Here is a 455,319-nt window from a genome sequence, read left to right as displayed (position 1 = left end):
ACCTGGCGTTCGGCTGGCTGACCATGGGTCAGGTTCTCAGCATTCCGATGATTCTTGCTGGCCTGGGCCTGCTCTGGTGGGCTTACAACCGCCCGCAGGCGATCAAGACCAGCGCGCTATAAATTCGAACGTCGGGGCCTGAGGGCCTCGGCTTCACCGATACAGGTAATGTCATGAAGCAATATCTCGAGCTGGTTTCCCACGTCATCAACAACGGCACCAAGCAGGCCAACCGCACTGGCGTGAACACCATCAGCTTCCCCGGTGCGATGTTGCGCTTTGATCTGCAGGAAGGTTTCCCAGCCATCACCACTCGCAAAATGGCCTTCAAGTCGGCGATTGGCGAGATGTGTGGCTTTTTGCGTGGGGTGAATAACGCCGCCGAATTTCGCGCCCTGGGCTGCAAGGTGTGGGACCAGAACGCTAACGAAAACGCGCAGTGGCTGGCCAACCCGTTCCGCCAGGGCGAGGACGACCTGGGCGAGATCTACGGTGTGCAATGGCGCAAATGGCCGGCGTACAAGCAGATCCCGTTGAGTAACCAGGCCGCTATCGAGCAGACCCTGGCCCAGGGCTATCGCCAGATCGCCGAAGGCGAGGAAGACGGTCAGGCCTACGTGGTGCTGTACAAGGCCATCGACCAGATCCGCCAGTGCGTCGACACCATCATCAAGGACCCGGGCAGCCGGCGCATCCTGTTCCACGGCTGGAACTGCGCCCAGCTCGATGAAATGGCCTTGCCGCCGTGCCACCTGCTGTACCAGTTCCACCCGAATGTCGAGACCAGGGAGATTTCCCTGACCCTCTACATCCGCTCCAACGACCTGGGCCTGGGCACGCCGTTCAACCTCACCGAAGGCGCCGCACTGCTGAGCCTGATCGGTCGCCTGACTGGCTACACGCCGCGCTGGTTCACCTATTTCATCGGTGACGCGCACGTCTACGAAAACCACCTGGACATGCTCAACGAACAGCTCAAGCGCGAGCCTTTCGCCGCGCCGAAGCTGGTGATCAGCGAGCGCGTGCCGGAGTTTGCCAAGACCGGGGTGTACCAGCCGGAGTGGCTGGAGCTGATCGAGCCGAGCGATTTCTCGCTGGAAGGCTATGAGCACCATGCGCCGATGACGGCGCCGATGGCGGTCTAGTCGAGACCGCATCGTCTGCATCGCAGGCAAGCCAGCTCCCACATGTGACCGAGTACTCAGGCACATGTGGGAGCTGGCTTGCCTGCGATGGCGACAACTCAGTCACCCCATTATCTAATGCCCGTGACTACGACCCACATGTGAATGCTCCGCCTCACTGGCCGCCACACTCCCACTGACCTCCAGCCGCTGCAAAATCCCACACTGGTCGATCTCCGGCCCTTCGCCACAGCGCTGGCGCAGGTCGATCAACTGTTTCTGCAAGGCCAGCAACCCATCAATCCGCGCCTTGACGTGATGGATATGCTCGTCGATCAGCGCATTTACATTTTCACACTGGTCCTGGGGACTGTCGCGCAGGCCCAGCAGGCTGCGGATTTCCTCCAGGGTCATGTCCAGGCTGCGGCAGTTGCGGATAAACGTCAGGCGCTCGGTGTGGGCCTGGGTGTACAGGCGGTAGTTGCCCTCACTGCGCGCCGGTGGCGGCAGCAGGCCTTCCTTTTCGTAATAACGGATGGTTTCCACCGGGCAGTCGGTCAGTTTGGCCAATTCACCGATCTTCATCGCAGCAATCTCCAAAAGGGTGCTTGACCCTATAGTGGCTACAGGGTCTTTACTTGGCAACAGGCACCTTCATGGACGCGACACAATGAGCGAATCCCTGCGCACCCCGCACAAGCACGACCACAGCCACGATCATGATCACGACCATGATCATAGCCATCACGACCACGGCCATGATCATGACCACAGCCATCATGATCACGTGCAAAAGCTTGCCCCTGTGAAAGAGCATGATCATGGTGGCGGCTCCTGCTGTTCCGGCGCGGCAGCCCCCTCGTTGGTGACGTTGACGCAAACAACCAGCGCCAACGCGCGCCTGAGCACTTTCCGCATCGAGGCCATGGACTGCCCCACCGAGCAAACGCTGATCCAGAACAAACTGGGCAAGATGGCCGGTGTGCAGCAGTTGGAATTCAACCTGATCAACCGCATCCTCGGTGTCACCCACGACCTGCCGAGCACCGCGCCGATCGTCGAGGCCATCAAGTCCCTGGGCATGCAGGCCGATCCGATCGAGGAGGGCGTGCCGGCCGCCGCACCACCGGCCAAGAAGCACTGGTGGCCGCTGGCCCTGTCCGGCTTTTGCGCCCTGGCGGCGGAGGTGATCCATTTCACCGACGCGGCTCCGACCTGGGTGGTGGCACTGGTGGCGCTGGTGTCGATCCTCAGTGGCGGCCTCACCACCTACAAAAAGGGCTGGATTGCCCTGAAAAACCTCAACCTGAACATCAACGCGCTGATGAGCATCGCCGTGACCGGTGCGATCCTGATCGGCCAGTGGCCGGAAGCGGCGATGGTGATGTTCCTGTTTACCGTGGCCGAGTTGATCGAGGCCAAGTCCCTGGACCGTGCGCGCAATGCCATCAGTGGCTTGATGCAGATGACCCCGGAGCAGGCCACGGTGCGTCAGGCTGACGGTAGCTGGGTCGAACAAGAGGTCAAGACCATTGAACTGGGTGCCATCGTGCGGGTACGCCCCGGCGAGCGCATTGGTCTGGATGGTGAAGTCACCGCCGGCCAGTCCACTATCGACCAGGCGCCGATCACCGGCGAAAGCCTGCCGATCGAGAAAACCGTGGGCGATAAAGTCTTCGCCGGCACCATCAACCAGGCCGGTTCCCTGGAATACCGGGTGACCGCTGCCGCCAATAACTCGACCCTGGCGCGCATCATCCACGCAGTGGAACAGGCCCAGGGCTCGCGGGCGCCGACCCAGCGCTTTGTGGACAGCTTCTCGAAAATCTACACCCCGGCGGTGTTTCTGTTTGCCCTCGGTGTGGCCGTGATCCCGCCGCTGTTCATGGGCGCGGTGTGGTTTGACTGGATCTACCGCGCCCTGGTGCTGTTGGTGGTCGCGTGCCCTTGTGCCCTGGTGATTTCCACCCCGGTGACCATCGTCAGCGGCCTGGCGGCGGCGGCGCGCAAAGGCATCCTGATCAAGGGCGGCGTGTACCTGGAGGCCGGCTACAAGCTCGACTACCTGGCCCTGGACAAGACCGGCACCATCACCCACGGCAAGCCGGTGCAGACCGACTACCTGGCGTTGTTCCCCAATGTAGAAGACAACGCGCCGGCCCTGGCCGCCAGCCTGGCCGCGCGTTCCGACCACCCAGTGTCGCTGGCGATCGCCAATGCGGCTGTGGATAAAAAACTCCCGCTGCAGGTTGTGGATAACTTCGAAGCCCTGGCCGGGCGCGGGGTCCGTGGCGAGATCAACGGTGAGGTCTATCACCTGGGCAACCACCGCCTGGTGGAAGAGCTGGGCCTGTGCTCGCCGGCCCTTGAAGAAAAACTCTTCGCCCTGGAAAAACAAGGCAAGTCCGTGGTGCTGCTGCTCGACAAATCCGGCCCGCTGGCGCTGTTCGCCGTGGCCGATACGGTCAAGGACAGCAGTCGCGAAGCCATCCAGCAGTTGCACGACCTGGGCATCAAGACCCTGATGCTCACCGGCGACAACACCCACACCGCCCAGGCAATTGCCGCCCAGGTGGGCATCGACCAGGCCCAGGGCGATCTTTTGCCCACCGACAAGCTCAAGGCTATCGAGGACCTGTACGGGAAAAACCACCGGGTCGGCATGGTCGGCGACGGCATCAACGACGCCCCGGCCCTGGCCCGCGCCGAGATTGGCTTTGCCATGGCGGCAGCAGGCACCGACACGGCCATCGAGACCGCCGACGTGGCGCTGATGGACGATGATTTGCGCAAGATTCCGGCATTCATACGCTTGTCGCGACAAACGTCGAGTATCCTCAAGCAGAACATCGCCCTGGCGCTGGTGATCAAGGCGATCTTCCTGGCCGTCACCTTCATGGGCATGGCCACCATGTGGATGGCGGTGTTTGCTGACATGGGCGTGAGCCTGCTGGTGGTATTCAATGGTCTGCGCCTGTTGCGCAAATAGTCGATGAGAGGGTGGTGTGCTGAGTGCCGAGTTGAAGGCGTTTTACATGGTCGCCCGCCTGGGCAGCATTACCCAGGCGGCGAAAAAACTCGGCCTGAGCCAACCCACGGTGACCACCCAGATCCGCCATCTGGAAAGCCAGTACTCGGTTGAGCTGTTCTATCGCGGTGGCCGCCGCCTCACCGTCAGCGACGAAGGGGCGCGGCTGTTGCCGATGGTCAAGGCGCTGTTGCAGCAGGAAGCGGATATCGAGTTTTTCCTGCGCAACAGCGGCCAGGTGCAGGGCACGTTGCGGATCGCCGCGACCGCGCCCTATTACATCCTTGACCTGGTGAAAACCTTCCGCGAACGCTTGCCCCACGTGGAAGTGGCAGTGGAAATCGGCAACTCCCAACAGGTCCTCGAAGCGCTGGATGATTACCGGGTGGACGTCGCCGCCTCCTCGCAATTGCTGGAAGACCCGCGCCTGATCCGCCGGGTGCTGGGCACCGACCCGCTGGTGCTGGCGGTGCATCGCAATCATCCGCTGGCCGTGCTGGAACATGTGCCGCTCAGTGCGCTGGCGGGGCATACCCTGTTGATGCGCGAGGCAGGTTCGACTACCCGGCGCTTGACCGAAGAGATGCTCAAAGGCGCTGGCGTGGGTTATGGGCCGCTGCTGGAAATCGGCAGCCGTGAGTCGATCCGCGAGGCGGTGCTGCGCAATATCGGCATCAGCATCATCGCCCGCCAGGAAGTGCCCCATGACCCGCAACTGCGGGTGCTGACCATCGAAAATGCGCCGCAGATTCCTGAATACCTGTACTGCCTCAAGGAGCGTAAAGGTGCGCGGTTGCCGGCGGCGTTTCTGGGGTTGGCGCAGGAAATGTCGCCGCTCTGAAAGATTTTGGGTGGTTTTGAAATCGCCATCGCAGGCAAGCCAGCTCCCAAATGTGAAGGTATTCACAGCTCCAAATGTGGGAGCTGGCTTGCCTGCGCTAGCGGTAGACCCAACACCCCATGGCTCTGCCCCTACCCAAATCCACCAATACCACTATCACCCGCTTTTGCCTTCCTGCCACACCAGGGACGCATTTGCTGCCTAGCATGGCCTTCATCAGTTTGATGAGGTGCCACCATGAACACAGCCCAGCTCAACCCCGGCGCGCCGATGACGGTGCGTGGTATCCAGAAGCGCTTTGGCGCCTTTACTGCCCTGGACCATGTGTCCCTGGACGTCGCCGCCGGTGAACTGGTGTGCCTGCTCGGCCCCTCGGGCTGCGGCAAGACCACCTTGCTGCGTTGCATCGCCGGCCTGGAGCGCCAGGACAGCGGCGAGTTGTACCTGGGTGATCGTGACGTTTCCCTACTGGCACCCCAGGCGCGGGACTACGGCATTCTGTTCCAGTCCTACGCGCTGTTCCCCAACCTCAGCGTCGAGGCCAATATCGGCTACGGCTTGGCCGGCAGCGGGCGCGATGAAGTGCGCAAACGCGTGGCGCAGATGCTGGAACTGGTGGGCCTGACCGGCAGCGAAAAGAAATACCCCGGCCAACTGTCCGGCGGCCAGCAGCAACGGGTCGCCCTGGCCCGTGCCCTGGCGCCGGCCCCGTCGCTGTTGCTGCTGGATGAGCCGATGTCGGCCCTCGATGCCCGGGTGCGCGAGCACCTGTGCACCGAGTTGCGCCAGCTGCAACGCCGCCTGGGCATCACCACCCTGATGGTCACCCACAACCAGGACGAGGCCATGCTGATGGCCGACCGTATCGCCGTGATGAACAACGGCAAGGTCGAGCAGTACGCCACTCCCCAAGAGATTTACGACCGCCCGGCCACCCCGTTCGTGGCCGAGTTTGTCGGCCAGGGCAACTGGCTGCCCTTCAGCCGCAACAGCGCCAGCCACGCCCAGGTTGGCGGGATGAATGTGCGCCTGGCCGAAGACAGCGGCAAGGCCGCGTCGGGCCGCCTGTTCTGCAGGCCGGAAGCGATCAGCGTCAACCCGCCCGTACACGAAGAAAACCTGTTCCCGGCCAAGGTCCGCGAGATCACCTTCCTCGGCAACCGTTGCCGCATGAGCTTTGAACTGGACCAGTTGCCCGGCCATCCGCTGCTGGCCGAACTGGCGCCGGAAGCCATGCCACGCCTGGGCGCCCAGGATATCTGGGTGGCGCTGCCGCCGCGCAGCCTGCAGGTGTTTGCCTGAGATGGCCACTGATATGACCCTGCCAGTACCCGGCCGTGTGGCGCGTCAGGCTTCCCGTGCGCAAATCGGCGACCGTATCTTCGTACTGGGCGGCAAGCTACTGCTGCTGTGCCTGTTGGGCCTCGCCGTACTGCTGCCGTTGCTGGCGATCTTCTGGCGCGGTTTCAGCGCCGAAGACGGCCAGGGCGGCGGCCTGGTGGCGGCGCGTGAGCTGCTGACCAGCGCCAACTTCCACTGGCTGCTGGGCAACAGCCTGAAGGTTTCCCTGAGCGTCGCGATCATTGTCGTACCCCTGGCCTACCTGTTTGCCTACGCCTTGCAACGCACGCTGATCCCCGGCAAGACCCTCTGGCGCGGCCTGTCGTTGCTGCCGCTGATGGCGCCGTCGATGCTGCCGGGCATCGCCCTGGTGTACCTGTTCGGCAACCAGGGCATGTTGCGCGGCCTGCTGTCCGACAACATCTACGGCTTCTGGGGGATTGTCCTCGGTGAAGTGATCTACACCTTTCCCCATGCGCTGATGATCCTGCTGTCGGCGCTGTCCCTGGCGGATGCGCGGTTGTTCGATGCCGCCTCGAGCATGGGCGCGAGCCCGGCCCGGGCGTTTCGCAGCATCACCTGGCCGGCGACGCGCCAGGCCGTGTTCGCCGCGTTCTGCCTGGTGTTCACCCTGACCATCACGGACTTCGGCGTACCGGTGGTGGTGGGTGGTGACTATCAAGTGCTGGCGCTGGAGGCCTACAAGGCCGTGGTTGGTCAACAGCAGTTCGGTCGCGGCGCCTTGATCGGCATGGTGCTGCTGCTGCCGGCGTTGCTCAGTTTCGCGGTGGATACCTGGCTGCGCCGGCGCCACGGCGACTCCATGAGCGGCCGCGCCCAGGTGTTCCAGCCGGCGCCATCGCGTCTGCGTGATGGCTGCTACCTGGCGATTGTGCTGCTGATCTGCGCGGTGCTGCTGTTGGTGTTCGGCATGGCGGTGTACTCGTCGCTGGTGAAGTTCTGGCCGTACAACCTGTCGCTGTCGCTTAACCACTACCAGTTCAACGACACCGCTGGCGGCGGCTGGCTGGCCTATCGCAACAGCCTGACCATGGCGATCTGCACCGCACTGATTGGCAGCGTGCTGATCTTCACCGGCGCTTACCTGATGGAAAAGACCAAGGGGCAGAAGGGCTTGAACCTGGCGCTGCGCATGCTCAGCTTTGTGCCGATGGCGGTGCCTGGCCTGGTGCTGGGCCTGGGCTACGTGTTCTTTTTCAACCTCAACGGCAACCCGCTGCATGTGCTCTACGGGACCATGACGCTGCTGGTGGTGTGCACCATTGCTCACTATTTGACCACCGCGCAAATGACCGCCACCACCGCCCTGCGCCAACTCGACGCCGAGTTCGAAGCCGCCGCGCTGTCGCTCAAGGCGCCGCTGTACCGCCACTTTATGCGGGTCACCGTGCCGATCTGCCTGCCGGCGCTGTTGGACATCCTGCGCTACCTGTTTGTCTCGGCGATGACCACCGTATCGGCCGCGATCTTTCTCTACAGCCCCGACACCATCCTTGCGGCGGTGGCGGTGCTGAACATGGACGACGCCGGCAACGTGGGCGGCGCGGCGGCCATGTCGACCCTGATTCTGTTCACTTCAGCCGGCGTCTCGCTGCTGCTGGCGTGGGCCTCACGCGGCTTGTTGCGCCGCTCCCAGGCCTGGCGCCAAACCGCGCCCGGTCAATAACTCTGCCCCACACAAGGAAACGCACCATGTTCAAGCCCCTGGCCCTCGCCGCTGCTGTGCTCACCGCGTTCAGCCTGAATGCCTTTGCTGCCAAGACCGAGTTGACCGTGTACACGGCCCTTGAAGCCGAGCAGTTGAAGACCTACAAGAAAGCCTTCGAAGCGGCCAACCCGGACGTCGAGATCAAGTGGGTGCGCGACTCCACCGGCATCATCACCGCCAAGCTGCTGGCAGAAAAAGCCCGCCCACAAGCCGATGCAGTGTGGGGCCTGGCGGCCTCCAGCCTGGCGATCCTCGATCAGCAAGGCATGCTGCAAAGCTATGCGCCGAAGGATCTGGACAAAATTGGCAAGAACTACCGCGACGCCGCCAACCCACCGGCCTGGGTCGGCATGGATGTGTGGGCTGCGACCATTTGCTTCAACACTGTCGAAGCCGAGAAACAGGGCCTGAGCAAGCCGATCAGTTGGCAAGACCTGACCAAGCCTGAGTACAAGGGCAAGATCGTCATGCCTAACCCGGCGTCGTCCGGCACCGGTTTTCTCGACGTCAGCGCCTGGTTGCAGACCTTCGGCGAGAAGCAGGGCTGGCAGTACATGGATGACCTGCACCAGAACATCGGCCAGTACGTGCACTCCGGTTCCAAGCCGTGCAAGTTGGCGGCTTCCGGTGAGTTCCCAATCGGCATTTCCTTCGAATACCCAGCGGTGCAGCTCAAGCGCCAGGGCGCGCCGCTGGATATCGTATTGCCCAAGGAAGGCCTGGGCTGGGACATCGAAGCCACTGCGGTGATCAAGGGCACGGCCCACCCGGAAGCGGCACAGAAGCTCGCCGATTTCTCTGCAAGCCCCGCAGCGATGGAGCTGTACAAGGAAAACTTCGCCGTGCTGGCCCAGCCGGGCATTGCCAAGCCGCAGACAGAATTGCCGGCGGACTATGAGCAGCGCCTGATCAAGAATGACTTTGCCTGGGCCTCGAAAAACCGCGATAACATCCTGGCTGAATGGCGTAAGCGCTATGACGGCAAGTCGGAGAAAGTGGCAGGTCAATAATATTCGTTGGGGCTGATGGCCTCGTCGCCGGCAAGCCAGCTCCCACATTTGAAGGTGTTCACAATTCACCCTGTGGGAGCTGGCTTGCCGGCGATGAGGCCTCAAATTCAGGACATCACTTAATGACACACCACAGCGATCTGCTGATCATCGGCGCCGGCATCCTCGGCCTGTCCCATGCCTACGCCGCCGCCAAACGCGGCCTCAAGGTCACGGTGTTCGAGCGCACGGCCACGCCCCTGGGCGCCTCGGTGCGCAACTTCGGCCAGGCCCTGGTCACCGGCCAACCGCCGGGGCAGATGCTCGACCTGGCCCGGCAAAGCCGCGAGATCTGGGGCCAGTGGGCGCAACAGGCGAACCTGCAACTCAAGCGCAATGGCTCTTACCTGTTTGCCCGCACCGAAGCCGAAGAGCACCTGCTGGAGGCTTTTTGCGCCGGGCGCGCCAAGGCGCATGGCTACCGCGTCAACCTGTTGCAAGGCGCAGCGCTGAACGACTTGTATGGCGGCCAGTTCCGCCATCACCGCGCCGCGCTGCACGGCCTGGACGATCAGCAACTGTATTCCCGTGAGGCGCTGCCGGCACTGATCGAGTACCTGCGCTGCGACCTCAAGGTGGAGTTCCACTTCTCCACCCTGGTACGTGACATCGAACCGGGCCAGGTGCACAGCACCGCCGGCAGCTTTCGTGGCAAGCAGATCATCGTGTGCTCCGGCCACGACTACCAAACCCTGCTGGCCGAACAGATCGCCGCACTCCAGCCGCAAATCTGCCAACTGCAAATGCTGCGCGCCCGGCCCAAGGTGGAGCTGAACCTGCAACACGCGCTGCTGACCGGCCTGAGCTGTGTGCACTACGGCGCCTTTGCCGACTTGCCGGAAGCGGCGCCGGTACAGGCGCAGATCCTGCGTGACACACCGCACCTGCATGAACATGGCATCCACCTGCTGATCAGCCCGACGCCCCATGGCGAGTTGATCATCGGGGACTCCCACCATTACGGCAGCGATCCTTCGCCATTCAACGCCGAACAGGTGGACAACTGGATGATCGAACTGGCCGAGCAGACCCTGGGCTGTCAGATTCAGGTCGTCGAGCGCTGGCAAGGGGTCTATGGTTCCCGTGGGCCGGGGCCGTTTTCGTTCCTGCGCGCCGCCGAGGGGGTCAGCGTGGCGTTGATGCACACCGGCGTGGGCATGAGCGTGGGGCCGGCGCTGGCCGAGCGCAATATCACTGAACTGTGGGGGCAGGCGTAATGAACGCTGAGCAGGTGGTCGCTGAAGTCTTTGGCCTGTACGAGCAGCACGGCGCTGCCGATTACATTGGCGAGCCGGTGTCGCAGATCGAGCATATGTCCCAGGCCGCGCAACTGGCCATGGCTGAAGGCTTTGACGATGAAGTGGTGCTGGCGGCGTTCTTCCACGATATCGGGCACATCTGCGGCCAGGGTGGGGAGAATATGGGTGGCTACGGCGTGGTCAGCCACGAACGCCTGGGTGCCGATTACTTGCGGCGTGCCGGGTTCAGCGAGCGCCTGGCGAAACTGGTGGAGTATCACGTGCAGGCCAAGCGTTACCTGACCTTCAGCCAGCCGGACTACTATGCGCGCTTGAGCGAGGCCAGCCGCCGCACCCTGGGTTACCAGGGCGGGGTGATGACGGCCGACGAGGCCCGTGTGTTTGAGCAGGACCCGCTGTGTGCGGTGAGCCTGCGCATGCGCCACTGGGATGAGCAGGCCAAGGCAATGCACGTGCCGGTGCTCGACCTTGAGGTGTTGAAGGCCAAGGCCCGGCACCTGCTGGCGGCTTAAGCCTCGTCCAGGCGCTGGGCCAGGGCTTCGATCTGTTCCTGGCGCTCGGCCTGGCTCAACCGTGCATGGGGGTTGAGCGATGACCATTGCGGATGGGCACGCGCCTTGTGCAGGGCCTCGGGCAGTTTGCCTTCGCGCCAGCTCTTGTCCTGCGGGGTGTCGACCTTGATGCTGTGCATCGCCGCATGCCCCCGCAGGTTCAGGGCCTTGAGCAACTGGCGCTGGCGCAGGGCCAACAGGCGCAACACGCTGTCATCCACGGTCAGCTCGCGCTGGCCCTTGATCTTGCCCAGCAAGCGGCTGCCGTAGCTGCGCGCGGTTTGCAGGGCGCCCCCGGCAATCGCCCCGGCCAGGGCGGCGGCGCCCAGGGTCAGGCCGCCGACCAGCAAGTCCACGCCGGCACCGGCCGCAGCTCCCGCGGCAATCCCGCCGCCGACCCGCACCCCCAGTTGCTTGAGGGTTTCGGGGTTGAACAAATCATCGCCCCAACGTCCGTCCAGCAGCGGCAAGTCGCTGGCAGCGGCGTCTTGCGCACGGAAGCCGTAGAGTTTGAGCAGGGCCTCGACGCAACGTTGTTCGCGCTGGCGCACGGCTTTGCGCAGATCGCTGACGGCTTGCTGTTCATCCTCGATGACCACGCTGCGCCGGCACGCGGCGCAGTCGATCAGCAGCTCGGCGATCAGGCGTGCGGCGCTTTGCTGGCGCGCCTGGCGTTGGGCCTCCTGGTCGAGAATCAGCCGCTCCAACTGTGGCCGTGAGCTTTCCAGCAACAGGGCCAGGCTTTCATACAGCCGCCGCTCGCCATCTTCTGGGGGCGCCACGCTGTCAAAGCGCACCAGCGCATGCAGGCCCAGGCGGGCCAGGGCTTCGCGCCAGTCCGGCTCGCGGTGTTCGGCGCTGCTGACAAAGTTGAGCACCGGCAGCAGCGGTTTGCCGCAACTGGCCAGCACTTGCAGCTCGTCGCGGTACTTGGCCAGCACCGGTTCCCGGGCGTCGATCACGTACAGGCCGGCGTCGGACGCCAATAACTGGCGCAGCACCTTGGCCTCCTGCTCAAAGCGCTGGCGGGCTTCGCTGCCTTCGAGGAAGCGCGCCAGGCGGGCCGGGCCATCCAGGCGTTCGCCGGGGCGGTCGAGGCGCTCCAGGTAATCGAGCAGGGCGATGGCATCTTCCAGGCCCGGCGTGTCGTACAGCTCCAGCAAGGCTTCACCGTCCACCGACAGGCGTGCGCCTTCGACATGCCGGGTGGTGCTGGGGCGGTGGGACACTTCGCCAAAGCCCACGTCCCGGGTCAGGGTGCGCAGCAGCGAGGTCTTGCCGACGTTGGTGTGGCCGACCACGGCCAGTTTCAGGGGTTTAGTCATGGCCCGTCTCCAGCCAGGTGAGCGGCGCGCAGTCGGCGAAGGGGAGGTCCAGTTGCTGCAAGGCTGTGTGCCAATCGCCGAGGCGCTCGGCATCCAGCGCCTGGCCCGGTGGCGCTTGCAACAGCCAGACCCGGGTGGCGCTGGCGCTGCGGGCCAGCTCGCCAATCAGCGCGAGGCTGCCGCGATCCGGCGAGCGGCGCGGGTCGCAGGCGATCACCAGGCGTGCGGGTGGGAAGCGGGTCAGTTGCTCCAGTAGTTTGTGGCGAGACTCACGGCTGTCGAGGATGCCGGCGTCCTTGACCATGGCCGGAAGTTTGGGCGGCCAGGGGTGCTGGTCGTCGAGTTCGATGGCCACCAGCAGGGCGCCATCGCTGTGCAGTTCGCTGGCACCGCCGCTGACGTGGTGCAACTGCTCAGGCGCGGCATCGCTGACGCCAAGGCGTTCGCTGCTGGGCATCAAGGCATCGCGCAAGTGGCTGTAGCCGGGCAGGTTGAGGTCCAGGCCCAAGGCCGCGCGCCCGCGTTTCCAGCGCCATAGGCACAACAGGGCGAGAATCAACCGGGGCAGCAGGCCATAGACCAGCAACACCCCCACCAGCCACGCAGCCCAGGCCTGGCGGGCGCTTTCGATAGTCAGCGCCGAATCGCCGCTGGTGCGAATCATCTCCACGCTGGGCACGCTGAAGCCGAGCAGTGCGGGCAGGCTGCCCAGGGCCTGGGTCACGCTGACAAAGGTGTCGGCCCCGAGAATGGTGGTTTCCCAGACAAACCCGTAGCGCCGGGTGGCCATCAAGGTCAGCAGGATCACCAGCGCGCTGCACAGCGCCAGCAGCCACAGGCCATTGACCAGCACGCCGACCGCCCAGCGGTTGAGCTTCTGGCGTTGCAGCAGCAACAACAGCGCCGGCGCCAGTTGTGCGGCCTTGGCATCGCGGGCAAGTTTTTCGCTGAGCCACAACCACAGACGGCCGAGGCTGGCGCTGTGTTCGCCGGCAAACAACAGGCCCAGGGCCCAGCTCAGCAGCAGGATCAGGTTCAAGCCCAGCAGGCTGCCCAGGGCCCAGAACACATTGACCGGGGCTTGGCCGTTGCCCAGGGCGGCGAAGGCCAGGCCGGCGCCGCTGACGATGGCCAGCACCATCAGCACCATCAGCGCCAGGCGTGCGCCTTGCAGCCAGTGGAGCAGGGCGGCGCGCAGGCCGTCACGTTCGGCCAGCCACAGTGCGCGGTTTTGAATGCGCGTCGGCAGATCGCCGCCGTGGCTGCGGGCCAGGCGATTGGCTTCCTGGTCTTCCAGGGGGCCAGCGTGTTCTTCACGCAGGCGCACGGTTTCCGTCAGCCAGAGTGTTTGCAGAGGTGTAAGTGCAGTCACGCGCCATCCTGTTGTGTCAGTGAGCCTGGAGCATAACCGCTGGCCCGCGCCTCTGGTATTCTCGTCGCCATGAAAAAAACTCTCCCTTTAAGCCTGATCGCAGCCCTCGGTGAAAACCGCGTGATCGGCGTCGACAACAGCATGCCCTGGCATTTGCCGGGGGATTTCAAATATTTCAAGGCCACCACCCTGGGCAAGCCGATCATCATGGGGCGCAAGACCTGGGATTCCCTGGGTCGACCGTTGCCGGGTCGCTTGAACATTGTGGTCAGCCGTCAGACCGATTTGGTGCTCGAAGGTGCGGAAGTTTTTCCGTCCCTCGATGCAGCCGTGGCGCGGGCCGAGGCCTGGGCGTTGGAGCAGGGCGTGGATGAGCTGATGCTGATCGGCGGCGCGCAGCTGTATACGCAGGGGCTGGAGCAGGCGGATCGCCTGTATTTGACGCGGGTGGAGTTGAGCCCGCAAGGGGATGCGTGGTTTCCGCAGTTTGATACCCGCCAATGGAAGCTGGTGTCGAATGTGCAGAATCCGGCTGAAGGTGACAAGCCGGCCTATAACTTCGAAGTTTGGGAAAAAGCCTAAAAGCATCGCGGGCAAGCCCACTCCCACAGTTGACCGATTTTTACTGAAGAAACCGGTTCAACTGTGGGAGCGGGCTTGCCCGCGATAGCGGTCTATCAGGCCTGCGCCAACTCAGCATGCTCATCGGCATTGAGCAGCTCTTTATCCGTCTGCTGCATGATCTGGCTGGTAATCGCCCCCGCCGTCATCGAACCATTCACGTTCAACGCCGTACGGCCCATGTCGATCAGCGGCTCCACGGAAATCAGCAGCGCCACCAACGCCACCGGCAAGCCCATGGCCGGCAGCACGATCAGCGCGGCAAACGTCGCACCGCCGCCCACGCCCGCTACACCGGCCGAGCTCAGGGTCACAATCGCCACCAGGGTGGCGATCCACAGCGGGTCCAGGGGGTTGATGCCCACGGTTGGCGCCACCATCACGGCCAGCATCGCCGGGTACAGGCCGGCACAGCCGTTCTGGCCAATCGTCGCGCCAAACGAGGCGGCGAAGCTGGCGATGGACTGCGGGATGCCCAGGCGGCGGGTCTGCGCTTCGATGCTCAGCGGGATGCTCGCCGCGCTGGAGCGGCTGGTGAAGGCAAAGGTCAGCACCGGCCATACCTTGCGGAAGAAGCGCAGCGGGTTGATCCCGGCCAGGGACAGCAGCAGGCCGTGGACCACGAACATCAGCCCCAGCGCCAGGTAGGACACCAGCACGAAACTGCCGAGCTTGATGATGTCTTGCAGGTTGGAACTGGCGACCACTTTGGTCATCAGCGCCAGTACGCCGTAAGGGGTCAGCTTCATCACCAGGCGCACCAGGCGCATCACCCAGGCTTGCAGGGTGTCGATGGCGTTGACCACTTTCTGACCTTTTTCCACGTCGTCCTTGAGCAGTTGCAGCGCGGCAACCCCCAGGAACGCGGCGAAGATCACCACACTGATAATCGACGTCGGCTTGGCCCGGGCCAGGTCGGCGAACGGGTTTTGCGGGATAAACGACAGCAGCAACTGCGGGATATTCAGGTCGGCGACCTTGCCTGCGTAGTCACTCTGGATCACCTGCAGGCGCGCCAACTCCTGGGTGCCGGCCACCAGGCCTTCGGCGGTGAGGCCAAACAGGTTGGTCAGGCCGATACCGATCAGCGCCGCAATGGCGGTGGTGAACAGCAGCGTGCCAATGGTCAGGAAGCTGATCTTGCCCAGGGACGCGGCGTTATGCAGGCGGGCCACGGCGCTGAGGATCGAGGCGAACACCAGCGGGATCACGATCATCTGCAACAGTTGCACATAACCATTGCCCACCAGGTCGAACCAACTGATCGAGGCCTTGAGTACCGGGTGACCAGCACCATAAATGGTGTGCAGGATCACACCAAAAACCACCCCGAGCACCAGTGCCAGCAGGACCTTCTTGGCCAGGCTCCAGTGGCTGTGACGGGTTTGGGCCAGGCCTAGCAGTAACGCCAGGAACACCAGCAAATTGAGAATCAGCGGCAGATTCATTGAAGCTCCAATTAAATGGCTGCCAGTCGCCTGAGCGTGCGACTGCGAACCGGAAAGCCTAACAGCTTGAAATATATTGATTTAATACCTTTATGGAATGACTACTGTCGTTTTTGGAATAAGGCTTTGGCGCCCAGACGTATGCCGGTGGCGGTATCAGGACGCAGACGGTCGTGCTGGTGCCGGGAACGGTCATAAGGATTTGTTAGCGTTTATGCCTTTCACTCAGGGAGAAAACGCACATGAAGCTCGCGCCGAGACTGTTTGCCGCCGCGCTATGCCTGGGGCTTGTCAGCCAGGTCATGGCCGCCACCGAGTTGAAACACTGGCCGGCACCCGCCGCCAAGCAACTCAACGAAATGATTGCCGCCAACGCCAACAAGGGCAATTACGCGGTGTTCGACATGGACAACACCAGCTACCGCTTCGACCTCGAAGAGTCACTGTTGCCGTACATGGAAAACAAGGGCCTGATCACCCGCGACAGTCTCGATCCGTCGCTCAAACTTATGCCGTTCAAAGACACTGCTGACCATAAGGAAAGTCTGTTCAGTTACTACTATCGCCTGTGCGAAGTGGACGACATGGTCTGCTACCCGTGGGTCGCCCAGGTGTTTTCAGGCTTTACCCTCAAGGAACTCAAGGGCTACGTCGATGAGCTGATGGCCTCCGGTAAACCGGTGCCGGTCACCTACTTCGAAGGCGACGTGGTGAAGAACATGGAGGTGCAGCCGCCGAAAATCTTCACCGGCCAGACCGAGCTGTACAACAAGCTGATGGAAAACGGCATCGACGTGTACGTGATGACCGCTGCCTCTGAAGAGCTGGTGCGCATGGTCGCCTCGGATCCGAAGTACGGCTACAACGTCAAGCCGCAGAACGTCATTGGCGTCAGCCTGTTGCTCAAGGACCGCAAGACTGGCGAGCTGACCACCGCCCGCAAGCAGATCAGCGCCGGCAAATACGACGAAAAGGCCAACCTCGGCCTGGAACTGACCCCCTACCTGTGGACCCCGGCAACCTGGATGGCCGGCAAGCATGCGGCGATCCTCACCTACATCGACGAGTGGAAAAAACCGGTGCTGGTCGGCGGCGACACCCCCACCAGCGACGGCTACATGCTGTTTCACGATGTGGACGTGGCCAAGGGTGGCATCCACTTGTGGATCAACCGCAAGGACAAGTACATGACCCAGATTAACGGCATGATGGCCAAGCATGCGGCGGCCCAGGCCAAGGAAGGGTTACCGGTGACGGCGGATAAGAACTGGGTGATCGTCAAGCCGGAGGCGATTCAATAAGGCCCCGCCACAGAGTTGCCAGGCTTTACCGTTGGGTGTAGAAAGGACCATCACGCTTTAATGCATTGTATGCGGTGCATTTGAGTGATTTTTCATGTTTTGCATTGTATAGGATGCAATTTAGCGTGGATGAATTAGGTCTTTTAATCAAACAATTGCGTAAAGCCGCTGGCCTCTCACAGACCCAGCTTGCGCAACGGCACGGGATGAGTCGTGCAACCATCTCTGGGATCGAGAACAACAGCATCCCGGAAGTGGGGATTCGCAAGGTTGCCGCGATCCTTGAGGGCTTGGGATACGAATTGACCGCGACTCCCAGGCGTCGGCGCATGACGCTCGATGAGCTGAAATCAGGACGCATCCATGACCAGGCACAATGACCGACTGTCCATCGGCACTGGTGGTGTGGTGGCAGGAACACTCGGCCGGAGCGAAGAAAACAGGCACGATTCGGTTTTCTCGTATAACGATGCGGTGGCCGAAGAGAATGCCGTCTCCTTGACGATGCCGGTGCGCCTGGAGAGTTACAACTGGGAGTACGGCATCCATCCGCTGTTCGAGATGCACCTTCCCGAGGGGTATCTCAAAGACGAGCTCGTGCGGCGTTTCAGCAAGTCAGTACGCGGCTTCGACGACCTGGCATTGCTGGGTATCGTTGGGCCACACCAGCTTGGCCGAATCAGCATTGTCCACGCTGGCGGTGAGGCATCGCTGCCGCAGATCAACCTGTCTGAACTGTTGGTCCATGACGGGGCAAACGATCTCTTCAGTGACCTATTGCGAACCTACGCCGCCTACTCCGGGGTTTCGGGCGTTCAGCCGAAAGTGCTGGTGCGCGATATTGACGAGATGGCGCCTGATATGGCGCGGTTTACCCACCGGGGTGTCACGCACCTGGTGAAGGCGTTCAATGAACAAGACTTCCCTCAGTTGGCGGCCAACGAGTTTTTTTGCATGCGGGCGGCATTGCACTGCGGCCTTGAAGTGCCGGTTTTTCAACTGAGCAAAAACGCGAAATTCCTTGTTGTGCAACGGTTCGACGTCAGTGATGGCGCCTACCTCGGGTTTGAGGATATGTGCGTTCTGTCAGGGTTGGCGACGCGCAGGAAGTACGACGGGACTTACCAGGGATGCGCCAGGCTGATCAAGTCTTATGTCACGCCAAGCCGGGTAACCAAGGCGCTGGAAGATTTTTTCATGATGGTGGCGCTCTCTGCCGGTATCCAGAATGGTGACGGGCACCTGAAAAACTTCGGTGTGCTTTATGAGAACTGTGCCGAAGAGGCTGACATCTGGCTCGCGCCGGCCTACGACCTGGTGACCACCACGGTCTACCAGGGCAGCGACATCATGGCCCTCTTGCTGGACGGTTCTAAGGCCTGGCCCAAACGCAAGATGCTGGTCCAGTTCGGTCGCCGTTCGTGCAATCTGACAGAGGCGCGCTGCAATGAGTTGCTCGCCAGGGTGCAGGATGGCATGAGCCGCGCAATGACGGAGCTTTTGGCCTATCGAAGTACTCATCCCGCGTTTGAAGGGGTGGCAGACAAGATGGTTGCTGCATGGTCGGCAGGTTTGGCCAGGAGTATCGCCCCGGGGTAATTTGCGCGATTTCTTCGGCGCAAAAAAATGCCCCGCACTTGGCGGGGCATTTTTATGGGCGGGGCTTACAGGCCGTCGAGCATGGCCTTGTTACGCACTGCACCCTTGTCGGCACTGGTGGCCAGCAGGGCGTAAGCCTTCAGGGCGGTGGTGACTTTGCGCGGACGCTTCTCCACCGGCTTCCAGCCTTTCTTGTCCTGCTCGACCCGGCGTGCCGCCAGTTCTTCATCGCTGATCAACAGGTTGATCGAGCGGTTCGGAATGTCGATCAGCACCTTGTCGCCATCCTGCACCAGGCCAATCGCGCCACCGGCAGCGGCTTCTGGCGAAGCGTGGCCGATGGACAGGCCCGAAGTACCGCCGGAGAAGCGCCCGTCGGTCAGCAGCGCACAGGCTTTGCCCAGGCCCTTGGACTTCAGGTACGAGGTCGGGTAGAGCATTTCCTGCATACCCGGGCCGCCTTTCGGGCCTTCGTAGCGGATGATTACGATGTCGCCTTCTTTCACTTCGTCGGCGAGGATGCCGCGTACCGAGCTGTCCTGACTTTCGTAGATCTTGGCGCGACCTTCGAACACATGGATCGACTCATCCACGCCAGCGGTCTTCACCACGCAGCCGTCGAGGGCGATGTTGCCGTACAGCACAGCCAGGCCGCCTTCTTTGGAGTAGGCGTGTTCGACACTGCGGATGCAGCCATTTTCACGGTCGTCGTCCAGGGTGTCCCAACGGGTCGACTGGCTGAAAGCAGTTTGCGTCGGGATGCCAGCCGGGCCTGCCTTGAAGAAGGTGTGCACGGCTTCGTCGTCAGTCAGGGTGATGTCCCACTTGGCGATGCCCTCGGCCAGGGATTTGCTGTGCACGGTCGGCAGGTCGGTGTGCAACAGGCCGCCACGGGCCAGGGAGCCTAAGATCGAGAAGATCCCGCCGGCGCGGTGCACGTCTTCCATGTGGTACTTCTGGATGTTCGGCGCGACCTTGCACAACTGCGGCACGTGGCGGGACAGGCGGTCGATGTCGCGCAGGTCGAAGTCGATCTCGGCTTCTTGCGCTGCGGCCAGCAAGTGCAGGATGGTGTTGGTGGAACCGCCCATGGCGATATCCAGGGTCATGGCGTTTTCGAACGCCTTGAAGTTGGCGATATTGCGCGGCAATACCGACTCATCGTTCTCGGTGTAGTAACGCTTGCACAGCTCGACGATGGTACGGCCGGCCTGCAAGAACAACTGCTCGCGGTCGCTGTGGGTGGCCAGGGTCGAACCGTTGCCCGGCAAGGCCAGGCCCAGGGCTTCCACCAGGCAGTTCATCGAGTTGGCGGTGAACATGCCGGAGCACGAACCGCAGGTCGGGCAGGCGCTGCGCTCGTATTCCGCGACCTTCTCGTCAGAAGCGCTGGAATCGGCGGCGATGACCATGGCGTCAACCAGGTCCAGGCCGTGGGAGGCGAGCTTGGTCTTGCCGGCTTCCATCGGGCCGCCAGAGACGAAAATCACCGGGATGTTCAGGCGCAGGGCGGCCATCAGCATGCCAGGGGTGATCTTGTCGCAGTTGGAGATGCAGACGATGGCGTCGGCGCAGTGGGCGTTGACCATGTATTCCACGGAGTCGGCGATGATCTCGCGGCTCGGCAGGGAATACAGCATGCCGTCATGGCCCATGGCGATGCCGTCATCCACGGCGATGGTGTTGAATTCTTTTGCTACGCCGCCAGCACGTTCGATCTCGCGGGCGACCAGTTGGCCCAGGTCCTTGAGGTGGACGTGGCCCGGTACGAATTGGGTGAACGAGTTGGCAATCGCGATGATCGGCTTCTTGAAGTCGTCATCTTTCATCCCCGTGGCACGCCACAGTGCGCGGGCGCCGGCCATGTTGCGGCCATGGGTGGATGTTTTCGAGCGGTAATCTGGCATTGGAGCACTCCGGGCGGCTAATCAAGTACTAAAGGGGAGTGAGCTTCTAATTGACGACTGGAACACCCGAAAAATGGCCGTGTGTCCGGAAGTTGCCACTCGCGTCGCGGGATCGCCGCTTGCTTGGGCCTCGAGCTCATAAACCCGCCGGGGGATGACTGGCGATGAATAGGGTCGATTCTACACCGCTGGCGTCGGGAGGGAATGGCGAGAAGCATGTCCCGGGGCTTTATCGCCCGACCCTCGTATTTGTCAGCCAGCCCCAGAGGCTGAAGGCGATGAAGCTTGCGGCAATGGTCATCAGCAAATGCGTTCCGGTTTGCGCAAGGGCGGCGCTGCTGATCGCGGCCGTGAGGAACATGATGCTGTTGCCCGCCGAGGCGGCCGTGCCCGCGCTGCTTGAGAACAACAGCATCGCCGCCGAAATCGCCGCCGGGCGCACCAGGGTCACGGCCAGGGCGCTGATCAGCATCGGGATCAGCAGGGTTATGGTGGTGATGGCGTCAAGGCTGACGATCAGCATCAGTAGCACACCGGCCACCAGCAGTAACCCCAGGCCGATATTGATTTGCCGGGACAGCGAGATGCGTTTTTGCAGAAACGAGGCCACCACGCCGCCCAGCAGATAGGCCACGCCGTAGACCATCAGCACCAGGGCGTACTGGTATTCGGAGAGTTTCAGCCCATCCATGAACATCAGGGGGGTGACACTGATCAAGGCGAAGTAGCAGGCGAACACCAGTGCGGCGATCCACCAGTAGCGCAGGAAGTCCCGGTTGCCGGCCACGGCTTTCAAGGTGGCGATGATCGACACCGGTGCGCGATGGGGGCTGGCGGACTTGGACGGCAGGATGCACAGCGCATGGATCAACATGGCCAATGCCATCACTGCGAACCCGTAGAAGCTGCCTTGCCAGTCAAAGGTGGTTTGCAGCCAGGAGCCGATCAGCGGCGAAAGGGCGACGAACGAGCCGCTCAGGGTCATGTAATACAGGCGCACGCGAGCCCGGTCCTGCTCCTCGAACAGGTCTTCCACCAGGGCGTGGCCCAGCACGAAGAAGCCACAGCCCATGGCCTGCACGCTGCGAAACAGCAGGAAGGTCAGGTAGTCCGATGCCAGCGTGCAGCCTATCGCCCCCAGGATCGACAGTGTGATGCAGCCAAGCAGGACTTCCTTGCGCCCCCATTTATCCGAGAGTGGGCCGGCGATCAGTTGGGAGACCGAAAAAACCAGGGTAAACAGGCTGATGGACAGCGCGACATTGGCGCTGGGCGTGTCGAACCTGGCGGCGAGGGCCGGAAATGAAGGCAGCAGGATATTGATCGGGAAGAAGCTGATCAGGGCAATGCAGGTGATGAGGATGAAGCGGGAAAGATACTGGCGTTTGGCTGGGCCATCGAGGACGGGCGAGCAGGTGGAGTCAGACATTGTTTTTGTTTTCCGCAGTGAAGCCAGAAACCGATACTAGTCTGCAAAAAGTGGAATTCAATCAAAACCTTTGAAGGAAATTTCCTGGGGTGCGCGCGGCTTGCGACGGTAGGAAAAATCTTTCTGACACTGCACAAAAAAGGTGGGAGCTGGCAAGCCCACTCCCACCTTTGATCTGCATGTTACTTAGCTATTGGGCAACAACCGGCACGTAATGCTCTTGATGTAGCGCGTCTCGGCAATCGCCGGGTGCACCGGGTGGTCCGGGCCCTGGCCACCACGCTCCAGCATCTGGATATTGCGGTCCAGGTGGCGGGCGCTGGTCAGCAGGATGTTTTGCAGGTCGTCTTCCGGCAGGTGCATGGAGCACGAGGCGCTGACCAGGATGCCGTCCTTGCTGAGCAGGCGCATGGCTTGCTCATTGAGGCGGCGGTAAGCGCCTTCGCCGTTTTTCATGTCTTTTTTGCGTTTGATGAAGGCCGGTGGGTCGGCGACGATCACGTCGAAGCGCTCTTCGCTGGCTTTCAATTCTTTCAACGCTTCAAACACGTCGCCTTCGATGCAGGTCATCTTCTCGGCAACGCCGTTCAGCGCGGCGTTGCGTTCTACGCCATCCAGAGCAAAGGCCGAGGCATCGACGCAGAACACTTCACTGGCGCCAAACGCGGCAGCTTGCACGCCCCAGCCGCCGATGTAGCTGTACAGATCGAGAACGCGCTTGCCTTTGGCATACGGGGCCAGGCGTGCACGGTTCATGCGGTGGTCGTAGAACCAACCGGTCTTCTGGCCCTGGATCACCGGGGCTTCGAATTGCACGCCGTTTTCTTCCAGGGCAACCCATTCAGGGACCAGGCCGAACACGGTTTCGACGTAGCGGTTGAGGCCTTCGGCGTCGCGCGCGGCGGAATCGTTCTTGAACAGGATGCCGCTGGGCTTGAGCACTTGGGTCAGCGCGGCGATCACGTCTTCTTTATGGGCTTCCATGGTCGCCGAAGCGATCTGCACCACCAGGATATCGCCGAAACGGTCGACCACCAGGCCCGGCAGCAGGTCGGAGTCGCCGTAGACCAGGCGGTAGAACGGCTTGTCGAACAGGCGGTCGCGCAGGGACAGGGCGACGTTGATGCGGTGCACCAGCAGCGACTTGTCCAGCGGCAACTTGATATCGCGCGACAGCAGGCGCGCGCAGATCAGGTTGTTCGGGCTCATGGCCACGATGCCCAGGGTCTTGCCACCGGCCGCTTCGAGGATGGCCTGGTCGCCTGCCTGGAAGCCGTGGAGTGGGGTGGCGGCCACGTCGATTTCGTTGCTGTAGACCCACAGGTGGCCGTTGCGCAAACGACGATCGGCGTTGGCTTTGAGACGCAGGCTTGGCAGGGACATGACGTCGCTCCGGAAAAAAGAGCGGGAGTATACCCTTTGCGCGCCCGTTCATGTGGGCGCTGGCTTGCCTGCGATGCAGACGGCGCGGTGTATCTGACGTACGGCGGCGATGCAATCGCAGGCAAGCCAGCTCCCATATTGGATCGGGGTTCGGTTCGGGTTTTTGAGGTGTCGGTCAGCTTTGCTTAGAGGTTAGAATTCGCGCCTAGTCCAGAGTATGTACCTATGTCCCAAGAGCTTTCCGCCGAACAGATCCAACAGGCCCTGCAAGGCATCAGCGTGCCGCCCCAACCGCAAATCATGGTGGATTTGCAGATGGAGCAGTACATGCCCGATCCGGACCTGGAGGTGATTGCGCGGCTGATCTCCCAGGACCCGGGCCTCTCCGGCTCGTTGCTGAAAATCGTCAACTCGCCGTATTACGGCCTGAGCAACAAAATTGCCTCGATCCAGCGCGCGGTGAACCTGTTGGGCAGCCGCTCGATCGTCAACCTGATCAACGCCCAGTCGATCAAGGGCGAGATGAGCGATGACACCATCGTCACCCTCAACCGGTTCTGGGACACCGCCCAGGACGTGGCGATGACCTGCCTGACCCTGGCCAAGCGCACCGGCTCCCAGGCGGTAGACGAAGCCTATGCCCTGGGGCTGTTCCACGATTGTGGCGTGCCGCTGATGCTCAAGCGTTTCCCGGACTACATGAGCGTGCTGGAAGATTCCTACGCCAAGGCGGGGCCCGATTGTCGGGTGGTCGACACCGAGAACAGCGCGTTCCACACCAACCATGCGGTGGTGGGCTATTACACCGCCAAGTCCTGGCGCCTGCCGGAGCATGTGACCAACGCCATCGCCAACCACCACAATGCCCTGGCGATTTTCAGCGATGAGTCGGCGCGTAACAGCCCGCTGAAAAACCTGCTGGCGATCCTGAAGATGGCCGAGCATATCTGCGCGTCCTATCGGGTACTGGGCAACCAGACGGTGGACCATGAATGGGACAGCATCGGCCACCTGGTGCTGGATTACGTGGGCCTGTCGGACTACGACTTCGAGAACCTGAAGTTGTCGATCCGCGACTTGGGCGCGCACTAACCTTTCTATCGCGAGACGAATATGCCTGAGCTGCCAGAAGTCGAAACCACCCGGCGCGGAATTGCGCCGCACCTGGAAGGCCAGCGGGTCAGCCGCGTGGTGGTGCGTGAACGGCGCCTGCGCTGGCCGATCCCCGAAGACCTGGATGTGCGCCTGTCCGGGCAGCGCATCGTGCTGGTGGAGCGGCGGGCCAAGTACCTGCTGATCAACGCCGAAGTCGGCACCTTGATCAGCCACTTGGGCATGTCGGGCAATTTGCGCCTGGTGGAAGTCGGTCTACCGGCAGCCAAGCATGAGCATGTGGACATCGAACTGGAGTCGGGCCTGGCCCTGCGCTACACCGACCCCCGGCGCTTTGGCGCGATGCTCTGGAGCCAGGACCCGCACAACCACGAACTGCTGCTGCGCCTGGGACCGGAGCCGTTGACCGACCTGTTTGATGGCGAGCGCCTGTTCCAGCTGTCCCGTGGGCGCTCGATGGCGGTCAAGCCGTTCATCATGGACAACGCGGTGGTGGTGGGAGTGGGCAATATCTACGCGACCGAGGCGCTGTTTGCCGCCGGGATCGACCCGCGCCGGGAGGCCAAGGGCATTTCCCGTGGGCGTTACCTGAAGCTGGCGATCGAGATCAAACGCATCCTCGCGGCCGCCATCGAGCGCGGCGGTACGACATTGCGCGACTTTATCGGTGGCGATGGGCAGCCGGGGTATTTCCAGCAGGAACTGTTCGTCTACGGCCGGGGTGGCGAGGCGTGCAAGGTCTGCGGGAGCGAATTGCGCAATGTGATGTTGGGGCAGCGGGCGAGTGTGTTTTGCCCCAAGTGCCAGAGCTGATTGTGTGTGACGGCGGTTGCCGTCATCGCGGGCAAGCCCGCTCCCACATTTTGCTTTGTGAATACCTTCAAGTGTGGGAGCTGGCTTGCCTGCGATGAGGCCCGCCCAGCCACCACAAGGTCTCAGGCCTTGCCGGTAATCAACCGGTACTTCTCCATCAACTGCTCTTCAGTCTCAGGGTGTGCCTCATCCAGGGGGATGCAATCGACCGGGCACACTTGCTGGCACTGGGGTTCGTCGTAGTGGCCGACACACTGGGTGCACAGGTTGGGGTCGATCACGTAGATCTCTTCACCCTGGGAAATGGCAGCGTTCGGGCACTCGGGTTCGCAGACGTCGCAGTTGATGCAATCGTCGGTGATGATCAGGGACATGGAAACTCCTGCCAGGGCGCTCTGCCAAGGCATCTGAAAAACTAATGCGCGCAATTGTGCCGCATTGGCGCCCGCAGTGCGAGCGGGCGCCGGTCGAGCGGTCTTACTTCTTGAAGCGCAGCGTCAGCGCATCGGCGACCGCAGGGTGCACAAACTTGGTGATATCCCCGCCCAATGCCGCGATTTCCCGGACCAGGGTCGAAGAAATGAACGAATAACGTTCCGACGGCGTAAGAAACAGGCTCTCAACGTCCGGCGCCAGTTGGCGGTTCATATTGGCCAGCTGGAATTCATACTCGAAGTCCGACACCGCCCGCAGCCCGCGCAGGAATACATTGGCGTTCTGCTCCTTGGCGAAGTGTGCCAGCAGCGTCGAAAAGCCCACCACTTCCACGTTAGGCAGGTGCTTGGTGACCTCACGGGCCAACTCCACGCGCTGTTCCAGGGGAAACAGCGGGTTTTTCTTGGGGCTGGCCGCGACCGCGATGATCACATGGTCGAACAAGCGCGAGGCGCGTTCGACCAGATCGCCATGGCCTTTGGTAATCGGGTCGAAGGTACCTGGGTACAACACTCGGTTCATCGCGTCGTCCTGGCGGAGTCCGTTGGGGAACCGGATGGTATCGCAGCCATCCCGGTCGGCCAAGTCAACTTATTCAGAAGAAAGCACTATAGACACCGCGAATACCTGGTTTTTTCATGCTGTTTTCAGACGTTCGGCCAGCGCCGTCGCCAGTTGCGCGGTCAGGCCGTACACCGAAAGCTGGGGGTTGGCGCCGATACTGGTGGGGAACAGCGAGCCATCGTGGATCGACAGGTTGCGCAGTTGGTGATGCCGGCCAAGGCTGTCGGCCACGGCATTTTTCGGCTCTTCGCCCATGGCGCAACCGCCCATCACATGGGCGCTGCCCAGGCAGGTGCGATGCAGCTCCAGGTTCAGGCCGTCGATCAGGCTGCGGGCCTCGGCCAGTGTGCTGACGTAGCGCGCATCGTGGTGCAGTGGCTTGACCGACTTGGCGCCGGCGGCGAACTGGATCTCGGCCATGCTATGAAACGCCCGGCGCAGGCCGTCCCAGGCGTAGGGCGAGACCTCATAGTCGAGCACCGGCGTGCCATCGCCGCGCAGGCCGACGCTGCCGCCCTGGCTGTCGGGGTGGAAGCCGTCCCGCAGCAGCGCCAGCATCGCGTGGGTCTTGGGCAACTGGCTCATGTCCAGGGCGTTTTGCGTGCCATACCCCCCGAACAACGTGCTGGCCAGCGCCGGGTGCAAGGGTGGCGCTTCGAGCTTGTAGGACATTTTACCGGTGGTGCCGTCCTGCCATTGGAAGTGGTCGGAGTAGATCGACTGCGGCGCGCCGTAGAACGGGTTGATCACCTCATCGAACAGCCCCGCGGAAAAATTCACCAGATGCAGGAAGGTGCGCTTGCCCAGGCGCGAATGCGGGTCGGGTGCGTCCGAGCGCATCAACAGCGCGGGGCTGTTGATGCCGCCGCCGGCCAGCACGTAATGCTTGGCTTTGACCGTGATCTTGCGGCCGGTGGGCGCGACGCAACGGGAGTCCATGGCCACGCATTCGAGGCTGGTGATGGTATCGCCACTGAACTTCAAGCGCTCGGCGCGGGCCAGGTAGAGCAATTCGCCGCCTTGCTCCAGGGTCGAGGGAATGGTGGTCACCAGCATTGATTGCTTGGCGTTGACCGGGCAGCCCATGCCGCAATAGCCCAGGTTGAAGCAGCCGCGCACGTTGCGCGGGATCACATGCCAGCTGTAGCCGAGCTTTTCGCAGCCTTTGCGGATCACATCGTTGTTGGGGTTGGGCGGCAGGGCCCAGGGTGCGATGCCCAGGCGCTGCTCCATCTTTTCAAACCACGGCGCCATCTCGGCGCTGCTGTGGCCCTTGACCGCGTACTCGCTGGCCCAGTGAGCCAGGGTCGGGTCGGGCGTGCGAAAGCTCGAGGTCCAGTTGATCAGCGTGGTGCCGCCCACGGCGCGGCCCTGCAGGATGGTGATGGCGCCGTCCTTGCTCATGCGCCCGATGCCTTCCTGATACAGGCTGGCGTAGGCCTCGTCTTCCAGCAGCTTGAAATCGCTGCTGGTCTTGAGCGGGCCTTCTTCGATCAACAGCACTTTGTAGCCAGCGGCGCTGAGGATTTCTGCGGTGGTGCCACCGCCTGCGCCGCTGCCGATGATCGCGACATCGGCCTCCAGCACCAGGTCCTGGTCGAGGGCGGCGCCGTTATGGGTCTTCCAGCCGCGGGCCATGCCATCGCGGAACACATCAGGTACGGGCATCAGCTTGTTCTCTTATTGTTATGGCTACGGAGTGGCTATCAACGTGGGTTACCCAGGCTAGATCCTCGGTGGCCCGGGGTACCCGCAATGGGCCCAGGACTCGGGCCGGAAGTACCAGGCCATGATCACCAGCTTGAGCAGCGAGCCCTGGCCCATGCGCAGCAGGTTGAGGAAGCTGTTTTCCCAGCGATGCAGGAAGTTGCGGATCTGCTCGCTGCTGGCGTTTTCCCAACTGCCCCAGATGCCGGTCAGCGGGCCACGGGTGACGGCCATGCCCAGTACGTCGAACAACTGCTGGGTCAGCTTGAACATCTCCGGTGACAGGTGCTGCAGGCTGTAATCGAGTTTTTTCAGGGTGTCTTCAATGCCTGCCGCCACCACCTCGGCGCTGGCCGCGCCTTCGAGCAACACCGGGATCACTGCGCGCAAAAACGGCAGGTCGCTGTTGCGCAACATGGCAAAGCCGCTGGCGGGGGTACTGCTGGAGCAGCCGCTGAGGCTGGCGCCAAGGCCGGCGGTGGCCAGGAAGGCGCTGGCGCACAGGCCGATTTTCAAGACGCCGCGCCGCGACAGCGCGGGTGATTCAGTCAGGCTAGGGTTCATTTTTATTGTTGTCCCGGTGGTAACGGTTTTAGCGCACGAACAGCTTCTGGATCAGTTTCTGGATGGCTTTGCCATACGGCGGGTAAATCAGCTTGGCCGCATTCAGGCGCTGCTTGATCAGCACCCCCTTGGCCTTGCTGAAGGTGAGAAAACCCTCATGGCCATGGTAGTGGCCCATACCCGACGGGCCGATGCCGCCAAACGGCATATCGTCCTGGGCCACATGCAGCAGGGTGTCGTTCAGGCACACGCCGCCGGAATGGGTTTCGTGGAGTACGCGATTCTGTTCGGCCTTGTTGTAGCCGAAGTAATACAACGCCAGCGGGCGCGGGCGCTGGTTGATGTAGGCAAAGGCCTGGTCGATGCCGCGATAGGGCACGATGGGCAGCACCGGGCCGAAAATCTCGTCCTGCATCACGGTCATCTCATCGCTGACATTCAGCAGCAGGCTATGGGCCATGCGCCGGGCCTGGCCCTGGTCGTAGAGCGGCAACAGGGTCGCGCCCTTGTCGGTGGCGTCCTTGATGTAGGCATTGAGCCGGGCGAGTTGTCGCTCGTTGATGATTGCGGTGTAGTCCGGGTTGTCGGCCAGGGTCGGATAAAACCCGCGTACCGCCTGGGTGTAGGCCTCGACGAAACCGTCCACCCGGTCTTCGGGAACCAGCACGTAGTCCGGCGCCACACAGGTTTGCCCGGCATTCAGCGCCTTGCCGAATGCGATCCGTTCGGCGGCGTCTTTGAGTGGTACATCGGCCGAGACAATGGCTGGGGATTTGCCGCCCAGCTCCAGGGTGACTGGGGTCAGGTGCTCGGCGGCGGCGCGCATCACATGCTTGCCGATGCTGGTGGCCCCGGTGAACAGCAGGTGATCGAACGGCAGCTTGGAGAACGCCATGCCCACTTCGGCTTCGCCGAGCACCACGCACACCAGGTCGTCGGGGAAAATTTGCGCCAGCAGGGTCTTGAGCAGTTGGCCGGTGGCGGGGGTGGATTCGCTGAGCTTGAGCATCACCCGGTTACCCGCCGCCAGCGCGCCGACCAACGGCCCTATGGCCAGGTACAGCGGGTAGTTCCAGGGCACGATCACCCCGATAACGCCCAGGGGCTGATAGATCACTTTGGCAGATGCCGGCTGGAAGGCTATACCTACAGCGCGGCGCGATGGTTTCATCCAGCCTTTGAGGTGTTTGCTGGCGTAGTGAATGCCGTGCAGGCTGGGCATCAGTTCGGCGAATAGGGTTTCATCGGCGCTGCGATGGCTGAAATCGTTGCTGATGGCCTCGATCAGCGCCTGGCGCTCATCGCTGAGCAGGTCACGCAATGCCTTGAGCCACTGCTGGCGCTGCGCCGCTGGCGGCATCGGGTTGGCCGCGTAGGCGCGGCGCTGGGCAGCGAACAGGTCCTGGAGCTGGTCCAGCGCCTGGGAATCTTGCAGGTAGGCAACATTGGCAGACATGGCGCAGTTCCCGAATATTATTGGAGTACCTGGGTTTTAGAGTCATTGCTCTAATTTGTCAAATGCCTTCGCAGTAACATGCAGTTTTATCCTGGCAAGGATAGACCGTAAGATGTTTGCATCAGGATTCAAGAAGCCGATACCCCATGGCACCACGAGTAAAGACCAGCGAACGCATCGTGCAAACCAGCCTGGAGTTGTTCAACCAGCAGGGCGAGCGCAGCATCAGCACCAACCATATTGCCGCCCATATGGAAATATCCCCGGGCAACCTGTACTACCACTTCCCGAACAAGCAGGCGATTATCGCGGTGCTGTTTCGCGAGTATGAAGCCCTGGTGGACAGCTTCCTGCGCCCGCCCCAGGGGCGCGCCATGGTGGTCGAAGACAAGCGTTTCTACCTGCAGGCGGTACTGGCCGGCATGTGGCGCTACCGTTTTTTGCACCGTGACCTTGAGCATCTGCTGGAGAGCGACCCGGAGCTGGCCACCGGCTACCGGCGTTTCTCCCAGCGCTGCCTGATTCAGGGCGGCGCGATTTACCGGGGGTTTGTCGAGGCCGGGATCCTGAACATGGACCCGGTGCAGACCGAAGCCCTGACCCTCAATGCCTGGATTATCCTCACCTCCTGGGTGCGCTTTTTGTGCACCACCAACGAGAACTCCGCACACCTGAGCGCCGAGGCGATCAAGCGCGGGGTGTACCAGGTGCTGGTGCTGGAGGCGGGGTTTATCACGCCACAGGCCAAAGAAGCCGTGGACGCGTTGTTCAAGGAATTTTACGTGCCGTTAAGTCAGGCACTGGAAGAAGTGAAGTAGGCCCTTTCCCGAACGTATTTCCAGGAGTCCGTTATGCCGCTTGCACAACTGATCAGCCCGCAACAACTGGCCGAGCGCCAGCAGCACGCAGGCTTAGTCATCCTCGATTGCCGGTTTGCCCTGGAAGATCCGGATTACGGGCGTTGCAGCTATGCCGAAGGGCATATCGAGGGGGCACAGTATGCCGATCTGGAACGCCACCTCAGCGGGCCGGTGACTAAAGGCGTGACTGGACGCCATCCGCTGCCGGCACCCGAGGCGCTGGTCCAGCAGTTGCGGGCCTGGGGCATCCATGCCGACAGCGAAATCGTGCTGTATGACGATGGTCCTGGCGCATATGCCGCCCGTGCCTGGTGGCTGCTGGCCTGGTTGGGCAAGCGCGACGGGGTGTCGATCCTCGATGGTGGCCTGAAGGCCTGGCACAGCGCCGGTTTCCCTTTGAGCCTGGATGCGCCGGGCACCGAGCCGGGGACCTTTGCTGGCACTGCCGACTACGACCTGCTACTGGACGCAGAGCACCTGCAAAAACGCCTGGGCCAGCCGGGCCTGACACTGATCGACGCCCGGGCCTTGCCGCGCTTTCGCGGTGAGGTGGAACCCATCGACCCGATTGCCGGGCATATTCCCGGCGCGCAATGTGCGGCGTTCAGCGAGAACCTGGGCAGTGACGGGCGCTTCTTGCCGGTGGAGCAGCTCAAGCAGCGGTTTGCCGACAAGCTGCAAGGTCGTTCGCCGAATGAGTTGGTGGCGTATTGCGGCTCGGGCGTGACGGCGTGTCACAACCTGTTTGCCCTGAGCCTGGCGGGGTATCCGTTGGGCAAGTTGTATGCGGGGTCGTGGAGTGAGTGGATCAATGATCCGCAGCGGGCAATTGCTACTGGCGACTGATTTCACCAGGCAAGCCAGCCACATTATTTATCGAGTTGAGACAGCAGCCATTGCGGGATCCGCCGCTCCAGGTAGTACCCGGGCTGTTTCAGCGAACCATCGACAAACCCCACGTGACCGCCCTTGGCCTGCAATTCAAACTCGATGCAGTCCGACAGTTCACTGGCCTGGGGCAGGCTGTGGGCAAACACAAAAGGATCATCTGCCGCCTGGATGATCAGCGTCGGTGTGCGAATCGCCCCGAGGAAGTAACGGCTCGACGCCCGCCGGTAATAGTCCTCGGCACTCAGGTAGCCATGCAATGGCGCAGTGACGCGCCCATCGAAATCCCAGAACGTGCGCATCTTTTCCAGGGAGCCCAGCTCGGCCAGGGTTTTCAGTGCTTCTTCGCGACCATCCTGTAGGAATTGGCGCTGCTTGACCCGGATATAGCCGAGCATCTCGCGCATGAAGTGCTTCTGATAGACCCGTGAAAAGCCCAGGCCGATACGGTCGGCGCACTGGTCCAGGCGAAATGGTACCGACACCGCGGCCGCGCCTTGCAGGCCGGAGTTGTCGCCGGTTTCGCCCAAGTGCTTGAGCAACACATTGCCGCCCAGGGAGTAACCCACGGCATACAGCGGCGCCAATGGGCGCTTGGCCCGCAGGTGCGCGATGGCGGCCGCCAGGTCTTCACTGGCCCCGGAGTGATAACTGCGGGCCAGCAGGTTGGGTTCGCCGGAACAACCACGCCAATTCAACGCGACACTGGCCCAGCCCTGACTGGCCAGGGCTTTTTGCAGGCCGGCGACGTAGGGCGAATTGGACGAGCCGGTCAGCCCATGCAGCACCAGTACCAGGGGCGCATGCGGGTCGTGGGGGCCGTGCCAGTCGAGGTCGAGGAAGTCGCCATCCTCCAGCCATAGGCGCTCGCGTTGGCGTTCGAGGTGGGTGGTGGGGCGCCAGAGCGGGCCCCACAACGTTTGCAGGTGAGGGTTGCCGAGGCCGAAGGCGGGGGTGAAGCGGTGGGAGGGTTGCGGCACGATGGGTGGTCTCGACACTGCTTTAATGTTGGCTGCGTATTTTGTGGCTGTGGCTGTGGCTGTGGCTTGTGGCTTGTGGCTTGTGGCTATGGCTGTGGCTGTGGCTGTGGCGAGCGGGCTTGCCCGCGTTGGACTGCGCAGCAGTCCCATTTTCTAGGGTCGCTGCGCAACCCAACGCGGGCAAGCCCGCTCGCCACAGTAAAGTGGCTTGCCACGTTATTTAGTCAGCGGTCTGGACCGTACGTTGCCACAACGCGTAATACACCCGCCCGGATTTTTGTTCGCGGTGCAGGCGCCAGTTGCCCGGCAGGCCCAGGGTCGACGGCGCGGTTTCGCTTTCGGTGTAGACCCAGGCGTCATCGGCCAGCCACTGGCGCTCTTCCAGCAGCGCGCAGACGGTTGGCAACAGGTTCTGGTTGAACGGCGGGTCGAGGAACACCACGTCGAATGCACTGGCTGGCTGGGTTTCCAGGTAGCGCAGGGCATCGGCGGTTTGGACGTGACCGGTGGTGCAACGCAGGGTGCCCAGGTGTTCGCGCAGGCTGGAAACCGCCACGTTGCTCGCGTCCAGGGCCTGACCCAGGGCGGCGCCACGGGACAGGGACTCGAGGAACAGCGCGCCGCTGCCGGCGAACGGGTCAAGCACCTTGGCCCCTTCGATGTACGGCGCGAGCCAGTTGAACAGGGTCTCGCGGACCCGGTCCGGAGTCGGGCGCAGGCCCACGACATCGGGGAAGCTCAGCTTGCGGCTGCGCCATTGGCCGCCAATGATGCGCAGCTGGCCCACACCGTTATGCACGTTATGGACAGGTTTTTTAGGGCGGGATGGACTAGCCATTAATGCTCCGGAACCCCGAGCGGCTGCTCGGCAGGTTTATCAGTGGGGGGCGGTAGTGGCTTTTGCGCGGTGGTGGGACCAGCGGTCACGATCACCATTTTATCGCTGCTCAAGTGCTTGTTCAGTGCAGCCTTGACCTGTTCGGTAGTCAGGGCCTGGGATTGCTTCATGAAGTCTTCCAGGTAGTTGAGCGGCAGGTTGTAGAAACCCATGGCGCCCAGTTGCCCGACGATATCGGCGTTGCTCGCAGTGGACAGCGGGAAGCTGCCGGCCAGTTCGCGCTTGGCGTCATCCAGTTCTTTTTGCGTCGGCCCGGTCTTGAGGTAGTCGGCCAGCACTTGCTCCACCAGGCGCAAGGTGCCGCCGCTCATCTCGGCGCGGGTCTGCAGGTTGATCATGAACGGACCACGCACCTGCATCGGCGAGAAGCCCGAGTACACGCCATAGGTCAGGCCGCGCTTCTCGCGCACTTCGCTCATCAAGCGGGTGCCAAAGCCACCGCCGCCAAGGATCTGGTTGCCCAGGGACAGGGCCGCGTAGTCCGGATCGGCGCGGTTGATGCCCAGTTGTGCGAACAACAGGTGCGTCTGCTTGGAGGGAAACTCGATATGCCCCAGGCCGGCCTTGGGCTCGGTCGGCTCGGCGATCTTCGCCAGTGCCGGGCCCTTGGGCAGGGATGCGGACACTTTGGCTGCCATGGCTTCGGCGTCGGCACGGGACAGGTCGCCGACCATCGCGATCACCGCGTTACCGGCGGCGTAGGCCTTGGCGTGGAATGCCTTCAGCTGTGCCTGGGTAATGGCCGGAACGCTCTCGGGCGTGCCTTCGCTCGGGTGCGCATAGGGATGATCGCCGTACAGGCGCTTGAACAGCTCGATACTCGCCAGCTTGCCCGGGTTCTGCTTCTGGTACTCGAAGCTGGCCAGCAACTGGTTCTTGATCCGCGCCAGGGAGTCGGCGGGGAAGGTCGGCTGGCCGATCACCTGGTCAAACAGCGTGAGGGCGGCCTCGCGCTTGTCGGCGGCACTGAGGCTGCGCAGCGACACCAGCGCCATATCGCGGTAGGCGCCGTTGCTGAAATCCGCCCCCAGGCCTTCAAAACCGGCGGCAATCTGCCCCACATCCTTGCCCGGCACGCCTTCGTTGAGCATGGCGTTGGTCAGCAGGGCCAGGCCCGGCGTGTTGCCGTCCTGGCTGCTGCCGGCAGCGAACAGGATGCGCATGTCGAACATCGGCAGTTCGTGGGCTTCGACGAACAGCACCTTGGCGCCTTCAGCGGTGTTCCAGGTCTGCACGTTGAGCTGGCGGTTGGTCGGGTTCTTGCCGTCCAGTTCTGCCAGGGATTGCAGGGTCTTGCTGGACTTGGCCTGCTCCAGCGCCGGGCTGGCAACGGAGTCGTCCGGGCGACCGATATACACCGCGACTGCCGCCACCAGAGTCACGACGATCAGGCCAGGCAGCACCAGGCGGTTGTTTCTGCGATCACTCATGAGTGCTCTCCTGTGGCATGACATGGGCGACACTCAGGCGTTCGCGGGTGAAATACGTGCGCGCGGCCTTCTGGATGTCTTCGGGCGTCACGCTTTGCAGTTCGGCAAGCTCGGTGTCCATGAGTTTCCACGACAGGCCGACCGTTTCCAGGGAGCCAATGGCTGTGGCCTGGCTGGTGATGGAGTCACGCTCGTAGACCAACCCGGCAATGACCTGGGCGCGAATACGCTCCAGTTCCTCGGCGGTCGGTGGCTTGGCCTTGAGTTCATCCAGCAGGCGCCAGAGCCCGGCTTCGGCCTGGGCCACGGTTTTCTTCTTCTGCTGGTTGGGGGTGGCGCTCAAGGTGAACAGGCTGTCGCCGCGGGTGTAGGCGTCGTAGCTGGTCGAGGCAGCCGACACCAATTCTTCACCGCGTTCCAGCTGGCTCGGGATGCGCGCGCTGTAGCCGCCATCGAGCAGTGCCGAGATCAGGCGCAGGGCGTTGACCGAGCGCTTGTCTTCGGCGGTGGCCAGGCCCGGTACGTTGAAGCCGAGGATGACGCTCGGTAGCTGCGTCTGCACATGCATGGTCAGCAGGCGTTCGCCCGGCTCGGCCAGTTCCAGGGGCTTTTTCGCCGGTGGTACGTCACGCTTGGGGATCGGGCCGAAGTAACGTTGGGCCAGGGTTTTCACCTCGTCCGGGGTCACGTCGCCGACCACCACCAGGGTGGCGTTGTTCGGCACATACCAGGATTGGTACCAGTGGCGCAGTTCCTCGACCTTCATGCGGTCCAGGTCGGCCATCCAGCCGATGGTCGGCGTGTGATAGCCGCTGGCCGGGTAGGCCATGGCCTTGAAGCGTTCGAAGGCCTTGGACATCGGATTGTCATCGGTGCGCAGGCGGCGCTCCTCCTTGATGACTTCGATCTCGCGGCTGAATTCGTCGGCCGGCAGGCGCAGGGTGGCCATGCGGTCGGCTTCCAGCTCCAGGGCCACGCCCAGGCGGTCGCGGGCCAGCACTTGGTAGTAGGCGGTGTAGTCGTCGCTGGTGAAGGCGTTCTCTTCGGCGCCCAGGTCGCGCAGGATCAACGAGGCTTCGCCGGGGCCGGTCTTGGAGCTGCCCTTGAACATCATGTGTTCCAGGGCGTGGGACAAACCGGTCTGGCCAGGGGTTTCATAGCTGGAGCCGACCTTGTACCAGACCTGCGAGACCACCACCGGGGCGCGATGGTCTTCGCGCACGACGACCTTGAGGCCGTTGTCCAGGGTGAATTCATGGGTGGGTTGTGGGTCGGCAGCCAAGGCTGAAAGGGGCAGACAAACTGTGCTGAGCAGCAGGCCTGCGGCGCGGCGGGCTAGAGCATTCATTCGTTTTTAAACCTGTTGGGCTGCCCGCTTGGTCTTAGCGTCGGCGGGCGAGGAGGTGCTAGGATACTGATCCGTATTAGCGGCGGCCACTGCGGCTGTCATATCGTTTCGGATCCAGTCGTCGTAAAGATGGAGTTATCCGTGGGTTTCCCCGGTTTTAATTCGCTTTTCGCCGATTTTATCGCTTCAGTCCTATATTGAATCGATTTGTTGAGGCTGTATTCACGCCTCACAAAATGCTGCGCATGAACAAGCTGGCTAAAAAACAGTCTGTTGCGCATCGAATATTATTTACCGAGGCGCCTCCTTGGCGCGTCGCTACCGTGAGATAGCCGTCCTCCATGTTTGGTTCCAACGACGACAAGAAGAGCCCAGCTGCGGCTGGCGAGAAAAAAGGCCTGTTCGGATGGCTGCGCAAAAAGCCGCAGGAAACCGTCGTCGAACAGCCGCAAGTCCAACCCGAGCCGGTGCCTGAGCCTGTTCTGCAAGCGGAACCGGCGATTGAGCCCGTGGCCGAGCCTGTCGTCGAGACGCCAGCGCCGGTGGTGCTGCCTATCGCCGAGCCGGTCTTGCAGCCGGAGGTGGAGGCTGCGCCAGAGCCAGAGCCAGAGCATAAGCCGTGGCCGCCATTGCCGGTGGCTGAAGAACCTGTTGCGTTGGTCGAGGATGTGCAGGCCGAACATGTGACGCCGCCGATCCCTGTGGTGGTGGAGCCGGTCCAGGTCGCCGTCGAGCCCCAGCCCGTTGTCGTTGAGCCGGCGCCGTTGGTGGTCGAGCCAGTGGTTGCCGAGCCCGTTGCGGTGGTCGCCGAACCCGTCGCTGTACCTGCTGAAACCAGTAAGACCGGCTTCTTCGCCCGCCTCAAGCAAGGCCTGAGCAAGACCAGCGCGAGCATCGGCGAAGGCATGGCCAGCCTGTTCCTGGGCAAGAAGATCATTGATGACGAGTTGCTCGAAGATATCGAGACCCGCCTGCTGACCGCTGACGTGGGCGTCGAAGCCACTGCCGTGATCATCCAGAGCCTGACCCAGAAGGTGGCGCGCAAGCAGCTCACCGACGCCGACGCGCTTTACAAGTCATTGCAGGCCGAACTGGCTGCCATGCTCAAGCCGGTGGAAGCGCCGCTGGTGATTACCGAGAAAAAACCCTTTGTGATCCTGGTGGTCGGCGTCAACGGCGCCGGCAAGACCACCACCATCGGCAAGCTGGCGAAGAAGCTGCAACTGGAAGGCAAGAAAGTCATGCTCGCCGCCGGTGACACCTTCCGCGCCGCCGCCGTAGAGCAATTGCAGGTGTGGGGCGAGCGCAACAAGATCCCGGTGATCGCCCAGCACACCGGTGCCGATTCCGCCTCGGTGATCTTCGACGCAGTGCAGGCCGCCAAGGCCCGCAACATCGACGTACTGATTGCCGATACCGCTGGTCGCCTGCATACCAAAGACAACTTGATGGAAGAGTTGAAGAAAGTCCGCCGGGTGATGGGCAAGCTCGACGCCGACGCGCCGCACGAGGTGCTGTTGGTGCTGGACGCCGGTACTGGGCAGAACGCCATCAGCCAGGCCAAGCAATTCAACCAGACAGTCCAACTGACTGGCCTGGCGTTGACTAAGCTCGATGGCACGGCCAAGGGTGGGGTGATTTTCGCCCTGGCTAAACAATTCGGGCTGCCGATTCGTTATATCGGTGTAGGCGAAGGTATTGATGACCTGCGCACGTTTGAGGCCGAACCCTTTGTCCAGGCACTGTTTGCCGAGCGGGAGCGTTCATGATTCGTTTTGAACAGGTGGGCAAGCGCTACGCCAACGGGCATGTCGGCTTGCATGAGCTGAGTTTCCGGGTGCGCCGTGGCGAGTTCTTGTTTGTCACCGGTCATTCCGGGGCCGGCAAAAGTACGTTGCTGCGCCTGCTGCTGGCCATGGAGCGCCCGACCACCGGCAAACTGCTGCTGGCAGGCCAGGACCTGGCCACCATCAGCAATGCGCAGATCCCGTTCCTGCGCCGGCAGATCGGCGTGGTGTTCCAGAACCACCAGTTGCTGTTCGATCGCACGGTGTTCAATAACATCGCCCTGCCATTGCAGATCCTCGGGCTGTCCAAGGCCGAGATCGTCAAGCGTGTGGATTCGGCCCTGGAGCGCGTGGCGCTGTCGGACAAGACCGACCTGTATCCCGGCGACCTGTCCACCGGCCAGCAACAGCGCGTCGGCATTGCCCGCGCCATCGTCCATCGCCCGGCCTTGCTGCTGGCGGACGAACCCACCGGTAACCTCGACCCGCGCCTGGCGGCGGAGATCATGGGGGTCTTTGAAGACATCAACCGCCTGGGCACCAGTGTGCTGATTGCCAGTCACGACCTGGCATTGATCGCGCGTATGCGCCATCGCATGTTGACCCTGCAGCGCGGGCGCCTGATCGGTGACGGGGAGGCTGGCGTATGAGTGCCACACGCAGCCCTAAAGTTTCCGAGCGCGTGGCGCCGAAAGCCGCCGACCCGCAACCGCAGAAAAAGAAACGCGACGATGATGACGGTCCTGACTTCAGCACCTTGCTGCACGCCTGGATCGAAAGCCATCGCGCCAGCCTGGTGGACAGCCTGCGCCGCCTGGGCAAGCAGCCGATTGGCAGCTTCTTCACCTGCCTGGTGATGGCCGTGGCGTTGAGCCTGCCGATGGGTTTGTCGTTGCTGCTGAATAATGTCGAGCGCCTGGGCGGTTCCTGGCAGCGCGCGGCGCAGATTTCCCTGTACCTGCAACTGGATGCCAGCGCCACTGAAGGCGAGGCCTTGCGCGAGCAGATCAAGAACCTGCCGGGTGTGGCGGATGCCGAGTACATCAGCCGCGACCAGGCGCTGGAAGAGTTCCAGCAACAGTCCGGCTTGGGTGAGGCGCTCAAGGAGCTGCCGCAGAACCCGCTGCCGGGGGTTGTGCTGGTCACGCCCAATGAAATCGACAAGACGGCCCTTGAAGCATTAAGACAAAAATTGGCTGAACTGCCCAAGGTGCAACAGGCGCAGCTTGATTTAGTGTGGGTCGAGCGTCTGGCGGCGATTCTCAAGCTGGGCGACCGGTTTGTCTTCGGCCTGACGGTGTTGCTGGTTTCTGCATTACTTTTGGTGATAGGCAATACCATTCGTCTTCATATTGAAAACCGCCGCACCGAGATAGAAGTGATTAAACTGGTCGGCGGCACAGACAGCTATGTGCGTCGTCCTTTTCTATATATGGGCGCGCTTTATGGCTTCGGTGCGGGGATTCTGTCCTGGGGCGTCCTGGCGTTTGGCCTGGATTGGCTGAACGACGCGGTAGTCGGCCTGGCCGGATTGTATGGCAGTGACTTTGCCCTGGCTGGCGTACCTGCGGCCGATGGTCTATCACTCTTGCTTGGCGCGGTGTTGTTGGGGTATATCGGTGCTTGGATTGCGGTCGCACGGCATCTACGTGAGCTGGCGCCGAAGTAGTTAATGTCAGATTAATGTGGTTTCGTTTGTATTGACCGTATCAGTGGTTTAGGGAACTTGTCCTACGGTTCCCGGTCAATTTTCGCAGTGCTGAACTGCACGAGTTATGTGAGTCGGAGGTTTTTTCGTATGACCACTTCTTTGCAACCTGCTTATGCTCTGGTCCCGGGTGCGAACCTGGAGGCTTATGTGCACACGGTCAACAGCATTCCATTGCTGACGCCTGAGCAGGAGCGTGAACTGGCCGAGAGTCTCTACTATGAGCAGGATTTGGGGGCGGCTCGGCAGATGGTGCTCGCCCACCTGCGTTTTGTCGTACATATCGCCCGTAGCTATAGCGGCTACGGCCTGGCCCAGGCTGACCTGATCCAGGAAGGCAACGTCGGCCTGATGAAGGCTGTAAAACGCTTCAACCCGGAAATGGGTGTGCGCCTGGTGTCGTTCGCTGTGCACTGGATCAAGGCGGAAATCCACGAGTTCATCCTGCGCAACTGGCGCATCGTGAAAGTGGCGACCACCAAGGCCCAGCGCAAGCTGTTCTTCAACCTGCGCAGCCAGAAGAAACGCCTGGCGTGGCTGAACAACGAGGAAGTCCACCGTGTGGCGGAAAGCCTCGGTGTGGAGCCTCGGGAAGTGCGCGAGATGGAAAGTCGCCTGACCGGCCATGATATGGCCTTCGACCCGGCCGCCGAAGCGGACGACGACAGCGCTTTCCAATCGCCGGCCAACTACCTGGAAGACCACCGGTACGACCCGGCGCGTCAACTGGAAGATGCCGATTGGAGCGACAACTCCAACCACAATCTGCACGAAGCGCTGGAAGTGCTGGACGACCGCAGCCGTGACATCCTCTACCAGCGCTGGCTGGCAGAAGAAAAAGCCACGCTGCACGACTTGGCGCAGAAGTACAACGTGTCGGCCGAGCGTATTCGTCAGCTTGAGAAGAGCGCGATGAATAAGCTGAAACTGTCGATCGCCGCCTAACACGCTGCGAACGACCAAAAAAATGCCCCGATCGAAAGATCGGGGCATTTTTGTTCGTGCCCGAGAAACCTCAAGCCTTACGCGGTCCAGGGTGTAGGCGCTGGCTGGCCTGCGATCGCGGTGGGTCAGCCAGCCCTATTGGGTGGTGTCAGTTGGCCCTCGGCGCCTGCCGCGTACTGTTCAGCTCATTCAAATAGCCGGTACCACCCAACTGCCCCATCTGCTGACGAATCCAAGCCGCCCGCCGCGCCACATACGCCGTCGGATGGCTGGCACTCCACACCCGTGGATTAGGCAGTACAGCGGCCAGATAGCTGGCCTGCTGCCGCGAAAGTCCCTTGGCACCCACGCCAAAATGATGCCGCGCCGCCGCCTCTGCGCCAAATACCCCTTCATCCCACTCCACGCTGTTGAGGTACACCTCAAGGATCCGCTGCTTGGGCCACAGGATCTCGATCAACCCGGTAAACCAGGCTTCCAGGCCCTTGCGCAAATAACTGCGGCCGGCCCACAGGAACAGGTTCTTCGATACCTGCTGGCTCAGTGTACTGGCGCCGCGAATCGAACCACCGCGCTCGTTATGCAGCAAAGCGGCCTGGATCGCACCAAAGTCAAAGCCCCAATGCTGCGGGAAGCGCTGGTCCTCGCCGGCCATCACCGCGACTTTCAGGTCATCGGAGATCTCATCCCACGGCACCCAGGTCCGTTGCAGGTCAATGGGCTCGCTGTCGATCCAGGATTCGATCTTGCGCTCGACCATCAGTGCGGTGAACGGCGGCGGGACGACACGAAACAGCAGCACCAGCAAAACACTGCCGATGACAAACCATTTCACGACTTTGAGAAAACGACTGAAGAGGACACGCAGCATAGAGATGGCTTGGCCGAACCCGTTGAGCGGGCCATTATACAGACCCTGCCCAATGAGTCTGACTGGAGTTCCTCATGTTGCGTGGCTTTCTGATGCTGGCTGCCTTTTTCGGTTTTACCGGTGTTGCCCTCGGCGCATTTGCCGCCCATGGCCTGAAAAAGAGCCTGAGTGCTGAGTACCTGGCGACTTTCCACACCGGTGTGACCTACCAGTTGGTGCACGCCCTGGCGTTGTTTGGCGTGGCCTTATTGGCCGCGCATATGCCTGGGCGGCTGGTGCTGTGGGCCGGTGTGTCGTTCAGCATCGGTATCCTGTTGTTCTCCGGCAGCCTGTACCTGTTGACCACCATCGGCATCGGCAAACTGGGGATCATCACGCCGTTTGGCGGCCTGGCGTTCCTGATTGGCTGGCTGTGCCTGGGGCTCGCCGCCTGGCGCCTGCAACTGACCGCCTGACGCTTGTAGCTGACCTTCAGGTCACGATCAGGCTAGAATGCTGGCCCCTAAAAACGATGGCGGCCCGTGGCATGCGCATTCAATTGAACGGCGAATCCTATGAACTGCCCGACGGTGAAACCGTCGCGGCCCTGCTGACCCGTCTGGAACTGACCGGACGTCGCGTCGCAGTGGAGCTCAACCAGGATATCGTCCCGCGTAGCCAGCACACCGAAACCGCCCTCACCGAAGGCGACCAGGTCGAAGTGGTCCACGCCATCGGCGGCGGCTAGGCCCGGGGCAACTACCCGAATTCTGCAGAACCTCACCCCAACTCGAGGATTTCCCATGAGCATCGTTCGTAGCGACAAGCCCTTCGTCCTGGCCGGTCGTACTTACCAGTCGCGTTTGCTGGTAGGCACCGGCAAGTACCGCGACATGGAAGAAACCCGCCTGGCTATCGAAGCCTCGGGCGCCGAAATCGTGACAGTGGCCGTGCGCCGCACCAATATCGGCCAGAACCCGGGCGAACCGAACCTGCTGGATATCCTGCCGCCGGATCGCTACACCATCCTGCCGAACACTGCCGGTTGCTACGACGCCATCGAAGCCGTGCGCACCTGCCGCCTGGCCCGTGAGCTGCTCGACGGCCACAACCTGGTGAAGCTGGAAGTGCTGGCGGACCAGAAAACCCTGTTCCCCAACGTGATCGAAACCCTCAAGGCCGCCGAAACCCTGGTCAAGGAAGGTTTCGACGTGATGGTCTACACCAGCGATGACCCGATCATCGCCCGCCAACTGGCCGAGATCGGCTGCATCGCGGTGATGCCACTGGCCGGCCTGATCGGCACTGGCCTGGGGATCTGCAACCCGTACAACCTGCAGATCATCCTCGAAGAAGCCAAGATCCCGGTGCTGGTGGATGCCGGCGTCGGTACCGCGTCCGATGCCACCATTGCCATGGAGCTGGGCTGCGAAGCGGTGCTGATGAACTCGGCCATCGCCAACGCACAACAGCCGATCATGATGGCCGAAGCCATGAAACACGCGATTGTCGCCGGCCGCCTGGCGTATCTCGCCGGGCGTATGCCGAAAAAACTTTACGCCAGCGCCTCCTCGCCGCTGGATGGTCTGATCAAGTAAGAGCCATTGATGACTGAATCAAACGAAACGCCGAACCCCGTGGAAGAAGGCGACGAGTCCAAGCACCGCCGCATCAAGAGTTTTGTGATGCGTGCCGGGCGCATGACCGAAGGCCAGCAAAAGGGCCTCGACCAAGGCGCGCCGCTGTTCGTCCTGCCCCTGGCTGACGCGCCGGTGGACTTTGACCAGGTGTTTGGCCGTTCTGCCCCGCGCTCCCTGGAGATCGGCTTCGGCATGGGCCATTCCCTGCTGGAAATGGCTGCAGCGTCGCCCGAGCAAGACTTTATCGGTGTGGAAGTGCACCGTCCGGGCGTGGGCGCACTGCTCAACGGCGTGCTGACCCAGGGCCTGAAAAACCTGCGGGTCTATGACTGCGACGCGATCGAAGTGCTCAACCGATGCATCGCCGACAACAGCCTCGACCGCCTGATGCTGTTTTTCCCGGATCCATGGCACAAGAGCCGTCACCACAAGCGCCGTATCGTCCAGGCGTCCTTCGCGGAGCTGGTGCGCAGCAAACTCAAGGTCGGCGGCATCCTGCACATGGCCACCGATTGGGAACCGTATGCGGAGTACATGCTGGAAGTGATGAACGTCGCCCCTGGCTACCGCAACCTGGCCGAAGATGGTCAGTGCGTACCACGCCCGGCCGAGCGTCCGATCACCAAGTTCGAACGCCGTGGCGAGCGATTGGGGCATGGGGTTTGGGATTTGAAGTTCGAAAAGCTGGCGTAATCAGCTAGCAAGCTGAAATGCGATTAACTGCGGGAGCTGGCTTGCCGGCGATAGCATCACTTCGGTGTCACTGATACACCGAGGTGCTTGCATCGCAGGCAAGCCAGCTCCCACAGTTGTTTTGTGGTGGGCTTTGAGTCAGCGGCGGTCGGCAACCACGCCAATCAACACCAGCACCACCAACAGCACCGGTGCCAGGCTGTAGTTATTGAACTGGCTCAACCCCCGCACAATCCAGGGTGTGGCGTAGATCAGCGCAGCACCGCTGCCGATCATGCACAGCAGGGCCATCAACGGTACGCGCAAGGCGCCGGCGATGTTGCCCAGGCGTGCTTCGACCCAACCCTTGATATCGGCGCCGAATAGCACCAACAGGCAGCCTACCAGCGCCAGGGAGATTTCCGACAGGTTGCTACGGCTCCAGCGGGATACGGTGGCGAGCAGGTCGAGTACCAGATCCATTCGATTTCCTTAGAGCGATCAGCTCAAAAACTTCTGCAGCAGGTCATTGAGAAAGAGTTGCCCACGGTCCGTGGCCGCCAGGCGTGACGGTTCGACCTGCAATAAGCCACTTTGTTCGGCATCCCTGCGGGCTTGTTCCAGGCTGGCCAAGTCCAGGCCGGTGCGCTCGGCATACAGCCTGGCTTCGACGCCCTCGGTCAGGCGCAGGGCGTTCATCAGGAACTCAAAGGGCAATTCTTCATTGGTCAGCTCTTTCGACCCGGCCTGGAAGGTTTTTGCCGGGTTGAGGTAGTCCTTAGGTGCGCGGGTCTTCCAGGTGCGCACGATGCGCCCGTCTGGATGGCTGAGCTTGCCGTGGGCGCCGGCGCCGATGCCGATAAAGTCGCCAAAACTCCAGTAATTGAGGTTATGCCGCGCGGGCCGGCCCGGCTGGGCGTAGGCCGAGACTTCATATTGCGCGTAGCCGTGTTCGGCGAGCAGGGCCTGGCCGGCTTCCTGGATATCCCACAGGGTGTCGTCTTCCGGCAGCGTCGGCGGCTGGTTCCAGAACACAGTGTTGGGTTCCAGGGTCAGTTGGTACCACGACAGGTGGGTCGGCTTGAGCGCAATCGCCTGGCGCAGGTCGCCCAGGGCGTCGTCCAGGGATTGGTCGGGCAAACCGTGCATCAGGTCCAGGTTGAAGTTATCAAAGCCGGCCTGGCGTGCCATGCCGGCGGCGCGTACGGCTTCGTCGCCATTGTGGATGCGGCCCAGGGCCTTGAGCTTGTCCTGCTGGAAGCTCTGGATGCCAATCGACAGGCGATTGATCCCCAGCTTGCGGTAGGCGACGAACTTCTCTTGCTCGAAGGTGCCGGGGTTGGCTTCCAGGGTGATCTCGATGTCGCGGGCAAACCGGATACGTTGCTCCACGCCCTCCAGCAACCGCCCCAGCGCCGCAGCACTGAACAGGCTTGGCGTGCCGCCGCCAAAGAAGATCGAACTCAGCTCGCGACCATACACCGCGTGCAGGTCCTGATCCAGGTCCGCCAGCAACGCGTCGACATACTCTTCTTCCGGCAGCACCTTGCTGGCGGTGTGGGAGTTGAAGTCGCAATAGGGGCATTTACGCACGCACCACGGGATGTGGATGTACAGCGCCAGGGGCGGCAGCACTGGCAGGGCCGCCCGAGGTGTTTGCGCGCCACCGAGGATCAGGGGCTGCGCGGAGGTGTTCTGGGTCATTTCAAGCCCAGACGCTGGCGCAGCAAATCCATTGCGCGGGCGCGGTGGCTGATCTGGTTCTTGTCGGCGGGGCTCAGTTCGGCGCTGGACACATTGCGCTCCGGCACCCAGAACAGCGGGTCATAGCCAAACCCGTGCTCGCCGCTGGCCGCGTGCAGGATGCGCCCGTGCCACAAACCTTCGCAGAGAATCGGCAGCGGGTCGTCGGCATGCCGCACCAGGGCCAGCACACAGACAAACTGCGCGCCGCGCATCGCGTCCGGCACGTCCTTGAGGGCGTCCAGCAGCTTGGCGTTGTTCGCCGCGTCGCCTTTGCCGTCGGCATAGCGCGCCGAGTAGATGCCGGGGGCGCCGCCGAGGAAGTCCACGGCCAGGCCGGAGTCGTCGGCCAGTGCCGGCAGCCCGGAAATGCGCGCGGCATTGCGGGCCTTGAGGATGGCGTTCTCGACGAACGACAGGCCGGTTTCCTCCGGCTCCACCTGGCTGAACTCGCCAATCGAGCGCAGTTGCACCGATTCGCCGAGCATGGCCTGGAGTTCCTTGAGTTTGCCGGCGTTATGGCTGGCCAGTACGAGTTGTGTCAGGTTCATTATTCGGCCGGGAACAGTTCTTGGGTGAAACTGAAGCCGTGGGCTTTGCCACCGGTTTCAACATTGATGGTAAAGGTGCGGAACTCCTGCTGCGGCACCGAGTAGGGGGCGAGGTAGTAGATCGCGCCTTTTTCGGTGATTTGCTTGAAGGTCAGCATTTCACTCTTGCCGGTCAAGTCCTTGATCGTGCCGGTCACTTGGGCCGCCACGGGCTCCACGCCCTTGATCACCGAGACATTGATCATGCCCTTGTTCTTGCTGCGCACCACGCCCACGGCCTGGGCCGTCTCGGGTTGCAGGAAGCTGGAGGTGAAGGTGCTGTAGTGCACGGTGATATCACCAAACGCCTTCTGCCGATTGCTGTCGATAGGGCCGGCGGCCATGGCGCTGGCGCCAAGGCAGGCGGTGAGTAGAAAAATAGCCAGGCGACTCATGATCGTCCTCCTCGAAAATGGTTAGACGGCAATCTGATGATCGGTCAGGCCAGGACTGCTGACCCGATAAATCCCGATTTCACCTAAAAGATTAGGCCATAGCTTACTTGCCCAGCCGTGGCGATGCTGTTGATCGACGGCAAGGCGGTTGATCACCTTGGCTTCGCGCCCGCTGCACAGTGCTTCGAAGTCCTCGAAGGTGCAGAAGTGAATATTGGGCGTGTTGTACCAGGTGTACGGCAGGAAGTCCGATACCGGCATCCGGCCCTTGGTGGCCAGGTACCAGCGGCAGCGCCAGTGGCCGAAGTTGGGGAAGGTGATGATGCACTGGCGGCCGACGCGCAACATCTCGTCAAGGATCCGGTCCGGGTAATGCACAGCCTGCAGGGCCTGGGTCATCACCACGATATCGAAGCTGTTGCTGGCAAAGTTGCCCAGGCCCTTGTCCAGGTCCTGCTCGATTACGTTGATGCCCTTGGCCACGCACTGGGCGATGTTGTCCGGGTCGTTTTCCAGGCCATAGCCGGTGACTTGCTTGTTGTCGCGCAGCCAGCTCAGCAGTTCGCCATCGCCGCAACCCAGGTCGAGCACGCGGCTGCCGGCGGGGATCCAGTCTTGGATAATTTCCAGGTCGGCTCTCATGGCGTTCTCACAAAGTTATGCGGTTCATGTAATTGCTGAAGGCCTGCAGATAGCGCGGGATCGGGATCAGGAAGGCATCGTGGCCCTGCGGTGCGTCGATCTCCAGGTAGCAGACGTCTTTGCGCGCAGCCATCAGCGCATCCACCAGCTCCCGCGAACGGGCCGGCGAGAAGCGCCAGTCGGTGGTGAACGACATCACGCAGAACTTGGCCGTGGCGCCTTCGAAGGTCTTCGCCAGGTCGTCATCAAAGTTTGCCGCCGGGTCGAAGTAGTCCAGGGCCTTGGTCATCAGCAGGTAGGTATTGGCGTCGAAACGCCCGGAAAACTCCTCGCCCTGGTAACGCAGGTAGCTTTCGACCTGGAATTCGACGCTGTGGAAGTCGTAGTTGAGCTTCTCGCTCTTGAGCCCACGGCCGAATTTTTCGCCCATGGAGTCATCCGACAGGTAGGTGATATGTCCGACCATCCGCGCCAGCATCAAGCCGCGCTTGGGGATCACCCCGGCTTCCTGGAATGAACCGCCGTGGAACTCGGGGTCGGTGAGGATCGCCTGGCGCGCCACTTCGTTGAAGGCGATGTTCTGTGCCGACAACTTGGGGGCCGAGGCGATGGCCAGGCAATGGCGCACGCGGTCGGGGTAGGTGATGGTCCATTGCAGGGCCTGCATGCCGCCCAGGCTGCCGCCGATCACCGCTGCCCATTGTTGGATGCCCAGCAGGTCGGCCAGGCGTGCCTGGCTGTGCACCCAGTCTTCCACGGTCAGTACCGGGAAGTCGGCGCCAAACGGCTTGCCGGTTTCCGGGTTGAGGCTGCTGGGGCCGGTGGAGCCGTTGCAGCCGCCGAGGTTGTTCAGGCTGACCACAAAGAACTTGTTGGTGTCGATGGGTTTGCCAGGGCCGATGCAGCTGTCCCACCAGCCGGGCTTGCGCTCGTCGGCGCTGTGGTAGCCGGCGGCGTGATGATGGCCCGACAGGGCGTGACAGATCAGCACGGCGTTGCTGGCCGTGGCGTTCAACGCACCGTAGGTTTCATAGATCAGGTCATAGGCCGGCAGCGACCGCCCGCAGGCCAGGGCCAGGGGTTCGCTGAAGTGCGCCACTTGGGGCACGACCAGTCCAACAGAATCGGGGGGAAAGGCAGTTGGCATCGACCCTGCTCTCGTTTAAATGAGGCGTAAGTCTAAAGAGCGGGGGGCCTAGCGGCAAGCGAAGGCCTGCATGGATTCACTTCAAGACACAGTTACAAAAATGTGGGGGCTTGCCTGCCCCCACATGTTGTCCTGCGCAGCCCGCAAACAGTCGTCAGATCAGCAAGCGCAGGATGTCCGGCATCATGGTCATTGCCGCCAGGTTGTTGATCACCAGCATGTCCAGGAGCTTGAGCACCATGAACGCGAGGATCGGCGAGATATCCAGGCCGCCGAGGTTCGGCAGGATCTTGCGGAATGGCGCCAGGGCCGGTTCGCAGATCTGGTTGACCAGTTCGGCGCCAGGGTTATGGCTGCCCGGTGCGACCCAGGACAGGATCACGCTGATGATCAGTGCAAAGAAGAAAATCTTCAGGAACAGCGCGGTCACGCCGATCAGGGCCCAGACCAGCAGTTGCAGGAAGTTGCCCATGGTGCCGTAGGTCAGCAGCAGCGTCAGGGCCATCAGCGCCAGTTGCACCAGGATCGCCAGCACCAGCGACGACATGTCCAGGCCGAAAAGGCTCGGGATTACCCGGCGCAGCGGCTTGAGCAGCGGCTGGGTGGCCTTCACGGCGAATTGGCAGAGCGGGTTGTAGAAGTTGGCGCGTACCAGTTGCAGGACAAAGCGCAACAGCACGATCAGCAGGTAAAGGCTGCCGAGGGTTTGCAGTACATAGACGGCAGCGGTGTTCAAACCAATCATATTGGCTCCTTATTGACCCAGTTGTTCGGCAAGTTCAGCCGAGCGGTGCGCGGCGGCACCCAGTGCTTTTTCGACCAGGGCTTCAAAGCCCCCGGCCTGGAATGATTCGATGGCCGCCTGTGTGGTGCCATTGGGCGAGGTCACGCGACGACGCAATTCGGCCGCATCCACATCGCTGGAGACCACCATATGTGCGGCGCCGAGGGCGGTTTGCTGGGTCAGTTGCTCAGCGATTTCCCGTGGCAGGCCCAGCTTCACGCCGGCGGCGGTCATGGCTTCGACCAGCAGGAAGAAATATGCCGGGCCACTGCCGGACACAGCGGTGACGGCGTCCAGTTGCTGCTCTTCTTCCAGCCACAGGGCCACACCCACGGCCGACAACAGCTCCTGGGCCTGCTCACGCTGGGCGGCGCTCACTTGGGCGGTGGCGTACAGGCCGCTGACACCCTGGCGCAGCAGCGATGGGGTGTTGGGCATGCAGCGCACGATGGGCTGGGCGCCGAGCCAGTTGTTCATGCTGGCGCAGTTGATACCGGCGGCAATCGACACCACCAGTTGCTGCGGCGCCAGGCTTGGGCGCAAGGCTTCGCACACGGCTTTCATGGCCTGTGGCTTGACCGCCAGTACGATCACGTCGACGCCCTGGATGGCCTCGGCGTTGTCGGCGAAGGTTTCGATACCGTGTTCTGCGCTCACCCGGGCACGGGTCTCGGCGCCCGGATCGCTGGCGCGAATCTGCGAGGCTTGCAGGCCCTTGGCCCGCAGGCCACCGATCAGGCTGGCCGCCATGTTGCCGGCGCCGATAAAGGCTATACGCGTGTTGCTCATGACAGGTCCTTACTCAGATGGAAGTCAGCCATTTCATGGCTGGCCGTAGTCGCGGGCACCAAACAGCGCGGTACCGATCCGCACCCAGGTGGCCCCTTGGGCAATGGCCGACTCAAGGTCATGGCTCATGCCCATGGAAAGTGTGTCGAGCCCCAGGTCCAGGCTCGCTTGCAAGTCACGCACAGCGGCAAACGCCGCATCTTGCTGTGCCCGGTCGTCGGTGGGCTCGGGGATCGCCATCAGGCCACGCAGCTTCAAGCGGGGCAGGGCCTGGATCGCCTCGGCCAGCGCTGGCAGGTCGGCGGGTGTACAGCCGGACTTGCTGGCTTCGCCACTGACATTGACCTGAATGCAGATATTGAGCGGCGGCAGGTCGGCCGGGCGTTGTTCGGACAGGCGTTGGGCAATTTTCAGGCGGTCCACGGAATGCACCCAAGCGAAGTTCTCGGCGATAGCGCGCGTCTTGTTCGATTGAATGGGGCCGATGAAGTGCCAACTCAAGGGCAGATCGGTTAAATCGGCCTGTTTGCCCAGGGCTTCCTGCAAGTAGTTCTCGCCGAAGTCGCGCATCCCGGCGGCGTAGGCTTCGCGCACGGCTTGCGCGGGTTTGGTCTTGCTCACGGCCAGCAAGTGCACGCTGGTTTCATCGCGTTGCACGGCCTGGGCCGCGGCACGGATCCGCTCGGTAACCAGGCCGATATTGTCTGCTATGGTCGACATTAAAGTTGCGCCCGCGGATATGGAGTCCGCGGCATTCTACTGGAAATGGATAGCCCTATGGACATCACTGAACTGCTGGCCGCAAGCGTCAGCCAGGGCGCCTCCGACCTGCATCTGTCGGCAGGCTTGGCGCCGAGGATGCGCGTCGATGGCGAGGTACTGCCACTGGATTGGCCGGTGCTGAGTGCTACGCAAGTAGCGGACTTGCTCAGCCCGATCCTCCATAAACACCAGCAAAAGGATTTCGAAACATCTCTTGAAACGGATTTTTCCTTCGATTTGCCTGGCGTCGCGCGCTTTCGCGCCAACGTGTTCTGCCAGCACCGGGGGCTGGGGGCGGTGTTCCGTGCGATCCCCTCTCGGGTCCAGAGCCTGGAAGCCCTGGGGCTGGGGGACATATTCCGGCGCATCGCCGAATTGCCCAGAGGGCTGGTGCTGGTGACTGGTGCCACGGGCTCGGGCAAGTCCACCACCCTGGCGGCGATGGTCGATTACCTCAACAGCACCCGTCAGCAGCACATCCTGACCCTTGAAGACCCTATCGAGTTTGTCCACGAACCGCGTAAAGCGCTGATCAGCCAACGCCAGGTGCACCGCGACACCCACAGTTTCTCGACGGCCCTGCGTTCGGCGTTGCGCGAAGACCCGGATGTGATCCTGGTTGGCGAGTTGCGCGACCTGGAAACCATCCGCCTGGCCCTGACGGCGTCGGAAACCGGGCACTTGGTGTTTGGCACCCTGCACACCAGTTCGGCGGCGAAAACCGTGGATCGGCTGGTGGATGTGTTTCCGGCGGGGGAAAAGGCCATGGTCCGCTCGATGCTCTCGGAATCGCTGCAGGCGGTGGTGTCCCAGGTGTTGCTGAAGAAAGTCGGCGGCGGGCGCGTGGCGGCCCATGAAATCATGCTCGGCACACCGGCGATCCGCAACCTGATCCGCGAGGACAAGGTGGCGCAGTTGTATTCGGCGATTCAGACGGGCGGGGCGCTGGGGATGAAGACGTTGGATATGAGCTTGAAGGGGTTGGTCAGTCAGGGACTGGTCAGGCTTGAAGAGGCCCGGGAGCAGGCGCGGGTGCCCGCAGATATATAGGATGTGGGAGCTGGCTTGCCTGCGATGCAGGCAACTCGGTGTGTCAGTCACACTGAGGTGATGCTATCGCAGGCAAGCCAGCTCCCACACAAGCCAGCATTCACATTTGCATTTACTGTCAGCGCTGCACAATCCGCAGGTTGTTCTGCTCTTTGGGCAGCACGCGCTTGGCAATCACGTAGTTCTTGTTCCAGAACGGCTTTTTCAGGGTGTCGATGCTGACCGACTTGCCACGGCGCGGTGCGTGGATAAAGCGGTCGTTGCCCAGGTAGATGGCAACATGGTTGACCTGGCGGCTCTTGAGCTTGAAGAACAACAGGTCGCCGGGCTTCAGATCCTTGCGATCGACCTTCTGCCCGTGGCCGCTGGCCATGGCGTTGGAGGTGCGTGGCAAATCCACTGCAGCCACATCATTGAAGGCGTATTTCACCAGGCCGCTGCAATCAAAGCCTTTACTTGGGCTACTGCCGCCCCAACGATAAGGGGTACCGAGCACGTTGACGGCACGGCTCAAGACTTTGCTGCTTTGCTGGTTATTGCTCGCTACCAGGCCCGGAACTGCTTTAACGTTGGCCTTGCTCAGCTGAGTCGGGCGCTTGACGGTGAGCTTTGCCGATTTGGCGGAGGTGGTAGTGGCGTGAACTTTAGGGGTAAAACCATTAACGTTCGGAAGTCGTTGCTCACGATTGGTGGCGTGGGCGGCCAGTGGCATCAATAGGCAAATGGTTAGCCATGTCTTTAAAAATGGTCGCATAAGGCAGGCTCTTGTTGGTTTGCGCGCAACTTTATAACAGCTTTTAGTGTCTTTCTCAGGCCGTCTGTCGACTGAACCTTGACGTCAAAATCAGGAAAACCGCGACGAACTGTCGCAATTGTCCTACACAAGTCAGGCGGTATAAGGCTTTGAGGGAAGCGACGATAACATTTGCCGTACGTCGGGTGCCTGTAAAAAAGTCACAAAGAAACCAGAAATATTTATCTATCGAGGCTAAAGAGGTCATTCATGAACACCTATCGACAGGATGTTTCGCAACAGGACACCCATAGCAAGGTGATCGGTTACCTGCTCTGGATCTTCGGTTTTACCGGGGCACACCGCTTTTACTACGGCAAGCCGGTGACCGGGACGATCTGGTTCTTCACCTTTGGTTTGCTGGGTATTGGCTGGCTGATCGACCTGTTCCTGATCCCGGCGATGGACCGTGAAGCCGACCTGCGTTTTACCGCCGGGCCGATCGAGTACAACGTGGCCTGGATTCTTCTGACGTTTCTTGGGGTGTTTGGCTTGCACCGCATGTATCAGGGCAAATGGCTCACCGGCCTGTTGTATCTGGTAACGGGCGGCTTGTTCCTGGTCGGCGTGCTGTATGACTTCTGGACGCTGAATACGCAGGTTTCGATCCGCAATGCCGAGCGGCTGGGCGGGCGCTAAGCCTGGCTAGGCTCATGTGGGCACGGTCAAATGTGGGAGCAGGCTTGCCTGCGATGCGGGCACCTCGGTATGTCAGTGGCACTGAGGTGATGCAATCGCAGGCAAGCCAGCTCCCACACAAGCTGGCTCCTACATTTTTGACCGTGCCCACTTTAGAGCGGATCAGGCCTGGTAGCTGATCCGTCCATCCACCAGGGTGTAGCGCACAGTCGCCGGCAAGCTATGGCCGATGAATGGGCAGTTTTCACCCCGAGACAGCCACTGCTCGCCAGCCACGGTGGAGCTGGCCGGATCAAACAGCACCAGGTCCGCCGCAGAACCCACCGCCAGCTTGCCCGCCGGCAGGCGCAGCGCTTGGGCCGGGCCTGAGCTCAGGCGTGCCAGCAGCGTTGGCAAGTCCAACAACCCATCTTCCACCAGGGTCATCGCCAGCGGCAGCAGCAACTCGACGCTGCTGATCCCAGGCTCTGTCGCGCCAAATGGGGCCAGCTTGGCATCCCGCTCGTGGGGTTGGTGATGGCTGGAGATCGCCGAAACCACCCCGGACTTCACCGCTGCGCGCAAACCGTCGCGGTCGGCGCGGGTGCGCAGTGGCGGTTGCACGTGGTACAGGCTGGAGAAGTCGATCAACGCCTCATCGGTCAGAATCAACTGGTACAACGCCACATCGGCGGTCACCGGCAAGCCGCGGGCCTGGGCCTGGGCGATCAGGGCCACGCCCCGGGCGCTGGTCAGTTGGCTGAAGTGCGCACGCACCCCGCTTTGTTCCACCAGCAGCAGGTCACGGGCCAGGGCTACGGTTTCTGCGGTTTCCGGGATGCCTGCCAGGCCGAGGAAGCTGGCGGTAGGGCCTTCATGGGCCAGGCCGCCTTCAGCCAGGTCGTGGTCCTGGGAGTGGAAGATCACCGTCAGGTCGAAGGTGGCTGCATATTCCAGGGCACGGCACAGGGTGCGGGTGCTGCGGAAGCTTTCCAGGCCATTGCCGAAGGCCACGCAACCCGCGTCGCGCAGGGCAATCAGCTCAGCCAGTTGTTCGCCATCCAGGCCTTTGCTCAGGGCGCCGATGGGGAACACTTTGCAATTGCCGGCCTCGCGGGCACGGTCGAGGATCAGCTCGGCCACGGCCGAGGTGTCCAGCACCGGTTTGGTCTGTGGCGGGCAGCACAGGCTGGTGACACCGCCGGCAGCGGCGGCGCGGGTTTCGCTGGCGATGCTGCCTTTGCGGCTGTAGCCCGGCTCGCGCAGGGCGACGTTCAGGTCTACCAGGCCGGGAGCAGCCACCAGGCCTTTGGCGTCGATGCTCTGAACCGGGCTGAAACCGCTGGGGGCGGCGCCAATGGCAATGATCTTGCCAGCTTCCAGGTGCAGATCAGTGACTTGATCCAGGCCGCTGGCCGGATCGATGACTCGGGCGCCGAGAATGCTGAGCTTCACTGGGCGTTCTCCTGCTCGAATTGACGTTGGGCGGTTTGCCCGCTCATGGCCATGGACAGCACGGCCATGCGTACGGCGATGCCGTAGGTAACCTGGTTGAGAATCACCGAGTGCGGCCCGTCGGCCACCGCCGACTCAATCTCCACCCCGCGGTTGATCGGGCCGGGGTGCATGACAATGGCATCCGGCTTGGCACCGGCCAGGCGCGCGGTGGTCAGGCCGAACAGGCGGTAGAACTCGCCTTCGCTGGGCAGCAGGCCACCGGCCATGCGCTCGCGTTGCAGGCGCAGCATGATCACCACGTCCACATCCTTCAGGCCCGTGGCCATGTCGGTGTAGACCTTCACCCCGTATTGCTCGATGCCTACCGGCAGCAGGGTTTTCGGTGCAATCACGCGGATATCCGGGCAGCCCAGGGTTTTCAGGGCCAGCATGTTCGAGCGCGCTACCCGCGAATGCAGGATATCGCCGACGATGGCCACCGAGAGGTTTTCAAAGCCACCCTTGTGCCGACGGATGGTGAGCATGTCGAGCATGCCCTGGGTCGGGTGGGCGTGGCGGCCATCGCCGCCGTTGATGATCGCCACCTGCGGGCACACGTGCTCGGCGATAAAGTGCGCCGCGCCCGAGTCGCCATGACGCACCACGAACATGTCGGCCGCCATGGCCTCCAGGTTACGCAGGGTGTCGAGCAGGGTTTCGCCCTTGCTCGCCGACGAGGTGGAGACGTTCAGGGTGATCACGTCGGCTGACAGGCGCTGGGCTGCCAGTTCGAAGGTGGTGCGGGTGCGCGTCGAGTTCTCGAAGAACACGTTGCAAATGGTTTTGCCGCGCAGCAGCGGGACTTTCTTCACCGCTCGGCCGCCGACTTCAAGGAACGAGTCGGCAGTGTCGAGGATTTCGGTGAGCAATTCGCGGGGCAGGCCGTCGAGGGACAGGAAGTGTTGCAGCTGGCCCTGAGCGTTGAGCTGCAGCGGGCGCTTGGCATCTAGAGGCGTCATCGCGGGGACTCTTTACAAGGCGGTTTAAAGGGCGAGGTCTTGCAGTTCGAGTTCGAGCGGCGTGGGACCGGACAATTTTACCCGCTGCTGGGCTGAAAGCGACAGGGTCGCGCCCACCACATCCGGGCTGATCGGCAGTTCGCCAGCCTCGAGGTCTAGCAGGCAGACCAGGGTGATGCTGGCCGGGCGGCCGTAGTCGAACAGCTCGTTCATGGCGGCCCGGATGGTGCGGCCGCTCATCAGCACGTCATCAATCAGCACTAGGTGCTGGCCTTCGATCTCGAACGGCAGGGCTGACGGGCGCACTTGTGGGTGCAGGCCGTTCTGGCTGAAGTCATCGCGGTAGAAGGACACGTCCAGGGTGCCCAGGGGCGAGTCACTGCCCAGCTCTTGCAGCAACGCCTGGGCGACCCACACACCGCCGGTGCGGATGCCGATGAAGCGCGGCTCGCTGATGGCGCGGTGTTGCAGATGGGCCTTGAGGCGAATCGCCATCTGGCTGATCAGTTCGGCGGGATTGGGCAGGCTCATGGTGGCTCCTTCAAGGGCTCGGCCAGCGTGACGCTGACAAAGTCCGGGCTCAAACGTAAGAAGACGCGGCAAGCCGCGTCAGTCAGGATTCAAATAAAGCAGTGTTTTCATCCAGCCAGCCCTGCAACAGCAAGGCGGCGGCAATGGCGTCGACCGGGTTGTCGCGGTAGCTGCCTTTCTGCCCGCCACGGTCGCGGCGCTCACCCTTGGCCTCGAAGGTCGTCAGGCGCTCATCGTGGGTATAGAAGGGCAGGTTGTAGCGGCCATTGAGGCGACGGGCGAACTTTTCGGCACGCAGGCACATGTCGCTGGGGGTGCCGTCCATGTTCAGCGGCAGGCCGACCACCACCGCGTCGGGCTTCCATTCCTTGATCAGGGCTTCGACCTGATTCCAGTCCGGAATGCCGTTTTGCGCCTTCAAGGTACACAGCTCGCGGGCCTGGCCGGTGATGACCTGGCCCACGGCCACGCCGATCTGCTTGGTGCCGTAGTCAAACCCGAGGATCAGTCGCAAGGCCATCAGGCGTGCCCCGCCTGGCTGGTCAGCAGGTTGAGGTTGACCCCCAACTGCTTGGCCGCGGCATTCAGGCGCAGTTCGCTGGCGGTATTGAACAGAATGTCGGCATCGAACGGGCAGGTCAGCCAGGCATTGTTGGCCAGTTCTTCTTCCAGTTGCCCGGCTTCCCAGCCCGCGTAGCCCAGGGTAATCAGGCTCTGCTGCGGGCCGACGCCATCGGCGATGGCAAACAGCACGTCCTGGGAGGTGGACAGCGACACGCCCTCCAGGTCGACAGTGGCCTGGAACGTCGGGCCGCTGGGATGCAGCACGAAACCCCGGTCCGTCTGCACCGGGCCGCCGAAATAGATCGGCACTGCCTGGCAACTGGCGGGCGGGTCGATCTCCGGGCGCAGTTGCTCAAGGATATCCGCCAGGTTCAGGCTTTGCGGGCGGTTGACCACCAGCCCCATGGCGCCATTGGCCGTGTGCTCGACGATATAGGTCAAGGTGTGCGCAAAGTTCGGGTCGGCCATATGGGGCATGGCGATCAGGAATTGGTGCTTGAGGTAAGTCGGGCTGACATTTTTCATGTCCGCTAGTGTGGCGTTGGAGGGGCGAACTGACAAGCTGGGGATGTGTAGGAATACGGTTAGCGGATTTGTTTCCCGTGTAGGCGCGAGCTTGCAGTGGTCAGTTGCTGGAAAGCCGGTCGCCTTTGGCAAAACGCCAGGTGCGGATGATTTCCAGGCGGTCGATATCGTTCAGGTCACCGGTAAACGGGGCGAACGGTGCGGCCAGGCGCACGATGCGTTGCGCCGCCTGGTCCAGCAATGGCTGGCCGGAGGACTCCAGCACCAGCACTTCATACAGGGAGCCGTCGCGGTTGATCGACACCAGCAGGCGCAAGTTGCCGTAGATCTGCTGGCGACGGGCCTCGTCCGGGTAGTTCAAGTTGCCGATGCGCTCGACCTTCTTGCGCCATTCGTCCTTATACCAGGCGCCTTTGTCGCGCATGGTGGAGGCGGCATTGAGCCGGTAGATGCGCGGGCGCTTGGCGTACAGCTGTTGTTCGTTGGCCAGTTCGGCTTCCAGGCTGGAGATTTCGCTGGAAAGCTGCGAGCTGTCAAATGTGGGGGCGGGTTTGCTTGGCGTAGGCTCGGTCTTCACGGCTTCGCGCTGGGTCACGGCCTTCTGGGGTTTTGGCGCAACGGTGGCGACGGCGGCCTTGGGCGCGGCCTGCTTGACCTCAGGCTTGGCCGCTGGAGGCGGGGTGACCTTATTGATCTTGTTGTCCTGGAAGGGCGCCACTTCGGTGGTCTTGGGCACCGCCTTTTTATCCAGGGTGCCGCTGCCCTGCTGATTGTCCTGGGCCAGGAAGTCAGCCTTTTCGGGCTTTTTTTCACTTTTGAAGGTGGCGAGGGTGATTTCCAGGGTTTTGCTGATCTGCTGGGGTTCGACGAAGGTGAAGCCCAGGCCAAGGATCAACGCCAAATGAATCAGCGCTGCCAGGAACAGGGTAAATCCGAGCCGATCAGCCGGGCGTACGCCGCTATGGGTGAATTGGGGGGGCAGGTCGGACGGAAGCGTCATAACAGGAAAACCAACATCGCGCGTCTCACGGGTGGCGCATGATAGCGCAATGTTGGTTTACATCTGGCTGTTCTATGTCACTTGGCTTGTAGCTTGTCGGCAATTGCTGCCATGAGCATTTCGCCGATATTGGTGCCGAACGCGTTGTCTATTTCGCGGATACAGGTGGGACTGGTCACGTTGATTTCGGTCAGGTGCTCGCCAATTACGTCAAGGCCTACAAACAGCAGGCCCTTTTCCCGCAGGGTTGGGCCAACCTGGGCGGCGATCCAGCGGTCCTTGTCGCTTAGCGGGCGGGCTTCGCCACGACCACCGGCCGCGAGGTTGCCACGGGTCTCGCCGGCCGCCGGGATGCGTGCCAGGCAGTAATCCACCGGCTCGCCGTCGATCATCAGGATGCGCTTGTCGCCGTCCTTGATCGCTGGCAGGTAGGCCTGGCCCATGATCTGCTGGGTGCCGAGGGCGGTCAGGGTCTCAAGGATCACCGACAGGTTCGGGTCGCCCGCGCGGTGACGGAAGATCGAGGTGCCGCCCATGCCGTCCAGCGGCTTGAGGATCACATCGCCATGCTTGGCGGCAAATTCACGCAATACATCGGCGCGGCGGCTGACCACGGTCGGTGGCGTGCACTGCGGGAACAAGGTGGCGAACAGCTTTTCGTTGCAGTCGCGCAGGCTCTGCGGCTTGTTGACGATCAGCACGCCGGCGCGCTCGGCCTGCTCCAGCAGGTAGGTGGAGTAGACGAACTCCATGTCGAACGGCGGATCCTTGCGCATCAGGATCACGTCCAGGTCGCTCAGGGGGCTGTCGATCTCGTCTTGCAGCTCAAACCACTTCTCTGGATTGGCGAACACCTGCAAGGGGCGCATCCGCGCCCGCGCCTCGCCGTCGCCCTGGTAAAGGTCGCGCTGCTCCATATAGAACAGGGTCCAGCCGCGGGCCTGGGCGGCGAGCAGCATGGCCAGCGAGCTATCCTTTTTATAGGAGATGCTGGCGATAGGGTCCATGACAATGCCGACGCGAACGCTCATGGGGAATTCCTCTAACAAATAAGGGCGCATAAAAGTGGCGTCAGAGTGGCGCTGCGGCTGTTGTGGGTCAAGGAAAAACCACCTTGCCGGTCGGCCGATAGATTGCCTTCCCAGTCTGTGCTAAAAAGGCTGCCATGGCGTGTCGGCCCTTGCACGGCAAGGGTTTTGGCGCTGGTCCCAGGCCGCACCCGGCAGTACACACCGAAAACCGATTCGCTGTGGCGATGGTAGAGCAGATATGGAACAGCATTCCAACGCCTTGAAAGTGATGGTGATCGACGATTCGAAAACGATTCGCCGCACCGCTGAAACGCTGTTGAAGAACGTGGGGTGCGAAGTCATCACGGCCATCGACGGTTTTGATGCCCTGGCCAGGATCGTTGACCATCACCCGCACATTATCTTTGTCGACATCATGATGCCGCGCCTGGATGGCTATCAGACCTGCGCCCTGGTCAAGAACAACCCGGCGTTCAAGGCCATTCCGGTGATCATGCTCTCGTCCAGGGACGGCCTGTTCGACAAAGCCAAGGGGCGCATCGTCGGCGTCGATCAATTTTTGACCAAGCCTTTCAGCAAGGAAGAACTGCTGAGTGCGATCAAGGCCTATGTGCCGGGTTTCGCTGCAGTAGAACAAGCACATTGACCTAGCCCCCGGGGCTTGCGTCAACCAATGTAGTGGGGAAAACCATGGCACGCGTTCTGATCGTCGACGATTCGCCGACTGAAATGTACAAACTGACCGGCATGCTGGAAAAGCACGGTCACCAGGTCCTCAAGGCCGAAAACGGTGCCGATGGCGTTGCCCTGGCCCGCCAGGAGAAGCCCGACGCCGTCTTGATGGATATCGTCATGCCCGGCCTCAATGGCTTCCAGGCCACGCGCCAATTGTCCAAGGAGCCGGAAACCAGCGGTATCCCGATCATCATCGTCACCACCAAGGACCAGGAAACCGACAAGATCTGGGGCGCGCGCCAAGGGGCCAAGGCATACCTGACCAAGCCGGTGGAAGAAGACAAGCTGATTGAAGTCCTGAACTCGGTGCTCAAACCCTGACGGCACGTTCCCATGACCGAGTCGCAAACCGCCTTTGAGCTGCTGCTGGACATCGACCGCCGCTGCCGCCTGCTGGCCGCTGATTTGCCGTCCCAGGAAACCCGGTCGCACAGCTGGAGCGGCATCGGCTTTCGCCTGGGCGGGCATTGGTATGTGGCGCCCATGGGCGAAGTCGCCGAGGTGCTGCATGAACCGCGCTGCACCTTGATGCCGGGGGTCAAGCCCTGGGTCAGGGGCGTGGCCAACCTGCGCGGGCGCTTGCTGCCGGTGATCAACCTGTGTGGGTTTTTCGGCTATGAGCTGTCGGCGGCGCGCAAGCAGCGCCGGGTGCTGGTGATCGAGCACGAAGACACCTTTGTCGGCCTGCTGGTGGATGAAGTGGTCGGCCTGCAACACTTTGCCCAGGACCTGCTGCTTCCGGCATCGGCCAGCGTGCCCGCCGCCAGCGCCGCGTTTATCCAAGGCCAGTTCAGCGGCGACCCGCTGTGGCAGGTCTTCAGCCCCTTCGCCCTGGCCCAGGCCCCGGGCTTTCTGGATGTTGCCGCATGAGCACCGCCACCCCCGTCAAACCGCAGGAAGCCTCCCGTAGCCGTTCGCAGATCATCGTGCTGTTTATCGCGCTGATCATCTTCATCATGCTGCTGTTCGCGAACTTCGCGTACCTCAACACCCAGTCCACCTACGACAAGCAGTACATCGGCCACGCCGGCGAGCTGCGGGTGCTGTCCCAGCGCATTGCCAAGAACGCCACGGAGGCCGCCGCCGGCAAGGCCGCCGCGTTCAAGCTGCTGAGTGAGGCGCGCAATGATTTTGCCCAGCGCTGGGGTTACCTGAAAAAAGGCGACCCGGCCACCGGCCTGCCCGCTGCACCCGCTGCCGTGCGCAGCGAAATGCGCGCCGTGCAGCATGACTGGGAAGCCTTGCTGAAGAACACCGACGTGATCCTGGCCAGCGAGCAGACGGTGCTGTCCCTGCATCAAGTGGCGGCGACCCTGGCCGAAACCGTGCCGCAATTACAGATCGAGTCGGAAAAGGTCGTCGAGATCCTGCTGCAACGCGGCGCGCCCGCCAGCCAGGTGGCGGTGGCCCAGCGCCAGTCGCTATTGGCCGAGCGCATCCTGGGAGCGGTCAACACGGTGCTGGCGGGAGATGACACGGCGGTCAAGGCCGCCGACGCCTTTGGCCGCGACGCCAACCGTTTTGGCCAGGTCCTGGCCGGTATGCTCCAGGGCAGTGCCGGCCTGAAGATCAGCGAGGTGCAAGACTCGGACGCCCGGGCGCGCCTGGCGGAAATTGCCGAGCTGTTCGAGTTTGTCTCCGGCTCCGTGGATGAAATCCTCGAAACCTCGCCACAACTGTTCCAGGTGCGCGCCTCGGCGAGCAACATCTTCAGCCTCTCGCAGACCCTGCTCGATGAAGCCTCGCAACTGGCCACCGGCTTTGAAAACCTGGCCGGCGGGCGCACCCTCGACACCATCGGCGGCTATGCCCTGGGCTTGCTGGCGCTGGCCTCGATTATCCTGATCGGCCTGGTGATGGTGCGCGAGACCAATCGTCAGTTGCGCGAAACCGCCGAGAAAAACGAACGCAATCAGAACGCGATCATGCGCCTGCTGGACGAAATCGAAGACCTGGCCGACGGCGACCTCACCGTGACCGCCTCGGTGACCGAAGACTTTACCGGCACCATCGCCGATTCCATCAACTACTCGGTGGACCAGTTGCGCGACCTGGTGGCGACCATCAACCTCACCGCCGGTGAAGTGGCCGGTGCGGTGCAGGAAACCCAGGCCACCGCCATGCACCTGGCCCAGGCCTCGGAGCACCAGGCCCAGCAGATCGCCGAAGCTTCCACGGCGATCAACCAGATGGCCCAATCCATCGACCAGGTATCGGCCAACGCCGCCGAGTCCTCGGCCGTGGCCGAACGTTCGGTGGAGATTGCCAACAAGGGCAACGAGGTGGTGCACAACACCATCCACGGCATGGACAACATCCGTGAACAGATCCAGGACACCGCCAAACGCATCAAGCGCCTGGGGGAGTCGTCCCAGGAAATTGGCGATATTGTCAGCCTGATCGACGATATCGCCGACCAGACCAACATCCTTGCCCTCAACGCCGCGATCCAGGCGAGCATGGCCGGTGACGCCGGGCGCGGCTTTGCGGTGGTAGCCGATGAGGTGCAGCGCCTGGCCGAGCGCTCGTCGGCCGCCACCCGGCAGATCGAGAACCTGGTGCGGGCGATCCAGACCGACACCAATGAAGCCGTGATTTCCATGGAGCAGACCACCACCGAAGTGGTACGTGGCGCGCGGCTGGCCCAGGACGCCGGGGTGGCCCTGGAAGAAATCGAAGGGGTGTCCAAGACCCTGGCCGCGCTGATCCAGAGCATCTCCAACGCGGCGCAGCAGCAAACCTCGTCGGCGGGGCAGATCTCCCTGACCATGAACGTGATCCAGCAAATCACCAGCCAGACCTCATCGGGCTCCACGGCCACCGCCGAAAGCATTGGCAACCTGGCCAAAATGGCCAGCCAGTTGCGCCGCTCGGTATCGGGCTTCACCTTGCCGCCCGTGCGCAAGACCGATGAATGACATGCCCTCTCAACACCTGCACAAAACCCCTGTGAGAGCTGGCTTGCCTGCGATAGCGGTGGGTCAGCTCACACATTTGTATTGCGGTGTTAACTCACTCCGGAGTCGTTATGGTTGACCGGCACGACTACGTCGCCCTCGAATGGGTCAAGGGCGAGATCGCCGATACCCTGAAGCAGGCCCGTGCGGCACTGGACGCCTTTGCCGACGACGCCAGCGAGCAAGCCCTCGCGCAGTGCCTGGAGGGCATTCATCAGGTCCACGGCGCCCTGCAGATGGTCGAGTTCTACGGCGCGGCACTGCTTGCCGAAGAAATGGAGCACCTGGCCCAGGCCCTGCAAGCCGGGCACGTCAGCCAGCGCGAAGAAGGTATCCGCCTGCTGCAACAGGCCCTCGGGCAACTGCCGTTGTACCTGGACCGCGTGCACAGCGCCCGGCGCGACCTGCCCCTGGTGGTGTTGCCGCTGCTCAACGACCTGCGCAGCGTGCATGGCAAAAGCCTGCTCTCGGAAACCAGCCTGTTCAGCCCGCAACTGCTGGTGATTGCCCCGCTGCCCGATGACGCCCTGGCCCAGCGGGCACCGGCCGACTTTGCCGAGCAACTGCAGCACTGGCGGCAAATGCTGCAACAGGGCCTGGCCGGGCTGCTGCGTGAAGATCACGGCCCGAGCAACCTGGAAGACATGGCACGGGTCTTCGCCCAACTGGAAGCACTGTGTCACGGCGCGCCATTGCTGCCGTTGTGGCAAGTCACCTCGGCGCTGGCCGAAGGCATGCTCACTGGCGTGATCGCCAATAGCCCGGCATTGCGCAGCCTGCTCAAGAGCTGCGACAAGGTGCTCAAGCGCCTGCAAACCCAGGGCATCGAAGGGATCAACAGCCCGGCGCCGGACCAGTTGCTCAAGAGCCTGCTGTTTTATATCGCCAAAGTCACCCGGCCGACGCCGCGCATGCAAAGCCTCAAGGAACGCTACGGCCTGGATGAAGCCTTGCCCGACAGCACCGTGGTCGATGCCGAGCGCGCGCGCCTGGCCGGGCCTGACCGCAATGCCATGGGCTCGGTGCTCGGCGCGTTGTGTGAGGAGTTGGTACGGGTCAAGGAACGCCTGGACCTGTTTGTGCGCAGCGACCGCCAGCACATCGCGGACCTCGACAGCCTGTTGGCGCCCTTGCGCCAGATCGCCGATACCCTGGCGGTGCTTGGCTTTGGCCAGCCGCGCAAAGTCATCATCGACCAGTTGGCGGTGGTCCAGGGCCTGGCCCAGGGGCAGCGCGAGCCCAACGACGCGGTGTTGATGGATGTCGCCGGGGCCCTGCTTTATGTCGAAGCGACCCTGGCCGGGATGGTCGGCACTGTCGAGCCGCAAAACCGTGAAGACAGCCGCCTGCCCACCACCGACCTGACCCAGATCCACCAGTTGGTGATCAAGGAATCGTGCCAGTGCCTCAAGCAGGCGCGGGAGTTGATCATTGACTGCCTTGAGGCGCAATGGGATACACAACGTCTGGAATCCCTGCCAGAGCTGCTGACCCAGGTGCGTGGCGCCCTGGCAATGATTCCGCTGCCCCGTGCGGCGAGCCTGATGCGTGGTTTTAATGACTACGTGGATGAGCAGTTGATGGTCCAGGACACTGCGCCCTCTGCGGCACAACTCGAGCATCTTGCCGACGTGCTCACCAGCCTGGAGCACTACCTCGAACGCATGCTCCAGGACCCGGACGCGCCCGGCGAACGCGTCTTGGACATCGCTTACGAAGGCCTCGCGGCGCTGGGTTACGCGCCGCTGCAGGCCCAGCAGACCTGGCGCCAGGAGCGCTCGGCGTTGAGCGATGAAACCACGGATAACACCCAGACACTGGCACAGGCGCTCGCCAGCCCGACGCCGCGCCTCAACCCGCCGGCACTGCAACGCCCGGGCAGCCTGTTGCCGCCACCGGCCGACGAAGAGTCGGTGGATGATGAACTGCGCGAAGTGTTCCTGGAAGAAACCGCCGAAGTGCTGGAAGTACTGCAGCGCTTGATACCCCAAGGCGCTGCCAGCCTCGAAGACAAGACCGCCCTGAGCGACATGCGCCGTGCCTTCCATACCCTCAAGGGTAGTGGGCGCATGGTGCGAGCCCTGGTGCTGGCGGAGCTGGCGTGGGCCGTGGAAAACCTGCTGAACCGCGTGCTCGAGCGGGTGGTCGCGCCGGGTGCCGAGGTCCAGGCCGTACTGGATGATGTGCTGGTGCTCTTGCCGGCGCTGATCGCCGAGTTCGCCGCCGACGCCCAGCGCCAGCGCGATGATGTCGACCTGCTTGCCGCGCGCGCCCATGCCCTGGCCAGTGGCGCGCCGTTACCCGAAGCCATGGAGCCGGACGACAGCGCACTCGACCCGCTGCTGCTGGAAATTTTCCGCAACGAAGCGCAGAGCCACCTGGACAGCCTCAACCAGTTTTTGCACCAGGCCACCGAACAGATGCCGCTGCCCGTCAGCGATGAGTTGCAACGCGCCCTGCATACCCTCAAGGGCAGCGCCTACATGGCGGGGGTGCTGCCCATCGCCGAACTGGCGCGGCCGTTGGACCACCTGACCCGTGAATACAAGGCCCATCGCTTGCCGTTGGACCTGGATGAAATCGAACTGCTGCTGGAGGGCGAAGCCTTGTTCCAGCGCGGCCTGCGCCAGTTGGACAGCGATCCTCTGGTGCCCATCAACGGCGCGGCCGACTTGATCAAGCGCACCCAGGCGCACCTCGACAGCCATCTCGAAGCGGTGCTCAATGCGCCGAGCGCCGGCCTGCGGGTCAAGCGCGACCCACACTTGATCAGCAACTTCCTGGCCCAGGGCATGGACATCCTGCTCGACGCCGAAAGCCTGCTGCGGCGCTGGCAGCAACACCCTGGCGAGCGCCAGGAACTCAGCGCATTGCTGGACGAGCTGACCACCCTGGGTGAGGGCGCGCACCTGGCCGACCTGCACCCGATGGATGAGCTGTGCGAAGCCTTGCTCGACCTCTATGGCGCAGTGGAAGAGAGCAGCCTGGCGGTCAGCGAGCGGTTTTTCCAGGAGGCCGAGCAGGCCCATGAAGCCCTGATCAATATGCTCGACCAACTGGCCGCCGGCCAGGAAGTCAGCCCGGCGCCGGCGCGCATGAAAGCCTTGCGCGAGTTGCTCGATGAAGGGCTGGACCCCAGCGCCACCGGCCTGATCAAAACCGACGGCAGCCGCGCTTTGAGCATTGCCGAACTGGGGGCGGCCACCACGCAGTTGCAACAGGACTGGGCGGTGGACGATGAAATCGTCGAGATTTTCCTTGAGGAAGCGGTGGATATCCTCGACAGCGCCGGGCAGTCCCTCAAACGCTGGTTGCTGGAGCCCGACGGCGTGGCGCCGCTGTCGTCCCTGCAACGGGACCTGCATACCCTGCGCGGCGGCGCGCGCATGGCCGAAATCGGGCCGGTGGGCGATCTGGCCCAGGAACTGGAAAGCCTTTACGAAGGCCTGGTGGACCGGCGCTACAGCTACTCCGGTGAAATAGCGCAAGTGTTGATGGACAGCCACGAACACCTGGCCTTGCAGTTGGAGCAGTTGCAAGAGCAGCAACCCCTGAGCGACTCCAACGCCCTGATCAGCCGCTTGCGCGAGGTGCGCCAGAACGCTGCGCCGGTCGCGGCGCCCACTGCACCCGAGGCGCAGGGGGCCGGCAGTGATCCCGAGCTGCTGGATATCTTTCTTGAAGAAGCGGCCGACATCCTCGACAGCTCCGGCGCCGCGCTGTTGCGCTGGCAGGCCGAGCCCCAGGGCCGTCAGGAAGTCGAGACCCTGCTGCGCGACCTGCACACCCTCAAGGGCGGCGCGCGCATGGTCGAAATCGGCCCGATCGGTGACCTGGCCCATGAGCTGGAGTTTCTCTACGAAGGCCTGTCGGCGGGCTTGCTGGCGCCCACCAGCGAGCTGTTCGCGCTGCTGCAAGGCTGCCATGACCGTCTGGCGCAGATGGTCGAGGCGGTGGCGGCGGGGTTGCCGGTCGGCTCGGTGGAACGCCTGATCGAACGCATCAAAAGCCTGGTCCAGCCCAGCGAAGACCAGGCGGTACCGGTCGCCATGGTCGCCAGCAAACCGGAAGCGCCGGTAGCCAGCGAACCGGGCGCGGACATGGTGAAAATCTCTGCCGAGCTGCTGGATGACCTGGTCAACCTGGCCGGTGAAACCTCGATTTTCCGTGGGCGTATCGAGCAGCAGGTCAACGATGCCCGCGCCGCCCTCAGCGAGGTGGAAACCACCATCGAGCGTATGCGCGACCAACTGCGCCGCCTCGATACCGAGACCCAGGGGCGCATCCTCAGCCGTCAGCACGCCGAAACCGAGCGCCTGGGCTATGAAGAATTCGACCCGCTGGAAATGGATCGTCATTCCCAGTTGCAACAGTTGTCCCGTGCGTTGTCTGAGTCAGCCTCGGACCTGCTGGACCTCAAGGAGACCCTCGACCAGCGTAACCAGGACGCGCAAAACCTGTTGCAGCAACAGGCGCGGATCAACACCGAGTTGCAAGAGGGCCTGATGCGCACGCGCATGGTGCCGTTCGAGCGCATGCTGCCGCGCCTCAAGCGTATCGTGCGGCAAGTGGCCGGCGAGCTGGGCAAGGACGTGGAATTCGTGGTCGGCAATGCCGAGGGCGAGATGGACCGCAACGTGCTGGAACGCATGGCCGCGCCCCTGGAGCATATGCTGCGCAACGCCGTCGACCATGGCCTGGAATCGCGGGATGCGCGGTTGTTGGCGGGCAAGCCGGAGAAGGGCCGGATCACCCTGGACCTGAGCCACGAAGGCGGCGACATCATCTTCGACATGCGTGACGACGGTGCGGGCGTGCCTCTGGATGCGGTGCGGCGCAAGGCGATCAAGCGCGGCCTGCTGGACCCGGAGATGGAGATCAGCGACCGCGACGTGTTGCAGTTCATCTTGCAGCCGGGCTTTTCCACCGCCGAAAAAATCACCCAGATTTCCGGGCGCGGCGTGGGCATGGACGTGGTGCATGAAGAAGTGCGCCAACTGGGCGGCAGCATGGTGATCGACTCCACACCGGGGCAGGGCGTGCACTTTCGCATTCGCCTGCCGTTTACCGTGTCGGTCAACCGGGCATTGATGGTGCAGTGTTTTGAGGATCAGTACGCGATTCCGCTGAACACCATCCAGGGCCTGGTGCGCGTGCTGCCCAATGAGCTGGAAGGGCATTACCAACTGGACCCGCCGGTGTATGAATACGCCGGCCAGCACTACGAGTTGTATTACCTGGGCGAGTTGCTGCACACCGTGGCCCGGCCCAAGCTGCTGGGGCAAAGCCAGCCGCTGCCGGTGCTGCTGATGCAGTGCAACGAGCGGTACATTGCGGTGCAGGTGGACGACATGGCCGGTACCCGGGAAATCGTGGTCAAGGGCCTCGGCCCGCAGTTTGCGGCGGTGCAGGGGCTGTCGGGGGCGACCATCCTCGGCGATGGCCGGGTGGTGTTGATCATCGACCTGCTGGCGCATATCCGCGCCCTGGCCCCGGCCTTGCCGGCCCAGGCGGCGGACACCGCATTGGCGGTCAACGAGCCGCAGAAAAAACAGCGGTTGCTGGTGCTGGTGGTGGACGATTCGGTGACCGTACGCAAAGTCACCAGCCGCCTGCTGGAACGCAACGGCATGAACGTACTGACCGCCAAGGACGGCATCGACGCCATCGCCTTGCTTGAAGAACACACCCCCGACCTGATGTTGCTGGACATCGAAATGCCGCGCATGGATGGTTTTGAAGTGGCGATCCAGGTGCGCAACGACCCGCGGCTCGCGCGCCTGCCGATCATTATGATCACCTCGCGCACCGGCCAGAAACACCGCGACCGGGCCATGGCGATTGGCGTCAACGACTACCTTGGCAAGCCCTATCAAGAGTCGGTGTTGCTCGAAAGCATCGCCTACTGGAGCCCGAAACATGCTTGACCACCGCACCAGTCAACTCACCGGCTTGCTGCTGCCCCTGGCCGACCGCCACCTGTTGCTGCCCAACGTGGCGGTGGCCGAGCTGATCGACTTCCAGCGCGGCGAACCGGCCAGCGACGCCCCGCCGTGGTACTTGCGGCCAGTGACCTGGCGCGACCAGCAACTGCCCCTGATCAGCTTTGAAGCGGCCTGCGGTGGCACCAGCGTCGTCAGCGAACGCGCACGAATCGTCGTGCTCAACGCCCTGGGCGGGCGCCCGACATTGAAGTTTATTGCGCTGGTGATCCAGGGCATTCCCCGCTCGTACAAGCTCGACAGCCAACTGAGTTATGTGGACGTCCCCCTGTCGCCGCTGGAACTGGCGGCGGTACAGGTCGGCGAGCATGTGGCGAAAGTACCGGACCTGATGGGGCTGGAAGCGCTGCTGGTCGAAGCTGGCCTGGCCTGAACCCCCGTTCTCAGCACCTCTGAAGACCCAATGTGTGGAGACCTCCCACAGCTAGCTGCGCACGAAAGCTTGAAGCAGGCCGTAATCGTTCAGATCGGCTGCGCGCAGTGCCTGGATGTAGCGCATACGGACTTCATTGGCGGCGATCAGGTTAGCGCTTCCCCAGGAGAAAAGTGCGAGCCCTTGTTGTCTGAGCAGGCAGTCAGCCATCAAGCGCGCGTGGCGACCGTTGCCATTGGGGAATGGGTGCAGTGAAACCAGTTGGTGATGGAAGCGGACAGCAACCTCTTCGCACGGGAATACATCGTGTTCCAGCCAATACGTTGTGTTGTCTAGAAGGTGACGTAGGTTGACTGAAATCTTCGTCCAGTCGCAGCCGATATTTTTGTCGGAGTGCCTGAATGTCCCAGCCCATTTCCATGTATCACTGAACATTCTGACGTGGAGTTGACGGCAGAAATGTTCATTCAAGACATCAAGCTTGTTTTGTCGCCCCAGCCAACGCATTGCCTTGAGGATGTTTGCAGCTTCCCATTCATCCAGCTCGCCTTGGGTGGTGATGTGCCTAGGCTTGAGCCCTGCTACTTCGTCGGGATCCAGGGGTGTTTGGCCGGGTTTCAGCTCAAGTACTATCGCCACAATCGAGCCCATGAGCCGCGGAGCAATTCCATACGGCGAGCGGCCACCTGACGCTCGACGAACGTATCTGACGGGCGCTGGTTTTCGAGGCCCATCGTATGAGCGACACCCATCACTTCTTGCCTGGCCAGTACCTCGGCGCGCGCCTGCACCATCTCGCGCAGCGGTTTTCTTGGCACCAGAGCGTAAACAAGCTCACAGTCCAGACCTGCCGCCAACTTACGCAACTGGGCGAGTGTGATGCGATCATCGGCTTCGGCCTGCTCCGACTGCTGCAACGTCGCAAAGGCAACGCCAAGCAGGGCTGCCTGGGACCTCAGCGATCGGCCCAATGATTCTCTGATCGAGCGCAGCCATCCTCCAGGCGGGGTGGATTTACCGCTTAGTGTTTCAAACGGCTCCAGGGCCCTTTCTACTTGGGCAAGGCGCAGTTCGTTGAGTGAGGAGGAGGTCATGGGGGCACCCGTATTTGCCTATCAGATGTTCACACCGCGAAATTGCGGATGTGTTTGCATCGTTGATCTTAATTTATCGAATGCCTATAGGCATACATTTTCAGGCTATATGTATGTTTATAGGCAGTCAATATTGAATGCTTTGTATGTCTATAGGCATTCATTTTTAGTGTGGACAAAAGGGTTCGGATACAAAAGGCTAGTGAGGCGATGTCCGAGCAACAACCCCCAAAACCTGTAGGAATGATCGTGCGGCATGATGCCTTCAGATTTTTCCCGCACGTTTACGCGCCGCCCATGAACTTGTCGCTCGCCGCCTTCGCGCCTAGGCTTGGTCGGTCATCGCAAAAAACGGTGACACGGACGTGCAAGTCCGGTTACATATCGGCGCACCAACGCCCATAGCCATTCAACGGGCGTTTTTTATGCCTGCTGTGTTTGTTATGGCGGCTGTGCGTGGGAGACCTTCGGGTCTGCCGGGGGCCGATATGCCCGGTCTTGCACACCTGCGCACAGCTGCCACCCGATTTGCGTGCAAGCAAGTGGTGTCAGTCTCCTTCACATATCGGAGATGTTCACCATGATCAAACCCACCCCCAACCCACCTACCTCATCCAGTATCTTCACCGTCAACCCACACCAGAACACCGAAACCCTGCTGGTCAACGCCAGCGAAACCCTCGCCTCCCTCAACGCCCTGACCTGCGCCCTGGCCTTTGAGCTCAACGGCGCCCAGCGCGGCGTACTCCTGGCCATCCAACAAATGACCGAACTGGGCCAACTGCTGGTCGAGCGTGCGCTGGAGCAAATATCGCCTGCGGCCGCTGCGTAAAACTTGATCAGTCCCAGAAAGGGACCGTTCGTTCCCTTTTTGGGACTGATGCCTGCTCGGGTAAAGCCCCACGTAAACCCGCCGATAACCCAAGGAGTCTTTCGGTGGAAGCAACAACACAATGTGGCTATTTGATGTATTTGCCCGGCTGTATAACCTCAACCCATTTACCTTCGCTTTCATAATGTGGCTTGTGGTGCTGGTGATCACCGCCAGCGTGACGATGAAACACCCGACCAGGCGCGGCAAGCTCTTAGGGTTTGGGATCACGTCCGTAGGTGCGGTGTTGATTCTGGGGCACCTGGAACTGCTGACGCTCAGCGCCACCGGCAAAGAAATCAAAGGGGTTGTGACCAACTTTATAGTCATGACCCTGGGCGGCCTGGGCTCGGGCCTGCTGGCGGTGGCTATCTCGAAAGGACCGAGCAAGGCCGAGCTCCAAAAGACCCGCAACTTCGTCCGCGGCTGGGGCCTGAGGATCTTTGAATACCTGTTCGTGTTTATCCTCATGTGCTCACTTGCCTTGTCTGCGCTCTGCCTGCTCTTGTGGTTCTTCGGTTGGCCTGTGGTAACGGGGCATGTCGTGTCGGGCCTGTTGCTGGTTTTCCTGGGCGCAGCGTCGGGCTGTGCGATCGTCTCCTATCTGCGTCGGTTGATGAAGTGGGAACAGCTGGGCGTGGCCGTGTTGTTTGGGCTGTTGCTGTTTCTGCTGCCCGTGTACGTGCAGGCGATTTGGGGGCTGGTGAGCTGGAGCCTGGCGGCGGTGCTGGGGTTCCATGGCGTAGCGGGCATTGCGATGGGCTGGACCGTGTGGCGCCAGCGCAGGGAATGGCGGCGCTCCTGACCGTTACTCCAACCGTAACAGTCCACCACCGAGCTTGATTGATACCCCTCCGATTCACTCCTATGGTGAGCCCCACGACAGCGAACCCGTGGAGCGATCATGACAACAACAATAACCCCCGACTCGCGCTGGACGCGGCGCCGCGACGAGAAGCAGCGGCGGCTCGGGCTGGTGCAGGCGTTTGCCGACGGGGCCGTGCTGCCCAGCGACCGGATCGTCGAGGCCCTGCAAGCCCTGATCCTGCCCGGCGACCGGGTGGTGCTGGAAGGCAATAACCAGAAGCAGGCTGACTTTCTCTCGCGCTCCCTGGCCAAGGCCGACCCGGCCGTGCTCCATGACTTGCACATGATCATGCCCAGCGTCGGGCGTTCCGAGCACCTGGACCTGTTTGAAAAGGGTATCGCACGCAAACTCGATTTCTCGTTTGCCGGCACCCAATCCCTGCGCATCAGCCAGCTCCTTGAAGATGGCCTGCTGGAAGTCGGCGCGATCCACACCTACATCGAACTCTATGCGCGACTGGTCGTAGACCTGATCCCCAACGTGGTGCTGTCCGCCGGCTTTATGGCCGACCGCGCCGGCAATATCTACACCGGCCCCAGTACCGAAGACACCCCGGCGCTGATCGAACCGGCGGCCTTCAGCGATGGCATCGTCATCGTGCAGGTCAACCAATTGGTCGACGACGTCAGCGACTTGCCCCGTGTGGACATCCCGGCCAGTTGGGTGGATTTCGTGGTGGTGGCCGACAAACCCTTCTATATCGAACCGCTGTTCACCCGCGACCCCCGGCATATCAAGCCGGTGCATGTGTTGATGGCGATGATGGCGATCCGTGGCATCTACGAAAAACACAATGTGCAGTCGCTGAACCATGGCATTGGTTTCAACACTGCCGCGATTGAACTGATCCTGCCGACCTACGGCGAGTCCCTGGGCCTTAAAGGCAAGATCTGCCGCAACTGGACCCTCAACCCGCACCCGACGCTGATCCCCGCCATCGAAAGTGGCTGGGTCGAAAGCGTGCATTGCTTCGGCACCGAACTGGGCATGGAAAACTACATCGCCGCGCGCCCGGATGTGTTCTTCACCGGTCGCGATGGCTCGTTGCGCTCCAACCGGATGTTCTGCCAACTGGCGGGGCAATACGCGGTGGACCTGTTTATCGGCGCCACCTTGCAGGTGGATGGTGACGGTCATTCGTCCACCGTGACCCGTGGCCGGCTCGCCGGGTTTGGTGGCGCGCCGAATATGGGCCACGACCCGCGCGGGCGCCGCCACGGCACCCCGGCCTGGCTCGACATGCGCCATGACGACGCCCCCGAAGCCTTGCTGGAACGCGGCAAAAAACTGGTGGTGCAAATGGTCGAGACCTTCCAGGAGGGCGGCAAACCGACCTTCGTCGACACCCTCGACGCGGTGGAAGTGGCGCGCAAAAGCGGCATGCCCCTGGCGCCGATCATGATTTACGGCGACGACGTGACCCACTTGCTCACCGAAGAAGGCATCGCCTACCTGTACAAGGCGCGCTCCCTGGAAGAGCGCCAGGCGATGATCGCGGCGGTCGCCGGGGTGACCGTCATCGGCTTGCGCCACAACCCCAAGGACACCGCGCGCATGCGCCGCGAAGGCCTGATCGCCTTGCCCGAAGACCTCGGGATCCGCCGCACCGATGCCACCCGCGAACTGCTGGCGGCCAAAAGCGTGGCCGACCTGGTGGACTGGTCCGGTGGCCTGTACAACCCGCCCGCCAAGTTCAGGAGCTGGTAAATGCACGCACTCAAACTGCACACACTGACCCTGGCCGAGCAACTGGCGGACCTGGCGGTCGAGGCGCTGATCGACGAAGCGGACCTGTCGCCCAAACCGGCGCTGGTGGATCGGCGCGGCAATGGCGCCCATCAGGATCTACACCTGGGCCTGATGCACGCCTCGGCGCTGTCCCTGTGGCCGGCCTTCAAGGAAATGGCCGAAGCGGCGATTGCCCTGGGTGAAATTGGCCTGCCGCTGCGCGAAGCCCTCGGCCGTATCGGCCGCGAAGGCGAGCAGGCGATGCTCGCCACTACCCAGGGCGTGAACACCCACCGTGGCGCGATCTGGGCCCTCGGTCTGCTGGTGGCCGCTGCCGCGCTGGACCCCACCTCCCGTCACGCCAGTGCCCTGAGCCTGCGGGCTGCGCGCCTGGCCCTGCTCAATGACCGTTTTGCACCGCAACCGCTCAGCCACGGCGCGCAAGTCGCGCAACGCTATGGCGTGCGTGGCGCCCGCGAAGAAGCGCAACTGGGCTTCCCCGCCGTGCTGCAACGCGGCCTGCCGCAACTGCATGCAAGCCGCCTGCAGCACCACGGCGAGCAGAACGCGCGCCTCGACGCACTGTTGGCGATCATGACCCAACTGGCCGACACCTGCGTGCTCTACCGCGCCGGCACCGACGGCCTGCAGGCCATGCAACTAGGCGCCCAGGCCGTGTTGGATGCGGGCGGCAGCGCGAGCCTGGCGGGGCGGCGTCGCCTCAATGAATTGGACCAGCAACTGCTGGCGCTGAATGCTTCCCCCGGTGGCGCCGCCGACCTGTTGGCCGCGTGCCTGTTTATCGACCGCATCGAGTCTTGCGACGGAGCGTTTTGATGGAAACCCTATCCTTTGAATTCCCCGCCGGGCAGCCGCACAAAGGCCGTGCGCTGGTGGGTTGCGTCGGTTCCGGCGACCTTGAAGTGTTGCTGGAACCAGGCACGGCGGGCACCTTGAGCATCCAGGTGCAAACCTCGGTCAACGGCGCCGAGCAACGCTGGCAGCACCTGTTCCAGCGGATCTTCCAGGAACAGACCCCACCGGCCTTGAACATTCAGATCCACGATTTTGGCGCCACCCCCGGCGTGGTGCGTTTGCGCCTGGAGCAAGGTTTCGAGGAGCTTGGCCATGACTGATTTACTCAATAGGCACAGCTTCGTCGAACTCGGTGCCCGCCAGCGGGCCAAGGCCTTGCTGGATGCCGGCAGCTACCGTGAACTGATCGACCCGTTCCAGCGCGTGATGTCGCCGTGGTTGAGTCGCCAGGGCGTGGTGCCGCAGGCCGACGATGGGGTGGTGATCGCCAAGGGCACGCTCGACGGCCTGCCGCTGGTGATTGCGGCCATCGAAGGCAACTTCCAGGGCGGCAGCCTGGGTGAAGTGGGCGGCGCGAAAATCGCCGGTGCCCTGGAACTGGCCGCCGAGGACAACCGCAACGGCATTCCCACGCGGGCTGTGTTGCTGCTGGAAACCGGCGGCGTGCGCTTGCAGGAAGCCAACCTCGGGCTGGCGGCGATTGCCGATATCCACGCCGCGATTGTCGACCTGCGCCAGTACCAGCCGGTGATCGGCGTGGTGGCCGGCAGCGTGGGCTGTTTTGGCGGCATGTCCATTGCCGCTGGCCTGTGCAGTTACTTGCTGGTGACCCGCGAAGCACGCCTGGGCTTGAACGGCCCACAAGTGATCGAACAGGAAGCCGGCCTTGAAGAATACGACTCCCGTGACCGGCCCTTTATCTGGAGCCTGACCGGCGGCGAGCAGCGCTTCAACAGCGGCTTGGCCGACCGTTATGTGGCGGACGATGTGGCGCAGATCCGCCAGCCGATCAGTGAACTGTTGCAGCAAGGTTTGCCGGCAGTGCAACGCAGCCGTCAGGCCGACTATTACCTGGCACGCCTGGCTGCGTTGGACGCCGAACCGCAGATCGAACCGGCCACGGTTCGCGACCTGTATCAGGGAGAACGCCCATGAGAGGCTTGCAGTGGTTCAATGCATTGAGCGCCGGCGCAGCGCCAGTGGCGGGTTTGCCGGCGTCGTTGAAAGTCGCCGATGGGGTACTCGGCGAGCATGCCGTACGCTTTATCGCGGTGGTGCCGGATGCTGCCAACCGCTTCCCCCGGGCGCGCCAGGGTGAAGTCGGTCTGCTGGAAGGCTGGGGCCTGGCCAAGGCGGTGGATGAAGCCATCGCCAGCGGCGATCAACGCCCGATTGTTGCCATCGTCGACGTGCCCAGCCAGGCCTATGGCCGTCGCGAAGAAGCCCTGGGCATCCATCAAGCCCTGGCGGCGGCGGCAGACAGTTATGCCCGCGCGCGCCTGGCCGGGCACCCGGTGATCGGGTTGCTGGTGGGCAAGGCCATGTCCGGGGCGTTTCTCGCCCATGGCTACCAGGCCAATCGCCTGATCGCCCTGCGCGACCCTGGGGTGATGGTGCACGCCATGGGCAAAGCCTCGGCGGCGCGGGTGACCCTGCGCAGCGTCGAAGAACTGGAAGCCCTGGCCGCCAGCGTGCCGCCCATGGCCTATGACATCGACAGCTATGCCAGCCTCGGCTTGCTCTGGGAAACCCTGACGGTCAGCCAGATCGAACAGCCGACCGTCGACGACCTGGCGCGGGTCAGGGATTGCCTGGTGCAGGCGATCAAGGATGTGGAGAACAGCGGCGTGCGCGATTTGCGCGGGCGCCTGGGCGCCGCCAACCGTGCCGCGTCCAGCCATGTGCGCCAACTGCTGCGGGAACAATGGTGAACGCCCACGACTTGCTCTGGGGCATGACCCCGGCGCACCTGCCTGCTGACGCACCGGCCTGGGTCCTGGCGGTGATCGGGGCGGGGCATCCGGTGGTGGTACGCCGGGCGCTGGTCGATCCGGGCTACGTGGCGGTGGGGGTGCGTGGGCGTTTGCGCGAGCAGCGTTTTGCGGCCGTGATGCCCCTGGCGGCTGTGCAACGGCGAGTGACACCCGAGGCCCTGCGCGGGGTGATTTCGCCCCGGAATCTACCGGCGTTGCGCGCCCTCGATCAACTGCGGCCGGTGCTGGCGCAAGAGGCTTGGGGCGTGACCGGCAGCGCGGGGTTCGAGTTGGCCACGGGCATTGAAGCGCTGCATGCCCAGAGCGATCTGGACCTGCTGCTGCGCACTCCCGAGCGTCTTGATCGCGGCGATGCCGAGGGTCTGTTGGCGATTCTGAACACCGCGCCGTGTGCCGTGGACCTGCAATTGCAAACCCCTTATGGCGCCGTCGCCTTGCGCGAATGGGCCGGCCCCGCGCAACGGGTGCTGCTGAAAAACGCCAGCGGTGCGCACTTGGTCAGCGACCCTTGGCAGGCGGTGGCATGAGCAGCCTCTTGGTGTTTCCGGGGCAGGGCGCCCAGCGTCCGGGCATGCTCCAGCAACTGCCCGCCAGCGTCCTTGATGAGGCCAGTGATGCGTTGGTCGAAGATGTGCGCCAGCTCGATTCGGCGCACGCCCTGGCCAGCACCCGCGCTGTGCAACTGTGCCTGCTGATCGCCGGCGTGGCCCATGCCCGGCAATTGCAACGCATCCCGGATTACGTGGCGGGTCTGTCCATCGGGGCCTATCCGGCGGCGGTGATCGCGGGCGCCCTGGAGTTTGCCGATGCGCTCCGGCTGGTCAGCCTGCGCGGTGAACTAATGCAGCACGCTTATCCACAGGGCTATGGCATGACCGCACTGATCGGCCTGGAGTTATCCACCGTCGAAAGCGTGCTCGCCGAGGTCCACAGCACGCAAACCCCGGTGTACCTGGCCAATATCAATGCCGACAACCAGTGCGTGATTGCCGGCAGCGATACCGGCATGCAGCGTGTCGCGGATCGTGTCAAAGGCCAGGCCGTGGCCAAGCGCCTGGCCGTCAGCGTGCCGTCCCACTGCGCTCTGCTGGAGCAGCCGGCCGAGGCCCTCGCCGAGGCATTCGCCAAGGTTGCGCTCCATGCGCCGGCCATCACTTACCTGAGCAGTACCCGGGCGCGGCCGATCCGTGATCCCGCGCAGTTGCGCGACGACCTGGCGTTCAACATGTGCCGCATCGTCGATTGGCGCGGCACCGTGCAAAGCGCCTATGAGCGTGGTGTACGCCTGCAGATCGAACTGCCACCGGGCGCAGTCCTCACTGGCCTGGCGCGGCGTGTGTTTGAGCAAGGCACCGTGATCGCCTTCGAAGGCGCGCGCCTGGACACCTTGCAGGCCCTGCTGGAACAGGAGGGCCGCCACCACCGATAAAGCGTGAGCTTGGCTTTCGAAGCACAAAAACAACAATTTCGATCAAGCATCAAGAGGACTACCAGCATGATTATTTACGGTGTGGCGTTTCTGGCCTTGTGTACCCTTGCAGGCTTGTTTGTCGGCGAGCTGTTGGGCAAATGGATGGGCATTCCGGCCAACGTCGGCGGGGTGGGAATCGCGATGTTGCTGCTGATCGGCCTGGGCAGTTACCTCGGCAAGCGTGGCCTGTTTACCGGCAAATCCGAGCAGGGCGTGAGCTTCTGGGCGGCGGTGTACATTCCCATTGTGGTGGCCATGGCAGCCCAGCAAAACGTGTATGGCGCGATCAGTGGCGGCCCCATGGCGATCCTCGCCGGTGCTAGTGCGGTGGTGGTGGCATTTGCCCTGGTGCCGGTGCTGGTACGCATCGGCAACCGTGAGCCGGATGCGGTCGTTCCCACCAAGTCGGCAGGGTGAGCGCCATGTACGAATCCTTGATGAAAGTCATCACCGGCTACGGCCTGATCAGTGGTTTTGCGGTGATCGGCCTGACCATGTGGGTGTCCTACTGGATCAGCGACAACTTCACCAAAGGCCGCCTGCATGGCTCGGCCATCGCGATCCTGCTGGGGCTGGTGTTGTCCTATGTGGGCGGTGCGTTTACCGGCGGGGCCAAGGGCGTGGTGGATATCCCGCTGCTGTCGGGCATCGGCCTGCTGGGCGGGGCGATGCTGCGGGACTTTGCCATCGTCGCCACCGCGTTTGGTGTGAGCGTCGATGAACTCAAACGCGCCGGGTATGTGGGGGTGCTGGCGTTGTTTGTCGGCGTCGGTTCGTCATTTATCGCCGGCGTCGGGGTGGCCATGGCGTTTGGTTATACCGATGCGGTGAGCCTGACCACCATCGGCGCGGGTGCTGTGACCTATATCGTCGGGCCGGTGACCGGGGCGGCGATTGGCGCCAGTTCCGAGGTGATGGCACTGTCGATTGCGGCGGGGTTGATCAAGGCCATTTTGGTGATGGTAATGACCCCGTTCGTCGCGCCGCTGATCGGCCTGAACAGCCCGCGCAGTGCGGTGATCTTTGGCGGGTTGATGGGCACCTCCAGCGGTGTGGCTGGCGGGTTGGCGGCGACTGATCCGAAGCTGGTGCCTTATGGCTGCCTGACGGCGGCGTTTTATACGGCGCTGGGGTGTTTGTTGGGGCCTTCGTTGTTGTTTTTGATGATGCGGGGGTTGGTGGGGTAGGGCACAACATTTCGATTGAATGATCGGGCCTCATCGCGGGCAAGTCGCACCGCCGCCCCCGCATTTTGATGTGTGAATACATTCAAATGTGGGAGCTGCGGTGCGACGATTCGACTTGCCTGCGATGGCGGTTTCAAATTTGCCGATTGGCATACATCCGACACTCCGCCAACAACGCCAGCAAGTTCGGATCACGCTCCTTGGCCTTCAAGAACACCACGCCAATGTGCTGCTGCAACCGGTAGCGTGGCTGCAACGGGATCAGCTTGACCCGGTTCTCATACACCGCCGCAATCCTCCCCGGCAGCAGCGCATAGCCAACGCCCGAGCTGACCATGCTCAGCAGGGTGAAGATGTCGTTGACCTGCATCGCCACCTTCGGCTCGAAGCCCGCCTGCTTGAACACCCGCGCACCGTCCTGGTGGGTGGCGAAGCCTTGGGTCAGGGTGATGAAGGTGGCGTCGCGCACCTGGGCCAGATCGATTTCCTGTTCGCGGTCCAGGGGCGAGTCGGCGGGGGTGGCGAGGAAGATGTCGTCGGAAAACAGCTGAATCTGCGCGCAGTCCGGCTCGACGGCCTGGTCGTCGAGGGAGATCAGGATCGCATCCACTTCCATGTTCTTGAGCTTGTACATCAGGTCGACGTTGGAGCCCAGGATCAGGTCGATATTCAGCTCGCTGCGCCTGATTTTCAGGCCCATGATCAGTTGCGGCACGGTCTTGACCGTCAGTGAATACAAGGCGCCGAGCTTGAAACGTTCGGCAGAGAAACCGGCGGCTTCGCGGGTCAGGCGCACGCTGTCGACCACCTCTTGCACCAGCTTCTGTGCGCGTTCTTCGAGGACGTAGGCGCTTTCCAGCGGGGTGAGGTTGCGCCCTTCGTGTTTGAACAGCGGGCAACGCAGGGCGTTTTCCAGGGAGTGGATGGCCCGGTGCACGCTGACATTGCTGGTCTGCAACTCGGCGGCGGCGCGGGCCAGGTTGCCGGTGCGCATGAAGGCCAGGAAGATTTCCAGTTTCTTGAGGGTGAATTCTTCGTCGATCAGCATGGCGATGACTCTTATTCGAATGCGTTCGATTGTGCCCGCAAAACCCCGCTGCTCCCAGCCATGTAGCGCCATCTGTACCGCAGTCGTCATAACGGTCTTGCACTCTCGTCTGGCAGGCCTGAGCCTTATGGGGTAGACGCAGCAGTTTTGGAGGTCGGCGACACATGTATCACGGAGAACGATTCAACGCCTGGAGCCATTTGCTCGGCGCCGTGGCAGCCTTTATCGGCGCGGTGTGGATGTTGGTGGTGGCGAGTATGGACGGCAGCCCGTGGAAGATCGTCAGCGTGGCGATCTACGGGGTTACGCTGCTGGTGCTGTACAGCGCCTCGACGGTGTATCACAGCGTGCGCGGGCGCAAGAAAGCGATCATGCAGAAGGTCGACCACTTTTCGATCTACCTGCTGATCGCTGGCAGCTACACGCCGTTTTGCCTGGTGACCCTGCACGGGCCGTGGGGCTGGACGCTGTTCGGGATTGTCTGGGGGCTGGCGGTGATCGGGATCCTGCAGGAGATCAAGCCGCGTTCCGAGGCGCGCATATTGTCGATTGTGATTTATGCGGTGATGGGCTGGATTGTGTTGGTGGCGGTCAAACCGTTGATTGCCGCGCTGGGCATGGACGGGTTTATCTGGCTGGCGTCGGGCGGGGTGTTGTACACGGTGGGGATTATCTTTTTTGCCCTGGAACACCGGTTAAGGCATTCCCATGGGATCTGGCACTTGTTTGTGATTGGCGGCAGCCTGCTGCATTTTGTGGCGATCATGCGCTACGTGCTCTGAAACTGTAGCCGCTGGCTTGTGTGGGAGCTGGCTTGCCTGCGATAGCATCACTGCGGTTTAACTGATGAACCGAGGCGCCTGCATCGCAGGCAAGCCAGCTCTCATAAAAGCCCAGTCCCACATGGGTTTTGTGGTGTTTTAGAGACGGTCTAACTGCTCCTGGGCACGGCTGCCAAAGATCTCCAACAGGCTCGCCAACATATGCGGCGGCGGTTCGTCGGCGCGGGTCAGGGCATACAGGGTGATGGGCAACGGCGGGGCCAGGGGGCGGATGCAGGTGCTGTCGGTGGATGCACCCAGCGCGGTGAAAGGGTCGATCACCGCCAGGCCGGCGCCGGATTCGACCATGGCGCGGGCCAGGGAATAGGTCTGCACCGAGATCCGCACGCGCGGCGGCGGCTCGACCGCTTCCAGGTAGCTGTCGAGCCGCGCCGACAGTGGGTCGGCACTCGACAGGCCAATCAACGGCGCGCCCGCCAGGGCCATCAAGGGCAAGGGTTTGCCCAGTTCCGCTGCCGGCCAGAAGCCCCGTGGCGCCAGGGCTACCAACACGCCGTGGGCCAATGCCTGGGCCTTGAGCCCCGGATGGTCCGGGGACTTGAGGGTCAGCGCCACATCCATCTCGCGCATCAACAGGTTTTGTACCAGCTCACGGCTGTGGGCGCTGGACAGTTCGCAGGCGATGTCCGGGTAGCGCTGGGTCCATTCGCCAATCGCCGGCGGCAGCAGCGACAAGGCCAGGGCTGGCGTGGCGCCGATACGCAGGCTTTGACCGGGTGCGCGTCGCAGGTTCTGCGCCAGGCGCCGCACGCCTTGCAGGCTTTCGCTGACCTTATCGACTTCGCGCTCCAGGGCCAGGGCTTCCGGGGTGGGCTGCAGCTTGCCGCGGATGCGCAGGAACAGCGGGAAGCCCAGTTGCAGCTCGGCATGTTGCAGCACCTTGGTCACCGCCGGTTGCGAGACATGCAGCAACTGCGCGGCGGCGCTGACCGAGCCGGTCTGGCGGATGGCCTGGAAGATTTCGATATGACGCAAGCGCATGACGAGTCCATAACCTTTGTTTATAGGTGGCCCATCTTTATTCATTGTCCGGCGCCTGTCACCTGCCCCTACCCTTGGACGCTCATTACAACGCTTGGGAATCGACATGGCTCAGCAGGTTTGCATCATTGGCGGTGGGGTCATCGGTCTGGCGAGTGCCTATGCCCTGGTGCGCGCCGGCATGGACGTGACCGTGGTCGAGGCCCGCGACAGCCTGGGCAGCGAGACCAGCTTTGCCAATGGCGGCCAGTTGTCCTATCGCTACGTTGCGCCGCTGGCGGACAAAGGTGTGCCGCTGCAAGCCATTGGCTGGCTGCTGCGCGGTGATTCACCGTTGAAGTTGCGCCCGCGCCTGGACCCGGCGCAATGGCGTTGGATGGCCTCGTTCCTCGGCGCCTGCCGGGCTTCGGTAAACAAACGTAATGCCGGCCACTTGTTGCGCCTGGCCAGCCTGAGCCAGGGCATCTTGCAGCAGTGGCGCGAAGAAGACGGGCTGGACGGTTTCGACTGGAAACGCAACGGCAAGCTGGTGACGTTTCGCAGCCACCACACGTTTGAACACGCTCGCAATAAGGTGCTCGATCGCCTGCAACAGCAAGTGCTGTCGGCGGCCGATTGCACTCGCCTGGAACCGACCCTGGGGGCCTCGGATTTTGTCGGGGGCATCTACACACCCAATGAAGAAGTGGCGGATTGTCATGGCTTCTGCCAGCAATTGGCGGCACGCCTGGAAGCGTCGGGTCGTTGCCGGTTTGTGCTGGGGCGCAAAGTCACGGGCATCCGCCATGCCAACGGCACGGTGCAGGCGATTGAGTTGGGTGGCGAGGTGATGCCGGTGCAGCACCTGGTGCTGGCGGCGGGGGTGCGCAGCCCCGAGTTGGCCTTGCCGGGCATCGCGTTGCCGCTGTATCCGCTCAAGGGCTACAGCTTGAGCGTGCCGATTGGCGAGCAGCACGCCGCGCCGAAAATCAGCATCACCGACTATGACCGCAAGATCGTCTACGCACGGATCGGTGAGCAACTGCGGGTGGCGGCGATGGTCGACATCGTCGGCTTTGATACGGGCCTTGAGCCCAAGCGCCTGGCCCTGATCAAGCGCCAGGCCAGTGAGACGTTCCCCTTGGCCGGCGATTACAGCCAGGCCATCGAATGGGCCGGCATGCGCCCGGCCACCCCCAGCGGCGTGCCGCTGATTGGCGCCAGTGTGTACCGCAACCTGTGGCTCAACCTTGGCCATGGCGCCCTGGGTTTCACCCTGGCCTGTGGCAGCGGCCAGCTGTTGGCCGAACTGATCGGCCGGCATACCCCTTCCATTGATATGCAGGGCCTCGCGCCCCGCGCCGCATAGGACACTGCAATGACCATCACCCGGATCAACAGCAATAGTCGCCTGTCGGGCGCCGTGACCTACCAGGACCTGGTATTCCTCTCCGGCCAGGTGCCGGGCGAGGGCCAGGACGTCGCCACCCAGACCCAAGAGGTGCTGACCAAAATTGATGCGTTGCTGGCCGAAGCCGGCAGTGACAAGGATCATCTGCTCAACGCGACGATCTACCTGAAAAACATTCAGGAGGGCTTTGCGCCGATGAATGATGCCTGGTCCGCCTGGCTCACGCCCGGCCAGGCACCGACCCGCACCACCCTGCAGGCGGAGCTGGCACGCCCGAGTGTGCTGGTGGAAATCAGCGTCATCGCTGTGCGCCGCCCATAACAAGAAAACCAACGGAGAATAACAATGCAAAAAATCACGTTGATCGGCACTGCGCTGGGGCTGTTGTTGACTGCCCAGGCCCAGGCCAATGAAGCGCCGCTGACGGGCACCCTGGCCAAGGTCGCGAACGCCAAGAGCATCACCCTGGGCTATCGCGATGCGTCGGTGCCGTTTTCCTATGTCGGCGACCATACCGGCAAGCCCATGGGTTACTCGGTGGACCTGGCGAGCAAGATTGTCGAGCGTATCCAACAGAAGACCGGCGTGCCCCAGCTCAACGTGAAGTACAACCTGGTCACCTCCCAGACCCGTATTCCGTTGGTGATCAACGGTACCGTTGACCTGGAGTGCGGCTCCACCGGGGTGACGGCCGAGCGGCAGAAGCAGGTGGCGTTTTCCTATGGCTTTATCTATGTGAAGGGCCAGTTGCTCACTGCCAAGGACAGCGGTATCCAGCGCTTCGCCGACCTGCGCGGCAAGAATGTGGTGACCACTGCAGGCACCACCAACGAGCGCTTCCTCAAGAGCTACAACCACGAGCATAAGCTGGATATGTCGGTGATCAGCGCCAAGGATCACGGCGAAGCGTTCCAGATGCTGCAATCGGGCCGGGCCGTGGCGTTTTATATGGACGATGCGTTGCTCTACGGCGAGCGCGCCAAGGCCAAGGACCCGCACAAGTGGGTGGTGGTGGGCGAGGAGCAATCGCGGGAAATCTACAGCTGCATGGTGCGCAAGGACGACCCGCAGTTTCTGGCGGTGGTCAACGAGACCCTGGGCGAGCTGTACAGCTCGGGGGAAATCAATGGGATCTACCAGCGCTGGTTTGAACAGCCGATCCCGCCGAAGGGCTTGAACCTGGAATTCCCCATGACCAGCGAGCTGAAGGCGATTATTGCCAAGCCGGTCAGCGATCCGGTGGAGTAACCCACCCATCCCGATGTGGGAGCTGGCAAGCCAGCTCCCACCGTTTTGATTGGGTTTGCACAGTGGGGTTAGAAGTCGCCCCACAGTTGTTGCGCAACGGATAGCGCAACTACGGGCGCGGTCTCGGTGCGCAATACTCGCGGGCCCAGGCGTGCGGCGTGGAAGCCAGCATTTTGCGCGCTCTGGACTTCGCCATCGGTCAAGCCTCCCTCCGGGCCGATCAAAAACGCCAGGCTCGACGGTTTGGCATGGCTCACCAGTGGCTCGGCCACCGGGTGCAGCACCAACTTCAAATCCGCCTCAGCCTGTTTCAACCAGTCGGCCAGCAACAACGGTGGGTGAATCACCGGCACCGTGGAGCGCCCGCATTGCTCGCAGGCGCTGATTGCGACCTGGCGCCAGTGCAGCAGGCGCTTGTCGGCGCGTTCGTCCTTGAGGCGCACTTCGCAGCGCTCGCTGAAAATCGGTGTGATGGCGTTGACCCCAAGCTCGGTGGCTTTCTGGATGGCCCAGTCCATGCGCTCGCCACGGGACAAGCCCTGACCCAGATGAATGTGCAAAGGCGACTCCACCTGGCCGGCGAAGGCTTCGGTCAGTTGCACTGTCACGCGTTTTTTCCCGACTTCCAGCAGGCTGCCGCGAAATTCCTGGCCAGAACCGTCGAACAGTTGCACGGCATCGCCTTCGTTCATGCGCAGCACGCGGCTGATGTAGTGCGCCTGGGCCTCGGGCAACTCGTGGTCGCCAAGGCTCAACGGGGTATCGGTGAAAAAGCGGGACAGTCTCATTTCTGTTCTCGGGAAAATGCAAAACCTGTGGGAGCCGGGCTTGCCCGCGATGCGGCAGGCCAGGCGCCAGATTAATGGGGTGGGTTCAATCAGCCGGGGTCGCGAAAGCCTGGGTGGAAGTCCTTGGGCACGGCCACGCTGACTGTGCTGTTGGTGGCGATATCAATGCCTTCAGTGGCCACTTCAGCGAGGAAGTCGATCTGCTCCGGGGTAATCACGTACGGCGGCAGGAAGTACACCACACTGCCCAGCGGGCGCAGCAATGCGCCGCGTTCCAGGGCGTGCTCGAACACCTTCAGGCCGCGCCGTTCCTGCCAGGGGTAGGCGGTCTTGGTGGCCTTGTCCTGGACCATCTCGATGGCCAGCACCATGCCGGTCTGGCGCACTTCCGACACATGGGGGTGGTCCACCAGGTGCGCGGTGGCCGTGGCCATGCGCTGGGCCAGGGCCTTGTTGTTCTCGATGACGTTGTCTTCTTCGAAGATATCCAGGGTCGCCAGGGCCGCCGCACACGCCAGCGGGTTGCCGGTGTAGCTGTGGGAGTGCAGGAACGCGCGCAGGGTCGGGTAGTCGTCGTAGAAGGCGCTGTACACATCTTCGGTGGTGACCACGGCGGCCAGCGGCAGGTAGCCACCGGTGAGGGCCTTGGACAGGCACAGGAAGTCGGGGCGGATGCCCGCCTGCTCACAGGCGAACATGCTGCCGGTGCGGCCGAAACCCACGGCGATTTCGTCGTGGATCAGGTGCACGCCATACCGGTCGCAGGCTTCGCGCAGCAGCTTGAGGTACACCGGGTGGTACATGCGCATGCCACCGGCGCCCTGGATCAGCGGCTCGACGATCACCGCGGCGACGCTGTCGTGGTGGTCCGCCAGGGTCTGTTCCATGGCCTGGAACATGTTGCGGGAGTGTTCTTCCCAGCTCATGCCGGCGGGGCGCAGGTAGCAGTCCGGGCTGGGCACCTTGATGGTGTCCAGCAGCAGGGCCTTGTAGGTCTCGGTGAACAGCGGCACATCGCCGACCGACATCGCGGCGATGGTTTCGCCGTGGTAGCTGTTGGTCAGGGTGACAAAGCGCTTTTTATTCGGCTGGCCGCGGTTGAGCCAATAGTGAAAGCTCATCTTCAACGCGACTTCGATGCACGACGAGCCATTGTCGGCATAGAAGCAGCGGGTCAGGCCTTCGGGGGTGAGCTTGACCAGACGCTCGGACAGCTCGATCACCGGCTGGTGGCTGAAACCGGCGAGGATCACGTGCTCCAGTTGGTCCACTTGGTCCTTGATGCGCTGATTGATACGCGGGTTGGCGTGGCCGAACACATTGACCCACCACGAACTGACCGCATCGAGATAGCGCTTGCCTTCGAAGTCTTCCAGCCATACGCCTTCACCGCGCTTGATCGGCACCAGCGGCAGTTGCTGGTGGTCTTTCATCTGGGTGCAGGGATGCCACAGCACGGCGAGGTCGCGTTGCATCCACTGGTTATTCAAGCCCATCTTTTAGTCTCCTCGAAGCGCTGCCACTGCCTGCGCAGGCAAAACAATCGCGCAAGCCTATGCAATGGTGGGCTGTGTCACAACCCATGGGCGGTGAATTGGCAGTAAATGTAGGACGGTCTGTCACGTTTGTGCTGAATAGTCCTTAATCCCTAGTTAATTTACTGTTCATAGGCTCAATATCGGATAAGTCGATCTTTTGAAGCGAAATTTTCCGCTTTATGTCGATAAGTAAAACGCTAGTCTTGGGCACGGCTCTTACGGGATTTGGGGAATGCAACTACGAAACACATCGACCCGCTACGGCTGGGTCAGCATCGTTATCCACTGGAGTGTGGCGCTGGTGGTGTTTGGTTTGTTCGCGCTGGGCCTGTGGATGGTCGGCCTCGACTACTACAGCCTGTGGCGCAAAGACGCCCCGGACTTGCACAAAAGCATCGGTATTACGCTATTCGCCGTGATGCTGGTGCGGATTGTCTGGGGCCTGCTCAGCCCGCCGCCGCCCGCACTGGCCAGCTATAGCCGCATGACACGTATCGGCGCGGCGTTTGGCCATGCGTTCCTGTACGTCGGCTTGTTTGCCGTGATGATTGCCGGTTACCTGATTTCCACCGCAGACGGTGTGGGGATCCCGGTGTTTGGCCTGTTTGAAATTCCTGCCGTGGTTTCCGGTCTACCGGACCAGGCAGACGTAGCTGGCCTGGTGCATTTTTACCTGGCCTGGGTGCTGGTGGTGTTTGCCGGCCTGCATGGCGTGGCCGCGTTGAAACACCACTTCATTGATCGTGACGCGACCCTGGTTCGTATGCTGGGGCGCAAAGCCTGATGTTCAACCTCGACTCACAAGGAATAGAAAGCATGTTGAAAAAGACTCTCGCCGCTCTGGCAATCGGTACTGCTCTGCTGTCTGCCGGTCAGGTGATGGCTGCTGATTACAAGATCGACAAGGAAGGCCAGCACGCCTTCATCGACTGGAAAATCAGCCACCTGGGCTACAGCTACATCCACGGTACCTTCAAGGACTGGGATGGTACGTTCAGCTGGGATGCCGCCAAGCCTGAAGCCAGCAAAATCGCCGTCGACGTGAAAACCGCCAGCCTGTGGTCCAACCACGCTGAACGTGACAAGCACATCGCCAGCAAGGACTTCCTGGACGTTGGCAAGTTCGCCGATGCCAAGTTCGTTTCGACCGCAGTTAAACCAACCGGCGAAAAAACGGCTGACGTGACCGGCGACCTGACCTTCCACGGTGTGACCAAGCCTGTGACCTTCAAGGCCACGTTCAACGGTGAAGGCAAGGATCCGTGGGGCGGCGAACGTGCTGGCTTCAACGCCAAGACTACGCTGAACCTGAATGACTTTGGCGTCAAAGGCCCTGGCCCGACTTCCCAGACTGTAGACCTGGACATCACGCTGGAAGGTGTCAAAACGAAGTAAATTCGCAGGCTGCATAAAAAACCGGATCGTGAGATCCGGTTTTTTTTAGCCTGGAATACGGTCAATGTAGGAGCTGGCTTGCCTGCGATAGCGGCAGGTCAGCCACCTGCGATGCAGGCTGAAGTACCGTCATCGCAGGCAAGCCAGCTTCTGCAGTTGATCGTTGTCGAGCCCATAAAAATGCCCCGGATCTTTCGATGCGGGGCATTTTTCATGGCGCTTTGAAAATCAGCGGTTGCGGGTCAGCAACGCTGGTTTTTCACCACGAGGGCGGCCTGGCAGTTGATCCAACTGCTCAGGTGTCGGGAAGCGATCGCTTTTCGACTCCTTGTGGATGATCTTCGGCGTCGTGCCGCTGCGCGGGTTCTGCACGGCAGGTTCCGAGGAGCGTGGCTGCTCATCACGTGCAGGGCGGCGGTTGCGCGACTCTTCGCGACGGGCCTGGCCATCACGCGGTGCGCCGTTACGCGGACCATTGCGCTTGGCCGGTGGGGTGCCGGTGGTGGCGCCGTTGCTGCTGCGCGGACCGTTCTGGCGACCCTGTGGCTGGCCGCCGGTGCGCGGAGCGCCCGCACCAGCGCCCGGTGCCGGGGCACCTGGACGACGACCACGGCCCTGGGCCGGTTTGGCCTGTGGCACGTAGTCCACGCGGTTACCGAAGTTATCCACGTCATCGTCGAGGAACTCGTCCGGTGCGCGGTCGGCTGCGGCGCGTGGCGGCTGGCTCGGCTGGCGCTGTTCGCGGGCCGGGGTGCCTTCGCGGGGCTTTTGCTCGCGGGCTGGGCGTTCGCCACGGCCGTTGGTAGGTGCCTTGTCTTTGCCACCTTTGTCCTTGCCTTTGTCGCGACGACCACCGCCACCACCGCCGCCGTTCGGGCCATCGCCCTTAGGACCACGTGGGTTGCGCGGGTTACGCACGTCCGGACGCTCGCGCACTTCCGGTTTTTCGGCTTCTACGGTGCTGGCATCGAAGCCCATCAGGTCGCCGTCGGCGATTTTCTGCTTGGTCATGCGCTCGATGCTTTTCAGCAGTTTTTCTTCATCCGGGGCGACCAGGGAAATGGCCTCGCCCGAACGACCGGCACGGCCAGTACGGCCGATACGGTGCACATAGTCTTCATCGACGTTTGGCAGCTCGAAGTTGACCACATGCGGCAGTTGGTCGATATCCAGGCCGCGGGCGGCGATATCGGTGGCGACCAGGATCCGTACGGAGCCGGCCTTGAAGTCGGCCAGGGCCTTGGTCCGCGCGTTCTGGCTCTTGTTGCCGTGGATGGCGACGGCGGTCAGGCCGTGCTTGTCCAGGTACTCGGCCAGGCGGTTGGCGCCATGCTTGGTGCGGGTGAACACCAGCACTTGTTCCCAGGCACCGGCGGTAATCAGGTGGGCCAACAGCGAGCGCTTGTGGCTGGCTGGCAGGCGGAACACCCGCTGCTCGATACGCTCGACCGTGGTGTTGGGCGGCGTGACTTCGATGCGCTCGGGGTTGTGCAGCAGCTTGCCGGCCAGGGCGGTGATGTCGTTGGAGAACGTTGCCGAGAACAGCAGGTTCTGACGCTTGGCCGGCAGGCGCGCGAGGACTTTCTTCACGTCATGGACAAAGCCCATGTCGAGCATGCGGTCGGCTTCGTCCAGCACGAGGATTTCCACGTGGGACAGATCGACGCTGCCTTGGCCACACAGGTCGAGCAAACGACCAGGGCAGGCGACCAGCACGTCAACCCCACGGGACATGGCCTGAACCTGGGGGTTCATGCCAACGCCGCCGAAGATGCAGGCACTGACGAACTTCAGGTCGCGGGCGTACAGCTTGAAGCTGTCATGCACTTGTGCGGCGAGTTCGCGGGTAGGGGTCAGGACCAGTACGCGGGGTTGGCGCGGGCCGTGACGCTGGGATTTGTCCGGGTGACCATTGGGGAACAACCGCTCCAGAATCGGGAGGGCGAAGCCGCCGGTTTTACCAGTACCTGTCTGAGCCGCGACCATCAGGTCGCGACCTTGCAACACGGCGGGAATAGCCCGCTGTTGCACCGGAGTAGGCTCGGTATAGCCCGCTGCCTCGATGGCGCGGACTAAAGCCTCGGAGAGACCGAGGGAAGCAAAGGACATGAGTAATCCTGTTTGTAGTTAGGGCTTGGCCCAAAGGGATAATCTTGCCGGGCGCGAATCGCGTTTAGAGGAACGCAACCCCGTCCGGTCCTGCTGGGGCTGGCAGGCACTCCAACGGCTCGCGCGGGCTGCAAAGCTGCGCAGTAGCGGGGTTGGATGCCTGTTATACGACCACAACGGCCGGGCGTAAGCCTGGCGGAAAGGCCGGAGTATAACAGAGCAATCACCGCGCGCCGCTTTCCTGCTGCTCAACGGTTTGCTCCAGCGGCGGCGAGGGGGCAGTTTTGGCACTGTTGCCGGCATATTTTGCACTCAGGGCGGCATAGGCGGGCTCTTGCTTGAAGCGCTTGAGCTCGGCACCAAAGCGCTGCACCAGCAAGTCCATGCCCGCGCCACGGCGTACGGCGAGGAATTGTTTCTGGCTGCTGATCACCGGCGACGCCTGGGTAACGTGGTGTTCCAGGCCTAACTCCTTGAGCACATGCTGGCCAACCCGGCGGTCGGTGATCACCAGATCAATCCGGCCACGGGCCAGTTTACCGAAGTTGGCCTCATGGCTGGGGGCCGGCTCGCGGGTAAACAGGGTGGATTCGCTGAACCCGGCGCTATACAGGTAGCCGGGGGAGGTGCCGATGGTCAGCCCTTTGAGGTCATCCAGGGTCTGGAACGGATGTGGGCGCTCGTTGGCGTAGAACATCACAAACTCAACCTGGGACAGCGGTTCGCTGGGATAAAGCAGCGCCGCGTCGCGTTCGTGGCTGTGGAAAATATCCAGCGCGCCATCGGCCAGGCCCTGGTCGAGCATGGCCAGGCAACGTTTCCAGGGCAGGAACTGCCATTGCACCTCGATCCCCAGGCGCTCGAACACGATGACGGTGGCCTCGTAGTCGAGCCCGCGCATCTGGCCGTTTTCTTCGTAGACGTAAGGGGCCCAGGGTTCGGTGACAATGCGCAATTTCTCGCCGTGGGCGGTCAGGCTCAGGCAAGTGAAAAGGACAGCGGTCAACAGCTGGAAAATGACGGGCATACCCTGAGGTTACGACTGTCGCAGGTTAAAGAGAAGCTCTGGATCGGGGATCTTCAGGTCGCAAACCTGAACTTTTATTGTGCCGCCGGGCCGGGAAGGAATCCCGGCTGGCGGTACAAAGGGGTAGCCTCAGCGTGGCAGCTTGAGGTTGTTCCAGATCGCCAGGCTCGGGTCAGCCTGGTTCAGGGTGTAGAAGTGCAGGCCCGGCGCGCCACCTTGCAGCAAGGTTTCGCACATTTCACTGATGACTTGCTCGCCAAAGGCCTGGATGCTTTTGACGTCATCGCCATAGGCTTCCAGCTGCTTGCGTACCCAGCGTGGGATTTCTGCACCGCAGGCGTCAGAGAAGCGCGCCAGCTTGCTGTAGTTGGTGATCGGCATGATGCCCGGCACGATTGGGATATTCACACCCAGGGCCTGCACGCGCTCGACGAAGTAGAAGTAGCTGTCGGCGTTGAAAAAGTACTGGGTGATCGCACTGTTGGCGCCGGCTTCGGCCTTGCGCACGAAGTTGCGCAGATCGTCTTCGAAATTGCGCGCCTGAGGGTGCATTTCCGGGTAGGCGGCCACTTCGATATGGAAGTGGTCGCCAGTCTCTTCACGAATGAAGCTCACCAGATCATTGGCGTAGCGCAACTCGCCGCTGGCCATGCCCATGCCGGATGGCAGGTCACCGCGCAGGGCGACGATACGCTTGATGCCGGCGGCCTTGTACTGGGTCAGCAGGCTGCGCAGGTCGGCCTTGCTGTCGCCTACGCACGACAGGTGCGGTGCGGCGGGCACTTTGGCTTCGCTTTCCAGTTGCAGCACGGTGTTGATCGTGCGATCACGGGTCGAGCCGCCTGCGCCGTAGGTGCAGGAGAAGAAGTCGGGGTTGTAGCTGGCCAACTGCTTGGCAGTCGCCATCAATTTTTCATGCCCAGCATCGGTCTTGGTCGGGAAGAACTCGAAGCTGTAGCGACGGTCTTGGGACATGGTCATACCCTTGGAAACTCAAAAAACCGGAAGACATACACCGTCAATGTGGGAGCGGGCTTGCTCGCGAAAGCGGAGTTTCAGTCAACATACCTGATACTGAAACATCGCTTTCGCGAGCAAGCCCGCTCCCACAGAAGCCTGCCCTCCACATGGAGAGCAGGCAACAGGCCGATCAGTAGCGGTAGGCGTGCGGCTTGAACGGACCTTCAACCGTCACGCCGATGTAGTCGGCCTGGGTCTTGGTCAGTTGCGTCACGACGCCGCCGAAGCCGCGGACCATTTCCAGGGCCACTTCTTCGTCGAGTTTCTTCGGCAGTACTTCCACGGTCAGGCGCTCGGCTTTCTGGGCGGGCGACAGGTCGGCGTATTTCTGGCCGAACAGGAAGATCTGCGCCAGTACCTGGTTGGCGAACGAGCCATCCATGATGCGGCTTGGGTGGCCAGTGGCGTTACCCAGGTTTACCAGGCGGCCTTCGGCCAGCAGGATCAGGTAGTCATCGTTCTGTGGGTCGAAATCGCCAGCGCCGGTACGGTGAACCTTGTGCACCTGAGGTTTGACTTCTTCCCATGCCCAGTTCTTGCGCATGAAAGCGGTGTCGATCTCGTTGTCGAAGTGCCCGATGTTGCACACCACGGCGCGCTTTTTCAGGGCCTTGAGCATGTTGGCATCGCACACATTGACGTTACCGGTGGTGGTCACGATCAGGTCGATCTTGCCCAGCAGGGCTTTGTCGATGCTCGCTTCGGTGCCGTCGTTCTGGCCGTCGATGAACGGCGAGACCACTTCGAAACCGTCCATGCAGGCTTGCATGGCGCAGATCGGGTCAACTTCGGAGACCTTGACGATCATGCCTTCCTGACGCAGGGACTGGGACGAACCCTTGCCCACGTCGCCGTAGCCGATCACCAGGGCTTGCTTGCCCGACAGCAGGTGGTCGGTGCCGCGCTTGATCGCATCGTTGAGGCTGTGACGGCAGCCGTACTTGTTGTCGTTCTTGCTCTTGGTCACCGAGTCGTTGACGTTGATGGCCGGGATTTTCAGCTCGCCCTTGGCCAGCATGTCCAGCAGGCGGTGTACGCCGGTGGTGGTTTCTTCGGTCACGCCATGGACGCGATCCAGGATGGCCGGGTACTTTTTGTGCAACAGCTCGGTCAGGTCGCCGCCGTCGTCGAGGATCATGTTGGCATCCCAAGGCGCGCCATCTTTCAGGATGGTTTGCTCCAGGCACCACTCGTACTCTTCTTCGGTCTCGCCTTTCCAGGCGAAGACAGGGATGCCAGCGGCTGCGATGGCGGCAGCGGCCTGGTCCTGAGTCGAGAAGATGTTGCAGGACGACCAGCGCACTTCGGCACCCAGGGCAACCAGGGTTTCGATCAGCACGGCAGTCTGGATGGTCATGTGGATGCAGCCGAGAATCTTCGCGCCCTTGAGCGGCTGTTCAGCGGCGTACTTGCGGCGCAGACCCATCAGGGCTGGCATTTCGGATTCGGCGATAAAGGTTTCGCGACGGCCCCAGGCAGCGAGGGACATGTCGGCGACTTTGTAGTCGGTAAAACCTGCAGGCGTGATTACAGCGCTCATGAAGAGCCTCCATTCGTAGTGTGCGAATGGGCGCCGTTGTGCGTTTAGTATCCAGCCAGGACAACCCGGCCGGGCAACGCCCCATCCGAGCCTGACAGGCCAGGGCCTGCTGCAGCGCCCCTCGGACAGGTGGCGGGAGAACGGTATCAATCACAGATGACCGTTTTGAAGCGGTGGCGATTATAGCTGCCTGCGCCTGACTTCCCAAGCCTTTCTGTCGGGGGCATGAAGATCGTTCATGGTGCTGATAGGCAATGGCTCATAGAGCTTGGGCCGGCGCTCTGCCATGATGTTGCCCATCATTCGGCAAGACGCTTTGGAGTGAGCATGAACTTCCACACCCGCAAATGGGTAAAACCCGAAGACCTCAACCCCAACGGCACCCTGTTCGGTGGCAGCCTGTTGCGCTGGATCGACGAAGAAGCGGCGATCTACGCCATCGTTCAACTGGGCAACCAGCGCGTGGTGACCAAGTACATCTCCGAGATCAATTTTGTCAGCGCCTCGCGCCAGGGCGACATCATCGAGCTGGGCATCACCGCCACCGAGTTTGGCCGCACCTCCATCACCCTGACCTGTGAAGTGCGCAACAAGATCACGCGCAAAAGCATCCTCACCGTGGAAAAAATGGTCTTCGTCAACCTCGGCGAAGACGGTCTGCCGGCACCCCACGGGCGTACCGAGATCAAGTACGTGAAAGACCAGTTCCAGGATGACAACCTCACTGAGTAACCCCGGCCCGGCCTGATTTGATTTACCAAATCTGTCCGGGTGGATCGCTTCCAGGCTTTCTCTGCACTCAGGACCACATCCTGTAGAGAGAGCCCGCAATGAAAGTGACCGCCAACCCGGCTGCCAAGACTCAGCCGTCATCGCGGCAACCCCCGCCGCCCCCCGCCCAAGGCAACAAGACACCCTTGGTCGAGGGCGTCGGCCCGCGAAAGCTGAGCCTGTTTCGAGACAGCAAGGGGCAGGTGGAGGTGGTGCTGTCACCCCCTGCGGTCAGCCATCTGGTACTCAGCGGCGGTGGTGCCAAGGGCATCGCCTTCCCCGGGATGGTCCAGGCCCTTGAAGAAACCGGAACACTGCCAGGCATCTCTGCCATTTCTGGTTCATCTGCCGGTGCGATTTCTGCAGCGCTGCTGGCCAGTGGCATGGGAGCCAAGGCCTTCGGCACGCTCTCAAACAGCATTGATCTGCCCAGCCTGCTCAACAGCCCCAACCCTGTGACGGCCTGGCTGCAAAATGCCGGGGCGAGCCTCGGCAAACTTGCCGGGCGCCTGCCAGGCCCGGCGGGCAACATTTCCCAATTGCTGCTGACCATGATGCCGCGCCTGCAAACCCAGGCGCACTCGCTCGAAGACCTGATCCGTAACGAGTCACGCAAGTCGATCCTGGCCCATATTGCCGCCATGCCCAGGGCAGCCCGCCCCGACGAAGTGATGAAAATCGCCGACAGGCTGAGCGCCGGAGGGGCACCGACCTTTGCTGATCTTGACGTGCTGAGCAGGCATATCCCGGCGATCAAACTACTGAACATCACGGGGACCGGCATGTTCGATGGTCGCCCGCAGTTGGTGGTGTTCAACGCCAGCCTGACCCCGGATATGGACATTGCCTGCGCCGCGCATATCTCGGGCTCCCTACCGGGACTGTTCAAAAGCCCTGCCGAGCAAGGCCATGGGTTTCAGGCGGTGGGTGAAACCACTTTTTTCCAGGACGGTGGCTTGGTGCTCAACACCCCGGCACCCGGGGTGATCGAGCGCTCGTTTCCCGAGAGCCCGCTGAGCCAGCCGGAGTCGTTGATCGTCAAATTCGAGTCCCAGGCTCCTGCATCGCAGAAAAAGAGCGGCAGCGTCATAAGCGCTGTTGCGGACAAACTGACAGGCACTGCCCATACGGCTGCAGGCGCCTATCAACAGCAACGCCTCAAGGAATTTAACGAGCAAACCGTGGTGCTGCCGCTCAAATCCGCCAAAGGTGACTTTAGTGGCCTGCTCAGTGGCACGGTCAATTTCACCATGACCGCCGAGCAGAAAAAGCATTTGCAGGCCCAGGCCCGGCAAGCGGTGACGCAGCACCAGGAGCAGCGCAGCAAGGTACGTGAGCGGCACTTGTTCGAGTCATTGGACGACGCGGTGCTGGCGATGGACGATGCAATGCTTGCCAGCGTGCAAGTGGCACTCCAGAAGGATCCCGCCGCGGCGAATGTGCTGCGTTTTCGCAAGCAGGCACAGCAGGCATTGCAAGCCCTGGACGCAGCGATTACCGAGGCCAACAAGGCAGGCAATACTTTGGTCTTCACGCCTGGGTTGCTCTCTGCGCTGCGTAACCTGGATGCACTGGTTACCCGGCCCCAGCATATCGAGTGGTTGGGGCGGCGGCTTAACGCCCCTGGGCAGCATAACTTCCAGCAACTGTTGCAGGTGGTTGCCAAGCACAATCAGGGGGCTTCCACGCCAACCTCCAAGGTCATGACCAGTGCCGTGGCTCAAATGCAGCGACGGGATATTGCCGTAAAAGCCGACAACTTCACCCGCGAAGTCATCTACCCCTCCCTCTACCGTGCAGGCCAGACGGCCGCCAACGTCGAGCTTCTGCAGCGGGCCGCGCGCGACCTGGCCACGGCAGCGACGCCGGCCGAGTTCAATCGGGTGCTCGACGACATCATTGAACACTATGGTGCGCGTAATAAACCCTGGTCCAAGCCACTGAGCTCGACCACCGTGGAAATGGCCAAGGCCTGGCGCATCCCGCTTTAGTTCTCCGGCCACTGAACAGCCACTGCGCCAGCGTGTCGTAGCTACAGGCACCCCTTGGACACTGGAACATCATGGCCACCCAAAAAGACGGCAAAACTCCCAACCTGTCGCAGGAAGAGCAGCAGGATGTGGACAAGAACCAACCGCCCAGGGCAGCGGTGCTGCATGAAATCATTCGCACCCAGGGCGACCAGGAACTGGAGCGCAGCGTCGCGGCGCTGTGGTGGTCGGCGCTGGCCGCCGGCCTGACCATGGGCCTGTCATTAATGGCCATGGGGCTGCTCAACTCCCGCCTGCCGGGCGGTGAAGGCTTCAAGGTGATTGCCAGCTTTGGCTACTGCGCAGGTTTTCTCGCGGTGATCCTTGCGCGCCAGCAACTGTTCACCGAAAACACCCTGACCGCCGTGCTCCCGGTGATGAGCAAGCCGACCCTGGGCAATGCCGGGCGCCTGCTGCGGTTGTGGACGGTGGTACTGGTGGGCAACCTTTGCGGCACCTTGCTGGTGGCCTACGTGATGCTGCACCTGCCGATTTTCGACATCAAGACCGACCTGGCCTTCCTCGACATCGGGCGCAAGGTCATGGAGAACGACACGGGCCAGATGTTTGCCAAAGGCATCGTCTCCGGCTGGATGATCGCCACCATGGTGTGGATGATTCCGTCCATGGAAAGCGCCAAGATGTGGATCATTATCCTGATCACCTACCTGATGGCCCTGGGTGATTTCACCCACATTGTCGTCGGTTCGGCGGAGGTGTCCTATCTGGTATTTGCCGGCGAGCTACCGTGGAAGGACTTCTGGCTGGTATTTGCCGGGCCGACCCTGGCGGGCAATATCATCGGCGGCAGTTTTATCTTCGCGCTGATCAGCCATGCGCAGATTCGCAGCGAAGGCAGCCTGCCGGGCAAGCAGGCTGCGGACCCGAGGCATCCGCAGTCGATTGACAAGGATCAGTGATGTTCAGGCCTTGGAATAACAGGGAAAACGGCAGCGCCGTTACCATTACACCGATGGTGGGTGGCAGGCCGATAAAGCGGAAATTCACATAGGTGAGCAGGGTGGTGAGGCAAATGAAGGCTGCAACAAGTTCAAGCATCCGGGGGGCCATGGGATAGAGGGCGGGGTGCAGCGGGGTGGTTTTTAGTATAAACAGGTGCTGAAACATGAAGAATCAACTCTGACCATTCTGACAAGGGGCTCCCTGTGGTTGCGACAGCCTTGGTGCTGGTAGCGGCGCTGTTGCATGCGACGTGGAACACCTTGATCAAGTTCAGCGGCGAGCGCCTGTTGGTGATCGCCTGCATGGACAGCGTGGCCCTGTTGTTTGTTCTACTGGCAGTCGGATTTGTGTCGTTGCCGCCCCTGGAAATCTGGCCGTGGATCATCGCATCGGCCTTGTTCGAGTTGCTCTATCGCTACCTGCTGATCCAGGCCTACCGCGTTGGCGACCTGGGGCTGGTGTATCCGCTGATGCGCGGCTTATCACCGCTGGTGGTGCTGGCGTTGACCCTGGTGTTTGCCGGGGAAGTGCTCAGTACCCAGCAGATTGTCGGCATCCTGCTGATCCCGTTCGGCATGCTGTGCCTGCTGTGGCAGGGCGGTGGCGGGGAGCGGCTGCCCTGGTCGATGTTGCCGGTGGTCGCGCTGATCGGCCTGTGCATCGGCTGCTACACCTTCCTTGATGGCCAGGCGCTGCGGCGCTGGTCGCACCCGTTGGACTACCTGGTATGGCTGACCCTGCTCAGTGCCTGGCCCTTTCCCCTGCTGGCCATGGTGCGCAAGCGCGCGGCGTTCAGCCTGTTTTGGCGCACGCAATGGCGGTTGGGGCTGAGCGTGGGGTTGTGCGTGTTGTTGAGCTACGCTCTGGTGCTTTGGGCCATGCAGTTGGGCTCGATTGCCGAGGCCGCCGCGCTGCGAGAAGTCAGCGTGATCCTGGTGGTGTTGTTCGGTATGCGTTACCTGAAAGAACCTTTCGGCCGCTCCCGGCTCTTAGCCTGTGGGTTGGTACTGATCGGCATGCTCGTGATGAAACTCTAACCAGCGGATAAAACTAAAAAAGGAATGAGTGATGACTGTTGCTTTCTGGTGTGTGTTGATCGCAATTTTTCTGCCTTACCTGTGTACTGGCGTGGCCAAGTTCAGTGGTGGCAAATTCGGGCCCCGGCAGAACCATGACCCCCGGGCCTTCCTGGAAACCCTCGAAGGCTTTGCCAAACGCGCCCATAGCGCACAGCTCAACAGCTTTGAAGTGACCCCGGCGTTTGCCGCAGCGGTGATCATTGCCCACCTTGCGGGCAACGCGGAACTGGTGACCATCAACGTACTGGCGGTGCTGTTTATCACCAGCCGCCTGCTGTACATCATCTGCTACCTGGCGGACTGGGCGATCTTGCGTTCGCTGGTGTGGTTTGTGGGCATGGCGTTGATTGCGAGCTTCTTCTTCGTTTCGATCTAAGGCACGCAGCCAACCCTTGTGGGAGCTGGCATGCCAGCGATGGCGGATTTGAAACCGCCATCGCCGGTAAACCGGTTCCTACAAAGGCGCGTCCGGCACTTGAGGCAGCGCCGCACCCTTGGGCCACAGCATCCAGATCTGGCCTTGCTGCTTCATGTTCCCGGCCAGCTCGCCCGCTGCATCACCCGTGCCCCAGAACAGGTCGGCACGCACCTCACCGACAATCGCGCCCCCCGTATCCTGGGCCGCTACCGGCCGTACGATCGGTGCGCCATCGGGGCGGGTGGTGGACAACCACAGCAGGCTGCCCAGTGGGATCACCTTGCGGTCCACGGCCACGCTGTAGCCTGCGGTCAGTGGTACGTTCAGCGAGCCGCGCGGGCCTTCATTGCTGTCGGGCCGGGTGCTGAAGAACACGTAGCTGGGGTTGCTCGCCAGTAACTCCGGGATCCGCTCGGGATGGGCCTTGGCCCAGGCACTGATGGCGCCCATGCTCACTTCTTCTTTCTTCAACTCGCCTTGCTCCACCAGCCAGCGGCCGATAGGGCGGTAGGGGAAACCGTTCTGGTCGGCATAGCCCACGCGCAGTTGACGACCGTTCGCCAACTGGATGCGGCCCGAACCCTGGATTTGCAGGAATTGCAGGTCCATCGGGTGGGTCAGCCAGGCGATGGGCTTGGCGCTGGAGCCTTGCTGGTTGAGGGTGCCGGCATCGTCATAGGGCTTGAGTACCCGCCCTTCCAGGCGCCCACGCAGGCGTTTGCCCTTGAGCTCCGGGTAGATGCTTTCCAGGTTGACGATGATCAGGTCGTCTGGCACCCCGTACACAGGAACATGGGCGGTCTTGGTTTCGGTAAGGCTGCCGGGGTAGACCGGTTCGTAGTAGCCGGTGATCAGGCCATTGGGCGTGTTGTCTGCCGAGCGCAAGCCATACACCTCCAGCTGTTGCTTGAGGAAACCCCGGATATCACCGGCATTGCCCGGCACATTGGCCGCGGCAGCGCAGGTGGTGCCCCACACCGGATCGTTCTTCAGGCGTTGGCAGGCACTGCGCCAGGATTCGAAGCCGGCTTGCAGGTCAGTGTCCGAAACTTCCGGCAGGGCTTCCCAGGTGGCGCTGACATAGGTCGCCACGGCGTGGGGTTTTTCCGGCTCGGGCTTGGGGGTCGGGGCGTTGCCGCCGTCGCATCCGGCGAGCAGCGCGATCATCGGCAGAGCCCATGCCAGTCGGCGGCTCCAGGGGTTCAACAGGTTATTCATGCAAGTAATTCCCAAGGCGGTAGCCGGTACCGATTACGGCACAAGCGTCCATATTATTAATAGGGCTATTGGTCTTTCCGGGCGGGGCGGGGATACTGGCCGCCGTTTCCCGTGACCCTGAGCCACCATGACTTTTAAAAAACTGACTGTTGTATTGCTGGCCGCTTTGACGCTGACCGCCTGCGGCGGCGTGGATCCGAACTCGCCATTGGGCCAGCGCAAGGCCATCTTCAAGCAGATGCTCAAGACCGGCGAAGACCTGGGCGGGATGCTGCGCGGCCGTATTCCGTTCGACGGGGCGAAATTTGCCGAGGGTGCGGTCAAGCTCGACACCCTGTCCCATGAGCCGTGGAAGCACTTTCCAACGGTGCGCGAAGAAGATCACACCAGTGCCAAGGACGATGTATGGCAGAAACAGGCCCAGTTCCAGGAACTGGCGCGCAACCTTGAGGCGGCCACCGGTGAGTTGGTGATCGCCAGCCAGGTGCAGCCGTACAAAGCCAGTGACCTGAAGCCGGCCGTGCAGAAAGTCGAAGATGCGTGCAGCGCCTGTCATAAGCAGTTTCGCGACCATTGAGGCATCGGTCGGATGCGTCTTACTTGTCCAGGTCGTCGAGGGCTTGCTGTAGCTCTTTGCGCGACTCGGCGAGCTTGTCCTTACGCTTGTTGATCTTCTCGGAGTCGCCTTTTTTCATGGCCTTGTCGAGGTCAGCCTGACGACGGCTGACTTCGTGCTTGGCATCCAGCACCTTGTTCTCGCGTTCCTTTTTCAGGGAGGCGTCGGTGCAGTGGGCGGTGACTTCGCTCAAGGCTTTTTCCAGACCGGCTTGTTGCTCACTGTTGCCATGGGCCTTGGCTTGTTCGATCTGCAGGCTGATGGCCTGGCGCTTGGCAGCGCAACCGGTCAGTTGCGGGGCTGTCTCGGCAGCCAGCAAGGGAGTGGTCAGAAAACTGGTGACGGTCAACAGGGCAAGCGGTGCAAGAAACTTCATAAGAACTCCAAAATAAACAAGATCGTTGTCAGGTGGGCAGGATGATTTCTGCCGGTACCGATGAATGTAGCGGGCCGGGCCTAAAAGCCGTCGATCCCGGCAGCCCGTAGTGTTTCGCTCATGGCCACCACCTGAGGGTCGCGAAAAAAGGCGCTCAACTGCGCCGCGCGTCCCGGGCCGATTCCTGCCTCGGCCTGCCAGGCTTGCGTGTCGCGGGCGGCCAGGGCATGCCAGCCACCCACCAGGTTATTGCGGGCGGTCGGTGGAACCCCCAGCGCCATCAGCCATTGAGCGAACGGTCGCTGACGTGCGGTCTGCAGGCTCGCAAGCAGGCGCGTCGTGCTGCGGTCGCCGAATCCGTCAATGGTAGCAAGCTCTGTCTCATCAAGGTTCAACCAATCCACCAAACCGCTGATTTGACCGGCCTGGATCAAGGAGTTCCAGGTCTCGCGGCCAATGTGTGGCAGATCCAGCCCCTGCTTGCCACTGAGCCAGGTCAGTCGGGCCAGCAGTTGCTCCTCGCAGGCCGGGGCCAGACGCAAGCAGCTCAGGTGATGGAAGTCGCCCGCCACCGGGGCCGCGACATCGACCCGTGGATAGCTGCGCAGGATGACCTGGTCGAGCCTGGGAATCACTTGGCCGGCAAGGCTGATGGACACTTGGTCGCCGGGCCGGATATCGAGCTGTTGCCAGCGTTTCAACGAGCCGATGCTGACGCGCTTGATCTGGCGATCGTCGAGCATTACCGGGTGCAGTTCCAGGACCGGGGTGATACGGCCGGTGCGGCCGATCTTGAACTGCACCTGGCGCACATGGGCCAGGGCTGTGATGACCGGGTATTTCCAGGCAACAGCCCAGTAAGGCGTACTGGCCTGCCAGCGTTCGGCCGGGGCGCGCTGGCTTTGATGCAGCACCACGCCATCAGTGGCGAAGGGCAAAGGGTGCCCATGCCAGAACGCTCGCCAGTGACGGGCCTGCTCGAAGGTGTCGATGGGCTGGCTGTAGCGACGGCTGTCGGTAAAACCCCAGTGTGCAAGGGTGTCCAACTGCTGCTTGAGGTCCGCCGGCCCTTGCGGCCAGGCCCAGACAAACAGGCCGATGCCGGCGGCGTCGGCGTCATTGAGGTGTTGGCGGTTCATCAGCCCGGAGATTTTGCTGCGGGCATTCATGCCGCCCGTCTCCCCTTGTATATGGGCGTCCAGGCGCCAGTACAGCTCGCCCTGCAAGAGCAGGTCGATGGCCTCGGGCAGTTGTTGCACAAGGCCGGGGATCTTGCGGGCCGAGTCCGTCCAGTCATGGCCGGACAGGCCGTCGCCGCGGCTGATCACCTGGGCCAGGCGACCCCCACGATAGACCAAGCTCACGGCCACCCCATCGACCTTGGGTTGTATCCACAGGTCGCTGCGTGTGCCGATCCAGTCTGCCACGGCGCGGTCGTTGACCAACTTTTCAAGGCCCGTGTGCGGGACGGGATGGGCGACAGTGCCCCGCGAGCTGGCCAGGGGATTTTGCGCAGGTGACGGCGCCTGTGCAAAGCAAGTCCGCCATTGCTCCAGGCGCATGCGGGCCTGGTCATAGAGCTCGTCGCTGACCAGGGATTGGCCGAGTCGGTGGTAGCTGTCGTCCCAGAGGTCGATTTGTCGTTGCAGGGCGGTGATTTCGTCCCGGGCCTTGTCGGCTTGCCAGTCCGGGCAGCCCTGCGCCCAAGCGACGATAGGGAAGAGCATCAATAGCAGGTAGGTCAGCAGGCGTGGTGTCATCATGAGCATCCTTGCTCTGAAGGGGCGCCCAGCCTAAAGCAAGCAAACGCCCATAAAAAAGCCCCGCAGGCGCGAGGCTTTTTACCGGGTGTTTCTGCTTACTTGAACAGACCGCCCAGGGCTTTCACGGTGTCGTTGCTGTCAGCCTTGGCCTGCTGCTTTTGCGCGGTTTCGTCGAGCTTGCCTTGGGACTCGCCGACTTTTTTGCAACCTTTGTTTACCTGGTCCAGTGCTGCCTGCATGGCCCTCACTTTCAGGTCCTCGCCATTGGCTTTGGCGGCGTCGACTTTGGCTTGCAGCTCCTGGCTCTGTTTTTCGCAGTTGCCGGTAGCGCCGCCCAGTTGGGAAGTCAGGGCGCCAGTCAGGCCGCTCAGGTCAGCGGCTTGCACTGGCAGGGCGAACAGGCTGAGCAGTACGGCGGCAGGAGCGAAGGTGGAAATACGCATGAAAAACCTCAATGTTCGATTGCCTGCGCACTTGGCTGTCCCGAGCAGGCGCAGTGCAGTATCCAATGTGGTTAAGGGCTCGGGAGGGCGCGAATTCTAGTGGGCCATCATTTAGCCTGCAAGGTTTGGATCCAATAAATGTGAACTATTTGCCAGGTTCGCCGTCGCGCTAACCCCCGCCCGCAAAAAAGCGCAACAAAAAGCCCCACCGGGAAAACCCGGTGGGGCTTTGGGTGCTACGTGCTGCGATTACAGACCGGCAGCGGTGCGCAGGTCGTCGGCGCGGTCGGTTTTTTCCCAGGTGAACGTGGTGAAGGTGTCGTCGCCTACGGTCTTCTGTTCAGGGGTACGACCGAAGTGGCCGTAGGCCGCGGTTTCCTGATACATCGGGTGCAGCAGGTCGAGCATGGTGGTGATTGCGTACGGACGCAGGTCGAAGATCTCACGCACCAGCTTGACGATCTTGTCATCGCTGATCTTGCCGGTGCCGAAGGTGTTCAGCGAGATCGACGTAGGCTGGGCCACACCAATGGCGTAGGACACCTGAATCTCGCAACGCTCGGCCAGGCCAGCGGCGACGATGTTCTTGGCCACGTAACGACCGGCATAGGCTGCCGAGCGGTCAACCTTGGAGGGATCCTTGCCGGAGAACGCGCCACCGCCGTGACGGGCCATGCCGCCGTAGCTGTCGACGATGATCTTGCGCCCGGTCAGGCCGCAGTCGCCCACCGGGCCGCCGATGATGAACTGGCCGGTCGGGTTGATGTGGAACTGGGTGTCCTTGCTCAGCAGTTCGGCAGGCAGCACGTGCTTGACGATCAGCTCCATCACACCTTCGCGCAGGTCTTTGTAGGAGACTTCCGGATTGTGCTGGGTCGACAACACCACCGCGTCGATGCCCACCACTTTGCCGCCTTCGTAACGGCAGGTCACCTGGGACTTGGCGTCCGGGCGCAACCAAGGCAGCAGCCCGGATTTACGGGCCTCGGCCTGGCGCTTGACCAACTGGTGCGAGAAGGTGATCGGTGCAGGCATCAGCACGTCGGTTTCGTTGCTGGCGTAGCCGAACATCAGGCCCTGGTCGCCGGCGCCCTGGTCTTCTGGCTTGGCGCGGTCGACACCCTGGTTGATGTCGGGCGACTGCTTGCCGATGATGTTCATCACGCCGCAGGTCGCGCCGTCGAAGCCGACGTCAGAGCTGGTGTAGCCGATGTCGGTGATCACGTCACGGACGATTTGCTCCAGGTCGACCCAGGCCGACGTGGTGACTTCACCGGCGATGATCGCCACGCCCGTTTTCACCAGCGTCTCGCACGCCACGCGGGCGAACTTGTCTTCAGCAATGATGGCGTCCAGCACCGCATCAGAAATCTGGTCGGCGATTTTGTCCGGATGCCCTTCAGACACGGACTCGGAGGTGAAAAGGGAATATTCGCTCATCTCGATGTTTTCCTGATATTTACCGATGGTGAGTGTCGCCAGTTGGCCGCTGAAAGTGGCGGACCTGAATCTGGAAACCATTACGTAAGCCTACATACAGGCTTTCCCCGGGAACGAGTCCCGCAGCGGTGGCCCAACGGGCCAGATCGTCCTGTTCAAACCCCAACCATAGATCACCGCAGGCCTCCCTGGCCCAACTCTGGTTGTGGCTGCATAAATCAGTTACTAGCAGGCTGCCACCCGGTTGCAGCAAACCGGCCATCTGCCTGAGAGCATCGGCCGGCGCGGCAAAATGGTGAAGGACCATGTTCAACACCACGCAATCGGCTTGCAGCCCGACCTCATTCAAGGCATCGGCCAGTTGCAGGCGGACGTTGCCCAATTGTTCGCGCTCGCACAGCTGGCGCGCCAGTTCCAGCATGGCCGGGCTGTTGTCCAGCGCCGTCACCTGGTGGAAGCGTCGTGCCAGGTCCGGCAGGAACCCGCCGTCGCCCGGGCCGACTTCCAGCGCCGTGGCACCTGGGTTGAAGCCCAGTTTGTCGAGCAGCGCCAATACGCTTTCGCGGTATTGAGGCAACCCGGCAATCAGGTCCTGCTGGGCGCGGAACTTGTCCGCCACCCGGGAGAAAAAGTCCTGGCTGGCCGCAGCGCGTTGCCCGTGGACCTGGGCGATCCGCGACTGCACGTCAGCCGGCAGGGCCAGGTTGTCCACTTCTTCGAGCAATGCAGCGTGCAGCTTGCCACCCAGCAAATCGGTGTGGGGCAGGGCGCGACGGTAAAAAATCGCATTGCCTTCACGGCGGGTGGCCACCAGGTCGGCCTGGGCCAGCACTTTCAAGTGGTGGCTCATGCCGGACTGGCCAATGGCAAAGATCCGCGCCAGTTCCAGCACACCAAACGAGTCGTTGGCCAGGGCGCGCAGTACATTCAAGCGCAGCGGATCACCGCCGGCCTTGCACAGGGCCGCCAGCTCATCGCAATCGTCGGGGCGAATGGAAGGCGCAGGTAAGTTCATAAGGCCAGCAGTCTAGTGATGAGGTCAAATCCCCGCAAGGCCAATATCAAAAAGTTTTGATATTGGTCGATAATCGGTGGTTATAAGCAGGCGCTATAACCTTTAGACGAACGGCGGGAAGTGTTCTTGCCGCCAATGCAGTCCAAACCACAGGAAAAACCTACATAAGTCGGTATCTGTCATTGCCCCTGAGGCCTTGGCTGAGGGAAAATGCCGGTCCTTTTTTCCGTTTCTTTTATTCAACCTCCAGGAGATCAGCGATGCCCAGCCGTCGTGAGCGTGCCAACGCCATTCGTGCCCTCAGCATGGATGCCGTGCAAAAAGCCAACAGCGGCCATCCCGGTGCCCCAATGGGCATGGCGGATATCGCCGAGGTACTTTGGCGTGACTACCTGAAACACAACCCGAGCAACCCGTCGTTCGCCGATCGCGACCGCTTCGTGCTGTCCAACGGCCATGGCTCGATGTTGATCTATTCGTTGCTGCACCTGACCGGCTATGACCTGTCCATCGACGACCTCAAGCAGTTCCGCCAACTGCACAGCCGCACCCCGGGCCACCCGGAATTCGGCTACACCCCAGGCGTCGAGACCACCACCGGTCCCCTGGGCCAAGGCCTGGCCAACGCCGTGGGCTTCGCCCTGGCAGAAAAAGTCCTGGCGGCGCAGTTCAACCGTCCAGGCCACAATGTTGTCGACCACCACACCTATGTGTTCCTGGGTGATGGCTGCATGATGGAAGGCATTTCCCATGAAGTCAGCTCCCTGGCCGGCACACTGGGCCTGGGCAAGCTGATTGCTTTCTACGATGACAACGGCATCTCCATCGACGGCGAAGTCGAAGGCTGGTTCACCGACGACACGCCAAAGCGTTTCGAAGCCTACAACTGGCAGGTGATCCGCAATGTTGACGGCCATGATCCGGAAGAGATCAAGACCGCCATCGAAACCGCGCGCAAAAGCGAGCAGCCGACCCTGATCTGCTGCAAGACCACCATTGGCTTCGGTTCGCCGAACAAGCAAGGCAAGGAAGACTGCCACGGCGCCCCATTGGGTGACGCGGAAATCGCCCTGACCCGTGAAGCGCTGAAGTGGAACCATGGCCCGTTCGAAATCCCGGCTGATATCTACGCCGAGTGGGACGCCAAGGAAGCCGGTCGCGCCGCAGAAGCCGAGTGGGACCAGCGTTTTGCGGCCTACTCCGCAGAGTTCCCGGAGCTGGCCAACGAACTGGTACGCCGCCTGGCCGGTGACCTGCCTGCTGATTTCTCGGAAAAAGCCTCGGCCTACATCGCCGAAGTCGCGGCCAAGGGCGAGACTATCGCCAGCCGTAAAGCCAGCCAGAACACCCTGAACGCCTTTGGCCCGTTGCTGCCTGAGTTCCTCGGCGGTTCGGCTGACCTGGCCGGTTCCAACCTGACCCTGTGGAAAGGCTGCAAAGGTGTCTCGGCTGAAGACGCCAGCGGCAACTACATGTACTACGGCGTGCGCGAGTTCGGCATGAGCGCCATCATGAACGGCGTTGCCCTGCACGGCGGCCTGGTGCCTTACGGCGCGACCTTCCTGATGTTCATGGAATACGCGCGCAATGCCGTACGCATGGCCGCGCTGATGAAGAAGCGTGTGATCCATGTGTACACCCACGACTCCATCGGTCTCGGCGAAGACGGCCCGACGCACCAGCCGGTCGAGCAACTGACCAGCCTGCGCACCACGCCGAACCTGGATTGCTGGCGCCCAGCCGACGCGGTGGAATCCGCGGTGGCCTGGAAGCACGCGATCGAGCGCAAGGATGGCCCTTCGGCGCTGATCTTCTCCCGTCAGAACCTGCAACACCAGGTGCGTACTGACGCGCAGATCGCCGACATCAGCCGTGGTGGCTACGTGCTCAAGGACTGCATTGGCGAGCCGGAGCTGATCCTGATCTCCACCGGTTCCGAAGTGGGCCTGACCGTTCAGGCCTACGACAAGCTGACCGCCCAAGGCCGCAACGTGCGCGTTGTGTCCATGCCGTGCACCAGCGTGTTCGAAGCCCAGGACGCCGACTACAAGCAATCGGTCCTGCCGTTGCAGGTCAGCGCGCGTATTGCCATCGAAGCGGCGCACGCCGACTACTGGTACAAGTACGTGGGCCTGGAAGGCCGCGTGATCGGCATGACCACCTACGGTGAGTCGGCGCCGGCGCCAGCGTTGTTCGAAGAGTTCGGTTTCACCCTGGAAAACATCCTGGGTCAGGCTGAAGAGCTGCTGGAAGACTAAGTCAGTCTGCGTTGTCTGTACTGGCGCCATCGCGGGCAAGCCCGCTCCCACATTTGGATCTCGGTCTAATGTGGGAGCGGGCTTGCCCGCGATAGCGATGGAACATTCAACACTGAACGAACATTGATCGAGAACCCCATGCCTCAACCCCGTCCCTACAAAGTTGCACTCAACGGCTACGGCCGGATTGGTCGTTGCGTCTTGCGTGCGCTGTTCGAGCGAGGGGCGGCGGCCGGGTTTGAAATTGTCGCCATCAACGATCTGGCCGACATGGCCAGCATCGAATACCTGACGCGCTTCGACTCCACCCACGGCCGGTTCCCCGGCGAAGTGCGGATCGACGGCGATTGTCTGCATATCAATGGCAACTGCGTGAAGGTTTTGCGCAGTGCCACGCCCGAGGGCATCGACTGGGCGGCGCTGGGCGTCGACCTGGTGCTGGAATGCTCCGGGGCCTACCACACCCGGGCCGATGGCCAGCGGTTCCTCGACGCCGGCGCGCCGCGCGTGTTGTTTTCCCAGCCGATGGCCAGCGAGGCGGATGTCGACGCCACCATCGTCTATGGGGTCAACCAGGACTGCCTGACCGGTGACGAGTTGCTGGTGTCCAACGCCTCCTGCACCACCAACTGCGGTGTGCCGTTGTTGCGCCTGCTGGACCAGGCGATTGGCCTGGAGTATGTGTCGATTACCACTATTCACTCGGCGATGAACGACCAGCCGGTGATTGACGCCTATCACCATGAAGACCTGCGCCGTACCCGTTCGGCGTTCCAGTCGGTGATTCCGGTGTCCACCGGCCTGGCTCGTGGTATTGAACGCCTGCTGCCGGAACTTGCCGGGCGAATCCAGGCCAAAGCAGTGCGCGTGCCGACGGTGAACGTGTCGTGCCTGGATATCACCATGCAGACTGTCAGCGACACCGACGCTAGCGAGGTCAACCGGATCCTGCGCGAGGCTGCCACCAGCGGCCCGCTCAAAGGCCTGCTGGCGTACACCGAGTTGCCGCACGCCAGTTGTGATTTCAACCACGACCCGCATTCGGCCATCGTCGATGCCAGCCAGACCCGCGTTTCCGGCCCCAGGCTGGTGAATATCCTGGCCTGGTTCGATAACGAATGGGGCTTTGCCAACCGCATGCTGGATGTTGCGGAACATTATCTGCACATCGCTTCTTCAAAATTAGCCCTTCAAAATCAAGTAATTCAGGAACTGCGACCATGACCGTGTTGAAGATGACCGACCTCGATCTGCAAGGTAAGCGCGTACTGATTCGCGAAGACCTCAACGTCCCAGTCAAGGACGGTGTAGTCACCAGCGATGCGCGAATCCTGGCTTCGCTGCCGACCATCAAGCTGGCCCTGGAAAAAGGCGCGGCCGTGATGGTCTGCTCCCACCTGGGTCGTCCGACCGAAGGTGAGTTCTCCGCCGAAAACAGCCTCAAGCCTGTAGCCGATTACCTGAGCAAGGCCCTGGGCCGCGAAGTGCCGCTGGTGGCTGACTACCTGGGCGGTGTTGACGTCAAGGCCGGCGACATCGTGCTGTTCGAAAACGTGCGCTTCAACAAAGGCGAGAAGAAGAACAGCGACGAACTGGCCCAGCAATATGCTGCGCTGTGCGACGTGTTTGTGATGGACGCCTTCGGCACCGCGCACCGCGCCGAGGGTTCGACCCATGGCGTGGCCAAGTTCGCCAAGGTGGCCGCTGCTGGCCCGTTGCTGGCTGCCGAGCTGGATGCACTGGGCAAGGCCCTGGGCGCACCAGCCCAGCCAATGGCTGCCATCGTGGCCGGTTCCAAGGTGTCGACCAAGCTGGACGTGCTCAACAGCCTGAGCCAGATCTGCAACCAACTGATCGTGGGCGGCGGCATTGCCAATACCTTCCTGGCCGCTGCTGGCCATCCGGTAGGCAAGTCGCTGTACGAGCCGGACCTGTTGGACACCGCCCGTGCCATCGCGGCCAAGGTCAGCGTGCCGCTGCCGGTGGACGTGGTGGTTGCCAAGGAATTTGCCGAAAGCGCCGAAGCGACCGTCAAGCTGATCGCAGATGTGGCGGCTGACGACATGATCCTGGATATCGGCCCGCAAACGGCGGCCAACTTCGCCGAGCTGCTGAAAGCCTCCCGGACTATCCTGTGGAACGGCCCGGTCGGTGTGTTCGAGTTCGACCAGTTCGGCAACGGCACCAAAGTGCTGGCCAAGGCGATTGCTGAAAGCTCGGCATTCTCCATTGCCGGCGGTGGCGACACCCTGGCGGCCATCGACAAGTATGGCGTTGCTGAGCAGATCTCCTACATTTCTACCGGTGGTGGCGCGTTCCTTGAGTTTGTCGAAGGCAAGGTCCTGCCAGCCGTTGAAGTGCTGGAAAGTCGAGCCAAGGGCTGAGTCCCGCAGCCTGGAAAAGGAGCATTCCCATGATCAAGCCATTCGCGCTGGTGATTGCAGCAGGCCTGTTGGCTGGCTGCGGCAGCGCGCCCAAGGCGCCGGCAGACGACGCCCCAGGGGCTGCACCGCACAAGGGCTGCTACCAGGCCGACTGGCAGGCTGAAACCATGCCGGTGATCAGCAAGCGCATAGGGCCCGACGGTCTGGAGAAATACGATTCCCCGCCCAAAGGTAAGGAACAGGGTTGCCCTTGATGGGTCTGATTCACTAACCGACAGCAGTGGCGGCCTCGGGCCGCCGTTCGAGGATTGGCAATGAAAGGCGTTATCGCCCTGGCAGCACTGGCTCTATTGGCCGGTTGTGCCAACCTGAACATGTTCAACAAGGCACCAGCGCAGCAAGAACCATGGACCACCTGGGTATGCGACAGCCAGGCCCAGGTGAACTGGCGGTTTGTCGATACCGACCACAAGCAGGTGGATGTGCGCCTCGGCGGCTCCGACCTGGTGTATCGCCTCAAGGAAGATGTGGCCGCTTCCGGCGCGCTGTACAGCAATGAGCAACTGGCGTTTCACACAAAAGGTGAGGAAGGCCTGGTTTATTGGGTTGCCACCGATGATTTGATCGGCCGGGGCTGCAAGGCCCAGTAATACAGAGCACATGGGATCCGGTTCCAATTCGACAAAGATTGCGAACCGCACCCTGCAATAACGATTCAGCAGGTCAAGGCTCAACCCCTTGATCTGCAATAACTTGAATAGCAGCCGCCGCTACGGCAGGCTTGCACGATTAACGACCCTCGACCGGGAGAGAGACACAATGGCACTTATCAGCATGCGTCAAATGCTGGATCACGCAGCCGAGTTCGGCTACGGCGTCCCAGCCTTTAACGTCAACAACCTTGAGCAGATGCGCGCCATCATGGAAGCCGCTGACAAGACCGACTCCCCAGTGATCGTCCAGGCTTCGGCCGGTGCCCGCAAATACGCCGGCGCACCGTTCCTGCGTCACCTGATCCTCGCGGCAATCGAAGAATTCCCACACATCCCGGTGTGCATGCACCAGGACCACGGCACCAGCCCTGACGTATGCCAGCGCTCCATCCAACTGGGCTTCAGCTCGGTGATGATGGACGGCTCCCTCGGCGAAGACGGCAAGACCCCGACCGACTACGACTACAACGTGCGCGTCACCCAACAAACCGTGGCCCTGGCTCACGCCTGCGGCGTTTCGGTAGAAGGCGAACTGGGCTGCCTGGGCTCCCTGGAAACCGGCATGGCCGGTGAAGAAGACGGCATCGGCGCCGAAGGCGTGCTGGATCACAGCCAGATGCTGACCGACCCGGAAGAAGCCGCTGACTTCGTCAAGCGCACCCAGGTCGACGCCCTGGCCATCGCCATCGGCACCAGCCACGGCGCCTACAAGTTCACCAAGCCGCCTACCGGCGACGTGCTGGCCATCGACCGCATCAAGGAAATCCACAAGCGCATCCCCAACACCCACCTGGTGATGCACGGTTCTTCCTCGGTACCGCAAGAATGGCTGGCGATCATCAACCAGTACGGCGGCGACATCAAAGAAACCTACGGCGTACCGGTTGAAGAAATCGTCGAAGGCATCAAGCACGGCGTGCGCAAGGTCAACATCGACACCGACCTGCGCCTGGCTTCCACCGGTGCGATGCGTCGCCTGATGGCCACCAACCCGAGCGAGTTTGACCCGCGTAAGTTCTTCGGCGCCACTGTGACTGCGATGCGTGATGTATGTATTGCGCGTTACGAAGCGTTCGGCACGGCCGGTAATGCTTCGAAGATCAAGCCGGTGTCGTTGGAAGCGATGTATCAGCGGTATTTGAAAGGTGAGTTGAACGCTAAGGTCAACTAAGCCTCAGGTGTTAATAAAAAGCCCGCAGAGATGCGGGTTTTTTGTGCTCGCTATTTGAGGCCGCCTACAAACCAGTGTGGGAGCGGGCTTGCCCGCGATAGCGGTGTATCAGTCGATAAATGGATGACTGATACGCCCTCATCGCGGGCAAGCCCGCTCCCACATTTGGATGGTGTTCGGCTTATTTATCGACCAGTATTTTGGGGTTTGAATTCCCCCACACCGTATAAAGGTCAGCCAACAACGCCCCATTGATATCCTCTACCTCCGCCTGGGTGGTCTGGACATTCCCCTGCTTGCCAAACAGCACCACCTCATCCCCGCTCTTCACGGTTGGCACATCCGTCACATCCACCATCAGCGTGTTCATCGACACCTTGCCCACCACCGGCACCCGATGCCCGTTGATCAGCACGATGCCTTTATTGGTGAACGCCCGGCGATAGCCGTCGGAATAGCCCACGGTGATGTTGGCCAGTTTTGAATCGCGCTTCAGGGTGTAGGTGCGGTCGTAGCCGACGGTGTTGCCTTTCGGGTAGCTGTTGACCGAGGCCACGTGGGATTTGAACTGCATCACCCGCTTGTATTCGGTAAACGACGGCACGGTGTCGCCAAACAGCAGGCCGCCGGGGCGCACCATGTCCAGGCGGGACTCGGGCACTTCCAGGGTGGCGAAGGAGTTGGCCGCGTGCAGGGTGATTTTACTGCGGTCCAGTTGGGCGACGTCGATCAGCCAATTGGCCTGCTCGTTGAAGGCCTTGAGACCGGTGCGTACGTCGGCGGCGTCTTCGACGGCGAAGTGGGTCATGATCGCCTTCACTTCCAGGTTCGGCACCTTGGTGATGGCTACGGCGTCGCGGCGGCCCTGGGCTGTGGTCATTTCTACGCCATTGCGGCTCATGCCACTGGAGTTCAGGCCCAGGTGTACTACCAGCGGGCGGCCATGATGTTCGGCGATCAGGCTGGCGCGCACGGCGAAGTCGAGGTTGCCCACCAGTTCTTCGACGTTGTACGGCAGCGCCGCTTCCAGTTCGCTCAGGGCGGCAGTACGCACGCGGATCAGTTGACCCTTGAAGCCGCTTTCGCGCACGACGCGGGCTTCTTCATTGCTGGCCACGCCCACGCAAGGCACACCGAGCTTGATCACCGATGGCATCAGCAGGCCAATGCCGTGACCGTAGGCGTCGGCCTTGAGCACGGCGCAGATTTTCGACTTGTCGGCGAGGCTGGTTTGCAGGGTACGGATGTTGTGTTCAAACGCGGCTTTGCTGATCTCAACCCAGGCGTTGCTGTCCTGGATACTGACCTGGGCCACCCCGTCGGTCATCGATAAGGGCGGGGCAGCGAAGGCCGGGTTTTGCAGCAGAACCATACCCATGGACAGGGCGAGTAGGGTGCGAGTGAAGGGCATTGATGAGTCTCCATGACTTTCTTATAGGTAAGCATTGCGCATGCGCGGCGCCATACTCGAATTGTCCTACAAAAAAGTCGAGACCCTGGGTCGCGGTTCTGTCCTAAAGCGTCGTGAGAATGATCAGACTGTCAGTTGTGATCAATATCCAGCTTGGCAAATGTCACCTTGCCGCCTTCCTTGCTGTCGCCACTGTTGTCTTGCACATATACGCCGGCCTTGAAGTACAACGGCTTCTTGCCCCAGGCGGCACCGAGGCGTTCGTTCCATTGGCCGTTGGCGGCCTCGATGCTCAGCAGGCCGGCTTTGTTCAGGTGGATGACGTAGGTGAAGTTGCGCTGCAGGGGCACATTCTCGGCCACGATAATCACCCGGCCTTTGCTGTCATCGGGGCGCATGCGCACCTTGGCGACGATGTTGCCGGTCTGGGTTTTTTCCTTGTATTGGTATTCGACTTTGACCAGCGGTTTCTGGCTGTCATAGGCGTGAATCTGACCGATCACGATCTTGCCCGAGGAGGGCACCTGGTTGATGGACAGGGTGGCGCGCAGGTAGTTGTCGGCCTCCGGGTAGGTCCAGTTGCGCAGCCGGCCGTCGGCATAGGTTTCCCGCAGTTCGCTGCGCGGGTAGATGGCGTTTTCGGTACGGGTACCGGTGACGGGGGACCAGAATTGCACGCTGCTGCCTTCGGCCTGGAAGTATTTGCCATTGAAACCGCTGAGCAGTTTAGGGGTGTCGATGGTGGCTGGCGGGGTGCCAACAGGGATGCTCAGGTTCCAGGTGGACAGATCAATCATTGAGTGCGCCTTTGCTGTACGAAAGAAGGGTCAAAAGGCTTTGGCCCAAGGGCTGGCGCGTTCTTTATAAGCGGCTGGTAACGGTTTGTTAATGATTTTATGGCGGTTTATTGGCGCCAGTGGTCTGTCAAAAAGCCATCCTTCCCGTAACCCGTGGGCTGTAGGCGCTGACCGTTAGTCGGTTGTGTGGCCTTTGGCGCAATGATGGCATCGGCGCACCTTCTGCTTTAGGGGATCCAAGGCTAGAGTGACTCCACATTGAATGTCCGGTTTTGTCGCAAAAATGACCGGAATGAACCCTCAAGGAAGAGATGCAGCATGGAATGCGCTCCAACCCCGGCCGAAGGCTGCTCAGTGCTCCTGGTGGTCGATGACTACCCGGAAAACCTGATCAGCATGCGCGCGCTCCTGCAGCGCGACGACTGGCAGGTGGTGACGGCAGCCTCCGGCGAGGAGGCCCTGGGGCTTTTGCTCGAAACTGACGTGGACCTGGTGCTGCTGGATGTGCGGATGCCGGGTATGGACGGCTTCGAAGTGGCGCGCTTGATGCGCGGCAGCCAGCGCACCCGCATGACCCCGATCATCTTCCTGAGTGCCACTGAGCAATCGCCCGCCGCAGTGCTGGAGGGCTATGCCAGCGGCGCTATCGACTACCTGTTCAAGCCCTTCGACCCGCTGATCCTCAAGCCCAAGGTCCAGGCCTTGCTGGAGCATCAGCGCAACCGGCGGGCCTTGCAGCGCTTGAGTCATGACCTGGAGCTGGCCCGGGCCTTCAATGCCTCGGTGCTCGACAACGCCGCCGAGGGCATCCTGGTGGTGGGCGAAGACGGGGTGATCAGCTACGCCAACCCGGCTATTTCGCGACTGCTCAACGCCACGGTGGGCGAGTTGCAAGGCCAGGCGTTCCTGGGCTTCCTGCAAAAACCCCATATGCCCGACTGGTTTGCCTGCGAGTTGTACACCGGCTACTTGCGCGGTGAAACCTGGCGCCTGCACGACGCGATCCTGCGCACGGCGCCCGGCCAGCAACTGCCGGTGGCCATGTCCTGTGCGCCCTTGCCCCGCGAACAGAAGGCCATGGTGGTGACCGTGCAGGACATGTCGCAAGTGCGCCATCTGCATCAGCAACTGGAGTCCCAGGCCGTCACTGACCCCCTCACCGGTTTGCTCAATCGGCGTGGTTTCTATCAGACCGTGGAGACGATCCTGTTGCGCAACGAGCGCAGCGAGCATGCCACGGTGCTGCTGTATATGGACCTGGATGGCTTCAAGCGGGTCAATGATTCCGTAGGGCACGACGCCGGCGACCGGGTACTGCGCTGGGTCTCGGAGCAATTGGCGCTGTGCCTGCGCAGTTGCGACATTCTTGGCCGCCTTGGTGGGGATGAGTTCGTCGCGTTGCTGGAACTGGAATACCCGGAGCAGGCTGCCAAGCTTGCCGAACAGTTGATCGAGCGGGTGTCGATCTGCCAGCAAGTGGACGGCCTGGAGGTGATGCTGGGGGTCAGTATCGGCATTGCCATCTTCCCCGATTGCGGCCGTGACCTGAGCGGCCTGCTGCGCGCTGCCGATATCGCCATGTACGAAGCCAAGCGCGCCGGGCGTCAGCAATATCGCTATTACGATCAGGAAATGAACGGCCGGGCCCGCTCGCGCCTGATGCTTGAAAGCAGTGTGCGCGAGGCCATCGACCATAAGCAGGTGACCTTGGTGTACCAACCCCAGGTGTCCCTGGTGGACGGGCACTTGCGCGGGGTCGAAGCCTTGTTGCGCTGGCAGCACCCGAGTGTCGGCGATGTGCCGCCCGGGTTGTTCCTGCCCTTGCTGGAGGAGGCGCGCCTGATCAGTCAGCTCAGCAGTTGGATCTTCCACCAGGTGGCGCTGGCGCGACACGCCTGGGCCCCGGTCATGAGTGACGACTGGGTGCTGAGCGTGAGCCTGAGTAGCAGCCAGTTCAATATGCCCAACCTGGCGACCCAGCTGCAGCAGGCACTGGAGCGACATGGGTTGCAGGGGCGGCAACTGGAAGTGGAAATAGCTGAAGAAAGCCTGATGCACAATATCGAAGAGTCCACCAAGCAGCTCAAGCAACTCCGGCGCCTGGGGGTGCGAATAGCCCTCGATGACTTTGGCTCGGGCAACTGCTCCCTGGCGCATCTGCGTGACCTGGAGTTCGACACGCTCAAGCTCGACCCCGGCCTGGTTGCCCGCGTACTCAACTCGCCACGGGAGGCCGCGCTGGCTCGCAGTATTATCGAGCTGTGTGGGCACTTCGGCTTGCTGGTGATTGCCGAGGGCGTGGAAACCCTTGAGCAATGCCACTGGCTGCAGGCCAATGGCTGCCAATTCATCCAGGGCCCGCTGGTGGCCCCGTCGCTGATGGCCGACGATATTTCCCAGTGGTCGCAGCCTTTCGCGCTGCGCGCAGGCCCCTGCTGAATTCGCTACACTGGCGGCCTCACGCCCCTGCCGTTCGAACCCATGACTGCGCTGAAATACCTCCAGGCCTATCCCGCCGCCCTGCAAGAGCAAGTGCGCCAATTGATCGCCAAGGATCAATTAGGCGACTACCTGCACCAGCGTTACCCCGAGCGCCATGCGGTGCAGAGTGACAAGGCGCTGTACAGCTACGCCCTGGCCCTGAAGCAGGAGCACCTGCGCAATGCACCGGCCATCGACAAAGTGCTGTTCGACAACCGCCTGGACCTGACCCATCGCGCCCTGGGCCTGCACACCACGATTTCGCGGGTGCAGGGCGGCAATCTCAAATCCAAGAAAGAGATCCGCATCGCCGCGTTGTTCAAGGACGCGGCGCCGGAGTTCCTGAAGATGATCGTTGTCCACGAGCTGGCGCACTTCAAGGAATCGGACCACAACAAGGCGTTCTACAAACTCTGCGAATATATGTTGCCCGGCTACCATCAGGTGGAATTCGACCTGCGGGTGTACCTGACCTATCGCGACTTGCAGGGCGCAGCGCGGGATTGAACCAAGAGGAAGCGAGCATGGATGTGAGCAAGACCAAGAGCAGTTTCTACCGCCGCCTGTATGTGGCGTATCTGATCGACAGCCAATTGGCCAGCAGCGTCCCGGCGTTGACCGAAGTGACCGGCATGCCCCGGCGCACGGCCCAGGACACCATCGCCGCGTTGGCGGACCTGGATATCGTCTGCGAGTTCGAGCAGGAAGACGGCGCCCGCAATCATGCCGGGCGCTATCGGATTCGCGATTGGGGGGCGATTGACCGTGGCTGGATCGAGCGCAACCTGGTGCAGGTCAAGCAGGTGTTGGGTTATCCCTGAAACTGGGTTGGCAGGTCTGACGCTATCGCGGGCAAGCCCACTCCCACATTTGATCGCAATCAACCTGTGGGAGCGGGCTTGCCCGCGATAGCATCCTCAAGCGCGCCGCATCCCAATATGCGGAATATCATCCTCCAGGTATTCCTCACCCTCGACCTTGAACCCATATCTGCCGTAGTACCCCTGCAAATGCGCCTGGGCTGAAAGAAAAATCGGTGTCTGCGGCCAGATATCGTCGATCTGCTTGAGGGTTTCCTCCAGCATCTGGTGGCCCAGGCCAGTGCCCCGGGCTGCCTCGGCCACCAGCACGCGGCCGATAACCACGTCACCGCCATGCAGCTCCGGGTCCAGCAGGCGCAGGTAAGCCACCAATTGGTTGTCCTTCCAGGCCATCAGGTGGTGGGTGTCGCCCTCCAGATCCTGATCGTCGATGTCCTGGTAGATGCATTTCTGCTCGACGACAAATACCTCTGCCCGCAGACGCAAAATGGCGTAGAGCTGTTCCTTGCCCAGATCATTGTGGTGCTTGCAAACCCAATCGACAGTCATCGTTCCATCTCGCATAAAGACCTGGCCTGGATAGTAATGCCCTGGCCGGCAACTGTCTTGGGGGGTGGCATAAACACCTGTGAAACCTTATTTTTTGTGAATGACGTCAATTTGCCATCATTGAGTGCTTTCGCGGTTCAGTTCTTTGTGTAATCTGCTGTACACCGCGAGCGATAAGCTACAGTCAGGTGCCTGGGCATTGTTCTTCCAGACGCCATTGCCCGCAAGGAACTGCCCGCTGTGCAAGGACATTAAGCATGCTGCGACTGTCTCGTGCCGTTGCTTTGCTGGTATTGCTGTTGCTGGTCCCGACGGTGGCCGCAGAACGTTTGCGCCTGGTGGCAGATGCATGGCCGCCGTTTACCGATGCGACCCTGCTCAATGGCGGGCTGGCTACCGATATCGTCAGCACCGCCCTGGCGCGTGCCGGCTTTGCCAGCGATTTCGAGCAGGTGCCGTGGGCGCGGGCGTTGATGGGGGTGGGCGACGGGCGTTATGACGTGTTGATCAATGCCTGGTACGACGAGGCGCGTACGCAGTTGGGGCAGTTTTCCGACGAGTACCTGCTCAACCGCGTGCGTTTTATCAAGCGCCGTGATGATCCCATCGAGTTCCAGAACCTGCAGCAACTGCATGACTATCCCGTCGCCGTGGTACGCGGCTACGCCTATTCGGCGGAGTTCGATGCCGATCCCCAACTGCAAAAAGTCCCGGTGCATAACTTCGCCATGGCCGTGCGCATGCTCGCGGCCCGGCGCGTGCGGCTGACGGTCGAGGATGAGTATGTCGCGCGTTTTCACCTGGCGCGGGAATCACCCAGGGTGCGCAACGCGGTGGAATTCCTGCCCAAGACCTTGAGTGAGAACAGCCTGCATATTCTGGTCAGCCTGAAAAACCCCAGGCATGAGCAGATTGTTGCGGGGTTTGATCGGGAGATTGCCCGGATGAAGGCAGATGGCAGTTATGCGCGTCTTCTCAAGCAACACGGGATGTAGTGTTCTTGAGGTCGCCATCGCGAGCATGCCCGTATTCGCAGATCAAAATGTGGGAGCGGGCTTGCTCGCGATAGGGCTCTAAGCCGCACTGGTTTCCTTGATCAAATGCGCCGCCAGCGTGCGCAACGGCCCCAACTGCCGACAGATCAATGCCAACTGCGTCTGCACCAGGCGCTGTGCTTCGTCGATCTCATCCGGCATCTGCTCCAGCTCCACTGCCAGCGCTTCCTCGGCATCGCTCTGCACCGCAATCGGCTGTTTGTTCGCCAACCCACTGGCGATTTCGTCGATGCTCGTGGCGAGGGTCTTGCCCGCGCCTTCGATCAGGTGCTCACGCACATCGGCCGGCAGTTGGGTGTCGCGGTGGGCACCCAGCCCCGACAGGTAACTGAGCAAGGTGTGGGACAGCACCAGGAAGCGGAAGCCAACGTCGGCTTCCTTACGGAAGTGCCCCGGCTCCATCAGCATATTGGCCAGGGTGGTGGACAGCGCGGCGTCGGCGTTGTGCGCATTGCGCCGGGCCAGGCGGTAGGCCAGGTCGTCGCTCTTGCCGGCGGCATATTGCTGCATGATCTGGCGCAAGTAGATGCTGTTGCAGGTCAGGGTGTTGGCCAGCACTTTGTTCAGGCGCCGGCCTTGCCAGTCCGGCAGGAACAGGAACACCGCCAGCCCGGCGATCAGGCTGCCGAGCAAGGTATCGAACAGGCGCGGCAGGAACAGCCCATACCCATCGCCCACCTGGTTGAAGCAGAACAGCACCATCAGGGTAATGGCGGCGGTGGCCAGGGTGTAGCGGGTGGTGCGGTTGATAAAGAACACCAGCCCGGCGGCAATGGCGAACATCGACTGCACCAAGGGGTTAGGGAACAGATCGAACAGGGCCCAGGCCACCGTCAGGCCGATGGCCGTGCCGACGATCCGTTGGCCGAGCTTGCGCCGCGTGGCGCCGTAGTTGGGCTGGCAGACGAACAGGGTGGTGAGGATGATCCAGTAGCCCTGGGACGGGTGGATCAAATGCACCATGCCGTAGCCGACACTCAGCGCCAGGGGCAGGCGCAGGGCGTGACGGAACAGCAGCGAAGTCGGGGTCAGTTGGGTACGCAGGCGCGTCCACATTTCCTTGAGGTTGCGCGGCGAGCGGTCCAGCAGGCTGCTGTCGCTGGCATCTGCCAGGCTGTCTGGGTTGCTGGCGTCGCTGAGCAGGCGGTCGAGGGTCGACAGGTTGGCCGCCAGCGCGCGCAACGAACGCAGCAGGCCACGCCAGGCCGGGTTGCTCTGGATGCGCAGGTGTTCGAGGGAGGCATTCAGGTCGCCCAGGGCCTCGGCGAAGCTGGCGTCATAGACAAACGGCTGGCGCAGCTGGATCGACTCGGCGAGGGCCTGGCAGGCCTTGCCTTGCTGGCGCAGCAGGCGCTGGCAACGGAACAGCACATCGCTGTGGAAGAAGGCTTCGGCCAGGGCGTTGTAGGGGTAGTGGGAGGAACTGGCGCGCTCGTGGATGTCCTGGGCCAGGAAGTACAGCTTGAGGTAGCGACTGACCTTGGAACCCGGCCGGCCATTGCCGACACGGTGCAGGATGATTTCCTTGGCCGCATTGAGCGCCGCCACCACCCGGCCATTTTGTTGCGCCAGCTCCAGGCGCCGCGCTTCGACGTCCAGTTGGCGAATGGGCTCGAACAGCGATGACTTGAGCTTGAGGTAACGCCCCAGCTCGCGAAACAGCCGGGCCAGGCTCTGTTGAACCGGCTGGTTGGAAAACATTGCCTGCCACAGCACCGACAGCGCGCCGTACCAGGCGGCACCGGCCACCAGCAGCAAGGGTTCGTGCCAGAAGTCGGTGACGGCGCCGCCGCGCTGGTCCACGCCGATCATGGTGTAGACCGACAGAATCAAAGTGGCCGAGGCAATGGCGCCATAACGCTCGCCCAGGGCGCCGAGCATGGTCAGGCAGAAACTCGCCAGGGCGATGGCGATGGCAAAAATCCACGGGTAGGGAAACAGCAACTCCACCGACAGCGCCGCCACGCTGAAACACACCAGCGTCACCGCCAGCGCATTGAGGCGGCCCTGCCAGCTGTCATCGGTTTCGGCCAGGGCGCTGGCGATAATCCCCAGGAACAGCGGGATCAGCAGCGACATTTCATCCTGATACCAGCACAGCGCCATGCTGCCGGTGAGGGCGATAAACACCCGTACGCTGTAACTGAACTTATCCAGTGCCCAAAGGCGCCGCATGGACTGCTTGAACGAGGTCGAGGACATGAAGTCTGGGGTCTTCCGGGACGATGCCGCTAAATTGAGCCAGTAATGACGTCACGGCAAGCGTGGCGATCACATTCATAAGCAAAAATTGTTTTGGCACACCCCATCAAACTGTGGGAGCGGGCTTGCTCGCGAATGCGGAGTGTCAGTCGCTGAATGAGCTGACTGACCCACCGTATTCGCGAGCAAGCCCGCTCCCACAGTTGATCACATTACCGTTCAGGCGTACTGCGCCGCCGCATACCCCGAAGCCCAGGCCCACTGGAAGTTGAACCCGCCCAGGTGCCCGGTCACATCCAGCACTTCGCCGATAAAGTACAGGCCGGGGCTTTTCAGCGACTCCATGGTCTTGGACGACACTTCCCGCGTATCCACCCCGCCCAGGGTGACTTCGGCGGTGCGGTAGCCCTCGGTGCCGGCCGGGACCAATTGCCAACTGCCCAGCTTGGTAGCGATATCTGCCAGTTCGGCGTGGGTGTACTGCTTCATCGGTTTGGACACAAACCACGTCTCGGCCAGCAGGTTGGCCATCTTCTTGGTGAAGATCTCGCCCAGCAGGGTCTTGAGTTCGCTGTTGGGGCGCTCGGCCTGTTGCTGTTGCAGCCAGGCGTGGGCGTCGTGGTCGGGCAGCAGGTTGATTTCTACCGTGTCGCCGGGCTCCCAGTACGAGGAGATCTGCAAAATCGCCGGCCCGCTCAGGCCGCGATGGGTGAACAAAATGTTCTCGCGAAAGCTCTGGTCGTTGCAGCTGACCAGGCAATCGACCGAGGTGCCGGACAGCTCGCCACACAGTTCCTTGAGCTGATCGGTGATGGTAAACGGCACCAGGCCTGCACGGGTCGGCAGCAGTTCATGGCCGAACTGCTTGGCCACCTGATAACCAAAGCCGGTGGCGCCCAGGGTCGGAATCGACAGGCCACCGGTGGCAATCACCAGGGACTCGCAGCGCAACTCGCCGAGGGTGGTCTGCAGTTGGTAGCCGCTGTCGAGCCTGGCGATCTCCTGGATCGAGGTGTCCAGGTGCAGGCTCACGCCGGTCTGGATGCATTCGTCGAGCAGCATGCCGAGGATGTCGCTGGATTTGTTATCGCAGAACAGCTGGCCGAGCTTCTTCTCGTGGTACGGCACGCCATGCTTGGCCACCAGCCCGATGAAATCCCACTGGGTGTAACGGGCCAGGGCGGATTTGCAGAAGTGCGCATTGTGCGAGAGGAAGTTGGCAGGCTCGGTGTACATATTGGTGAAGTTACAGCGGCCACCGCCGGACATCAGGATCTTCTTGCCGGCCTTGTTCGCATGGTCGATCAACATCACCTTGCGCCCACGCCCGGCGGCGGTCAGCGCGCACATCAAGCCTGCGGCGCCAGCGCCAATGATCACAACTTCGGTCGAGCGCAAAACGGTGTCCTCACAAAATATTGATCTCAAATGCAATCAGAAATGTGGGAGCGGGCTTGCTCGCGAATACGGCTGTCAGCCACCCCATCTGGCGACTGGTACACCGCATTCGCGAGCAAGCCCGCTCCCACATTGGATCTCCATTGAATCGAAGAGCTTTACAGGATCCGCACGCGCAACGAACGGCCCTTGATCTTGCCGTCATTCAAGCGCTGCAACGCCTGCTTGGCGACGCTACGCTCCACTGCCACATAGGCCTGGAAGTCAAAGATCGCGATCTTGCCCACCTGGGCGCCCGGGATCCCGGCTTCACCGGTCAGCGCGCCGAGGATGTCGCCTGGGCGGACCTTGTCTTTACGACCGGCAGCAATGCACAACGTGCTCATCACCGGCAGCAGCGGCGCGCCGCCCTGTGATTTGAGGTTGCTCAGTTGATCCCAGTTCAGCGGGGCCTTTTGCAGCAGTTCGATGGCCTGGGCACGGTGTGCCTCGGACGGCGCCACCAGGCTGATGGCGATCCCGGTCTCACCGGCACGCCCGGTACGGCCGACGCGGTGAATGTGGATTTCCGAATCGCGGGCCAGTTCGACGTTGATCACCATGTCCAGCGAGTCAATGTCCAGGCCTCGGGCCGCCACGTCGGTGGCCACCAGTACCGAAGTACTGCGGTTGGCGAACATTGCCAGCACCTGGTCACGGTCGCGCTGTTCCAGGTCGCCATGCAGGCCGACTGCAGAAATGCCCTTGGCGGTCAGGTGATCCACGGTTTCCTGCACTTGCTGCTTGGTAAAGCAGAAGGCCACGCAAGAGGCCGGACGGAAGTGCGACAGCACCTTGGTCACCGCGTCCATGCGCTCTTCCGGGGAGATTTCGTAGAAACGCTGCTCGATCTGCTCATCGGAGTGGAACGCTTCGGCCTTGACCTGCTGCGGCGCGCGCATGAATTTGGAGGCCAGTTGCTTGATGCTCACCGGGTAGGTGGCCGAGAACAACAGGGTCTGGCGACGGGCCGGGGTCTTGCTGATGATGTCTTCGATGGCGTCGTAGAAACCCATGTCGAGCATGCGGTCGGCTTCATCGAGGATCAGCGTGTTCAAACCGTCCAGCACCAGCGAACCCTTGCGCAGGTGTTGCTGGATGCGGCCCGGGGTGCCGACGATGACGTGGGCGCCATGCTCCAGGGAAGCGATCTGCGGGCCGAGGGACACGCCGCCGCACAGGGTCAGCACCTTGATGTTGTCTTCGGCGCGGGCCAGGCGGCGGATTTCCTTGGCCACCTGGTCAGCCAGCTCGCGGGTCGGGCACATCACCAGGGCCTGGCAACCGAAGTAGCGCGGGTTGATCGGGTTCAACAGGCCGATGCCGAAGGCGGCGGTCTTGCCGCTGCCGGTCTTGGCCTGGGCGATCAGGTCCAGCCCCTTGAGGATCACCGGCAAGCTTTGCGCCTGGATCTGCGTCATCTCGGCATAACCCAGCGAGTCAAGGTTAGCCAGCATGGCGGCGGAGAGCGGCAAAGTATTAAAAGCGGTGGCGATGGTGGTCACGGGACAGGCTCTGCAAAAACAAAATGTCGCGCAGTGTACCAGCCCCGTGGGAATTTCCCTGCAAGTTCTAGACGAGACGCCGCCTAATGCTCAATGTCGTGCTCGCGGCTGACCACTCGTTTGCCGTCTTTTGGCGACAATTGCAAGAAGATCGCCGCCGCCAGCATCGCCATGATGCCCACGGTGAGGAACGTCAACTGGAACGCCTCGAGCACGGTGTTGACCCCATCGTTACCGGCTTGGGCAGTAAACCCGCCAAGCAGGGCACCGGCGCAGGCCACCCCCAGGCTCAGGGCCAGTTGCGCCACCACCGACAGCAGGCTGTTGCCGCTGCTGGCCTGGGCATCGTCGAGGTCGATCAGGGTCACGGTGTTCATCGCGGTAAATTGCAGGGAGTTGATCGCCCCCAGTACCGCGAGCATCGCCAGCAACAGCGGGTAGGGCGTCTGTTCGCTGACCAGGCCCATGCTCGCCAGCATCATGCCCAGCAGCAGGGTGTTGCCGGTGAGCACGACGCGATAGCCCAGGCGTTCGATCAACGGCCGGGCGACCGACTTGGCGACCATCGCCGCTGCCGCCAGGGGCAGCATGCTCATCCCGGCCTGGGACGGCGAGTAACCCAGGGCGATCTGCAGCAGCAACGGCACGAGGAACGGCAGGGCGCCGCTGCCCAGGCGCGCGAACAGGTTGCCGAGAATGCCCACGGCAAAGGTCCGGGTCTTGAACAGCACCGGCGAGAACAGTGGGTTTTCGATATGCCCGGCGCGCAGCCAGTAGGCCGCCAGGCACGCCATGCCACCGAACAGCAACAACATCACGCGCAAGTGCGGCAGGTGCAGCTCGCCCAGGCCTTCCATGGCAATGGTGATCAGCACCATTGCCGCGCCAAACAGCAAAAAGCCCAGGCTGTCGAAGCGAGTACGCTCGCTGCCGCGCAGGTCGGGGATGAATTTCCACACGGCGTAGCAGCCGATCATGCCCACCGGCAGGTTGATCAGGAAAATCCAGTGCCAGGTCAGGTACTGCACCATCCAGCCGCCCATGGTCGGGCCGAGCAGGGGGCCGAGCAGGCCGGGAATGGTGATAAAACCCATGATCCGCACCAGCTCCGAGCGCGGGTAGGCGCGCAGCACCACCAGCCGGCCCACCGGCAGCATCAGCGCGCCGCCCAGACCCTGGATCACCCGTGCGCCCACCAGCATGCTCAGGCTGCTGGACAGGGCGCACAGCAGCGAGCCGATGCTGAACAGCATGATCGCGCCGAAGAAAATCTTCTTGGTGCCGAAACGGTCGGCGATCCAGCCCGAGGCCGGGATCAGCAAGGCCACGGTGAGCATGTAGGCGATGATCACGCCCTGCATGCGCAGCGGGTTTTCCGCCAGGTCCTCGGCCATGGCGGGCAGTGCCGTGTTGAGAATCGTGCCGTCGAGCGACTGCATGAAGAAGGCAATCGCTACCACCCAGGGTAACCAGCGGGCGGTCTTGGCATCGAGCACGACACGATTCGGCATGAGATCCCTTTTTGTTAGCAGGCTATGGGTTGCCGATTATGCGCCAACCTCTGCCGATTTTCCCACTGGCGGTTCGTCTATATCAGCGATGGCCACGTCCTTGCCCACCAGGAAGTCGATCAGCGCGCGATGCACCGCCAGCGCCGCCTCCCGCGACTCCAGGTCGAGCAAATGGCCGGTGTGCTCGGCGCTGGCAAAGCTGCTGCGGCCCACGTATTGCTTGAACAGTTGGGCTTCATTGGCCGGGGTGTATTCGTCCAGCGTGCCGTTGAGAAAATGCACTGGGGTTTCGATCTGGCGCAATTGCGGCAGGTAGTTGCCATCGCCCAGGGCAAGCACCTGATGAATATGAAAGCGCGCCTGGCGGTACTCGGTGGTGGCCATGGTCGACAGGTGCCGATGGTTATTGCGCTTGAGCCGGCTGGAGAGGAATTTGCCGACGGTCTCATTGAGCAAGTGGCCGACGGCAGACTTGTCATCGGCCTCGATCAGCACCCGCACCCGCTCCACATATTCGAGCATTGCCGGGTTGAGATTGGGTGCCAGGGCCATCACCACCGAGCTTTCGATGGAAGGCGGGTTGTGCGCCAGGGTCAGCAGGGTCGAGATGCCACCCCAGGAGGCCGACACCAGGTGGTTGACCTGGAAACGCTCCACCAGCGCCCGCAGGATCTCGACTTCGTCGTCCTTGGTCACCAGGTCCAGATCGGTGTTGTGGGGGCGCGAATAGCCGGAAAACGGCAAGTCGAACATCAACACATTGAAATGCTCGGCCAGGCACTTGCTGGTGCGGGCGAATGAGCGGGTGGTGGACAGCGCGCCGTTGACCAACAGCACGGTCTTGCGTTGCGGATCGTTACCCAATTGCTCTACGTGAACGTTGTAGTGCTTGAACAACTTATCAATGACAAAACTTCCTTGGTACATGTCAACGCTCCGGCTCGCCCAGTCCCGGGCGAGGTCATGCATCATTTGCGAACAAATGGGTTGAGAGTGGCGGGATGCCACTAACCGTTATAACGAGGTTTTCGAGCGTCGACAACAGTCCGCCAACCAACGGGATGCTGCCAGGGAAGGTTCATCAGAACCCAGGGTATTCCCCTGTAGGAGCCAGCTTAAATTGTGGCAAGGCGCGCGCTTGTTGTGGCGAGAAGCCCCCTCGCCACAGCACAAGCCGGGCGTTTACAAGGTCAGGGTCAGGCGTTTTACCAACGCGCCCGGCAGCAGGTTGGACGAGGTGTTGCGCTCGCCATAGGTGCTGGCCGACAGCAGCAACTCGCGCTCGGCGGTCAGCGCTTCCAACTGCGACCCCAGCAGGTGGTAGACGCTATCGTCAAAGCGCATGGTGCTGACCGGTGCCTTGATCTCGCCGTCTTCGACCCAGAACGTGGCGAAGCGGGTCATGCCTGTCAGGCGCGCCGCCGGCTGGTCGGAGTAGTTCAGGTACCACAGGTTGCTGATATACAGGCCGGTGCCCAGTTGCTTGAGGATATCGGCCTGGGCCAGGCTGCCGGCGGCCATCTGCAAGGCGCTGGGGGACTCATCGCCGCTGGCGCCGTTGGTGCTCAAGCCGTATTCGGCGGCGCTGCGCGAGTTGACCAGTTGCCCTTGCGCCTGGCCATTGGCGATCAAGGTCACGTCGCTGCGCGGGTAACCGTCCCGGGAAAACGCCGGGCTCAGGGAGCCGGTGATCTGTTCGCCCATGCCCACCAGCGGGCTCAGGGCCTGGTCGCCAGCATACAGGCGCTGCAACGGGCTGCCCTTGCTGGCGATGGCCTGCGCAGAAAAACCACCCCAGGCGAGCATGCCGATGATTTCTTCCATGGCCGCCGGTGCCAGGTAGGCGCGGTATTGGCCGGGCGCCAGGGTGTGCAAGGGCCGGCCAAGAAACTCCAGTTGTTCGCGGGCTTGCTGCAAGCGCTGGGCAAATGCCGCGCTGTCCCAGGCATCGCCGGCGTAGCTGGCCTTGACCGCCTCGCCATTGGCATGGAACAGACTGAAATCAAAGTTGAAGCTATTGGCCTGGTGCCAGCCAAAAGCCCCCGACGAGCTGGCGAACCCGCGGCTGATCGGCCCGGCGGCATAGATGCCGACCAGGTCGAAACCTTGGGCGCCCTGGCTGATTTCGCCCAGGACTTGATCGAGGTCCGGCAGCGCCTGGGCCTGCTCGCTGCTGTTTTGCCAGGCCGTGTGATTGAGCAGCAGGTAAGGATCTTTGGGCAGCAAGGGCAAGGTGTCGCGCAATTGCTGCAGGCCCTCGGCCAGGCGCTGGCGGTCCACCTCGGGGGTGCCGGCCAGGGTGATGGCCAGGTCGGCGTGCCGGCCATCGTTGATCAGCTTGAGGTTGACGCTGGCCTGCTGTACCTGGCCGGCCTGGCGCACCTTGGCGTGGTTGAAACGCACGAATTCGGACGATTCCGCCGCGTAGCCCAGATGAAACTGTTCCCCATCGGCGATGGCCTGCTTGAGCCATTCCACCAGGTCCTTGAAAGCCTTCATCAGGCGTCTCCCCCAAACACATCCACATCGCTGAAGACACACGCCGGCGATGCATGGCCGACGCGGATCACTTGGTTCGGCTCGCCCTTGCCGCAGTTGGGCGTGCCCAGCACCTTGAAGGTGCTGGCATCGCCCACGGCACTGAGCTTGCGCCAGAACTGCGCGGAAATCGCCCGGTAGTTGGGGTTCTTCACCACGCCCTTGAGTTCGCCGTTCTCGATCAACTGGCCCCACTCGCAGCCGAACTGGAACTTGTTGCGCGCATCGTCGATCGACCAGGAACGGTTGGTCGACATCAGGATGCCGTGCTCGATGCCGCCGATCAGTTGCGCCAGGCTCTGGTCGCCAGCCTCGATATTGAGGTTGGCCATGCGGTCGATGGGTGCGCGGTTCCAACTGCTGGCGCGGCTGTTGGCTACGCCGCCCATGCCCGAGCGGTACTGCGACAGCGCCCCGCCCAGGGGCTTGAGCAGCAGGCCGTTACGGATCAGGAACTGCTTGTTGGCGGGCGTGCCGTCGTCGTCATGGGCGTAGCTGGCCAGTTGCTCGGGAATGTCCGGGTCAAAGGTCACGTTGAGCAGGTTGGAGCCGTATTGCAGGTGCCCGAAGTCGCTGGCCTTGACGAAGCTGGTGCCGGCGTAATTGCGCTCGTCGCCGAGAATGCGGTCCAGCTCCAGCGGGTGGCCGATGGATTCGTGGATCTGCAGGATCATCTGGTCGGGCATCAACAGCAGGTTCCGCGGGCCCTGGGGCGTGTTGGGGGCCAGCAGCAGTTGCAGGGCCTCGTCGGCCACCCGTGGCGCGGCGCCTACCAGGCCGAAGCGGCTGATCACATCAAAGCCGCCCTGCTGGCCAAAGTTGCTGCCGCCCAGGGTGCGGGTCTGGCTGTCGTTGCCGTGGTAGGCGGTCACATTGACGCCGGGGAACACAAAACGCTGGGCCTGGCGCAGTTGCGCGCCGGCGCTGTTGAGGTAGATCTGTTCAACGTGGGTGGTGCCCAGGCTGACTTCCCAGTTCACCAGGCGCTCGTCCCTGGGCACGGCCGCTGACTCTGCGCCGAGCAGTTGGTAGCAGTCGCTCAGGGACGGGAAGGCTTGATCGAGCTCTGGCGACAGGTAGTCGGCGATGTCGCTGGACACCGGCTGGTCGCGCAGGTCGAGCAGGGCATGGGGCTTGATCCGCCGGGCTTGCTGTTCGGCACGCTCGAGGGCCGCTTGCAGGCCGGCCAGGGAAATATCGTGGGTGGCCGCGTAGGCTTCGACACCGTTGAGGCGCACGGTGAGCATGGCGCCTTCGTCGCGGCTCAGGTGCGGCGGTTCGGCGACATTCTTGCGCACCGACAGGTACTGGCCGGACTCGCGCACGTAGCGCAGGGAGAAGAATTCGGCGCGGGTGCGCAGGGCGGCGAAATGTTGTTTGAGTTGCGGGTGTTTGTCGAACATGGGGCCTTCCTTGTGGGCGGTGATGGCTTTGAGGGCCCCATCGCAGGCAAGCCAGCTCCTACCTTTTGAATGTGCTCACAAATCAAAATGTGGGAGCAGGCTTGCCTGCGATGCTTTTGCCTTGGCTTTAGACCGGGCAACCCTTGGCGCGCAGGATGGCGTCAAAGCGGTCAGGGTCCAGGGTGCCGGCTTCGATGGCAGCCAGTGTGGCTTTCTCGCGGGCCAGCAGGTCATGGCAGCGCACCAGCAATTCCGGCAGTTCGCTGCGCGAGGCGGCGACCACGCCGTCGCCATCGCCGATCATCAGGTCGCCAGGGGCTACCAGCATGCCAGCGCAGGAGATCGGCACGTTGATCTCGCCGCCGCCGTCAGTGCTCGGGCCACGGTGTACGCCGCCGATGGCGTAGGCCGGCAGTTCGCCGGTTTGCCATTCGTCGAGGTCGCGCAGGGCGCCGTTGATCACCACACCGACAATGCCAGCCTTCAGGGCCATGGCGCGCATGATGCCGCCGAACACCGCGCGGGTCAGGTCGGCGCTGCCGTCGATCACCAGCACATCGCCCGGGCGGGCCATCTGCATGGCTTTGAGAATCATCAGGTTGTCACCGGGGCGCACCCGCACGGTGAGGGCGCTGCCGAGCATCGGTGCATTGCCGTGGAAGGCTTTCAGGCCCAGGCCACCGACGTTACGGCCCAGGCAGTCGCTGACGGCCGCCGCCGGGATCTTGCTGAATTCCTTCAGCCATTTCGGGTCCAGCGGTTCAACGTTTGGATTGATCAGGAAGCCGGTAGGCCATTTGCTCGAAGAAACGACATCAAACATGAGAAAGCCTCGTGGCCAGGCAGAAGCCGGCGTGTCGGTAGGAAGGTGAAACGTTTGCGCGAGGGACTAGATTAGGCCGGCGCGGGGGGTGGGATCAAGGGCGGGGCAGTGTAGGAAGAGTCTGGGAAGATGGGTGTTGGCTGGTCGGGTCTTATCGGGAGCAAGCCCCCTCCCACATTTTGATGTGTGAATACGTTCAAATGTGGGAGCGGGCTTGCCTGCGATAAGAGCGCCGCGGTGTAGCGGTTACTGCGCGGTCGGACCCACTTCACGCAACGGCTTGCCACGCACCGGCGCATCGCCGGCCACGTAGTAGTCCGCGGTGCTGCGCGGCAACTGGCGACCACGCATCTTGTCGGCGATTTTCTCGGCGATCATGATGGTTGGCGCGTTCAGGTTGCCGGTGGTGATGATCGGCATGATCGACGCATCGACCACCCGCAGGCCCTGCATGCCATGCACGCGGCCTTCGCCATCGACCACAGCCATTTCGTCGGTGCCCATCTTGCACGAGCAGGACGGGTGGAACGCGGTTTCGGCGTGCTCGCGGATGAACTTGTCCAGTTGCTCGTCGGTTTGCACGTCGATGCCCGGGCTGATTTCACGGCCACGGAACGCGTCCAGTGCCGGCTGCTGCATGATTTCACGGGTCAGGCGGATGCCATCGCGGAACTCCTGCCAGTCCTGCTCGGTGGCCATGTAGTTGAAGAGGATGCTCGGGTAGTCCCGTGGGTTCTTCGACTTCACTTGCACGCGGCCACGGCTCGGCGAACGCATGGAGCCCATGTGCGCCTGGAAACCGTGCTCTTTCACACCGTTGCTGCCGTTGTAGTTAATCGCGACCGGCAGGAAGTGGTACTGGATGTTCGGCCACTCGAATTCTTCACGGGTGCGGATAAAACCGCCCGCTTCGAACTGGTTGCTGGCGCCGATGCCGGTGCCGTTGAACAGCCATTCGGCACCAATGGCTGGCTGGTTGTACCAGAGCAGCGACGGGTACAGCGAGACCGGCTGGGTGCAGGCGTATTGCAGATACAGTTCCAGGTGGTCCTGCAGGTTTTCACCGACGCCTGGCAGGTCGTGGACCACCGGGATGTCGAGGCTTTCCAGGAGTTTGGCCGGGCCTACACCGGAACGTTGCAGCAATTGCGGCGAGGCGATGGCGCCGCTGCACACCAGCACTTCCTTGCGCGCGCGGGCTTCAACACGCTCTTCGGCGGCACCGATCAGGTAACGCACACCGACCGCACGCTTGCCTTCGAACAACACTTTGTCGGCCAGGGCATGGGTGACGATGGTCAGGGTCGAGCGCTTCTTGGCGGTGTCCAGGTAGCCACGGGCGGTACTGGCGCGACGGCCGTTCGGCGTCACGGTACGGTCCATCGGGCCGAAACCTTCCTGCTGGTAGCCGTTCAAGTCTTCGGTACGCGGGTAACCGGCCTGCACGCCAGCTTCAACCATGGCGTGGAACAGCGGGTTGTTACCGGCTTTAGGCGTGGTCACGCTGACCGGACCTTCGCCACCGTGGTAGTCGTTCGGGCCGATGTCGCGGGTTTCGGCCTTGCGGAAATACGGCAGGCAGTCGAGGTAGCTCCAGTCTTCCAGGCCTGGCAGTTTTGCCCAGTTGTCGTAGTCCATGGCGTTGCCACGGATGTAGCACATGCCGTTGATCAGCGACGAGCCACCCAGGCCCTTGCCGCGACCACATTCCATACGACGCCCGTCCATATGTGGCTCTGGATCGGTTTCGTAGGCCCAGTTGTAGCGGCGGCCTTGCAGCGGGAACGCCAGGGCGGCGGGCATCTGGGTGCGGAAGTCCAGGCGGTAGTCGGGGCCGCCGGCTTCCAGCAGCAAAACGGTGACGCCTTCATCTTCGGTCAGACGGGTCGCCAGGGTGTTACCGGCGGAGCCGGCACCCACAATGATGTAGTCGTATTCTTGGGACATAAATGCACCCTCTTTGGAGTTGGTCAGGTCGGGCCCCATCGCAGGCAAGCCAGCTCCCACAATCAGAATGTGGGAGCCGGGCTCGCCAGCGATAGCGGCCCCGCAGGCAATACAGAACTCGGGTTTAGAACACCGAGGCGTAGTCGCCCAGCTCAACCTGTACCGATTTGATGCGGGTGAAGTTGTTCAGCGAGCTGATGCCGTTCTCACGGCCAACACCCGACTGCTTGTAGCCGCCAACCGGCATCTTCGCGTCGGACTCGCCCCAGGCGTTGATCCAGCAGATACCCGCTTCCAACTGATGAATCACGCGGTGGGCGCGGTTCAGGTCCTTGGTCACCAGACCAGCGGCCAGGCCGAAGTCGGTGTCGTTGGCACGACGGATCACTTCTTCTTCGGTCTCGTAGGTGAGGATGCTCATCACCGGGCCAAAGATTTCTTCACGCACGATGGTCATGTCGTCGGTGCAGTCAGTGAACACGGTCGGTGCCACGAATGCGCCCTTGGCGAAGTCGCCGTCGGTCAGGCGGTCGCCGCCGCACAGCAGGCGTGCGCCTTCTTCCTTGCCCTTGGCGATGTAGCCCAGCACGCTTTCCATGTGGGCGAAGCTGACCAGTGGGCCGAAGTTGGTGTTTTCGTCTTCTGGGTTGCCAACGCGGATGCGCGCAACACGCTCAACGATCTTGGCTTCAAAGGCGGCTTGCAGGTGCTTTGGAATGAACACACGGGTGCCGTTGGTGCAGACCTGGCCGGAGCTGTAGAAGTTGGCCATCATCGCGGTGTCGGCGGCGCGATCCAGGTCGGCGTCGTCGAAAATGATCAGCGGGGATTTGCCGCCCAGTTCCATGGTGACGTCTTTGAGCGAGGAGCTCGAAGCGCTGGCCATGACCTTCTTGCCGGTGTCGGTACCGCCGGTGAAGGAGATTTTCTCGATGCGTGGGTGCTCGGTCAGCCAGGTGCCGACTTCACGGCCGCTACCGGTCAGAACGTTGAACACGCCATCCGGCACGCCAGCTTCGGTGTAGATTTCGGCCAGCTTCAGGGTGGTCAGCGAGGTGACTTCGCTTGGCTTGAAGATCATCGCGTTGCCGGCAGCCAGGGCAGGGGCGGACTTCCACAGGGCGATCTGGATCGGGTAGTTCCACGCGCCGATACCGGCGACCACGCCCAGCGGCTCGCGGCGGGTGTAGACGAACGAGGTGGTACGCAGCGGGATCTGCTCGCCTTCGATGGCGGGCACCAGGCCTGCGTAGTATTCCAGCACGTCGGCGCCGGTGACGATGTCGACGTACTTGGTTTCAGAGAAGGATTTACCGGTGTCCAGGGTTTCCAGGGCCGCCAGTTCATCATTGCGCTCGCGCAGGATTTCCACGGCGCGACGCAGGATGCGCGAACGCTCCATGGCGGTCATGGCGGCCCAGATTTTCTGGCCCTTTTCGGCGCTGACCACCGCACGCTCAACGTCTTCGAATGTGGCGCGTTGCACGTTGGCGAGAACTTCACCGTTAGCCGGGTTGATGGCTTCGAAGGTGGCATCGCTGCCAGCGTCGCTGTAGCCGCCGTCAATGTAGAGTTTTTGCAGTTCGAAACGGGCCATAAAGTCCTCGCAAGTGCATAAGTGGTTGGCGTTAACCACCAAAAGGTGCAGCCATAAGGTTCTGGCAACACCGTTCAGTAGCCGTTCAGGGGTTGAGCGTTTATGTGTGCTCTAACTCACCTGCTTGGCCAATTGGAAATCCATGTATTCGTAAGCGATCCGTTGCGCCTGCTCCGTGTCGAAAGCGTCTCCCGACAGGGCGCCGCGCAACCACAAACCGTCGATCAAGGCCGCCAGGCCTCGGGCTGCGCTGCGTGCATCTTCCAGCGGCAGCACACGGCGGAACTGGCAGCACAGGTTGGAATACAGGCGGTGATCGTTGATCCGCTGCAACCTGTGCAAAGACGGGTGGTGCATGCTGGTGGCCCAGAAGGCCAGCCAGGTTTTCATTGCCGGGCCGTTGACCTGGCTGGCGTCGAAGTTGCCGCCGATAATCACTTGAAGGTGCGCCCGCGGGGTGTCTTCCTTCAATGCCTGCCGGCGTTCGTGGACATTCTCGATCAGCACATTCATCAGGTACCGCATCGTTGCGGCGATCAGGCCGTTCTTGTCCTGAAAGTAGTGACTGATGATGCCGTTCGAGACGCCGGCCAAACGGGCGATCAGCGCAATGCTGGCATCCCCCATCCCGACCTGATCTATGGCCGTCAATGTGGCTTCGATCAACTGCTGGCGGCGTATGGGTTGCATACCGACCTTGGGCATGTAGCACCTCTCCTTAGGCCTGCCGACGGGCGTAAACGTTCGTCGGCGTGAAGGCCAGTCTATTTTGTTTTGATTGAACGTTCAATCAACAAAGAATAAGATCTGCGACAAATGGTCGCTGCCTACAGGTATTTCCTACGTGTCGGCAGACGCATCTGACATCCGTAAAAACCCTTGAAACAGCCCATGACAGCGCGTTGCTGGGGTCTGGGGTTTTTCGGGATGTCTTTATAACACCCGTCCGTCGACTGCCGAAAAATCGATGGCGTGGGTCAAGCGCTGCCTTGTGTCCTCTCTCGCACTGCCCGGAGCCTCTGTGCCATGAGTTCTGCCTCTCTAATAAAGACCCCACCGGAAAAAGTGCGGGTCAACGGTTGGGTGTTCTACACCTCTACCGCGTTGATCCTGTTGTTGACCGCCGTTCTGATCATCGCCCCGCAAGAGGCCGGCAGAATGCTGGGAGTCGCCCAGACCTGGCTCTCGAAAAGCTTTGGCTGGTATTACATGGTGGTCATCGCCGCCTACCTGGTATTTGTGGTGGGCCTGGCGTTTTCGTCCTACGGCAAACTGAAGCTGGGCAGCAAGGCTGATACCCCGGACTTCAGTTACGGCGCCTGGGCCGGCATGTTGTTCTCCTCGGGCATCGGCATTTCGTTGCTGTACTTCGGCGCGTCCGAGCCGTTGGACCACTACTTCAACCCGCCCGAAGGCGCCGCCGCCACCCATATGGCCGCGCGCCAGGCGTTGCAGCTGACCTTCCTGCACTGGGGCCTGCATGGCTGGGCGATCTACGCGCTGGTCGGCCTGGCCGTGGCGTACTTCGCATACCGCCATAACCAGCCGCTGGCCCTGCGTTCGGCGCTGTACCCATTGATGGGCGAGCGTTGGGTCAAAGGCGCGGCGGGTCACGCGGTGGACGGCTTCGGCATGTTCGTGACCCTGCTGGGCCTGGTGACAAACCTGGGGATTGGTTCGATGCAAGTGTCGTCCGGGTTGGAAAACCTGTTCGGCATGGAGCACAGCAACACCAACCTGCTGATCGTGATCATCGTGATGAGCACCGTGGCGACCATCGCCGCCGTGTCGGGCGTGGAGAACGGCATTCGTCGCTTGTCCAACCTGAACATCGTGCTGTTCAGCGGCCTGCTGATTTTTGTGCTGCTGTTTGGCCCGACCCTGCACCTGCTCAACGGCTTTGTGCAGAACATCGGCGACTACATGAACGGTCTGGTGCTGAAAACCTTCGACCTCTACGTGTACGAAGGCGATGGTGAGAAGTCCGAGCGCTGGATGGGCCTGTGGACCCTGTTCTACTGGGCCTGGTGGATTTCCTGGGCACCGTTCGTGGGCATGTTCATCGCGCGTATTTCCCGTGGCCGTACGGTGCGCGAACTGGTGGCGGGCGTGCTGCTGATCCCGCTGGGCTTTACCCTGGCGTGGCTGTCGATCTTCGGCAACTCGGCCCTGGACCTGGTGCTCAACCATGGCGCCGTGGAGCTGGGCAAGACGGCGTTGGAGCAACCCTCCATGGCGATCTACCAGTTGCTGGAGTACTACCCGGCGTCGAAAGTGGTGATCGGCGTGTCGATCTTTGTGGGTTTTGTGCTGTTCCTGACGCCGGCGGATTCCGGCGCGGTGATGATGGCCAACCTGTCGTGCAAAGGTGGCAACGTGGATGAGGATGCGCCGCACTGGCTGCGGATCTTCTGGTCGGCGGTGATCACCCTGGTGACCATCGGCTTGCTGTTTGCGGGCAACTTTGAAGCCATGCAGACCATGGTGGTGCTGGCGGGCTTGCCGTTCTCGGTGGTGCTGATCTTCTTTATGTTCGGTTTGCACAAGGCCATGCGCCAGGACGTGGCCATCGAACAGGAGCAGGCGCAATTGGCCGAACGCGGCCGTCGTGGTTTCAGCGAGCGCCTGACTGCCCAGGACCTGCAGCCGAGCCAGGCCGTGGTGCAGCGCTTTATGGACAGAAAGGTCACCCCGGCGCTGGAAGAAGCCGCCGTGGCCCTGCGCGCCCAAGGGCTGGATGTGCAGACGCTGCTGGGTAAATCCAAGCGCTGCATTGGCGTGCGGATCGAGATGGAAGGCAACCCGTTTGTCTACGAGGTGAGCCTGGACGGCTACCTGGCGGCGCCGAGTGAGTCGATCGAGGCCGACGAGGAGCGTGCGCGCTACTACCGCGCCGAGGTTTACCTGCACAACGGCGGCCAGGAGTACGACCTGATGGGCTTCACCCAGGAGCAGATCACCCGGGATGTGCTCGATCAGTTTGAAAGCCATCGGCAGCTCCTTGGCCGTGTCTATAGCTGATGGTTGAAGGCGGGTGGTGTCGTCACTGACACCATCTGGTCAAAATGTGGGAGCGGGCTTGCTCGCGATTGCGGTGTATCAGTACCAGGTTCATTGACTGATACATTGCAATCGCGAGCAAGCCCGCTCCCACATTTGTTTTGTGTTGCCTTTTAGCCCAGGTTCTTGCCCAGCAGGGCGTGGTACAGCTCGCTGTCCCCCAGAATCCCCACCACTTTGTTGTTGTCGTGCAGCACCAGCTTGTTGCCGGTCTGGTAGCGAATCTGCAAGGCATCGCGCATGCCGATATTCGAATCCACCAAGGTCGGTAGCCGCCCCAGGCCTTCCACGGCTTGCCCCGGCGCCCAGTTCTGCAGGTTCATTGCCACGCCATTTTGCCGTGCGCCCTGGATGGTGTTGCCTTCGGCCAGGTCCAGCCACGAATCGCCGCCCGGATCCAGGCATACCGAGCCGTTGACCCGCTTGCAGTTGTCCAGGGTGCGCATCAGGCTGCGGCCGCACAACACGTTCAGCGGGTTGGTATGGGCGACGAAGGTGCGCACATAGTCGTCCGCCGGGTTCAGCACAATCTCTTCCGGCACGCTGTACTGGATGATCTTGCCGTCTTTCATGATCGCGATCCGGCTACCCAGCTTCAGCGCCTCATCCAGGTCGTGGCTGACGAACACGATGGTCTTGCTCAGTTTGCGTTGCAGCTCCAGCAACTCATCCTGCAGGCCTTGGCGGATCAGCGGGTCGAGGGCCGAGAAGGGTTCGTCCATCAGCAGGATATCGGCGTCCATCGCCAGGGCGCGGGCCAGGCCGACGCGCTGTTGCATGCCGCCCGAAAGTTCGTCGGGCTTCTTGTTGCGCCATTGGGTCAGGCCCACCAGCTCAAGCTTCTCGTCCACCAGCTTGCGCCGTTCCTTTTCGGGGCGGCCCTGCATTTCCAGGCCAAAGCTGATGTTTTCACGCACGGTCAGCCAGGGCATCAGGGCGAACTTCTGGAACACCATGGCGATGCGCTTGGTGCGCATCATTTTCAGCTCTGCCGGGGTGCATGAGGCGATGTCGATCTGGCGTCCTTCATGTTCGACAAACAACTGGCCACGGCTCACGGTGTTAAGGCCGTTGATACAGCGCAACAGGCTGGATTTGCCGGAGCCGGACAGGCCCATCAGCACGCAGATCTCGCCTTTCTCGATATCCAGGCTGGCCTTTTCCACGCCGACGATCTGCCCGGTCTTCTTCAGGATTTCATTGCGGTGCATTCCCTCGTCCAGCAGCTTGAGGGCTTCGCGTGGGTCTTTGGAAAAAATCACATCGACATTGTCGAATCGGATAATGCTCATGCATCACCCCCTACTTTGGCGTCGGGTTGTTTGCAGATGCGGTCGAGCATGATGGCCAGCAGCACAATCGCCAGGCCGGCTTCAAAGCCCAGGGCAATGTCGGCGGTGTTCAGCGCGTTGACCACGGGTTTGCCGAGGCCGTCGGCGCCCACCAGGGCCGCGATTACCACCATCGACAACGACAGCATGATGCATTGGGTAATACCGGCAGCGATGCTCGGCATGGCGTGGGGCAGTTCGATGCGCGAGAGCAACTGGCGGCGCGAGCAGCCAAAGGCCTTGCCGGCATCCATCAACTCTTGCGGTACATCGCGGATGCCCAGGTAGGTCAGGCGGATCGGCGCGGCAATCGCGAACACCACCGTGGAGATCAGGCCAGGCACCACACCCAGCCCGAAGAGGGTCAGGGTCGGGATAAGGTAAACAAAGGTCGGCACGGTCTGCATCAAGTCGAGCACCGGGCGCATCACGGTGTAGAACATCGGTTTGTGCGCGGCAACAATGCCCAGCGGCACACCGATGACCACGCAGACCAGGGTGGCGAACAGCACCTGGGCCAGGGTCTCCATGGTTTCCTGCCAGTACCCCAGGTTGAGGATCAGCAGGAAGGAGGCAATCACAAATACAGTCAGCCCCCACTTACGTTGAATGTAGTGAGCAAGCAGCGCAATCAGACCGATCAATGCCAGCGGATTGAACCAGGTCAGCGCAAACGTCACGCCGTGGATCATCGTTTCCAGTGTCGATGCGATCGCGTCGAAATAATCGGCGCCGTTCTGCGTCAACCATTCGACGAAGGCAGCGATGTACTGGCCTAGTGGGATTTTCTGTTCAGTCAGCATGGTAGTGAATGTCCACATGCGAAGAGGGAAACATCCTGGGCCGGCGCGCCGGCCCAGGGTCAGCGGTTACTTGTCGAGGTAGGCTTTTACGGCGGCAAGTCCTGGTTTGCCATCAAGGGTGGTGACCCCGGCGAGCCAGGTGTCGAGCACTTGCGGGTTCTTCTTCAGCCAGGCCTTGGCGGCGGCGTCGGGTTTCATTTTGTCGTCGAGGACGTTACCCATCAGGGTGCTTTCCATGTCGAGGGTGAACACCAGGTTTTTCAGGAGCTGGCCGACGTTGCTGCACTCCTGCACGTAGCCCTTGCGGGTGTTGGTGTAGATGGTGGCCTGGCCGTAGTTGGGGCCGAATGAATCGTCACCGCCAGTCAAGTACTTCATCTTGAACCGGGTGTTCATCGGGTGCGGTTCCCAGCCCAGGAATACAATGGCCTGCTCCCGTTTGGTGGCGCGCTCGACTTGCGAGAGCATCCCCGCCTCACTGGACTCGACCACCTTGAAACCTGCGTCTTTCAAGCCGAACTGATTTTTGTCGATCAGGCTCTGGATCGTGCGGTTGCCGTCGTTGCCCGGTTCAATGCCATAGATCTTGCCGCCCAGCTCCTTCTTGAACTTGGCGATATCGGCAAAGTCCTTCAGGCCCTTGTCGTACAGCGCTTGTGGCACTGCCAGGGTGTACTTGGCGTTTTCCAGGTTGGCGCGCACGGTTTCCACGGTGCCGGCATCACGGTACTGCTTGATGTCGTTTTCCATGGTCGGCATCCAGTTGCCGAGGAAGATATCCATGTTCTTGCCATCAGCCAGGGACTTGTAGGTCACTGGCACGGAAATCATCGTGGTCCGGGGCTTGTAGCCCAGGCCCTTGAGGATTTCGCTGGTGGTGGCGGTGGTGACGGTGATATCGGTCCAGCCGACATCGGAGAAGTTGACGGTGCTGCACTGCTCGGGATCAGCAGCGTGGGCCGCAAAGGGAAGACTCAGCATGGCGGCCAACAACAACGGGGGGGAACCTTTCATGGGTTTGGACTCCTGGTGTTTTTCTGGCGGTGCGAGACCGCGCTTATAAGTGTTGCAGTTGGGGCGTGCGAGCAACGTGCAGCCTCGGTACCTTGCAAACGAGTCGAGACTGATCATGTACCAGTGAAAATCTGACGCCTACAGGGTGGGTCGCATCCAGTACAGGGATGGTCGTATCCAGTGTCGGTGACGTCGCATACAGGTTTTTCCACAGGCAAAACTGCACTTTTTCTCGATCTGCGCCGCAAAAAACGGCGATTACGCCCCATTGCGAGGGGACGACGCTGGTGAGCATGGGTATGTCGGTGTCAGACGCCGGACGGCGCAACGAAAGCTTGATGATGCCGCCATCTGGGCGACTTGAGCGTAGCAGCTCCGCCACCAGGCGTTACTGCGCCTGGCCTGTGCTATCGAGGAGTTTCGCGCAATGGCTATCAGCGTTTTCGACCTGTTCAAGATTGGCATCGGGCCGTCCAGTTCCCACACCGTCGGCCCCATGCGGGCCGCGGCGTTGTTCGTCCAGGACTTGCGTGAACGTGCTCTTTTGGAACAGGTGCAGCGCGTCGAAGTTCAGCTGTATGGCTCGTTGTCGGCCACCGGCATCGGGCATGGCAGCGACAATGCAGTGATCATGGGGCTGATGGGCGAGTGGCCGGATGCGATTGATCCGTCGCAGATCGGCCCGCGTATCGAGACCCTGCGTGAGACGCAGACGCTGCTGCTGGACAACCGTGTGCCGGTGCCCTTTGTGTGGTCGCGGGACATGCGCCTGATCGATGAAAACCTGCCGTTCCATCCCAATGCCATGACCCTGGTGGTCTACGGCGCCCAGACCGAGTTGCATCGCGATACCTACTATTCGGTGGGTGGCGGTTTTGTGGTGGATGAGGCCCAGGCGCGCAGCGGAGTGGCGGATATGGACCGCACCGAACTGCCCTATGATTTTTCCAGTGCGGTGGAGTTGTTGCAGTTATGCAACACCCACAACCTGCGGGTTGCCGACCTGATGCTGGCCAATGAAAAGGTGTGGCGCTCCGAGGAGGAAATCCGCAGCGGCCTGATGAAACTCTGGCGTGCCATGCAGGACTGTGTCGAGCAAGGCCTCAAGCATGAAGGCATCCTGCCCGGCGGCTTGAATGTGCGCCGCCGCGCCGCCAAGTTGCACCGCAGTTTGCAGGAGCTGGGCAAGCCGAATGTGATCGGCTCCACCTTGAGCGCCATGGAGTGGGTCAACCTGTTCGCCCTGGCCGTCAACGAAGAAAACGCCGCCGGTGGGCGCATGGTCACCGCACCCACCAATGGCGCGGCGGGGATCATCCCGGCGGTGCTGCATTACTTTATGAAGTTCAGCGAAGAAGTCACCGAGGCCAATGTGGTGGACTACTTTCTCGGTGCGGCGGCCATCGGCATCCTGTGCAAGAAGAATGCGTCGATCTCCGGCGCCGAAGTGGGTTGCCAGGGTGAAGTCGGTTCGGCCTGCGCCATGGCGGCGGCGGGGCTGGCAGAGATTCTTGGCGCCTCGCCGGAGCAGGTGTGCAACGCCGCCGAAATCGGCCTGGAACACAACCTGGGCCTGACCTGCGACCCGGTGGGCGGCCTGGTGCAAGTGCCGTGTATCGAGCGCAATGCGATTGCCGCGGTCAAGGCGATCAATGCCGCGCAGATGGCCCTGCGGGGCGACGGCCAGCACTTTATTTCCCTGGACCGGGTGATCCGCACCATGCGCGATACCGGCGCGGATATGCATGACAAGTACAAGGAGACCTCGCGGGGTGGGTTGGCGGTGAGTGCTGTCGAGTGTTAAGCGAACGCAATGCTCAAAGCAGTGAAGATCAAATGTGGGAGCGGGCTTGTCGGATCGCCGCATCGCCGCGAAGACGTCGGCCCAGCAAACATTGATGTTGACTGACCCACAGCTTTCGCGAGCAAGCCCGCTCCCACAGGAGATCTGCGTTTAACTGACTGGCATTGGGGCTTGCCCGCGATGGTGGTGTGTCAAACCCCACTGCTCATAAAGTGAACACTCCACCCCCGATACGCCACCTTTTAGCGCGTCGCAAACAGATAAGTAGCCCCCAAACGATTTCCCTTCCGACCACCCATCACCTGTGCGTGTGGTGACACACTTTTCCTACGCCCTGAAAGCGCCTTCCCACAAGTGCTACCGATCTGCTCACAGACCCTGAGCGTAGGCTTTTTCCGAGTCATATCCCCACGCCGGGCGCGGGCTTATATAGACACCTCAACAGGTCGTTTTCAGGAGTTATTGAATACCTATTCAACTTTAGGCATGGCATTTGCTCTATCAATTCAAAGCCTCTCTCCTGACGGATGACGAGCGCAATAACAAGAGCCTCGCCTGAGGCCATTACCTGCTTTGTGTGAGGAGATACCGCGATGACGTCGTTCAACTCCGGGGCCCAACCCCAGAACCGTGCGCCTCAATCCATCGGCTTTTTGCTGCTGGACAATTTCACGCTGATTTCCCTGGCGTCCGCAGTGGAACCACTGCGCATGGCCAACCAATTGTCCGGCCGCGAGCTGTATCGCTGGACTACCTTGAGCGTCGACGGCAACCAGGTATGGGCCAGCGATGGCCTGCAAATCACCCCCGATTGCTCCATGCACAAAGCCCCGGCCCTGGACACCGTGATTGTCTGCGGCGGCGTGGGTATCCAGCGCACCGTGACCCGTGAACATGTGTCGTGGCTGCAAAGCCAGGCGCGCCAGTCCCGCCGCCTCGGCGCGGTGTGCACCGGCAGTTGGGCCCTGGCCTGCGCCGGCTTGCTCGACGGGTTTGATTGCAGCGTGCACTGGGAATGCCTGGCGTCGATGCAGGAAGCCTTCCCACGGGTGTCGATGAGTACGCGCCTGTTCACCCTCGACCGCAATCGCTTCACCAGTTCCGGTGGTACCGCGCCGCTGGACATGATGTTGCACCTGATCAGCCGCGACCATGGCCGTGAACTGTCGGCGGCGATTTCCGAGATGTTCGTGTACGAACGTATCCGCAATGAGCAGGACCACCAGCGAGTGCCGCTCAAGCACATGCTCGGCACCAATCAGCCGAAGCTGCAGGAAATCGTCGCGCTGATGGAAGCCAACCTGGAAGAGCCGATCGACCTCGATGAATTGGCCGTCTATGTCGCCGTCTCGCGGCGTCAGCTGGAGCGGCTGTTCCAGAAATACCTGCACTGCTCGCCGTCGCGCTACTACCTCAAGCTGCGCCTGATCCGCGCCCGGCAGTTGCTCAAGCAAACGCCGATGTCGATCATCGAAGTGGCCTCGGTGTGCGGGTTTGTGTCCACGCCGCACTTCTCCAAGTGCTACCGCGAATACTTCGGCATTCCGCCACGGGATGAGCGCGTAGGTTCCAACACCACCCAGCAAGTGGCGATGATGCCGATTCCGCAGGCGCTGGTGTTGTCACCGCTGGCCGGGCCGATGTCGGCGTTGAGCCAGGCGCGCAATGAGTCGACGTTTGCCAGTGTAAGGCTGTAGGCCGAGGCGTCTGCATCGCCGGCACGCCAGCGCCCACATTTTGATCTGTGAATACCTTCAAATGTGGGAGCTGGCTTGCCGACGATAGCGATGTATCAGGCCCCGGAATTCTGTTTGAACTGCATCAGGGCCGGCAACAACTGCTTATCAATCGCCTGGCGCACCGCCGGCAGAATCGTCGCGCTGCTGGTGTACATCTGCTCGACCATACCCTTGAGTGCCTTGGCCCGCGCCTCACTCAAACCGCGTACCGCGCATTCACAGGCCTGCTCGGCGGTGGCGCCGCTGGACACCTCGAAACCCAGGGAGCGCAGTTGGCTCAGCAGGTCATCCTGATCAATCAAATCCGCGTGCATCATGATGTTCATCCTGGTTAGGGGAGCCTTTGATTCTGGTGGGCCGCCAGCGGGTCGGCAAGGGCTGAATGACGCGATGGCTGGAACGACTATGAGCAGGTCGTTTTCGGGCCAGTTGCCGAGGGTGGTTGCGGGCACACTGGTTTTCAAGCAAGCAGAATGAAGGTTTGGTCACCCTCGGCCCGCACGCTCGCACAAAGCACTCTGCCCCGATCCTGTCACGGCTTGATCGGGGCTTTTTTTATTTGCCGGGTAGGCCGATGACGCGACCGAGCAGGGCCGGCCGGGGCAGGTCTGATTGCTCGGTGCTGATGGCCGTCAACCGCTGTGCAACCCCCTCACTGAAGGGGGCCGAGCGTGGCCCCGCCAGGTCGACATGCAGCAGCATCTGCTCATTGCCCGCCAGCTCCCGCTCTTCGCCCACCAGGTGCAGGCTGTGATACAGATGCAGGCGCTTGTTGTCATGGGCGATCAACTGGGTATGCACTTCGACCTCGGCGCCGAGTTTCACTTCGTGCAGGTAATTGAGGTGCAGTTCCAGGGTGAACAGCGAGTGGCCGCTGGCTTCGCGGTGGTCGCTGTCCAGGCCCAGGGTGTCCATCAATGCATCGGTGGCGTAGCTGAAGATCAGCAGGTAAAACGCATCGCGCAGGTGGCCGTTGTAATCGACCCAGTCAGGGAGGATGTTGGTGGTGTAGGTCGTCAGTGCGGGCATGTCGTCAATTCCAGATCTGTGCTCGGTCAACTGCAGGAGCTGGCTTGCCTGCTCCCACAGATATCAACCGCCGTTATTCGGCGAAGCTCATGCCGTGTTTTTGCTTGGTGGTCTTCACCGCCTCCAGCACCGCCAGCAGGCAATCATCACGATAGCGTTCCAGCGCCGAAATGCTATGGCTGCCCAACTGCTCACGGGTGCCATCAACCACATCATCAATCAGTTTGTCGGTCAGTTCCGGCGCCGGCAGGTACGTCCACGGCAACTGCAGTGCCGGCCCGAACTGCGCCATGAAATGCCGCATCCCGGCATCGCCGCCGGCCAGGGTGTAGGTCAGGAATGTGCCCATGAACGACCAGCGCAAGCCGGCGCCAAAGCGGATCGCATCGTCGATCTCGCCGGTGGTCGCCACCCCATCGTTGACCAGGTGCAACGCCTCACGCCACAGCGCTTCCAGCAAGCGGTCGGCGATAAACCCCGGGACTTCCTTGCGCACATGCAGCGGGCGCATACCGAGAGATTGGTAGACCTTGATCGCGGCCTGGATTGCTTCGGGCGCGGTGTGTTTGCCACCGACCACTTCTACCAGCGGCAGCAGGTACACCGGGTTGAACGGGTGGCCGACCACGCAGCGTTCCGGGTGCGTGGCGCCTTCATAAAACTCACTGGGCAATAGCCCCGAAGTGCTGGAGCCGATCAAGGCATCGGGTTTGGCCGCCGCGCTGATTTTGCTGTGCAGTTCCAGTTTCAGTTCCAGGCGTTCGGGGGCGCTTTCCTGGATGAAATCGGCGTCTTGCACGCATTCTTCGATGGTCGCGACAAAACGCAGACGCTCCTGGGAGGCGCCCGGCGCCAGGCCCTGTTGTTCCAGGGCGCCCCAGGCATTGGCGACGCGCTTGCGCAGGGCGGCTTCGGCGCCGGGCGCCGGGTCCCAGGCCACCACATCCAGGCCGTGGGCGAGGGCGCGGGACACCCAGCCGCTGCCGATTACACCGCTGCCCAGGGCGGCGAAGGTTTTGATTTCGGTGATAAAGCTCATTTTGGTAATTTCCAGTGCTAAAGAGGTTCATTGTGGGAGCCGGTTGCGGCAGGGGGATTAGCTGCGTTTGGTCAGGCCCATCCTGGTTCGGCCTTCAGCCGGGGTCAGCACTCGCGCGCCCAGGCGGCTGAGGATCTCCCCGGCCCGCTCCACCAGTTGCCCATTGGTCGCCAGTACGCCCTTGTCCAGCCACAAATTGTCTTCCAGGCCGACCCGCACATTGCCGCCCAGCAGCACCGCCTGCGCCGCCATCGGCATTTGCATGCGGCCGATGCCAAAGCCGGCCCACACCGCGTCGGCAGGCAGGTTGTCGACCATGGCTTTCATGGTGGTGGTGTCGGCCGGCGCGCCCCACGGGATGCCCAGGCACAGTTGGAACAACGGGTCATCGAGCAAGCCTTCCTTGATCATCTGCTTGGCGAACCACAGGTGGCCGGTATCGAAAATCTCCAGCTCGGCCTTCACTCCCAGTTCCTGGATGCGCTTGGCACCCGCACGCAGCTGGGCCGGGGTGGACACGTAAATGGTGTCGCCATCGCCGAAGTTCAGGGTGCCGCAGTCCAGGGTGCAGATTTCCGGCAGCAGCGCTTCGACGTGGGCCAGGCGGGTCAATGGGCCGACCAGGTCGGTGTTGGGGCCGAACTCCATGGGGTGCTCGCCGCCGCCGATTTCCAGGTCGCCGCCCATGCCGGCGGTGAGGTTGACGATGATGTCGATGTCCGCCTCGCGGATGCGCTCCATCAGTTCGCGGTACAGCGCTACGTCGCGGCTGAATTTGCCGGTGTGCGGGTCGCGCACATGGCAATGCACCACGGTGGCGCCGGCTTTGGCCGCTTCTACTGCTGCTGCAGCGATTTGCTTGGGGGTGACCGGCACGTGGGGGCTTCTGGCGGTCGTGTCGCCAGCACCGGTGAGTGCGCAGGTGATGATGACGTCGTGGTTCATGGGGCAGGTTCCTTACAGGCGGGCGTAGTGATGCCGTTCGCAGCCGGAATCAGCTGCGAAGCGGTGATTTGAAAGAGGTTATTTGCTGCTCAGTTGCAGGTTTTGCGCAGCCGGCTTGCCATCGAAGGTGGTCACACCTTCCAGCCAGCGCTGCTGGTCCTGGGGGTGATCCTTGAGCCACTGCCTGGCGGACTCGAACGCATCCTTGTGCTCCAGCAGCGGCTGCATCATCCGGCTCTCGTCGGCGGCGGTGAAGGTCAGGTTGGTCAGCAGCTTGTGCACATTCGGGCATTGCTCGGCGTAGGTCGGGGTGGTGACGGTCCAGACCGTGGCCATACCTTCGTTGGGCCCCAAAGCGTCCTCGCTGCCGGACAGATAGGTCATCTGCACATTGACGTTCATCGGGTGCGGCGCCCAGCCGAAAAACACCACCGCTTCCTTGCGACGCACGGCGCGGTCCACGGCGGCGAGCATGCCGGCCTCGCTGGACTCCACCAGTTGGAATTTGCCCAGGCCGAACTGGTTCTTGGCGATCATCGCCTTGATCTGGGTATTGGCCCCCGAGCCGGGCTCGATGCCGTAGATCTTGCCGCCCAGCTCTTTCTGGAACTTGGCAATGTCGGCGAAGGTTTTCAGGCCCTTGTCTGCCAGATAGGTCGGCACCGCGAGGGTCGCGCGGGCGTCCTTGAGGCTGGGCGCGTCGAGGACTTTGACCTGCCCGGCGTCGACGAAAGGTGTGATGGTCTGGGTCATCAGCGGGTTCCAGTAACCGAGGAACAGGTCCAGGCGCTGGTCGCGAATGCCGGAGAAGATGATTTGCTGGGATGCGCTGGTTTGCTTGGTGCTGTAGCCGAGGCCGTCGAGCAGCACCTGGGTCATGGCGCTGGTGGCGATCACGTCGGTCCAGTTCACCACGCCCATGCGCACGTTTTTACAGGAGGCGGCATCGGCGGCCCAGGCGCTGGTGCTCAACACGGCGCCGAGTGCGAGCACGCAGCGGCTGATCAGTCGGTTCATGATGGATCCCTCGGCAGGTCGTTATTGTGGGTTCCGGCGTCTTTGTGCGCCGTGCAGCCAAGTTACCCAGCTTGCTGCCCGGTAAAACGCACGGTGGCGACCCACTTTTGCACTGCAGCGACCTTGTGCCCTTGAATGGGCGATGGAACTGGCGTATCACAGACCACGCTACCCGTCCCACGAGTGCGCACCATGTCCCAGGATTTCTACTTCCTGCTGATGCCGGGGTTCTCCGCCATCGGCTTTATTTCCGCCATCGAACCGCTGCGCGTGGCCAACCGCTTTCGCGGTGAACTGTATCGCTGGCACGTATTGAGCGCGGACGGCGGCGCGGTGTTGGCGAGCAATGGCATGTCGGTCAATGCCGACGCCGGGCTGGAGCCCCTGAAAAAAGGCGCGACCCTACTGGTGGTGGCCGGCTTCGAACCGCTGGAATTCGCCACTCCGGCCCTGGAGCACTGGCTGCGCCGTCTCGACCACGACGGCGTAACCCTGGGCGCCATCGACACTGGCAGCTTCGTCCTGGCCCAGGCCGGCCTGCTCGACGGCTACCGCCTGACCCTGCACTGGGAGGCCATCGACGCCTTCAAAGAGTCCTATCCCGCACTGGCCGTGACCCAGGAACTGTTCGAGATCGACCGCCGGCGCATCACCTGTGCCGGCGGCACCGCGTCCATCGACCTGATGCTCGACCTGATCAGCCAGGCCCACGGCCCGGAGCTGGCGATCCAGGTTTCCGAGCAGTTCGTGCTGGGCCGCATCCGCCCGCGCAAAGACCACCAGCGCATGCAGATCGCCACGCGCTACGGCATCAACAACCAGAAGCTGGTGCAGGTGATTGGCGAGATGGAGCTACATACCGAGCCGCCCCTGAGCACCCTGGTGCTGGCGCAGATGATCAAGGTTACGCGGCGACAACTGGAGCGCCTGTTCCGCCTGCACCTGAACGACACCCCGAGCAACTTCTACCTTGGCCTGCGCCTGGAAAAAGCCCGGCAGTTATTGCGCCAGAGCGGCATGAGCGTGCTGGAAGTGAGCATTGCCTGTGGGTTTGAGTCGCCGTCGTATTTCACCCGCAGCTACCGGGCGCGGTTTGCCAAGTGCCCGCGAGAGGATCGGCGGCGGGAGGTGGAGTAAGTCTATTGGGCATATGCCGACCCCATGTGGGAGCTGGCTTGCCTGCGATCGCGGTGTATCAGTTGGCAGATAAGTTGCTGACCCGCCGCTATCGCAGGCAAGCCAGCTCCCTCATGGGATGTGTGGTGGGGCTTATTTTTTTACCAAGGCCGAGCACGCGGCTTTAAACGCCTCATGCTGATACTTGTTCAGCGTCGCCGGCAATGCAAAGTCATGCTTCTTGTTCTGCGCATTGATGGTCTGCGGCGACAGCAGCGTCACTTCAACGCCGTCCAGCAACTGCAATACCCCTTCAATCTTGAACGTGGTCGGGCCGCCGGCGAATTCGCCTTTCTTGCTGCGTTTCTTGATCGCGATACGGGTGATGCCGTTGTCGCGCACAAACGCGGCCACCTGGCGGGCAAAGGCTTTGACGTTGGCGGCCTCGTCATCGTCCTCGAGGGCGATTTTCTTGGTGGCCAGGGCGACGTGGGTCAGGTCCTGGGCGGCAACGGCGATAATGGCTTCGCTGCCTTTGATTTCGATGCCGCAGAGAGTCATGGATAGCCTTGTTTCAGAGAAAAGGATGGGCGCGATTGTCGCTTATTCCTGGGCAATCGACTCCAAAAACTCCGACCGCTCATCACTCATCCGCGCCAGGCAGTCATTCTGCGCAATGGCATAGGCCTGGGTGCCGGTCACCGCCGGGAAGGTATCCACCGCGCAATCAGCATCCCGTAACTTTTCCCACTTCTGCTGGGCATCCTTCAGACGAGCGGTGATGTCTGCCAACTGTGCCTTGTTGCTGGCGTAGGTAGTGCCCATGCGTTCCAGCAAGCTCTGGTAGTTATCCTTGAGCAGCTGTTCGGCGGTGGTTTTGTTGTAGGAGGCGCATTCCAGGGTCTGTTTGTCGTTTTCGATGCCATCACACGGCGTGCTGTCGGTGTCTTCAGCCGCGTGGACGCCGGTGGCGAGGAGTACCAAAGCCAGGAAAATCGGTTTCATTGCGCCTTCTCATGTCAGGGGATGGGTCGAATTCTGGCTCAAGCGTAGGCCAAAGAACAGATGCAGGACAGACACGTCCGTGCACCCTTTGTCGTGGATTGACGCTTTCGGCAATTCCCCTGTCGTTTTTGCACCCGGCTCCGTCAGCCCCTGGGCATATGCTGGCCCCAAAGCGCCGGCAGACGATTCGGCGCATGAATCGCCAATAAGGGGACGCCTGATGAGCCCAGCCGAACTGCACGCCGACAGCATCGTTATCGACGGGCTGATCATTGCCAAGTGGAACCGCGACCTGTTCGAGGACATGCGCAAGGGTGGCCTGACCGCCGCCAACTGCACGGTGTCGGTGTGGGAAGGCTTCCAGGCCACGATCAATAACATCGTGGCCAGCCAGACCCTGATCCGCGAGAACAGCGACCTGGTGATCCCGGTGAAGACCACCGCCGATATCCGCCGCGCCAAAGAGCAGGGCAAGACCGGCATCATCTTCGGCTTCCAGAATGCCCATGCCTTTGAAGACCAACTCGGCTATGTCGAGATCTTCAAGCAGCTCGGCGTCGGCGTGGTGCAGATGTGCTACAACACCCAGAACCTGGTGGGCACCGGCTGCTACGAGCGCGACGGCGGCCTGTCGGGCTTCGGGCGTGAAATCGTCGGCGAGATGAACCGTGTCGGCATCATGTGCGACCTGTCCCACGTCGGCTCCAAGACATCCGAAGAAGTCATCCTCGAATCGAAAAAACCGGTGTGCTACTCCCACTGCCTGCCGTCCGGGCTCAAAGAGCACCCGCGCAACAAATCCGATGCAGAACTCAAATTCATTGCCGACCACGGTGGTTTTGTCGGCGTGACCATGTTTGCGCCGTTCCTGGCCAAGGGCATTGACTCGACCATCGACGACTACGCCGAAGCCATCGAGTACACCATGAATATCGTTGGCGAAGACGCCATCGGCATCGGCACCGACTTTACCCAGGGCCATGGCCAGGATTTCTTCGAAATGCTGACCCATGACAAGGGCTACGCCCGCCGCCTGACCAGCTTCGGAAAAATCATCAACCCGCTGGGCATTCGTACCGTGGGCGAGTTCCCCAACCTGACCGAGACCCTGCTCAAGCGCGGCCACAGCGAACGCGTGGTGCGCAAGATCATGGGTGAAAACTGGGTCAACGTGTTGAAAGACGTCTGGGGCGAATAAGCCATCGTTTTTTCTCCCCCGGCCATTCGCGCCGGGGCATTACCAAGAATTTTCTGGAGTTAAGTTTCCATGGCCAAGATCGCCCCGCAATTGCCTATCGAAGTCGACAGCGAAACCGGTGTCTGGACCTCCGACGCCCTGCCGATGCTGTACGTGCCGCGCCATTTCTTCGTCAACAACCATATGGGCATCGAGGAAGTGCTGGGCGCTGACGCCTACGCCGAAATCCTCTACAAGGCCGGCTACAAATCGGCCTGGCACTGGTGTGAAAAAGAAGCCGAATGCCACGGTCTGGAAGGCGTCGCGGTGTTCGAGCACTACATGAAGCGCCTGTCGCAGCGCGGCTGGGGCCTGTTCAAGATCCAGGGCATCGACCTCGACAAAGGCACTGCCAGCGTCAAGCTCGAACACTCGGCCTTTGTGTATGTGTACGGCAAGGTCGGGCGCAAAGTGGACTACATGTTCACCGGCTGGTTTGCCGGCGCCATGGACCAGATTCTGCAAGCGCGCGGCAGCCAGATCCGCACTGTCGCCGAACAAGTCTACGGAGGCTCCGAAGAGGGCCACGATGACGGCTTGTTCACCGTCAAGCCGTTGTAAGCCGAGGACCGTGCCATGGCTTTCGAAGCAATGTTTGCGCCGATCCAGATCGGCAAACTGACCATCCGCAACCGCGTGCTCAGTACCGCCCACGCCGAGGTGTATGCCACCGACGGCGGGATGACCACCGAGCGTTATGTGAAGTATTACGAAGAGAAAGCCAAGGGCGGTATTGGCCTGGCGATCTGTGGCGGCTCCTCGGTGGTGGCGATCGACAGCCCGCAGGAGTGGTGGAGTTCGGTGAACCTGTCCACCGACCGCATCATCCCGCACTTCCAGAACCTGGCTGACGCGATGCACAAGCATGGCGCCAAGATCATGATCCAGATTACCCACATGGGCCGTCGCTCGCGTTGGGACGGCTTCAACTGGCCAACCCTGATGTCGCCCTCCGGCGTGCGTGAGCCGGTACACCGTGCGACCTGCAAGACCATCGAACCGGAAGAAATCTGGCGGGTGATCGGCAACTACGCCAGCGCCGCAGCTCGGGCCAAGGCCGGTGGCCTGGATGGCGTGGAACTGTCGGCGGTGCACCAGCACATGATCGACCAGTTCTGGAGCCCGCGAGTCAACAAGCGTACCGATGAATGGGGCGGCAGCTTCGAGGGGCGGATGAAATTCGGCCTGGAAGTGCTCAAGGCCGTGCGTGCAGAAGTCGGCCCGGATTTTTGCGTCGGCATCCGTCTGTGCGGCGACGAGTTCCACCCGGACGGCCTGTCCCACGAGGACATGAAGCAGATCGCCAAGTATTACGACGACACCGGCATGCTCGACTTTATCGGCGTGGTTGGCTCGGGGTGTGACACGCACAACACCCTGGCCAACGTGATCCCCAACATGAGTTTCCCGCCGGAGCCGTTCCTGCACCTGGCCGCCGGGATCAAGGAAGTGGTCAAGGTCCCGGTGCTGCACGCGCAGAACATCAAGGACCCGAACCAGGCCACGCGCATCCTCGAAGGCGGCTATGTGGACATGGTCGGCATGACCCGCGCGCACATGGCCGACCCGCACCTGATCGCCAAGATCAAGATGGGCCAGATCGACCAGATCAAGCAGTGTGTCGGCGCCAACTATTGCATCGACCGCCAGTACCAGGGCCTGGACGTGCTGTGCATCCAGAATGCCGCGACCTCCCGTGAATACATGGGCGTGCCGCACATCATCGAAAAATCCACCGGGCCCAAGCGCAAAGTGGTGGTGGTCGGTGCCGGCCCGGCCGGGATGGAAGCGGCGCGGGTCGCTGCCGAGCGCGGCCACGATGTGACCCTGTTGGAGAAAAAAGACTTTATCGGCGGGCAGATCACCACGGCGTCCAAGGCACCGCAGCGCGACCAGATCGCCGGTATCACCCGCTGGTTCCAGCTGGAACTGGCGCGGCTGAACGTCGACCTGCGCCTGGGCGTGGCGGCCGATGCCGCGACCATCCTCGACCTGCGTCCCGATGTGGTGGTGCTGGCCGTGGGCGGGCACCCGTTCCTCGAGCAGAACGAACACTGGGGCGCGGCAGAAGGCCTGGTGGTCAGCAGTTGGGACGTGCTCGACGGCAAGGTGGCGCCGGGCAAGAACGTGCTGGTGTACGACACCATCTGCGAATTCACCGGCATGTCGGTGGCGGACTTTTTGGCCGACAAGGGCTGCCAGGTCGAGATCGTCACTGACGATATCAAGCCTGGTGTGGCCATCGGCGGTACGTCATTCCCGACCTACTACCGCAGCATGTACCCCAAGGAAGTGATCATGACCGGCGACATGATGCTGGAGAAGGTCTACCGCGAGGGCGACAAACTCATCGCCGTGCTGGAGAACGAATACACCGGCGCCAAGGAAGAGCGGGTGGTGGACCAGGTGGTGGTGGAGAACGGCGTGCGTCCGGACGAAGAAATCTACTACGCCCTCAAGCAAGGGGCGCGCAACAAGGGGCAGATGGACGTTGAGGCGCTGTTCGCGATCAAGCCGCAACCGTGCCTGAGCGAGCCGGGGGAGGGCTACTTGCTGTTCCGCATCGGCGACTGCGTGGCCCAGCGCAATACCCACGCTGCGATCTATGACGCCCTGCGCCTGTGCAAGGATTTCTGACCCAACACCGAACCAATGTGGACTCGGTCAAAAATGTGGGAGCGGGCTTGCTCGCGAAAGCGGTGTGTCAGTCGATACATCCGGTGGCTGATGCACCGCCTTCGCGAGCAAGCCCGCTCCCACATTAGACCTGTGTGGTCTGTGGGAGCTTCACCATGTTGAACACCTTGCTTCCTGTTCTTTTGTTCGCAGCGATGGGCCTCGCCGTCCTCGGCGCCCTGCGCCGGGTGAATATGTGGCGCCGTGGCCGTGCCGCCAAGGTCGACCTGCTGGGTGGCCTGCTGGCCATGCCCAAGCGCTATATGGTCGACCTGCACCACGTGGTCGCCCGCGACAAATATATCGCCAACACCCACGTCGCCACGGCCCTGGGCTTTGTGCTGTCGGCGTTGCTGGCGATCCTGGTGCACGGCTTCGGCCTGCATAACCGTATCCTCGGCTACGCCTTGCTGCTGGCATCGGTGCTGATGTTTGTCGGCGCCACCTTCGTCTATCTGCGCCGGCGCAACCCGCCGTCGCGGCTGTCCAAAGGCCCGTGGATGCGCCTGCCGAAAAGCCTGATGGCGTTTTCGGTGAGCTTCTTCCTGGTGACGTTGCCGGTGGCCGGGCTCCTGCCTGCCGACTTCGGTGGCTGGCTGTTGGCCGCGCTGCTCGGTGTGGGCGTGCTGTGGGGCGTGTCGGAAATGTTCTTCGGCATGACCTGGGGCGGGCCAATGAAACATGCCTTTGCCGGCGCCCTGCACCTGGCCTGGCACCGCCGCGCCGAACGCTTTGGCGGTGGCCGTTCCACCGGCTTGAAGCCGCTGGACCTGGCCGACAAGAACGCGCCCCTGGGCGTGGAGAAACCCAAGGATTTCACCTGGAACCAACTGCTCGGTTTTGACGCCTGTGTGCAGTGCGGCAAGTGTGAAGCCGCGTGCCCGGCCTTCGCCGCCGGCCAGCCGCTGAACCCGAAAAAGCTGATCCAGGACATGGTGGTCGGCCTGGCCGGCGGCACTGATGCCAAGTTCGCCGGCAGCCCGTATCCCGGCAAGCCCGTGGGCGAACACGGCGGCAATCCGCACCAACCGATCGTCAATGGCCTGGTGGACGCCGAGACATTGTGGTCGTGTACCACCTGCCGCGCCTGCGTCGAAGAGTGCCCGATGATGATCGAGCACGTAGACGCCATCGTTGATATGCGCCGCCACCTGACCCTGGAAAAAGGTGCCACGCCGAACAAGGGCGCCGAAGTCCTGGAGAACCTGATCGCCACCGACAACCCCGGCGGATTCGCCCCGGGTGGGCGGATGAACTGGGCGGCGGATTTGAACCTGCCATTGCTCGGCGACAAGCAAACCACCGACGTGCTGTTCTGGGTCGGCGACGGCGCCTTCGACATGCGCAACCAACGCACTTTGCGCGCCTTCGTCAAAGTGCTGAAAGCGGCCAAGGTCGACTTCGCCGTACTGGGCCTGGAGGAGCGCGACAGCGGCGACGTGGCCCGGCGTCTGGGCGATGAGGCGACGTTCCAACTGCTGGCCGCGCGCAATATCCAGACCCTGGCCAAGTACCGCTTCCAGCGCATCGTGACCTGCGATCCCCATAGCTTCCATGTGTTGAAAAACGAATACGGCGCCTTCGACGGCAACTACCAGGTGCAGCACCACAGCACCTACATGGCCGAGCTGATCGACGCAGGCCTGCTGAACCTGGGCCAGCACAAGGGCAACAGCGTGACCTACCACGACCCGTGCTACCTGGGGCGCTATAACGGTGAGTACGAGGCCCCGCGCCAAGTGCTGCGGGCACTGGGGATTGAGGTCAAGGAGATGCAACGTTCGGGTTTCCGTTCCCGTTGCTGCGGTGGCGGTGGCGGCGCGCCGATCACTGATATTCCCGGCAAGCAGCGCATCCCCGACATGCGTATGGAAGACATCCGCGAGACCGGCGCCGAGCTGGTAGCCGTGGGTTGTCCACAGTGCACGGCGATGCTCGAAGGGGTGGTCGAGCCCCGCCCACTGATCAAGGACATTGCCGAGTTGGTGGCGGATGCCTTGCTCGAAGAGGCTGCACCGGCCAAGAACACACGTGTACCAGCGGAGGTCCACTGATGAGCGACATTATCCGCCGCGATCCACGGGCCGAATGGATCGCCCGCAACCGCTTGCACCCGTTGCACGCGGCGATGCAACCGGAGCAGCACAGCTGGATGGGGCCTAACGGCATCATCCGTAAAAATGTGCATGGCATCGGTTTTATCGGCCCCAACGGCATCAAGCGGATCGACCGCAGCGGCGCCCAGCAGGGCGGTGCGACCAAACGTACGGCCGCGGCGCAAGTGCAGTTGCCGCTGCACCAGGTGCCAGCCCCGACGTTTTACATCAACGTGGTGCCGGACATGGTCGGCGGCCGCCTGAGCAGCCACGACCGCGACTTGCTGGGCCTGGCGCGGCAACTGGCCGGCAGCGACGGTGCGGTGCTGGCGGTGGTGTTTGGCGAACATAAGGAAAGTGCCTTCGACACGGCCGGCGTGGATCGCCTGCTGGTGCTCGACGGCCACGAATTCGAGGGTTATTCACCGGAGCAGCGGGTCCATGGCCTGCGGGCTGTGGATAACCAGTTCCGCCCGCGTCATTGGCTGCTGCCCGACAGCCGCAGTGGCGGGGGTGAACTGGGGCGGCGTTTTGCCGCGAGCCTCAAGGAGCGCCCGGCCACCCGGGTGTGGCAGATCAAGGGTAATGAGTGCATCGGCCGTGCCGGCGCGGGCCAGGAAGACCTCGCGCGCCCGCTGCCACGGCTGATCCTCGCTGCGGTGGAATGTGCCGATCCAGTCAGCGAAACGCGCCATGAAGTGTTGCCGGTGGAGTTATCCACAGCCCTGGCGCGCAGCTTGCCGCGTATCGAGGATCTGGGTGCGGTGGCAGTGGATCCCGGTGCGATTCCCATGGCCGAGGCCGAGTTTATTTTCTCCGGTGGCAATGGGGTCAAGGACTGGGACTTGTTCCATCAGACGGCCGCGGCCCTGGGCGCTACCGAAGGTGCGTCGCGGGTGGCGGTGGATGATGGCTTCATGGCTCGTGATCGCCAGGTGGGTGCCAGTGGTATCTGGGTCACCGCCCGGGTGTATGTGGCGGTCGGGATTTCCGGGGCGATCCAGCACCTGCAAGGCATCGGTGCCTGCGACAAGGTGGTGGCGATCAACCTCGATCCGGGTTGCGACATGATCAAGCGCGCCGACCTGTCGGTGATCGGCGACAGCGGCGACATTCTCCGGGCCTTGATTGCTGCGGTCCAGGCCCACCGTAACGGCGCCAAGCGCGATGCGGCTTAAACAAAGGATATGGCCATGACCACCCATGTAATCAGCCTGGTATCCATAGGCGCCCACCCGACCTCCGGCCGGCCACGCCGCGCCGAACAGGATGCGCGTGCCGTCGAGCTGGGGTTGCAACTGGCTGGGGATAACCTGCAAGTGCTGCATGCCGGCGATATCGCCGAGCCGACCCTGCGTGCTTACCTGGGCATGGGGCTGGCGCAGTTACACGTGCTGGAACAACCGGCCGGCGCCGATGCCCTGCCAGTGCTCGGCGACTACCTGCGGGACACTGGTGCGCAGGTGGTGCTTACCGGCAGCCAGGCCGAAACGGGCGAGGGCTCGGGGATGTTGCCGTTCCTGCTGGCCGAGCAACTGGGCTGGCCGCTGATTGTCGGCCTGGCTCAGGTGGAGTCCATCGACAGCGGCGTAGCCCAGGTACTGCAAGCGCTGCCTCGTGGTCAGCGGCGACGCCTGAAAGTGCGCCTGCCGTTTCTGGCCACGGTGGATAACGCCGGGCCCAAGCCGCGGCAAAGCGCCTACGGCCCGGCCCAGCGTGGCGTGCTGCAGGAGCACGACGTGGCGGTGGTGGACGATGAGTTATTCACAGGCGCCGTGCTGCAACCGGCCAAGCCTCGGCCCAAGCGGCTCAAGGTGATCAAGGCCAAGAGCGGCGCCGACCGCATGAAGGCCGCCACGGCCAAGGCCAGCGGCGGAGGTGGGCAGGTGCTTAAGGGGGTAAGCCCTGAGGCGGGCGCTGAGGCAATTCTCAAGCTGCTGATTGAGGAGGGTGTGGTTCGCTAGGGCTGAAATAATCGCACATACATACCGCGATGCCAGCCTTTGCCAGTGCCTGGGTGTGAGCTTAAATAAATAAATTTTCAGCCAAAGGATCCAGCCCCATGCCCGTCAAATTCCGCGCGGCAGTGCCCGCCGATGCCCGCGATATAGCGCGTCTGTTCCTGATCTCTTCAGAAGGAGCCGCGGCTTACATCTGGAGCCAGCTCGCAGAGCCAGGCCAGGAACTCCTGGACGTTGGCGCCAGCCGTTATGCGCGCTCGGGTGTGGATTTCTCTTATGAAAATTGCCTGATCGCCGAATCAGAGGGCGTGGTGGTGGGCATGATGCACAGTTATGTCATGCGCCATGATCCGGATGCAGAGCCGGTTACCGATCCAGTCCTTGCTCCCTACGCGGACCTGGAGATCCCCGATACCCTTTATATTTCCAGCCTGGCGCTGCACGAAGGTTGGCGCGGCCAAGGCTTGGGCGTGCAATTTCTCGACCATGCCCGACAGCGGGCCGAGCACCTTGGGCTTATCGGCTTGAGCCTGATTGACTATGCGGCCAATACCGGTGCCCTGAGGTTCTATGAGCGCCATGGCTTTCGGATTGTCGACAGTTGCCAGATAACCCCGCACCCGATGCTAGGTGTCACCGGCAAAGCTTACTTGATGCAGTACCCGTAGCCCTCGACTGGGGGTTACCCACAATCCCTGTTGGTTCACCTGTGGATAACCTGTTCGCGGTTGTCCACACCCCAGTGAAATCAAGCCCTGCAGCCCTCTGTACGAAAAACAACCAACCTAAGCGACGGTTTTTGCTCGGCTTTTTCTGTGGATAAGGAAATAGCCTAGTTCAGAGTTGCCCCCAAAGTCTGTTGGTGCTTCTGTGGATAAGATGTTCGCTATCCGCTGTAAGCCATAGGGATAAAGGCTTGTAGTAAGTTGGTTGAAAAATGATCAATGTCGCTGTTTCAACCGATCTACGCGCGTAAAGCCTCGATTTTGCTCGGTTGCCGGCGGTTTTCCACAGAAGGGGTAAAGTTGCCCCCAAAGTCTGTTGGCGCTTCTGTGGATAAGGTGTTTGCGTTCCTCTGCAGGCCATATAGAACGTGGCTTGTGAGCTTCTGGTTAAAAACTGATCAATGTTGGATAAAACCCGCTGCTTTGAATAAGTCACGGATTTTCTTGGTTTTATTTTGAGGGAACAGGGCAGTTGCCCACAATTGCTGTGGGTGGGTTTGTGGATAAGTTGTTGGGCGATGGCTGGAGGGCAGGGTAGTAGCGGGCTGGAGTGGTGATGGTCAATTTATGAACAGATGAGTATCCAAATGTGGGAGCGGACTTGCTCCCACATTTTTGATCTCTGGTGCGTCGGTTACTCGTGTGCGGCGACACCTTTGAGGTACGGCGCCGGTGCCGCCCCCAGGTTGTTCAGCATGCGCTCGCTGTACCAGTCCACAAAGTTCACCACGCCAAACTCATAGGTCTTGGAGTACGGCCCCGGCTGGTAAGCGGTGGAGTTGATTCCGCGCTGGTTCTCTTCGGCCAGGCGCCGGTCCTGGTCGTTGGTCGCGTCCCACACTTGGCGCATGCGCTCGACGTCGTAGTCCACCCCTTCCACAGCGTCCTTGTGCACCAGCCACTTGGTGGTGACCATGGTTTCCTGGGCGCTGATCGGCCACACGGTAAAGACGATGATGTGATCGCCCATGCAGTGGTTCCACGAGTGCGGCAGGTGCAGGATGCGCATCGAGCCGAGGTCGGGGTTCTTGATGCGGCCCATCAGTTTCTTGCAGCCCTGCTTGCCATCCAGGGTCATCGACACGGTGCCCTTGAGCAGCGGCATGCGCACGATGCGGTTACGCAGGCCGAAGCTGGCGTGGGCGTAAGGGATCTTCTCGGCGTCCCAGGCGGCGGCTGAAGCGGCAACGTGGTCCTTGAAGGCCTGGTCGGCCCGTGGGTCGGTGACGTCGTCCCATTCCAGCAGGGTTTTCAGCAACTCGGGGTGGGAGGCGTTGCAGTGGTAGCACTCGCGGTTGTTTTCCAGCACCAGTTTCCAGTTGGCTTTTTCGAACAAGGTGGTCTGGATCGCCACCTTGGTGTTTTCCATGTCGTAGGGTTCCATGTAATGGTTCAGCGTCGACAAAAAGTCATCAATGGCCGGTGGGTTCTCGGCCAGGCTGATAAATATGTAGCCGCCGGCGGTCTTCACGTTCACCGGTTTGAGGCCGTACTGCTTCATGTCGAAGTCGGCGCCCATCTCGGTACCGGCGAACAGCAAGCGCCCGTCCAGTTCGTAGGTCCACTGGTGGTAATGGCACACCAGTTTGGCGACCTTGCCCTTGTCGCTGGTGCACAGGCGCGAGCCGCGATGGCGGCAGACGTTGTGGAAGGCATGCACCACGCCTTCGGCGCCACGAATCACGATGATCGGGTTCTTGCCGATCTGCAGGGTCAGGTAGTTGCCCTTGGCCGGGATTTCGCAGGTCATGCCGGCGATCAACCATTCCTTCTGGAAGATCTCTTGCATGTCGATATCGAACAGCCGCTGGTCAGAGTAAAACGGCTGGGGCAGCGAAAAAGTGCGCTCGCGCTCTTGCAGCATTTGCGCGGTGGCCTTGCGTGCGGGTTCCAGCGGATCGCCCAAGCTCAAGGTTGCGGTGACGTCCATTATGTGTGTCCTCAAGGCCATTCTGTGTGGCCGCGATAAGTGGCTGATCAGGTTTGCAGCAAGGCGTAAAGAAAGCGTCGTTGTTGGCTGCGAGTGTGGGCCCGGTGCTGCCCGCAACCTTATCCATTAACGACATGGCCCACTCTGTTCCCGACGCGCAACCCCAGTGGTATGGGGGCTGGTCGCGATAAGTATGCGAATGTCGCAGATAGGTAAATGGCAGGTCGCGGCGTTACGCAGAATCGCCAGCATCAAGCCGAACTACGGCCGTGGAGAACAGCATGTCCAACAGCTTCCTGAATCCTGTCACCACCCAGACCTGGGCCAATGGTCGGCACATCGTCCGTTGCGTCAAAGTCATCCAGGAAACCTGGGATGTGCGCACCTTCTGCTTTATGGCCGACCAGCCGATCCTGTTCTTTTTCAAGCCGGGGCAGTTCGTCACCCTGGAGCTGGAGATCGACGGCCAGCCGATCATGCGCTCGTACACCATTTCCAGCTCGCCATCGGTGCCCTACAGCTTCTCGGTGACGATCAAGCGCGTGCCGGGTGGCAAGGTCTCCAACTGGTTGCACGACACCCTGCACGAAGGCCAGGAGCTGGCGGTACACGGGCCGGTCGGGCTGTTCAATGCCATCGACTTCAGCAACCCCAAGGTGCTGTACCTCAGCGGCGGCGTGGGTATCACACCGGTGATGTCCATGGCGCGCTGGTATTACGACACCAACGCCAATGTCGACATGGTGTTTGTGCACAGTGCCCGCTCGCCGAAAGACATCATCTACCACCGCGAGCTGGAGCATATGGCGTCGCGCATCGACAACTTCAGCCTGCACCTGATCTGTGAGAAACACGGCCTGGGCGAGCCGTGGGCCGGTTATCGGGGTTACCTCAACCAGAAAATGCTCGAACTGATGGTGCCGGACTTCCTTGAGCGCGAAGTGTTCTGCTGCGGCCCTACGCCCTACATGAACGCGGTCAAGCGCCTGCTGGACGCCAATGGCTTCGACATGAGCCGTTACCACGAGGAATCCTTCGGCGCCACGCCACCGGAGGCGCGGGCCGATGCTGTGGAACAAGCCGAACAGGCCGCCGATGCGCCGGAAATCGACCTGGCGGATCTGCACCAGGTGGAATTTATCTCGTCAGGCAAAAGCATTCGTGTGGCACCCGGGGAAACCGTGCATGCGGCAGCGGCGAAGCTGGGCCTGCTGATTCCCAAGGCCTGCGGCATGGGCATATGCGGCACATGCAAGGTGATGAAACTGGGTGGGGAAGTGGAGATGGAGCACAACGGCGGGATTACCGAGGAAGACGAAGCCGAAGGCTACATCCTGTCGTGCTGCAGCGTGCCGAAGGGCGATGTGCGGATCGAGTTCTAATACCCCCCCCTGATCGTTCCCACGCTCCGCGTGGGAATGCCTCCCGGGACGCTCCGCGTCCCTTGTGTGCGATGTGACGCGGAGCGTCACAGGCTGCGTTCCCACGCAGAGCGTGGGAACGATCTTCAAGACCAGCGCTGGATGTCGATCAACCCCTCCATGCCCAAATAGTTGCGAGCACTGGAGTACCTCCAGTGTTCAGCAAGGTCCACATAACCCCGCTTCACTGGGTTGTGGTGGATGTAATCAAGCTTCTGGCGTATCACCGCCTCGCTGTATACCAGCTCGGCATGTGAGCCTTCCTGCCAGAGTTGATACACCCGATCTACCTTGTGTGCACGTCTGCAAAAGCGCAGACGTTGTAATACCCGTTCAGCGCCTTTGCTGTGCAGGTCATCGATGATGGTTCGAGCGGTGAAGGATTTGAATTGGCTGACGCATTTGCTCAGGTCAGGCGCCTGAGCGACGAAGTGCAGGTGGTTTTCCAGGACGACGTAGCCATAAAGGTTGAGGGCGTGGTGGTTTTGTTGATATCGCCAACAATCCAGAAGATGACTGACGAGGTAGTCACGGGTGAACAGTGGTAGCCACTCCATGACGGTACATGTCAGGAAGTGTGGTTTTTCGGGTTCGGTGATGACGTAGCGGCTTCTACCCATAGGCTCATCCTTGAGGGGACGCAGAGCGTCCTGGGAGGCGTTCCCACGCAGAGCGTGGGAACGATCAGGAAGTTAGCGGGCGTAGATATGAATCGCGAATTGCTCGCCTGAAGCTGTCGGTTCGAAGACTTTTTCGGTGATTCTCAAGGTCTGGCCAGGTTCCTGGATGATGTCACCGACCTTCGCCAGTTTGCGGAATTCATCCCAGCCGACGAGGGTGGTCGAGAGTTGGGTATCGCTTTGCAGGATGTTGCCGAAGGTTTGATTTTCCATGGTGCAGTCCTCTGCTGGATTTCCGTTTCCGGCCGATAGTTCGGCAGGCAGTGTGGCCCGCAAGGTGGCCTTTGCAGTGGCCTTTCCTTGCGGGTTCCAGGAGGCTAGCCCATGAAGAGCAGGCTGGGTGCTGTCAGAAATATCAAAAAATAGTCTCGGCATTCCGCCAGTATCAGGCCCACACCGGCAAGCCGCATGAGATCAGGCGCCCATCACCTCACGAATATCCGCTGCCAGTTCACGCACCCGTTCTTCCTCGGTATCCCACGCACACATGAAGCGCGCACCGCCCTTGCCGATGAAGGTGTAGAAGCGCCAGCCCTTGGCCGTCAGCGCCGCGATGGCCGGTTCCGAGAGTTGCAGGAACACGCCGTTGGCCTGCACCGGGAACATCAATTCCACGCCGGGAATATCCGCTACCAGGCTGCTGAGCAACTGGGCGCAGTGGTTGGCGTGGCGTGCATGTTTGAGCCAGGCGTCGTTTTCCAGCAGGCCGACCCAAGGGGCGGAAAGGAAGCGCATTTTCGACGCCAGTTGGCCGGCCTGTTTGCAGCGGTAATCGAAGTCTTCCGCCAGCTTGTGGTTGAAGAACAGGATCGCTTCACCCACCGCCATGCCGTTTTTGGTGCCGCCAAAACACAGCACATCCACACCGGCTTTCCAGGTCAGGTCGGCAGGCGAGCAGCCGAGGAAGGCGCAGGCGTTGGAGAAGCGCGCGCCGTCCATGTGCAGGTTCAGCCCCAGTTCCTTGCAGGTGGCGCTGATGGCGCGGATTTCATCCGGGGTGTACACGCTGCCCACTTCGGTGGCCTGGGTCAGGGTCACGACGCGGGGCTTGGGGTAGTGGATGTCCTGGCGCTTGAGGGCGATCTCGCGGATGGATTCGGGGGTCAGCTTGCCGTTTTCGGTGCGCGCGGTGAGCAGCTTGGAACCGTTGGAGAAAAACTCCGGCGCGCCGCATTCGTCGGTCTCGACATGGGCAGTTTCCGAGCAAATCACGCTATGGTAGCTCTGGCACAAGGAAGACAGGGCCAGGGAGTTGGCCGCTGTGCCGTTGAAGGCGAAGAACACTTCACAGTCGGTTTCGAACAGTTTGCGGAAACCGTCGGCGGCGCGGTGGGTCCATTCATCATCGCCATAGGCGCGTTGATGGCCCTGGTTGGCGAGCTCCATGGCGGCCCAGGCTTCCGGGCAGATACCGGAATAGTTGTCACTGGCAAATTGTTGGCTCTTGTCGGTCATGGCCCGTTCCTGTGGTCGATGTTGGTGCGCACTTTAACCAAGAATATCCGGCGCACGCACGCACTGTTAATGCAAAGTCTCTGGGGAATTATGCACGGTACTGAAACGATTCCTTTACAGCGCGAGCGCGATGGCGCGCTGGACCTGCTCAAATGGCTGGCGCTATTGAGCATGGTGCTGGACCACTTGCGCTATGTCGGTTTAAGCCTCGATGGCCTGTACGTGCCGGGGCGCCTGGCGTTCCCGTGGTTTTGCCTGGCGATTGCGGCCAATTTGCAGCGGGTCCGTGATGCACCTGTCACCGGGCAATGGCGTTACCTGGGGTGGCTGCTGCTGTTCAGCGTGATCAGCGAGGTGCCGTATCGGCTGTTTATCGACAATGCCGATACATTGAATGTGCTGCCGACCTTGGCGCTGGGTTTGCTGGTTGCCCGAGGATGGCAGCAAAAGACGCTTTTTGACCGCGGATTGGCGCTGATTGCCCTGCTGGCCGGCGCTGTGTTCTCGGCGCAACTGATGTTCGGCTTTTTTGGTGTATTGCTGCCGCTGGCGATGTTGTTGGTGTTTAGTCGCCCCTGGTATTTCAGCGTGTTGCCGGGGTTGGTGTGTGTAGCTGCCAATCAATGGCAGGTCTTACTCAATAGCGGCAATCTCGTCGCGATGTTCGGGTTGGCCACCTGCCTGATTGCGCCACTGGCCGGATTGGTCTTGTTGCGACATGCCCAAGGCGCCTCGCCCCCGGCCATGCGCCGCTGGGCGTATGCACTTTATCCCGCGCATTTCTTACTGCTGCTACTCCTTCGAAAGGTCATCACATAGCCCCTGTGGGAGCGGGCTTGCTCGCGAATGCGGTGGCCCAGCCAATGCATGTGCTGCCTGACACACCGCATTCGCGAGCAAGCCCGCTCCCACATTTGTTCAGTGTTGTTCTGGCCATGTCGTAAACGCACCTTTGCGTGGCGTGCGTAGGCATTTGACCTGCCTGCGCCAGCCCTACCATCGCATCAAAGGGCCCTGCACGGGCCTCAACAATACGAAAGGCTGGGAGAGACGCGATGTTCAGCAAACAAGACCAGATCCAGGGATATGACGACGCACTGCTGGCGGCCATGAATGCCGAGGAGCAGCGCCAGGAAGATCATATCGAGCTGATCGCGTCGGAGAACTACACCAGCAAGCGTGTGATGCAGGCCCAGGGCAGCGGCCTGACCAACAAATACGCCGAAGGCTACCCTGGCAAGCGCTACTACGGCGGCTGCGAGCATGTGGATAAAGTCGAGGCCCTGGCCATCGAGCGCGCCAAGCAACTGTTCGGCGCCGATTACGCCAACGTGCAGCCGCACTCCGGTTCGTCCGCCAACAGTGCGGTGTACCTGGCGCTGATCAATGCCGGTGACACCATCCTCGGCATGAGCCTGGCCCACGGCGGTCACCTGACCCACGGCGCCAAGGTGTCGTCGTCGGGCAAGCTGTACAACGCGGTGCAGTACGGCATCAACACCGACACCGGGCTGATCGACTACGACGAAGTCGAGCGCCTGGCCGTGGAACACAAGCCGAAGATGATCGTTGCCGGCTTCTCCGCCTATTCCAAGACACTGGACTTCCCGCGTTTTCGCGCCATCGCCGACAAGGTCGGTGCGCTGCTGTTCGTCGACATGGCTCACGTCGCCGGCCTGGTGGCTGCGGGTCTGTACCCGAACCCGCTGCCTTACGCCGATGTGGTCACCACCACCACCCACAAAACTTTGCGCGGTCCGCGTGGCGGCTTGATCCTGGCCAAGTCCAACGAAGAGATTGAGAAAAAACTCAACTCCGCTGTATTCCCCGGCGCCCAGGGCGGCCCATTGATGCATGTGATCGCGGGCAAGGCGGTGTGCTTCAAGGAGGCAATGGAGCCAGGCTTCAAAGCGTATCAACAGCAGGTGATCGACAACGCCCAGGCCATGGCCAGCGTGTTTATCAAACGCGGCTACGATGTAGTGTCCGGCGGCACCGATAACCACCTGTTTCTGGTCAGCCTGATCCGCCAGGGCCTGACCGGCAAGGACGCAGACGCCGCCCTCGGTCGCGCCCACATCACCGTCAACAAGAACGCCGTGCCCAATGACCCGCAGTCGCCGTTCGTGACTTCGGGCCTGCGCATCGGTACCCCGGCGGTGACCACCCGTGGTTTCAAGGTGACGCAATGCGTGGAGCTGGCGGGCTGGATCTGCGACATCCTCGACAACCTCGGTGACGCCGATGTCGAGGCCAATGTGGCCAAGCACGTGTCTGCGCTGTGCGCTGATTTCCCGGTTTATCGCTGAGCGCGGTTTTGGAGTAATGCCTATGCAACGCTACTCAGGCTTCGGCCTCTTCAAGCACTCCCTCAGCCATCACGAAAACTGGCAGAAGATGTGGCGCACGCCGACCCCGAAAAAGGTCTACGACGTGGTCATCGTCGGCGGCGGCGGGCATGGTCTGGCCACCGCTTACTACCTGGCCAAGGAACACGGCATCACCAATGTGGCCGTGGTCGAGAAAGGTTGGCTGGGCGGCGGTAACACCGCACGCAACACCACCATTGTGCGTTCCAACTACCTGTGGGACGAGTCGGCGCATCTCTATGAGCATGCGATGAAGCTCTGGGAAGGTTTGTCCCAGGACCTGAACTACAACGTGATGTTCTCCCAGCGTGGCGTCTACAACCTGTGCCACACCCTGCAGGACATCCGTGATTCCGAGCGTCGCGTGAGCGCCAACCGCCTCAACGGTGTGGACGGTGAGCTGCTGAATGCCAAGCAGGTCGCGGACGAGATTCCGTACCTCGATTGCTCGAAAAACACCCGCTACCCGGTACTGGGTGCCACCGTGCAACGGCGCGGCGGCGTGGCCCGTCACGATGCTGTGGCGTGGGGCTTTGCCCGTGCTGCCGATGCCTTGGGCGTGGACCTGATCCAGCAGACCGAAGTCATCGGTTTCCGCAAGGAAAACGGCGTGTGCATCGGCGTGGAAACCAACAAGGGCTTTATCGGCGCCAAGCGCGTCGGGGTGGTCACAGCCGGTAACTCCGGGCATATGGCCTCGCTGGCCGGGTTCCGCCTGCCTATTGAATCCCACCCGCTGCAAGCGTTGGTGTCGGAGCCGATCAAGCCGATTATCGACAGCGTGATCATGTCCAACGCCGTGCACGGGTACATCAGCCAGTCCGACAAGGGCGACCTGGTGATCGGCGCCGGTATCGACGGCTATAACGGATACGGCCAGCGTGGCTCGTACCCGGTGATCGAGCACACCATCCAGGCCATCGTCGAGATGTTCCCGGTGCTGTCGCGGGTGCGCATGAACCGTCAGTGGGGCGGCATCGTCGACACCACGCCGGACGCCTGCCCGATCATCTCCAAGACCCCGGTACCGAACATGTTTTTCAACTGCGGCTGGGGCACCGGTGGCTTCAAGGCCACCCCCGGTTCAGGCAACGTGTTTGCCGCGAGCCTGGCCAAGGGTGAGATGCACCCGCTGGCGGCACCTTTCTCCATCGACCGTTTCCACAACGGTGCGCTGATCGACGAACACGGCGCTGCGGCCGTCGCCCACTAACAGGAGAAATTCCCTATGTTGCATATCTTCTGTCCTCACTGTGGCGAACTGCGCTCCGAAGAGGAATTCCATGCCTCCGGCCAAGCGCATATCCCGCGCCCGCTGGACCCGAATGCCTGCACCGATGAAGAGTGGGGCGACTACATGTTCTTCCGCGATAACCCCCGTGGCCTGCACCACGAACTGTGGATCCATGCCGCCGGTTGCCGCCAGTACTTCAACGCGACCCGCGACACCCTGACCTACGAAATTCTTGAAACCTACAAGATCGGTACCCAGCCGCAATTCACCGCCAAGGCTTCTGGAGAGAAGGTATGAGCCAGATCAATCGCCTGTCCAACGGTGGCCGCATCGACCGTAATAAAGTCCTGACGTTTACCTTCAACGGCCAGAGCTACAAAGGCTTTGAAGGCGACACCCTGGCTGCCGCCTTGCTGGCCAACGGTGTGGATATCATCGGCCGCAGCTTCAAGTACTCGCGTCCGCGCGGCATCTTCGCCGCCGGCGCCGAAGAGCCGAACGCGGTGCTGCAGATCGGTGCCACCGAAGCCACGCAAATCCCTAACGTGCGCGCCACGCAACAGGCGCTGTACCAGGGCCTGGTCGCCACCAGCACCAACGGCTGGCCGAGCGTGAACAACGACATGATGGGCATTCTCGGCAAGGTCGGCGGCAAGCTGATGCCGCCGGGTTTCTACTACAAAACCTTCATGTACCCGCAATCGTTCTGGATGACCTACGAGAAGTACATCCGCAAGGCCGCCGGGCTTGGCCGCTCGCCGACCGAGAACGATCCGGACACCTACGACTACATGAACCGCCATTGCGACGTGCTGATCGTCGGCGCCGGCCCTGCCGGCCTGGCAGCGGCCCTGGCCGCTGCGCGCAGTGGCGCGCGGGTGATCATCGCTGATGAGCAGGAAGAGTTCGGCGGGTCGTTGCTCGATTCGCGCGAAAACCTCGACGGCAAGCCGGCGACCGAATGGGTCGCCAGTGTGATCGCCGAGCTCAAGGCCCTGCCAGACGTGGTGCTGCTGCCTCGCGCTACCGTCAATGGTTACCACGACCATAACTTCCTGACCATCCATGAGCGCCTCACCGATCACCTCGGTGACCGTGCGCCGATTGGCGTGGTGCGCCAGCGTATTCACCGTGTGCGTGCCAAGCGTGTGGTGCTGGCGACCGGCGCGTGTGAGCGTCCACTGGTGTACGGCAACAACGATGTGCCGGGCAATATGCTCGCCGGTGCAGTTTCGACCTACGTGCGCCGTTACGGCGTGGCGCCGGGTAAAAAACTGCTGCTGTCGACCAACAACGATCACGCTTACCGTGTGGCGCTGGATTGGTTCGACGCTGGCCTCACCGTGGTCGCGGTGGCCGATGCACGCCACAACCCACGCGGCGCGCTGTTGGAAGAAGCGCGCGCCAAAGGCATTCGCATCCTCACCGGCAGTGCCGTGATCGAAGCCCGTGGCAGTAAGCATGTGACCGGCGCCCGTGTGGCCGCCATCGACGTCAAAGCACATAAGGTCACCAGCCCCGGCGAGTGGCTGGACTGCGACCTGGTGGCCAGCTCCGGCGGCTATAGCCCGGTGGTGCACTTGGCTTCGCACCTGGGCGGCAAGCCGACCTGGCGTGAAGATATCCTCGGTTTTGTACCGGGCGAAGCGCCGCAGAAACGTGTGTGCGTGGGGGGGATCAACGGTGTCTACGGCTTGGGTGACTCCCTGGCCGATGGCTTTGAAGGCGGCGTGCGCGCGGCCAGCGAGGCTGGGTTTGCTCCGGTGGAAGGTACGCTGCCCAAGGCCCTGACGCGCTTGGAAGAGCCGACCCTGGCCCTGTTCCAGGTGCCTCACGAAAAAGCCACTGCACGGGCGCCCAAGCAATTTGTCGACCTGCAGAACGACGTCACCGCCGCCGCCATCGAACTGGCGACCCGCGAAGGGTTCGAGTCGGTGGAGCACGTCAAGCGCTACACCGCGCTGGGCTTCGGCACCGACCAGGGCAAGCTGGGCAACGTCAACGGCCTGGCCATCGCGGCCCGCTCGCTGAACGTGACCATCCCGCAGATGGGCACCACCATGTTCCGCCCCAACTACACGCCGGTAACCTTCGGCGCGGTAGCGGGCCGGCACTGTGGGCACATCTTCGAGCCGGTGCGCTACACCGCGCTGCAAGCCTGGCACGTGAAAAACGGCGCCGAGTTTGAAGATGTCGGCCAGTGGAAACGCCCGTGGTACTTCCCGCGCAACGGTGAAGACCTGCATGCGGCAGTCAAGCGCGAATGCCTGGCCGTGCGCGACAGCGTCGGCCTGCTGGACGCTTCGACCCTGGGTAAAATCGACATTCAAGGCCCGGATGCCCGCGAGTTCCTCAACCGCATCTACAGCAACGCCTGGACCAAGCTCGACGTGGGCAAGGCGCGCTACGGCCTGATGTGCAAGGAAGACGGCATGGTCTTCGACGACGGCGTGACCGCCTGCCTTGCCGACAACCACTTCCTGATGACCACCACCACTGGCGGCGCCGCCCGCGTGCTGCAGTGGCTGGAAATCTACCAGCAGACCGAGTGGCCGGACCTCAAGGTGTACTTCACCTCGGTCACCGACCACTGGGCGACCATGACCTTGTCCGGGCCCAACAGTCGCAAGCTGTTGAGCGAAGTCACCGATATCGACCTGGACAAGGACGGCTTCCCGTTCATGACCTGGAAAGAAGGTTTGGTGGGCGGCGTGCCGGCGCGGGTGTTCCGTATCTCGTTTACCGGTGAGCTGTCCTATGAAGTCAACGTGCAGGCCGACTACGCCATGGGCGTGCTGGAACAGATTGTCGAGGCTGGCAAACAGTACAACCTGACCCCGTATGGCACCGAGACCATGCACGTACTGCGGGCCGAGAAGGGCTTCATTATCGTCGGCCAGGACACCGACGGCTCGATGACCCCGGACGACCTCAACATGGGCTGGTGTGTGGGCCGCACCAAACCGTTCTCGTGGATCGGCTGGCGCGGGATGAACCGCGAAGACTGCGTGCGTGAAGAGCGCAAGCAACTGGTGGGCCTGAAGCCGATTGACCCGAAAGTGTGGCTGCCTGAGGGCGCGCAGCTGGTGTTCGATCCGAAGCAGAGCATCCCGATGAAGATGGTCGGCCACGTGACCTCCAGCTATGCGCACAACTCCCTCGGCTATTCGTTTGCGATGGCGGTGGTCAAGGGCGGCTTGAAGCGTATGGGCGAGCGGGTGTTCTCACCGCAGGCGGATGGCAGTGTGATCGAAGCGGAGATTGTGTCTTCGGTGTTCTTTGACCCGAAAGGCGAGCGCCAGAACATCTGATAGACCGAGGTGCGGCCTTCGCGAGCAAGCCCGCTCCCACTGGGGAAATGCATTCCGAAATGTGGGAGCGAGCTTGCTCGCGATGGCGGCAGAAGCCGCACAACAGAATTCAAGAAAGGTGCTTTATGACCGCAGCCAATGTGTACCAACAACGCCCCACCACCGGCGCCAAGGCCGAGTCGTCGCTGCACCATGCCGACCTCGCCAGCCTGGTCGGCAAGGGGCGCAAGAACGCCGGCGTGATCGTGCGTGAAAAGAAACTCCTCGGCCACCTGACCCTGCGCGGCGATGGCCACGATGCCGCGTTCGCCGCCGGCGTGCACAAGGCCCTGGGCATCGAACTGCCGGGTGCCCTGAGCGTGATCGTCAAAGGTGAAACCAGCCTGCAATGGCTCGGCCCGGATGAATGGTTGCTGATCGTGCCGAGCGGTGAGGAATTTGCCGCCGAGCAAAACCTGCGCGCGGCCCTGGGGGATTTGCATATCCAGATCGTCAACGTCAGCGGCGGCCAGCAGATCCTCGAACTGAGTGGCCCGAACGTGCGCGATGTGCTGATGAAATCCACCAGCTACGACGTGCACCCCGACAATTTCCCGGTGGGCAAGGCCGTGGGCACGGTGTTCGCCAAGTCGCAACTGGTGATCCGCCATACCGCCGAAGACACCTGGGAACTGCTGATTCGTCGCAGCTTCTCGGACTATTGGTGGTTGTGGCTGCAGGACGCCTCGGCCGAATACGGCCTGAGTGTCCAAGCCTGAGCAGATGGGCTGTTGTGGCGAGGGGGGCTTGCCCCCGTTGGAGCGCGCAGCGGTCCCGGTAAGGTCACTGCAGTTTTTCTGAAAGAACCGAGTGGCTGATTTCAGGGCTGCTTCGCAGCCCAACGGGGGCAAGCCCCCTCGCCACAAAGGCCTGAGGATTCAAGTATGAGCCGCGCACCCGATACATGGATTTTGACCGCCGACTGCCCCAGCGTGCTCGGCACGGTGGACGCGGTCACCCGCTATCTGTTTGAGCAGGGCTGCTACGTCACCGAGCACCATTCGTTCGATGACCGCCTCTCCGGGCGCTTTTTTATCCGTGTGGAATTCCGCCAGCCCGACGACTTTGACGAGCAAGGTTTCCGCGATGGCCTGGCCACCCGCGGCGAAGCCTTTGGCATGATCTTCGAGCTGACGGCGCCGAACTACCGGCCAAAAGTGGTGATCATGGTGTCCAAGGCCGATCACTGCCTCAACGATCTGTTGTACCGCCAACGCATCGGCCAATTGTCGATGGACGTGGTCGCAGTGGTGTCCAATCACCCCGATCTCAAGCCATTGGCCGACTGGCACCAGATTCCTTACTACCATTTCCCCCTCGACCCCAATGACAAACCGTCCCAAGAGCGCCAGGTGTGGCAAGTGATTGAAGAGACGGGGGCCGAACTGGTGATCCTTGCGCGCTACATGCAAGTGCTGTCGCCGGAGCTGTGCCGCAAGTTGGATGGCAAGGCGATCAATATCCATCACTCATTGCTGCCGGGGTTCAAGGGCGCCAAGCCGTATCACCAGGCATACAACAAAGGGGTGAAGTTGGTTGGCGCCACTGCGCATTACATCAATAACGACCTGGACGAAGGCCCGATCATCGCCCAGGGCGTGGAAGTGGTGGATCACAGCCACTATCCCGAGGACCTGATTGCCAAGGGGCGGGATATCGAGGGACTGACATTGGCGCGGGCGGTGGGGTACCACATTGAGCGACGGGTGTTCTTGAACGCCAATAGAACGGTGGTGCTCTGACTGACGCCATCGCAGGCAAGCCAGCTCCCACCGGGTGATATGTGAACCCTGTGGGAGCGGACTTGCCCGCGATGAGGCCCTCACAAACAACGCAAAAACAGCATCTGTAACCCGAGCACTCAAACGCGCTGCCCATCCAAAGGGGCAACGCAGTTCCATAAAAACAACAGCGAGGTGAAAGCATGTCTGGTAATCGTGGTGTCGTGTATCTCGGCAACGGTCAGGTCGAAGTACAGAAAATCGACTATCCCAAAATGCAGGACCCCCGTGGCAGGAAGATTGAACACGGCGTTATCCTGCGCGTGGTCTCCACCAATATCTGCGGCTCCGACCAACACATGGTGCGCGGCCGTACCACCGCCCAGACCGGCCTGGTGCTCGGTCACGAAATCACCGGCGAGGTGATCGAGAAGGGCAGCGACGTCGAGAACCTGAAACTCGGCGACCTGGTGTCTGTGCCGTTCAACGTTGCTTGCGGCCGCTGCCGCTCCTGCAAGGAACAACACACCGGCGTATGCCTGACCGTCAACCCGGCCCGTGCCGGTGGTGCCTACGGCTACGTGGACATGGGCGACTGGACCGGCGGCCAGGCCGAGTACGTGCTGGTGCCCTACGCCGACTTCAACCTGCTGAAACTGCCGGATCGCGACAAGGCCATGGAGAAAATCCGTGACCTGACCTGCCTCTCCGACATCCTGCCCACCGGCTACCACGGCGCCGTCACTGCGGGCGTTGGCCCTGGCAGCACCGTGTACATCGCCGGCGCCGGTCCCGTAGGCCTGGCCGCTGCCGCTTCCGCACGCTTGCTGGGGGCGGCGGTGGTGATCATCGGTGACGTCAACCCGATCCGCCTGGCCCACGCCAAGGCCCAGGGCTTTGAAATCGCCGACCTGTCCACCGACACCCCGCTACACGAGCAAATCGCCGCGCTGCTTGGCGAGCCGGAAGTGGACAGCGCCGTTGACTGCGTGGGCTTTGAAGCCCGCGGCCATGGCCATGACGGCGTCAAGGCCGAAGCCCCGGCCACGGTGCTCAACTCACTGATGGGCGTGGTGCGTGTGGCGGGCAAGATCGGTATTCCCGGCCTGTACGTCACTGAAGATCCAGGGGCGGTGGATGCCGCCGCAAAAATGGGCAGCCTGAGCATTCGTTTCGGTCTGGGCTGGGCCAAGTCTCACAGCTTCCACACCGGCCAGACCCCGGTGATGAAGTACAACCGCCAGTTGATGCAGGCGATCATGTGGGACCGCATCAACATTGCGGAGATCGTGGGTGTGCAGGTGATCAGCCTGGACGACGCGCCGCGTGGTTATGGCGAGTTCGATGCAGGTGTGCCGAAGAAGTTTGTGATTGATCCGCACAAGCTGTTCAGCGCGGCTTAACAGCAACAACCAATCGCCAATGTGGGAGCTGGCCCCCACATTGGCGATTGGGTGTCTGGGGATCAGCGGATCGCCAGCGCACCCTGGTACACCATCGGGCCGGTAGGCTGCTTGCTCACCGAGCCACCCTTGGTTTCCGAACTGACCATCAATTCCACCGGCTGGCTGATAGTTTCCTGCTGACGTGGGTTGAGGCCGATGATGCCTTTGCCATCCTCCGGCAACAGGCCCAAAGACACCGGCGTGCCGCCTGCAGGCAGGGCCCACAGTTCGAGGCTGCGGTCCGGTTCCGGCGCAGTGGCCGCAATCGGTTGGACTTCCAGGTAATCCTTGTGCGCCATGATTTGCGCCGCCGGCTGTTGGGTGCTGCTGACCAGGGTCGCTGCAGACTTGACGCTGTCCTGGGTGTAGAGCGCGCCGCCGATACCGGCAACCACCACCACGCAGACGCCGATGAACAGGCGCGGGCGGGTCCAGAATGAGGGCTTGTGCTCGATCACTGGGGGTTGGGACGCAGTCATAAGGCTCTTCCTGACAAGTTTTGTAGTGTGTTGATTGACCCTGTGGCTGGCGATGGGTTCCTAGTGGCAGTTTGATGGTGTCGGTTTTTGGGGCTTTTCTGAACAAATCTGTGAGCTGGAACAACCGGTGGGATGCTGGGTCAAACGGCTGCTTTAGCTCCTACATTTACGAGGTTGTCTCGATGAAGATTTCACGCGGTTTTGCCCTGTCCTGCCTCCTGACCGTGGCGGCCAGCCCGGTATTTGCAGCAGGCTTCAGCCTGGGTGATGTGGCCAACGCCGTTGCTGGCGCCCAGGGCACCAACAAGGCCGCCGCCTCTGCGCCGAGCGCACAAACCGCAGGTTTGCTGGGGGCGTTGACCAAACAGTTGAATGTCACCCCGGAGCAGGCCGTCGGTGGCACCGGTGCGATGTTGGGCCTGGCCAAGAACCAACTCAGCAGCACTGATTATTCGCAGTTGGGCAAAAGCGTGCCGGGCCTGGATAAGCTGTCGGGTGGCAACGCTTTGGGCAGCCTTGGCGCCTTGAGCGGCATGCTCGGCCAAACCGGTGGCAGCAAGACCAGCGGCCTCGATGGCCTGTTGGGGAACGTCAAGGACGCCAACGACCTGAACACTGCGTTCAGCGCCTTGGGCATGGACAGCGGCATGATCGGCCAGTTTGCCCCGGTGATCCTGCAGTACCTGGGTGGCCAGGGTGCCGACAGTTCAGTACTGGGCAAGCTAGCCGGCATCTGGGGGGCGGGGAGCTGAAAAACACCTCGGTGTGAAGTCATCCAGGGAACTGAGCGGTCGGCTCTAACCACTGATCTACACCCGCCTGGAACTCGGCCTTCTCCTCCCCCAGCGAGGGGGCTCCAGACCGGGTGTCGTTCCCTTTAAGGAGATCTTCCAATGAGCGAATCAACAATATCGCGCAATTCATTCCCGGTATTTGGGAAACCCCCGGTCGACTACAGCAAGATGACCAGGGAGGAGTTCGAGAAGGCTGCAGGCATGAAGTTCATGTCTTACGATGAAATGATCAACGGCAATAAGCCTGATTCGGAAACGGGTCGTGTCTCCGGCGGCGCGGACGCCTCCGGGAGCGTTGCCGGTGTGGGTTTTAGTGCCGGTGCCGGGGCATCGATCAAGTTTTAAATGAACCAGCCTGCCAGGTGGCCGTCACGGGCTGCGACGAGTCACCTGATAAGCTCATCAAGGCGCGCATCCTTCTCCAGCCAGAGCTGGTTGACCCAGTTCTGGACGCTCTGGCGAAACGCCGGATCATTCTCGTAATCCCCCTGCCACAACGCCGGATCCAGCTCGCGGGTGCGGATATCAACAATCACCCGGGGCACCGCGCCGCTGATCAAATCCCAGAATCCTGGAATCCTGTCCTGTGGATAGACCACGGTCACGTCGAGGATCGCATCCAACTGCTCGCCCATGGCCGCCAGTACAAATGCCACGCCACCGGCCTTGGGCTTGAGCAGGCGAGTGAACGGTGAGTTCTGCTGGGCCCGCTTGGCTTCGGTAAAGCGCGTGCCTTCCAGGTAGTTGACCACCGTCACCGGCTGGCGCTTGAACAGCTCGCAGGCCTGTTTGGTGATCTTCAGGTCCTGGCCCGCCAGTTCCGGATGCTTGGCCAGGAATGCCTTGGTGTAGCGCTTCATGAACGGGTAATCCAGGGCCCACCAGGCCAGGCCCAGGAACGGCACCCAGATCAGCTCCTTTTTCAGGAAGAATTTGAAAAATGGCGTGCGCCGGTTGAGGGTCTGGATCAGCGCCGGGATATCCACCCAGGATTGATGGTTGCTGATCACCAGGTACGAGGTATCGACCCTCAGCCCGGTATCGCCGCGAATATCCCATTGGGTGGGGATACACAGGGCAAAGATCAGCTTGTCGATCTCGGCCCAGGTCTCGGCAATCCACATCACGGCCCGGGAGGCATAGTCCCGTGACCGCCCGGGCGCCACCAGCTTGAGCAGGGCGAAGACCATCAGCGGGCCGATCAGGATCAGCGTGTTGAGTAACAGCAGCAGTGTGACGAAACAGCCGGTGAGCAGGCGGCGCATAAGGAACTCTTGCAAACGGTTGGACGGGCCATGATAAGCAGCTTGAGTCTAGAGGCCAAATCGCAATTGACCTGACGAATGTTTCACTTTGTGTTGCGTATGCTGGGTAACGATCCAACTTCGGGCTGTGTTTGCAGTCTAGTATTGGCCTACTTACCTTCAAGGAAACCTCCTACGTGAAATCCCTCCTTGCCCTGTTAGCCGTGGTTGCCCTGCCCGTGATGGCCGCCGAGCCGACCCTGTACGGGCGCTACGAATATATCCAGTTGCCGGAAATCGGCGAGACCTTCAAGGCCAAGATGGACACCGGCGCGCTGACCGCCTCGCTGTCGGCCCGCGACATCCAGACCTTCACCCGCGATGGCGAGGACTGGGTGCGGTTCCGTCTCAGTGGCAAGGATGTGAGCAACAAGGTCTATGAACACAAAGTGGCGCGCATCAGCAAGATCAAGAACCGCGCCGACGAAGACGAAGACAAGGAAGACAGCGGCGTGGCCAAGCGCCCGGTGGTGGAGCTGGAAATGTGCCTGGGCAACGTCAAGCGCACGGTGGAGGTCAACCTCACCGACCGCAGCAGCTTCAACTACCCGCTGCTGATCGGCGCCAAGGCGCTGCGCGAGTTCGGCGCTGCGGTGAACCCGGCCCGGCGCTACACCGCCGACAAACCTGACTGCTGATTGACGCCGCACAAGGCATGGGGCACCGTTCACCTTTAGCTCCCAGTGCTCGGACGCCATGCCCCATATCCTGATTGTCGAAGACGAAGCGGCGATAGCCGATACGCTGATTTTTGCCCTGCAGGGCGAAGGCTTCACCACCACCTGGCTGACCCTCGGCCAGGCCGCGCTGGAGCATCAGCGGCAGACCCCGGCAGACATGCTGATCCTCGACATCGGCCTGCCGGACATCAGCGGCTTTGAAACCTGCAAGCAACTGCGCCGCTTCAGCGAAGTGCCGGTGATGTTTCTCAGTGCCCGCGACGGCGAGATCGACCGCGTGGTGGGCCTGGAAATCGGCGCCGACGACTATGTGGTCAAACCCTTCAGCCCACGGGAAGTGGCGGCGCGGGTCAAGGCGATCCTCAAGCGCGTGGCACCGGTGGCAGTGCCGGCCAGCGGCGGGCTGTTCCAGGTGGACCACGAGCGGGTGCAGATCCAGTATCGCGGCCAGTTGCTGGGCCTGACTCGCCATGAATTCCGCCTGCTCAATTGCCTGCTGGAACAGCCCGAACGGGTGTTCAGTCGCGAGCAGTTGCTGGATGCGGTCGGCGTGGCCGCCGATGCCGGCTACGAGCGCAATATCGACAGCCATATCAAAAGCCTGCGCAGCAAGCTGCGGGGCGTGGTTGCCGAGGCCGAGCCGATCCAGACCCATCGCGGCCTGGGCTACAGCTACAGCCCGAGCCACGCCTGATGCGCCTGGGGCTGCGGATTTTCCTGGTGTATGCGCTGTTTATCGGCCTGACCGGCTACTTTGTGCTCAACACCGTCATGAAGGAAATCCGCCCCGGCGTGCGCCAGTCCACCGAAGAAACCCTGGTGGACACCGCCAACCTGCTGGCGGAAATCCTGCGTGACGATGTGAAGAACGGCACCCTTGGCCAAAGCCACTGGCCCACCGTGCTCAAGGCCTACGGCGAGCGCCAGCCGGGGGCAACCATCTGGGGCCTGGCGAAAAACCAGGTCAACCACCGCATCTATGTGACGGACGCCAAGGGTGTCGTGTTACTGGATTCCAGCGGTACGGCAGTGGGCCAGGACTACTCGAAATGGAACGATGTGTACCTGACCCTGCGCGGTGAGTACGGCGCCCGCTCGACCCGCAGCGATGCCGATGACCCGGCGTCCTCGGTGATGCACGTGGGCGCGCCGATCCGCGATAACGGGCAGATCATAGGCGTGGTTACGGTGGCCAAGCCCAACAGCTCGCTGCAGCCTTATGTCGACCGTACCGAGCGCCGTCTGCTGTGGTACGGCGCCGGTCTGGTGGCGCTGGGCTTGCTGTTGGGGGCCCTGTTGTCCTGGTGGTTGAGCGCGGCGCTACGGCGCCTGACCACCTATGCCCAGGCGGTCAGCGAAGGGCGTCGCGCCGAGTTGCCGCATTATCGTGGCGGCGAGTTGGCGCAGTTATCCACCGCTGTGGAGCACATGCGCACGCAACTGGAAGGCAAGGCCTATGTCGAGCGTTATGTGCACACCCTGACCCACGAACTGAAAAGCCCGTTGGCGGCGATTCGCGGTGCGGCGGAACTGTTGCAGGGGGAAATGACAGTCGCCCAGCAGCAGCGGTTCGTCGGCAATATCGCCAGTGAAAGCGCGCGCTTGCAGCAGTTGATCGAACGCCTGCTGAACCTGGCCCAGGTCGAGCAGCGCCAGGGCTTGGAGCAGCAGATTTCGGTACCGTTGGCCGCCTTGGTCGATGAGGTCCTCAAGGCGCAATGCGCGCGGATCGAGCAGGCCGGGTTGCAGGTCGAACGTCTGATCGAAGCCGACGTAAAGCTGTTTGGCGAGCCGTTTCTGCTGCGTCAGGCCCTGGGCAATCTGCTGGAAAATGCCCTGGACTTTACCCCGCCCGGCGGCACGCTGCGTTTCAGCGCCCAGGTGCGGCACCATGCTGTGGATGTGCGCCTGTTCAACCAGGCCGAACCGATCCCCGAATACGCCCTGCCACGCCTGAGCGAGCGTTTCTATTCCCTGCCGCGTCCGGTCAGTGGCCGCAAAAGCACCGGCCTGGGCCTGAACTTTGTCGAAGAAGTGATGAAGCTGCACGGCGGCTCCTTGCAGATCGGCAACGTGCCGGGTGGCGTGGAAGTGGTGCTGCATCTCCACACAGTCTCCACATTGCCCTCATAAATCCCCCACAGGCCGCCGCCAGACTCTCCCCATCAAAACAGGGAGAGACCCATGAACCGCAGCCTGCTATTCAAACTGGGCGCCATCGCGCTGCTGATCCTGCTATTGCTGATTCCGTTGCTGATGATCAACGGCATCATCAACGAGCGCCAGGAACTGCGCGACGGCGTCGTGATGGACATTGCCCGCAGCTCCAGCTACAGCCAGCAGGTCAGCGGGCCATTGATGGTGGTGCCGTTTCGCAAGACCGTGCGTGAGTGGAAGCTCAACGAAAAACTCAACAAACGCTATGAAGTGCTCAGTGAAGAACAGGGCCGCCTGTACTTCCTGCCGGAGCAGTTCGAGCTCGATGGGCAGGTGCAAACCGAACTGCGGGCGCGAGGAATCTACCAGGCGCGACTGTTCCATGCCGACAACCGCATCAGCGGCCGCTTTGTGCTGCCGGCGCAAATGGGCATCAAGGAGGACTTTGCCGATTACAAGTTTGGCCAGGCATTTTTGGCGGTCGGTATCAGCGATATCCGCGGCATTGAAAACGCCCTGAAACTGGAGCTGGGCAGCCAGCGCCTGGAGTTTGCCCCGGGCACCCAAGTGAGCTTTCTCGGCGCTGGCGTACACGTGATGTTGCCGACCCAGGACAGTAAGAACCCCGCGCCGCTGGATTTTGCCTTCGACCTGCGCCTGCAGGGTACCGAGCAACTGCAGGTACTGCCGGTGGGCAAGACCAGCAAGGTCAAGCTGGCCTCCAACTGGCCCCATCCGAGCTTTGTCGGCAACTTCCTGCCGGCGCAGCGTGAGATCAACGACCAAGGCTTCAGCGCCAACTGGCAGACCTCGTTCTTCTCCACCAACCTTGAGGAATCGTTGTACGGCTGTGTGGTTGGCAGTCGCTGCGAGGACTTCAACGAACGCAGCTTTGGCGTGAACTTTATCGACCCGGTGGACCAGTACCTCAAGAGCGATCGCGCGATCAAATATGCGCTGCTGTTCATCGCCCTGACGTTCGCCGGTTTCTTCCTGTTTGAAGTGCTCAAGAGCCTGGCGGTGCACCCGATCCAGTATGCGTTGGTGGGGGTGGCCCTGGCGTTTTTCTACTTGCTGTTGCTGTCGTTGTCCGAGCATATCGGCTTTGCCCTGGCGTACCTGATCTCGGCCAGTGCCTGTGTGTTGTTGATCGGTTTTTACGTGTGCCATGTGCTGCGCAGCGTGGCCCATGGGCTGGGGTTTTCGACGGGGTTGGCGGCCCTGTATGGCTTGCTGTACGGGTTGTTGAGTGCCGAGGACTACGCGCTGTTGATGGGCTCGCTGTTGCTGTTCGGGCTGCTGGGTACGGTGATGGTGCTGACACGCAAACTGGACTGGTATGGGGTGGGCAAGCGTAAGGCGGCCGAGTTGGAGGTGATGCAATGATCGGGCTACGGGAGGATCAGCGGGAGAAGGCACAACTGGTGGGAAAAATTAACGCGCTGTTTCCGGAGTGGCGCGACACCTTTGTGGCTAATGGCCTTGTTGTGGCGAGGAGGCTTGCCCCCTCGCCACAACAAGCCTCGCTCGCCACCCATAACGGGTTGCTACAGGAATCAGGCCGGCGGCTGGGTCGCCAACATTGACGGCCGCTGACTGACCTCGGCGTACCAGGCGGCCAGTTTGGGATTGCTTGAACGCCACTGCAGGTCGGGGTGGCGGAAGTCCACATACGCCAGGGCGCAGGCGACGCTGATCGCGGCGATGTCGAAATGGCTGGCCAGTTCAGCGATAGCGTCCTGTTCCAATTCGGCCAGGGCGCGGCGGATTTTGTTGCGCTGCTCCTGCAGCCAGCTATCCCAGTGTTTGTCGGCCGGGCGCATGGCGGTTTCATAGCGTACCAATACGGCCGCGTCCATGATCCCGTCGGCCATCGAGGCCAGGGTCAGGCGACGCCAGCGGGCCGAGCCGTCCCGGGGGATCAGCGGGTTGCCGACATGCTGGTGGTCGAAGTAGTCGAGGATCACCCGGCTGTCGTGCAACACATTGCCATCGGCCAGGCGCAGGGCCGGGATCTTGCCCAGCGGGTTGCCCTCGTTCAACGCGGTGATCGGGTTGACCGGCGTGACCAGTACAGTCTCCAGGACAACGCGGTCTTGCTGGCCGGTTTCGTGGAGCAGCACCAGGACTTTGCGGACAAACGGCGAGGCAGGGTTGTGGAACAAGGTCATGCTGGGCGCGAACATGGGCAATCCTCGGAAAGGGTCGGCCATAGACTAGACAGTTGCGAGGTGACTGGCGAGGGGGATCTTGGTTGTTTTTGCGGGCCTCATCGCAGGCAAGCCAGCTCCCACATTTTGATGTGTGAACACTGCCAACTGTGGCAGTTGGCTTGCCTGCGATGGCGCCCTTACGGCCGCCGCAGCAACCCCCAGACACCGATTACCGACGGGATCCCCAGTCCAATCCAGCTCAGGGAATCCCAACCCCCATCCCCCAGCAACGCCGCAAACAGTCCGGCAGCACTGAGCAGCCCGATCCCCAGCGGCACCCCGAACACCTTCCAGAAATTCGATTGCCTTGGCCTCATGACTTGGCCGCCTTGCGCCGCACCAGCCATAGGTATACGCCGCTGCCCAGCACGATGATGGTCAGCACATCCAGCACCGCCCAGAGGATTTTCATCGGCATGCCGCCATAGTCGCCAAAGTGCAGGGGCTGGGACATGCCCATGGCGTCCATGTACCACGGCCGCCCGGCCACGGCGGTGACGCTCAGGTCGCTGGCGTCGATCAGCACCGGGGTCAGCAGGTGCGAGGTCAGGTGCGTGCTGCCTTTCATAAACACTGCGTAATGGTGCTCGCTGGAAAAGCGCGTACCGGGGAACGCAATAAAGTCTGGGGTCATGCCCGGCGCGGCCTGCTCAGCAATCTTCAGCAGGTCGGTGGCCGGCGCCCGCGAGGTCAGCGGTGGCGCGTTCTTATAGGGTTCGATCATCGCGGTGAGGCTGTCACTGCGCCATGCGGCGATGATCAAGTCGGCACTGGCGCTGATCACCCCGGTGACGCCCACCACCAGGGCCCAGGTCAGGGTGACGACGCCGATCAGGTTATGCAGGTCCAGCCAGCGCAGGCGCGTGGACTTGTCCTGGCGCACCGTGGCGAACTTCAAGCGCCGCATAAAGGGCAGGTACAACACCGTGCCGGAAACAATCGCCAGCACAAACAGCACGCCCATAAAGGCCAGCAGCAACTTGCCCGGCAGGCCGGCGAACATATCCACATGTAGGCGCAGCAGGAACATCGTCAAGCCGCCATTGGCCGACGGCATCTCCACGCTTTCCCCGGTGCGCGCATCGAGCATAAAGGTGTGGGACGAATTGGGCTCGGTGCCGGCGGTGGCCGCCATGATCGCAACCACCCCGTTCTTGTCGTCCTCATCCCAGGCCAGGTACTGCATGGCTTCGCCCGGGCGATGGGCCTGGGCCTTGGACACCAGTTGCTCAAGGTTGAGCTGCGAAGTATCGGCCGGCATCTGCTTGAGCTCGGGTTCGTTGCCCAGCAGGTGATCGATCTCGTGGTGAAAGATCAACGGCAAGCCGGTCAGCGCCAGCATCAGCAGGAACACGGTGCAGATCAGGCTGGTCCAGGTGTGGATGAAGGACCAGCGGCGGATGGTTGTGCTTTTCATCACGGCTCCAAAAGGCAGAAGGGCCGCCATTGAGGCGGCCCTTCATCTGCGGTTTTTAACCGTCTTAGAATTTGTAGTTCACGCTGGCGACGACGTTACGTTGGTCGCCGTAGTAGCAGTAGAAACCATCGCAGGTGGCGAGGTAGTCCTTGTTGAAGATGTTCTTGGCATCGACCGCCACGGTGACACCTTTCAGAGAGCTGCTTACGCGGCCGAGATCGTAATGGGCTGAGGCGTCGTACACCGTATAGGAGCCCACATGGCCCCAGTCGGTATTGGCAGCGTTGCCGTAGGTATCGCCGACATAACGCACGCCTGCACCAACGCCAAAGCCGTCGAGCGGACCGCTGTGCCAGGTGTAGTCAGCCCAGGCGGTGGCTTGGTTACGAGGTACCTGATTCATGCGGTTGCCTTTTTCTCCGGCAGCGCCCTTGGTGATTTCGCTGTCGTTATAGGTGTACGAGCCTACGAGCTTGAGGCTTTCGGTGACGTCGGCGCTGGCTTCCAGCTCCAGGCCGCGCACACGTACCTCGCCCACTTGGCGAGTGATACCGCCCTCAGTCACTGAAGTGTTTGTCTGTGTTAGATCGAAGACGGCTGCGGTCAATAGAGCCTTGGTACCAGGTGGCTGGTATTTGATTCCTGCTTCGTACTGTTTGCCTTTGGTGGGTTTGAATGCACCAGTGCTGAGTACTTGTGTCCCCGAGCCCGCTTGGAACGATTCTGCGTAGGAGAGGTATGGAGTGACGCCATTGTCGAACACATAGCTTAGTGCCGCGTTACCGCTGAAGTTTTTGTCACGCTGGGTGTTGGTGGCGTCGTTCTGGTTGTGGAACGTGGTGCCGGTGTGCACCCAGTCTTCACGCCCGCCGAGAGTCAGGCGCCAGTTGTCGAGAGCCATTTGATCCTGTACGTACAGGCCGGTTTGCTGGGTCTTTTGGGTGTAGTCATACATGGTGAAGTATTGGACTTTGGAGAAGTCCTGCCCATACACCGGTCGATTGAAGTTGATGGTTGGAACACCGGCGGAACCCCATAACCAGCGCGCATCGGCATCAGAGCGCTGGTGGTCCAGGCCCAGCAGCAAGGTGTGGCTTACCGCACCGGTCTGGAAGTCGGCCTGGAAGTTGTTGTCGATGGCAAACTGCCCGATGTTTTCATCGACTTTGCCGGCTGAGCGTCTCACGTTGCCATCGGCGTCTACGGCCAACTCAGGCCCGTTTGGCCAAAAACTGCCACCTGCAGTGATGCCCTGGAACGACAGGTCATTTTTGGTATAGCGCAGGTTTTGGCGGAACTGCCAGGTGTCGTTCAGACGAGTTTCAAAGGCATAGCCGAGCGCATAGTAAGTGCGGTCGTAGAATTCCCAGTCCGGATCACCGAGGTTCTTGTGGTGGGAGATTTTGCCGGCAGGCGAAGACAATTTGGTGCCCTGTAGCGGCAAGAACTGACCAGTGATCCCGGTGTCATCGCGGGTGAACTGCGAGAGCAGGGTCAGCTTGGTGTCGTCGTTGATGTTCCATGTCAGGCTGGGCGCGACGTTGTAGCGTTTGTCAGGGATGTGATCGACCGCTGTATCGCTGTCACGCACTACGCCACCGATACGGTAGAGGAATTGTCCCTCGTCATCGATTTTCCCGGTGCTGTCGAAGTTGATCTGCTTGTGATTATTGGTGCCGGTTTGTACCTCGACCTCGTGACTGCTTTCAGCTTGTGGGCGACGGCTGACCATATCCAGCAACCCACCGGGAGGCGTCTGGCCGTAGACGGACGAAGCCGGACCGCGCAGTACGGCGATACGCTCCAGGCTCCAAGTGTCGACTTTTGGCGTGGCATAGTTGCCCTTAGGCAAAGGCAGGCCGTCGAGGAATTGGGTCGGTACAAAACCGCGTACCAGTAACCAATCGCTGCGCGAGTCAGAACCATAGCCGCTGCTCTGCACCCCAGCGGTATAGCGCAGCGCGTCGTTGAGGTTGAGAACTGAGCGGTCTTCCATTTGTTTACGGGTGATCACTGTCACGGAGCGCGGCAATTCGGCAATCGGCGTATCAGTCTTGCTCCCCGCCGCCGTCCGCGTAGCAACATAACCCTCCACCGGCCCCCACGCGCTCTCGTAATTCCCCTGCCCGGTGATATTGGTCTCCGGCAGCGACACCACACCCTCTGGAATCGCCACCAGGGTGTAGGTGCCTGCGCTGCTCTGCTCCAACTGCAACCCCGTCCCACGCAGGGCCTCGCGCAGTGCGCCCGGTGCATCGAACTGGCCCTTGACCGGGGCCGAGGTCTTGCCGGCGGCTAGTGCCGGGCTGAGGGTCAGGGGGAGGCCGGCCTGGCTGGCGATCTGGTTCAGGGTGCTGGCCAATGGCGCAGCCGGCAGGTTGTAGGCGCGCACACTGGATGCCTGTTCGGCGGCGAACAGCGAGGTGCTGGTCAGCGGGGCGCTGAGGGCGATGGCCACGGCTAGCAGGCTGGGGCGCAACAAGGTGTCTAATGTGCGGGACATAGGGCGGCTCCGGAATGGAAATATTTCTCAATTGCCTAGGTGCCGGACGAGAATCAAAAAGTGATAGGGCCAAGTGAAAATAAATCTGTGAATGCTCACGCGCTCTTCGTAGCTTTTGCAGTCGGCGAAGCGATTGAGGTTGAGCGCACCGGCCACCCCGCAGCGCAGTCGGCATTCAGTGGCCAGCGCCTCGGCAGTGGGGGCGCAGAGGGCTTTGTTTTCGACATTGCCTTTATTCAATTATTGCTAACGGAACCGTCTGGCACGGGCCTGGCGGCCACGTTAATCCACCACGGCGTATGTTGCTCGATCTGCACCGGCAGGGTCGGCAGCAGCGCGTTAAGCGCCAGCGTGGTGTCGTGCAGCGGGAAGCTGCCGGTGATGCGCAGGTCGGCGACGTTTTTATCCACACCCAGGTAGCCGGTGCGGTAGCGCGCCAGTTCCTCGACCACATCCCCCAGCCGCGCGTTGTCCACCACCAGCATGCCGCGGGTCCAGGCGTCGGCGCCGGGGGTTACGGCCAGCGACGGGCCGAGGCTGTTACGGCGCATCAGCACTTGCTGGCCTTCCTTGAACACCTGCTCCTGGTGCAACGCCTCGGGCTGCGCCGCAACCGCCGACTGCAACACGCTGAGCCGCGTGCCATCGTCCTCGCGCTTGACGATAAACCGCGTACCCAGGGCGCGCAGGCTGCCGTCGCGGGTCTCGACAACAAAGGGGCGCCCATCGTTGTGCCCGGTTTCGACGAAGATCTCACCTTCCTGCAGCACGATTACTCGGCGCTTTTCGTCAAAACGCACGTCAATGGCGCTGTGGGTGTTGAGGTTGATCAGGGTGCCATCTGCCAGTTTCAGCGTGCGCTGTTCACCGGTGGCGGTGCGTTGGTCGGCCAGCCAGTAGTTGATCGGCACGTAGCGCTGGCCGGCGAACACCGCCAGGCTGCAGACCAGCACCACACTGGCCAGGCCGCTGCCGAGCTTGCGCACCCGTTGCCGAATGCCTTCGCGCGATTGCAGCAGCGCCGCCCGTGCCGGGCCGCTGGCCACGCTGAAGCGCTGGTCGAGCATGCCCAGTTGGCGCCAGGCGCGGGCGTGTTCTTCGCTGCTGGCCAGCCATTTGTTGAATGCTTCATGCTCCACGGCGCTGCTGTCCCCGGAGTCCAGGGACAGTTGCCAGGCAATCGCCGCATCCAGCACCCGTGCGCTGACCGGTCTGGAACTGACCTGGCTCACAACGGCTGGCCATACAGGGCGATGTAGCACTGGCGAATCCCCTGGGCCAGATATTGCCGTACCCGGGGCACCGACACGCCGAGGCGCTGGGCGATTTCGGCGTGGCCCAGGCCGTCCAGGCGGTTATAGAGGAACGCGGCGCGGGCCTTGCTGGACAGCTTGCCGAGCAAGCGGTCGATGGCTTTGAGGTCTTCGAGGATCAGGTGCTGTTCTTCCGGGGAAGGCTGTTCGCTTTCCGGGATCAGCATCAGTTCGGTGAGGTAGGCCTGTTCCAGCGCGGCGCGGCGAAAGTAGTCGAACAACAGGCCCTTGGCGACAGCCACCAGAAACGCCCGGGGTTCGCGGGGTTCACGCAGTTCTTCACGGCCCAGCAGGCGCATGAAGGTGTCCTGGCTCAGGTCCTCGGCACGACTGGGGCAGGCCACGTTGCGCCGCAGCCACGCCAGCAGCCAGCCGCGATGGTCACGGTACAACGTGCCAACAAGCTCACTGTGGGGACTTTGGGCTGACGACAAGGCATCACCAATCGAGATGTTTAAACTAACGAGAATTATTCGCGATTGTGGCAGAGGTGGCGGATGGGTGCAATTGGCGTTGGTCGGGCGGGACGGATGTTGCTGAGGGGGCTTGCTCCCGTTTCAGGGCCGCTTCGCGCCCCAACGGGAGCAAGCCCCCTCGCCACAGGTTACCGATTGCCTCTCTTAACTGAACGGCAGCCGTTAGAAGGAAGGGGCTTGTTTGCGACGTTTCCACTGGCTCAGGCGTTGTTGCAACGCGGCAGGACTGTCCAGCCCTTGCTGGCGGGCACGGCTGAATAGAATCAACATCAATTCTGCGGTGGCCAGGGCATCGGCGCTGGCGTGATGGCGTTCGCCCACTTGCAGGTTGAAATGGGCAATCCAGTCATCCAGGCCGGCTTCGCGGATATGCGCCTGGGGGCACAGCATGGGCGCCAGGTCTGCCACGTCGAGGAACGGATGGGTCAGGCGATAACCCAGGCTGTCCTTGAGCGCTCGGCCAAGCATGTGCTGGTCGAATGGTGCGTGGAACGCCAGCAGCGGGCTGTCGCCGACAAAGTCCATGAAGTCCAGTAACGCCTCGGCTGGATCGCATCCGGCAGCAATCGCACTGGGGCCCAGGCCATGGATCAGCACGCTGGGGCTGATTTTGTTGTCGGCCCGTTGCAGGGTACGTTCGAACTGCTGGGAAAAGTCGACCGCGCCGTCTTCGATCACCACCGCGCCAATCGACAGCACCTGGTCACGATTGAGGTTCAGGCCGCTGGTTTCCAGGTCCAGTACCACCCAGCGCTGCTCGCGCAGACTGTGTTCGCCGAGTGCCTTGGGGGCAGCCAGTTGTTGCAGGCGCGCCTGTTGCTGGGCATTCAGGCCTGGCCGGGCAGGGCGCAGCCAACTGAACAGACTCACAGCTGATACCTCAGGGCCAGGCTGCTTTGCAGGCGTTGGGCCTGGCGCAGGGACTCACGCAGGATGCGCCGGTCCAGGTGGTTGAGGCTGTCGGGGTCGACCCGGTTGGAGTAGGGCTGGTTCTCGCGGGTTTGCAACTGGTGCTGCTGCATGCGGGTTTGCTGGATAAAGTGGTAGGCCTCTTCATAGGCCGCGCCGTCCAGGCGTTCGATCACCTCTTTATCCACCAACTGACGCAAGCGCTCCAGGGTGTTGTTGGTGGCGATGCCATTGGCCAGGGCCAGCAGGCGGGCACCGTCGACGAAAGGCGTGAGGCCCTGCACCTTGAGGTCGAGGGTGGCCTTGTCCGAGCCTTTACGCGTCAGCACGAAGTCACGGAAGCGCCCCACCGGCGGACGCTGGCGCAAGGCGTTCTCGGCCATCATCCGTTGGAACAGGCGATTGTCCGCCACTTGCTCAAGCATGCCCTGGCGCAGTTGCTCGCAGCCTTGCTCATCGCCCCACACCACCCGCAGGTCGAAATAGATGCTGGACTTGAGCAGGTTCTCTGGCGTCGCTTCGCGGATAAATGCGGCAAAGCGCCGGGCCCATTCGGCACGGGACAGGCACAGCTCGGGGTTGCCGGCCATGATATTGCCCTTGCACAGGGTGAAACCGCACAGCGCCAGGCTTTGATTGATCTGCTGCGCCAGGGGCAACAGCAGGCCACGAATCTCGGCGGCGTGGGCGGCATCGCGGGCATCGAACAGGATGCCGTTGTCCTGGTCGGTGTGCAGCGTCTGCTCACGGCGGCCTTCGCTGCCAAAACACAGCCAACTGAATGGCACGCCGGGGTCGCCCTTGTCTGCGATGCTCAGCTCGATGACCCGGCATACCGTGTGATCGTTGAGCAGGGTGATGATATGGGTGATCTGGGTCGAGGACGCGCCGTGGGCCAGCATGCGCTCCACCAACTGGCTGATCTCGCCACGGATCGCCACCAGGTTTTCCACCCGTGGTGCATTGCGGATGGTGCGTGCCAGGTGGACCAGGTCAACCCGTTGCAGGGAAAACAGATCGCGCTCGGACACCACCCCACACAGGCGCCGATCCTTGACCAGGCACACATGGGCTATATGCCGTTCGGTCATGGCAATCGCCGCGTCGAAGGCGCTGTGATCCGGGCTGAGGAAGAAGGGCGCCTGGGTCATATGCTGTTCGATGGCCTGGGTGAAATCGCTGGTGCCTTCGGCCACGACATGGCGCAGGTCACGCAGGGTGAAAATCCCCAGGGGCGCCTTGTGTTCATCGACCACCACAATGCTGCCGACCTGCTGCTCATGCATCAGTGTGACCGCCTCACGCAGCGGCGTCCGCGGGCTGCAGGTCACGGGGTGACGCATGGCCAGCTCGCCCAGGCGGGTGTTCAGCGAATACTGGGTGCCGAGGGTTTCCACGGCCTTTTGCTGGACTTGCTGGTTGACCTGGTCCAACAGGCTGCTGACCCCACGCAAGGCAAAGTCGCGAAACGGTCCGGACAGGGCAAACAACTTGATAAACGCCGGCTTGTTCAATTGCAGGCAGAACGTGTCTTCGGCGGCCTTGTGCTCAGTTCGCGTCGCCCGTTCCCCCAGTAGCGCGGCCAGGGGGAAGCATTCGCCGGTGGTGATTTCGAAGGTGGTTTGCGCCGAATCCGGCCGCTCGCCGATCACCCGCCCCTGTTTGACGATGTAGAAGTGCTCCACAGGGCCTGCCGACGGTTTGAGAATGCTCTCGCCGGGGCCGTAGAAGCGCAACTGGCACTGCTCCACCAGAAACGCCAGGTGGGCGTTTTCCATCTGATTGAACGGAGGGAAGCGTTGCAGGAATTGCAGGGTGCCGTGAATGTTCTGCAATACCGCAGTTTTCCCTGCCTGGGTGAAAGCATCAGCTTTACTCATAACCATGACCGCAGTTTTTTTGTCGTTATCGTCCCTCATGGTCGACCCCCACGCGGCGGGTGCCCATTGGACGTAAGTCTAGGTAGCTATCCGGCCTTCAATGACTAGGGAAAAACCTTACATGAATATCGTCCAGACCCCGTAGAACGCCCACTAGGAAAACTATCCGACGAAGTGCACATTGTTCGCCCTTCCGGTGATGTCTGACTTCTGTGCTGGGAGATTGAGTGCAACTGCTGAGAAATATATGCCCGACCAAGATATTTTGAGCGATGCCGAGCGCGAGGCGCTAAGCGCCGTGATGCTGGAGCCTGATCTACCGCCGCAGCGGGTACTGATCGTTGATGACGATAAAGATGCCCGTGAACTGTTGGCGGAGATTCTTGGGCTGGATGGCATTCGCTGCATGACGGCAGACAGCGGCGAGGCGGCCTGGGAACTCTTGAATGCCAGCACATCCATTGGTTTGTTGATCACCGATTTGCGCATGGCGCCCAGCAACGGCCTGGAACTGATCCGCAAAGTACGCGAGTCCACCCGGGCTGCGTTGCCGATCATCATCATGTCGGGGGATGCCGAGGCACCGGACGTGATCGACGCGATGCACCTGAGCGTGGTGGACTTTTTGCTCAAGCCGATTGATAGCGTGAAGTTGGCGAAGATGGTCAAACGCGAGCTGGGGATGGCGCAGTAGGGGGTGTTTTTACCGTTGGTCAGTACTGTCAGATTTCACAGTATCGGCGGTTTGAGTGGCGCTTGTTTAATCGTTGGGAGGGAGCTGGTTTGGGATCAGCGCCTCTAAATGACGCGAACAGGAGTTCATTATGAGTACTGAAAAAAACAACCCGCAACACAGCGCTAATATTCACGCCTCTATCAATGGTCAGCAGGAGGTTTTTTCTCCGAATCAGTTTTTTGGTATCCCTTCCCAGGTCAGAATGGACACAGATATTACTACCCACCTGACAATTAATTACGGCCAGGACCTGAAGAACGGGACTCATACCCTGACGCATACTCAGTTTGGAATTGAATATTTAGATGCAACCGGAAGCACATTCACTCATCCAGTTGCAGGCACCATCGTTGTGAAAGTCGTCGGTAATAACCATACCGGTCAGTTGATCGGCTTGAAGGTTGACGGAACGGGCTCAGGGCAAGGCAGTAAGTTGGAGCTGTCGGGTAGTTACCTGATTGTGGTTTCAGGTTAAGCCTTGCAACATAAAAAAGCCCCGGTCATAGGACCGGGGCTTTTTCATTTCAATGACCAGTTACAAACCATTCTTGGCCTTGAACTCCCTACGCCGACGATGCAACACCGGCTCGGTATAACCATTGGGCTGCTTGGTCCCTTCAATCACCAACTCCACCGCGGCCTGGAACGCGATATTGCTGTCGAAATCCGGTGCCAGCGGGCGGTACAGCGCATCACCGGCATTCTGCCGATCCACCACCGGCGCCATGCGCTTGAGGCTTTCCATGACCTGGGCTTCGCTGACCACGCCATGGCGCAGCCAGTTGGCAATGTGCTGGCTGGAAATACGCAGGGTGGCGCGGTCTTCCATCAGGCCCACATCGTTGATGTCTGGTACTTTCGAGCAACCCACGCCCTGGTCGATCCAGCGCACCACATAGCCGAGGATGCCCTGGGCGTTGTTGTCCAGTTCGTTGCGGATTTCTTCCTCGGACCAGTCGGTATTCTGCGCCAGGGGGATGGTCAGGATGTCGTCCACCGACGCGCGTTCGCGCTTGGCCAGTTCAGCCTGGCGGGCGAATACATCGACCTTGTGGTAATGCAGCGCGTGCAATGCTGCGGCGGTCGGCGACGGCACCCAAGCGGTGTTGGCACCGGCCAGCGGGTGCGCGATTTTCTGCTCGAGCATGGCCGCCATCAGGTCGGGCATGGCCCACATGCCTTTACCGATCTGCGCACGGCCTTGCAGGCCGGTGCTCAGGCCGATATCGACGTTCCAGTTCTCGTAGGCGCCGATCCATTTTTCGGCCTTCATGGCAGCTTTGCGCACCATCGCGCCCGCTTCCATGGAGGTGTGGATTTCGTCGCCGGTACGGTCGAGGAAGCCGGTGTTGATAAACACCACGCGCTCGCTGGCCGCCTTGATGCAGGCCTTGAGGTTGACCGTGGTACGGCGTTCCTCGTCCATGATCCCGACCTTGAGGGTGTTGCGCGGCAGGTTCAGTACGTCTTCGATGCGGCCGAACAGCTCGTTGGTGAACGCCGCTTCTTCCGGGCCGTGCATTTTCGGTTTAACGATGTACACGGAGCCTGTGCGGCTGTTCTTGCGGCTGTTGTTGCCATTGAGGCTGTGGATCGCCGCCAGGCTGGTGATCAAGCCATCGAGGATGCCTTCGGGCACTTCATTGCCCTGGGCGTCGAGGATCGCGTCGATGGTCATCAGGTGGCCAACGTTACGCACGAACAACAGCGAGCGACCATGCAAGGTCACGGCATTACCATCGACACCGGTGTAGGTGCGGTCGGCGTTCATGGTGCGGGTGAAGGTTTTGCCGCCCTTGGCCACTTCTTCGGCCAGGTCGCCCTTCATCAGGCCGAGCCAGTTGCGGTAGATCACCACTTTGTCATCGGCATCGACGGCGGCAACGGAGTCTTCGCAGTCCATGATGGTGGTCAGCGCGGCTTCCATCAGGATGTCTTTGACGCCGGCGGCGTCGGTCTGGCCGACCGGGGTGCTGGGGTCAACCTGGATTTCGAAATGCAGGCCGTTGTGCTTCAACAAGAGTGCGATGGGCTGGGCGGCGTCGCCCTGGTAGCCGATCAACTGGGCGTCGCTGCGCAGGCCGCTGTTGCTGCCGCCCTTGAGGCTGACCACCAGCTTGCCGTCGACGATCTTGTAGCCGGTGGAGTCAACGTGGCTGCCGGCGGTCAGTGGTGCGGCTTCGTCGAGGAAGGCACGGGCGAAGGCGATGACTTTGTCGCCACGCACCTTGTTGTAGCCCTGGCCTTTCTCGGCGCCGTTGGCTTCGCTGATGGCGTCAGTGCCATACAGTGCGTCGTACAGCGAGCCCCAGCGCGCGTTGGAGGCGTTGAGGGCGAACCGCGCATTCATCACCGGCACCACCAGCTGCGGGCCGGCCATGCGGGCGATTTCGTCATCGACGTTTTGGGTGGTCGCCTGGAAATCCGCCGCTTCTGGCAGCAGGTAGCCGATATCTTGCAGGAAGGCTTTGTAGGCCACCGCGTCGTGGGCCTGGCCGGCATGGGTCTGGTGCCAGGTATCGATTCGCGCTTGGAAATCGTCGCGTTTGGCGAGTAGGGCTTTGTTCTTCGGTGCCAGGTCGTGGATGACCTTGTCGGCACCGGCCCAGAACTGGTCGGCGGTCAGGCCGGTACCGGGAATGGCTTCGTTGTTCACGAAGTCGAACAGGACTTTGGCGACCTGCAGGCCACCGACTTGAACGTGTTCAGTCATTGCTTGCCTCACTCTGCGGAGCTAATTCGCTTTTCAGCTTTTCAATTTACCAATGAAGCCTCTGGCCATTTAAACCACAAACCCGGCACCAGTACATGCCATCACGGCGGCTGGGTGGTTCCAATCAACGGCGCAAGGCTTGCTGACGGGGTGTTCGGGGTTACGACGGCGCCTGGGCAGACATCGACCTAACGTTATGTAGTGCGCGCCGAGGCATACTACATGATGAGTTGCGGTTGTGAAAATTAGACTAAATACGTCGTTTAGCGACCCACTTTGGTTGTACGGTCACAGCGGGGTATGGGATGTTCTCAAAAAACCAATGGATTGTTCCAGATAAATATAAAAATGGTACACGATTTGTTTTTCCTCACCGCCATGCGATCAATGTGGGAGCTGGCTTGCCTGCGATGGCCTCTACACCGCAGCACCCGCATCGCCGGCAAGCCAACTGCCACATGAGCCAACCGATACCCGTATCTGCCTATACTGGCTAATCCACAACAAGAGGGCTGTTGCCATGGACCATCTCGTACTCACCGTGATCGCCGCCGACAAACCCGGCGTGGTCGAACGTGTTGCCCACTGCATTGCCGAGCGCGGCGGCAACTGGCTGGAAAGTCGCATGGCCCATATGGCCGGGCAATTTGCCGGGATCCTGCGGGTCAGTGTGCCGATGGAAAACCGCAGTGAGTTGGTCAGCGCCCTGGAGGACCTGTCCACCCATGGCATCCGCGTGCTGGTGGGCGAGAGCAGCGGCGCGCAAGCCTCGGCGAGCAAACCGATCCTGATGACCCTGGTGGGCAATGACCGGCCGGGGATCGTGCGCGAGATCACCGCGCTGTTGAGCAAGCAAGGGGTCAACCTGGAACGCCTGAGCACCGACGTGCGTCCGGCGCCCATGAGCAGTGACCCGTTGTTTCACGCCGAGGCCGCGTTGGCGGTGCCGTCCAGCCTGGCACTGGACACGCTGCAAGCCGCCCTGGAAACCCTGGCCGATGATTTGATGGTGGAACTGCAACTGCGCAGCGAGGAATAACCGTCCACAGGGTTGTTCATCTAAATCTTGCATGGGCCTGTGGATAAGCTGTAGAGACCCGGCGCCAGGCCACGCCGGCCGCGGCGTGTAGTGTATTGAGCAAAAAACGAGCAATTTCAACGGCTTGTGCACAAACGCCGGGGATCAGGTTGTGGATAACCTTGGGGTGAAACCCTGTAAGCCACGCCGGCCGTGGCCTACAGGGTTTTGTACGTTATTTGATCAGCGTTTGCGCAGGCTCAGCCATGCATCAACGCTATACACCGCCAGCCCGGCCCAGATAAACACGAACGCCACCAGGCTGGCGGGGCTCATGTGTTCGTCGAACAACAGCACCGCTTGCAGCAGCACCAGGGTCGGCGCCAGGTACTGCAAAAAGCCCAGGGTGGTGTAGGGCAGATGCCGTGCCGCAGCGTTGAAGCAGACCAGGGGAATCAATGTCACCGGGCCTGCGGCCACCAGCCACCAGGCCTCGGAAGTACTCCAGAATGCCAGGTTGGCGCTATGGGCTGTGGGGTTGAGCAGCAGCCACGCCAGGGCAATCGGCACCAGCATCCAGGTTTCCACCACCAACCCGGGTAGCGCCTTGACCGGCGCTTGCTTGCGGATCAAACCATAGAAACCAAAGGTCAGCGCCAGCACCAGCGACACCCACGGCAAGCTGCCGACCTGCCACACCTGTTGCGCAACGCCCACGGCGGCCAGCCCGACGGCCACCCACTGCAAGCGCCGCAGGCGTTCGCCGAGGAGCAGCATGCCCAGTAGTACGTTGACCAGCGGGTTGATGTAGTAACCCAGGCTGGCCTCCAGCATGCGCCCGCTGTTGACCGACCACACATAGGTCAGCCAGTTGCCCGCGATCAATGAGCCGCTCAACGCCAGGATCGCCAGGCGCTTGGGGTTGTCCCGCAGTTCGCGCCACCAGCCGGGGTGTTTCCACACCAGCAACAGCAAACCGCCGAACAGCGCCGACCACAGTACGCGGTGGACGATGATTTCGGCCGCCGGGACGCTGGCGATGGCTTTGAAGTAGAGCGGGAACAGGCCCCAGATGACGTAGGCACTCAGGCCCAGAATGTACCCGCGACGCGGGTTGGCGGCTTGCATGCAGAATCCTTGCTTAGGCAGCTAACAATGCCGCAATTGTAAGGATGTTTGTCAGGAAATGCGTGCTGACTTTTTGTGGCGAGGGCACAAGCCCCTCGCCACAGCGAGGCCAGTGTCAGAACAGTTTCAGGGGCTCTTCGTTGAGCGCCGACAATTGCTCGCGCAGCGCCAGCACCTGGTCGCCCCAATACCGCTCGCTGCCAAACCACGGGAAGCTGTGCGGAAATGCCGGGTCATCCCAGCGCCGTGCCAGCCACGCGCTGTAGTGCATCAGGCGCAGGGCGCGCAGCGGTTCGATCAGCGCCAGTTCGCGGGGATCGAAGTCGTGGAATTCCTGGTAGCCATCCATCAGCTCCGACAACTGCCCCAGGCATTCCTGGCGATCACCAGCAAGCATCATCCACAAATCCTGCACCGCCGGGCCCATGCGACAGTCGTCGAGGTCGACGATATGGAACATCTCGTCGCGGCACATCATGTTGCCGGGGTGGCAGTCGCCATGCATGCGGATGTTCTTGTGCGGCGTGGCGCTGTACACATCCTCCACACGCTTGAGCAGGTCACGGGCCACGGATTCGTAGGCAGGCAACAGGCTCTTGGGGATGAAATTGCCTTCAAGCAGGGTGTTCAGGGAGTCGTGACCGAAGTTCTTCACGCCCAGGGCTTCGCGGTGCTCGAAAGGGCGGGTGGCGCCGACCGCATGCAAGCGCCCGAGCAACTGCCCGAGGCGGTACAGCTGATCGAGATTGCCCGGCTCCGGCGCCCGGCCACCACGACGGGGGAACAGGGTGAAACGAAAGCCCGCGTGTTCGAACAGGCTTTCACCGTTATGGATCATCGGGGCGACGACCGGGACTTCGCACTCGGCCAGTTCGAAAGTAAAGCGGTGTTCTTCGAGGATCGCCTCGTTGGTCCAGCGCTGGGGGCGATAGAACTTGGCGATCAATGGCTCGGAGTCTTCGATGCCGACCTGATAGACGCGATTTTCGTAGCTGTTGAGCGCCAATACGCGAGCATCGCTGAGGAAACCGATGCTTTCGACAGCATCGAGAACCAGATCGGGGGTCAATGTTTCAAACGGGTGGGCCATGCGAACTCCTGCGCGCAGCAGGTCGCCGCGTCCGGCCGGGTATGGTATCGCACCGGGCCTTGGATAGGTGGCGCGTGTGCCATCGCTATCGCGGGCAAGCCCGCACAATGTTTCTGTGTACACCGCTCAAATGTGGGAGTGGGCTTGCCCGCGATGAGGCCCTAAAGATCACCTAAACCGGCGTACCCAACAGCACATTGCTCGGCGCAAACTGCACCTGAACCCGCGTGCCTTCACCCGCCCCCAGCGCCTTGAGCTGCTCGGGCGCCGCCAGCGCACACAGCACCAGGCCATTGGGCAAGGCAATGCGCACCTCACTGGGGCCATCCTCTGCATCAAGAACCGCCTCGACCTGGCCGCCCATGCAGTTAAACCCAGGCACCGGCGCCTGGTCGGCAGCGATCAGCTCCAGCCAGCCGGCCTTGATCAATGCCACCACTTCAGTGCCGATTTCCAGCTCCAGGCGCAGCGTGCTGTCGTGGGTGATCTGTGCATCGAGGGTCAAGCCGCCGGCCAGCTCCAGGCGCACCCGGTCATTGCGACCATGGCTATCCATGGCGATCACCTGGCCATGCAATTGGTTACGCGCACTGGTGCGCAGCATCAGGCGGCCCAGCAGGTTGAAGTCGCTGGCGTCTTCGGCGGCCTCCAGCACCTGGGCCTGCAGGGTTTGCAGGCGCTGATACAGGCGCAACACCCGCTCGCCCTCTGCCGAGAGTCGCGCACCGCCGCCGCCCTTGCCGCCGACGCTACGTTCGACCAGCGGTTTCTGCGCCAGGTTGTTCAGTTCATCAATGGCATCCCACGCGGCCTTGTAACTCAAACCCGCGCTTTTCGCCGCCCGGGTGATGGAGCCCTGTTCGGCGATGTGTTGCAGCAAGGCGATGCGTTGCGGGCGACGGACAATATGTTGGCTCAACAGCGACGGTAAAGGCATGGCGAACGGCTGCACACTGGCTTGGAATGCACCGGACGTTGCGGGCAGGCGGCGCCAGAGTCAAGTCATGTGCCGGGCTTGGGCGTGCGCGCCAGGCAGTACACGTCGACCCGGCGCGCGCCGGCGTGCAGCAGCAGGCGGGCCAGGCTGTGGGCGGTGGCGCCGGTGGTCAGCACATCGTCCACCAGCGCCAGGTGCTGGCCACGCACCTGTGCGTCGGGGGCCAGGGCAAACGCCTTGAGTAAGTTGCGCTGGCGTTGTTTGGCTGCCAATTGTTGCTGGGCGATGGTGTCTTGAGGGCGCAACAGCATGTGTTCATCCAAGGCCAGGTCGAGGTCTTGGCTTAGCCAGCGGGCGAGCATGGCGGCTTGGTTATAGCCGCGCTGGCGCAGGCGTTTGGCGGCCATCGGTACGGGAAGCAGGCGGTCGGGGCGGGTCAGTTCGGCGTTGTCGAAGCCGTCTTGCAGGCATTGCCCCAATAGATTGGCCAACAGATGGCCCAGAGGCCATTTGCCCTGATGCTTGAAGCGGCTGATCAGGCTGTCCACCGGGAAGCTGTAGGTCCAAGGTGCGGTCACCTGATGGAACGCCGGCGGTGAGCGCTGGCATTCGCCGCAGATCAGCCCGCTCATCGGCAGCGGCAGGGCGCACACGCGGCAGCCGTCCGTCAGCCACGGCAGATCGAGTTCGCAGGCGTTGCACACCGTTGAGGGCGAGTCGGTGGCTTCATCACAGATCAAGCAGGTTTGGTTGCTTTTTGACCAGATGTAAACTTCATGTTTGTGCCTGGGTTGACAGTGCATGAATCTTCCTTAAATATGCCGAGCATCCGTGTCGTGCCTGTGGGTATTGCCCTGCCCACAGCGCTTGCCCAAGCATAAACAAGGAATCGCCCATGAGCGCCAGCCTCACTGCCACTCTGCGTCACGACTGGTCTTTGGCCGAAGTCAAAGCCCTGTTCGTCCAGCCGTTCAATGACTTGTTGTTCCAGGCGCAGACCGTGCACCGCGCGCATTTCGATGCCAATCGGGTGCAGGTGTCGACGTTGCTGTCGATCAAAACCGGTGCCTGCCCGGAAGATTGCAAATATTGTCCGCAGTCGGGCCACTACAACACCGGCCTGGAAAAAGAAAAACTGATGGAAGTGCAGAAAGTCCTCGAAGAGGCTGCACGCGCCAAGGCCATCGGTTCGACCCGTTTCTGCATGGGCGCGGCCTGGAAGCACCCGTCGGCCAAAGACATGCCTTATGTGTTGCAGATGGTCAAAGGGGTGAAGGCCATGGGCCTGGAAACCTGCATGACCCTTGGCCGTCTCGACCAGGACCAGACCGAGGCCCTGGCCCAGGCCGGCCTCGACTACTACAACCACAATCTGGACACCTCGCCGGAGTTCTACGGCTCGATCATCACCACCCGCACCTACAGCGAGCGCCTGCAAACCCTGGCGTATGTGCGTGATTCGGGGATGAAGATCTGCTCGGGCGGCATCCTCGGCATGGGCGAATCCCTGGACGATCGCGCCAACCTGCTGATCCAACTGGCCAACCTGCCGGAGCATCCGGAGTCGGTGCCGATCAACATGCTGGTCAAGGTGGCCGGTACGCCCCTGGAAAATGCCGAGGATATCGACCCGTTCGACTTTATCCGCATGCTCGCCGTGGCGCGCATCCTGATGCCGAAATCCCACGTGCGCCTGTCCGCCGGCCGCGAGGCAATGAATGAGCAGATGCAGGCCCTGGCGTTCTTTGCCGGTGCCAACTCGATTTTCTACGGTGACAAATTGCTGACCACCGCCAACCCGCAGGCGGACAAGGACATGCAACTGTTCTCGCGCCTGGGCATCCTGCCGGAAGCCCGCGAAGAGCATGCCGATGAAGTGCACCAGGCGGCGATTGAGCAGGCGTTGGTCGAGCAGAAAAGCAGCGAGCAGTTCTACAACGCCGCCGTCTGACCCCCATCTCCCTGTTGGAGTGCAATCCAAATGTGGGAGCAGGCAAGCCAGCTCCTACAGTGGGTCGAGTCCAACCTGATCTACCGAGGCCAGCATGTCTTTCGATCTCGCCGCGCGCCTCGCTGCCCGCCGTACAGACCATCTCTATCGCCAGCGCCCGCTGCTGCAGAGCCCCCAGGGGCCGCAGGTGGTGGTAGACGGCAAGCCGCTATTGGCCTTTTGCAATAACGACTACCTGGGCCTGGCCAATCATCCGCAAGTCATCGAAGCCTGGCAGGCCGGGGCTTCCCGCTGGGGCGTCGGCGGCGGGGCTTCGCACCTGGTGGTCGGTCATAGCACCCCGCATCATGAGTTGGAGGAGGCCCTGGCCGAGTTCACCGGGCGCCCGCGTGCCTTGTTGTTCACCACCGGATATATGGCCAACCTCGGCACCGTCACCGCATTGGTGGGGCAGGGCGATACGGTGCTCGAAGACCGCCTCAACCACGCGTCCCTGCTGGATGCGGGTTTGCTCTCCGGCGCACGATTCAATCGCTATCTGCACAACGATGCGCTCAGCCTGGCCAAGCGCCTGGAAAAAGCCAGCGGCAATACCCTGGTGGTCACCGACGGTGTGTTCAGCATGGACGGCGACCTGGCGGACCTACCGGCGCTGGCCCGCGAAACCCGGGCCAAGGGCGCCTGGCTGATGGTGGATGACGCCCATGGCTTCGGCCCGTTGGGCGCCACGGGGGGCGGGATTGTCGAGCATTTCGGCCTGAGCCAGGAGGATGTGCCGGTGTTGGTCGGCACCCTGGGCAAGGCCTTCGGCACCGCCGGGGCGTTTGTGGCTGGCAGTGAGGAACTGATCGAAAGCCTGATCCAGTTCGCCCGCCCATACATCTACACCACCAGCCAACCGCCGGCGCTGGCCTGTGCGACCCTGAAAAGTCTGGAGCTGCTGCGCAGCGAGCACTGGCGACGCGAGCATCTGTGCACGCTGATCCGTCAGTTCCGCCAGGGCGCCGAGCAGATCGGCCTGGAGCTGATGGACAGCTTCACGCCGATCCAGCCAATCATGATTGGCGACAGTGCCCGGGCGATGCGCCTGTCTCAGATGCTGCGCGAACGCGGGATCATGGTCACGGCCATCCGCCCGCCCACGGTGCCGGCCGGCAGCGCGCGCTTGCGCGTGACCTTGACCGCCGCCCACAGCGAGGCGCAGGTACGACTATTGTTAGACGCATTGGACACGTGTTTGCGTTTGTCAGGCCGGGAGTCCGACCATGCGTGATCGACTGATATTGCTCCCCGGCTGGGGCCTGGGTGTCTCGCCGCTGGAGCCTTTGGCCGCCGCCTTGCGCGGTTTGGACGAGCACCTGCGAGTAGCTATCGAACCGTTGCCGGCGCTGGCGGGCAGCGACCTCGACGAATGGCTCGACGAACTTGACGCCACCTTGCCCGATAACGCCTGGCTGGGCGGCTGGTCGTTGGGCGGGATGCTCGCCTCTGAGTTGGCGGCACGGCGTGGCGAGCGCTGCTGCGGCCTGCTGACCTTGGCCAGCAATCCATGTTTTGTGGCGCATGAGGGCTGGCCCAGCGCGATGCCGGCGCAGACTTTCGATGGGTTCCTGGCCGGTTGCCATGCCGACACGCAAGTCACCCTCAAACGTTTCGGCCTGCTGTGCGCCAAGGGCACGCAAGACCCACGGGGCATTGCGCGCTTGCTGGTCAGCAGCGCGCCGGCTACCCCCTCCAGTGTGCTGATGAGCGGCCTTGAACTGCTCGCACAACTGGATACTCGCGAGGCCTTGCAGGCCTTTCGTGGCCCGCAGTTGCATCTGTTTGCCGGCCTGGATGAGTTGGTGCCCTGTGAGGCGGCTATTGAGTTGTTGAAGTTGCTGCCAGATGTCGAAGTCGGTCTGATTGAACAGGCCGGCCACGCTTTCCTACTGGACAACCCCCACGGAGTGGCGGGGGCGATCCAGGCTTTTTTGCATGAGTGCGGTGATGACTGATTTGTCCCATCCTCCACTGCCGGGCGCCTTGCCCGACAAGCGCCAGGTCGCGGCGTCGTTTTCCAGGGCGGCGGCCAGTTATGACAGCGTGGCCGCGTTGCAGCGTGATGTGGGCGGCGAACTGCTGTCCCGTCTGCCGTCAGCCTTGCTTCCCCAGCGCTGGCTGGACCTGGGGTGCGGCACCGGGTATTTCAGCCGCGCATTAAACAGTGTATTCCCCGAGGGCCAGGGCCTGGCGCTGGATATCGCCGAAGGCATGCTTAATCACGCCCGGCCATTGGGCGGTGCTGAGTACTTTATTGCCGGGGATGCCGAGCGCTTGCCGTTACAGGATGCAAGCTGCGAGTTGATCTTCTCCAGCCTGGCAGTGCAGTGGTGTGCCGATTTTGCCGCGGTGCTCAGTGAAGCCCGGCGCGTGCTGCAGCCTGGCGGTGTGCTGGCGTTTGCCAGCCTGTGCGTCGGCACCCTGGACGAACTGCGCGAAAGCTGGCGGGCGGCGGATGGGATGGTGCACGTCAATCGCTTCCGCCCGTTCAGTACTTATCAACAGCTGTGTGCGGACAGTGGCTTGCGTGTGGTCAGCCTGGAGCAACGTGCCCATGTGTTGCATTACCCGGATGTGCGCAGCCTGACCCACGAATTGAAAGCATTGGGCGCGCACAATCTGAACCCGGGGCGCCCCGGTGGCTTGACGGGCCGGGCACGGGTTGTTGCACTGGTGCAGGCCTACGAGCAGTTTCGCCAGACCCAGGGGCTGCCGGCAACCTATCAAGTCGTGTACGCCGTATTGGAGAAACCATTATGAGCGCCGCCTATTTCATCACCGGCACGGACACCGATGTCGGCAAGACCACCGTCGCCGCAGGCCTGCTGCATGCCGCACGGCAAGCGGGCAAGAGCACGGCTGCCGGCAAGCCGGTGGCCTCGGGCTGCGAAGTGACCTCCCGTGGCTTGCGCAACGCCGATGCCCTGGCCTTGCTGGCCGAGTGCTCGTTGCCGCTGGCTTATGCCGAGGTCAATCCACTGGCCTTCGAGCCCGCCATCGCGCCGCACCTGGCGGCCCGTGAAGCTGGTGTGGCGTTGACCGTGCAAGCGCTGCTCAAACCAATGCGGCACATCCTCGATAAACACGCGGACTTCACCTTGATCGAAGGCGCAGGCGGCTGGCGCGTGCCACTGGCCGATCAGCACAACCTGTCCGACCTGGCCAAGGCCTTGGGGCTGCCGGTGATCCTGGTGGTGGGCGTGCGTCTGGGCTGCATCAATCATGCATTGTTGAGCGCCGAAGCCATCGCCCGGGACGGTTTACCGCTGGCGGGGTGGGTGGCCAATATCATCGACCCGAAGACCTCCCGTCTGGAAGAAAACCTCGCCACCTTGGCCGAACGCCTGCCGGCGCCCTGCCTGGGCCGAGTGCCAAGGCTCAAGCAGCCCACGGCCGAAGCAGTGGCCGGGTACCTGCAACTGGACTTGCTTGATTAGTTTTTCCTAGCGATAAGGCATTATGCCATTAGTGTTATTGACGGGCCTTTTGCCAGATTGTCTGCTTCAATAAGGGTTCACGATTTATTGCAAGGCAGGTTCGCCATGGAAATCTCTGGAAACAGTGCGTTTTATTCAGGCCTGAGCACTATTCAGGCCGGGCAGAACCGCGTCGACCAGGCCGCCGGCAAAATCGCCAGTGCCGCCACCGGCCAGCCTTCGGATGCCCAGAATGATCGCTTGCAGGCGGTCAATCGCGGCCAGCCGACCGACTCGGCGAGCAATATGGTGGAACTGGCCGAAGGCAAGTTTCAGGTGGAGTTGGGCGCGAAAGTCGCCAAGGCTTCCGACGAAATGCTCGGCACGTTGATCGACACCTACGCTTGATCCCCTCTCGCCATATGGCGGGTGCTTTTCCTGTGGCGAGCGGGCTTGCCCGCGTCGGGCTGCGCAGCAGCCCCACACCAGCAATGCAATTCATCTGATACACCGCCAGTGCCTTTCTGGGGCGCTGCGCAACCCGACGCGGGCAAGCCCGTTCGCCACAAACGCCTGATTCTCCCATCTTCCCATTGTTGAAACGCTGTGCGGCATCACGCTGCAGGCCTCGTCGCGCCTGGCGTTGACCTGCGTCATGACAAACGGCATCCGCTGGGCGCTTGACAAGGATTGGGCGTAAACGTATGTTTCAAACAACTGTTTGACCGCTACAACAAATCCACGCGGTTGTTCATTCCAGGATTCATCAGCAGAGGTTTATCGCTATGCCTGACTACAAGGCCCCCTTGCGTGATATTCGCTTCGTTCGTGACGAACTGCTCGGCTACGAAGCGCACTATCAGAGTCTGCCGGCTTGCCAGGACGCTACCCCAGACATGGTTGACGCCATTCTCGAAGAAGGCGCCAAGTTTTGTGAGCAAGTGCTGGCCCCGTTGAACCGCGTCGGTGACATCGAAGGGTGCACCTGGAGCGAGTCAGGCGTTAAAACCCCTACTGGTTTCAAAGAAGCCTACAAGCAATTCGTCGAAGGCGGCTGGCCGAGCCTGGCCCACGACGTCGCGCACGGCGGCCAAGGCCTGCCGGAATCCCTGGGCCTGGCCGTCAGCGAGATGGTCGGTGAAGCCAACTGGTCGTGGGGCATGTACCCAGGCCTGTCCCATGGCGCGATGAACACCATTTCCGAGCACGGTACCCCCGAGCAGCAGGATGCCTACCTGACCAAACTGGTCTCGGGCGAGTGGACCGGCACCATGTGCCTGACCGAACCGCACTGCGGCACCGACCTGGGCATGCTGCGCACCAAGGCCGAGCCTCAGGCCGACGGTTCCTACAAAGTCTCCGGGACCAAGATCTTCATCTCGGCCGGTGAACACGACATGGCCGATAACATCGTCCACATCGTACTGGCCCGCCTGCCGGATGCTCCGGCTGGCACCAAAGGCATTTCGCTGTTTATCGTGCCTAAGTTCCTGCCCAACGCCGATGGTTCGGTGGGTGAGCGCAACGCGGTGTCCTGTGGTTCCCTGGAACACAAGATGGGCATCCATGGCAACGCCACCTGCGTAATGAACTTCGACGCGGCCACCGGCTACCTGATCGGCCCGGCGAACAAAGGCCTGAACTGCATGTTCACCTTTATGAACACCGCTCGTCTGGGTACCGCACTGCAAGGCCTGGCCCACGCCGAGATCGGTTTCCAGGGTGGCCTGAAATATGCGCGTGACCGTCTGCAGATGCGTTCCCTGACTGGCCCGAAAGCGCCGGACAAGGCCGCTGACCCGATCATCGTGCACCCTGATGTGCGCCGCATGCTGCTGACCATGAAAGCCTTCGCCGAAGGCAACCGTGCGATGGTGTACTTCACCGCCAAGCAAGTGGATATCGTCAAATACGGCACCGACGACGAAGCCAAGAAACAGGCAGATGGCTTGCTGGCGTTCATGACCCCGATCGCCAAGGCGTTCATGACCGAAGTCGGTTTCGAGTCCGCCAACCACGGCGTGCAGATCTACGGCGGCCACGGTTTCATCGCCGAGTGGGGCATGGAGCAGAACGTTCGCGACAGCCGCATTTCGATGCTGTACGAAGGCACCACGGGCATCCAGGCCCTGGACCTGCTCGGCCGTAAAGTGCTGATGACCCAGGGCGAAGCGCTCAAGGGCTTCACCAAGATCGTGCACAAGTTCTGCCAGGCCAACGAAGGCAACGCAGCGGTCAGCGAGTTTGTCGCACCGTTGGCTGCCCTGAACAAGGAATGGGGCGAGTTGACCATGAAGGTCGGCATGGCTGCCATGAAGGACCGTGAAGAAGTCGGTGCCGCGTCCGTGGACTACCTGATGTACTCCGGTTATGCCTGCCTGGCGTACTTCTGGGCCGAGATGGCGCGCCTGGCTGCTGAAAAACTGGCTGCCGGCACCAGCGAAGAAGGCTTCTACACCGCCAAGCTGCAGACTGCACGCTTCTACTTCCAGCGCATCCTGCCGCGTACCCGCACCCACGTAGCCACCATGCTGTCGGGCGCCAACAACCTGATGGACATGAAAGAAGAGAACTTCGACCTGGGCTACTAAGCCCCGGCGGGTTCCCTGCCAAGCCGCCGCTCTTTCGGGAGCGGCGGCTTTTTTGTGGGCGCATGAAAAAACCTGAGTAGCGCGCTCAGGGATTGCGCCTGGCTGCCGTTACAGTGGTGGCAATGTGATACAGGTCACATTGAGTGTGCTTAACTGTGTTCAGTGAAGGCACTGTGCCATCTTTTTTATGGGTCGGAGCTTTACCCTTGTCGCGCGCGTCTGCTGTACGTTTCAGTCATTTCCTACCGTCGTTGCTGTTATTGCTGGCGGGGTTGTCGGCTGCTTACGTCAAGGACCTCAACGTCTTCTTCACCTCCTTGTTCAATGTCCTGCCGACCTTGGTGCTGTTGCTCGGGGGGGCCTATTGCACGGTGTACCGTCGCCAGCGTGAGCTGTTCTTGATGGTGACGGTGTATGTCGCCTACTTCTTGCTGGACACCCAGACCGATTTCTACCGCGACCATGGCCGTGTGCGCGAAGACGCCGCCGTGGTGTTCCATCTGGTCTGCCTGCTGTTGCCGATGCTGTTCAGCATTTATGCCCTGTGGCAGGAGAAAACCCACCTGTTCCGCGACTTTGTCGCACGCTGCGCGGTGCTGCTCGCCGTAGGCAGCGTGGCCCTGGGCCTGGAGCAGAGTTACCCAGGGCCGTTGCTCAACTGGCTGGCGGAAATTCGCTGGCCGGCATTGCATGGCGCGTGGATGAGCTTGATCCAACTGTCGTACCCGATGTTCCTGCTGGGCTTTGTCGCACTGGCGGCCCAGTACTGGCGCGAACCGCGGCCGTTGCATGCGGCACAGCTGGTGGGGTTGCTGGGGATGTTCTGGATGTTGCCGCAGACCTTTATCCTGCCGTTCACCCTGAACATCATGTGCAGCCAGGTGATGTTGATGATTGCTGCAGGTGTGTCCCACGAGGCCTATCAGATGGCCTTTCGCGATGAACTCACCGGCCTGCCCGGACGCCGCGCCCTCAACGAGCGTATGCAGCGCCTGGGGCGCAACTATGTGCTGGCGATGAGCGACGTCGACCACTTCAAGCGATTCAACGACACCCATGGCCACGACGTCGGTGACCAGGTGCTGCGGCTGGTCGCCAGCAAACTGTCGAAAGTCAGCGGCGGCGGCCGGGCCTATCGGTATGGCGGCGAAGAGTTTGCCGTGGTGTTTGCCGGCAAGACCCTGGATGAATGCCTGCCGCACCTGGAAGAAATTCGCGAGATCATTGCCAACTACCACATCAAGTTGCGTAACCCCGACAGCCGGCCCCAGGACGATCACCAGGGGCGCCAGCGCCGTTCGGGCACGGGGGCGAATAGTGTGTCGGTGACCGTGAGCATCGGCGTCGCCGAGCGCCAGGCCGAGCAGCGCACCCCCGAAGAAGTGCTCAAGTCCGCCGACCAGGCGCTGTACAACGCCAAGGGCGCCGGGCGCAACTGTGTGGTGGCGGCCGGCCAGAACCGCCGTGGCGCGGTGCGCATGCAGGGCGCTGCCGGTTGAGTGATGGTGGTGTATTCAGCGTCTGTACAGTGATTGTCCGGGGCTCCTGGCGGCAGTAGGTTTGAGTCATCTGCCGCCGGAGACATCACCATGCCTGCCTATAAAGCTCCCCTGCGCGATATGCGCTTTCTGATTGATCACGTGTTTGATTTCCCCGCTCACTACGCTGCCCTGGGCGCCACCGAGGCTAGCCCGGACATGGTCAGCGCGATCCTCGAAGAAGGCGCGAGGTTCTGCGAGAACGTGCTGGCGCCGTTGAACCGTCCGGGGGACGAAGAGGGCTGCCATTTCGACAATGGCGTGGTGACCACACCCAAAGGTTTCAAGGAAGCGTTCGCGCAATACGTCGAAGGCGGCTGGCACGGCCTGGCGGCGGATCCGGCCTACGGCGGGCAGGGCTTGCCGTCTTCCCTGGGCTTGGTGCTCAGCGAGATGATCGGCTCCAGCAACACCTCCTGGGGCATGTACCCCGGCCTGACCCACGGCGCCATGTCGGCGATCCACGCCCATGGCACTCAAGAGCAGAAAGACACCTACCTGACCAAGCTCACCGCCGGCCAGTGGACGGGCACCATGTGCCTGACCGAAGCCCACTGCGGCACTGACCTTGGCATCATCAAGACCCGCGCCGTGCCCCAGGCCAATGGCAGCTACGCGGTGACCGGCAGCAAGATCTTCATCTCGGCCGGCGAGCACGACATGAGTGAAAACATCATCCACCTGGTGTTGGCCAAGTTGCCGGATGCGCCTGCTGGCACCAAGGGTATTTCGCTGTTTATCGTGCCCAAGTTCCTCGCCGATAGCGGGGCGCGCAATGGCGTCAGTTGCGGCTCCATCGAGCACAAGATGGGGATCAAGGCTTCGGCCACCTGCGTGCTAAATTTCGATGGTGCCGAGGGCTATCTGATCGGCGAGGCCAATAAAGGCCTCAATTGCATGTTCACCATGATGAACCACGCGCGCCTGGGCACCGGCATGCAGGGGCTGTGCCTGGGTGAAGCGAGCTTCCAGGGCGCGATCAATTACGCCAACGACCGCCTGCAGATGCGCGCCCTGACCGGCGCCAAGGCCCCGGACAAACCGGCGGACCCGATCATCGTGCATCCCGATGTGCGGCGCATGTTGCTGACCATGAAAGCCTTCAACGAAGGCAACCGCGCCCTGACGTACTTCACCGCGCAACTGCTGGACACCGCACACCTGAGCGACGACCCGCAGCAACGCCAGGAAGCCGAGGATTTGCTGGCGTTCCTCACGCCGATCTGCAAAGCCTTTATGACCGAGACCGGCCTGGAAGTGACCAACCACGGCATGCAGGTGTTCGGCGGCCACGGTTTTATCCGCGAGTGGGGCATGGAACAGTTGGTGCGCGATTGTCGCATCGCGCCGATCTATGAAGGCACCAACGGCATCCAGGCCCTGGATTTGCTGGGGCGTAAGGTGCTGGGCAGCCAGGGCAAGTTGCTGCGCGGCTTTACCAAAATTGTGCATAAGTTCTGTGCGGCACATGCCGAGCACCCGCAACTCAAGACCCAGGTTGCACAGCTCAACGAGCTGAACCAGCAATGGGGCGAGTTGACCACCAAGGTCGGCATGGCCGCGATGAAAAACCCTGATGAAGTCGGCGCCGCCGCCCTGGATTATTTGATGTACAGCGGTTACATCATCCATGCCTACCTGTGGTTGCGCATGGCCCTGGTGGCCCAGGCGCAATTGGACGCGGGCAGTGGCGATGGGGATTACGCCCGGGGCAAGCTGGTGACCTGTGAGTTTTATTTCAAGCGCCTGTTGCCGCGCACCAGTGCCCATCGTGCGGCGGTGGAGGCGGGCAGTGATTGCCTGATGAGTTTGCCGGCCGAATTGTTCGCCTTATAACTGTTGGCGTGACTGTAAAATACCAATTGGTCACAAGCAGACCCTATGTGTCACAAAAGTTGTTCGGTTACACTCTGGGTCTGTGAAACCGATCCTACCGAATCACTTTTAACGTTCTCACGAGGTTTGCCATGGCTGACTACAAAGCGCCGCTGCGCGATATGCGCTTCGTCCTCAACGAAGTATTCGAGGTTGCCAAGCTGTGGGCGCAATTGCCGGCCCTGGCCGAGACCGTGGATGCTGAAACCGTCGAGGCGATCCTTGAGGAGGCCGGTAAAGTCACCGCCAAGACCATCGCCCCGTTGAGCCGGAATGGCGACGAGGAAGGTTGCCGCTGGGACAACGGCGTGGTCACCACCCCGGCCGGGTTCCCCGAGGCCTACAAGACCTACGCCGAAGGCGGCTGGGTGGGCGTTGGTGGCGATCCTGCCTACGGCGGCATGGGCATGCCCAAGGCGGTCTCGGCCCAGGTCGAAGAGATGATCAACTCCTCGGGCCTGGCGTTTGGCCTGTACCCGATGCTGACGTCCGGCGCCTGCGTGTCGATCAACACCCACGCCAGTGACGAACTGAAAGCCACTTATCTGCCGAATATGTACTCGGGTGTGTGGGCCGGTTCCATGTGCCTGACCGAGCCCCATGCCGGTACCGATCTGGGGATTATTCGTACCAAGGCCGAGCCGCAGGCGGACGGTTCCTACAAGGTCAGCGGCACCAAGATCTTTATCACCGGTGGCGAACACGACCTCACCGAAAACATCATCCACCTGGTGCTGGCCAAGCTGCCGGACGCCCCGGCCGGGCCGAAGGGCATCTCGTTGTTCCTGGTGCCCAAGTTCATGGTCAATGCCGATGGCAGCCTGGGCGCGCGCAACCCGGTGACCTGTGGCTCGATCGAGCACAAGATGGGGATCCAGGCCTCCGCGACCTGCGTAATGAACTTCGACGAAGCCGTTGGCTACCTGGTTGGCGAGCCGAACCGTGGCCTGGCGGCGATGTTCACCATGATGAACTATGAGCGCCTGGGTGTCGGTATCCAGGGCCTGGCGACCGGCGAGCGCTCTTACCAGAACGCGGTCGAATATGCGCGTGACCGCCTGCAAAGCCGCTCGCCGACCGGCCCCAAGGCCAAGGACAAGATCGCCGACCCGATCATCAACCACCCTGACGTGCGTCGCATGTTGCTGACCATGAAGGCCGCGAACGAAGGCGGCCGGGCGTTCTCCACTTACGTGGCGATGCAACTGGACACCGCCAAGTTCAGCGAAGACGCCGCGACCCGCAAGCGCGCGGATGACCTGGTGGCGCTGCTGACCCCGGTTTCCAAGGCGTTCCTCACCGACCTGGGCCTGGAAACCACCGTGCACGGCCAGCAGATTTTCGGCGGTCATGGCTATATTCGCGAGTGGGGTCAGGAGCAGTTGGTGCGGGATGTGCGCATCACTCAGATCTACGAAGGCACCAACGGCATCCAGGCGCTGGACTTGATGGGGCGCAAGATCGTTGGCAGCGGCGGGGCGTTCTACAGCCTGTTTGCCGATGAGATCCGCCATTTCATCGCCACTGCCAACAGTGACCTGGCTGAGTTCATTCAGCCGCTGAGTGCTGCGGTGGACGAACTCGACACCTTGACTGCCTGGGTCCTGGACCGCGCCAAGAGCAACCCGAATGAAATCGGTGCGGCCTCGGTGGAGTATCTGCACGCCTTTGGCTACATGGCCTACGCCTACATGTGGGCGCTGATGGCCAAGGCCGCCTTGGGCAAAGAGGCCGAGGAGGACTTCTACGCCAGCAAACTGGGGACGGCGCGCTTCTACTTTGCCCGCCTGCTGCCGCGTATCCACTCTTTGAGTGCTTCGGTGAAGGCCGGCAGTGAATCGCTGTTCCTGCTGGACGAAGCGCAGTTCTAAGCCGAAGAGGGCGTGTAAGCATTCTCTTACATGACGTGCTGCTAATCGTCCTCTATCGCCAGATTGGATCCACAGCTAATCTACTTCACATGGACGTCGCGCAGGAAGCGCAAAGCAACAACAGGGACACGTAGGATTCTGCCAGGATGGCGGAGTGAAATGGATGTCAGGGAAACAGTCTGCAAAGCCCCGCTTCGGCGGGGTTTTCTTATTGCCCGCGAAAAAGTTCAGGCCAGCCCGTCTACCGTGGCCGTCGGCCCATGTGGACCATTCATCACGTCTTCGAGCAAGGTGCGCAGCAATGCCAACGTTGCCTGCTGACGTTGTACATCCCGGCACACCAACCCCACCTTCAGCGGCACCCGTGGCTCACTCAAGGGCTTCCATAGCAGCGCCTGGCTGGTGTGTTCGTCCTGTGATCGGCCGGGCAGTACCGTCGCCAGTTTGGTATGGGGCAGGCTGTCGAGAATCCCCACCATAGTGTTCAGCTCGGCTTGCACCTGTGGTCGACGCCCCAGGTTCGCCAGTTGCGCTTGCCAGATCTGCCTGACCTGGAACTCTTCGCCCAACAACAGCATGGGCAACTCCGCCGCCTGCTTGAGGGAGACCTTCTTGAATTCACGCAAGGGATGGTCGGCCGGGATGACCACTTTCAGTTCATCTTCATACAGCAGCACACCGTGCAAACCGGGCTGGCGTGCCGGCAGGTAGCTGATGCCAATGTCCAGCGAGCCATTGAGCAGGCGGCGTTCGATCTCAAGGCCCGTCAGCTCGTAGATCTGCACCACCAGGTGCGGCTGGGCCTTGCGTACCCGCTCCAGCATCTGCGGCACCAGGCTGGTATGCACGGTTTGCAGCACGCCGATGGCCAGGGTGCGCAGCGCCTGGCCCTTGAAATGCCGCAGGGCCTCGACGGCTTGCTGCATACCATCGAGCAGCGGCAGGGCGTGGTTGTACAAGGTGTGGGCGGCCAGGGTTGGCAACAGGCGCTTGCTGCTGCGTTCGAACAGGCTCACATCCAGGTGCTGCTCCAACTGGCGGATCTGCTGCGACAGCGCCGGCTGGGAGATCGACAGGCGCTCGGCAGCCCGGCCTACATGGCCCTCTTCGTACACCGCGACGAAATAACGCAGTTGCTTGAAATCCATAAGTAACGCTTATCGAAAAAGCTGGAAAATCGAAATGGCTGTACGCCCCCAAGGCGCCTAGTCTAGCGCCTATTCACAAGGCTTACAGGGCCAGAAAGCGCGATGAATACCGTTTACAGCGATGGTGTTTACATAGGCAAGGCAAAAAACGACTTGCCGGGCTTCCGTCAATCGAGGGTTGCCAACAGCCTGCGGGGTGTGCAGGTATGAATCTGTTCAACCTGCGCCGCCCGGCACCGAGCCTGGATGACCTGTTACTGGACGCGAAAAAACCGATGCTGCGCGATGAGCTTTCCAGCCAATCCCTGATGCCCACTGTGGCCCGTCCGCCACAGGTTTTCGTACGCGGCCAGGGCTCCTGGCTGTGGGACAGCGAAGACCGTGCCTACCTGGACTTTACCCAGGGCGGCGCAGCCAACAGTCTCGGCCATAGCCCCTCGGTACTGGTGCGTGCGCTGGCTGACCAGGCGCAAGCGCTGATCAACCCTGGCATCGGGCTGCACAACCGCAGCCAACTGAACCTGGTGGACCGCCTGTGCCACAGCACCGGTAGCGACCAGGCCTACCTGCTCAACAGCGGTGCAGAAGCCTGCGAAGCGGCCATCAAGTTGGCGCGCAAGTGGGGCCAACTGCATCGTGGCGGCGCCTATCGCATCATCACCGCCAGCAACGCTTGCCACGGCCGCAGCCTGGCGACACTGGCGGCCTCGGCAGGTGCTGGCGACAATCGTTTCGAGCCGCAACTGCCGGGCTTCTGCCACGTACCGTTCAACGATCTGCCGGCCTTGCATGCCGCCGTTGATGCGCAAACCGTGGCGATCATGCTGGAGCCGATCCAGAGCGACGCCGGCGTCGTTCCGGCCACCGAGCATTACCTCAAGGGGGTGGAGCGGCTGTGCCGGGAGCTGGGGATCCTGCTGATCCTCGACGAAGTGCAGACCGGGATCGGGCGTTGCGGCACCTTGCTGGCGGAACAGCGCTACGGTGTGCGCGCCGATATCGTCGCCCTGGGTAAAGGCCTTGGGGGCGGAGTGCCATTGGCGGCTTTGCTGGCCCGTGGCAAAGCCTGTTGTTTTGAACTGGGTGAGCTCGAAGGCACCCACCACGGCAATGCGCTGATGGCTGCGGCCGGCGTCGCCGTGCTCGATAGCGTGTTGGGGCACGGCTTCCTCGAACACGTACGTGATACCGCGCAGTACCTGGGCGAAGGCCTGGCCCGTGTTGCTCACCGCTATGGACAGGGCGAACTGCGAGGCCAGGGCCTGTTGTGGGGCCTGACCTTGTCGGATGATTCGGCAGATGCCGTGGTAAAGGCGGCACTGTATGAAGGCTTGATCCTCAATGCCCCACAACCCGACTGCCTGCGCTTTACCCCGGCGCTGACGCTAAGCAAGAGCAATATTGACGAAATGCTGCTGCGTCTGGCCCGCGCGTTTTCCCGCGTGCACACCGCCCAACTGCAATGCCGCAAGGGCATCGCTGTTTAACCCTTATTCCTGAACCGTCTCGCGTTATACGCGGCGCCTCCAGCCTGATTTTTTTGGCTGGGGGCGTTTTTTTGTGTGTCATTTTTGGATTGAAAAGGAGGCTTGAGATCCGTCGAAAAAAATGGCTTTTTTGCGGGCGCCGGCAGGGAGTGCCGGTAGGGGGCTGAGATTTTTGTGCGTGCCCTATTTTTAATGTCTACCACTGGGTGGTATGTTTGTGGGGAAGGGATGCCTATGAAGCTCAGACTGTTCAAAAGCCGGCATTTTGCTGATGCCGCCAGCAAAGCCTGGACCTGCGATTCGGAATTGGGGGAGGCATTTGGCGAAATGCTCAGGGGCCAGGCGGATAACTTGGGTGGTGGAGTCTGGAAGAAACGCCTCAATCACAACCGGCATCGTTCCATCGTTTTGGCAAAGGGCAGGCATTACTGGGTTTATCAGTTTCTGTTCGCCAAGCAAGGTCAAAGCAATATCAGCCACAAGGAATTGGCTGGGTTTAGGGCATTGGCAAAGGCCTATGAAGGCTTAAACGAAATACAGATCCAGCAATTACTGGATCTCAGGGAGTTTGTGGAGATAGATCATGCGCAAAAAATATGAAACTGAAGCGCTGGAGTCCATTCACCAATCGGCCAGCGCGCTGCATTCGATTGGCGCCATCAGCAAGACCACCCTTCGGCAGTTCGATGAGCTATGCATTGCGCCTGTGCCGGCGCAGATACCTGCCGCCCAGATCAAGCAGCTGCGCGAACGTAGCCATGTCAGCCAGCCGGTGTTCGCCCGCTACCTGAACACCAGCGCCTCGACAGTCAAGCAATGGGAATCCGGCGAGAAGCAACCCAGTGGTATGGCGCTCAAGCTATTGAGCATTGTGCAAAAGCACGGGTTGGACATCCTCGCCTGAGGAGGATGGCCCGGTGCCAGATTCCACTGAACCCTCACGCGCGGCCAGGGTCGATTAGCTGTACGGCTCACACGAGCCGATTTTTTGGAGCTGACCCATGGACTTCATTCGTATCATCATCGCCATTCTGTTGCCGCCCTTGGGTGTGTTCCTGCAAGTGGGCTTCGCCGGCGCATTCTGGCTGAATCTCCTGTTGACCCTGTGCGGCTACATCCCAGGTATCGTGCATGCGGTGTACATCATCGCCAAGCGCTGAGCCGTCAGCCTTTGGCGATCAGCCGTGAGTTTCGCTCATTGCGAAAAGCCAATTGCTCGATGGTCTGCGTGGCGTGCTCGGCTTCGAGGCGGGCATTAAGGATGATGTCGTGATCGGCAGACTTGCTGCACACCGGGTCGGCGTTGCTGGCGTCACCGGTCAGCATGAACGCCTGGCAGCGGCAGCCGCCGAAGTCCTTTTCTTTCTCGTCGCACGAGCGGCACGGCTCGGGCATCCAGTCGTAGCCGCGAAAACGGTTGAAGCCAAACGAGTCGTACCAGATGTGCTGCATGCTGTGGTCGCGCACATTGGGAAACTGTACCGGCATCTGTCGGGCGCCATGACAAGGTAGGGCGGTGCCGTCTGGCGTTACTGTCAGAAAGATACTGCCCCAGCCATTCATGCAGGCCTTCGGGCGTTCTTCGTAGTAGTCCGGTGTGACAAAGATCAGCTTGCACGGATGACCTTGCGCTTCCAGCTTGGCGCGGTATTCGTTGGTGATGCGCTCGGCGCGGGTCAGTTGTTCCTGGGTAGGTAGCAGGCCGACGCGGTTGAGCTGGGCCCAGCCATAGAACTGGCAGGTGGCAAGCTCGACAAAGTCCGCCTCAAGGGCGATACACAGCTCGATGATGCGGTCGATCTTGTCGATATTGTGTCGATGAGTGACGAAGTTCAGCACCATCGGATAACCATGGGCTTTCACTGCCCGGGCCATTTCCAGCTTCTGCGCGAAGGCCTTTTTGGAGCCAGCCAGCAGGTTGTTCACCTGTTCGTCGCTGGCCTGGAAGCTGATCTGGATATGGTCCAGGCCGGCCTTTTTGAAGTCGCTGATCTTCTGCTCGGTCAGGCCGATGCCGGAGGTGATCAGGTTGGTATAGAACCCCAGCTTGCGGGCTTCACTGATCAGCTCGGCGAGGTCCTGGCGCACCAGCGGCTCACCTCCGGAAAACCCCAATTGCGCCGCGCCCATTTCCCGGGCCTCGCGAAACACCTTGATCCATTGTTCGGTGCTCAACTCCTTGCCCTGCTCGGCGAAGTCCAGCGGGTTGGAGCAATACGGGCATTGCAGCGGGCAGCGATAGGTCAGCTCGGCGAGCAACCAGAGCGGCAGGCCAATCTCGGGCTTGTCAGGCAAGTTCGATCCAGTGCTCTGCACGTGCGACCTCCATGAATTGCTCGATGTCTTCACCGAGTTCGGGCACGCCGGGGAATTGCTGCTCCAGCTCGCCAATGATGGCCGCCACACTGCGCTCACCGTCGATCAAGCCACCAATCAACGCCGCACTGTCGTTGAGCTTGATCATGCCTTCGGGGTACAGCAACACATGGCCCTTTTGCGCCGGCTCGTACTGGTAGCGATAACCCTGGCGCCACGTCGGTTTTTTGCTGCGGTCGAAACTCATAGGGTGATCCCTTTATGCCAGACCCGCTGCGCGGTCACGCTGTGATAGGGCGGGCGGTTCAGTTCGTAGGCCATGCTCATGGCATCGAGCATGCTCCAAAGGATGTCCAGTTTGAACTGGAGAATCTCCAGCATCCGCTCCTGGCCGGCGCGGGTGGTGTAGTGCGTAAGCGTGATCGCCAGCCCGTGTTCGACATCGCGCCGGGCCTGGCCCAGGCGGGTGCGGAAGTATTCGTAGCCGGCAGGGTCGATCCACGGGTAATGCTGGGGCCAGCTATCGAGGCGCGATTGGTGGATCTGCGGGGCGAACAGCTCGGTCAGCGAGCTGCTGGCGGCTTCCTGCCAACTGGCCCGGCGGGCGAAATTGACGTAGGCATCCACGGCAAAGCGCACGCCGGGCAGCACCAGTTCCTGGGAGCGCAGTTGATCCGGGTCCAGGCCCACTGCCTGGCCCAGGCGCAGCCAGGCTTCGATGCCGCCGTCTTCGCCGGGGGCGCCGTCATGGTCGAGCAAACGCTGGATCCACTCGCGGCGGATTTCCCGGTCCGGGCAGTTGGCCAGGATCGCGGCGTCCTTCAGTGGGATATTCACCTGGTAGTAGAAGCGGTTGGCGACCCAGCCCTGGATCTGCTCGCGGGTGGCCCGGCCTTCATACATCGCCACGTGGTAGGGATGGTGGATATGGTAGAAGGCACCCTTGGCCCGCAAGGCCTGTTCAAACTCGGCGGGGTTCAGCGGTGTATCGGTCATTGGGGCTCTCCTACAGTTCAATGCTCATGCCGTCGTAGGCTACTTCTACATTGCGCCGGGCCAACTCGGCGCGCTCGGGCGAGTCTTCGTCGAGGATCGGGTTGGTGTTGTTGATGTGGATAAGCACCTTGCGCTGCTGGGGCAGTTGCTCCAGGACCTCTAGCATGCCGCCGGGGCCGTTCTGGGCCAGGTGGCCCATTTCGCGGCCGGTGCGGGTGCCGACGCCACGGCGCTGCATTTCATCGTCATCCCACATCGTGCCGTCCACCAGCAGGCAGTCGCTGCCGGCCATGATTTCCAGTAGCGGCGCGTCCACTTTGCCCAGGCCCGGGGCATAGAACAGTTTGCCGCCGGTGCGCAGGTCTTCGACGATCAGGCCGATATTGTCACCGGGGTGCGGGTCGAACCGATGGGGCGAGTAGGGCGGTGCGGCACTGCGCAGGGGCAGTGGGGTGAAGCGCAGGTTGGGGCAGGCGGGAATGGTGAAGCTGGCATCCAACTCGATGCGCTGCCAATCCAGGCCGCCATTCCAGTGGGTCAGCATGGTGAACAGCGGGAAACCGGTGCTCAGGTCTTCATGGACCATGTCGGTACACCATACCTGGTGCGGGCAGCCTTCACGCAAGCTGAGCAGGCCGGTGGTGTGGTCGATCTGGCTGTCCATCAAGATGATTGCGCTGATCCCGGTATCACGCAGTGCCCGGCCGGGTTGCATCGGTGCAAAGCCCTGCAATTGGGCGCGGATATCCGGCGAAGCGTTGCACAGCACCCAGTTCACGCCGTCATCGGAGAGGGCGATGGACGATTGGGTGCGCGCCTGGGCCCGCAGGCTGCCGTCGCGAAAGCCGGCGCAGTTCACACAGTTACAGTTCCACTGCGGGAAGCCACCACCGGCGGCTGAACCTAGAATCTGGACAAACATCGCCGCTCCTTCACACAAGACTCAAAATAAAAACGCCCCGGCGAGCCGAGGCGTTGCATTGCAATACAAAAGCAATCAGCGGCTGGCGAAGTACATGGTGACTTCAAAACCGATACGCAGATCAGTGTAAGCAGGTTTGGACCAAGTCATATTCATACTCCTACGAAGGGATGGGACGTTTACTACCAAGTAATACATATAGTCCACCTCCTGACGGAGATGTTCAGATGTGTGTGGGAATATTACCCATTTCTCGCCGAGCTAGCGCTGTCTTGGCAGAAAAAGCCTGTTGCAGCATCGGCAACGATTGGCTTCATTGCTGCCAGTAATCGCCCACCGCCGCACCATTGGCCAGGCACTGCCAGCCGCCGGCGGCTTGCTTGAGTTGCTGCGCCGCATCGACGAGGTTCTGACGGTTGCGGGCCTGGATCAACTGTTGCAGTTGCTCAAGATAGTCCGCGCCATGCCCCGCCAAATGCGCCTGCCAGAGCAACTCGGCGGCTTGGGCGTTGGGCAGTGTCTGTGGCGAGAACTGCTGGGCCAGGGAGGTGTTGCCCAGGTCGTCGTTCCCCTTGATCAAGGCTGGCAGTTGCGTGAGGAAGGCCTGGATGTGTTCGAGCAGGCTCGCAAGCGCGACATTGGGCGACTGCACGCCAAACAGCAGGCCGGTTTGCCCATTGAACTGTCGGATGCCACTGAATACTGCGTAGCCCACTTGCAACTCGACACGTAGGCGTTGGTAAAACGGGACCTGCGCCAGGTGAGCGAGCAACCGCCAGTCGGCTTCGTCTGCGAGGGATTGGCTGGGGGCCGGGCAAAACAGCAGCAAGGCGGCTTCGTCGCCATCGGTTGTGACGGTTTGCCAGCGATGTTGGCCGTTGATGGGCAGGGCTTTGTGTTCACTGTCGGTGCAGTGTCCGGGTAGGCGTGCCGCCGCATTTTTGATCGCCATTTCGCACGCAGCCGGCAGGCCAATGCCCAAGCCTTGCCAGCGAGCGGTGGCCCACCGGTCAGGTAGCGCGTTGCCGTTAGCGGTGTCGGCAAAACAGGTCGGTAGTACCTTGAGCAGTTCGCGAATGGCCATCTGCGGCGCCGGGCTGACGAGTGCGTTGTGCCAAAGGTTGGCAGCGGGCCGGGTCAGGTCCCGTGCCAGTTGCTCGACGATGGCCGGCATTGGTTCATGCAGCCCGCTCATTTTCAGCAGCCAGTCATTGCCTACGGCTTCGAAGGATAATTCCACGCCGGCCTGACGGGCGTTGGTCCGCAGTGTTTGCAGGCTGTTGCCCAAGCCCTGCGCGGGCGAATCCAGTTGCCAGCGCAGGTACAGGGCGCCTTCGTCGCTATCGGCAGGCAATGCTTGGCTGAACGACAGGCCTGGCAGTTCGCGCCGGCCACGGGAGCGGTCCTGGGCAAAGGTACGCAAGCCGCGATGGGCGCTGGTCTGGCCACGAATCAGTCCGGGACGTTGTTCCTGGGGGGCCCGCTGCAGGAATGGATTGCTCGGCGGCAGTTGCCAGGCCTGTTGCGCGGGCGTCGGTTGCAGCGTATTCAGCATGGCCTTGAGGGCTTGGCAGTGGGGCTCGGAAAGTTGCGCCTCGAGGTGTTCACTGTCCTGGCGCGCCAGAGCCAGGGCACCCCGGACTTGTCGCTGGCGGTCGACCAGCAGGGCGTACTCTTCACGCAGCGCCGTCCAGTCGCTATGAGCGAAAAAGCCCAGCCAGTCGTTTAACAGCGCTTCGATGGCCGGGGCCTGCTGTGAACCCTTTGGCCCCAGGGTGAATTCTATATCCAGCAGCGCCTGCCCGGCGAATTGGTACAGCACCTTGGCATGTAGCGCGCTGGCCCACTCCCGGCTTTTTAGCTCGGCGAGCAAACCACCGGCCGCTTCGGCATTCAGCCAGGTGCAGAGGAACTCCAGGGCTTCACGGGGTGCATTACAGGCGATGAGGTGGTGCAGATGCTGTTTGTCGAGGTGTTGATAGCGATGTTGATCGCCGTTCATCAATGCCGGTGGCGCCTGCTGCGGGCGTAGGTGGCCTGAGGGCAGGCTGTCGGCAAAGCACTGGGCCAGGGCTTGCAGCTCCTCGAGCGACTGTGGGCCGGCAAGGCTCAAGGTCATTTGCCCGGCTTGATAGAAGTCTTGATAAAACCCGCGCAACCCTTGTTGGAAATCCTCCTGTGGCACCGGCAGGCTGTCGCGATTACCCGCATGAAACCCCCGCAGCGGATGCCCAGTTGCCAGGCCTTCAAGTATCGCGACTTGAAGCTGTGCCTCGGCATCCTGGGACCAGGCGACAAACTCCGCCTGTAACACCTCACGCTCGCGCAGTTGCTCGTCCATGGCCAGGCGTGGGTGGGCGAGCATATCGCCCAGGCGCTGCAGCGCGTCGCCAAACACCGGGGTGGGCACTTCAAAGAAGAAGTCGGTGGTGCGCTCGCGAGTACTGGCGTTGACCTGCCCGCCGTGGCGCTGCACGTAAGCCATCAAACCGTCGGGTGCAGGAAAAGCCTCGGTGCCGAGAAACAAAAGGTGCTCGAGAAAATGTGCCAGCCCTGGCCAGGCCAGCGGCGCGTCATGGCTGCCAGCCGCTACCCGCAAGGCTGCTGCACAGCGCTTGAGGCGTGGGGCATGACGCAGGGAAACCCGCAGGCCATTGGCCAGGGTCAGTTGTAAATAATGAGGGTGGGCCGGCACAGGCATGAGCACTTCCAGAACGTAGGAAGTGCCTATGCTAGCGCAAAGCGCGGCGGTCAGTGCTTGTGCAGCGCTGCGTATAGCTCGGGGCGCCGGTCTGCCAAGTAGTGATTGGCCGCTTGCGCGTCGCGCATCGCCTGGCGGTCGAGGGTGGCGACGATCAGCGCTTCATCCAGGCCGGCCTGGGCGACACGTTGGCCATTCGGCGCCGCGATGCTGCTTTGCCCGCAATACTGGATCTGGTCCTCATGCCCGCAATAGTTGGCGTAGGCCACATAGCACTGGTTTTCAAAGGCCCGTGCCCGCACGGTGACATCCGCGACGAAGTCGAAGGGCACCATGTTGGCCGTCGGTACCAGGATCAACTCGGCGCCGGCCAGGGCCAGGCGCCGGGTGTTTTCCGGGAACTCCAGGTCGTAGCAGATGAGGAATCCCAGCTTCCAGCCGTTCAACTCGACGATAGGGAATTCGTCGCCGCCGGCGCTGAACATCGAGTGATCGAGATCACCGAACAAGTGCGTCTTGCGGTAGTTGCACAGGCGCTGGCCATTGGCGTCGATCAGTTGCACGGCATTGTAGATCTGCCCATCTTCGGCGCGCTCCGGGTAGCCGTACAGAATTGCCAGGCCCGCGTTCTGTGCCAGTTCGGCAATGGTTTGTGCCGATGGCCCATCTTGCGCTTCGGCCAGCGCGCCGACTGCTTCAACACCGATGTTGTAGCCGGTGAGGAACATCTCCGGCAGCACCAGCACATCTGCATCGGACGCTTCATGGGCGACGCTATGCAGGCGCTTGAGATTGCCGGCCACATCCAGCGGCAATGGCGGGCATTGGTACAGGGCGACACGCATGGCTTGACTCCTTATTCGGCCAGGGCGATGGGGCCGATCTCATCGAATACATCCCCAGGCCCCGGGTTTTGCGGGTGGGTACTGCCACCGAAGTGGGTCATGATGCCCCAAACCGCGTTCAGTGAGGTCTGCACTGCGCCTTCGACCCAGGCTGGGGTCCAGGATACGTCGTCGCCGGCAATGAAAATCCCGCGCTGCTCGGCCGGCATATCCTTTTGCATGAAGTGCGCGTACATGCGCTGGTTATAGCGGTAGTGGCCCGGCAGCGCGCCCTTGAACGCGCCGAGGAAGTGCGGGTCGGCCTCCCAGGAGACGGTGATCGGGTCGCCGATGATCCGCGCCTTGAGGTCGACTTTCGGGTAGATCTTTTTCAACGCATCGAGGGCCAGCTTCACCCGTTTATCAATGGGCTGCGGCAGCATTTTCAGGGCGTCGCTCATCCACGAGTAGGACAGGCAGATAACCCCCGGCTTATCGTCGCCGTTGTCGAACAGATAGGTGCCACGGGTCAGGCGGTCGGTGAGGGTCATGCTCATCAGGTCGCGGCCGGTTTCCGGGTCTTTGTCCTTCCAGAAAGGCCGATCGACCATGACAAAGGTTTTCGACGACTGCATATAGCGTGTGCGATCCAGAGCCATCCACATTTTTTGCGAGAACAGGCTTTCGTCGCATTCGATCTGAGTGGTCAGCAGCCAGCTCTGGCAGGTGGTCAGCACGGCGGCGTATTCCCGGGTGTCGCCGTAATTGTCGGTGACCGCGAAACGCCCGTCGGCAGCATGGGCAATGCGCTTGACCCCAGCCCGGGGCGCGCCATGGTGCAGGGAGCTGAGGCTGGTACCGGCTGGCCAATGGGCGCAACGCTCCGGCACGTGGCGCCAGATCCCCATAGGCACCTGCGCCACGCCACCGACCACCAGGTGCTGGTGGTCGTCGCAATTGGTCATCACCACCCGGAAGATTTCCAGCATCGAGTTGGGGAAGTCCGAGTCCCAGCCACCGGTGCCAAAACCTACCTGGCCGAACACCTCGCGGTGATGGAACGACAGCTTGGCGAACGCCTTGGACGTGGCGACGAAGTCGTAGAAGGTGCGGTCATCCCACAGCGGCACCAGGGTGTTCCACAGCTCTTTGAGTCGTGGTACATCGCGGTCGCGAATGGCTTGCTGGATATCGCTGAACTGCGAACCGGCCTCCAGGGCGTCGGCCCAGGCGTCAGCCACTTCCTGGAACAGCGCAGGAAGGTCGGCGAGTTTCTGTGCGTAATGGGTCTGGCCTTCCAGGTCGATCACGGTACTGCCGGAGGCAGGCGTCAACGGGTTGGGGAAGGGCTTGGTTTCCAGCCCCAGCTTATCTACATAGTGGTAGAACGCCGTCGACGACACCGGGAAACGCATGCCGCCCAGTTCGGCGATGATGCCTTCGGCTCCTTCAAACGCCTGGGAGCGCAGGCGCCCGCCCATTTTCGAGGCTTCATACACCACCGGCTTGAGACCGAGCTTCATCAGCTCGTAGGCGGCTACCAGCCCGGCAATACCCGCGCCGACAATCGCCACTTCGGCGCCGTGGTTGGCGGCAGGAATACTGCCCAGCCCGGCCGGGTGTTCGATCCAGTCATCGAAGGCGAACGGGAAGTCCGGACCAAAGATGGTGATAGGTTTTTTACCGTCTGCAGGGTGGCGATTGTTCTTGTGAGTGGCGTTCATGGCTGACCTTGCTGGCAACTCCGCGGGGCACGACCCGTGAAGTATAGGAAAAGATGGCAGCCATTCTAGGGAGCGTAGCGCTCGTTAATAAGACGCAATGTGTCGTCGGTTTGATTTGTTTTTAGTCGAAGTGACGAAGCTGGCGGTCAGATTGGCTGGCCGCGATCCAGTTTGCTGCTGAGGATGATCGAGGTGGTGGTCTTTTCTACCCCATCGACACTGCCGATCTGGTCCAGCAATTGATCCAGCTGCTCCGGCGAGTCGGTGCGCAGCCAGGCTACATAGTCAAACTCACCACTGACCGCACACAACTGCTGGACCTGAGCCATGGCACTGAGTCGGCGCAGCACTTCCTTGCCGGAACGCGGTTGCACCGTGATCCCCACATAAGCCTGCAGCCCCCCATCCACCACCCGCTGGCCAAGGCGCACGCCATAACCGGTAATCACCTGAGTCTTTTCCAGACGCGCCAGGCGCGAGGTCACCGTGGTGCGGGCAATCCCCAATTGCCGGGCGAGCATTGCCACGCTTTCACGGGCGTTGAGCTGCAAGGCGGCGATTAGTTGGCGGTCGATTTCATCGAGAACGGGAGGGCGGGTGGCGGACAAGATGGGCTCCGGCGTGGGCGGCAATGGGGGAGCATGTTACAGGCTCATGGCCAGTGGTGCTTGGGGGGACCGCCAGAAACGCGAAAGCCGCGCAGTGCGCGGCTTTTAGAGATGGTGGGCCCAGTAGGACTCGAACCTACGACCAAGGGATTATGAGTCCCCTGCTCTAACCAACTGAGCTATAGGCCCTCAGTAGGTCGCGGATTATAACGATGGTTTCTCCACTGTGCTATCCGAAAAATCCGAATGGGTCATGTGAAGGAAGGTCGCGGCGAATATGTCGGGGGGCAGGGGCAGGCTGACGATGTAGCCTTGCATTTGTTCGCAGCCTTCGTCAGTGAGGAAGGCCTGTTGGGCGAGGGTTTCTACGCCTTCGGCGATGATGGTGAATTGCATGCTGTGACCCAGGGCGATGATGGCGCGCACGATGGCGGCGTCGTGGGGGTCATCGGGCAGGCCGCGGACGAAGGACTGGTCGATTTTCAGGAAGTCCAGGGGCAGGCGCTTGAGGTAGCTTAAGGATGAATAGCCGGTGCCGAAGTCGTCGATGGCCAGCTGTACGCCCAGGCGCTTGAGTTTATGCAGCACTTCCAGGGCTTCTTCGGCCTGGCTCATGATGAAGTTTTCGGTGATTTCCAGTTGCAGGCAACCGGGCTCCAGGTGGTTGTCCCGGAGCAGTTGCTCGATGCGCCCCAGCAGGTTGGGATGGCGCAGTTGGGCACCGGCGAGGTTGACGGAGAGTGGGCCAAAGTAGTCATAGGACTTGCGCCACTGGTGCAGTTGTCGGCAAGCCTGTTCCAGGACCCAGTCGCCGATTTGCAGGATCATGCCGTTTTCTTCGGCCAGGGCGATGAAGTGTTCGGGAGGCACGTCGCCGAAGGTCGGGTGGCGCCAGCGGATCAGGGCTTCGGCGCCGATCAGTTGTTGGGTCTCCAGGCTCAGCTTGGGTTGGTAATACAGAAACAGTTCTTCGCGCTCTAAGGCGCGCCGCAGTTCGTGTTCGAGGGCGACGCGCTCGTTGGCCTGGGCGGTGAGGTCCTGGGTGTAGCGTTCGACCCGATTGCGGCCCTTGGCTTTGGAGCGGTACATGGCGGCATCGGCGTTTTTGACCAGGGTGGCAACGTCGATGCCATCTTGGGGATAGAAGCTGGTGCCGATGCTGGCGCTGATAAAGAACTCGTGCTCGCCCGCCTGGAAGGGCAGGGTGAAGCAGGTCAGCAGTTTATTGGCCAGGTGCTGGGCGTCGCTGGCTTGTTGCAGGCCGGGTAGCAGGATGATGAATTCGTCACCGCCCAGGCGGGCCACGGTGTCGATATCGCGCAACTGCTCCTTGAGGCGCACGGCAATGTCCTTGAGCAGCAGGTCGCCAATCGGGTGGCCGAGGCTGTCGTTGATGTGTTTGAAGCGGTCGAGGTCGAGAAACAGCACCGCGCCCTGGCTGCCGGTTTCCTGTTGGTTATTGAGGGCGGCCTGCAGGCGATTCTCAAACAGAGTGCGGTTGGGCAGGCCGGTGAGTGGGTCGTGGTGCGCCTGGTAGTCAAGCCGTGCCTGGGCGTGCTTGAGGCTGGAGATATCGGCAAATACCGCCACGAAGTGGGTGATCGACTGGTCGTGATTGCGCACGGCGCTGATGGTCAGCCAGCTGGGATACAACTCGCCGTTCTTGCGCCGGTTGGAGATCTCGCCTTGCCAGTGGCCGTTGGCGGTCAATTGATGCCACATCGCCGCGTAGAACGCGCTGTCGTGCAGGCCGGAAGCCAGCAGGCGTGGGGTGTGGCCCAGGGCTTCGGCTTCGCTGTAGCCAGTGATTTCGCTGAAGGCACGGTTGACGGCGCTGATGTTCTGCCGGGTATCGGTGATCAATACGCCTTCGGCGGTACTTTCGAAAACTGTTGCGGCCTGTTGCAGTTTTTCCTGCATCAACTGGCGTTCGGTAATGTCGCGGGCGATGGTCAGCATGCAATCGTCATCACCGATGGGCAGTGGGCGGCTGGACACCTCGCACAGGCGAATCTGCCCGTCACTGCGTCGGATATGGCAGACGAAATCACGCACCAGGCCGTCGCGCTGCAGCAGCTCGAGCATGTGCTTGCGTTCGTTCAAGTCCACCCAGATGCCCAGGTCCAGGGTCGATTGGTCCAGGGACATCGCACTGTTGAACCCGGTGATACGGCTAAAGCCTTCATTGACTTCCAGCAGCAGGCCATCACTCTGGCGGGTCAGTAACAAGCCGTCCGGCGAGGCGTGGAAGGCCTTGGCGAACTTCTCTTCGGTAGTCTGCAGCAGTTGCTGGGTTTCCTTCAGTTGGGTGATATCCCGCACCACCACCACCAAGGCTGCGGTGGTATCGAGCTGGAAGGGTTCGGCAGAAATCAGCCCGGTAAACGCCTGGCCGTTGCTGCGCAGGAACGGCATCTCCAGGTTGCGGATACTGGTGGTCTGCACGCGCTTGAGCAGGTTGGGCCCCACACCCTGGATACCCCAGATGTTCAGCTCGGTAGCGGTCTTGCCAATGACGTCTGCGGCGCTCAGGCCAATCTGGTCCTCGAATGCTTTGTTGACCTCCAGCAGACAGCCATCGGACAGGCGGGCGATTACCAGGATGTCCGGGCACTGCTGGAACACCGAGGCGAACTTCTCCTGCGAGAGCCGCAACGCTTCCTCGGTGCGCTTGGCTTCGCTGATATCAATCATCAGGCCACGCAGAACCGGCTCATGCCCATACTTGATCAGGCTGACAATGTCCCTGACCCACAGGCAGCGGCCGTCAGCGGTGATCACCCGGTAATCAATGCTGTGGTCGCGGTTGGCGCGGGTTTCCTGCTGGCAGAAGCTGTCGGCGCGGGTCAGGTCGGCGGGGTGAATGATGTTGCGCCAGAAGCCGGGGATCAGCCAGTGAGCCCGTGGATAGCCCAGTAGTTCTTCGGCGTGGGGTGACACGTAGCTGTAGGTGAAATCGTTGATGTCAGCTTCCCAGGCTATGGCGGAGAGGCTCTCTACCAGCCCGCGGTAATGGTATTCGCTGCTGCGCAGTTTTTGCTCCAGGGCTACCCGGCGGGAAATTTCCGAACTGAGCCGGCGGTTGATCCGAATGACGATGGCCAGCACGGTACTTAATAGCAGCACGGCAGGCAGGCCGTAGAGCAGCAAGTCGGCCCAGAACGCCCGGTGATCAATGACATTGCCGACCCAGTGCTCCTGGATCTCGTTAATTTCGCTGGGGCTGAGGTCGGCGAGCACTTTATCCAGAATGCCAATCAGCAGTTTTTTCTCTCGAGGCACGCCCATTGCCAGTTGGTAGCGATAGGGCGTTTCGCCACTGACATACAAGCCGTCGAGCTTGAGCTGGCGCAGGCTCCAGACGCTGGAGGCGAGGTCGCCGACGACGGCGTCCACCTCATCGGTGGCCAGGGCCTGCAACGTCGAGCTGACATTGGGCATCGCCACCAGGTTCAGGTCGGGATGGTGGGTGCGCAGCAATTCGTGGGGGGCATAGTTCTCCACCACGGCGATCTTCAGGCCATACAGGTCCTTGAGGGAGCGGGGCTGGGCACCGCCTTCATGGGCGAGAATGACGATGGGGAAGTCGAGGTAAGGCCGGGAAAATGCGAGGAAGCCCTGACGCTCCGGGGTGGACATGATGCCCGGCAACAGGTCGAGCTGGTTGTTCCGCGCCTGCTCCAGCAATGCGCTCCAGTTGGCCGGTTCTATCAGCTTGATCTTGATGCCCAGGCGTTCCTGGAGCAGCCGCACATAGTCAGCGGCCAGGCCCTGATAGCGACCTTCTTCATCGCGATATTCAAACGGCGGCCACGAGGCATCAACGCCCAGGCGCAATTCTGGGTGGTCCGCCAACCAGCCCTGCTCTTCATCTGTGAGAGTCAACGCGCCAGCCGTCGCGGTCCAGGTCAGCAGCGACAGCAGTAGCACGGTCGGCAGTCTGGGCATAACGGTCTCGTTATGGCACGGGGAATATTTCGAGTGTAGACGGGCATTGCGAGGGGGAGTGACGCGGGGAGGATTTAATCTGCACAAAGCAAAACCCCCAGGCCTGGGCCTGGGGGTTTTGTGATCACTCGTCGAGGAAGGAGCGCAAATGCTCGCTTCTCGTCGGGTGGCGCAACTTGCGCAGCGCCTTGGCTTCGATCTGACGGATCCGCTCGCGGGTCACGTCAAACTGCTTACCGACTTCCTCAAGGGTGTGGTCGGTATTCATGTCGATGCCGAAACGCATGCGCAGTACCTTGGCTTCACGGGCAGTGAGGCCGGACAGTACGTCGCGCGTCGCTTCTTTAAGGCTCTCAACGGTGGCGACATCGATTGGCGACTGCATGGTCGAGTCTTCGATGAAGTCACCCAGATGGGAGTCTTCGTCATCACCGATCGGGGTTTCCATGGAGATCGGCTCTTTAGCGATCTTCAATACCTTGCGGATTTTATCCTCAGGCATTTCCATGCGTTCGCCCAGCTCTTCCGGGGTCGGTTCACGACCCATTTCCTGCAACATCTGCCGGGAAATACGGTTGAGCTTGTTGATGGTCTCGATCATGTGCACCGGAATACGGATGGTGCGGGCCTGGTCGGCGATCGAGCGAGTGATCGCCTGACGGATCCACCAGGTGGCATAAGTCGAGAACTTGTAGCCGCGACGGTATTCGAACTTGTCCACAGCCTTCATCAAGCCGATGTTGCCTTCCTGGATCAGGTCGAGGAATTGCAGGCCACGGTTGGTGTACTTCTTGGCGATGGAGATCACCAGACGCAAGTTCGCTTCAACCATCTCTTTCTTCGCGCGGCGGGCCTTGGCCTCGCCGATCGACATGCGACGGTTGATGTCCTTGATCTCGGCAATCGTCAGACCGGTTTCGGTCTGCAGTGCAGTCAGCTTCTGCTGGCAACGAACGATGTCGGCCTGGAAGCGACCAATGGCTTCAGCGTATTTGCTTTTGCCCTTGGCCAGGGCGTCGGTCCAGCTTTCGTCAACTTCATTGCCCGGGAACTGGCGCAGGAAGTCGGCACGCGGCATACGCGCATCACGGACACAGAGCTGCATGATCGCACGCTCTTGTGCACGCAGACGCTCAAGGGCGCTACGAACCCGCTCAACCAGGCCTTCGAATTGCTTCGGTACCAGTTTGATCGGCATGAACAGCTCAGCCAGGGCCAGCAGTTCGGCGGTTGCCTGCTTGCTGCCACGACCATGCTTCTTCAGGGCCTTGCGCGCCAGTTCCATCTGATCGGAGACCGCGCCAAAGCGCTGGGCTGCGATGATGGGATCCGGACCGCTTTCGACTTCTTCGTCGTCGTCGGTGCTGGCTTCAGCTTCGTCGTCGTCGGTTTCGTCGTCCGCTTTCACGGCTTTCGGGTCGACAGGCGGCGGTATTTCGGCAGCCGGCGGAGTAATGCCGTCGTCCGGGTCGATATAACCGCTCAGGACGTCGGACAGGCGGCCACCCTCGGTGGTCACACGAGTGTACTCGGACAGAATATGGTCAACCGTGCCTGGGAAGTGCGCAATTGCGCCCATCACTTCACGGATGCCTTCCTCGATACGTTTGGCGATTTCGATTTCGCCTTCCCGTGTCAGGAGCTCTACCGTACCCATTTCGCGCATATACATGCGCACAGGGTCAGTCGTGCGACCGATGTCGGTCTCCACTGCTGCCAACGCGGCGGCTGCTTCTTCAGCGGCTGCTTCGTCGGTATCAGAGTCGGCCAACATAAGGGCGTCCGCATCCGGAGCACTCTCGTGTACGGGGATCCCCATGTCGTTAATCATGCGGATGATGTCTTCCACCTGCTCAGGATCTGAAATATCCTCAGGCAGGTGGTCATTGACCTCTGCGTAAGTCAGATACTTCTGCTCACGACCCAGGAGGATCAAATCTTTGATACGAGACTGCTGTTGCGCTTTTCCGGACATAACACCCTATCCACTGAAGGTCTTGGCGGGCAAAAAACAAGCCGAGGATTATACCCGAGCTATGACCTCACACGCCAGCTGAGGTCGGGTTTGATGCGGAAACATTCTGTTTTAAGAGGTCGCGCATCTGTTTTGCTATCTGAATTTGCTCTTCAGCCGACAATCCCGGCTGCCTTGCTCTCTTGATGAGTTCATCGAGGGTCTGCGTGTGCTGGCCCGCGGATAACCTAGTAATGGTGTCTAAAAACTGTTGTTCAAGGTTATCGCCGTCAATTAGCCACTCCTTTTCCGCGAGAGCCTTCAACAAGCGGCCTTGTTCCGTGCCGTGCCAGCGAGCCATAAGCTGAATAGAGTTTAGCTTAGGATTTTTCTGTACGGCCTCGATCAGGGCAATTAGCACCTGGGCATAGGTGTTGCTTTCGTTGGCAAAATGTTCGGCGCTTTCCACTTTTCCCGCCAGTTGCGGGTGGTGGATCAGGGTGCGCAGGGCAATCAGTGTCGGCGCCTCCACGGCCACCGGCGTGCGCGGGGCGTAGGCCTCGTCGCGATCGCCGCGCTTGCCGTTTTTACTCCAGGGCTTCTTGTCCCATTTCTTGCCGCCGGCGCCGGGTTTCTTCGGCGTCCAGTCCTGTTGAGGCACAAAGGCTTCTTGGGGCTGGTGGAAGTCAGCGTAGTCCGGCATGGCATCGTAGTCGAAGCCCGGGTCATAGGCCGGTGGCGTATCCTGGGGCGCGCTGTGCACCAGCTGGCTGACCGCTTCGCCGCTCAGGCCGGTGATTTCCAGCAGGCGCTGGCGCATCAGGGCCTTGAGGTTGGCGCCGGGCACCTTGTCGATCAGCGGTGCTGCGAGGGTGGCCATGTGGGCCTTGCCTTCGAGGGAGCGCGGATCGGCTTCTTCGGTCAATTGCTGGAAAAAATAATCGGCCAGCGGCTGTGCGTGCTGGTGGATGCGCGCGCGAAACGCGTCGGTGCCTTCGGAGCGCACCAGGGTGTCCGGGTCTTCGCCTTCGGGCAGGAACAGGAAGCGTGCGCGGCGGCCATCCTGCAGGCTCGGCAGGGTGGCCTCGAGGGCACGCCATGCCGCATTGCGCCCGGCCTGGTCGCCGTCGAAACAGAACAATACGCTGGGCACCACACGAAACAGGCGCTTCATGTGCTCTTCGCTGGTGGCGGTGCCGAGAGTCGCGACGGCATTGCGCAGGCCTTGCTGGGCCAGGGCGATCACGTCCATATAACCTTCAACCACGATGATTTCATCGAGGTTGCGGTTGTTCTTGCGCGCTTCAAACAGGCCGTAGAGTTCCTGGCCCTTGTGAAATACCGGGGTTTCCGGGGAGTTCAGGTATTTGGGCTTGTCGTCACCCAGTACTCGGCCGCCGAAGGCGATGATGCGGCCACGGCTGTCGCGGATCGGGAACATCACCCGGTCGCGGAAACGGTCATAGCGCTTGCCGGTCTCGGCGTTTTCCACCAGGAGGCCGGCGTCGATCATGGCTTTTTGCTGCAGGGTGTCGCTGCTCAGGTGCTTGTACAGGTTGTCCCAGCCCGGCGGGGCGAAGCCCAGGCCGAAGTCGCGGGCAATTTCCCCGGTCAGGCCGCGGCCCTTGAGGTAGTCCACGGCGGCCTTGCGCTGCGGATGGCTTTTCAGGGCCTGGCGGTAGAACTCGGCGGCGGCGGTGAGCAACGGGTACAACGGCGAGTCGGTGGGCTGGCGTGGTTTGTGCGGCCGGCCACTTTCTTCGCGGGGGATTTCCATGCCGGCGGCTTTGGCCAGTTCCTCGACGGCCTGGGGGAAATCCAGGTTGTCGTGGTCCATGATAAAGCCGAGGGCGTTGCCGCCCGCGCCGCAGCCGAAGCAGTAGTAGAACTGCTTGTCGGGGCTGACGCTGAACGATGGGGTCTTTTCTTTGTGGAATGGGCAGCAGGCCGTGTAGTTCTTGCCGGCCTTTTTCATTTGCACGCGTGAGCTGACAACATCGACGATGTCGGTGCGGTTCAGAAGGTCGTCAATAAAGCTCTGGGGAATTAGCCCGGCCATGGCGTTCTCGTCATCACTGCGTGTAAATGAGAGCCCGTGACGCACTCAAGGCGCGCATGTTGGCGGCTTGATCATCAAATGTCTGTTTGGGCTGTCAGGAAGTGTATCTGTCGAGTGTTCACTGACGGTAGTTCCAATCAGTCTTCGACGTGTTTGAAAGTGTTGCCCTGGAGTCCGGTCGCGGCCAGTGCGGCCTCGGGAGCTCATCATGGGGCACAGTCGACCTATTGATCGCCTGCTTGGAAAATAAGTGTGCTCGTCAGTAGCCTTGATAGGCTCGTCAGAAGAGACGCGCACCGCTGGCAAAAGAGCCAGTCCTGACGTGTGAAGCTTTGTCTCGGTCGCATGTGCGGCGTCGACGGTGAAGCATCAAGCGATATCCGCAAATGCCAACAGCCCGGCTGAGGGCCGGGCTTGGCAGAAGCTTGCTACGAACGTCTGTGTATTAGTACAGACGAACGGCGCGGCGCTGCTCGCGCTGAACTTTCTTGGCGTGACGCTTAACAGCGGCTGCTGCTTTGCGCTTACGCTCAGAAGTTGGCTTCTCATAAAATTCGCGGCTACGAACTTCAGCCAGAACACCGGCTTTTTCGCAGGAGCGCTTGAAACGACGCAGAGCTACGTCGAAGGGTTCGTTCTCTTTTACTTTGACGGCTGGCATCCAGAGCTACCTTCTTTCATTACCGGGAATCAACGTTCTCGTCGCAAAAAATTCGCGGCTGAGGTCGTCGGTTTTTAAGGGTTGCGGATGTTAACCCCTCATTGCCCGGAATGCAAAGCCTCTGATCGAAAACCGCTAGTCGGGAGGGGAAGTGGCGACTATTATGCGCGCCTTCGAATTCAGCCTCTACAAGGCGCAAACCCATGTTAGTACTGGGCTTAGAAACCTCCTGCGACGAGACCGGCGTCGCGCTTTACGACAGTGAACGCGGGCTTTTGGCCGATGCGCTGTTCAGTCAGATCGACCTGCACCGGGCCTACGGCGGCGTGGTGCCCGAGCTTGCCAGCCGGGATCACGTCAAACGCATGCTGCCACTGATTCGTCAGGTGTTGGACGAGGCCGGTTGCGTCGCCACCGAGATTGATGCCATCGCCTATACCGCCGGCCCGGGATTGGTCGGGGCCCTGCTGGTTGGGGCCTCCTGCGCCCAGGCGCTGGCGTTTGCCTGGGGTATTCCAGCCCTCGGCGTGCACCATATGGAAGGCCATTTACTGGCGCCGATGCTGGAAGAAAACCCGCCTGGGTTCCCGTTCGTCGCTTTGTTGGTTTCCGGTGGCCATACGCAGCTGGTTCAGGTCGATGCAATCGGCCAGTACACGCTGCTGGGGGAGACCCTGGACGATGCTGCCGGCGAGGCTTTCGACAAGACCGCCAAGATGATGAACCTCAATTATCCCGGTGGTCCGGAAATCGCGCGTCTGGCGGAAAAAGGCGTGGCCGGGCGCTATACCTTCCCGCGCCCGATGTGTGATCGCCCTGGCCTGATGTTCAGCTTCAGTGGCTTGAAAACCTTTGCCTTGAACACCTGGCAGCAAAGCGTCAGCGCCGGGGACGACAGCGAGCAAGCCCGTTGCGACATCTCTCTGGCGTTCCAGCAGGCGGTGGTGGAGACTTTGACCATCAAGTGCAAGCGTGCCTTGAAACAGGCCGGCATGAAGCGCCTGGTCATTGCAGGCGGCGTCAGCGCCAACAAGGCCTTGCGTCTGTCATTGGAAAAAATGCTCGGCGACCTCAAGGGCGAGGTGTTTTACGCTCGCCCCGAGTTCTGCACCGACAACGGCGCGATGATCGCCTTCGCCGGTTGCCAGCGATTGCAGGCTGGCCAGCATGAAAGCCTGGCCATCAGCGTGCAGGCGCGTTGGCCGATGGAGCAATTGCCGCCGTTGTGATCGACGAACATGAGGCGGGTTCAGCCGGCGTATTTAAAAATGCCGTTCGCGCCCGGCAAACAGGTCGCGTAAATTGCCGCGATGGCGCCATACAATCAGCAGGGTGAGTACGCTCATCGGCAGCAGGGCCGCCGGCTCCTGCCAGGCCAGCAATGGCAGGGTCAGGGGCGTGGCGATCAATGCGGCAAGGGAGCTGGTGCGGGTCAGGTAGAACGTCAGCAGCCAGGCGGCCACCGCTAGCAGGGCTGCCGGTGGGTAGATCCCCAGCAGCATGCCGGCCGCCGTCGCGACGCCCTTGCCACCGCGAAAGCGAAAGTACAGCGGGAACAGATGGCCGAGGACGGCGCATACACCGATCCAGGCTTGTTGTTGCAGGGAGAGGCCGGCGAGATCGGCGATCAGTACGGGCAAAAGGCCTTTGCACACGTCGCCAAGCAGCGTGAGTACGGCGAGCTTCTTGCCGGCCAGGCGCAACATATTGGTGGCGCCGGCATTGCCTGAGCCACTCATTCGCGGGTCGGGATTTCCCGTCAGGCGGCTGAGCAAGATGGCAAAGGACAGCGAGCCGAGCAGGTAGGCGAGGGTCGCCAGTAACCAAGACATGCTAACTATTCCGGGCGAGGACGCCTTGATTCTAACGGGGCATTGCGCCCTTGTCGTGCTGTGGAGAAGAGTGCTTGGACAGAGTGTTTATCGAAGGCCTGGAAGTTGACACCGTAATCGGGGCCTACGACTGGGAGCGCGGTATCCGTCAGTGCCTGCGCCTGGACCTGAGTTTCGCCTGGGACAATCGCCCCGCCGCAGCCGGTGATGACCTGACCCTGGCCCTCGATTACGCCAGTGTTTGCACACGCATCCAGGCGTTTGCCGAGCAGGCGCAGTTCCAACTGGTGGAAACGTTCGCCGAGCGCCTGGCGCAAGTCTTGATGGAGGAGTTCCAGATCCCCTGGCTGCACCTCAAGTTGACCAAGCCCGGTGCCGTCCCGGCCGCCAAGGGCGTGGGCGTGGAGATCGAGCGCGGATGTCGCTAACTCAGGTTTACCTTGGTCTTGGCAGTAATATCGAGCGCGAGCCCCATTTGCAGGCGGGGCTTGAGGCGTTAGATGGCTTTTTGACCGATATGCGTTGTTCCGCCGTGTTCGAAAGCCAGCCGGTGGGGATCAAGAGTGGGCCGTTTTTCAACCTGGTGGTGTCGGCGTATACCGATCTGTCGTTGATGGAGTTGGACCGCCGGTTGAAGGCCATCGAGGCTGACAATGGCCGTTACGCGCCGGATCGCAAGGGCTTGCCCCTGGATATTGATGTGCTGCTGTATGGCGACCTGACAGGGAATTTCGACGGGCTGGTGTTGCCGCGCGCAGAGATCCTGAAGAACGCCTTTGTGCTGTGGCCGCTGTCGTTGATGGCGCCGGAGCGTGTGCATCCTGAAGTGGGCAAGACATTTGCCGTGCTGTGGCGGGATGCACAGATTGAGCAGGTGCTGGCCCCGGTTGCCTTCAAATGGCGCGACCGGCAACTGACCCCGGACGCTCTTCTGTAGGCGCGGGCAAGCACTAGGCGTCCCCCCGCTCCTGCAGTGAATGGTGTTCTTTGTAGGCTTTCAGGGCCTTGAGCCGCTCACGCTTGAGAGCCTCACCCAGTTCCGGGCCCTTGAAGCCTTTCTCCAGTAATGGCGCCACCGCCACCCCCCGCGCTACCCGCGCAGCACCGCGTAAATAATCCGCCTGTGGATAACTTCGCTGCTCAAGGCCCTTGCGGCCCCGTGCGTCCATTTCGCAGGCGACAACAAACTCTTCAAAACGCTGTGGTCGGCGGAATACGTCAAAACTCTGCAGCAACTCCAGCAGGGTCGAGGCTTTCAGCTCCAGGGCGCGATGGCCGTGGGTGTGATACTCGCCAACCAAAAGTGCCAGTTCCTGGCAATCCTTCGGTACTTTGAAGCGTTCATTGACCGCTCTGATCAGCTTCAGGCCCCGCTGCTCGTGAGCAATATGCCGGGGCAACTTATCCACAGGGGTCAGGCCCTTGCCCAGATCATGCAGCAGGCAAGCCCAGCGCACAGTCAAGGGTTGGGCGTGGAGGGCTGCCTGTTCCAGCACGCTCAGGGTATGGATGCCGGTATCAATTTCCGGATGGTGGGCTTCGGGTTGGGGTACACCGAACAGCGCGTCCACTTCCGGCAGCAAGGTTTTCAGGGCGTGGCAGTCGCGCAGCACCTGGATAAACACCTGGGGTTGATCTTCCATCAGCGCCCGGGAAATTTCCTTCCAACTGCGCTCCGGGGTCAGGGCATCCAGTTCGCCAGAGTCACTGAGTTGGCGCATCAGTTCCAGGGTTTCGGGGGCGACAGTGAAACCGAGGCTGGCATAACGTGCGGCAAACCGTGCCACCCGCAACACACGTAAGGGATCTTCGGCGAACGCCGGGGAAACGTGGCGCAACACTCGGGCTTGCAGATCGCGTTGGCCATGATAGGGATCGGTCAGGTTGCCGTCGTCGTCTTCAGCCATGGCGTTGATGGTCAGGTCGCGACGGATCAAGTCTTGTTCGAGGGTGACTTCAGGGCTGGCATGAAACACAAAGCCGCCATACCCCCGGCCGCTCTTGCGCTCGGTACGGGCGAGGGCGTACTCCTCGTTGTTTTTCGGGTCCAGGAACACCGGAAAATCAGAGCCTACAGGCCGATAGCCCAGGGCGAGCATTTCTTCGGTGGTGGCGCCTACGACGACCCGATCGACATCGGTAACGGGAATGCCCAGCAAGCGATCACGTACCGCTCCGCCGACTTTGTAGATTTGCATGAAAAAGCCTCCATTAGCCCTACAGGATAACGCCTGTGCCAGGCCAATGGAGGCATTGCTGCATCAAAGGTGAACCACGGCCAGGTCCAGGCGGCCGTAGTCGTTGTCGTTGTGTTCGTTGCGCGGCGGAACATGGTGGGTTTTCATGATCTGGTCGCCTTGCAGCGTCTCCAGATGGATATCAAAACCCCATAGCCGGTGCAGGTGCTTGAGCACTTCATCCGTGGATTCGCCCAGGGGTTTGCGGTCGTGCTGCTGGTGGCGCAGGGTCAGGGAGCGGTCGCCGCGCATATCGATGCTGTAGATCTGCACGTTGGGCTCGCGGTTGCCCAGGTTGTACTGGGCCGCCAGGGTCTCGCGGATGGTGCGGTAACCGGCTTCGTCGTGAATGGCAGGTACCAGCAGGTCGTCCTTGAGGTCGTCATCCATAATGCTGAACAGCTTGAGATCACGAATCACCTGGGGCGACAGGTACTGCAGGATAAAGCTCTCATCCTTGAAGCTGCTCATGGCGAACTTGAGGGTCGATAGCCAGTCGCTGCCGGCGATCTCCGGGAACCAGCGGCGATCTTCCTCGGTCGGGTGTTCGCACATGCGCCGGATATCCCGGTACATGGCAAAGCCCAGGGCATAAGGGTTGATGCCGCTGTAGTAGGGGCTGTCGAAGCCTGGCTGGAAGACCACGCTGGTATGGGAGGTGAGGAACTCCATCATGAAACCGTCGGTCACCAGCCCTTCGTCGTAGAGGTCGTTTATCAGGGTGTAATGCCAGAACGTAGCCCAGCCTTCGTTCATCACCTGGGTCTGGCGCTGGGGGTAGAAATACTGGGCGATCTTGCGCACGATCCGCACGATCTCCCGTTGCCACGGCTCCAGCAACGGGGCGTGCTTTTCCAGGAAGTACAGGATGTTTTCCTGGGGTTCGCTGGGGAAGCGTGCATTGTCTTTGTCGCTGTTCTTGTCGGCGCGCTTGGGGATGGTGCGCCACAAGTCGTTGATCTGCTTTTGCAGATGCTCTTCACGGTCCTTCTGCCGCAGCCGTTCCTCTTCGGCGGAAATGGGGTAAGGGCGTTTGTAGCGGTCTACCCCGTAGTTCATCAAGGCATGGCAGGAGTCGAGCAGGTCTTCCACGGCGTCGATCCCGTGGCGCTCCTCGCATTGCATGATGTACTGCTTGGCGAACACCAGGTAATCAATGATCGAACTGGCGTCGGTCCAGGTGCGGAACAGATAGTTGCCCTTGAAGAAACTGTTGTGGCCGTAGCACGCGTGGGCCACCACCAGTGCCTGCATGCAGATGGTGTTTTCTTCCATCAGGTAGGCGATGCACGGGTCGGAGTTGATCACGATTTCGTAGGCCAGGCCCATCTGGCCGCGGCTGTAGGACTTCTCGGTGCTGAGGAAGTGCTTGCCGTAGGACCAATGGTGATAGCCCAGGGGCATGCCCACCGAGGCATACGCGTCCATCATCTGTTCGGCGGTGATCACTTCGATCTGGTTGGGATAGGTATCCAGGGCATAACCGGCCGCAATGCGGCTGATTTCCCGGTCATAGGCCTGGATCAGTTCGAAGGTCCATTCGGACCCCGTGGAAATGGGTTGGCGCTTATGCTCTTTGGCGGTCATGTCACTAACCTGCGCTGGAAGAGTTCACGGAAGACCGGATAGATATCGCCGGCCGAGACCAGTTGTTGCTGGGCGAAGGTATCGGCGAAGGCTTCACCGATGCGCTCGTATTCAAACCACAGGGCCTGGTGCTCGCGGGGGGTAATCTCCACATAAGTGTAGTACTGCACGAACGGCATGATCTGGTTGATCAGGATGTCGCGGCAGATGGGCGAGTCGTCGTTCCAGTTGTCGCCGTCGGAAGCCTGGGCTGCGTAGATGTTCCATTCGTTGGCTGGGTAGCGCTCAGCCATGATTTCCTGCATCAGTTTCAGCGCACTGGACACGATGGTGCCGCCGGTCTCCCGCGAATAGAAAAACTCTTCTTCGTCGACCTCGCGGGCGCTGGTGTGATGGCGGATAAACACCACGTCGATCTTGTCGTAGTTACGCTTGAGAAACAGGTACAGCAGAATAAAGAAGCGCTTGGCGATGTCCTTGGTCGCCTGGGTCATGGAGCCGGAAACGTCCATCAGGCAGAACATCACCGCCTTGGAGCTGGGGTTGGGTTGCTTGACCAGTAGGTTGTATTTCAAGTCGAAGGTGTCGAGGAACGGCACGCGGTGGATACGCGCGCTGAGTTTCTCGATTTCTGCTTCTATTTCCTGGATATCGCCGAAGTTGTCCGGCTCTTCGCGCTTCAAGCGCGCCAATTCTTCCTTGGCTTCCCTCAGTTTGGCGCGGCTGCTGCCAGACAGGGCGATACGCCGTGCATGGGCCGAACGCAGGGTGCGGATGATATTGATGCGCGAGGGGTTGCCCTCGTTGCTGATACCGGCGCGCACGGTCTTGAAGGTGTCAGTGCCGGTCAGGTTGCGCTTGACCAGGTTGGGCAGCTCCAGGTCCTCGAACATGAATTCGAGGAATTCCTCCTGGGTAATCTGGAACACGAACTCATCCATGCCTTCGCCGGAGTTGCCGGCCTTGCCTGGGCCTTTGCCGCCGCCACCGCCCTGAGGGCGCTGGATATGCTCGCCAGTGGTGAATTCCTTGTTTCCCGGATGAACCACGGTCTGTTTGCCGCCGCGGCCGTGATGCAGCACCGGTTCGTCGATGTCCCGGCCGGGAATGCTGATCTGCTCGCCGTGCTCCATATCGGTAATGGAGCGGCGACTCACCGCCTCTTCGACGGCCTTTTTGATGTGGTCACGGTAACGCCGCAGGAACCGCTGGCGGTTTACCGTGCTCTTGTTCTTGCCATTGAGGCGTCGGTCGATCACATAGCTCATAGGGAGCCCTCCGGGCAGCTTCACGTTACAAGCTTCAAGCCGCGAGCTGGAAGCTTAGAGACAAGCGGTCAACTGCCAGGCCAGGGGCCCGGCAGCGCACGCCTGTCGCTGCCTTACTGCGATTTGCGCACCCGCAGGTACCACTCGGAGAGCAGCCGTACCTGTTTGTCGGTGTAGCCGCGCTCGACCATTCGTGTGACGAAGTCGTTGTGTTTTTGCTGGTCCTCCTTGCTGGCCTTGGCGTTGAAGCTGATGACCGGCAGCAGATCCTCGGTGTTGGAGAACATTTTCTTCTCGATGACCACCCGCAGCTTCTCGTAGCTGAGCCAGGTCGGGTTCTTGCCGTTGTTGTTGGCCCGGGCGCGCAGTACGAAGTTGACGATTTCGTTGCGGAAATCCTTCGGATTGCTGATGCCGGCCGGTTTTTCGATCTTCTCCAGCTCTTCGTTGAGGGCTACGCGGTTGAGGATCTCGCCGGTTTCGGGGTCGCGGTATTCCTGATCCTGGATCCAGAAGTCGGCGTACAGCACATAGCGGTCGAAGATGTTCTGGCCGTATTCGCTGTAGGACTCCAGGTAGGCGGTCTGGATCTCCTTGCCGATGAACTCGATATAGCGCGGCGCCAGGTACTCCTTGAGGAAGCGCAGGTAACGCTCGCGGGTTTCGGCCTGGAACTGCTCCTGTTCGATCTGCTGCTCCAGTACATAGAGCAGGTGTACCGGGTTGGCGGCGATCTCATGGGGGTCGAAGTTGAAGACCTTGGACAGGATCTTGAAGGCGAAGCGGGTCGACAGGCCATTCATGCCCTCATCGACGCCCGCCGTGTCGCGGTACTCCTGGATCGACTTGGCCTTGGGATCGGTGTCCTTGAGGTTCTCCCCGTCGTAGACGCGCATTTTCGAGTAGATATTCGAGTTTTCCGGCTCCTTGAGACGCGAGAGCACCGTGAACTGGGCGAGCATCTTCAGGGTGTCTGGCGCGCAATGGGCCTTGGCCAGGGAACTGTTGAACAGCAATTTGTCGTAGATCTTGATTTCATCGCTGACCCGCAGGCAGTACGGCACCTTGACGATATAGATCCGGTCGATGAAGGCTTCGTTGTTCTTGTTGTTGCGGAAGGTGTGCCACTCCGATTCGTTGGAGTGGGCCAGCAGGATGCCAGTGAACGGAATCGCCCCGAGGCCTTCGGTACTGTTGTAGTTGCCTTCCTGGGTGGCGGTGAGCAATGGATGCAGCACCTTGATCGGCGCCTTGAACATCTCCACGAATTCCATCAGGCCCTGGTTGGCCCGGCACAGTGCGCCCGAGTAGCTGTAGGCATCGGCGTCGTTCTGCGGGAATTCCTCCAGCTTGCGGATATCCACCTTGCCCACCAGCGCGGAAATATCCTGGTTGTTTTCATCCCCCGGTTCGGTCTTGGCGACGCCGATCTGGTTGAGAATCGACGGATAGAGCTTCACCACCCGGAACTGGCTGATATCGCCGCCGAACTCGGCCAGGCGCTTGGTGGCCCAGGGCGACATGATGGTGTTGAGATAGCGCCGTGGGATGCCGAAGTCTTCTTCGAGAATCGCGCCATCTTCTGTGGCGTTGAACAGGCCCAGGGGCGATTCGAACACCGGAGAGCCCTTGATCGCGTAGAAGGGCACCTTTTCGATCAGTTGCTTGAGTTTTTCGGCCAGGGAAGATTTACCGCCGCCCACGGGGCCGAGCAGGTAGAGAATCTGTTTCTTCTCTTCCAGGCCCTGGGCGGCATGGCGGAAGTAGGAGACGATCTGGTCGATGCATTCTTCCATGCCATGGAAGTCTTCAAAGGCCGGGTAGCGGCGGATCACCTTGTTGGAGAATATTCGCGACAGCCGCGAGTTGTTGGAGGTGTCTACCAGCTCCGGTTCGCCAATCGCCAGTAGCAGGCGCTCGGCGGCAGACGCATAGGTGCTGCGGTCCTTTTTGCACAGCTCAAGATACTCCTGCAGCGTGAGTTCTTCCTGCTGGGTGGACTCGAAGCGTTGTTGGAAGTGGCTAAAAATACTCATGACGTCGTCACCTCGCTCGATACGTGGAGCCGACGCCGGATCAATCAGTCGATGCTGGCAGCCAGTGGCGTTTGCCGTGGCCATTTCCCCCCAGAACACCCTGAAACGCTACCGATGACCCGCACGCCGGTGTACCGGCTCTCCCCTGTTTTGGATGGCCTGCGCTTAATGATAGTTGGGAATCCGGGAGGTCAAGGCGAGATGCCTAATTAGTTTGGGTGCGCCGTTTCTCAGAAACGGCGCGAGCCCAAGCGTCACGCGGGGTAGCGGGGTTTGAAAAAAATTATTGCGAATTGCCTGTGGCAGTTTCCGCAGGATACGTCGTACGCCACAGCTCAAAGCCGCCGTCCAGGCTGTAGACATCGGAGAACCCCTGGCTGACCAGATAGGCCGCCGCGCTCTGGCTGGAATTGCCGTGATAGCACGCCACGATCACTGGCGCGTCGAGGTCGGCGGCGCGGATGAAATCGGCAATGTTGTGGTTGTCCAGGTGCTGTGCGCCCTTGATGTGGTTCAGGGCGTAAGTCTGGGGATCACGGATATCCACCACCACGGCGCCTTGCTCACGCAGGGCCTGGGCTTGTTCGGGAGGGATACGTTTGAATTCGCTCATGGCGGGCTCCTTGGGCGGGCGGCAAGCGGCGTTTAGCGCTTGGCGGCAGCCGGCAGTGTAACGGGAAGGGGGGATTCACACTGGCAGCTCAGGCGCTCGCCGGTGTCGATGTTCATCAGGGTCATGGCTCCGCCCCAGACACACCCTGTGTCGAGGGCAAATACCCCGGGCTCGTCGCAGTGACCTTCAAGGGCGGCCCAGTGACCGAAGATGATCTTCGTTTCGCGGGTCTTGCGCTCCTTGTGGGTAAACCAGGGCTTGTAGCCGGGCAGGGCGGTTTCGGCGCCTTCCTTGCTCTTGAGGTCGAGTTTGCCTTCGGCGGTGCAAAAGCGCATGCGCGTGAAGTAGTTGGTAATGACCCGTAGGCGGGCAACGCCGGTCAGATCGTTATCCCACTTCACTGGCTCATTGCCGTACATGCCGTCCAGGTAGGTGGCGAACAGCGTGTCATCGGCCAGGGCGGTTTCAACCTCGGCAGCACATTTAAGGGCTTTTTTCAGGCTCCACTGCGGTGGGATGCCGGCATGCACCAGGGCGGTATTGCGGCCCTCGTCGTAGTGCACGAGCTTTTGCCGGCGCAGCCAGTCCAGCAACTCGGCGCGATCCGGAGCTTCGAGGATTTCGCGCAGGGTATCGCCCTTTTTCAGGCGCTCGATGTTATTGCCGACCGCCAGCAGGTGCAGGTCATGGTTGCCCAGTACGCACACCAGGGCGTCGCGCATGCCATAAAGAAAGCGCAGGGTTTCCAGGGATTGCGGGCCACGGTTGACCAGATCACCCACCAGCCACAGACGATCTTGGGCTGGGTCGAAGGCGACACGGTCAAGCAGGCATTTGAGCGGCTCCAGGCAGCCTTGCAGGTCGCCGACAGCATAGGTTGCCATCAGTGCAGGGCTCCCGGTACCGCCAGGCGGAAGGGGGCGATGATGGCGTCGAAGTGTTTGCCGTCTTCGGCAAGCATCTGATAGCTGCCTTGCATCGTGCCGACCTTGGAGGTCATTACGGTGCCGCTGCTGTAGGTGTGGCTGGCGCCGCTGTCGATCAGTGGCTGTTGGCCGATGACACCCGCACCGCGCACTTCCTCGACATGGCCGTCGCCGTCGGTGATGACCCAATGGCGCGACAGCAGCTTGGCGGCCACCTGGCCGTTGTTCTTCACCGTGACGGTGTAGGCAAAGGCAAAGCGGTTCTGTTCAGGTTGCGATTGTTCCGCCAGGAAGCGGGTGACGACGCTGACGTCGATCTGATAGCGAGGATCGGACATGCAAGAGGCCTTAAGAGCAAAAGCGGAGGACAGCAGATGCGGATCAGTCTAGGCCATGAGGAGGGCACTAGGCCAGACATGTGTCTGGCTTGGTAAACGATGGCGTCCTGGCAGATGACGAAGCGCTACCAGTGTAGCGCGGCGCAAATGTGGGAGCGGGCAAGCCCGCACACATTGGAACTGCGGCGGGCGCTGGGAGTGGGGCCAGCAAAAACAAGTGTGGGAGCTGGCAAGCCCACTCCCACATGTGGATCGCATTGCATCAAGCCTCTGCGGCTTATTCCGCCGTCGGCGCTGGCTGGATAGCTAGCTGGTCCGCCAGACGTACAAACGCGGCCAGGTCCAACTGCTCCGGGCGCAGGCTGCCGTCGACACCGGCGGCTTCGATCTCGGCGTTGCTCAGCAATGCCTTGAGTGTATTGCGCAGGGTCTTGCGGCGCTGGTTGAACGCTTCACGCACTACCCGCTCCAGCAGGCGATGATCCTTGGCCGGATGAGGAAGGACCGCGTGGGGCACCAGACGCACAATCGCCGAATCGACTTTCGGTGGTGGATTGAACGCGCCCGGCCCGACATTGAACAGGTGCTCGACCCGGCAGTGGTACTGGACCATGATCGACAGGCGACCCCAATCACCGCCGCCAGGGCCGGCGGCCAAGCGCTCGACCACTTCCTTCTGCAACATGAAATGCATGTCGCGGATGATCCCTGCGTTGTTCAGCAGGTGAAAGATCAGTGGCGTGGAGATGTTGTACGGCAAGTTGCCGACCACCCGCAGGCTGTTGGGGGCGGCATTGAGGCTGGTGAAGTCAAACTTCAGCGCGTCGCCCTGGTGCAGGTTGAAGTTGGGCATGCCAGCGAATTGCTGGTTGAGGATCGGGATCAGGTCCTTGTCCAGCTCAACCACATCCAGTTGGCCGCCGCTATTGAGCAGGCCCTGGGTCAGTGCGCCCTGGCCCGGGCCGATTTCCAGCAGGCGGTCTTCGGGCTTGGCATGGATGGAGCGCAGGATGCGGTCGATAACGCCGGCATCGTGCAGGAAGTTTTGCCCGAAGCGCTTGCGCGCCCGGTGTTGGTAATGCTCGGTCATATACGGGTCTCGGCCATCTGATAGGCGGTTTCCAGGGCCACGTGCAGGCTGCCGGTATCGATCTTGCCGCTGCCCGCCAGGTCCAGGGCGGTGCCATGGTCGACGGAGGTGCGGATGATCGGCAGGCCCAGCGTCACGTTGACTGCGGCGCCGAAACCTTTGTATTTCAGCACGGGCAGCCCCTGGTCATGGTACATCGCCAGCACTGCATCGCAGTGCTCCAGATATTTGGGGGTAAACAGAGTGTCCGCAGGCAATGGGCCGCGCAGGTCCATGCCGTCTTGGCGCAGGCGCTCTAGTGTCGGTTCGATAATGTCGATTTCTTCATGGCCCAGGTGGCCGCCTTCACCCGCGTGGGGGTTGAGGCCGCATACCAGGATTCGCGGCTGGGCGATGCCGAATTTTTGTTGCAGGTCAGCGTGCAGGATGCGCGTTACACGCTCCAGGCGCTCGGGGGTAATGGCATCGGCAATCTGGCGCAAGGGCAGGTGAGTGGTCACCAGTGCCACGCGCAGGCCGCGGGTTGCCAGCATCATCACCACTTGTTCGGTGTGGGTCAGTTCTGCGAGAAACTCGGTATGCCCGGAAAAGGCGATGCCGGCTTCGTTGATCACGCCTTTATGCACGGGCGCGGTGATCATCCCGGCGAAGTCGCCGTCGATGCAGCCTTGTCCGGCCCGGGTCAGAGTCTCCAGGACGAAGGCGGCGTTGGCCTTGTCCAGTTGCCCGGCGACCACCTTGGCCTGCAGCGGGGTGTCCCACACGTACAAGCTATTGGCAGGTGCCGGCTGGTCGGGCCAGTTGCCCGGCGAAACGGGCAGCAAGTCGACAGCCACGCCCAGTTGCGCGGCCCGCTCAAGGAGCAGGTCGCGGCTGGTAATGGCAATCAGGGGGTGAGGCTGGGCTTGCGCGGCGAGCAGCAGGCACAGGTCTGGACCTATGCCGGCCGGCTCGCCGGGTGTCAATGCGAAACGCTGGGGTTTCACTGGACTGCCTGGTCGGTGCCTGTTGTGTCGGCGCCAGGAAGCTTGTTTTCCACGTAGGCTTCGTCACGGATCTGACGCAGCCAGGTTTGCAGCTCTTCGTCGTATTTGCGGTTACGCAGTACGGTCAGTGCTTGCTGCTCACGGGCCTGGCTGGTGTTGTCGGTGGCGCGGCGGCCAAGGACTTCCAGGACATGCCAACCGTATTGGGTCTTGAACGGCTTGGACAGCACGCCTTGGGGCGTATCGTTCATGACTTGCTGGAACTCGGGCACCAGGGCTCGTGGGTCGATCCAGTTCAGGTCGCCGCCGTTGAGGGCAGAACCCGGATCTTCCGAGAAGCTTTTGGCCAGGGTGGCGAAGTCTTCACCGCCTTCGATGCGCTCATAGATCTTTTGCGCCAGTTCCTTGGTTTGAGCCTCGGTGCGGATTTCGCTTGGCTTGACCAGGATATGGCGAACATGCACTTCGTCTTTCAACGAAGTTTCACCGCCTCGGCGTTCCAGCAACTTCAGAATGATGAAGCCGCCAGGGGTGCGCGCAGGCTGGGTGATGCCACCTACTTCCATGGCACTCAGCTCACGGTCAAACGGCGGTGGCAATTGAGCAGCTTTACGCCAGCCCATGTCGCCGCCTTCGAGAGCGTTGTCGCTACCGGACTGGGCGATTGCCATCTGGGCAAAGTCGGCACCGGCCTTCAGACGGTCATAGATCGCCTGGGTCTTGGCCGCTGCGGCATTGAGTTGCTCGGCGTTGGCGCTGTCCGGTGTCGGGATCAGGATATTGGCCAGGTGCAGTTCTTCGGAGAGCTGCATCTTGCCCAGGTCCGAGGCCAGGAAGTTCTTCACTTCCTGCTCTGATACCTGCACACGTTCGGCCACACGGCGCTGACGCACGCGGCTGATGATCATTTCGCGGCGGATCTGGTCACGGGCGTCCTCATAGGACAAACCGTCACGGGCCAGGGCCGCACGAAACTGATCAATGCTCATGTTGTTGCGTTGAGCGATGGTGCCGACGGCCTGGTTCAGTTCTTCGTCGGTGATGCGGATGCCGGAGCGGTCGCCAATCTGCAATTGCAGGTTTTCGACGATCAGGCGTTCCAGCACCTGCTGGTCCAGGACGCTGGTCGGCGGCACGCCACCACCACGCTTGGCGATGGTTTGCTGAACTTCCTTGACCCGTTGGTCCAGTTGGCTCTGCATGATCACGTCGTTATCGACGATGGCCACCACCTTGTCCAGCGGTTGCACTGCAGCGTGTGCCGCTGCAGTACCCAGGAACAGCGCGCCCAGCATCAGCGGGCGCAGACAATCAGAAAGCTTGATCTTCACGTTCACGATAACCTTGGATGCCTTTGTCGAGGAAGCTCTCTACCTTGGCGCCAGTCAGGCCGCCGAGTCCTTTGAGGACGATTTGGAGGAAGAGACCGTGGTCGCCTTTTTCGTTCTGCGGGGCGATCTGGGTGTATTCGTCGTTGGAAACCCAATAACGGTTGATCACGCGCAGTTTCCAGCAGCAGTTGTCGTACTCGAAACCACCGAAGGCTTCCAGGGTACGGTTGCGTGCATAGTCATACTGCCAGCGGGTGATCAGGTTCCATTGTGGAACGATCGGCCACATCATCGAGAAATCGTGTTGCTGGATTTTGTAGTAATCCTTCACGAAGTTCGGTTGCCCTTCGGTTCCGTAGTTGCCGCCAAACTGCCATTTACCGGTCAGTTGGTTGTAGACCACCTGGTCGTTGCGATAGCGATAACCAACGTTGATAACCTTGTTCAGGTTGTCTTCCGGCTGGTAGTGGAACATCGCGCTGCCGGAGCGGGCACTGTGGCTTTCAGTGTCCCAGTTGTAATCGGCAGTGGCGCGCCAGTCGCGGTTGAAGCGGAACTCGTAGTCCAGGGCGATTGGCGAGACGTCCGACTGCGAGTCTTCGCGGTCGGCAGCCACGACGCCAGGCAGTTGTACTTCGCGATCCTTGAAGTACAGGGCTTGGCCGACGGAAATGCGCTGACGCTCAAAGCCGTTTTCTTCGATCCAGCGGCTGGTCACGCCCAGGGACAGTTTGTTTTCGTCACCGATCCGGTCGCTGCCCGAGAAGCGGTTGTCGCGAAACAGCGAGTTGTAGCTGAACGTGGCTTCGCTGCTATCGAACACAGGGATATCGGACTGGTCTTTCTCTGGTACATAGAGATAGAAAAGGCGTGGTTCCAGGGTCTGGTTGTAGTTCTTGCCAAACCACTGGGTGCTGCGGTCAAAAAATAGCCCGCTATCGACGCTGGCGATCGGTATGGAGCGGTCTTGGGAACTCTTGAATTTCTGTCCCGCGGCAACCATTTGTTCTTTGCCGGTGCCGTCGAGATCAAGGTCGTATTTGGTGTAGGCGTACTTGAGTTTCGGCGTGACGAAGCCGTAACTCCAGTTCATCGGCAACGATATGCTTGGTGCTACATTCAATCGTGTTCCGTTGGCACGGGTCAATCCTGTTACATAGGTGTCTAGGCGGCGTTCACCTATCGTGCCGTTGGGGTTAAACGGCCCACCATCCTTGTTGGTAATATTGCCAGTCCTCAGATCCCGATCAAACCGGACGGCCTCGGCGTCATAATCAAAGTGCAGCCCGCCAGGGTTGTAAGGCAATGAACCCGTGAAGGTAATCTGTGGCAATCGATCATACGGAGTAATCTGCGAGATCGTCGCCAGCTCGTAGGCTTGCAGATTCAACCTGGCTTTATAGCTGTCTCCGCGATAGCTGACACTACCTTGCTGGTTGACGAATTCACGAGTCTCCACGCCAATCTGATTGGACTTCAGATCCTGGAAGTAGAACGGATCGCTGATCTTGGTGTAGTCGATCTCAGTCAATAAACGCGAATCCAACCCGCCCTTGTGCTGCCAATTGAGCATATAGCGGGTTTTGTCGTAGTCGCTCTGCTTCTTGCGTTCGTCGCTGTCATCGTTCAGATACGCACCGCCGAACTGACCTTCGCTGGACTTGGTGAGGTAGCGGAACTCGCCTTCCATCAACATGCCGCGCTTGGTCATGTATTGCGGGTACAACGTGGCATCGTAATTCGGCGCCAGGTTGAAGTAGTACGGTGTCACCAGCGTGAAGCCACTTTCCCCACCCGAGCTGAAGCTCGGCGGCAGGAAGCCGGACTGACGACGATCGTCAATCGGGAAGTAGATGTACGGGGTGTACAGGATCGGGATGTTCTTGACCCGCAACGTCGCGTTGGTCGCCGTACCGAAGCCGGTGGCCGGGTTCAACGTGATGTTGTTACCGCGCAGCTGCCAGGCATTGCTGTCTGGCTCGCAGGTGGTGTAGGTACCGTCCTTGAGGCGGATGATCGCGTTTTCGGCACGCTTGGCGTACAGCGCGTTACCACGGATGCGCGATTTGTGCATCACGTATTCGGCGTTGTCGATCTGCGCGGCGCCGGTGTCCAGTTGGACCTGGGCATGGTCGCCGACGATCAGCGCGCCATTGTCGCGCATGCGCACATTGCCGTTCAGCTCGCCACGGTTCTCGGCCTGGTACAGGCTGGCCTCTTGGGCCTCGACCTGCATGCTGCCTTGGCGCATGACCACGTCACCGGCCAGGGTGGCGACCTGGGTTTCCTGCTCGTAACGAGAGGCCTTGGCACCGATGAAGGTCGGTGCGTCGCTCTTGTCGGTCTTGTCGTTCATGCCAGGACGGGGCGGCTCGATGTACGCACCGGCGCAATAAGGACCGGTTTCGGCCAGTTGCGCTGCGGTGAGGTTTTCTCGAGGGACCCAGTCCAGGTGGCTGTAGTCGGCACTGCGCGAACGCAGGCCACGGCCCTTGGATTCGGTGACCAGCTTGGTCTGCGGTACGGCTTCGGCACCAGCAGCTTCGCCTTGCGGCGTGCCGTTGGCCGAGCTGACGGCACTGCCGTCATGCACCGGACGCGGTGGTAACGGGGCTGCGCTGGCTTTCGGCGCGCAATCCCAGGCACCCGAAGCAGAGACTGAGCAGTCATACTGTTCCGCGGCGACCACGAATGAGGTGGCGAAGGGTTGCATGGCCAGCAGACTGCCGGTTACCAGCAACGGAAATTTTCTACGAAACGCGGGGGATTTCAATGCCATCTTATTAGTCCGGGCTTCCTGCGTGCCATCTGCCCGCGGTGTGGGCCGCACGCCTCTCGATGGTCTGAAAAAGATGCGTGATAATAAAGCATGACCCGCTTGACGGCTAGCGCCGTCGGAGACCCTTGTAATGCCCGACCAAGATCTACGTTTGCAACACCTGAAAGTCTGGCTCGATCAGCAGTTACCCGAGCTTTTCCATGCCCAGGGATGGGGGGCCGTACCCCCGGCTACATTGACTGCGGCCAGCAGCGACGCGAGTTTCAGACGGTACTTCCGTTGGCAGGGCGAAGGTCGCACATTGATCGTGATGGATGCCCCACCCCCCCAGGAAAACTGCAAACCTTTCGTCGATATCGCGAGAATGTTGGCGAAATCGGGAATAAATGTTCCGCAAATTTATGCAGAAGATCTCTCCCAAGGCTTTCTTTTGCTCAACGACCTGGGCAAAAACACCTATCTGGATGTGATTGACGGTGAAAATGCCGATCAATTGTTTGCCGAAGCCATCGACGCGCTGCTGGCTTTCCAGCAATTGCCGATGGACGCCGGGTTGCCCAGCTACGACGTGCCATTGTTGCGCCGTGAATTGGAGTTGTTCCCCGAATGGTACGTGCGCCGGCATCTGGGCATTGAGTTCGACGAGCAGCAGTTGGCTCAATGGCAGCGGGTCAGCCAATTGCTGATCGACAGCGCCCTGGCCCAGCCCAAGGTCCTGGTGCATCGCGACTATATGCCGCGCAACCTGATGATCAGCGTGCCGAACCCTGGCGTGCTGGATTTCCAGGATGCGGTCTACGGCCCCGTGACCTACGACATCACCTGCCTGTTCAAGGACGCCTTCCTCAGTTGGCCCCAGGCGCGGGTGCGCGAATGGCAGCGTGGTTATTGGGAGCGTGCTGGCCAATTGGGCATCCCGGTGCAGGCGGACTTTGAAGATTTCCTGCGCGCCAGCGACTTGATGGGGGTGCAGCGTCACCTCAAGGTCATCGGTATCTTTGCGCGTATCTGCCACCGTGATGGCAAACCGCGCTACCTGGCGGACGTGCCGCGCTTCTTTGCCTATATAGACGCGGTGCTGGCCGATCGGCCGGAACTGGCCGACCTGGGCGAGTTGCTGGCCAGCCTGCGCCAACCGGCCGAGGCCCACGTATGAAGGCGATGATCCTGGCGGCCGGCAAGGGCGAGCGGATGCGTCCGCTCACCCTGCACACCCCAAAACCGTTGGTCCAGGCCGGTGGCAAGCGCCTGATCGAGTACCACCTGGAGGCGCTGGCGAAAGCGGGATTCACCGATATCGTCATCAACCATGCCTGGCTGGGCCAGCAAATCGAGAGTTATCTGGGAGACGGCGCGCAGTACGGCGTGCGTATCCAGTATTCGCCAGAGGGCGAGCCCCTGGAAACCGGTGGCGGAATCTTCCAGGCCTTGCCCTTGCTGGGGGAGGAGCCGTTCCTGGTGGTCAATGGCGATATCTGGACCGACTACGACTTTGTCCGCCTCAAGCAGCCCTCGAGCGGCTTGGCGCACTTGGTCATGGTCGATAACCCGCCTCATCACCCCAGTGGTGGCGATTTCTATATCAAGGATGGTTTGCTTCATGATGCAGCGCCCGGTGCCGATAACCTGACCTTCAGTGGCATTTCGGTGCTGCACCCCAAGCTGTTCGCGGGTTGCAGTGCCGGTGCCTTCAAGCTGGCGCCCTTGCTGCGCACGGCGATGGCTCAAGGCTTGGTCTCGGGGGAACACATGGATGGACGCTGGATTGACGTCGGTACGCTGGAGCGCCTGGCGCAGGTTGAAAGTCTGCTGACCGTGGGCCAGTAAGATGTTGTGGCCTGGGACTCTGATCGGCGCCGGGGCGGGTTTTGCCATCGCCAGCATTCCGGGGGCCATGTTGGGTGGGTTGCTGGGGCAGGCACTGGATCGGCGCCTGCAATTGCACAGTTGGGCCCAACTGCGCGAACGCCTGGGCGGCCGGCCGGCGCTGCGCAATGACGAACTGCTGTTTGTCCTGCTGGGCCGCCTGGCCAAGAGTAATGGGCGGGTGGTGGACGGCCATATCCAGCAGGCGCGGGTGGAGATGCGCTCGCTGGACATGAGCGAGCCGGCCCAGCGCCGGGCGATTGCCGCGTTCAACCGAGGCAAGTCGGGGGCCGACCGCGTGCGCAGTTACCTGCGCGTGCTCAAGGTGCAGCCCCATGCGGCGGAAGGCGTGCTGCGCGCCTGCTGGCGCATGGTCTGGGCCGACGGCAAGGCCAGCCCCGCTGAGCGCGAGCTGATCGAGCTATGGGGCAAATGGCTGGGGTGGACGCCGCAACAACTCCAGGCACTGGCCCATGACTATGAGCCGGAACGCAAGCCCCTGGTCACCCGCGGTAGCACCTATCAAGAGGCCCTACGGATCCTCGGGGTAACCGGAACGACAGAGCCTGCGGTCATCAAACGTGCCTATCGACGGCTGCTCAGTCGGCACCACCCGGACAAGATTGCCGGCACTGGCGCGAGCCCCGCTCAAGTGCGCGAGGCCACGGAGCGCACCCGAGAGCTGCATAGTGCCTACACGATCATTCGCGAGCAGCGGGATTTCCGCTGACCCGACCGCCTGTGGCGAGCGTGCTTGCCAAAAGTGTCCACCCTGTCCCCGCACACCCGTCAACCATGTGCCCGGTCCGTAAAAAAAGAGCCCCAAAGTAACCAAGGGCTCCTGACATCGGAGGCCGGGGACCCACCACTCGGGACCTCGCCTGGTCTCGGTGTGCCTGCAGTCCAGCAGTGATTCGGGGGGCACCGAGATGGCGGTCTATCAGTCGATAGATGTATTGGCCGAGATATCTCTATCGCAGGCAAGCCAGCTCCCACAGGGGAATGTAGCTTCGCAGCTCTGGCTCTGTTTTTGATCTGGCTTTTGATCTTGATCTCAGGCGCCCCGTTAAACCACGCTGGCCGCAGGCAGGTATTGCGCAGTGAGCACCCCGGCAGGGATGCCGGGGTAGCCGCGACACGGCCATGGATGGCCGATCGCGGCGGGCCCACGGAGCAATGCCTGACTGCGGGCATGCCGAGCCTAGGCGAGGCACCGAGTGGTGGGGCAAGAGCGTTTTGCTTACTTTGGCGCTTCTCCAAAGTGAGCCGCCGTAAGGGCGGAACCCTAAGTGGCCATGACCGCAGCAACGGATATGTACACAAACCCAATAACCAAAAAAGAGCGAGTTGTGTAGATCCTCATGCCCCCACAGGGCCTCTTAGGTTTGTCAGATAAACCGAGCGGCGGGTTTTAGGGCTGCTGCGCAACCCAACGCGGGCAAGCCCGCTCGCCACAACCACAACCACAGACGGGGCAGTTGGGCTCAGCTACCGCTGCTTTGCGGGCTCAACCAGCCGCGAATCCGCCGGTACAACTGTTCCTGGGCCGCTGCGCTATTCCCGGGAATAGTCTTCAACGACACCTGCTTGTAGTTGTCATTCTTCAGCCGCTTGCTTGCCTGGCTGCGCTCCAGCGCCATTTTGCTGGCCAGGGCGTTGTCCTGATAGAAGACATCGGCGGTCGCCAGCTTCAATGTCGGGGTCAGCTGTTGCAGATCCGGTTGACGGCCCACCGGCGACTGCGCCGCGACCATGATGAACTTTTGCACCTGGGCCGGTTGTTTTTCGCTCAGGTAGCGCGCAGCCCACCAGGCCCCAGTCCCGTGCCCCAGCAGCACCACGCTGCGGGCGTTCTGGGTCTGGGCATAGGCGACGGCTGCGTCGATGCGGGCGAAGATCCGTGTCGCGTCGGTCTTGTCCTGCTCATCCACGCCAGAGATCACGGCCGGGTCGGTGCCCTCGGCTTCGGCGCTGGCCGCCTGTTCGATGGGCTTGGGCGCGGCGGTGCTGGCATCCTTGCTGCTGTCGACGACCGCATCGGGAGCCTGGATCACCCGCGGCGGCAGGGTATCGACACTCAGGTCGGGCAGCGACAGGCTCAGGCTGCCCCAGGCGGCATCCGGCAGCTTCTGGCGCAAAGGCCCGATGGCTTGCGGCCAGTCAGCCGTTTCTCCGGCGCCGGGGACGATAATCACCACACCCTGCGGTTCGGGGCTGTTCGCCGGTTTCCACAGTGCCAGGAACGACTCGTCGCCGGCCTGCAATTGTTGCTGCTCGTGGGGCGGCAGTTGTCGCTCCAGGGCCTGGGCTTCCTCCTGGCTACGCTCTGGCAGAGGCTGGCGTTCTGGTGGTTTTTCGGCGGCCGCCGGCGCGGTGTCAGCCGCCTGCACGCAAAAGGTGCTGGTAAACAGCAGCGACAGGCACAATGCTGGCAGTGTCGAACGGTGAAGCAGGGGCATAGTGGAATCCCGGCCAGAAGTGATCCCGGCAGCCTAATGGGTTGGATGTGAGATGTGAATGATGAATTTTCGCTGTCTGCTGGTTATCGGCTATCTGTGCTTGCCCTTGATGGCGAATGCCGCGCCTGCGTCTGTGGTGCCGCCGGCGGTGCTCAACCCGCAGCAGCGCGAGTGGTTGGCGCAGCACCCGCAACTGCGGGTCGGGGTGGTGTTGCAGGCGCCTTACGCGCAATACGACCGGCGCCTGCAGCGCTTGTCCGGGGCCAATGTCGAGCTGATGCAGGCGCTGGCCAAGGCGCTGAATATCGAGCTGACCTGGCGCAACTTCCCCACGCAGGAACAGTTGGAGGACGCCTTGCGCGATGATGCAGTCGACCTCGCCCCAGGTCTGCTACAAACCCCTGCCGGCCTGCGCCTGTGGCAGTTTTCCGACCCGTATATGCGCGTGCCCCAGCACATTGTTGGCATTCGCGACGGCAGCGGCACGGTGGACCTGGAAAAACTCGATGAACAGTCCCGGGTCGCCGTGCGCATGCCCAGCGGCGTGGCGGATTACCTGCGCAGCAATTACCCCAGGCTGAACCTGCAAGGTGTGCCCCTGGAGCGCCAGGCCTTGCAGTTATTGGTCAGCCAGCAGGCGCGCTATGCGGTAGTCGATGAGGCGCAGTTGAGCCGCTTGTCGATCGAGCCCGAGTTCGCCGGTTTGGCCGTGGTCGGCGATATTGGATTGCCGCAACTGTTGCGGGTGGCCACCCGGCGTGACTGGCCAGCCCTGGCAGAGATTGTCGAGAGCGGCCTGCGCGCCATTCCAGCCCGTGAACTGGAGCAATTGCATGCCCGCTGGCTGCAACCCAAATACCCACGCCTGTCGGAATCACCGGGATTCTGGCAAAACCTCAGCCTGCTGCTGGGCCTGCTGTTGCTCGCGTGCCTGACGGTTGCCCTGTGGCAGCGTCGGCAAAAACATGCCCTGGAACACCAGTTGCTGGCCACGCGTGAGGAAAGCGCTGCCCGTGCGGCGGGCGCCGAAGCATTGCGTCTGACCCAGTTTTCGATTGATCAAAGCACCGTGGGTATCCTCTGGGTCAATTGGGACAGCCATGTGCGCTACGCCAACGTCGCCGCCGAAACCATGCTCGGTTACGCCCCGGGAGCGTTGATCGAGCGCCCGCTGATCGAGTTCGAACCCAATCTGAGCATGGACCGCTGGCTGAACCTGTGGAAGCGCGCCCGGGCCAGTGAAGACGGGCCGCAGAGCTTCGCCACCCAGTGCCTGCGCGCGGATGGCAGCCTGTTGCCCACGGATGTGTCCTTGAGTTTCCTGCGCTTTGCCGGTGGCGAATACCTGGTGGTGTACCTCAACGACGTCACCGAGCGCCGCCGGGCGTTGGCCGCGTTGCAGGAAAGTGAAGCGCGCCTGCAAGGCATCGCCGCCAATGTGCCAGGGCTGGTGTTTCGCCTGGAGCGTCTGCCGTTGAGCGCCGCCATCGACTTTGCCTATATCAGCGAAGGCAGCGAGCGCCTGGTGGGCTATTCGCCGTCCGTGCTCAGCCACCGCGATGTGGGGATTCGCAGCCTGGTCCACCCGGATGATCGCGCCAGTTACCACCAGACCCAGGACCAGGCCATCGACACCGAGAGCAACTGGTCGTGGCAGGGCCGCATCCTGACCCGCCAGGGCGAGCAGCGCTGGGCCGAGATCAAGGCGGTCACCCGGCGTCTGGACGATGGGGCGGTGGTCTGGGACGGGATCGTCTGGGACATCAGCGACAGCAAACGCATTGAGCTGGAATTGGACGCCTCGCGGGCGCAACTGCGCGAACTCTCGGCGCACCTGGAAACCGTGCGTGAGGAAGAGAAGGCGCGGATCGCCCGCGAAGTTCACGATGAGCTGGGGCAGATGCTCACGGTGTTGAAGCTGGAAACCTCCATGTGCGAGTTGGCCTACGCCCAGTTGGACCCAGGCCTGCACGAGCGCCTGAACAGCATGAAGCGCCTGATCGCTCAACTGTTCCAATTGGTCCGTGATGTGGCCACGGCGTTGCGCCCGCCGATTCTCGACGCCGGGATCGCCTCGGCCATCGAGTGGCAGGCCCGGCGGTTTGAGGCGCGCACACAGATTCCGTGCCTGGTGCAGGTGCCGGACAACCTCCCGGCCTTGAGTGACGCCAAGGCCATTGGCCTGTTCCGTATCCTGCAGGAGGCGCTGACCAACGTCATGCGCCATGCCCAGGCGCATACGGTGGAGTTGACCCTGGTGGTGGAGGGCGCCAATCTGCGGTTGACCATCAGTGATGATGGCGCAGGCTTCGTCCCTGCGCCGGGGCGCCCGGTGTCGTTTGGTTTGGTGGGCATGCGCGAGCGGGTGCTGATCATGGGCGGGCAGTTGACCCTCGACAGCGAACTGGGGGAGGGCACCACCCTGAGCGTTACGGTGCCGTTGGATTCGCCATAGATCCCTTGTGGGCTTGCTCGCACATTTTGAATGTCGGCGTTTAATCGCTATAGAGAGAGGAAATTGCCGTGATCCGCGTATTGGTAGCCGAAGACCACACCATCGTCCGTGAAGGCATCAAGCAGTTGATCGGCCTGGCCAAGGACCTGCTGGTGGTGGGCGAGGCGGGCAACGGCGAACAGCTGTTGGAAGCCTTGCGTCACACGCCCTGCGAGGTGGTGCTGCTGGATATCTCCATGCCCGGGGTCAACGGCCTAGAGGCGATTGCGCGGATCCGCGCGCTGAACAACCCGCCGGCCATTCTGGTGCTGTCGATGCATGACGAGGCACAAATGGCCGCCCGGGCGCTGAAGGTCGGCGCGGCAGGGTATGCCACCAAGGACAGCGATCCTGCGCTGTTGTTGACGGCAATCCGCAAAGTCGCCGCGGGCGGGCGCTATATCGACCCGGACCTGGCGGACCGCATGGTGTTTGAGGTCGGCCTCACCGATACCCGGCCGTTGCATTCGCTGTTGTCCGAGCGCGAGTTCTCGGTGTTCGAGCGCTTGGCTCAGGGCGCCAACGTCAACGATATCGCCCAGCAACTGGCCCTGAGCAGCAAGACCATCAGCACCCATAAGGCGCGGTTGATGCAAAAACTCAACATCAGCTCCCTGGCCGAGCTGGTGAAGTACGCGATGGAGCACAGGCTCCTATAGGCGCGTGTCTATTTGCGACATCGCTCAACCCCCAGGAAGCCCGTGCTTGCAGCTTGTCGCTTGAAGCTTGCTGCGCAACTGTCCCTTGCCCGCCATCCGTGTAGGGCAATCCCTACCCCGAACCTTCCATCCTGCTGATGCCAATCTCTCCTGCGCCCCGATTTCCGGGGGCTTGCACCTGGATTACGCTAGCTTCACAGCAGTCCAAAACACAAAGGTGCGGGTATGAGCGAGGCGGATTCAAATGATGTGCTGGTCAGCTTTCGTGGTGTGCAGAAGAGCTACGATGGCGAGAACCTGATCGTCAAAGACCTCAACCTGGACATTCGCAAAGGCGAGTTCCTCACCCTGCTGGGCCCGTCCGGTTCGGGCAAGACCACCAGCCTGATGATGTTGGCGGGCTTCGAAACGCCGACCGCCGGGGAGATCCTGCTGGCCGGGCGCTCGATCAACAATGTGCCGCCGCACAAGCGCGACATTGGCATGGTGTTCCAGAACTATGCGCTGTTCCCGCACATGACGGTGGCCGAGAACCTGGCGTTCCCCCTGACGGTGCGGGGCTTGAGCAAGACCGATGTCAGCGAACGGGTCAAGCGCGTGCTGAGCATGGTCCAGCTCGACGCCTTCGCCCAGCGCTACCCGGCGCAGCTCTCCGGCGGCCAGCAGCAACGGGTGGCCCTGGCTCGCGCCCTGGTGTTCGAGCCGCAGCTGGTGCTGATGGACGAACCCCTTGGCGCCCTCGATAAACAGCTGCGTGAACACATGCAGATGGAGATCAAGCACCTGCACCAGCGCCTCGGCGTGACCGTGGTTTACGTGACCCACGACCAGGGTGAAGCGCTGACCATGTCCGACCGGGTAGCGGTGTTCCACCAGGGCGAGATCCAGCAGATCGCTCCGCCGCGCACTTTGTATGAAGAGCCGAAAAACACCTTCGTCGCCAATTTTATCGGCGAGAACAACCGTCTTAACGGCCGCCTGCACAGCCACACCGGCGAGCGGTGCGTGGTTGAGCTGGCGCGCGGCGAGAAGGTCGAGGCGCTGGCGGTGAATGTCGGGCAGATCGGTGGCCCGGTGACGCTGTCGGTGCGCCCGGAGCGGGTCAGCCTCAACGGTTCCAGCGAAAGCTGCAGCAACCGTTTCTCGGGCCGGGTGGCCGAATTTATCTACCTGGGCGACCACGTGCGCGTGCGCCTGGAAGTCTGCGGCAAGGCCGATTTCTTTGTGAAACAACCGATCGCCGAGCTGGATCCGGCACTGACGGTCGGCGATGTGGTTCCGATTGGCTGGCAAGTCGAGCACGTTCGCGCACTCGACCCACTTCTAGAGGCGAATTGATCGCCCCCTTGGCTTCATCCAACCCTGCACGTGGAGAGAACAATAAATGTTGAGATCCCTGAAATTGACCGCCCTGGCCATTGGCCTGGCGAGTGCTTCACAGGTCATGGCAGGTCCGAACCTGACGGTGGTGTCGTTTGGCGGCGCGAACAAGGCGGCCCAGGTCAAGGCTTTCTATGCCCCGTGGGAAAGCGCGGGCAACGGCAAGATCATCGCCGGCGAGTACAACGGCGAGATGGCCAAGGTCAAAGCCATGGTCGACACCAAAAGCGTGTCCTGGGACCTGGTGGAAGTCGAGTCGCCGGAACTGTCCCGTGGCTGTGACGAGGACATGTTCGAGCCGTTGGATCCTAAGCTGTTCGGCAACCCCGACGACTATGTGAAAGGCGCGATCCAGCCCTGTGGCGTGGGTTTCTTCGTGTGGTCCACGGTGATGGCGTACAACGCCGACAAACTGAAGACGGCCCCAACCAGTTGGGCGGACTTCTGGGACACCAAGACTTTCCCCGGCAAGCGCGGCTTGCGCAAGGGGGCCAAGTACACCCTGGAATTCGCCCTGATGGCCGACGGTGTAGCGCCCAAGGACGTGTACAAAGTGCTGGCCGGCAAGGACGGCCAGGACCGCGCCTTCAAGAAACTCGATGAACTCAAGCCGTCGATCCAGTGGTGGGAAGCCGGCGCCCAGCCGCCGCAGTACCTGGCCTCGGGTGACGTGGTGATGAGCTCGGCCTACAACGGCCGGATCGCCGCCGTGCAGAAAGAGAGCAACCTGAAAGTGGTGTGGAACGGTGGTATCTACGATTTCGACGCCTGGGCGATCCCCAAGGGCCTGAGCAAGGAGCGCGCCGAGGCGGCGAAGAAATTCATCGCCTTCTCCGTTGCACCGCAGCAACAGAAAATCTACTCGGAAAACATCGCCTACGGTCCGGCCAATACCCAAGCCGTGCCGCTGCTGGCCAAGGACATCCTCAAGGATATGCCGACTACTCCGGAAAACATCGCCAACCAGGTGCAGATTGATGTGAGCTTCTGGGCGGATAACGGTGAGCAACTGGAGCAGCGCTTCAATTCCTGGGCTGCCAAATAACAAGCCCCACCGCTTAACCCCTGTGGGAGCTGGCTTGCCTGCGATGGCAGCACCTCGGTAGACCCGACACACCGAGTTGCTGCCATCGCGGGCAAGCCCGGCTCCCACAAGGGGGCCTTTCACACGGGTTTCAACTGTAGATTTTCCGGAGTTTGCCATGGCCATCGCCGTTCCCTCGAACGAGGTCACCACCCCCAGCTTGAAGCAGCGCCTGGCGCGTGCCGAGCGGCTTAACCGCTGGAAGGCCCAGGCCTTGATCGCGCCGCTGGTGGTGTTTTTGCTGCTGGTGTTCCTGGTGCCCATCGTTGCGCTGTTGTACAAAAGCGTCGGTAACCCGGAAGTGGTCGCTGGCCTGCCGCGTACCGTGGTGGCGGTGACCGCCTGGGATGGTCGTGGCCTGCCCGGCGAGTCGGTGTACCAGGCTGTCAGCGAGGACCTGGGTGAAGCCCGGAAAAACCAGACCCTGGGCGACTTGTCCAAGCGCCTGAACATGGAGCTGGCGGGTTATCGCAGCCTGTTGACCAAAACCGCGCGGGCGCTGCCGTTCAGCGCAGTGCCGGCCTCTTATAAAGAAGCGCTGGAAAACCTCGACGAACGCTGGGGCGACCCCGCGTACTGGCAGGCCATCCGGCGCAACACCAGCAGCCTCACGCCTTATTACCTGCTGGCGGCGGTCGATCATCGGATCGACGACCTCGGCGAAGTCGCGCCGGCCACGCCGGACCAGGCGATTTACCTCGATATCTTCGCCCGCACCTTCTGGATGGGCCTGGTGATTACCGTGTGCTGCCTGCTGCTGGCCTATCCGCTGGCGTACCTGCTGGCCAACCTGCCGGCGCGGCAAAGCAACCTGTTGATGATCCTGGTGCTGCTGCCCTTCTGGACCTCGGTGCTGGTGCGCGTGGCCGCCTGGATTGTGCTGCTGCAGTCCGGCGGGCTGATCAACGGCGCGCTGATGGGCCTGGGCATCATTGATAAGCCTCTGGAGTTGGTGTTCAACCGGCTGGGGGTCTACATCTCCATGGTGCATATCCTGCTGCCGTTCATGATTCTGCCGATCTACAGCGTGATGAAGGGCATTTCACCGACCTACATGCGTGCGGCGATCTCTTTGGGTTGTCACCCATTCGCCAGTTTCTGGCGGGTGTACTTCCCACAGACCTACGCGGGTGTGGGTGCCGGTTGCCTGCTGGTGTTTATCCTGGCGATTGGCTACTACATCACCCCGGCCCTGCTGGGCAGCCCGAACGACCAGATGGTCAGCTACTTCGTGGCGTTCTACACCAACACCAGCATCAACTGGGGCATGGCGACTGCGCTGGGCGGCTTGCTGCTGCTGGCGACCGTGGTGCTGTACCTGATCTACAACTGGCTGGTGGGCGCCAGCCGCCTGCGCCTGAGCTGAGGAGCGCCTGAAATGTCCAGCAGTCCTTATATGTCACCCATCGAGCGGGTGTGGTTCTACAGCTTGCGGATCCTCTGCGGCCTGATCCTGTTGTTCCTGATCCTGCCGGTGCTGGTGATCATCCCGCTGTCGTTCAACTCCGGGAGTTTCCTGGTGTACCCGCTGCAGGGGTTTTCGTTGCACTGGTACCAGGACTTCTTTGCCTCGGCGGAATGGATGCGCGCCTTGAAGAACAGCATCATCGTCGCCCCGGCGGCCACGGTGCTGGCGATGGTGTTTGGCACGTTGGCCGCTATTGGCCTGACCCGTGGCCACTTCCCCGGCAAGGCGCTGGTGATGGCCCTGGTGATTTCGCCGATGGTGGTACCGGTGGTGATTATCGGCGTGGCGAGTTACTTGTTCTTTGCCCCGCTGGGGCTGGGCAACAGTTTCTTTTCGCTGATTGTGGTGCATGCGGTGCTGGGCGTGCCCTTTGTGATCATCACCGTGTCGGCGACCTTGCAGGGCTTCAACCACAACCTGGTGCGAGCCGCGGCCAGCCTGGGGGCGTCGCCGTTGACCGCGTTTCGCCGGGTGACGCTGCCGCTGATTGCGCCGGGCGTCATTTCCGGGGCGCTGTTTGCCTTTGCCACATCGTTCGATGAGGTGGTGGTGACGCTGTTCCTCGCCGGGCCCGAGCAGGCCACCTTGCCTCGGCAGATGTTCAGCGGCATCCGCGAAAACCTCAGCCCGACCATTGCCGCAGCGGCGACCTTGCTGATTGCCTTCTCGGTGGTGCTGTTGCTGACCCTGGAGTGGCTGCGTGGGCGCAGCGAAAAACTGCGGACGGCGCAGGTCTGACTGCTGAAACCCGATCACCTGTGGGAGCTGGCTTGCCTGCGATGGTCTCGACTCGGTACACCTGATGCACCGAGTCGAGGCCATCGCAGGCAAGCCAGCTCCGACATTGACCGCGCCCGCTTTGAATGACCCAACCATTCAGCCGCTGAATGGCAGACAACCCGCATTCCCCAGCTATTCTTGTGCCAGCCCACCAATTTATAAGAGGCCGCGCACATGAGTACCTCCTCATTCAAGATCGCCCACAAATTGCTCACCGGCCCAGGCGCCATCGAGCAATTGGCCGCCGAGCTGACCCGGCTGGATATCGACAACCCGTTGATCGTCACCGATGCTGCGCTGGTCAAGTCCGGTACGGTGCAACTGGCATTGGCGCAGTTGGGTGATCGGCCCTACGAGATCTTCGACCGGGTGCTGCCCGACCCGGAGATCGCCATCGTCGAAGACTGCATGCAGGCCTACCGCGAAGGCGGGCATGACGGCCTGATCGGCGTGGGCGGTGGCAGTGCCATTGATATCGCCAAAAGCGTCGCCGCCTATGCCGGTTATCACGGCGCACTCGAGGATTTGTTCGGTGTGGACCAGGTGCCGCGCAAAGGCCCGCCGCTGATTGCCATTCCCACCACGGCCGGCACGGGGTCGGAAGTGACCAATGTGGCGATTCTGTCGGACAAGGCCGCGCAATTGAAAAAAGGCATCGTCAGCGACTACCTGCTGCCGGATGTTGCGCTGATCAGCCCGCAAATGACCCTGACCTGCCCGCGCAGTGTTACGGCTGCCAGTGGTGTGGATGCCCTGGTGCATGCCATCGAGTCCTATCTGTCCCTGAACGCCTCGCCAATCACCGATGCCCTGGCCATTGGCGCGATCAAGTTGATTGCCAACGCCTTGCCCAAGGCCTACGCCAATCCGGCCAACCTGCAGGCGCGTGACGATATGGCCACGGCCAGCCTGATGGCCGGCATGGCCTTCGGCAATGCCGGGGTGGGGGCGGTGCATGCGCTGGCCTACCCGTTGGGCGGGCGTTTCAACATTGCCCACGGGGTGAGCAACGCGTTGCTGCTGCCCTATGTGATGCACTGGAACAAGCTGGCCTGCGTCGAGCGCATGCAGGATATCGCCCAGGCCATGGGGGTGAATATCACGGGCTTGAGCGTCAACGATGCAGCGGACCAGGCGGTGGAGGCGATGACGCGACTGTGCGCCGCAGTGGAGATCCCTAGCGGCTTGCGCAGCTTCGGCGTGCCAGAGGAGGCGATTCCGGCCATGGCCTTAGAAGCCGCGGGAATCGAGCGCCTGATGCGCAACAATCCGCGCAAGCTCAGTGCGGCGGATATCGAGAAAATCTACCGCGCCGCGTACTAGTCATTGAGTCAGGTCACGGTGCGCGCAACAAAGCATGAGGTATACAATGCGCGCCATCGTGATTTAGCTCAGAAAAGGTGCGTCATGCAGCCCTTCGTAATTGCTCCATCGATTCTCTCCGCCGACTTCGCCCGCCTGGGCGAGGAAGTGGACAACGTGTTGGCCGCCGGTGCCGACTTCGTGCACTTCGATGTCATGGACAACCACTATGTGCCGAACCTGACCATCGGCCCGATGGTTTGCGCCGCGCTGCGCAAGTACGGCGTGACCGCGCCGATTGACGTGCACCTGATGGTCAGCCCGGTGGACCGCATCATCGGCGACTTCATCGAAGCCGGTGCGACCTACATCACCTTCCACCCGGAAGCCACGCTGCATGTCGACCGCTCCCTGCAACTGATCCGCGAAGGCGGCTGCAAGGCTGGCCTGGTGTTCAACCCGGCGACCCCGCTGGACACCCTCAAGTACGTGATGGACAAGGTCGACATGGTCTTGCTGATGAGCGTCAACCCGGGGTTTGGCGGGCAGAAGTTCATTCCCGGTACCCTCGACAAGCTGCGTGAGGCCCGTGCGCTGATTGACGCCTCTGGCCGCGATATCCGCCTGGAGATCGACGGTGGGGTCAACGTCAACAACATCCGTGATATCGCGGCGGCGGGCGCCGACACCTTCGTCGCCGGCTCGGCGATCTTCAACACCCCTGACTACCAGGCCGTGATTGCCAAGATGCGTGAAGAACTGGCGCTGGCGCGTCCATGAGCGGTTTTGAGCAGCTGTTCCCCGGTAAATTGCCGCGGCTGGTGATGTTCGATCTGGACGGCACCCTGGTCGATTCGGTGCCGGACCTGACGGCTGCGGTGGATCACATGTTGCTCAAGTTGGGGCGCAAGCCTGCCGGTATCGAATCGGTACGCGAGTGGGTCGGCAACGGCGTGCAGATGCTGGTGCGCCGTGCGCTGGCCAATCACATTGATGCCGAAGGTGTCGATGAGGTGGAGGCCGAGCACGCGCTGGAACTGTTCAACGCGGCCTACGAAGACGGCCACGAACTGACCGTGGTTTACCCCGGCGTGCGCGACACCCTCAAGTGGCTGCACAAGCAGGGCGTGGAAATGGCCCTGATCACCAACAAGCCGGAACGCTTCGTCGCGCCGCTGCTGGACCAGATGAAGATCGGCCGGTATTTCCGCTGGATCATCGGCGGCGATACCCTGCCGCAGAAAAAACCGGATCCGGCGGCGCTGTTCTTTGTGATGAAAATGGCCAATATCCCGGCGTCCCAGTCGCTGTTTGTCGGCGATTCGCGCAGCGATGTGCTGGCGGCGAAAGCGGCGGGGGTCAAGTGTGTGGCCTTAAGCTATGGCTACAACCATGGCCGGCCGATTGCCGAAGAGTCGCCGGCGCTGGTCATTGATGACCTGCGACTGCTAATCCCCGGTTGCTTGGGAGCGGGCGCTGAGATAACGTTGCCCGACGCTGTCCCATCCCCTTCTGGAAATCCCATCGTGGTGGTCACTCGCAAACTCTGGATGAAAGTCATCAAGGCCCTGGCCCGCTGGCGTTGGCGCGCCTGACTGATCCTGGCCGCGCTGCGGCACGTTTGCATACCTGACTGTTAGACCCTCACGCCACGAGGCACCCCATGATCCGCGAAGAATTCCTGCGTTTGGCCGCTGCCGGCTACAACCGCATCCCCATGGCCCGGGAAACCCTGGCCGACTTCGATACGCCGCTGTCGATCTACCTGAAACTGGCCGACGAGCCCAATTCCTATCTGCTGGAATCGGTGCAGGGCGGCGAAAAGTGGGGCCGTTACTCGATCATTGGCCTGCCGTGCCGCACGGTCCTGCGGGTGCATGACCATCACGTCAGCATCACCCATGATGGCGTCGAGATCGAAAGCCACGATGTGCAAGACCCGCTGGCCTTCGTCGAAGCCTTCAAGGCGCGCTACAACGTGCCAACCATTGCTGGTTTGCCGCGTTTCAATGGCGGCCTCGTGGGGTATTTCGGCTACGACTGCGTGCGTTACGTGGAGCAACGCCTGGGCAAATGCCCGAACCCCGACCCGTTGGGTGTGCCGGACATCCTGCTGATGGTTTCCGACGCGGTGGTGGTGTTCGACAACCTGGCCGGCAAGATGCACGCGATTGTGCTCGCCGACCCGACCCAGGCCGATGCGTTCGAGCAAGGCCAGGCCAGCCTCGAAGCGCTGCTGGACAAGCTGCGCCAGCCGATCACCCCGCGTCGCGGCCTGGACCTCAGCCGTCCGCCGGCGGCCGATCCGGTGTTTCGCTCCAGCTTTACCCAGGATGACTACGAGCGCGCGGTCGATACCATCAAGCAATACATCCTCGCCGGTGACTGCATGCAAGTGGTGCCGTCGCAACGGATGTCCATCGACTTCAAGGCGGCGCCCATCGACTTGTACCGGGCACTGCGCTGCTTCAACCCGACGCCGTACATGTACTTCTTCAACTTTGGCGACTTCCACGTAGTGGGCAGCTCGCCGGAAGTGCTGGTGCGCGTCGAAGACAACCTGATCACCGTGCGCCCGATTGCCGGCACGCGCCCCCGTGGCGCGACCGAAGAGGCCGACCTGGCACTTGAAGAAGACCTGCTGTCCGACGACAAGGAAATCGCCGAGCACTTGATGCTCATCGACCTGGGGCGTAACGACACCGGACGCGTTTCGGAAATCGGCTCGGTGAAGCTCACCGAGAAGATGGTGATCGAGCGTTATTCCAACGTGATGCACATTGTGTCCAACGTCACCGGCGAGCTGAAGGCCGGCCTTACGGCGATGGACGCGCTGCGCGCAATTCTGCCGGCGGGCACCTTGTCCGGCGCCCCGAAGATTCGTGCGATGGAAATCATCGACGAGCTGGAGCCGGTCAAGCGTGGGGTCTACGGCGGCGCCGTGGGTTATTTCGCGTGGAATGGCAACATGGACACCGCCATTGCGATCCGCACGGCGGTGATCAAGGACGGCGAACTGCATGTGCAGGCGGGCGGCGGGATTGTCGCCGACTCGGTGCCGGCCCTTGAGTGGGAAGAAACCCTGAACAAGCGCCGGGCGATGTTCCGTGCGGTGGCATTGGCCGAGCAGACCCCGCAAGACTGACGGTCGATCCCGAGCTAAATGTGGGGTTGGGCTTGTGTGGGAGCGGGCTTGCCCGCGATGGCGGTCTGTCAGTCACCGATGTAGTGACTGAACCACCGCTATCGCGGGCAAGCCCGCTCCCACATGGGTTTTATGTTGTTTTTAAGGCCGTATTAGAAATCCAGGCTCACTCCGACACTGACCCCTTGCTGGGTCAGGCTGTCATCCTTCCTCACGTTATACGCCGCGCGCAGTGCCAACTCCTGGGTGAGCTTGTGGCTGACCCCGAGACTCAAGCGATCCGAATTGCTGCGAGGGGTGTAGCCGTCGAGTTCGAAGCCGATCCCCTGCACGCTGTTGAGCGAAATATTCACCTTTTGGGTGTCATTTTCGAACTCATGCTCGTGAGCCACTTCGCCAAAAACCTGGGTTTGCGGGGTGACGCGGTAGCTGCCCTGCAGGCCAACGCCCAGGCGTTTGGAGTCGCGTTGCTGGTCGGCAAAGGTCAGCGCGGTGGAGCGGCTGCCTTTTTCCGAGTAGCCATCGACTTCGATTCGCGCATAGTCGGCGCTGATGAACGGCGACAGGTGCCAATCGCTGCCGACCCCGGCAATGTCATAGCCCACGCGGCCGCTCAAGGCCCAGAGCCAGCCGTCGGTGTCACCTTTTTCTGAGCCTTCGCTGACGCCCAGGGCGAACTTGCGCTTGAGGCTGTCGAAGTCCAGCCGGCCGCCGGTCAGCGCGGCATCGGCCCACCAGTGATTGTGTTGATACTGCGCGAATGCGCTGCCCATGTAGCTGTTGAGCTTGTAGTCCGAGTCGCTGGCGCCTGCTTCGAGAGTCTGGCGATACAGCCCGGCCGCGACACCTACGCGCCAGCTGTCGTCGAGACGATAGCTGCCGCCGACATTCAGGTTGTAGCCACTGCCGTCGCCACTGGCCGAGCTGCCTTGACCGTCGAAGTCCAGGCGCTGACCACCACCGGCGACAATTGCGCGCCATTGGCCGACGGCTTGCCAGTTGCCGTTGTCTGCCTGCCACTGGTTACGCAGCTCATCCTGATGGGCGCGCAGGGTGCCTTGGGCCATTTCTGGCAGCAGGCTCAGCTCCCAGGGGGCGGCGAGCAGCGAGTAGGCATAGTCGGCGATCAAGCGTTGCCCGGCGACGGTGGGGTGGACCGAGTCGTTGTAGATCAGCTTGGTCGGGTCCGGCTGGGTGCCGCCGATGCCATACGTCGGGTTGGCGGTGCAACTGTTGCCAGTGAAGCAGGTGCCGGTAAGGTTCTGCCCGGTCGCCAGGCCAAATCGGCCCGGGTCGGCGAAGGTTTCCTGCAACAGCAGTGGAATATTCAACGGGATGATCTGGGCGTCGATCTGCGACAGGCGCTGTACCAGTGCCTGGTTGAAAATAGTGCTCAGGGCGGACGTCCCAGCCTGCTGCGGCGTGCCGTTGATGGCGGGTGTCAGGCCCAGGTCGGGCAGCATCCACACCATGATGTAGCGCGCACCGGCTTGTTGCAGAGCCTGGGCGCTGTCGGCCAGGCGCCCGCCTGCGGCAACGGCTTGGCCTGGACTGAGGACGCGCTGTTGCAGGAAGTCATTACCGCCACCGGACAGAAAATACAGCGCGTTGGGGTCGGCCCGCCCACCGTTTGCCGGCAGATAACCCTGGCGACTGCGTAAAACAGTGCCCGCGCCCGCATTGCCGGGGGGGATCGCCGTGTCGGAGACTGAGGTGATGGAATCCAGGATGTTGTCGGTACGGTAGCCACCGACCGCCCAGTTATTGCCGTCAGGCAAGCCTTGCGCGGCGCGAACCGGCGAGGTGGAGGCGTTCAGGTCGTTTGGCGCTACACCCAGTTTGGAGCCCAGCTGGGTCGATGAAACCAGGCCGTAGTCACCCTGGAATGTGGGGCCGGTACGGTTGGTAAAACGCAGGGTGGCACCGGACACACCATCGGGGAACTGGCCGGCGTCCGCCAGGCTATCGCCAAAAACCACCATGGTTGAATAAGGTGACGGTGCTGCAAACGCCTGCGCGCAGGCCAGTGCCAGGAGGCATCCGGCAAGGGGCGCAACAAAAGATGGTCTGAGCATAGGGATTCCATATGATTGTTTTTGTATCGGAAGTGAAACACTAGCAATGTAGAGGGAGTTTTCTGTGAGGAAAATCGTTTTTTCTTACAAAACCTTCGTCATGCCCCCCGTATTTGCTGCTCTATATTGCACCGCTGGCGAGGCTACGTTACTGTGCGGGAACGTATGAATGAGACCCTCCCCGTGTTGATCATCAGCAAACTCTTGATGCGAGTAGTCAAGGCACACGCCCGTTGGCGTTGGCGCGCCTGAATTTTCTCTGCCGGCCCGGCCGGACCTGTACCGATTTGCCTTCTTCACCCTTTGTTCGACGCCCCTTGCCGGCTGACCCTGGCAACCGGAACGTGCGTCTGGCAGCGGGTCACGCTCTTAGAAGGCGGTCATTCGAAATCAGTGAATTCAAGAGGTTTGAACCCACATGTTGCTGATGATTGATAACTACGACTCCTTTACCTACAACGTTGTGCAATACCTGGGCGAGCTCGGTGCCGAGGTCAAGGTGGTGCGCAACGATGAAATGACGGTGGCGCAGATTGCTGCCCTGAACCCGGAGCGTATCGTGGTTTCCCCAGGCCCCTGCACGCCGACCGAGGCGGGTATCTCCCTGGAAGCCATCCGGTTTTTCGCCGGCAAGCTGCCGATTCTCGGGGTTTGCCTGGGCCACCAGTCCATCGGCCAGGCATTTGGCGGCGACGTGGTGCGTGCCCGCCAGGTGATGCACGGCAAGACCAGCCCGGTGTTCCATAATGATCAAGGTGTGTTCCAGGGCTTGAACCTGCCGGTGACGGTGACCCGTTACCACTCACTGGTGGTCAAGCGCGAGACCTTGCCCGAATGTCTGGAACTGACGGCCTGGACCCAGCTGGAAGACGGCTCGGTCGATGAGATCATGGGCCTGCGGCACAAGACACTGAATGTCGAAGGGGTGCAGTTTCACCCTGAATCAATTCTGACCGAGCAGGGCTACGAGCTGTTCGCCAACTTTCTCAAGCAGAGCGGCGGCACGCGCTAAGGACTTTCCATGGATATCAAGACTGCCCTGAGCCGTATCGTCGGCCATCTGGACCTGAGCACCGCTGAAATGAGCGATGTCATGCGCGAAATCATGACCGGCCAATGCACCGATGCGCAGATTGGCGCCTTTATGATGGCCATGCGCATGAAGAGCGAGAGCATCGACGAAATCGTCGGCGCCGTCTCGGTGATGCGTGAACTGGCGGACAAGGTCGAACTCAAGACCCTCGACGGCGTGGTCGATGTGGTCGGCACCGGCGGTGACGGTGCGAATATTTTCAACGTTTCGACGGCATCATCCTTTGTCGTAGCCGCCGCCGGTTGCACCGTGGCCAAGCACGGCAACCGCGCGGTATCGGGCAAGAGCGGCAGTGCCGATCTGCTGGAAGCGGCCGGGATCTACCTGAACCTGACCCCGGTGCAGGTGGCGCGCTGCATCGACAACGTCGGTATCGGCTTTATGTTTGCCCAGTCCCACCATGGGGCGATGAAACACGCCGCGGGCCCGCGCAAGGACCTTGGCCTGCGTACCCTGTTCAACATGCTTGGCCCGCTTACGAATCCGGCCGGTGTGAAGCATCAGGTGGTGGGCGTGTTCAGCCAGGCGCTGTGCCGGCCATTGGCCGAAGTCCTGCAGCGCCTGGGCAGCAAACACGTGCTAGTGGTGCACTCCAAGGATGGCCTGGACGAATTCAGCCTGGCGGCCCCAACCTTTGTGGCCGAGCTGAAGAACGATCAGGTCACCGAATATTGGGTCGAGCCAGAAGACCTCGGTATGAAGAGCCAGAGCCTGCATGGCCTGGCGGTAGAAAGCCCGGCGGCGTCCCTTGAATTGATTCGCGATGCCCTGGGGCGTCGCAAGACCGAGAACGGTCAGAAAGCGGCAGAGATGATTGTTCTGAATGCTGGCGCGGCACTTTATGCAGCCGATCACGCCTATAGTCTTACAGAAGGTGTCGCCTTGGCCCACGATGCGCTGCATACGGGTCTGGCTCGCGAAAAGCTCGAAGAGCTGGGAGCATTCACGGCCGTATTCAAGATGGAGAATGAAGGATGAGCGTGCCAACAGTTCTGGAAAACATCCTCGCCCGCAAAGTTGAAGAAGTGGCCGAACGCCGCGCACGGGTGAGCCTGGCCGAGTTGGAAAACCTGGCAAAAAGCGCCGATGCACCCCGCGGCTTTGCCAATGCCCTGATCACCCAGGCCAGGCTCAAGCAGCCAGCGGTGATCGCCGAGATCAAAAAGGCCTCGCCGAGCAAAGGCGTGATCCGCGAGAACTTCGTGCCGGCAGAGATTGCTGCCAGCTATGAGAAGGGCGGGGCAACTTGCCTTTCGGTGTTGACCGATATCGACTACTTCCAGGGTTCCGACGCTTACCTGCAACAAGCCCGCGCCGCGTGCAAGTTGCCGGTGATCCGCAAGGACTTCATGATCGACCCGTACCAGATCGTCGAGGCCCGGGCGTTGGGCGCGGATTGCGTGCTGCTGATCGTTTCGGCGCTGGACGACGTGCAGATGGCCGAGTTGGCGGCGGTTGCCAAAGGCGTGGGCCTGGATGTGCTGGTCGAGGTCCATGACGGTGACGAACTGGAGCGCGCGCTGAAAACCCTCGACACACGACTGGTTGGGGTCAACAACCGCAACCTGCACACCTTTGATGTCAACCTGGAAACCACCCTGGACCTGCTGCCGCGCATTCCTCGTGACCGCCTGGTGATTACCGAGAGCGGGATCGTCAATCGTGCGGATGTGGAGTTGATGGAAATCAGCGACGTGTATTCGTTCCTGGTCGGCGAGACCTTTATGCGTGCGGAGAATCCAGGGGCGGAGTTGCAGCGCCTGTTTTTCCCGGAGCGTGGTCTACCGATCAGTGGTTCGACACTGGATTGATTTGAAACGCGGACACTGTGGGAGCTGGCTTGCCTGCGATAGCATCACCTCGGTGTAACGCAGACACCGAGGCGACAGCATCGCCGGAAAGCCAGCTCCCACATTTTTGTGTTTATTCAGAAAGGCAGGTGTTCGATGATCCAACCCGTAGCGATGACCGTTGAAGCAGGCCTTGCCGCCGAGCAGGACTTGCTGGCCGCCGTCTGCGCGGGTGAACAATCCTTCGGCCTGCTGTTCTGGCAGCCCAGCGACCAGGCACTGGTGATGCCTCGCCGTCTGAGTCGTCTGCCCGCCTTTGACGCGGCCAGTCAGGTATCGGCCGCCCACGGTTGGCCGGTGTTGCTGCGGGAAACAGGAGGGGAGCCAGTGCCGCAGTCTGCGGCGACGGTGAATATCGCACTGGTCTACGCGCCGCCCCGTAGCGAAGGCGACCAGGGCCGCATCGAGACCGGCTACCTGCGCCTGTGCCAGCCCATTTGCGACTTGCTGACCGAGTTGGGCGGCGATGCCTCTGTGGGCGAAATCGACGGGGCCTTTTGCGATGGCCGCTATAACGTCAATCTCAACGGACGCAAGATGGTCGGTACTGCCCAGCGCTGGCGCCAGAGTGGCGGGCGCCCGGTAGGCCTGGTGCATGGCGCATTGTTGCTGGAGAACCATCGTGAGGAACTGGTTGCAGCGGTCAATCGCTTCAATCAGGCGTGCGGCCTCGAGCAGCGGGTGCGTGCCGACAGCCATATCGCCTTGCATGAAGCCTTTGCTGCGCCGGATGCCATCAGCCGCCTCGACGGTTTATACCGGCAGATGCTCGCACAGGTGTTTGCGCACTAGCGAGTGCCGAACACCACCATCGTCTTGCCTTTGACGTGCACCAGGTTGCGCTCTTCCAGATCCTTGAGCACTCGACCGACCATCTCCCGTGAGCAACCGACAATCCGGCCGATTTCCTGGCGCGTAACCTTGATTTGCATGCCGTCTGGATGGGTCATGGCATCCGGCTGCTTGCACAGTTCCAGCAAGCAGCGGGCGACGCGCCCGGTGACGTCGAAGAACGCCAGGTCACCGACTTTGCGCGTGGTGTTGCGCAAGCGCTGGGCAATCTGGCCGCTCAGGGCATAAAGGATGTCCGGATCTTGTTGGGCCAGTTCGCGAAATTTCGCATAGCTGATTTCTGCGACCTCACACTCAATCTTCGCCCGCACCCAGGCGCTGCGCTCCTGTTCTTTCCCCGCTTGTTCAAACAGGCCCAGCTCACCGAAGAAATCACCGGTATTGAGATAGGCGATGATCATTTCGCGACCGTCATCATCCTCGATCAGGATCGTGACTGAACCTTTGATAATGAAAAACAGGGTTTCCGAGCGTTCCCCGGCGCAGATGATGTTCTGCTTGGCCGGATAGCGTTGCCGCTGACAATGGGTCAGTAACTTATCGAGGTTCTTGATCTTGGGTATGGGGGTAATAGCAACCATGGTTGTATCCCGAAAAGACTGCACGGTGTGGTTGGGCTGGTATTTTTATAGAGCGGATCCATCCGGAGGATGGCAATGCGCCATAGATTTGGCGTCAGCTTAACAGACACATTCTGACTCGATCAGGGAATTTACCTATCAAAGTCTGCTGTTGAACGTATTTGGGCAGAACACTGCGCTTGCGGGGGCCTGTGATAAGCTGGCGCCCCTTTTTTAGCAGTGGAGTCTGGGCGATGAAGGCACGCATCCAATGGGCGGGCGAAGCCATGTTCCTCGGTGAGTCGGGCAGTGGCCATGTGGTGGTCATGGATGGCCCGCCGGAAGCCGGTGGCCGCAATCTGGGTGTACGGCCCATGGAAATGCTCCTGCTCGGCGTGGGTGGTTGCAGCAACTTCGATGTGGTCAGCATCTTGAAGAAGTCGCGCCAGGCGGTGGAAAGCTGCGAAGCCTTTTTGGAAGCCGAGCGCGCGACTGAAGACCCGAAGGTGTTCACCAAGATCCATATGCATTTTGTGGTCAAGGGGCGTGCGCTGAAGGAAGCGCAGGTCAAGCGGGCCATCGAGCTGTCGGCGGAGAAGTACTGCTCGGCTTCGATCATGCTCGGCGCGGCAGGTGTGGCCATTACCCATGATTACGAGATCATTGAGTTGGGCTGATCGCGGGATCTTCTGACAAAAAGAAAGGGCGCTTTGCAAGCGCCCTTTTTTGCAGCTCAGATTCGGTAGGTGCTCTTGGTCATGACCTTGGCCATCAGGCTCATGCCAAACCTCACCGGCGCCGGGAAGCGGAAACCGCCGGCATCCAGCGCACTTTCTGCGTGGTGTTCTTCGTCGATACGCATCTGCTCAAGAATCGCCCGGGACTTTTCATCCTCGGCCGGTAGTTGCTCCAGGTGCTCATCCAGGTGTTTGCACACCTGATGTTCGGTCGCGGCGACAAAACCCAGGCTGACCTTGTCGCTGATCAAGCCGGCAGCGGCGCCGATGCCAAACGACAGACCATAAAACAGTGGGTTGAGCACACTGGGGTGGCTGCCCAATTGGCGGATACGTTGTTCACACCAGGCCAAGTGGTCGATTTCTTCCTCAGCCGCGTGCTCCATGGCCGCGCGTACTTGCGGCAGCTTGGCGGTCAGGGCCTGGCCCTGGTAGAGCGCCTGGGCACAGACTTCGCCGGTATGGTTGATGCGCATCAGGCCGGCGACATGACGGGTATCCGTTTCGCTCATTTGTGCTTCGGGTTGCACGATGGCAGGTGACGGGCGATACGGCTGGCCGCTGAAGGGCAGCAGTGTGCGCATGGCTGTGTCGGCCTGCAGCAACAGTCGGTCAATCGGCGAGTAGTGACGTTGGGTAGTCATGCTGACCTCCGGGAAAAATCTCGGCGGTCAGTTTACCGCAAGAGAGGGGCGTGCGTTTGCGCTGGGTCATGCTTCTTGCAGGAGCCGGCAAGCCGGCTCCTGCAATGGCGGGTTTCAGCCGGGTGGCCAGTTCATCTGGCGTTGACCCAGTACATGCATATGAATGTGATAGACGGTCTGGCCGCCATCTTCATTGCAGTTCATCACCACGCGAAAGCCTTTTTCACAGCCTTGTTCCACGGCCAGGCGCTGGGCGGTGAACAGGATGTGTCCAGCCAGGCCCTTGTCTTCTTCCGTCAGGTCGTTGAGGGTGCGGATCGGCTTTTTCGGAATCACCAGGAAATGCACGGGGGCCATTGGCGCAATATCGTGGAAGGCCAGGACCTGGTCATCCTCGTAGATAATCCTCGCGGGTATTTCTCTGTTGATGATCTTGGTGAACAGAGTATCCACAGCTGTTTCTCCATTATGAAAGTGCAGGGTGAGTGTACCCAGCAGGTCAACGCGGGCAATAGGCCTTGTTGATCGCGCCGGCAATCTTGCGGGTCAACCAGCGTGGGCTCAAGCGTGGGCTGAACGCCAGCCAGCGGTTACGGCGACCGGGAACAATGATCGCTTTGTTCTTTGCCAGGGCTCGTACGGTGTGCAGCGCCACTTCTTCCGGGCTCATCAACTGCTGACGGTCCAGCTTGGCGGTGTCCATCTGTGCGGTGCCGAAGAAGGCAGTGCGGGTCGGGCCGGGGCAGAGCACTGAGACCTTGATACCACAGCTTTTCAGCTCTTCGCGCAGACCTTCGGAGAAGTGCAGTACATAGGCCTTGCTGGCGTAGTAGGTACTCATCCATGGCCCAGGCTGGAAGGCTGCGACGGAGGCGACGTTAAGAATCTGCCCTCCACCGTGCAAGGCCATGGAGTTACCCAGCGCATGGCAGAGGCGGGTCAGGGCGAGGATGTTGACTTCGATCAGGTCCTGCTCGGTCATCCAGTCCTGGGCCAGGAATGGGCCGCTGGTGCCAATACCGGCACAGTTGACCAGCAAGTCGATCTGCCGCTCGCCTTCTTCCAGCTCCAGCAGGAACCCGGACAGGCGCAGTGGCTCGCCCAGGTCACAGGCGCGGAACAGCACCTCGACGCCAAAACGTTGGGTCAGCTCTATGGCAATACTTTCCAACTGATCACGCTGGCGGGCCACCAGAATCAAGCTGCGGCCGCGACGGGCCAGTGCTTCGGCCAAGGCCAGGCCGATGCCACTGGAGGCACCGGTGATCAGAGCGTAACGGGTCATGCATTTCTCCATCGCAACGCCACCGCGCCTGCGACAGATGCGTCACAGGCGTGGGGCGTTTCTTCATTCTTGCGGAGAGTCTACAGGTTCGGCCGCATCGTCAGCACTTTGCACATCTTCTTCACCGGCGATGACGCTCTGGTCAGCTTCTTCATCGGTGGACATGGAGCTGCTTTCGTAGTCACTGTCCACGCTGGTTTCGAGCTGGTCCAGGTAACCGCCCATGGCCAGCATCACTGCGGCGGCGAATATCAATGGGAGCAGCGCCAGCCACAGGGTGGCCAGGACCTTTACTGCGGTCGAGTTGCGTGGCGGTGGTGCACCATATTGGTTGGCGCCTGCATTGCCGGGCAGCACGATCAACAGGATCGGGAAAATACTGCCCACGATCGGCACCAGGTTCAGGAACCATAACCAGCCGGACCAGCCCAGGTCATGCAGGCGCTGCACGGTGATCAGGACGCTCATCCACACCGATGCCACGAGCAAGACCAGACCAAGCAGTGAACCAATGATGATCGCCGCAGTGGGAGATGCCGCGGCAATACCCACGCCCACGGTGAACAAGGCGCCCACGATGGCGAACAGCGCCAGGCTCAGGACCAGGGTCCAGGCCAGGAAACGCAGGCGCCCGATACGGCCGTTGACGGTGAACACGTTGAGGGTGGAAAACTCTGGAAGGTCATCCCCCACGGCTGCGCGCGGTGGTGCATACGGCGAGGTGGCCGGGCGCGAAAAATCGGAGGCGCCGGAGTCGGTCTCGTGGGTTTCAGCCAGGTTGAAAGCCACAGGCTGTTCAGCTTCGATGCGCGCATCCACCCCGGCGTTTTTCAGGGCGGCCAGGTAGGTTTCGGCATCGGGGCGAGACAGGTCGCGCTTGAGGGCGACTGGACGCCCGGTGAAGAGCTTTTCGATCGCCTCGACTTCGCTTTTGAACAATTCGGCCAGGTTCAGCTTGGCGGTGGTGCTTTCGACACCCGGGAGCAAGGCTCCATCAAACACAATCTTGAAACGGTTGTCGCTCATGCAGGCATCCTTGTCACTTTTCAGGGGGGTAATGCTGGCCTGCCTCATTCGGCAGGCCAGGCGGGTGGGTCAGCGCGGCCAGCGCAATTGTGCTGCGTGCTCGCGCGCCTTGCGGTATTCGGCATCAAGGCGGGCAACCAGTTCATCGACACTGGGTAAATCGTCAATCTCACCGACGCCTTGGCCGGCGGACCATACGGTCTTCCAGGCTTTGGCCTCGTCGCTGAGTGGTTTGAGCTTGGAGCCAAAGTTGACTTCGCCCTTGCCTTGCAGGGCGGCGAGGTCGAAACCGGCGTTTTCCAGACTCTGGCGCATAAAGCTTGCAGGCACGCCGGACACCGCCGGAGTGTGCACGATATCGGCTGCACGCGATGTGAGCAGCATCTCTTTATAGGCATCGGGGGCGTGGCTTTCGGTGGTGGCGATAAAGCGCGTGCCGAAATACGCGAGATCAGCCCCGAGCAATTGCGCGGCGAGGATTTCGTGCCCATGGTTCAGGCAGCCGGCCAGCAACAGGGTCTTGTCGAAGAACTGGCGAATTTCGGCGACCAGCGAAAACGGGCTCCAAGTGCCGGCGTGGCCACCAGCCCCTGCCGCCACCGCGATCAGCCCATCGACCCCGGCTTCGGCGGCCTTTTCGGCATGGCGCCGAGTGGTGACGTCGTGGAACACCAGGCCGCCGTAGCTGTGTACGGCGTCTACCAATTCCTTGACCGCGCCCAGGCTGGTGATAACGATCGGCACCTTGTGCTCGACGCAAATCGCCAGGTCAGCCTCAAGGCGCGGGTTGCTGTGGTGCACGATCAGGTTGACCGCGTAGGGCGCAGGGTTGTCCAGCAGCGCCAGGCCCGCTTCGATTTCTTCCAGCCAGGCCTTGAAGCCACTGCTTTCACGCTGGTTGAGTGCCGGAAAGCTCCCGACCACGCCATTGCGGCAGCACGCCAGGACCAGTTGCGGATTGGAAATCAGGAACATCGGCGCAGCCACCACGGGCAGGCGCAGACGTTGTTCAAGCAAAGCGGGCAGCGACATTGGAAGTACCCCGGATTAAGTGCGGCTAAGTAGAGTTAGAACGGCTTGACGACGACCAAAATTACAATAGCCAGCAATATCAGAACCGGCACTTCATTGAACCAGCGATAAAAGACATGGCTGCGGGTGTTTTCGCCACGAGCAAAACGTTTTACCTGAGCGCCACACATATGGTGGTAACCGATCAGGATCACCACCAGGGTCAGCTTGGCGTGCATCCAGCCACCCTGGCTGAAGATGCTCGGGTTAAGGCTGATCAACCAGATGCCGAATACCAGCGTGGCGATCATCGACGGCAGCATGATGCCCTTGTACAGCTTGCGCTCCATGATGCAGAAGCGTTCCTGGCTGACGGCATCCTGGCTTTGTGCGTGGTAGACGAACAGGCGCGGCAGGTAAAACAGCCCGGCAAACCAGCAGACAATGCTGACGATATGGAAGGCTTTGAGCCATAGATAAAGCATTTTTAGTTATTCCCAGGTTCACGGTAACTGGAGATAGTAGAGGTTAGAGCGTGCGTACGTCACCTTGACGGTTGTCGCAGAACGATACGGCCCCTATTATCGACGGCTTTCCAGTGGGTTCGTTGAGGGCAGGTTTATGGTCAAGGTCGGTATCGTCGGCGGCACGGGTTACACCGGTGTCGAATTGCTGCGTCTGTTGGCTCAGCATCCGCAAGCTGAGGTAGTGGTCATTACCTCCCGATCCGAGGCCGGCCTGGCCGTTGCCGATATGTACCCCAACCTGCGCGGCCATTACGACGGCCTGGCGTTCAGCGTTCCGGATATCAAGACCCTGGGCGCCTGCGATGTGGTGTTTTTCGCGACCCCCCACGGTGTTGCCCATGCGTTGGCCGGCGAGCTGCTGGCCGCAGGGACCAAGGTCATTGACCTCTCGGCGGACTTCCGTTTGCAGGATGCCGATGAGTGGGCCAAGTGGTACGGTCAGCCCCATGGTGCTCCAGAGCTGCTTGAAGAGGCGGTGTACGGCTTGCCAGAGGTTAATCGTGAGCAGATCAAGCAGGCGCGTCTGATCGCCGTGCCGGGTTGCTATCCGACGGCTACGCAGCTGGGTTTCCTACCGCTGCTGGAAGCTGGCCTGGCGGACGCCTCGCGCCTGATTGCCGACTGCAAGTCGGGCGTCAGCGGCGCTGGTCGCGGTGCAGCAGTAGGCTCCTTGTACTCCGAGACCTCGGAAAGCATGAAGGCGTATGCCGTAAAGGGGCATCGCCATCTGCCGGAAATTCGCCAGGGGCTGCGGCGTGCGGCGGGCAGTGACGTCGGTCTGACGTTCGTGCCGCACCTGACCCCGATGATCCGGGGGATTCACTCGACACTGTATGCAACGGTCGTGGATCGCTCGGTGGATCTGCAGGCATTGTTTGAAAAGCGTTATGCCAATGAGCCGTTCGTCGATGTAATGCCTGCCGGTAGTCACCCGGAAACCCGCAGCGTGCGCGGTGCCAACGTGTGCCGGATTGCCGTGCATCGTCCGCAGGATGGCGACTTGGTGGTGGTGCTGTCGGTTATCGATAATCTGGTCAAGGGCGCCTCGGGCCAGGCTGTGCAGAACATGAACATCTTGTTCGGCCTTGATGAGAAGCTCGGTTTGTCCCACGCCGGCATGCTGCCTTAAGGCGTTGGCTGCTGTGCAAAAGGCCCGTTGATCGGGCCTTTCGTGTTTTTAAGGGCCGCCGGGCAGATTGATATACCGTAACAATAGTTGACCGCTTTTCTAGGAGAAGCGGATAATGGCGGTCATCACGCATATGGCGGCGCTACGCCGGGAGATTATCAGCATGAGCGTTGAATCCTTCACCCCCACGGCTTTGCAATTCACCCACGGTGCTGCGCACAAGGTGAAGAGCCTGGTCGATGAAGAGGGTAATGATCGCTTGAAGCTGCGCGTATTCGTTACGGGCGGCGGTTGTTCAGGGTTTCAGTACGGCTTCACCTTCGATGAAGATGTGGCTGACGACGACACCATTGTCGAGCGCGAAGGCGTAAGCCTGGTCGTGGATCCGATGAGCTTCCAGTACTTGGCAGGTGCCGAGGTGGACTACCAGGAAGGTTTGGAAGGCTCACGCTTTGTGATCAAGAACCCGAATGCCACCACGACTTGTGGTTGCGGTTCGTCTTTCTCGATCTGATCAGTAGCGGATTAAGCAAAACGCCGCTTGGCTCTTATGGGGCCAAGCGGCGTTTTGCTATCTGCGTTTCAGGCGGGGTAGATCGCGCCAAGTACACGAAGGCCGCGGGCGCCTGTCACGCTGGGACGGTTGGCGGCGATACCTTCCAGGCAGCAATGGGCCAGCCAGGCGAAGGCCATGGCTTCCACCCAGTCGGGGTCTACACCGTGGGTGGCGGTGCTGCTGACACGGGTGGTCGGTAGCATGGCGGCGAGGCGGTTCATCAGCGTCGAGTTATGGGCGCCGCCGCCACACACCAGCAGGGTTTCGGTTTGCGGCTGTGCGGTTTTCAACGACTCGACGATGGTCTGTACGGTCAGTTCCAGCAGCGTGGCCTGGATATCCTGGGCATTGAACGATGGCAGTCGACCGAGGTGGTGTTCCAGCCAAGGCAGGTTGAAGACTTCGCGCCCAGTGCTTTTCGGCCCCTTGGTCAGGAAGAAGGGGTCGCTGAGCAATGCGTTAAGCAACTGTGGCTCGACCTTTCCCGTCGCGGCCCATTGGCCGTCGCGGTCAAAGTTTTCGCCCCTTTGCTGGTGAATCCAGGCGTCCAGCAGAACGTTGCCCGGGCCGCAATCAAAACCCGCTACGGGTTTGCCGGTTTCGATCAGGCTCAGATTGCTGAAGCCGCCGACATTCAATACTGCGCGGTTACCAGTAGCCTCGCCGAACAGCGCTTCGTGAAAGGCGGGCACCAGTGGTGCTCCCTGGCCGCCGGCGGCTACATCGCGGCTGCGAAAGTCGCTGACGACGGTTATTCCGGTCAGTTCGGTCAGTAGGGCGGGGTTGCCAATCTGCACGGTGAAACCGCGGGCGGGCTCGTGGCGAATGGTCTGCCCATGGCTGCCAATCGCATGGATGTCGTGGTGAGTGAGTTGCTGCTGCTCAAGCACGGCATGAATGCCCTGGGCTGCGAGCGTTACCCAGCTTTGCTGGGCAATCGCCGAGCGTGCAATTTCATCCGGGCCACTGGCGCAAAGGCCCAGCAGCTCGGCGCGCAGGGATTCAGGCATGGGGATGTAATGTGTGGCGATCAACTTGACCGCCGTATCTTGCTCGATCAGCGCTATGTCCAGGCCATCAAGGCTGGTCCCGGACATGACACCTATATAGAGCGCCATCGCTTAGCGCTTCGCCGAAGCCAGCATGGTGGCGCGTTCCTGGTCCATGCGTGCCATCAGCGGTTGGCTTTGCTGTAGGAAGCGTGCGCGCTCGGCTTTGGCGATCGGGTCGGCCATCGGCAGCTTCTGGCCCAGTGGGTCGACGTGCACGCCGTTGACCTGGAACTCATAGTGCAGGTGCGGGCCGGTGGACAGGCCGGTGGTGCCGATATAGCCAATCACTTGGCCTTGCTTGACGTTGCCGCCGGTCTTCACGCCTTTGGCAAAGCCTTGCATATGCCCATAAAGCGTACGGTAGCTGTTGCCGTGCTGGATGATAACGGTGTTGCCGTAGCCGCCACGGCGCCCGGCCAGCAGCACCTTGCCGTCGCCGGCAGCTTTGATCGGCGTGCCGCGCGGTGCTGCATAGTCCACGCCTTTGTGGGCGCGGATTTTGTTCAGAATTGGATGCTTGCGACCCATGGAGAAACGCGAGCTAATACGGGCGAAGTCAACCGGAGTACGGATGAAGGCTTTGCGCATGCTATTGCCGTCGGCGGTGTAGTAGCTGCTATTGCCTTGTTTGTTGGTGTAACGCACGGCAGTGTAGGTCTTGCCGCGGTTGGTGAAGCGCGCCGAGAGGATATTGCCGGTACCGACAACCTTGCCGTTGGCCACCTTTTGCTCGTAGATCACATCGAATTCGTCACCCTGGCGAATGTCCTGAGCGAAGTCGATGTCGTAGCCAAATACGCTGGCCATGTCCATGGTCATGCTATGGGACAGGCCCGCGCGAGCTGCGGACTGGGACAGCGAGCTATTGATCACGCCGTGGATGTAGGCGGAGCGCACCACTGGCTTGGTGGTCACGCGATTGAAGGCAAAGCCCTTGGCGCCTCTGGTCAGGGTGATGCTTTCGAGGTGGTTGAGCTTGGTGTGCAGAGTGGTCAGTTGGCCTTCAGGGCTCAGCTCGAACTCAAGCTTTTGGCCACTCTTGAGCTGGGTGAATTGCTTGGCTTGCTTATCGCTGGCCAGCACATCGCTAACGGTGGTGGCGGGTAGGCCGACCTTTTCAAATAGCGTCGACAGCGTATCGCCTTTGGCCACGACCACTTCGCGATGCACGGGGCCTTTCGCTACCTGAGCGGTTTGTTTGGTGTCGTCTGGGCTTTCTTCAATCTGCGCAAATGGCGACTCTGCGCTCGCGGTTGTGGCTTGTTGCGCGTCAGAAGCGTCTTGATCTTGTGTCAGTTGTTCAACCGGACTCTCCAAGTCAAGACTCAGGGTCGTTCGTTTGGCTTCTACGTCACTGGAAGGGAATACCAGGAGTGCCAGGCTTAGAAGGGCGGCGATACCACTTGCGGCGAGCAGGTGGGTCTTCGGGTAAAGCGGTGGCGCTTTAGACGGTTCAGTGGTCATAGGTAATTTTGACTTTGAAAAGGTGAAATGGAAAAGATGAATGACATGATGAAGATGAAATAACTGTATAAAATATAACCAAATCATCTGTGGCGCAAGCTTGCGAATGCCGGGCTCGCCGAATGGTGTCCGTTTGCAGGGCAAAACTTGTAATTAGTCCCTGATCTTGTATGGTTGGTTCCCTTTGAATCTGAGCCTTGCGGGTCTGTTATGAAGTCGGTTGAAGAGCAGCTAGCGCTGATCAAACGTGGTGCGGAAGAACTGTTGGTCGAGGCCGAGCTGATCGAAAAGCTCAAGCGTGGCCAACCCCTGCGTATTAAGGCTGGCTTTGATCCGACGGCACCGGATCTGCACCTGGGTCACACCGTGCTTATTAATAAGCTGCGCCAGTTCCAGGAGTTGGGGCATCAGGTGATCTTCCTTATAGGTGATTTCACCGGGATGATCGGTGATCCGAGTGGTAAGAGCGCCACGCGCCCGCCGCTGACCCGTGAGCAGGTTCTCGATAATGCCGAGACCTACAAGACCCAGGTTTTCAAGATTCTCGATCCGGCCAAGACCGAAGTGGCTTTCAACTCCACCTGGATGGATCTGATGGGGCCGGCGGATTTCATTCGCCTGACGTCCCAGTACACCGTTGCGCGGATGCTTGAGCGCGATGACTTCGATAAGCGCTACTCCACCAATCAGCCTATTGCGATACATGAGTTCCTATACCCGTTGGTTCAAGGGTATGACTCGGTAGCGTTGCGGGCGGACGTTGAGCTGGGCGGTACTGATCAGAAGTTCAACCTGTTGATGGGGCGTGAGCTGCAGCGTGCGTATGGCCAGGAGGCTCAGTGCATTCTGACTATGCCGTTGCTGGAAGGCTTGGATGGCGTCAAGAAGATGTCCAAGTCGCTGGGCAACTACGTCGGCATCCAGGAAGCGCCGGGGGTGATGTACGGCAAGTTGGTTTCTATCCCTGATGCGCTGATGTGGCGCTACTTCGAGCTGTTGAGCTTCCGCTCGATGGATGAGATCAACGCGTTGCGTGCTGACGTGGAGGCGGGTGCGAATCCTCGGGACGTCAAGATCAAGCTGGCGGAAGAGATTGTTGCGCGTTTCCATGGCGAGGAGGCTGCGGCCAGTGCTCACCGTGCGGCGGGCAATCGTATGAAGGATGGCGAGCTGCCGGATGATCTGCCTGAGATCGAATTGACTGCTGGTGAGGCGATGCCGATTGCGGCCGTCCTTAATAAGGCGGGCCTGGTGAAGAACTCGGCGGTTGCACGTGACCTTCTGGGTTCCGGTGGTGTGCGTATAGATGGTGAGGTTGTCGATCGCGCCTTTATATACGAGCTGGGCGCGACCCACGTTTGCCAGGCCGGCAAGAAGGCATTTGCGCGTATTACGCTTAAATCCGAATAAACCTGAAATTAACTGTTGACGGCGATTTATATCTGTCTATAATTCGCCCCACTTCCGGCGCAGTCGAAACGGAAAACTCCTTGGTAAACAAAGAGTTACGCAGAATTCGACAGCGAGTTGCTTCAGTTCATCGAAGCCCAGAAGGAGTTGGTAGAGCAGTGTTGTTTGGCTCTATTAACGTTTCGATCCTCTCGGTCGAAAGCGGAGAAAAAGAGGTGTTGACAGCAGCGTGTAACGCTGTAGAATTCGCCTCCCGCTAACGAGAGATCGGAAGCGCAAGTGGTTGAAGTTGTTGAGGAAATCCTCGAAAACTTCTGAAAATAATCACTTGACAGCAAATGAGGCTGCTGTAGAATGCGCGCCTCGGTTGAGACGAAAGATCTTAACCAACCGCTCTTTAACAACTGAATCAAGCAATTCGTGTGGGTGCTTGTGGAGTCAGACTGATAGTCAACAAGATTATCAGCATCACAAGTTACTCCGCGAGAAATCAAAGATGTAACCAACGATTGCTGAGCCAAGTTTAGGGTTTCTTAAAAACCCAAAGATGTTTGAACTGAAGAGTTTGATCATGGCTCAGATTGAACGCTGGCGGCAGGCCTAACACATGCAAGTCGAGCGGTAGAGAGAAGCTTGCTTCTCTTGAGAGCGGCGGACGGGTGAGTAATGCCTAGGAATCTGCCTGGTAGTGGGGGATAACGTTCGGAAACGGACGCTAATACCGCATACGTCCTACGGGAGAAAGCAGGGGACCTTCGGGCCTTGCGCTATCAGATGAGCCTAGGTCGGATTAGCTAGTTGGTGGGGTAATGGCTCACCAAGGCGACGATCCGTAACTGGTCTGAGAGGATGATCAGTCACACTGGAACTGAGACACGGTCCAGACTCCTACGGGAGGCAGCAGTGGGGAATATTGGACAATGGGCGAAAGCCTGATCCAGCCATGCCGCGTGTGTGAAGAAGGTCTTCGGATTGTAAAGCACTTTAAGTTGGGAGGAAGGGTTGTAGATTAATACTCTGCAATTTTGACGTTACCGACAGAATAAGCACCGGCTAACTCTGTGCCAGCAGCCGCGGTAATACAGAGGGTGCAAGCGTTAATCGGAATTACTGGGCGTAAAGCGCGCGTAGGTGGTTAGTTAAGTTGGATGTGAAATCCCCGGGCTCAACCTGGGAACTGCATTCAAAACTGACTGACTAGAGTATGGTAGAGGGTGGTGGAATTTCCTGTGTAGCGGTGAAATGCGTAGATATAGGAAGGAACACCAGTGGCGAAGGCGACCACCTGGACTGATACTGACACTGAGGTGCGAAAGCGTGGGGAGCAAACAGGATTAGATACCCTGGTAGTCCACGCCGTAAACGATGTCAACTAGCCGTTGGGAGCCTTGAGCTCTTAGTGGCGCAGCTAACGCATTAAGTTGACCGCCTGGGGAGTACGGCCGCAAGGTTAAAACTCAAATGAATTGACGGGGGCCCGCACAAGCGGTGGAGCATGTGGTTTAATTCGAAGCAACGCGAAGAACCTTACCAGGCCTTGACATCCAATGAACTTTCTAGAGATAGATTGGTGCCTTCGGGAACATTGAGACAGGTGCTGCATGGCTGTCGTCAGCTCGTGTCGTGAGATGTTGGGTTAAGTCCCGTAACGAGCGCAACCCTTGTCCTTAGTTACCAGCACGTAATGGTGGGCACTCTAAGGAGACTGCCGGTGACAAACCGGAGGAAGGTGGGGATGACGTCAAGTCATCATGGCCCTTACGGCCTGGGCTACACACGTGCTACAATGGTCGGTACAGAGGGTTGCCAAGCCGCGAGGTGGAGCTAATCCCACAAAACCGATCGTAGTCCGGATCGCAGTCTGCAACTCGACTGCGTGAAGTCGGAATCGCTAGTAATCGCGAATCAGAATGTCGCGGTGAATACGTTCCCGGGCCTTGTACACACCGCCCGTCACACCATGGGAGTGGGTTGCACCAGAAGTAGCTAGTCTAACCTTCGGGAGGACGGTTACCACGGTGTGATTCATGACTGGGGTGAAGTCGTAACAAGGTAGCCGTAGGGGAACCTGCGGCTGGATCACCTCCTTAATCGACGACATCAGCTGCTCCATAAGTTCCCACACGAATTGCTTGATTCATTGAAGAAGACGAAAGAAGCAGCCCGAAATTGGGTCTGTAGCTCAGTTGGTTAGAGCGCACCCCTGATAAGGGTGAGGTCGGCAGTTCGAATCTGCCCAGACCCACCAATTTTGTGTGGGAAACGCCTGTAGAAATACGGGGCCATAGCTCAGCTGGGAGAGCGCCTGCCTTGCACGCAGGAGGTCAGCGGTTCGATCCCGCTTGGCTCCACCACTACTGCTTCTGTCTGTATAAAGCTTAGAAATGAGCATTCCATCAATGCGATGGTGAATGTTGATTTCTAGTCTTTGACTAGTTCGTTCTTTAAAAATTTGGGTATGTGATAGAAAGATAGACTGAACGTTACTTTCACTGGTAACGGATCAGGCTAAGGTAAAATTTGTGAGTTACTCAAATTGAGTATTATCGAATTTTCGGCGAATGTCGTCTTCACAGTATAACCAGATTGCTTGGGGTTATATGGTCAAGTGAAGAAGCGCATACGGTGGATGCCTTGGCAGTCAGAGGCGATGAAAGACGTGGTAGCCTGCGAAAAGCTTCGGGGAGTCGGCAAACAGACTTTGATCCGGAGATGTCTGAATGGGGGAACCCAGCCATCATAAGATGGTTATCTTAAGCTGAATACATAGGCTTAAGAGGCGAACCAGGGGAACTGAAACATCTAAGTACCCTGAGGAAAAGAAATCAACCGAGATTCCCTTAGTAGTGGCGAGCGAACGGGGACTAGCCCTTAAGTGGCTTTGAGATTAGCGGAACGCTCTGGAAAGTGCGGCCATAGTGGGTGATAGCCCTGTACGCGAAAATCTCTTAGTCATGAAATCGAGTAGGACGGAGCACGAGAAACTTTGTCTGAATATGGGGGGACCATCCTCCAAGGCTAAATACTACTGACTGACCGATAGTGAACTAGTACCGTGAGGGAAAGGCGAAAAGAACCCCGGAGAGGGGAGTGAAATAGATCCTGAAACCGTATGCGTACAAGCAGTGGGAGCCCACTTTGTTGGGTGACTGCGTACCTTTTGTATAATGGGTCAGCGACTTATTTTCAGTGGCGAGCTTAACCGAATAGGGGAGGCGTAGCGAAAGCGAGTCTTAATAGGGCGTCTAGTCGCTGGGAATAGACCCGAAACCGGGCGATCTATCCATGGGCAGGTTGAAGGTTGGGTAACACTAACTGGAGGACCGAACCGACTACCGTTGAAAAGTTAGCGGATGACCTGTGGATCGGAGTGAAAGGCTAATCAAGCTCGGAGATAGCTGGTTCTCCTCGAAAGCTATTTAGGTAGCGCCTCATGTATCACTGTAGGGGGTAGAGCACTGTTTCGGCTAGGGGGTCATCCCGACTTACCAAACCGATGCAAACTCCGAATACCTACAAGTGCCGAGCATGGGAGACACACGGCGGGTGCTAACGTCCGTCGTGAAAAGGGAAACAACCCAGACCGTCAGCTAAGGTCCCAAAGTTATGGTTAAGTGGGAAACGATGTGGGAAGGCTTAGACAGCTAGGAGGTTGGCTTAGAAGCAGCCACCCTTTAAAGAAAGCGTAATAGCTCACTAGTCGAGTCGGCCTGCGCGGAAGATGTAACGGGGCTCAAACCATACACCGAAGCTACGGGTATCATCTTAGGATGATGCGGTAGAGGAGCGTTCTGTAAGCCTGTGAAGGTGAGTTGAGAAGCTTGCTGGAGGTATCAGAAGTGCGAATGCTGACATGAGTAACGACAATGGGTGTGAAAAACACCCACGCCGAAAGACCAAGGTTTCCTGCGCAACGTTAATCGACGCAGGGTTAGTCGGTCCCTAAGGCGAGGCTGAAAAGCGTAGTCGATGGAAAACAGGTTAATATTCCTGTACTTCTGGTTATTGCGATGGAGGGACGGAGAAGGCTAGGCCAGCTTGGCGTTGGTTGTCCAAGTTTAAGGTGGTAGGCTGGAATCTTAGGTAAATCCGGGATTCTAAGGCCGAGAGCTGATGACGAGTCATCTTTTAGATGACGAAGTGGTTGATGCCATGCTTCCAAGAAAAGCTTCTAAGCTTCAGGTAACCAGGAACCGTACCCCAAACCGACACAGGTGGTTGGGTAGAGAATACCAAGGCGCTTGAGAGAACTCGGGTGAAGGAACTAGGCAAAATGGCACCGTAACTTCGGGAGAAGGTGCGCCGGTGAGGGTGAAGGACTTGCTCCGTAAGCTCATGCCGGTCGAAGATACCAGGCCGCTGCGACTGTTTATTAAAAACACAGCACTCTGCAAACACGAAAGTGGACGTATAGGGTGTGACGCCTGCCCGGTGCCGGAAGGTTAATTGATGGGGTTAGCTAACGCGAAGCTCTTGATCGAAGCCCCGGTAAACGGCGGCCGTAACTATAACGGTCCTAAGGTAGCGAAATTCCTTGTCGGGTAAGTTCCGACCTGCACGAATGGCGTAACGATGGCGGCGCTGTCTCCACCCGAGACTCAGTGAAATTGAAATCGCTGTGAAGATGCAGTGTATCCGCGGCTAGACGGAAAGACCCCGTGAACCTTTACTATAGCTTTGCACTGGACTTTGAATTTGCTTGTGTAGGATAGGTGGGAGGCTTTGAAGCGTGGACGCCAGTTCGCGTGGAGCCAACCTTGAAATACCACCCTGGCAACTTTGAGGTTCTAACTCAGGTCCGTTATCCGGATCGAGGACAGTGTATGGTGGGTAGTTTGACTGGGGCGGTCTCCTCCTAAAGAGTAACGGAGGAGTACGAAGGTGCGCTCAGACCGGTCGGAAATCGGTCGTAGAGTATAAAGGCAAAAGCGCGCTTGACTGCGAGACAGACACGTCGAGCAGGTACGAAAGTAGGTCTTAGTGATCCGGTGGTTCTGTATGGAAGGGCCATCGCTCAACGGATAAAAGGTACTCCGGGGATAACAGGCTGATACCGCCCAAGAGTTCATATCGACGGCGGTGTTTGGCACCTCGATGTCGGCTCATCACATCCTGGGGCTGAAGCCGGTCCCAAGGGTATGGCTGTTCGCCATTTAAAGTGGTACGCGAGCTGGGTTTAGAACGTCGTGAGACAGTTCGGTCCCTATCTGCCGTGGACGTTTGAGATTTGAGAGGGGCTGCTCCTAGTACGAGAGGACCGGAGTGGACGAACCTCTGGTGTTCCGGTTGTCACGCCAGTGGCATTGCCGGGTAGCTATGTTCGGAATAGATAACCGCTGAAAGCATCTAAGCGGGAAACTAGCCTCAAGATGAGATCTCACTGGAACCTTGAGTTCCCTAAAGGGCCGTCGAAGACTACGACGTTGATAGGTTGGGTGTGTAAGCGCTGTGAGGCGTTGAGCTAACCAATACTAATTGCCCGTGAGGCTTGACCATATAACACCCAAGCAATTTGACTACTCTTGACTTGGAAACAAGCAAAAGCATCAGATTGCGGTGTGTGAAGACGAAATGAACCGAAAGTTCGAATCTCACAAAACACCGAAAGCTATCACATACCCAATTTGCTGAAGCGAGGCCATCTGGTCACGACTCAGTACCCGAATTTCTTGACGACCATAGAGCATTGGAACCACCTGATCCCATCCCGAACTCAGTAGTGAAACGATGCATCGCCGATGGTAGTGTGGGGTTTCCCCATGTGAGAGTAGGTCATCGTCAAGATTAAATTCCGAAACCCCAATTGCGAAAGCAGTTGGGGTTTTGTTTTGGGCGGTCGAAAAGGTTCTGGCCTATCGCCATTGCATAGAAAGCAAGCTGTCCCTGCGCTCTCGCCATAAGCCAGCTTGCTTTCTATGCAATGGCTCTGCGCATGGCTATCATGCGTGCCTCATTGTGAGGCGAGACTTGCATGCTGACGTTGTTAAAACTTCTGAAAGATGGCCGATTCCACTCGGGTGAAGCGCTAGGCGCCGCCCTGGGCGTCAGTCGTAGTGCTGTGTGGAAGCAACTCCAGCATCTGGAGATCGAGCTGGATCTGACAATTCACAAGGTCAGGGGGAGGGGCTATCAATTGGCGTCCCCGCTGGTTCTATTGAGCGCTGATGAGATCGCCCTCAAGTCACAGGTCTGCGCAGGTTCAGTTTTTATATCCGAGACCATCGGCTCCACTAATGCCGAGGCTTTGCGCCTTATTGAGGCGGGGCAGGTGGCGCCGTTTCTTGTTCTCTCAGAACAGCAGACCGCAGGAAGGGGGCGTCGAGGGCGTAAATGGGTCAGTCCATTTGCACAGAATGTTTACTACAGCCTTGTGCTTCGTATCGATGGCGGTTTACGACAGCTAGAAGGGCTGAGTCTCGTCGTGGGCTTGGCGGTGATGCAAACGTTGCGCGACTTTGGTGTCCACGGTTCGGGTTTGAAGTGGCCTAATGACGTGCTCGTTGGTTCGAAGAAGATAGCTGGCATCCTTCTTGAGTTGGTAGGGGACCCTGTTGACGTATGCCATGTAGTGCTCGGTATTGGTATCAATGCGAACATGCAGAGCGCCGCGGAAGTGGATCAGCAGTGGACATCAATACAGCTCGAAACAGGTCGTGCGGTAGACCGAAATCATCTGGTCGCACACCTGAGTCAGGCGTTACAAGGTTATCTCGATCATCATAGAGATTCCGGCTTTTCGGTAATTCGCCAGGAGTGGGAGCAAAATCATCTATGGCAGGGAAAGGCGGTGTCATTGATCGCAGGTGTTAACCAGGTGGACGGGGTTGTGCTGGGTATTGATGATCAAGGCGCTCTACGTCTCGAAGTAAACGGTGTTGAGAAAATATACAGTGGTGGTGAGTTAAGCCTGAGGTTGCGTGATGATTCTTGAACTCGACTGTGGGAATAGTTTCATCAAATGGCGAGTGCTCGAGGCAAGCCACTCAGCCGTTTTTGCTGAAGGGGTTGTTGATTCCGATGTGGCGTTGCTGGGTAGCCTTCATTCGTTGACTGGACTGTCGCTGCAGCATTGCAGATTGGTCAGCGTTCGCGCGCAGGAAGAGACGAACCGCCTGGCGGGTGTGTTGGTTGCGGCCTTTGGTGTTTCTATCAGCTGTGCTGCGCCGTCGCGTGAAATGGCCGGCGTGCGCAATGGGTATGAAGACTACGCCCGTCTAGGGCTGGATCGTTGGCTGGCGATGCTTGGAGGCTTCCAGCTAGCCTCGGGAGCATGCCTGGTGCTTGATTTTGGTACGGCGGCCACTGCCGATTTCATCACGGCTGATGGCGAGCATCTTGGAGGATTTATCTGCCCGGGCATGCCCCTGATGCGCAATCAGCTGCGAACCCATACCCGTAAAATACGGTATGACGATGTTGCTGCTGAGCGTGCGTTGGAAAGCCTGGTGCCTGGCCGTACCACTGCCCAAGCCGTTGAACGAGGTTGCACGCTCATGCTCCGCGGTTTTGCTCAGTCACAACTGGAACTGGCCCGCAGTTATTGGGGGGAAGACTTCTCGGTGTTTCTTACGGGGGGGGATGCGGAGTTGGTCGCTGACGCCTTGCCGGGCGCTCGCTTCGTTCCGGACCTGGTATTTGTTGGCTTGGCGATGGCGTGCCCTTTGTCCTGAGGTTTTTATGCGTTGGTTGTTTCTGTTGCTGCTGGTCCTCAATGTTTTTTATTACGTCTGGCACCAGCAAGAGGCTCCGCTGCGTGCAAAGGATGTCACTCCGTTGGCGCTGTACCGGGGCTCCCAGCAAGATATTCAGCTGCTGAGCGAGTCGGCGGACTCTGTGTCGCGGCGTGACAAGGCCAAGGCTCCGGAGGCGCCTGCTGGCTGCTTGTATATCGGAGGGTTTTCGAGTCATGAGCAAGCGCAGTTCCTGGAGCAGCGGCTTATCAGTCTGGATATCAGGGTCCGGATCCAGTCGTTGGTCTCAGCGGGTGCGCCTTCTTTCTGGTTGCGTGTAGCGCCTGAAAGCCGCCGCCTGGCTGACGATCTGCCTTTTGAAAGCCTTGCTAATGAATTCAATGAGTTAAAACATAAAATAATGCCGTGCGAAGGCATTGCAACTGTCGAATAGTTTGCATAGAATGGCGCCCGCTCCACAGTGATGACCCTCTTGGGAAGTTGGTGTGAAGCGATCGTCACGCAGCTAACCTCATATTTTTTATGAGAAAATGCTTGACAGAAGGTCGGCGTAATGTAAAATGCCGGCTCGCTTAGGAGGGGTTCCCGAGCGGCCAAAGGGATCAGACTGTAAATCTGACGTCTACGACTTCGAAGGTTCGAATCCTTCCCCCTCCACCATTTTTAGCGTGAGCTGCAAGCTCCGCGGGTATAGTTTAGTGGTAGAACCTCAGCCTTCCAAGCTGATGATGCGGGTTCGATTCCCGCTACCCGCTCCAAGTTTGCAGGTTGTGCAAAGTGTTTCGCTCTTGTAGCTCAGTTGGTAGAGCACACCCTTGGTAAGGGTGAGGTCAGCGGTTCAAATCCGCTCAAGAGCTCCATATAACAAGGCAGATATGAAAATATCTGCCTTTGTTTTAACAGCTGCCTCGGCTTGATGTTGTTTTGCCTGGTGTTATCGGGTTGTTTCAAGTCTATTGGGGTTGGTTGTTGTAAAGTCTTTTTCAGGCCTGCATAATGGTCGGCCTGATTTTGTTTTAGGTCAGTAGCTCAATTGGCAGAGCGACGGTCTCCAAAACCGTAGGTTGGGGGTTCGATTCCCTCCTGACCTGCCAGATTCACGTGGTGTATCTGGCTTTCTTTTCACAGGATCTTCATAGATGACTCCTAAGGCTGAAGCTCAAAGCTCTCGTTTCGATCTGGTTAAGTGGCTCGCTGTCGTCGCTTTGGTGGTCGTAGGCGTTGTTGGCAATCAGTATTATTCTGCTTCGCCGATCCTGTACCGCGTACTCGTATTGCTCGCTCTTGCTGCTGTGGCCGTTTTCATTGGTCTGCAGACAGTAAAGGGTAAGTCTTTCGCTGTGCTGGTAAAGGAAGCTCGCACCGAAATACGTAAAGTCGTTTGGCCAACTCGCCAAGAAACCACGCAGACCACGCTGATTGTTGTGGCTGTTGTTCTGGTTATGGCGTTGCTGTTGTGGGGTCTTGATTCCCTGCTCGGCTGGCTTGTTTCCTTGATTGTTGGCTAAGGGTGTCCCGTGGCTAAGCGTTGGTACGTTGTGCATGCTTACTCGGGTTACGAGAAGCATGTCATGCGCTCTTTGCTAGAGCGCGTAAAGCTGGCAGGCATGGAAGATGGCTTCGGCGAAATTCTGGTTCCCACTGAAGAAGTGGTTGAAATGCGTAATGGCCAGAAACGCAAAAGCGAGCGCAAGTTCTTCCCTGGCTACGTGCTGGTACAGATGGACATGAATGAGGGTACTTGGCACTTGGTCAAGGACACTCCTCGCGTCATGGGCTTCATCGGCGGTACCGCTGATAAGCCTGCACCGATCACTGACAAGGAAGCAGAAGCGATTCTGCGTCGTGTTGCTGACGGTAGCGACAAGCCAAAGCCGAAGACGTTGTTCGAGCCGGGTGAGGTTGTTCGTGTCACTGATGGTCCGTTTGCTGATTTCAACGGTACTGTCGAAGAAGTTAACTACGAAAAGAGCCGGATCCAAGTGGCGGTGCTCATTTTCGGTCGCTCTACTCCGGTAGAGTTGGAGTTCAGCCAGGTCGAAAAGGTCTAGCTGACAAAGCATCCCAACCCCGCAGCCTTAGGCTGTGGGGTTTTGTCGTCACTGGGATAAACGCGCAAGTAACCGGGGAGCCTTTCGAGGCGCTTGAACCCGTAATTGGAGTGCCTCATGGCCAAGAAGATTACCGCTTACATCAAGCTGCAAGTGAAGGCCGCTCAGGCCAACCCTAGCCCACCCGTCGGTCCAGCTCTGGGTCAGCACGGCGTGAACATCATGGAATTCTGCAAGGCCTTCAACGCCCGTACCCAGGGTATTGAGCCAGGTCTGCCGACTCCAGTGATCATCACTGTATACAGCGACCGTAGCTTCACTTTCGAAACCAAGTCGACCCCGGCTTCGGTTCTGTTGAAGAAAGCTGCTGGTTTGACTAGCGGTTCCGCTCGTCCGAACACCGTTAAGGTTGGCACCGTAACTCGTGCTCAGCTGGAAGAAATCGCGAAAACCAAAAACGCGGATCTGACTGCAGCTGATATGGATGCAGCCGTGCGTACCATCGCCGGTTCTGCTCGTAGCATGGGCCTTAACGTGGAGGGTGTGTAATGGCTAAGCTGACCAAGCGCCAAAAGGCTATCGCCGGCAAAATCGAAGCGGGCAAGTCCTACAACTTTGTAGATGCTGCTGCTCTGCTGACCGAGCTGTCGACTGTCAAGTTCAGCGAGTCCGTTGACGTTGCTGTAAACCTGGGTGTTGACCCACGTAAATCCGACCAGGTCGTTCGTAGCGCTACTGTGCTGCCACACGGTACTGGCAAGACTGTACGTGTTGCTGTCTTCACCCAAGGCCCGGCAGCTGAAGCTGCTCTGGCCGCTGGCGCTGATCGCGTTGGCATGGACGACCTGGCTGCCGAAATGAAAGGCGGCGACCTGAACTATGACGTAGTTATTGCTTCCCCGGATGCAATGCGCGTTGTAGGTCAGTTGGGTCAGATCCTGGGTCCACGTGGTCTGATGCCTAACCCGAAAGTCGGTACCGTAACTCCAGACGTAGCTACCGCGGTTAAAAACGCCAAGGCTGGTCAGGTTCGTTATCGCACCGACAAAAACGGCATCATTCACACTTCCGTTGGCAAGGTCGGCTTCGACGCCGTCAAGCTGAAGGAAAACGTTGAAGCCCTGATCGCTGATCTGAAGCGTATCAAGCCAGCTTCTTCGAAAGGTATCTACGTCAAGCGCGTTACCCTGAGCACCACTATGGGCCCAGGTCTGGTCATCGACCAGGGTTCGCTGGACGTATAAGACACAGGTTGGCGCGAGTGATTGCGCCAATTGAAAAATTGGGGTCCCTGCCTGGCGGGGGCTATCCAAGACCGTAGGCGACGCAAGTCTTAAACCATCAAGCCTACGCAGATGGTGCTCCCGGTTCCTTACCGAATCAGACACCAAAACGACATCCGGCCTAGGCCAGATGAAACGGTAACAAGCAGGAGTTAAACCCGTGGCAATTAATCTCGAAGACAAGAAGGCCATCGTCGCTGAAGTCAACGAGGCTGCCAAAGCTGCTCTGTCCGCTGTCGTGGCTGATGCCCGTGGTGTGACAGTAGGCGCTATGACCGGACTCCGTAAAGAGGCTCGTGAAGCTGGCGTATACGTACGTGTTGTACGTAACACCCTGCTCAAGCGCGCTGTTGCTGACACTGAATACAGTGTCCTCAACGACGTGTTCACCGGCCCGACTCTGATCGCGTTCTCCAAGGACCATCCAGGCGCTGCTGCCCGTTTGTTCAAGGAATTCGCCAAGAGTCAGGATAAGTTCGAGATCAAGGCAGCTGCGTTCGAGGGCAAGTTCCTCGCAGCTAACCAAATCGACGTACTGGCAACACTGCCGACCCGTAACGAAGCTATTTCGCAGCTGATGAGCGTGATTCAAGGCGCTACCAGCAAGCTGGCTCGTACTCTGGCCGCAGTTCGCGAGCAAAAAGAAGCTGCAGCAGCCTAAGGCTGAGCAACGTCTCTCGCGTTTTTTTGTTTATTTCGATGGCCGCGTAGGCCGTCCCCCAATTCAGGAAATACAGCAATGTCTATCTCCCAAGACGATATCCTCAACGCCGTAGCTGAAATGTCGGTTCTGCAGGTTGTTGAGCTGATCAAAGCTTTCGAAGAAAAATTCGGCGTTTCCGCTGCCGCTGCTTCCGCTGGCCCAGCTGTTGCTGCTGTTGCTGCTGAAGAGCAAACCGAATTCAACGTCATGCTGCTGGAAGCTGGCGAGAAGAAAGTAAACGTGATCAAGGCAGTACGTGAACTGACCGGTCTGGGCCTGAAAGAAGCCAAGGCTGTAGTTGACGGCGCTCCTGCCCAGGTTCTGGAAGCTGTGTCCAAAGACGCTGCTGACAAAGCCAAAGCAGTACTGGAAGAAGCAGGCGCTAAAGTCGAGCTGAAGTAAGCATCGACCTTGCGTTTCCAGCCCAAGCGTTAAGCTGAAGGCTGATGGCTGGTGGCTCTTGCCACCGGCCTTTTTCCGTTCTTGGCTGTCGACTCGGTCGCCGCCACTAACGCGCTGTAGCCACCCGATGCGGTGGTGCAAACCAAGGGGTTTGCAAGATTTTCTGGCTGCTCCCGTCGGGGGGGCCAAACAAGCAGGTGACCAAGCTGGGGAACGCTGATGGCTTACTCATATACTGAGAAAAAACGTATCCGCAAGGACTTTAGCAAGTTGCCGGACGTCATGGATGTCCCGTACCTTCTGGCTATCCAGCTGGATTCGTATCGTGAATTCTTGCAGGCGGGAGCGACCAAAGATCAGTTCCGCGACGTGGGCCTGCATGCGGCCTTCAAATCCGTTTTCCCGATCATCAGCTACTCCGGCAATGCTGCGCTGGAGTACGTCGGTTATCGCCTGGGCGAACCGGCATTTGATGTCAAAGAATGCGTGTTGCGCGGTGTTACGTACGCCGTACCTTTGCGGGTAAAAGTTCGTCTGATCATTTTCGACAAAGAATCGTCGAACAAAGCGATCAAGGACATCAAAGAGCAAGAAGTCTACATGGGCGAAATCCCATTGATGACTGAGAACGGTACCTTCGTTATCAACGGTACCGAGCGTGTAATCGTTTCCCAGCTGCACCGTTCCCCGGGCGTGTTCTTCGACCACGACCGCGGCAAGACGCACAGCTCCGGTAAGCTCCTGTACTCCGCGCGGATCATTCCGTACCGTGGTTCGTGGTTGGACTTCGAGTTCGACCCTAAAGACTGCGTGTTCGTGCGTATCGACCGTCGTCGCAAGCTGCCGGCCTCGGTACTGCTGCGCGCGCTCGGCTATACCACTGAGCAAGTGCTGGACGCTTTCTACACCACCAACGTATTCAGCCTGAAGGATGAAACCCTCAGCCTGGAACTGATTGCTTCGCGTCTGCGTGGTGAAATTGCCGTCCTGGACATCCAGGATGAGAAGGGCAAGGTCATTGTTGAGGCTGGCCGTCGTATTACTGCGCGCCACATCAACCAGATCGAAAAAGCCGGTATCAAGTCGCTGGACGTGCCTCTGGACTACGTCCTGGGCCGCACTACCGCCAAGGTTATCGTTCACCCGGCGACAGGCGAGATCCTGGCTGAGTGCAACACCGAGCTGAACACCGAGATCCTGGCAAAAATCGCCAAGGCCCAGGTTGTTCGCATCGAGACCCTGTACACCAACGATATCGACTGCGGTCCGTTCGTCTCCGACACCCTGAAGATCGATTCCACCAGCAACCAATTGGAAGCGCTGGTCGAAATCTATCGCATGATGCGTCCAGGCGAGCCACCAACCAAAGACGCTGCCGAAACCCTGTTCAACAACCTGTTCTTCAGCCCTGAGCGCTATGACCTGTCTGCGGTCGGCCGGATGAAGTTCAACCGTCGTATCGGTCGTACCGAGATCGAAGGTTCGGGCGTGCTGTGCAAGGAAGACATCGTTGCGGTCCTGAAGACTCTGGTCGACATCCGTAACGGTAAAGGCATCGTCGATGACATCGACCACCTGGGTAACCGTCGTGTTCGCTGCGTAGGCGAAATGGCCGAGAACCAGTTCCGCGTTGGCCTGGTACGTGTTGAGCGTGCGGTCAAAGAGCGTCTGTCGATGGCCGAAAGCGAAGGCCTGATGCCGCAAGACCTGATCAACGCCAAGCCAGTGGCTGCGGCGGTGAAAGAGTTCTTCGGCTCCAGCCAGCTTTCGCAGTTCATGGACCAGAACAACCCGCTCTCCGAGATCACCCACAAGCGCCGTGTTTCTGCACTGGGCCCGGGCGGTCTGACCCGTGAGCGTGCTGGCTTTGAAGTTCGTGACGTACACCCGACGCACTACGGTCGTGTTTGCCCGATCGAAACGCCGGAAGGTCCGAACATCGGTCTGATCAACTCCCTGGCTGCCTATGCGCGCACCAACCAGTACGGCTTCCTCGAGAGCCCGTACCGCGTGGTGAAAGACGCCCTGGTCACCGACGAGATCGTCTTCCTGTCCGCCATCGAAGAAGCTGATCACGTGATCGCTCAGGCTTCGGCCACGATGAACGACAAGAAAGTCCTGATCGACGAGCTGGTAGCTGTTCGTCACTTGAACGAGTTCACCGTCAAGGCGCCGGAAGACGTCACCTTGATGGACGTATCGCCCAAGCAGGTAGTTTCGGTTGCAGCATCGCTGATCCCGTTCCTGGAACACGATGACGCCAACCGTGCGTTGATGGGTTCCAACATGCAGCGTCAAGCTGTACCGACCCTGCGCGCTGACAAGCCGCTGGTAGGTACCGGCATGGAGCGTAACGTAGCCCGTGACTCCGGCGTTTGCGTCGTGGCTCGTCGTGGCGGCGTGATCGACTCTGTTGATGCCAGCCGTATCGTGGTTCGTGTTGCCGATGACGAAGTTGAAACTGGCGAAGCCGGTGTCGACATCTACAACCTGACCAAATACACCCGCTCGAACCAGAACACCTGCATCAACCAGCGTCCGCTGGTGCGTAAGGGTGATCGCGTTCAGCGTAGCGACATCATGGCCGACGGTCCGTCCACCGATATGGGTGAGTTGGCTCTGGGTCAGAACATGCGCATCGCGTTCATGGCGTGGAACGGCTTCAACTTCGAAGACTCCATCTGCCTGTCCGAGCGTGTTGTTCAAGAAGACCGTTTCACCACGATCCACATCCAGGAACTGACCTGTGTGGCACGTGACACCAAGCTTGGGCCAGAGGAAATCACTGCAGACATCCCGAACGTGGGTGAAGCTGCGCTGAACAAGCTGGACGAAGCCGGTATCGTTTACGTAGGTGCTGAAGTTGGCGCTGGCGACATCCTGGTCGGTAAGGTCACTCCGAAAGGCGAGACCCAGCTGACTCCGGAAGAGAAGCTGCTGCGTGCCATCTTCGGCGAAAAAGCCAGCGACGTTAAAGACACCTCCCTGCGCGTACCTACTGGTACCAAGGGTACTGTCATCGACGTACAGGTCTTCACCCGTGACGGCGTCGAGCGTGATGCTCGTGCACTGTCCATCGAGAAGACTCAACTCGACGAAATCCGCAAGGATTTGAACGAAGAGTTCCGGATCGTTGAAGGCGCGACCTTCGAACGTCTGCGTTCTGCCCTGGTAGGCCACAAGGCTGAAGGCGGCGCAGGTCTGAAGAAAGGTCAGGATATCACCGACGAAATCCTCGACGGTCTTGAGCACGGCCAGTGGTTCAAACTGCGCATGGCTGAAGATGCTCTGAACGAGCAGCTCGAGAAGGCCCAGGCCTACATCGTTGATCGCCGCCGTCTGCTGGACGACAAGTTCGAAGACAAGAAGCGCAAACTGCAGCAGGGCGATGACCTGGCTCCAGGCGTGCTGAAAATCGTCAAGGTTTACCTGGCAATCCGTCGTCGCATTCAGCCGGGCGACAAGATGGCCGGTCGTCACGGTAACAAAGGTGTGGTCTCCGTGATCATGCCGGTTGAAGACATGCCGCACGATGCCAATGGCACCCCGGTCGACGTCGTCCTCAACCCGTTGGGCGTACCTTCGCGTATGAACGTTGGTCAGATCCTTGAAACCCACCTGGGCCTCGCGGCTAAAGGTCTGGGCGAGAAGATCAACCGTATGATCGAAGAGCAGCGCAAGGTCGCAGACCTGCGTAAGTTCCTGCACGAGATCTACAACGAGATCGGCGGCCGCAAAGAAGAGCTGGACACTTTCTCCGACCAGGAAATCCTGGATCTGGCGAAAAACCTGCGCGGCGGCGTTCCAATGGCTACCCCGGTGTTCGACGGTGCCAAGGAAAGCGAAATCAAGGCCATGCTGAAACTGGCAGACCTGCCAGAAAGCGGCCAGATGCAGCTGTTCGACGGCCGTACCGGCAACAAGTTCGAGCGCCCGGTTACTGTTGGCTACATGTACATGCTGAAGCTGAACCACTTGGTAGACGACAAGATGCACGCTCGTTCTACCGGTTCGTACAGCCTGGTTACCCAGCAGCCGCTGGGTGGTAAGGCTCAGTTCGGTGGTCAGCGTTTCGGGGAGATGGAGGTCTGGGCACTGGAAGCATACGGTGCTGCATACACTCTGCAAGAAATGCTCACAGTGAAGTCGGACGATGTGAACGGTCGTACCAAGATGTACAAAAACATCGTGGACGGCGATCACCGTATGGAGCCGGGCATGCCCGAGTCTTTCAACGTGTTGATCAAAGAAATTCGTTCCCTCGGCATCGATATCGATCTGGAAACCGAATAACACGTGACGCGAATCGAGAGCGGGGCAGTGATGCCCGCTCTCTGCTCCGCCAGGAGGAAAGGCCTTGAAAGACCTACTGAATTTGCTGAAAAACCAGGGTCAAGTCGAAGAGTTCGACGCCATCCGTATTGGATTGGCATCGCCTGAGATGATCCGTTCGTGGTCGTTCGGTGAAGTTAAAAAGCCGGAAACCATCAACTACCGTACGTTCAAACCTGAGCGTGACGGCCTGTTCTGCGCCAAGATCTTTGGCCCGGTAAAGGATTACGAGTGCCTGTGCGGTAAGTACAAGCGCTTGAAGCACCGTGGTGTGATCTGCGAGAAGTGCGGCGTTGAAGTTGCACTGGCCAAGGTTCGTCGTGAGCGCATGGCGCACATCGAGCTGGCTTCGCCGGTTGCCCACATCTGGTTCCTGAAATCGCTGCCGTCCCGTATCGGCTTGCTGATGGACATGACCCTGCGTGATATCGAGCGCGTTCTCTACTTCGAGAGCTATGTCGTTATCGACCCAGGCATGACCACCCTTGAAAAAGGTCAGCTGCTCAACGACGAGCAGTACTTCGAAGCGCTGGAAGAGTTCGGCGACGATTTCGATGCCCGCATGGGTGCCGAAGCTGTCCGCGAACTGCTGCACGCTATCGACCTGGAGCACGAGATTGGCCGCCTGCGTGAAGAAATTCCGCAAACCAACTCCGAAACCAAGATCAAGAAGCTGTCCAAGCGTCTGAAGTTGATGGAAGCCTTCCAGGGTTCCGGCAACCTCCCAGAGTGGATGGTGCTGACTGTTCTGCCGGTTCTGCCGCCAGACCTGCGTCCGCTGGTACCGTTGGACGGTGGTCGTTTCGCGACGTCCGACCTCAACGACCTGTACCGCCGCGTGATCAACCGTAACAACCGCTTGAAGCGCCTGCTTGATCTGTCCGCTCCGGACATCATCGTGCGCAACGAAAAGCGTATGTTGCAAGAAGCGGTCGACGCCTTGCTCGACAACGGTCGTCGTGGCCGCGCTATTACCGGTTCCAACAAGCGTCCTCTGAAATCCCTGGCTGACATGATCAAGGGTAAGCAAGGTCGTTTCCGTCAGAACTTGCTCGGTAAGCGTGTTGACTACTCCGGTCGTTCGGTAATTACCGTAGGCCCGACCCTGCGTCTGCACCAGTGCGGTCTGCCTAAGAAGATGGCGCTTGAGCTGTTCAAGCCGTTCATCTTCGGCAAGCTGGAAATGCGCGGTCTCGCGACCACCATCAAAGCGGCCAAGAAAATGGTCGAGCGCGAACTGCCAGAGGTTTGGGACGTTCTCGCTGAAGTGATTCGCGAACACCCGGTCCTCCTCAACCGTGCACCGACCCTTCACCGTCTGGGTATCCAGGCGTTTGAACCGGTACTGATCGAAGGTAAGGCTATCCAGCTGCACCCTCTGGTCTGTGCTGCGTACAACGCCGACTTCGACGGCGACCAAATGGCCGTGCACGTACCGCTGACACTGGAAGCCCAGTTGGAAGCGCGTGCGTTGATGATGTCGACCAACAACATTCTGTCGCCAGCCAACGGTGAGCCAATCATCGTTCCGTCGCAGGACGTTGTATTGGGTCTGTACTACATGACCCGTGAAGCGATCAACGCCAAGGGCGAAGGTCGTGTGTTCGCTGACCTGCAAGAAGTTGACCGTGTGTTCCGTGCCGGCGAAGCCGCACTGCACGCCAAGGTCAAAGTGCGCATTCACGAAACCGTCAACGACCGTGACGGCGGCAGCGTGAGCAACACCCGTATCGTCGACACCACTGTCGGCCGTGCGCTGTTGTACCAGGTTGTGCCAAAAGGTCTGTCGTACGACGTCGTCAACCTGCCGATGAAGAAAAAGGCGATCTCCAAGCTGATCAACCAGTGCTACCGCGTGGTTGGTCTGAAAGAGACCGTGATCTTCGCTGACCAGTTGATGTACACCGGTTTTGCTTATTCGACCATTTCCGGCGTTTCCATCGGTGTTAACGACTTCGTTATCCCGGATGAAAAAGCCCGCATCATCAGTGCTGCTACTGACGAAGTGAAAGAGATCGAGAGCCAGTACGCCTCCGGCCTGGTAACCCAGGGCGAGAAGTACAACAAAGTGATCGACCTTTGGTCCAAGGCCAACGACGAAGTGTCCAAGGCAATGATGGCCAACCTCTCGAAAGAGAAGGTTATCGACCGTCATGGCGTGGAAGTCGATCAAGAGTCTTTCAACTCGATGTACATGATGGCCGACTCGGGCGCACGGGGTTCTGCTGCGCAGATCCGTCAGCTCGCCGGTATGCGTGGCCTGATGGCCAAGCCGGACGGTTCCATCATCGAAACGCCGATTACTGCGAACTTCCGTGAAGGTTTGAGCGTACTTCAGTACTTCATCTCTACTCACGGTGCTCGTAAAGGTCTGGCGGATACCGCGTTGAAAACCGCTAACTCCGGTTACCTGACTCGTCGTCTGGTAGACGTTGCACAAGATCTGGTTGTAACCGAGATCGATTGCGGCACCGAGCACGGCCTGCTGATGACTCCGCACATTGAAGGCGGTGACGTTGTAGAGCCGCTGGGTGAGCGCGTATTGGGTCGTGTTATTGCCCGTGACGTGTTCAAGCCAGGTACCGAGGAAGTTATCGTTCCTGCCGGCACCCTGGTGGATGAGAAGTGGGTCGAGTTCATCGAACTCAACAGCATCGACGAAGTGATTGTTCGCTCGCCGATCAGCTGCGAAACCCGCTACGGTATCTGCGCCAAGTGCTACGGCCGTGACTTGGCTCGTGGCCACCAGGTGAACATCGGTGAAGCGGTCGGCGTTATCGCTGCCCAGTCCATCGGTGAGCCGGGTACCCAGCTGACCATGCGTACGTTCCACATCGGTGGTGCGGCAAGCCGGACCTCCGCAGCCGACAGCGTTCAGGTGAAGAATGGCGGTACTGTCCGTCTGCACAACCTGAAACACGTTGAGCGAGTGGATGGCCACCTGGTTGCTGTGTCCCGTTCCGGTGAGCTGGCGATTGCTGATGACTTCGGTCGTGAGCGTGAGCGTTACAAGCTGCCGTACGGTGCTGTGATTTCGGTTAAAGAAGGTGACAAGGTCGACGCTGGCGCAATCGTGGCCAAGTGGGATCCGCACACTCACCCAATCGTTACCGAAATGAAAGGTACCGTGACCTACGTGGGCATGGAAGAAGGCATCACGATCAAGCGTCAGACTGACGAATTGACCGGTATGACCAACATTGAAGTACTCGACGCCAAAGATCGTCCAGCTGCCGGTAAAGACATCCGTCCTGCCGTGAAGATGGTCGATGACAACGGCAAGGATCTGTTGCTGCCAGGCACTGACGTTATCGCTCAGTACTTCCTGCCAGCCAACGCCCTGGTCGGTGTAGCGGATGGTGCGAAGATCGCGATCGGTGATGTTATCGCGCGTATCCCGCAAGAAACTTCGAAGACCCGTGACATCACCGGTGGTCTGCCGCGTGTTGCCGACTTGTTCGAAGCTCGTCGTCCGAAAGAAGCGTCGATCCTGGCTGAAGTCAGCGGCACCATCGCGTTCGGTAAAGAGACCAAGGGCAAGCGCCGTCTGGTCATTACCCCGAACGACGGTAGCGATCCGTATGAAGAGCTGATTCCGAAGTGGCGTCACCTGAACGTGTTCGAAGGCGAGCAGGTAAACCGCGGCGAAGTTATCTCCGACGGTCCGAGCGATCCACACGACATCCTGCGTCTGCTGGGTGTGAGTGCGCTGGCCAAGTACATCGTTAACGAGATCCAGGACGTTTACCGTCTGCAAGGCGTGAAGATCAACGATAAACACATCGAGACCATCCTGCGTCAGATGCTGCGTAAAGTTGAAATCGCTGAATCCGGCGATTCGAGTTTCATCAAGGGCGACCAGATGGAACTGACTCACGTACTGGTAGAAAACGAGCGTCTGGCAACCGAAGAGAAATTTGTTTCCAAGTTCACTCGCGTGTTGCTGGGTATCACCAAGGCGTCGTTGTCCACTGAGTCGTTCATCTCGGCGGCCTCCTTCCAGGAGACCACTCGCGTACTGACCGAAGCAGCGGTAACCGGCAAGCGCGATTACCTGCGCGGCCTGAAAGAAAACGTGGTTGTGGGTCGACTGATCCCGGCCGGTACCGGCTTGGCCTACCACAGCGAGCGTAAGCGTCGCCGTGAACTCGACAAGCCGCTGCGCGTAAGCGCCAGTGAAGTGGAAGCTGCACTGACCGAAGCGCTGAACTCTAGCGGTAACTGAGTTCTGCGATAAATAAGTCCGGGCCCTGGCAGCCCCGTTCGTCGGAACAAGACAGTTTTGTCGGGTTTCGATGGAGGGGGAGGTCGGGGCCTTGCCTTGACTGGGGGCAAGATCCTCTTTAGACTCTTGTACCCCTAAATTTGGCGGGAATTCGTTCCTGCCATTTTGCTTTTCTTGCAAGACAATAGCGTCGCAAGACAACAGTGGAGCTAGTAGATGGCAACTATCAACCAGCTGGTACGTCAGCCGCGTAAGCGTATCGTCGAGAAATCCGACGTACCTGCGCTGCAGAACTGCCCGCAACGTCGTGGCGTATGCACTCGCGTGTATACCACTACGCCGAAAAAACCTAACTCGGCACTGCGTAAAGTATGCCGTGTGCGCCTGACCAACGGTTTCGAGGTTTCCTCGTACATCGGTGGTGAAGGTCACAACCTGCAAGAGCACAGCGTGGTACTGATCCGCGGCGGTCGTGTAAAAGACTTGCCAGGTGTTCGTTACCACACCGTACGCGGCTCCTTGGATACTTCCGGCGTTAAAGGTCGTAACCAGGGTCGTTCGAAGTACGGTACCAAGAAGCCTAAGTAGTAGCGGCTTTTTGTAAACTGAATCATCTTATTTTCTGAGTCGATAAGAGTAAGGTCGGAGGCGTCCCGCAAGGGCACCGATTCCGAACGAACCTGAAGACCGTTTGAGGGCTTATCCATGCCAAGAAGACGCGTAGCAGCCAAGCGCGAAGTGCTTGACGATCCAAAATACGGAAGCCAAATTCTGGCCAAGTTCATGAACCACGTGATGGAAAGCGGCAAGAAAGCCGTTGCCGAGCGTATCGTTTATGGCGCGCTGGAAAAGGTTAAAGAACGCAAGAACAGCGACCCCCTGGAAATCTTCGAGAAAGCTCTCGACGCCATCGCTCCGCTGGTCGAAGTGAAGTCGCGCCGTGTAGGCGGTGCTACTTACCAGGTTCCGGTCGAAGTTCGTCCGTCCCGTCGTAACGCCCTGGCAATGCGCTGGTTGGTAGACTTCGCCCGTAAGCGCGGCGAGAAGTCTATGGCTCTGCGTTTGGCCGGCGAGCTGTTGGACGCTGCTGAAGGTAAAGGTGCTGCTGTTAAGAAGCGTGAAGACGTGCACCGTATGGCTGAAGCTAACAAAGCTTTCTCGCACTACCGCTTCTAATCTTAGCTTCACTAATTTTGCGAGGGCTTTATGGCTCGTACTACTCCGATTAGCCGCTACCGTAACATCGGTATCGTTGCTCACGTGGATGCTGGTAAAACCACCACCACCGAGCGCGTACTGTTTTACACCGGCAAAAGTCACAAAATGGGCGAGGTGCATGATGGCGCCGCGACCACAGACTGGATGGTTCAGGAGCAGGAGCGTGGTATTACCATTACTTCTGCTGCTATTACCGCCTTCTGGAAAGGTTCTGCCAAGCAGTACAAGGACGAGCACCGCTTCAACGTAATCGATACCCCGGGCCACGTAGACTTCACCATTGAAGTTGAGCGTTCCCTGCGTGTACTCGACGGCGCGGTCGTTGTGTTCTGCGGTACTTCGGGCGTTGAGCCTCAGTCGGAAACCGTATGGCGTCAAGCCAACAAGTACGGTGTTCCACGTCTTGTTTACGTAAACAAGATGGACCGTGCTGGTGCGAACTTCCTGCGCGTGATCGGTCAGATCAAGCAGCGTCTGGGTCACACTCCGGTGCCAATCCAATTGGCTATCGGTTCTGAAGACAACTTCCAGGGCCAGATCGATCTGATCACCATGGAAGCCGTCTACTGGAATGACGCCGACAAAGGTATGGTTCCTGTTCGTAAGCCTATCCCTGCAGAATTGCAGGAGCTGGCTGACGAGTGGCGCAATAACCTGGTTGAGGCTGCTGCCGAAGCCAGCGAAGAGCTGATGAACAAGTACCTCGAAGGTGAAGAACTCACCAACGTGGAAATCAAGGCTGCTCTGCGTCAGCGTACTATCGCTGGTGAGATCGTCTTGGCTGTTTGCGGTTCTTCCTTCAAGAACAAGGGTGTTCCCCTGGTTCTCGACGCCGTTATCGACTACCTGCCTGCTCCAACTGACATTCCTGCTATCAAGGGTACTAACCCTGATAACGAGGAAGAAGAGATGGAGCGTCACGCTGACGACAGCGAGCCGTTCTCGGCTCTGGCGTTCAAGATCGCTACCGACCCATTCGTGGGTACCCTGACTTTCGTCCGCGTTTACTCGGGCGTGTTGGCCTCCGGCGACGGCGTGATCAACTCGGTCAAGGGCAAGAAAGAGCGTGTGGGTCGTATGGTGCAAATGCACGCAAACGCCCGTGAAGAGATCAAGGAAGTACGCGCTGGTGACATCGCGGCCTTGATCGGCATGAAGGATGTCACCACTGGTGAGACCTTGTGCGACGCTGCTAAGCCAATCATCCTGGTTCGCATGGACTTCCCGGAGCCGGTTATCTCGGTTGCCGTAGAGCCTAAGACCAAGGATGACCAGGAAAAAATGGGTATTGCACTGGGCAAGCTTGCTCAGGAAGATCCATCTTTCCGCGTCAAGACTGATGAAGAGACTGGTCAAACGATCATCTCCGGCATGGGCGAGTTGCACCTGGACATCCTGGTTGACCGGATGCGCCGTGAGTTCAACGTCGAAGCCAACATCGGTAAGCCTCAGGTTTCCTATCGTGAGCGCATCACGAAGAACTGTGAAATCGAAGGCAAGTTCGTTCGTCAGTCCGGCGGTCGTGGTCAGTTCGGTCACTGCTGGATCCGTTTTGCTCCTGCTGACGAAGGTCAGGAAGGTCTGCAATTCGTGAACGAAGTAGTAGGTGGTGTTGTTCCTAAGGAATACATCCCTGCTATCCAGAAGGGTATCGAAGAGCAGATGAAGAACGGTGTTGTTGCCGGCTATCCGCTGATCGGCCTGAAAGCAACCGTTTTTGACGGTTCTTACCACGACGTCGACTCCAACGAGATGGCGTTTAAGGTGGCTGCTTCCATGGCAACCAAGCAACTGGCCCAGAAGGGCGGTGGTGAGTTGCTTGAGCCAATCATGGCGGTAGAAGTTGTTACACCTGAAGACTATATGGGTGATGTCATGGGCGACCTTAACCGTCGTCGCGGCATGATCTTGGGTATGGAAGACACGGTTTCCGGCAAAGTGATTCGCGCCGAGGTTCCGTTGGGTGAGATGTTCGGTTACGCGACCGACGTTCGCTCCATGTCCCAGGGTCGCGCAAGCTACTCTATGGAATTCAAAAAATACAACACAGCTCCGGCGCACATCGCTGAAACTGTATCCAAAAAACAAGGCTGATTCAGTCCTTTAGGCAAGGAGTTAATTGTCGTGGCTAAAGAAAAATTTGATCGTTCCCTACCGCACGTCAACGTTGGCACTATCGGTCACGTTGACCATGGTAAAACCACTCTGACTGCTGCTCTGACTCGCGTTTGCTCCGAAGTATTCGGTTCCGCAATCGTTGATTTCGATAAAATCGACAGCGCGCCAGAAGAAAAAGCTCGTGGTATCACCATCAACACCGCGCACGTTGAATACAACTCGCTGATCCGTCACTACGCTCACGTTGACTGCCCAGGTCACGCTGACTATGTGAAGAACATGATCACCGGTGCTGCCCAGATGGACGGCGCAATCCTGGTTTGCTCGGCCGCTGATGGTCCGATGCCACAAACCCGTGAGCACATCCTGCTGTCCCGTCAGGTAGGCGTTCCGTACATCGTGGTTTACCTGAACAAGGCCGACCTGGTAGACGACGCTGAGCTGCTGGAACTGGTTGAGATGGAAGTGCGCGATCTGCTGAGCACTTACGACTTCCCAGGCGACGACACTCCGATCATCATCGGTTCTGCTCGTATGGCTCTGGAAGGCAAAGACGATAACGAAATGGGCACCACGTCCGTTCGTAAACTGGTTGAGACTCTGGACAGCTACATCCCAGATCCAGTTCGTGTTATCGACAAGCCGTTCCTGATGCCAATCGAAGACGTATTCTCGATCTCCGGTCGCGGTACTGTTGTAACTGGTCGTATCGAGCGCGGTATCGTCAAGGTTCAGGATCCACTGGAAATCGTTGGTCTGCGTGACACTACCGTCACCACCTGCACCGGTGTTGAAATGTTCCGTAAGCTGCTTGACGAAGGTCGTGCTGGCGAGAACTGCGGCGTTCTGCTGCGTGGTACCAAGCGTGACGACGTTGAGCGTGGCCAGGTTCTGGTTAAGCCAGGTTCGGTTAAGCCGCACACCAAGTTCGAAGCTGAAGTGTACGTGCTGAGCAAAGAAGAAGGCGGTCGTCACACTCCGTTCTTCAAAGGCTACCGTCCACAGTTCTACTTCCGTACTACTGACGTGACTGGTAACTGCGAACTGCCGGAAGGCGTTGAAATGGTAATGCCAGGCGACAACATCAAAATGGTTGTCACCCTGATCAAAACCATCGCAATGGAAGACGGTCTGCGCTTCGCAATCCGTGAAGGCGGCCGTACCGTTGGTGCTGGCGTTGTAGCTAAAATCATCGAGTAAGCATCTCTTCTGAGATAGCTTCGATGCTTTGAAAAGCCCCCGCTCAGCGGGGGCTTTTTTATTGGGTTGACACCTATCTGGGGCGTCTATAGAATTGCGCCTCCTTTTAACGGGCGCAGTGCGCTCGGTGGGAATAGCAGCCGGAGTCTGAAATCCAATGCAAAATCAGCAAATCCGTATCAGGTTGAAGGCTTTTGACCATCGCCTGATCGACCAATCCACCCAGGAAATCGTGGAAACCGCGAAACGTACTGGGGCACAAGTGCGTGGTCCTATTCCACTGCCTACCCGCAAAGAGCGGTTCACCGTTCTGGTCTCCCCGCACGTCAACAAAGACGCGCGTGACCAGTACGAGATCCGTACTCATAAGCGCGTTCTGGACATCGTCCAGCCAACGGATAAAACCGTTGATGCACTTATGAAGCTTGATCTGGCGGCCGGTGTGGAAGTACAGATCAGCCTCGGCTAAGACTCGGGTCTTAGTCGTGTAACGCTCTGAAATGGGCGGCCATAGCGGGTGAAAGCCCCGTACACTCATGAGGTTTACAACATGACTATTGGTGTAGTCGGTCGTAAATGCGGTATGACCCGTATTTTCACCGAAGAAGGTGTCTCCATTCCGGTCACGGTCATTGAGATCGAGCCGAATCGCGTCACCCAGTTCAAAACTGAAGAAACCGATGGCTATCGTGCAGTGCAAGTCACTGTCGGCGAGCGTCGTGCTTCGCGCGTGACTGCTGCTCAAGCAGGTCACTTCGCTAAAGCAAACGTTGCAGCTGGTCGTACTGTTATGGAGTTCCGTCTTGAAGATGGTGACTACCAGGCTGGCGATCTGATCAACGCTGAAATCTTCGCCGCTGGTCAACTGGTTGATGTAACCGGTCAGTCCAAGGGTAAAGGCTTCCAGGGTACGATCAAGCGTTGGAATTTCCGTGGCCAAGACAACACTCACGGTAACTCCGTTTCCCACCGCGTCCCGGGCTCTATTGGCCAGTGCCAGACTCCTGGTCGTGTATTCAAGGGCAAAAAAATGTCCGGTCATATGGGCGCTGAGCGCGTGACCGTGCAGTCCCTCGAAGTAGTGCGCGTCGACGCTGAACGCAATCTGTTGTTGGTCAAGGGTGCTGTTCCTGGCGCTACTGGCGGCAACCTGGTTGTACGTCCAGCGGCCAAGGCTCGCGGTTAAGGGGAAGCTGACATGCAATTAAATGTAAATGACGCTCAAGCGATCGAAGTTTCCGAACTGACATTTGGCGGCGAATTCAACGAGACGCTCGTTCACCAAGCAGTCGTGGCCTACATGGCCGGCGGCCGTCAAGGTAGCAAGCAGCAAAAGACCCGTTCCGACGTTCGTGGTGGCGGTAAGCGCCCTTGGCGTCAGAAAGGTACTGGCCGTGCTCGTGCCGGTACTATCCGTAGCCCAATCTGGCGTGGCGGCGGTACCACTTTCGCAGCTCGTCCACAGGATCACTCTCAGAAGCTCAACAAGAAGATGTATCGCGCAGCACTGCGCTCCATCCTTGCTGAACTCGTGCGTACTGATCGTCTGGTCGTGGTTCAGGACTTCGCTGTTGAAGCGCCGAAAACCAAAGATCTGCTGAACAAGCTGAACGGCATGGGTCTGACTGATGTCCTGATCGTGTCTGAAGCTGTTGATCAGAACCTGTACCTGGCTGCTCGTAACCTGCCACACGTTGATGTACGTGACGTGCAAGGTTCCGATCCAGTTAGTCTGATCGCATACGACAAGGTGTTGATCACCGTGTCGGCCGTGAAGAAATTCGAGGAGCTGCTGGGATGAACCAGGAACGCGTATTTAAAGTTCTGCTTGGCCCGCACGTTTCCGAAAAGGCTACGGTTCTGGCTGACAAGAAAGGCCAGTTCGTTTTCAAGGTTGCAACTGACGCAACCAAGCTGGAAATCAAGAAGGCCGTCGAAAGCCTGTTCAGCGTGAAAGTAGAGCGTGTTACTACCCTGAATGTTCTGGGTAAGAGCAAGCGCACTGCTCGCGGTCTGGGCAAGCGTAATGACTGGAAGAAGGCAGTTATCTCCCTTCAGCCAGGCCAAGATCTCGATTTCAGCAGCAGTGCTGAGTAAGGAAGGGGTGCATCATGGCAATCGTTAAATGCAAACCGACTTCCCCTGGCCGCCGTTTTGTGGTCAAGGTGGTCAACCAGGAGCTGCATAAAGGCGCTCCTCACGCACCGCTGCTCGAGAAGAAATCGAAGACTGGTGGTCGTAACAACAATGGTCGCATTACCACTCGTCACATCGGTGGTGGCCATAAGCAGCATTATCGTCTGGTCGATTTCCGTCGCAACGACAAAGATGGCATCTCTGCCACTGTCGAGCGTATCGAATACGATCCAAACCGTACTGCTCACATCGCTCTGCTGCTGTACGCAGATGGCGAGCGTCGCTACATCATCGCGCCTAAAGGCGTGAGTGCTGGCGACCAGCTGATCGCAGGTGCCCTGGCACCGATCAAGCCGGGCAACGCTCTGCAACTGCGTAACATTCCAGTTGGTAGCACCGTACACGGCATCGAATTGAAGCCAGGTAAAGGCGCACAGATCGCTCGTTCCGCTGGTGCTTCGGCTCAGCTGATCGCTCGTGAAGGTGTCTACGTGACCCTGCGTCTGCGTTCTGGTGAGATGCGTAAAGTACTGGCTGAATGCCGTGCGACCCTGGGCGAAGTCTCGAACTCCGAGCACAGCCTGCGTTCGCTGGGTAAAGCTGGTGCCAAACGCTGGCGTGGCGTTCGCCCAACCGTTCGTGGTGTTGCCATGAACCCGGTTGACCACCCACACGGTGGTGGTGAAGGTCGTACCTCTGGTGGTCGTCATCCGGTATCGCCATGGGGCTTCCCGACTAAGGGCGCGAAGACTCGTGGTAATAAGCGTACCGACAAAATGATCGTCCGTCGTCGCAAGTAAATAGAGGGATACGACAGTGCCACGTTCTCTGAAAAAAGGTCCTTTTATTGATCTTCACCTACTGAAGAAGATCGAAGTGGCGGCGGAAAAGAACGATCGCAAACCAGTTAAGACCTGGTCGCGCCGTTCTATGATCCTGCCACAAATGGTCGGTTTGACCATCGCAGTACACAACGGTCGTCAGCACGTCCCAGTTCTCGTTAACGAAGACATGGTCGGCCACAAACTGGGCGAGTTTGCCGGTACCCGCACTTATCGTGGGCACGTGGCAGACAAGAAAGCCAAGCGTTAAGGGGTTAGGAAATGGAAGTAGCCGCTAAGTTGTCGGGCGCTCGAATCTCCGCCCAGAAAGCCCGCTTGGTCGCCGACCAGATCCGCGGGAAGAAGGTGGGCGAAGCGCTCAACCTGTTGGCTTTCAGCAGTAAGAAAGCCGCCGAGATCATGAAGAAAGTGCTGGAGTCGGCCGTAGCCAACGCCGAGCATAACGAAGGCGCAGACGTTGATGACCTGAAGGTCAGCACCGTTTTCGTCAACGAAGGGCGTTCGCTGAAGCGTATCATGCCGCGTGCCAAAGGCCGTGCTGATCGCATCGTCAAGCGGTCTTGCCATATCACTGTCAAGGTTGCTGACAAGTAACGGAGTCGAAGAGATGGGTCAGAAAGTACATCCCATTGGCATTCGCCTGGGAATCGTCAAGGAGCACACCTCCGTCTGGTACGCAGACGGTCGGACTTATGCGGACTATTTGTTCGCTGATCTGAAGGTGCGTGAGTATCTCCAAGACAAACTAAAAAGCGCGTCCGTAAGCCGTATCGATATCCATCGTCCGGCGCAAACTGCACGTATCACCATCCACACCGCTCGTCCAGGTATCGTTATCGGGAAGAAAGGTGAAGATGTTGAGAAACTGCGTCAGGACCTGACCAAGCAAATGGGTGTGCCTGTGCACATCAATATCGAAGAGATCCGCAAGCCGGAGCTCGACGGTATGCTGGTTGCGCAGAGCGTAGCTCAGCAGCTGGAGCGCCGCGTAATGTTCCGTCGTGCTATGAAGCGCGCTGTACAGAACGCCATGCGCATTGGTGCCAAAGGCATCAAAATCCAAGTGAGCGGTCGTCTCGGCGGTGCTGAAATCGCACGTACTGAATGGTATCGCGAAGGTCGTGTGCCATTGCACACCCTGCGTGCCGACATCGACTATGCCAACTACGAAGCTCACACCACTTACGGTGTGATCGGTGTAAAGGTTTGGATCTTCAAGGGCGAAGTAATTGGTGGTCGCCAAGAAGAACTGAAACCACAAGCACCAGCGCCTCGTAAAAAAGCTGCTAAGTAAGGGGTACGCCAAATGTTGCAACCTAAGCGTACGAAGTTCCGCAAGCAGATGACAGGCCACAACCGTGGTCTGGCTCAGCGCGGTAGCAAAGTCAGCTTCGGCGAGTTCGCGCTGAAGTCTGTAGCTCGTGGTCGTCTCACCGCTCGTCAGATCGAGTCAGCGCGTCGTGCTCTGACCCGTCACGTTAAACGTGGCGGCAAGATCTGGATCCGTGTATTCCCGGACAAGCCGATCTCCAAAAAGCCTCTCGAGGTTCGGATGGGTAAAGGTAAGGGTAACGTGGAATACTGGGTAGCCCAGATTCAGCCAGGCAAAGTCCTGTATGAAATCGAGGGTGTAACTGAAGAGCTGGCGCGTGAGGCTTTTGCCCTGGCTGCTGCAAAGCTGCCGCTCGCCACCGCCTTTGTTAAACGGACGGTGATGTGATGAAAGCGAATGAACTTCGTGAAAAATCCGCACAGCAGCTGAACGAGCAACTGCTCGGCCTGCTGCGCGACCAGTTCAATCTGCGTATGCAGAAAGCAACTGGCCAGTTGGGGCAGTCTCATCTGCTCTCGCAAGTTAAGCGTGACATCGCTCGCGTGAAGACTGTGCTCAACCAGCAGGCAGGTAAGTGATCATGGCTGAAGCCGAAAAGACTGTCCGTACGCTGACTGGCCGTGTTGTCAGCGACAAGATGGACAAAACCATCACCGTTTTGATCGAGCGTCGCGTTAAGCACCCGATCTACGGTAAATATGTTAAGCGTTCGACTAAGCTGCACGCGCACGACGAAACCAATCAGTGCCACATCGGCGACAAAGTCACTATTCGTGAAACTCGTCCGCTGGCCAAGACCAAGTCTTGGGCGCTGGTTGATGTTCTCGAACGCGCTGTGGAAGTCTAAGGACTAGGGGTCGGAGAAATTATATGATTCAGACTCAATCCATGCTCGATGTGGCCGATAACAGCGGCGCTCGCCGTGTTATGTGCATCAAGGTGCTGGGTGGCTCCCATCGTCGTTACGCTGGTATCGGTGACATCATCAAAGTTACCGTGAAGGAAGCAATTCCTCGCGGTAAAGTGAAAAAAGGCCAAGTGATGACTGCTGTTGTAGTCCGCACTCGTCACGGCGTACGTCGTGCTGATGGCTCCATTATCCGCTTTGATGGCAACGCTGCTGTTCTTCTGAACAACAAGCAAGAGCCGATCGGCACCCGTATCTTTGGGCCAGTGACCCGTGAACTTCGTACTGAGAAGTTCATGAAGATCGTCTCGCTCGCCCCAGAAGTGCTGTAAGGAGATCCGACATGCAAAAGATTCGTCGTGACGACGAGATCATCGTGATCGCCGGCAAAGACAAAGGTAAGCGCGGTAAGGTGCTGAAGGTTCTTGCTGATGACCGTCTGGTCATTGGTGGTCTGAACCTGGTCAAGCGTCATACCAAGCCTAACCCCGCGTCGGGCGTACAGGGCGGTATCGTCGAGAAAGAAGCGCCATTGCACGCTTCTAACGTCGCCATCTTCAACGGCGAAACCAACAAGGCTGACCGCGTTGGTTTCAAAGTAGAAGACGGTAAGAAAATTCGTGTCTTCAAGTCGACCCAAAAAGCGGTTGATGCTTGAACACTGCTAGGTAGATAAGACCATGGCACGACTAAAAGAGATTTACCGGAAGGAAATCGCTCCGAAGCTTAAGGAAGAACTTAAGCTTTCGAACGTGATGGAAGTTCCGCGCGTTACCAAAATCACCCTGAACATGGGTCTGGGCGAAGCGATCGGTGACAAAAAAGTCATCGAGCACGCTGTTGCTGACCTGGAAAAGATCACCGGTCAAAAAGTCGTTGTGACTTACGCTCGGAAATCCATCGCTGGCTTTAAAGTCCGTGAAGGTTGGCCGATCGGTGTCAAAGTGACTCTGCGCCGTGAGCGTATGTACGAGTTCCTGGATCGTCTGCTGTCGATCTCCCTGCCTCGGGTTCGCGACTTCCGCGGCCTGAATGCCAAGTCCTTCGATGGTCGTGGTAACTACAGCATGGGCGTGAAAGAGCAGATCATCTTCCCGGAAATCGACTACGACAAGATCGATGCTCTCCGCGGTCTGGACATCACCCTGACCACCACTGCCAAGAACGATGATGAAGGCCGCGCTCTGCTGCGTGCGTTCAAATTCCCGTTCCGCAACTGATTGGAGTAGGACCATGGCCAAGATGAGCATGAAAAACCGCGAGCTGAAGCGTCAGCTCACGGTTGCCAAGTACGCCAAGAAGCGTGCAGCACTGAAAGCTATCATCGTTGATCTGAACGCAAGTCCAGAAGCGCGTTGGGAAGCTACAGTAGCTCTGCAGAAGCAGCCACGTGACGCAAGCGCTTCGCGCATGCGTAACCGCTGCCGCCTGACCGGTCGTCCGCACGGCGTTTACCGCAAGTTCGGCCTCGGCCGTAACAAACTGCGTGAAGCGGCAATGCGTGGTGACGTACCTGGTCTGGTTAAAGCCAGCTGGTAAGTACTTTCGAAGTCTCGGTGGCCAGGATCGCAAGATACTGACCGCCGGTGGCCTAGAATCTGGAACAAGCCCCTTTTGGGGCTTGTTTCATTTCCGGAGTGTGTCTAAAATACGCGGCTCGCCTGAGCCCGTGTGTTTTATGCCCGGAGATTCTCGGTGACATATGTAGCCGCAAGGCTAATTTTTTTGTATTAGGAGCGTCTAGCCCATGAGTATGCAGGACCCGTTAGCGGACATGCTAACTCGTATCCGTAATGCCCAGATGGCTGAAAAGTCCGTCGTAAGCATGCCATCTTCCACGTTGAAGGTAGCTGTTGCCAAAGTCCTGAAAGACGAAGGCTACATTGCGGGTTATCAGATCAGCAGCGAAATCAAGCCACTGCTGTCCATCGAGCTGAAGTACTTCGAAGGCCGTCCGGTCATCGAGGAAGTGAAGCGCGTTAGCCGTCCAGGCCTGCGTCAGTACAAGTCCGTTGAAGATCTGCCGAAAGTTCGTGGCGGTCTTGGCGTGTCTATCGTCTCCACCAACAAAGGTGTGATGACGGATCGTGCTGCGCGCGCTGCCGGTGTCGGCGGCGAAGTTCTTTGCACTGTGTTCTAAGGGGGGATAAGCATGTCTCGCGTCGCTAAGAACCCCGTTAAGCTGCCAGCCGGTGTCGAAGTAAAATTCGCAGGCCAACAGCTTTCGGTGAAGGGTGCCAAGGGTACTCTTGAACTGAACATCCATTCGTCCGTTGAGATCGTTGAAGAAGCTGGTGAGCTGCGTTTCGCTGCTCGCAATGGCGATCAACAAACTCGCGCAATGGCCGGTACCACGCGTGCGTTGGTAAACAACATGGTCCAAGGCGTAAGCCAAGGCTTCGAGCGTAAGCTCCAGCTGGTCGGTGTTGGTTACAAAGCGCAAGCAAAAGGCACGGTTTTGAACCTGGCCCTTGGCTTCTCGCACCCAGTGGATTACGAACTGCCGGAAGGCATCACCGCTGAAACTCCTAGCCAGACCGATATCCTGATCAAGGGCATCGACAAGCAGCTGGTAGGTCAAGTGGCTGCCGAGATCCGCGACTTCCGTCCACCAGAGCCGTACAAAGGCAAAGGTGTGCGCTACGCGGACGAAGTCGTCCGTCGTAAAGAAGCCAAGAAGAAGTAGGGCATAGCAAATGACCGACAAAAAAGTTACTCGACTGCGTCGCGCTCGCAAAGCACGCCTGAAAATGCACGAACTCGAAGTCGTGCGTCTCTGCGTGTTCCGCTCGTCGCAGCACATCTACGCCCAGGTCATCTCGGCCGACGGCAACAAAGTCCTGGCAAGCGCCTCGACTTTGGATAAAGAACTGCGTGATGGTGCCACTGGCAACATCGACGCGGCCACTAAGGTTGGCCAGCTGGTCGCTACGCGTGCTAAGGCCGCTGGCGTCTCGCAAGTGGCTTTCGACCGCTCTGGCTTCAAGTACCACGGCCGCGTTAAAGCGCTGGCTGATGCTGCTCGTGAAGCTGGGCTGGAGTTCTAAGTTATGTCAAATAACGACCAAAAGCGCGACGAAGGCTACATTGAGAAGCTGGTTCAAGTTAACCGCGTAGCCAAAACCGTTAAAGGCGGCCGTATCTTCACCTTCACCGCGTTGACCGTGGTTGGTGATGGTAAGGGCCGTGTTGGCTTCGGCCGTGGCAAGTCGCGTGAAGTGCCTGCTGCGATCCAGAAGGCAATGGAAGCTGCTCGTCGCAACATGATCCAAGTTGACCTGAACGGCACCACTCTGCAGTACGCAATGAAGTCCGCTCACGGCGCTTCGAAGGTGTACATGCAGCCTGCTTCTGAAGGTACCGGTATCATCGCTGGCGGCGCTATGCGTGCTGTCCTCGAGGTTGCTGGTGTTCAGAACGTTCTGGCCAAGTGCTACGGCTCGACTAACCCGGTAAACGTGGTTCACGCCACTTTCAAAGGTTTGAAAGCTATGCAATCTCCTGAATCCATTGCCGCCAAGCGTGGCAAAAGCGTCAAGGAGATCTTCTGATCATGGCTACCGTTAAAGTAACGCTGATCAAAAGCATGACCGGCCGCATCCCTAACCACAAATTGTGCGTTAAGGGTTTGGGTCTGCGTCGCATCGGTCACACTGTAGAAGTCCAGGATACTCCCGAGAATCGCGGGATGATCAACAAGGCTTACTACATGCTGCGTGTCGAGGGTTAATCGATGAAACTCAATGATCTGAGTCCAGCGCCGGGTTCCCGTCGCGAAAAGCATCGTCCGGGCCGTGGTATCGGTAGCGGTTTGGGTAAGACTGGTGGCCGTGGCCACAAAGGTCAAACCTCCCGCTCCGGTGGCACCATCGCTCCAGGCTTTGAAGGCGGTCAACAGCCGCTGCATCGTCGCCTGCCGAAGTTCGGTTTCGTTTCCCTGAAGGCCATGGACCGCGCAGAAGTGCGTCTGTCCGAGCTGGCTAAAGTGGAAGGCGACATCGTTACCGTGCAGACCCTGAAAGATGCCAACGTGATCAACGTCAACGTACAGCGTGTGAAAATCATGCTGTCCGGTGAAGTGACTCGCGCTGTCACTATCGGCAAGGGAATCGGCGCCACCAAAGGTGCGCGTTCGGCTATCGAAGCAGCTGGCGGCAAGTTCGAGGAATAAATGGCTAAGCAAGGTGCTCTCTCAGCGCTCGGCAAAGGCGGTATGTCTGAACTTTGGGCTCGTCTGCGTTTTCTGTTCCTGGCGATTATCGTCTACCGAATAGGCGCACACATCCCGGTTCCAGGTATCAACCCGGACCGACTCGCAGACCTGTTTCGACAGAATGAGGGGACCATTCTTAGCTTGTTCAACATGTTTTCCGGCGGCGCGCTGGAGCGGATGAGCATCTTTGCACTGGGGATCATGCCGTACATTTCGGCATCGATCATCATGCAGTTGATGAGCGCCGTCAGCCCGCAGCTGGAGCAGTTGAAGAAGGAAGGTGAAGCTGGTCGTCGCAAGATAAGCCAGTACACCCGCTACCTCACTGTCGCTCTTGCTCTTGTCCAGGCTATTGGCATGTCCATTGGTCTGGCAGGGCAGGGCGTAGCGTTCACTGGTGACTTTGGCTTCCATTTCGTCGCGGTAACCACATTTGTGGCTGGTGCGATGTTCATGATGTGGCTGGGTGAGCAGATTACTGAGCGTGGTGTTGGCAACGGTATCTCGATGTTGATTTTCGCAGGTATCGTCGCCGGTCTTCCGAGGGCAATCGGGCAGTCTTTCGAGTCTGCACGTCAGGGTGATATCAATATCTTCGCCTTGGTTGCCATCGGTTTGCTGGCAGTAGCGATTATCGGTTTTGTGGTGTTCATTGAGCGTGGCCAGCGTCGTATTGCTGTTCACTACGCCAAGCGTCAGCAGGGCCGTAAGGTCTTCGCTGCGCAGACCAGCCACTTGCCGCTGAAAGTGAATATGGCCGGTGTTATTCCTGCTATCTTCGCGAGCAGCATTTTGCTGTTCCCGGCTTCGCTGGGTGCCTGGTTTGGTCAGTCTGAAGGTATGGGCTGGTTGCAGGACATCTCGCAGTCGATCGCTCCTGGTCAGCCGTTGAATATTCTGCTGTTTAGTGCAGGGATTATTTTCTTCTGCTTCTTCTATACGGCGTTGATGTTCAATCCGAAAGACGTAGCGGAAAACCTGAAGAAGTCCGGTGCCTTTATTCCGGGTATTCGTCCAGGCGAGCAGTCGGCGCGCTACATTGATGGCGTTCTGACCCGTTTGACCCTGTTCGGTGCTCTATATATGACGGCCGTGTGCTTGTTGCCCCAGTTCCTGGTGGTTGCAGCAAACGTTCCGTTCTACCTTGGCGGGACCTCGTTGCTGATCGTGGTCGTGGTTGTGATGGACTTCATGTCCCAAGTACAATCGCACCTCGTTTCGCACCAGTACGAATCCCTGATGAAGAAAGCCAACCTGAAGGGCTACGGCAGCGGCATGTTGCGCTGAGTACCCCATAAGGTTCGAGGAGTTGGTGATGAAAGTTCGTGCATCGGTGAAAAAGCTGTGCCGTAACTGCAAGATTATTCGCCGCGAAGGTGTTGTTCGAGTAATTTGCAGCGCGGAACCGCGTCACAAACAGCGCCAAGGCTGAGTGTGATCCGCTTGAAGCCCGGCAGCTAGTGCGCTGCCGGGTTGATTATTTGTTATTACAGCGATATTATCTCGCGCCCTATTTCTTGGCTTCCGGGGCGTAGGTAGCTGTCAATTGGAGTCCCACTGAATGGCCCGTATTGCAGGCGTTAACATTCCAGATAACAAGCACACTGTTATCTCGCTGACCTACATCTATGGTGTTGGTCGCACTACTGCGCAGAAAATTTGCGCAGTTGCTGGGGTAAACCCAGCCGCTAAGATCAAGGATCTGAGCGACGAGCAGATTGAATTGCTGCGTGGCGAAGTGGCGAAGTTCACCACTGAAGGTGACCTGCGTCGCGAAATCAACATGAAAATCAAGCGTTTGATGGACCTCGGTTGCTATCGCGGTCTGCGTCATCGTCGTGGTCTTCCAGTGCGCGGTCAGCGTACCAAGACTAACGCGCGTACCCGTAAAGGTCCGCGTAAGCCGATCCGCAAGTAATCGCCCCAGCGAATCGACAGGAAAATTATCATGGCAAAACCTGCTGCTCGTCCTCGTAAAAAAGTTAAAAAGACAGTGGTTGATGGCATCGCCCACATCCATGCATCTTTTAACAACACCATCGTGACCATCACCGACCGTCAAGGTAACGCGCTTTCTTGGGCTACCTCCGGTGGTTCGGGTTTCCGCGGTTCCCGCAAGTCCACCCCGTTTGCTGCTCAAGTAGCTGCTGAACGTGCTGGTCAAGCTGCGCTGGAATATGGCCTGAAAAACCTCGACGTTAACGTCAAGGGTCCAGGTCCAGGTCGTGAGTCTGCTGTCCGTGCTTTGAACGGCTGTGGCTATAAGATCGCCAGCATCACCGACGTGACGCCAATCCCGCACAACGGGTGCCGTCCGCCGAAGAAGCGCCGCGTGTAATCCAGGAGATTGTAAAGAATGGCTCGTTACATTGGTCCAAAATGCAAACTCGCTCGTCGCGAAGGCACCGATCTCTTCCTGAAGAGCGGCGTGCGCGCGATCGAATCGAAGTGCAACATTGAAGCAGCACCTGGTATCCACGGCCAACGCCGCGGTCGCCAGTCCGATTACGGCACCCAACTGCGTGAAAAGCAGAAGGTCCGTCGTATCTACGGCGTTCTCGAGCGTCAGTTCAGCGGCTACTACAAAGAAGCTGCTGGCAAGAAAGGTGCAACCGGTGAAAACCTGCTGCAACTGCTCGAATGCCGTCTGGACAACGTTGTATACCGTATGGGCTTTGGTTCGACTCGTGCCGAATCCCGTCAGCTGGTATCGCACAAATCCGTCAGCGTAAACGGCCAAACCGTTAACGTTCCGTCCTACCAGGTTCGTGCTGGTGACGTGGTCGCGATTCGCGAGAAAGCAAAAAACCAACTTCGCATTGTCCAAGCTCTCGATCTGTGTGCCCAACGTGGCCGCGTAGAATGGGTAGAAGTAGACACTGAGAAGAAGTCGGGCGTTTTCAAGAACGTTCCTGCTCGCAGTGATCTGTCCGCCGACATCAACGAAAGCCTGATTGTCGAGCTCTACTCCAAGTAAGGGCTAGAAAATAGGTGCATCCATGCAGATTTCGGTAAATGAGTTCCTGACACCCCGCCACATTGATGTGCAGGTTGTCAGTCCAACCCGCGCCAAGATCACTCTCGAGCCTCTCGAGCGTGGTTTTGGCCACACCCTGGGCAACGCGCTGCGCCGCATCCTGTTGTCCTCAATGCCCGGCTGTGCAGTAGTCGAGGCCGAGATTGACGGTGTGCTCCACGAGTACAGCGCCATCGAAGGTGTACAGGAAGACGTAATTGAAATCCTGTTGAACCTTAAAGGTCTGGCTATCAAGCTGCACGGCCGTGACGAAGTTACGCTGACCTTGTCGAAGAAGGGTTCGGGGGTGGTTACCGCTGCCGATATTCAGCTGGATCATGATGTCGAGATCGTTAACCCCGATCACGTAATCGCTAACCTGGCGTCTAACGGCGCTTTGAACATGAAGCTCACCGTAGCTCGTGGTCGTGGTTATGAACCGGCCGACTCGCGTCAGAGCGATGAAGACGAAAGCCGCAGCATTGGTCGCTTGCAGCTTGACTCTTCGTTCAGCCCGGTTCGCCGTATCGCATACGTGGTGGAAAACGCCCGTGTCGAGCAGCGTACTAACCTGGACAAGCTGGTTATTGATCTGGAAACCAACGGTACTCTGGATCCTGAAGAGGCTATTCGCCGCGCTGCAACCATTCTGCAACAGCAGTTGGCTGCGTTCGTCGACCTCAAAGGTGACAGCGAACCAGTGGTAATCGAGCAGGAAGACGAGATCGATCCGATCCTGCTTCGCCCGGTTGACGATCTGGAACTGACTGTACGTTCGGCTAACTGCCTTAAGGCGGAAAACATTTACTACATCGGTGACCTGATTCAGCGTACCGAAGTAGAACTGTTGAAGACTCCGAACCTGGGCAAGAAATCCTTGACTGAAATCAAGGACGTTCTGGCCTCCCGCGGTCTGTCCCTCGGCATGCGCCTCGACAACTGGCCGCCTGCAAGTCTTAAGAAGGACGACAAGGCGACTGCCTGATCGTCGTAATCACCGAACGTGAGTTTGGTAAGGAATGAACCATGCGTCATCGTAAAAGTGGTCGTCACCTGAGCCGTACCAGCTCGCACCGCAAGGCCATGTTTCAAAACATGGCGGTGTCGCTGTTCGAGCACGAGCTGATTAAAACTACACTGCCGAAAGCCAAAGAACTGCGTCGCGTTGCTGAGCCGCTGATCACTTTGGCCAAGACAGACAGCCTGGCTAACCGCCGTCTGGCTTTCGACCGTACTCGTTCGAAAGCTATCGTTGGTAAGCTCTTCAACGACCTGGGCAAGCGTTATGCTACCCGTGAGGGTGGCTACCTGCGCATCCTCAAGTGCGGTTTCCGCACTGGCGACAACGCGCCTATGGCGTACGTCGAGTTGGTTGATCGTGCTACTGCTGGCGAAGCTGTATCCGCCGAGTAAGACGACAGTCTGCTACGAAAAACCGGGCCTAGTGCCCGGTTTTTTGTGGGCGATTGAAAAGCAACGTGATGTTCACTCATTGCCCTTTGGCTATGCGAGTCGATTGGGTGTTAGTAAAAATCTATTGAGTGGCATGATTTAATACATTTGAAGGTGTCATCTTCCTGGTCAATACTGCCTCCAAGCCGATTAGCCGGCAGTTCCAAGACTGACCTGAGGAGATTGAGCATGAGCCAGAATAAAACCCTTACAACCGCCAGCGGTGCTCCCGTTGCGGATAACCAGAATTCCCGTTCCGCCGGCCCGCGTGGCCCGTTGTTGCTCGACGACTTTCACCTGATCGAGAAGCTTGCCCACTTCAACCGTGAAAACATCCCAGAGCGCCGCGTACACGCCAAAGGCTCGGGAGCGTATGGGACCTTCACGGTTACCAAAGACATCACCCAATACACCAATGCCAAACTGTTTGAAGCTGTCGGTAAGCAGACTCCGACCTTTCTGCGCTTCTCTACCGTAGGTGGTGAACGCGGCTCGGCAGACACCGAGCGCGACCCACGTGGCTTCGCGCTGAAGTTCTACACCGAAGAAGGCAACTGGGACATCGTTGGTAACAACACCCCGGTGTTCTTTATCCGTGACCCGCTGAAGTTCCCCGACTTTATCCACACTCAAAAGCGCCTGCCGCAAAGCAACCTGAAAAGTGCACAGATGATGTGGGACTTCTGGTCGCACTCGCCTGAGGCGCTGCACCAGGTCACCATCCTGTTTTCGGACCGTGGCATCCCTGACGGCTACCGTCATATGCACGGCTTTGGTAGCCACACCTACAGCTTGATCAACGCCAATGGCGAGCGTCATTGGGTGAAGTGGCACTACAAGACCAAGCAAGGCATCAAGAACCTGGCGCCTGCCGATGCAGCGCGTCTGGCCGGTACCGATCCGGATTACGCCCAGCGCGATCTGTTTGGGGCCATTGAGCGCGGTGACTTCCCTAAATGGCGTGTGTGCATCCAGATCATGACTGAGGCCCAGGCCAACGCTCACTACGAGAACCCCTTCGACGTAACCAAAACCTGGTCGCAGAAAGAGTTTCCGTTGATTGAAGTGGGTGAGCTGGAGTTGAACCGCAACCCGCAGAACTACTTCGCCGAAGTGGAGCAGGCCGCGTTCGGCCCAAGCAACATGGTGCCAGGCGTCGGTTTGTCGCCGGATCGCATGCTGCAGGGCCGTGTATTCGCTTACGCCGATGCGCACCGCTACCGTATCGGCACTAACCATCAGCACCTGCCAGTGAATGCTCCACGCAGTCCGGTCAACACCTATCAGCGTGACGGGTCCATGGCGTTCGGCACCAACGGCGGTGCGGCTCCCAACTACGAGCCAAACAGTTACGCCGATGCGCCACAACAGGCACCGCAGTACGCAGAACCAGCCTTGGCGCTCAGTGGTGCGGCCGATCGTTACGACCACCGCGAAGACACTGATTACTACAGCCATGCCGGTGCGCTGTTTCGCCTGATGAACGCTGAGCAAAAAGCGCTGTTGATTAACAACATCGCCGGCGCGATGGCCGGGGTTTCCAGTGATGTGGTTCAGCGTCAACTGCAGCACTTCTTCAAGGCTGATCCCGCTTATGGAGAAGGAATCGCAACAGCGCTGGGTGTATCGCTTAACTGACTCTAAGTGATAAGCAGAACCGCCCTCATTTGGGCGGTTTTTGCGTTATTTCAGCTACTTTTCTCTGAAAATCTTCACTTTTCTGCCGTTCGTCTCGTGACCTGCAGGTCGGCATGGTTCAAACTAGGGCCTTTCAAGCAGGGAGATGTAGGGCTATGCAAGGTCACCCCGACGTAATCGATTACCTCAACACGTTGCTGACGGGCGAACTGGCAGCTCGTGACCAATATTTCATTCACTCGCGGATGTACGAAGACTGGGGCTTTACCGAGCTCTACGAGCGTATCAATCACGAAATGGAAGAAGAGGCACAGCACGCCGACGCGCTGATGCGCCGTATCCTGATGCTCGAAGGCACGCCGCGTATGCGTCCTGACGACCTGGATACCGGTACCACCGTGCCTGAGATGCTCGCCAGCGATTTGCGCCTGGAATACAAGGTTCGTGCTGCGCTGTGCAAAGGCATCGAGCTTTGCGAGAAGCACAACGACTACGTGACCCGGGAAATCCTGCGCGTACAGTTGAACGACACTGAAGAAGATCACACCTACTGGCTGGAAAAGCAGCTGGGTCTGATCAAGTTGATCGGTCTGGAAAACTACCTGCAATCGCAGTTCTGATTTCGCCGGTATAAAAAAGCCCCTGTCACCGTAGCGGTGACAGGGGCTTTTTGTTGGGCCCGAAAACTCAGGCCCGGTCGCGCGCCAGCAACGGCTTCAGATAGTAGCCAGTGTGGGACTGCGGCATCTCGGAAACCTGCTCCGGCGTACCCACCGCAATAATCTGCCCACCCTTGGAGCCGCCTTCCGGCCCCAGGTCCACCAGCCAGTCGGCCGTCTTGATTACATCCAGGTTGTGCTCGATCACGACTACCGTGTTGCCGTGGTCGCGCAGGCGGTGCAGCACGTCGAGCAACTGCTGAATATCCGCAAAGTGCAAGCCAGTGGTCGGCTCGTCGAGGATATACAAGGTCTTGCCGGTATCGCGCTTGGACAGCTCGCGAGACAGCTTCACCCGCTGCGCCTCACCACCGGACAGCGTAGTCGCCGACTGCCCTAGTTTGATATACGACAAGCCCACGTCCATCAGGGTCTGGAGTTTGCGTGCCAGGGCCGGCACTGCGTCAAAGAACACCCGCGCCTCCTCGATGGTCATCTCGAGGGTTTCATGGATGTTCTTGCCCTTGTACTTGATCTCCAGGGTTTCGCGGTTGTAACGCTTGCTCTTGCACACATCGCACGGCACGTAGATGTCCGGGAGGAAGTGCATCTCGACCTTGATCAGGCCATCGCCCTGGCACGCCTCGCAGCGCCCGCCCTTGACGTTGAAGGAGAAGCGCCCTGGCCCATAACCCCGCGAGCGGGACTCCGGCACACCGGCGAACAGTTCGCGAATCGGCGTGAACAGCCCGGTATAGGTCGCAGGGTTGGAGCGGGGCGTGCGACCGATCGGGCTCTGGTCGATATCCACCACTTTATCCAGCAGCTCCAGGCCCTTGATGCTGTCATGGGCGGCAGCTTCCAGGGTGGTGGCACCGTTCAGTGCCGTGGCACTGAGGGGGAACAGCGTGTTGTTGATCAGCGTCGACTTGCCAGAGCCGGATACACCGGTCACGCAGGTCAGCAGGCCCAGGGGGATTTCCAGGTCGACATTGCGCAGGTTGTTGCCGCGCGCGCCCTTGAGGTGCAGCGCCTGTTTTTTGTTGCGTGGCGTACGTTTGGCCGGCACTTCGATTTTTACCCGGCCAGACAGGTATTTCCCTGTCAATGAGTCCGGATGGGCCATGACTTCCGCGGGAGTGCCCTGGGCCACAATATGGCCGCCATGCACGCCGGCACCAGGGCCGATATCGACCACATAGTCCGCCAGGCGAATGGCATCCTCATCGTGTTCGACCACGATCACCGTGTTGCCGATGTCCCGCAGGTGCTTGAGCGTGCCCAGCAGACGATCGTTGTCACGCTGGTGCAGGCCGATGGACGGCTCGTCGAGAATATACAGCACGCCCACCAGGCCGGCGCCGATCTGGCTGGCCAGGCGTATACGCTGTGCCTCGCCGCCAGACAGGGTGTCGGCACTGCGATCCAGGGACAGGTAATCCAACCCCACATTGACCAGGAACTGCAGACGCTCGCGAATTTCCTTGAGGATCTTGTCGGCAATTTCGCCGCGTCGCCCGGTCAGCTTCAATACGCCGAAGTATTCGCAGGCATCGCCGATGGGCAGGTTGGTCACGGCCGGCAGGGTTTTCTCGCCGACCCAGACGTGGCGGGCCTCGCGACGCAAACGGGTGCCGCGGCAATCCGGGCAGGGCTGGGTGCTGAGGAACTTGGCCAGCTCCTCGCGCACACTGGCCGACTCGGTTTCCCGGTAGCGCCGTTCCAGGTTAGGCACGATGCCTTCGAACGGGTGGGAGCGCTTGACGATGTCGCCACGATCATTCAGGTACTTGAAGTCGACGTTCTGCGAGCCGCTGCCGTGCAGGATGACTTTTTGTTGCTCGGCCGGCAGCTCGTTGAAAGGCACTTCCAGACTGAATTTATAGTGGGCAGCCAACGACCCGAGCATCTGGAAGTAGTACACATTGCGCCGGTCCCAACCACGTATCGCGCCCTCCGCCAGCGTCAGGTCGCCATTGACCAGGCGCTTGATATCGAAGAACTGCTTGACCCCCAGCCCATCACAGGTCGGACAGGCGCCAGCCGGGTTGTTGAAGGAGAACAGCTTGGGTTCCAGCTCACTGATGGCGTGGCCGCAGATCGGGCAGGCGAAGCGCGCGGAGAAGATGATTTCTTCGCCCGGCTCGTCGTCCATCGGCGCCACCAGGGCAATACCGTCTGCCAGCTTCAATGCGGTCTCGAACGACTCCGCCAGGCGTTGCTGCAGATCGGCACGCACCTTGAAACGGTCGACCACCACATCAATGGTGTGCTTCTTCTGTTTATCCAGCTTCGGCGCTTCATCCAGCTCATACAGCTTGCCGTTGATCCGGGCGCGGACAAAGCCCTGGGCGCGTAGCTCTTCGAAGACCGACAGGTGCTCGCCCTTGCGCTCACGAATCACCGGCGCCAGCAGCATCAGCTTGGCGCCTTCCGGCTGGGCCAGCACCAGGTCGACCATCTGGCTGACGGTCTGGGCTTCCAGCGGGATATCGTGATCCGGGCAGCGCGGAATACCGACGCGTGCATACAGCAAGCGCAGGTAATCGTAGATTTCGGTAATGGTGCCCACGGTGGAGCGTGGGTTGTGGGAGGTCGACTTCTGTTCGATGGAAATGGCTGGCGACAGGCCTTCGATGGTGTCGACATCAGGCTTTTCCATCATCGACAGGAACTGCCGGGCATAGGCCGACAGCGACTCCACATAACGACGCTGGCCTTCGGCATACAGCGTGTCGAACGCCAGCGATGATTTGCCGGACCCGGACAAGCCGGTGATGACAATCAGTTTGTCCCGGGGCAGGGTCAGGTCGATGTTCTTCAGGTTGTGGGTTCTAGCCCCACGAATCAGGATCTTGTCCAAGATGGCCTCGCACGGCGGGCGTATAAATAATGCAGGAGTATACGGTTAAAGACTGGATGAATATACACTGTCAGTTTGCCCATTTCAGCCTTACATGAAAGCTGCGCGGCAAAGCGCCGCATATACCCTCTCAAACGATGGGACTGGTAGAATCGCCGCCGGTTCACACGAGGTTTTTCCATGCACGATCCCCACAGCGAACGCATGAGTAGCGGCGAGACCCGAGCAGCAAGCGGTCTGGCCCTGGTGTTCGCCTTCCGTATGCTGGGCATGTTTATGGTGTTGCCGGTACTGGCGACCTATGGCATGGACCTCGCAGGCGCGACCCCGGCCCTGATCGGCCTGGCGATTGGCGCCTATGGCCTGACCCAGGCGATTTTCCAGATTCCGTTCGGGATCATTTCCGACCGCATTGGCCGTCGACCGGTGATCTACCTGGGGCTGATCATCTTTGCCCTGGGCAGTGTGCTGGCGGCCAATGCCGATTCGATCTGGGGCGTGATCGCCGGACGTATCCTGCAGGGCGCCGGGGCGATTTCTGCGGCGGTGATGGCGCTGCTGTCGGACCTGACCCGCGAACAACATCGCACCAAGGCCATGGCCATGATCGGCATGACCATCGGCCTGTCGTTTGCCGTGGCCATGGTGGTGGGCCCCTTGCTGACCCGCGCCTTTGGCTTGCACGGCCTGTTCCTGGCCACTGGCGGCATGGCCCTGTTGGGTATCGTGATCGTGGCCTTTATGGTGCCGCGCTCCACCGGGCCGCTGCAGCACCGTGAATCGGGCGTGGCGAAGCAGGCGCTGCTACCGACCCTCAAGCACCCGGATCTGCTGCGCCTGGATTTAGGTATCTTCGTATTGCACGCGATGTTGATGTGCAGCTTCGTCGCCTTGCCCCTGGCGCTGGTGGAAAAGGCCGGGTTGCCCAAGGAGGAGCACTGGTGGGTGTACCTGACCGCATTGCTGATTTCGTTCTTCGCCATGATCCCGTTCATCATCTATGGCGAGAAGAAACGCAAAATGAAACGAGTTTTGCTCGGCGCCGTCGCGACATTGATGCTCACTGAACTATTCTTCTGGCAGTTCGGCGACAGCCTACGGGCACTGGTAATCGGCACGGTGGTGTTTTTCACCGCGTTCAACCTGCTGGAGGCGTCACTGCCTTCGCTGATCAGTAAAGTGTCACCGGCAGGCGGCAAAGGCACGGCAATGGGGGTGTATTCCACCAGCCAGTTCCTCGGTTCGGCGCTGGGCGGCATCATGGGCGGCTGGATGTTCCAGCATGGCGGTTTGTCGGTTGTGTTCCTCGGATGCGCCGGGCTGGCTGCACTTTGGCTGGTCTTTGCTGTTACCATGCGCGAACCTCCCTACGTCACAAGTCTGCGTTTGCCGCTATCGCCCGAGGCGATCCGTGAAAGCGGTCTGGTAGAACGCCTGAAGGCCGTCGTAGGGGTAACAGATGCAGTCGTGGTCGCGGAAGAAGCGGCCATTTACATCAAATTGGACACCGAACTATTGGATCGCGCGACGCTCGAGCAACTGGTCAACCCAGTGCCGACAGCGCGCCCAGCCTAGGAGAACGTTATGGCCCGTGGGGTTAACAAAGTCATATTGGTCGGTACATGCGGCCAGGATCCCGAAGTTCGCTACTTGCCTAACGGTAACGCCGTGACCAACCTGAGTCTGGCGACCAGCGAACAGTGGACCGACAAGCAGACCGGCCAGAAGGTCGAGAAAACCGAATGGCACCGTGTGTCGATGTTCGGCAAGGTTGCAGAGATCGCCGGTGAATACCTGCGCAAGGGTTCGCAGGTCTACATCGAAGGCAAACTGCAGACCCGCGAGTGGGAAAAAGACGGCATCAAGCGTTACACCACAGAAATCGTGGTCGACATGCAAGGCACCATGCAATTGCTGGGCGGCCGTCCACAGGGCGACCAACAGGGCCAGGGCGGCATGTCCAACTCGGCACCGCGTCCACAGCAGTCCCGTCCGCAGCCAAGCCAGCAGCCACAGCGTGAGTCGCGTCCAGCGCCACAGCAGGCGGCACCACAGCCAGCCGCTGACTTCGACAGTTTTGATGACGATATTCCGTTCTAAGGCCACCTTGGCCCGGACTATCCCGTAACACCAGGAACCCCCGCTGGCATTTGCCTCGGGGGTTTCTTGTTTTTAGGTAGGGAAACTCCCCGGCTCTGGCATTTGTCCCTAAGCGTCACAAGATTTAGGCTGTAGCGCACTCCCTTACCCAAGAAGGAAGCCCCGATGACCTGGTCTGCCCAGCAGTATTCGATGTTTGAACAACAGCGCACCCGTCCCGTCCGGGATCTGGTCGCCGCCATTCCCGCAGGCGACGTACGAACTGCAGTCGACCTGGGGTGTGGCCCCGGCAACTCCACCGAGGTGTTGGCCCAGCGTTTCCCCCAGGCGACGATTACTGGCTTGGACAGCTCGCAGGACATGCTGGTCAGCGCCCGTGAGCGGTTGCCGGCACTCAACTTTGAATTGGCCGATATCGGCGCCTGGAAGCCTGCGCGACAGTTTGATGTGATCCTCGCCAACGCCTCGCTGCAGTGGGTACCGGACCACGCCACCCTCTATCCGCACCTGGTGGCGCAATTGACGCCGGGCGGGACGCTGGCGGTGCAAACCCCGGACAACCTCAACGAGCCCGCCCACCGCCTGGCCCGTGAAGTGGCAGCGCAAGGGCCGTGGGCGGACAAGATCGGTGCGGTCAAGCACAACGAGCGCCACGGGGCACGTGATTACTACGAGATGCTGAACAAGCATTGCAGCACCGTCGATGTATGGCACACCACCTATTACCATCCGCTGAGCGGCCATGAGGCGGTGGTGGAATGGTTCAAGGGCACGGGCCTGCGGCCATTTCTGGCGCCGCTGGATGAGGCCGAGCAAGGTGCTTTTCTCGACGTCTATCTGGCGCGTATCCGCGAGGCTTACCCGGCCCTGGCCGATGGCACGGTGTTGCTGCCATTTCCACGGCTGTTCGTCCTCGCGACACGCTGACAGTCAGGCCTTCAGGAACTCGTCCGCCGACACCACGCTGGCGTAGGCAAAGGCCAGTGACGCCATGTAGGCATCATGCACCTGCGCCGCCGGAACGGTCTTGCCATTGAATTCCTGATCGCGGGTAGCACAGGCGTCGTGGATCACCGTCACGTTGTAGCCATAGTCCGCCGCTGCGCGAACCACGGCGTCGATGCACATGTGGCTCATGCTGCCGACGACCACCAGGTCGGTGATGCTGTGTCGTTCGAGTAATTCGCGCAGATTGGTTTGGCGAAAAGCATTTACAAAGTGCTTGAGCACCACCGGCTCGTCGTTTTCGTTCTGCACCTTGGCATGTATATGGGCGCCTTCAGAGCCCGGGGTGAAGAAGGGCGCATCTGCCGAGGTGAACTCATGGCGCACGTGGATCACTGCATCGCCGGCCTGACGAAATGCGTGGAGCACCTGTTGCGCCTTGTCGGCCGCCGCTTCCACACCGGCTAATGGCCACTTGCCTTGGGGGAAGTAGTCGTTCTGGATATCAATTAGGATAAGTGCTTGCTTGGCCATGTGTGTTTTCTCGTGAGGGGTTGATGCGCCCAGTATCGTAGCTGGCGCATGGCGCGGGGATTGGCTCTACCGACAATAACAGGGGGAAAACTGACAATGGCTGTGGAACGCGCGATCGTCGAGCTCGGCGTGCTGATCTACCGTGGCGCGCAGATGGCGGCAGTACACGGTTTGACCGACCTGTTCGGCGTCGCCAATCGTATCGCCGCCGAGCATCAGAGCCAGCAGCTACCCTTGCTGCGTGTCAGCCACTGGCAGGTTAATGCAGAGGGTACGCCGGTTCGGGCATTTGACAGCCAGCCGGGCCCCGATCAACCGTTGATGGCCGTGCTGGTGCCGCCGTCGATTGGCGAATTTTGCGAAGAACAGGCGCCGCCCGCGCTGTTGCACTGGCTGCGTCAGCAACATGCGGCCGGCACCGTGCTGGGAGGTGTGTGCATCGGTTCGATCATGCTGGCGCGCAGCGGCTTGCTCGATGGGCGTAGCGCCACTGCCCACTGGTCTTCGGCCAGCGCCTTCGCCAGTCGTTTTCCTGCGGTGCGCCTGGAGGCCGACAAGCCTATCGTCGATGATGGCGACCTGATTACCACTGCCGGGCTGATGGCCTGGTCCGAACTGGGCCTGCGCCTGGTCGACCGCCTCATGGGCCCGAGCATCGCCGCCGACACCGCGCGCTTTCTGGTGATTGAGCACAGTGACAGCGCCAGCCAGTGCGGCAGCAATTTTGCGCCGATCCTCGGCCATGGCGACGCAGCCATTCTCAAGGTCCAGCACGCGTTACAGGCCAGTGGCGCGGTGGATGTCTCCCTCGCGGCGATGGCCCAGGCCGCCGGCCTGGAAGAGCGCACCTTCCTGCGCCGGTTTCGCACTGCCACCGGCCTGAAACCCACCGAGTACTGTCAGCACCTGCGGGTGGGCAAGGCGCGACAGATGCTGGAGTTCACCACTACCACCATTGATCAGATTGCCTGGACCGTGGGCTATCAGGACCCCAGCGCCTTTCGCGGGATCTTCAAAAAAATCACCGGCCTTGCGCCCAGTGATTACCGCAACCGATTCGGCGTCAGGGCCCCGACCTGAATCCCGAACACGCCAACCCCCTATGTGCGAGCGGGCTTGCCCTAATGCCGATCAGTTAAGCGAACGCAATGCTCAAAGCAGTGAGGATCAAATGTGAGAGCGGGCTTGTCGGATCGCCGCATCGCCGCGAAGACGTCGGCCCAGCCAACATTGATGTTGACTGACCCACCGCTTTCGCGAGCAAGCCCGCTCCCACAGGGGATCTGCGTTTAACTGACTGGCATTAGGGCTAGCCCGCGATAGCGGTGGACCAGTCAGAGCGGTACTCACTGATAGACCGCTATCGCGGACAAGCCCATATTTTTAATCGCCCCAGCGCCCTGGATCGTGCAGAACGCCGGACCTTGCTCGGCCCGTCGTGCAGAATGATGCAGGCCAAATGCTACTGCTTGCCCCCTAACCACTTGATCCGCCAACCCTTTGCCCCGACTGCGCCTTGGCCTGATCCCTGCAACCCTTGCACTACACACCTGCAAGCCTTGCCCAAGGGGGACGCATGACCCCGACCAACCGCAAAAAAGCCGTGGTGGCGCACTCGGTCCGGCCCGATGCACCGTTGCACGAAGTGGAAACCAACCGCGCCCTGGCCCGTTGGCTGGCGCAGATCCTCGGGCTCGACTACGGCGCCAGCTACAGCGCCGACCTGCATGCCCCCGCCGATCTTTACCTGCTGCCAACCCAGACCCTGATAGGCGCGGCCCAGGCACTGAGCCTGGGCGTGAAGGGGCCGGAGGACTTGTGGGGCGGTTATGTGGACCACGATTTTATCTGCACCAAAGCCATCACCCATGGCCTGCACGCCCCTGATGCAGTGGCCCCCGAGGGCTGGTCGCCGCTGTTTGCCGAGCGGGTACGCGGGGTGGTCCTCGATGGCTTGAGCGTGTTTGCCATGGAGGATGCCCGCATCGCCGCCACACAGTTGCTGGACAGTGGGCCGATTCGCCTGAAGCCGGTGCATGCCTGTGCCGGTCGTGGTCAGGAGGTGATCGAAAGCCTCAAGCAATTGGAGCTGATCCTCGCCCGCCCGGACATGCCAGAGCTGTTCACTCAAGGCGTAGTACTGGAGCAGGATTTACAGGAGGTCGTCACCCACAGTGTCGGCCAGAGCTTTATTGGCGGTCGTGTATTCAGTTACTGCGGCGAGCAATACCTGACCCAGGACGGGCAGGGCGAAGCGGTCTATGGCGGCTCCAACCTGCTGGTGGTACCGGGGTATTACGACGCGTTGCTGGCCCTGGCGCTGGAGGATGACGTGCGCCTGGCCATCGAGCAGGCACAAGTGTTCGATAACGCCGCCGATGAAGCCTATCCTGGGTTTTATGCCTCGCGGCGCAATTACGATATCGCCCAGGGCCTGGACAGCCAAGGCACGCGCCGCAGCGGGGTGCTGGAGCAGTCCTGGCGCATGGGCGGTGCCAGTAGCGCCGAGGTCGCGGCGCTGCAGAGTTTTATCAATGATCCCGGCCTGCGCGCGATTCGTGTGTCGTCCGTCGAAACCTATATCGACCAGCCACTGCCCGCCCATGCGATCGAGATCTATCGCGGCCCGGCAGAGCACGGCGACTTTCTTCTCAAGTACGTAACGGTCCAACCTTATGACGGCTAGAAGCGAAACCATCACCATTGATATCGACGACGAACAGATGAGCGGGACCTTCCTCAGCCCCAAATCAAAAGTGCCGGGTGTGTTGTTTGTGCATGGCTGGGGCGGTAGCCAGGAACGGGACCTGGAACGGGCCAAAGGTATCGCCGGCCTGGGCTGCGTGTGCCTGACCTTTGATCTGCGCGGGCACGCGGGCAACGGCATCCCCTTGTCGCGGGTCACCCGCGAAGACAACCTGCGGGACTTGCTGGCGGCCTATGATCGATTGCTGGCGCACCCGGCCATCGACACCTCGGCGGTAGCGGTGGTGGGCACCAGTTATGGCGGCTACCTGGCGGCGATCCTCACGTCATTGCGCCCGGTGCGCTGGCTGGCGCTGCGGGTACCGGCGCTGTACCGCGACCAGGAATGGCACACGCCCAAGCGCGACCTGGATAAAGTCGACTTGATGGATTACCGCAGCACCCTGGTACACGCCCAGAGCAATCGCGCATTGCACGCCTGTGCGGCGTTTACCGGTGATGTGTTGATTGTCGAATCGGAAACCGATGACCACGTGCCCCACGCCACCATCATGAGCTACCGGGCTGCATGCCAGCAGACCCATTCGCTGACCCACCGGATCATCGACGGTGGCGATCACTCCTTGAGCGACCCGGTGTCCCAGCAGGCCTACACCTCGATCCTGGTGGACTGGATCACCGAGATGGTGGTGGGCGAGCGCTTGAGCATCATCCAATCCTGATGACGGGTTTCACGCGGGTGTTTTCTTCACCCGTAAGGCCTTGGCCTTCGCCTCCACCGTGAGGTACATCAGCAGCGCTACCAGCAGTGGCAAAATAAAATAGATCGCCCGGTAAGCAATCAATCCGGCGAGCAGGCTGCCCCGTGACGCTTCATGTTGCAGCAGCGCGATAAACACCGCTTCCAGCACGCCAAGGCCGGCCGGAATATGCGTCAGCACCCCGGCGATCGCGCTGATCAGCAACACCCCCAGCACCAGCGGGTAGTCCAGCTTCGCCGGCAGCAAGGTGAAAATCACGGCCGCCATCAGCGACCAGTTCAACGCGCCGAGCGCCAGTTGCAGGCACGCCATGCGCAGCGACGGCAGGTTGATCTCGATCCCGCGAATCGACCAGGCGCGCTTCTTCGAGAACTGACACGCAGCCAGATAGCCGAGGCTCGCAACGATCAGCAACACGCCAACTCCTTGCAGCGCGCCACTACTGAGCTTCCAGCCCGGCGGCATCGTCACCAGGCCGCTGCTGAACACCACGCCGGCCAGGGCCATATAGCCAAACCAATTGGTGGCCAGGCTCAAGCCGAGGATTTTTGCGATATTGCCGTTGCTCACCCCCAGCCGCGAATACAGCCGATAGCGCATGGCAATCCCGCCGACCCAGGCGCTGAGGTTGAGGTTGAACGCATAGCTGATGATGCCCACCGGCAGGATCTGCTTCCAGCGCAAGGGTTGGCGGATGTAGGTGCGGCCGATCAGGTCAAAGCACGCATACACCAGGAAACTGCACAAGGTCAGCCCGGCGGCGATCCACAAGGTGCGCAGCTTGAAGTCGCCGAGGGTGTCGAACACCTCGCTCCAGTCGATACGCCGGGCGAGCAGGGTGAAGAGCACGATCAGCAGCAGAAAGAACGCGATGGTCAGCGGTTTCTTCCAGCGCTTGAAACCGCGGGGGCTGGCATCAGCCGTGTGGGCTTGGCTCATGGTCCTGGCTCCGGTCATGGACAAAGGGTTTCAAGCGCGGTTTATGGGCAGGCAACCAGCCGGTCCAGGCCGGGAAGTGCCGCAGCACATGGAACACCACAAACCCCACGGTCACCCGCCATAACCAGCCGCGTGGGGTACGGTTTTCCGGCATGGTCTTGCAGTGGTTGCGGCTCAAGTCTTCCAGGCGCTCGAACAACTGTTGATTGAACCCCCGGTCATGAATCAGCACGTTGGCTTCCAGGTTCAACGACAGGCTCAACGGGTCGAGGTTGCTCGAGCCCACGGTGCTCCAGGCTTCGTCCACCAGGGCCACCTTGCCGTGCAACGGGCGCTGGCAATATTCGTGGATCACCACGCCTTCCTTGAGCAGGTAGTCGTAGAGCATGCGAGCCGCCAGCTTGGCCAGCAGTACATCGGGCTGGCCCTGCATGATCAGTTGCACCTGCACCCCACGCCGCGCGGCATTGCGCAGTTCGCGTAGCAGACGATAACCGGGAAAGAAATAGGCATTGGCGATCACCACGCGCTGGCGGGCGTGGCGCAGGGCGTGCAGGTAGGCTTCTTCGATATCGGAGCGGTGTTGCAGGTTGTCGCGGTAGATCAGGCGTACCAGGCCATCACCTTCCTCTGTAGCCCAGGCAGGCCGTTGCTGACGTCGCCAGCCACGCCGCGTACGCACCGGGCGCCCGCTTTGTGCCAGGGCAAAGTGATGCAGGTCGGCCACAGCCGGCCCGATCACTTGCACCGCATAATCCTGCTTGGCCTCGGGCCCGAAGTCCGCCAAGTGGTCGGCGGAAAAATTGATCCCGCCGATAAACCCCACCGTGGCATCTACCACCACGATCTTGCGGTGCAAGCGGCGAAACCAGTTGGTGCGAAACCCCAGGGTCTTGGGCGCCGGGTCAAACATCTGCACCGTGACCCCGGCCTGGGCCAGTTCGCCGAGAAACCCCGGGCTCAGTTCGCCACAGCCAAAGCCATCAAGGCTGACCACCACCTTCACCCCGCGCTGTGCGGCCTCGATCAGAATCCCGTGCAGTTCATGACCGACCTTGTCCTCGAACAGAATAAAGGTCTCCAGGAGGATTTCCTGGCGGGCCTGGCGCAGGGCCTCGAACACCTTGGGGAAGTACGCTTCACCGTTTTCCAGCAACTCCACCTGGTTGCCGGGCTGCCAGGCGTAGTCCAGATCCCTGGCCCTGGTGTCATCTGGTGGCTGATCGGTGGCGATGTGTTCCACGGCGCCGTTCATAACTCAATCTCCACCGACAGCGGCGCGTGATCCGACAGGTGCGACCAGGGGCGAGTTGTCAGCACTTGCGGCTGATGGACCTTGAGGTTGCGCACATAAATGCGGTCCAGTGCCAGCAGTGGCAGGCGCGCCGGAAACGTACGGGCCGGTTTGCCGTGGGCTTGCACGAACACTTCCTGCAGGCCGCTGTGGCTCAGGTCGGCCTGCTGGCGCCAGTCATTGAAGTCGCCGGCGACGATCAACGGTGCTTCGCCGGGGATCTCGGCGATCCGCTGCGCCAGCAGTTTCAACTGCTGTTGGCGGTGAACCTCGCGCAGCCCCAGGTGCACGCAAATGGCATGCACCTCCCGGCCGGTGCCGGGCAGGCGCAACACACAATGCAACAGCCCGCGGCTTTCGTGACCGCTCTGGGAGATGTCGAGGTTGTCATAGCGAATGATCTGGAATTTCGACAGCAATGCATTGCCGTGGTCGCCATGGGGGTACACCGCGTTGCGCCCGTAGGCGAACTGCGGCCAGATACTGTCGGCGAGAAACTCGTACTGCGGCATGCTCGGCCAGTTGCTGTAGCGGCGCGGGTGGTGCTCATGGGTGCCATGCACCTCCTGCAGGAACACCACATCGGCAGCCACGCCGCGCACCGCCTCGCGCAATTCCGGCAGGATGAAGCGTCGATTGAGGGCAGTGAAGCCCTTGTGAGTATTGACCGTCAGCACCTTGAAGCGGGTGATGGCAGCGCTGGGCGTGACAGGCACCCATTCTGGAATCACAGCCATGGTGGCTCCCGTGGGTTGGCGGGGCAGTGGCCTCCGTTCGTTAATGGCTGACTGTGGTGTTCGAAGGAAAGTTTCGACGGTCCTACAAACGGCACATCCATGGCCTGACCATCCGCACCCTGCACCTGCGCGACGGCAAGGGCTTTTTGCATTCGGTGCAGTTCACCTATGACCCCGACGGGGACGGGGCCGTGGCGTTGATCCGCGAAGCCGGGCAGTCGATTCGCGACGATGTGTTCCTCAAGTACAACCTGCAAGGCCCGCTGGAAGTGTTTGGGGTCGATAAGATGGACCTCAATGGCGTGGTCCTGACGGCGCAGTTCCGTGCGGTGTCTGGTGGGCAGTACGCGGTCAGTCGCGCTTTCAACCAGCGTCTGAAAAAGCTTGTGGATAACTGCCCCGCAGTACACTTCGCGCAAACTTATCCACAGCCGGTGCTTTTGCCGCAGCGTGTGGCGCAGATTGAGGAGGAGGGCGCGCTGCCCAAAGCCACTTAGTAAGTGACGGTTGCGCTACAAACCCGCAAAATGCAACGATTCTGGCAAACACCTACGGCATGGCGTCACCGCCTGTCGATACTAGCCATCGTTCCAAACAGACCGGGCCTGCTCAATCTATGCGAATGCGCCTTATGTTACTGGGCGGCGGGAATGCTCTCGGGCAAGCGCTGATTCGCCTCGGTGCGGAGGAAGATATCGGTTTCCTCGCCCCGCGCCCGCCCCAAGACGGCTGGGATGCCGCCAGCCTTACCCAGTTGCTCGACGACACCCGTCCCGATGCCTTGATCAACCTCGCCTACTATTTCGACTGGTTCCAGGCCGAGAGCGTGAACGAGGTTCGCCTGGCCGGGCAGGAATCCGCCGTCGAGCGCCTGGCGGAGTTGTGCCAGCACCACAGCATCACGCTGCTGCAACCGTCCAGCTACCGGGTGTTTGATGGCTCGCGCGCCACCGCCTACAGCGAAAAAGACGAGCCGGTGCCCCTGGGCCTGCGTGGCCAGGCGCTATGGCGCATTGAGCAGAGTGTGCGCGCTACCTGCCCGCAGCATGTGCTGCTGCGTTTTGGCTGGTTGCTCGATGACAGCGTCGACGGCACGCTGGGACGTTTCCTGGCGCGTGCCGAGAAAACCGAGGAATTGTTGCTGGCCGACGATCGACGGGGCAACCCGACGCCGGTGGACGATGCGGCGCGGGTGATCATCTCGGTGCTCAAGCAACTCGATTGTGCGGCACCGTTGTGGGGCACCTACCACTATGCGGGGCAAGAGGCGACCACGCCTGTGGCCCTTGGCCAGGCGATCCTCAGCGAAGCGCGTAACTTCCATGCGCTGGCGGTCGAAGCGCCGACGGCCCAAGCCCATGCCGCGCGGCCGGATGCCGCCGACGAGCCGCAACATGCGGTGCTGGCCTGCAAGAAGATCCTGCATACATTCGGCATCAAGCCACGGGCGTGGCGTGCGGGACTGCCGGCGTTGCTCGATCGCTTCTACCGGCATCACTAGCTGACTGAACACAAAAAAATGTGGGAGCCCGGCTTGTGTAGGAGCTGGCTTGCCTGCGATGCAGACACCCCGGTCTATCAAAGACATTGAGGTGATGCTATCGCAGGCAAGCCAGCTCCCATACAAGCCTGCTCCCACATTGTTGTGTGGCGTTTGTTACGTCGGGTTTAGAACTTGTAGCCGATACCGACCATGTAGACCATCGGATCCACGTCCACATTGACCTTGGCACGAGTGCCCGCCGCCAGGGCGTTGTTGTCGACGGTGGCCTTGGTGCTGATGTCGATGTAACGCACCTGACCGTTGATCATCCACTTGTCGTTGATCATGTAGTCCATGCCGACCTGTGCGGCCCAGCCCCAGGAGTTCTCGGCCTTGAAGTTGCTGAAACCTTCGCCCTGGGCGCGGCTGCCGACGTGTTCGTCATAGATCCAGGTGTAGTTGATACCGGCACCGATGTAAGGCTGGAACGGCGACTTGCTGTCCAGCGGGTAGTACACCACGCTCAGGGTTGGCGGCAGGTGCTTGAGGGTGCCGAGCTTGCCGTTGGCGGCGCCGAGGGCGGTGTTCTTGATCTTCACATCATGCTCGAACGGGGTGGCGGCCAGCAGCTCGATACCGACGTGGTTGGTCAGCATGTAGGCGAAGTTCAGACCCAACTGCGTGTCGCTGCTCATGGTCGCCTTGCCACCCAGGTTGGTGCCGGCCAATGGGCCCTGGTCAACCTTGACGCTGCCGCTGTCGGCCTTTGGGTTAACGGTGATAGCACCGGCGCGAACGAGGATGTCGCCAGCCTCGTGGGCGTGGGCGATAGGGGCGGCGAGTGCAAGCGCGAAGAGGGAAGCGCTGAGCAGTGACTTGTGCATGAGTGGCTCCAAAGGACGTTTTTAGTTGGCTGTGTCCAATGGTAAAGATCGTTGCGGCCGGGCCTTTGACTCAGCTCAATGAAACGGCGATCAGCCAAATACACCGCGCCCACATTGGGATTGCGGTGTTATTGCGGGCGGGGTTTAGTTCGGCAACTCGTAGATGTAGATCTTCTCGGCGTCCATCTGATAGCCAGCATCCGCCAGTTCGCTGGTAGACGGCTTGACCTGCATCTGGCCTTCGATCCAATACGGCTGGTACAACTCCTCCAGCTTCACACCAATCTCACTGCGCACATGCACGATCTGGTTCGACGGCGGGGGCGGCACGTGGATGCAGGCGCCGAAGTACGGCACCAGCAGAAACTCAGTGGTGCGGCCTTCCTCGCTGACCTCCAGCGGCACGATGTAGCCCGGCAGGCGGATATGCTGGCCGTTGAGGGTGGCTACCACCGGCGCGTTGGGCAAATCCTGTTTGGCCGCTGGCGCAGCTTCCGCCGCCAGGGCGTCGGCCATGTTCGACAGGTTGTGCAGCGGTGTCATGTTCGGCACCTCCACCGGGGCATCCGGCGGAATCATTTCTTGCCATGACAAGTCTCGGGGCGCCTCGGCCCAGGCGGGCAGGGCCACCATCAGTAACAGCGCAAGCAGGGCACGGCGCATCAAAGCCTTCCTTATAAACGGATCGACAGACCATCGGCCAACGATTGGCGATAGGCGCGCCAGGCCGGCACGCTGCCCATCAGCAGGGCGGCGACCAGAATACCGGCGAGCAGCGTCCATTCATACGGGCTGGGCAGCGCGAGCGGCAGATCCAGGCCGTAATTGGCCTGCAAATAGCCACGGGACGCGGCGATGCACACATACAGCAGGCCAACCCCCGCGACCACCCCGGCCAGCGCCAGGGCGAAGGCCTCGAAAATCAGCAGGCTCGCAATGTGCCACGGTCGTGCGCCCACCGAGCGCAGGATCGCCATTTCCCGACGGCGCTCATTGAGGCTGGTGAGGATCGCGGTGAGCATGCCGATCAATCCGGTCAGCACCACAAACAGCGAGATCACGAACAGCGCCTTTTCTGCGGTGCCCATCATGCTCCACAACTCTTGCAAGGCCACGCCGGGGAGGATCGCCAGCATCGGCTCGCCGCGAAATTCGTTGATCTGCCGTTGCAGGGCAAAGGTCGAGATCTTGTTATTCAAACCCAGCATAAACGCGGTAATGGCTTGCGGCGTGAGGTCCATATTGCGCGCCTGGTCGGCACTGATCCGGCCTTTGCCCTGGGCGGGCACGCCGTTGTGCCAGTCGATATGGATCGCTTCCATGCCGCCCAGGCTAATGTGCAGCGTGCGGTCCACCGGGGTGCCGGTGCGTTGTAGGATACCGACCACGGTGAAGGGTTTGTCATCGTGCTTGACCAGGCTGACCACCGCCACGCCGTGGGCCAGTACCAGCTTGTCGCCGAGCTTGTAATGCAGGGCGTCGGCCACTTCGGCGCCGAGCACCACTTCAAACGGGTCGGTATCAAACGCGCGGCCACTGGCCAGTTGCAGGTTTTGTTTGCGGCCGTACTGGTAGTGTTCGAAGTAGGCTTGGGTGGTGCCCATCACCCGGTAACCGCGATGGGAGTCGCCCAGGGACATGGGGATCGCCCATTTCACCTGCGGGCTGGCGGCAAAGTGCTCGAAGCTGTCCCAGCGGATGTTGTTAGTCGCGTTGCCAATGCGAAACACCGAATACAGCAGCAGGTTGACCGAGCCGGAGCGGGCGCCGACGATCAGGTCGGTGCCGCTGATGGTGCTGGCAAAGCTGGCGCGGGCCTCGGTACGCACACGCTCTACCGCCAACAGCAGGCACACCGACAGGGCGATGGCGAATGCCGTCAGGATCGCGGTAAAGCGGCGGTTTGCCAGGCTGGCCATGGCTAGACGGAACAAATACATCTCAAACCTCGAGCGGCGTGGCGGCGCGATTAAGCTCGGCCAACGACAGGTTGCGGTCAAACAGCGAAGCCAGGCTCTGGTCATGGCTGACGAACAACAGGCTGGCGCCCGCTTCGCGGCATTCGGCGAACAACAATTGAAGAAAGGCTTCCCGGGCGTCGTGGTCCAGGGCCGAGGTCGGTTCGTCGGCGATCACCAGTTCCGGCTGGCCGATCAATGCCCGGGCGGCGGCCACCCGTTGTTGCTGGCCGATCGACAGCGCATCGGCGCGTCGCCCAAGCAAATCAGGGTCTTTGAGGCCCAGGTGTGCGAGCAAGGTAGCGGCGGCCTGGTCGACACTGCCGTGGCGCTGGATCGCCCGCTGTGCGCGTAGCTTGGAGAAATGGCAGGGCAGTTCGACGTTCTCGCGGACTGAGAGAAACGGCAGCAGGTTGAACTGCTGGAAGATATAGCCGGTGTGGTCGACCCGAAACCGATCGCGGGCGCCGGCCGACAGTTTGGTCAACTCCTGGCCCAGCAGGCGAATGCTGCCGCGATTGGGGATCTGCACTCCACCCAGCAGGCCGAGCAAGGTGGTTTTGCCACTGCCGCTGGGGCCTTTCAGAAACAGGGTTTCCCCTGGCTCCAGGCGAAATGCCGGGATGTCCAGCAACTGGGGGTGACCGGGCCAGTTAAAGCCCAGGTCGGACAGTTCGATCAGTGCTTGGGTCATGGGAACTCAGTATCACCTGCAGAGCGCGGTCAACTGTGGAGGCGGGCTTGCCTGCGATGGTATCGACGCGGTGTCACTGATCCACCGCGTCGTCTGCATCGCAGGCAAGCCCGCTCCTACATCAACCGTGTGGAGTCAGAATTTCAGGGTCGCGGCCTGAGGCGTCGCTTCAACACCCTGCTGGCCGCTCGGGCCGATCAGTTGTACCTGAATTTTCTGGGTGGCGGGGAAGGTCTTGAAGATGTTCGCCAGATCGAGGTTTTTCAGCGCTGCGGGGCTGGCGCAGGTGAACTGGTAGTGGGCGTGGATTTCGCTGTGATCATGGTCATGGTCATGGTCATGGTCATGGTCATGGTCATGGTCATGGGCGGCCGCGCCTTTGCCATCAGTGGCGTGGTCATGATCATCGTCTGGCTTGTCGCCAAACAGCGGGCTTTCCAGCTCCTGGCTACTGACCACGCAACCGGCGGCCTTGGGCAGGCTGAACAGCACTAGTGGTTGTTCCAACTGCTTGCGGGCGGCGGCGAGCTTGGCTTTGTCGGCGTCGGTGGTGGCCAGGTGCTCGAAGCCCACCAGATTCATCGCCGGGCTTTCCAGCTCCAGTTCCAGCGCCTTGCCGTCCAGCACCGCGTTCAGGCGGCCGACACCGTGCTCGTGGGCGTCCAGGCTGCCATGTTCATGGTCATGATCGTGGTTATGTTCGTCAGCGGCCTGGGCGGCCAGTGGCAACAGGGCAAACGGCAAAGCGAGCAACAGGCGGCGCATAGCGAGACTCCAGGGCGTGAATGAAGATTTTGTTATGTGATCTTATAACAAAAGAGTCGAGAGTTTGACCGCCTGCTTGGCGTTGCGCAAGGCACATGGGAGCATGCTCGTCAGAAAAGTGCTGGAGGACGAGCAATGATGCGAATTCGTGGAACCATCGGCGAGCTGCCTGTGGATTTGACCCTGGAACTGGACGACAGCGATTGGGCGCGGCTGGGCATGCACCTGCAGACGGCCACGCCGGTGACGGGCGAAGTACCGGCTGCCCCGGCGCCGGTCAACCAGGACGAGAGCCTGTGGCAGGCCGCCCAGGACCTGCTGCGTGAGGCCGGGCAACTCAGCGGGTTGGAGTTGTCGGATCGCCTCGAAGGGCTGGCCGGCAGCGCCCCGGCGGGCAAGCGCCTGTTGGTGCGCCTGCGCCATAGCGCCAAGGTGAAGGTGTCCAGCGGCGGGGATACGCCGCAGTACAGTTGGATCGCTGATTAGTACAGCGCGGCGAACAACTTGCGGCGATACACCGTGACCAGCGGGTGGTCGTTGCCCAGCAACTCGAACACTTGCAGCAGCGTCTTGTGCGGCAGGCCTTCGTTGTAGCTGCGGTTGCGGATAAACAACTTGAGCAAGCCTTCCAGCGCCGCGTCGTATTGCTGGCGAGCCAATTGCTGCACGGCCAGTTGATACGCCGCTTCATCGTCCTGCGGGTTTTGCGCCAGGCGGGCCTTGAGGTCAGCGGTATCCGGCAGGTCGGCAGCCTGGCGCAGGAACGTGATCTGCGCCTTGGCGCCGGCGAGGGCGGCCTTGTGAGCATCGCTCTTGACCGCATCCAGCACGGCCTGCGCCTCGCCCAGTTCACCGCGTTCGGCCAGGCAGCGGGCGTAGAGGATCAGCGCGGCGGCGTTGGTGTTGTCTTCACCGAGCAAGGCCACCAGCACCGCCTCGGCCTCACTGATGCGGCCTTCGGCAAACAGCGCCTGGGCCTGTTCCAGCGGGTCCGCCTCAGCCGGTGGCGGCATCTGCACATGGGGCTCCAGCAGCGCGCGAATCTCAGACTCCGGCTTCGCCCCGGCAAACCCATCCACCGGCTGGCCGTCCTTGAACAGCACCACGGTCGGCAGGCTGCGAATGCCAAAGCGCGCGACAACATCCTGCTCGGCTTCGCAATCGACCTTGGCCAGCAGCAACTCGCCCTGATAACTCTCGGCAATCTGCGCCAGCAGCGGCATCAACGCCTTGCACGGCGCACACCACTCGGCCCAGAAATCCACCAGCACGGGTTTGTGGAACGAATTTTCGATGACAGCCTGGTCGAAGGTGGCGGTGGTGACATCGAAAATGTACGGCGTGGGCTCACTCATGGAGGTTCTCAATGACGCGTGGGATGGGGCAACTATAAAGACTGGCGGGCTCTATCGGAAGCAGCGCAAGGATCAAGCACGAGATACGTGCCAAAAAGGGTCCTGATACCAGTCACGAGGGAACCCCATCGCTTTTAGGTTGAGGTGGGGGAAGTCGCTGATCAGGTGATAAAGGTGCTGGTCCCAGTGAGTGTGGGAGCTTATCTGATGCATCAAATGGTTAAGCATGCAAAGTGTCGAAAAAATGCGGGTATGGGGCCCTGGCTGGAGCAGATGGTTTGGCCACGGGAAGTTGGCTTTCCTGGGTAATTCAGGACGAATACCCAGTTGCCGATTCCACATTCTTGAGTGATGGGCGCACATGTTTCGCACAGTGGTCAAGGTGTGAAGCCAGGACTGCAGCAGTGGCGCGGGGAGCCCCAGTCGCCTGGCAACGGCTTTTTTATCCGCGTCCTTGGCCAGGCCCTTGTAGAGATGGGAGAGGTCGCCCAGCGTCAACTCTTCCAGCATGGCCCAACCCGGCATGAGAGAGGGGTGGTCATAGGTATTTGGATAGTGGCGCGCGTAGCTTTCTTTGGCTCTTTGACGCTTGAGATGGTCTTTTCGATTGTCGTCTGTGTGTAGTCGGTCGACGCGCAAACATTCGCGTTCATAGTCACGGGTCGCCACAGACTGTCTGGTGTGTAGCGTTGCAAGCAGGCGCTGGTGGTCAAATGTCGGGTGAAAAGCCTGGCTGTCGATGTACCAATGGCTGCCGTAGGTGGGGCCCATGTGATTACTGATGACTGCACGGGAGGCGATCTCGACCCGCTCAATGGCATCCATGGTCAATAGGCGCAGGCGACGGTCAAAATCGTAGAGTCGTGCCAACTGGTGAAAATGGGTGCCGGCATGGAAGTGGTGGTCGATATCTTCCGACTGTTGGAAAGGCCGCATATAGGGGCTTAATCGAAAGAAACTGACCGATTGCAGGAAGCGCCGGGCGCCTGTTTCATCTTCAATGATCAAGCCCCGAGACTTGAGCAGCTCCAACTGGGCCGGGACATCAAGGGCTGGTTTGTCGAACGCCCTCATGCTGGAAAACCAGCAGGCATAAAAAACCCGCACAATTTGTGCTTGGTTGCTGGCGCAACCAGAGGCATGGCGGGTGTATTGCCAAGCAGATTATGCAACTGCCCAGGTTTTTGCAACGCCCTTGGAGGGGCGCTGAGCGGCGAAAAAACGGGGAAATGCATGCAGGTCGATCGTCCAGGCCGCGTGCGGGAGAACGCTATTTTCCATGTCCTGCCGGGCGCTGTCTTAGCCACTCTATTGCTGAAAATTTGTAACTGAGAGGCCTAGCGTCGTGAATGGTACAGACTCACCCTGCGAAACTCCCAAGGCTCCGCCAGGTCCGGCAGGGTCAGCGCCTCGAGGATGCCCAGCCGCTGATAATCCGCATGCTGGAAATCCCGTACCCGCGAGTCGGCGACCAGCGCTTCGCGCCCGCGGGTGAGGAATTGATCCAGCAGCGGCAGGTTCGCCCGGTCGTACAGCACGTCGGCCACCAGGATCAGGTCGAAACGATCGGCTTCGGCAAAGAAGTCCGCCGAATAGCCCAAGGTCACGCCATTGAGTTCAGCATTCGCACGGCAGGCGCCGAGCGCCAGTGGGTCCAGGTCACAGGCCACCACTTCCAGGGCGCCGGCTTTCACTGCGGCAATTCCCGCCACACCGGAGCCGGCGCCAAAATCCAGGACGCGCTTGCCCGCCACCCACTCGGGGTTGGCGGCCAGGTAGCGGGCCAATGCCAGGCCGCTGGCCCAGCAGAAGCTCCAGTAGGGCGGCTCATGCAGGATGCGCCGGGTTTCCTCGGGGCTGAAGGCGCGGTCCATGTTGTCGGCGTCCAGCAGCCACAACGACAGGTCGGTGCCGGGCAACGGGCAGGGCAGCAGTTGCGCGTCGCCGATCAGTTCGCTCAAGGCCCGTTGCAGGTGCAGCGGTGGCGTCATGGGGCGCGCACGAGTTGCAGGGGCCCGGTGGTCTGGGTGATGGCTTGCTCGATACGCACCGCCGGCAGGTGCAGGATCAACTGCCCGGACTGGCTGGCGCGGCCACGCAGTTCAACGCGGGCGCCGGCGGGAAACGCTTGCGGGTTGAAGCGCAGGCGGAAGGCCAATGGTTTGTTGTTGCCAATCAGCACGCTGCTGGCCAGCAGTTGTTGCGGGCGGCTGCGCTCGTCGATCACCAGCAGTGCCAGCTCCACTTCAGCGCCGGCGGGCACACCCGTGAGGGTGCCGCTCACTTCACGCTGGTAGGCCGGCAATGGCCCCAGCGGTTCCTGGCCGGGGATTTTTTTCTCTTGCTGCGGCGTGGGTTGCGGGGCGGCTGGTTTTGGCGCTTCGCTGCTGCAGGCGACCAGAAAACTGAACATTGTGAGTAAAACCAGCGGTCGTAACGGCATGTACGGCTCCAAAAAGGGCAAAAATCCGTGAACTGAACATAAGAAACATAATAGTCAGCCTATATACCGTAAAGGCTATGGCTTGTCTTGCCACGGGGATGCGCTACCATGGCCCTCCCTTTTTTTGTTGCCTGCCACCATGCACTGTCCCTTCTGCGGTGCCAACGACACCAAGGTCATCGACTCGCGTCTGGTCGCCGAGGGCGACCAAGTGCGTCGCCGGCGCGAATGCCTGGCCTGCGGTGAGCGTTTCACCACCTTTGAAACCGCCGAACTGGTACTGCCCCGTCTGATCAAGTCTGACGGCAGCCGCCAGCCCTTCGACGAAGATAAACTGCGCGCCGGTATGCAGCGCGCCCTGGAAAAACGCCCGGTCAGTGTCGAGCGGCTGGAAGCGGCGCTGGCGCATATCAAGCACAAGCTGCGGGCGACCGGTGAGCGCGAGGTCAAGAGCCTGGTGGTTGGAGAACTGGTAATGGGCGAGCTGCAAAAGCTCGACGAAGTTGCCTACATTCGTTTCGCCTCGGTGTATCGACGCTTCCAGGATCTCAATGAGTTCCGTGAAGAGATCGACCGCCTGGCCCGTGAGCCGGTCAAAGAATGAACCCTCCTTCTGCAGAACAGGCCGTGCTCGACGCCCATTACATGGCTCGTGCCCTCGAACTGGCGCGCAAGGGCCTGTACACCACCCATCCCAACCCTCGGGTCGGCTGCGTGATTGTGCGCGACGGGCAGATTGTCGGTGAAGGCTGGCATGAACGCACCGGCGAACCCCATGCCGAGCCCAACGCCTTGCGCGCCGCGGGCGATAAAGCCCGAGGCGCCACGGTATATGTGACGCTCGAACCGTGCAGCCATTATGGCCATACGCCGCCCTGCGCCGATGCGCTGGTGACCGCCGGCGTGGCACGGGTGGTCGCGGGTATGCAGGATCCGAATCCGGAAGTGGCTGGGCGTGGCATGCAGCGTCTGGCCCAGGCCGGCATCGAGGTGCTCAGCGGCGTACTGGAAAGCCAGGCACGCGCCCTGAACCCCGGCTTCCTCAAGCGCATGGAGCATGGCCTGCCGTTTGTGCGGGTCAAGCTGGCGATGAGCCTGGACGGGCGCACCGCGATGGCCAGTGGCGAGAGCCAGTGGATCACCGGCCCCGCCGCCCGCGCCGCCGTGCAGCGCCTGCGGGCCGAGGCCAGTGTGGTGCTGACCGGCGCCGATACTGTGCTGGCCGATGGCGCGCGCCTGACCGTGCGTGCCGCCGAACTGGGCCTGGATCCGCAAACCACCGCCCTGGCCATGTCGCGCCCACCGTTGCGCGTGCTGATCGACGGCCGCCTGCGGGTGCCGCTCAACGCGCCGTTCTTCAAGGCCGGGCCGGCCCTGGTCATCACCTGTGTGACTGCGGAAAACCAGTTTCCCCGTGGCCCCGAATGCCTGGTGGTGCCGGGTGTCGACGGCCAGGTCGACCTGCGCTCGGCGCTGGTGGCACTGGCGGCCCGTGGCGTCAACGAGGTGCTGGTGGAAGCCGGGCCAAGCCTGGCCGGCGCGTTTGCCCAGCAAGGCCTGGTGGACGAGTACGTGATTTTCGTCGCCGGTAAATTCCTCGGTTCCGCCGCCCGCCCCTTGCTGGACTGGCCGCTTGAGAAACTGGCCGACGCTCCCCAACTCAAGATCATTGAAATGCGCGCTGTAGGCGACGACTGGCGAGTCACTGCCATTCCGCTCCCCCCAGCGAGCGTATAATTGCGACCGGTCGCCCCGGCGCCCGCACTGTTTTCCAGGAGAAGGCCATGTTCACCGGCATTATCGAATCCATCGGCAGCATCCGCGCCATGACCCCCAAAGGTGGCGACGTGCGCCTGCTGGTTGAAACCGGCAAGCTGGACCTCGGCGACGTCAAGCTGGGCGACAGCATCGCCGTCAGCGGCGTATGCCTGACGGTCGTCGAACTGCCGGGCAATGGCTTTGCCGCCGATGTCAGCCGGGAAACCCTGGACTGCACCGCGATGAATGACCTCAAGGCCGGCAGCCCGGTCAACCTGGAGAAAGCCCTGACCCCGACCACCCGTCTGGGCGGCCACCTGGTCAGTGGCCATGTCGACGGCGTCGGCGAAGTGGTGGCACGCAGCGAAAACGCGCGGGCCGTGGAATTCCGCATCCGTGCGCCGAAAGAACTGGCCAAGTACATCGCCCACAAAGGCTCGATCACCGTCGATGGCACCAGCCTGACCGTGAACGCCGTAAATGGCGCCGAATTCGAACTGACCATCATTCCCCACACCCTCAGCGAAACCATCATGGCCTCGTACCAGCCGGGTCGCCGGGTGAACCTGGAAGTGGACTTGCTTGCCCGTTACCTGGAGCGCCTGCTGCTGGGCGAAAAGGCCGCAGAGCCTGCAGCCGGTAACATCACCGAAAGTTTTCTGGCCGCTAACGGCTACCTGAAATCCTGACCAAGGGGGTGCCGCGTGGCGCTCAATAGCATCGAAGAACTGGTTGACGATATCCGCCAAGGCAAGATGGTCATCCTGATGGATGACGAAGACCGCGAGAACGAAGGCGACCTGATCATGGCCGCCGAGTTGTGCCAACCTGAGCACATCAACTTCATGGCCAAGCACGCCCGTGGCCTGATCTGCATGCCCATGAGCCGCGAGCGCTGCGAACTGCTCAAGCTGCCGCTGATGTCGCCGCGCAATGGCTCGGGGTTTGGCACCAAGTTCACCGTCTCGATTGAAGCGACCACCGGCGTGACCACCGGCATCTCTGCCGCTGACCGCGCCCGCACCGTGCAGGCCGCTGCCGCGAAAGATGCCAAGGCCGAAGACATTGTCAGCCCTGGCCATATCTTCCCGCTGATGGCCCAGCCGGGTGGCACCCTGGCCCGTGCCGGCCACACCGAAGCCGCCTGCGACCTGGCGCGCATGGCCGGGTTCGAGCCGAGCGGGGTGATCTGCGAAGTGATGAACGACGACGGCACCATGGCCCGTCGCGCTGAACTGGAAGCCTTTGCCGCCGAACACAACATCAAGATCGGCACCATCGCCGACCTGATTCACTACCGGATGATCCACGAACGTACCGTTCAGCGGATTGCCGAGCAGCCGCTGGACAGCGAACTGGGGCATTTCAACCTGGTGACCTACCGTGATTCGGTGGAAGGCGACGTGCATATGGCCCTGACCCTGGGCAACATCTGCGCCGAAGAGCCGACCCTGGTGCGGGTGCACAACATGGACCCGTTGCGCGACCTGTTGATGGTCAAGCAGCCGGGCCGGTGGAGCCTGCGAGCCGCCATGGCAGCGGTTTCCGCGGCGGGCAGCGGTGTCGTGCTGTTGCTGGGCAATCCGGTGGATGGCGATGTGCTGCTGGCGCATATCCGCGAAAGCGCTGACCAGGTGCCGGTGAAAAAACCGACCACCTACAGCATCGTCGGCGCCGGCTCGCAGATCCTGCGTGACCTGGGCGTGCGTAAAATGCGCCTGATGAGCGCACCCATGAAATTTAATGCGATATCCGGTTTCGACCTGGAAGTAGTAGAATACGTGCCCTCCGAATAAAGGCCGGCGATTATCGCTCCTTGTTCGCGGTTCAAATATCACTAAGGGGCGCGTCATATACGCGTCCCGGCTCTTTAAGAGATTTGTCGAATGACCCTGAAGACCATCGAAGGTACCTTCATCGCCCCCAAAGGCCGCTACGCCCTGGTGGTTGGCCGCTTCAACAGCTTCGTGGTTGAAAGCCTGGTAAGCGGTGCCGTGGACGCCCTGGTTCGCCACGGTGTGAGCGAAAGCGATATCACGATTATCCGTGCCCCTGGCGCCTTCGAAATTCCACTGGTTGCGCAGAAAGTTGCCCAGCAAGGCGAATACGCAGCAATCATCGCCCTGGGCGCGGTCATTCGTGGCGGCACCCCGCACTTCGAATACGTGGCTGGCGAGTGCACCAAGGGCCTGGCCCAGGTGTCCATGGAGTTCGGCGTGCCAGTGGCCTTCGGCGTACTGACTGTTGATTCCATCGAGCAAGCCATCGAGCGTTCCGGTACCAAGGCCGGTAACAAAGGCGCTGAAGCTGCCCTGTCTGCCCTGGAAATGGTCAGCCTGCTGTCGCAGTTGGAGGCCAAGTGATTTCCGACGAGAGCGATCGTTTCAACCCGCGCGACCCCCGTCCTGCAGACGCCGGCAAGCCATCGAAGAACGAAAAGCGCCGTGCTGCCCGTCAGTTGGCGACCCAGGCGCTGTATCAGCGTCAGATGGCGGGTACTTCGTTGAACGAAATCGAAGCACAGTTTCGCGTCGACAACGATTTTACCTTCGCCGACCTGCCGTACTTCCACGACATCCTGCACGGCGTGCATGCCAACCTGACCGAGATCGACACGGCCCTGGCACCTTGCCTGGACCTGACCCTCGAAGAGCTGGACCCGGTTGAACTGTGCGTGATGCGCCTGTCCACCTGGGAACTGCTCAAGCGCGTTGACGTGCCGTACCGCGTAGTGATCAACGAAGGTATCGAACTGGCGAAAGTCTACGGTTCGACCGACGGTCACAAGTTCGTCAACGGCGTGCTCGACAAGCTGGCCCCGCGCCTGCGTGAAGCCGAAGTGAAGGCGTACAAGCGCTAACCTGCGCTTGACTCCCTGATGGGCGAGTTCGAGCTGATCCGCACCTACTTCGCCGCCGCGCCCTGTGCGCAAGGCGGCGAGGGCATTGCCCTGGGGATCGGCGACGACTGCGCCTTGCTGGCAGTTCCCTCCGGGGAACAGCTGGCGATTTCAACCGATACCCTGGTGGCCGGCGTGCACTTTGCCGACCCCTGCGACCCGTTTTTGCTCGGCCAGCGCTCGCTGGCGGTGGCAGTCAGCGACCTGGCGGCCATGGGCGCCCATCCCCTCGCATTTACCCTTGCACTCACTACACCGACGGTCGCGGCCGATTGGTTGCAGCGCTATGCCCAGGGTTTGAATGCCATGGCCCAGCGCTGTGGTGTGGGCCTGGTGGGCGGCGATACCACCCGTGGGCCGCTGAGCCTGACCGTCACCGTGTTCGGCCGTGTCCCGGCGGGGCTGGCGTTGACCCGCAGTGGCGCGCAGCCCGGCGACCTGCTGTGTGTCGGCGGCGAGCTGGGCAATGCGGCCGGGGCCTTGCCGTTGGTGTTGGGGCAGCGTAGCGCTGCTGCGCAGATCGCCGAGCCGCTGCTGGGCCATTACTGGTCGCCGCAGCCGCAACTGGCCCTGGGCATGGCGTTGCGTGGCAAGGCTACGTCTGCGTTGGATATTTCCGACGGTCTGCTGGCAGATTGTGGGCATATCGCCAAGGCTTCAGCCGTAAGCCTGGTGATCGAGCGGCACCGTTTGCCGCTGTCGGCGGCGTTGCTGGCCTTTCTGGGGGATGATCAAGCGCGTTCCGCAGCCTTGAGCGGTGGCGATGATTACGTCCTGGCGTTCACCTTGCCGCCCGCTGAGCTGGCGCCATTGCTGGCCGACGGTTGGCCGGTGCATATTGTCGGGCGCGTAGAGGCGGGGGCCGGCGTGCGACTGCTGGATGCCGGTGGCCATGACATCACCCCGGCCGTGCGCGGTTATCAACATTTTCGCGAGACGCCGTGACCCGCCGGGCTGCGCTACCCTTTACCGCGTTGTAGAAACGATCGCTTTACCATGGAGGGCGTCATCATGGGGCTACGACGCTGGTTGCTGATTCTGCTGTGTGTGGTCGCGTCTCCCGTGTGGGCCGATGACACCCCCGAAGTGCCCGGCCAGATCCGTCTGGCCAGTGAAACCTGGAATGACTACACCAACGCCGATGGCAGCGGCCTGGCCTGGGATGTGTTGCGAGAAGTCTTCGAGCCGGCCGGGGTCAAGGTCAAGATCCGCAGCGTGCCCTACACCCGTTCGGTCGGTCTGGCCCGGCGGGGCGAAGTGGATGCCTGGGTCGGCTCCTATCATGATGAGACCGAGGGCGTGCTGTACGCCCGCTGGCACTACGACTCCGACCACATCTACGCCCTGGGCCTGGCGGGCAGCCCGGCGCCGACCCTGGTGACCCTGGGCTCTTACCGCCTGACCTGGGTACGTGGCTACAAGTACGAGGAATACCTGCCCAATATTCATCGTTTCAACCAGATCGAACGACGTAGCGGGATTTTGCCGATGCTCCAGCATGGGCGGGCCGACTTCTACATTGATGCCCTGGCCGAACTGCAGTACATCCTCGGCCAGGCTGACGACCCATCGGCGTTCAAACTCACGCACATTGCCGAATTGCCGTTGTTCCTGGGGTTTACCGACAGTGAGAGAGGGCGGTCATTGCGGGGGGTATTTGACCGGCGCATGGAGTTGTTGGTGAAAAGCGGCGAGTTGAAACCGATTTTCCAGCGCTGGAACCAACCGTATCCGTTTTGACGCCCATAGAACCAAGGCAAAGGCCAATCGAACCTATTGATCTTTATCAGCGATAATTCAGCTTAAGCGTCTGTAGGAACGTGCTGTTACAATGCCCGCCTCTGTGAAATCTGAAATCAGGAGCACACGGTGCCCGTCGTTTTCGTTGCTGCTTCCAAGCTGCCTACCCCTTTTGCCACGTTCACCATGCATGGCTTTCTTGAAAAAGCCTCCGGGCGCGAGCACGTCGTGCTCAGCCTGGGCGATGTGGCCGATGGCGCCCCGGTCCTGGGCCGCTTGCACTCTGAGTGCCTGACCGGTGACGCACTGTTCAGCCAGCGCTGCGACTGCGGCTCGCAACTGGAAGCCGCCATGCAAGCCATTGCCCGTGAAGGCCGTGGCGTGCTGCTGTATCTGCGTCAGGAAGGCCGTGGCATTGGCCTGCTGAACAAGATCCGCGCCTACGAACTGCAAGACGGTGGCGCCGATACCGTCGAGGCCAACGAGCGCCTGGGTTTCGCCGCCGATCAGCGCGACTACGCCATCTGCCTGCCGATGCTTGAGCATTTGGGCATCCAGTCCCTGCGCCTGATGACCAACAACCCGCGCAAGGTCAAGGCCTTGACCGAGATGGGCATCACCGTCGCCGAGCGTGTGCCGCTGCACACCGGGCATAACCCGCACAACAAACTCTACCTGGCGACCAAGGCCAGCAAGCTCGACCATATGATGGGCAACGAGCATCAGGGCGAGGCAGACCGGGCGTGACGCGCGGTCAGGTCAAGCGGCGCCTGTCCTTCAGTTGGTGGCAGTACCTGGCGCTGGCGTTGTTGCCGTTGTTCGTGATCAATCTGGTATTTGGCCAGGGCGAGCCGTTGTTGCCGGTGCTGGCAATGCCATTCTTTATCGCCGGCGTTGCCTCGATGTTTGCCAGCCTGCGTTACTTCCATGCCTATAAACATGCACTGATCGCCACCTCCAAGGCCCTCGATACGCCTGAAGAGCCGGCCGCGTGGATCACCCTCGCGGCCCGTCGGCGTACGGCGCTGCTGGTCGCGGCGTTTCCCGCCTGGATCGGTGCACTGGCAGTGTTCGTTGGCCTGGAAGCGGTGCCGCTGTTTCTGCTGGCATTGTCGACCCTAGTGCTGTTCTACCTCTATCGCATCCCGCGTCAACTCGGCTGATGCGCCTCTGGCTGGCGGGTCTGCTGCTGGCCGCCAGTGCGTCGGCGATGGCGGTCGAGCGGGTGGTCAGCCTCGCGCCTTCCTTATCTGAAATCGTCGTTGAACTGGGCGCCAGCGATCTGCTGGTGGGCGTACTCGACGGCGGTGAACGGCCTGACGCGCTGCGTAGCCTGCCCTCGGTGGGGCGTTATGGGCAGTTGGATCTGGAACGACTGCTCAGCCTGCAGCCTGACTTGCTGCTGCTCTGGCCCGGCAGCGTCGGCCCGGCCCAGCGCGAGCAGCTCAAGCGTTTGAACATCCCTGTTTACGTCGCCGAACCCCATAGCCTTGAACAACTGAGCAGCCAGGTCGAAGCCATCGCCCGACAGCTAGGCCGCGCTGATGAAGGTCGCCAATTGGCTGCCCGCTTGCGTCAACGCTTGGCCGAGTTGCGCCAGCGCTATCAGCGCAGCCAGCCGTTGCGGGTGTTCTATCAGGTGTGGAACCAGCCTCTGTACACCGTGGGCGGTGGGCAGATCATCAGCGATGCGCTTAGCGTGTGTGGCGCGCGCAATGTGTTTGATGACCTCAAGCTGCCAGCCCCGCAGGTCAGTATCGAATCGGTGTTGCAGCGTGATCCCGAAGTGATCCTCGCGGCGGATCAAGCGCAACTGGACGATTGGAAGGCCTGGCCCCAGGTGGCGGCGGTGGCTCAGGGGCGTTTGCTGATCGTGCCGGATAAAGGGCTGGAGCGGCCCAGTGGGCAGATGGTGGAGGCGGTGGGCCGGCTGTGTCAGGTGATTGCGCCGAACCGTTGAGAGCGCTATCGCAGGCAAGCCAGCTCCCACATTTGACTGTATTCACACATCAAAAAGTGGGCGCTCGGCAGTGCAGAATATTTTGGCCACACCACAGAACACATGTGGGAGCTGGCTTGCCTGCGATGGCGTCGGCCCGGACAACCTCAGAGCTGCGGCGTCCACGTCACCCCAAGCATCCACGTCCGGCCTTCTTCTCGATATGGCTGATTGCTCTGGAAGGTCGGATCGTTATAGCTGTAACGCGCCCGTGTATAGCGGCGATCCAGCAGGTTATCGACCTTCAGCGACAGCGCCACTTCCCGATTCAGCGCCCAACCGCTGCGCAATCCCACCAGGTAATAGCCAGCGAGCCGATTTTTATTGTACTCGTCGTCGTAGCTGCTGCTGATGCCCTGCCAGCTGGCGCCCAGGCTCAGTTGATCGAACTGCCGATCCAGGTCCAGGTTCAGGGTGCGCCTGGCACGACGGGCCAGGGTGTGGCCGCTGCTGCGGTCGCGCGGGTCGATGATCGACAGGCCGAGGTTGCCTTGCCAGCCGAAGAACTCTTGCTTGAGGGCGGCTTCGAAGCCGTTGATGCGGGCGTTGGCGACGTTGTACGGAATGTAGTTATTCTGCTGCTGCGCGATGATGGCGTCCTTGAGGTCAGTGCGATACAGAGAGGTTTCCAGGCGTGTGGTGTCGGTCAGCTGGCTGCGCCATTGCAACTCATAGCTTTTCGAGTGCTCGGGCTTGAGGTTGGGGTTGCTGCCGCCCGGGTAGTACAGATCGTTGAAGCTCGGCGCACGAAAGCCTTCGCTGTAACTCAGTAGTAAGTCGTTATCGCTATTGACCGGCAAGGTCAGCGTACCGCTCCAACTGTTCTGCCCGCCAAATTGCTGGTTCTGGTCGCGGCGTAGCCCCAGTTCGGTGGAAAACCACTCCCCCTTGAAACGATGCTGAATAAACGCGGCACGGTTCCACCGGCTGTTTTCGTTGTACGGTTTGTCGCTGTGAATGCGGTCCTCATACCAATCGCCGCCCAGGATCAGGCTGTTTTGCTGGTTGAGCGTCAGGTCGTTCTGCCAGTTAATCGAGTCGCGATAGGTGCTGAACACACTGAAGTCAGTGCTGAGCTTGTCGCGCTTGGTGTCGCGGTTTTCACTGTGGCCCAGTTCCACACGGGTCTGCCATGCCTCGTTGAGTTGGGCGTCGATATAAGCGCTGGCACTGCTGACGGTGTAGTCGGTATAGGGTTTTTGGCCGAAAGTTTGTTTGCTGACGTCGTCGTAGCGCCCGGCGCTGTTATCAAATTCCGACTTGCCCCGGCTATCCAGCAGGTTGAAACCCACCTCCAGCTCATCGCTGAACTCATGGCTCAGGTTCAAGCTCAGCGACTTATTGCGATAGGCATCATGGTCGCGGTCGCTGGGGAAGGAGGTGTGGCTCCAGTCGATACCGGCGGTGTCATCCAGGCTCGCGCCCAGGTTGAAGCGCGTGCGTTCATCGCCGCCCGACAGGCCCAGGCTGCGTTCCCAGGTGTTGTGGCTGCCAAAGCCCAGCTTCAAGCGCGGCTGCAGGCCTGGCCCGGCATTGCGGCGGGTAAATACCTGGATCACCCCGCCAATCGCATCGCTGCCGTAAATCACCGAGCGCGACCCGCGCAGCACTTCTACCCGCTCAATCTGATCAATATTCAGGTATTGCAGGCCGCTGTCGCCGGACGTGCTATTGGCAATCCGCTGGCCATCCACCAGCACCAGGCTTTGCGCGGACTTGGTGCCGCGTATGAAAATCCCCGGCAAGCTGCCCCGGCCACCGGTGCGCGCCACTTGCACGCCGGGCACGCGGCTGAGCAGGTCGGTCAGGCTGGAGGGTTGCAGGCGGTCGATATCGTCCCGGGTGAACACGGTGTTGGCAGCACTGCTGTCATTGCGTGCCTGCACCTGGCGGTTGGCACTGATCACCACATCGGGGAGCTTCAGGGCAGCGTCGCGGGTGTCGGCGAGCAGGTCCGCAGTGGGCAAGAGCAGGAGTGGCAGGGCAAGTCGAAGGTGCTTCATGGGCCGTCCATGGATTCAAGGCAATACAAAACAAATGTGGGAGCTGGCTGGCCTGCGATCGCATCACCCGGTCTCTCTGAAAGACCGAGGTGTTTGCATCGCAGGCCAGCCAGCTCCCACAGTTTGGTCCGGTTTACAGGCCGAGCAAAGCCATGCGATGGCGAACCGCAGCCTCGATCCCCGCTTCATCCAGCCCACACTCAGCCAGCATCTGCGCGGGTTTGGCGTGCTCCACATAAATGTCCGGCAAGCCCAGGTGCAGCACCGACTTGAGGATGTTCTCCCGCGCCAGGAATTCGCTGACGGCCGCACCGGCGCCGCCCATGATGGCGTTTTCTTCAACGGTCACCAGCAATTCATGGCTGCCGGCGATCTCGCGCACCAGGGCTTCGTCGAGGGGTTTGACAAAGCGCATGTCGATCACGGTGGCGTCGATTTTCTCCGCCACTTTCAGGGCTTCGGCCAGTTGCACGCCAAACACCAGGAACGCGGTCTTGCTGCCCTGGCGCCGCACGATGCCCTTGCCGATCTCGATCGGTTCCAGGTCTTTCTCGATCACCGCATTCGGGCCGTTGCCACGGGGGTAACGTACCGCTGCCGGGCCGTTGTACAGGTGGCCGGTGCTGAGCATCTTGCGCAGCTCGTTCTCGTCGCTCGGAGTCATCACCAGCATGCCGGGGATGCAGCGCAAGTACGACAGATCGTAGCTGCCGGCGTGGGTCGGGCCGTCTTCGCCCACCAAGCCGGCGCGGTCGATGGCGAACAGCACGTCGAGGTTCTGCACCGCCACATCGTGAATAAGCTGGTCATAACCGCGTTGCAGGAAGGTCGAGTAGATCGCCACCACCGGTTTGGCGCCTTCGCAGGCCATGCCGGCGGCAAAGGTCACCGCATGTTGCTCGGCAATCGCCACATCGAAGTAACGCAGCGGGAAACGCTCGCTGAACGCCACCAGGTCCGAGCCTTCCTTCATCGCTGGGGTAATGCCCACCAGGCGCGGGTCGGCGGCGGCCATGTCGCACAGCCATTCGCCAAATACACCGGAGTACTTCGGCCCGCTGGCCTTTTTTGGCGCCGCCACGGGCGCGTCCAGCGGTTCGAGCTTGGTGATGGCGTGGTAACCAATCGGGTCGACTTCCGCCGGGGCGAAGCCTTTGCCTTTCTTGGTGACGATATGCAGGAACTGCGGGCCCTTGAGGTCGCGCATATTGCGCAGGGTGGCGATCAGGGTCGGCAGGTCGTGGCCGTCGATCGGGCCGATATAGTTCCAGCCCAGCTCTTCGAACAGGGTGCCGGGGACCAGCATGCCCTTGGCGTATTCTTCGGTGCGGCGGGCAATTTCCCACGCGCCGGGCAGGCGTGAAAGCACTTTTTTGCTGCCTTCGCGCATGCTGGCGTAGGTGCGGCTGGACAGAATCTTTGCCAGGTAATTGGACAAACCACCGACATTGCGCGAGATCGACATGTCGTTGTCGTTGAGGATCACCAGCATATTGGCGTCCACTTCCGGCGCATGGTTCAACGCTTCAAACGCCATGCCGGCTGTCAGCGCGCCATCACCGATCACGGCAATTGCCTTGCGATCGCTGTTTTGCAGACGGGCGGCAATCGCCATGCCCAGGGCTGCGCTGATCGAGGTGCTGGAGTGGCCGACGCCAAAGGTGTCGTATTCGCTCTCGGAGCGGCGCGGGAAGGCGGCGATGCCGTCCTTCTGGCGCAAGGTAGCCATGCGCTCGCGGCGTCCGGTGAGGATTTTGTGCGGATACGCCTGGTGACCCACGTCCCACACCAGCCGGTCGTCCGGGGTGTCGAATACGTAATGCAGCGCGATGGTCAGCTCGATGACGCCCAGGCCTGCACCAAAATGCCCACCGGTCTGGCCGACCGTGTAGAGCAATTCCAGGCGCAACTCATCGGCCAGGGTTTCCAGCTCGGCTTCACCCAGACGGCGCAAGCCGGCCGGCGTGTTGGCACGGTCCAGCAGCGGCGTGGTCGGGCGCTTGCGGGGAATCTCTTGAAACGTCGTGGGCATCAGGCGAATCGTTATAGGTATAGAAGAGGCGGCAGTTTACCTCAAGCATCGCAAACTGCCCACGCAGAGCACCGAACTTGGCCGATATGCGGCGGTAATCGCCGCCGTAATCAGTGGCGGCGTTCGACGATGTACCGCGCCAGGTCACGCAGCGGCTCGGCTGCCGCGTCGAATGGTCGCAGGGCGGCCAGGGCCTGGTCGCGCAACTCCAGGGCATAGGCCTTGGCGGCATCCAGCCCTAACAGCGACGGATAAGTCGGCTTGTCACGGGCAATATCGGCGCCCTGGCGCTTGCCGAGGGTCGCGGTATCGCTTTCCACGTCGAGAATATCGTCCTGTACCTGGAACGCCAGGCCGATGGCCCGGGCATAGATCTGCAAAGCGGCCAACTGCGCCGCTTCGGCGCGACCACTGGCCAGGGCGCCGAGGTGCACGGCAGCCTCGATCAGCGCCCCGGTCTTGTGCCGGTGCATATACTCCAGGGCTTGCTGGTCCAGCTTGAGGCCGACCGAGCCGAGGTCAATTGCCTGGCCCCCGACCATACCGGCCGGGCCTGCGGCGGCGGCCAACGCAGTGACCATGCGCAGGCGGATCTCGGCATTCACGCCGCTCAAACGCGGGTCGAGCAGGGCACTGAACGCCAGGCTTTGCAGGCCGTCGCCGGCGAGGATCGCACAGGCTTCGTCAAAAGCCTTATGGGTAGTGGGCTGGCCGCGACGCAGATCGTCATCGTCCATGGCCGGCAAATCGTCATGCACCAGCGAATAGGCATGAATCAATTCCACCGCACACGCCGCGCCATTGGCTTGCGCGGCGTCCACGCCCAGCGCTTCACAGGCCGCATAGGCGAGCAAAGGCCGTACGCGCTTACCGCCGTTCATCACGCTATAGCGCATGGCTTCATACAGCCTGGCCAACTCCGGGCTTGGCGCCACAAACAGCGGTTCCAGCGCAGCATTGACCCGGGCCTGACTGCTGGCCTGATAAACGTCGATCATTGCGCTTGTTCCGCGTCGAAAGGTTCTTCGGCCAACTCCCCATCCCGTTCCAGCAACACCTGGACCTTCTGCTCCGCCTGCGCCAGAGCGCTCTGGCAATCGCGGGTCAGGCCAATACCTTGCTCAAACGCCGTCAACGAGTCTTCCAGCGACAACTCGCCGTTCTCCAGACGCTCGACCAGGGTTTGCAGATCGGCGAGGGATTGTTCGAAATCGAGTGCAACTTTTTTGCGGGCCATGGCGGCTATTCCGGTTGACGGTAAACGGGCGCGACACTAGCAGATAGGGGGGGTAGGGGCAAATGAGGGGCGCTTGAGCACACCAGGGTTTTTCAGTCATACAGCCAAGGCTTCAGCTCCTGCAGGTTCTTCACCACAATCTGCTGGGCCTCGGGTTTGGGGTCGAGGTTCTTCGGATCAATCTGGTAGCGCTGCAGGACGTACTTCACCAGGGCCTGGCGACTGGGGATCACCAACTGCCCATCGAGCATGCCGAAATCCGCCTCGATGATTGCCCGTTGCGCCGCCGCCAGGCGCTGGTCCGGGGTGATCACCAGGTTCACGGCGGTTTCCCAGACGTGGTCATCGCCGATCAGGTTTTCGGATTTGCCCAGCAACTCCGGTTCGCCGCGCAGGCGGCTGAGCACAAAGTCGCGGTATTTGCCGTTCTTCTCACAGTAGGCCCGCACGTGCCAGCGCATGCCGGTGTACACCAGGGTGTGCGGGGCAATCAGGCGCACCTCCGGCTCGGGGTTGGCCAGGGACACGTACTCGGTTTCCAGGCGCAAACCTTCGCGGCAAGCCTTGAGCAGTGGGCGCAGGATTTGTGGGCGGATGCTGCGGTCCGGCACCTCCAGCACCTTGGTATGGGCATAGGCCAGCGCCAGCCCTTCAATGTGTGGTGCGCGTTCGTTGTTCTGGTACAGCAGGTGTAAATAGGCGCTGGCGCTGTCGTCGATAAAGCGCGGCTTGAAGTGCTTGCTCGGGATGTAGCCCTTGAGCTGCTTGTCATATGTCAAGTTTCGGGGCGCATGTTCGGTGATGTAGGTGTTGATGTCTTTCGAGGCCTGCTGGCGGCTGATGCCAAAGCTCTGGATCAAGTGCCCCGTGGTCAGGCGGCCCTCCCACCAGGCGACGGTCTCGATCAAACGATAGCGAAGTGCCAGGTCCCAGCGTACCTGTTCGACGGATTGTTTGCGTTTCATGACCCCTCCCATATGTGCGATTACTTTACCTGTATCTGTCTACAGTATGGACCTGTAATAAAACACGACATATCGTGTAGCTGTCTTCGAGATCGCTCGAACTCACTAAAAGGAAGCAGGACATGGGGATGTCGGAGGTTATTTCGACAAGTGCGTTGGTACTCATTGGCGTGATTTTGCTGGTGCTGTTGATGCAGTACCTGCGCCTGCGGGAAATCTGGACGTTCGTTGCAGGGTGCCGTTCGGCGGCACGCTGGGCAAAGATCCGCGAGATGGAAAACCGTGAGCTCAAGCGCGCTTTGCGGGCAGAGCGGGCGCGGGTCCAGGAGCTGAAGGTAAGGCTGGAGCTGTCTTGAAGGGTGATCGGGATAGTGGCCTAGTGCTATTCTGTCGCGCAACCTCCGATGGCCAGGCGCAATGACGCTGAAATAAATCAGAAAGGGAGATAGGGATATGTCGTTGTTGGAGTTTTTGCAGGCCCAAAAATATTCAAGCTCGGGACGGGTTCATGTCGCACCCAACATCCCGAAAAAACTCTTGAGCAACGCCCTTTCTGCCTACGGCCTGACCGTGGACCCCAGCGAAGTGGTCGTGCTGATTGATGACACCATGTTCGCCAGCGGCAAGGACGGTTGCTTGATCGGCCAGCAATACCTGGCCATCCGCGAGAGCTTCAGCGACGCGGTGGCCTACGCCTATGACGAAGTGGACGCCCTGGAGCTCAAGGGCAGCAAACTCTTCCTCAACAAGCGTCAGGCGATTGCCTTCAACATGCCGGACAAAGACGATCTGCACGATTGCTTTTCCCTGTTGCAGGAATGGCTGCGGACCCGGGGCGGCGAGCAATCGGCCCCGGTGGCGAAGCCTGCGGCGGTAAAGGCCTCGGCCGGCAACCAGGAGCTGTCGGCGGCCCAGGTTGATTCAATTGTGCACATGACCCTCAGCCTGGCTGAGCGGCTGGGGCTGGAGCGCGTGTACGTGCGCCCGCACATCCCGCAGAAAAAGCTGCAGGCGGCGCTGGACTCCTACGGCGCCAACATGCGCGAAGACGAGGTGTTGGTGCTGATTGACGACACCCTGTTTGGCGGCGCCAAGGAAGGCGTGTTGATGGGCGAGAGCAAGCTGGCGGTGAAGATGGTCTTCGACACCCCGCGCCTGTTTTTCTGGCGCCACCTGGATTCGTTGGCAGTGGAAAAGCGCGACCTGTTCGTCAACTCGCGCAAGGTCGGAACCTTTACCCAGGTGGGTGAGAAAGAGCTGGGTGAGTTCTTCTCGGTGATCAACGAGGCACTGGGGGATGCCCGCCGTGGGCTGGTTGATCAGCCGGTGGTGGCGGTGGCGCAACCTGCCGTCGCAGTGGTCGTCGCCAAGCCCGAAGCCGAGCCTGTGCTTGTAGAGCCGGTTGCCGAAGAAATCCTCGCCTTGGCGGTCATCGAACAGACAACGCCTGACGATCCGCAGAAAAAAGTCAGCGGCAAGGACAAGCTGTTGGGCTACGTGGCCGTGGCCATCGAGCAGAACAAATCGAAGATCCTGCCGTTCATCAAGGACAAGACCGGCGAGGCATCCCTGGCGGCCCTGCGCGATGACGGCAATGTCGAGAAGCTCGGCGCATTTATCTACGCCTTTCTGCCCGGTGTCGTGCGCCTGGCCCTCAAGGAAGAAACCTTCGTGCGTTTCGTCCTCGACAACCGCAACAAGCTCCTCGATAAACTGTTGGCCGGCGAAGCCGAGCGGGTTGCGGCGCTGCAAGACATCACCCCGACGGCGCGTCTGGCCCCGACCTACCATGCCGAACTCGATGACTTGCTGATGGACGACGAGCCGGTGGTGCAACCGGGGCAGCGGGCCATTGAAAAGATGCAGGCGATCCTTGCCGACCTTAAGCAGGAACAGCGTGACGACCCGGATTCAGCGGTTATCTGGCAGTTGCCGATTAACTACCTGGGGGCGGTGATTCCCAAGGCGCAAAAACTGATCGGTTTTCCGGATGAGGAGATTGAAGAACAGATCTTCTACGTGCTGGCCTTTATGTACGGGTTTTCGTTTCACAAGATTCCCGAGTCGATCCGTCAGCAGGATGGCCTGCTCGAGGGCTTTCTGACCGGGTTCCTGATGATGTGCGAGAACTACCAGGAGCGCAGCCCCCACAGCAAGGTAAGGCCGGAGGACGACCAGATGCTGATGGCCATGGCCATGGCCAAAATGGCTACCAAGCAGCAACTCAATGAAATGGTCAGGAAGCTGCTGGATGAGCACAAGGGGGCCGCCAAGCCCGGCGACTTTGAAGTCGACGACATCATGCTGCTGCTGCGTGAAGCCAATGGGTTTGCCCAGCAATGGGTCGACCACCTGACGCGGGAGATCATCGCTGATGAACGCGCCCTGCAAAACAAATGGGGCGATCTGCTGAACTAGCTGTTGCGCGCAGTGCCGGTTTCCACCAGACGTGCAAACTGGCACTGACCCTGGGCCTGCTCCAGGCTGCCCTCAAACGCCACCAGCCCTGCATGCACCTGTTGCAGGGCTTGGATCTGCGTCATCAACTCGAGCTTCTTTTGCGCGATCGCCTGGTTGGCGCGCTGCCACGGCAGCTCATCGCCACGGTGCCCGTGGAGAATTCCCTGCAACTCCTTGAGCTTGAAGCCCAACTGCTGCGCGCACTTGATAAACGTCAGCAGCTCAACGCTCTGCGCCGAGTAAACCCGATACCGCCCCTCGCGTTGCGGCGGTGGCAGCAAGCCGATGTCCTCATAGTGACGAATCGCCTTGATTGTCGTGCCTGACAACTGCGCGGCTTTACCGATGTACATGCAGATCCATTCCTAAAAGAGTGTGCCAGCCTTTTTCAGCCACTTGTCGCGCTGCGCCGCAGTAGAGCCCAGCACAGGCCCGAACATGATTGTCTTGATCGGCTTGATACCACACAACTCAAGGGTGGTCTTGCGCATCTGGTGCAGGCCGGGCATGTGGTAGAACCAGCGGTAATACCACGGCGGCGTATCCAGGGCCACCAGCAGATGGGCGGTACGGCCCTTCAAGAGCTTGTCGGGGAATGCTTTGCCCTTGCGGTATTTGAAGGCGAAACCGGGCAGGAACACGCGGTCGATGAAGCCTTTCATCAATGCTGGAATTCCCCCCCACCAGATAGGGAAAATAAACGTCAGATGATCGGCCCAAAGGATGTCGGATTGCGCCATGAGCAAGTCCGGCTCCAAGGCTTGTACCTGAGCGTAGCCGTGGTGCAGGACAGGATCGAAGCTCAACTCGCCCAGATACAAGGTGCGCACTTCGTGGCCGGCGCGGCTGGCTGATTCGCGATAGGCAGAGGCTAAGGCGTAGCAGAAACTGGTGCTGGCGGGGTGGCCAAGAATGAGCAGGATGCGGCGGGCCATGGGTGGGGAGTCCTGAAGTCGGGCCCGCAGGATGGCGTGTGACCCTAGGGGGAGAGTCAAGTACCCAGGAATGGCCTGATCGGGCGCTATCGCAGGCAAGCCAGCTCCCATATTTGATCTTCGTTGTGTTGAATACCGGGTTCACTCTGTTTGGTCGGGACCTGAAATGCAGTCCCCCAAACCCTAACTGCCCCGATGGGTCTGCCGATACTCGCCCGGCGGCACACCGGTGCGGCTCTTGAAGGTGCGGTGGAACGAGCGGGGTTCGGTGAAGCCCAGGTATTGGGCGATGTCCTGGATCGGCAGGTCGCTGTGCAGCAGGTAGTGCTCGGCCAGTTCCTGGCGCAGGTCGTCGAGGATCTGCTGGTAGGACGTGCCGGCCTGCTGCAGTTGGCGTTGCAGGGTGCGCACCGACATGGCGAACTGTTCGGCCACCTGTTCTTTGCGCGGCAGGCCTTCCTTGAGCAACTGGCGCAGGGCGTTTTTCACCCGCAGCGCCAGGCTTGAATCGTCCAGCGAGGCCATCAGGGCCAGGGCATGTTCTTCCAGGGTGCGCAGCAACTGCGCATCGGCCTGGCGCAGGGATGTCTGCAGGTAACTCAAGGGCGCCACCAGGGCCGAGCAGGGTTGCTCGAACAGCACCGGGCAACCGAAGAAGTCCTCGTATTGGCTGAGCTGCGCGCCGTCCGGCAACGGGTGTTCGAGCAACACCTGGCTTGGCGACAGTTCGGTGTCGGCGATCCAGCGGGCATACACCAGCCAGGACGCCAGCACGTTCTCCACCATATGCCGGCGGATGCGCGGCTGCTGGTGGCGGCAGTTCCAGATCAGGCGTACTTGGTCATGGACCATTTCGGCGCGGCTGGTGCCCATGTCGCCCACCAGTTTTTCGAACGGCATGATGCGGTTCATTGCCTCGCCCAGGGTCGCGCAGTTCATGGTGATGTAGCCGAGCACGCTCCACGAGTTGGGCAACACGAAGCGCGCTGAATTGAGCCCGAACAGCAGGTCCCCGGAATGTTCGCAGAAATACTCCAGCAGGCGTTCGTGGGCTTCCACAGGCAGGCGCAGGCTGTTGTCGTCCAGTTGGCCGGCAGTGATCCCGGCCGCCTCCAGTGCGGGGGCGGTTGCCACGCCGAGCTGTTCGGCATGGCGCAGGTACTTCAGCAGAGGAGGGACGGAGGTAGAGCCGAGTGTCTGCATGATCGGGTTCCTGGCGGGGTGTTGCCGGCGGCAGTGCCTTGCGCGCGTCGATGGCACGCAAGGTAATTTGAAATCGTGACTAAAGTAAATGCTCCCGTGGATACATCCGGTAATACAGCGAGTGACCCAATTGGCTACTCCATCTGTCCCGATGCGACCGTGACAGCCCGCGCCGGCTGTTTAGTATGGGAGCACTGAAAATCACAAGATCTGCTGGGAGAAACAGGCATGCGACGCTGGAACGGCTGGGGCGAAGAAACCACGCAGATGGAGATGCCCGCCCATGGCGCAGCGTTCCTGCGCGAGCGATTGGGCGACGGGCACACCCTGCCGGACGCCAGCCTGGACAGTGCCCTGGCCGCAGTGCCCGCGTCGCGGCTGGCGCCCCACGCGCTTTACAGCATCGAGCCCCAGGACCGCCTGATGCATGCCCGCGGTCAGAGCCTGCCGGACTGGCTGGCCCTGCGTGAAGGTGCCCTGGGTCGGTACCCGGATGCTGTGGCCCTGCCGGAAACTGTCGAGCAGATCCGCCAGTTGCTGGCCCTGGCCGACAGTGCCGACCTGTGCCTGATTCCCTATGGCGGTGGCACGTCCGTGGCCGGACATATCAACCCGCCGGCGTCCACGCGCCCGGTGCTGACGGTGTCCCTGGCCCACATGAACCGCCTGCTCGACCTCGACGAACAAAGCCTGATCGCCACGTTCGGCCCCGGTGCCAGTGGCCCCCAGGTGGAGAGCCAGTTGCGTGCCAAAGGCTACACCCTGGGGCACTTCCCGCAGTCCTGGGAGTTGTCGACCCTGGGCGGCTGGGTGGCCAGCCGCTCGAGCGGCCAGCAATCGCTGCGCTATGGGCGGATCGAGCAACTGTTCGCCGGCGGCACCCTGGAAACGTTCGCCGGGCCCCTGGAAATCCCGAGTTTCCCGGCCTCGGCCGCCGGCCCTGACCTGCGGGAAATGGTGTTGGGCAGCGAAGGGCGCTTCGGCATCATTTCCACGGTCAAGGTCCGGGTCAGCGCGCTGCCCGAGGACGAGCGCTTCTATGGCGTGTTCCTGCCCGACTGGCCCCAGGCCCTGCAGGCGATCCGCCGGCTGGTGCAGGCACGGGTGCCGCTGTCGATGCTGCGTCTGTCGAATGCCATGGAAACCCAGACCCAACTGGCGCTGGCTGGCCATCCCCATCAAATCGCCTGGCTGGAGCGCTACCTGGCACTGCGCGGGGCTGGCGAGGGCAAATGCCTGCTGACTTTCGGCGTCACCGGCAATCGTCGGCAGAATGCCTTGTCGTTACGCCAGGCGCGCCAGCACCTCAAGGCTTTTGGCGGGGTGTTCACCGGCACCCTGCTGGGTAAGAAATGGCAACAGAACCGTTTTCGCTTCCCCTACCTGCGGGAGAATCTCTGGAATGCCGGCTACGTGGTCGACACCCTGGAGACTGCGACCGACTGGTGCCATGTCGACGCCTTACTGCACGCGATCGAGGCCAGCCTGCGTGACTGCCTGGCGGCCGAGGGCGAGCGGGTCCATGTGTTTACCCACCTGTCCCATGTCTATGGCGAAGGTTCGAGCATTTACACCAGCTACGTGTTCCGCCCGGCGACGGACTACCCGGCCACCCTGGAGCGCTGGAAGGCCCTGAAGCAGGCGGCCAGCCGCACCATCGTCGACAACCACGGCACCATCAGCCACCAGCATGGCGTGGGCAAGGACCACGCGCCCTACCTGCCGAGGGAGAAGGGCGAACTGGCGATGGCTGCGCTGCACAGCCTGAGCCGGCATTTCGATCCGGCCGGGCGTCTGAACCCCGGCACCCTGCTGGAAGACTAGGCCCATGAGCGATGACTGGAATGCCCAGTGGCGCGCGGCCGTGCTGCCGCAACTGGCGAATGAAACCTGGGACTTGATCGTGATTGGCGGTGGTATCAGCGGCGCCGGGATCCTGCGCGAGGCGGCCCGGCGCGGTTGGCGCTGCCTGCTGTTGGAGCAACGGGATTTTGCCTGGGGCACCTCCAGCCGCTCGTCGAAAATGGTCCATGGCGGCCTGCGCTACATCGCCAAGGGCCAGTGGCGCCTGGCCCGTGATTCGGTACGCGAGCGCCAGCGCCTGATGGGCGAAGCACCGGGGTTGGTGGAGCCCTTGAGTTTCCTGATGCCGCACTATCGCGGCGGGTTCCCCGGACCGCGGGTCTTCGGCGGCTTGCTGCGCCTGTATGACGCCCTGGCCGGTTGTCGCAGCCGCCAGTTTCATAAACCTGCACAACTGCGCTACCTGGCGCCGGGGTTGATGGAGCCGGGCCTGCTGGGGGCTTCGCAGTTTCGCGATGCGCTGACCGACGATGCGCGCCTGGTCATGCGTGTGTTGGCCGAGGCCCGCGCCGATGGCGCCTGGGCGCTGAACGGCCTGCGGGTGCGCCAGTTGCTGCGCGAGGGCGGGCGGGTGTGTGGGGTCGAGGTCGAGGACACGCAAGGCGCTGCCGTTATGCAAGTGCGTTGCGCGGTGCTGGCAGTGGCCACCGGCGCCTGGGCTGAACGCCTGCAACCGGGTGGTGGGCAGCGGCAGTTGCGGCCCTTGCGAGGCAGCCACTTGTTGTTGCCGGGCTGGCGCTTGCCGGTGGCCCACGCCTTCAGTTTCATGCATCGGCGCGACGGTCGCCCGGTATTCGTCTTTCCCTGGGAAGGGGCCACTGTGGTGGGCACCACCGACCTGGATCATCGCGAGGACCTGGACCTCGGGGCGAGCATTACCCGCGAAGAACTCGACTACCTGCTGGAGGCCTGCGCCCAGCCATTTCCCCAGGCCGAGGTAACGGCGGCGGACGTGCTGTGCACCTGGTCCGGGGTGCGCCCGGTGGTGGGCGCCGCAGACTCCCAGGCCAAGCCCTCCAATGAAACCCGCGAGCATGTGCTGTGGCAGGAGCCGGGCTGCGTGACGTTGGCGGGGGGCAAGCTGACCACCTTCAGGCCCCAGGCCATCGAGGTGTTGCGGGCCTGTGCCGGGATGCTCGGGAAGACCCTGGAGGATGACGGCGCGCCAGTGTTCCAGGCCGTGCCGCTGCAGGCGATTCCTGGGCTGAGCGCCGCCGGCCTGCGGCGTCTGGCCGGGCGCCATGGCCGTGACCTGCCACGTTTGGCCCGGCTGATACGCAGCCTGGGCAGCGAGTGTGTCGGCGCCAGCGATACCTTGTGGGCGGAGCTGGCGTTTGCCGCCGAGGCCGAGATGATCCTGCACCTGGACGACCTGTTGTTGCGGCGCACCCGTCTGGGGTTGCTACTGCCCGACGGCGCCGCTCACTACCTGCCAGACATCCGCCGGCTATGTCAGCCGCGCCTGGGCTGGGACGACACGCGCTGGGAACAGGAACAGCAGCGCTACCTGCAACTCTGGCAACGCCATCACAGCGTCCCGTCCGCCTCGATCTGAAGAGCGCGTCATGAATAAAGAGAGCTTCGTGGATAACAATTCCCCCGACAAACACTATGTGCTGGCGATCGACAACGGCACCCAGAGTGTCCGCGCGCTGTTGTTCGACTTGCAGGGCAATCTGCTGGGCAAAGGCAAGGTCGAGTTGCAGGCCTACTACTCCACGCAGCCCGGCTGGGCCGAGCAGGATCCGGATTACTACTGGCGCAAACTGGGCGAAGCCTGCCAGCAGTTGTGGGCGCAGACCGGCATCGACCGCAGCCTGATCCGTGGCGTGTCCCTGACCACCCAGCGCGGCACCTTGATCAATGTCGATGCCCAGGGCCAGGCCTTGCGCCCGGCGATCCTCTGGCTCGACCAGCGTCAGTGCGAGCCCGAGGGCGGGATCAAGGGCCCGTGGGGCTGGCTGTTCAAGTTGATCGGCGCCGAGGCCACGGTGGACTATTTTCGCGCCCAGGCCGAGGCCAACTGGATCGCCCAGCATCAGCCGGATATCTGGGCCGCCACCGACAAGTTCCTGCTGCTCTCGGGCTTTCTCAGCCATCGCCTGACCGGGCGTTTTGTCGACTCGGTGGGGTGCTGCGTGGGCTACTTGCCCTTCGACTTCAAGCACCTGCGCTGGGCCGCGCCCCGGGACTGGAAATGGCAGGCCCTGGCGGTGCGTGCGCAGCAGTTGCCGCGCCTGTATAAGCCAGGAGAAGAACTGGGCCGCATCACCGCCGAGGCCAGCCGCCACACCGGGATCCCCGAGGGCCTGCCACTGATTGCCGCCGGCTCCGACAAGGCCTGCGAGGTGCTCGGTTCCGGCGTGGTGGAGGCGACGACCGCGTGCCTGTCCTACGGCACCACGGCGACCATCACCACTACCCGCTCGCGCTACCTGGAGATAGTGCCGCTGATCCCGCCGTATCCGGCGGCGATCCCCGATCACTACAACTGCGAAGTGATGATCTATCGCGGCTACTGGATGGTCAGCTGGTTCAAGAACGAGTTCGGCCTGCGGGAAATGCAGCAGGCCCGGGAGCAGGGCCTGGAACCGGAGCAACTGTTCGATGCGCTGGTCAACGCGGTGCCGCCCGGCTCCATGGGCCTGACCCTGCAACCCTACTGGTCGCCGGGCATCCGCGAGCCGGGTGTAGAGGCCAAGGGCGCGATGATCGGCTTTGGCGACGTGCACACCCGTGCCCATATCTACCGGGCGATCCTCGAGGGGCTGGCCTATGCCTTGCGCCAGGGCAAGGAGCGTATCGAGCGCCGGTCGAAACTGTCGATCAAGCGCTTGCGCGTGGCCGGTGGCGGTTCCCAGAGCGACGCGGCGATGCAACTGACCGCCGATATCTTCGGCCTGCCCGCCGAGCGTCCGCATGTCTACGAGGCGTCCGGGCTGGGGGCGGCGATTGCCTGTGCGGTGGGGCTTGGGCTGTACCCGGACTTCGATACCGCCATCGCCGCCATGACCCGCACCGCCGAGGTGTTCATGCCCCAGCCCGAGGCGCAACAGATGTACGACCGCTTATACCGCGAGGTCTACCTGCACATGTATCGCCAGCTCAAGCCGCTGTACCAGAGCATCCGCGAGATTACCGGCTACCCGGCGTAGGCCCAGGCTGTATGGCGCTATTGGAGAGTCGTTTTGGCAAGATCGGACAGTGTCGGGGGATACCCGGATTGTTAGGCTGAACGCATCTACAAAAAGAGCGTAAAGCCATGAAGTTGCCGTCGTTGCTGCTGTGCCTGGGGCTGTGCAGTCTGTCGCCTGGGGCCGGTGCATGGTCCAATCACAGCGTGGGCAGCTACCTGGCCCTGCGGGATTTGCCCGCGTTGCGCGAGGCGCCCGAGGTGGCGGTCGAGTCCCTTGAGCAGTTTGTGTCCGAGCAGTACCCAGGGCTGGTGGCCTTGCTGGACGAGCAGGAAAACTTCGCCCGCAAGCACTTTCCCGACTACCCGCCGCGCCCCGACAACCTGCGTCTGGCGCCGCAGCCTGGGGCCGATCTGCGCCGGGACTTGCTCATGGCCCTGCGGGTCAACCCACAGATCCACCTGGCCCAGGTGATCCAGCCCATGCCCGGCGAGGACCTGGCTGGGCGCCCGCAGCTCAAGGCCACCGAAGTGATGGTCGAACAGACCCTCTCGCCGTGGAATCGCCAGCGCTTTATCCAACTGCAGCCGGGGCAGACGGTCGCGCCGCTGGCCGTGCTGGCAACCGCCGCGGACGAGCCGGACTACGGCCACGATATCAACCTGTTCAGCGATAACCCAGGGGCGGTCGGCGCACTCTATGGCTTCGGTGTGCAGTCGTTTGGCGACGCGCGCTTCCAGTACAGCTCCCAGGCGCCGTTTCATATGGGCTTCTTTCACGAGAGCGCGGTGGTCTATGTCGCCGCGCCTTTCCTGTTGCGTAACTGGCCGGACTGGCGGGCCTACCAGTACTTCGGTCTGGCGCGTTTTGCCTTCGCCAATGGCCATCCCTACTGGGGCTATCGCTTCCTCGGATGGGGCATGCACTACCTGCAGGACCTGACCCAGCCGTATCACGCCACCACTCTGCCGGGCGATGACTTGACCAGCATGCTGCTGATGGAAGGCAAGGCCCTGGCCGGCTACGACAGCGACAAGCGGGCGGCGATCGAACGTGTCGCCACGCGCCACAATGAGGTGGAGCGCTACCAGTTCGCCTGGCTGCGCCACCTGCTGCTGACGGGGGCGGATAACCCGATGCTGACGGCCTATGCCGACGCCACTCAGGACGCCGATTACCCGGCTTACTCGACGGACTACCTGCGCCAAGTGGTCAGTGCCCAGGCGGATGCCCAGGCCGTGGCGTTCGACGAGGCCATCGGCCAGTGGCTGACCACGCCCGGGGCGACCCAGAGCTTCAGTGCCGGCAACCAGTTGCCCGCCGAACGCTACGACCATACCCGGCTCAACGAACAGTTGGTGCAGTTGCTGCGCCACTTTGGCGCCCACAGTCGCAACTACGTCAGGGCTGGTCTCGACCGCCCGGCGCCGGCGCCGTAACAACAGACAACGCAGTGCAATAACAACAAAAAAGGTTGCAGGGGAGAGACGGTAATGAGCACCACAGTGCGCGCGCAAGGCTCGGGATCCGAGGGTAAATGGTCCATCACATCCACTGGGGCGGGCGTCGGCCTGGTAGGTCTGTTGCAACTGTGCAGCGGCGGGACCGTGCAGGCCATGGAGTTCAGCGTGCTGGACAACCAGGTCACCGGCTCGTTCGACAGCACCCTGTCTTATGGGCGTCTGTGGCGGGTCCAGGGGCGTGACAAGGGCAACGACGACGTCAACACCAACGACGGCAATCGCAACTTCGATACCGGGTTGGTTTCCGAGGTGTACAAGATCACTTCGGAGCTGGAAGCCAACTATCAGAACTACGGGCTGTTCGTGCGTGGCACGGGGTTCTATGACACCCAGATCATGGACAAGCGCAACGACTACTACCGCAACAACAGCCCGTCGCAACCCAGCCAGAGCCATCCCCAGGATGACCACTTCACCGACCAGACCCGCGACATTGCCGGTAGCCGTGTGGAGATTCTCGACTCCTACATCTATGGCAACTGGGACGTTGGCCAGATGCCTCTGACCGCGCGCCTGGGGCGCCAGGTGTTCAACTGGGGCGAGGGCATTTTCTATCGCGGCGGGGTCAATACCACCAACCCGGTGGACGCGGCCAAGTACCGCCTGCCGGGCGCCGAGGTCAAGGAAGTGCTGATGCCGGTGGAAGCCATCAGCTTCAATATCGGCTTGAGCGACAACCTGTCGATGGAGAGCTTCTATCAGTGGAACTGGAAGGAGACCCGCATCGACCCGGTCGGCACCTTCTATTCCCAGAGCGACCTGTTCGCCGATGGCGGCCGCACGGGGTACAACAACTTCACCGGCAGCGCCCTCGACACCCCGACGCCCATCGGCGGCAACGTCATCGGGTTATACGACGCCCTGGGCAACAACCCGATGTTCGGCGGCATGCTGCGCAGTACCGGGCTGTATGCCAACGGCATGACCCCGGCCTACGGCAACACCCTCAAGGTGGCGTCCATCGGCAAGGACTACAACGCGCGCAACGATGGCCAGTACGGCTTTGCCTTCCGCTACATCGCCGAGGAACTCAACAGCACCGAGTTCGGCCTGTACCTGGTCAACTACCACGCCAAGGAGCCGACCATCGCCGCAGACCTGGCGGGCTACAAGGGCATCGACATGGCGGCGCTGACCAGCATGCTGTCGTCGGTGGCCGGCAGCCAGGCCGCGGCCTTGGCCAATGGCCTGGCGACGGTGGATGTAATGGGCAATATCCAGGCGCACCGGCGTTATGCCGAAGACATCCGCATGTATGGCTTCAGCTTCAACACCACCCTGGGCAAGGCCTCGGTGTTTGGCGAGCTGGCCTACCGGCCGAACCTGCCGATTGGTATCGCCGCCACCAACGACCTGATCGGCGACCTGGCCAATGGCGCCGGCGCGGCGGCGGGCGGGCAGTTCATCAATGTCGGCGGGCAGATGGTCAACCTCAACAGCCAGATCGACAACTCCGAGCGCGTCGAGGCCTTCAACACCTCGCTGGGCAGCATCTACAACTTCGGCCCGGGCCTGAGCTTCGACTCGCTGTTCGGCGTGTTCGAACTGGCCTCCGAGCACCTGCGCGGCAGCAGCCTGAAGTACCAGGCCTACGATGGCAGCACCCGCTACTACGCGGGCAGCGGCAACACCTCTTATGTGTCTGGTGGTGAGCGTGATGACCAGGTCAGCCGTGATTCCTACAGCTATACAGTGATGTTCAACGGCACCTGGAACGACGTGTTCGCCGGGGTCAACCTGTCGCCCTACGCGGTCTACAAGGACGACTTCAAGGGCAACTCCTATCAGGCCGGCAACTACATCGAGGGACGCAAGGCTTACACCCTGGGGCTCAAGGCCAACTACCAGAACAAGCTGGAAGCCGAGCTGCAATACACCGAGTTCTTTGGTGGCGGCCAGAACAACGTGATCCGCGACCGCGACAACATCGGTTTCAACCTCAAGTACTTCCTGTAAGCCGCTGCCGTGCTGCGGCGCGAGGGCGGCTGCCCGCCCTCGTTTTTTTGGAGATTTGCCATGTTCCACACACCTCGAATACTCACCGCCAGCCTGGCCCTGGCCCTCGGCCTGGCCGCCGGCAATGCGCTTGCTGCGCTCTCGCCCCAGGATGCGCAACAGCTCAAGGCCCAGCTCACACCGCTCGGCGCCGAGCGCGCGGGCAATGCCGCCGGCACCATCCCGACCTGGGAAGGTGGGATCACCCAGGCCCCCAAGGGCTATGAAAAGGGTAAACACCATGTCGACCCTTTTGCCGGCGACAAGCCGCTGTTCACCATCACCAAGGCCAACCTGGAACAGTACAAGGCCAACCTGACGGCGGGCGAGATCGCCTTGTTCAACAGCTACCCCGACACCTTCCAGATGCCCATCTACCCAAGCCGGCGTTCTGGCTCGGCGCCCCAGTGGGTGTATGACAACACCTTCAAGAACGCCACCAGCGCCAAGCTGCTGGACGGCGGCACCGGCTTCGCCGACGCCTTTGGCGGCGTGCCATTCCCCATTCCGCAAAACGGTGTGGAAGCACTGTGGAACCACATCACCCGCTATCGCGGCACCTACGTGGTCCGCCGTGCTTCGGAAGCGCCCGTGCAGCGCAATGGCAGCTTCGCCCTGGTCACGTCGCAGCAGGAAGGGTTGTTTAACTATTACCGGCAGGGCGGGCAGTACGCCGACCTGAAGAACATCCTGTTCTACTACCTGACCTTCGTAAAAAGCCCGGCCCGCCTGGCCGGTGGCGCGACCCTGGTACACGAGACCCTCGACCAGATCAAAGACGCGCGCCAAGCCTGGATCTACGACGCCGGCCAACGCCGCGTACGCCGCGCGCCGAACCTGGCGTACGACACGCCGATCTCGTCCTCCGATGGCCTGCGCACGGCAGATGACACCGACATGTTCAACGGCTCGCCGGATCGCTACGACTGGAAACTGCTGGGCAAGAAGGAAATCTACATCCCCTACAACAACTACAAAGTCGCCAGCGCCGACGTGAAATACGCCGACCTGCTCAAGGTCGGACACCTCAACCCGCAATACACGCGCTACGAACTGCACCGTGTGTGGGTTGTCGAAGGCACCCTGAAACCGACGGCGCGTCACCTGTACTCCAAACGCGTGCTGTACCTCGATGAAGACAGCTGGGGCGCAGCGGTGGTTGACCAGTACGACGGTCGTGGCGAACTGTGGCGGGTGTCGATGGCCTACCTGAAGAACTTCTACGACCTGCCCACGACCTGGAGTGCATTGGATGTGTTCCATGACCTGCAGGCGCGGCGTTATTACGTGCAGAACCTGGATAACGAAGAACCGCAGACGGTGGATTTTGGCCAGGCGATTCCTGAGGATTCTTACTTTATGCCGTCGGCGTTGCGCTTGCGGGGCACGCGGTAGGTCTATCGGGATTTGAGAGAGCTGCGCAGGCGAGCGCAGCTCTGTGAGGGACCGTCCAGGCCGGGGCTATTCGAACAGCGCTGGATCTACTTTCTTGCGCCGAGCCTGTTCCAAGTGTTTGCGCATTTGGTCGGCTGCTGCAAGGCGGTCTCCTCGTTCGAGGCAATCGAGAATGGCCAGATGCTCCTGGGCCTGGCCCTTGCGTGGCGCTCGCGTGCTGGCTTGGCGGTATTCCACAAGCCTACGCAATTGGTTTAAACGGCGGACCGTTTGTTGCAGGAAGCGATTGCCGGAACACCCCGCCAGCGTCTCGTGAAACTGGGCGTTCGCTTCGAACAACTCCTGAGGCGTCATGCTCAAGTACCCACCGCCGGCAATGAACTCTTGCTGCTTGCGACAGGCCGCCAGCGTTTCACCATCGATCAGGAATGCGGGGGAGAGCAGGCCGGATGGCTCGATGGTCGCGCGCAAAGCATAGCTTTCTTCATACGCCTCCACTGAGTCGATCATGGGGAGAAAACGCCATCCTTGGCCGGCACGCTGTTCAATCCATCCTTCCTGTTGGATGCGTGATAGAACGGCCCTCAGCGCCGCCCGTGACACATCGAACTGACGCATGAATTCAATCTCGGTGAACAGCTCCGGGAGCTGCCTGCCCAGACGCAATTCGGCAAATTTCAGGTACAGCGGATCGTCACTGCCTTCCATGACTTGCGAGGCCAGATCGACGAGATCCTCGCTGGACCTGGCCAAGAAAAAGCCGCGATTGCGGTCGTAAGTGAGCATGCCTTTTTCGACCAAATGGCCCATCGCAAACTTTACCGGCGTGCGCGAGACGTTCAGCGCCGCCGCCAACTGCGACTCAACCAGGTGATGTCCGATAGCAAAGCGTTCACGACGCACGAGAGAAACAATGTCACGCGCAATGCGTGCTTGCAGCGGGCTTAGGGGCATCGGATCGAGACCAAGTAGAGCTGACCATGGAAGCCCCATTCTAGCGTGACGGTAAGCTTAACCACACCGTAGAAATCGTGGGCGTGGGTGGGCGCCCGATTTGACCGGTACGATGAAGCGGATAAAGCTTGGATTGATCTATATCGCGATAAAGTTCAATATGCGCCTCACAAAAACATTGCCCGTGCAGCCTGTGAGGATTAGCCAATGCCTATGTCAAAGCGTCGAACCGTTAGCGCCAACGGAGTCGAGTACCGTGTCAGCGATATCCGCGGGGTTGTAACTGATCTGGGGGGTGATTACGCAACGCTGCCCTACAGCTTGCGAATCCTGGCCGAGAACGTTTTGCGTGGCGAGACTGATCCTGAAGCCGCACTGAAAGTGATTTGTGCACGCTCCAAAGAATTCGACATTCCGTTTCGACCGGCCAGGGTTGTGCTGCAGGATTTGTTGGGCACGCCGGCACTGGTCGACCTTGCCGGGTTGAGAGATGCCGTCGCCGAGAAAGGTGGCAACCCGCGCCTGGTGAACCCTGTCACCCCCACTCACCTTGTTGTGGATCACTCACTCAATGTCGAGCGTTGGGGCGATGCCAGCGCGCAGGCCGATAACGAGGCCATCGAGCGCGTACGCAATGCCGAGCGTTTCCAGTTCCTGGACTGGTGCAACAAGGCGTTCAGCAATCTTTCGATCATTCCCTCGGGCAAAGGCATCCTGCACCAGATCAACCTTGAGCGCCTGACCACCGTCGTGGGTACTCAGCGCCGTGGCAATGAGCTGTGGGCTTTCCCGGATACGCTGGTAGGTACCGACAGCCATACAACGATGATTAACGCCATTGGCGTGTTGGGCTGGGGGGTTGGGGGGATCGAAGCCGAAGCTGCGATGCTGGGCAAATCGCTGATGCTGCGATTGCCGGACATTGTCGGGGTACGCCTGGAGGGCTACTTGCCTGGGGGCTATCTTGCGACCGACATCGCGCTGGCGTTGACTGAGCAACTTCGTAAAGCGGGGGTTATCGGTGCTTTCCTGGAGTTCTTCGGCCCGGGTGTCGCGCAACTGTCGCTGGCAGACCGGGGAACCTTATCGAACATGGCGCCGGAATTCGGTGCGACAGCGGCAATGTTCGCAATTGATGATCGCACGCTTCACTACCTTCGTATGACCGGGCGTGGCGGTGAGATTTCCGGCCTCACCGAGGCGTATGCGCGTGCACAGGGTCTGTGGCATGACAGTCTCGCGGGCGTTGAGTACAACCGGGTCGTGACCCTTGATCTCAGCACCGTCGCGCGCTCGATTGCCGGGCCGAAGCAGCCTCACCAGCGTATTGTGCTGGGGCAAAAGGCGCCTGCTACCCAACTGCCTGGCGGCCTGGACAATGGCTCTGTGGTGCTCGCCGCCATCACCAGTTGCACCAATACGTCCAACCCCCGTGGAGTGATTGCTGCTGGGCTGGTTGCACGTAACGCCCGCAAGCGTGGACTGAAAAGAGCGCCTTGGGTTAAGACATCCTTCGCACCGGGCTCGAGGGTGGTGTCGGACTATCTTGAGCGGTCTGGCTTGAATGAGGACCTGGATGCGTTAGGTTTCAACCTGGTCGGCTATGGCTGCACGACCTGCAACGGTATGTCCGGCCCGTTGCTCAGTACCGAAATCGAAGACGAAATTCGGGCTCGCAAGCTGGAAACCGTGGCCGCTACTTCCGGCAACCGTAACTTTGAAGGGCGTGTTCACCCGTTGGCCCGCGAAGTCTTCATCATGTCTGCGCCGCTGATCGTTGCGTACGCGATTGCAGGTACCTACCTGATCGACCCGGAAAAAGATGCATTGGGTCTCGACGACGATGGCGTGCCGGTCTATCTCCACGAATTGTGGCCGAGCGATGAGGAACTGACGCAAATCGAAGCCGATAATCTGACTGCCGATTTGTTCGACAAGGCCTACGAAGATGTTCCCCGTGAAGCGGGCTTGATTGCCAGCGACCTGCGCGCCGGCGTCAGCGATCAGTATCCCTGGCAGGCCAACAGCACCTACATCCGCAAACCTCCCTACTGGAGTGATGCGGTGAGTGCGACAGACACCACCCAGGACCTCAGCAACATGCGTGTGCTGGCCATGCTCTCGGACAACATCACCACCGATCACATCTCGCCCTCTGGCGCGATTCTTCCAGAAAGCGATGCGGGTCAATACCTGCAATCCCACGGCATCGCGGTACAGGACTTCAACTCATATGGCACTCGCCGTGGCAACCATGAGGCCGCGCAGCGTGCGACCTTCGCAAGCCCCCGCCTGAAAAACGAACTGCTTGAAGATGGCCGTGAAGGCCCGTGGACATTGCTTCTGCCCGAGAAAAAAGTCACCACGATTTTCCAGGCCGCGCAGATTTACGCACAACGCAAGCAGCCGCTGATCGTTGTGGCCGGCAAAGAGTACGGCAGCGGTTCTTCCCGTGACTGGGCGGCAAAGGGCCCGCGCCTGTTAGGCGTGCGGGTGGTCGTGGCCGAAAGCTTCGAACGCATTCACCGCACCAACCTGGCGGGTCTCGGCATTCTGCCTCTGCAGTTTGAAGACGGTGTTTCTCGCCAGAGCCTGGGCTTGAACGGACGCGAATTATTCAGCGTTGAAGGCATCACCCAAGACTTCCAGCCGGGCGCAACAATCACCCTGGTGATCGAACGTGAGAATGGCGAGAAAGAGCGGGTGTCGGTCTTGAGCCGCCTGGACACCTTCGAAGACGTTCGCTACTTGCGCAGCGGTGGTTTGCTGCCGCAGCTGCTGATCGAAAGTATGCAGAGCGCCTCCCTCAACTGATGCAACGCTGATTCGCTGGAGTAAAACTAGAATGACCCAAAGACGTATTCCTGCCGTTTACATGCGTGGTGGCTCGAGCAAGGGCGTTTTCTTTCTTGAGGAGCACCTGCCGCCCGCAGGTGCTGAGCGGGATGCCATCCTTCTGCGGGTGGTCGGCAGCCCCGATGTGTATGGCAAGCAGATAGATGGCATGGGCGGCGCCACTTCCAGTACCAGTAAGGTGGTGATCATCGGTCAATCCAGGCGTGACGACTGTGATGTCGACTATCTGTTTGGTGCACCCGCCATCGAGACGGCGGTCATCGACTGGTCTGGTAACTGTGGAAATCTGAGCGCGGCGGTTGGCCCCTACGCGATATCCGAAGGTCTCGTCGAGGCACCGCTTGATGGCATGGCCGTTGTTCGTATCTGGCAGGCCAATATCCAGAAAAGAATCATTGCTTATGTTCCGATGCGCAACGGCGAAGTCCAGGAAGAGGGCGACTTCATGCTCGACGGCGTGGCATTTCCGGCAGCGGAAGTCGTTCTGGAGTTTCTCAACCCCGGTGGTGCAGACGGCAGCCTTCTTCCAACGGGGAATGCCGTCGACGAACTGGACATACCAGGCCTTGGTAAGCTTGCAGTGACATTGCTGAATGCCGGCAATCCGACAATCTTTATAGACGCGCAGCAGGTGGGCTTGAAGGGAACCGAGACACAAGACCAGGTCAACGGTGATACGCAGTTACTTGCCCGGCTGGAGACCATTCGCGCGCATTGCACTGTAGCCATGGGCTTGGCCGCGAGTGCTGACGAAGCAACACGGTGGCGTCCTCATACGCCGAAGCTTTGCCTGGTTGCCAGGCCGCAACCCTACAAAGCCGCCGGGGGTAAGCAGGTTGAGCCTGAGGACATTGATGTGATTGCGCGAATACTTTCAATGGGCAAGCTTCACCATGCGATCACTGGCACCGGAGCGGTTGCCGTGGCAGTTGCCGCAGCGCTTGATGGCACCTTGGTCAATCGCATCGTCGGCAATATCGGCGATCGCCAGGTGCGCATGGGGCATACCGCCGGCAGCGTCGCGGTCGGCGCGAAAACCGTCCTGGAAGATGGCGCCTGGGTGGTTGAAAAAGCAGTGATGAGCCGGAGTGCACGCCGACTGATGGAAGGCTGGGTATGCCTCCCCGAACTCCTTGTTGACCCTATGCATCGACGTGCTCAGCCATGTTCCATGGCGGCTAAGGCGAGCAACCATGAACGTTGATATGGCTGCAGTACGAAATGATTTAGCGCCAAGTGGTGAACTGCGAGTGGCGATCAACTTGGGTAATCCCGTTTTGGCCCAGCGCGATGCGGTCACTGGCCGATTGGGAGGCGTCTCGGTTGCACTCGCGAACGAGTTGGCGAAGGAGTTGGGGATTGCAGTCAACCTGATGCCATACGACGCGGCTGGGAAAGTGTTCGCGGCCCTGGAGGAGGGGGGTTGGGATTTGGCGTTTCTGGCTATCGAGCCTGTACGAGCGCAAAAGATCACTTTCTCCAGTCCCTATGTGAGCATCGATGGCACCTACCTCGTTCATGCAGCAAGCCCTTTCGAACGTGCATCTGATTTGGATATGCAAGGCCACAGAATTTCTGTCGGCCGAGGTGCTGCGTATGACCTGTACCTGTCACGCACCCTGCAACATGCTGAGCTTGTTCGAGCGGACACCTCTGCAAGTGCCGTCGACCTCTTTTTACAGCAGGGGCTGGAAGCAGCGGCCGGGGTCAGACAGCCTTTGGAGCGGTTTGCAAACTCAACCACAGGGGTCAGGGTAGTGAAAGACAACTTCACGGAAATTCGCCAGGCGATGGCTGTTCCGAAAGCACGCAGAATTGCGGCTGAATACATCGAAGACTTCATCTGCCGTCTCGTGAGGCGTGGTTTTGTGGCCAAGTTGTTAGCTGATAGTGGGCAAGGCGATGTACGTGTTGTGGTGCCGATTATTTGAACTGTGGCTAGTTAGCGAGGGCATCTTTGTTGGCGCCAAGGGGGTGGGCAAATCGAGGTTTGGGGGGAGGCTGAATGTCTCGGAGGAGGGGATAGGTACGCGCTTCTCGGTGCGGCGACACCGACGCAATCACTGCGTTTGCAACGCGAAGCTTCGCGCAAACTCATCCGCTCAACGCAAGTACTTCGTTCCGAACAGGACTTGATGTGGCCGCAAACACTGGATGAACATGTCGAACTGTTTATCCAGCATTTCCCGTGTATGTGCATGCAGATCTGCTTTTTCTTGTCCCAGGCAAGGAGCCCGGACGCCAAGTCGAAAGAGTTTATTGCGCAACTACGTAGTTTTCTGATCTGGATGGCCTCAGAAACCGGTTAAGTCCAGATTGGAACGATTACATCCTATCGGCCTGCCCAAGGCAGGCCTTGGCAACGCTCAGGCAACGCCCTCCACCAATACCAACGCCCCCACCACCAACGCCTCCATCCCCCGCGCCAACTCCACCTCCATCTCCGCTTCTTCCGTATCCCGCGCCGTTTCCACCACTGGCTCCCGCTGCGTCACCGTATACACCGTATCCGCCACCGCCATGCAGTGAAACGCCACCGTCGCCAGTAGCCACCGCGCCTGTTCCTTGCTCACCCCAAACCCCTGCGCAATCAACGCTTGGTGCCCATCAATCTTGGCCAGCATCGGCGCGGTCGCTGCCGCGCGGCGGATCACGTAGGGAGTCAGCCCGGGGTGGGTTTTGACGAACTCGCGTACCGAGGTGGCGAACACGATCAGGTAGTCCTTCAACCCACCGTCGGCCTCGCCGCAGTCCTGGGGGATCTGCCAGCGGGTGAAGATTTCTTCAGCAACCATGGCCTTGAGCGCTTCGAGGTTGGCCACGTGTTTGTACAGCGCCATATGGCTGACCCCCAACGCCGCCGCCAGGCCGACGAAGGTGATGTTGGGCAGGCCCATCTCGATGCCGGCGTCGACGATGCGCTCGCGGGTGATGCTCGGCGGGCGGCCGCGGGTGGCGGTTTTTTTTGCGGGTTCCATGGGTATTCCTTAATCACTGAACACAAGGTTGTAGCTGTCTTGTCGGCTTTGCGCAAATTAGTTTATAGTCATGCAACTAAATATGATTCTGATTCTCAAACGGACCTTTTCTGTCAATGGACTCTCCTGAAGCGGCTTCGGCCAACCCTCAAGTTGCAGGCACGCTTAGCCGGATTCTGACGCCTATCCGTGGGCGTCTGTGTGTCGCCGCAGGGCTTGCCGCTGTCGGCGGCATGCTGACGCTGGTGCCGCTGGCGGCCATCGCCCATATCGCCGCACGTGTCCTCGGCGCTGGCGGTCAGCTGTCGAGCGAAGTGTGGTGGGTTGTTGGCCTTAGTGCTTTAAGCCTTTTCGCGGGGATGGCATTGATTTTTACCGCTGAGCTGCTCGCCCACCTGGCCGACAATCGCCTCACTCACCATTTACGCCGCGCGATCACCCAGCGCCTGAGCCGTGTGTCGCTGGGTTGGTTCAGCAGCCGAGCATCGGGCGAAGTGAAACGGGCGATGCAGGACGATATCAATACGCTGCACAGCCTCACCGCGCATTTCTACACCACCGCCGGGCGCGCGGGCGGAGCGGTGTTGGTGTCGATGGTTTACCTGTTTGCGATGGACTGGCGTTTGGCGCTGGTGTCGCTGTTGCCGTTTGCCGGGTATTTCCTGTTTTTCTCGCGGGCCATGCGCGCCAGCGGCGCGAGTATGCAGGAATTTGTCAGCGGGATGGCTCGCATCGACAACGCGGTGGTGGAGTTCGTCAACGGCATTCCGGTGGTCAAGGCTTTCGGCGCCAGTGGCAAAGCGCACGGGGCTTATCGCAGCGCCATCGACACCTTTGCCACGACCTTTATCGACTTCACCCGCCCGCTGGTGGCGTCGATGGCGAATGCCAACGCGATGATCGCGCCGGTCACTGTGCTCGGCGTAGTGCTGGCAGCGGGCACGCTGTTTGTTAGCCTGGGTTGGATCGCGCCAGTGGACGTGCTGCCCTTCGTATTGGTGGCGCCGGGTCTGAGCGCGCCGTTGCTGCTGTTGCACTACATCACCCACGATTTGAACAACGCCACCGGCGCTGCGCAGCGCGTGCAGGGGTTGCTGGACACGCCGACGCTGACGCAATCGGCCGTGCAGTTGCCGAGCGGCAACGCAATCTGCTTTGAGCAGGTCGGCTATGCCTATGAGCGCGACCACGCGGTGTTGAGGGACATCAACTTCACCCTGCAACCGGGCACCACCACGGCCATCGTCGGCCTGTCCGGCGCCGGCAAGTCAACGCTGGCGCGCCTGCTGCTGCGGTTTTTCGATCCCAGCAGTGGGCGCATCACTTTGGGCGGTGCGGACCTGCGCCATATCGATACGCCGCTGTTGTACCAGCGCATCGGTTTTGTGCTGCAAGAGGTGCGCCTGATCAACGCCAGCGTGCGCGACAACATCGCCCTCGGCCGACCGTCCGCCACCGCGCAACAGATCGAAGACGCCGCCCGCGCGGCGAATATCCACGAGCGCATTCTGCGCCTGCCGCGTGGTTACGACTCGGTGATCGGCGAGGACGCCCAGCTCTCCGGCGGCGAGCAACAGCGCCTCAGTATCGCCCGTGCAGTGCTGCTGGACCCGCCAGTGCTGGTGCTCGACGAGGCCACCGCCGCTGCCGATGCCGACAACGAAGTGGCGATTCAGGAAGCACTGTCACGCTTCGCCCAGGGCCGCACATTGTTGGTCATCGCCCATCGGCTCGACACGGTGATGCACGCCGATCAGATCCTCGTGATCCACGACGGCACCCTGCACGAGCAGGGCCGTCACGCCGACCTGCTGGCCCATGGCGGGCTCTACGCGCGGTTATGGCAACTGGGCGATTACGCCCGCAGCGAATCACAGGTGGTGCAACCATGCTGAAGACTTTTGTGCGCCTGCTCGGTGAAGACGCGCCCACGCTGCGCCGCTATGCCGTGATGGCGGTGTTCTACGGCCTGCTCAGCGGGCTGACCCTGATCACGCTGGTGCCACTGATCAGCCACCTGTTGGCCGGTGATGCGCTGGAGGCAGGGCGTTGGTTGGTTGCGTTGCTGTTCGGCGTGACCGCTTGCGCGCTGTGGCGTCGCACCCTCGACAAAGCCGGTGTAGCCGTCGGCGTGGCGGTGCTGCAAGGTGCGCGACAACGCGTCGGCGATCACGTGGCGCGCCTGCCGGTGGGCTGGTTCAGCGCGCAAAACAGTGCGCGGCTCGGCCATCTGATCACCCAGGGCATGATGGCGCTGGCGCAGTTGCCGGCGCATGTGTTCACCCCGGTGATCAGCGGCGCGGTGACGCCGTTGGTGCTGGTTGCCGCGCTGTTTGCCTTGCACTGGCCCTTGGGTGTTTTGGCGTTGCTGGCGCTACCGGTGTTGGTGGGCGTGATGCTGCTCACCGCGCGCCTGGGCCACAGTGCCGACAACACCTATCAGCAGAACTTCGCCCAGACCAGCCAGCGCATGGTCGAGTTCGCGCAGGCCCAGTCGGTGTTGCGCGCGTTCAATGGTAGCGGCGGCGCCACGCGTTTGCTGGACCAGGCCATCGACCAGCAACGCCAGTCCGGCCAGCGTTTGATCTATCGCTCCTCATTGTCGGCGGTGTTCAATGCCTGGGCGGTGCAAGGGATCTTCTGCGCGTTACTGGTGGCGGTCGCGCTGTGGTGCGACGCCCTGGATGCCCACGAAGCCATCGCCGCCTGCGTGGCCTTGGTGCTGGTGTGTCGTTATATCGAACCGCTGCTGGAAGTGGCCAGTTATGGCGAGATCCTGCGCAGAGCCAACGCCCAGCTCGATGAGGTGCACAGCATTCTTGCCGAGCAGCCGTTACCGGTCGCCGCGCAAGCGAAAATGCCCATGGATAGTTCGGTGGAATTGCGCAACGTCAGTTTTCGTTATGCCCCCGACGAACCCCAGGTGCTGCGCGGGGTGAGCCTGCGTATCGAGCCGGGCAGCATGACCGCGCTGATCGGCGCGTCGGGCTCGGGAAAGACCACGTTGGTGCGGCTGCTGGCGCGCTTCTTCGATGCGAACCGGGGCCAGGTGTTGATCGGTGGCGTGGAGGTGCGCGAGATGTCCGAAGCGGTGCTGGCCGCGCAGATCAGCCAGATTTTCCAGGACACCTACCTGTTCCAGGGCAGCATTGCCGACAACATCCGCCTCGGTAAACCGGGCGCCAGCCTGGCCGAGATTGCGGCGGTGGCGCAGCAAGCCGGCGTGGCCGAGATCATTGCGCGTTTGCCCCAGGGCCTGCACACGCCGGTGGGCGAGGGCGGGGCGCGGTTGTCAGGGGGCGAGCGCCAACGTATCTCCATTGCCCGTGCGTTGCTCAAGGACGCGCCGATCCTGCTGGTGGACGAAGCCACCGCCGCCCTCGACACCTACAACCAAGCCGCCATCGCCGATGCGCTGGCCAGGTTGCGCGGGCGCTGCACGTTGATTGTTATCGCGCATCAGTTGTCGACGGTGGCCATGGCCGATCAGATTCTAGTGCTGGATGACGGCGAGATTGTCGAGCAGGGCACGCCAGCGATCCTGGCGGCCAGCGCTGGGCGGTACGCGCAGTTTCTCGCCCAGCGCCGGGCGGCCCGTGGTTGGCGGATTGCATGATGCGTCTAGTGGGCTGCGGCGTGTTGCTGGTGCTGTGCGGCGTGTCGCTGCTGGTTGGCTCCCGCGAGATCGACCTGTTGGCAATCGACGGCGACGCGTGGCTGACGCTGACGGCCAGCCGCTTGCCGCGCTTGGCCGCGCTGGTGCTGACCGGCGTGGGCTTGGCGGTGTGCGGGGTGATCTTGCAGCACATCCTGCGCAACAAGTTCGTGGAGCCGGGGACCACCGGCGGCCTGGACGCGGCCAAGCTTGGCATCCTCGTCTCGCTGGGCGTGGCGCCGGCCGCCAGCGCCGGCGTGCGCATGCTGTTTGCGCTGCTGTGTTGCTTCGCGGCGAGCCTAGTGTTCCTGGCGATCATCCGGCGCCTGCGTTTTCACCATACCTTGCTGGTGCCGGTGATTGGCCTGATGTACGGCGGTGTACTCAGCGCCATTTCCGAGTTTTATGCGTACCGCCACAACATCCTGCAAAGCATGCAGGGCTGGCTGCTGGGGGATTTTTCCAAGGTGGTGCAGGGCAACTACGAGATCATTTATCTGATCCTGCCCATCGTCGCGCTGGCGTACCTGTATGCGCAGCGTTTTACCGTGATGGGCATGGGCGAGGGCATGGCCACCAGCCTGGGCCTGAACTACGCGGCCACGGCGGCGCTGGGCCTGTTGCTGGTGGCCGTGACCGTGGCGGCGACGGTGATCACCATCGGTTCGATCCCCTTTGTCGGCCTGATGATTCCCAATTTGGTGGCCTTGTATTACGGCGAAAACCTCAGCCGCACGCTGCCCATCGTCGCCCTCGGCGGCGCCGCGTTGCTGCTGGCCTGCGACATTCTCGGGCGCCTGCTGATCTTCCCGTTCGAAGTGCCGATTGGCCTCACCGCGGGCATCGTGGGTGGCGGGTTGTTCCTCGCGTTGATCGTCTGGAGGCAGCGATGAAGCGGCTGTGGGCCTTGGTATTCGCCCTGGCGTTGGGCTTTGTGCTGTTCCGTTCGGGGCTGGATTTTGACTACGTGATCCCCAAGCGGCTCGCGCGGTTGGCGGCGATGTGTATCGGCGGGGTGTGCGTGGCGTGGTCGTCGATCATTTTCCAGACCCTCACCGGCAACCGCATCCTCACGCCGGCGATCATGGGTTATGAAGCGGTGTACCTGTTGTTCCAGGCGTTGTTGGTGTTGTTGCTGGGCACCGCCAGCCTGATGCTGCTGGGCAGCCAGGGCAATTTTGTGCTGTCGGTGCTGCTGATGCTCGGCTATTCCTGGGCGCTGCAACGCTGGTTGCTGCGCGAGGGTAACAGCAACGTGTACTTCCTGTTGCTGCTGGGCCTGGTGTTGAGCCTGGTGATCGGCACGGTCACGCAGTTTGTGCAGTTGAAGATCAGCCCCGGCGAGTTCTCGATCCTGCAAGACTTCAGCCAGGCCTCGTTCAACCGCGTGCAGCCGCAGCAACTGCTGTTCTCGGGGTTGTTGGTGGCGGCGCTGTGCCTGGGCTTTGCACGCACGTTGCCGACCCTCGATGTGCTCGCCCTGGGCCGCGACCAAGCCATGTCGCTGGGGGTGGATTACCCGCGTGTGGTGCGCCTGCAACTGGCATTGGTCGCGGCGTTGGTGGCGATCTCCACTGGGCTGCTGGGGCCCACGGCGTTCATGGGGGTGCTCGTGGCCAACACCACCTATGCGTTGGCGCGCACGTTCCGCCATCGGGTTACGTTGCCCATGGGCAGCACGATTGCCATCGCGATTTTTATCACGGCGCAACTGCTGGTCGAACACGTCTTCAACTACAAGACCACCGTCAGCATTCTTGTGAACCTGCTGTGCGGCACGTATTTCCTGGCGCTGATGCTGCGCACCCGAGGCACCCGATGATCACTGTGCACAACCTCCACAAAACCTACGGCACCCAGACCGTGCTGGCCGGCGTCAACGCGAACTTTGCCGCTGGGCGCCTGACCTCGCTGATCGGCCCCAATGGCGCCGGCAAGACCACGCTGTTGATGATGATCGCGAGGCTGATGGCACCGAGCGGCGGCGACATTCGCTTGGATGGCCGTCAGGTCGGCGATATCCCGCTGCGCGACTACGCCAAGCGCGTGGCCACCTTGCGCCAGGCGCCGGATTTCAACCTGCGCCTGACCGTCGAGGAACTGGTGGCCTTCGGGCGCTTCCCTTACAGCCGTGGCGCGCTGACCGGCGAAGATCACCGCGTGATCGATGACGCGCTGAGCTTTCTCGCGCTGCAACCCCTGCGCCGCGCCTACCTCGACGAGCTCAGCGGCGGCCAGCGGCAAATGGCGTTCCTGGCCATGACCATCGCTCAGCAAACCGACTGCCTGCTGCTAGACGAGCCGTTGAACAACCTCGATATCAAACACGCCGTGCACATCATGCGTGCGCTGCGCCGGCTGTGTGACGAGCAGGGCCGTACGGTGATCCTGGTGGTGCACGACATCAACTTCGCCGCCCATTACTCCGACCACATCCTCGCGATGAAAGGCGGTGCCGTGCATTGCGCCGGCAGCGTGGCCGAGGTGGTCAACGAAACCCGCCTGGGCGAACTGTACGAACTCGACTTCGAGATCACCCACGGCGCCCGTGGCTGCCTGTGTAACTACTTCAACCCCGCATGAGAACTCCCATGAACCGGACACACACAGCCTGGGCCTGCGCCCTGTTACTGGCCGCGCTTGGCGCAGGGCCGGCTTCGGCCGCCGCCCCGATCAGCGTGACCCACGCGTTGGGCAGCACACTGATCCAGCCGCCCGTACGGCGCGTGGTGGCCCTGGACATGAACGAAGTGGATTTTCTCGACCAACTGGGCGTACCGGTGGCCGGTATGCCCAAGGACTTCGTGCCGCAGTTCCTGCAACGCTACAAGAACGACGCGGCGGTGGTGGACACCGGCGCCATCGTCCAGCCGAACCTGGAGCGGGTGCACGCGGCCAAGCCGGACCTGATCCTGATCACCTCGCTGCAGGCCCCGCACTACGGCGAACTCAGCGAGATCGCGCCCACCGTGCATTTCGACGTGGATTACCGCGACAGCCAGAAGCGCCATATCGAAGTAATCAAGCAGCACCTGCTGACCCTCGGGCAGATCTTCGCCAAGCCGGCCCTGGCACAACAACAGGTTGCCGCCCTCGACGCCAAGGTTGCAGAAGCGAAACGCATCACCGCCGACCGCCCCGAACGCGCCCTGGTGGTGCTGCATAACAACGGCGCGTTCAGCTCGTTTGGCGTGCAATCGCGCTACGGCTTTGTGTTCACCGAGCTGGGCGTGAAACCGGCCAGCCCGACCGCCGAGGCCGGCTTGCATGGCCAGCCGATTTCCAGTGAATTCATCCAGCAGGCCAACCCGGACATTCTCTACGTAGTTGATCGCACGGCCGTCATGGAGCATCGCCCGTTGCTGAATGCGCAAACCCTGGGCAACCCGTTGTTGCGCCAGACCAATGCCTGGAAAACCGGGCGCGTGGTGTTTGTCGATGCCGATGCCTGGTACGTCATGGCGGCCAGCCCTAGCTCGATCAAGCAAGTGATCGCCGATGTGATCCAGGGCTATCAACCCTGATTCCAGGCGTTAACCCCGCTTCAAGCTGCCAATACTAAAAAACATCCCACCTTACGGAGCCTTCCATGACTCACCGTACACGTACCCCTGTGCCCGCTCGTCCGGGCTTTACCTCCATGGCCTTGCTCGGCCTGGCAATCAGCAGCGCCCCCGCGTTCGCCGAAGAACTCGCGCAAGCCGAAGAAAACCGCGTGTCTACCTTGCCGGCGATTCGCGTCGAGGGTGAAATGCCGGCCGCCGACCTGCCGCTGAGCTACGCCGGTGACCAGGTGGCGTATGGCAGCCGGCTCGGCCTGCTGGGCAACAAGGACTTTATGGAAACGCCGTTCAGCACCATCAGCTACACGGAAAAGTTCATTGCCGACCGCCAGGCCCAGACCGTCACCGATGTGATCGCCGCGACCGACCCAGCGGTGTTCAGCAATGGCCTGAAGGGTACCTACAGCGAGAACTATTCGATCCGTGGTTTTGCCACCAGCATCAGCGACGTGACCATCGACGGCCTGTTTGGCGTGGCGCCGTACTACCGTATTTCGCCGGAGATGTACGAGCGCATCGAAGTGCTGAAAGGCCCGTCGGCGCTGCTCAACGGCATGCCGCCAGGCGGTTCGGTGGGAGGCATGGTCAACCTGGTGCCCAAGCGTGCCGGTGCTGAGCCGCTGACGCGCTTTACCACCACCTACATGTCCGAGGCGCAGTTTGGCGGCCACCTCGACGTAGGCCGTCGCTTTGGCGATGAGCAGCAATTTGGCGTGCGCTTCAACGGTGTGTACCGCGATGGCGACACAGCGACCGAGCAGCAACAGCAGAAAGCGCAGTTGAATTCGTTGGGCCTGGATTGGCGCGGTGAGCGGGCGCGGCTGTCGGCCGACCTCTACAACAGCGAAGACCGCGTGCGCGGGCAAAACCGTGGGATCAGCCTGGCGGCGAATGTGGCCGTGCCCAAGCCGCCGAAGTCGGACACTTTACTCAACCCGGACTGGGCGTTTGTCGATACCAAGGATCAGGGCGCGATTGTGCGCGGCGAATTCGACCTGACTGAGCAACTGTTGGCCTATGCGGCGTTCGGCGCCAGCGAGACCCACTACCGCTACAGCGGCGCGATGTCGGCCCAGGTGATCAACAATGCGGGGGATTTGAAGACCAGCATGGGCCAACTGAAGATGGACATCGAGAAAACCTCGGGCGAGGCGGGGCTCAAGGGCAAATGGCAGACCGGGCCGATCGGGCACCAGTGGGTGGTCAATGCCACGCGGTATGCCGACAAGCAAAAGGACTATGGCCGGCGTTGGGTGCCCGGTGCGGATTGGCTGACCAATATCTATCACCCGACCTGGGGGCCGGAGGCGCCGCGCAGCTTTGCGCCGGTGGCACACACCGAATCCACGCTGACCAGCTACGGCGTGGCGGACACCTTGTCGGTCCTTGACGACAAGGTGCAACTGACCCTTGGCGTGCGCCGCCAGAACGTGGTCACGGACACCTTCAATACCACCACCGGCGCGCGTAACAAGCCCGGCTATGACGAAAGCGCAACAACACCCGCCGCAGCCGTGGTGGTCAAGCTCACGGAACAGGTTTCGGTGTATGCCAACTACATCGAGGGCCTGAGCAAAGGCGCGATGGCGCCGATGACGGCAGCTAACTACGGCGACGTTTTTGCCCCGTACAAATCCAAGCAGAAGGAAATCGGCCTCAAGCTCGACCTGGGCACGTTCACCCACACCCTCAGCCTGTATCAGATCGAGCGCCCGGGCAGCTCGACCGATCCGGTGACCAACGTGTTCTCCTTTGGTGGCGAACAGCGCAACCGAGGCATCGAGTGGGGCTTCTTCGGCTCGCCCATCGACGACGTCCGCCTGATGGGCGGCGTTGCCCATGTTGATCCGAAGATCACCAAATCGCCAGGCGGCGATGACGAAGGCAAGACGGCCACCGGGTTGCCCAAGCTGCAAGGCAAGCTCGGCGCGGAATGGGACACGCCACTGGTGCCGGGCCTGACCCTGACCGCCAACGCGACGGCGGTTTCCCAGCAATACATCAGTGATGACAACTCGCAGTCGATCCCCGGCTACACCATTTTCGACCTGGGCTCGCGGTATGCAATGCAGGTCGCCGGGCGACCGGTGACCCTGCGTGGCACGGTGACCAACGTCACTGACAAGGCGTACTGGGGCATGCCGCTGACGTCCAGCCTGGGCCTGGGCGCGCCGCGCACGTACGAGTTGTCGGCGACCGTGGATTTTTGATGCTTTAGCAAGAGTAAAACTTCAACCTGTGGCGAGGGAGCAAACTCCCTCGCCACACAGCTATTCAGAATGCGACTCTTTTTCCCCCCATTTGTCCCCCCCGCTTCATCGTCGGATGAGGTCAAATGGCGTTGAACGCCATTGGACAGGGACGAACCTGAAACGCCCGTTATAGCTAAGTTATCGGCAGGACTCTCGGATGGAATAGGTTTATTTCGGACAATTAAAAAGCCGGCTTGTGGCCGGCGTTATTTTTGAGTTGTAGTCTTATTTTGTTGGTGTTTTTTGCGTGTTTATTTTTTGTCCCCCCATTTGTCCCCCCACTTTGGGGTTTCGTCTTGACTTAGGCGTCTGGGGGGCTTTAGCAGAATTGTAATCTAAGCGGCCCCGTGACGCCTTGACCTATGAATCTCAGGTATGGAAAACCCGCTGGTTCTGTCCCTGAGTATCGAGATAACTATCGACAACAATCTTACTAGTCAGAAACCGGCGAACCCCTGAGTTGATCCTTCGTTAGAGACCAAGTTCATCCAGTGCATGGAGCAACTTGACACCCATCACGATCCGGTCAGTGGCATCTATGCCGTTTTCCTGTGGCACTCGATATATCTGCTCACTGCCGATGTCGAAGCTTGCGCGTATGTCCTCCATATGCCGTACACGTTCTGGGTCGTCAGGTAAATTTGCGAGTGCCCAGCCTTCGTCGACACTTTCGAGGGTGAGGGTGCCACCCGTTCGTTCCAGCCAGCGACGCTGGTTTTCGTATCCATAGAACCAGAGGTTGTTGTCCGCAATCTTCAAGCCACTCATGGTCGCCAGCGCCGAGAGATAGGGGTCGCGGTAGTAACTGCGCATGACGGTCTTGTTCAGCATGCAGGCACTGTAGCCACGTTGGCTGATGGCATAGCGGCCCGAGTTACCTTCACGCATGCGCGGGTACTTCACCAAGTAGTAACGCCAGTCCAGCACGCGGTCGCGTTCGCAAGTGGTGATGAACGCCTGCTGTATCTCTTGGAGCACGGCGAGATCGTTGCCGCTTTGCGCTACTTGATTGAGTAGTTGGGTAAGAGGCTGCACCAATTCAGGCCTTCTACTGCCTGCTAGCAGATCCCGCCAGACTGTTTCGACGCGCGGCGAGCCGAAATCGAAAAATCGGTAGCCGCCATAACGATCCTGCTTGCGCGAATAATCTCCCAGTGAGAGCAGTGCGCCGGTCAACTGTGGCCAACAGTGAGCATTCTCGAACAAGGTAAGAAACGCTTCGGCGCGTTGGGTAAATATTGCAGGGTCCAGGGCCGGGTCGAGGTCGAACACGGCCAATGCGCCGCGGAGCACGGGGTTGTCTTCCAGTCGGTAGACCACCTCTCGCAGCGACGGGTGGGCCGTCAGGAGTTTGATCTTGTCCTTTTCGTTCTCTAACTGCTTTTGATTGAAGGTCGATACGCCGTCTAGGGTTCTGTCGACGATGACACTTTGAACATCTTCCAATAAGGCGGGCATGTTCTGGGCGCGCATCTCACCGCCACCGGATGCTTCGATCAAGTTGCGCACGATACGTAGCTGATCAGGGAAATCAGCGGTGTTGTGCATGCGATGCAGCAGAACCGCGTAGAGCAGAAGGCTATGAGCCTGACTCCACTCGGACCCCCCGTAATGCCGGCAGCAACCACCGAAGAGGTCGATAGGGTTTTGGCCGGGCTGGGGGCGTAGAGGGTTGAACAGCAGCAGGGCCGATGGGGACCGAGAATCGGTTGCGCGCAGCCAAGTGTTGAAGGTATCACGAGTGTCCAGGTCGACCCATATATCGAAGGCGACGAACAGGAAGTGCAGGTGCTCGACTGCCTTTGCCTGGTCTTTGGCAAACAAGCTTTGCGCCAACTGATCGAGCGTGGCCTTGTTGTCGGCGCGATTACCCTCGCGCCAGGTGCAAAGGTCAAACACAAAACGGAAGTAGCGCATAAACTGATCATCAATAAGCTGATCAGCGTCCTTGTAAGCCCAGATGACATCCGTCCATACGGTATCAACCCTGTGTGCGAAATCGTCGGCTTGCGCAAGACAGACGCTGTTGAGCAACGTCTCGAAATGCGCTTTGAAGTTTTCGAACGGCGTCAGAGGCTTGCCGCGAGAATTCATCTTGATATAGATGTCGTCACTGAGCTTGTTCTTCACCACCGGCAGCAGGTGGAAGCTGATCGCCGGATGGTCGGTGGCGGCAAGGCGTTGCCAAGCAGCCTCGAATGCTTCGCTGCTGGCGCTGGCGAAGCGCTGTTCCAGCGCCTGCAGCATGACCAGCATGGCCCGGATACTGGAGTCATGTTGCCAGCCGTGAAAGTACCAGGGCTGATCGACAATCCAGCCCTTCAAGTCGGTCTCGCCCGCGGGTGGTCGATAGTTGGCCAATGCCTCACAGAACTGGCGTGCACTGGCACGGGTGGCGTAGGTGAAGTTGCGCCATGCTTGCCCTTCGATGGGCTCGCCTGCCTGCCAGCTCAGGTACCAGTGCAGCAAGAACAGTGTGGTCAGGCGCTGTTGGCCATCCAGGGGGTAGAGGGTGCCATCCACGACATCGCCATAGATGAAATCTAGGCTGATAGGACGGTCGTCATGCATGACTGCATCATGCAAGGCGTCGACGAAGTCCTTGCGGATTCGCTCCACCGATGCGCCATGGCGGCCTTGTGCATAATCGCGCTGGATCAGTGGGATTTCGATTCTTTGGATTCGATGAGTCGCATGCAAATTGTTGTCAAAGAGTGAAATGTACGACGTAAGAGTGTGGTTCATGCCATTTTCTCTTCGTTCAAGAAATAGGGCTTCGCGATCTCAAGGATTGTATCGAGGTAATGATTGCGATCTTGGGGGCCCCAGAAATGGTTCTGGTGCGCGTTCGCCGGGGTGTAGTACTTGAGGAAGACATTACGTGTACAGACCGGTATGTAGCCTCCCTTGCGGTCTACATCCAGTAGCATTTGTCGCTTAGCCTCGAACACCGCGTTGCTCAGCAGACTGTTGTCCGCCCTCGATAGCAGGGCAAGGTTGGCGATGGAGTGCAAACCATGAGCGGAGGCAGTTTGCTCGTCCGGTGCGTTGAAGGCGGCGACGACACGACTGGCCAGGTCTTGAAAGGTATTACCGAAGTTCTGCGCAGTGCCGACCTGCTCTAGCGCTATCTTCAAATCCTCAAGCAGCTCCGACTGTTGCGGAACGGTATCGGGTGCCAGCTCATTCAGCGCGGCCAAATGCAGCTTTAACCAGGTTTGCCATTGTTCGGCCTTGGTCAGGTTCTCGGCATCCTGCGCATGGATGTGCTCCAGCGACCATGCGGTATCGGTGTGCATATGGAAGGGGAAGCGTTGGTTGGCTTGTGGAACCCGGCGCATGGTTTCGACATTCACCAGCAACAGCAGGTGCAGCAACTTGTCGTAGTCCTTTCGGTCGTCATAGCTGAGTGCTTCCACGTCGGAAGCCTTGAGTCCCAGCGACGCTCTGATGCGGTAATCCAGGTCCTGTTCGAATTGACGCTTGCTCTGATCTGCGGACAAGTTAGCCAGTTCACCAAAGTCCGTCCCTGTGAGTACCAGATAACCCACCTTATGAAACAGGTCACGGTTATTGAACCAGCCAAGCATCAGGTCATGCAGGTTTAGAACCTTCATCCAAAATGCCAGCGGGTCTACTTCGATGTCCTGCCGCAGAGACTCGAAGGTATGGTAACGCGGTGACTTGCGTGACTGGATACCTCGTACCAGAGAATCGAGCAAAAGGCTGATCCTGGTCGGGTAGCGGTCGCCACTCTTCGGCGAGTTGCCACAGATGAATCCCCACAGCTCGGGGGCGTGGAGGTCGCGCTCGATGATGTCCCACTGGCTGGCGACCTCGGCGGCTCGATGGGCATGATCGACCTTGATCCTGGACAGCAGCAACGCTTTGACCAACTCCGCGTCCGTCAGCGGTATCCGGCCGACATTTAAACGAGTGAAAAGGGCCGTGGCATCCATGTCCTGAGGGGCTTGGTACCAGATCACCGCTACTTTCTCGAACAGCGCTTCGTAGAATTTGTTAGCCGCGAATTGAATGCGAGCGCCGTGGGCATCGAACCACTTGCCAATACAGCGGTACGCTCTGTGCAAGTGGAAGTAATCGATGTTGCTGTCGTAGTCGTCCAGCTCCTCATCGCCGAGCCTTTCGAGAAATGTTGCGCTCCCTGGGCGGGTTTCGTAGTGCAGTGAATAGGGCAGCGGGGCCTTGTTCAAACCCGTTTTATGCATGTAGAGCAGTATCAGGTAGATCGTGGTCAAGCGCTGCTGCCCATCGACCAGTTCCCATTGGCACGTCTGCGCCGAAGAGCCGCGTGAGTGCTGTTTGACCACAATAGGCTGCAGGTTATAGGGCTGGTCCAACTCTGCGGTTTTCAAAGCCTGCCAGATGTCGTTCAGCAGGCGCTCCACATCCGTAGTGTCCCAACGGTAGCCACGTTGATACCCAGGCACCCTGAAAACACCAGAAATATCGCCTACGAATTTGCTAGCCAGCGTTGCTGCTGTCAAATCGACACTGTGTGAGTCCAAGCAAAGTTCTTCCATGATTTTCGATCTCGAATCGGGTCCTGGGTAGGCATGGGATGTCTGGCGTTTCACGCAGATTCAATCACCCAGCGCGGCTCATTGCCATCATTTTGACTGGCGGTTGGGCAAAATCCATAAAGCTCAGTCTTCCAGGCGTCCACCCAACATCGTGAATGCCTGTGCCTGGTTAGTGGCAGCGCGTTTGGGTAGTCATGTCCAATGCACTTATGCAATTGCATCGGATCGGTGAGGCATCACCGGAGGTCCGCATGGACATATGGACCGACCACTGTGATAGCTGTAAGGTGATGCAAAGTTATGCGCCGTTATGAGTAGATATGAAATCTGTCCGAACCACCATTTCCCTCCCCCCAGATCAGTTGGAGCAGTTGCAGGCGCTGGCCGATCGTCATGGACTCTCACTGGCTTGGGTGATACGTCAGGCCATTAACGAATTCTTGGCTCGTGTCGAGCAAAAGGCTAGCTTCGATCCTCTGGATTCTAGAAAGGACGGCTGATGTATACCTCTTATCAACGGGCCTACGTGGCACACTGGCTATCGCTTACGAGGGGCAATGAGCAATCATTGACGAAGACCATCGCTAGCGCCAAGGTTGACATGAACCCTCACCAGATTGACGCGGCTCTGTTTGCGCTGCGTTCACCGCTTTCTCAGGGGGTATTGCTGGCAGATGAGGTTGGTCTCGGTAAAACCATTGAAGCCAGTTTGGTATTGGCTCAGAAATGGGCCGAAAAGCGCTGCAAATTGCTTTTGATCGTACCGGCGACTCTGCGTAAGCAATGGAGCCAGGAGCTAAGCGACAAATTTGCGCTTCCGTCGATCATTCTAGAGAGTAAGAATTTCAATGAAGCCCGGAAAAACGGGACAGGTAATCCGTTTGATCTCGAGCTTGCTTTTGGCATGTCAGCCATCGTCATCTCCTCGTATGAATTCGCGGCACGTAAGCAGCAGGAACTGGCAAGTATCAAATGGGACCTGGTGGTGTTCGATGAAGCTCATAAGCTGCGCAACATCTACAAGAATGACGGGGCGAAGATTGCCAAAAACCTAGAGGAGGCGTTGAAAGGCTGCTTCAAGGTATTGTTATCGGCCACACCTATGCAGAATAGCCTGCTCGAATTGTATGGCTTGGTGTCAGTCATTGATCCGCACTTTTTCGGCGATCTTGATTCGTTCAAGGCGCGCTATAACAAGCCGAAATTGGAGTCGACGGAGCTGGGTGCACTGCGATCACGACTCAAATCCATCTGTAGCCGCACACTGCGCCGGCAGGTTCAGGCAGAGGGCGGTATCAACTTCACCCGCCGTTATTCGATAACCGAGCCCTACGACCCAAATAGCGATGAATGGGAGCTCTATCAGAATGTTTCGAGCTATTTACAGGCTGACGATGTGCTGGCTATCAAGCCTGGTGCGCGCCATCTTGTGACTCTCGTTATTCGTAAGATCCTTGCGTCTTCGTCTCATGCTATTCAGGGGACTTTGCAGAGGATGATTGATCGCCTAGAAAGTAAGATGTCCCTCGCTGATGCTCTAAGCGACTACGAGGAACTGGACGATTTGGCCGATGCCAGTGGTGTGGAGGACGAGGACTTTATCGATCTAGTCGCTCTCCAGGCTGAAATCGACAAACTCAAGGGGTTCCTCAGTCTTGCCGGTAGCATAAGTAGTAATGCCAAAGGTGATGCCTTGCTGCGGGTATTAGGTAGAGCCTTCGAATTCACCGAACGCCTAGGCGGCCAGCGTAAGGCGGTGATATTCACCGAGTCGATCCGTACCCAAGCATGGCTGTATAAGCTGCTATGTGCCGCCGGCTATAGCGAAAGTGTTGTTTTGCTCAACGGCAGTAATACAGATGCTGATTCCCAAAAAACTTACATGGCTTGGCTGAAAAGGCATGAAGGATCATCTCGCATTTCCGGCTCTAGAACTGCAGATATGAAAGCGGCGCTTGTCGAGCGCTTTCGCGATCAGGCCAGTATCATGATCTGTACCGAAGCTGGTGCGGAAGGGATCAACCTGCAGTTCTGCTCATTGCTGATCAATTATGACCTGCCCTGGAATCCGCAGCGTGTCGAACAGCGTATCGGACGAGTACATCGTTACGGTCAGAAGCACGATGTGGTAGTGGTTAACTTTCTCAACAATGCGAACGTCGCCGACCGTCGTGTATTTGAATTGTTGAATAGAAAATTTCAGCTGTTCGAGGGTGTTTTCGGTGCATCGGACGAAATTCTCGGATCTATCGAGTCGGGCGTCGATATCGAACGGCGTATTCATGATATTTACCAGAAGTGCCGTAGCGACGAGGAGATCGAGCGCCAGTTCGACGAGCTCCAGTCTCAATTGCAAACCCAGATAGAAAGCAGGAACCAGGACGCTCGTCGTTCATTGCTAGAAAACTTCGATGTTGATGTGGTCACGCGGCTGAACATATGCCGTGATAGAACCGAAAGGGCGCTGGACGACTATCAGCAACGGATGCTTCTGCTTGCAAGGATGAGCCTGCCACAGGCGCGTTTTGTGGGAGAGGGGTTTGAATTCAATGAACAATGGTTCTATCCAGACTGGCAGCACGCTTCCCAGAACGATGCCCAGTTCCTCCATCCTAAGGATGGTATGGGCCACGAGTTAATCGAGAAAGCCAAAGAACAGCTTCAGGTTCCCACCTGTGCTGAGCTCTTGTTTAGGTACTCCTCTACCGATAACGGTCAGTATTCCGACTTGCTTGAGCTGTTGGGCAGGTCAGGTGAGCTGACATTGGAAAAACTGGTTCTTAGTACGCCTAAGCAGCGTCGTGAGTATCTTTTGCTGGCCGGTTGCAGCGACAACGGGGAGCTACTGAGCGAGCGCACCTGTGAGCGCTTGCTCTTGCTCAGTTCGGAAGAGCTCTCGACCGAATCAGGCTTTTTTCATCAAGCGATTCTGCAAGACCAGCTTGAAGTCCTACGGGGAAATTGTCTGGAGCAGACTGAAGCTAACAACGAGAAATATTTCGAAGAAGAGACCGAAAAACTTGAGCGTTGGGCGGAGGACAAGCGCATTGGTCTGGATATTCGTATCAATCAGCTCGATCAAGAAATCAAGGAAGCGCGCAAAGCTGTGCGTCAGCTAGAAACTTTGCTGGAAAAAATGAGTGCCAAAAAGGCTTTGAAAAAACTTGAACGCGAGCGTGACGATCTGATGCTCGCCTATCACGAAGAAAAGAAGAAGATCGAAGCCGAGGAAGACCAATTGCTCGAAGAAATAGAGCTGAACTTGGAAATCAGCGTGAGCCATGAACGTTTGTTCTGCCTACGCTGGCGTCTGGAGGCCACCGCATGATCAACACAACTGATTTGGTGCGCGAGTTGGTCTATCAGATCCGCCTTGGTGAGGATTCTGCGTATGAATTTAAGGCGGTGACCATCCACGATAATAAGGTCACCAAGCCTCACCGCGACAGCGTAGCGGATGAGCTTGCCGCTTTTGCCAATGGTAACGGCGGTGTTTTACTTCTCGGCGTCAACGACAAGAACCGCGATGTTGAAGGGATCGAGCTCGAGCAGTTGGGTAACGTCGAACTTTGGCTGACCAACATGGCTACTCAAGCTATTGACCCACCGTTATCCATTGAAACTCGTTTAGTAGAAATCCCGGACCATCAAGGAAATGCCAAGCCTGTGGTTTGGATTCGCGTAACGAAAAGTCTGTTCGTCCATCGAAGTCCCCATGGCTATTTCCATCGTGTTGGCTCAAGCAAGAGAGAGATGGCACCAGAGCTGCTTGCCCGGATGTTCCAACAGCGCAGCATGGCCCGGCTTATTCGCTTTGATGAGCAACTGGTTCCAAATACAGATAGAGACGATATTGATCCAGGACTCGTAGCCCGTTTTTTGGGCGGAAACTTGCCGGATGCGATGCAGCTGAAAAAGCTTTATCTGTTGCTGGAAGATGAGAACCACCAGCCCCGCTTGACCGTAACCGGTGTATTGCTGCTCACTAGACGCCCTGCGAGTTTTCTCTCGTCGGCCTATGTTCAGTGTGTTGCCTACGCCGGGACTGAGCGCAATGCCGAATATCAAGTAGATGCTCAGGACTGTGATGGCCCGGTGGACGAGCAGATCCAGCAGGCTTTCAATTTTGTCAAACGCAACATGCGCGTTGAGGCGGTAAAGCGTCCTGGTCGCATCGATATTCCCCAGTATGACTTGGGTGCGGTCTACGAGGCATTGGTGAATGCTGTAGCGCACCGGGACTATGCGATGCACGGTGCGCGAGTGCGGGTGCACCTTTTCTCCGATCACTTGGAAATCAGCACGCCTGGTGGACTGCCCAACAGCCTCAGTGTTGAGAGTATGGATGCCAACAGCATCAGCCGTAACGAAACCCTAGTGAATCTTCTGAGTCGTTATTACCCTGCAGACCCTGTGACCCGCCGGCAAAACGTGATCGAGCGGCGTGGTGAAGGGGTGCCCACTATCATGGCCGCCAGCGAGCGGCTTTCTCTGCGTCGTCCGCTCTACGAGCAGACTGACCATACTGAATTGAAACTAACGATCTACGCTGCCAGTCGTGAAAGCAACGGTTTGGTGGCGCAGTTTGATGATGAATAAGGCAGCACTACGCGATGAGTGAAAAACAGAAACTGGAGTTGACTTGGATTGGCAAGGACAAGCGCACACGGTTAGAGCCGCGCATCCTGGTCGAGGACAAGACGCTATCCTATCGCGCCGAAGCGCCCACACCCATGCAAGGCGATCTATTGGCGGACGTGCAAATAAAAAGCTCCGCCAACAATTTGCTGATTCATGGCGATAATCTCTTGGCGCTAAAGGCGCTTGAGACTAGCCATGCTGGATCCGTTAAATGCGTTTACATTGATCCTCCTTTTAACACCGGTCAGGCTTTTGAACACTATGATGACGGTGTAGAACACTCTCTGTGGCTTAGCCTAATGCATCAAAGGCTAACAATTATCAAAACCTTGCTGTCTGAGGATGGTCTTCTCTGGGTTCATCTCGATGATTCGGAAGTTCATTATCTAAAAGTTATGCTTGATGAAATATTTGGCAGGGATAAGTTCGTTTCTCATGTTTCTTACGAGAGATCCTCGGCTGCCGGCATTGGTCAGGGCGGCTTCTTGGTAGATACATCTGAGCACATTCTTTGCTATCGAAAGCAGAGATTGAATTCGCATTCGGTAAAAAACTCATTTGATCTAGACTTAAAAACCATCAAAAGATACAACAAGGTTTTAGTTAAGAAAGGGGAGAAAAAGCTGGTTCGAGAGTTTCAGTCAAAATCTAATGGTTTACCCGTCCTTGTGTATGAGCATGAGGGGTTTGAGATTGAAACTATATCTCTTAAAAATTATGAGTCTAGGAAGGATGAAATAAATTCACAGCTCGTAAGTAGCTTTGATGGATTGTTTAGGACTAATCAGATACAAAAAGAGAACTCTTTTCAGCGAGATCTTGTTGCTGGGATGGATAAGAAAAAGTTGTATTCTGTCATGTATACCCCTAGCCGAGGTAAATTTGAAGGGGAGAAGACGGAGCTTTTTTACTATAATGCTGAGTTGTTTTCTTGGTTAAAAGATACCGCCGAGACTTCTGAAGGGAAAATAGTTAAAGATACTAATTTGACCAATTTTTGGCGGCATGAAGATATACCGAAAGCAGATATTGCGAATGAAGGGGGGGTTAATTTTTCGCGGGGGAAAAAACCAGAGCAACTTCTGAAAAGAATTATCGATATTTCGACTAATCCTGGGGACCTTGTCCTTGACTCATTTGGCGGCTCCGGAACCACAGGAGCCGTTGCCCACAAGATGGGACGGCGCTGGATTATGATCGAGCTGGGCGAACACTGCCAGACACATATCGTGCCTAGACTTAAGAGAGTCATCGATGGTGATGATCAGGGTGGAATATCTAAGACGGTCGGCTGGCTAGGCGGTGGAGGTTTTCGCTATTACAGCTTAGCTCCTTCACTATTGAAGAGAGACCAGTGGGGCAACTGGGTGATCAATCCTGCTTACAACGGTGAGATGCTCACCGAGGCGATGTGTAAGCATATGGGCTTCACTTATGCGCCAAGCCAGGAACATTACTGGATGCATGGTCACAGCAGCGAGACGGATTTTATCTTCGTCACTACTGGCAGTCTCAGCCACGATCAGTTGCGCCTGGTAAGCGAGGAAGTTGGTAATGAGCGAACGCTACTGATTTGCTGCAAAGCGTTCATGGCCGATGCAGAGGCCTTTCCAAATCTTACTTTGAAGAAGATTCCCAGAGCAATACTTGGCAAATGCGAATGGGATCATGACGATTACAGTTTCAGCATTGACCTGAAATCTGAAGAGTTGTCCGACGAATTATTTGAAGACTAATAACGGAAAGGAAACCATCATGGCTGAGTCTATTAATGGCCAGAAAGTAGCCAATCAGCTTGCCGCGCGTCTGTCGCTGCGCAAACCTCAGCGTGAATCCATGGACATCCTGGTTGATCTTCTCGGTCAGTTGCCATTGGAGAAGGAACCCGATCTCCAGCATTGGCTGCAGGAAATCAAGTCTCGCTACTCTAGTATGGAGGCTTTCGAGCGGGAATTTCCTTCCTTGTGTTTCGCTTTGGCTACCGGGGTGGGGAAGACCCGACTAATGGGGGCAATGATTGCTTGGCTTTACATCACTGGACGCAGTCGGCATTTCCTGGTGTTGGCCCCTAACCTAACCATCTACGAAAAGCTGAAGAAGGATTTTAGCTTAGGCAATCCTAAATACGTATTTGCGGGGATTCCGGAGATAGCCAACACGCCGCCGGTAATTGTGACAGGTGAGGACTACGAGGAAGGGCGTGGTGTACGTCTAGACTACGCGGTCCCAGCAAGTCTGACTGGCGATTTGTTTGGCGCCGAAAGTAGTCTGCATATCAATATCTTCAATATTTCCAAGATAAACGCACGCGACAACAAAAAGGGTGCTGCTAAGTCGACCATGGCAAAGGTACGGCGTTTGCAGGAGTATCTAGGAGAGTCCTATTTCGATTATCTAGCGGCTCTGCCTGATCTGGTCGTATTAATGGACGAGGCTCATCGCTATTACGCCGATGCAGGTGCCAAGGCAATTAACGATCTCAAGCCGGTACTGGGTATTGAGCTGACCGCTACACCTAAAACGGCCGGTAGCAAACCAAGAGCATTCGGAAACGTGATCTACCACTATCCACTTTCTAGTGCTCTTAAGGATGGGTTTGTAAAAATACCAGCGGTGGCCACCCGCAAGAATTTTCGCGCCGACCAGTATACTCAGGATGATCTGGAAACAATTAAACTCGAGGACGGCATACATCACCACGAATACGTCAAAGTGGAGCTGGAAAATTATGCCCGCAGCCATGCTGCCAGGTTAGTCAAGCCCTTCATGCTTGTAGTGGCGCAGGATACTACCCATGCTGCAGCCATTCGCATGCGCATTGAGTCGGATGGCTTCTTTTCCGGACGTTACAAGGGGCGGGTGATTGAAGTTCATTCCAACCTGTCCGGCGAAGAGTCAGATGAGTCGATGCAGCGCCTTCTTGCAGTGGAGCACGATGAGGCTACTGAGGTAGTGATCCACGTTAACAAACTCAAGGAAGGTTGGGACGTGACCAATCTGTACACCATAGTGCCGTTGCGGGCTTCGGCTTCGGAGATACTTACCGAGCAGACTATTGGACGTGGCCTGCGTCTACCCTATGGCAAGCGAACCGGTGTAGATGCCATAGATCGTTTGTGCATCATAGCTCACGACCGCTTCGAAGAAATCATCCTCCGCGCAAACCAGGAGGATTCGTTGATTCATGAAAAGGTCTATATTGGCAGCGGAAGCGACGTAGATATTCCTGATCGTGAGCCGCAGTTGCTAGAGTCCTCCTCTGTCTCAGTCGTGCGAACGCATGATCAGGAAGGTTACTCAGTAGCCGAAACCGCCAGTCGTTATCAGGTGCAGGTACAGACTGAGCAGCAAGTGAAAATTGCTGGCGCTGCAATTCAGGCTGTACAGGAGGAGGCTCGAAAAGTTACTTCCAGTGAGCAGTTGAAGAGTGAAGAAGTGCAACAACGGCTTGTGAAACATGTACAGCGAGTACTGGACGAGAGTCGTCCTGTCCAAGGGCAGTTGGAGGGGCTAGAAGATCAGGCGCCAAGTTTTGAGGAAATTCAAAATATGGTGCGCCGTGTGACGGAGAAAGCTGTCGAGTTAACTATCGATGTGCCACATATTACCGTGCTGCCAACCAGAGAAGTAAACTACGGTTTTAGTGACTTCGACTTACAGAACCTAACCAACATCAGGCTGGAGCCGGTGAGTCGGGAAATGCTGCTGCGACACTTGGAAAATAATCACAGTGCAAGCATCCAGTGGGGAAGTCAGGAAGCCCGTGAAGCGCGGCCAGAGGATTATCTGGTGCGGCATCTACTAGATCGGGATGAAGTTGATTATGACCTTTACGCTGAGTTGCTCTACAAGCTCGCGGCACAGATGGTCGTGCATTTGCGTAGTTATCTCGTTAATGAAGACGCAGTTGAAAACGTTCTACTTTACTGGCAAAAACAGCTTGGCGACTTTATCTGGGCGCAGATGCACGAACAGCGATGGACGACGCCTTGCGACTACCAGGGGAAGGTAGTTCCCGGTTTCGATGTGCTTAGACCTGCAACCTATACTTTGGCGGCTGGAGAAAAACCTCGCGATTTTCGAGCGTCCATCAACGACAAGCGGGCGATACGTCAGATGGTTTTTGAAGGGTTTAAGCGCTGCTGCTATCCCTATCAAAAATTCGACTCGGTTGATGGTGAGTGGCGCTTGGCTCAGCTGCTTGAAGATGATGATGATGTTCTGAAATGGATGAAGCCAGCTCCTCGTCAATTCCGTATTGAATATGCTAACGGTCAAAACTACGAGCCTGATTTTGTCGTTGAGACTAAGCATGAGTTATTAATTGTTGAGCCAAAGCGGAGTGATCAGCTCAGTCAGCAAGATGTTCAGGATAAAGCAAGAGCTGCGAAGAAGTGGTGTGAGTTTGCAAATGAGCATGCAAAAATTCATGATGGTAAGTTGTGGAGCTATTTGCTAGTGCCTGATGATAAAATTTCTCTGGGGATTAGTGTCGGTTATCTAAAGGCGGAGTTTAAATGTTAAGGTTTATTCTAGTAGCTAAAGTTTGCTATTAGAGTGGTGCAGACAGCTGCTTTGTGCTTGTAACAGTTTTAACAAGACTGTGCGTGGGTTTCGAAAATTGATGTCCGATGCACGTAGAAAAAAACAGTGCTTGCACTAAGTGTGACGGTCCTCGGGGCTTCCGAGGGCCGTTGTCTACCTGATTAATGCTAAGGGCTAAAGATAACCCCGTTCTGCTAGTGAAATACAACCTTCCGAGCCTACGACGATATGGTCTAGGGTTCGCGTGCCTATCAAATTTAATGCATCTTTGAGAGACAAGGTCAAAGCTCGGTCTGTTTGGCTAGGCTCAGGATCTCCAGATGGATGGTTATGCACAAAAATCACTGCTGCTGCATTATACTTGAGCGCAGTCTTTACAACTTCACGTGGATAAACTTTTGCTCCATCTAAGGTGCCTCTGAATAGTTCATAGAATTCAATGATCCTGTTCTTGTTGTCTAGCATAAGAAGTGCGAAGACCTCGTGCTCATAGTCTTGCAGAATTATTTGTAGGTGAGAGAATACCTGTTGTGGGGCTTCTAAAGAGAGACCCTTATTTAGTCTTTTTTTAGCTAGCTTTAGCGCCATGCTGAGGATTTCTAGTTCGGTAATTTGTGCGTCAACTATATAGGTGTCGGGTATTTTTCCGACCTTAAACTTGCTGGATTTCATTGAGTGCTCCTCAGCTAGGTATCGGCAAGAAAAAGCGAACGGTTAATTTTAGTGCTAGGGATGATGATATATTACGCGGCATAAAAAATGCCGGACGCATTCTATGGCCGGCATTTTGAATAAAGTTCTAAGAGTGTACAGTCTTAGGAGAGGAGTGCGCTTGGTAAGCAGTGAACGGGCGAAGTGTCCCGGTCCCCTTCGTTAATCTGAATCTATCGGATACCGATAGGCTTGTCGCTATTGTCATAACAAATTGGATACTCACAGTAGCCGCCAGCGTTTTCAACGTCATCTACTTTTACGGTCGGCAGATATTGCCCTAGATCTTCCTTAAGCACCTTCTTATTGTTGATTTGGCAATCATCGTCCATCTGCGGATTACACGAGGCTGCGGTTACTTTTATTGAATTGGCCTTTGAGATTTTTCCAGATAGATTGGCCTGATCCAGATTGAACTGTTCTATTCCACCGTCATAACGCATTTTAAATGTATTACTGAATAGTTTTTCGCTGACTCCAGCATCTTTATAGAACTTCCAAAGTAGCTGGCCTGCTTCAACGTAACTGACTGGTTTCCCACCGTTTACGTATGGTCCGCCGTCGTTACGATATGCTACCGGCTTGCCGTCTGAGCTTTCGCCGATGTAATACCACAGCGAGATAGTGAACGCAGTATCTCGCCCCCAGTTTCCTAGTTGAGTGCTGCCGTCGCTAAGCATACAGCGGCCATTGATGCATTTACCGTTTAAGTGGTTGCTGTAAATAATGTTTCGACCTTGCGTCTGATCATAGGCAACAATATCACGTGGCCATTCGAGCCAGGTACAGGCGATTGAGTTATAGCTTCCGTAGCCATTGTTTGTACATGGTATAGCATAGGGTAAGCCGTTTGCAGTTTTCTCATCCGGGAAGATAGCTCCGTTTTTGCCGTAGTTATCGACAGCGAATACACTGCTAGTGAGAAGGGTAAGGAAGGTAAAGATAAGTAGCTTCATGTTAGTATCCTGCTGTGTTGGTGGGAGTGTTTTTTTTATAGTTAACAGTTATTTTTTTATTTACAAAGTCCTTTACTATTTCGTAGTCAGGATCGTAGGTAGCCAGTTTATGGGCTGTGATCGTGGCTGCTGAGATAGCTAGCAGCGGTAGCGTTGATATGGATGCAACGGCTCCAAATACCCCCAGTACTCCGCCTTTGGCCACCACGCCTTTTAAGTCGCTACTGACGCGACATTTAAGTCCTAAGTTCTCTATCTTTTTCTCGACTTTCAGTACGCTCTTCGTGAACTGACCTCGTAAACCTACAATCACGAAAGATACTTTGGCTCGTAGAAGAATATCTATTTCAGTTTCGTTTAGGCCATTAACTGTCTTGAGTGGCATGTTTAAAGTTCTCTTTGCTGAGAGTAGGAGGTGACTCTCACGCTGAGTTAGCGTGATGCCATGCGCCTCTAAAAAAGGGTCGTAAATACCGTGGTCGTCAAAGCATCATAGCGCGACGATTTCCGCCATGGCAAGAATCTCTGCGACTCACGATAAAGACGGCGACCTGGTACTGCTTGGTGCGGCGATACGCGCACGAAGACTAGGGCATACGCTGTCACAAGAAGCCTTGGCGGATGCTGCCGGGATCGACCGTTCTCACATGGGGAAAATAGAGCGAGGGGAGAGGAACGTTACCTTTTTGAATATCCTTCGGATTGCGACGGCTTTGCACTGCAAACCGTCAGATTTGCTCATCGACGCAAGACTATGACCTCTCATCAATCAGCGGTGTGTTTGCGTAAACCGTATTAATTCCTGGCTCTGCCCACCCTTTGCAGTTCAGTTGGGTAGGGACAAACCTGATCTCAATGGTGTTCCCATCGGGCATAAAGCGCCCAGCCAGTAGGAACTGGCTAGGCGGTGTTGGTGTGCGAAACGGTTCAGGCCGCGAGGCGTAGGGCCGCATCCAATGCCCTCTGCTTAATAACTGCACCTTGTCCAAACCATGCCGAGTCCATACGGTACTCAGAACTCCTTGCCCGCCGCTCGTGGTCGACATATTCGGTCACAGCGTTGAGCAGTCCCCATGCGGTACCTTTAGCAGACTGCAAGGTTGAGCCTCGGCCTTGTCCTTCATACAGGCTTTGTACTTTGCGTAGTGCTCGTTCGTTCGGTAGTACTTCAGGAATGGGGCTGTTAGCAGGCGTGTCGCACAGCACGCTGAGGAAGAAACTCATCGCTTCCGGCCACTGGACCTTACGTTCAGCGAGATGGCGCATACGGTACATAAACTCGTCCCAGCCGGAGACGGCTATGCCCAGTTGTTTCTTCACGGTTTTCGGATCGAAGCGGGTGTTGTGCGGCACTTTGATCGCCCGGCTATTGCCTTCCAGGGCAATGGTCAGGGTGTTGTTACACACTACCCGCACCGTGGTGGGCGTGGCCGTGGTGGCCAAGGTGCCGTCGCAGGACGTTGCCAGCAGCAGGTAACCGGTTACCTGGTCGTTACCTTTCAAGACAACGTCTTGCCCGGTACGCGCCAGCGCCCAGAACTTGCGCCCGCCCTTTAGCACGCCGGCCGTTTCCAATTCATAGCCGGAGACCTCGGTGAGATCGCGGTAAAACTCGAGGACCTCACGTGGTTGCACAGTGTGGTAGCGCTGCGACACCACCGACAGCGGCGCCTTGGTGTCGGAGCGGTAGAGTACTTTCTGTTCTGGGAAGGAATGAATTGATCCCAGGTGACCTATCGCGTCGGCTTTGAAGTGAACTGGGCTTTCCTGGATTTTCCAGTCCATCCCGGCCTCACGCTGCCAGACTTCAATAGGCTGTTTTTGCGTCAGTTGACTGCCGAGGCCATGCCACGGGGTCGCACCAACGTAAGCCATTTGTTCGATTTGATGAGCCATGATTACGATTCCTTAGGGGGCAGGACGGCATAAATGCCACGCGACGCGTGGCACTGTCCGGACGTACTAAAAGAGAGAAGTGGAGGACGGTTTAAATAGGCAGATTGAAGCGATGCCCACAGATCAGGCAAAGATTGTGAGCGAGGACATGGCGGTCAAGTTTATCGCCGAGTTGAGCGCCCAATGCACAACCACCAGCTCCACCTACAAGACCGCCGATGATGGCGCCAGAAACGGCTCCGAGAGTGACGCCGAGCGGGCCGGCAATAGCGCCAACGGTGGCACCTGCCTGACCGCCTGCAAGTGCTGCACTGACGCCGCGTGCTGCACCGCCAACCGTACCGATGGCCGCCGCAATTTTCATGGCTTGGTGGAGAGAGGCGATTTTGGGTGAGTGACAGCGAGGACATTGCAATGACATGAGGTGAACCTTCGTAGTGTTGATGTCAAAGCAGTGATATAGGGCTGAAAATCTTTCGAGTGGAGTTTTATAAGTGGCCTGGAACACATCTCAGGTAACGCAGTGTCGAGGAATATGAACTGAAACCGAGGCCTGACCAAATATCTTTATGTTCTTGGAACTGGATACTGGCTTGCCCATACCCAAGGACTGTCATCCTGCGTTGCGCTAAAAATAGAGGGTATGAGCGAGGGCCGAATTATACCAGCATCTGAAGAGTAATCTGTGACAGGGGATTGGTCGGGCTACGGTTTGAGTAGCGCGCGCATGGGAACGGCTCTTCGCCGAGTTGCTAACATCGTCGCCGGCGCTATCGGGACTATTGCCGTAGAGAGTCGTAGATTAACGATGGCGAGGTGAAATGATAATTTCACAGAGTAAATATTGAGGCTGATTACGCTATAAATACCGGTGCTGCCGAGGTTTATTACATCTGCTCCCCGCTACGTCGAGGGAGTGTCGCCTCGGGAAAACAGTACTACGCCTATTGTTCTCTGCGTATACATCTTTCCTGGTCTATCGACAACTGACCTGTCTACATATATCTGAGTGAATACTAAATAATAACTCATAAGTCTAGTTTGAGGGATGGCTTCTTATGAAACTATGGAAGTTATACTGAGTTAAAAATAAACCAAGTGTCTTCAGATATGACCTAATCAACAAGGCATAACCTGAATGAACACAACTCACCCTAAACGCTTGCCGGATAACCCGAACCTGCACTATTGGTACGAAGATTCCTATGATGGCTATCAACTCATGGTGAATAAGGGGCCATTCATTGAAGAGTGTTTGGAGAAGTTATACCAGACCCTAAATCATGCCCTTGCAGATTACTCTCGTGTATTCGCATTTAGGTTTGACCTAAGACTCCCTTTTGGCCAAACCTTACCCGATGATGCAATGACCAATAAGGTGCTACATCGCTTCAAGTCATCCTTTGATGCTCAGATTGAAAATAGTCGCAAGTGTGCGCGTAAACGCAATCGCGCAGCCCACGATACCTGTGTTAGATATTTTTGGGTAAGAGAGGTTGGAGGGCGAGGCCGACCTCATTATCATTGTATCGTGTTTCTCAATGGGCACGCCTACCGCTCTCTCGGCTCCATCGAGTCTGAATGCATAAACATGCACAGGCGGCTGCAAGTGGCTTGGGCACGTGCACTTAGATTACCTGTCGCTGATGTAAGACGTACAGTGCATATACCCAAGAAGGCGACCTTTCGTCTAACTCGACGAGATTATTTTGGACATGATCGGTTTATGTATCGTTCTAGTTATCTGTGTAAGGCAGCGACCAAGAGCTATGCGAACGGTCAGCATGGTTTCGGGGGGAGTCGGTGTTAAGAAAGATCATAGAAATAGATCGTGCAATCTTGGGAAGAATACGCCGCTATCAATGGGCATGCCCAAGTCGGGCGAAGGCAGAGGTGCCATGGGGCAGGTGTTTACCTCACGTGCAAGCACCTGGATGCCCAGTCGACGCGGTGGTGGCTGAGATTCGGCGAGGGTGAGTCCGGGGTGGCTTTCGGTACTCGAAATCTAGCCTTCATCGTGTTTATGGCGGCTATTCCTGCTGTTTGTAGCCAAAATAGCCGCTTTTTCACCTTCTGCGGCGTCAATTCTTCGCATTATCCGGGCGATTCGAATCAAGACAGTAGGGTAAGGAGGCGGCTAAGAACACTTCGTTAATTTGATGGGTTTCATGAAGTCAATAGGGGTGCTTGAATAAATATCAATAAATTTAAGCACCCTCCCTGCTAATGCAGTCAGTACTTCGTATTCTTTCGCTCAATCTTTAACACACGAGGAATAGTGAAATGACTGATGAGAACGGCCGTATTAGCCCAGCTTTGCATGCGGATTTTAAAGGGGCTGTACTTCGTATTGGCCGAGTCACTGAGCGACTCGGTATAGCGCGGTCTACGATTTATGATTGGATGAACCCATCGTCGCCTCGTTATAACAAAGAGTTCCCTTTGCCCTTGCGTCTTTCCGTTTGTACTGATCGGGGAGCTATCGGTTGGTTAGAGTCGGATATCTGCGCATTCATTGGCAGTCGTGTCGCTGTAAGCTCTCATAAAGCCGGTATTAAATAATGCATCGGTTTGAAAGGTCGTGTCTTCCACGAACTAATGCTAGCTTTCCAAGGTACTCGCCATTTCCCCTTGTTGATGCAGTATTAGACGAAGTGGAGATTAACACGAAAGCTCCACGGCCACTAATTATGTTTGGTCTGCTGACTGCTCTTTCTGTTTCGATCCAAGGATTATTTGATGTTCGAAAGCCGACTGGTCAGTGCGTACCTACGTCCCTGCTTCTATTAACTGTCGCCGAGTCTGGTGAGCGAAAATCCTTTACGGCAGAGAAGTTTTTAAAGCCGATTAGATCGTTTCAGAAAAAGCAGGAGAGTATTTGGCAGGAGCAGGTGAGTGAGTGGAAGGTTAAGGAAAAAATATGGCTGATCAAAAATAAAGAAATCGAGAAGAAAATTAAATCGCTCTGTTGTAAACAAGAGAGTACTGCTGACTTAGAGCTTGAACTAATGAAGCACAGTAAGGGTCGACCAGCCAGGCCGCGACAGTTTAAGATGCTTTACGATGACTCCACTTCAGAGGCGCTGTTTTGTGGGCTTTATGAAAACCTCTCCAGCGCCGGTATCATCTCCAGTGAGGGAGGATTGAAGGGGCGTGCTTTTAATGACTTGCCAAAACAAAACGCCATGTGGAGTGGGGATCCTATCGTTGTTGATCGAAAAGTTGCAGAAAGTTATCAGTTGTACGGGGCGAGGTTGACATTTTCAGTGATGACTCAGCCGGTTGCTTTTAAAGCTTATATGAAGGCACGGGGGGATGATGCGCGAGGCTCAGGGTTATGGGCTCGTTTTTTGGTGTGTGATCCAAGCTCGACCCAAGGCAAAAGACTGTTGGATAACGCCACGCTTTCTCATGAGCATATACATCGTTATGCAGAGCGCATAGAACAATTATTGACGTGTAATTTAGATCTCCTAAGTCACCCTTGTAAAGAGCGTGCTGAAATTGTTTTTTCTCCCGCAGCCAGTAAGTTGTGGGTGGATGTTTTTAATGAGATCGAATCTGGAATTATGGAAAATGGTAGGTTTGAACATGCGGCGGATTTGGCTTCAAAATTAGCAGATAATATCGCAAGGGTGGCGGCGCTATTTCATGTTTTTGAGGGGGGTGATGGGAGTATAAGTTTAGAGTCTTTGAGGTTTTCCGTTGATTTGTGCCTGTGGTGTTCGGATGAGTTTTTTCATTTGTTTATACCTACTCCAGAAATAGAATTGGATGTTATCCAGCTTAAGGAGTGGCTAAGGCTAAAAAGAAGTGAAGGGTATCGCTGGGTCAAAAGAAATGAAATTATGCAGTATGGTCCCCGTAGGCTTAGAAGTAAGAAGCGTTTAGATGCTTGTTTGGATGAAATGGCTTTGCGAGATTTAATATCGATCTCTGAAGTAAGAAATGCATCTGTTGTGGAGTTTTGATATTTAAATGTTGGAGGTTTTTAGCCAAGGTTTGTCCTTGGCTTATTTTATGCAGGATTCTATTTTTTACTGTGTTGTTTGTATGTTTTCTGGTTGTCGGGGGTCTGTATTTCGCCGGCTAGAAGTTCGTATAGTGTGTCTTCTGAGAAATTGATATTGCGTAGGGCTGTGATTCTTTTGAACGCGGCGCTGTTTAAAATATAATAAATCGTTTCTCTTTCAGTCCCCCAGCCTCCTTTAGGGCGGTTTTTTAATAGTTCTGGAAAATGCTCTTTGATTACCGCTTTTTTCGATGCTTTTTCATTGCCTCCCTTACTCGCCCGTTTCTGCCTAATCTCATGCACCCCTTTACGCCGTTCATATCCGTCTAGAAAACCTATGCAGTGAGCAGCATGAGTTAAGCTAATATGGGCTGAAAGGTCATTTTGATTTTTTAAGTGCTTTACTGCGGAAAGATAATGCAGCGTGGCATAAAAGAAATATAATTTTAGTTCGCTATGCTTTTCCTCCGTGTCGGGATGACTCCAGCATTGTTGGACGTCTGGCCAGTAAATTTCTTTAGTTTTGAGGTGCTGATTGATCTCTTTTTTGATTAAACTATGAAGCTCTTTTGGCCATTGTTTTTTTAATATGGCTCTGAGCGTCAAGCCGATGTCGATCTGCAAAGATTTTAAAGTGTCCTCAACTGTTTCCAAAGGATGCGTCATGGACGCTCTTTGGGTGGGGGGTGTAACTATGTTTTGTCCGTCCATTTGTTTCGATTTGAGCATAATGCCAGTCCTGGATTAGTTTTATGAGATCGAGGGCTCGTTGGTGGAATGTACGTACAGTGCCCAGTCTCTCATGAGTAATCGGCGTTTATCGAGAAAGTCCGAACGCGAATAGGCCCCTTCAGTCTGGTCGCGTTCATCATGCGCCAGAGCCATCTCGCAAACCTCACGAGGGTAGTGGGTACATTCCCCGGCCCAGTCTCTGAATGATGAACGAAAGCCGTGTCGCGTAATGTGTTTGTATTCCATGCCGTGTAGGAGCGTTCGTATGGCGTTTGCGTGCATGACGCCTGACTTCCCCTGACCTGGAAATAGAAACGAGCTCTCTCCCCGCTCAAGGCTCTTCACTAGCGTGACGACTTCTTCGGCAAGCGGGATTACAAAAGCTACTCGCATCTTCATTCGCTCATCTGGCAGCGACCAAGTACCAGCCTCCAAATCAAACTCATCCCAACGAGCAAACCTCACCATGTGGGCGCGTGCGCTGGTCATGATCAGCAGTTGAGCGGCAAAGGATGCTGGTGTGTTGTCCGCTTTGAGTTTGGTCAACAGGGCTGGCACGTCCTGCCACCGCAAGGCTTCAAAGTGCTCGCGTTTCCGAGCCTTCTTCTTTTCAGCACGACTCAACAGATTGTCTAAGTGACCACGCCACCTAGCGGGATTTTCGCCCTCCCGCAGGTTACGTGACTTGGCGGCGTCCAGGACCTGTTCAATCTGTCCACGTACCTCGTCGGCAGTTCTGGTCTTGGTGGCCCAGATCGGTTGCAGCACCTTGAGTACCTGAGGGGTACCGATCTCCTCGGCTGACAGCTTGCCGATATGGTCAAACGCATACAGCTCCAGCTTTCGTAGCCAGCCTTTACGCCACTTATCTGACCAGGTACCTCCGTGTGCCTCGCAGTATTCCTTCGCGAGTGTCTCGAACTTCAGCTGTTTCGCTTCGCTAGTTCGTTGTGCTTCACGTTGGGCCGCGCGTTCGATGTCGCGAGCGGCTAAGGGATCTATACCGTCGCTCAATTGGGTGCGTTTGGCGCTGGCGTCTTGTCTCGCCTTCTTGAGGCTCACTTCAGGGAATGAGCCCAAGCCCATCTCTCTGCGGCGACCTGCCAGTTGGAAGCGAAGTGTCCAGGATTTACTTCCGCTAGGTTTGACCTCCAGCCGTAGGCCATCACCATCTTCATAGGTGCCAGGTTCGGTCAGGTTTTCGACTTGTTTCGGATTCAGCTTACCCATTGGATTTCCCCTGTTGTCCTTTTTGTCCCCCCACCTGTCCCCCCACTTCGTCGTCGGATGAGGTTAAATGGCGTTGAGCGCCATTGGACAAGGGAATGCCTGAAAGCCCCGGAATAGCTAAGCTATCAGGAAGATTCTTGGATGGGATAGGATTATTTCAGACATTAAAAAGCCGGCTTGTGGCCGGCTTCTCGGGGACTGGTTAAGTCTATTTTTGGTAAACCTCACCAGCCTTCAATCGTTCACTCAAGCGCTCGCCCAAGTGATAGAGGGGGGCATCAGCGGGAACTCCTCCGCATCGCCGGGCAGGGTGTGCTGGCTTCACGCCAACCCCTGCCAAATGTGCCGCGCATGATACTCACATTCCCCGCAGTTTCCCAGCGTCTAGTCTGATTTAGAGCCGTCGTAGCCTGTCAAGTGTTCGTCCAGCGGGACCGGTGGGCGGCGGTTGTTGAGGGTGGACCACCAGAATACCCAGCCCAGGATGTGTACGTTTTGCTCGAAGCGCTGGTCGTAGGTCAGGAATTCGTCGGGGTGTTCGCTGTTGTTGTGGCTGCGCATGCGCAGGCCGCCGCCGGGGCGGTTGTAGAGGTATTTGATGCGCAGCATGCCGTGGTGTTCGAGGGCGTAGATTTCGCCGTCGATGATTTGGGTGCGGCCGCGGTCGATGGCGAGGATGGCGCCATCCTGGATGATGTCGATCATGCTGTTGCCGACCATGTAGGCCCCCAGGGCGCGGTCTGCGGTGACGTTGAGTTGTTCCAGGGTGCGCAGGGAGAGGCGCAGGCTTTCCTGGGAGTTGAATGAGGCGTGGAGGGGGATCTCCACGTCGATCTTTTCCGGGCCGCTATTGGGGCCGCAGAGGTAATGGCCGCAGTCTTCGCGGGCGGTAGCGCTGTTTCCGTGGTTGGGGCCTTCCAGCTGGAGGTTGGTCGGCGGGTGTTTAGGGCCTTCGCCGGTACGTAGCCAGCGGCTGGTGACACACAGCAGTTCTGCTATTTCGTCGAGCCGGGCCAAGGGCACGCCGCGCTTGAACCAGTTGTTCACATGCTGGGGCGTGACGTCGCGATTCTTGGCGAAGTCGGATGCGGAAAGATGAACTTCCCGAAGTAACATTCTTAAGCGATCACCTGATGTATTCATAAACGCAGAGTTTACTGTCCGGAAAACAAGATCAAATAAACCATACGTTGAGTTGGTGTATGTAGGTGTTTCCTTATTGCAAGTAAAATCTTGGCTAGATTCTGTCTAGTTAAACGTTAGTTGTTGTTTTGTTTATTTAATTGAACTTGTTGTTTATTTTTTCCCACAAAAAAGCCCCGAGTGATCGGGGCTTTTTTAGATTGCCGTGGCAATGAGTAGCGGTATCAGCCTTTGTAGGCAGCTACCGACTTCATGATCTCGGCACGGGCGGCGTCTGCGTTGCCCCAACCGTCGATCTTCACCCATTTGCCTTTTTCGAGGTCTTTGTAGTTCTCGAAGAAGTGCTTGATCTGCTCCAGCAACAGCGGCGGCAGGTCGGTGTATTCCTTCACATCGACGTACAGCTGGGACAGCTTGTCGTGTGGCACTGCGATGACTTTGGCATCGCCGCCGCCGTCGTCGGTCATGTTCAGGATGCCAACCGGGCGGGCGCGGATGACCGAGCCTGGGGTGACCGGGTAAGGGGTCACGACCAGCACGTCGAGGGGGTCGCCGTCGTCAGCCAGGGTGTTGGGGATAAAACCGTAGTTGGCCGGGTAGAACATCGGGGTGGCCATGAAACGGTCAACGAACAGGCAGTCGCTGTCTTTGTCGATTTCGTACTTGATCGGCGCATGGTTGGCCGGAATCTCGATGGCGACGTAGATGTCGTTCGGCAGGTCTTTGCCAGCCGGAATCTTGCTATAGCTCATTGGGCGTTGCCCCCGTAGTTGGCCAAGTAAATTGGCCGGATTGGCCTAAAAGTGGCGGCGATTATAGGCATATTCCTGCGCCGATGCCACGCGCCAGACGTCGTACGGTACTTAGCCTTCAGTCTGATAGCGCGGGTCGCTGGCTTGCAGATGTTTCAGGCGTGCCAGTGGATCCTGGCGGTAAAACTGGCTCAGTTGCCCGTAGACCTGTGGATAACTGTCCACCAGCAAATCCGGGGCGCTGAAAAAATATTCGCTGGTGACCGCAAAAAACTCTGCCGGGTTTTCCGCGGCATACGGGTCGATGGCGGTTTCGGCGTCGGGGTTGTGGTCGAGCTGGCGGTTGAGGTCATCAAACGCGCTCTGCATCACGCTGGCCCACTCCTGGACGCGCATGTCGCTGTGCAGCGGCGGCAGGCCGTTGGCGTCGCCATTGAGCATGTCGAGCTTATGCGCCAGTTCGTGGATCACCAGGTTGTAGCCTTCCCAATTGCCGCTGGCCAGTACGCCCGGCCAGGCGAGGATCACCGGGCCTTGCTGCCAGGCTTCGCCGCTGTGCTCGCCATCCCATTCATGTTCCAGGCCGCTGGCGTCGCGATGGCGCTGGGGGCTGCGAAAGTCATCGGGGTAGAGAATGATTTCATGGAAGCCCTGGTACCACTCCAACTCGCCCAGGTTCATCAGCGGCAGTTGGGCCTGGGCGGCGAGCAGTAGGCGTTGTTCCTGGTGCAGATCGACGCCGGGCAGGGCAGTCAGGTGTTTTTCGGCGAGGAACAGCACGCTGGCCTCACGTAACCATTGGTCCTGTTCGGCGCTGATGCCGTCGAGGAAGGTCAGGTGATGGCGCACCCGTTGCCACGTTTCATCGGCAACCGGGTGCTTGGCCAGGAGGCGCCGGCGACGCCAGGCGCTGAGGGACCACATGGCCGATCAGTGCGGCTTGGCTTCGGAGGAGGTGCGGCCAAAGCGGCTGCGGGCCACGCCAATGATCATTGGCACCAGCGACAGCAGGATGATGAACACCACCAGCAGCGACAGGTTTTTCTTGATGAACGGTACGTTACCGAAGAAGTAGCCGAGGGTGACCAGGCCACCGACCCAGAGGATGGTGCCCAGCACGCTGAAGCCGAAAAAGCGCGGATACGGCATTTTGGCGACACCGGCGACGAACGGCGCGAAGGTGCGCAGGATCGGCAGGAAGCGCGCCAGGGTCACGGTTTTGCCGCCGTGCTTGTCGTAGAAGTCGTGGGTCTTTTGCAGGTAGTCGCGGCGGAAGATTTTCGAATTGGGGTTGCTGAACAAGCGTTCCCCGGCGGTGCGGCCGATCACATAGTTGGTGCTGTCACCGAGGATCGCCGCCAGCATCAGCAGGCCGCCCAGCAGGACCGGGTCCATGCCGCCACCGGCAGCGACGGCGCCCGCAATAAACAGCAGGGAATCGCCGGGCAGGAACGGCATGACCACCAGGCCGGTTTCGCAAAAAATCACCAGGAACAGGATGGCGTAGATCCACGGACCGTAATTGGTTACCAGCAAGTCGAGGTACACGTCGAGATGCAGGATAAGGTCGAGCGGGTTGAAATCCATGGATGGCACCTGTGTGAATGGCCCGACTCAGCGGGCCTGTGCGGAGGCTTCGGGCAATAAGGCTACGTGTGTATGCCGTTTTTCCTACAACCCTAAAACGTCGGCATTATACGGACTGAGTGATGAAAAGCGTGCTGGTTTTGTAGCGGGGGATGTCGCGGCTATTCTGGCTAGCACTGATCCAAATGTGGGAGCGGGCTTGCTCGCGATAACGGTGGGTCAGTTAAAAATACATCAACTGAACCACCGCTATCGCGAGCAAGCCCGCACACATTTTTTGGGTGTTTGGGCGAATGGCTTCAGTCTTCGCTGATCGGCAATGTGTAGTTCTTGAACTCGGTATCTTCGCGAAAGCCCATGGACTCATAGGTCTTCTGCGCCACCGCGTTATTACTGCTGGTGGACACGCGCAAACGCACGGCATTGGTTTCCTTGGCCATTTTTTTCGCGGCGCGCATCAGGTTGTCGGCCACCAGTTGGCGGCGGGCGTCCTCGGCGACGTAGATGTCATTGAGGATCCACACCCGTTTCAACGACAGCGAAGAAAAGCTCGGATACAGCTGGCAGAAGCCCAGCAGCTTGCTGTCGTCGTCATCCGGCAGCGCCAGGTAGATCACCGACTCCTTGCGCCGCAGACGCTTCTCCAGAAACGCCCGGGAGGAGTCCGGAAAGGGCAGCGCGCCATAGAACTCGCGGTATTTGACGAATAATGGGGTCAACAGGTCCAGGTGTTCCAGAGTCGCTTGAGTAATCCGCATGCTAGGCCTCAACTTCTATAGGAATACAACGGCAAACGGTCCATTACTCGGGCGCCCGCTGCTTGATGCTGCCTAAAGCGGTGAAAAATCGCAATCGTGCCGGCATCAGTCCTTGGTTGGGCTGAGCAGGAAATTGCCTTTCATCAGGTCCGGATCATCCGATTCCAGGGTCTGAACCTGCGCCTCATCCTTGAGATTGACCCCCGACAACTGCCGCCGACAGGCCTCGCGCATCAGGTACAGCAGGCGGTGCGCGGCCATGCCGTAGCTCAGACCCTCCAGGCGCACATTGGAAATACAGTTGCGGTAGGCGTCGGTCAGGCCGACCTTGGGGTTATAGGTGAAGTACAGCCCCAGGCTGTCCGGCGAGCTGAGCCCTGGCCGCTCGCCGATCAGGATCACCACCATTTTTGCCCCGAGTAACTGGCCGATCTCATCGGCCACCGCCACCCGGCCTTGTTCCACCAGGATCACCGGCGACAAGGACCAGCCTTCAGCGTGGGTCTGTTCTTCCATGCGTGTCAGAAACGGCACGGTGTGTTTATGCACCGCCAGCGCCGATAAACCATCGGCCACTACCACCGCCAGGTCCACACCGCCCGGGTTGGCCTGGGCGTAGTCGCGCAGGGTCTGGGCCGACTCATCGCTTAGGCGCCGTCCCAGGTCCGGGCGTTGCAGGTAGCTGTGGCGGTCGGGCGCGGCGCTGTGCAGCAACAGGCTATCGCGGCCGCGCTCGGCCATCTGGCTGCTCAGGCCGGTATGGTCAAACGGTAGGTGTACCGCGTCGCGGGCCTGGGCATGGGCGAACTGGAAGTCCAGTTGCGCGCCGGTGGGAATACTGGTGCCGGTGCGGCCCAGGGCGATTCGCGCCGGGGTCAGGCGCCGCAGCTCCAGCCAGGGGTTATCGCTTTCAGGTGTGTCGATTTGCACTGGAGGTTCCTTCATCCCAATTGCGCCAAGGCGTGGCGGAAGGCTGGTGGCAGGTTGTTACCAAACCGCACCTTGCCATCGGCTTGCGTGAAGATGCCCATTTTCGCCAGCCACTGCTCAAACTCCGGCGCGGGCTTTAAACCCAGGGTTTGCCTGGCGTAGAGCGCGTCGTGGAAGGATGTGGTCTGGTAGTTGAGCATGATGTCGTCGGAACCCGGGATGCCCATGATGAAATTGATTCCGGCTACGCCCAGCAAGGTCAGCAGGGTGTCCATATCGTCCTGGTCGGCTTCGGCATGGTTGGTGTAGCAGATGTCGCAACCCATGGGCACGCCGAGCAGCTTGCCGCAGAAATGGTCTTCGAGGCCGGCGCGGATGATTTGCTTGCCGTTGTACAGGTACTCGGGGCCGATAAAACCGACCACCGTGTTGACCAAAAATGGCTTGAAGTGCCGCGCCACAGCATAGGCACGGGTTTCGCAGGTTTGTTGATCAATCCCGAAATGCGCGTTGGCCGACAGGGCGCTGCCCTGGCCCGTCTCGAAATACATCAGGTTTTGCCCCAGAGTCCCGCGATTCAGGCTCAGGCCTGCGTCGTAGCCTTCCTGCAGCACATTCAGGTTGATCCCGAAGCTGGCGTTGGCCGCCTCGGTGCCGGCGATCGACTGGAACACCAGGTCCAGCGGTACGCCGCGGTTGATCGCTTCGATGGAGGTGGTGACGTGGGTCAGCACACAGGCCTGGGTCGGGATCTCGTAGCGCTGGATGATCGCGTCGAGCATTTCCAGCATGGCGCAAATCGAGGCGATGCTGTCGGTGGCCGGGTTGATGCCGATCATGGCGTCGCCGTTGCCGTACAGCAGCCCATCGAGGATGCTCGCGGCGATGCCCGCCGGTTCATCCGTCGGATGGTTAGGTTGCAGGCGCGTGGACAAGCGCCCGCGCAGGCCCATGGTGCCGCGAAACTGGGTGACGACGCGGATCTTCTGCGCCACCAGCACCAGGTCCTGCACACGCATGATCTTCGACACGGCGGCGGCCATTTCCGGGGTCAACCCCGGCGCCAGTGCACGCAGGCTGTGTTCGTCGGCCGCGTCACTGAGTAGCCAGTCCCGCAGCCCGCCGACGGTCAGGTGGCTGACCACGGCAAAGGCCTGCTGGTCGTGGGTGTCGATGATCAGCCGGGTGACTTCGTCGCTTTCGTAGGGGATCAGCGCCTCTTCCAGGAAGTGCTTCAACGGGATATTGGCCAGGGCCATTTGCGCCGCCACACGTTCGCCGTCGTTCTGTGCGGCGACGCCGGCGAGAAAATCCCCGGAGCGGGCGGGACTGGCCTTGGCCATCACGTCCTTGAGGCTGTCGAAACGGTAGGTCAATGCACCGACCGAGTGGGAAAAACTTGCCATACAGACTCTCCATGACGACGCGGGCGGTGGCCCGCGCCGTGGTTTACGGCGTTAGTGCAAGGCGGCCTCTGCGGCCTGGATCGCCGCGAACTCTTCTTCCGGCGTGCCTGCTACCAAGTGATGCCGACTGTAGAAAGCGAAGTAAGCAATTAATACTCCATAGATGATCGCCGCGCCAATCACCACGCGCGGATCCACCAGGAAGCCCGCCACCACGGCGATGCAGGCCAGTATCAGGGCCAGGCCCGAGGTGAAGATGCCGCCCGGCGTGCGGTATGGGCGCTCCATTTTGGGGCGACGGATGCGCAGGGTGATGTGCGCGGCCATCATCAGCACGTAGGAAATGGTCGCGCCAAACACCGCCACCAGGATCAGCAGGTCGCCCTGGCCGGTCAGCGACAGGCCAAAACCGATGATCCCGGGAATGACCAGGGCCAGCACCGGTGCCTTGCTTTTATTGGTTTGCGACAGTTTGCGCGGCAGGTAGCCAGCGCGGGACAGGGCGAAAATCTGCCGGGAGTAGGCATAGATGATCGAGAAGAAGCTCGCGATCAGTCCGGCCAGGCCCACCAGGTTGACGAAGCTGCCCATCCAGGTCGAGCCACCGTAGGCCAGGGCCAGGGATTCCACCAACGGGTTGCCGGACTTGATCAGCGCCAGGGTGCCGGCGCCGCCGGGGGCAATCACCAGGATCAGCAGGGCAAAGCTGGTGAGCACCACAATCGCGCCGATCAGGCCGCGGGGCAGGTCGCGCTTGGGGTTCTTGGTTTCTTCGGCAGCCAGGGGCACGCCTTCGACGGCGAGGAAGAACCAGATCGCATAAGGAATCGCGGCCCACACGCCGACATAGCCGAACGGCAGGAAACTGCTGGCGCCCTTGGCTTCGGTCACGGGAATGTCCAGCAGATTGGCGACGTTGAAGTGCGGCACCATCGCCACCAGGAACACGCCCAGGGCAATTGCGGCGACGGCGGTAATCACAAACATCAACTTCAGCGCTTCACCGACGCCAAAGATATGGATGCCGATAAAGATGATGTAGAACGCCAGGTAGATCATCCAGCCGCCAATGCCGAACAGTGATTCGCAATAGGCGCCGATAAACACCGCGATGGCGGCGGGGGCGATGGCGTATTCGATCAGGATCGCCGTGCCGGTGAGAAATCCTCCCCAGGGGCCGAAGGCGCTGCGGGCAAAACCATAGCCGCCACCGGCGGTAGGGATCATGGAGGACAGTTCGGCCAGGGAGAAACACATGCACAAGTACATGGTGGCCATCAGGAGTGTGGCGAGGAACATCCCGCCCCAGCCGCCTTGGGCCAGGCCGAAGTTCCAGCCGGCGTAGTCGCCGGAAATGACATAGGCAACGCCGAGGCCGACTAATAGCACCCAGCCGGCGGCGCCTTTTTTCAGTTCTCGTTGTTGGAAGTATTCGGAGCCGACTTTTTCGAAGTCGACGGAGGATCCTGTCGGTTCGCTAGGCATGGGAAAGTACCTTGTTTTTATTGTTTTAACTCGGCGGATGTCTGCCGAATGCACGTCGCAACTATTGATGAAGATCCAAGTGTGGGAGCGAGCAAGCCCGCTCCCACATTTAATTGCATTTCAAGTGTGGGAGCGGGGGAGGGTTAGAAGAAACCCAGTGGGTTGATGTCGTAGCTCACCAGCAGGTTCTTGGTCTGCTGATAGTGATCCAGCATCATCTTGTGCGTCTCACGGCCCACACCGGACTTCTTGTAACCACCAAACGCGGCATGCGCCGGGTACAGGTGGTAGCAGTTGGTCCACACACGCCCGGCCTTGATCGCCCGGCCCATGCGGTAGGCGCGGTTGATGTCGCGGGTCCACAAGCCGGCACCCAGGCCAAACTCGGTGTCGTTGGCGATCGCCAGGGCTTCGGCTTCGTCCTTGAAGGTGGTGATGCTCACCACCGGGCCAAAGATTTCTTCCTGGAACACACGCATCTTGTTGGTGCCCTTGAGCAGGGTCGGCTGGATGTAATAGCCGGTTGCCAGGTCGCCGGTCAGCTTCTCCACTTTGCCGCCAGTCAGCAGCTCGGCGCCTTCGCCCTTGGCGATTTCCAGGTACGACAGGATCTTGTCGAACTGTTGCTCGGACGCCTGGGCGCCCACCATGGTGTCGGTGTCCAGCGGGTCGCCACGCTTGATCGACTCGACCTTCTTCATCACCACCTTCATGAAGTCGTCGTAGATCGACTCTTCCACCAGCGCGCGGGAGGGGCAGGTGCACACTTCGCCCTGGTTGAAGAACGCCAGCACCAGGCCTTCGGCGGCCTTTTCGATAAATTGCGGTTCGGCTTTCATGATGTCGGCGAAGAAGATGTTCGGCGACTTGCCGCCCAGCTCAACGGTGGACGGAATAATGTTTTCGGCCGCGCAATGCATGATGTGCGAACCCACCGGCGTGGAGCCAGTAAAGGCGATCTTGGCGATGCGCTTGCTGGTCGCCAGGGCTTCGCCCGCTTCCTTGCCGAAGCCGTGCACCACGTTCAGCACGCCCGGTGGCAGCAGGTCGCCGATCACTTCCATCAGCACGTTGATGCCCAGCGGGGTCTGCTCGGCAGGCTTGAGTACCACGCAGTTGCCGGCGGCCAGGGCGGGCGCGAGTTTCCAGGCGGCCATCAGCAGCGGGAAGTTCCACGGGATGATCTGCCCGACCACACCCAGGGGCTCGTGGAAGTGATAGGCGGCGGTGTGTTCGTTGATCTCGGCGCTGCTGCCTTCCTGGGCGCGGATGCAGCCGGCGAAGTAGCGGAAGTGGTCAGCGGCCAGGGGGATATCGGCGTTGAGGGTTTCGCGTACGGCCTTGCCGTTGTCCCAGGTTTCGGTAATGGCCAGCAGTTCGAGGTTCTGTTCGATGCGGTCGGCGATTTTCAGCAGCACCAGCGAGCGGTCCTGGGCCGAGGTCTTGCCCCAGGCATCAGCGGCGGCGTGGGCGGCGTCCAGTGCCTTGTCGATATCTTTGGCAGTGGAACGTGGGAATTCGGCGATGGGCTTGCCGTTTACCGGCGAAGTATTGGTGAAGTAGTTGCCATCTATCGGGGCCACAAACTCGCCACCGATGTAGTTACCGTACTTGGCCTTGAACGAAACGATAGCGCCTTCAGTACCGGGGTGTGCATAACGCATGGTGGGTATCTCCTGACTTCTTATGTTTATTGGAGTGCAGCGTGGCTGCGCTTGATAAAGCGTAGAGCAAAGGTCGGGCCAGCGCCCTGCAGGCCAGGTAAATCAAGGCTTTAGGGTTTGTTGCAAGGCGTTGCTGTGACAGCTTTGGGACAGTCGGGGTGACAGTTTGTGCCACCGGCGATACAACCTGTGACCCATGGGTCGCCCCGGGATTGCAATGCGCCAAGGCGTGGAGGATGCTGGGCGTCCCGGTCCGCGGTGTGTCCCACGCAACAGGAGAACAATAAGAAGATGCAAAACGATCATTTCAGCCGCCATGCCCGGCAAGTCCTGACGGTCACCCGTGGGCAAGACCCGCTGCACGGTCCCGGCAGCGATCCCTCGATTGCCCGTTCCTGGCTGCGCTGCCTGGAGGACTATCACCTCGACCCGGCACTGACCATTGCCCCCACGGTGCTGGAGCACGATCGCCTGCTGGAAAGCCGCGAGCGCCTGCAGCAGGTGCTGCACATCGCCGGCACCGAAATGAACAATTTGCATCAACAGCTTTCCGGCGCCGGGCACGCGGTGCTGTTGACCGATGCGCGTGGGGTGATCCTCAACTGCGTCACCGCGCCTAGCGAGCGCAAGGTGTTCGAGCATGCCGGCCTATGGCTCGGCGCTGACTGGAGCGAGGCCTGCGAAGGCACCAACGGCATCGGCACCTGCCTGGTGGAGCGCCAGGCCCTGACCATTCATCGCGACGAACACTTTCGCGGGCGCCACACCGGCCTGACCTGTTCCGCCAGCCCGGTATTCGACCCCCATGGCGACCTGCTGGCAGTGTTGGACGTGTCCTCGGCCCGTGAGGCGGTATCGCGTCAGAGCCAGTTCCATACCATGGCGCTGGTCAATCTGTCGGCGAAGATGATCGAGAGCTGCTACTTCCTGCGCCACTTTGAAAACCACTGGTTGCTGCGTTTCCACCTGCAGGCCGAATCCGTGGGCCTGTTCAGCGAAGGGCTGCTGGCGTTCGACGGTGAAGGGCGGATCTGTGCGCTCAACCAAAGCGCGCAGAACCTGCTGGGGCTGCCACGCGGGCGTTTGCTGGGCCTGCCGGTGGAGATGTTTTTCGACTGCCGCCTGGATGACTTGCTCGGCCGCGCCAGTGCCAACGCCAGCGCCAGTTGGCCCCTGCGCACCCGCGATGGGCGCAGCCTGTTCGCGGTGTTGCGCGGCGAGGCCCGGCGGGCGCCCGGCCCACGGGTTCCGGTGCCGGCCAAGGTCGAGCGGCCGCGCGTGCCGGGCATCTGCCTGGGCGATGAGGCGCTGCAGAATGACTTTCGCAAGGCCCTGCGGGTCTTTGAACGCGACGTGCCGCTGCTGATCAATGGCGAAACCGGCTCCGGCAAGGAGGCATTCGCCAAAGCCGTGCACCATGCCAGCCAGCGTGCCGACAAACCCTTCGTCGCCCTGAACTGCGCGGCCATCCCAGAGAGCCTGATCGAGAGCGAATTGTTCGGTTATCGCGGTGGCAGTTTCACCGGCTCCCGCAAGGAAGGCATGCGCGGCAAGCTGCAACAGGCCGATGGCGGTACCTTGTTCCTCGATGAAATCGGCGATATGCCGCTGGCGTTGCAGACCCGGTTGCTAAGAGTGTTGGAAGACCGGCTGGTGGTGCCCATTGGGGGTGAGCCGCAAGCGGTGGACGTGCGGGTGATCAGCGCGACGCACCGCAACTTGCAGGAACGTGTGCGTGACGCCAGTTTCCGCGAGGACTTGTATTACCGGCTCAATGGCCTGGAAATCGCCTTGCCGCCGTTGCGCGAGCGCACTGACAAGTCGCAGTTGCTGGACTTTCTTCTGGCGCAGGAAGCGCAGGGGCAGACAATCGTACTTGATGACGATGCGCGTCAGGCACTGTTGGACTTCTCGTGGCCGGGTAACGTGCGACAAATGCGCACGGTGTTGCGTACTTTGGCTGCACTCTGCGAGGGCGCACGGGTCGGGTTGAGCGATCTGCCTGCGATAATTGGCCGGGTGCCTGTCCAGGCGCGAACCGTCGTCAAGCAGCCGTTGGAAGATGCCGAGCGGCTGGCATTGCTGAACATGCTGGAGCAGCAGCGCTGGCATATGACCCTTGCTGCAGAGCAGTTGGGCATTAGCCGCAATACGCTGTACCGCAAGCTGCGCAAGCATGGAATTGCGTTGCGTTCTGCGGGCTGAGCGAGGGTAAAGACCGCTCCTGTGCTTTGACGCCTGTGCTGATCAATTCGCCCTCATGATCTCTGTTCAATGGGTATGGGTGTAATAGGGGTTAATATATTTGTTGTGAAGTTGTGTGTGATTGCTAGCTTACTGGTTGCGACTTGGCGGGGTGATTATTTAATGCATTTATTGTTTTTAGGTGTTTGCATGATTCGTCGGTGTGAAAAGTGTTGCGGTTGAGGTGTGACGCTATTGGTTGTAATGGTTCATTTAATTTGTGTGTTGTGTGGAACTGAAGTCTGCCTATCTCATACTCAAGTGGAAGGGATGGTTCATCGTTTATGATGCTTTGACACTAGGGATGAATAAAATTGATAGTAATCACGTCGTTGACGTGTTTTTTACTATATAGGTGGCAATATGAATATTTCAGGTTTTCCTGTTTCGGTTCCGTTGCACGTGAATGATCCCGTGGATGGCTTGCCCCGGCACCAGGCATCAGCCGTTACGAAAAGTGCGTCCTACTTTGATGAAACGGCGCAAACTCCAGACACCCAGGCGTCCAGCGAGGCGAACAGTACGGGTGAAAATTCGGGTGAAGGCGCCGTGCGAGTCAGGCGCGGGTTTGGATCCCCTCGCCTTCCTCGACCGTTTTCCAGCGCAGGATCAAAGGCCCTTAAAGTCCCCTCTAACGGGATCGCCGGTAAATTTGTACAGACAGCGTCAGTAAAGCCTAATGTGGCTCCCCGTCCGACTGCAGGGGCCTCGAACAGCAAGGGGATAGCTAACTTCAGGGACATTGTGTTCAAAACGCAGCACCCTGGCGCCTCACTGCCCGTTGGGCCCAAGCCCGTGGTTGCGCAACCCAAGACATTTGGCGATGTTGCCACCAATCTGATTGCGGCTGATCGCCTGGTCAAGGCCGGTGTGTTTAAAACCGATACACCTTTGAAAACTGTAGCTCGCGATGCTTTTGTGAATGCGTCCGTAAATGGCCTGGTTAGTACTCCGTTGAGTATTGGTACTTATGCCGGATCGGTTTGGAGCGGTGAAACCATCAAGGGTAGCTTTAGCGCCACTACCCCATTATTGCCCCCGGCCCACCAGCCGGCTCCGAGTCAGCAATCCAATGGCGTTACGCCAGCGGCAGGCGGTACAGGAGAGCAAGACGCCACAATGATTAAGTTGCGGTTGGATAATGCCGAGACAAAGTTGCTGTACGCGGTTAACACTATTCAACTGCTGGCTGAGGGAGGGGATGGTGAGGCTCTTACGAAAGATCCGAACTGGCCAACCGAGACAAATGCGCGTATCAAAAAACTTGAGGAGCTGTACGGCGCAGCAGAGAAAAATATGGAGCTGACGGCTGCGGAAAACGGTTTTATTTTCAAGCCGTATAAAGAAGAATCAGTGGTCGAGCCTAAAACTGTTACCAGTCGCCTGGATGTACTTGATAAAAGGAACGAGACAATCAATAACTTCATTGCAAGGATGGTTGCCATTCGGGAAGTGGAAACAAAAGGCAAGAAAGAGATAGTTTGATAGTGGTCTGTCTGCTTTTGGTTCGGTGGTTTGAGTTCGGTTGTATGTTTTACTAAGTAGCAGCTGTCAGGCCCGGTATTTTGCGGGAGTTCTTAAATGCCGGGCTTGATTCCAGTGTACTGAATTGCAAAAAGAGTAGAAAAGTCCCTCGACTGTTTATCAGTGAGCGCCACGCTCAGTGGCGGAAAAGATCGCACGCTAATCGCTAAAAGAGTGCGAATTTTCCCACCCTACGCTAACCTGCCTCGATGTTTTACGAGGTCGACTATGCACATTCATATTCTCGGTATTTGCGGCACCTTCATGGGCTCAATGGCGGTCCTGGCCAAAGAGCTGGGGCATCACGTCACCGGCTCCGATGCCAACGTCTATCCGCCCATGAGCACGCAGTTGCAGGCCCAGGGCATTGAGCTGACCCAAGGTTACGACCCGGCGCAATTCGATCCGGTCCCGGACCTGGTGGTGATCGGCAATGCCATGTCCCGTGGCAACCCTGCCGTGGAGTACGTGCTGAACAAAGGCCTGCCCTATGTGTCCGGCCCGCAATGGCTGGCCGATCACGTGCTGCAGGGCCGTTGGGTGCTGGCGGTAGCCGGTACCCATGGCAAGACCACCACCAGCAGCATGCTGGCCTGGGTGTTGGAACATGCAGGCATGAGCCCCGGCTTCCTGATCGGCGGCGTGCCACAGAATTTCTCGGTGTCGGCGCGTTTGGGCGATACACCGTTTTTTGTGATCGAGGCCGATGAATACGACAGCGCCTTCTTCGACAAGCGCTCCAAGTTCGTTCACTACCGCCCGCGCACGGCGATTTTGAACAACCTGGAGTTCGATCATGCGGACATCTTCCCTGATCTGCCGGCCATCGAGCGGCAATTCCACCATCTGGTACGCACCATTCCCAGCGAAGGCCTGGTGATTCACCCCACCACCGAGCCGGCTTTGCAGCGCGTGATCGAGATGGGCTGCTGGACGCCGGTACAAACCACTGGCGCCGGCGGGCAGTGGCAGGTCAAGTTGTTGAGCGAGGATGGCAGCCAATTCGAAGTGCTGTTTGAGGGCGAGGCCCAAGGCATCGTCGATTGGGACATGACCGGCCAGCATAACGTCGCCAACGCCCTGGTGACCCTGGCTGCAGCCCGGCATGTCGGCGTGGTACCGGCCATGGGCATTGCCGCGCTGAGCGCGTTCAAGAGCGTCAAGCGGCGTATGGAAAAGGTCGCCGAAGTGAACGGGATTACCATCTACGACGACTTCGCCCACCACCCCACGGCGATCGCCACCACCCTCGACGGCCTGCGCAAGCGCGTTGGCGATGCGCCGGTGATTGCGATTATCGAGCCGCGGTCCAACTCCATGAAGCTGGGCGCGCACCGTGATGGCCTGCCGGAAAGCGTCAACGATGCCGACCAGGTGGTGTGGTACGCGCCAGCCAACCTGGGTTGGGACCTGGCAGCCGTGGCCAGGCTTTGCACGGTGCCGTCGATTGTCAGCGACTCCCTGGAAGGCATCATCGAACGGGTCAAAAGCCAGGCCAAGCCCGGTACCCACGTGGTGATCATGAGCAATGGCGGCTTTGGCGGCCTGCACGGCAAACTCGCCGAGGCGCTGCAATGAGCGGGCCGGAGCGCATCACGCTGGCGATGACCGGCGCCTCCGGCGCGCCCTATGGCTTGCGTTTGCTCGATTGCCTGGTGCGCGAAGACCGCGAGGTGCATTTCCTGATTTCCAAGGCCGCGCAATTGGTGATGGCCACCGAGACTGATGTTTCGCTGCCGCCCAAGGTGCAGATGATGCAGGCCTTCCTGACCGAATACACCGGTGCGGCGGCGGGGCAGATCAAGGTCTATGGCAAGGAAGACTGGATGTCGCCCGTGGCCTCCGGCTCCGGTGCGCCGGCGGCAATGGTGGTGGTGCCGTGTTCCACCGGCACCCTGTCGGCGATCGCCACCGGTGCCTGCAACAATCTGATCGAGCGCGCGGCGGACGTGACCTTGAAGGAGCGCCGCCAGTTGATCCTGGTGCCGCGCGAGGCGCCGTATTCGAGCATTCACCTGGAGCACATGCTCAAACTGTCGAATATGGGCGTGACCATCCTGCCGGCGTCGCCGGGCTTTTATCACCAGCCGCAGACCATTGATGACCTGGTGGATTTCGTGGTGGCACGGATTCTCAACTTGCTGAACATCCCCCAGGACATGTTGCCGCGCTGGGGTGAGCATCATTTGAGCAGCGATGAATAAAGTCCTGCTGATCGTGCTGGGCCTGCAACTGGCAGGCTGCGCCACCGTACGCACCCTGGATGCGGCGAAACCCGGTGCGCCAGTGGTGTATGCGGGCACGCGCCTGGATCTGTATGCGCTGCAGGGTGGTTGCTGTGCCATGGACCGTTTTGGCGCCGAAGCGCCGAGCTACCCGGGCCTCGACCTGCCGGCCAGCGCGCTGCTCGACACGCTGCTGTTGCCGCTGTCGGCGTTGACGGTATTGGGGGTTGGGTTTAATGCGACGGGTGGGTTGTAGCCTGTAGCGATGGTTGTGGTCTGGGCGGGCCCCATCGCAGGCAAGCCAGCTCCCCCATTTGATCGGTGAATGCATTCATGGGGGAGCCGGGCTTGCCCGCGATGAGGCCCGCCCGGTCACCGCAGATTCACTTGCCGAGCTTACGCAACTCATCCGACTCGACAATCCGCACCCCGTCCTGCTCCTCCAGGGCCAGGCGCCACATGGCCCGGGCCAGCTCGCACACTTCGATGCCACGATACTTGCCGGGAATCAGCCGCGACAACGGCCCTGCGAGTTTCTCCGCCAAGCGTGTCTCCAGGCGCTCGCCCAGTAGCAGCGAGGGCCGCACGATGGTCAGTTGTGGCCAGCCCTGAGCCTGCAAGGCCTGCTCCATCTCACCCTTGACCCGGTTATAGAACACCGAGGATTTGGGGTCGGCGCCTATCGCGCTGATCACGATCAGATGCCGTGCACCCATCTCCCGGGCGCGCTTGCCGAACGCCACCACCAGGTCCAGGTCTACGGCGCGGAACGCCTGCTCGGAACCTGCCTGCTTAAGCGTGGTGCCTAGGCAGCAGAAGGCCAGGTCGACCCGGCCGCTCAGTTGTGGCAGCAATGTGCTGGGGTCGCCGACCAGGTTTTCCAGGCGCGGGTGTTCGGCCAGTGGCCGGCGGCTGGGCGCCAATACGCGGGTGACGGTAGGCTCGTTGAGCAGGCGGTCCAGCAGATGTTCCCCGGTCAAGCCCGAGGCTCCGGCAAGCAATATATGCTGAGGCGTCAAGTACATAGTGTTTCCCCCCTTGATACAGTTTCAGCTTAGTTGCTCTTTGCTTCCTTGCTATTGATAGAGACGCTTTCCAGCGCCTTTCGTGCCTGCTGTTTACGTAATTGTTGCCAACGGGCGATCACACTCTTGGGGGCCCAGATCTGTGGTTCGGAGGCTTCGAAGTTGTCCGCCATTTCCCGTTCGGTCACATGCCGTTGGGCCAGCTTGAAGGCGTGCAGCAAATCGTCGGTCTGGGTCAGGGCCTGGGCGAACAGGGCGTCGCCAAAGTAGGTGAAGTCGGCTTCTTCCGAGCAGCCAAACGACACGCGGTCGGCGCGGGAGGCGGTCATGATCAGGGTGTGTTCATCCTTGAGCGCCGGGATGAAACCGCCGGAGTAGCAGGCGGAAATCACGATGACTTTGTCGCGGTTTTTCAGCGGCGCCATCACCGCCGCCAGCTCGTCGCTCGGCAGGTCGGCCAGCTCCATGCGCGGTTGGTCGAGCACCAGTTGATGTTCGTGGGTGCCGTGGCTGGTCAGGTAGATAAACACCAGGTCTTCGGGGCCGGCGCGCTCGGCCAGGGTCTGCACGGCGCGGCGCAGGCTTTCGCGGGTCGCCATCGGGCGGTAGGCGATATGGTCGCGGTGGTTGACCAGGCGGATCTGCCCGCGGGCGCCGAAGCGGCTGCTCAGTAGGTTGCTGACGTAGTCGGCCTCGCGCAGGAATACGCTTTGCTTGCCGTCACCGGCCACCACCAGGCTGTACAGCTCGACAGCCGGGGTGGATGCCGGCACGGCGGCGAGGGCGTCGTCGAGCAAGCGGCCCTGGGCCAGCACCCCGACTTCCAGGGTGTCGGGCAACAGCTTGCCGTCGGCATCGCGTACGCGCAGGCCGTTGGCCCAGGTCCCTGCTTGCACCGTGCCATCGGTGAGTACCAGGGTGCCTTGGCCGTGATAGCTGTCGTTGTCGAAGCCGCCGATGTAGAAGCTGCCATCGCTGAGGTTCAGGCGCCCCTCACCGGTAAAGCGCCAGTCACTGAAGTACCCGATGTAATGGCTGCCGTCCACGCCGGTCAGCTCACCCTTGCCGCTCAGGGCGCCTTCGCGGAACTCACCGGTCCACACGTCGCCGTCGGCGTTTTCGTAACGACCCTTGCCGTTGAGTTGGTTCTGCTTGAAGTGGCCGACGTACATGTCGCCTTCGGCGCTGTTGAAGGTACCGTTGCCTTCCAGTTGGCCATTGACGAAACGGCCGCTGAACTGGTTGCCGCTGTCGTCGTTGCGCTGGCCTTCGCCGTTGGGCTTGCCGTGGGCAAATTGGCCCTGGTACTGGCTGCCGTCGGGCAGTTCCAGGCGGCCGAGGCCGGAGTATTGGTCGTCTTTGAATTCGCCGCGATAGGTCATTTGCCCCTCTTTGAGGGTGCCTTCGCCGTTGCGCCGGCCTTGCTTGAAGCCGCCGACGTAGGTGTTGGCCGCCGTGGTCAGGGTGCCCTGGCCATCGAACAGGCCCTGCTGGAACTGGCCTTTATAAACCTCGCCATTGCTGCCATGCCATTCGCCCTGGCCGTGCCATTGGCCTTTGTCGAATTGCCCGGCGTACCAACTGCCGTTGGGATAATCCACCCGGCCCTGGCCTTGCAGCAGCCCATCGACCACATCCCCGCGATAACGCCCGCCGTCCGGCAGCCGGGCGTCGGGCGGCAACAGGGATTCGCCGTCGCCGCAAGCGGTGAGCAACAAGGCGAGAGCAAGGGGGACGAGTGGGCGCATAGCGGGATCCGGGTAATTGAGCGCCGAGTATGCCGCAGCGGGGGAAGCTATACCTAGTGGTCTGTGTGCGAATAAGGACTTGTCGGCGATGGCGCGGCTGCTGGCGCTATCGCCGGCAGGCCGGCTCCTACAGGTGTGTCAGACGAAGCACAGTGACAGCGACTCGGCGATGTAGGCCGGTTTTTCCTGGCCGTCGATTTCCAGGGTGCAGGTGGCCTTGAGCAGCCACTGGCCAGGCTTTTTCTCGGTGGCGTCGGTGAGGGTCACCGCCAGGCGTACCTTGGAGTTGACTTTCACCGGCTGGATAAAGCGCACGCTGTCCAGGCCGTAGTTGACCGCCATCTTCAAACCCTCGGGCATGATCAGGATGTCTTCGATCAATTTGGGGATCAGCGACAGCGACAGAAAGCCATGGGCTATGGTGCTGCCAAACGGAGTCTGGGCGGCTTTTACCGGGTCGACGTGGATGAACTGAAAATCGCCGGTCGCTTCCGCGAACAGGTTGATACGCTCCTGGTCGATGGTGAGCCATGCGGAACGTCCCAGTTCCTTGCCGACATATTCATTGAGTTGCGCTACAGGTACAAAGGGCATTGCGACTCTCCTTGGTTCATCTATCTCACCCTGGCGGCACGGGCACGCTGGCGCCGGCAGGGGGTTGTTGTTTTAGGTGGTTTGCAGAGAACCAATGTAGATCATCATGGGCAAATGGCCCGGTCAACCCACCATGCTTTTGGCGAATGCCTGTTCATAGGAGCGGCGTGCTTATAATGCCCACGGGCTTTTGGGGGAGAAAAACCCATGTTGTTACGCGGTTTGACATGGCTGGTGTTGTTTCAATTGCTGGGCACGGCAATCAATCACTTGTTCCTGCCGGTTTTGCCGGGGCCGATTGTCGGCCTGCTGTTGCTGCTGGCGTATCTGGTGTGGCGCGGCGAGGTCGGTGAGCCACTGAGCCTGGCGGCCGGCAGCCTGTTGCGTTACCTGCCGTTGCTGCTGGTGCCGCCGGCAGTGGGGGTGATGGTGTATGCCAAGGACATTGCCGCCGACTTCTGGGCCATCGTCGGGGCGCTGGTGTTGTCGCTGGTGATTGCCATGGCCTTTGTCGGCGTGCTCATGCAAAAGCTGGTCAAGCGCCAGGCACAGCGGGAGGAGGGGCAATGACCTTCGATTGGCAGGGCGCGTGGGCTGCGGTGATCCACCATCCCTTGTTTGGCATCGGCATTACCCTGGGCGCCTATCAACTGGTGCTGGCGGGGTTCGAGAAAACTCGCTGGATCTTCCTGCAACCGGTGCTGGTCTCGATGTTGCTGGTGATCGGCGTGTTGCTGGGGTGCGGCCTGACCTATGTCGAATACCGCAAAAGTACCGAGATCATGAGCATCCTGCTGGGCCCGGCCACCGTGGCACTGGCGGTGCCGCTGTACCTGAACCTGCGACGGATTCGCCAGTTGTTCTGGCCGATTTTTACTACGCTGGTGGTGGGGGGCGTGTTTGCCACTGGCCTGTGCATTGGGCTGGGTTGGTGGTTTGGCGCCGAACACATGGTGCTGATGACCATGGCGCCCAAGTCGGTGACCTCGCCCATCGCCATGCTGGTGGCCGAGCAGATCGGCGGCGTCGCGGCACTGGCGGCGGTGTTCGTGCTGATCACCGGGGTCATCGGGGCGATGATCGGGCCGGCCTTTCTGTCGTACCTGGGCGTGCACACCCCGGAGGCGCGGGGCATGGCCCTGGGCATGACCGCCCACGCGGTCGGCACCTCGGTGGCCTTGCAGGAAAGCGAGGAGTGTGGCGCCTTTGCGGCATTGGCGATGAGTTTGATGGGCGTGGCTACGGCAGTATTCCTGCCATTGGCCGTGTCTTTGGCGATTTAAGTCGGGTTTAAGGAACGCTTTATGAGTCTGGCGCTGTTCCCTCTCAATACTGTGCTGTTTCCAGGTTGCACACTCGACCTGCAGCTGTTCGAGGCGCGCTACCTGGACATGATCAGTCGCTGTATGAAAAAGGGCGAAGGCTTTGGCGTGGTGTGCATCCTCGATGGCCAGGAAGTCGGTCTCGCGCCGGACGGCTATGCATTGATGGGGTGCGAAGCGCTGATTCGGGATTTCAAGCAGCAGGACAATGGCCTGCTGGGGATCCGTGTCGAGGGTGGGCGCAGGTTTCGGGTGCGGGAGGCGCAGGTCCAGCGCGATCAACTACTGGTCGCCGATGTCGAGTGGCTGCAAGAGCAGCCCGAGCGCCCGTTGGATGAGGAAGACGCCGACCTGTTGGCCCTGCTGCAGGCATTGGCCGAGCATCCGATGGTCGCCTCACTGGATATGGGCGCCGACGTGCACGGGCAGCAGGAACTGGGCAACCGCCTGGCCTACCTGTTGCCGTTTACCGACGCCGACAAGATCGAGCTGCTGCAGCTCGACGATCCGGTACTGCGCCTGGATGCGATTCAGGTGCTGCTGGATGAATTGCAGGGCGAGCTGTTCGCTTGAGTGCCGTTATCTCGGAATAATCCGTGACCGCTTCGGATTTTTCATCGTTGCCGCGTGCCCATCGCCTGAAATAGTGGAGGCTCCGCCACCACTATCAGGGAATGAACATGATTCGATTATCGCCATCGGAGCAACTGGTCTGGGACGCATTTTTTGTCAGTGTGACCGCGCAAGTGATTCAGCAGGCCCGCGATCGCGGCCCCGAATACATTGCCGAGCGGGCTGCCGAAATTGCCGATGAAATGTTGCTGGAGCGCCGGGAGCGCTGCGCCGAACGGCGTCACGCTCCCGTGGACTGGGTCGGCCCGGCCTAGCTCAATAAGCGTAGCGCAGCAGGGCATGGGAGGTGCCGGTCAGGGCAAAGAACCCCAGGACCGCCACGCACCCCGGCACGATCAACCACCATACCTTCGGTGCCATGGGCGGCAGCAGGCTGTGGCGCTGGCTCAAGGTCAGGCTGAAGGCGCAGACCGTCATGGCCAGCAAGGTGCCGGCGAGGATATCGCTCGGCCAGTGGGCCCCCAGATATACCCGCGACAACGCAATGGCAGCGGCCGGAATGGCGCCCAATAGCAGCCATGCCAGGCGCATGCGGGTCGGTTGGCCGCGACCGGCCAGCACCGCCAGCGCGAGGAAGAACGCAAACGAGCCAGAGGCGTGGCCGCTGGGCATGCTGAAGCTGGTCAGCGGGTCGACGAGGATTTCTGGCCGGCCGCGGGCAAAGAACAGCTTGCTCCCGGTGTTGATCAGCGCGGCCCCGAGCAGGGTGGCACCGACGAAAATCGCCTGGCGCCATTGTCGCGCCAGCAGCAGCAGGCCGGTCAGCACCGCGCTGGCGACGAACATCTTCTTGAACTCGCCCAACTGGGTGGTCATCACCATGATCCGGTCCATCGCCGGGCCTCGGTGTTCCTGGACCAGGGCCATCAAACCCTGGTCAAAATGGTTCAGGTACGGATAACCGATAAACATCGCGATCAACAACGCCAGGCTGGCGCAGCCCATCCACAACGTGGCCCGGCGATGGCCGCGCAGGGTGCTGTTGAGGGCGATGCCGAACAACACGGCCAGGCACGCGGCAACCACCCCGGCCTCGGGCCAGAACCCTTCGGGCAGCGGCAACCGAAACGCCGCGCCGGCGGCCCAGCCCGGCAACAGATAGGCGATTGACCAGCCGGTGGCGGCCAGCACGCTGACGGCGGCAAAGCGCGGGAACGGCATATCACACATCCCGGCGACCATGGGCAGCATGGGGCGCAATGGGCCGATGAAGCGTCCTACCAGCAGGCTGACGATGCCGTACTTCTGGAAGTAGGCCTCGGCCCCGTCCATCCACTCGGGATGATGGCGCAAGCCGGGCAGGCGCCGGATGTTCTGGTGGAAATGCCGGCCCAGGTAGTAGGAAATTCCGTCGCCCAAAAGCCCGCCGAGCAAGCCCAGCAGCAGGGTTTCACTCAGGGACAGCGCGCCGCTGCCGGCCAGTGCGGCAATCGCAAACAGCAGCACCGTGCCTGGCACGATAATCCCGGCGATGGCCAGGCATTCCACAAAGGCGACGATAAACACCGCCGCGGCCAGCCATTGCGGGTTAAGGGTCAGCCAGCCAGTAATGCCATCGAGCCATGGGCCCATACAATCCTCTCCATCAGTGGTGATGTCCCTCTATAGGGGCGAGCTTGTGTGGGAGCGGGCTTGCTCGCGATGCAGGCGACTCGGTATGACTGACAGACCGAGGTGATGCTATCGCGAGCAAGCCCGCTCCCACATAAGCCCATTCCTGCAGGGCATATTTCAAATCAAAACGTAATCGCGGCCTTCGACCTGGCCGCGTCGCAACGGGTTCCGTGTGCAATAGGGCGCATAGCCGCCATCGACAAAGCGATACATCAGGTGTTCATCGCGCCCGCCGGGAATGCCCAGGCGGGTGGTCTGGATAATCTGCGTGGGGGCCAGGCCCACATCCTCGACGTACAGCCGCTCCTGGTCGAAGCGCTTGGCGTCCCACATTGGCACCTTTAAACCCAGGGCCTTGCACAGCAGGGTTTGCCCGGCGCAAAGCTTCTGGGCCGGGCGCGGACGGCCGCTGGCGTCGGGGTTGTTGAGGAGCATTTGCGCCAGGCTGGCAGGCCCTGATACCTCATCCACCCAGGGGTAGGCCGACTTGATCAGCACGGCATTGCCTGGCCCCTGGGCACTGAAGTTCAGGGAGTCACCGCCACGGGCGTAGTACATATAGATGTGGCCGCCATCCAGAAACAAAGCCTTACGCTTTTCTGTGTAGCCGAGGGACGCATGGCTGCCTTTTTCGGCCAAATAATAGGCTTCGGTTTCAATAATTCGCGCCGACAGCCACAACTCGCCGACCCGATGGCGGATGACTTTGCCCAGCAAATCTTTCGCGAGCGTTTGCGCGTCGCGGTCGAAAAAGCCATCCGGCAGGGGGTTGGCGGGGAGCTTTGGGGGAGAACTGGACATGACGATGGACGGTTGCGCAGGCCAAATGTGACAGGATGATATCAACTTCAGCCTTAATCACCGCTGAACGTCGAGTTTTTACAGTTCATTTCGACCATCCGCCCCTCACCGCTGTCCGTAGGACGGCGCGACAGCTATAATCTGCCGCTTTCCTCTTTGCCAAGACCCCACCAGACCATGACTGAGTCCGTTCTTGACTACATGACCCGCCTGGGTCGCGCTGCCCGTCAGGCCTCGCGGTTGATCGCCCGTGCGAGCACCGCGCAGAAGAACCGTGCCCTGCTGGCGGCCGCCGATGCTCTGGATGCCTCGCGCTCCGAGTTGACCGCTGCCAACGAGCTGGACCTGGCCAACGGCCGGGCCAATGGTCTGGAGCCGGCATTGCTGGATCGCCTGGCGCTGACGCCGGCCCGTATCGACGACATGATCGAAGGCTTGCGCCAGGTGGCCAAGCTGCCGGACCCCATCGGTGAGATCCGCGACATGCGCTACCTGCCGTCAGGTATCCAGGTCGGCAAGATGCGCGTGCCCCTGGGCGTGATCGGCATCATCTATGAGTCGCGGCCCAACGTGACCATCGACGCCGCGAGCCTGTGCCTGAAGTCCGGCAACGCCACCATCCTGCGCGGCGGCTCCGAAGCGATCCATTCCAACCGCGCCATCGCCGCCTGCATCCAGCAAGGCCTGGCCGTGGCCGAGTTGCCGGCTGAAGTGGTGCAAGTGGTGGAAACCACCGACCGCGCCGCCGTCGGGGCGCTGATCACCATGCCGGAGTTTGTCGACGTAATTGTTCCACGCGGCGGCAAGGGCCTGATCGAACGTGTCAGCCGCGATGCCAAGGTGCCAGTTATCAAGCACCTGGATGGCGTCTGCCATGTGTTTATCGACGTGGCGGCCGATCTCGACAAGGCGATCCGCATTGCCGATAACGCCAAGACCCACCGCTACGCGCCGTGCAACACCATGGAAACCCTGTTGGTCCACGCCGGCATTGCCGAGCGCGTGTTGCCGCCGCTGGCTGCAATCTACCGTGACAAAGGCGTGGAGTTGCGGGGTTGCGAGCGTACCCGGGCATTGCTGGGCAGCGACGTGATCGAAGCCACCGAGCAGGACTGGTACACCGAATACACGGCGCCGATCCTGTCGATTCGTATCGTCGATGACCTGGACCAGGCCATCGAGCACATCAATACCTACGGCTCCAAGCATACCGACGCCATTGTTTCCGAGCATTTCAGCGATGCCCGGCGTTTCCTCACCGAAGTAGACTCTGCTTCGGTGATGATCAACGCCTCGACGCGTTTTGCCGACGGCTTCGAGTACGGCCTGGGGGCGGAGATCGGGATTTCCACGGACAAGCTGCATGCCCGTGGCCCGGTGGGCCTGGAAGGCCTGACCAGCGAGAAGTACGTGGTCTTTGGCGATGGTCATGTGCGCACTTGATGGGTAAACGCATCGGGCTGCTCGGCGGTACCTTCGACCCCGTGCACATCGGCCATTTGCGCAGTGCCCTGGAAGTGGCGGATACCCTCGGGCTGCAAGAGCTGCGGCTGATCCCCAATGCCAGGCCGCCGCACCGGGACACACCGCAGGTCAGCGCGCAGGAGCGCCTGGCGATGGTGCAGTGTGCGGTGGCCGGGATTGCCCCGTTGGTGGTGGACGACCGCGAGCTCAAACGCGATAAACCGTCCTACACTATCGACACCCTGGAACAGACGCGGGCCGAGTTGGCCGCCGATGACCAGTTGTTTCTGCTTTTGGGCTGGGACGCATTTTGCGGACTGCCCACTTGGCATCGCTGGGAAGAGTTGCTCCAGCATTGCCACATCCTGGTTTTGCAACGCCCGGATGCCGACAGCGAACCGCCGGATGCCTTGCGCAACCTGCTGGCAGCGCGGTCGGTAAGTGACCCACAGGCCCTGACCGGGCCGAGCGGGAATATTGCATTCGTCTGGCAGACCCCGCTTGCGGTGTCCGCCACCCAGATCCGTCAACTGCTGGCCAGCGGTAAGTCGGTACGTTTCCTGGTGCCTGACGCGGTCCTGGCCTACATCGATGCGCACGGGCTTTACCGTGCGTCGAACTGAAAAGGCGCGCTTGAAGGCACGAATAGTCGTGTATTGAAGCGCCCGAACTAATGAGCAAAACGAGTTTTATATGACGAACAAAGACGTAAGCAAAGTTAAGCGCAAAGGCACGTTCAAGAGCGCACCGTTGCCAGTGGAAGCCCTGCTGGTCCCGGCCCCTGAAGGCGAAGCGCTGGTCGCGCTGGCCGTAGCCGCCCTGGAAGACGTGAAGGCCCAGGACATCCAGGTCCTGGACGTGCGCGACAAGCAAAGCATCACCGACTTCATGATCATCGCCACCGGTACCTCCAACCGCCAGATCGGCGCGATGCTGGACAAGGTTCGCGAAGCCGTCAAAGCCCAGGGCGTCAAGCCACTGGGTGAAGAAGGCAAGGGCGATAGCGACTGGGTGCTGGCTGACCTGGACACCGTGATCGTACACATGATGACCAGCAACGCTCGCCAGTTCTACGACCTGGAGCGTCTGTGGAAAGGCGCCGAGCAGAGCCGTGCTGCCGATGGCAAGCACCACAGCCCTGAAGTCGGTCACGCGCACTTCGACAAGCTCAACAAAGACCAGGAATAAGGAACGGCTGTGCGCCTGCGTCTGATCGCTGTCGGTTCACGCATGCCCAAGTGGGTGGAAGAAGGCTGGCATGAATATGCCAAGCGTCTGCCATCCGAATTGGCGCTGGAACTGGTGGAAATACCCCTCAACACCCGGGGCAAGAACGCCGATGTGGCGCGCTTTATCCGTCAGGAAGGCGAGGCGATGCTGGCCAAGGTCGGTGCCAACGAGCGCATCGTCACCCTTGAGGTGCACGGCAAACCCTGGAGCACCGAGCAGTTGGCGGTGGAACTGGATCGCTGGCGCCTGGATTCGCGCACGGTCAACTTCATGGTCGGCGGCCCCGAGGGGTTGGCGCCGGAAGTCTGCGCGCGGGCCGATCAGCGCTGGTCGCTGTCGCCCCTGACGTTGCCCCATCCGCTGGTGCGGATTCTGATTGGTGAACAGCTGTATCGCGCCTGGACAGTCCTGTCCGGGCACCCTTACCACAAATAGTCTGCGCCCTGCCTGATGACCCAGCCGATCCGCATCAAGGACCACGAGAAAGACGCACGTCTTGTACGCGCGCGTGTGATCTTTGGCGCGATCGCGGTGGTGGCGTTGATGTGCGTGTTGATCGCCCGTCTGTATTACCTGCAGGTGATCCAGTACGAGTATCACTCCACGTTGTCGGAAAACAACCGGGTGCATGTGCAGCCGATCCCGCCGACCCGTGGCCTGATTTTCGACCGCAATGGCGTGGTGATTGCCGATAACCGGCCCAGTTTCAGCCTGAGCATGACCCGCGAACGGTCCGGTGACTGGCAGCAGATCCTCGATGTGATTGTCGAGGTGCTGCAACTGACGCCGGAAGACCGGGCGATCTTCGAGAAGCGCATGAAGCAGGGGCGGCGCCCGTTTGAACCGGTGCCGATCCTGTTTGAGCTGACTGAAGAGCAGATCGCCAGGATCGCCGTGAACCAGTTCCGCCTGCCGGGGGTGGAGGTGGTGGCGCAACTGGTGCGGCATTACCCGCAGGGGGCGCACTTTGCCCACTCGGTCGGTTATATGGGGCGGATCAACGAAAAAGAGCTGAAAACCCTCGATCCGGTCAATTACAGCGGCACCCACCATATCGGCAAGACCGGTATCGAGCGCTTCTACGAGCCGGAGCTGCACGGCCAGGTGGGTTACGAGGAGGTCGAGACCAACGCCCGTGGCCGCGTGCTGCGGGTGCTCAAGCGCACCGACCCGATTCCCGGCAAGGACATTGTTCTGAGCCTGGATATCAAGCTGCAGGAGGCCGCGGAAATGGCCCTCGGCGGGCGTCGTGGTGCGGTGGTCGCGCTGGACCCGAACACCGGCGAGGTCCTGGCCATGGTCAGCCAGCCGAGTTTCGACCCCAACCTGTTTGTCACCGGGATCAGCTTCAAGGCCTATGCCGAGTTGCGTGATTCCATCGACCGGCCGTTGTTCAACCGGGTGCTGCGCGGTCTGTATCCACCGGGTTCGACCATCAAGCCAGCGGTGGCGATTGCCGGCCTGGATGCCGGTGTCGTGACTGCTTCCAGCCGGGTCTACGATCCGGGTTACTACATGTTGCCCAACTACGATCACAAATACCGTAACTGGAACCGTACCGGCGACGGCTATGTGGATCTGGATATGGCGATCATGCGTTCCAACGACACCTACTTCTATGACCTGGCCCACAAGCTGGGGATTGATCGTTTATCGACCTACATGGGCAAGTTCGGCCTCGGTCAGAAAGTGTCCCTGGATATGTTTGAAGAGTCCCCTGGCCTGATGCCGTCCCGCGAGTGGAAGCGCGCCACCCGGCGCCAGGCCTGGTTCCCCGGTGAGACGCTGATCCTGGGGATCGGCCAGGGCTATATGCAGGCCACGCCCTTGCAACTGGCCCAGGCCACGGCGCTGGTGGCCAGCAAAGGCAAGTGGATTCGTCCGCACCTGGCCAAGACCATCGAGGGTGAACAGCCGGTGGATGAAAACCCGATCCCCGACATCGTCCTGCGCGACCCGTCCGACTGGACCAAGGTCAACCACGGCATGCAACAAGTGATGCACGGCGCGCGAGGCACGGCGCGCAAGGCGGCCATTGGCGCGCAGTATCGGATTGCCGGCAAGAGCGGGACTGCCCAGGTGGTCGCAATCAAGCAGGGCGAGAAATACGACCGCTCCAAAGTCCAGGAACGCCATCGCGACCACGCCTTGTTCGTCGGTTTCGCCCCGGCCGACAACCCGAAAATCACCGTGGCGGTGATGGTCGAGAACGGCGAGTCCGGTTCCGGCGTGGCCGCCCCGGTGGTGCGCCAGATCATGGATGCCTGGTTGCTGGACCAGGACGGCAAGCTCAAGCCTGAGTTTGCCAACCCTTCAAGCGCGGAGGCTACGGCCCGTGAAGAGTAATTTCGACCGCATTCTCTCTAGTGAGGATGTGATGCGCCGCCGCGCCACCTTGTTGCAACGCATGCACATTGATGGCCCGTTGCTGATCCTGCTGCTGACCCTGGCAGCCGGTAGCCTGTTCGTGCTGTATTCGGCCAGTGGCAAGAACTGGGACCTGTTGATCAAGCAGGCGTCCTCGTTTGGCCTGGGCCTGTTGTCGATGGTGGTTATCGCCCAGTTGGAGCCGCGCTTCATGGCGCGCTGGGTGCCGCTGGGGTATGTCGTCGGGGTGCTGCTGCTGGTGGTGGTGGACGTCATGGGGCACAACGCCATGGGCGCCACCCGTTGGATCAATATCCCGGGGGTGATTCGCTTCCAGCCGTCGGAATTCATGAAAATCCTCATGCCGGCCACCATCGCCTGGTACCTGGCCAAGCGCACCTTGCCGCCGCAGCTCAAGCATGTGGGGATCAGCCTGATCCTGATCGGCATTCCGTTCATTCTGATCGTGCGCCAGCCGGACCTCGGCACCGGCCTGCTGATTCTTGCCGGCGGTGCATTCGTGTTGTTCATGGGCGGCCTGCGCTGGCGCTGGATTGTCAGTGTGCTGGTGGCGGCCGTGCCGGTGGCTGTCGCCATGTGGTTCTTCTTCATGCACGACTATCAGAAGCAGCGGGTCCTGACCTTCCTCGACCCTGAGAGCGATCCGCTGGGCACCGGCTGGAACATCATCCAGTCCAAGGCGGCCATCGGTTCCGGTGGCGTGTTTGGCAAGGGCTGGTTGCTGGGCACCCAGTCGCACCTGGACTTCCTGCCGGAAAGCCACACCGACTTTATTATCGCGGTGATGGGTGAGGAGTTCGGCCTGGTGGGCATCTGCGCACTGTTGCTGATCTACTTGCTGTTGATCGGGCGTGGCTTGGTGATTACCGCGCAAGCGCAGACGTTGTTCGGTAAATTGCTTGCCGGCGCGCTGACAATGACTTTTTTTGTTTACGTTTTCGTCAACATCGGTATGGTCAGTGGCCTGCTGCCGGTGGTTGGGGTGCCGTTGCCGTTCATTAGCTACGGCGGAACTTCGTTGGTGACATTACTGTCAGCGTTTGGGGTCTTGATGTCGATCCATACCCATCGCAAGTGGATCGCACAGGTTTGAATAAGGTGAAGATGTCAATGCAAGCAATGCGTGGCTGGGCTGCTCGGTATGCGTCCTGTCTGGGCTTGGTGGGCGCCTTTGGCGCTGCACAGCCAGCCCTGGCCGGCGATTACGACGGCTCGCCCCAGGTCGCCGAGTTTGTCGGCGAGATGACGCGTGACTATGGTTTCGCCGGCGAACAACTGATGGGCGTGTTCCGCGAGGCTCAGCGCAAGCAGTCGATCCTCGACGCGATCTCTCGCCCCGCCGAGCGCGTCAAACAGTGGAAGGACTATCGCCCGATGTTTCTCACCGACGCCCGGGTGGCGCGGGGTGTGGACTTCTGGCGCCAGCACGAGGCCGTACTGGCCCGTGCCGAGCAGGAATATGGCGTGCCGGCCCAGGTGATCGTGTCGATTATCGGCGTTGAAACCTTTTACGGGCGCAATACCGGCAGTTTCCGGGTGATCGACGCCTTGTCGACCCTGGGCTTCGATTACCCGCCCCGTGCCGAATTCTTCCGCAAGGAACTGCGCGAGTTCCTGCTGCTGGCCCGTGAAGAGCAGATCGACCCATTGACCCTCAAAGGCTCGTACGCCGGGGCCATGGGCCTGCCACAGTTCATGCCGAGCAGCTTTCGCGCCTACGCCGTGGATTTCGACGGTGATGGCCATATCAATATCTGGAGCAACCCCGATGATGCCATCGGCAGTGTTGCCAGCTACTTCAAGCGTCACGGCTGGGTGGCTGGCGAGCCGGTGGTGATTCGCGCCGATGTCACGGGCGATCGCGCCGATGAAGGCCTGACCCAGGGCATCGAGCCGGTGAAAACCGTCGGGGAGTTGCGGGCGCTGGGCTGGTCAAGTCATGATGCGCTGCGCGATGATATACCGGTTACCGCCTTTCGCCTGGAGGGCGCAGACGGCCCGGAATACTGGATGGGCCTGAAGAATTTTTACGCAATCACGCGTTATAACCGCAGTGTGATGTACGCCATGGCCGTACATCAGCTGTCAGACATGCTGGTTCAAGCACGGGGCGTCAAGTAATGCGGGTATCGCCGATCAATAAACCGCTCAAGCTGGTGGCGCTTGCCGCATTGTCCTTGCTGGTTGTCAGTTGCTCCACCAGCCGTGCGCCGGCGCAGAAGGCCGGTGGCCCGGTAGTCCGCGCGCAGCCGGGGCTGGATATCAACCGGGCTCACAAGGACGGCGCGCCGTGGTGGGACGTTGACGTCTCGCGCATCCCGGATGCCACGCCGACCCTGCATACCGGCAACTATAAGGCCAACCCCTACACGGTACTGGGCAAGACCTACTTTCCGCTGCAGGAATCCAAGAACTATGTGCAGTCGGGTACCGCGTCCTGGTACGGCACCAAGTTCCACGGGCAGAACACCGCCAACGGCGAGGTGTATGACCTGTACGGCATGAGCGCGGCCCACAAGACCTTGCCGCTGCCGGCCTATGTACGGGTGACCAACCTGGACAACAACCGCGTGGTAATCCTGCGGGTCAACGACCGTGGGCCGTTCTACTCCGACCGCATCATCGACTTGTCCTACGCAGCCGCGAAAAAACTCGGCTATGCCGAATCCGGCACGGCGCGGGTCAAGGTTGAAGGCATCGACCCGGCCCAGTACTGGGCCCAGCGCGGCAAGCCAGCGCCATTGATGCTCAACGAACCACAGAGCGCACAACCGCAGATCACCGCTTCGGCAGGCAAGGTCGAGCAGTGGACGCCGCCGCCCCAGCAGCACGCCGCGCCAGTCGTGGCCGTGCCACAGGCGGCGCCGGGCAATGCAGCGGGCGGGCAGTACCTGCAAGTCGGCGCTTTCGCCAACCCGGATGCGGCAGAACTGTTAAGGTCCAAGCTCAGCGGGATGGTCAGCGCGCCAGTCTTTATCAGCTCCATTGTGCGTAACCAGCAGACCCTGCACCGGGTACGCCTGGGCCCCATCGGCTCGGCGGGTGAGATTGCCCAGGTACAGAACAGCGTGCGATTGGCCAACCTGGGCCAGCCCAGCGTGGTCGGCGCCGAATAAGCAGTAGCGGATCGAGGGTGCTGGCGCGCTTGCGCGCCGGGGCCCTGGTTGCAGGCTCTTCGAATAATAAAAACCCGAAGGCAAGGGTTGAGCTGGCAACTGAATACGCGACAGCCTGGTGACGGGCTGTCTGAATGTTTTGCCCGCGAGGGCAAGTTTCCATAAGCAATTTCGAGAGACGGATGAACATCACCACCTTAGCCAAACGCCTGTGCCTGCTTGTCCCGCTGATCATTGCGCCCGCTGCCTGGGCCGTCGAAATGATGCCAGCACCACCGCAACTGGCTGCCAAGTCCTACGTGCTCATGGATGCCGCCAGCGGCAACGTGCTGGTCGAAAACAACGGTGACCAGCGCTTGCCGCCGGCCAGCCTGACCAAGCTGATGACCGCCTATATCGCGACCCTGGAAATCCGTCGCGGCCAGATCGGTGAAAACGATCCGGTGACCGTCAGCGAAAACGCCTGGCGCACCGGCGGTTCGCGGATGTTCATCAAGGTCGGCTCCCAGGTCTCCGTCAGCGACCTGCTGCACGGCATCATCATCCAGTCCGGTAACGACGCCAGCGTCGCCCTGGCCGAACACATTGCCGGCAGCGAAGATGCATTTGCCGACATGATGAACAAAACCGTGACTGACCTGGGCATGACCAACAGTCACTTCATGAACCCGACCGGCCTGCCAAACCCAGACCACTACTCGTCGGCCCATGACATGGCGATCCTGGCGCGCGCGATCATTCGTGTCGACCCGGTGCACTACGCCATCTACTCCCAGAAAGAGTTCTTCTGGAACAACATCAAGCAGCCTAACCGCAACCTGTTGCTGTGGCGCGACAAGACCGTCGACGGCCTGAAAACCGGGCATACCGACGAAGCTGGCTACTGCATGGTGTCCTCGGCTGTGCGTGACGGCCAACGTCTGATCGCCGTGGTGTTCGGCACCAACAGCGAACAGGCCCGTGCGGCGGAAACCCAGAAGCTGCTGACCTATGGCTTCCGTTTCTTCGAAACCCAGACCTTCTACCAGAAGGGTGCCGAACTGGCCCAGGCTCCTGTGTGGAAAGGCACCGAGCGTCAAGTCAAGGCCGGCCTGGCTGACGACCTGACCCTGACCATGCCTAAAGGCCAGCTGAAGAAACTGGCTGCCAGCATGACCATGAACCCACAACTGACCGCGCCAATCGCCAAGGGCGATGTGATCGGTAAAGTCGAAGTGAAGCTGGACGACAAAGTCGTACACAGCGCCGATCTGATCGCGCTCGACGCCGTTGAGGAAGGTGGTATCTTCCGCCGCGTGTGGGATAGCATCCGTCTATTCTTCTACGGCTTGTTCAACTGATTGTGTGCACCCGCAAGGCCCCGCGTTGATCCGACGCGGGGCTTTGCCCGTCGCCACGGCTTACCGCTTACGAGGCCGTTTCGCCATGACCGATAAAGAAGTAAAGGCGCCAAAGATCGAATTCCCGGTGACGGACTATCCCGTCAAGGTGATCAGCGATACCGGTGTGGGCAACAAAGACAAGATCCTCGAGATCATGCGTAAACACGCAACGATCAACGACAACCGTGTGGATGAGCGCTTGAGCACCAACGGTAAGTACACCACGATCCAGTTGCACATCGTTGCGACCGGTCAAGACCAGCTTTACGACATCAACAGCGAACTGCGAGCCACCGGTTTCGTACATATGGTGTTGTGATGTCGCAGGTCCTGGGCTTTCGCGAGCTCGGCCAGATGGCGTACGAGCCGGTCTGGCACGCCATGCAGCGCTTTACCAATGAGCGCGGCAGCTCGGCTCCCGACGAAATCTGGCTGGTGGAACACCCGCCGGTATTCACCCAGGGCCAGGCTGGCAAGGCTGAGCATCTACTACTTCCGGGTGATATTCCGGTGGTGCAGGTCGACCGAGGTGGTCAAGTGACTTACCATGGGCCCGGACAACTGGTGGCTTATTTGCTGCTGGATGTGCGCAAGCTGGGTTACGGCGTGCGTGAGCTGGTCAGTCGCATGGAAAACTGCCTGATCGAGCTGCTGGCCAGTTATGGTGTGACTGCCGTGGCCAAGCCCGATGCTCCAGGTGTGTATGTCGACGGCGCGAAAATCGCCTCCCTGGGCCTGCGCATCCGCCATGGCTGTTCCTTTCATGGCCTGGCCCTGAACGTGGACATGGACCTGGCGCCGTTTCGCCGGATCAATCCCTGTGGTTACGCCGGTTTGGCCATGACCCAGTTGAGTGATCACGCAACACCCCTAGAATTTGCCGAGGTAAGTGCCCGGCTGCGCGCGCAGCTCGTCAAACACCTCGACTATGCTGAGCAGACGACCCTGACGGGCGGAATCGACTGATATGACTACTGATGTTGTGCAAACCATGATCTCGACGCTGGACATTACCGAGCGTCCGGCCCCGGCTCCGCGTGCCAAGGTGGAAGCCGGCGTCAAGCTGCGCGGCGCCGAGAAGGTTGCACGCATCCCGGTGAAGATCATTCCGACCACCGAACTGCCGAAAAAGCCCGACTGGATCCGCGTGCGCATCCCGGTCTCGCCGGAAGTCGACCGTATCAAGGCGCTGCTGCGTAAGCACAAGCTGCACAGTGTGTGCGAAGAGGCCTCCTGCCCGAACCTGGGCGAGTGCTTCTCCGGCGGCACCGCGACCTTCATGATCATGGGTGACATCTGCACCCGTCGTTGCCCGTTCTGCGACGTTGGCCATGGCCGGCCGAAGCCACTGGACGTCAACGAGCCGGAAAGCCTGGCCATCGCCATCGCCGACCTGAAACTCAAGTACGTGGTGATCACCTCGGTAGACCGCGATGACCTGCGCGACGGCGGTGCCCAGCACTTTGCCGACTGCATCCGCGAAATCCGCAAACTGTCGCCGAACGTGATGCTCGAGACCCTGGTCCCGGACTACCGTGGCCGTATGGACGTCGCCCTGGAAATCACTGCCGCCGAGCCGCCAGATGTGTTCAACCACAACCTGGAAACCGTTCCGCGCCTGTACAAGGCTGCGCGTCCGGGTTCGGACTACCAGTGGTCGCTGACCCTGCTGCAGAAATTCAAGCAGATGATGCCGCACATCCCGACCAAGTCCGGGCTGATGCTGGGCCTGGGCGAAACCGACGAAGAAGTCATCGAAGTCATGAAGCGCATGCGCGAACACGACATCGACATGCTGACCCTCGGCCAGTACCTGCAACCATCGCGCAGCCACTTGCCGGTGCAGCGTTTCGTGCACCCGGACACCTTTGCCTGGTTTGCCGAAGAAGGCTACAAGATGGGCTTCAAGAACGTCGCGTCGGGCCCGCTGGTACGTTCGTCGTACCACGCCGACGAACAGGCCAAGCTGGTCAAGGCTAGCCTGGTTTCCTAAACCTTGGCGCCGATCCATTTGTGTGGATGGGCGTGTAGGGGGGCTGGTTTGTGTGGGAGCGGGCTTGCCCGCGATAGCATCGCCTCGGTGCAACTGATACACCGAGGCGTGTGCATCGCGGGCAAGCCCGCTCCCACAGTTCGTTGTGCTGTACAGAATAGGGAGAACCAAGGATGACTAACCCGCTTGCCACCGCCGTACCCGCCCTGCGCGCCGAAGGTGTGATCGGCCTCATTGCCCCCGCTGGCCCCGCCGCGCTGGATGTTGAAAAGGCCGGGCAATGGATGCGCGCCCGTGGCTACGAGCTGCGGATTTTCTCGGGGGTGTATGAGCGCGATGGCTATCTGGCCGGCAGCGATAAAGTACGCCTGCGCGACCTGCACGCTGCCTTCGCCGACCCCGAGATCGACGCCATCTTCTGTCTGCGCGGTGGCTACGGCACCCCACGCTTGCTCGATAGCGTGGATTTCGAGCTGCTGGCAGCCAATCCCAAGCCCTTCGTCGGCTACAGCGATATCACCGCGCTGCACTTGGCGATCAGCCGCTACGCCGGCTTCGTGACCTTCCACGGCCCGATGCTCAATGCCGACCTGCTCGGTGACAAGCAACAGCCCACTGAGTCATCACTGTTCAGCCTGCTGCGCGGCCAGCTGGGCGCTGGCAGTGTGCTGGCGCACCCAGTGGCGTACCCGCTGACCACCATTGAGCCTGGCATCGCCTGTGGGCGCTTGCTGGGGGGCAACCTGTCGATGATCGCGGCGGTGATGGGCACGCCCTTCGAGCTTGATGCCGAGGGCATCATCCTGTTTATCGAGGACGTCAACGAGCCAATCTATCGCATCGACCGCCTGCTGACGCACTTGCGCCTGGCGGGCAAGCTGGCGCAGGTGCGCGGTGTGCTGGTGGGGGATGTGGCGGGAGTGGATAACGTCGCGCTGGAGCGCCTGCTGAAACAGACCTTCCAGCCGTTCTGTATTCCGGTCCTGTCCGGCTGGCGCAGCGGCCATTGTGACCCCAATCTGACCTTGCCGATGGGCGCCTTGGTGCGCCTGGATGCGGGGGAACAGCGGCTGGTGCTGGAGCAGGATGTGGTGTCTAGGCTCTGAGTGTTTTGCCGCCTGTCGGCACGCTATCGCGAGCAAGCTGGCTCCCACAGGGAATTGCATTCCAAATGTGGGAGCGGCAGTCGCCCTACACCGATCTAGCGGCTACGCAACGACTCCAACAACTTCACCGTCGGATATCCATCCGCCGGCCAGCCCAACGACTGCTGCGCCGCACGAATCGCCTTGCGCGTATTGGCGCCGATAATCCCGTCCGGGTTGCCGGCCTCATAGCCATTGGCGCTCAACACCGTCTGCAACTCGATGCGCTGGGAGCGGGTCAGTGGCAGTTCATCGGTTGGCCAATCGCCGCGAATCACCCCACCGCCGCCAAAACGCTCGGACAACAGGCCGACCGCCAGGGCGTATGACGACGAGTTGTTGTACTTGAGGATTGCGCGGAAGTTATCCAGCACCAGGAACGCCGGGCCACGATGGCCGGCCGGCAGCAGCAGGGCGGCCGACAGCGTTTCTACGTTGGGCGGCACGCTGGCACCGGCCGGCACCTGCAGGCCCAGCTTCAACCATTCGCCGACCGGCTTGCGCACCACGCCATCAGCCAGGGCGTAATCGAAGTTTGTCGGCAATTGCTGCACCTCAAAGCCCCACGGCTGGCCTTTCTGCCAGCCCGAGCTTTGCAGGTAGTGCGCAGTGGAGGCGAGGGCGTCGGCCGAGCTGTTCCAGATGTCGCGGCGACCGTCGCCGTCGAAGTCCACGGCGTGGGTGTTGTAGGTGGTCGGTATGAACTGGGTCTGGCCCATGGCGCCGGCCCACGAGCCGCGCATCTGTTCGGCTGGAATGTCACCGTGCTGGATGATTTGCAGCGCGGCCAGCAACTGCGCCTGGGCGAATGCCGGGCGGCGGCCTTCATAGGCCAGGGTCGCCAGGGAGCGGATCACCGAGTTATTGCCCTGGAACGAACCGAAGTTACTTTCCATGCCCCACACCGAGACCAGCACCTGGCGATCAACGCCGTAGCGCTGTTCGATGCTTTGCAGGATATCGGCGTGCTTGATCAGCAAGGCCTGGCCATTGCGTACGCGCAGCGCCGACAAGGCACCGTTGAGGTATTCCCACACCGGGCGGGAAAATTCCGGCTGGCTGCGGTCGGCGCGGATGACCGCCATGTCGGGGGTGACGTTGGCGAAGGCGGTGTCGAATACCGTCGGGGTGATACCGGCCTTCAGGGCCTCGACGCGAAAACCTGCCTGCCATTCGGCGAAGGTCTGGGTCGGTTGGATATCGAGATTGGTCACGGCCAGGGGCGCAACTATGGCGGGGGCGGCAACCGGTGCGGTCTGGAGCGTGGGCAGGGGCTGAGCGTCGGCGGCGGTGGGTTTTTCGGCGCAGGCGACTAACAGGATCAGGCTGGAGGCAGCAATCAATTGGCGAAGGTGCCAACGACGGGAAAGACTAGAGGGCATGCACAGGTCCAGGAAATACGAATCAGGTGCAGACCTTATCATGCCAGAGGGGCGCTTGCCTTCAGGCAGCCAGAAAGTAAGAAGCCTCCCAGCTATTAGACTGGAAGGCTTCGCGGCGGTAGCTGCCTTTGCCTTTGCCGGCGCGTTCCTGGCGACTGCGGAACAACGGCTGGGCGATGATGGATTTGGCCTTGTTGGGGCCATGCTTGGATGGCTTTTTGCTCATGATCGGGACTCTCCGATGGGGTGGGTGATGCGGTGCAAATCATCTGCCGAAGTCTGCCGGCTGTCCAGCCCGGCGCGATGTAGGAAATATCAAAAACCTGAATACGGCGACGATCAAAACTGTAGGAGCTGGCTTGCCTGCGATGGCATCACCACCGCGTGACTGACACACCGAGGCGCCTGCATCGCAGGCAAGCCAGCTCCTACATTGGTTTTGTGGTGGTTGGGCGAGCGTGCTATTCGGCGGGCAGTGCCAGGCGCTGGCCGGACATCAGCAGCGACAAACGGCTCAAGCTCATCCACGGCGACCCTGCGGCCTGGCCCTTGATCTGCGCGTCG

The 455,319-nt window shown here is 60.4% G+C and carries 426 protein-coding genes, 7 tRNA genes, 3 rRNA genes, 3 pseudogenes and 1 riboswitch (2 of these 440 running past the window's edge); of the genes and pseudogenes, 256 read left to right on the top strand and 183 right to left on the bottom strand.

The genetic code is table 11. From position 1 onward, the window contains the following. Together lgt and PSH73_RS25040 are read left to right on the top strand one after the other, a co-directional pair. On the top strand, positions 1–122 hold the 3' end of the coding sequence (gene lgt / locus PSH73_RS25045; protein ID WP_057440408.1) for a prolipoprotein diacylglyceryl transferase. 691 nt of this gene lie to the left of the window's left edge; the window shows 122 of its 813 coding nt (coding positions 692–813); its start codon lies beyond the left edge, outside the window; it ends in the stop codon at positions 120–122. Between the two features lie 51 nt (positions 123–173). Then, entirely contained in the window at positions 174–1,145 is a 972-nt protein-coding gene (locus PSH73_RS25040; protein WP_057960909.1) for a thymidylate synthase, read from the top strand. Positions 1,146–1,259: 114 nt separating this feature from the next. Here PSH73_RS25040 and cadR read toward each other — a convergent pair whose 3' ends face one another. Beyond that, positions 1,260–1,709 carry a Cd(II)/Pb(II)-responsive transcriptional regulator gene (gene cadR, locus PSH73_RS25035; RefSeq protein ID WP_057440406.1) on the bottom strand — a complete coding sequence of 150 codons (450 nt, stop codon included), beginning with the start codon at positions 1,707–1,709 and terminating at the stop codon, positions 1,260–1,262. Between the two features lie 85 nt (positions 1,710–1,794). Between cadR and PSH73_RS25030 the strand changes: the two genes are divergently transcribed. The 7 genes from PSH73_RS25030 (at position 1,795) to PSH73_RS25000 (ending at position 10,883) form a co-directional block, all read left to right on the top strand. Next, on the top strand, positions 1,795–4,113 hold the full coding sequence (locus tag PSH73_RS25030) for a heavy metal translocating P-type ATPase (protein WP_057960908.1): 2,319 nt from the start codon (positions 1,795–1,797) through the stop codon (positions 4,111–4,113). Positions 4,114–4,129: 16 nt separating this feature from the next. Further along, on the top strand, positions 4,130–4,993 hold the full coding sequence (locus tag PSH73_RS25025; RefSeq protein ID WP_057960907.1) for a LysR family transcriptional regulator: 864 nt from the start codon (positions 4,130–4,132) through the stop codon (positions 4,991–4,993). Positions 4,994–5,230: 237 nt separating this feature from the next. Then, positions 5,231–6,295, top strand: a complete 1,065-nt coding sequence (locus PSH73_RS25020; protein WP_057440403.1) for a putative 2-aminoethylphosphonate ABC transporter ATP-binding protein — start codon at positions 5,231–5,233, stop codon at positions 6,293–6,295. A gap of 1 nt (position 6,296) precedes the next feature. Then, complete coding sequence (locus PSH73_RS25015) at positions 6,297–8,021, top strand: putative 2-aminoethylphosphonate ABC transporter permease subunit (protein WP_057960906.1); 1,725 nt, start codon at positions 6,297–6,299, stop codon at positions 8,019–8,021. Between the two features lie 26 nt (positions 8,022–8,047). Beyond that, on the top strand, positions 8,048–9,073 hold the full coding sequence (locus PSH73_RS25010; protein WP_057440401.1) for a putative 2-aminoethylphosphonate ABC transporter substrate-binding protein: 1,026 nt from the start codon (positions 8,048–8,050) through the stop codon (positions 9,071–9,073). Between the two features lie 122 nt (positions 9,074–9,195). Beyond that, complete coding sequence (locus tag PSH73_RS25005; RefSeq protein ID WP_120734301.1) at positions 9,196–10,329, top strand: TIGR03364 family FAD-dependent oxidoreductase; 1,134 nt, start codon at positions 9,196–9,198, stop codon at positions 10,327–10,329. Continuing rightward, positions 10,329–10,883: a phosphonate degradation HD-domain oxygenase gene (locus PSH73_RS25000; protein WP_120734300.1), complete on the top strand. Its 555-nt coding sequence runs from the start codon at positions 10,329–10,331 to the stop codon at positions 10,881–10,883. Before PSH73_RS25005 ends, PSH73_RS25000 begins: the two co-directional genes overlap by 1 nt. Here PSH73_RS25000 and PSH73_RS24995 read toward each other — a convergent pair. Both PSH73_RS24995 and PSH73_RS24990 read right to left on the bottom strand, forming a co-directional pair. After that, positions 10,880–12,247: a DUF3482 domain-containing protein gene (locus PSH73_RS24995; RefSeq protein WP_057440398.1), complete on the bottom strand. Its 1,368-nt coding sequence runs from the start codon at positions 12,245–12,247 to the stop codon at positions 10,880–10,882. The two genes, PSH73_RS25000 and PSH73_RS24995, sit on opposite strands and share 4 nt — an antisense overlap. Continuing rightward, positions 12,240–13,619 carry a DUF2868 domain-containing protein gene (locus PSH73_RS24990; protein ID WP_057960903.1) on the bottom strand — a complete coding sequence of 460 codons (1,380 nt, stop codon included), beginning with the start codon at positions 13,617–13,619 and terminating at the stop codon, positions 12,240–12,242. The genes PSH73_RS24995 and PSH73_RS24990 overlap by 8 nt, the downstream gene beginning before the upstream one ends. Before the next feature lie 69 nt (positions 13,620–13,688). On the opposite strand from PSH73_RS24990, the gene PSH73_RS24985 reads away from it, so the two are divergent. Continuing rightward, on the top strand, positions 13,689–14,201 hold the full coding sequence (locus PSH73_RS24985) for a dihydrofolate reductase (RefSeq protein WP_057440396.1): 513 nt from the start codon (positions 13,689–13,691) through the stop codon (positions 14,199–14,201). A gap of 95 nt (positions 14,202–14,296) precedes the next feature. On the opposite strand, the gene PSH73_RS24980 is transcribed toward PSH73_RS24985, so the two are convergent. Continuing rightward, positions 14,297–15,688, bottom strand: a complete 1,392-nt coding sequence (locus PSH73_RS24980) for an L-cystine transporter (RefSeq protein WP_057960902.1) — start codon at positions 15,686–15,688, stop codon at positions 14,297–14,299. 242 nt (positions 15,689–15,930) lie between these two features. On the opposite strand from PSH73_RS24980, the gene PSH73_RS24975 reads away from it, so the two are divergent. The 3 genes from PSH73_RS24975 (at position 15,931) to PSH73_RS24965 (ending at position 18,588) form a co-directional block, all read left to right on the top strand. Beyond that, positions 15,931–16,989, top strand: coding sequence for a phosphorylcholine phosphatase (locus tag PSH73_RS24975; protein ID WP_057960901.1), 1,059 nt, complete (start codon positions 15,931–15,933; stop codon positions 16,987–16,989). A 125-nt stretch (positions 16,990–17,114) separates the two neighbouring features. After that, on the top strand, positions 17,115–17,369 hold the full coding sequence (locus PSH73_RS24970; protein ID WP_057960972.1) for a helix-turn-helix transcriptional regulator: 255 nt from the start codon (positions 17,115–17,117) through the stop codon (positions 17,367–17,369). Beyond that, positions 17,353–18,588 (top strand): type II toxin-antitoxin system HipA family toxin, encoded by a 1,236-nt coding sequence (locus PSH73_RS24965; RefSeq protein ID WP_057960900.1) that lies wholly within the window; start codon positions 17,353–17,355, stop codon positions 18,586–18,588. Before PSH73_RS24970 ends, PSH73_RS24965 begins: the two co-directional genes overlap by 17 nt. Positions 18,589–18,653: 65 nt before the next feature. Here the strand turns inward: PSH73_RS24965 and ilvD are convergent, their stop codons facing one another. The 3 genes from ilvD to PSH73_RS24950 all read right to left on the bottom strand — a co-directional run bounded on the left by ilvD (position 18,654) and on the right by PSH73_RS24950 (position 23,307). Further along, the gene (ilvD, locus tag PSH73_RS24960; RefSeq protein WP_057440393.1) at positions 18,654–20,495 is read right to left on the bottom strand and encodes a dihydroxy-acid dehydratase; all 1,842 of its coding nucleotides are present in this window, start codon (positions 20,493–20,495) and stop codon (positions 18,654–18,656) included. 229 nt (positions 20,496–20,724) lie between these two features. After that, positions 20,725–21,924 carry an MFS transporter gene (locus PSH73_RS24955; protein WP_057960899.1) on the bottom strand — a complete coding sequence of 400 codons (1,200 nt, stop codon included), beginning with the start codon at positions 21,922–21,924 and terminating at the stop codon, positions 20,725–20,727. A gap of 186 nt (positions 21,925–22,110) precedes the next feature. Continuing rightward, entirely contained in the window at positions 22,111–23,307 is a 1,197-nt protein-coding gene (locus tag PSH73_RS24950; RefSeq protein WP_057440391.1) for a class I SAM-dependent rRNA methyltransferase, read from the bottom strand. Between the two features lie 279 nt (positions 23,308–23,586). Here PSH73_RS24950 and PSH73_RS24945 point away from each other — a divergent pair, with 279 nt between their 5' ends. After that, entirely contained in the window at positions 23,587–24,399 is an 813-nt protein-coding gene (locus tag PSH73_RS24945) for an HDOD domain-containing protein (protein ID WP_305462739.1), read from the top strand. Between the two features lie 21 nt (positions 24,400–24,420). Continuing rightward, entirely contained in the window at positions 24,421–25,233 is an 813-nt protein-coding gene (gene mutM / locus PSH73_RS24940) for a bifunctional DNA-formamidopyrimidine glycosylase/DNA-(apurinic or apyrimidinic site) lyase (RefSeq protein WP_057440389.1), read from the top strand. A gap of 122 nt (positions 25,234–25,355) precedes the next feature. Here mutM and PSH73_RS24935 read toward each other — a convergent pair whose 3' ends face one another. From PSH73_RS24935 to PSH73_RS24915, 5 genes are all read right to left on the bottom strand, one after another. Further along, positions 25,356–25,607 carry a YfhL family 4Fe-4S dicluster ferredoxin gene (locus PSH73_RS24935; protein ID WP_003213796.1) on the bottom strand — a complete coding sequence of 84 codons (252 nt, stop codon included), beginning with the start codon at positions 25,605–25,607 and terminating at the stop codon, positions 25,356–25,358. 103 nt (positions 25,608–25,710) lie between these two features. After that, on the bottom strand, positions 25,711–26,190 hold the full coding sequence (gene coaD / locus PSH73_RS24930) for a pantetheine-phosphate adenylyltransferase (RefSeq protein ID WP_003176711.1): 480 nt from the start codon (positions 26,188–26,190) through the stop codon (positions 25,711–25,713). Positions 26,191–26,304: 114 nt separating this feature from the next. Continuing rightward, positions 26,305–27,900 (bottom strand): GMC family oxidoreductase, encoded by a 1,596-nt coding sequence (locus tag PSH73_RS24925; protein ID WP_057960897.1) that lies wholly within the window; start codon positions 27,898–27,900, stop codon positions 26,305–26,307. Positions 27,901–27,957: 57 nt separating this feature from the next. Then, positions 27,958–28,503 (bottom strand): hypothetical protein, encoded by a 546-nt coding sequence (locus PSH73_RS24920; RefSeq protein WP_057960896.1) that lies wholly within the window; start codon positions 28,501–28,503, stop codon positions 27,958–27,960. 28 nt (positions 28,504–28,531) lie between these two features. After that, the gene (locus PSH73_RS24915) at positions 28,532–29,959 is read right to left on the bottom strand and encodes a coniferyl aldehyde dehydrogenase (protein WP_057960895.1); all 1,428 of its coding nucleotides are present in this window, start codon (positions 29,957–29,959) and stop codon (positions 28,532–28,534) included. Between the two features lie 146 nt (positions 29,960–30,105). Between PSH73_RS24915 and PSH73_RS24910 the strand changes: the two genes are divergently transcribed. Continuing rightward, the gene (locus PSH73_RS24910; protein ID WP_029300622.1) at positions 30,106–30,777 is read left to right on the top strand and encodes a TetR/AcrR family transcriptional regulator; all 672 of its coding nucleotides are present in this window, start codon (positions 30,106–30,108) and stop codon (positions 30,775–30,777) included. A gap of 33 nt (positions 30,778–30,810) precedes the next feature. Beyond that, positions 30,811–31,665 (top strand): sulfurtransferase, encoded by an 855-nt coding sequence (locus tag PSH73_RS24905; RefSeq protein ID WP_057440387.1) that lies wholly within the window; start codon positions 30,811–30,813, stop codon positions 31,663–31,665. A 23-nt stretch (positions 31,666–31,688) separates the two neighbouring features. On the opposite strand, the gene PSH73_RS24900 is transcribed toward PSH73_RS24905, so the two are convergent. The 4 genes from PSH73_RS24900 to PSH73_RS24885 all read right to left on the bottom strand — a co-directional run bounded on the left by PSH73_RS24900 (position 31,689) and on the right by PSH73_RS24885 (position 36,363). Continuing rightward, entirely contained in the window at positions 31,689–32,687 is a 999-nt protein-coding gene (locus PSH73_RS24900) for a hydrolase (protein ID WP_057960894.1), read from the bottom strand. Between the two features lie 220 nt (positions 32,688–32,907). Further along, complete coding sequence (gene rsmD / locus PSH73_RS24895; protein ID WP_057960893.1) at positions 32,908–33,525, bottom strand: 16S rRNA (guanine(966)-N(2))-methyltransferase RsmD; 618 nt, start codon at positions 33,523–33,525, stop codon at positions 32,908–32,910. Then, the gene (locus PSH73_RS24890) at positions 33,525–35,015 is read right to left on the bottom strand and encodes a pitrilysin family protein (RefSeq protein ID WP_305461569.1); all 1,491 of its coding nucleotides are present in this window, start codon (positions 35,013–35,015) and stop codon (positions 33,525–33,527) included. Before PSH73_RS24890 ends, rsmD begins: the two co-directional genes overlap by 1 nt. Continuing rightward, complete coding sequence (locus PSH73_RS24885) at positions 35,008–36,363, bottom strand: pitrilysin family protein (RefSeq protein ID WP_057440385.1); 1,356 nt, start codon at positions 36,361–36,363, stop codon at positions 35,008–35,010. Before PSH73_RS24885 ends, PSH73_RS24890 begins: the two co-directional genes overlap by 8 nt. Positions 36,364–36,704: 341 nt before the next feature. Here PSH73_RS24885 and ftsY point away from each other — a divergent pair, with 341 nt between their 5' ends. The 4 genes from ftsY to rpoH all read left to right on the top strand — a co-directional run bounded on the left by ftsY (position 36,705) and on the right by rpoH (position 40,803). Further along, positions 36,705–38,132: a signal recognition particle-docking protein FtsY gene (gene ftsY / locus PSH73_RS24880; protein WP_128593391.1), complete on the top strand. Its 1,428-nt coding sequence runs from the start codon at positions 36,705–36,707 to the stop codon at positions 38,130–38,132. Then, a complete protein-coding gene (ftsE, locus tag PSH73_RS24875) occupies positions 38,129–38,800 on the top strand; it encodes a cell division ATP-binding protein FtsE (protein ID WP_003213784.1) in 672 nt (223 codons plus the stop codon). The genes ftsY and ftsE overlap by 4 nt, the downstream gene beginning before the upstream one ends. Next, positions 38,797–39,819, top strand: coding sequence for a permease-like cell division protein FtsX (gene ftsX, locus PSH73_RS24870; protein WP_057440383.1), 1,023 nt, complete (start codon positions 38,797–38,799; stop codon positions 39,817–39,819). The genes ftsE and ftsX overlap by 4 nt, the downstream gene beginning before the upstream one ends. Before the next feature lie 129 nt (positions 39,820–39,948). Further along, positions 39,949–40,803: an RNA polymerase sigma factor RpoH gene (gene rpoH / locus PSH73_RS24865; protein ID WP_003176698.1), complete on the top strand. Its 855-nt coding sequence runs from the start codon at positions 39,949–39,951 to the stop codon at positions 40,801–40,803. 148 nt (positions 40,804–40,951) lie between these two features. Here rpoH and mtgA read toward each other — a convergent pair whose 3' ends face one another. Continuing rightward, positions 40,952–41,674, bottom strand: a complete 723-nt coding sequence (mtgA, locus tag PSH73_RS24860; protein WP_057960890.1) for a monofunctional biosynthetic peptidoglycan transglycosylase — start codon at positions 41,672–41,674, stop codon at positions 40,952–40,954. A gap of 74 nt (positions 41,675–41,748) precedes the next feature. Here mtgA and PSH73_RS24855 point away from each other — a divergent pair, with 74 nt between their 5' ends. From PSH73_RS24855 to trmB, 4 genes are all read left to right on the top strand, one after another. Continuing rightward, the gene (locus PSH73_RS24855) at positions 41,749–42,129 is read left to right on the top strand and encodes a DUF423 domain-containing protein (RefSeq protein ID WP_305461567.1); all 381 of its coding nucleotides are present in this window, start codon (positions 41,749–41,751) and stop codon (positions 42,127–42,129) included. A 71-nt stretch (positions 42,130–42,200) separates the two neighbouring features. Further along, positions 42,201–42,401 (top strand): sulfur carrier protein ThiS, encoded by a 201-nt coding sequence (thiS, locus tag PSH73_RS24850; RefSeq protein WP_162947777.1) that lies wholly within the window; start codon positions 42,201–42,203, stop codon positions 42,399–42,401. Positions 42,402–42,456: 55 nt separating this feature from the next. Next, positions 42,457–43,251 (top strand): thiazole synthase, encoded by a 795-nt coding sequence (locus PSH73_RS24845; RefSeq protein ID WP_017845016.1) that lies wholly within the window; start codon positions 42,457–42,459, stop codon positions 43,249–43,251. Between the two features lie 9 nt (positions 43,252–43,260). Further along, positions 43,261–43,986 carry a tRNA (guanosine(46)-N7)-methyltransferase TrmB gene (trmB, locus tag PSH73_RS24840; RefSeq protein ID WP_057440379.1) on the top strand — a complete coding sequence of 242 codons (726 nt, stop codon included), beginning with the start codon at positions 43,261–43,263 and terminating at the stop codon, positions 43,984–43,986. 138 nt (positions 43,987–44,124) lie between these two features. On the opposite strand, the gene PSH73_RS24835 is transcribed toward trmB, so the two are convergent. The 9 genes from PSH73_RS24835 to PSH73_RS24795 form a co-directional block, all read right to left on the bottom strand. After that, positions 44,125–44,448 carry a DUF3392 domain-containing protein gene (locus PSH73_RS24835; RefSeq protein WP_029300493.1) on the bottom strand — a complete coding sequence of 108 codons (324 nt, stop codon included), beginning with the start codon at positions 44,446–44,448 and terminating at the stop codon, positions 44,125–44,127. An 18-nt stretch (positions 44,449–44,466) separates the two neighbouring features. Next, positions 44,467–45,669: a radical SAM family heme chaperone HemW gene (gene hemW, locus PSH73_RS24830; protein WP_225923823.1), complete on the bottom strand. Its 1,203-nt coding sequence runs from the start codon at positions 45,667–45,669 to the stop codon at positions 44,467–44,469. After that, positions 45,666–46,262, bottom strand: a complete 597-nt coding sequence (gene rdgB / locus PSH73_RS24825; RefSeq protein ID WP_027606096.1) for an RdgB/HAM1 family non-canonical purine NTP pyrophosphatase — start codon at positions 46,260–46,262, stop codon at positions 45,666–45,668. Before rdgB ends, hemW begins: the two co-directional genes overlap by 4 nt. Continuing rightward, a complete protein-coding gene (locus PSH73_RS24820; RefSeq protein WP_029300487.1) occupies positions 46,259–46,693 on the bottom strand; it encodes a DUF4426 domain-containing protein in 435 nt (144 codons plus the stop codon). Before PSH73_RS24820 ends, rdgB begins: the two co-directional genes overlap by 4 nt. A 21-nt stretch (positions 46,694–46,714) precedes the next feature. Further along, on the bottom strand, positions 46,715–47,335 hold the full coding sequence (gene metW, locus PSH73_RS24815; RefSeq protein WP_029300485.1) for a methionine biosynthesis protein MetW: 621 nt from the start codon (positions 47,333–47,335) through the stop codon (positions 46,715–46,717). A 7-nt stretch (positions 47,336–47,342) separates the two neighbouring features. Then, positions 47,343–48,482 carry a homoserine O-acetyltransferase gene (locus PSH73_RS24810; RefSeq protein WP_057440377.1) on the bottom strand — a complete coding sequence of 380 codons (1,140 nt, stop codon included), beginning with the start codon at positions 48,480–48,482 and terminating at the stop codon, positions 47,343–47,345. 154 nt (positions 48,483–48,636) lie between these two features. After that, a complete protein-coding gene (locus tag PSH73_RS24805) occupies positions 48,637–49,227 on the bottom strand; it encodes a YggT family protein (RefSeq protein ID WP_057440376.1) in 591 nt (196 codons plus the stop codon). 9 nt (positions 49,228–49,236) lie between these two features. After that, complete coding sequence (gene proC, locus PSH73_RS24800) at positions 49,237–50,055, bottom strand: pyrroline-5-carboxylate reductase (protein WP_271043684.1); 819 nt, start codon at positions 50,053–50,055, stop codon at positions 49,237–49,239. A 33-nt stretch (positions 50,056–50,088) separates the two neighbouring features. Next, entirely contained in the window at positions 50,089–50,775 is a 687-nt protein-coding gene (locus tag PSH73_RS24795; RefSeq protein WP_057960885.1) for a YggS family pyridoxal phosphate-dependent enzyme, read from the bottom strand. A 57-nt stretch (positions 50,776–50,832) separates the two neighbouring features. Between PSH73_RS24795 and PSH73_RS24790 the strand changes: the two genes are divergently transcribed. Beyond that, positions 50,833–51,867 (top strand): type IV pilus twitching motility protein PilT, encoded by a 1,035-nt coding sequence (locus PSH73_RS24790; RefSeq protein WP_120734288.1) that lies wholly within the window; start codon positions 50,833–50,835, stop codon positions 51,865–51,867. A 118-nt stretch (positions 51,868–51,985) separates the two neighbouring features. Here PSH73_RS24790 and PSH73_RS24785 read toward each other — a convergent pair whose 3' ends face one another. Further along, entirely contained in the window at positions 51,986–52,621 is a 636-nt protein-coding gene (locus PSH73_RS24785) for a C40 family peptidase (protein ID WP_057440373.1), read from the bottom strand. A gap of 249 nt (positions 52,622–52,870) precedes the next feature. Here PSH73_RS24785 and PSH73_RS24780 point away from each other — a divergent pair, with 249 nt between their 5' ends. After that, on the top strand, positions 52,871–53,299 hold the full coding sequence (locus PSH73_RS24780) for a TM2 domain-containing protein (RefSeq protein WP_057440372.1): 429 nt from the start codon (positions 52,871–52,873) through the stop codon (positions 53,297–53,299). A 162-nt stretch (positions 53,300–53,461) separates the two neighbouring features. Here PSH73_RS24780 and PSH73_RS24775 read toward each other — a convergent pair whose 3' ends face one another. The 7 genes from PSH73_RS24775 to gshB form a co-directional block, all read right to left on the bottom strand. After that, positions 53,462–54,733: a dihydroorotase gene (locus tag PSH73_RS24775; RefSeq protein ID WP_057440371.1), complete on the bottom strand. Its 1,272-nt coding sequence runs from the start codon at positions 54,731–54,733 to the stop codon at positions 53,462–53,464. Next, positions 54,730–55,734 carry an aspartate carbamoyltransferase catalytic subunit gene (locus PSH73_RS24770; protein ID WP_057440370.1) on the bottom strand — a complete coding sequence of 335 codons (1,005 nt, stop codon included), beginning with the start codon at positions 55,732–55,734 and terminating at the stop codon, positions 54,730–54,732. The genes PSH73_RS24775 and PSH73_RS24770 overlap by 4 nt, the downstream gene beginning before the upstream one ends. Positions 55,735–55,758: 24 nt before the next feature. Further along, the gene (gene pyrR, locus PSH73_RS24765; RefSeq protein ID WP_057444186.1) at positions 55,759–56,265 is read right to left on the bottom strand and encodes a bifunctional pyr operon transcriptional regulator/uracil phosphoribosyltransferase PyrR; all 507 of its coding nucleotides are present in this window, start codon (positions 56,263–56,265) and stop codon (positions 55,759–55,761) included. Positions 56,266–56,347: 82 nt separating this feature from the next. Further along, positions 56,348–56,785 carry a Holliday junction resolvase RuvX gene (ruvX, locus tag PSH73_RS24760; RefSeq protein WP_005792259.1) on the bottom strand — a complete coding sequence of 146 codons (438 nt, stop codon included), beginning with the start codon at positions 56,783–56,785 and terminating at the stop codon, positions 56,348–56,350. After that, entirely contained in the window at positions 56,785–57,354 is a 570-nt protein-coding gene (locus PSH73_RS24755; protein WP_057960883.1) for a YqgE/AlgH family protein, read from the bottom strand. Before PSH73_RS24755 ends, ruvX begins: the two co-directional genes overlap by 1 nt. A 100-nt stretch (positions 57,355–57,454) precedes the next feature. Further along, on the bottom strand, positions 57,455–58,354 hold the full coding sequence (locus PSH73_RS24750) for an energy transducer TonB (protein ID WP_115129202.1): 900 nt from the start codon (positions 58,352–58,354) through the stop codon (positions 57,455–57,457). A gap of 77 nt (positions 58,355–58,431) precedes the next feature. Next, a complete protein-coding gene (gene gshB, locus PSH73_RS24745) occupies positions 58,432–59,385 on the bottom strand; it encodes a glutathione synthase (protein WP_029300457.1) in 954 nt (317 codons plus the stop codon). Between the two features lie 238 nt (positions 59,386–59,623). Here gshB and pilG point away from each other — a divergent pair, with 238 nt between their 5' ends. The 6 genes from pilG to PSH73_RS24715 all read left to right on the top strand — a co-directional run bounded on the left by pilG (position 59,624) and on the right by PSH73_RS24715 (position 69,452). Next, entirely contained in the window at positions 59,624–60,031 is a 408-nt protein-coding gene (gene pilG, locus PSH73_RS24740; RefSeq protein WP_032858786.1) for a twitching motility response regulator PilG, read from the top strand. A 44-nt stretch (positions 60,032–60,075) separates the two neighbouring features. After that, positions 60,076–60,441, top strand: a complete 366-nt coding sequence (gene pilH / locus PSH73_RS24735; protein WP_057440367.1) for a twitching motility response regulator PilH — start codon at positions 60,076–60,078, stop codon at positions 60,439–60,441. A 12-nt stretch (positions 60,442–60,453) separates the two neighbouring features. Then, positions 60,454–60,990, top strand: coding sequence for a chemotaxis protein CheW (locus PSH73_RS24730; RefSeq protein WP_057960881.1), 537 nt, complete (start codon positions 60,454–60,456; stop codon positions 60,988–60,990). Further along, positions 60,987–63,038: a methyl-accepting chemotaxis protein gene (locus PSH73_RS24725; protein ID WP_057960880.1), complete on the top strand. Its 2,052-nt coding sequence runs from the start codon at positions 60,987–60,989 to the stop codon at positions 63,036–63,038. Before PSH73_RS24730 ends, PSH73_RS24725 begins: the two co-directional genes overlap by 4 nt. A 110-nt stretch (positions 63,039–63,148) precedes the next feature. Then, entirely contained in the window at positions 63,149–69,004 is a 5,856-nt protein-coding gene (locus PSH73_RS24720) for an Hpt domain-containing protein (RefSeq protein WP_271043682.1), read from the top strand. Beyond that, positions 68,997–69,452: a chemotaxis protein CheW gene (locus PSH73_RS24715; RefSeq protein WP_057440365.1), complete on the top strand. Its 456-nt coding sequence runs from the start codon at positions 68,997–68,999 to the stop codon at positions 69,450–69,452. The genes PSH73_RS24720 and PSH73_RS24715 overlap by 8 nt, the downstream gene beginning before the upstream one ends. Before the next feature lie 51 nt (positions 69,453–69,503). Here PSH73_RS24715 and PSH73_RS24710 read toward each other — a convergent pair whose 3' ends face one another. Together PSH73_RS24710 and PSH73_RS24705 are read right to left on the bottom strand one after the other, a co-directional pair. After that, complete coding sequence (locus PSH73_RS24710) at positions 69,504–70,103, bottom strand: mobile mystery protein B (RefSeq protein WP_162947776.1); 600 nt, start codon at positions 70,101–70,103, stop codon at positions 69,504–69,506. Beyond that, entirely contained in the window at positions 70,082–70,546 is a 465-nt protein-coding gene (locus tag PSH73_RS24705) for a transcriptional regulator (protein ID WP_169989447.1), read from the bottom strand. The genes PSH73_RS24710 and PSH73_RS24705 overlap by 22 nt, the downstream gene beginning before the upstream one ends. Positions 70,547–71,126: 580 nt before the next feature. On the opposite strand from PSH73_RS24705, the gene PSH73_RS24700 reads away from it, so the two are divergent. The 11 genes from PSH73_RS24700 to madM all read left to right on the top strand — a co-directional run bounded on the left by PSH73_RS24700 (position 71,127) and on the right by madM (position 79,481). After that, complete coding sequence (locus PSH73_RS24700) at positions 71,127–71,378, top strand: DUF6124 family protein (RefSeq protein WP_057960971.1); 252 nt, start codon at positions 71,127–71,129, stop codon at positions 71,376–71,378. Between the two features lie 121 nt (positions 71,379–71,499). Continuing rightward, entirely contained in the window at positions 71,500–72,222 is a 723-nt protein-coding gene (locus tag PSH73_RS24695; protein ID WP_057960877.1) for a hypothetical protein, read from the top strand. 99 nt (positions 72,223–72,321) lie between these two features. Beyond that, entirely contained in the window at positions 72,322–73,992 is a 1,671-nt protein-coding gene (mdcA, locus tag PSH73_RS24690) for a malonate decarboxylase subunit alpha (protein ID WP_305461562.1), read from the top strand. Next, entirely contained in the window at positions 73,993–74,850 is an 858-nt protein-coding gene (locus tag PSH73_RS24685) for a triphosphoribosyl-dephospho-CoA synthase (RefSeq protein WP_057960875.1), read from the top strand. Next, positions 74,850–75,149 carry a malonate decarboxylase subunit delta gene (locus PSH73_RS24680; protein ID WP_305461560.1) on the top strand — a complete coding sequence of 100 codons (300 nt, stop codon included), beginning with the start codon at positions 74,850–74,852 and terminating at the stop codon, positions 75,147–75,149. Before PSH73_RS24685 ends, PSH73_RS24680 begins: the two co-directional genes overlap by 1 nt. After that, complete coding sequence (locus PSH73_RS24675; protein WP_198830345.1) at positions 75,142–75,984, top strand: biotin-independent malonate decarboxylase subunit beta; 843 nt, start codon at positions 75,142–75,144, stop codon at positions 75,982–75,984. The genes PSH73_RS24680 and PSH73_RS24675 overlap by 8 nt, the downstream gene beginning before the upstream one ends. Continuing rightward, on the top strand, positions 75,981–76,760 hold the full coding sequence (gene mdcE / locus PSH73_RS24670) for a biotin-independent malonate decarboxylase subunit gamma (RefSeq protein ID WP_216312097.1): 780 nt from the start codon (positions 75,981–75,983) through the stop codon (positions 76,758–76,760). The genes PSH73_RS24675 and mdcE overlap by 4 nt, the downstream gene beginning before the upstream one ends. Then, on the top strand, positions 76,754–77,350 hold the full coding sequence (locus PSH73_RS24665; protein ID WP_120734279.1) for a malonate decarboxylase holo-ACP synthase: 597 nt from the start codon (positions 76,754–76,756) through the stop codon (positions 77,348–77,350). Before mdcE ends, PSH73_RS24665 begins: the two co-directional genes overlap by 7 nt. Then, positions 77,347–78,252, top strand: a complete 906-nt coding sequence (mdcH, locus tag PSH73_RS24660; protein WP_057960870.1) for a malonate decarboxylase subunit epsilon — start codon at positions 77,347–77,349, stop codon at positions 78,250–78,252. The genes PSH73_RS24665 and mdcH overlap by 4 nt, the downstream gene beginning before the upstream one ends. A 66-nt stretch (positions 78,253–78,318) precedes the next feature. Continuing rightward, complete coding sequence (madL, locus tag PSH73_RS24655) at positions 78,319–78,711, top strand: malonate transporter subunit MadL (RefSeq protein WP_057960869.1); 393 nt, start codon at positions 78,319–78,321, stop codon at positions 78,709–78,711. A 5-nt stretch (positions 78,712–78,716) separates the two neighbouring features. Beyond that, on the top strand, positions 78,717–79,481 hold the full coding sequence (gene madM / locus PSH73_RS24650) for a malonate transporter subunit MadM (protein WP_057960868.1): 765 nt from the start codon (positions 78,717–78,719) through the stop codon (positions 79,479–79,481). 133 nt (positions 79,482–79,614) lie between these two features. Here the strand turns inward: madM and PSH73_RS24645 are convergent, their stop codons facing one another. Beyond that, positions 79,615–80,529, bottom strand: a complete 915-nt coding sequence (locus PSH73_RS24645; RefSeq protein WP_057440356.1) for a LysR substrate-binding domain-containing protein — start codon at positions 80,527–80,529, stop codon at positions 79,615–79,617. Between the two features lie 164 nt (positions 80,530–80,693). On the opposite strand from PSH73_RS24645, the gene PSH73_RS24640 reads away from it, so the two are divergent. Further along, positions 80,694–81,311, top strand: coding sequence for a hemolysin III family protein (locus PSH73_RS24640; protein ID WP_057960867.1), 618 nt, complete (start codon positions 80,694–80,696; stop codon positions 81,309–81,311). 138 nt (positions 81,312–81,449) lie between these two features. Here the strand turns inward: PSH73_RS24640 and PSH73_RS24635 are convergent, their stop codons facing one another. Next, positions 81,450–82,352 (bottom strand): LysR family transcriptional regulator, encoded by a 903-nt coding sequence (locus tag PSH73_RS24635; RefSeq protein ID WP_057960866.1) that lies wholly within the window; start codon positions 82,350–82,352, stop codon positions 81,450–81,452. Between the two features lie 106 nt (positions 82,353–82,458). Here PSH73_RS24635 and PSH73_RS24630 point away from each other — a divergent pair, with 106 nt between their 5' ends. Genes PSH73_RS24630 through PSH73_RS24620 form a run of 3 tightly spaced genes read left to right on the top strand, consistent with a single transcriptional unit; the run spans position 82,459 to position 84,990 of the window. Further along, on the top strand, positions 82,459–83,700 hold the full coding sequence (locus tag PSH73_RS24630) for a D-amino acid dehydrogenase (protein WP_305461556.1): 1,242 nt from the start codon (positions 82,459–82,461) through the stop codon (positions 83,698–83,700). A 9-nt stretch (positions 83,701–83,709) separates the two neighbouring features. Then, a complete protein-coding gene (locus tag PSH73_RS24625; protein WP_198830342.1) occupies positions 83,710–84,063 on the top strand; it encodes a RidA family protein in 354 nt (117 codons plus the stop codon). 24 nt (positions 84,064–84,087) lie between these two features. After that, positions 84,088–84,990 carry a transporter substrate-binding domain-containing protein gene (locus tag PSH73_RS24620; RefSeq protein ID WP_057960864.1) on the top strand — a complete coding sequence of 301 codons (903 nt, stop codon included), beginning with the start codon at positions 84,088–84,090 and terminating at the stop codon, positions 84,988–84,990. Positions 84,991–85,058: 68 nt separating this feature from the next. Here PSH73_RS24620 and PSH73_RS24615 read toward each other — a convergent pair whose 3' ends face one another. After that, positions 85,059–85,778 carry a 16S rRNA (uracil(1498)-N(3))-methyltransferase gene (locus PSH73_RS24615; RefSeq protein ID WP_057440352.1) on the bottom strand — a complete coding sequence of 240 codons (720 nt, stop codon included), beginning with the start codon at positions 85,776–85,778 and terminating at the stop codon, positions 85,059–85,061. 89 nt (positions 85,779–85,867) lie between these two features. Beyond that, on the bottom strand, positions 85,868–87,274 hold the full coding sequence (locus PSH73_RS24610; RefSeq protein ID WP_120734277.1) for an adenosylmethionine--8-amino-7-oxononanoate transaminase: 1,407 nt from the start codon (positions 87,272–87,274) through the stop codon (positions 85,868–85,870). Between the two features lie 274 nt (positions 87,275–87,548). On the opposite strand from PSH73_RS24610, the gene PSH73_RS24605 reads away from it, so the two are divergent. Together PSH73_RS24605 and PSH73_RS24600 are read left to right on the top strand one after the other, a co-directional pair. Beyond that, on the top strand, positions 87,549–88,100 hold the full coding sequence (locus PSH73_RS24605; RefSeq protein ID WP_305461552.1) for a cytochrome b: 552 nt from the start codon (positions 87,549–87,551) through the stop codon (positions 88,098–88,100). A 32-nt stretch (positions 88,101–88,132) separates the two neighbouring features. Next, entirely contained in the window at positions 88,133–88,711 is a 579-nt protein-coding gene (locus PSH73_RS24600; protein WP_057440349.1) for a YceI family protein, read from the top strand. A gap of 228 nt (positions 88,712–88,939) precedes the next feature. Here PSH73_RS24600 and PSH73_RS24595 read toward each other — a convergent pair whose 3' ends face one another. The 4 genes from PSH73_RS24595 to ahcY form a co-directional block, all read right to left on the bottom strand. Next, the gene (locus PSH73_RS24595; protein WP_169989446.1) at positions 88,940–90,820 is read right to left on the bottom strand and encodes a DEAD/DEAH box helicase; all 1,881 of its coding nucleotides are present in this window, start codon (positions 90,818–90,820) and stop codon (positions 88,940–88,942) included. Between the two features lie 223 nt (positions 90,821–91,043). After that, positions 91,044–91,847 carry an ABC transporter substrate-binding protein gene (locus tag PSH73_RS24590; protein ID WP_057960862.1) on the bottom strand — a complete coding sequence of 268 codons (804 nt, stop codon included), beginning with the start codon at positions 91,845–91,847 and terminating at the stop codon, positions 91,044–91,046. Positions 91,848–91,976: 129 nt separating this feature from the next. Beyond that, the gene (metF, locus tag PSH73_RS24585) at positions 91,977–92,822 is read right to left on the bottom strand and encodes a methylenetetrahydrofolate reductase [NAD(P)H] (RefSeq protein ID WP_057440341.1); all 846 of its coding nucleotides are present in this window, start codon (positions 92,820–92,822) and stop codon (positions 91,977–91,979) included. A gap of 175 nt (positions 92,823–92,997) precedes the next feature. Then, on the bottom strand, positions 92,998–94,407 hold the full coding sequence (gene ahcY, locus PSH73_RS24580) for an adenosylhomocysteinase (RefSeq protein WP_038444076.1): 1,410 nt from the start codon (positions 94,405–94,407) through the stop codon (positions 92,998–93,000). Between the two features lie 21 nt (positions 94,408–94,428). Continuing rightward, positions 94,429–94,536, bottom strand: a riboswitch (S-adenosyl-L-homocysteine riboswitch). A 198-nt stretch (positions 94,537–94,734) separates the two neighbouring features. Between ahcY and PSH73_RS24575 the strand changes: the two genes are divergently transcribed. From PSH73_RS24575 to PSH73_RS24565, 3 genes are all read left to right on the top strand, one after another. Then, a complete protein-coding gene (locus PSH73_RS24575; protein ID WP_057440220.1) occupies positions 94,735–95,139 on the top strand; it encodes an acyl-CoA thioesterase in 405 nt (134 codons plus the stop codon). A 98-nt stretch (positions 95,140–95,237) separates the two neighbouring features. Continuing rightward, positions 95,238–97,169: a patatin-like phospholipase family protein gene (locus tag PSH73_RS24570; protein WP_305461549.1), complete on the top strand. Its 1,932-nt coding sequence runs from the start codon at positions 95,238–95,240 to the stop codon at positions 97,167–97,169. Between the two features lie 71 nt (positions 97,170–97,240). After that, entirely contained in the window at positions 97,241–98,128 is an 888-nt protein-coding gene (locus PSH73_RS24565) for a formate/nitrite transporter family protein (protein ID WP_305461547.1), read from the top strand. 1 nt (position 98,129) lies between these two features. Here PSH73_RS24565 and PSH73_RS24560 read toward each other — a convergent pair. Next, positions 98,130–98,267: pseudogene (locus tag PSH73_RS24560) on the bottom strand (sodium:proton antiporter); the annotation flags it as partial. Positions 98,268–98,374: 107 nt separating this feature from the next. Here PSH73_RS24560 and PSH73_RS24555 point away from each other — a divergent pair. After that, positions 98,375–99,208, top strand: coding sequence for an EamA family transporter (locus tag PSH73_RS24555; protein WP_057440225.1), 834 nt, complete (start codon positions 98,375–98,377; stop codon positions 99,206–99,208). 31 nt (positions 99,209–99,239) lie between these two features. Then, positions 99,240–99,626 (top strand): MAPEG family protein, encoded by a 387-nt coding sequence (locus tag PSH73_RS24550; protein ID WP_057960859.1) that lies wholly within the window; start codon positions 99,240–99,242, stop codon positions 99,624–99,626. A 78-nt stretch (positions 99,627–99,704) separates the two neighbouring features. Here the strand turns inward: PSH73_RS24550 and PSH73_RS24545 are convergent, their stop codons facing one another. Further along, positions 99,705–100,886, bottom strand: a complete 1,182-nt coding sequence (locus PSH73_RS24545; protein WP_120734273.1) for a murein transglycosylase A — start codon at positions 100,884–100,886, stop codon at positions 99,705–99,707. A gap of 127 nt (positions 100,887–101,013) precedes the next feature. On the opposite strand from PSH73_RS24545, the gene PSH73_RS24540 reads away from it, so the two are divergent. Beyond that, complete coding sequence (locus PSH73_RS24540) at positions 101,014–101,463, top strand: cytochrome c (protein ID WP_057440228.1); 450 nt, start codon at positions 101,014–101,016, stop codon at positions 101,461–101,463. A gap of 19 nt (positions 101,464–101,482) precedes the next feature. Here PSH73_RS24540 and PSH73_RS24535 read toward each other — a convergent pair whose 3' ends face one another. The 5 genes from PSH73_RS24535 to PSH73_RS24515 all read right to left on the bottom strand — a co-directional run bounded on the left by PSH73_RS24535 (position 101,483) and on the right by PSH73_RS24515 (position 106,539). Continuing rightward, entirely contained in the window at positions 101,483–101,878 is a 396-nt protein-coding gene (locus PSH73_RS24535; protein ID WP_057440229.1) for a DUF1090 domain-containing protein, read from the bottom strand. A gap of 80 nt (positions 101,879–101,958) precedes the next feature. Further along, a complete protein-coding gene (gene ligB / locus PSH73_RS24530; protein WP_370694593.1) occupies positions 101,959–103,638 on the bottom strand; it encodes an NAD-dependent DNA ligase LigB in 1,680 nt (559 codons plus the stop codon). A 98-nt stretch (positions 103,639–103,736) separates the two neighbouring features. Next, positions 103,737–104,084, bottom strand: coding sequence for a DUF1090 family protein (locus tag PSH73_RS24525; protein ID WP_305461544.1), 348 nt, complete (start codon positions 104,082–104,084; stop codon positions 103,737–103,739). 249 nt (positions 104,085–104,333) lie between these two features. Further along, positions 104,334–105,524 carry a methionine adenosyltransferase gene (gene metK / locus PSH73_RS24520; protein WP_057960856.1) on the bottom strand — a complete coding sequence of 397 codons (1,191 nt, stop codon included), beginning with the start codon at positions 105,522–105,524 and terminating at the stop codon, positions 104,334–104,336. A gap of 19 nt (positions 105,525–105,543) precedes the next feature. After that, positions 105,544–106,539: a metalloregulator ArsR/SmtB family transcription factor gene (locus PSH73_RS24515; protein ID WP_057960855.1), complete on the bottom strand. Its 996-nt coding sequence runs from the start codon at positions 106,537–106,539 to the stop codon at positions 105,544–105,546. Positions 106,540–106,799: 260 nt separating this feature from the next. On the opposite strand from PSH73_RS24515, the gene tkt reads away from it, so the two are divergent. The 6 genes from tkt (at position 106,800) to fba (ending at position 113,065) form a co-directional block, all read left to right on the top strand. Further along, positions 106,800–108,797 (top strand): transketolase, encoded by a 1,998-nt coding sequence (gene tkt, locus PSH73_RS24510; RefSeq protein WP_057440233.1) that lies wholly within the window; start codon positions 106,800–106,802, stop codon positions 108,795–108,797. 138 nt (positions 108,798–108,935) lie between these two features. Further along, positions 108,936–110,021: an erythrose-4-phosphate dehydrogenase gene (gene epd, locus PSH73_RS24505; RefSeq protein ID WP_057960854.1), complete on the top strand. Its 1,086-nt coding sequence runs from the start codon at positions 108,936–108,938 to the stop codon at positions 110,019–110,021. After that, positions 110,018–111,181 carry a phosphoglycerate kinase gene (locus PSH73_RS24500; RefSeq protein ID WP_057440234.1) on the top strand — a complete coding sequence of 388 codons (1,164 nt, stop codon included), beginning with the start codon at positions 110,018–110,020 and terminating at the stop codon, positions 111,179–111,181. Before epd ends, PSH73_RS24500 begins: the two co-directional genes overlap by 4 nt. Before the next feature lie 29 nt (positions 111,182–111,210). After that, positions 111,211–111,435: a hypothetical protein gene (locus tag PSH73_RS24495; RefSeq protein WP_057440235.1), complete on the top strand. Its 225-nt coding sequence runs from the start codon at positions 111,211–111,213 to the stop codon at positions 111,433–111,435. Positions 111,436–111,495: 60 nt separating this feature from the next. Continuing rightward, positions 111,496–111,831: an MliC family protein gene (locus PSH73_RS24490; RefSeq protein WP_057960853.1), complete on the top strand. Its 336-nt coding sequence runs from the start codon at positions 111,496–111,498 to the stop codon at positions 111,829–111,831. A gap of 169 nt (positions 111,832–112,000) precedes the next feature. Further along, positions 112,001–113,065 carry a class II fructose-bisphosphate aldolase gene (fba, locus tag PSH73_RS24485; RefSeq protein WP_029297347.1) on the top strand — a complete coding sequence of 355 codons (1,065 nt, stop codon included), beginning with the start codon at positions 112,001–112,003 and terminating at the stop codon, positions 113,063–113,065. Positions 113,066–113,246: 181 nt separating this feature from the next. Here fba and alr read toward each other — a convergent pair whose 3' ends face one another. Next, on the bottom strand, positions 113,247–114,476 hold the full coding sequence (alr, locus tag PSH73_RS24480) for an alanine racemase (protein WP_120734271.1): 1,230 nt from the start codon (positions 114,474–114,476) through the stop codon (positions 113,247–113,249). A 131-nt stretch (positions 114,477–114,607) separates the two neighbouring features. Beyond that, entirely contained in the window at positions 114,608–115,273 is a 666-nt protein-coding gene (locus PSH73_RS24475) for a polysaccharide lyase family 7 protein (protein ID WP_198817249.1), read from the bottom strand. A 318-nt stretch (positions 115,274–115,591) separates the two neighbouring features. Here PSH73_RS24475 and PSH73_RS24470 point away from each other — a divergent pair, with 318 nt between their 5' ends. The 3 genes from PSH73_RS24470 to PSH73_RS24460 are packed head-to-tail and all read left to right on the top strand — an operon-like array spanning position 115,592 to position 118,575. After that, positions 115,592–117,712 carry a bifunctional diguanylate cyclase/phosphodiesterase gene (locus tag PSH73_RS24470; RefSeq protein ID WP_305461540.1) on the top strand — a complete coding sequence of 707 codons (2,121 nt, stop codon included), beginning with the start codon at positions 115,592–115,594 and terminating at the stop codon, positions 117,710–117,712. Between the two features lie 42 nt (positions 117,713–117,754). Next, positions 117,755–118,261, top strand: a complete 507-nt coding sequence (locus PSH73_RS24465) for a M48 family metallopeptidase (protein WP_057440240.1) — start codon at positions 117,755–117,757, stop codon at positions 118,259–118,261. A 17-nt stretch (positions 118,262–118,278) separates the two neighbouring features. Next, positions 118,279–118,575 (top strand): helix-turn-helix domain-containing protein, encoded by a 297-nt coding sequence (locus PSH73_RS24460; protein WP_038444032.1) that lies wholly within the window; start codon positions 118,279–118,281, stop codon positions 118,573–118,575. 96 nt (positions 118,576–118,671) lie between these two features. Here PSH73_RS24460 and PSH73_RS24455 read toward each other — a convergent pair whose 3' ends face one another. Then, positions 118,672–119,124 carry a GNAT family N-acetyltransferase gene (locus PSH73_RS24455; RefSeq protein WP_057960849.1) on the bottom strand — a complete coding sequence of 151 codons (453 nt, stop codon included), beginning with the start codon at positions 119,122–119,124 and terminating at the stop codon, positions 118,672–118,674. A 257-nt stretch (positions 119,125–119,381) separates the two neighbouring features. Here PSH73_RS24455 and PSH73_RS24450 point away from each other — a divergent pair, with 257 nt between their 5' ends. Then, positions 119,382–120,119, top strand: a complete 738-nt coding sequence (locus PSH73_RS24450; protein ID WP_057440242.1) for an ABC transporter substrate-binding protein — start codon at positions 119,382–119,384, stop codon at positions 120,117–120,119. Positions 120,120–120,197: 78 nt separating this feature from the next. Here the strand turns inward: PSH73_RS24450 and yccS are convergent, their stop codons facing one another. From yccS to betI, 11 genes are all read right to left on the bottom strand, one after another. After that, on the bottom strand, positions 120,198–122,381 hold the full coding sequence (gene yccS / locus PSH73_RS24445) for a YccS family putative transporter (RefSeq protein ID WP_057440243.1): 2,184 nt from the start codon (positions 122,379–122,381) through the stop codon (positions 120,198–120,200). A 219-nt stretch (positions 122,382–122,600) separates the two neighbouring features. Next, positions 122,601–123,779 carry an NAD(P)/FAD-dependent oxidoreductase gene (locus PSH73_RS24440; protein ID WP_057440244.1) on the bottom strand — a complete coding sequence of 393 codons (1,179 nt, stop codon included), beginning with the start codon at positions 123,777–123,779 and terminating at the stop codon, positions 122,601–122,603. 158 nt (positions 123,780–123,937) lie between these two features. Further along, positions 123,938–125,275 carry an ATP-dependent RNA helicase DbpA gene (gene dbpA, locus PSH73_RS24435; RefSeq protein WP_232545553.1) on the bottom strand — a complete coding sequence of 446 codons (1,338 nt, stop codon included), beginning with the start codon at positions 125,273–125,275 and terminating at the stop codon, positions 123,938–123,940. Positions 125,276–125,406: 131 nt separating this feature from the next. Beyond that, complete coding sequence (gene mdtD / locus PSH73_RS24430; RefSeq protein ID WP_057960848.1) at positions 125,407–126,834, bottom strand: multidrug transporter subunit MdtD; 1,428 nt, start codon at positions 126,832–126,834, stop codon at positions 125,407–125,409. A gap of 36 nt (positions 126,835–126,870) precedes the next feature. Then, positions 126,871–127,761 (bottom strand): alpha/beta fold hydrolase, encoded by an 891-nt coding sequence (locus PSH73_RS24425; protein WP_057444320.1) that lies wholly within the window; start codon positions 127,759–127,761, stop codon positions 126,871–126,873. Positions 127,762–128,016: 255 nt separating this feature from the next. Next, positions 128,017–129,333, bottom strand: coding sequence for a TldD/PmbA family protein (locus PSH73_RS24420; RefSeq protein WP_169990368.1), 1,317 nt, complete (start codon positions 129,331–129,333; stop codon positions 128,017–128,019). After that, on the bottom strand, positions 129,333–130,775 hold the full coding sequence (locus PSH73_RS24415) for a TldD/PmbA family protein (RefSeq protein WP_169990369.1): 1,443 nt from the start codon (positions 130,773–130,775) through the stop codon (positions 129,333–129,335). The genes PSH73_RS24420 and PSH73_RS24415 overlap by 1 nt, the downstream gene beginning before the upstream one ends. A gap of 127 nt (positions 130,776–130,902) precedes the next feature. After that, positions 130,903–131,598 carry an RraA family protein gene (locus PSH73_RS24410; RefSeq protein ID WP_029297314.1) on the bottom strand — a complete coding sequence of 232 codons (696 nt, stop codon included), beginning with the start codon at positions 131,596–131,598 and terminating at the stop codon, positions 130,903–130,905. 246 nt (positions 131,599–131,844) lie between these two features. Continuing rightward, positions 131,845–133,545, bottom strand: a complete 1,701-nt coding sequence (gene betA, locus PSH73_RS24405; protein WP_057440344.1) for a choline dehydrogenase — start codon at positions 133,543–133,545, stop codon at positions 131,845–131,847. A 124-nt stretch (positions 133,546–133,669) separates the two neighbouring features. Then, the gene (gene betB, locus PSH73_RS24400) at positions 133,670–135,142 is read right to left on the bottom strand and encodes a betaine-aldehyde dehydrogenase (RefSeq protein ID WP_057444317.1); all 1,473 of its coding nucleotides are present in this window, start codon (positions 135,140–135,142) and stop codon (positions 133,670–133,672) included. A gap of 111 nt (positions 135,143–135,253) precedes the next feature. After that, a complete protein-coding gene (gene betI / locus PSH73_RS24395) occupies positions 135,254–135,847 on the bottom strand; it encodes a transcriptional regulator BetI (protein ID WP_057440248.1) in 594 nt (197 codons plus the stop codon). Between the two features lie 378 nt (positions 135,848–136,225). Here betI and PSH73_RS24390 point away from each other — a divergent pair, with 378 nt between their 5' ends. Further along, complete coding sequence (locus tag PSH73_RS24390) at positions 136,226–138,163, top strand: BCCT family transporter (protein ID WP_225923893.1); 1,938 nt, start codon at positions 136,226–136,228, stop codon at positions 138,161–138,163. A gap of 152 nt (positions 138,164–138,315) precedes the next feature. Here PSH73_RS24390 and choV read toward each other — a convergent pair whose 3' ends face one another. The 3 genes from choV to PSH73_RS24375 form a co-directional block, all read right to left on the bottom strand. After that, entirely contained in the window at positions 138,316–139,494 is a 1,179-nt protein-coding gene (gene choV, locus PSH73_RS24385) for a choline ABC transporter ATP-binding protein (protein ID WP_029300678.1), read from the bottom strand. Continuing rightward, positions 139,491–140,336, bottom strand: coding sequence for a choline ABC transporter permease subunit (choW, locus tag PSH73_RS24380; RefSeq protein WP_057440251.1), 846 nt, complete (start codon positions 140,334–140,336; stop codon positions 139,491–139,493). Before choW ends, choV begins: the two co-directional genes overlap by 4 nt. Positions 140,337–140,402: 66 nt before the next feature. Then, complete coding sequence (locus tag PSH73_RS24375; protein WP_057960844.1) at positions 140,403–141,350, bottom strand: choline ABC transporter substrate-binding protein; 948 nt, start codon at positions 141,348–141,350, stop codon at positions 140,403–140,405. Positions 141,351–141,777: 427 nt separating this feature from the next. Between PSH73_RS24375 and PSH73_RS24370 the strand changes: the two genes are divergently transcribed. Next, positions 141,778–143,154, top strand: coding sequence for an L-serine ammonia-lyase (locus PSH73_RS24370; protein ID WP_057440252.1), 1,377 nt, complete (start codon positions 141,778–141,780; stop codon positions 143,152–143,154). Between the two features lie 593 nt (positions 143,155–143,747). Then, positions 143,748–144,851 carry a GlxA family transcriptional regulator gene (locus PSH73_RS24365; protein ID WP_029300670.1) on the top strand — a complete coding sequence of 368 codons (1,104 nt, stop codon included), beginning with the start codon at positions 143,748–143,750 and terminating at the stop codon, positions 144,849–144,851. A 95-nt stretch (positions 144,852–144,946) separates the two neighbouring features. On the opposite strand, the gene PSH73_RS24360 is transcribed toward PSH73_RS24365, so the two are convergent. The 5 genes from PSH73_RS24360 to PSH73_RS24340 form a co-directional block, all read right to left on the bottom strand. Further along, a complete protein-coding gene (locus PSH73_RS24360) occupies positions 144,947–145,210 on the bottom strand; it encodes a hypothetical protein (RefSeq protein WP_057440253.1) in 264 nt (87 codons plus the stop codon). A gap of 238 nt (positions 145,211–145,448) precedes the next feature. Continuing rightward, complete coding sequence (locus tag PSH73_RS24355) at positions 145,449–145,922, bottom strand: thioesterase family protein (RefSeq protein WP_057440254.1); 474 nt, start codon at positions 145,920–145,922, stop codon at positions 145,449–145,451. 73 nt (positions 145,923–145,995) lie between these two features. Next, positions 145,996–146,961, bottom strand: coding sequence for an L-carnitine dehydrogenase (locus PSH73_RS24350; RefSeq protein ID WP_057440255.1), 966 nt, complete (start codon positions 146,959–146,961; stop codon positions 145,996–145,998). Between the two features lie 57 nt (positions 146,962–147,018). Further along, on the bottom strand, positions 147,019–147,906 hold the full coding sequence (locus PSH73_RS24345) for a 3-keto-5-aminohexanoate cleavage protein (RefSeq protein WP_057444316.1): 888 nt from the start codon (positions 147,904–147,906) through the stop codon (positions 147,019–147,021). A 78-nt stretch (positions 147,907–147,984) separates the two neighbouring features. Beyond that, a complete protein-coding gene (locus PSH73_RS24340; RefSeq protein ID WP_057440257.1) occupies positions 147,985–148,923 on the bottom strand; it encodes a choline ABC transporter substrate-binding protein in 939 nt (312 codons plus the stop codon). Between the two features lie 192 nt (positions 148,924–149,115). On the opposite strand from PSH73_RS24340, the gene PSH73_RS24335 reads away from it, so the two are divergent. Then, positions 149,116–150,060, top strand: a complete 945-nt coding sequence (locus PSH73_RS24335; protein WP_305461534.1) for a GlxA family transcriptional regulator — start codon at positions 149,116–149,118, stop codon at positions 150,058–150,060. Positions 150,061–150,192: 132 nt separating this feature from the next. On the opposite strand, the gene PSH73_RS24330 is transcribed toward PSH73_RS24335, so the two are convergent. After that, positions 150,193–150,600 (bottom strand): DUF3010 family protein, encoded by a 408-nt coding sequence (locus tag PSH73_RS24330; RefSeq protein ID WP_057960842.1) that lies wholly within the window; start codon positions 150,598–150,600, stop codon positions 150,193–150,195. A gap of 42 nt (positions 150,601–150,642) precedes the next feature. Next, positions 150,643–151,044, bottom strand: a complete 402-nt coding sequence (locus tag PSH73_RS24325) for a lysozyme inhibitor LprI family protein (protein WP_057440260.1) — start codon at positions 151,042–151,044, stop codon at positions 150,643–150,645. A gap of 220 nt (positions 151,045–151,264) precedes the next feature. Here PSH73_RS24325 and PSH73_RS24320 point away from each other — a divergent pair, with 220 nt between their 5' ends. The 7 genes from PSH73_RS24320 to PSH73_RS24290 all read left to right on the top strand — a co-directional run bounded on the left by PSH73_RS24320 (position 151,265) and on the right by PSH73_RS24290 (position 159,682). After that, complete coding sequence (locus tag PSH73_RS24320) at positions 151,265–152,242, top strand: dipeptidase (protein ID WP_032858660.1); 978 nt, start codon at positions 151,265–151,267, stop codon at positions 152,240–152,242. Positions 152,243–152,311: 69 nt separating this feature from the next. After that, on the top strand, positions 152,312–152,842 hold the full coding sequence (locus PSH73_RS24315) for a DUF5943 domain-containing protein (RefSeq protein ID WP_305461532.1): 531 nt from the start codon (positions 152,312–152,314) through the stop codon (positions 152,840–152,842). A gap of 15 nt (positions 152,843–152,857) precedes the next feature. Then, positions 152,858–154,918 carry a dimethylglycine demethylation protein DgcA gene (gene dgcA / locus PSH73_RS24310; protein ID WP_057960840.1) on the top strand — a complete coding sequence of 687 codons (2,061 nt, stop codon included), beginning with the start codon at positions 152,858–152,860 and terminating at the stop codon, positions 154,916–154,918. 155 nt (positions 154,919–155,073) lie between these two features. Continuing rightward, a complete protein-coding gene (gene dgcB, locus PSH73_RS24305; protein ID WP_198800057.1) occupies positions 155,074–157,011 on the top strand; it encodes a dimethylglycine demethylation protein DgcB in 1,938 nt (645 codons plus the stop codon). Continuing rightward, positions 157,011–158,231 (top strand): electron transfer flavoprotein subunit alpha/FixB family protein, encoded by a 1,221-nt coding sequence (locus PSH73_RS24300; protein WP_198800058.1) that lies wholly within the window; start codon positions 157,011–157,013, stop codon positions 158,229–158,231. The genes dgcB and PSH73_RS24300 overlap by 1 nt, the downstream gene beginning before the upstream one ends. 15 nt (positions 158,232–158,246) lie before the next feature. Further along, a complete protein-coding gene (locus tag PSH73_RS24295; protein WP_057440263.1) occupies positions 158,247–159,017 on the top strand; it encodes an electron transfer flavoprotein subunit beta in 771 nt (256 codons plus the stop codon). Between the two features lie 98 nt (positions 159,018–159,115). Beyond that, on the top strand, positions 159,116–159,682 hold the full coding sequence (locus tag PSH73_RS24290; RefSeq protein ID WP_186624946.1) for a GNAT family N-acetyltransferase: 567 nt from the start codon (positions 159,116–159,118) through the stop codon (positions 159,680–159,682). Positions 159,683–160,373: 691 nt separating this feature from the next. Here the strand turns inward: PSH73_RS24290 and gbcA are convergent. After that, positions 160,374–161,669, bottom strand: a complete 1,296-nt coding sequence (gene gbcA / locus PSH73_RS24285) for a glycine-betaine demethylase subunit GbcA (RefSeq protein ID WP_057440265.1) — start codon at positions 161,667–161,669, stop codon at positions 160,374–160,376. Between the two features lie 281 nt (positions 161,670–161,950). Between gbcA and gbcB the strand changes: the two genes are divergently transcribed. Continuing rightward, positions 161,951–163,051: a glycine-betaine demethylase subunit GbcB gene (gene gbcB / locus PSH73_RS24280; RefSeq protein WP_057960836.1), complete on the top strand. Its 1,101-nt coding sequence runs from the start codon at positions 161,951–161,953 to the stop codon at positions 163,049–163,051. 125 nt (positions 163,052–163,176) lie between these two features. Here gbcB and PSH73_RS24275 read toward each other — a convergent pair whose 3' ends face one another. The 3 genes from PSH73_RS24275 to PSH73_RS24265 all read right to left on the bottom strand — a co-directional run bounded on the left by PSH73_RS24275 (position 163,177) and on the right by PSH73_RS24265 (position 165,225). Continuing rightward, positions 163,177–163,710 carry a transposase gene (locus PSH73_RS24275; RefSeq protein ID WP_305461499.1) on the bottom strand — a complete coding sequence of 178 codons (534 nt, stop codon included), beginning with the start codon at positions 163,708–163,710 and terminating at the stop codon, positions 163,177–163,179. 72 nt (positions 163,711–163,782) lie between these two features. Beyond that, a complete protein-coding gene (locus PSH73_RS24270; RefSeq protein ID WP_057960834.1) occupies positions 163,783–163,983 on the bottom strand; it encodes a hypothetical protein in 201 nt (66 codons plus the stop codon). 201 nt (positions 163,984–164,184) lie between these two features. Beyond that, the gene (locus tag PSH73_RS24265) at positions 164,185–165,225 is read right to left on the bottom strand and encodes a low specificity L-threonine aldolase (RefSeq protein ID WP_032858640.1); all 1,041 of its coding nucleotides are present in this window, start codon (positions 165,223–165,225) and stop codon (positions 164,185–164,187) included. Between the two features lie 90 nt (positions 165,226–165,315). On the opposite strand from PSH73_RS24265, the gene PSH73_RS24260 reads away from it, so the two are divergent. The 8 genes from PSH73_RS24260 to fdhA all read left to right on the top strand — a co-directional run bounded on the left by PSH73_RS24260 (position 165,316) and on the right by fdhA (position 175,302). Continuing rightward, complete coding sequence (locus PSH73_RS24260) at positions 165,316–166,044, top strand: TraX family protein (RefSeq protein WP_120734261.1); 729 nt, start codon at positions 165,316–165,318, stop codon at positions 166,042–166,044. A 236-nt stretch (positions 166,045–166,280) separates the two neighbouring features. Then, on the top strand, positions 166,281–167,534 hold the full coding sequence (locus PSH73_RS24255; protein WP_057440269.1) for a serine hydroxymethyltransferase: 1,254 nt from the start codon (positions 166,281–166,283) through the stop codon (positions 167,532–167,534). Between the two features lie 22 nt (positions 167,535–167,556). Then, positions 167,557–168,807, top strand: a complete 1,251-nt coding sequence (locus PSH73_RS24250) for a sarcosine oxidase subunit beta (RefSeq protein WP_010207084.1) — start codon at positions 167,557–167,559, stop codon at positions 168,805–168,807. 15 nt (positions 168,808–168,822) lie between these two features. Beyond that, a complete protein-coding gene (locus PSH73_RS24245; protein WP_057440270.1) occupies positions 168,823–169,125 on the top strand; it encodes a sarcosine oxidase subunit delta in 303 nt (100 codons plus the stop codon). Beyond that, positions 169,122–172,139, top strand: coding sequence for a sarcosine oxidase subunit alpha (locus tag PSH73_RS24240; RefSeq protein ID WP_305461497.1), 3,018 nt, complete (start codon positions 169,122–169,124; stop codon positions 172,137–172,139). The genes PSH73_RS24245 and PSH73_RS24240 overlap by 4 nt, the downstream gene beginning before the upstream one ends. 125 nt (positions 172,140–172,264) lie before the next feature. Continuing rightward, the gene (locus tag PSH73_RS24235) at positions 172,265–172,897 is read left to right on the top strand and encodes a sarcosine oxidase subunit gamma (RefSeq protein ID WP_057440271.1); all 633 of its coding nucleotides are present in this window, start codon (positions 172,265–172,267) and stop codon (positions 172,895–172,897) included. Between the two features lie 165 nt (positions 172,898–173,062). Continuing rightward, complete coding sequence (gene purU / locus PSH73_RS24230) at positions 173,063–173,920, top strand: formyltetrahydrofolate deformylase (RefSeq protein ID WP_057960830.1); 858 nt, start codon at positions 173,063–173,065, stop codon at positions 173,918–173,920. A gap of 182 nt (positions 173,921–174,102) precedes the next feature. Next, the gene (gene fdhA / locus PSH73_RS24225; protein ID WP_032858631.1) at positions 174,103–175,302 is read left to right on the top strand and encodes a formaldehyde dehydrogenase, glutathione-independent; all 1,200 of its coding nucleotides are present in this window, start codon (positions 174,103–174,105) and stop codon (positions 175,300–175,302) included. Positions 175,303–175,364: 62 nt separating this feature from the next. On the opposite strand, the gene PSH73_RS24220 is transcribed toward fdhA, so the two are convergent. Then, a complete protein-coding gene (locus PSH73_RS24220) occupies positions 175,365–175,823 on the bottom strand; it encodes an anti-sigma factor domain-containing protein (RefSeq protein WP_057440273.1) in 459 nt (152 codons plus the stop codon). Between the two features lie 182 nt (positions 175,824–176,005). Here PSH73_RS24220 and PSH73_RS24215 point away from each other — a divergent pair, with 182 nt between their 5' ends. Next, entirely contained in the window at positions 176,006–176,575 is a 570-nt protein-coding gene (locus tag PSH73_RS24215; protein WP_057960829.1) for a DUF2780 domain-containing protein, read from the top strand. A 141-nt stretch (positions 176,576–176,716) separates the two neighbouring features. Further along, positions 176,717–176,962 carry a hypothetical protein gene (locus tag PSH73_RS24210; RefSeq protein ID WP_057960828.1) on the top strand — a complete coding sequence of 82 codons (246 nt, stop codon included), beginning with the start codon at positions 176,717–176,719 and terminating at the stop codon, positions 176,960–176,962. Between the two features lie 41 nt (positions 176,963–177,003). Here PSH73_RS24210 and PSH73_RS24205 read toward each other — a convergent pair whose 3' ends face one another. Continuing rightward, positions 177,004–177,882, bottom strand: coding sequence for an acyltransferase (locus PSH73_RS24205; protein ID WP_057960827.1), 879 nt, complete (start codon positions 177,880–177,882; stop codon positions 177,004–177,006). 176 nt (positions 177,883–178,058) lie between these two features. Here PSH73_RS24205 and PSH73_RS24200 point away from each other — a divergent pair, with 176 nt between their 5' ends. From PSH73_RS24200 to creD, 4 genes are read left to right on the top strand one after another with little or no spacing between them, the layout of a single operon-like run. Continuing rightward, on the top strand, positions 178,059–178,559 hold the full coding sequence (locus PSH73_RS24200) for an ATP-dependent zinc protease (protein ID WP_057960826.1): 501 nt from the start codon (positions 178,059–178,061) through the stop codon (positions 178,557–178,559). A 58-nt stretch (positions 178,560–178,617) separates the two neighbouring features. Further along, a complete protein-coding gene (gene creB, locus PSH73_RS24195) occupies positions 178,618–179,295 on the top strand; it encodes a two-component system response regulator CreB (RefSeq protein WP_057440276.1) in 678 nt (225 codons plus the stop codon). Next, positions 179,295–180,734: a two-component system sensor histidine kinase CreC gene (gene creC / locus PSH73_RS24190; RefSeq protein ID WP_115129161.1), complete on the top strand. Its 1,440-nt coding sequence runs from the start codon at positions 179,295–179,297 to the stop codon at positions 180,732–180,734. Before creB ends, creC begins: the two co-directional genes overlap by 1 nt. 51 nt (positions 180,735–180,785) lie before the next feature. Beyond that, positions 180,786–182,144: a cell envelope integrity protein CreD gene (gene creD, locus PSH73_RS24185; RefSeq protein ID WP_057440277.1), complete on the top strand. Its 1,359-nt coding sequence runs from the start codon at positions 180,786–180,788 to the stop codon at positions 182,142–182,144. 170 nt (positions 182,145–182,314) lie between these two features. On the opposite strand, the gene PSH73_RS24180 is transcribed toward creD, so the two are convergent. The 9 genes from PSH73_RS24180 to PSH73_RS24140 form a co-directional block, all read right to left on the bottom strand. Next, a complete protein-coding gene (locus PSH73_RS24180) occupies positions 182,315–182,944 on the bottom strand; it encodes a glutathione S-transferase (RefSeq protein WP_057440279.1) in 630 nt (209 codons plus the stop codon). A 164-nt stretch (positions 182,945–183,108) separates the two neighbouring features. Next, positions 183,109–183,288 carry a hypothetical protein gene (locus tag PSH73_RS24175; RefSeq protein ID WP_057440280.1) on the bottom strand — a complete coding sequence of 60 codons (180 nt, stop codon included), beginning with the start codon at positions 183,286–183,288 and terminating at the stop codon, positions 183,109–183,111. Beyond that, the gene (locus PSH73_RS24170; RefSeq protein WP_169990375.1) at positions 183,285–184,388 is read right to left on the bottom strand and encodes a PepSY domain-containing protein; all 1,104 of its coding nucleotides are present in this window, start codon (positions 184,386–184,388) and stop codon (positions 183,285–183,287) included. Before PSH73_RS24170 ends, PSH73_RS24175 begins: the two co-directional genes overlap by 4 nt. A 64-nt stretch (positions 184,389–184,452) precedes the next feature. Beyond that, complete coding sequence (locus PSH73_RS24165) at positions 184,453–186,891, bottom strand: TonB-dependent siderophore receptor (protein WP_198792494.1); 2,439 nt, start codon at positions 186,889–186,891, stop codon at positions 184,453–184,455. 27 nt (positions 186,892–186,918) lie between these two features. Continuing rightward, positions 186,919–187,131, bottom strand: a complete 213-nt coding sequence (locus tag PSH73_RS24160) for a hypothetical protein (protein WP_305461493.1) — start codon at positions 187,129–187,131, stop codon at positions 186,919–186,921. Continuing rightward, entirely contained in the window at positions 187,128–188,123 is a 996-nt protein-coding gene (locus tag PSH73_RS24155; RefSeq protein ID WP_305461491.1) for a FecR domain-containing protein, read from the bottom strand. The genes PSH73_RS24160 and PSH73_RS24155 overlap by 4 nt, the downstream gene beginning before the upstream one ends. Then, positions 188,120–188,638 carry an RNA polymerase sigma factor gene (locus PSH73_RS24150; protein ID WP_057440283.1) on the bottom strand — a complete coding sequence of 173 codons (519 nt, stop codon included), beginning with the start codon at positions 188,636–188,638 and terminating at the stop codon, positions 188,120–188,122. Before PSH73_RS24150 ends, PSH73_RS24155 begins: the two co-directional genes overlap by 4 nt. 204 nt (positions 188,639–188,842) lie before the next feature. After that, entirely contained in the window at positions 188,843–189,550 is a 708-nt protein-coding gene (locus tag PSH73_RS24145) for a PolC-type DNA polymerase III (protein ID WP_120734256.1), read from the bottom strand. Next, a complete protein-coding gene (locus PSH73_RS24140; RefSeq protein WP_057440285.1) occupies positions 189,547–191,469 on the bottom strand; it encodes a putative nucleotidyltransferase substrate binding domain-containing protein in 1,923 nt (640 codons plus the stop codon). Before PSH73_RS24140 ends, PSH73_RS24145 begins: the two co-directional genes overlap by 4 nt. 247 nt (positions 191,470–191,716) lie before the next feature. On the opposite strand from PSH73_RS24140, the gene PSH73_RS24135 reads away from it, so the two are divergent. Beyond that, complete coding sequence (locus tag PSH73_RS24135) at positions 191,717–192,163, top strand: response regulator (protein WP_057440286.1); 447 nt, start codon at positions 191,717–191,719, stop codon at positions 192,161–192,163. Between the two features lie 130 nt (positions 192,164–192,293). Then, on the top strand, positions 192,294–192,680 hold the full coding sequence (locus PSH73_RS24130; protein WP_057960818.1) for a hypothetical protein: 387 nt from the start codon (positions 192,294–192,296) through the stop codon (positions 192,678–192,680). 60 nt (positions 192,681–192,740) lie between these two features. Here the strand turns inward: PSH73_RS24130 and PSH73_RS24125 are convergent, their stop codons facing one another. Next, positions 192,741–194,918, bottom strand: coding sequence for a malate synthase G (locus PSH73_RS24125; RefSeq protein ID WP_057960817.1), 2,178 nt, complete (start codon positions 194,916–194,918; stop codon positions 192,741–192,743). A 520-nt stretch (positions 194,919–195,438) separates the two neighbouring features. Here PSH73_RS24125 and PSH73_RS24120 point away from each other — a divergent pair. Continuing rightward, positions 195,439–195,957 (top strand): glycine cleavage system protein R, encoded by a 519-nt coding sequence (locus PSH73_RS24120; protein WP_057440288.1) that lies wholly within the window; start codon positions 195,439–195,441, stop codon positions 195,955–195,957. A 222-nt stretch (positions 195,958–196,179) separates the two neighbouring features. Here PSH73_RS24120 and rarD read toward each other — a convergent pair whose 3' ends face one another. The 4 genes from rarD to PSH73_RS24100 form a co-directional block, all read right to left on the bottom strand. Further along, positions 196,180–197,064: an EamA family transporter RarD gene (rarD, locus tag PSH73_RS24115; RefSeq protein ID WP_057960816.1), complete on the bottom strand. Its 885-nt coding sequence runs from the start codon at positions 197,062–197,064 to the stop codon at positions 196,180–196,182. Between the two features lie 115 nt (positions 197,065–197,179). Beyond that, positions 197,180–198,154 carry a serine/threonine protein kinase gene (locus PSH73_RS24110; RefSeq protein WP_032858595.1) on the bottom strand — a complete coding sequence of 325 codons (975 nt, stop codon included), beginning with the start codon at positions 198,152–198,154 and terminating at the stop codon, positions 197,180–197,182. 172 nt (positions 198,155–198,326) lie between these two features. After that, positions 198,327–199,091 (bottom strand): TOBE domain-containing protein, encoded by a 765-nt coding sequence (locus PSH73_RS24105; protein ID WP_128593319.1) that lies wholly within the window; start codon positions 199,089–199,091, stop codon positions 198,327–198,329. A 65-nt stretch (positions 199,092–199,156) separates the two neighbouring features. Further along, a complete protein-coding gene (locus PSH73_RS24100) occupies positions 199,157–199,894 on the bottom strand; it encodes a ComF family protein (protein ID WP_120734252.1) in 738 nt (245 codons plus the stop codon). A 92-nt stretch (positions 199,895–199,986) separates the two neighbouring features. Here PSH73_RS24100 and bioB point away from each other — a divergent pair, with 92 nt between their 5' ends. The 10 genes from bioB to PSH73_RS24050 all read left to right on the top strand — a co-directional run bounded on the left by bioB (position 199,987) and on the right by PSH73_RS24050 (position 212,375). After that, complete coding sequence (gene bioB, locus PSH73_RS24095; RefSeq protein ID WP_057440290.1) at positions 199,987–201,042, top strand: biotin synthase BioB; 1,056 nt, start codon at positions 199,987–199,989, stop codon at positions 201,040–201,042. 94 nt (positions 201,043–201,136) lie between these two features. After that, complete coding sequence (gene bioF / locus PSH73_RS24090; protein WP_169990393.1) at positions 201,137–202,315, top strand: 8-amino-7-oxononanoate synthase; 1,179 nt, start codon at positions 201,137–201,139, stop codon at positions 202,313–202,315. Next, a complete protein-coding gene (locus PSH73_RS24085; protein WP_200660753.1) occupies positions 202,308–203,039 on the top strand; it encodes an alpha/beta fold hydrolase in 732 nt (243 codons plus the stop codon). The genes bioF and PSH73_RS24085 overlap by 8 nt, the downstream gene beginning before the upstream one ends. Continuing rightward, positions 203,032–203,844, top strand: coding sequence for a malonyl-ACP O-methyltransferase BioC (gene bioC, locus PSH73_RS24080; RefSeq protein ID WP_128593321.1), 813 nt, complete (start codon positions 203,032–203,034; stop codon positions 203,842–203,844). The genes PSH73_RS24085 and bioC overlap by 8 nt, the downstream gene beginning before the upstream one ends. Next, on the top strand, positions 203,841–204,521 hold the full coding sequence (gene bioD / locus PSH73_RS24075) for a dethiobiotin synthase (RefSeq protein ID WP_057440293.1): 681 nt from the start codon (positions 203,841–203,843) through the stop codon (positions 204,519–204,521). Before bioC ends, bioD begins: the two co-directional genes overlap by 4 nt. A gap of 105 nt (positions 204,522–204,626) precedes the next feature. Continuing rightward, positions 204,627–204,908 (top strand): pyrroloquinoline quinone biosynthesis protein PqqE, encoded by a 282-nt coding sequence (locus tag PSH73_RS24070; RefSeq protein ID WP_198800067.1) that lies wholly within the window; start codon positions 204,627–204,629, stop codon positions 204,906–204,908. 377 nt (positions 204,909–205,285) lie between these two features. Continuing rightward, entirely contained in the window at positions 205,286–207,091 is a 1,806-nt protein-coding gene (locus tag PSH73_RS24065) for a phenylacyl-CoA dehydrogenase (RefSeq protein ID WP_057440295.1), read from the top strand. A gap of 206 nt (positions 207,092–207,297) precedes the next feature. Beyond that, a complete protein-coding gene (locus PSH73_RS24060; RefSeq protein WP_057960809.1) occupies positions 207,298–208,590 on the top strand; it encodes a diguanylate cyclase in 1,293 nt (430 codons plus the stop codon). A 90-nt stretch (positions 208,591–208,680) separates the two neighbouring features. Beyond that, positions 208,681–210,465, top strand: coding sequence for an acyl-CoA dehydrogenase C-terminal domain-containing protein (locus PSH73_RS24055; RefSeq protein ID WP_200660751.1), 1,785 nt, complete (start codon positions 208,681–208,683; stop codon positions 210,463–210,465). A gap of 131 nt (positions 210,466–210,596) precedes the next feature. Beyond that, positions 210,597–212,375, top strand: a complete 1,779-nt coding sequence (locus PSH73_RS24050; RefSeq protein WP_120734246.1) for an acyl-CoA dehydrogenase C-terminal domain-containing protein — start codon at positions 210,597–210,599, stop codon at positions 212,373–212,375. Between the two features lie 227 nt (positions 212,376–212,602). On the opposite strand, the gene PSH73_RS24045 is transcribed toward PSH73_RS24050, so the two are convergent. Next, on the bottom strand, positions 212,603–213,523 hold the full coding sequence (locus tag PSH73_RS24045; protein ID WP_120734245.1) for a LysR family transcriptional regulator: 921 nt from the start codon (positions 213,521–213,523) through the stop codon (positions 212,603–212,605). 206 nt (positions 213,524–213,729) lie between these two features. Here PSH73_RS24045 and PSH73_RS24040 point away from each other — a divergent pair, with 206 nt between their 5' ends. From PSH73_RS24040 to PSH73_RS24025, 4 genes are all read left to right on the top strand, one after another. Then, positions 213,730–215,010, top strand: coding sequence for an aspartate aminotransferase family protein (locus PSH73_RS24040; RefSeq protein WP_057440297.1), 1,281 nt, complete (start codon positions 213,730–213,732; stop codon positions 215,008–215,010). Between the two features lie 234 nt (positions 215,011–215,244). Further along, complete coding sequence (locus PSH73_RS24035) at positions 215,245–215,610, top strand: type II toxin-antitoxin system RelE/ParE family toxin (RefSeq protein ID WP_057440298.1); 366 nt, start codon at positions 215,245–215,247, stop codon at positions 215,608–215,610. Continuing rightward, positions 215,594–215,914 (top strand): DNA-binding transcriptional regulator, encoded by a 321-nt coding sequence (locus PSH73_RS24030; RefSeq protein WP_057440299.1) that lies wholly within the window; start codon positions 215,594–215,596, stop codon positions 215,912–215,914. Before PSH73_RS24035 ends, PSH73_RS24030 begins: the two co-directional genes overlap by 17 nt. A gap of 97 nt (positions 215,915–216,011) precedes the next feature. Continuing rightward, complete coding sequence (locus tag PSH73_RS24025; RefSeq protein WP_081044318.1) at positions 216,012–216,170, top strand: YqaE/Pmp3 family membrane protein; 159 nt, start codon at positions 216,012–216,014, stop codon at positions 216,168–216,170. A gap of 4 nt (positions 216,171–216,174) precedes the next feature. On the opposite strand, the gene pqqE is transcribed toward PSH73_RS24025, so the two are convergent. From pqqE to rpsU, 14 genes are all read right to left on the bottom strand, one after another. Further along, positions 216,175–217,305: a pyrroloquinoline quinone biosynthesis protein PqqE gene (pqqE, locus tag PSH73_RS24020; protein WP_128593322.1), complete on the bottom strand. Its 1,131-nt coding sequence runs from the start codon at positions 217,303–217,305 to the stop codon at positions 216,175–216,177. Continuing rightward, positions 217,298–217,573: a pyrroloquinoline quinone biosynthesis peptide chaperone PqqD gene (gene pqqD, locus PSH73_RS24015; RefSeq protein WP_032858571.1), complete on the bottom strand. Its 276-nt coding sequence runs from the start codon at positions 217,571–217,573 to the stop codon at positions 217,298–217,300. Before pqqD ends, pqqE begins: the two co-directional genes overlap by 8 nt. Further along, positions 217,570–218,322, bottom strand: a complete 753-nt coding sequence (gene pqqC, locus PSH73_RS24010) for a pyrroloquinoline-quinone synthase PqqC (protein WP_057960803.1) — start codon at positions 218,320–218,322, stop codon at positions 217,570–217,572. Before pqqC ends, pqqD begins: the two co-directional genes overlap by 4 nt. 10 nt (positions 218,323–218,332) lie before the next feature. Further along, on the bottom strand, positions 218,333–219,244 hold the full coding sequence (gene pqqB, locus PSH73_RS24005) for a pyrroloquinoline quinone biosynthesis protein PqqB (RefSeq protein WP_057440302.1): 912 nt from the start codon (positions 219,242–219,244) through the stop codon (positions 218,333–218,335). 75 nt (positions 219,245–219,319) lie between these two features. Beyond that, positions 219,320–219,394, bottom strand: coding sequence for a pyrroloquinoline quinone precursor peptide PqqA (gene pqqA, locus PSH73_RS24000; protein ID WP_003194766.1), 75 nt, complete (start codon positions 219,392–219,394; stop codon positions 219,320–219,322). Between the two features lie 163 nt (positions 219,395–219,557). Then, the gene (gene pqqF / locus PSH73_RS23995; RefSeq protein ID WP_198800071.1) at positions 219,558–221,945 is read right to left on the bottom strand and encodes a pyrroloquinoline quinone biosynthesis protein PqqF; all 2,388 of its coding nucleotides are present in this window, start codon (positions 221,943–221,945) and stop codon (positions 219,558–219,560) included. 50 nt (positions 221,946–221,995) lie between these two features. Next, the gene (locus tag PSH73_RS23990; protein WP_057440304.1) at positions 221,996–222,790 is read right to left on the bottom strand and encodes a carbon-nitrogen hydrolase family protein; all 795 of its coding nucleotides are present in this window, start codon (positions 222,788–222,790) and stop codon (positions 221,996–221,998) included. An 11-nt stretch (positions 222,791–222,801) separates the two neighbouring features. Further along, complete coding sequence (locus PSH73_RS23985; RefSeq protein WP_057960801.1) at positions 222,802–224,493, bottom strand: NAD(P)/FAD-dependent oxidoreductase; 1,692 nt, start codon at positions 224,491–224,493, stop codon at positions 222,802–222,804. Between the two features lie 146 nt (positions 224,494–224,639). After that, positions 224,640–225,101: an Lrp/AsnC family transcriptional regulator gene (locus PSH73_RS23980; protein WP_057440306.1), complete on the bottom strand. Its 462-nt coding sequence runs from the start codon at positions 225,099–225,101 to the stop codon at positions 224,640–224,642. A gap of 112 nt (positions 225,102–225,213) precedes the next feature. Continuing rightward, positions 225,214–225,290, bottom strand: a tRNA-Ile gene (locus PSH73_RS23975). Positions 225,291–225,305: 15 nt separating this feature from the next. Further along, entirely contained in the window at positions 225,306–229,049 is a 3,744-nt protein-coding gene (locus PSH73_RS23970; RefSeq protein WP_305461482.1) for a bifunctional diguanylate cyclase/phosphodiesterase, read from the bottom strand. Between the two features lie 124 nt (positions 229,050–229,173). Next, a complete protein-coding gene (rpoD, locus tag PSH73_RS23965) occupies positions 229,174–231,024 on the bottom strand; it encodes an RNA polymerase sigma factor RpoD (RefSeq protein ID WP_057444304.1) in 1,851 nt (616 codons plus the stop codon). 67 nt (positions 231,025–231,091) lie between these two features. Beyond that, a complete protein-coding gene (gene dnaG / locus PSH73_RS23960; protein WP_120734240.1) occupies positions 231,092–233,062 on the bottom strand; it encodes a DNA primase in 1,971 nt (656 codons plus the stop codon). Between the two features lie 445 nt (positions 233,063–233,507). Then, on the bottom strand, positions 233,508–233,723 hold the full coding sequence (gene rpsU / locus PSH73_RS23955) for a 30S ribosomal protein S21 (RefSeq protein ID WP_002551877.1): 216 nt from the start codon (positions 233,721–233,723) through the stop codon (positions 233,508–233,510). 203 nt (positions 233,724–233,926) lie between these two features. Here rpsU and tsaD point away from each other — a divergent pair, with 203 nt between their 5' ends. Then, on the top strand, positions 233,927–234,952 hold the full coding sequence (gene tsaD / locus PSH73_RS23950; RefSeq protein WP_057960795.1) for a tRNA (adenosine(37)-N6)-threonylcarbamoyltransferase complex transferase subunit TsaD: 1,026 nt from the start codon (positions 233,927–233,929) through the stop codon (positions 234,950–234,952). A gap of 33 nt (positions 234,953–234,985) precedes the next feature. Here the strand turns inward: tsaD and plsY are convergent, their stop codons facing one another. Beyond that, positions 234,986–235,555, bottom strand: coding sequence for a glycerol-3-phosphate 1-O-acyltransferase PlsY (gene plsY, locus PSH73_RS23945; RefSeq protein WP_057440309.1), 570 nt, complete (start codon positions 235,553–235,555; stop codon positions 234,986–234,988). A gap of 74 nt (positions 235,556–235,629) precedes the next feature. Here plsY and folB point away from each other — a divergent pair, with 74 nt between their 5' ends. Both folB and folK read left to right on the top strand, forming a co-directional pair. Further along, positions 235,630–235,983, top strand: a complete 354-nt coding sequence (gene folB, locus PSH73_RS23940; RefSeq protein ID WP_057440310.1) for a dihydroneopterin aldolase — start codon at positions 235,630–235,632, stop codon at positions 235,981–235,983. Further along, positions 235,974–236,492, top strand: coding sequence for a 2-amino-4-hydroxy-6-hydroxymethyldihydropteridine diphosphokinase (gene folK, locus PSH73_RS23935; RefSeq protein ID WP_169990386.1), 519 nt, complete (start codon positions 235,974–235,976; stop codon positions 236,490–236,492). Before folB ends, folK begins: the two co-directional genes overlap by 10 nt. Before the next feature lie 13 nt (positions 236,493–236,505). Here the strand turns inward: folK and PSH73_RS23930 are convergent, their stop codons facing one another. The 11 genes from PSH73_RS23930 to PSH73_RS23880 all read right to left on the bottom strand — a co-directional run bounded on the left by PSH73_RS23930 (position 236,506) and on the right by PSH73_RS23880 (position 250,746). Next, positions 236,506–237,753 carry a multifunctional CCA addition/repair protein gene (locus tag PSH73_RS23930; RefSeq protein WP_057960792.1) on the bottom strand — a complete coding sequence of 416 codons (1,248 nt, stop codon included), beginning with the start codon at positions 237,751–237,753 and terminating at the stop codon, positions 236,506–236,508. A 63-nt stretch (positions 237,754–237,816) separates the two neighbouring features. After that, entirely contained in the window at positions 237,817–239,379 is a 1,563-nt protein-coding gene (locus PSH73_RS23925; RefSeq protein WP_057960791.1) for a SpoVR family protein, read from the bottom strand. Further along, on the bottom strand, positions 239,376–240,647 hold the full coding sequence (locus PSH73_RS23920) for a YeaH/YhbH family protein (protein WP_057444302.1): 1,272 nt from the start codon (positions 240,645–240,647) through the stop codon (positions 239,376–239,378). Before PSH73_RS23920 ends, PSH73_RS23925 begins: the two co-directional genes overlap by 4 nt. 113 nt (positions 240,648–240,760) lie before the next feature. Then, positions 240,761–242,683: a PrkA family serine protein kinase gene (locus PSH73_RS23915; protein WP_017739508.1), complete on the bottom strand. Its 1,923-nt coding sequence runs from the start codon at positions 242,681–242,683 to the stop codon at positions 240,761–240,763. A 283-nt stretch (positions 242,684–242,966) separates the two neighbouring features. Next, positions 242,967–243,296 (bottom strand): thiosulfate sulfurtransferase GlpE, encoded by a 330-nt coding sequence (gene glpE, locus PSH73_RS23910; RefSeq protein WP_057440313.1) that lies wholly within the window; start codon positions 243,294–243,296, stop codon positions 242,967–242,969. Positions 243,297–243,328: 32 nt separating this feature from the next. Continuing rightward, positions 243,329–244,180: a symmetrical bis(5'-nucleosyl)-tetraphosphatase gene (locus PSH73_RS23905; RefSeq protein ID WP_057440314.1), complete on the bottom strand. Its 852-nt coding sequence runs from the start codon at positions 244,178–244,180 to the stop codon at positions 243,329–243,331. Then, on the bottom strand, positions 244,180–244,560 hold the full coding sequence (gene apaG / locus PSH73_RS23900) for a Co2+/Mg2+ efflux protein ApaG (protein WP_057960789.1): 381 nt from the start codon (positions 244,558–244,560) through the stop codon (positions 244,180–244,182). The genes PSH73_RS23905 and apaG overlap by 1 nt, the downstream gene beginning before the upstream one ends. A 277-nt stretch (positions 244,561–244,837) precedes the next feature. Continuing rightward, positions 244,838–245,650, bottom strand: coding sequence for a 16S rRNA (adenine(1518)-N(6)/adenine(1519)-N(6))-dimethyltransferase RsmA (gene rsmA, locus PSH73_RS23895; RefSeq protein ID WP_057440316.1), 813 nt, complete (start codon positions 245,648–245,650; stop codon positions 244,838–244,840). Beyond that, positions 245,647–246,636: a 4-hydroxythreonine-4-phosphate dehydrogenase PdxA gene (pdxA, locus tag PSH73_RS23890; RefSeq protein WP_186625884.1), complete on the bottom strand. Its 990-nt coding sequence runs from the start codon at positions 246,634–246,636 to the stop codon at positions 245,647–245,649. Before pdxA ends, rsmA begins: the two co-directional genes overlap by 4 nt. After that, on the bottom strand, positions 246,633–247,967 hold the full coding sequence (locus PSH73_RS23885; RefSeq protein ID WP_169960149.1) for a peptidylprolyl isomerase: 1,335 nt from the start codon (positions 247,965–247,967) through the stop codon (positions 246,633–246,635). The genes pdxA and PSH73_RS23885 overlap by 4 nt, the downstream gene beginning before the upstream one ends. Then, positions 247,948–250,746 (bottom strand): LPS-assembly protein LptD, encoded by a 2,799-nt coding sequence (locus PSH73_RS23880; RefSeq protein ID WP_200660746.1) that lies wholly within the window; start codon positions 250,744–250,746, stop codon positions 247,948–247,950. Before PSH73_RS23880 ends, PSH73_RS23885 begins: the two co-directional genes overlap by 20 nt. A gap of 130 nt (positions 250,747–250,876) precedes the next feature. Between PSH73_RS23880 and PSH73_RS23875 the strand changes: the two genes are divergently transcribed. From PSH73_RS23875 to PSH73_RS23865, 3 genes are read left to right on the top strand one after another with little or no spacing between them, the layout of a single operon-like run. Beyond that, a complete protein-coding gene (locus PSH73_RS23875; RefSeq protein WP_057960785.1) occupies positions 250,877–251,902 on the top strand; it encodes an aminoglycoside phosphotransferase family protein in 1,026 nt (341 codons plus the stop codon). Continuing rightward, on the top strand, positions 251,899–252,573 hold the full coding sequence (gene murU / locus PSH73_RS23870; RefSeq protein WP_057960784.1) for an N-acetylmuramate alpha-1-phosphate uridylyltransferase MurU: 675 nt from the start codon (positions 251,899–251,901) through the stop codon (positions 252,571–252,573). The genes PSH73_RS23875 and murU overlap by 4 nt, the downstream gene beginning before the upstream one ends. Before the next feature lies 1 nt (position 252,574). After that, positions 252,575–253,342, top strand: coding sequence for a TerB family tellurite resistance protein (locus tag PSH73_RS23865; RefSeq protein WP_200660744.1), 768 nt, complete (start codon positions 252,575–252,577; stop codon positions 253,340–253,342). Between the two features lie 754 nt (positions 253,343–254,096). On the opposite strand, the gene PSH73_RS23860 is transcribed toward PSH73_RS23865, so the two are convergent. Beyond that, entirely contained in the window at positions 254,097–255,071 is a 975-nt protein-coding gene (locus PSH73_RS23860; RefSeq protein WP_057960781.1) for an alpha/beta hydrolase family protein, read from the bottom strand. 58 nt (positions 255,072–255,129) lie between these two features. On the opposite strand from PSH73_RS23860, the gene PSH73_RS23855 reads away from it, so the two are divergent. The 10 genes from PSH73_RS23855 to trpE all read left to right on the top strand — a co-directional run bounded on the left by PSH73_RS23855 (position 255,130) and on the right by trpE (position 267,383). Then, positions 255,130–257,526 (top strand): transporter substrate-binding domain-containing protein, encoded by a 2,397-nt coding sequence (locus PSH73_RS23855; RefSeq protein WP_120734232.1) that lies wholly within the window; start codon positions 255,130–255,132, stop codon positions 257,524–257,526. 68 nt (positions 257,527–257,594) lie between these two features. After that, on the top strand, positions 257,595–258,224 hold the full coding sequence (locus PSH73_RS23850) for a response regulator transcription factor (RefSeq protein ID WP_057960779.1): 630 nt from the start codon (positions 257,595–257,597) through the stop codon (positions 258,222–258,224). A gap of 225 nt (positions 258,225–258,449) precedes the next feature. After that, on the top strand, positions 258,450–259,562 hold the full coding sequence (locus PSH73_RS23845; protein ID WP_057440325.1) for an ABC transporter ATP-binding protein: 1,113 nt from the start codon (positions 258,450–258,452) through the stop codon (positions 259,560–259,562). A 46-nt stretch (positions 259,563–259,608) separates the two neighbouring features. Beyond that, entirely contained in the window at positions 259,609–260,649 is a 1,041-nt protein-coding gene (locus PSH73_RS23840) for an ABC transporter substrate-binding protein (RefSeq protein ID WP_057960778.1), read from the top strand. 157 nt (positions 260,650–260,806) lie between these two features. Beyond that, positions 260,807–262,054 carry an ABC transporter permease gene (locus tag PSH73_RS23835; protein WP_170059570.1) on the top strand — a complete coding sequence of 416 codons (1,248 nt, stop codon included), beginning with the start codon at positions 260,807–260,809 and terminating at the stop codon, positions 262,052–262,054. 12 nt (positions 262,055–262,066) lie between these two features. Next, positions 262,067–262,894: an ABC transporter permease gene (locus tag PSH73_RS23830; protein WP_029296783.1), complete on the top strand. Its 828-nt coding sequence runs from the start codon at positions 262,067–262,069 to the stop codon at positions 262,892–262,894. Between the two features lie 216 nt (positions 262,895–263,110). Continuing rightward, positions 263,111–264,259, top strand: a complete 1,149-nt coding sequence (locus PSH73_RS23825) for an iron-containing alcohol dehydrogenase (RefSeq protein WP_057440328.1) — start codon at positions 263,111–263,113, stop codon at positions 264,257–264,259. A gap of 84 nt (positions 264,260–264,343) precedes the next feature. After that, on the top strand, positions 264,344–265,018 hold the full coding sequence (gene rpe, locus PSH73_RS23820; protein ID WP_057440329.1) for a ribulose-phosphate 3-epimerase: 675 nt from the start codon (positions 264,344–264,346) through the stop codon (positions 265,016–265,018). Further along, positions 265,015–265,833, top strand: a complete 819-nt coding sequence (locus PSH73_RS23815; protein ID WP_057444298.1) for a phosphoglycolate phosphatase — start codon at positions 265,015–265,017, stop codon at positions 265,831–265,833. Before rpe ends, PSH73_RS23815 begins: the two co-directional genes overlap by 4 nt. Before the next feature lie 68 nt (positions 265,834–265,901). Continuing rightward, positions 265,902–267,383, top strand: coding sequence for an anthranilate synthase component I (gene trpE / locus PSH73_RS23810; protein ID WP_057960776.1), 1,482 nt, complete (start codon positions 265,902–265,904; stop codon positions 267,381–267,383). Between the two features lie 152 nt (positions 267,384–267,535). On the opposite strand, the gene estP is transcribed toward trpE, so the two are convergent. After that, entirely contained in the window at positions 267,536–269,458 is a 1,923-nt protein-coding gene (estP, locus tag PSH73_RS23805; protein ID WP_216312115.1) for an esterase EstP, read from the bottom strand. 418 nt (positions 269,459–269,876) lie between these two features. Here estP and PSH73_RS23800 point away from each other — a divergent pair, with 418 nt between their 5' ends. The 4 genes from PSH73_RS23800 (at position 269,877) to PSH73_RS23785 (ending at position 273,193) form a co-directional block, all read left to right on the top strand. Continuing rightward, a complete protein-coding gene (locus PSH73_RS23800) occupies positions 269,877–270,470 on the top strand; it encodes an aminodeoxychorismate/anthranilate synthase component II (RefSeq protein WP_057440330.1) in 594 nt (197 codons plus the stop codon). Between the two features lie 9 nt (positions 270,471–270,479). Beyond that, entirely contained in the window at positions 270,480–271,529 is a 1,050-nt protein-coding gene (trpD, locus tag PSH73_RS23795) for an anthranilate phosphoribosyltransferase (RefSeq protein WP_032858515.1), read from the top strand. After that, the gene (trpC, locus tag PSH73_RS23790) at positions 271,526–272,362 is read left to right on the top strand and encodes an indole-3-glycerol phosphate synthase TrpC (RefSeq protein ID WP_057440331.1); all 837 of its coding nucleotides are present in this window, start codon (positions 271,526–271,528) and stop codon (positions 272,360–272,362) included. The genes trpD and trpC overlap by 4 nt, the downstream gene beginning before the upstream one ends. A 135-nt stretch (positions 272,363–272,497) precedes the next feature. Further along, entirely contained in the window at positions 272,498–273,193 is a 696-nt protein-coding gene (locus PSH73_RS23785) for a lipoate--protein ligase family protein (protein WP_057960774.1), read from the top strand. On the opposite strand, the gene crp is transcribed toward PSH73_RS23785, so the two are convergent. Further along, a complete protein-coding gene (gene crp / locus PSH73_RS23780; RefSeq protein WP_057440333.1) occupies positions 273,190–273,834 on the bottom strand; it encodes a cAMP-activated global transcriptional regulator CRP in 645 nt (214 codons plus the stop codon). The two genes, PSH73_RS23785 and crp, sit on opposite strands and share 4 nt — an antisense overlap. Before the next feature lie 233 nt (positions 273,835–274,067). Here crp and PSH73_RS23775 point away from each other — a divergent pair, with 233 nt between their 5' ends. Then, complete coding sequence (locus PSH73_RS23775) at positions 274,068–274,490, top strand: OsmC family protein (RefSeq protein ID WP_005792019.1); 423 nt, start codon at positions 274,068–274,070, stop codon at positions 274,488–274,490. 56 nt (positions 274,491–274,546) lie between these two features. Here PSH73_RS23775 and coq7 read toward each other — a convergent pair whose 3' ends face one another. The 6 genes from coq7 to hemJ form a co-directional block, all read right to left on the bottom strand. After that, a complete protein-coding gene (gene coq7 / locus PSH73_RS23770) occupies positions 274,547–275,194 on the bottom strand; it encodes a 2-polyprenyl-3-methyl-6-methoxy-1,4-benzoquinone monooxygenase (RefSeq protein WP_029296753.1) in 648 nt (215 codons plus the stop codon). Between the two features lie 114 nt (positions 275,195–275,308). After that, positions 275,309–275,647, bottom strand: coding sequence for a histidine triad nucleotide-binding protein (locus PSH73_RS23765; RefSeq protein WP_032858506.1), 339 nt, complete (start codon positions 275,645–275,647; stop codon positions 275,309–275,311). 46 nt (positions 275,648–275,693) lie between these two features. Next, positions 275,694–276,479 carry an SDR family oxidoreductase gene (locus tag PSH73_RS23760; protein ID WP_057440334.1) on the bottom strand — a complete coding sequence of 262 codons (786 nt, stop codon included), beginning with the start codon at positions 276,477–276,479 and terminating at the stop codon, positions 275,694–275,696. Between the two features lie 63 nt (positions 276,480–276,542). Then, positions 276,543–277,505 (bottom strand): DUF805 domain-containing protein, encoded by a 963-nt coding sequence (locus tag PSH73_RS23755; RefSeq protein ID WP_305461467.1) that lies wholly within the window; start codon positions 277,503–277,505, stop codon positions 276,543–276,545. 69 nt (positions 277,506–277,574) lie between these two features. After that, positions 277,575–278,537 carry a nitronate monooxygenase family protein gene (locus PSH73_RS23750; protein WP_057440336.1) on the bottom strand — a complete coding sequence of 321 codons (963 nt, stop codon included), beginning with the start codon at positions 278,535–278,537 and terminating at the stop codon, positions 277,575–277,577. 35 nt (positions 278,538–278,572) lie between these two features. After that, entirely contained in the window at positions 278,573–279,001 is a 429-nt protein-coding gene (gene hemJ / locus PSH73_RS23745; RefSeq protein WP_057440337.1) for a protoporphyrinogen oxidase HemJ, read from the bottom strand. 136 nt (positions 279,002–279,137) lie between these two features. Between hemJ and argC the strand changes: the two genes are divergently transcribed. After that, positions 279,138–280,172, top strand: coding sequence for an N-acetyl-gamma-glutamyl-phosphate reductase (gene argC / locus PSH73_RS23740; RefSeq protein ID WP_057440338.1), 1,035 nt, complete (start codon positions 279,138–279,140; stop codon positions 280,170–280,172). 163 nt (positions 280,173–280,335) lie between these two features. After that, positions 280,336–280,686 (top strand): iron-sulfur cluster insertion protein ErpA, encoded by a 351-nt coding sequence (gene erpA, locus PSH73_RS23735; RefSeq protein ID WP_003176443.1) that lies wholly within the window; start codon positions 280,336–280,338, stop codon positions 280,684–280,686. Positions 280,687–280,754: 68 nt separating this feature from the next. Here erpA and PSH73_RS23730 read toward each other — a convergent pair whose 3' ends face one another. Together PSH73_RS23730 and PSH73_RS23725 are read right to left on the bottom strand one after the other, a co-directional pair. Further along, positions 280,755–281,846, bottom strand: coding sequence for an anhydro-N-acetylmuramic acid kinase (locus PSH73_RS23730; protein WP_120734229.1), 1,092 nt, complete (start codon positions 281,844–281,846; stop codon positions 280,755–280,757). Positions 281,847–281,849: 3 nt separating this feature from the next. Beyond that, entirely contained in the window at positions 281,850–283,244 is a 1,395-nt protein-coding gene (locus tag PSH73_RS23725) for a peptidoglycan DD-metalloendopeptidase family protein (protein ID WP_057960771.1), read from the bottom strand. Positions 283,245–283,454: 210 nt separating this feature from the next. On the opposite strand from PSH73_RS23725, the gene tyrS reads away from it, so the two are divergent. The 55 genes from tyrS to bfr all read left to right on the top strand — a co-directional run bounded on the left by tyrS (position 283,455) and on the right by bfr (position 326,034). Beyond that, on the top strand, positions 283,455–284,654 hold the full coding sequence (gene tyrS, locus PSH73_RS23720; RefSeq protein ID WP_305461463.1) for a tyrosine--tRNA ligase: 1,200 nt from the start codon (positions 283,455–283,457) through the stop codon (positions 284,652–284,654). Positions 284,655–285,207: 553 nt separating this feature from the next. Continuing rightward, positions 285,208–286,744, top strand: a 16S ribosomal RNA gene (locus PSH73_RS23715). An 81-nt stretch (positions 286,745–286,825) separates the two neighbouring features. Further along, positions 286,826–286,902: transfer RNA gene (locus PSH73_RS23710), tRNA-Ile, on the top strand. Positions 286,903–286,932: 30 nt separating this feature from the next. After that, positions 286,933–287,008, top strand: a tRNA-Ala gene (locus PSH73_RS23705). Positions 287,009–287,256: 248 nt separating this feature from the next. Further along, positions 287,257–290,150 (top strand): 23S ribosomal RNA (locus tag PSH73_RS23700). Between the two features lie 172 nt (positions 290,151–290,322). Next, positions 290,323–290,438, top strand: a 5S ribosomal RNA gene (gene rrf, locus PSH73_RS23695). The 16S, 23S and 5S rRNA genes sit together here with 2 tRNA genes alongside, the layout of an rRNA operon. 187 nt (positions 290,439–290,625) lie before the next feature. Then, positions 290,626–291,585 carry a bifunctional biotin--[acetyl-CoA-carboxylase] ligase/biotin operon repressor BirA gene (birA, locus tag PSH73_RS23690; protein WP_057960767.1) on the top strand — a complete coding sequence of 320 codons (960 nt, stop codon included), beginning with the start codon at positions 290,626–290,628 and terminating at the stop codon, positions 291,583–291,585. Then, on the top strand, positions 291,575–292,324 hold the full coding sequence (locus PSH73_RS23685; RefSeq protein ID WP_057438743.1) for a pantothenate kinase: 750 nt from the start codon (positions 291,575–291,577) through the stop codon (positions 292,322–292,324). Before birA ends, PSH73_RS23685 begins: the two co-directional genes overlap by 11 nt. Before the next feature lie 7 nt (positions 292,325–292,331). Next, a complete protein-coding gene (locus tag PSH73_RS23680) occupies positions 292,332–292,778 on the top strand; it encodes a hypothetical protein (protein WP_057960766.1) in 447 nt (148 codons plus the stop codon). A gap of 142 nt (positions 292,779–292,920) precedes the next feature. Further along, positions 292,921–293,005, top strand: a tRNA-Tyr gene (locus PSH73_RS23675). A 24-nt stretch (positions 293,006–293,029) separates the two neighbouring features. Beyond that, positions 293,030–293,103 (top strand) — tRNA-Gly (locus PSH73_RS23670). Positions 293,104–293,129: 26 nt separating this feature from the next. Continuing rightward, a tRNA-Thr gene (locus tag PSH73_RS23665) sits at positions 293,130–293,205 on the top strand. Positions 293,206–293,363: 158 nt separating this feature from the next. Then, positions 293,364–293,439 (top strand) — tRNA-Trp (locus PSH73_RS23660). 45 nt (positions 293,440–293,484) lie between these two features. Continuing rightward, positions 293,485–293,853: a preprotein translocase subunit SecE gene (secE, locus tag PSH73_RS23655; RefSeq protein ID WP_029299242.1), complete on the top strand. Its 369-nt coding sequence runs from the start codon at positions 293,485–293,487 to the stop codon at positions 293,851–293,853. A 9-nt stretch (positions 293,854–293,862) separates the two neighbouring features. Next, positions 293,863–294,396, top strand: a complete 534-nt coding sequence (gene nusG / locus PSH73_RS23650) for a transcription termination/antitermination protein NusG (RefSeq protein ID WP_003176436.1) — start codon at positions 293,863–293,865, stop codon at positions 294,394–294,396. Positions 294,397–294,513: 117 nt separating this feature from the next. Continuing rightward, positions 294,514–294,945: a 50S ribosomal protein L11 gene (gene rplK / locus PSH73_RS23645; RefSeq protein WP_003210097.1), complete on the top strand. Its 432-nt coding sequence runs from the start codon at positions 294,514–294,516 to the stop codon at positions 294,943–294,945. After that, positions 294,945–295,640 carry a 50S ribosomal protein L1 gene (rplA, locus tag PSH73_RS23640; protein WP_003176434.1) on the top strand — a complete coding sequence of 232 codons (696 nt, stop codon included), beginning with the start codon at positions 294,945–294,947 and terminating at the stop codon, positions 295,638–295,640. Before rplK ends, rplA begins: the two co-directional genes overlap by 1 nt. 199 nt (positions 295,641–295,839) lie before the next feature. After that, on the top strand, positions 295,840–296,340 hold the full coding sequence (gene rplJ, locus PSH73_RS23635; protein WP_003176433.1) for a 50S ribosomal protein L10: 501 nt from the start codon (positions 295,840–295,842) through the stop codon (positions 296,338–296,340). Positions 296,341–296,418: 78 nt separating this feature from the next. After that, positions 296,419–296,784 (top strand): 50S ribosomal protein L7/L12, encoded by a 366-nt coding sequence (gene rplL, locus PSH73_RS23630; protein WP_003210093.1) that lies wholly within the window; start codon positions 296,419–296,421, stop codon positions 296,782–296,784. Between the two features lie 219 nt (positions 296,785–297,003). Then, positions 297,004–301,077, top strand: a complete 4,074-nt coding sequence (gene rpoB, locus PSH73_RS23625; protein ID WP_053138310.1) for a DNA-directed RNA polymerase subunit beta — start codon at positions 297,004–297,006, stop codon at positions 301,075–301,077. 64 nt (positions 301,078–301,141) lie between these two features. Beyond that, positions 301,142–305,341: a DNA-directed RNA polymerase subunit beta' gene (gene rpoC / locus PSH73_RS23620; protein WP_057960765.1), complete on the top strand. Its 4,200-nt coding sequence runs from the start codon at positions 301,142–301,144 to the stop codon at positions 305,339–305,341. A gap of 216 nt (positions 305,342–305,557) precedes the next feature. Then, positions 305,558–305,929 carry a 30S ribosomal protein S12 gene (gene rpsL / locus PSH73_RS23615; RefSeq protein WP_002555494.1) on the top strand — a complete coding sequence of 124 codons (372 nt, stop codon included), beginning with the start codon at positions 305,558–305,560 and terminating at the stop codon, positions 305,927–305,929. Positions 305,930–306,046: 117 nt separating this feature from the next. Continuing rightward, entirely contained in the window at positions 306,047–306,517 is a 471-nt protein-coding gene (gene rpsG / locus PSH73_RS23610; protein ID WP_002555493.1) for a 30S ribosomal protein S7, read from the top strand. 30 nt (positions 306,518–306,547) lie between these two features. Then, a complete protein-coding gene (gene fusA, locus PSH73_RS23605; RefSeq protein WP_029299268.1) occupies positions 306,548–308,653 on the top strand; it encodes an elongation factor G in 2,106 nt (701 codons plus the stop codon). Between the two features lie 30 nt (positions 308,654–308,683). Next, a complete protein-coding gene (gene tuf, locus PSH73_RS23600; RefSeq protein ID WP_003176426.1) occupies positions 308,684–309,877 on the top strand; it encodes an elongation factor Tu in 1,194 nt (397 codons plus the stop codon). 157 nt (positions 309,878–310,034) lie between these two features. Next, positions 310,035–310,346, top strand: coding sequence for a 30S ribosomal protein S10 (gene rpsJ, locus PSH73_RS23595; protein WP_003186070.1), 312 nt, complete (start codon positions 310,035–310,037; stop codon positions 310,344–310,346). Between the two features lie 81 nt (positions 310,347–310,427). Then, positions 310,428–311,063: a 50S ribosomal protein L3 gene (rplC, locus tag PSH73_RS23590; protein WP_003194649.1), complete on the top strand. Its 636-nt coding sequence runs from the start codon at positions 310,428–310,430 to the stop codon at positions 311,061–311,063. A gap of 12 nt (positions 311,064–311,075) precedes the next feature. Beyond that, positions 311,076–311,678 (top strand): 50S ribosomal protein L4, encoded by a 603-nt coding sequence (gene rplD / locus PSH73_RS23585; protein ID WP_057438746.1) that lies wholly within the window; start codon positions 311,076–311,078, stop codon positions 311,676–311,678. Then, entirely contained in the window at positions 311,675–311,974 is a 300-nt protein-coding gene (gene rplW, locus PSH73_RS23580) for a 50S ribosomal protein L23 (protein ID WP_002555488.1), read from the top strand. The genes rplD and rplW overlap by 4 nt, the downstream gene beginning before the upstream one ends. A gap of 14 nt (positions 311,975–311,988) precedes the next feature. Further along, on the top strand, positions 311,989–312,813 hold the full coding sequence (gene rplB, locus PSH73_RS23575; protein ID WP_003176423.1) for a 50S ribosomal protein L2: 825 nt from the start codon (positions 311,989–311,991) through the stop codon (positions 312,811–312,813). A 16-nt stretch (positions 312,814–312,829) separates the two neighbouring features. Beyond that, complete coding sequence (gene rpsS, locus PSH73_RS23570) at positions 312,830–313,105, top strand: 30S ribosomal protein S19 (RefSeq protein WP_002555486.1); 276 nt, start codon at positions 312,830–312,832, stop codon at positions 313,103–313,105. A gap of 11 nt (positions 313,106–313,116) precedes the next feature. Continuing rightward, positions 313,117–313,449 (top strand): 50S ribosomal protein L22, encoded by a 333-nt coding sequence (gene rplV / locus PSH73_RS23565; RefSeq protein WP_003103908.1) that lies wholly within the window; start codon positions 313,117–313,119, stop codon positions 313,447–313,449. 13 nt (positions 313,450–313,462) lie between these two features. Continuing rightward, complete coding sequence (gene rpsC / locus PSH73_RS23560) at positions 313,463–314,149, top strand: 30S ribosomal protein S3 (protein ID WP_003176422.1); 687 nt, start codon at positions 313,463–313,465, stop codon at positions 314,147–314,149. Between the two features lie 12 nt (positions 314,150–314,161). Continuing rightward, positions 314,162–314,575 (top strand): 50S ribosomal protein L16, encoded by a 414-nt coding sequence (rplP, locus tag PSH73_RS23555; RefSeq protein ID WP_003232424.1) that lies wholly within the window; start codon positions 314,162–314,164, stop codon positions 314,573–314,575. Continuing rightward, complete coding sequence (rpmC, locus tag PSH73_RS23550; protein ID WP_002555481.1) at positions 314,575–314,766, top strand: 50S ribosomal protein L29; 192 nt, start codon at positions 314,575–314,577, stop codon at positions 314,764–314,766. Before rplP ends, rpmC begins: the two co-directional genes overlap by 1 nt. Positions 314,767–314,768: 2 nt before the next feature. Further along, positions 314,769–315,035: a 30S ribosomal protein S17 gene (rpsQ, locus tag PSH73_RS23545; RefSeq protein ID WP_003176419.1), complete on the top strand. Its 267-nt coding sequence runs from the start codon at positions 314,769–314,771 to the stop codon at positions 315,033–315,035. 23 nt (positions 315,036–315,058) lie between these two features. Beyond that, positions 315,059–315,427: a 50S ribosomal protein L14 gene (gene rplN, locus PSH73_RS23540; RefSeq protein ID WP_002555479.1), complete on the top strand. Its 369-nt coding sequence runs from the start codon at positions 315,059–315,061 to the stop codon at positions 315,425–315,427. Between the two features lie 11 nt (positions 315,428–315,438). Beyond that, entirely contained in the window at positions 315,439–315,753 is a 315-nt protein-coding gene (gene rplX, locus PSH73_RS23535; protein WP_029299388.1) for a 50S ribosomal protein L24, read from the top strand. A gap of 22 nt (positions 315,754–315,775) precedes the next feature. Then, positions 315,776–316,315, top strand: coding sequence for a 50S ribosomal protein L5 (rplE, locus tag PSH73_RS23530; protein WP_003210069.1), 540 nt, complete (start codon positions 315,776–315,778; stop codon positions 316,313–316,315). Between the two features lie 13 nt (positions 316,316–316,328). Further along, positions 316,329–316,634, top strand: a complete 306-nt coding sequence (gene rpsN / locus PSH73_RS23525) for a 30S ribosomal protein S14 (RefSeq protein WP_003176414.1) — start codon at positions 316,329–316,331, stop codon at positions 316,632–316,634. Between the two features lie 208 nt (positions 316,635–316,842). Further along, positions 316,843–317,235 carry a 30S ribosomal protein S8 gene (gene rpsH / locus PSH73_RS23520; RefSeq protein WP_017848802.1) on the top strand — a complete coding sequence of 131 codons (393 nt, stop codon included), beginning with the start codon at positions 316,843–316,845 and terminating at the stop codon, positions 317,233–317,235. Between the two features lie 12 nt (positions 317,236–317,247). Beyond that, a complete protein-coding gene (gene rplF / locus PSH73_RS23515) occupies positions 317,248–317,781 on the top strand; it encodes a 50S ribosomal protein L6 (protein ID WP_003176412.1) in 534 nt (177 codons plus the stop codon). Positions 317,782–317,791: 10 nt separating this feature from the next. Further along, positions 317,792–318,142: a 50S ribosomal protein L18 gene (gene rplR, locus PSH73_RS23510; RefSeq protein ID WP_003186037.1), complete on the top strand. Its 351-nt coding sequence runs from the start codon at positions 317,792–317,794 to the stop codon at positions 318,140–318,142. 3 nt (positions 318,143–318,145) lie between these two features. Further along, a complete protein-coding gene (gene rpsE / locus PSH73_RS23505; RefSeq protein ID WP_003186035.1) occupies positions 318,146–318,646 on the top strand; it encodes a 30S ribosomal protein S5 in 501 nt (166 codons plus the stop codon). Between the two features lie 2 nt (positions 318,647–318,648). Then, positions 318,649–318,825, top strand: a complete 177-nt coding sequence (gene rpmD / locus PSH73_RS23500) for a 50S ribosomal protein L30 (protein ID WP_003176408.1) — start codon at positions 318,649–318,651, stop codon at positions 318,823–318,825. Between the two features lie 3 nt (positions 318,826–318,828). Further along, on the top strand, positions 318,829–319,266 hold the full coding sequence (gene rplO / locus PSH73_RS23495) for a 50S ribosomal protein L15 (RefSeq protein WP_003176407.1): 438 nt from the start codon (positions 318,829–318,831) through the stop codon (positions 319,264–319,266). Further along, the gene (secY, locus tag PSH73_RS23490) at positions 319,267–320,595 is read left to right on the top strand and encodes a preprotein translocase subunit SecY (protein ID WP_038443739.1); all 1,329 of its coding nucleotides are present in this window, start codon (positions 319,267–319,269) and stop codon (positions 320,593–320,595) included. A 28-nt stretch (positions 320,596–320,623) separates the two neighbouring features. Beyond that, on the top strand, positions 320,624–320,740 hold the full coding sequence (gene rpmJ, locus PSH73_RS23485) for a 50S ribosomal protein L36 (protein ID WP_002555468.1): 117 nt from the start codon (positions 320,624–320,626) through the stop codon (positions 320,738–320,740). A gap of 129 nt (positions 320,741–320,869) precedes the next feature. Continuing rightward, positions 320,870–321,226 carry a 30S ribosomal protein S13 gene (gene rpsM / locus PSH73_RS23480; protein WP_024077676.1) on the top strand — a complete coding sequence of 119 codons (357 nt, stop codon included), beginning with the start codon at positions 320,870–320,872 and terminating at the stop codon, positions 321,224–321,226. Positions 321,227–321,256: 30 nt separating this feature from the next. Continuing rightward, a complete protein-coding gene (rpsK, locus tag PSH73_RS23475) occupies positions 321,257–321,646 on the top strand; it encodes a 30S ribosomal protein S11 (protein WP_002555466.1) in 390 nt (129 codons plus the stop codon). 18 nt (positions 321,647–321,664) lie between these two features. Next, positions 321,665–322,285, top strand: a complete 621-nt coding sequence (rpsD, locus tag PSH73_RS23470) for a 30S ribosomal protein S4 (protein WP_003210056.1) — start codon at positions 321,665–321,667, stop codon at positions 322,283–322,285. A 22-nt stretch (positions 322,286–322,307) separates the two neighbouring features. Continuing rightward, positions 322,308–323,309 (top strand): DNA-directed RNA polymerase subunit alpha, encoded by a 1,002-nt coding sequence (gene rpoA, locus PSH73_RS23465; protein WP_003176403.1) that lies wholly within the window; start codon positions 322,308–322,310, stop codon positions 323,307–323,309. Positions 323,310–323,350: 41 nt separating this feature from the next. Next, complete coding sequence (rplQ, locus tag PSH73_RS23460; protein ID WP_007918448.1) at positions 323,351–323,737, top strand: 50S ribosomal protein L17; 387 nt, start codon at positions 323,351–323,353, stop codon at positions 323,735–323,737. A gap of 228 nt (positions 323,738–323,965) precedes the next feature. Continuing rightward, positions 323,966–325,414, top strand: a complete 1,449-nt coding sequence (locus PSH73_RS23455) for a catalase (RefSeq protein WP_305461460.1) — start codon at positions 323,966–323,968, stop codon at positions 325,412–325,414. Between the two features lie 155 nt (positions 325,415–325,569). Then, complete coding sequence (bfr, locus tag PSH73_RS23450) at positions 325,570–326,034, top strand: bacterioferritin (protein ID WP_029299402.1); 465 nt, start codon at positions 325,570–325,572, stop codon at positions 326,032–326,034. Between the two features lie 67 nt (positions 326,035–326,101). Here bfr and uvrA read toward each other — a convergent pair whose 3' ends face one another. Beyond that, positions 326,102–328,936 (bottom strand): excinuclease ABC subunit UvrA, encoded by a 2,835-nt coding sequence (gene uvrA, locus PSH73_RS23445; protein WP_029299403.1) that lies wholly within the window; start codon positions 328,934–328,936, stop codon positions 326,102–326,104. Between the two features lie 180 nt (positions 328,937–329,116). Here uvrA and PSH73_RS23440 point away from each other — a divergent pair, with 180 nt between their 5' ends. From PSH73_RS23440 to tam, 3 genes are all read left to right on the top strand, one after another. After that, positions 329,117–330,511: an MFS transporter gene (locus tag PSH73_RS23440; protein ID WP_057960763.1), complete on the top strand. Its 1,395-nt coding sequence runs from the start codon at positions 329,117–329,119 to the stop codon at positions 330,509–330,511. A 9-nt stretch (positions 330,512–330,520) separates the two neighbouring features. Beyond that, positions 330,521–331,036 carry a single-stranded DNA-binding protein gene (locus tag PSH73_RS23435; RefSeq protein WP_017849542.1) on the top strand — a complete coding sequence of 172 codons (516 nt, stop codon included), beginning with the start codon at positions 330,521–330,523 and terminating at the stop codon, positions 331,034–331,036. Between the two features lie 165 nt (positions 331,037–331,201). Beyond that, a complete protein-coding gene (gene tam, locus PSH73_RS23430) occupies positions 331,202–331,963 on the top strand; it encodes a trans-aconitate 2-methyltransferase (RefSeq protein ID WP_057960762.1) in 762 nt (253 codons plus the stop codon). Between the two features lie 3 nt (positions 331,964–331,966). On the opposite strand, the gene PSH73_RS23425 is transcribed toward tam, so the two are convergent. Then, positions 331,967–332,515: a cysteine hydrolase family protein gene (locus PSH73_RS23425; RefSeq protein WP_057960761.1), complete on the bottom strand. Its 549-nt coding sequence runs from the start codon at positions 332,513–332,515 to the stop codon at positions 331,967–331,969. A 96-nt stretch (positions 332,516–332,611) separates the two neighbouring features. Here PSH73_RS23425 and PSH73_RS23420 point away from each other — a divergent pair, with 96 nt between their 5' ends. The 3 genes from PSH73_RS23420 (at position 332,612) to PSH73_RS23410 (ending at position 335,943) form a co-directional block, all read left to right on the top strand. Further along, on the top strand, positions 332,612–333,595 hold the full coding sequence (locus PSH73_RS23420; protein ID WP_057960760.1) for a GlxA family transcriptional regulator: 984 nt from the start codon (positions 332,612–332,614) through the stop codon (positions 333,593–333,595). 496 nt (positions 333,596–334,091) lie between these two features. Further along, positions 334,092–335,201, top strand: a complete 1,110-nt coding sequence (locus tag PSH73_RS23415) for a DUF3182 family protein (RefSeq protein WP_198792004.1) — start codon at positions 334,092–334,094, stop codon at positions 335,199–335,201. After that, a complete protein-coding gene (locus PSH73_RS23410) occupies positions 335,191–335,943 on the top strand; it encodes a S9 family peptidase (RefSeq protein WP_057960758.1) in 753 nt (250 codons plus the stop codon). Before PSH73_RS23415 ends, PSH73_RS23410 begins: the two co-directional genes overlap by 11 nt. 9 nt (positions 335,944–335,952) lie before the next feature. On the opposite strand, the gene PSH73_RS23405 is transcribed toward PSH73_RS23410, so the two are convergent. From PSH73_RS23405 to PSH73_RS23395, 3 genes are read right to left on the bottom strand one after another with little or no spacing between them, the layout of a single operon-like run. Next, positions 335,953–336,921, bottom strand: coding sequence for a lysylphosphatidylglycerol synthase domain-containing protein (locus tag PSH73_RS23405; protein ID WP_057960757.1), 969 nt, complete (start codon positions 336,919–336,921; stop codon positions 335,953–335,955). Next, the gene (gene clsB / locus PSH73_RS23400; protein WP_057438958.1) at positions 336,899–338,176 is read right to left on the bottom strand and encodes a cardiolipin synthase ClsB; all 1,278 of its coding nucleotides are present in this window, start codon (positions 338,174–338,176) and stop codon (positions 336,899–336,901) included. Before clsB ends, PSH73_RS23405 begins: the two co-directional genes overlap by 23 nt. Continuing rightward, the gene (locus PSH73_RS23395; protein ID WP_128593462.1) at positions 338,173–338,952 is read right to left on the bottom strand and encodes an endonuclease/exonuclease/phosphatase family protein; all 780 of its coding nucleotides are present in this window, start codon (positions 338,950–338,952) and stop codon (positions 338,173–338,175) included. The genes clsB and PSH73_RS23395 overlap by 4 nt, the downstream gene beginning before the upstream one ends. A 95-nt stretch (positions 338,953–339,047) precedes the next feature. On the opposite strand from PSH73_RS23395, the pseudogene PSH73_RS23390 reads away from it, so the two are divergent. Both PSH73_RS23390 and PSH73_RS23385 read left to right on the top strand, forming a co-directional pair. After that, positions 339,048–339,449: pseudogene (locus PSH73_RS23390) on the top strand (mechanosensitive ion channel protein); the annotation flags it as partial. A 119-nt stretch (positions 339,450–339,568) separates the two neighbouring features. Continuing rightward, entirely contained in the window at positions 339,569–340,453 is an 885-nt protein-coding gene (locus tag PSH73_RS23385) for a sugar nucleotide-binding protein (protein ID WP_081044312.1), read from the top strand. Between the two features lie 167 nt (positions 340,454–340,620). Here PSH73_RS23385 and PSH73_RS23380 read toward each other — a convergent pair whose 3' ends face one another. The 5 genes from PSH73_RS23380 to PSH73_RS23360 all read right to left on the bottom strand — a co-directional run bounded on the left by PSH73_RS23380 (position 340,621) and on the right by PSH73_RS23360 (position 344,736). Then, positions 340,621–341,319 carry an OmpW family protein gene (locus tag PSH73_RS23380; protein WP_057960754.1) on the bottom strand — a complete coding sequence of 233 codons (699 nt, stop codon included), beginning with the start codon at positions 341,317–341,319 and terminating at the stop codon, positions 340,621–340,623. A 144-nt stretch (positions 341,320–341,463) separates the two neighbouring features. Continuing rightward, positions 341,464–341,982, bottom strand: coding sequence for a DUF3299 domain-containing protein (locus PSH73_RS23375; RefSeq protein ID WP_057438962.1), 519 nt, complete (start codon positions 341,980–341,982; stop codon positions 341,464–341,466). Between the two features lie 11 nt (positions 341,983–341,993). Continuing rightward, positions 341,994–343,259 (bottom strand): ABC transporter permease, encoded by a 1,266-nt coding sequence (locus PSH73_RS23370; protein ID WP_057960753.1) that lies wholly within the window; start codon positions 343,257–343,259, stop codon positions 341,994–341,996. A 1-nt stretch (position 343,260) separates the two neighbouring features. Next, on the bottom strand, positions 343,261–343,971 hold the full coding sequence (locus PSH73_RS23365) for an ABC transporter ATP-binding protein (RefSeq protein ID WP_057438963.1): 711 nt from the start codon (positions 343,969–343,971) through the stop codon (positions 343,261–343,263). Between the two features lie 135 nt (positions 343,972–344,106). Then, entirely contained in the window at positions 344,107–344,736 is a 630-nt protein-coding gene (locus PSH73_RS23360; protein ID WP_305461456.1) for a DUF2796 domain-containing protein, read from the bottom strand. A 135-nt stretch (positions 344,737–344,871) separates the two neighbouring features. On the opposite strand from PSH73_RS23360, the gene PSH73_RS23355 reads away from it, so the two are divergent. Then, on the top strand, positions 344,872–345,222 hold the full coding sequence (locus tag PSH73_RS23355) for a hypothetical protein (RefSeq protein ID WP_115129107.1): 351 nt from the start codon (positions 344,872–344,874) through the stop codon (positions 345,220–345,222). On the opposite strand, the gene trxA is transcribed toward PSH73_RS23355, so the two are convergent. The 4 genes from trxA to PSH73_RS23335 all read right to left on the bottom strand — a co-directional run bounded on the left by trxA (position 345,219) and on the right by PSH73_RS23335 (position 348,534). Further along, complete coding sequence (trxA, locus tag PSH73_RS23350) at positions 345,219–346,091, bottom strand: thioredoxin (RefSeq protein ID WP_057960749.1); 873 nt, start codon at positions 346,089–346,091, stop codon at positions 345,219–345,221. The genes PSH73_RS23355 and trxA overlap by 4 nt on opposite strands. Positions 346,092–346,163: 72 nt before the next feature. Then, the gene (locus PSH73_RS23345; protein ID WP_198792007.1) at positions 346,164–347,165 is read right to left on the bottom strand and encodes an Abi family protein; all 1,002 of its coding nucleotides are present in this window, start codon (positions 347,163–347,165) and stop codon (positions 346,164–346,166) included. 263 nt (positions 347,166–347,428) lie between these two features. After that, entirely contained in the window at positions 347,429–348,082 is a 654-nt protein-coding gene (locus PSH73_RS23340) for a methyltransferase (RefSeq protein WP_057960747.1), read from the bottom strand. Continuing rightward, entirely contained in the window at positions 348,079–348,534 is a 456-nt protein-coding gene (locus tag PSH73_RS23335) for a YbaY family lipoprotein (protein ID WP_057438965.1), read from the bottom strand. Before PSH73_RS23335 ends, PSH73_RS23340 begins: the two co-directional genes overlap by 4 nt. A gap of 139 nt (positions 348,535–348,673) precedes the next feature. Between PSH73_RS23335 and nrdR the strand changes: the two genes are divergently transcribed. The 11 genes from nrdR (at position 348,674) to PSH73_RS23280 (ending at position 356,891) form a co-directional block, all read left to right on the top strand. Next, entirely contained in the window at positions 348,674–349,138 is a 465-nt protein-coding gene (nrdR, locus tag PSH73_RS23330; RefSeq protein WP_057439031.1) for a transcriptional regulator NrdR, read from the top strand. Further along, a complete protein-coding gene (ribD, locus tag PSH73_RS23325; protein WP_057960745.1) occupies positions 349,135–350,271 on the top strand; it encodes a bifunctional diaminohydroxyphosphoribosylaminopyrimidine deaminase/5-amino-6-(5-phosphoribosylamino)uracil reductase RibD in 1,137 nt (378 codons plus the stop codon). The genes nrdR and ribD overlap by 4 nt, the downstream gene beginning before the upstream one ends. Positions 350,272–350,318: 47 nt before the next feature. Next, on the top strand, positions 350,319–350,981 hold the full coding sequence (locus PSH73_RS23320) for a riboflavin synthase (RefSeq protein WP_120734218.1): 663 nt from the start codon (positions 350,319–350,321) through the stop codon (positions 350,979–350,981). Between the two features lie 15 nt (positions 350,982–350,996). Then, positions 350,997–352,088 carry a bifunctional 3,4-dihydroxy-2-butanone-4-phosphate synthase/GTP cyclohydrolase II gene (ribBA, locus tag PSH73_RS23315; protein WP_057438968.1) on the top strand — a complete coding sequence of 364 codons (1,092 nt, stop codon included), beginning with the start codon at positions 350,997–350,999 and terminating at the stop codon, positions 352,086–352,088. 90 nt (positions 352,089–352,178) lie between these two features. Further along, complete coding sequence (gene ribE, locus PSH73_RS23310) at positions 352,179–352,655, top strand: 6,7-dimethyl-8-ribityllumazine synthase (RefSeq protein ID WP_003176356.1); 477 nt, start codon at positions 352,179–352,181, stop codon at positions 352,653–352,655. Then, positions 352,652–353,152 carry a transcription antitermination factor NusB gene (gene nusB / locus PSH73_RS23305; protein WP_057438970.1) on the top strand — a complete coding sequence of 167 codons (501 nt, stop codon included), beginning with the start codon at positions 352,652–352,654 and terminating at the stop codon, positions 353,150–353,152. The genes ribE and nusB overlap by 4 nt, the downstream gene beginning before the upstream one ends. A gap of 18 nt (positions 353,153–353,170) precedes the next feature. Beyond that, a complete protein-coding gene (thiL, locus tag PSH73_RS23300; protein ID WP_198830260.1) occupies positions 353,171–354,136 on the top strand; it encodes a thiamine-phosphate kinase in 966 nt (321 codons plus the stop codon). A 66-nt stretch (positions 354,137–354,202) separates the two neighbouring features. Continuing rightward, positions 354,203–354,931, top strand: coding sequence for an ABC transporter substrate-binding protein (locus tag PSH73_RS23295; protein WP_057438972.1), 729 nt, complete (start codon positions 354,203–354,205; stop codon positions 354,929–354,931). Positions 354,932–355,060: 129 nt separating this feature from the next. Further along, positions 355,061–355,678 (top strand): GTP cyclohydrolase II, encoded by a 618-nt coding sequence (gene ribA / locus PSH73_RS23290; RefSeq protein ID WP_057438973.1) that lies wholly within the window; start codon positions 355,061–355,063, stop codon positions 355,676–355,678. Beyond that, positions 355,675–356,094, top strand: a complete 420-nt coding sequence (locus PSH73_RS23285; protein ID WP_057960742.1) for a nuclear FMR1 interacting 1 family protein — start codon at positions 355,675–355,677, stop codon at positions 356,092–356,094. The genes ribA and PSH73_RS23285 overlap by 4 nt, the downstream gene beginning before the upstream one ends. Then, positions 356,094–356,891: a cobalamin-binding protein gene (locus PSH73_RS23280; protein ID WP_057439032.1), complete on the top strand. Its 798-nt coding sequence runs from the start codon at positions 356,094–356,096 to the stop codon at positions 356,889–356,891. Before PSH73_RS23285 ends, PSH73_RS23280 begins: the two co-directional genes overlap by 1 nt. 146 nt (positions 356,892–357,037) lie before the next feature. Here PSH73_RS23280 and PSH73_RS23275 read toward each other — a convergent pair whose 3' ends face one another. From PSH73_RS23275 to PSH73_RS23255, 5 genes are all read right to left on the bottom strand, one after another. Beyond that, complete coding sequence (locus PSH73_RS23275) at positions 357,038–358,933, bottom strand: TonB-dependent receptor domain-containing protein (RefSeq protein WP_305418507.1); 1,896 nt, start codon at positions 358,931–358,933, stop codon at positions 357,038–357,040. A 133-nt stretch (positions 358,934–359,066) separates the two neighbouring features. Next, the gene (gene dxs / locus PSH73_RS23270) at positions 359,067–360,965 is read right to left on the bottom strand and encodes a 1-deoxy-D-xylulose-5-phosphate synthase (protein WP_057438974.1); all 1,899 of its coding nucleotides are present in this window, start codon (positions 360,963–360,965) and stop codon (positions 359,067–359,069) included. 110 nt (positions 360,966–361,075) lie between these two features. Next, on the bottom strand, positions 361,076–361,963 hold the full coding sequence (gene ispA, locus PSH73_RS23265; RefSeq protein WP_057444863.1) for a (2E,6E)-farnesyl diphosphate synthase: 888 nt from the start codon (positions 361,961–361,963) through the stop codon (positions 361,076–361,078). Beyond that, positions 361,960–362,202, bottom strand: coding sequence for an exodeoxyribonuclease VII small subunit (locus PSH73_RS23260; RefSeq protein ID WP_029299452.1), 243 nt, complete (start codon positions 362,200–362,202; stop codon positions 361,960–361,962). The genes ispA and PSH73_RS23260 overlap by 4 nt, the downstream gene beginning before the upstream one ends. Positions 362,203–362,294: 92 nt before the next feature. Further along, a complete protein-coding gene (locus PSH73_RS23255; RefSeq protein ID WP_120734213.1) occupies positions 362,295–363,167 on the bottom strand; it encodes a WYL domain-containing protein in 873 nt (290 codons plus the stop codon). Positions 363,168–363,289: 122 nt separating this feature from the next. On the opposite strand from PSH73_RS23255, the gene PSH73_RS23250 reads away from it, so the two are divergent. Both PSH73_RS23250 and PSH73_RS23245 read left to right on the top strand, forming a co-directional pair. Further along, positions 363,290–363,523, top strand: coding sequence for a hypothetical protein (locus PSH73_RS23250; RefSeq protein WP_120734212.1), 234 nt, complete (start codon positions 363,290–363,292; stop codon positions 363,521–363,523). A gap of 97 nt (positions 363,524–363,620) precedes the next feature. Further along, positions 363,621–365,585: a hypothetical protein gene (locus tag PSH73_RS23245; RefSeq protein WP_305461451.1), complete on the top strand. Its 1,965-nt coding sequence runs from the start codon at positions 363,621–363,623 to the stop codon at positions 365,583–365,585. Here PSH73_RS23245 and PSH73_RS23240 read toward each other — a convergent pair. The 3 genes and pseudogenes from PSH73_RS23240 to PSH73_RS23230 all read right to left on the bottom strand — a co-directional run bounded on the left by PSH73_RS23240 (position 365,582) and on the right by PSH73_RS23230 (position 367,765). Continuing rightward, entirely contained in the window at positions 365,582–365,980 is a 399-nt protein-coding gene (locus PSH73_RS23240; protein WP_186625007.1) for a MerR family transcriptional regulator, read from the bottom strand. The genes PSH73_RS23245 and PSH73_RS23240 overlap by 4 nt on opposite strands. After that, a pseudogene (locus PSH73_RS23235) lies at positions 365,967–366,562 on the bottom strand (NAD(P)H-dependent oxidoreductase). Before PSH73_RS23235 ends, PSH73_RS23240 begins: the two are co-directional and overlap by 14 nt. A 183-nt stretch (positions 366,563–366,745) precedes the next feature. Beyond that, the gene (locus PSH73_RS23230; protein WP_305461449.1) at positions 366,746–367,765 is read right to left on the bottom strand and encodes an AraC family transcriptional regulator; all 1,020 of its coding nucleotides are present in this window, start codon (positions 367,763–367,765) and stop codon (positions 366,746–366,748) included. A 228-nt stretch (positions 367,766–367,993) separates the two neighbouring features. On the opposite strand from PSH73_RS23230, the gene PSH73_RS23225 reads away from it, so the two are divergent. The 6 genes from PSH73_RS23225 to PSH73_RS23200 all read left to right on the top strand — a co-directional run bounded on the left by PSH73_RS23225 (position 367,994) and on the right by PSH73_RS23200 (position 377,675). Next, the gene (locus tag PSH73_RS23225; protein WP_186625008.1) at positions 367,994–369,589 is read left to right on the top strand and encodes an FAD-binding oxidoreductase; all 1,596 of its coding nucleotides are present in this window, start codon (positions 367,994–367,996) and stop codon (positions 369,587–369,589) included. Between the two features lie 4 nt (positions 369,590–369,593). Continuing rightward, positions 369,594–371,183, top strand: coding sequence for a glycerol-3-phosphate dehydrogenase/oxidase (locus PSH73_RS23220; RefSeq protein ID WP_305461447.1), 1,590 nt, complete (start codon positions 369,594–369,596; stop codon positions 371,181–371,183). Between the two features lie 10 nt (positions 371,184–371,193). Continuing rightward, a complete protein-coding gene (locus PSH73_RS23215; RefSeq protein ID WP_057438979.1) occupies positions 371,194–372,783 on the top strand; it encodes an FGGY-family carbohydrate kinase in 1,590 nt (529 codons plus the stop codon). A gap of 107 nt (positions 372,784–372,890) precedes the next feature. Beyond that, positions 372,891–374,201, top strand: a complete 1,311-nt coding sequence (locus PSH73_RS23210) for a phospholipase (protein WP_305461444.1) — start codon at positions 372,891–372,893, stop codon at positions 374,199–374,201. 54 nt (positions 374,202–374,255) lie between these two features. Continuing rightward, positions 374,256–376,241, top strand: a complete 1,986-nt coding sequence (locus tag PSH73_RS23205; protein WP_081044311.1) for a DUF1302 domain-containing protein — start codon at positions 374,256–374,258, stop codon at positions 376,239–376,241. 60 nt (positions 376,242–376,301) lie between these two features. Then, complete coding sequence (locus PSH73_RS23200; protein ID WP_115129093.1) at positions 376,302–377,675, top strand: DUF1329 domain-containing protein; 1,374 nt, start codon at positions 376,302–376,304, stop codon at positions 377,673–377,675. Between the two features lie 66 nt (positions 377,676–377,741). On the opposite strand, the gene PSH73_RS23195 is transcribed toward PSH73_RS23200, so the two are convergent. Continuing rightward, on the bottom strand, positions 377,742–378,578 hold the full coding sequence (locus PSH73_RS23195; RefSeq protein ID WP_239688445.1) for a GntR family transcriptional regulator: 837 nt from the start codon (positions 378,576–378,578) through the stop codon (positions 377,742–377,744). 258 nt (positions 378,579–378,836) lie between these two features. Between PSH73_RS23195 and PSH73_RS23190 the strand changes: the two genes are divergently transcribed. The 3 genes from PSH73_RS23190 to PSH73_RS23180 are packed head-to-tail and all read left to right on the top strand — an operon-like array spanning position 378,837 to position 383,416. Further along, a complete protein-coding gene (locus PSH73_RS23190; RefSeq protein ID WP_169989758.1) occupies positions 378,837–381,443 on the top strand; it encodes an aconitate hydratase in 2,607 nt (868 codons plus the stop codon). A gap of 31 nt (positions 381,444–381,474) precedes the next feature. Then, positions 381,475–382,689, top strand: coding sequence for a 2-methylaconitate cis-trans isomerase PrpF (prpF, locus tag PSH73_RS23185; protein WP_120734205.1), 1,215 nt, complete (start codon positions 381,475–381,477; stop codon positions 382,687–382,689). Then, positions 382,679–383,416 (top strand): transporter substrate-binding domain-containing protein, encoded by a 738-nt coding sequence (locus PSH73_RS23180; RefSeq protein ID WP_057960731.1) that lies wholly within the window; start codon positions 382,679–382,681, stop codon positions 383,414–383,416. Before prpF ends, PSH73_RS23180 begins: the two co-directional genes overlap by 11 nt. A 435-nt stretch (positions 383,417–383,851) precedes the next feature. On the opposite strand, the gene PSH73_RS23175 is transcribed toward PSH73_RS23180, so the two are convergent. Further along, positions 383,852–384,463 (bottom strand): TetR/AcrR family transcriptional regulator, encoded by a 612-nt coding sequence (locus tag PSH73_RS23175; protein WP_029292295.1) that lies wholly within the window; start codon positions 384,461–384,463, stop codon positions 383,852–383,854. Between the two features lie 116 nt (positions 384,464–384,579). Here PSH73_RS23175 and PSH73_RS23170 point away from each other — a divergent pair, with 116 nt between their 5' ends. The 7 genes from PSH73_RS23170 to PSH73_RS23140 all read left to right on the top strand — a co-directional run bounded on the left by PSH73_RS23170 (position 384,580) and on the right by PSH73_RS23140 (position 393,891). Next, on the top strand, positions 384,580–386,358 hold the full coding sequence (locus PSH73_RS23170) for an ABC transporter ATP-binding protein (protein WP_305461442.1): 1,779 nt from the start codon (positions 384,580–384,582) through the stop codon (positions 386,356–386,358). Continuing rightward, positions 386,352–388,079, top strand: a complete 1,728-nt coding sequence (locus PSH73_RS23165) for an ABC transporter ATP-binding protein (protein WP_198817871.1) — start codon at positions 386,352–386,354, stop codon at positions 388,077–388,079. The genes PSH73_RS23170 and PSH73_RS23165 overlap by 7 nt, the downstream gene beginning before the upstream one ends. After that, on the top strand, positions 388,079–389,011 hold the full coding sequence (locus PSH73_RS23160) for an ABC transporter permease (RefSeq protein WP_198817891.1): 933 nt from the start codon (positions 388,079–388,081) through the stop codon (positions 389,009–389,011). Before PSH73_RS23165 ends, PSH73_RS23160 begins: the two co-directional genes overlap by 1 nt. Beyond that, complete coding sequence (locus PSH73_RS23155; protein WP_169989752.1) at positions 389,008–389,940, top strand: iron chelate uptake ABC transporter family permease subunit; 933 nt, start codon at positions 389,008–389,010, stop codon at positions 389,938–389,940. Before PSH73_RS23160 ends, PSH73_RS23155 begins: the two co-directional genes overlap by 4 nt. Further along, on the top strand, positions 389,937–390,701 hold the full coding sequence (locus tag PSH73_RS23150) for an ABC transporter ATP-binding protein (RefSeq protein ID WP_220172552.1): 765 nt from the start codon (positions 389,937–389,939) through the stop codon (positions 390,699–390,701). The genes PSH73_RS23155 and PSH73_RS23150 overlap by 4 nt, the downstream gene beginning before the upstream one ends. 8 nt (positions 390,702–390,709) lie before the next feature. After that, on the top strand, positions 390,710–391,642 hold the full coding sequence (locus PSH73_RS23145; protein WP_305461439.1) for a siderophore ABC transporter substrate-binding protein: 933 nt from the start codon (positions 390,710–390,712) through the stop codon (positions 391,640–391,642). Between the two features lie 65 nt (positions 391,643–391,707). Beyond that, positions 391,708–393,891: a TonB-dependent receptor gene (locus PSH73_RS23140; protein WP_370693709.1), complete on the top strand. Its 2,184-nt coding sequence runs from the start codon at positions 391,708–391,710 to the stop codon at positions 393,889–393,891. A 513-nt stretch (positions 393,892–394,404) separates the two neighbouring features. Here PSH73_RS23140 and PSH73_RS23135 read toward each other — a convergent pair. Further along, positions 394,405–396,678 (bottom strand): DUF262 domain-containing protein, encoded by a 2,274-nt coding sequence (locus PSH73_RS23135; RefSeq protein WP_305461437.1) that lies wholly within the window; start codon positions 396,676–396,678, stop codon positions 394,405–394,407. Beyond that, positions 396,675–398,477 (bottom strand): DUF262 domain-containing protein, encoded by a 1,803-nt coding sequence (locus PSH73_RS23130; RefSeq protein ID WP_305461435.1) that lies wholly within the window; start codon positions 398,475–398,477, stop codon positions 396,675–396,677. Before PSH73_RS23130 ends, PSH73_RS23135 begins: the two co-directional genes overlap by 4 nt. A 320-nt stretch (positions 398,478–398,797) precedes the next feature. Here PSH73_RS23130 and PSH73_RS27145 point away from each other — a divergent pair, with 320 nt between their 5' ends. From PSH73_RS27145 to PSH73_RS23110, 5 genes are all read left to right on the top strand, one after another. After that, on the top strand, positions 398,798–398,977 hold the full coding sequence (locus tag PSH73_RS27145) for a CopG family transcriptional regulator (RefSeq protein ID WP_370694592.1): 180 nt from the start codon (positions 398,798–398,800) through the stop codon (positions 398,975–398,977). 68 nt (positions 398,978–399,045) lie between these two features. Beyond that, the gene (locus PSH73_RS23125) at positions 399,046–401,805 is read left to right on the top strand and encodes an SNF2-related protein (protein ID WP_305461433.1); all 2,760 of its coding nucleotides are present in this window, start codon (positions 399,046–399,048) and stop codon (positions 401,803–401,805) included. Further along, the gene (locus tag PSH73_RS23120; RefSeq protein ID WP_305461431.1) at positions 401,802–403,076 is read left to right on the top strand and encodes an ATP-binding protein; all 1,275 of its coding nucleotides are present in this window, start codon (positions 401,802–401,804) and stop codon (positions 403,074–403,076) included. The genes PSH73_RS23125 and PSH73_RS23120 overlap by 4 nt, the downstream gene beginning before the upstream one ends. Before the next feature lie 14 nt (positions 403,077–403,090). After that, positions 403,091–404,854 (top strand): site-specific DNA-methyltransferase, encoded by a 1,764-nt coding sequence (locus tag PSH73_RS23115; RefSeq protein WP_305461429.1) that lies wholly within the window; start codon positions 403,091–403,093, stop codon positions 404,852–404,854. 19 nt (positions 404,855–404,873) lie between these two features. After that, positions 404,874–407,642, top strand: coding sequence for a DEAD/DEAH box helicase (locus PSH73_RS23110; protein WP_305461427.1), 2,769 nt, complete (start codon positions 404,874–404,876; stop codon positions 407,640–407,642). A gap of 195 nt (positions 407,643–407,837) precedes the next feature. On the opposite strand, the gene radC is transcribed toward PSH73_RS23110, so the two are convergent. The 3 genes from radC to PSH73_RS23095 all read right to left on the bottom strand — a co-directional run bounded on the left by radC (position 407,838) and on the right by PSH73_RS23095 (position 409,715). Beyond that, on the bottom strand, positions 407,838–408,335 hold the full coding sequence (gene radC / locus PSH73_RS23105) for a DNA repair protein RadC (RefSeq protein ID WP_305461425.1): 498 nt from the start codon (positions 408,333–408,335) through the stop codon (positions 407,838–407,840). 212 nt (positions 408,336–408,547) lie between these two features. Then, positions 408,548–409,330 (bottom strand): hypothetical protein, encoded by a 783-nt coding sequence (locus PSH73_RS23100; RefSeq protein ID WP_305461423.1) that lies wholly within the window; start codon positions 409,328–409,330, stop codon positions 408,548–408,550. A gap of 1 nt (position 409,331) precedes the next feature. After that, positions 409,332–409,715 (bottom strand): hypothetical protein, encoded by a 384-nt coding sequence (locus tag PSH73_RS23095; RefSeq protein ID WP_305461421.1) that lies wholly within the window; start codon positions 409,713–409,715, stop codon positions 409,332–409,334. A 127-nt stretch (positions 409,716–409,842) separates the two neighbouring features. Here PSH73_RS23095 and PSH73_RS23090 point away from each other — a divergent pair, with 127 nt between their 5' ends. Continuing rightward, positions 409,843–410,088, top strand: a complete 246-nt coding sequence (locus tag PSH73_RS23090; protein ID WP_305461419.1) for a helix-turn-helix domain-containing protein — start codon at positions 409,843–409,845, stop codon at positions 410,086–410,088. A gap of 169 nt (positions 410,089–410,257) precedes the next feature. Here the strand turns inward: PSH73_RS23090 and PSH73_RS23085 are convergent, their stop codons facing one another. Together PSH73_RS23085 and PSH73_RS23080 are read right to left on the bottom strand one after the other, a co-directional pair. Beyond that, complete coding sequence (locus PSH73_RS23085) at positions 410,258–411,226, bottom strand: DUF932 domain-containing protein (protein WP_305461417.1); 969 nt, start codon at positions 411,224–411,226, stop codon at positions 410,258–410,260. A 91-nt stretch (positions 411,227–411,317) separates the two neighbouring features. Then, entirely contained in the window at positions 411,318–411,647 is a 330-nt protein-coding gene (locus PSH73_RS23080; protein WP_305461415.1) for a hypothetical protein, read from the bottom strand. A gap of 717 nt (positions 411,648–412,364) precedes the next feature. On the opposite strand from PSH73_RS23080, the gene PSH73_RS23075 reads away from it, so the two are divergent. The 3 genes from PSH73_RS23075 to PSH73_RS23065 all read left to right on the top strand — a co-directional run bounded on the left by PSH73_RS23075 (position 412,365) and on the right by PSH73_RS23065 (position 415,197). Then, the gene (locus tag PSH73_RS23075) at positions 412,365–413,036 is read left to right on the top strand and encodes an inovirus-type Gp2 protein (RefSeq protein WP_305461414.1); all 672 of its coding nucleotides are present in this window, start codon (positions 412,365–412,367) and stop codon (positions 413,034–413,036) included. A 473-nt stretch (positions 413,037–413,509) separates the two neighbouring features. Further along, positions 413,510–413,788, top strand: coding sequence for an AlpA family transcriptional regulator (locus tag PSH73_RS23070; RefSeq protein WP_305461412.1), 279 nt, complete (start codon positions 413,510–413,512; stop codon positions 413,786–413,788). Positions 413,789–413,916: 128 nt separating this feature from the next. After that, positions 413,917–415,197, top strand: coding sequence for a YfjI family protein (locus PSH73_RS23065; RefSeq protein WP_305461410.1), 1,281 nt, complete (start codon positions 413,917–413,919; stop codon positions 415,195–415,197). Positions 415,198–415,256: 59 nt separating this feature from the next. Here the strand turns inward: PSH73_RS23065 and PSH73_RS23060 are convergent, their stop codons facing one another. The 11 genes from PSH73_RS23060 to PSH73_RS23010 all read right to left on the bottom strand — a co-directional run bounded on the left by PSH73_RS23060 (position 415,257) and on the right by PSH73_RS23010 (position 426,925). Beyond that, positions 415,257–415,904: a hypothetical protein gene (locus PSH73_RS23060; protein WP_305461408.1), complete on the bottom strand. Its 648-nt coding sequence runs from the start codon at positions 415,902–415,904 to the stop codon at positions 415,257–415,259. An 84-nt stretch (positions 415,905–415,988) separates the two neighbouring features. Beyond that, a complete protein-coding gene (locus tag PSH73_RS23055) occupies positions 415,989–417,200 on the bottom strand; it encodes an integrase arm-type DNA-binding domain-containing protein (RefSeq protein ID WP_305461406.1) in 1,212 nt (403 codons plus the stop codon). Between the two features lie 384 nt (positions 417,201–417,584). Continuing rightward, the gene (locus PSH73_RS23050) at positions 417,585–418,343 is read right to left on the bottom strand and encodes an XRE family transcriptional regulator (RefSeq protein ID WP_128593451.1); all 759 of its coding nucleotides are present in this window, start codon (positions 418,341–418,343) and stop codon (positions 417,585–417,587) included. Positions 418,344–418,567: 224 nt separating this feature from the next. After that, positions 418,568–419,095, bottom strand: a complete 528-nt coding sequence (gene ppa, locus PSH73_RS23045) for an inorganic diphosphatase (RefSeq protein ID WP_003176323.1) — start codon at positions 419,093–419,095, stop codon at positions 418,568–418,570. A 111-nt stretch (positions 419,096–419,206) separates the two neighbouring features. Continuing rightward, the gene (locus tag PSH73_RS23040) at positions 419,207–420,019 is read right to left on the bottom strand and encodes a zinc-dependent peptidase (RefSeq protein WP_305461404.1); all 813 of its coding nucleotides are present in this window, start codon (positions 420,017–420,019) and stop codon (positions 419,207–419,209) included. A gap of 6 nt (positions 420,020–420,025) precedes the next feature. After that, positions 420,026–420,682 carry a DedA family protein gene (locus PSH73_RS23035; protein WP_038443607.1) on the bottom strand — a complete coding sequence of 219 codons (657 nt, stop codon included), beginning with the start codon at positions 420,680–420,682 and terminating at the stop codon, positions 420,026–420,028. Between the two features lie 299 nt (positions 420,683–420,981). Beyond that, positions 420,982–421,440 (bottom strand): N-acetyltransferase, encoded by a 459-nt coding sequence (locus PSH73_RS23030; protein ID WP_057438990.1) that lies wholly within the window; start codon positions 421,438–421,440, stop codon positions 420,982–420,984. Between the two features lie 105 nt (positions 421,441–421,545). Beyond that, positions 421,546–422,385, bottom strand: coding sequence for an ethanolamine ammonia-lyase subunit EutC (gene eutC / locus PSH73_RS23025; protein ID WP_057438991.1), 840 nt, complete (start codon positions 422,383–422,385; stop codon positions 421,546–421,548). Then, positions 422,382–423,776, bottom strand: a complete 1,395-nt coding sequence (locus tag PSH73_RS23020; protein WP_057960716.1) for an ethanolamine ammonia-lyase subunit EutB — start codon at positions 423,774–423,776, stop codon at positions 422,382–422,384. The genes eutC and PSH73_RS23020 overlap by 4 nt, the downstream gene beginning before the upstream one ends. A 51-nt stretch (positions 423,777–423,827) precedes the next feature. After that, on the bottom strand, positions 423,828–425,261 hold the full coding sequence (gene eat, locus PSH73_RS23015) for an ethanolamine permease (RefSeq protein ID WP_057438992.1): 1,434 nt from the start codon (positions 425,259–425,261) through the stop codon (positions 423,828–423,830). 143 nt (positions 425,262–425,404) lie between these two features. Continuing rightward, a complete protein-coding gene (locus PSH73_RS23010; protein ID WP_057438993.1) occupies positions 425,405–426,925 on the bottom strand; it encodes an aldehyde dehydrogenase family protein in 1,521 nt (506 codons plus the stop codon). 291 nt (positions 426,926–427,216) lie between these two features. On the opposite strand from PSH73_RS23010, the gene PSH73_RS23005 reads away from it, so the two are divergent. From PSH73_RS23005 to PSH73_RS22985, 5 genes are all read left to right on the top strand, one after another. Beyond that, positions 427,217–429,130, top strand: coding sequence for a sigma-54-dependent Fis family transcriptional regulator (locus tag PSH73_RS23005; protein ID WP_198792015.1), 1,914 nt, complete (start codon positions 427,217–427,219; stop codon positions 429,128–429,130). A 402-nt stretch (positions 429,131–429,532) separates the two neighbouring features. Then, positions 429,533–430,654, top strand: a complete 1,122-nt coding sequence (locus tag PSH73_RS23000; protein ID WP_128593936.1) for a hypothetical protein — start codon at positions 429,533–429,535, stop codon at positions 430,652–430,654. 267 nt (positions 430,655–430,921) lie between these two features. Further along, a complete protein-coding gene (mpl, locus tag PSH73_RS22995; RefSeq protein ID WP_057960713.1) occupies positions 430,922–432,271 on the top strand; it encodes a UDP-N-acetylmuramate:L-alanyl-gamma-D-glutamyl-meso-diaminopimelate ligase in 1,350 nt (449 codons plus the stop codon). Then, the gene (gene ubiX, locus PSH73_RS22990) at positions 432,268–432,897 is read left to right on the top strand and encodes a flavin prenyltransferase UbiX (protein ID WP_038443595.1); all 630 of its coding nucleotides are present in this window, start codon (positions 432,268–432,270) and stop codon (positions 432,895–432,897) included. The genes mpl and ubiX overlap by 4 nt, the downstream gene beginning before the upstream one ends. Continuing rightward, positions 432,890–433,174, top strand: coding sequence for a YceK/YidQ family lipoprotein (locus PSH73_RS22985; protein ID WP_120734200.1), 285 nt, complete (start codon positions 432,890–432,892; stop codon positions 433,172–433,174). The genes ubiX and PSH73_RS22985 overlap by 8 nt, the downstream gene beginning before the upstream one ends. Positions 433,175–433,301: 127 nt before the next feature. On the opposite strand, the gene PSH73_RS22980 is transcribed toward PSH73_RS22985, so the two are convergent. The 3 genes from PSH73_RS22980 to PSH73_RS22970 form a co-directional block, all read right to left on the bottom strand. Continuing rightward, entirely contained in the window at positions 433,302–433,943 is a 642-nt protein-coding gene (locus PSH73_RS22980) for an oxidoreductase (RefSeq protein WP_186625022.1), read from the bottom strand. 29 nt (positions 433,944–433,972) lie between these two features. Further along, positions 433,973–435,691 (bottom strand): C13 family peptidase, encoded by a 1,719-nt coding sequence (locus PSH73_RS22975; protein WP_057960710.1) that lies wholly within the window; start codon positions 435,689–435,691, stop codon positions 433,973–433,975. Positions 435,692–435,829: 138 nt separating this feature from the next. Then, positions 435,830–436,285 (bottom strand): MaoC family dehydratase, encoded by a 456-nt coding sequence (locus tag PSH73_RS22970; protein WP_029292272.1) that lies wholly within the window; start codon positions 436,283–436,285, stop codon positions 435,830–435,832. Between the two features lie 207 nt (positions 436,286–436,492). Between PSH73_RS22970 and PSH73_RS22965 the strand changes: the two genes are divergently transcribed. The 4 genes from PSH73_RS22965 to PSH73_RS22950 all read left to right on the top strand — a co-directional run bounded on the left by PSH73_RS22965 (position 436,493) and on the right by PSH73_RS22950 (position 438,494). Further along, positions 436,493–436,855 carry a CidA/LrgA family protein gene (locus PSH73_RS22965; RefSeq protein ID WP_057438999.1) on the top strand — a complete coding sequence of 121 codons (363 nt, stop codon included), beginning with the start codon at positions 436,493–436,495 and terminating at the stop codon, positions 436,853–436,855. Then, a complete protein-coding gene (locus PSH73_RS22960; RefSeq protein ID WP_057960709.1) occupies positions 436,852–437,568 on the top strand; it encodes an LrgB family protein in 717 nt (238 codons plus the stop codon). Before PSH73_RS22965 ends, PSH73_RS22960 begins: the two co-directional genes overlap by 4 nt. A 21-nt stretch (positions 437,569–437,589) precedes the next feature. After that, positions 437,590–438,180, top strand: a complete 591-nt coding sequence (locus PSH73_RS22955) for an LON peptidase substrate-binding domain-containing protein (RefSeq protein WP_057439001.1) — start codon at positions 437,590–437,592, stop codon at positions 438,178–438,180. Between the two features lie 107 nt (positions 438,181–438,287). Then, a complete protein-coding gene (locus tag PSH73_RS22950) occupies positions 438,288–438,494 on the top strand; it encodes a hypothetical protein (RefSeq protein ID WP_057439037.1) in 207 nt (68 codons plus the stop codon). A 1-nt stretch (position 438,495) separates the two neighbouring features. Here the strand turns inward: PSH73_RS22950 and PSH73_RS22945 are convergent, their stop codons facing one another. Beyond that, a complete protein-coding gene (locus PSH73_RS22945; protein ID WP_057960708.1) occupies positions 438,496–439,812 on the bottom strand; it encodes a bifunctional DedA family/phosphatase PAP2 family protein in 1,317 nt (438 codons plus the stop codon). Between the two features lie 159 nt (positions 439,813–439,971). Beyond that, on the bottom strand, positions 439,972–440,655 hold the full coding sequence (locus PSH73_RS22940) for a DNA-3-methyladenine glycosylase (protein ID WP_128592771.1): 684 nt from the start codon (positions 440,653–440,655) through the stop codon (positions 439,972–439,974). A gap of 177 nt (positions 440,656–440,832) precedes the next feature. Here PSH73_RS22940 and PSH73_RS22935 point away from each other — a divergent pair, with 177 nt between their 5' ends. The 13 genes from PSH73_RS22935 to PSH73_RS22875 all read left to right on the top strand — a co-directional run bounded on the left by PSH73_RS22935 (position 440,833) and on the right by PSH73_RS22875 (position 453,334). After that, positions 440,833–442,098, top strand: a complete 1,266-nt coding sequence (locus PSH73_RS22935; RefSeq protein ID WP_057960706.1) for a glutamate-5-semialdehyde dehydrogenase — start codon at positions 440,833–440,835, stop codon at positions 442,096–442,098. Then, positions 442,098–442,742, top strand: a complete 645-nt coding sequence (gene nadD, locus PSH73_RS22930; protein WP_057439003.1) for a nicotinate-nucleotide adenylyltransferase — start codon at positions 442,098–442,100, stop codon at positions 442,740–442,742. Before PSH73_RS22935 ends, nadD begins: the two co-directional genes overlap by 1 nt. Positions 442,743–442,812: 70 nt before the next feature. Continuing rightward, entirely contained in the window at positions 442,813–443,307 is a 495-nt protein-coding gene (gene rsfS, locus PSH73_RS22925; RefSeq protein WP_032861691.1) for a ribosome silencing factor, read from the top strand. 9 nt (positions 443,308–443,316) lie between these two features. Then, positions 443,317–443,784 (top strand): 23S rRNA (pseudouridine(1915)-N(3))-methyltransferase RlmH, encoded by a 468-nt coding sequence (gene rlmH / locus PSH73_RS22920; protein ID WP_029292262.1) that lies wholly within the window; start codon positions 443,317–443,319, stop codon positions 443,782–443,784. 15 nt (positions 443,785–443,799) lie between these two features. Then, positions 443,800–445,695, top strand: coding sequence for a penicillin-binding protein 2 (gene mrdA, locus PSH73_RS22915; RefSeq protein WP_057960705.1), 1,896 nt, complete (start codon positions 443,800–443,802; stop codon positions 445,693–445,695). Positions 445,696–445,726: 31 nt separating this feature from the next. After that, complete coding sequence (gene rodA / locus PSH73_RS22910; protein WP_057960704.1) at positions 445,727–446,830, top strand: rod shape-determining protein RodA; 1,104 nt, start codon at positions 445,727–445,729, stop codon at positions 446,828–446,830. Positions 446,831–446,847: 17 nt separating this feature from the next. Continuing rightward, entirely contained in the window at positions 446,848–447,858 is a 1,011-nt protein-coding gene (gene mltB / locus PSH73_RS22905) for a lytic murein transglycosylase B (protein ID WP_057960703.1), read from the top strand. Then, entirely contained in the window at positions 447,858–448,853 is a 996-nt protein-coding gene (locus PSH73_RS22900; RefSeq protein WP_057960702.1) for a septal ring lytic transglycosylase RlpA family protein, read from the top strand. The genes mltB and PSH73_RS22900 overlap by 1 nt, the downstream gene beginning before the upstream one ends. 182 nt (positions 448,854–449,035) lie before the next feature. After that, positions 449,036–450,193 carry a D-alanyl-D-alanine carboxypeptidase family protein gene (locus PSH73_RS22895; RefSeq protein WP_057960701.1) on the top strand — a complete coding sequence of 386 codons (1,158 nt, stop codon included), beginning with the start codon at positions 449,036–449,038 and terminating at the stop codon, positions 450,191–450,193. A gap of 85 nt (positions 450,194–450,278) precedes the next feature. Continuing rightward, positions 450,279–450,554, top strand: a complete 276-nt coding sequence (locus PSH73_RS22890) for a DUF493 domain-containing protein (protein WP_029292256.1) — start codon at positions 450,279–450,281, stop codon at positions 450,552–450,554. Next, positions 450,554–451,201, top strand: a complete 648-nt coding sequence (lipB, locus tag PSH73_RS22885; protein ID WP_057960700.1) for a lipoyl(octanoyl) transferase LipB — start codon at positions 450,554–450,556, stop codon at positions 451,199–451,201. Before PSH73_RS22890 ends, lipB begins: the two co-directional genes overlap by 1 nt. Positions 451,202–451,226: 25 nt before the next feature. Beyond that, the gene (lipA, locus tag PSH73_RS22880) at positions 451,227–452,228 is read left to right on the top strand and encodes a lipoyl synthase (RefSeq protein ID WP_305462736.1); all 1,002 of its coding nucleotides are present in this window, start codon (positions 451,227–451,229) and stop codon (positions 452,226–452,228) included. A 173-nt stretch (positions 452,229–452,401) separates the two neighbouring features. Next, positions 452,402–453,334, top strand: a complete 933-nt coding sequence (locus PSH73_RS22875; protein ID WP_057439006.1) for an LD-carboxypeptidase — start codon at positions 452,402–452,404, stop codon at positions 453,332–453,334. Positions 453,335–453,429: 95 nt separating this feature from the next. On the opposite strand, the gene PSH73_RS22870 is transcribed toward PSH73_RS22875, so the two are convergent. The 3 genes from PSH73_RS22870 to holA form a co-directional block, all read right to left on the bottom strand. After that, on the bottom strand, positions 453,430–454,755 hold the full coding sequence (locus PSH73_RS22870; RefSeq protein ID WP_057960697.1) for a lytic murein transglycosylase: 1,326 nt from the start codon (positions 454,753–454,755) through the stop codon (positions 453,430–453,432). 61 nt (positions 454,756–454,816) lie between these two features. Then, positions 454,817–454,981, bottom strand: a complete 165-nt coding sequence (gene arfA / locus PSH73_RS22865) for an alternative ribosome rescue factor ArfA (RefSeq protein ID WP_003176285.1) — start codon at positions 454,979–454,981, stop codon at positions 454,817–454,819. 235 nt (positions 454,982–455,216) lie between these two features. After that, positions 455,217–455,319 carry the end of a DNA polymerase III subunit delta gene (gene holA / locus PSH73_RS22860; protein WP_057960696.1) on the bottom strand. Its footprint extends 935 nt past the window's final position, so the window shows 103 of its 1,038 coding nt (coding positions 936–1,038); its start codon lies off the right edge, out of view; it ends in the stop codon at positions 455,217–455,219.

The organism is Pseudomonas sp. FP2294 (genome assembly GCF_030687625.1).
In the GTDB taxonomy this organism is placed as follows: Bacteria; Pseudomonadota; Gammaproteobacteria; order Pseudomonadales; family Pseudomonadaceae; genus Aquipseudomonas; species Aquipseudomonas shahriarae.
Note: the sequence above shows the minus strand (reverse complement) of the source record. Positions and strands in the feature narration are given on the sequence as shown.

Coding starts and splice junctions, on each gene's coding strand:
- PSH73_RS25040 (WP_057960909.1), top strand. CDS start 174: ATGAAGCAATATCTCGAGCTGGTTTCCCACGTCATCAACAACGGCACC.
- cadR (WP_057440406.1), bottom strand. CDS start 1,709: ATGAAGATCGGTGAATTGGCCAAACTGACCGACTGCCCGGTGGAAACC.
- PSH73_RS25030 (WP_057960908.1), top strand. CDS start 1,795: ATGAGCGAATCCCTGCGCACCCCGCACAAGCACGACCACAGCCACGAT.
- PSH73_RS25020 (WP_057440403.1), top strand. CDS start 5,231: ATGAACACAGCCCAGCTCAACCCCGGCGCGCCGATGACGGTGCGTGGT.
- PSH73_RS25015 (WP_057960906.1), top strand. CDS start 6,297: ATGGCCACTGATATGACCCTGCCAGTACCCGGCCGTGTGGCGCGTCAG.
- PSH73_RS25010 (WP_057440401.1), top strand. CDS start 8,048: ATGTTCAAGCCCCTGGCCCTCGCCGCTGCTGTGCTCACCGCGTTCAGC.
- PSH73_RS25005 (WP_120734301.1), top strand. CDS start 9,196: ATGACACACCACAGCGATCTGCTGATCATCGGCGCCGGCATCCTCGGC.
- PSH73_RS25000 (WP_120734300.1), top strand. CDS start 10,329: ATGAACGCTGAGCAGGTGGTCGCTGAAGTCTTTGGCCTGTACGAGCAG.
- PSH73_RS24995 (WP_057440398.1), bottom strand. CDS start 12,247: ATGACTAAACCCCTGAAACTGGCCGTGGTCGGCCACACCAACGTCGGC.
- PSH73_RS24985 (WP_057440396.1), top strand. CDS start 13,689: ATGAAAAAAACTCTCCCTTTAAGCCTGATCGCAGCCCTCGGTGAAAAC.
- PSH73_RS24980 (WP_057960902.1), bottom strand. CDS start 15,688: ATGAATCTGCCGCTGATTCTCAATTTGCTGGTGTTCCTGGCGTTACTG.
- PSH73_RS24975 (WP_057960901.1), top strand. CDS start 15,931: ATGAAGCTCGCGCCGAGACTGTTTGCCGCCGCGCTATGCCTGGGGCTT.
- PSH73_RS24965 (WP_057960900.1), top strand. CDS start 17,353: ATGACCAGGCACAATGACCGACTGTCCATCGGCACTGGTGGTGTGGTG.
- ilvD (WP_057440393.1), bottom strand. CDS start 20,495: ATGCCAGATTACCGCTCGAAAACATCCACCCATGGCCGCAACATGGCC.
- PSH73_RS24955 (WP_057960899.1), bottom strand. CDS start 21,924: ATGTCTGACTCCACCTGCTCGCCCGTCCTCGATGGCCCAGCCAAACGC.
- PSH73_RS24950 (WP_057440391.1), bottom strand. CDS start 23,307: ATGTCCCTGCCAAGCCTGCGTCTCAAAGCCAACGCCGATCGTCGTTTG.
- mutM (WP_057440389.1), top strand. CDS start 24,421: ATGCCTGAGCTGCCAGAAGTCGAAACCACCCGGCGCGGAATTGCGCCG.
- PSH73_RS24935 (WP_003213796.1), bottom strand. CDS start 25,607: ATGTCCCTGATCATCACCGACGATTGCATCAACTGCGACGTCTGCGAA.
- coaD (WP_003176711.1), bottom strand. CDS start 26,190: ATGAACCGAGTGTTGTACCCAGGTACCTTCGACCCGATTACCAAAGGC.
- PSH73_RS24925 (WP_057960897.1), bottom strand. CDS start 27,900: ATGCCCGTACCTGATGTGTTCCGCGATGGCATGGCCCGCGGCTGGAAG.
- PSH73_RS24920 (WP_057960896.1), bottom strand. CDS start 28,503: ATGAACCCTAGCCTGACTGAATCACCCGCGCTGTCGCGGCGCGGCGTC.
- PSH73_RS24915 (WP_057960895.1), bottom strand. CDS start 29,959: ATGTCTGCCAATGTTGCCTACCTGCAAGATTCCCAGGCGCTGGACCAG.
- PSH73_RS24910 (WP_029300622.1), top strand. CDS start 30,106: ATGGCACCACGAGTAAAGACCAGCGAACGCATCGTGCAAACCAGCCTG.
- PSH73_RS24905 (WP_057440387.1), top strand. CDS start 30,811: ATGCCGCTTGCACAACTGATCAGCCCGCAACAACTGGCCGAGCGCCAG.
- rsmD (WP_057960893.1), bottom strand. CDS start 33,525: ATGGCTAGTCCATCCCGCCCTAAAAAACCTGTCCATAACGTGCATAAC.
- PSH73_RS24890 (WP_305461569.1), bottom strand. CDS start 35,015: ATGAGTGATCGCAGAAACAACCGCCTGGTGCTGCCTGGCCTGATCGTC.
- PSH73_RS24885 (WP_057440385.1), bottom strand. CDS start 36,363: ATGAATGCTCTAGCCCGCCGCGCCGCAGGCCTGCTGCTCAGCACAGTT.
- ftsY (WP_128593391.1), top strand. CDS start 36,705: ATGTTTGGTTCCAACGACGACAAGAAGAGCCCAGCTGCGGCTGGCGAG.
- ftsE (WP_003213784.1), top strand. CDS start 38,129: ATGATTCGTTTTGAACAGGTGGGCAAGCGCTACGCCAACGGGCATGTC.
- ftsX (WP_057440383.1), top strand. CDS start 38,797: ATGAGTGCCACACGCAGCCCTAAAGTTTCCGAGCGCGTGGCGCCGAAA.
- rpoH (WP_003176698.1), top strand. CDS start 39,949: ATGACCACTTCTTTGCAACCTGCTTATGCTCTGGTCCCGGGTGCGAAC.
- mtgA (WP_057960890.1), bottom strand. CDS start 41,674: ATGCTGCGTGTCCTCTTCAGTCGTTTTCTCAAAGTCGTGAAATGGTTT.
- PSH73_RS24855 (WP_305461567.1), top strand. CDS start 41,749: ATGTTGCGTGGCTTTCTGATGCTGGCTGCCTTTTTCGGTTTTACCGGT.
- thiS (WP_162947777.1), top strand. CDS start 42,201: ATGCGCATTCAATTGAACGGCGAATCCTATGAACTGCCCGACGGTGAA.
- PSH73_RS24845 (WP_017845016.1), top strand. CDS start 42,457: ATGAGCATCGTTCGTAGCGACAAGCCCTTCGTCCTGGCCGGTCGTACT.
- trmB (WP_057440379.1), top strand. CDS start 43,261: ATGACTGAATCAAACGAAACGCCGAACCCCGTGGAAGAAGGCGACGAG.
- PSH73_RS24835 (WP_029300493.1), bottom strand. CDS start 44,448: ATGGATCTGGTACTCGACCTGCTCGCCACCGTATCCCGCTGGAGCCGT.
- hemW (WP_225923823.1), bottom strand. CDS start 45,669: ATGACCCAGAACACCTCCGCGCAGCCCCTGATCCTCGGTGGCGCGCAA.
- PSH73_RS24820 (WP_029300487.1), bottom strand. CDS start 46,693: ATGAGTCGCCTGGCTATTTTTCTACTCACCGCCTGCCTTGGCGCCAGC.
- metW (WP_029300485.1), bottom strand. CDS start 47,335: ATGAGAGCCGACCTGGAAATTATCCAAGACTGGATCCCCGCCGGCAGC.
- PSH73_RS24810 (WP_057440377.1), bottom strand. CDS start 48,482: ATGCCAACTGCCTTTCCCCCCGATTCTGTTGGACTGGTCGTGCCCCAA.
- PSH73_RS24805 (WP_057440376.1), bottom strand. CDS start 49,227: ATGATTGGTTTGAACACCGCTGCCGTCTATGTACTGCAAACCCTCGGC.
- proC (WP_271043684.1), bottom strand. CDS start 50,055: ATGAGCAACACGCGTATAGCCTTTATCGGCGCCGGCAACATGGCGGCC.
- PSH73_RS24795 (WP_057960885.1), bottom strand. CDS start 50,775: ATGTCGACCATAGCAGACAATATCGGCCTGGTTACCGAGCGGATCCGT.
- PSH73_RS24790 (WP_120734288.1), top strand. CDS start 50,833: ATGGACATCACTGAACTGCTGGCCGCAAGCGTCAGCCAGGGCGCCTCC.
- PSH73_RS24785 (WP_057440373.1), bottom strand. CDS start 52,621: ATGCGACCATTTTTAAAGACATGGCTAACCATTTGCCTATTGATGCCA.
- PSH73_RS24780 (WP_057440372.1), top strand. CDS start 52,871: ATGAACACCTATCGACAGGATGTTTCGCAACAGGACACCCATAGCAAG.
- PSH73_RS24770 (WP_057440370.1), bottom strand. CDS start 55,734: ATGACGCCTCTAGATGCCAAGCGCCCGCTGCAGCTCAACGCTCAGGGC.
- pyrR (WP_057444186.1), bottom strand. CDS start 56,265: ATGAGCCTGCCCAATCCCGCCGAACTGATCAGCCAGATGGCGATTCGC.
- ruvX (WP_005792259.1), bottom strand. CDS start 56,785: ATGGCCTTGCGACTGATCCTCGGGTTTGACTACGGCACCAAGCAGATC.
- PSH73_RS24755 (WP_057960883.1), bottom strand. CDS start 57,354: ATGAAAAATGTCAGCCCGACTTACCTCAAGCACCAATTCCTGATCGCC.
- PSH73_RS24750 (WP_115129202.1), bottom strand. CDS start 58,354: ATGACGCTTCCGTCCGACCTGCCCCCCCAATTCACCCATAGCGGCGTA.
- gshB (WP_029300457.1), bottom strand. CDS start 59,385: ATGAGCGTTCGCGTCGGCATTGTCATGGACCCTATCGCCAGCATCTCC.
- pilG (WP_032858786.1), top strand. CDS start 59,624: ATGGAACAGCATTCCAACGCCTTGAAAGTGATGGTGATCGACGATTCG.
- pilH (WP_057440367.1), top strand. CDS start 60,076: ATGGCACGCGTTCTGATCGTCGACGATTCGCCGACTGAAATGTACAAA.
- PSH73_RS24730 (WP_057960881.1), top strand. CDS start 60,454: ATGACCGAGTCGCAAACCGCCTTTGAGCTGCTGCTGGACATCGACCGC.
- PSH73_RS24725 (WP_057960880.1), top strand. CDS start 60,987: ATGAGCACCGCCACCCCCGTCAAACCGCAGGAAGCCTCCCGTAGCCGT.
- PSH73_RS24720 (WP_271043682.1), top strand. CDS start 63,149: ATGGTTGACCGGCACGACTACGTCGCCCTCGAATGGGTCAAGGGCGAG.
- PSH73_RS24715 (WP_057440365.1), top strand. CDS start 68,997: ATGCTTGACCACCGCACCAGTCAACTCACCGGCTTGCTGCTGCCCCTG.
- PSH73_RS24710 (WP_162947776.1), bottom strand. CDS start 70,103: ATGGGCTCGATTGTGGCGATAGTACTTGAGCTGAAACCCGGCCAAACA.
- PSH73_RS24705 (WP_169989447.1), bottom strand. CDS start 70,546: ATGACCTCCTCCTCACTCAACGAACTGCGCCTTGCCCAAGTAGAAAGG.
- PSH73_RS24700 (WP_057960971.1), top strand. CDS start 71,127: ATGATCAAACCCACCCCCAACCCACCTACCTCATCCAGTATCTTCACC.
- PSH73_RS24695 (WP_057960877.1), top strand. CDS start 71,500: ATGTGGCTATTTGATGTATTTGCCCGGCTGTATAACCTCAACCCATTT.
- mdcA (WP_305461562.1), top strand. CDS start 72,322: ATGACAACAACAATAACCCCCGACTCGCGCTGGACGCGGCGCCGCGAC.
- PSH73_RS24685 (WP_057960875.1), top strand. CDS start 73,993: ATGCACGCACTCAAACTGCACACACTGACCCTGGCCGAGCAACTGGCG.
- PSH73_RS24680 (WP_305461560.1), top strand. CDS start 74,850: ATGGAAACCCTATCCTTTGAATTCCCCGCCGGGCAGCCGCACAAAGGC.
- PSH73_RS24675 (WP_198830345.1), top strand. CDS start 75,142: ATGACTGATTTACTCAATAGGCACAGCTTCGTCGAACTCGGTGCCCGC.
- mdcE (WP_216312097.1), top strand. CDS start 75,981: ATGAGAGGCTTGCAGTGGTTCAATGCATTGAGCGCCGGCGCAGCGCCA.
- PSH73_RS24665 (WP_120734279.1), top strand. CDS start 76,754: ATGGTGAACGCCCACGACTTGCTCTGGGGCATGACCCCGGCGCACCTG.
- mdcH (WP_057960870.1), top strand. CDS start 77,347: ATGAGCAGCCTCTTGGTGTTTCCGGGGCAGGGCGCCCAGCGTCCGGGC.
- madL (WP_057960869.1), top strand. CDS start 78,319: ATGATTATTTACGGTGTGGCGTTTCTGGCCTTGTGTACCCTTGCAGGC.
- madM (WP_057960868.1), top strand. CDS start 78,717: ATGTACGAATCCTTGATGAAAGTCATCACCGGCTACGGCCTGATCAGT.
- PSH73_RS24645 (WP_057440356.1), bottom strand. CDS start 80,529: ATGCTGATCGACGAAGAATTCACCCTCAAGAAACTGGAAATCTTCCTG.
- PSH73_RS24640 (WP_057960867.1), top strand. CDS start 80,694: ATGTATCACGGAGAACGATTCAACGCCTGGAGCCATTTGCTCGGCGCC.
- PSH73_RS24635 (WP_057960866.1), bottom strand. CDS start 82,352: ATGCGCTTGCGTCATATCGAAATCTTCCAGGCCATCCGCCAGACCGGC.
- PSH73_RS24630 (WP_305461556.1), top strand. CDS start 82,459: ATGGCTCAGCAGGTTTGCATCATTGGCGGTGGGGTCATCGGTCTGGCG.
- PSH73_RS24625 (WP_198830342.1), top strand. CDS start 83,710: ATGACCATCACCCGGATCAACAGCAATAGTCGCCTGTCGGGCGCCGTG.
- PSH73_RS24620 (WP_057960864.1), top strand. CDS start 84,088: ATGCAAAAAATCACGTTGATCGGCACTGCGCTGGGGCTGTTGTTGACT.
- PSH73_RS24615 (WP_057440352.1), bottom strand. CDS start 85,778: ATGAGACTGTCCCGCTTTTTCACCGATACCCCGTTGAGCCTTGGCGAC.
- PSH73_RS24610 (WP_120734277.1), bottom strand. CDS start 87,274: ATGGGCTTGAATAACCAGTGGATGCAACGCGACCTCGCCGTGCTGTGG.
- PSH73_RS24605 (WP_305461552.1), top strand. CDS start 87,549: ATGCAACTACGAAACACATCGACCCGCTACGGCTGGGTCAGCATCGTT.
- PSH73_RS24600 (WP_057440349.1), top strand. CDS start 88,133: ATGTTGAAAAAGACTCTCGCCGCTCTGGCAATCGGTACTGCTCTGCTG.
- PSH73_RS24595 (WP_169989446.1), bottom strand. CDS start 90,820: ATGTCCTTTGCTTCCCTCGGTCTCTCCGAGGCTTTAGTCCGCGCCATC.
- PSH73_RS24590 (WP_057960862.1), bottom strand. CDS start 91,847: ATGCCCGTCATTTTCCAGCTGTTGACCGCTGTCCTTTTCACTTGCCTG.
- metF (WP_057440341.1), bottom strand. CDS start 92,822: ATGTCCCAAGACCGTCGCTACAGCTTCGAGTTCTTCCCGACCAAGACC.
- ahcY (WP_038444076.1), bottom strand. CDS start 94,407: ATGAGCGCTGTAATCACGCCTGCAGGTTTTACCGACTACAAAGTCGCC.
- PSH73_RS24575 (WP_057440220.1), top strand. CDS start 94,735: ATGAACTTCCACACCCGCAAATGGGTAAAACCCGAAGACCTCAACCCC.
- PSH73_RS24570 (WP_305461549.1), top strand. CDS start 95,238: ATGAAAGTGACCGCCAACCCGGCTGCCAAGACTCAGCCGTCATCGCGG.
- PSH73_RS24565 (WP_305461547.1), top strand. CDS start 97,241: ATGGCCACCCAAAAAGACGGCAAAACTCCCAACCTGTCGCAGGAAGAG.
- PSH73_RS24550 (WP_057960859.1), top strand. CDS start 99,240: ATGACTGTTGCTTTCTGGTGTGTGTTGATCGCAATTTTTCTGCCTTAC.
- PSH73_RS24545 (WP_120734273.1), bottom strand. CDS start 100,886: ATGAATAACCTGTTGAACCCCTGGAGCCGCCGACTGGCATGGGCTCTG.
- PSH73_RS24540 (WP_057440228.1), top strand. CDS start 101,014: ATGACTTTTAAAAAACTGACTGTTGTATTGCTGGCCGCTTTGACGCTG.
- PSH73_RS24535 (WP_057440229.1), bottom strand. CDS start 101,878: ATGAAGTTTCTTGCACCGCTTGCCCTGTTGACCGTCACCAGTTTTCTG.
- ligB (WP_370694593.1), bottom strand. CDS start 103,638: ATGACACCACGCCTGCTGACCTACCTGCTATTGATGCTCTTCCCTATC.
- PSH73_RS24525 (WP_305461544.1), bottom strand. CDS start 104,084: ATGCGTATTTCCACCTTCGCTCCTGCCGCCGTACTGCTCAGCCTGTTC.
- metK (WP_057960856.1), bottom strand. CDS start 105,524: ATGAGCGAATATTCCCTTTTCACCTCCGAGTCCGTGTCTGAAGGGCAT.
- PSH73_RS24515 (WP_057960855.1), bottom strand. CDS start 106,539: ATGAACTTACCTGCGCCTTCCATTCGCCCCGACGATTGCGATGAGCTG.
- tkt (WP_057440233.1), top strand. CDS start 106,800: ATGCCCAGCCGTCGTGAGCGTGCCAACGCCATTCGTGCCCTCAGCATG.
- epd (WP_057960854.1), top strand. CDS start 108,936: ATGCCTCAACCCCGTCCCTACAAAGTTGCACTCAACGGCTACGGCCGG.
- PSH73_RS24500 (WP_057440234.1), top strand. CDS start 110,018: ATGACCGTGTTGAAGATGACCGACCTCGATCTGCAAGGTAAGCGCGTA.
- PSH73_RS24495 (WP_057440235.1), top strand. CDS start 111,211: ATGATCAAGCCATTCGCGCTGGTGATTGCAGCAGGCCTGTTGGCTGGC.
- PSH73_RS24490 (WP_057960853.1), top strand. CDS start 111,496: ATGAAAGGCGTTATCGCCCTGGCAGCACTGGCTCTATTGGCCGGTTGT.
- fba (WP_029297347.1), top strand. CDS start 112,001: ATGGCACTTATCAGCATGCGTCAAATGCTGGATCACGCAGCCGAGTTC.
- alr (WP_120734271.1), bottom strand. CDS start 114,476: ATGCCCTTCACTCGCACCCTACTCGCCCTGTCCATGGGTATGGTTCTG.
- PSH73_RS24475 (WP_198817249.1), bottom strand. CDS start 115,273: ATGATTGATCTGTCCACCTGGAACCTGAGCATCCCTGTTGGCACCCCG.
- PSH73_RS24470 (WP_305461540.1), top strand. CDS start 115,592: ATGGAATGCGCTCCAACCCCGGCCGAAGGCTGCTCAGTGCTCCTGGTG.
- PSH73_RS24465 (WP_057440240.1), top strand. CDS start 117,755: ATGACTGCGCTGAAATACCTCCAGGCCTATCCCGCCGCCCTGCAAGAG.
- PSH73_RS24460 (WP_038444032.1), top strand. CDS start 118,279: ATGGATGTGAGCAAGACCAAGAGCAGTTTCTACCGCCGCCTGTATGTG.
- PSH73_RS24455 (WP_057960849.1), bottom strand. CDS start 119,124: ATGACTGTCGATTGGGTTTGCAAGCACCACAATGATCTGGGCAAGGAA.
- PSH73_RS24450 (WP_057440242.1), top strand. CDS start 119,382: ATGCTGCGACTGTCTCGTGCCGTTGCTTTGCTGGTATTGCTGTTGCTG.
- yccS (WP_057440243.1), bottom strand. CDS start 122,381: ATGTCCTCGACCTCGTTCAAGCAGTCCATGCGGCGCCTTTGGGCACTG.
- dbpA (WP_232545553.1), bottom strand. CDS start 125,275: ATGCTGGCTAACCTTGACTCGCTGGGTTATGCCGAGATGACGCAGATC.
- mdtD (WP_057960848.1), bottom strand. CDS start 126,834: ATGCCGAATCGTGTCGTGCTCGATGCCAAGACCGCCCGCTGGTTACCC.
- PSH73_RS24425 (WP_057444320.1), bottom strand. CDS start 127,761: ATGTACCAAGGAAGTTTTGTCATTGATAAGTTGTTCAAGCACTACAAC.
- PSH73_RS24420 (WP_169990368.1), bottom strand. CDS start 129,333: ATGAAGGCTTTCAAGGACCTGGTGGAATGGCTCAAGCAGGCCATCGCC.
- PSH73_RS24415 (WP_169990369.1), bottom strand. CDS start 130,775: ATGTTCGACAAACACCCGCAACTCAAACAACATTTCGCCGCCCTGCGC.
- PSH73_RS24410 (WP_029297314.1), bottom strand. CDS start 131,598: ATGTTTGATGTCGTTTCTTCGAGCAAATGGCCTACCGGCTTCCTGATC.
- betA (WP_057440344.1), bottom strand. CDS start 133,545: ATGTCCCAAGAATACGACTACATCATTGTGGGTGCCGGCTCCGCCGGT.
- betB (WP_057444317.1), bottom strand. CDS start 135,142: ATGGCCCGTTTCGAACTGCAAAAACTCTACATTGACGGCGGCTACAGC.
- betI (WP_057440248.1), bottom strand. CDS start 135,847: ATGCCCAAGGTCGGTATGCAACCCATACGCCGCCAGCAGTTGATCGAA.
- choV (WP_029300678.1), bottom strand. CDS start 139,494: ATGAGCATTATCCGATTCGACAATGTCGATGTGATTTTTTCCAAAGAC.
- choW (WP_057440251.1), bottom strand. CDS start 140,336: ATGCTGACTGAACAGAAAATCCCACTAGGCCAGTACATCGCTGCCTTC.
- PSH73_RS24375 (WP_057960844.1), bottom strand. CDS start 141,350: ATGAAAGGTTCCCCCCCGTTGTTGTTGGCCGCCATGCTGAGTCTTCCC.
- PSH73_RS24370 (WP_057440252.1), top strand. CDS start 141,778: ATGGCTATCAGCGTTTTCGACCTGTTCAAGATTGGCATCGGGCCGTCC.
- PSH73_RS24365 (WP_029300670.1), top strand. CDS start 143,748: ATGACGTCGTTCAACTCCGGGGCCCAACCCCAGAACCGTGCGCCTCAA.
- PSH73_RS24360 (WP_057440253.1), bottom strand. CDS start 145,210: ATGATGCACGCGGATTTGATTGATCAGGATGACCTGCTGAGCCAACTG.
- PSH73_RS24355 (WP_057440254.1), bottom strand. CDS start 145,922: ATGCCCGCACTGACGACCTACACCACCAACATCCTCCCTGACTGGGTC.
- PSH73_RS24350 (WP_057440255.1), bottom strand. CDS start 146,961: ATGAGCTTTATCACCGAAATCAAAACCTTCGCCGCCCTGGGCAGCGGT.
- PSH73_RS24345 (WP_057444316.1), bottom strand. CDS start 147,906: ATGAACCACGACGTCATCATCACCTGCGCACTCACCGGTGCTGGCGAC.
- PSH73_RS24340 (WP_057440257.1), bottom strand. CDS start 148,923: ATGAACCGACTGATCAGCCGCTGCGTGCTCGCACTCGGCGCCGTGTTG.
- PSH73_RS24335 (WP_305461534.1), top strand. CDS start 149,116: ATGTCCCAGGATTTCTACTTCCTGCTGATGCCGGGGTTCTCCGCCATC.
- PSH73_RS24330 (WP_057960842.1), bottom strand. CDS start 150,600: ATGACTCTCTGCGGCATCGAAATCAAAGGCAGCGAAGCCATTATCGCC.
- PSH73_RS24325 (WP_057440260.1), bottom strand. CDS start 151,044: ATGAAACCGATTTTCCTGGCTTTGGTACTCCTCGCCACCGGCGTCCAC.
- PSH73_RS24320 (WP_032858660.1), top strand. CDS start 151,265: ATGAGCCCAGCCGAACTGCACGCCGACAGCATCGTTATCGACGGGCTG.
- PSH73_RS24315 (WP_305461532.1), top strand. CDS start 152,312: ATGGCCAAGATCGCCCCGCAATTGCCTATCGAAGTCGACAGCGAAACC.
- dgcA (WP_057960840.1), top strand. CDS start 152,858: ATGGCTTTCGAAGCAATGTTTGCGCCGATCCAGATCGGCAAACTGACC.
- dgcB (WP_198800057.1), top strand. CDS start 155,074: ATGTTGAACACCTTGCTTCCTGTTCTTTTGTTCGCAGCGATGGGCCTC.
- PSH73_RS24300 (WP_198800058.1), top strand. CDS start 157,011: ATGAGCGACATTATCCGCCGCGATCCACGGGCCGAATGGATCGCCCGC.
- PSH73_RS24295 (WP_057440263.1), top strand. CDS start 158,247: ATGACCACCCATGTAATCAGCCTGGTATCCATAGGCGCCCACCCGACC.
- PSH73_RS24290 (WP_186624946.1), top strand. CDS start 159,116: ATGCCCGTCAAATTCCGCGCGGCAGTGCCCGCCGATGCCCGCGATATA.
- gbcA (WP_057440265.1), bottom strand. CDS start 161,669: ATGGACGTCACCGCAACCTTGAGCTTGGGCGATCCGCTGGAACCCGCA.
- gbcB (WP_057960836.1), top strand. CDS start 161,951: ATGTCCAACAGCTTCCTGAATCCTGTCACCACCCAGACCTGGGCCAAT.
- PSH73_RS24275 (WP_305461499.1), bottom strand. CDS start 163,710: ATGGGTAGAAGCCGCTACGTCATCACCGAACCCGAAAAACCACACTTC.
- PSH73_RS24270 (WP_057960834.1), bottom strand. CDS start 163,983: ATGGAAAATCAAACCTTCGGCAACATCCTGCAAAGCGATACCCAACTC.
- PSH73_RS24265 (WP_032858640.1), bottom strand. CDS start 165,225: ATGACCGACAAGAGCCAACAATTTGCCAGTGACAACTATTCCGGTATC.
- PSH73_RS24260 (WP_120734261.1), top strand. CDS start 165,316: ATGCACGGTACTGAAACGATTCCTTTACAGCGCGAGCGCGATGGCGCG.
- PSH73_RS24255 (WP_057440269.1), top strand. CDS start 166,281: ATGTTCAGCAAACAAGACCAGATCCAGGGATATGACGACGCACTGCTG.
- PSH73_RS24250 (WP_010207084.1), top strand. CDS start 167,557: ATGCAACGCTACTCAGGCTTCGGCCTCTTCAAGCACTCCCTCAGCCAT.
- PSH73_RS24245 (WP_057440270.1), top strand. CDS start 168,823: ATGTTGCATATCTTCTGTCCTCACTGTGGCGAACTGCGCTCCGAAGAG.
- PSH73_RS24240 (WP_305461497.1), top strand. CDS start 169,122: ATGAGCCAGATCAATCGCCTGTCCAACGGTGGCCGCATCGACCGTAAT.
- PSH73_RS24235 (WP_057440271.1), top strand. CDS start 172,265: ATGACCGCAGCCAATGTGTACCAACAACGCCCCACCACCGGCGCCAAG.
- purU (WP_057960830.1), top strand. CDS start 173,063: ATGAGCCGCGCACCCGATACATGGATTTTGACCGCCGACTGCCCCAGC.
- fdhA (WP_032858631.1), top strand. CDS start 174,103: ATGTCTGGTAATCGTGGTGTCGTGTATCTCGGCAACGGTCAGGTCGAA.
- PSH73_RS24220 (WP_057440273.1), bottom strand. CDS start 175,823: ATGACTGCGTCCCAACCCCCAGTGATCGAGCACAAGCCCTCATTCTGG.
- PSH73_RS24215 (WP_057960829.1), top strand. CDS start 176,006: ATGAAGATTTCACGCGGTTTTGCCCTGTCCTGCCTCCTGACCGTGGCG.
- PSH73_RS24210 (WP_057960828.1), top strand. CDS start 176,717: ATGAGCGAATCAACAATATCGCGCAATTCATTCCCGGTATTTGGGAAA.
- PSH73_RS24205 (WP_057960827.1), bottom strand. CDS start 177,882: ATGCGCCGCCTGCTCACCGGCTGTTTCGTCACACTGCTGCTGTTACTC.
- creB (WP_057440276.1), top strand. CDS start 178,618: ATGCCCCATATCCTGATTGTCGAAGACGAAGCGGCGATAGCCGATACG.
- creC (WP_115129161.1), top strand. CDS start 179,295: ATGCGCCTGGGGCTGCGGATTTTCCTGGTGTATGCGCTGTTTATCGGC.
- creD (WP_057440277.1), top strand. CDS start 180,786: ATGAACCGCAGCCTGCTATTCAAACTGGGCGCCATCGCGCTGCTGATC.
- PSH73_RS24180 (WP_057440279.1), bottom strand. CDS start 182,944: ATGTTCGCGCCCAGCATGACCTTGTTCCACAACCCTGCCTCGCCGTTT.
- PSH73_RS24175 (WP_057440280.1), bottom strand. CDS start 183,288: ATGAGGCCAAGGCAATCGAATTTCTGGAAGGTGTTCGGGGTGCCGCTG.
- PSH73_RS24170 (WP_169990375.1), bottom strand. CDS start 184,388: ATGAAAAGCACAACCATCCGCCGCTGGTCCTTCATCCACACCTGGACC.
- PSH73_RS24165 (WP_198792494.1), bottom strand. CDS start 186,891: ATGTCCCGCACATTAGACACCTTGTTGCGCCCCAGCCTGCTAGCCGTG.
- PSH73_RS24140 (WP_057440285.1), bottom strand. CDS start 191,469: ATGAGTAAAGCTGATGCTTTCACCCAGGCAGGGAAAACTGCGGTATTG.
- PSH73_RS24135 (WP_057440286.1), top strand. CDS start 191,717: ATGCCCGACCAAGATATTTTGAGCGATGCCGAGCGCGAGGCGCTAAGC.
- PSH73_RS24130 (WP_057960818.1), top strand. CDS start 192,294: ATGAGTACTGAAAAAAACAACCCGCAACACAGCGCTAATATTCACGCC.
- PSH73_RS24125 (WP_057960817.1), bottom strand. CDS start 194,918: ATGACTGAACACGTTCAAGTCGGTGGCCTGCAGGTCGCCAAAGTCCTG.
- PSH73_RS24120 (WP_057440288.1), top strand. CDS start 195,439: ATGGACCATCTCGTACTCACCGTGATCGCCGCCGACAAACCCGGCGTG.
- rarD (WP_057960816.1), bottom strand. CDS start 197,064: ATGCAAGCCGCCAACCCGCGTCGCGGGTACATTCTGGGCCTGAGTGCC.
- PSH73_RS24110 (WP_032858595.1), bottom strand. CDS start 198,154: ATGGCCCACCCGTTTGAAACATTGACCCCCGATCTGGTTCTCGATGCT.
- PSH73_RS24105 (WP_128593319.1), bottom strand. CDS start 199,091: ATGCCTTTACCGTCGCTGTTGAGCCAACATATTGTCCGTCGCCCGCAA.
- PSH73_RS24100 (WP_120734252.1), bottom strand. CDS start 199,894: ATGCACTGTCAACCCAGGCACAAACATGAAGTTTACATCTGGTCAAAA.
- bioB (WP_057440290.1), top strand. CDS start 199,987: ATGAGCGCCAGCCTCACTGCCACTCTGCGTCACGACTGGTCTTTGGCC.
- bioF (WP_169990393.1), top strand. CDS start 201,137: ATGTCTTTCGATCTCGCCGCGCGCCTCGCTGCCCGCCGTACAGACCAT.
- PSH73_RS24085 (WP_200660753.1), top strand. CDS start 202,308: ATGCGTGATCGACTGATATTGCTCCCCGGCTGGGGCCTGGGTGTCTCG.
- bioC (WP_128593321.1), top strand. CDS start 203,032: ATGACTGATTTGTCCCATCCTCCACTGCCGGGCGCCTTGCCCGACAAG.
- bioD (WP_057440293.1), top strand. CDS start 203,841: ATGAGCGCCGCCTATTTCATCACCGGCACGGACACCGATGTCGGCAAG.
- PSH73_RS24070 (WP_198800067.1), top strand. CDS start 204,627: ATGGAAATCTCTGGAAACAGTGCGTTTTATTCAGGCCTGAGCACTATT.
- PSH73_RS24065 (WP_057440295.1), top strand. CDS start 205,286: ATGCCTGACTACAAGGCCCCCTTGCGTGATATTCGCTTCGTTCGTGAC.
- PSH73_RS24055 (WP_200660751.1), top strand. CDS start 208,681: ATGCCTGCCTATAAAGCTCCCCTGCGCGATATGCGCTTTCTGATTGAT.
- PSH73_RS24050 (WP_120734246.1), top strand. CDS start 210,597: ATGGCTGACTACAAAGCGCCGCTGCGCGATATGCGCTTCGTCCTCAAC.
- PSH73_RS24045 (WP_120734245.1), bottom strand. CDS start 213,523: ATGGATTTCAAGCAACTGCGTTATTTCGTCGCGGTGTACGAAGAGGGC.
- PSH73_RS24040 (WP_057440297.1), top strand. CDS start 213,730: ATGAATCTGTTCAACCTGCGCCGCCCGGCACCGAGCCTGGATGACCTG.
- PSH73_RS24035 (WP_057440298.1), top strand. CDS start 215,245: ATGAAGCTCAGACTGTTCAAAAGCCGGCATTTTGCTGATGCCGCCAGC.
- PSH73_RS24030 (WP_057440299.1), top strand. CDS start 215,594: ATGCGCAAAAAATATGAAACTGAAGCGCTGGAGTCCATTCACCAATCG.
- PSH73_RS24025 (WP_081044318.1), top strand. CDS start 216,012: ATGGACTTCATTCGTATCATCATCGCCATTCTGTTGCCGCCCTTGGGT.
- pqqD (WP_032858571.1), bottom strand. CDS start 217,573: ATGAGTTTCGACCGCAGCAAAAAACCGACGTGGCGCCAGGGTTATCGC.
- pqqC (WP_057960803.1), bottom strand. CDS start 218,322: ATGACCGATACACCGCTGAACCCCGCCGAGTTTGAACAGGCCTTGCGG.
- pqqB (WP_057440302.1), bottom strand. CDS start 219,244: ATGTTTGTCCAGATTCTAGGTTCAGCCGCCGGTGGTGGCTTCCCGCAG.
- pqqF (WP_198800071.1), bottom strand. CDS start 221,945: ATGCCTGTGCCGGCCCACCCTCATTATTTACAACTGACCCTGGCCAAT.
- PSH73_RS23990 (WP_057440304.1), bottom strand. CDS start 222,790: ATGCGTGTCGCCCTGTACCAATGCCCGCCATTGCCGCTGGATGTGGCC.
- PSH73_RS23985 (WP_057960801.1), bottom strand. CDS start 224,493: ATGAACGCCACTCACAAGAACAATCGCCACCCTGCAGACGGTAAAAAA.
- PSH73_RS23970 (WP_305461482.1), bottom strand. CDS start 229,049: ATGCCCAGACTGCCGACCGTGCTACTGCTGTCGCTGCTGACCTGGACC.
- rpoD (WP_057444304.1), bottom strand. CDS start 231,024: ATGTCCGGAAAAGCGCAACAGCAGTCTCGTATCAAAGATTTGATCCTC.
- dnaG (WP_120734240.1), bottom strand. CDS start 233,062: ATGGCCGGGCTAATTCCCCAGAGCTTTATTGACGACCTTCTGAACCGC.
- rpsU (WP_002551877.1), bottom strand. CDS start 233,723: ATGCCAGCCGTCAAAGTAAAAGAGAACGAACCCTTCGACGTAGCTCTG.
- tsaD (WP_057960795.1), top strand. CDS start 233,927: ATGTTAGTACTGGGCTTAGAAACCTCCTGCGACGAGACCGGCGTCGCG.
- plsY (WP_057440309.1), bottom strand. CDS start 235,555: ATGTCTTGGTTACTGGCGACCCTCGCCTACCTGCTCGGCTCGCTGTCC.
- folK (WP_169990386.1), top strand. CDS start 235,974: ATGTCGCTAACTCAGGTTTACCTTGGTCTTGGCAGTAATATCGAGCGC.
- PSH73_RS23930 (WP_057960792.1), bottom strand. CDS start 237,753: ATGCAAATCTACAAAGTCGGCGGAGCGGTACGTGATCGCTTGCTGGGC.
- PSH73_RS23925 (WP_057960791.1), bottom strand. CDS start 239,379: ATGACCGCCAAAGAGCATAAGCGCCAACCCATTTCCACGGGGTCCGAA.
- PSH73_RS23920 (WP_057444302.1), bottom strand. CDS start 240,647: ATGAGCTATGTGATCGACCGACGCCTCAATGGCAAGAACAAGAGCACG.
- PSH73_RS23915 (WP_017739508.1), bottom strand. CDS start 242,683: ATGAGTATTTTTAGCCACTTCCAACAACGCTTCGAGTCCACCCAGCAG.
- glpE (WP_057440313.1), bottom strand. CDS start 243,296: ATGAGCGAATTCAAACGTATCCCTCCCGAACAAGCCCAGGCCCTGCGT.
- PSH73_RS23905 (WP_057440314.1), bottom strand. CDS start 244,180: ATGGCAACCTATGCTGTCGGCGACCTGCAAGGCTGCCTGGAGCCGCTC.
- apaG (WP_057960789.1), bottom strand. CDS start 244,560: ATGTCCGATCCTCGCTATCAGATCGACGTCAGCGTCGTCACCCGCTTC.
- rsmA (WP_057440316.1), bottom strand. CDS start 245,650: ATGACCGAGCATTACCAACACCGGGCGCGCAAGCGCTTCGGGCAAAAC.
- PSH73_RS23880 (WP_200660746.1), bottom strand. CDS start 250,746: ATGGCATTGAAATCCCCCGCGTTTCGTAGAAAATTTCCGTTGCTGGTA.
- PSH73_RS23875 (WP_057960785.1), top strand. CDS start 250,877: ATGCCCGACCAAGATCTACGTTTGCAACACCTGAAAGTCTGGCTCGAT.
- murU (WP_057960784.1), top strand. CDS start 251,899: ATGAAGGCGATGATCCTGGCGGCCGGCAAGGGCGAGCGGATGCGTCCG.
- PSH73_RS23865 (WP_200660744.1), top strand. CDS start 252,575: ATGTTGTGGCCTGGGACTCTGATCGGCGCCGGGGCGGGTTTTGCCATC.
- PSH73_RS23860 (WP_057960781.1), bottom strand. CDS start 255,071: ATGCCCCTGCTTCACCGTTCGACACTGCCAGCATTGTGCCTGTCGCTG.
- PSH73_RS23855 (WP_120734232.1), top strand. CDS start 255,130: ATGATGAATTTTCGCTGTCTGCTGGTTATCGGCTATCTGTGCTTGCCC.
- PSH73_RS23845 (WP_057440325.1), top strand. CDS start 258,450: ATGAGCGAGGCGGATTCAAATGATGTGCTGGTCAGCTTTCGTGGTGTG.
- PSH73_RS23840 (WP_057960778.1), top strand. CDS start 259,609: ATGTTGAGATCCCTGAAATTGACCGCCCTGGCCATTGGCCTGGCGAGT.
- PSH73_RS23835 (WP_170059570.1), top strand. CDS start 260,807: ATGGCCATCGCCGTTCCCTCGAACGAGGTCACCACCCCCAGCTTGAAG.
- PSH73_RS23830 (WP_029296783.1), top strand. CDS start 262,067: ATGTCCAGCAGTCCTTATATGTCACCCATCGAGCGGGTGTGGTTCTAC.
- PSH73_RS23825 (WP_057440328.1), top strand. CDS start 263,111: ATGAGTACCTCCTCATTCAAGATCGCCCACAAATTGCTCACCGGCCCA.
- rpe (WP_057440329.1), top strand. CDS start 264,344: ATGCAGCCCTTCGTAATTGCTCCATCGATTCTCTCCGCCGACTTCGCC.
- PSH73_RS23815 (WP_057444298.1), top strand. CDS start 265,015: ATGAGCGGTTTTGAGCAGCTGTTCCCCGGTAAATTGCCGCGGCTGGTG.
- trpE (WP_057960776.1), top strand. CDS start 265,902: ATGATCCGCGAAGAATTCCTGCGTTTGGCCGCTGCCGGCTACAACCGC.
- estP (WP_216312115.1), bottom strand. CDS start 269,458: ATGCTCAGACCATCTTTTGTTGCGCCCCTTGCCGGATGCCTCCTGGCA.
- PSH73_RS23800 (WP_057440330.1), top strand. CDS start 269,877: ATGTTGCTGATGATTGATAACTACGACTCCTTTACCTACAACGTTGTG.
- trpD (WP_032858515.1), top strand. CDS start 270,480: ATGGATATCAAGACTGCCCTGAGCCGTATCGTCGGCCATCTGGACCTG.
- trpC (WP_057440331.1), top strand. CDS start 271,526: ATGAGCGTGCCAACAGTTCTGGAAAACATCCTCGCCCGCAAAGTTGAA.
- PSH73_RS23785 (WP_057960774.1), top strand. CDS start 272,498: ATGATCCAACCCGTAGCGATGACCGTTGAAGCAGGCCTTGCCGCCGAG.
- crp (WP_057440333.1), bottom strand. CDS start 273,834: ATGGTTGCTATTACCCCCATACCCAAGATCAAGAACCTCGATAAGTTA.
- PSH73_RS23775 (WP_005792019.1), top strand. CDS start 274,068: ATGAAGGCACGCATCCAATGGGCGGGCGAAGCCATGTTCCTCGGTGAG.
- coq7 (WP_029296753.1), bottom strand. CDS start 275,194: ATGACTACCCAACGTCACTACTCGCCGATTGACCGACTGTTGCTGCAG.
- PSH73_RS23760 (WP_057440334.1), bottom strand. CDS start 276,479: ATGACCCGTTACGCTCTGATCACCGGTGCCTCCAGTGGCATCGGCCTG.
- PSH73_RS23755 (WP_305461467.1), bottom strand. CDS start 277,505: ATGAGCGACAACCGTTTCAAGATTGTGTTTGATGGAGCCTTGCTCCCG.
- PSH73_RS23750 (WP_057440336.1), bottom strand. CDS start 278,537: ATGTCGCTGCCCGCTTTGCTTGAACAACGTCTGCGCCTGCCCGTGGTG.
- hemJ (WP_057440337.1), bottom strand. CDS start 279,001: ATGCTTTATCTATGGCTCAAAGCCTTCCATATCGTCAGCATTGTCTGC.
- argC (WP_057440338.1), top strand. CDS start 279,138: ATGGTCAAGGTCGGTATCGTCGGCGGCACGGGTTACACCGGTGTCGAA.
- erpA (WP_003176443.1), top strand. CDS start 280,336: ATGAGCGTTGAATCCTTCACCCCCACGGCTTTGCAATTCACCCACGGT.
- PSH73_RS23730 (WP_120734229.1), bottom strand. CDS start 281,846: ATGGCGCTCTATATAGGTGTCATGTCCGGGACCAGCCTTGATGGCCTG.
- PSH73_RS23725 (WP_057960771.1), bottom strand. CDS start 283,244: ATGACCACTGAACCGTCTAAAGCGCCACCGCTTTACCCGAAGACCCAC.
- tyrS (WP_305461463.1), top strand. CDS start 283,455: ATGAAGTCGGTTGAAGAGCAGCTAGCGCTGATCAAACGTGGTGCGGAA.
- birA (WP_057960767.1), top strand. CDS start 290,626: ATGCTGACGTTGTTAAAACTTCTGAAAGATGGCCGATTCCACTCGGGT.
- PSH73_RS23685 (WP_057438743.1), top strand. CDS start 291,575: ATGATTCTTGAACTCGACTGTGGGAATAGTTTCATCAAATGGCGAGTG.
- PSH73_RS23680 (WP_057960766.1), top strand. CDS start 292,332: ATGCGTTGGTTGTTTCTGTTGCTGCTGGTCCTCAATGTTTTTTATTAC.
- secE (WP_029299242.1), top strand. CDS start 293,485: ATGACTCCTAAGGCTGAAGCTCAAAGCTCTCGTTTCGATCTGGTTAAG.
- rplK (WP_003210097.1), top strand. CDS start 294,514: ATGGCCAAGAAGATTACCGCTTACATCAAGCTGCAAGTGAAGGCCGCT.
- rplA (WP_003176434.1), top strand. CDS start 294,945: ATGGCTAAGCTGACCAAGCGCCAAAAGGCTATCGCCGGCAAAATCGAA.
- rplL (WP_003210093.1), top strand. CDS start 296,419: ATGTCTATCTCCCAAGACGATATCCTCAACGCCGTAGCTGAAATGTCG.
- rpoB (WP_053138310.1), top strand. CDS start 297,004: ATGGCTTACTCATATACTGAGAAAAAACGTATCCGCAAGGACTTTAGC.
- rpsL (WP_002555494.1), top strand. CDS start 305,558: ATGGCAACTATCAACCAGCTGGTACGTCAGCCGCGTAAGCGTATCGTC.
- rpsG (WP_002555493.1), top strand. CDS start 306,047: ATGCCAAGAAGACGCGTAGCAGCCAAGCGCGAAGTGCTTGACGATCCA.
- fusA (WP_029299268.1), top strand. CDS start 306,548: ATGGCTCGTACTACTCCGATTAGCCGCTACCGTAACATCGGTATCGTT.
- rpsJ (WP_003186070.1), top strand. CDS start 310,035: ATGCAAAATCAGCAAATCCGTATCAGGTTGAAGGCTTTTGACCATCGC.
- rplC (WP_003194649.1), top strand. CDS start 310,428: ATGACTATTGGTGTAGTCGGTCGTAAATGCGGTATGACCCGTATTTTC.
- rplD (WP_057438746.1), top strand. CDS start 311,076: ATGCAATTAAATGTAAATGACGCTCAAGCGATCGAAGTTTCCGAACTG.
- rplW (WP_002555488.1), top strand. CDS start 311,675: ATGAACCAGGAACGCGTATTTAAAGTTCTGCTTGGCCCGCACGTTTCC.
- rplB (WP_003176423.1), top strand. CDS start 311,989: ATGGCAATCGTTAAATGCAAACCGACTTCCCCTGGCCGCCGTTTTGTG.
- rplV (WP_003103908.1), top strand. CDS start 313,117: ATGGAAGTAGCCGCTAAGTTGTCGGGCGCTCGAATCTCCGCCCAGAAA.
- rpsC (WP_003176422.1), top strand. CDS start 313,463: ATGGGTCAGAAAGTACATCCCATTGGCATTCGCCTGGGAATCGTCAAG.
- rplP (WP_003232424.1), top strand. CDS start 314,162: ATGTTGCAACCTAAGCGTACGAAGTTCCGCAAGCAGATGACAGGCCAC.
- rpmC (WP_002555481.1), top strand. CDS start 314,575: ATGAAAGCGAATGAACTTCGTGAAAAATCCGCACAGCAGCTGAACGAG.
- rpsQ (WP_003176419.1), top strand. CDS start 314,769: ATGGCTGAAGCCGAAAAGACTGTCCGTACGCTGACTGGCCGTGTTGTC.
- rplN (WP_002555479.1), top strand. CDS start 315,059: ATGATTCAGACTCAATCCATGCTCGATGTGGCCGATAACAGCGGCGCT.
- rplX (WP_029299388.1), top strand. CDS start 315,439: ATGCAAAAGATTCGTCGTGACGACGAGATCATCGTGATCGCCGGCAAA.
- rplE (WP_003210069.1), top strand. CDS start 315,776: ATGGCACGACTAAAAGAGATTTACCGGAAGGAAATCGCTCCGAAGCTT.
- rpsN (WP_003176414.1), top strand. CDS start 316,329: ATGGCCAAGATGAGCATGAAAAACCGCGAGCTGAAGCGTCAGCTCACG.
- rpsH (WP_017848802.1), top strand. CDS start 316,843: ATGAGTATGCAGGACCCGTTAGCGGACATGCTAACTCGTATCCGTAAT.
- rplF (WP_003176412.1), top strand. CDS start 317,248: ATGTCTCGCGTCGCTAAGAACCCCGTTAAGCTGCCAGCCGGTGTCGAA.
- rplR (WP_003186037.1), top strand. CDS start 317,792: ATGACCGACAAAAAAGTTACTCGACTGCGTCGCGCTCGCAAAGCACGC.
- rpsE (WP_003186035.1), top strand. CDS start 318,146: ATGTCAAATAACGACCAAAAGCGCGACGAAGGCTACATTGAGAAGCTG.
- rpmD (WP_003176408.1), top strand. CDS start 318,649: ATGGCTACCGTTAAAGTAACGCTGATCAAAAGCATGACCGGCCGCATC.
- rplO (WP_003176407.1), top strand. CDS start 318,829: ATGAAACTCAATGATCTGAGTCCAGCGCCGGGTTCCCGTCGCGAAAAG.
- secY (WP_038443739.1), top strand. CDS start 319,267: ATGGCTAAGCAAGGTGCTCTCTCAGCGCTCGGCAAAGGCGGTATGTCT.
- rpmJ (WP_002555468.1), top strand. CDS start 320,624: ATGAAAGTTCGTGCATCGGTGAAAAAGCTGTGCCGTAACTGCAAGATT.
- rpsM (WP_024077676.1), top strand. CDS start 320,870: ATGGCCCGTATTGCAGGCGTTAACATTCCAGATAACAAGCACACTGTT.
- rpsK (WP_002555466.1), top strand. CDS start 321,257: ATGGCAAAACCTGCTGCTCGTCCTCGTAAAAAAGTTAAAAAGACAGTG.
- rpsD (WP_003210056.1), top strand. CDS start 321,665: ATGGCTCGTTACATTGGTCCAAAATGCAAACTCGCTCGTCGCGAAGGC.
- rpoA (WP_003176403.1), top strand. CDS start 322,308: ATGCAGATTTCGGTAAATGAGTTCCTGACACCCCGCCACATTGATGTG.
- rplQ (WP_007918448.1), top strand. CDS start 323,351: ATGCGTCATCGTAAAAGTGGTCGTCACCTGAGCCGTACCAGCTCGCAC.
- PSH73_RS23455 (WP_305461460.1), top strand. CDS start 323,966: ATGAGCCAGAATAAAACCCTTACAACCGCCAGCGGTGCTCCCGTTGCG.
- bfr (WP_029299402.1), top strand. CDS start 325,570: ATGCAAGGTCACCCCGACGTAATCGATTACCTCAACACGTTGCTGACG.
- PSH73_RS23440 (WP_057960763.1), top strand. CDS start 329,117: ATGCACGATCCCCACAGCGAACGCATGAGTAGCGGCGAGACCCGAGCA.
- PSH73_RS23435 (WP_017849542.1), top strand. CDS start 330,521: ATGGCCCGTGGGGTTAACAAAGTCATATTGGTCGGTACATGCGGCCAG.
- tam (WP_057960762.1), top strand. CDS start 331,202: ATGACCTGGTCTGCCCAGCAGTATTCGATGTTTGAACAACAGCGCACC.
- PSH73_RS23425 (WP_057960761.1), bottom strand. CDS start 332,515: ATGGCCAAGCAAGCACTTATCCTAATTGATATCCAGAACGACTACTTC.
- PSH73_RS23420 (WP_057960760.1), top strand. CDS start 332,612: ATGGCTGTGGAACGCGCGATCGTCGAGCTCGGCGTGCTGATCTACCGT.
- PSH73_RS23415 (WP_198792004.1), top strand. CDS start 334,092: ATGACCCCGACCAACCGCAAAAAAGCCGTGGTGGCGCACTCGGTCCGG.
- PSH73_RS23410 (WP_057960758.1), top strand. CDS start 335,191: ATGACGGCTAGAAGCGAAACCATCACCATTGATATCGACGACGAACAG.
- PSH73_RS23405 (WP_057960757.1), bottom strand. CDS start 336,921: ATGAGCCAAGCCCACACGGCTGATGCCAGCCCCCGCGGTTTCAAGCGC.
- clsB (WP_057438958.1), bottom strand. CDS start 338,176: ATGAACGGCGCCGTGGAACACATCGCCACCGATCAGCCACCAGATGAC.
- PSH73_RS23395 (WP_128593462.1), bottom strand. CDS start 338,952: ATGGCTGTGATTCCAGAATGGGTGCCTGTCACGCCCAGCGCTGCCATC.
- PSH73_RS23385 (WP_081044312.1), top strand. CDS start 339,569: ATGCGAATGCGCCTTATGTTACTGGGCGGCGGGAATGCTCTCGGGCAA.
- PSH73_RS23380 (WP_057960754.1), bottom strand. CDS start 341,319: ATGCACAAGTCACTGCTCAGCGCTTCCCTCTTCGCGCTTGCACTCGCC.
- PSH73_RS23375 (WP_057438962.1), bottom strand. CDS start 341,982: ATGCGCCGTGCCCTGCTTGCGCTGTTACTGATGGTGGCCCTGCCCGCC.
- PSH73_RS23370 (WP_057960753.1), bottom strand. CDS start 343,259: ATGTATTTGTTCCGTCTAGCCATGGCCAGCCTGGCAAACCGCCGCTTT.
- PSH73_RS23365 (WP_057438963.1), bottom strand. CDS start 343,971: ATGACCCAAGCACTGATCGAACTGTCCGACCTGGGCTTTAACTGGCCC.
- PSH73_RS23360 (WP_305461456.1), bottom strand. CDS start 344,736: ATGCGCCGCCTGTTGCTCGCTTTGCCGTTTGCCCTGTTGCCACTGGCC.
- PSH73_RS23355 (WP_115129107.1), top strand. CDS start 344,872: ATGATGCGAATTCGTGGAACCATCGGCGAGCTGCCTGTGGATTTGACC.
- trxA (WP_057960749.1), bottom strand. CDS start 346,091: ATGAGTGAGCCCACGCCGTACATTTTCGATGTCACCACCGCCACCTTC.
- PSH73_RS23345 (WP_198792007.1), bottom strand. CDS start 347,165: ATGAGGGCGTTCGACAAACCAGCCCTTGATGTCCCGGCCCAGTTGGAG.
- PSH73_RS23340 (WP_057960747.1), bottom strand. CDS start 348,082: ATGACGCCACCGCTGCACCTGCAACGGGCCTTGAGCGAACTGATCGGC.
- PSH73_RS23335 (WP_057438965.1), bottom strand. CDS start 348,534: ATGCCGTTACGACCGCTGGTTTTACTCACAATGTTCAGTTTTCTGGTC.
- nrdR (WP_057439031.1), top strand. CDS start 348,674: ATGCACTGTCCCTTCTGCGGTGCCAACGACACCAAGGTCATCGACTCG.
- ribD (WP_057960745.1), top strand. CDS start 349,135: ATGAACCCTCCTTCTGCAGAACAGGCCGTGCTCGACGCCCATTACATG.
- PSH73_RS23320 (WP_120734218.1), top strand. CDS start 350,319: ATGTTCACCGGCATTATCGAATCCATCGGCAGCATCCGCGCCATGACC.
- ribE (WP_003176356.1), top strand. CDS start 352,179: ATGACCCTGAAGACCATCGAAGGTACCTTCATCGCCCCCAAAGGCCGC.
- thiL (WP_198830260.1), top strand. CDS start 353,171: ATGGGCGAGTTCGAGCTGATCCGCACCTACTTCGCCGCCGCGCCCTGT.
- PSH73_RS23295 (WP_057438972.1), top strand. CDS start 354,203: ATGGGGCTACGACGCTGGTTGCTGATTCTGCTGTGTGTGGTCGCGTCT.
- PSH73_RS23280 (WP_057439032.1), top strand. CDS start 356,094: ATGCGCCTCTGGCTGGCGGGTCTGCTGCTGGCCGCCAGTGCGTCGGCG.
- PSH73_RS23275 (WP_305418507.1), bottom strand. CDS start 358,933: ATGAAGCACCTTCGACTTGCCCTGCCACTCCTGCTCTTGCCCACTGCG.
- dxs (WP_057438974.1), bottom strand. CDS start 360,965: ATGCCCACGACGTTTCAAGAGATTCCCCGCAAGCGCCCGACCACGCCG.
- ispA (WP_057444863.1), bottom strand. CDS start 361,963: ATGATCGACGTTTATCAGGCCAGCAGTCAGGCCCGGGTCAATGCTGCG.
- PSH73_RS23260 (WP_029299452.1), bottom strand. CDS start 362,202: ATGGCCCGCAAAAAAGTTGCACTCGATTTCGAACAATCCCTCGCCGAT.
- PSH73_RS23255 (WP_120734213.1), bottom strand. CDS start 363,167: ATGAAACGCAAACAATCCGTCGAACAGGTACGCTGGGACCTGGCACTT.
- PSH73_RS23250 (WP_120734212.1), top strand. CDS start 363,290: ATGGGGATGTCGGAGGTTATTTCGACAAGTGCGTTGGTACTCATTGGC.
- PSH73_RS23245 (WP_305461451.1), top strand. CDS start 363,621: ATGTCGTTGTTGGAGTTTTTGCAGGCCCAAAAATATTCAAGCTCGGGA.
- PSH73_RS23240 (WP_186625007.1), bottom strand. CDS start 365,980: ATGTACATCGGTAAAGCCGCGCAGTTGTCAGGCACGACAATCAAGGCG.
- PSH73_RS23230 (WP_305461449.1), bottom strand. CDS start 367,765: ATGCAGACACTCGGCTCTACCTCCGTCCCTCCTCTGCTGAAGTACCTG.
- PSH73_RS23225 (WP_186625008.1), top strand. CDS start 367,994: ATGCGACGCTGGAACGGCTGGGGCGAAGAAACCACGCAGATGGAGATG.
- PSH73_RS23220 (WP_305461447.1), top strand. CDS start 369,594: ATGAGCGATGACTGGAATGCCCAGTGGCGCGCGGCCGTGCTGCCGCAA.
- PSH73_RS23215 (WP_057438979.1), top strand. CDS start 371,194: ATGAATAAAGAGAGCTTCGTGGATAACAATTCCCCCGACAAACACTAT.
- PSH73_RS23210 (WP_305461444.1), top strand. CDS start 372,891: ATGAAGTTGCCGTCGTTGCTGCTGTGCCTGGGGCTGTGCAGTCTGTCG.
- PSH73_RS23205 (WP_081044311.1), top strand. CDS start 374,256: ATGAGCACCACAGTGCGCGCGCAAGGCTCGGGATCCGAGGGTAAATGG.
- PSH73_RS23200 (WP_115129093.1), top strand. CDS start 376,302: ATGTTCCACACACCTCGAATACTCACCGCCAGCCTGGCCCTGGCCCTC.
- PSH73_RS23190 (WP_169989758.1), top strand. CDS start 378,837: ATGCCTATGTCAAAGCGTCGAACCGTTAGCGCCAACGGAGTCGAGTAC.
- prpF (WP_120734205.1), top strand. CDS start 381,475: ATGACCCAAAGACGTATTCCTGCCGTTTACATGCGTGGTGGCTCGAGC.
- PSH73_RS23180 (WP_057960731.1), top strand. CDS start 382,679: ATGAACGTTGATATGGCTGCAGTACGAAATGATTTAGCGCCAAGTGGT.
- PSH73_RS23175 (WP_029292295.1), bottom strand. CDS start 384,463: ATGGAACCCGCAAAAAAAACCGCCACCCGCGGCCGCCCGCCGAGCATC.
- PSH73_RS23170 (WP_305461442.1), top strand. CDS start 384,580: ATGGACTCTCCTGAAGCGGCTTCGGCCAACCCTCAAGTTGCAGGCACG.
- PSH73_RS23165 (WP_198817871.1), top strand. CDS start 386,352: ATGCTGAAGACTTTTGTGCGCCTGCTCGGTGAAGACGCGCCCACGCTG.
- PSH73_RS23160 (WP_198817891.1), top strand. CDS start 388,079: ATGCGTCTAGTGGGCTGCGGCGTGTTGCTGGTGCTGTGCGGCGTGTCG.
- PSH73_RS23155 (WP_169989752.1), top strand. CDS start 389,008: ATGAAGCGGCTGTGGGCCTTGGTATTCGCCCTGGCGTTGGGCTTTGTG.
- PSH73_RS23150 (WP_220172552.1), top strand. CDS start 389,937: ATGATCACTGTGCACAACCTCCACAAAACCTACGGCACCCAGACCGTG.
- PSH73_RS23145 (WP_305461439.1), top strand. CDS start 390,710: ATGAACCGGACACACACAGCCTGGGCCTGCGCCCTGTTACTGGCCGCG.
- PSH73_RS23140 (WP_370693709.1), top strand. CDS start 391,708: ATGACTCACCGTACACGTACCCCTGTGCCCGCTCGTCCGGGCTTTACC.
- PSH73_RS23135 (WP_305461437.1), bottom strand. CDS start 396,678: ATGAACCACACTCTTACGTCGTACATTTCACTCTTTGACAACAATTTG.
- PSH73_RS23130 (WP_305461435.1), bottom strand. CDS start 398,477: ATGGAAGAACTTTGCTTGGACTCACACAGTGTCGATTTGACAGCAGCA.
- PSH73_RS27145 (WP_370694592.1), top strand. CDS start 398,798: ATGAAATCTGTCCGAACCACCATTTCCCTCCCCCCAGATCAGTTGGAG.
- PSH73_RS23120 (WP_305461431.1), top strand. CDS start 401,802: ATGATCAACACAACTGATTTGGTGCGCGAGTTGGTCTATCAGATCCGC.
- PSH73_RS23115 (WP_305461429.1), top strand. CDS start 403,091: ATGAGTGAAAAACAGAAACTGGAGTTGACTTGGATTGGCAAGGACAAG.
- PSH73_RS23110 (WP_305461427.1), top strand. CDS start 404,874: ATGGCTGAGTCTATTAATGGCCAGAAAGTAGCCAATCAGCTTGCCGCG.
- radC (WP_305461425.1), bottom strand. CDS start 408,335: ATGAAATCCAGCAAGTTTAAGGTCGGAAAAATACCCGACACCTATATA.
- PSH73_RS23100 (WP_305461423.1), bottom strand. CDS start 409,330: ATGAAGCTACTTATCTTTACCTTCCTTACCCTTCTCACTAGCAGTGTA.
- PSH73_RS23095 (WP_305461421.1), bottom strand. CDS start 409,715: ATGCCACTCAAGACAGTTAATGGCCTAAACGAAACTGAAATAGATATT.
- PSH73_RS23090 (WP_305461419.1), top strand. CDS start 409,843: ATGGCAAGAATCTCTGCGACTCACGATAAAGACGGCGACCTGGTACTG.
- PSH73_RS23085 (WP_305461417.1), bottom strand. CDS start 411,226: ATGGCTCATCAAATCGAACAAATGGCTTACGTTGGTGCGACCCCGTGG.
- PSH73_RS23080 (WP_305461415.1), bottom strand. CDS start 411,647: ATGTCATTGCAATGTCCTCGCTGTCACTCACCCAAAATCGCCTCTCTC.
- PSH73_RS23075 (WP_305461414.1), top strand. CDS start 412,365: ATGAACACAACTCACCCTAAACGCTTGCCGGATAACCCGAACCTGCAC.
- PSH73_RS23070 (WP_305461412.1), top strand. CDS start 413,510: ATGACTGATGAGAACGGCCGTATTAGCCCAGCTTTGCATGCGGATTTT.
- PSH73_RS23065 (WP_305461410.1), top strand. CDS start 413,917: ATGTTTGGTCTGCTGACTGCTCTTTCTGTTTCGATCCAAGGATTATTT.
- PSH73_RS23060 (WP_305461408.1), bottom strand. CDS start 415,904: ATGACGCATCCTTTGGAAACAGTTGAGGACACTTTAAAATCTTTGCAG.
- PSH73_RS23055 (WP_305461406.1), bottom strand. CDS start 417,200: ATGGGTAAGCTGAATCCGAAACAAGTCGAAAACCTGACCGAACCTGGC.
- PSH73_RS23050 (WP_128593451.1), bottom strand. CDS start 418,343: ATGAATACATCAGGTGATCGCTTAAGAATGTTACTTCGGGAAGTTCAT.
- ppa (WP_003176323.1), bottom strand. CDS start 419,095: ATGAGCTATAGCAAGATTCCGGCTGGCAAAGACCTGCCGAACGACATC.
- PSH73_RS23040 (WP_305461404.1), bottom strand. CDS start 420,019: ATGTGGTCCCTCAGCGCCTGGCGTCGCCGGCGCCTCCTGGCCAAGCAC.
- PSH73_RS23035 (WP_038443607.1), bottom strand. CDS start 420,682: ATGGATTTCAACCCGCTCGACCTTATCCTGCATCTCGACGTGTACCTC.
- PSH73_RS23030 (WP_057438990.1), bottom strand. CDS start 421,440: ATGCGGATTACTCAAGCGACTCTGGAACACCTGGACCTGTTGACCCCA.
- eutC (WP_057438991.1), bottom strand. CDS start 422,385: ATGAAGGAACCTCCAGTGCAAATCGACACACCTGAAAGCGATAACCCC.
- PSH73_RS23020 (WP_057960716.1), bottom strand. CDS start 423,776: ATGGCAAGTTTTTCCCACTCGGTCGGTGCATTGACCTACCGTTTCGAC.
- eat (WP_057438992.1), bottom strand. CDS start 425,261: ATGCCTAGCGAACCGACAGGATCCTCCGTCGACTTCGAAAAAGTCGGC.
- PSH73_RS23010 (WP_057438993.1), bottom strand. CDS start 426,925: ATGCGTTATGCACACCCCGGTACTGAAGGCGCTATCGTTTCGTTCAAG.
- PSH73_RS23005 (WP_198792015.1), top strand. CDS start 427,217: ATGCAAAACGATCATTTCAGCCGCCATGCCCGGCAAGTCCTGACGGTC.
- PSH73_RS23000 (WP_128593936.1), top strand. CDS start 429,533: ATGAATATTTCAGGTTTTCCTGTTTCGGTTCCGTTGCACGTGAATGAT.
- mpl (WP_057960713.1), top strand. CDS start 430,922: ATGCACATTCATATTCTCGGTATTTGCGGCACCTTCATGGGCTCAATG.
- ubiX (WP_038443595.1), top strand. CDS start 432,268: ATGAGCGGGCCGGAGCGCATCACGCTGGCGATGACCGGCGCCTCCGGC.
- PSH73_RS22985 (WP_120734200.1), top strand. CDS start 432,890: ATGAATAAAGTCCTGCTGATCGTGCTGGGCCTGCAACTGGCAGGCTGC.
- PSH73_RS22980 (WP_186625022.1), bottom strand. CDS start 433,943: ATGTACTTGACGCCTCAGCATATATTGCTTGCCGGAGCCTCGGGCTTG.
- PSH73_RS22975 (WP_057960710.1), bottom strand. CDS start 435,691: ATGCGCCCACTCGTCCCCCTTGCTCTCGCCTTGTTGCTCACCGCTTGC.
- PSH73_RS22970 (WP_029292272.1), bottom strand. CDS start 436,285: ATGCCCTTTGTACCTGTAGCGCAACTCAATGAATATGTCGGCAAGGAA.
- PSH73_RS22965 (WP_057438999.1), top strand. CDS start 436,493: ATGTTGTTACGCGGTTTGACATGGCTGGTGTTGTTTCAATTGCTGGGC.
- PSH73_RS22960 (WP_057960709.1), top strand. CDS start 436,852: ATGACCTTCGATTGGCAGGGCGCGTGGGCTGCGGTGATCCACCATCCC.
- PSH73_RS22955 (WP_057439001.1), top strand. CDS start 437,590: ATGAGTCTGGCGCTGTTCCCTCTCAATACTGTGCTGTTTCCAGGTTGC.
- PSH73_RS22950 (WP_057439037.1), top strand. CDS start 438,288: ATGATTCGATTATCGCCATCGGAGCAACTGGTCTGGGACGCATTTTTT.
- PSH73_RS22945 (WP_057960708.1), bottom strand. CDS start 439,812: ATGGGCCCATGGCTCGATGGCATTACTGGCTGGCTGACCCTTAACCCG.
- PSH73_RS22940 (WP_128592771.1), bottom strand. CDS start 440,655: ATGTCCAGTTCTCCCCCAAAGCTCCCCGCCAACCCCCTGCCGGATGGC.
- PSH73_RS22935 (WP_057960706.1), top strand. CDS start 440,833: ATGACTGAGTCCGTTCTTGACTACATGACCCGCCTGGGTCGCGCTGCC.
- nadD (WP_057439003.1), top strand. CDS start 442,098: ATGGGTAAACGCATCGGGCTGCTCGGCGGTACCTTCGACCCCGTGCAC.
- rsfS (WP_032861691.1), top strand. CDS start 442,813: ATGACGAACAAAGACGTAAGCAAAGTTAAGCGCAAAGGCACGTTCAAG.
- mrdA (WP_057960705.1), top strand. CDS start 443,800: ATGACCCAGCCGATCCGCATCAAGGACCACGAGAAAGACGCACGTCTT.
- rodA (WP_057960704.1), top strand. CDS start 445,727: ATGCGCCGCCGCGCCACCTTGTTGCAACGCATGCACATTGATGGCCCG.
- mltB (WP_057960703.1), top strand. CDS start 446,848: ATGCAAGCAATGCGTGGCTGGGCTGCTCGGTATGCGTCCTGTCTGGGC.
- PSH73_RS22900 (WP_057960702.1), top strand. CDS start 447,858: ATGCGGGTATCGCCGATCAATAAACCGCTCAAGCTGGTGGCGCTTGCC.
- PSH73_RS22895 (WP_057960701.1), top strand. CDS start 449,036: ATGAACATCACCACCTTAGCCAAACGCCTGTGCCTGCTTGTCCCGCTG.
- PSH73_RS22890 (WP_029292256.1), top strand. CDS start 450,279: ATGACCGATAAAGAAGTAAAGGCGCCAAAGATCGAATTCCCGGTGACG.
- lipB (WP_057960700.1), top strand. CDS start 450,554: ATGTCGCAGGTCCTGGGCTTTCGCGAGCTCGGCCAGATGGCGTACGAG.
- lipA (WP_305462736.1), top strand. CDS start 451,227: ATGATCTCGACGCTGGACATTACCGAGCGTCCGGCCCCGGCTCCGCGT.
- PSH73_RS22875 (WP_057439006.1), top strand. CDS start 452,402: ATGACTAACCCGCTTGCCACCGCCGTACCCGCCCTGCGCGCCGAAGGT.
- PSH73_RS22870 (WP_057960697.1), bottom strand. CDS start 454,755: ATGCCCTCTAGTCTTTCCCGTCGTTGGCACCTTCGCCAATTGATTGCT.
- arfA (WP_003176285.1), bottom strand. CDS start 454,981: ATGAGCAAAAAGCCATCCAAGCATGGCCCCAACAAGGCCAAATCCATC.